This window comes from Enterobacter sp. MGH 24, assembly GCF_000493015.1.
In the GTDB taxonomy this organism is placed as follows: Bacteria; Pseudomonadota; Gammaproteobacteria; order Enterobacterales; family Enterobacteriaceae; genus Enterobacter.
In genome coordinates this window covers 4,288,744-4,736,514 of record NZ_KI535657.1, presented here as the reverse complement: position 1 = coordinate 4,736,514, position 447,771 = coordinate 4,288,744, and the positions used below count along the sequence as shown (strand labels likewise).

391 protein-coding genes, 9 tRNA genes, 4 pseudogenes, 1 riboswitch and 1 other annotated feature (1 of these 406 only partly in view) are annotated in these 447,771 nt (G+C 55.2%); of the genes and pseudogenes, 249 read left to right on the top strand and 155 right to left on the bottom strand.

Annotated elements, in window-relative coordinates; genetic code table 11:
* The first annotated feature begins 45 nt into the window (after positions 1-45).
* The 14 genes from L370_RS00005 (at position 46) to L370_RS00065 (ending at position 17,989) form a co-directional block, all read left to right on the top strand.
* Positions 46-2,682, top strand: coding sequence for a type VI secretion system Vgr family protein (locus L370_RS00005; protein ID WP_023336461.1), 2,637 nt, complete (start codon positions 46-48; stop codon positions 2,680-2,682).
* A complete protein-coding gene (locus L370_RS00010; protein WP_032666640.1) occupies positions 2,675-3,214 on the top strand; it encodes a hypothetical protein in 540 nt (179 codons plus the stop codon). The genes L370_RS00005 and L370_RS00010 overlap by 8 nt, the downstream gene beginning before the upstream one ends.
* An 8-nt stretch (positions 3,215-3,222) precedes the next feature.
* Positions 3,223-5,127: a LysM peptidoglycan-binding domain-containing protein gene (locus L370_RS00015; protein ID WP_023336459.1), complete on the top strand. Its 1,905-nt coding sequence runs from the start codon at positions 3,223-3,225 to the stop codon at positions 5,125-5,127.
* Positions 5,124-5,804, top strand: coding sequence for a hypothetical protein (locus L370_RS00020; protein WP_023336458.1), 681 nt, complete (start codon positions 5,124-5,126; stop codon positions 5,802-5,804). The genes L370_RS00015 and L370_RS00020 overlap by 4 nt, the downstream gene beginning before the upstream one ends.
* Positions 5,805-5,833: 29 nt before the next feature.
* Entirely contained in the window at positions 5,834-6,100 is a 267-nt protein-coding gene (locus L370_RS23120) for a PAAR domain-containing protein (RefSeq protein WP_071787471.1), read from the top strand.
* A gap of 3 nt (positions 6,101-6,103) precedes the next feature.
* Positions 6,104-7,264, top strand: coding sequence for a hypothetical protein (locus L370_RS00025; protein WP_023336457.1), 1,161 nt, complete (start codon positions 6,104-6,106; stop codon positions 7,262-7,264).
* A complete protein-coding gene (locus L370_RS00030; RefSeq protein ID WP_023336456.1) occupies positions 7,251-10,670 on the top strand; it encodes an ImcF-related family protein in 3,420 nt (1,139 codons plus the stop codon). The genes L370_RS00025 and L370_RS00030 overlap by 14 nt, the downstream gene beginning before the upstream one ends.
* A complete protein-coding gene (tssA, locus tag L370_RS00035; RefSeq protein ID WP_023336455.1) occupies positions 10,670-12,265 on the top strand; it encodes a type VI secretion system protein TssA in 1,596 nt (531 codons plus the stop codon). Before L370_RS00030 ends, tssA begins: the two co-directional genes overlap by 1 nt.
* Positions 12,266-12,285: 20 nt before the next feature.
* Entirely contained in the window at positions 12,286-14,049 is a 1,764-nt protein-coding gene (gene tssF / locus L370_RS00040; protein ID WP_023336454.1) for a type VI secretion system baseplate subunit TssF, read from the top strand.
* Positions 14,004-15,107, top strand: coding sequence for a type VI secretion system baseplate subunit TssG (gene tssG, locus L370_RS00045; protein WP_032666639.1), 1,104 nt, complete (start codon positions 14,004-14,006; stop codon positions 15,105-15,107). Before tssF ends, tssG begins: the two co-directional genes overlap by 46 nt.
* Entirely contained in the window at positions 15,088-15,624 is a 537-nt protein-coding gene (tssJ, locus tag L370_RS00050; protein ID WP_023336452.1) for a type VI secretion system lipoprotein TssJ, read from the top strand. Before tssG ends, tssJ begins: the two co-directional genes overlap by 20 nt.
* Positions 15,617-16,069, top strand: a complete 453-nt coding sequence (gene tssE / locus L370_RS00055; protein WP_023336451.1) for a type VI secretion system baseplate subunit TssE — start codon at positions 15,617-15,619, stop codon at positions 16,067-16,069. Before tssJ ends, tssE begins: the two co-directional genes overlap by 8 nt.
* 14 nt (positions 16,070-16,083) lie before the next feature.
* Positions 16,084-16,554: a hypothetical protein gene (locus L370_RS00060; protein WP_023336450.1), complete on the top strand. Its 471-nt coding sequence runs from the start codon at positions 16,084-16,086 to the stop codon at positions 16,552-16,554.
* A 103-nt stretch (positions 16,555-16,657) separates the two neighbouring features.
* Positions 16,658-17,989, top strand: a complete 1,332-nt coding sequence (locus L370_RS00065) for a VasL domain-containing protein (protein ID WP_023336449.1) — start codon at positions 16,658-16,660, stop codon at positions 17,987-17,989.
* Between the two features lie 50 nt (positions 17,990-18,039).
* On the opposite strand, the gene L370_RS00070 is transcribed toward L370_RS00065, so the two are convergent.
* Together L370_RS00070 and L370_RS00075 are read right to left on the bottom strand one after the other, a co-directional pair.
* A tRNA-Arg gene (locus tag L370_RS00070) sits at positions 18,040-18,111 on the bottom strand.
* Positions 18,112-18,186: 75 nt separating this feature from the next.
* Positions 18,187-19,116, bottom strand: a complete 930-nt coding sequence (locus tag L370_RS00075) for a formate/nitrite transporter family protein (RefSeq protein WP_023336448.1) — start codon at positions 19,114-19,116, stop codon at positions 18,187-18,189.
* A gap of 315 nt (positions 19,117-19,431) precedes the next feature.
* Here L370_RS00075 and mlaA point away from each other — a divergent pair, with 315 nt between their 5' ends.
* Positions 19,432-20,184, top strand: a complete 753-nt coding sequence (mlaA, locus tag L370_RS00080; RefSeq protein WP_023336447.1) for a phospholipid-binding lipoprotein MlaA — start codon at positions 19,432-19,434, stop codon at positions 20,182-20,184.
* A 45-nt stretch (positions 20,185-20,229) separates the two neighbouring features.
* Here the strand turns inward: mlaA and fadL are convergent, their stop codons facing one another.
* Positions 20,230-21,513 (bottom strand): long-chain fatty acid transporter FadL, encoded by a 1,284-nt coding sequence (gene fadL / locus L370_RS00085; protein ID WP_023336446.1) that lies wholly within the window; start codon positions 21,511-21,513, stop codon positions 20,230-20,232.
* Between the two features lie 372 nt (positions 21,514-21,885).
* Here fadL and L370_RS00090 point away from each other — a divergent pair, with 372 nt between their 5' ends.
* From L370_RS00090 to sixA, 4 genes are all read left to right on the top strand, one after another.
* Positions 21,886-22,170 (top strand): YfcZ/YiiS family protein, encoded by a 285-nt coding sequence (locus L370_RS00090; protein ID WP_023336445.1) that lies wholly within the window; start codon positions 21,886-21,888, stop codon positions 22,168-22,170.
* 247 nt (positions 22,171-22,417) lie between these two features.
* Positions 22,418-23,728 carry an acetyl-CoA C-acyltransferase FadI gene (gene fadI, locus L370_RS00095; RefSeq protein ID WP_032666638.1) on the top strand — a complete coding sequence of 437 codons (1,311 nt, stop codon included), beginning with the start codon at positions 22,418-22,420 and terminating at the stop codon, positions 23,726-23,728.
* Entirely contained in the window at positions 23,728-25,875 is a 2,148-nt protein-coding gene (gene fadJ, locus L370_RS00100) for a fatty acid oxidation complex subunit alpha FadJ (protein ID WP_023336443.1), read from the top strand. The genes fadI and fadJ overlap by 1 nt, the downstream gene beginning before the upstream one ends.
* A 209-nt stretch (positions 25,876-26,084) precedes the next feature.
* The gene (gene sixA, locus L370_RS00105; RefSeq protein ID WP_023336442.1) at positions 26,085-26,570 is read left to right on the top strand and encodes a phosphohistidine phosphatase SixA; all 486 of its coding nucleotides are present in this window, start codon (positions 26,085-26,087) and stop codon (positions 26,568-26,570) included.
* Between the two features lie 46 nt (positions 26,571-26,616).
* On the opposite strand, the gene smrB is transcribed toward sixA, so the two are convergent.
* Entirely contained in the window at positions 26,617-27,168 is a 552-nt protein-coding gene (gene smrB / locus L370_RS00110) for an endonuclease SmrB (protein WP_023336441.1), read from the bottom strand.
* A gap of 145 nt (positions 27,169-27,313) precedes the next feature.
* Here smrB and prmB point away from each other — a divergent pair, with 145 nt between their 5' ends.
* From prmB to L370_RS00140, 6 genes are read left to right on the top strand one after another with little or no spacing between them, the layout of a single operon-like run.
* Positions 27,314-28,246: a 50S ribosomal protein L3 N(5)-glutamine methyltransferase gene (gene prmB / locus L370_RS00115; protein ID WP_008502612.1), complete on the top strand. Its 933-nt coding sequence runs from the start codon at positions 27,314-27,316 to the stop codon at positions 28,244-28,246.
* A 60-nt stretch (positions 28,247-28,306) separates the two neighbouring features.
* Positions 28,307-29,392 (top strand): chorismate synthase, encoded by a 1,086-nt coding sequence (gene aroC / locus L370_RS00120; protein ID WP_023336440.1) that lies wholly within the window; start codon positions 28,307-28,309, stop codon positions 29,390-29,392.
* 2 nt (positions 29,393-29,394) lie between these two features.
* Positions 29,395-30,219, top strand: a complete 825-nt coding sequence (gene mepA / locus L370_RS00125) for a penicillin-insensitive murein endopeptidase (protein ID WP_023336439.1) — start codon at positions 29,395-29,397, stop codon at positions 30,217-30,219.
* Positions 30,219-31,028 carry a sulfite exporter TauE/SafE family protein gene (locus tag L370_RS00130; protein WP_023336438.1) on the top strand — a complete coding sequence of 270 codons (810 nt, stop codon included), beginning with the start codon at positions 30,219-30,221 and terminating at the stop codon, positions 31,026-31,028. Before mepA ends, L370_RS00130 begins: the two co-directional genes overlap by 1 nt.
* Positions 31,028-31,573, top strand: a complete 546-nt coding sequence (locus L370_RS00135) for an elongation factor P hydroxylase (protein ID WP_023336437.1) — start codon at positions 31,028-31,030, stop codon at positions 31,571-31,573. Before L370_RS00130 ends, L370_RS00135 begins: the two co-directional genes overlap by 1 nt.
* Positions 31,574-31,586: 13 nt before the next feature.
* Complete coding sequence (locus L370_RS00140) at positions 31,587-31,862, top strand: YfcL family protein (RefSeq protein WP_023336436.1); 276 nt, start codon at positions 31,587-31,589, stop codon at positions 31,860-31,862.
* An 83-nt stretch (positions 31,863-31,945) separates the two neighbouring features.
* On the opposite strand, the gene mnmC is transcribed toward L370_RS00140, so the two are convergent.
* On the bottom strand, positions 31,946-33,943 hold the full coding sequence (gene mnmC / locus L370_RS00145; RefSeq protein ID WP_032666637.1) for a bifunctional tRNA (5-methylaminomethyl-2-thiouridine)(34)-methyltransferase MnmC2/FAD-dependent 5-carboxymethylaminomethyl-2-thiouridine(34) oxidoreductase MnmC1: 1,998 nt from the start codon (positions 33,941-33,943) through the stop codon (positions 31,946-31,948).
* Between the two features lie 158 nt (positions 33,944-34,101).
* Between mnmC and fabB the strand changes: the two genes are divergently transcribed.
* Together fabB and L370_RS00155 are read left to right on the top strand one after the other, a co-directional pair.
* Positions 34,102-35,319, top strand: coding sequence for a beta-ketoacyl-ACP synthase I (fabB, locus tag L370_RS00150; protein ID WP_023336433.1), 1,218 nt, complete (start codon positions 34,102-34,104; stop codon positions 35,317-35,319).
* A 68-nt stretch (positions 35,320-35,387) separates the two neighbouring features.
* Positions 35,388-36,566: an MFS transporter gene (locus L370_RS00155; RefSeq protein ID WP_032666636.1), complete on the top strand. Its 1,179-nt coding sequence runs from the start codon at positions 35,388-35,390 to the stop codon at positions 36,564-36,566.
* A gap of 90 nt (positions 36,567-36,656) precedes the next feature.
* On the opposite strand, the gene flk is transcribed toward L370_RS00155, so the two are convergent.
* Positions 36,657-37,661 (bottom strand): flagella biosynthesis regulator Flk, encoded by a 1,005-nt coding sequence (gene flk / locus L370_RS00160; protein WP_023336431.1) that lies wholly within the window; start codon positions 37,659-37,661, stop codon positions 36,657-36,659.
* 113 nt (positions 37,662-37,774) lie between these two features.
* Here flk and pdxB point away from each other — a divergent pair, with 113 nt between their 5' ends.
* The 15 genes from pdxB to hisP all read left to right on the top strand — a co-directional run bounded on the left by pdxB (position 37,775) and on the right by hisP (position 51,784).
* Positions 37,775-38,911, top strand: a complete 1,137-nt coding sequence (gene pdxB, locus L370_RS00165; protein ID WP_023336430.1) for a 4-phosphoerythronate dehydrogenase PdxB — start codon at positions 37,775-37,777, stop codon at positions 38,909-38,911.
* A 67-nt stretch (positions 38,912-38,978) separates the two neighbouring features.
* Entirely contained in the window at positions 38,979-39,992 is a 1,014-nt protein-coding gene (locus tag L370_RS00170; RefSeq protein WP_023336429.1) for an aspartate-semialdehyde dehydrogenase, read from the top strand.
* Positions 39,992-40,804 (top strand): tRNA pseudouridine(38-40) synthase TruA, encoded by an 813-nt coding sequence (gene truA / locus L370_RS00175; RefSeq protein ID WP_023312566.1) that lies wholly within the window; start codon positions 39,992-39,994, stop codon positions 40,802-40,804. Before L370_RS00170 ends, truA begins: the two co-directional genes overlap by 1 nt.
* Positions 40,805-40,832: 28 nt before the next feature.
* Positions 40,833-41,492, top strand: coding sequence for a DedA family protein (locus L370_RS00180; RefSeq protein WP_023336428.1), 660 nt, complete (start codon positions 40,833-40,835; stop codon positions 41,490-41,492).
* A gap of 154 nt (positions 41,493-41,646) precedes the next feature.
* Positions 41,647-42,552 (top strand): acetyl-CoA carboxylase, carboxyltransferase subunit beta, encoded by a 906-nt coding sequence (gene accD / locus L370_RS00185; protein ID WP_023336427.1) that lies wholly within the window; start codon positions 41,647-41,649, stop codon positions 42,550-42,552.
* 70 nt (positions 42,553-42,622) lie between these two features.
* Positions 42,623-43,891 (top strand): bifunctional tetrahydrofolate synthase/dihydrofolate synthase, encoded by a 1,269-nt coding sequence (gene folC / locus L370_RS00190; RefSeq protein WP_023336426.1) that lies wholly within the window; start codon positions 42,623-42,625, stop codon positions 43,889-43,891.
* A complete protein-coding gene (gene dedD / locus L370_RS00195) occupies positions 43,881-44,567 on the top strand; it encodes a cell division protein DedD (protein ID WP_023336425.1) in 687 nt (228 codons plus the stop codon). Before folC ends, dedD begins: the two co-directional genes overlap by 11 nt.
* Before the next feature lie 165 nt (positions 44,568-44,732).
* The gene (gene cvpA / locus L370_RS00200; RefSeq protein ID WP_000262116.1) at positions 44,733-45,221 is read left to right on the top strand and encodes a colicin V production protein; all 489 of its coding nucleotides are present in this window, start codon (positions 44,733-44,735) and stop codon (positions 45,219-45,221) included.
* A 33-nt stretch (positions 45,222-45,254) separates the two neighbouring features.
* The gene (gene purF / locus L370_RS00205) at positions 45,255-46,772 is read left to right on the top strand and encodes an amidophosphoribosyltransferase (protein WP_021241570.1); all 1,518 of its coding nucleotides are present in this window, start codon (positions 45,255-45,257) and stop codon (positions 46,770-46,772) included.
* Positions 46,773-46,861: 89 nt separating this feature from the next.
* Positions 46,862-47,431: a UbiX family flavin prenyltransferase gene (locus L370_RS00210; RefSeq protein ID WP_023336424.1), complete on the top strand. Its 570-nt coding sequence runs from the start codon at positions 46,862-46,864 to the stop codon at positions 47,429-47,431.
* A gap of 291 nt (positions 47,432-47,722) precedes the next feature.
* Positions 47,723-48,505: a lysine/arginine/ornithine ABC transporter substrate-binding protein ArgT gene (gene argT / locus L370_RS00215; RefSeq protein ID WP_023312560.1), complete on the top strand. Its 783-nt coding sequence runs from the start codon at positions 47,723-47,725 to the stop codon at positions 48,503-48,505.
* Between the two features lie 226 nt (positions 48,506-48,731).
* Positions 48,732-49,514: a histidine ABC transporter substrate-binding protein HisJ gene (gene hisJ, locus L370_RS00220; protein ID WP_023336423.1), complete on the top strand. Its 783-nt coding sequence runs from the start codon at positions 48,732-48,734 to the stop codon at positions 49,512-49,514.
* 88 nt (positions 49,515-49,602) lie between these two features.
* Positions 49,603-50,289 (top strand): histidine ABC transporter permease HisQ, encoded by a 687-nt coding sequence (locus L370_RS00225; RefSeq protein WP_023336422.1) that lies wholly within the window; start codon positions 49,603-49,605, stop codon positions 50,287-50,289.
* Positions 50,286-51,002 carry an ABC transporter permease gene (locus tag L370_RS00230; RefSeq protein WP_008502590.1) on the top strand — a complete coding sequence of 239 codons (717 nt, stop codon included), beginning with the start codon at positions 50,286-50,288 and terminating at the stop codon, positions 51,000-51,002. The genes L370_RS00225 and L370_RS00230 overlap by 4 nt, the downstream gene beginning before the upstream one ends.
* Positions 51,003-51,010: 8 nt before the next feature.
* Positions 51,011-51,784: a histidine ABC transporter ATP-binding protein HisP gene (hisP, locus tag L370_RS00235; protein ID WP_023312558.1), complete on the top strand. Its 774-nt coding sequence runs from the start codon at positions 51,011-51,013 to the stop codon at positions 51,782-51,784.
* Positions 51,785-51,881: 97 nt separating this feature from the next.
* On the opposite strand, the gene L370_RS00240 is transcribed toward hisP, so the two are convergent.
* The 4 genes from L370_RS00240 to yfcG form a co-directional block, all read right to left on the bottom strand.
* A complete protein-coding gene (locus L370_RS00240; RefSeq protein ID WP_023336421.1) occupies positions 51,882-52,403 on the bottom strand; it encodes a GNAT family N-acetyltransferase in 522 nt (173 codons plus the stop codon).
* Positions 52,404-52,447: 44 nt separating this feature from the next.
* Entirely contained in the window at positions 52,448-53,341 is an 894-nt protein-coding gene (locus L370_RS00245) for a TIGR01777 family oxidoreductase (RefSeq protein ID WP_023336420.1), read from the bottom strand.
* A 13-nt stretch (positions 53,342-53,354) separates the two neighbouring features.
* Positions 53,355-53,723 carry a dihydroneopterin triphosphate 2'-epimerase gene (folX, locus tag L370_RS00250; protein WP_023336419.1) on the bottom strand — a complete coding sequence of 123 codons (369 nt, stop codon included), beginning with the start codon at positions 53,721-53,723 and terminating at the stop codon, positions 53,355-53,357.
* A 75-nt stretch (positions 53,724-53,798) separates the two neighbouring features.
* Positions 53,799-54,428: a GSH-dependent disulfide bond oxidoreductase gene (gene yfcG / locus L370_RS00255; RefSeq protein ID WP_023336418.1), complete on the bottom strand. Its 630-nt coding sequence runs from the start codon at positions 54,426-54,428 to the stop codon at positions 53,799-53,801.
* A gap of 140 nt (positions 54,429-54,568) precedes the next feature.
* Between yfcG and yfcF the strand changes: the two genes are divergently transcribed.
* From yfcF to yfcD, 3 genes are read left to right on the top strand one after another with little or no spacing between them, the layout of a single operon-like run.
* On the top strand, positions 54,569-55,213 hold the full coding sequence (gene yfcF, locus L370_RS00260; protein WP_023336417.1) for a glutathione transferase: 645 nt from the start codon (positions 54,569-54,571) through the stop codon (positions 55,211-55,213).
* A 56-nt stretch (positions 55,214-55,269) separates the two neighbouring features.
* Positions 55,270-55,821, top strand: coding sequence for a phosphodiesterase (yfcE, locus tag L370_RS00265; RefSeq protein WP_023336416.1), 552 nt, complete (start codon positions 55,270-55,272; stop codon positions 55,819-55,821).
* Positions 55,822-55,876: 55 nt separating this feature from the next.
* The gene (gene yfcD, locus L370_RS00270; RefSeq protein ID WP_023312551.1) at positions 55,877-56,431 is read left to right on the top strand and encodes an NUDIX hydrolase YfcD; all 555 of its coding nucleotides are present in this window, start codon (positions 55,877-55,879) and stop codon (positions 56,429-56,431) included.
* Positions 56,432-56,434: 3 nt separating this feature from the next.
* Here yfcD and L370_RS00275 read toward each other — a convergent pair whose 3' ends face one another.
* Positions 56,435-57,454 carry a LacI family DNA-binding transcriptional regulator gene (locus L370_RS00275; RefSeq protein WP_023336415.1) on the bottom strand — a complete coding sequence of 340 codons (1,020 nt, stop codon included), beginning with the start codon at positions 57,452-57,454 and terminating at the stop codon, positions 56,435-56,437.
* Between the two features lie 234 nt (positions 57,455-57,688).
* Between L370_RS00275 and L370_RS00280 the strand changes: the two genes are divergently transcribed.
* From L370_RS00280 to L370_RS00300, 5 genes are all read left to right on the top strand, one after another.
* Complete coding sequence (locus L370_RS00280; protein ID WP_023336414.1) at positions 57,689-58,132, top strand: PTS sugar transporter subunit IIA; 444 nt, start codon at positions 57,689-57,691, stop codon at positions 58,130-58,132.
* 80 nt (positions 58,133-58,212) lie between these two features.
* On the top strand, positions 58,213-58,485 hold the full coding sequence (locus L370_RS00285) for a PTS sugar transporter subunit IIB (RefSeq protein WP_023336413.1): 273 nt from the start codon (positions 58,213-58,215) through the stop codon (positions 58,483-58,485).
* A gap of 21 nt (positions 58,486-58,506) precedes the next feature.
* Positions 58,507-59,898 (top strand): PTS ascorbate transporter subunit IIC, encoded by a 1,392-nt coding sequence (locus L370_RS00290; protein ID WP_023336412.1) that lies wholly within the window; start codon positions 58,507-58,509, stop codon positions 59,896-59,898.
* The gene (locus tag L370_RS00295; RefSeq protein WP_023336411.1) at positions 59,895-60,725 is read left to right on the top strand and encodes a transketolase; all 831 of its coding nucleotides are present in this window, start codon (positions 59,895-59,897) and stop codon (positions 60,723-60,725) included. Before L370_RS00290 ends, L370_RS00295 begins: the two co-directional genes overlap by 4 nt.
* Positions 60,718-61,671 carry a transketolase family protein gene (locus L370_RS00300; protein WP_023336410.1) on the top strand — a complete coding sequence of 318 codons (954 nt, stop codon included), beginning with the start codon at positions 60,718-60,720 and terminating at the stop codon, positions 61,669-61,671. Before L370_RS00295 ends, L370_RS00300 begins: the two co-directional genes overlap by 8 nt.
* 114 nt (positions 61,672-61,785) lie before the next feature.
* Here L370_RS00300 and pta read toward each other — a convergent pair whose 3' ends face one another.
* Positions 61,786-63,927 carry a phosphate acetyltransferase gene (pta, locus tag L370_RS00305; protein ID WP_023336409.1) on the bottom strand — a complete coding sequence of 714 codons (2,142 nt, stop codon included), beginning with the start codon at positions 63,925-63,927 and terminating at the stop codon, positions 61,786-61,788.
* Positions 63,928-64,003: 76 nt separating this feature from the next.
* A complete protein-coding gene (ackA, locus tag L370_RS00310; protein WP_023336408.1) occupies positions 64,004-65,206 on the bottom strand; it encodes an acetate kinase in 1,203 nt (400 codons plus the stop codon).
* Positions 65,207-65,543: 337 nt separating this feature from the next.
* Here ackA and yfbV point away from each other — a divergent pair, with 337 nt between their 5' ends.
* The 4 genes from yfbV to L370_RS00330 all read left to right on the top strand — a co-directional run bounded on the left by yfbV (position 65,544) and on the right by L370_RS00330 (position 69,165).
* Positions 65,544-65,999: a terminus macrodomain insulation protein YfbV gene (gene yfbV / locus L370_RS00315; RefSeq protein WP_023312543.1), complete on the top strand. Its 456-nt coding sequence runs from the start codon at positions 65,544-65,546 to the stop codon at positions 65,997-65,999.
* A gap of 92 nt (positions 66,000-66,091) precedes the next feature.
* Positions 66,092-66,586 (top strand): YfbU family protein, encoded by a 495-nt coding sequence (locus L370_RS00320; protein WP_008502874.1) that lies wholly within the window; start codon positions 66,092-66,094, stop codon positions 66,584-66,586.
* Positions 66,587-66,597: 11 nt separating this feature from the next.
* The gene (locus tag L370_RS00325) at positions 66,598-67,257 is read left to right on the top strand and encodes a sugar phosphatase (RefSeq protein ID WP_023336407.1); all 660 of its coding nucleotides are present in this window, start codon (positions 66,598-66,600) and stop codon (positions 67,255-67,257) included.
* Positions 67,258-67,332: 75 nt separating this feature from the next.
* Entirely contained in the window at positions 67,333-69,165 is a 1,833-nt protein-coding gene (locus L370_RS00330; protein ID WP_023336406.1) for an SLC13 family permease, read from the top strand.
* A gap of 54 nt (positions 69,166-69,219) precedes the next feature.
* On the opposite strand, the gene yfbR is transcribed toward L370_RS00330, so the two are convergent.
* Entirely contained in the window at positions 69,220-69,819 is a 600-nt protein-coding gene (gene yfbR, locus L370_RS00335; RefSeq protein WP_023312539.1) for a 5'-deoxynucleotidase, read from the bottom strand.
* A 118-nt stretch (positions 69,820-69,937) separates the two neighbouring features.
* A complete protein-coding gene (gene alaA, locus L370_RS00340) occupies positions 69,938-71,152 on the bottom strand; it encodes an alanine transaminase AlaA (RefSeq protein ID WP_008500204.1) in 1,215 nt (404 codons plus the stop codon).
* A 938-nt stretch (positions 71,153-72,090) separates the two neighbouring features.
* On the opposite strand from alaA, the gene lrhA reads away from it, so the two are divergent.
* The 14 genes from lrhA (at position 72,091) to nuoN (ending at position 88,600) form a co-directional block, all read left to right on the top strand.
* A complete protein-coding gene (gene lrhA / locus L370_RS00345; RefSeq protein ID WP_021241557.1) occupies positions 72,091-73,029 on the top strand; it encodes a transcriptional regulator LrhA in 939 nt (312 codons plus the stop codon).
* Positions 73,030-73,659: 630 nt separating this feature from the next.
* Entirely contained in the window at positions 73,660-74,100 is a 441-nt protein-coding gene (gene nuoA, locus L370_RS00350; protein WP_003861475.1) for an NADH-quinone oxidoreductase subunit NuoA, read from the top strand.
* Positions 74,101-74,115: 15 nt separating this feature from the next.
* Positions 74,116-74,790 carry an NADH-quinone oxidoreductase subunit NuoB gene (gene nuoB / locus L370_RS00355; RefSeq protein ID WP_003861482.1) on the top strand — a complete coding sequence of 225 codons (675 nt, stop codon included), beginning with the start codon at positions 74,116-74,118 and terminating at the stop codon, positions 74,788-74,790.
* A gap of 89 nt (positions 74,791-74,879) precedes the next feature.
* Entirely contained in the window at positions 74,880-76,682 is a 1,803-nt protein-coding gene (gene nuoC / locus L370_RS00360) for an NADH-quinone oxidoreductase subunit C/D (RefSeq protein WP_023312537.1), read from the top strand.
* Between the two features lie 2 nt (positions 76,683-76,684).
* A complete protein-coding gene (gene nuoE, locus L370_RS00365) occupies positions 76,685-77,185 on the top strand; it encodes an NADH-quinone oxidoreductase subunit NuoE (protein ID WP_006176513.1) in 501 nt (166 codons plus the stop codon).
* On the top strand, positions 77,182-78,519 hold the full coding sequence (gene nuoF / locus L370_RS00370) for an NADH-quinone oxidoreductase subunit NuoF (RefSeq protein ID WP_023312536.1): 1,338 nt from the start codon (positions 77,182-77,184) through the stop codon (positions 78,517-78,519). Before nuoE ends, nuoF begins: the two co-directional genes overlap by 4 nt.
* A gap of 55 nt (positions 78,520-78,574) precedes the next feature.
* On the top strand, positions 78,575-81,298 hold the full coding sequence (gene nuoG / locus L370_RS00375) for an NADH-quinone oxidoreductase subunit NuoG (protein ID WP_023336405.1): 2,724 nt from the start codon (positions 78,575-78,577) through the stop codon (positions 81,296-81,298).
* Positions 81,295-82,272, top strand: coding sequence for an NADH-quinone oxidoreductase subunit NuoH (gene nuoH / locus L370_RS00380; RefSeq protein ID WP_008500211.1), 978 nt, complete (start codon positions 81,295-81,297; stop codon positions 82,270-82,272). Before nuoG ends, nuoH begins: the two co-directional genes overlap by 4 nt.
* A 13-nt stretch (positions 82,273-82,285) precedes the next feature.
* Positions 82,286-82,828, top strand: coding sequence for an NADH-quinone oxidoreductase subunit NuoI (nuoI, locus tag L370_RS00385; RefSeq protein ID WP_003861491.1), 543 nt, complete (start codon positions 82,286-82,288; stop codon positions 82,826-82,828).
* Between the two features lie 10 nt (positions 82,829-82,838).
* Positions 82,839-83,393 carry an NADH-quinone oxidoreductase subunit J gene (gene nuoJ / locus L370_RS00390; protein ID WP_023336404.1) on the top strand — a complete coding sequence of 185 codons (555 nt, stop codon included), beginning with the start codon at positions 82,839-82,841 and terminating at the stop codon, positions 83,391-83,393.
* On the top strand, positions 83,390-83,692 hold the full coding sequence (gene nuoK, locus L370_RS00395) for an NADH-quinone oxidoreductase subunit NuoK (protein ID WP_003861496.1): 303 nt from the start codon (positions 83,390-83,392) through the stop codon (positions 83,690-83,692). The genes nuoJ and nuoK overlap by 4 nt, the downstream gene beginning before the upstream one ends.
* Entirely contained in the window at positions 83,689-85,530 is a 1,842-nt protein-coding gene (gene nuoL / locus L370_RS00400) for an NADH-quinone oxidoreductase subunit L (RefSeq protein ID WP_014884634.1), read from the top strand. The genes nuoK and nuoL overlap by 4 nt, the downstream gene beginning before the upstream one ends.
* A 76-nt stretch (positions 85,531-85,606) precedes the next feature.
* The gene (gene nuoM, locus L370_RS00405) at positions 85,607-87,136 is read left to right on the top strand and encodes an NADH-quinone oxidoreductase subunit M (protein WP_023336403.1); all 1,530 of its coding nucleotides are present in this window, start codon (positions 85,607-85,609) and stop codon (positions 87,134-87,136) included.
* A 6-nt stretch (positions 87,137-87,142) separates the two neighbouring features.
* Positions 87,143-88,600, top strand: coding sequence for an NADH-quinone oxidoreductase subunit NuoN (gene nuoN, locus L370_RS00410; protein WP_014884632.1), 1,458 nt, complete (start codon positions 87,143-87,145; stop codon positions 88,598-88,600).
* 104 nt (positions 88,601-88,704) lie between these two features.
* Here the strand turns inward: nuoN and L370_RS00415 are convergent, their stop codons facing one another.
* The gene (locus tag L370_RS00415) at positions 88,705-89,709 is read right to left on the bottom strand and encodes a chemotaxis protein (RefSeq protein WP_023336402.1); all 1,005 of its coding nucleotides are present in this window, start codon (positions 89,707-89,709) and stop codon (positions 88,705-88,707) included.
* 64 nt (positions 89,710-89,773) lie between these two features.
* Entirely contained in the window at positions 89,774-90,691 is a 918-nt protein-coding gene (rbn, locus tag L370_RS00420; protein ID WP_023336401.1) for a ribonuclease BN, read from the bottom strand.
* 71 nt (positions 90,692-90,762) lie between these two features.
* On the opposite strand from rbn, the gene L370_RS00425 reads away from it, so the two are divergent.
* The 10 genes from L370_RS00425 (at position 90,763) to L370_RS00470 (ending at position 100,632) form a co-directional block, all read left to right on the top strand.
* A complete protein-coding gene (locus tag L370_RS00425) occupies positions 90,763-91,224 on the top strand; it encodes a GNAT family N-acetyltransferase (RefSeq protein ID WP_023336400.1) in 462 nt (153 codons plus the stop codon).
* 53 nt (positions 91,225-91,277) lie between these two features.
* Entirely contained in the window at positions 91,278-91,583 is a 306-nt protein-coding gene (gene elaB / locus L370_RS00430; RefSeq protein WP_008500219.1) for a stress response protein ElaB, read from the top strand.
* Between the two features lie 86 nt (positions 91,584-91,669).
* Complete coding sequence (gene menF / locus L370_RS00435; protein ID WP_023336399.1) at positions 91,670-92,965, top strand: isochorismate synthase MenF; 1,296 nt, start codon at positions 91,670-91,672, stop codon at positions 92,963-92,965.
* 88 nt (positions 92,966-93,053) lie between these two features.
* Positions 93,054-94,724 (top strand): 2-succinyl-5-enolpyruvyl-6-hydroxy-3-cyclohexene-1-carboxylic-acid synthase, encoded by a 1,671-nt coding sequence (gene menD, locus L370_RS00440; RefSeq protein ID WP_023336398.1) that lies wholly within the window; start codon positions 93,054-93,056, stop codon positions 94,722-94,724.
* Positions 94,721-95,497 carry a 2-succinyl-6-hydroxy-2,4-cyclohexadiene-1-carboxylate synthase gene (gene menH, locus L370_RS00445; protein ID WP_023336397.1) on the top strand — a complete coding sequence of 259 codons (777 nt, stop codon included), beginning with the start codon at positions 94,721-94,723 and terminating at the stop codon, positions 95,495-95,497. The genes menD and menH overlap by 4 nt, the downstream gene beginning before the upstream one ends.
* Positions 95,494-96,351 (top strand): 1,4-dihydroxy-2-naphthoyl-CoA synthase, encoded by an 858-nt coding sequence (gene menB, locus L370_RS00450; RefSeq protein ID WP_023336396.1) that lies wholly within the window; start codon positions 95,494-95,496, stop codon positions 96,349-96,351. The genes menH and menB overlap by 4 nt, the downstream gene beginning before the upstream one ends.
* Complete coding sequence (menC, locus tag L370_RS00455) at positions 96,351-97,316, top strand: o-succinylbenzoate synthase (RefSeq protein ID WP_023336395.1); 966 nt, start codon at positions 96,351-96,353, stop codon at positions 97,314-97,316. Before menB ends, menC begins: the two co-directional genes overlap by 1 nt.
* A complete protein-coding gene (gene menE / locus L370_RS00460) occupies positions 97,313-98,674 on the top strand; it encodes an o-succinylbenzoate--CoA ligase (RefSeq protein ID WP_023336394.1) in 1,362 nt (453 codons plus the stop codon). Before menC ends, menE begins: the two co-directional genes overlap by 4 nt.
* Positions 98,675-98,798: 124 nt before the next feature.
* Positions 98,799-99,338 carry a YfaZ family outer membrane protein gene (locus tag L370_RS00465; RefSeq protein ID WP_023336393.1) on the top strand — a complete coding sequence of 180 codons (540 nt, stop codon included), beginning with the start codon at positions 98,799-98,801 and terminating at the stop codon, positions 99,336-99,338.
* A gap of 94 nt (positions 99,339-99,432) precedes the next feature.
* Positions 99,433-100,632, top strand: coding sequence for a nicotinamide mononucleotide deamidase-related protein YfaY (locus L370_RS00470; RefSeq protein WP_023336392.1), 1,200 nt, complete (start codon positions 99,433-99,435; stop codon positions 100,630-100,632).
* Between the two features lie 33 nt (positions 100,633-100,665).
* Here the strand turns inward: L370_RS00470 and glpC are convergent, their stop codons facing one another.
* From glpC to glpA, 3 genes are read right to left on the bottom strand one after another with little or no spacing between them, the layout of a single operon-like run.
* The gene (gene glpC / locus L370_RS00475; RefSeq protein WP_023336391.1) at positions 100,666-101,856 is read right to left on the bottom strand and encodes an anaerobic glycerol-3-phosphate dehydrogenase subunit GlpC; all 1,191 of its coding nucleotides are present in this window, start codon (positions 101,854-101,856) and stop codon (positions 100,666-100,668) included.
* A complete protein-coding gene (gene glpB / locus L370_RS00480) occupies positions 101,853-103,070 on the bottom strand; it encodes a glycerol-3-phosphate dehydrogenase subunit GlpB (RefSeq protein ID WP_023336390.1) in 1,218 nt (405 codons plus the stop codon). Before glpB ends, glpC begins: the two co-directional genes overlap by 4 nt.
* A complete protein-coding gene (glpA, locus tag L370_RS00485; protein WP_023336389.1) occupies positions 103,060-104,688 on the bottom strand; it encodes an anaerobic glycerol-3-phosphate dehydrogenase subunit A in 1,629 nt (542 codons plus the stop codon). Before glpA ends, glpB begins: the two co-directional genes overlap by 11 nt.
* A gap of 252 nt (positions 104,689-104,940) precedes the next feature.
* Between glpA and glpT the strand changes: the two genes are divergently transcribed.
* A complete protein-coding gene (glpT, locus tag L370_RS00490) occupies positions 104,941-106,293 on the top strand; it encodes a glycerol-3-phosphate transporter (protein WP_023336388.1) in 1,353 nt (450 codons plus the stop codon).
* Positions 106,294-106,304: 11 nt separating this feature from the next.
* Positions 106,305-107,360 (top strand): glycerophosphodiester phosphodiesterase, encoded by a 1,056-nt coding sequence (gene glpQ / locus L370_RS00495; RefSeq protein WP_023336387.1) that lies wholly within the window; start codon positions 106,305-106,307, stop codon positions 107,358-107,360.
* A gap of 89 nt (positions 107,361-107,449) precedes the next feature.
* Here glpQ and yfaE read toward each other — a convergent pair whose 3' ends face one another.
* From yfaE to ubiG, 4 genes are all read right to left on the bottom strand, one after another.
* Positions 107,450-107,704: a class I ribonucleotide reductase maintenance protein YfaE gene (gene yfaE, locus L370_RS00500; RefSeq protein WP_008500234.1), complete on the bottom strand. Its 255-nt coding sequence runs from the start codon at positions 107,702-107,704 to the stop codon at positions 107,450-107,452.
* Positions 107,704-108,834: a class Ia ribonucleoside-diphosphate reductase subunit beta gene (gene nrdB, locus L370_RS00505; RefSeq protein WP_014884611.1), complete on the bottom strand. Its 1,131-nt coding sequence runs from the start codon at positions 108,832-108,834 to the stop codon at positions 107,704-107,706. Before nrdB ends, yfaE begins: the two co-directional genes overlap by 1 nt.
* Before the next feature lie 81 nt (positions 108,835-108,915).
* Positions 108,916-111,201, bottom strand: a complete 2,286-nt coding sequence (nrdA, locus tag L370_RS00510; RefSeq protein WP_023312513.1) for a class 1a ribonucleoside-diphosphate reductase subunit alpha — start codon at positions 111,199-111,201, stop codon at positions 108,916-108,918.
* A 348-nt stretch (positions 111,202-111,549) separates the two neighbouring features.
* Complete coding sequence (ubiG, locus tag L370_RS00515) at positions 111,550-112,278, bottom strand: bifunctional 2-polyprenyl-6-hydroxyphenol methylase/3-demethylubiquinol 3-O-methyltransferase UbiG (RefSeq protein ID WP_023336386.1); 729 nt, start codon at positions 112,276-112,278, stop codon at positions 111,550-111,552.
* Between the two features lie 146 nt (positions 112,279-112,424).
* On the opposite strand from ubiG, the gene gyrA reads away from it, so the two are divergent.
* Both gyrA and rcsC read left to right on the top strand, forming a co-directional pair.
* Positions 112,425-115,061: a DNA topoisomerase (ATP-hydrolyzing) subunit A gene (gene gyrA / locus L370_RS00520; RefSeq protein ID WP_023336385.1), complete on the top strand. Its 2,637-nt coding sequence runs from the start codon at positions 112,425-112,427 to the stop codon at positions 115,059-115,061.
* Between the two features lie 134 nt (positions 115,062-115,195).
* On the top strand, positions 115,196-118,042 hold the full coding sequence (gene rcsC / locus L370_RS00525) for a two-component system sensor histidine kinase RcsC (protein ID WP_023336384.1): 2,847 nt from the start codon (positions 115,196-115,198) through the stop codon (positions 118,040-118,042).
* Positions 118,043-118,152: 110 nt separating this feature from the next.
* On the opposite strand, the gene rcsB is transcribed toward rcsC, so the two are convergent.
* A complete protein-coding gene (gene rcsB, locus L370_RS00530) occupies positions 118,153-118,803 on the bottom strand; it encodes a response regulator transcription factor RcsB (protein WP_003859405.1) in 651 nt (216 codons plus the stop codon).
* A gap of 16 nt (positions 118,804-118,819) precedes the next feature.
* Positions 118,820-121,492 carry a phosphotransferase RcsD gene (gene rcsD, locus L370_RS00535; RefSeq protein ID WP_023336383.1) on the bottom strand — a complete coding sequence of 891 codons (2,673 nt, stop codon included), beginning with the start codon at positions 121,490-121,492 and terminating at the stop codon, positions 118,820-118,822.
* A gap of 138 nt (positions 121,493-121,630) precedes the next feature.
* Here rcsD and L370_RS23540 point away from each other — a divergent pair, with 138 nt between their 5' ends.
* The 7 genes from L370_RS23540 (at position 121,631) to mgtE (ending at position 129,650) form a co-directional block, all read left to right on the top strand.
* The gene (locus L370_RS23540) at positions 121,631-121,894 is read left to right on the top strand and encodes a hypothetical protein (protein WP_072163970.1); all 264 of its coding nucleotides are present in this window, start codon (positions 121,631-121,633) and stop codon (positions 121,892-121,894) included.
* Between the two features lie 341 nt (positions 121,895-122,235).
* Entirely contained in the window at positions 122,236-123,351 is a 1,116-nt protein-coding gene (locus L370_RS00540; protein WP_023336382.1) for a porin OmpC, read from the top strand.
* A gap of 114 nt (positions 123,352-123,465) precedes the next feature.
* A complete protein-coding gene (gene apbE, locus L370_RS00545) occupies positions 123,466-124,521 on the top strand; it encodes an FAD:protein FMN transferase ApbE (RefSeq protein WP_023336381.1) in 1,056 nt (351 codons plus the stop codon).
* 72 nt (positions 124,522-124,593) lie between these two features.
* Positions 124,594-125,652, top strand: a complete 1,059-nt coding sequence (gene ada, locus L370_RS00550) for a bifunctional DNA-binding transcriptional regulator/O6-methylguanine-DNA methyltransferase Ada (RefSeq protein ID WP_023336380.1) — start codon at positions 124,594-124,596, stop codon at positions 125,650-125,652.
* The gene (alkB, locus tag L370_RS00555) at positions 125,652-126,308 is read left to right on the top strand and encodes a DNA oxidative demethylase AlkB (RefSeq protein WP_023336379.1); all 657 of its coding nucleotides are present in this window, start codon (positions 125,652-125,654) and stop codon (positions 126,306-126,308) included. The genes ada and alkB overlap by 1 nt, the downstream gene beginning before the upstream one ends.
* Before the next feature lie 69 nt (positions 126,309-126,377).
* Positions 126,378-128,021: a multidrug ABC transporter permease/ATP-binding protein gene (locus tag L370_RS00560; protein ID WP_032666748.1), complete on the top strand. Its 1,644-nt coding sequence runs from the start codon at positions 126,378-126,380 to the stop codon at positions 128,019-128,021.
* A 192-nt stretch (positions 128,022-128,213) separates the two neighbouring features.
* Positions 128,214-129,650, top strand: a complete 1,437-nt coding sequence (gene mgtE, locus L370_RS00565; protein ID WP_023336377.1) for a magnesium transporter — start codon at positions 128,214-128,216, stop codon at positions 129,648-129,650.
* Here the strand turns inward: mgtE and L370_RS00570 are convergent.
* A complete protein-coding gene (locus L370_RS00570) occupies positions 129,613-130,902 on the bottom strand; it encodes a SulP family inorganic anion transporter (protein ID WP_023336376.1) in 1,290 nt (429 codons plus the stop codon). The genes mgtE and L370_RS00570 overlap by 38 nt on opposite strands.
* A 187-nt stretch (positions 130,903-131,089) precedes the next feature.
* Here L370_RS00570 and mqo point away from each other — a divergent pair, with 187 nt between their 5' ends.
* The gene (mqo, locus tag L370_RS00575; RefSeq protein ID WP_023336375.1) at positions 131,090-132,739 is read left to right on the top strand and encodes a malate dehydrogenase (quinone); all 1,650 of its coding nucleotides are present in this window, start codon (positions 131,090-131,092) and stop codon (positions 132,737-132,739) included.
* Positions 132,740-132,874: 135 nt separating this feature from the next.
* Here mqo and eco read toward each other — a convergent pair whose 3' ends face one another.
* Entirely contained in the window at positions 132,875-133,378 is a 504-nt protein-coding gene (gene eco, locus L370_RS00580) for a serine protease inhibitor ecotin (protein WP_023336374.1), read from the bottom strand.
* Positions 133,379-133,587: 209 nt separating this feature from the next.
* On the opposite strand from eco, the gene L370_RS00585 reads away from it, so the two are divergent.
* A complete protein-coding gene (locus L370_RS00585) occupies positions 133,588-133,848 on the top strand; it encodes a DUF2534 family protein (RefSeq protein ID WP_008500962.1) in 261 nt (86 codons plus the stop codon).
* Between the two features lie 115 nt (positions 133,849-133,963).
* Positions 133,964-135,151: an MFS transporter gene (locus L370_RS00590; protein ID WP_023336373.1), complete on the top strand. Its 1,188-nt coding sequence runs from the start codon at positions 133,964-133,966 to the stop codon at positions 135,149-135,151.
* Positions 135,152-135,189: 38 nt separating this feature from the next.
* On the opposite strand, the gene L370_RS00595 is transcribed toward L370_RS00590, so the two are convergent.
* The 3 genes from L370_RS00595 to L370_RS00605 all read right to left on the bottom strand — a co-directional run bounded on the left by L370_RS00595 (position 135,190) and on the right by L370_RS00605 (position 137,346).
* Positions 135,190-135,266: transfer RNA gene (locus L370_RS00595), tRNA-Pro, on the bottom strand.
* A 72-nt stretch (positions 135,267-135,338) separates the two neighbouring features.
* Positions 135,339-137,099, bottom strand: a complete 1,761-nt coding sequence (yejM, locus tag L370_RS00600; RefSeq protein WP_023336372.1) for an LPS biosynthesis-modulating metalloenzyme YejM — start codon at positions 137,097-137,099, stop codon at positions 135,339-135,341.
* 19 nt (positions 137,100-137,118) lie between these two features.
* Positions 137,119-137,346, bottom strand: coding sequence for a YejL family protein (locus tag L370_RS00605; RefSeq protein WP_008500958.1), 228 nt, complete (start codon positions 137,344-137,346; stop codon positions 137,119-137,121).
* Between the two features lie 134 nt (positions 137,347-137,480).
* Here L370_RS00605 and yejK point away from each other — a divergent pair, with 134 nt between their 5' ends.
* Positions 137,481-138,488, top strand: coding sequence for a nucleoid-associated protein YejK (gene yejK, locus L370_RS00610; RefSeq protein ID WP_008500957.1), 1,008 nt, complete (start codon positions 137,481-137,483; stop codon positions 138,486-138,488).
* A 52-nt stretch (positions 138,489-138,540) separates the two neighbouring features.
* Here yejK and rplY read toward each other — a convergent pair whose 3' ends face one another.
* Together rplY and L370_RS00620 are read right to left on the bottom strand one after the other, a co-directional pair.
* Positions 138,541-138,825, bottom strand: coding sequence for a 50S ribosomal protein L25 (gene rplY / locus L370_RS00615; RefSeq protein ID WP_010433464.1), 285 nt, complete (start codon positions 138,823-138,825; stop codon positions 138,541-138,543).
* Between the two features lie 125 nt (positions 138,826-138,950).
* The gene (locus L370_RS00620) at positions 138,951-140,711 is read right to left on the bottom strand and encodes a DNA repair helicase RadD (protein ID WP_023336371.1); all 1,761 of its coding nucleotides are present in this window, start codon (positions 140,709-140,711) and stop codon (positions 138,951-138,953) included.
* A gap of 152 nt (positions 140,712-140,863) precedes the next feature.
* On the opposite strand from L370_RS00620, the gene rsuA reads away from it, so the two are divergent.
* The 3 genes from rsuA to L370_RS00635 all read left to right on the top strand — a co-directional run bounded on the left by rsuA (position 140,864) and on the right by L370_RS00635 (position 143,407).
* Positions 140,864-141,571 (top strand): 16S rRNA pseudouridine(516) synthase RsuA, encoded by a 708-nt coding sequence (gene rsuA, locus L370_RS00625; protein WP_023336370.1) that lies wholly within the window; start codon positions 140,864-140,866, stop codon positions 141,569-141,571.
* 15 nt (positions 141,572-141,586) lie between these two features.
* Entirely contained in the window at positions 141,587-142,783 is a 1,197-nt protein-coding gene (locus L370_RS00630; RefSeq protein ID WP_023336369.1) for a Bcr/CflA family multidrug efflux MFS transporter, read from the top strand.
* 279 nt (positions 142,784-143,062) lie between these two features.
* Positions 143,063-143,407 carry a YejG family protein gene (locus tag L370_RS00635; protein ID WP_023336368.1) on the top strand — a complete coding sequence of 115 codons (345 nt, stop codon included), beginning with the start codon at positions 143,063-143,065 and terminating at the stop codon, positions 143,405-143,407.
* A 3-nt stretch (positions 143,408-143,410) separates the two neighbouring features.
* Here the strand turns inward: L370_RS00635 and yejF are convergent, their stop codons facing one another.
* The 9 genes from yejF to L370_RS00680 all read right to left on the bottom strand — a co-directional run bounded on the left by yejF (position 143,411) and on the right by L370_RS00680 (position 155,003).
* Positions 143,411-145,000, bottom strand: coding sequence for a microcin C ABC transporter ATP-binding protein YejF (gene yejF, locus L370_RS00640; protein WP_023336367.1), 1,590 nt, complete (start codon positions 144,998-145,000; stop codon positions 143,411-143,413).
* 1 nt (position 145,001) lies between these two features.
* The gene (locus tag L370_RS00645; protein WP_023336366.1) at positions 145,002-146,027 is read right to left on the bottom strand and encodes an ABC transporter permease; all 1,026 of its coding nucleotides are present in this window, start codon (positions 146,025-146,027) and stop codon (positions 145,002-145,004) included.
* A complete protein-coding gene (locus L370_RS00650) occupies positions 146,027-147,121 on the bottom strand; it encodes a microcin C ABC transporter permease YejB (RefSeq protein WP_023336365.1) in 1,095 nt (364 codons plus the stop codon). The genes L370_RS00645 and L370_RS00650 overlap by 1 nt, the downstream gene beginning before the upstream one ends.
* A 9-nt stretch (positions 147,122-147,130) precedes the next feature.
* On the bottom strand, positions 147,131-148,936 hold the full coding sequence (locus tag L370_RS00655; RefSeq protein WP_023336364.1) for an extracellular solute-binding protein: 1,806 nt from the start codon (positions 148,934-148,936) through the stop codon (positions 147,131-147,133).
* A gap of 73 nt (positions 148,937-149,009) precedes the next feature.
* Entirely contained in the window at positions 149,010-150,566 is a 1,557-nt protein-coding gene (locus tag L370_RS00660) for a cyclic di-GMP phosphodiesterase (RefSeq protein ID WP_023336363.1), read from the bottom strand.
* A 127-nt stretch (positions 150,567-150,693) separates the two neighbouring features.
* Positions 150,694-151,263: a bifunctional murein DD-endopeptidase/murein LD-carboxypeptidase gene (gene mepS / locus L370_RS00665; protein WP_023336362.1), complete on the bottom strand. Its 570-nt coding sequence runs from the start codon at positions 151,261-151,263 to the stop codon at positions 150,694-150,696.
* Between the two features lie 415 nt (positions 151,264-151,678).
* Positions 151,679-152,392 carry a phosphatase PAP2 family protein gene (locus L370_RS00670; RefSeq protein ID WP_181012998.1) on the bottom strand — a complete coding sequence of 238 codons (714 nt, stop codon included), beginning with the start codon at positions 152,390-152,392 and terminating at the stop codon, positions 151,679-151,681.
* Between the two features lie 33 nt (positions 152,393-152,425).
* Positions 152,426-153,412, bottom strand: a complete 987-nt coding sequence (locus L370_RS00675; protein WP_023336360.1) for a CobW family GTP-binding protein — start codon at positions 153,410-153,412, stop codon at positions 152,426-152,428.
* Between the two features lie 124 nt (positions 153,413-153,536).
* Entirely contained in the window at positions 153,537-155,003 is a 1,467-nt protein-coding gene (locus L370_RS00680) for a mannitol dehydrogenase family protein (protein ID WP_023336359.1), read from the bottom strand.
* Positions 155,004-155,208: 205 nt separating this feature from the next.
* Between L370_RS00680 and uxuA the strand changes: the two genes are divergently transcribed.
* On the top strand, positions 155,209-156,399 hold the full coding sequence (uxuA, locus tag L370_RS00685) for a mannonate dehydratase (protein ID WP_023336358.1): 1,191 nt from the start codon (positions 155,209-155,211) through the stop codon (positions 156,397-156,399).
* 117 nt (positions 156,400-156,516) lie between these two features.
* Here the strand turns inward: uxuA and yeiP are convergent, their stop codons facing one another.
* Entirely contained in the window at positions 156,517-157,089 is a 573-nt protein-coding gene (gene yeiP, locus L370_RS00690; RefSeq protein ID WP_008500940.1) for an elongation factor P-like protein YeiP, read from the bottom strand.
* 164 nt (positions 157,090-157,253) lie between these two features.
* Here yeiP and L370_RS0122255 point away from each other — a divergent pair, with 164 nt between their 5' ends.
* A complete protein-coding gene (locus L370_RS0122255) occupies positions 157,254-157,508 on the top strand; it encodes a YkgJ family cysteine cluster protein (protein ID WP_023312483.1) in 255 nt (84 codons plus the stop codon).
* On the opposite strand, the gene setB is transcribed toward L370_RS0122255, so the two are convergent.
* Positions 157,505-158,686 carry a sugar efflux transporter SetB gene (gene setB, locus L370_RS00695; protein WP_023336357.1) on the bottom strand — a complete coding sequence of 394 codons (1,182 nt, stop codon included), beginning with the start codon at positions 158,684-158,686 and terminating at the stop codon, positions 157,505-157,507. The two genes, L370_RS0122255 and setB, sit on opposite strands and share 4 nt — an antisense overlap.
* A gap of 361 nt (positions 158,687-159,047) precedes the next feature.
* On the opposite strand from setB, the gene fruB reads away from it, so the two are divergent.
* From fruB to fruA, 3 genes are read left to right on the top strand one after another with little or no spacing between them, the layout of a single operon-like run.
* Complete coding sequence (gene fruB, locus L370_RS00700; protein WP_023336356.1) at positions 159,048-160,178, top strand: fused PTS fructose transporter subunit IIA/HPr protein; 1,131 nt, start codon at positions 159,048-159,050, stop codon at positions 160,176-160,178.
* Positions 160,178-161,116 (top strand): 1-phosphofructokinase, encoded by a 939-nt coding sequence (gene fruK, locus L370_RS00705; protein WP_008500936.1) that lies wholly within the window; start codon positions 160,178-160,180, stop codon positions 161,114-161,116. The genes fruB and fruK overlap by 1 nt, the downstream gene beginning before the upstream one ends.
* Before the next feature lie 16 nt (positions 161,117-161,132).
* Complete coding sequence (gene fruA / locus L370_RS00710; RefSeq protein WP_023336355.1) at positions 161,133-162,818, top strand: PTS fructose transporter subunit IIBC; 1,686 nt, start codon at positions 161,133-161,135, stop codon at positions 162,816-162,818.
* A gap of 47 nt (positions 162,819-162,865) precedes the next feature.
* Here fruA and nfo read toward each other — a convergent pair whose 3' ends face one another.
* A complete protein-coding gene (gene nfo / locus L370_RS00715) occupies positions 162,866-163,723 on the bottom strand; it encodes a deoxyribonuclease IV (protein WP_023336354.1) in 858 nt (285 codons plus the stop codon).
* A 63-nt stretch (positions 163,724-163,786) separates the two neighbouring features.
* Positions 163,787-164,833 (bottom strand): YeiH family protein, encoded by a 1,047-nt coding sequence (locus tag L370_RS00720; RefSeq protein ID WP_023336353.1) that lies wholly within the window; start codon positions 164,831-164,833, stop codon positions 163,787-163,789.
* Between the two features lie 97 nt (positions 164,834-164,930).
* Here L370_RS00720 and yieE point away from each other — a divergent pair, with 97 nt between their 5' ends.
* The 3 genes from yieE to cirA all read left to right on the top strand — a co-directional run bounded on the left by yieE (position 164,931) and on the right by cirA (position 169,642).
* Positions 164,931-165,797, top strand: a complete 867-nt coding sequence (gene yieE / locus L370_RS00725; RefSeq protein WP_023312476.1) for a DNA-binding transcriptional regulator YeiE — start codon at positions 164,931-164,933, stop codon at positions 165,795-165,797.
* A 180-nt stretch (positions 165,798-165,977) separates the two neighbouring features.
* Positions 165,978-167,447 (top strand): amino acid permease, encoded by a 1,470-nt coding sequence (locus tag L370_RS00730; RefSeq protein WP_023336352.1) that lies wholly within the window; start codon positions 165,978-165,980, stop codon positions 167,445-167,447.
* A gap of 224 nt (positions 167,448-167,671) precedes the next feature.
* Positions 167,672-169,642 carry a catecholate siderophore receptor CirA gene (cirA, locus tag L370_RS00735; RefSeq protein ID WP_023336351.1) on the top strand — a complete coding sequence of 657 codons (1,971 nt, stop codon included), beginning with the start codon at positions 167,672-167,674 and terminating at the stop codon, positions 169,640-169,642.
* Between the two features lie 99 nt (positions 169,643-169,741).
* Here the strand turns inward: cirA and fghA are convergent, their stop codons facing one another.
* A complete protein-coding gene (fghA, locus tag L370_RS00740) occupies positions 169,742-170,569 on the bottom strand; it encodes an S-formylglutathione hydrolase (protein ID WP_023336350.1) in 828 nt (275 codons plus the stop codon).
* 138 nt (positions 170,570-170,707) lie between these two features.
* Here fghA and L370_RS00745 point away from each other — a divergent pair, with 138 nt between their 5' ends.
* The 7 genes from L370_RS00745 (at position 170,708) to mglC (ending at position 178,902) form a co-directional block, all read left to right on the top strand.
* Positions 170,708-171,856, top strand: coding sequence for a YbfB/YjiJ family MFS transporter (locus L370_RS00745; protein ID WP_023336349.1), 1,149 nt, complete (start codon positions 170,708-170,710; stop codon positions 171,854-171,856).
* Positions 171,857-171,958: 102 nt separating this feature from the next.
* Positions 171,959-172,627 (top strand): GTP cyclohydrolase I FolE, encoded by a 669-nt coding sequence (folE, locus tag L370_RS00750; protein WP_008500927.1) that lies wholly within the window; start codon positions 171,959-171,961, stop codon positions 172,625-172,627.
* 19 nt (positions 172,628-172,646) lie between these two features.
* Positions 172,647-173,804, top strand: a complete 1,158-nt coding sequence (gene yeiB / locus L370_RS00755; RefSeq protein ID WP_023336348.1) for a DUF418 domain-containing protein YeiB — start codon at positions 172,647-172,649, stop codon at positions 173,802-173,804.
* A 155-nt stretch (positions 173,805-173,959) separates the two neighbouring features.
* Positions 173,960-174,982 (top strand): HTH-type transcriptional regulator GalS, encoded by a 1,023-nt coding sequence (gene galS, locus L370_RS00760; protein WP_023336347.1) that lies wholly within the window; start codon positions 173,960-173,962, stop codon positions 174,980-174,982.
* Between the two features lie 295 nt (positions 174,983-175,277).
* Positions 175,278-176,276, top strand: coding sequence for a galactose/glucose ABC transporter substrate-binding protein MglB (gene mglB / locus L370_RS00765; protein WP_023336346.1), 999 nt, complete (start codon positions 175,278-175,280; stop codon positions 176,274-176,276).
* Between the two features lie 79 nt (positions 176,277-176,355).
* The gene (gene mglA, locus L370_RS00770) at positions 176,356-177,876 is read left to right on the top strand and encodes a galactose/methyl galactoside ABC transporter ATP-binding protein MglA (protein WP_008500922.1); all 1,521 of its coding nucleotides are present in this window, start codon (positions 176,356-176,358) and stop codon (positions 177,874-177,876) included.
* Between the two features lie 15 nt (positions 177,877-177,891).
* Positions 177,892-178,902 (top strand): galactose/methyl galactoside ABC transporter permease MglC, encoded by a 1,011-nt coding sequence (mglC, locus tag L370_RS00775; protein WP_013097952.1) that lies wholly within the window; start codon positions 177,892-177,894, stop codon positions 178,900-178,902.
* Positions 178,903-178,951: 49 nt separating this feature from the next.
* Here mglC and L370_RS00780 read toward each other — a convergent pair whose 3' ends face one another.
* The 6 genes from L370_RS00780 to L370_RS00805 form a co-directional block, all read right to left on the bottom strand.
* A complete protein-coding gene (locus L370_RS00780) occupies positions 178,952-180,340 on the bottom strand; it encodes a glutamine synthetase family protein (RefSeq protein WP_023336345.1) in 1,389 nt (462 codons plus the stop codon).
* A gap of 124 nt (positions 180,341-180,464) precedes the next feature.
* Entirely contained in the window at positions 180,465-181,181 is a 717-nt protein-coding gene (gene sanA, locus L370_RS00785; protein ID WP_023336344.1) for an outer membrane permeability protein SanA, read from the bottom strand.
* Between the two features lie 126 nt (positions 181,182-181,307).
* Positions 181,308-182,192, bottom strand: coding sequence for a cytidine deaminase (cdd, locus tag L370_RS00790; RefSeq protein WP_023336343.1), 885 nt, complete (start codon positions 182,190-182,192; stop codon positions 181,308-181,310).
* 129 nt (positions 182,193-182,321) lie between these two features.
* Positions 182,322-183,017 (bottom strand): CidB/LrgB family autolysis modulator, encoded by a 696-nt coding sequence (locus L370_RS00795; RefSeq protein WP_023336342.1) that lies wholly within the window; start codon positions 183,015-183,017, stop codon positions 182,322-182,324.
* A complete protein-coding gene (locus L370_RS00800; protein ID WP_023336341.1) occupies positions 183,014-183,409 on the bottom strand; it encodes a CidA/LrgA family protein in 396 nt (131 codons plus the stop codon). The genes L370_RS00795 and L370_RS00800 overlap by 4 nt, the downstream gene beginning before the upstream one ends.
* A gap of 184 nt (positions 183,410-183,593) precedes the next feature.
* A complete protein-coding gene (locus L370_RS00805) occupies positions 183,594-184,304 on the bottom strand; it encodes a type 1 glutamine amidotransferase (protein ID WP_023336340.1) in 711 nt (236 codons plus the stop codon).
* 59 nt (positions 184,305-184,363) lie between these two features.
* Between L370_RS00805 and L370_RS00810 the strand changes: the two genes are divergently transcribed.
* The 8 genes and pseudogenes from L370_RS00810 (at position 184,364) to L370_RS00845 (ending at position 194,727) form a co-directional block, all read left to right on the top strand.
* Entirely contained in the window at positions 184,364-185,176 is an 813-nt protein-coding gene (locus L370_RS00810; RefSeq protein WP_023336339.1) for an AraC family transcriptional regulator, read from the top strand.
* Between the two features lie 25 nt (positions 185,177-185,201).
* Complete coding sequence (gene dusC, locus L370_RS00815; RefSeq protein WP_023336338.1) at positions 185,202-186,134, top strand: tRNA dihydrouridine(16) synthase DusC; 933 nt, start codon at positions 185,202-185,204, stop codon at positions 186,132-186,134.
* Positions 186,135-186,435: 301 nt separating this feature from the next.
* Positions 186,436-187,782: a carbohydrate porin gene (locus tag L370_RS00820; RefSeq protein ID WP_023336337.1), complete on the top strand. Its 1,347-nt coding sequence runs from the start codon at positions 186,436-186,438 to the stop codon at positions 187,780-187,782.
* Between the two features lie 155 nt (positions 187,783-187,937).
* Entirely contained in the window at positions 187,938-188,771 is an 834-nt protein-coding gene (licT, locus tag L370_RS00825) for a BglG family transcription antiterminator LicT (protein WP_023336336.1), read from the top strand.
* A 23-nt stretch (positions 188,772-188,794) separates the two neighbouring features.
* Positions 188,795-190,761 (top strand): annotated as a pseudogene (gene bglF / locus L370_RS00830) (PTS beta-glucoside transporter subunit IIABC); the annotation flags it as partial.
* A gap of 12 nt (positions 190,762-190,773) precedes the next feature.
* A complete protein-coding gene (locus tag L370_RS00835; protein ID WP_023336334.1) occupies positions 190,774-192,168 on the top strand; it encodes a glycoside hydrolase family 1 protein in 1,395 nt (464 codons plus the stop codon).
* A 326-nt stretch (positions 192,169-192,494) separates the two neighbouring features.
* Entirely contained in the window at positions 192,495-193,913 is a 1,419-nt protein-coding gene (gene mdtQ, locus L370_RS00840) for a multidrug resistance outer membrane protein MdtQ (protein WP_023336333.1), read from the top strand.
* A gap of 49 nt (positions 193,914-193,962) precedes the next feature.
* Positions 193,963-194,727, top strand: a complete 765-nt coding sequence (locus L370_RS00845; RefSeq protein WP_023336332.1) for an SDR family oxidoreductase — start codon at positions 193,963-193,965, stop codon at positions 194,725-194,727.
* Positions 194,728-194,783: 56 nt separating this feature from the next.
* Here L370_RS00845 and L370_RS00850 read toward each other — a convergent pair whose 3' ends face one another.
* Positions 194,784-195,356, bottom strand: coding sequence for a DedA family protein (locus tag L370_RS00850; RefSeq protein WP_023336331.1), 573 nt, complete (start codon positions 195,354-195,356; stop codon positions 194,784-194,786).
* A 157-nt stretch (positions 195,357-195,513) separates the two neighbouring features.
* Here L370_RS00850 and L370_RS00855 point away from each other — a divergent pair, with 157 nt between their 5' ends.
* Together L370_RS00855 and pbpG are read left to right on the top strand one after the other, a co-directional pair.
* The gene (locus L370_RS00855; protein WP_013097942.1) at positions 195,514-196,101 is read left to right on the top strand and encodes a Yip1 family protein; all 588 of its coding nucleotides are present in this window, start codon (positions 195,514-195,516) and stop codon (positions 196,099-196,101) included.
* Between the two features lie 167 nt (positions 196,102-196,268).
* Positions 196,269-197,192, top strand: coding sequence for a D-alanyl-D-alanine endopeptidase (pbpG, locus tag L370_RS00860; protein ID WP_023336330.1), 924 nt, complete (start codon positions 196,269-196,271; stop codon positions 197,190-197,192).
* A gap of 97 nt (positions 197,193-197,289) precedes the next feature.
* Here the strand turns inward: pbpG and L370_RS00865 are convergent, their stop codons facing one another.
* Together L370_RS00865 and dld are read right to left on the bottom strand one after the other, a co-directional pair.
* The gene (locus tag L370_RS00865) at positions 197,290-197,844 is read right to left on the bottom strand and encodes a GNAT family N-acetyltransferase (protein ID WP_023336329.1); all 555 of its coding nucleotides are present in this window, start codon (positions 197,842-197,844) and stop codon (positions 197,290-197,292) included.
* 112 nt (positions 197,845-197,956) lie between these two features.
* A complete protein-coding gene (gene dld / locus L370_RS00870; RefSeq protein WP_023336328.1) occupies positions 197,957-199,705 on the bottom strand; it encodes a D-lactate dehydrogenase in 1,749 nt (582 codons plus the stop codon).
* Between the two features lie 189 nt (positions 199,706-199,894).
* On the opposite strand from dld, the gene bglX reads away from it, so the two are divergent.
* The 5 genes from bglX to L370_RS00895 all read left to right on the top strand — a co-directional run bounded on the left by bglX (position 199,895) and on the right by L370_RS00895 (position 206,089).
* A complete protein-coding gene (bglX, locus tag L370_RS00875; RefSeq protein WP_023336327.1) occupies positions 199,895-202,192 on the top strand; it encodes a beta-glucosidase BglX in 2,298 nt (765 codons plus the stop codon).
* A gap of 145 nt (positions 202,193-202,337) precedes the next feature.
* Entirely contained in the window at positions 202,338-203,255 is a 918-nt protein-coding gene (locus tag L370_RS00880) for a glycine betaine ABC transporter substrate-binding protein OsmF (RefSeq protein ID WP_023336326.1), read from the top strand.
* A 12-nt stretch (positions 203,256-203,267) separates the two neighbouring features.
* Entirely contained in the window at positions 203,268-204,425 is a 1,158-nt protein-coding gene (locus tag L370_RS00885) for an ABC transporter permease (protein ID WP_023336325.1), read from the top strand.
* Positions 204,418-205,368, top strand: a complete 951-nt coding sequence (locus L370_RS00890) for an ABC transporter ATP-binding protein (RefSeq protein ID WP_023336324.1) — start codon at positions 204,418-204,420, stop codon at positions 205,366-205,368. Before L370_RS00885 ends, L370_RS00890 begins: the two co-directional genes overlap by 8 nt.
* On the top strand, positions 205,352-206,089 hold the full coding sequence (locus L370_RS00895; RefSeq protein WP_023336323.1) for an ABC transporter permease: 738 nt from the start codon (positions 205,352-205,354) through the stop codon (positions 206,087-206,089). Before L370_RS00890 ends, L370_RS00895 begins: the two co-directional genes overlap by 17 nt.
* On the opposite strand, the gene L370_RS23295 is transcribed toward L370_RS00895, so the two are convergent.
* Together L370_RS23295 and mlrA are read right to left on the bottom strand one after the other, a co-directional pair.
* On the bottom strand, positions 206,064-206,177 hold the full coding sequence (locus tag L370_RS23295) for a protein YohO (protein ID WP_008500895.1): 114 nt from the start codon (positions 206,175-206,177) through the stop codon (positions 206,064-206,066). The genes L370_RS00895 and L370_RS23295 overlap by 26 nt on opposite strands.
* Positions 206,178-206,246: 69 nt before the next feature.
* Complete coding sequence (gene mlrA / locus L370_RS00900) at positions 206,247-206,987, bottom strand: HTH-type transcriptional regulator MlrA (RefSeq protein WP_023336322.1); 741 nt, start codon at positions 206,985-206,987, stop codon at positions 206,247-206,249.
* Between the two features lie 217 nt (positions 206,988-207,204).
* On the opposite strand from mlrA, the gene L370_RS00905 reads away from it, so the two are divergent.
* Genes L370_RS00905 through L370_RS00915 form a run of 3 tightly spaced genes read left to right on the top strand, consistent with a single transcriptional unit; the run spans position 207,205 to position 210,120 of the window.
* Positions 207,205-208,890, top strand: coding sequence for a sensor histidine kinase (locus tag L370_RS00905; protein ID WP_023336321.1), 1,686 nt, complete (start codon positions 207,205-207,207; stop codon positions 208,888-208,890).
* Positions 208,884-209,603 carry a two-component system response regulator BtsR gene (gene btsR, locus L370_RS00910; RefSeq protein ID WP_023312443.1) on the top strand — a complete coding sequence of 240 codons (720 nt, stop codon included), beginning with the start codon at positions 208,884-208,886 and terminating at the stop codon, positions 209,601-209,603. The genes L370_RS00905 and btsR overlap by 7 nt, the downstream gene beginning before the upstream one ends.
* A 46-nt stretch (positions 209,604-209,649) precedes the next feature.
* Positions 209,650-210,120, top strand: coding sequence for a YehS family protein (locus L370_RS00915; RefSeq protein ID WP_023336320.1), 471 nt, complete (start codon positions 209,650-209,652; stop codon positions 210,118-210,120).
* A gap of 105 nt (positions 210,121-210,225) precedes the next feature.
* Here L370_RS00915 and metG read toward each other — a convergent pair whose 3' ends face one another.
* On the bottom strand, positions 210,226-212,259 hold the full coding sequence (gene metG / locus L370_RS00920; protein WP_023336319.1) for a methionine--tRNA ligase: 2,034 nt from the start codon (positions 212,257-212,259) through the stop codon (positions 210,226-210,228).
* 137 nt (positions 212,260-212,396) lie between these two features.
* On the opposite strand from metG, the gene apbC reads away from it, so the two are divergent.
* Complete coding sequence (gene apbC / locus L370_RS00925) at positions 212,397-213,506, top strand: iron-sulfur cluster carrier protein ApbC (protein WP_023336318.1); 1,110 nt, start codon at positions 212,397-212,399, stop codon at positions 213,504-213,506.
* Between the two features lie 95 nt (positions 213,507-213,601).
* On the opposite strand, the gene L370_RS00930 is transcribed toward apbC, so the two are convergent.
* Entirely contained in the window at positions 213,602-214,057 is a 456-nt protein-coding gene (locus L370_RS00930; RefSeq protein WP_023336317.1) for a GNAT family N-acetyltransferase, read from the bottom strand.
* The gene (locus tag L370_RS00935) at positions 214,032-214,364 is read right to left on the bottom strand and encodes an RcnB family protein (RefSeq protein ID WP_023336316.1); all 333 of its coding nucleotides are present in this window, start codon (positions 214,362-214,364) and stop codon (positions 214,032-214,034) included. Before L370_RS00935 ends, L370_RS00930 begins: the two co-directional genes overlap by 26 nt.
* Positions 214,365-214,841: 477 nt before the next feature.
* Here L370_RS00935 and L370_RS00940 point away from each other — a divergent pair, with 477 nt between their 5' ends.
* From L370_RS00940 to L370_RS00955, 4 genes are all read left to right on the top strand, one after another.
* On the top strand, positions 214,842-215,981 hold the full coding sequence (locus tag L370_RS00940; protein WP_023336315.1) for a polysaccharide export protein: 1,140 nt from the start codon (positions 214,842-214,844) through the stop codon (positions 215,979-215,981).
* Positions 215,981-216,430: an arsenate reductase/protein-tyrosine-phosphatase family protein gene (locus tag L370_RS00945; protein ID WP_023336314.1), complete on the top strand. Its 450-nt coding sequence runs from the start codon at positions 215,981-215,983 to the stop codon at positions 216,428-216,430. Before L370_RS00940 ends, L370_RS00945 begins: the two co-directional genes overlap by 1 nt.
* Positions 216,430-218,610, top strand: coding sequence for a polysaccharide biosynthesis tyrosine autokinase (locus L370_RS00950; protein WP_023336313.1), 2,181 nt, complete (start codon positions 216,430-216,432; stop codon positions 218,608-218,610). Before L370_RS00945 ends, L370_RS00950 begins: the two co-directional genes overlap by 1 nt.
* A gap of 76 nt (positions 218,611-218,686) precedes the next feature.
* Positions 218,687-219,202 (top strand): protein disulfide oxidoreductase, encoded by a 516-nt coding sequence (locus L370_RS00955; protein ID WP_023336312.1) that lies wholly within the window; start codon positions 218,687-218,689, stop codon positions 219,200-219,202.
* Between the two features lie 36 nt (positions 219,203-219,238).
* Here L370_RS00955 and L370_RS00960 read toward each other — a convergent pair whose 3' ends face one another.
* The 5 genes from L370_RS00960 to L370_RS23755 all read right to left on the bottom strand — a co-directional run bounded on the left by L370_RS00960 (position 219,239) and on the right by L370_RS23755 (position 224,429).
* On the bottom strand, positions 219,239-220,705 hold the full coding sequence (locus L370_RS00960) for a pyridoxal phosphate-dependent decarboxylase family protein (protein ID WP_023312433.1): 1,467 nt from the start codon (positions 220,703-220,705) through the stop codon (positions 219,239-219,241).
* A gap of 18 nt (positions 220,706-220,723) precedes the next feature.
* Positions 220,724-222,100, bottom strand: coding sequence for a diaminobutyrate--2-oxoglutarate transaminase (locus L370_RS00965; protein WP_032666634.1), 1,377 nt, complete (start codon positions 222,098-222,100; stop codon positions 220,724-220,726).
* Positions 222,101-222,413: 313 nt separating this feature from the next.
* On the bottom strand, positions 222,414-222,851 hold the full coding sequence (locus L370_RS00970) for a hypothetical protein (protein WP_023336310.1): 438 nt from the start codon (positions 222,849-222,851) through the stop codon (positions 222,414-222,416).
* Between the two features lie 9 nt (positions 222,852-222,860).
* Entirely contained in the window at positions 222,861-223,085 is a 225-nt protein-coding gene (locus tag L370_RS23535) for a hypothetical protein (protein WP_023336309.1), read from the bottom strand.
* A gap of 180 nt (positions 223,086-223,265) precedes the next feature.
* A complete protein-coding gene (locus L370_RS23755) occupies positions 223,266-224,429 on the bottom strand; it encodes a YadA C-terminal domain-containing protein (RefSeq protein ID WP_023336307.1) in 1,164 nt (387 codons plus the stop codon).
* A gap of 660 nt (positions 224,430-225,089) precedes the next feature.
* Positions 225,090-225,187: riboswitch (TPP riboswitch) on the top strand.
* Positions 225,188-225,222: 35 nt separating this feature from the next.
* On the opposite strand from L370_RS23755, the gene thiM reads away from it, so the two are divergent.
* The 3 genes from thiM to L370_RS00990 are packed head-to-tail and all read left to right on the top strand — an operon-like array spanning position 225,223 to position 227,579.
* Positions 225,223-225,993: a hydroxyethylthiazole kinase gene (gene thiM, locus L370_RS00980; RefSeq protein WP_023336306.1), complete on the top strand. Its 771-nt coding sequence runs from the start codon at positions 225,223-225,225 to the stop codon at positions 225,991-225,993.
* Positions 225,990-226,790 carry a bifunctional hydroxymethylpyrimidine kinase/phosphomethylpyrimidine kinase gene (gene thiD / locus L370_RS00985; RefSeq protein WP_023336305.1) on the top strand — a complete coding sequence of 267 codons (801 nt, stop codon included), beginning with the start codon at positions 225,990-225,992 and terminating at the stop codon, positions 226,788-226,790. The genes thiM and thiD overlap by 4 nt, the downstream gene beginning before the upstream one ends.
* A 42-nt stretch (positions 226,791-226,832) precedes the next feature.
* Positions 226,833-227,579 carry a GntR family transcriptional regulator gene (locus tag L370_RS00990; RefSeq protein WP_023336304.1) on the top strand — a complete coding sequence of 249 codons (747 nt, stop codon included), beginning with the start codon at positions 226,833-226,835 and terminating at the stop codon, positions 227,577-227,579.
* On the opposite strand, the gene L370_RS00995 is transcribed toward L370_RS00990, so the two are convergent.
* The 3 genes from L370_RS00995 to L370_RS01005 are packed head-to-tail and all read right to left on the bottom strand — an operon-like array spanning position 227,553 to position 230,781.
* Complete coding sequence (locus L370_RS00995) at positions 227,553-228,506, bottom strand: PfkB family carbohydrate kinase (protein WP_023336303.1); 954 nt, start codon at positions 228,504-228,506, stop codon at positions 227,553-227,555. The two genes, L370_RS00990 and L370_RS00995, sit on opposite strands and share 27 nt — an antisense overlap.
* Positions 228,503-229,507 carry an ADP-ribosylglycohydrolase family protein gene (locus L370_RS01000; protein ID WP_023336302.1) on the bottom strand — a complete coding sequence of 335 codons (1,005 nt, stop codon included), beginning with the start codon at positions 229,505-229,507 and terminating at the stop codon, positions 228,503-228,505. The genes L370_RS00995 and L370_RS01000 overlap by 4 nt, the downstream gene beginning before the upstream one ends.
* Positions 229,504-230,781 (bottom strand): nucleoside permease, encoded by a 1,278-nt coding sequence (locus L370_RS01005; RefSeq protein ID WP_023336301.1) that lies wholly within the window; start codon positions 230,779-230,781, stop codon positions 229,504-229,506. Before L370_RS01005 ends, L370_RS01000 begins: the two co-directional genes overlap by 4 nt.
* Before the next feature lie 249 nt (positions 230,782-231,030).
* On the opposite strand from L370_RS01005, the gene fbaB reads away from it, so the two are divergent.
* The gene (gene fbaB / locus L370_RS01010; RefSeq protein WP_023312424.1) at positions 231,031-232,083 is read left to right on the top strand and encodes a class I fructose-bisphosphate aldolase; all 1,053 of its coding nucleotides are present in this window, start codon (positions 231,031-231,033) and stop codon (positions 232,081-232,083) included.
* 53 nt (positions 232,084-232,136) lie between these two features.
* Here fbaB and yegS read toward each other — a convergent pair whose 3' ends face one another.
* Entirely contained in the window at positions 232,137-233,036 is a 900-nt protein-coding gene (gene yegS, locus L370_RS01015) for a lipid kinase YegS (RefSeq protein ID WP_023336300.1), read from the bottom strand.
* Between the two features lie 141 nt (positions 233,037-233,177).
* On the opposite strand from yegS, the gene L370_RS01020 reads away from it, so the two are divergent.
* Positions 233,178-233,678: a 2-thiouracil desulfurase family protein gene (locus tag L370_RS01020; RefSeq protein WP_023336299.1), complete on the top strand. Its 501-nt coding sequence runs from the start codon at positions 233,178-233,180 to the stop codon at positions 233,676-233,678.
* 161 nt (positions 233,679-233,839) lie between these two features.
* On the opposite strand, the gene yegQ is transcribed toward L370_RS01020, so the two are convergent.
* The 7 genes from yegQ to L370_RS01055 form a co-directional block, all read right to left on the bottom strand.
* Positions 233,840-235,201: a prephenate-dependent tRNA uridine(34) hydroxylase TrhP gene (yegQ, locus tag L370_RS01025; RefSeq protein ID WP_023312421.1), complete on the bottom strand. Its 1,362-nt coding sequence runs from the start codon at positions 235,199-235,201 to the stop codon at positions 233,840-233,842.
* A 168-nt stretch (positions 235,202-235,369) separates the two neighbouring features.
* A complete protein-coding gene (gene baeR, locus L370_RS01030; protein WP_023336298.1) occupies positions 235,370-236,092 on the bottom strand; it encodes an envelope stress response regulator BaeR in 723 nt (240 codons plus the stop codon).
* Positions 236,089-237,492: an envelope stress sensor histidine kinase BaeS gene (gene baeS, locus L370_RS01035; RefSeq protein WP_023336297.1), complete on the bottom strand. Its 1,404-nt coding sequence runs from the start codon at positions 237,490-237,492 to the stop codon at positions 236,089-236,091. Before baeS ends, baeR begins: the two co-directional genes overlap by 4 nt.
* The gene (locus tag L370_RS01040; protein ID WP_023336296.1) at positions 237,489-238,904 is read right to left on the bottom strand and encodes an MFS transporter; all 1,416 of its coding nucleotides are present in this window, start codon (positions 238,902-238,904) and stop codon (positions 237,489-237,491) included. The genes baeS and L370_RS01040 overlap by 4 nt, the downstream gene beginning before the upstream one ends.
* Positions 238,905-241,982 carry a multidrug efflux RND transporter permease subunit MdtC gene (gene mdtC / locus L370_RS01045; RefSeq protein WP_023336295.1) on the bottom strand — a complete coding sequence of 1,026 codons (3,078 nt, stop codon included), beginning with the start codon at positions 241,980-241,982 and terminating at the stop codon, positions 238,905-238,907.
* Positions 241,983-245,105 carry an MdtB/MuxB family multidrug efflux RND transporter permease subunit gene (locus tag L370_RS01050; RefSeq protein WP_023336294.1) on the bottom strand — a complete coding sequence of 1,041 codons (3,123 nt, stop codon included), beginning with the start codon at positions 245,103-245,105 and terminating at the stop codon, positions 241,983-241,985.
* The gene (locus L370_RS01055; protein ID WP_032666632.1) at positions 245,105-246,307 is read right to left on the bottom strand and encodes an MdtA/MuxA family multidrug efflux RND transporter periplasmic adaptor subunit; all 1,203 of its coding nucleotides are present in this window, start codon (positions 246,305-246,307) and stop codon (positions 245,105-245,107) included. The genes L370_RS01050 and L370_RS01055 overlap by 1 nt, the downstream gene beginning before the upstream one ends.
* A 710-nt stretch (positions 246,308-247,017) precedes the next feature.
* Here L370_RS01055 and L370_RS01060 point away from each other — a divergent pair.
* From L370_RS01060 to L370_RS01095, 8 genes are all read left to right on the top strand, one after another.
* Positions 247,018-247,602 (top strand): common pilus major fimbrillin subunit EcpA, encoded by a 585-nt coding sequence (locus L370_RS01060; RefSeq protein WP_023336292.1) that lies wholly within the window; start codon positions 247,018-247,020, stop codon positions 247,600-247,602.
* Positions 247,603-247,653: 51 nt separating this feature from the next.
* Entirely contained in the window at positions 247,654-248,328 is a 675-nt protein-coding gene (locus tag L370_RS01065) for an EcpB family pilus assembly chaperone (RefSeq protein WP_023336291.1), read from the top strand.
* 56 nt (positions 248,329-248,384) lie between these two features.
* On the top strand, positions 248,385-250,877 hold the full coding sequence (locus tag L370_RS01070) for a TcfC E-set like domain-containing protein (RefSeq protein WP_023336290.1): 2,493 nt from the start codon (positions 248,385-248,387) through the stop codon (positions 250,875-250,877).
* A 4-nt stretch (positions 250,878-250,881) separates the two neighbouring features.
* Positions 250,882-252,495, top strand: coding sequence for a hypothetical protein (locus tag L370_RS01075; RefSeq protein WP_023336289.1), 1,614 nt, complete (start codon positions 250,882-250,884; stop codon positions 252,493-252,495).
* Positions 252,492-253,172 (top strand): fimbrial biogenesis chaperone, encoded by a 681-nt coding sequence (locus L370_RS01080; protein WP_023336288.1) that lies wholly within the window; start codon positions 252,492-252,494, stop codon positions 253,170-253,172. Before L370_RS01075 ends, L370_RS01080 begins: the two co-directional genes overlap by 4 nt.
* 152 nt (positions 253,173-253,324) lie before the next feature.
* Positions 253,325-254,005: a winged helix-turn-helix domain-containing protein gene (locus L370_RS01085; protein ID WP_255344028.1), complete on the top strand. Its 681-nt coding sequence runs from the start codon at positions 253,325-253,327 to the stop codon at positions 254,003-254,005.
* Entirely contained in the window at positions 253,980-254,453 is a 474-nt protein-coding gene (locus L370_RS01090) for a hypothetical protein (RefSeq protein ID WP_023336286.1), read from the top strand. Before L370_RS01085 ends, L370_RS01090 begins: the two co-directional genes overlap by 26 nt.
* Before the next feature lie 321 nt (positions 254,454-254,774).
* Positions 254,775-256,244, top strand: a complete 1,470-nt coding sequence (locus L370_RS01095; protein ID WP_081706879.1) for an EAL domain-containing protein — start codon at positions 254,775-254,777, stop codon at positions 256,242-256,244.
* Positions 256,245-256,284: 40 nt separating this feature from the next.
* Here L370_RS01095 and yegD read toward each other — a convergent pair whose 3' ends face one another.
* Positions 256,285-257,637 carry a molecular chaperone gene (gene yegD, locus L370_RS01100; RefSeq protein ID WP_023336284.1) on the bottom strand — a complete coding sequence of 451 codons (1,353 nt, stop codon included), beginning with the start codon at positions 257,635-257,637 and terminating at the stop codon, positions 256,285-256,287.
* Between the two features lie 130 nt (positions 257,638-257,767).
* Between yegD and alkA the strand changes: the two genes are divergently transcribed.
* Entirely contained in the window at positions 257,768-258,640 is an 873-nt protein-coding gene (gene alkA / locus L370_RS01105) for a DNA-3-methyladenine glycosylase 2 (protein ID WP_023336283.1), read from the top strand.
* On the opposite strand, the gene L370_RS01110 is transcribed toward alkA, so the two are convergent.
* Complete coding sequence (locus tag L370_RS01110; protein ID WP_023336282.1) at positions 258,605-261,934, bottom strand: diguanylate cyclase; 3,330 nt, start codon at positions 261,932-261,934, stop codon at positions 258,605-258,607. The two genes, alkA and L370_RS01110, sit on opposite strands and share 36 nt — an antisense overlap.
* 343 nt (positions 261,935-262,277) lie before the next feature.
* Between L370_RS01110 and udk the strand changes: the two genes are divergently transcribed.
* From udk to asmA, 3 genes are all read left to right on the top strand, one after another.
* Positions 262,278-262,919, top strand: a complete 642-nt coding sequence (gene udk / locus L370_RS01115; RefSeq protein WP_008500855.1) for a uridine kinase — start codon at positions 262,278-262,280, stop codon at positions 262,917-262,919.
* Between the two features lie 91 nt (positions 262,920-263,010).
* Positions 263,011-263,592, top strand: coding sequence for a dCTP deaminase (gene dcd / locus L370_RS01120; protein WP_023312408.1), 582 nt, complete (start codon positions 263,011-263,013; stop codon positions 263,590-263,592).
* 22 nt (positions 263,593-263,614) lie between these two features.
* Positions 263,615-265,468: an outer membrane assembly protein AsmA gene (gene asmA, locus L370_RS01125; protein ID WP_023336280.1), complete on the top strand. Its 1,854-nt coding sequence runs from the start codon at positions 263,615-263,617 to the stop codon at positions 265,466-265,468.
* A gap of 127 nt (positions 265,469-265,595) precedes the next feature.
* Here the strand turns inward: asmA and L370_RS01130 are convergent, their stop codons facing one another.
* Positions 265,596-267,179 carry a TerC family protein gene (locus tag L370_RS01130; protein WP_023336279.1) on the bottom strand — a complete coding sequence of 528 codons (1,584 nt, stop codon included), beginning with the start codon at positions 267,177-267,179 and terminating at the stop codon, positions 265,596-265,598.
* A 692-nt stretch (positions 267,180-267,871) separates the two neighbouring features.
* On the opposite strand from L370_RS01130, the gene L370_RS01135 reads away from it, so the two are divergent.
* The 34 genes from L370_RS01135 to ugd all read left to right on the top strand — a co-directional run bounded on the left by L370_RS01135 (position 267,872) and on the right by ugd (position 308,513).
* The gene (locus L370_RS01135) at positions 267,872-269,008 is read left to right on the top strand and encodes a polysaccharide export protein (RefSeq protein WP_023336278.1); all 1,137 of its coding nucleotides are present in this window, start codon (positions 267,872-267,874) and stop codon (positions 269,006-269,008) included.
* A 6-nt stretch (positions 269,009-269,014) separates the two neighbouring features.
* Positions 269,015-269,458: a low molecular weight protein-tyrosine-phosphatase Wzb gene (wzb, locus tag L370_RS01140; protein WP_023312405.1), complete on the top strand. Its 444-nt coding sequence runs from the start codon at positions 269,015-269,017 to the stop codon at positions 269,456-269,458.
* 2 nt (positions 269,459-269,460) lie between these two features.
* Positions 269,461-271,623 (top strand): tyrosine-protein kinase Wzc, encoded by a 2,163-nt coding sequence (gene wzc, locus L370_RS01145; protein WP_023336277.1) that lies wholly within the window; start codon positions 269,461-269,463, stop codon positions 271,621-271,623.
* A gap of 151 nt (positions 271,624-271,774) precedes the next feature.
* Complete coding sequence (gene wcaA / locus L370_RS01150; RefSeq protein ID WP_023336276.1) at positions 271,775-272,617, top strand: colanic acid biosynthesis glycosyltransferase WcaA; 843 nt, start codon at positions 271,775-271,777, stop codon at positions 272,615-272,617.
* Positions 272,617-273,108, top strand: coding sequence for a colanic acid biosynthesis acetyltransferase WcaB (gene wcaB, locus L370_RS01155; RefSeq protein ID WP_023312402.1), 492 nt, complete (start codon positions 272,617-272,619; stop codon positions 273,106-273,108). Before wcaA ends, wcaB begins: the two co-directional genes overlap by 1 nt.
* On the top strand, positions 273,105-274,322 hold the full coding sequence (gene wcaC / locus L370_RS01160; protein ID WP_023336275.1) for a colanic acid biosynthesis glycosyltransferase WcaC: 1,218 nt from the start codon (positions 273,105-273,107) through the stop codon (positions 274,320-274,322). The genes wcaB and wcaC overlap by 4 nt, the downstream gene beginning before the upstream one ends.
* A complete protein-coding gene (wcaD, locus tag L370_RS01165) occupies positions 274,297-275,517 on the top strand; it encodes a colanic acid polymerase WcaD (protein WP_023336274.1) in 1,221 nt (406 codons plus the stop codon). Before wcaC ends, wcaD begins: the two co-directional genes overlap by 26 nt.
* A 16-nt stretch (positions 275,518-275,533) precedes the next feature.
* The gene (gene wcaE / locus L370_RS01170) at positions 275,534-276,280 is read left to right on the top strand and encodes a colanic acid biosynthesis glycosyltransferase WcaE (RefSeq protein WP_023336273.1); all 747 of its coding nucleotides are present in this window, start codon (positions 275,534-275,536) and stop codon (positions 276,278-276,280) included.
* Positions 276,281-276,295: 15 nt separating this feature from the next.
* Complete coding sequence (wcaF, locus tag L370_RS01175) at positions 276,296-276,844, top strand: colanic acid biosynthesis acetyltransferase WcaF (protein ID WP_023336272.1); 549 nt, start codon at positions 276,296-276,298, stop codon at positions 276,842-276,844.
* A 24-nt stretch (positions 276,845-276,868) separates the two neighbouring features.
* Positions 276,869-277,990: a GDP-mannose 4,6-dehydratase gene (gmd, locus tag L370_RS01180; protein WP_014884502.1), complete on the top strand. Its 1,122-nt coding sequence runs from the start codon at positions 276,869-276,871 to the stop codon at positions 277,988-277,990.
* A gap of 2 nt (positions 277,991-277,992) precedes the next feature.
* Positions 277,993-278,958, top strand: coding sequence for a GDP-L-fucose synthase (locus L370_RS01185; protein WP_023336271.1), 966 nt, complete (start codon positions 277,993-277,995; stop codon positions 278,956-278,958).
* Positions 278,959-278,960: 2 nt separating this feature from the next.
* Positions 278,961-279,440, top strand: a complete 480-nt coding sequence (locus L370_RS01190; RefSeq protein ID WP_023336270.1) for a GDP-mannose mannosyl hydrolase — start codon at positions 278,961-278,963, stop codon at positions 279,438-279,440.
* The gene (gene wcaI, locus L370_RS01195) at positions 279,437-280,660 is read left to right on the top strand and encodes a colanic acid biosynthesis fucosyltransferase WcaI (protein ID WP_023336269.1); all 1,224 of its coding nucleotides are present in this window, start codon (positions 279,437-279,439) and stop codon (positions 280,658-280,660) included. Before L370_RS01190 ends, wcaI begins: the two co-directional genes overlap by 4 nt.
* A gap of 3 nt (positions 280,661-280,663) precedes the next feature.
* The gene (gene cpsB, locus L370_RS01200) at positions 280,664-282,100 is read left to right on the top strand and encodes a mannose-1-phosphate guanyltransferase (protein ID WP_023336268.1); all 1,437 of its coding nucleotides are present in this window, start codon (positions 280,664-280,666) and stop codon (positions 282,098-282,100) included.
* A gap of 111 nt (positions 282,101-282,211) precedes the next feature.
* Entirely contained in the window at positions 282,212-283,582 is a 1,371-nt protein-coding gene (gene cpsG / locus L370_RS01205) for a colanic acid biosynthesis phosphomannomutase CpsG (protein WP_023336267.1), read from the top strand.
* A gap of 46 nt (positions 283,583-283,628) precedes the next feature.
* Complete coding sequence (wcaJ, locus tag L370_RS01210; protein WP_023336266.1) at positions 283,629-285,023, top strand: undecaprenyl-phosphate glucose phosphotransferase; 1,395 nt, start codon at positions 283,629-283,631, stop codon at positions 285,021-285,023.
* 1 nt (position 285,024) lies between these two features.
* On the top strand, positions 285,025-286,503 hold the full coding sequence (wzxC, locus tag L370_RS01215; protein WP_023336265.1) for a colanic acid undecaprenyl disphosphate flippase WzxC: 1,479 nt from the start codon (positions 285,025-285,027) through the stop codon (positions 286,501-286,503).
* Between the two features lie 17 nt (positions 286,504-286,520).
* Positions 286,521-287,801 carry a colanic acid biosynthesis pyruvyl transferase WcaK gene (gene wcaK / locus L370_RS01220; protein ID WP_023336264.1) on the top strand — a complete coding sequence of 427 codons (1,281 nt, stop codon included), beginning with the start codon at positions 286,521-286,523 and terminating at the stop codon, positions 287,799-287,801.
* The gene (gene wcaL / locus L370_RS01225) at positions 287,798-289,018 is read left to right on the top strand and encodes a colanic acid biosynthesis glycosyltransferase WcaL (RefSeq protein WP_023336263.1); all 1,221 of its coding nucleotides are present in this window, start codon (positions 287,798-287,800) and stop codon (positions 289,016-289,018) included. Before wcaK ends, wcaL begins: the two co-directional genes overlap by 4 nt.
* A 12-nt stretch (positions 289,019-289,030) precedes the next feature.
* A complete protein-coding gene (gene wcaM / locus L370_RS01230; RefSeq protein ID WP_023336262.1) occupies positions 289,031-290,422 on the top strand; it encodes a colanic acid biosynthesis protein WcaM in 1,392 nt (463 codons plus the stop codon).
* Positions 290,423-290,598: 176 nt separating this feature from the next.
* Positions 290,599-291,498, top strand: coding sequence for a UTP--glucose-1-phosphate uridylyltransferase GalF (gene galF / locus L370_RS01235; protein WP_023336261.1), 900 nt, complete (start codon positions 290,599-290,601; stop codon positions 291,496-291,498).
* Between the two features lie 262 nt (positions 291,499-291,760).
* Positions 291,761-293,158, top strand: coding sequence for a mannose-1-phosphate guanylyltransferase/mannose-6-phosphate isomerase (locus L370_RS01240; RefSeq protein WP_023336260.1), 1,398 nt, complete (start codon positions 291,761-291,763; stop codon positions 293,156-293,158).
* Positions 293,158-294,543 carry a phosphomannomutase CpsG gene (gene cpsG / locus L370_RS01245; protein WP_023336259.1) on the top strand — a complete coding sequence of 462 codons (1,386 nt, stop codon included), beginning with the start codon at positions 293,158-293,160 and terminating at the stop codon, positions 294,541-294,543. Before L370_RS01240 ends, cpsG (L370_RS01245) begins: the two co-directional genes overlap by 1 nt.
* 32 nt (positions 294,544-294,575) lie before the next feature.
* Complete coding sequence (locus L370_RS01250; RefSeq protein ID WP_023336258.1) at positions 294,576-295,892, top strand: O-antigen ligase family protein; 1,317 nt, start codon at positions 294,576-294,578, stop codon at positions 295,890-295,892.
* Positions 295,889-297,025, top strand: coding sequence for a glycosyltransferase (locus L370_RS01255; protein ID WP_023336257.1), 1,137 nt, complete (start codon positions 295,889-295,891; stop codon positions 297,023-297,025). Before L370_RS01250 ends, L370_RS01255 begins: the two co-directional genes overlap by 4 nt.
* Entirely contained in the window at positions 297,018-298,184 is a 1,167-nt protein-coding gene (locus tag L370_RS01260; RefSeq protein WP_023336256.1) for a glycosyltransferase family 4 protein, read from the top strand. Before L370_RS01255 ends, L370_RS01260 begins: the two co-directional genes overlap by 8 nt.
* Positions 298,181-299,674, top strand: a complete 1,494-nt coding sequence (murJ, locus tag L370_RS01265) for a murein biosynthesis integral membrane protein MurJ (RefSeq protein WP_023336255.1) — start codon at positions 298,181-298,183, stop codon at positions 299,672-299,674. Before L370_RS01260 ends, murJ begins: the two co-directional genes overlap by 4 nt.
* A 12-nt stretch (positions 299,675-299,686) precedes the next feature.
* Positions 299,687-300,886 (top strand): glycosyltransferase, encoded by a 1,200-nt coding sequence (locus L370_RS01270; RefSeq protein WP_023336254.1) that lies wholly within the window; start codon positions 299,687-299,689, stop codon positions 300,884-300,886.
* Positions 300,864-302,045 (top strand): glycosyltransferase family 4 protein, encoded by a 1,182-nt coding sequence (locus L370_RS01275; protein ID WP_023336253.1) that lies wholly within the window; start codon positions 300,864-300,866, stop codon positions 302,043-302,045. The genes L370_RS01270 and L370_RS01275 overlap by 23 nt, the downstream gene beginning before the upstream one ends.
* Positions 302,046-302,088: 43 nt before the next feature.
* The gene (wbaP, locus tag L370_RS01280; protein ID WP_023336252.1) at positions 302,089-303,525 is read left to right on the top strand and encodes an undecaprenyl-phosphate galactose phosphotransferase WbaP; all 1,437 of its coding nucleotides are present in this window, start codon (positions 302,089-302,091) and stop codon (positions 303,523-303,525) included.
* Between the two features lie 65 nt (positions 303,526-303,590).
* Entirely contained in the window at positions 303,591-304,655 is a 1,065-nt protein-coding gene (rfbB, locus tag L370_RS01285; protein WP_032642813.1) for a dTDP-glucose 4,6-dehydratase, read from the top strand.
* A gap of 14 nt (positions 304,656-304,669) precedes the next feature.
* Positions 304,670-305,536 (top strand): glucose-1-phosphate thymidylyltransferase RfbA, encoded by an 867-nt coding sequence (rfbA, locus tag L370_RS01290; protein ID WP_023336250.1) that lies wholly within the window; start codon positions 304,670-304,672, stop codon positions 305,534-305,536.
* Positions 305,537-305,686: 150 nt separating this feature from the next.
* Positions 305,687-307,093: an NADP-dependent phosphogluconate dehydrogenase gene (gndA, locus tag L370_RS01295; protein ID WP_023336249.1), complete on the top strand. Its 1,407-nt coding sequence runs from the start codon at positions 305,687-305,689 to the stop codon at positions 307,091-307,093.
* Positions 307,094-307,346: 253 nt separating this feature from the next.
* The gene (ugd, locus tag L370_RS01300) at positions 307,347-308,513 is read left to right on the top strand and encodes a UDP-glucose 6-dehydrogenase (protein WP_023336248.1); all 1,167 of its coding nucleotides are present in this window, start codon (positions 307,347-307,349) and stop codon (positions 308,511-308,513) included.
* Between the two features lie 51 nt (positions 308,514-308,564).
* Here ugd and L370_RS01305 read toward each other — a convergent pair whose 3' ends face one another.
* Entirely contained in the window at positions 308,565-309,569 is a 1,005-nt protein-coding gene (locus tag L370_RS01305; protein ID WP_023336247.1) for an NAD-dependent epimerase, read from the bottom strand.
* A 192-nt stretch (positions 309,570-309,761) separates the two neighbouring features.
* Between L370_RS01305 and wzzB the strand changes: the two genes are divergently transcribed.
* Positions 309,762-310,742, top strand: a complete 981-nt coding sequence (gene wzzB, locus L370_RS01310; RefSeq protein WP_023336246.1) for an LPS O-antigen chain length determinant protein WzzB — start codon at positions 309,762-309,764, stop codon at positions 310,740-310,742.
* Between the two features lie 39 nt (positions 310,743-310,781).
* Here wzzB and hisIE read toward each other — a convergent pair whose 3' ends face one another.
* The 9 genes from hisIE to hisL all read right to left on the bottom strand — a co-directional run bounded on the left by hisIE (position 310,782) and on the right by hisL (position 317,998).
* Entirely contained in the window at positions 310,782-311,393 is a 612-nt protein-coding gene (gene hisIE / locus L370_RS01315) for a bifunctional phosphoribosyl-AMP cyclohydrolase/phosphoribosyl-ATP diphosphatase HisIE (RefSeq protein WP_023336245.1), read from the bottom strand.
* A complete protein-coding gene (gene hisF, locus L370_RS01320) occupies positions 311,387-312,163 on the bottom strand; it encodes an imidazole glycerol phosphate synthase subunit HisF (RefSeq protein ID WP_023336244.1) in 777 nt (258 codons plus the stop codon). Before hisF ends, hisIE begins: the two co-directional genes overlap by 7 nt.
* A complete protein-coding gene (gene hisA / locus L370_RS01325) occupies positions 312,145-312,882 on the bottom strand; it encodes a 1-(5-phosphoribosyl)-5-[(5-phosphoribosylamino)methylideneamino]imidazole-4-carboxamide isomerase (RefSeq protein ID WP_023336243.1) in 738 nt (245 codons plus the stop codon). The genes hisF and hisA overlap by 19 nt, the downstream gene beginning before the upstream one ends.
* The gene (gene hisH / locus L370_RS01330; protein ID WP_023336242.1) at positions 312,882-313,472 is read right to left on the bottom strand and encodes an imidazole glycerol phosphate synthase subunit HisH; all 591 of its coding nucleotides are present in this window, start codon (positions 313,470-313,472) and stop codon (positions 312,882-312,884) included. Before hisH ends, hisA begins: the two co-directional genes overlap by 1 nt.
* Positions 313,472-314,539 carry a bifunctional histidinol-phosphatase/imidazoleglycerol-phosphate dehydratase HisB gene (gene hisB / locus L370_RS01335; protein WP_023336241.1) on the bottom strand — a complete coding sequence of 356 codons (1,068 nt, stop codon included), beginning with the start codon at positions 314,537-314,539 and terminating at the stop codon, positions 313,472-313,474. The genes hisH and hisB overlap by 1 nt, the downstream gene beginning before the upstream one ends.
* Complete coding sequence (gene hisC, locus L370_RS01340) at positions 314,536-315,597, bottom strand: histidinol-phosphate transaminase (RefSeq protein ID WP_023336240.1); 1,062 nt, start codon at positions 315,595-315,597, stop codon at positions 314,536-314,538. The genes hisB and hisC overlap by 4 nt, the downstream gene beginning before the upstream one ends.
* A complete protein-coding gene (gene hisD / locus L370_RS01345) occupies positions 315,594-316,898 on the bottom strand; it encodes a histidinol dehydrogenase (protein ID WP_023336239.1) in 1,305 nt (434 codons plus the stop codon). Before hisD ends, hisC begins: the two co-directional genes overlap by 4 nt.
* 5 nt (positions 316,899-316,903) lie before the next feature.
* Positions 316,904-317,803, bottom strand: coding sequence for an ATP phosphoribosyltransferase (gene hisG / locus L370_RS01350; protein WP_003859492.1), 900 nt, complete (start codon positions 317,801-317,803; stop codon positions 316,904-316,906).
* Between the two features lie 45 nt (positions 317,804-317,848).
* Positions 317,849-317,972 (bottom strand) — a sequence feature (His leader region).
* A complete protein-coding gene (gene hisL, locus L370_RS23530; RefSeq protein ID WP_001364200.1) occupies positions 317,948-317,998 on the bottom strand; it encodes a his operon leader peptide in 51 nt (16 codons plus the stop codon). (Overlaps the previous feature by 25 nt.)
* Positions 317,999-318,173: 175 nt before the next feature.
* Between hisL and L370_RS01355 the strand changes: the two genes are divergently transcribed.
* The 4 genes from L370_RS01355 (at position 318,174) to L370_RS01365 (ending at position 321,599) form a co-directional block, all read left to right on the top strand.
* The gene (locus tag L370_RS01355) at positions 318,174-318,998 is read left to right on the top strand and encodes an SDR family oxidoreductase (protein WP_023336238.1); all 825 of its coding nucleotides are present in this window, start codon (positions 318,174-318,176) and stop codon (positions 318,996-318,998) included.
* Between the two features lie 41 nt (positions 318,999-319,039).
* The gene (locus L370_RS01360; protein ID WP_023336237.1) at positions 319,040-319,969 is read left to right on the top strand and encodes a LysR substrate-binding domain-containing protein; all 930 of its coding nucleotides are present in this window, start codon (positions 319,040-319,042) and stop codon (positions 319,967-319,969) included.
* A gap of 219 nt (positions 319,970-320,188) precedes the next feature.
* Positions 320,189-320,251: a membrane protein YoeI gene (yoeI, locus tag L370_RS23525; protein ID WP_099458931.1), complete on the top strand. Its 63-nt coding sequence runs from the start codon at positions 320,189-320,191 to the stop codon at positions 320,249-320,251.
* Complete coding sequence (locus L370_RS01365) at positions 320,241-321,599, top strand: APC family permease (RefSeq protein ID WP_023336236.1); 1,359 nt, start codon at positions 320,241-320,243, stop codon at positions 321,597-321,599. Before yoeI ends, L370_RS01365 begins: the two co-directional genes overlap by 11 nt.
* A 127-nt stretch (positions 321,600-321,726) precedes the next feature.
* Here L370_RS01365 and sbcB read toward each other — a convergent pair whose 3' ends face one another.
* The gene (gene sbcB / locus L370_RS01370) at positions 321,727-323,163 is read right to left on the bottom strand and encodes an exodeoxyribonuclease I (protein ID WP_369796166.1); all 1,437 of its coding nucleotides are present in this window, start codon (positions 323,161-323,163) and stop codon (positions 321,727-321,729) included.
* A gap of 198 nt (positions 323,164-323,361) precedes the next feature.
* Here sbcB and dacD point away from each other — a divergent pair, with 198 nt between their 5' ends.
* The 4 genes from dacD (at position 323,362) to L370_RS01390 (ending at position 326,766) form a co-directional block, all read left to right on the top strand.
* Positions 323,362-324,528 carry a serine-type D-Ala-D-Ala carboxypeptidase DacD gene (gene dacD, locus L370_RS01375; RefSeq protein ID WP_023336234.1) on the top strand — a complete coding sequence of 389 codons (1,167 nt, stop codon included), beginning with the start codon at positions 323,362-323,364 and terminating at the stop codon, positions 324,526-324,528.
* 119 nt (positions 324,529-324,647) lie between these two features.
* Positions 324,648-325,121 carry a DNA gyrase inhibitor SbmC gene (sbmC, locus tag L370_RS01380; RefSeq protein WP_023336233.1) on the top strand — a complete coding sequence of 158 codons (474 nt, stop codon included), beginning with the start codon at positions 324,648-324,650 and terminating at the stop codon, positions 325,119-325,121.
* A gap of 92 nt (positions 325,122-325,213) precedes the next feature.
* Positions 325,214-326,272, top strand: a complete 1,059-nt coding sequence (locus L370_RS01385) for an FUSC family protein (RefSeq protein WP_023336232.1) — start codon at positions 325,214-325,216, stop codon at positions 326,270-326,272.
* A gap of 158 nt (positions 326,273-326,430) precedes the next feature.
* A complete protein-coding gene (locus tag L370_RS01390; protein WP_008499467.1) occupies positions 326,431-326,766 on the top strand; it encodes a DUF496 family protein in 336 nt (111 codons plus the stop codon).
* A gap of 49 nt (positions 326,767-326,815) precedes the next feature.
* Here the strand turns inward: L370_RS01390 and L370_RS01395 are convergent, their stop codons facing one another.
* Together L370_RS01395 and L370_RS01400 are read right to left on the bottom strand one after the other, a co-directional pair.
* The gene (locus L370_RS01395; RefSeq protein WP_023336231.1) at positions 326,816-327,151 is read right to left on the bottom strand and encodes a gamma-glutamylcyclotransferase family protein; all 336 of its coding nucleotides are present in this window, start codon (positions 327,149-327,151) and stop codon (positions 326,816-326,818) included.
* 53 nt (positions 327,152-327,204) lie between these two features.
* Positions 327,205-327,280, bottom strand: a tRNA-Asn gene (locus L370_RS01400).
* A 161-nt stretch (positions 327,281-327,441) separates the two neighbouring features.
* On the opposite strand from L370_RS01400, the gene emmdR reads away from it, so the two are divergent.
* A complete protein-coding gene (gene emmdR, locus L370_RS01405; RefSeq protein WP_155858061.1) occupies positions 327,442-328,896 on the top strand; it encodes a multidrug efflux MATE transporter EmmdR in 1,455 nt (484 codons plus the stop codon).
* Positions 328,897-328,999: 103 nt separating this feature from the next.
* A tRNA-Asn gene (locus L370_RS01410) sits at positions 329,000-329,075 on the top strand.
* 142 nt (positions 329,076-329,217) lie between these two features.
* On the opposite strand, the gene L370_RS01415 is transcribed toward L370_RS01410, so the two are convergent.
* From L370_RS01415 to shiA, 3 genes are all read right to left on the bottom strand, one after another.
* On the bottom strand, positions 329,218-330,984 hold the full coding sequence (locus L370_RS01415; protein WP_023336229.1) for an aminopeptidase P family protein: 1,767 nt from the start codon (positions 330,982-330,984) through the stop codon (positions 329,218-329,220).
* Positions 330,985-331,002: 18 nt separating this feature from the next.
* Complete coding sequence (locus tag L370_RS01420) at positions 331,003-332,457, bottom strand: AMP nucleosidase (protein ID WP_023336228.1); 1,455 nt, start codon at positions 332,455-332,457, stop codon at positions 331,003-331,005.
* A gap of 73 nt (positions 332,458-332,530) precedes the next feature.
* Positions 332,531-333,847 carry a shikimate transporter gene (gene shiA / locus L370_RS01425; RefSeq protein WP_023336227.1) on the bottom strand — a complete coding sequence of 439 codons (1,317 nt, stop codon included), beginning with the start codon at positions 333,845-333,847 and terminating at the stop codon, positions 332,531-332,533.
* 255 nt (positions 333,848-334,102) lie between these two features.
* Here shiA and pagP point away from each other — a divergent pair, with 255 nt between their 5' ends.
* Positions 334,103-334,678, top strand: coding sequence for a lipid IV(A) palmitoyltransferase PagP (pagP, locus tag L370_RS01430; protein WP_023336226.1), 576 nt, complete (start codon positions 334,103-334,105; stop codon positions 334,676-334,678).
* On the opposite strand, the gene L370_RS01435 is transcribed toward pagP, so the two are convergent.
* The 3 genes from L370_RS01435 to L370_RS01445 are packed head-to-tail and all read right to left on the bottom strand — an operon-like array spanning position 334,675 to position 339,784.
* Complete coding sequence (locus L370_RS01435) at positions 334,675-335,640, bottom strand: acyltransferase (protein ID WP_023336225.1); 966 nt, start codon at positions 335,638-335,640, stop codon at positions 334,675-334,677. The two genes, pagP and L370_RS01435, sit on opposite strands and share 4 nt — an antisense overlap.
* The gene (locus L370_RS01440) at positions 335,637-338,699 is read right to left on the bottom strand and encodes an efflux RND transporter permease subunit (RefSeq protein ID WP_023336224.1); all 3,063 of its coding nucleotides are present in this window, start codon (positions 338,697-338,699) and stop codon (positions 335,637-335,639) included. The genes L370_RS01435 and L370_RS01440 overlap by 4 nt, the downstream gene beginning before the upstream one ends.
* Complete coding sequence (locus tag L370_RS01445; protein ID WP_023336223.1) at positions 338,699-339,784, bottom strand: efflux RND transporter periplasmic adaptor subunit; 1,086 nt, start codon at positions 339,782-339,784, stop codon at positions 338,699-338,701. Before L370_RS01445 ends, L370_RS01440 begins: the two co-directional genes overlap by 1 nt.
* A gap of 396 nt (positions 339,785-340,180) precedes the next feature.
* On the opposite strand from L370_RS01445, the gene L370_RS01450 reads away from it, so the two are divergent.
* Genes L370_RS01450 through ldtA form a run of 3 tightly spaced genes read left to right on the top strand, consistent with a single transcriptional unit; the run spans position 340,181 to position 344,310 of the window.
* Positions 340,181-340,612, top strand: a complete 432-nt coding sequence (locus L370_RS01450) for a universal stress protein (protein WP_023336222.1) — start codon at positions 340,181-340,183, stop codon at positions 340,610-340,612.
* Between the two features lie 47 nt (positions 340,613-340,659).
* The gene (locus tag L370_RS01455; protein ID WP_023336221.1) at positions 340,660-343,353 is read left to right on the top strand and encodes a cation-transporting P-type ATPase; all 2,694 of its coding nucleotides are present in this window, start codon (positions 340,660-340,662) and stop codon (positions 343,351-343,353) included.
* A gap of 60 nt (positions 343,354-343,413) precedes the next feature.
* On the top strand, positions 343,414-344,310 hold the full coding sequence (ldtA, locus tag L370_RS01460; protein ID WP_023336220.1) for a L,D-transpeptidase: 897 nt from the start codon (positions 343,414-343,416) through the stop codon (positions 344,308-344,310).
* 134 nt (positions 344,311-344,444) lie between these two features.
* Here ldtA and L370_RS01465 read toward each other — a convergent pair.
* Positions 344,445-344,520 (bottom strand) — tRNA-Asn (locus L370_RS01465).
* Positions 344,521-344,840: 320 nt separating this feature from the next.
* On the opposite strand from L370_RS01465, the gene nac reads away from it, so the two are divergent.
* Together nac and cbl are read left to right on the top strand one after the other, a co-directional pair.
* Positions 344,841-345,758 carry a nitrogen assimilation transcriptional regulator NAC gene (gene nac / locus L370_RS01470; protein WP_008499475.1) on the top strand — a complete coding sequence of 306 codons (918 nt, stop codon included), beginning with the start codon at positions 344,841-344,843 and terminating at the stop codon, positions 345,756-345,758.
* Positions 345,759-345,854: 96 nt separating this feature from the next.
* A complete protein-coding gene (cbl, locus tag L370_RS01475) occupies positions 345,855-346,805 on the top strand; it encodes an HTH-type transcriptional regulator Cbl (RefSeq protein WP_023336219.1) in 951 nt (316 codons plus the stop codon).
* Between the two features lie 54 nt (positions 346,806-346,859).
* Here the strand turns inward: cbl and L370_RS01480 are convergent, their stop codons facing one another.
* The gene (locus tag L370_RS01480; RefSeq protein ID WP_023336218.1) at positions 346,860-347,780 is read right to left on the bottom strand and encodes a LysR family transcriptional regulator; all 921 of its coding nucleotides are present in this window, start codon (positions 347,778-347,780) and stop codon (positions 346,860-346,862) included.
* A 141-nt stretch (positions 347,781-347,921) separates the two neighbouring features.
* Here L370_RS01480 and L370_RS01485 point away from each other — a divergent pair, with 141 nt between their 5' ends.
* The 3 genes from L370_RS01485 to L370_RS01495 all read left to right on the top strand — a co-directional run bounded on the left by L370_RS01485 (position 347,922) and on the right by L370_RS01495 (position 349,192).
* Positions 347,922-348,311, top strand: a complete 390-nt coding sequence (locus L370_RS01485) for a RidA family protein (RefSeq protein ID WP_023336217.1) — start codon at positions 347,922-347,924, stop codon at positions 348,309-348,311.
* Positions 348,312-348,601: 290 nt separating this feature from the next.
* The gene (locus L370_RS01490) at positions 348,602-348,859 is read left to right on the top strand and encodes an AbrB/MazE/SpoVT family DNA-binding domain-containing protein (RefSeq protein ID WP_023336216.1); all 258 of its coding nucleotides are present in this window, start codon (positions 348,602-348,604) and stop codon (positions 348,857-348,859) included.
* A complete protein-coding gene (locus tag L370_RS01495) occupies positions 348,860-349,192 on the top strand; it encodes a type II toxin-antitoxin system PemK/MazF family toxin (RefSeq protein ID WP_023336215.1) in 333 nt (110 codons plus the stop codon). It abuts the gene before it with no gap.
* A 54-nt stretch (positions 349,193-349,246) separates the two neighbouring features.
* Here the strand turns inward: L370_RS01495 and L370_RS01500 are convergent.
* The 6 genes from L370_RS01500 to L370_RS01525 all read right to left on the bottom strand — a co-directional run bounded on the left by L370_RS01500 (position 349,247) and on the right by L370_RS01525 (position 357,453).
* Positions 349,247-349,322 (bottom strand) — tRNA-Asn (locus L370_RS01500).
* A gap of 164 nt (positions 349,323-349,486) precedes the next feature.
* Positions 349,487-351,676: a TonB-dependent siderophore receptor gene (locus L370_RS01505; RefSeq protein ID WP_023336214.1), complete on the bottom strand. Its 2,190-nt coding sequence runs from the start codon at positions 351,674-351,676 to the stop codon at positions 349,487-349,489.
* A 26-nt stretch (positions 351,677-351,702) separates the two neighbouring features.
* Positions 351,703-353,028 carry a lysine N(6)-hydroxylase/L-ornithine N(5)-oxygenase family protein gene (locus tag L370_RS01510; RefSeq protein ID WP_023336213.1) on the bottom strand — a complete coding sequence of 442 codons (1,326 nt, stop codon included), beginning with the start codon at positions 353,026-353,028 and terminating at the stop codon, positions 351,703-351,705.
* The gene (gene iucC / locus L370_RS01515) at positions 353,025-354,767 is read right to left on the bottom strand and encodes an IucA/IucC family protein (protein WP_023336212.1); all 1,743 of its coding nucleotides are present in this window, start codon (positions 354,765-354,767) and stop codon (positions 353,025-353,027) included. The genes L370_RS01510 and iucC overlap by 4 nt, the downstream gene beginning before the upstream one ends.
* A complete protein-coding gene (locus L370_RS01520) occupies positions 354,764-355,711 on the bottom strand; it encodes a GNAT family N-acetyltransferase (RefSeq protein ID WP_023336211.1) in 948 nt (315 codons plus the stop codon). The genes iucC and L370_RS01520 overlap by 4 nt, the downstream gene beginning before the upstream one ends.
* Entirely contained in the window at positions 355,711-357,453 is a 1,743-nt protein-coding gene (locus tag L370_RS01525) for an IucA/IucC family protein (protein ID WP_023336210.1), read from the bottom strand. The genes L370_RS01520 and L370_RS01525 overlap by 1 nt, the downstream gene beginning before the upstream one ends.
* Before the next feature lie 138 nt (positions 357,454-357,591).
* On the opposite strand from L370_RS01525, the gene L370_RS01530 reads away from it, so the two are divergent.
* Complete coding sequence (locus tag L370_RS01530) at positions 357,592-358,803, top strand: MFS transporter (protein WP_023336209.1); 1,212 nt, start codon at positions 357,592-357,594, stop codon at positions 358,801-358,803.
* On the opposite strand, the gene mtfA is transcribed toward L370_RS01530, so the two are convergent.
* Positions 358,800-359,597: a DgsA anti-repressor MtfA gene (mtfA, locus tag L370_RS01535; protein WP_023336208.1), complete on the bottom strand. Its 798-nt coding sequence runs from the start codon at positions 359,595-359,597 to the stop codon at positions 358,800-358,802. The two genes, L370_RS01530 and mtfA, sit on opposite strands and share 4 nt — an antisense overlap.
* A 214-nt stretch (positions 359,598-359,811) precedes the next feature.
* Here mtfA and L370_RS23090 point away from each other — a divergent pair, with 214 nt between their 5' ends.
* The 3 genes from L370_RS23090 (at position 359,812) to L370_RS01545 (ending at position 362,477) form a co-directional block, all read left to right on the top strand.
* The gene (locus tag L370_RS23090) at positions 359,812-359,958 is read left to right on the top strand and encodes a DUF2256 domain-containing protein (RefSeq protein WP_071787470.1); all 147 of its coding nucleotides are present in this window, start codon (positions 359,812-359,814) and stop codon (positions 359,956-359,958) included.
* On the top strand, positions 359,955-361,484 hold the full coding sequence (locus L370_RS01540; RefSeq protein ID WP_023336207.1) for a cryptochrome/photolyase family protein: 1,530 nt from the start codon (positions 359,955-359,957) through the stop codon (positions 361,482-361,484). The genes L370_RS23090 and L370_RS01540 overlap by 4 nt, the downstream gene beginning before the upstream one ends.
* A gap of 93 nt (positions 361,485-361,577) precedes the next feature.
* Positions 361,578-362,477, top strand: a complete 900-nt coding sequence (locus L370_RS01545) for an L-proline-binding transcription factor PsrA (RefSeq protein WP_023336206.1) — start codon at positions 361,578-361,580, stop codon at positions 362,475-362,477.
* Here L370_RS01545 and L370_RS01550 read toward each other — a convergent pair.
* From L370_RS01550 to L370_RS01560, 3 genes are all read right to left on the bottom strand, one after another.
* A complete protein-coding gene (locus tag L370_RS01550) occupies positions 362,452-363,240 on the bottom strand; it encodes a substrate-binding domain-containing protein (RefSeq protein WP_023336205.1) in 789 nt (262 codons plus the stop codon). The two genes, L370_RS01545 and L370_RS01550, sit on opposite strands and share 26 nt — an antisense overlap.
* Entirely contained in the window at positions 363,237-364,550 is a 1,314-nt protein-coding gene (locus L370_RS01555; RefSeq protein WP_023336204.1) for an MFS transporter, read from the bottom strand. Before L370_RS01555 ends, L370_RS01550 begins: the two co-directional genes overlap by 4 nt.
* A 280-nt stretch (positions 364,551-364,830) precedes the next feature.
* The gene (locus L370_RS01560; RefSeq protein WP_023336203.1) at positions 364,831-366,129 is read right to left on the bottom strand and encodes a serine hydrolase domain-containing protein; all 1,299 of its coding nucleotides are present in this window, start codon (positions 366,127-366,129) and stop codon (positions 364,831-364,833) included.
* A gap of 101 nt (positions 366,130-366,230) precedes the next feature.
* On the opposite strand from L370_RS01560, the gene L370_RS01565 reads away from it, so the two are divergent.
* Entirely contained in the window at positions 366,231-367,124 is an 894-nt protein-coding gene (locus L370_RS01565; RefSeq protein ID WP_023336202.1) for a LysR family transcriptional regulator, read from the top strand.
* On the opposite strand, the gene fumA is transcribed toward L370_RS01565, so the two are convergent.
* Together fumA and L370_RS01575 are read right to left on the bottom strand one after the other, a co-directional pair.
* Positions 367,113-368,762: a class I fumarate hydratase FumA gene (gene fumA / locus L370_RS01570; RefSeq protein WP_023336201.1), complete on the bottom strand. Its 1,650-nt coding sequence runs from the start codon at positions 368,760-368,762 to the stop codon at positions 367,113-367,115. The genes L370_RS01565 and fumA overlap by 12 nt on opposite strands.
* Positions 368,763-368,814: 52 nt before the next feature.
* On the bottom strand, positions 368,815-370,323 hold the full coding sequence (locus L370_RS01575; RefSeq protein ID WP_023336200.1) for an anion permease: 1,509 nt from the start codon (positions 370,321-370,323) through the stop codon (positions 368,815-368,817).
* A gap of 603 nt (positions 370,324-370,926) precedes the next feature.
* Between L370_RS01575 and L370_RS01580 the strand changes: the two genes are divergently transcribed.
* Positions 370,927-373,707 (top strand): flavocytochrome c, encoded by a 2,781-nt coding sequence (locus L370_RS01580; RefSeq protein WP_023336199.1) that lies wholly within the window; start codon positions 370,927-370,929, stop codon positions 373,705-373,707.
* 94 nt (positions 373,708-373,801) lie between these two features.
* Entirely contained in the window at positions 373,802-374,764 is a 963-nt protein-coding gene (locus tag L370_RS01585) for an FAD:protein FMN transferase (RefSeq protein ID WP_023336198.1), read from the top strand.
* Here the strand turns inward: L370_RS01585 and dcuR are convergent.
* Positions 374,745-375,464, bottom strand: coding sequence for a two-component system response regulator DcuR (dcuR, locus tag L370_RS01590; RefSeq protein WP_023336197.1), 720 nt, complete (start codon positions 375,462-375,464; stop codon positions 374,745-374,747). The genes L370_RS01585 and dcuR overlap by 20 nt on opposite strands.
* Positions 375,461-377,077: a sensor histidine kinase gene (locus L370_RS01595; RefSeq protein WP_023336196.1), complete on the bottom strand. Its 1,617-nt coding sequence runs from the start codon at positions 377,075-377,077 to the stop codon at positions 375,461-375,463. Before L370_RS01595 ends, dcuR begins: the two co-directional genes overlap by 4 nt.
* A 164-nt stretch (positions 377,078-377,241) precedes the next feature.
* On the opposite strand from L370_RS01595, the gene L370_RS01600 reads away from it, so the two are divergent.
* Positions 377,242-378,105, top strand: coding sequence for an N-acetylmuramic acid 6-phosphate etherase (locus L370_RS01600; RefSeq protein ID WP_023336195.1), 864 nt, complete (start codon positions 377,242-377,244; stop codon positions 378,103-378,105).
* Between the two features lie 57 nt (positions 378,106-378,162).
* On the opposite strand, the gene ompC is transcribed toward L370_RS01600, so the two are convergent.
* A complete protein-coding gene (ompC, locus tag L370_RS01605; RefSeq protein WP_023336194.1) occupies positions 378,163-379,326 on the bottom strand; it encodes a porin OmpC in 1,164 nt (387 codons plus the stop codon).
* Positions 379,327-379,610: 284 nt separating this feature from the next.
* On the opposite strand from ompC, the gene L370_RS01610 reads away from it, so the two are divergent.
* The 3 genes from L370_RS01610 to L370_RS01620 all read left to right on the top strand — a co-directional run bounded on the left by L370_RS01610 (position 379,611) and on the right by L370_RS01620 (position 382,261).
* Positions 379,611-380,312: a phosphohydrolase gene (locus L370_RS01610; RefSeq protein ID WP_023336193.1), complete on the top strand. Its 702-nt coding sequence runs from the start codon at positions 379,611-379,613 to the stop codon at positions 380,310-380,312.
* Positions 380,313-380,373: 61 nt separating this feature from the next.
* A complete protein-coding gene (locus tag L370_RS01615) occupies positions 380,374-381,789 on the top strand; it encodes a DNA cytosine methyltransferase (RefSeq protein ID WP_023336192.1) in 1,416 nt (471 codons plus the stop codon).
* Positions 381,770-382,261: a very short patch repair endonuclease gene (locus L370_RS01620; RefSeq protein ID WP_023336191.1), complete on the top strand. Its 492-nt coding sequence runs from the start codon at positions 381,770-381,772 to the stop codon at positions 382,259-382,261. The genes L370_RS01615 and L370_RS01620 overlap by 20 nt, the downstream gene beginning before the upstream one ends.
* Here L370_RS01620 and yedA read toward each other — a convergent pair.
* On the bottom strand, positions 382,233-383,147 hold the full coding sequence (gene yedA, locus L370_RS01625; protein WP_023336190.1) for a drug/metabolite exporter YedA: 915 nt from the start codon (positions 383,145-383,147) through the stop codon (positions 382,233-382,235). The genes L370_RS01620 and yedA overlap by 29 nt on opposite strands.
* A 178-nt stretch (positions 383,148-383,325) precedes the next feature.
* Here yedA and L370_RS01630 point away from each other — a divergent pair, with 178 nt between their 5' ends.
* The 3 genes from L370_RS01630 (at position 383,326) to dgcQ (ending at position 386,272) form a co-directional block, all read left to right on the top strand.
* On the top strand, positions 383,326-384,237 hold the full coding sequence (locus L370_RS01630; RefSeq protein ID WP_023336189.1) for a DUF808 domain-containing protein: 912 nt from the start codon (positions 383,326-383,328) through the stop codon (positions 384,235-384,237).
* Between the two features lie 78 nt (positions 384,238-384,315).
* Positions 384,316-384,498 (top strand): YodC family protein, encoded by a 183-nt coding sequence (locus tag L370_RS01635; RefSeq protein WP_008500307.1) that lies wholly within the window; start codon positions 384,316-384,318, stop codon positions 384,496-384,498.
* A gap of 73 nt (positions 384,499-384,571) precedes the next feature.
* Positions 384,572-386,272, top strand: coding sequence for a cellulose biosynthesis regulator diguanylate cyclase DgcQ (gene dgcQ / locus L370_RS01640; RefSeq protein WP_023336188.1), 1,701 nt, complete (start codon positions 384,572-384,574; stop codon positions 386,270-386,272).
* On the opposite strand, the gene L370_RS01645 is transcribed toward dgcQ, so the two are convergent.
* Together L370_RS01645 and yodD are read right to left on the bottom strand one after the other, a co-directional pair.
* Positions 386,257-387,057, bottom strand: a complete 801-nt coding sequence (locus L370_RS01645) for a mannosyl-3-phosphoglycerate phosphatase-related protein (protein WP_023336187.1) — start codon at positions 387,055-387,057, stop codon at positions 386,257-386,259. The genes dgcQ and L370_RS01645 overlap by 16 nt on opposite strands.
* Positions 387,058-387,358: 301 nt before the next feature.
* The gene (yodD, locus tag L370_RS01650) at positions 387,359-387,586 is read right to left on the bottom strand and encodes a YodD family peroxide/acid resistance protein (RefSeq protein ID WP_013097742.1); all 228 of its coding nucleotides are present in this window, start codon (positions 387,584-387,586) and stop codon (positions 387,359-387,361) included.
* Between the two features lie 129 nt (positions 387,587-387,715).
* Between yodD and dsrB the strand changes: the two genes are divergently transcribed.
* Positions 387,716-387,904 (top strand): protein DsrB, encoded by a 189-nt coding sequence (gene dsrB / locus L370_RS23580; RefSeq protein ID WP_008500312.1) that lies wholly within the window; start codon positions 387,716-387,718, stop codon positions 387,902-387,904.
* Between the two features lie 106 nt (positions 387,905-388,010).
* Here the strand turns inward: dsrB and rcsA are convergent, their stop codons facing one another.
* The 14 genes and pseudogenes from rcsA to fliF all read right to left on the bottom strand — a co-directional run bounded on the left by rcsA (position 388,011) and on the right by fliF (position 399,542).
* Positions 388,011-388,634, bottom strand: coding sequence for a transcriptional regulator RcsA (rcsA, locus tag L370_RS01660; protein ID WP_008500313.1), 624 nt, complete (start codon positions 388,632-388,634; stop codon positions 388,011-388,013).
* A gap of 287 nt (positions 388,635-388,921) precedes the next feature.
* Positions 388,922-389,714 (bottom strand): annotated as a pseudogene (gene fliR, locus L370_RS01665) (flagellar biosynthetic protein FliR); the annotation flags it as partial.
* Positions 389,715-389,721: 7 nt separating this feature from the next.
* A complete protein-coding gene (fliQ, locus tag L370_RS01670; RefSeq protein ID WP_008500315.1) occupies positions 389,722-389,991 on the bottom strand; it encodes a flagellar biosynthesis protein FliQ in 270 nt (89 codons plus the stop codon).
* Positions 389,992-390,000: 9 nt separating this feature from the next.
* Positions 390,001-390,738: a flagellar type III secretion system pore protein FliP gene (gene fliP, locus L370_RS01675; RefSeq protein WP_023336186.1), complete on the bottom strand. Its 738-nt coding sequence runs from the start codon at positions 390,736-390,738 to the stop codon at positions 390,001-390,003.
* On the bottom strand, positions 390,738-391,112 hold the full coding sequence (gene fliO, locus L370_RS01680; protein WP_023336185.1) for a flagellar biosynthetic protein FliO: 375 nt from the start codon (positions 391,110-391,112) through the stop codon (positions 390,738-390,740). The genes fliP and fliO overlap by 1 nt, the downstream gene beginning before the upstream one ends.
* 2 nt (positions 391,113-391,114) lie before the next feature.
* Positions 391,115-391,528, bottom strand: a complete 414-nt coding sequence (gene fliN, locus L370_RS01685; RefSeq protein WP_023312308.1) for a flagellar motor switch protein FliN — start codon at positions 391,526-391,528, stop codon at positions 391,115-391,117.
* Positions 391,525-392,529: a flagellar motor switch protein FliM gene (fliM, locus tag L370_RS01690; protein ID WP_023336184.1), complete on the bottom strand. Its 1,005-nt coding sequence runs from the start codon at positions 392,527-392,529 to the stop codon at positions 391,525-391,527. Before fliM ends, fliN begins: the two co-directional genes overlap by 4 nt.
* 4 nt (positions 392,530-392,533) lie before the next feature.
* Positions 392,534-393,004 carry a flagellar basal body-associated protein FliL gene (fliL, locus tag L370_RS01695; RefSeq protein ID WP_023312306.1) on the bottom strand — a complete coding sequence of 157 codons (471 nt, stop codon included), beginning with the start codon at positions 393,002-393,004 and terminating at the stop codon, positions 392,534-392,536.
* A gap of 106 nt (positions 393,005-393,110) precedes the next feature.
* A complete protein-coding gene (fliK, locus tag L370_RS01700; protein WP_023336183.1) occupies positions 393,111-394,343 on the bottom strand; it encodes a flagellar hook length control protein FliK in 1,233 nt (410 codons plus the stop codon).
* A complete protein-coding gene (fliJ, locus tag L370_RS01705) occupies positions 394,340-394,783 on the bottom strand; it encodes a flagellar export protein FliJ (protein WP_023312304.1) in 444 nt (147 codons plus the stop codon). The genes fliK and fliJ overlap by 4 nt, the downstream gene beginning before the upstream one ends.
* Positions 394,784-394,804: 21 nt before the next feature.
* Positions 394,805-396,175, bottom strand: a complete 1,371-nt coding sequence (gene fliI / locus L370_RS01710; protein WP_023336182.1) for a flagellar protein export ATPase FliI — start codon at positions 396,173-396,175, stop codon at positions 394,805-394,807.
* Positions 396,175-396,882 (bottom strand): flagellar assembly protein FliH, encoded by a 708-nt coding sequence (gene fliH / locus L370_RS01715; RefSeq protein ID WP_023336181.1) that lies wholly within the window; start codon positions 396,880-396,882, stop codon positions 396,175-396,177. Before fliH ends, fliI begins: the two co-directional genes overlap by 1 nt.
* Positions 396,875-397,873 carry a flagellar motor switch protein FliG gene (gene fliG / locus L370_RS01720; RefSeq protein WP_008500327.1) on the bottom strand — a complete coding sequence of 333 codons (999 nt, stop codon included), beginning with the start codon at positions 397,871-397,873 and terminating at the stop codon, positions 396,875-396,877. Before fliG ends, fliH begins: the two co-directional genes overlap by 8 nt.
* Complete coding sequence (gene fliF, locus L370_RS01725; protein WP_023336180.1) at positions 397,866-399,542, bottom strand: flagellar basal-body MS-ring/collar protein FliF; 1,677 nt, start codon at positions 399,540-399,542, stop codon at positions 397,866-397,868. The genes fliG and fliF overlap by 8 nt, the downstream gene beginning before the upstream one ends.
* 228 nt (positions 399,543-399,770) lie before the next feature.
* Between fliF and fliE the strand changes: the two genes are divergently transcribed.
* Positions 399,771-400,085, top strand: coding sequence for a flagellar hook-basal body complex protein FliE (gene fliE, locus L370_RS01730; RefSeq protein ID WP_023336179.1), 315 nt, complete (start codon positions 399,771-399,773; stop codon positions 400,083-400,085).
* A gap of 80 nt (positions 400,086-400,165) precedes the next feature.
* Here fliE and L370_RS23750 read toward each other — a convergent pair.
* Positions 400,166-400,339: pseudogene (locus L370_RS23750) on the bottom strand (integrase); the annotation flags it as partial.
* 595 nt (positions 400,340-400,934) lie between these two features.
* Between L370_RS23750 and L370_RS01735 the strand changes: the two are divergent.
* Entirely contained in the window at positions 400,935-401,906 is a 972-nt protein-coding gene (locus L370_RS01735) for an acyltransferase (protein WP_023336178.1), read from the top strand.
* A gap of 147 nt (positions 401,907-402,053) precedes the next feature.
* Positions 402,054-402,443 (top strand): annotated as a pseudogene (locus L370_RS0122240) (S24 family peptidase).
* Positions 402,444-402,816: 373 nt separating this feature from the next.
* Here the strand turns inward: L370_RS0122240 and L370_RS23520 are convergent.
* From L370_RS23520 to L370_RS01745, 3 genes are read right to left on the bottom strand one after another with little or no spacing between them, the layout of a single operon-like run.
* Entirely contained in the window at positions 402,817-404,451 is a 1,635-nt protein-coding gene (locus L370_RS23520) for a DUF6056 family protein (RefSeq protein WP_023336175.1), read from the bottom strand.
* A 1-nt stretch (position 404,452) separates the two neighbouring features.
* Complete coding sequence (locus L370_RS01740; protein ID WP_023336174.1) at positions 404,453-405,370, bottom strand: glycosyltransferase family 2 protein; 918 nt, start codon at positions 405,368-405,370, stop codon at positions 404,453-404,455.
* Complete coding sequence (locus L370_RS01745; protein ID WP_023336173.1) at positions 405,367-405,729, bottom strand: GtrA family protein; 363 nt, start codon at positions 405,727-405,729, stop codon at positions 405,367-405,369. Before L370_RS01745 ends, L370_RS01740 begins: the two co-directional genes overlap by 4 nt.
* 106 nt (positions 405,730-405,835) lie before the next feature.
* Here L370_RS01745 and L370_RS0122230 point away from each other — a divergent pair, with 106 nt between their 5' ends.
* Both L370_RS0122230 and yedD read left to right on the top strand, forming a co-directional pair.
* The gene (locus L370_RS0122230; RefSeq protein WP_032666743.1) at positions 405,836-406,231 is read left to right on the top strand and encodes a HumD family translesion DNA polymerase; all 396 of its coding nucleotides are present in this window, start codon (positions 405,836-405,838) and stop codon (positions 406,229-406,231) included.
* A 231-nt stretch (positions 406,232-406,462) separates the two neighbouring features.
* Positions 406,463-406,876 carry a lipoprotein YedD gene (gene yedD, locus L370_RS01750; RefSeq protein WP_023336171.1) on the top strand — a complete coding sequence of 138 codons (414 nt, stop codon included), beginning with the start codon at positions 406,463-406,465 and terminating at the stop codon, positions 406,874-406,876.
* A gap of 72 nt (positions 406,877-406,948) precedes the next feature.
* Here yedD and amyA read toward each other — a convergent pair whose 3' ends face one another.
* The 4 genes from amyA to fliD are packed head-to-tail and all read right to left on the bottom strand — an operon-like array spanning position 406,949 to position 410,711.
* Positions 406,949-408,436 carry an alpha-amylase gene (gene amyA / locus L370_RS01755; RefSeq protein WP_032666742.1) on the bottom strand — a complete coding sequence of 496 codons (1,488 nt, stop codon included), beginning with the start codon at positions 408,434-408,436 and terminating at the stop codon, positions 406,949-406,951.
* A gap of 51 nt (positions 408,437-408,487) precedes the next feature.
* Positions 408,488-408,862, bottom strand: coding sequence for a flagella biosynthesis regulatory protein FliT (gene fliT, locus L370_RS01760; RefSeq protein ID WP_023336169.1), 375 nt, complete (start codon positions 408,860-408,862; stop codon positions 408,488-408,490).
* A gap of 5 nt (positions 408,863-408,867) precedes the next feature.
* Positions 408,868-409,272: a flagellar export chaperone FliS gene (gene fliS / locus L370_RS01765; RefSeq protein ID WP_023336168.1), complete on the bottom strand. Its 405-nt coding sequence runs from the start codon at positions 409,270-409,272 to the stop codon at positions 408,868-408,870.
* 14 nt (positions 409,273-409,286) lie between these two features.
* Complete coding sequence (fliD, locus tag L370_RS01770; RefSeq protein ID WP_023336167.1) at positions 409,287-410,711, bottom strand: flagellar filament capping protein FliD; 1,425 nt, start codon at positions 410,709-410,711, stop codon at positions 409,287-409,289.
* Between the two features lie 391 nt (positions 410,712-411,102).
* Between fliD and L370_RS01775 the strand changes: the two genes are divergently transcribed.
* The 9 genes from L370_RS01775 to sdiA all read left to right on the top strand — a co-directional run bounded on the left by L370_RS01775 (position 411,103) and on the right by sdiA (position 421,404).
* On the top strand, positions 411,103-411,993 hold the full coding sequence (locus tag L370_RS01775) for a flagellin N-terminal helical domain-containing protein (protein ID WP_023336166.1): 891 nt from the start codon (positions 411,103-411,105) through the stop codon (positions 411,991-411,993).
* Positions 411,994-412,145: 152 nt separating this feature from the next.
* A complete protein-coding gene (locus L370_RS0122225) occupies positions 412,146-415,475 on the top strand; it encodes an O-linked N-acetylglucosamine transferase, SPINDLY family protein (RefSeq protein WP_023336165.1) in 3,330 nt (1,109 codons plus the stop codon).
* 240 nt (positions 415,476-415,715) lie between these two features.
* Positions 415,716-416,435 (top strand): RNA polymerase sigma factor FliA, encoded by a 720-nt coding sequence (locus L370_RS01780; RefSeq protein WP_014170714.1) that lies wholly within the window; start codon positions 415,716-415,718, stop codon positions 416,433-416,435.
* Between the two features lie 54 nt (positions 416,436-416,489).
* Complete coding sequence (fliZ, locus tag L370_RS01785; protein WP_023336164.1) at positions 416,490-417,041, top strand: flagella biosynthesis regulatory protein FliZ; 552 nt, start codon at positions 416,490-416,492, stop codon at positions 417,039-417,041.
* A gap of 86 nt (positions 417,042-417,127) precedes the next feature.
* Positions 417,128-417,928 (top strand): cystine ABC transporter substrate-binding protein, encoded by an 801-nt coding sequence (gene tcyJ / locus L370_RS01790; protein ID WP_023336163.1) that lies wholly within the window; start codon positions 417,128-417,130, stop codon positions 417,926-417,928.
* A 106-nt stretch (positions 417,929-418,034) separates the two neighbouring features.
* On the top strand, positions 418,035-419,021 hold the full coding sequence (gene dcyD / locus L370_RS01795; protein WP_023336162.1) for a D-cysteine desulfhydrase: 987 nt from the start codon (positions 418,035-418,037) through the stop codon (positions 419,019-419,021).
* Positions 419,022-419,042: 21 nt separating this feature from the next.
* On the top strand, positions 419,043-419,711 hold the full coding sequence (tcyL, locus tag L370_RS01800; RefSeq protein WP_014884380.1) for a cystine ABC transporter permease: 669 nt from the start codon (positions 419,043-419,045) through the stop codon (positions 419,709-419,711).
* Positions 419,708-420,460 (top strand): L-cystine ABC transporter ATP-binding protein TcyN, encoded by a 753-nt coding sequence (tcyN, locus tag L370_RS01805; RefSeq protein ID WP_023336161.1) that lies wholly within the window; start codon positions 419,708-419,710, stop codon positions 420,458-420,460. Before tcyL ends, tcyN begins: the two co-directional genes overlap by 4 nt.
* Positions 420,461-420,681: 221 nt before the next feature.
* On the top strand, positions 420,682-421,404 hold the full coding sequence (gene sdiA / locus L370_RS01810; RefSeq protein WP_023336160.1) for a transcriptional regulator SdiA: 723 nt from the start codon (positions 420,682-420,684) through the stop codon (positions 421,402-421,404).
* A 66-nt stretch (positions 421,405-421,470) separates the two neighbouring features.
* Here the strand turns inward: sdiA and L370_RS01815 are convergent, their stop codons facing one another.
* Entirely contained in the window at positions 421,471-421,695 is a 225-nt protein-coding gene (locus tag L370_RS01815; RefSeq protein WP_008500345.1) for a DUF2594 family protein, read from the bottom strand.
* 466 nt (positions 421,696-422,161) lie between these two features.
* On the opposite strand from L370_RS01815, the gene uvrY reads away from it, so the two are divergent.
* The 7 genes from uvrY (at position 422,162) to L370_RS01850 (ending at position 426,137) form a co-directional block, all read left to right on the top strand.
* Positions 422,162-422,818 (top strand): UvrY/SirA/GacA family response regulator transcription factor, encoded by a 657-nt coding sequence (gene uvrY, locus L370_RS01820; protein ID WP_013096026.1) that lies wholly within the window; start codon positions 422,162-422,164, stop codon positions 422,816-422,818.
* Positions 422,815-424,647 carry an excinuclease ABC subunit UvrC gene (gene uvrC / locus L370_RS01825; RefSeq protein WP_023336159.1) on the top strand — a complete coding sequence of 611 codons (1,833 nt, stop codon included), beginning with the start codon at positions 422,815-422,817 and terminating at the stop codon, positions 424,645-424,647. The genes uvrY and uvrC overlap by 4 nt, the downstream gene beginning before the upstream one ends.
* Positions 424,648-424,703: 56 nt before the next feature.
* Complete coding sequence (gene pgsA / locus L370_RS01830) at positions 424,704-425,252, top strand: CDP-diacylglycerol--glycerol-3-phosphate 3-phosphatidyltransferase (RefSeq protein ID WP_023336158.1); 549 nt, start codon at positions 424,704-424,706, stop codon at positions 425,250-425,252.
* A gap of 152 nt (positions 425,253-425,404) precedes the next feature.
* Positions 425,405-425,480: transfer RNA gene (locus L370_RS01835), tRNA-Gly, on the top strand.
* 46 nt (positions 425,481-425,526) lie between these two features.
* Positions 425,527-425,600: transfer RNA gene (locus tag L370_RS01840), tRNA-Cys, on the top strand.
* An 11-nt stretch (positions 425,601-425,611) separates the two neighbouring features.
* A tRNA-Leu gene (locus L370_RS01845) sits at positions 425,612-425,698 on the top strand.
* 241 nt (positions 425,699-425,939) lie between these two features.
* Positions 425,940-426,137 (top strand): hypothetical protein, encoded by a 198-nt coding sequence (locus tag L370_RS01850; protein ID WP_023336157.1) that lies wholly within the window; start codon positions 425,940-425,942, stop codon positions 426,135-426,137.
* Between the two features lie 120 nt (positions 426,138-426,257).
* Here L370_RS01850 and L370_RS01855 read toward each other — a convergent pair whose 3' ends face one another.
* The 8 genes from L370_RS01855 to L370_RS01885 all read right to left on the bottom strand — a co-directional run bounded on the left by L370_RS01855 (position 426,258) and on the right by L370_RS01885 (position 435,390).
* Positions 426,258-427,361: an acyltransferase family protein gene (locus L370_RS01855; protein ID WP_023336156.1), complete on the bottom strand. Its 1,104-nt coding sequence runs from the start codon at positions 427,359-427,361 to the stop codon at positions 426,258-426,260.
* 578 nt (positions 427,362-427,939) lie between these two features.
* Positions 427,940-428,884: an SGNH hydrolase domain-containing protein gene (locus tag L370_RS23745; RefSeq protein WP_023336154.1), complete on the bottom strand. Its 945-nt coding sequence runs from the start codon at positions 428,882-428,884 to the stop codon at positions 427,940-427,942.
* Positions 428,885-428,899: 15 nt separating this feature from the next.
* Complete coding sequence (locus L370_RS23740) at positions 428,900-429,763, bottom strand: acyltransferase family protein (protein ID WP_255344024.1); 864 nt, start codon at positions 429,761-429,763, stop codon at positions 428,900-428,902.
* 620 nt (positions 429,764-430,383) lie between these two features.
* The gene (locus L370_RS01865) at positions 430,384-431,100 is read right to left on the bottom strand and encodes an ABC transporter ATP-binding protein (protein ID WP_023336152.1); all 717 of its coding nucleotides are present in this window, start codon (positions 431,098-431,100) and stop codon (positions 430,384-430,386) included.
* Positions 431,097-431,972: an ATP-binding cassette domain-containing protein gene (locus tag L370_RS01870; RefSeq protein ID WP_023336151.1), complete on the bottom strand. Its 876-nt coding sequence runs from the start codon at positions 431,970-431,972 to the stop codon at positions 431,097-431,099. Before L370_RS01870 ends, L370_RS01865 begins: the two co-directional genes overlap by 4 nt.
* Complete coding sequence (gene livM / locus L370_RS01875; protein ID WP_032666630.1) at positions 431,969-433,243, bottom strand: high-affinity branched-chain amino acid ABC transporter permease LivM; 1,275 nt, start codon at positions 433,241-433,243, stop codon at positions 431,969-431,971. Before livM ends, L370_RS01870 begins: the two co-directional genes overlap by 4 nt.
* An 11-nt stretch (positions 433,244-433,254) precedes the next feature.
* The gene (locus L370_RS01880) at positions 433,255-434,169 is read right to left on the bottom strand and encodes an ABC transporter permease subunit (RefSeq protein ID WP_023336149.1); all 915 of its coding nucleotides are present in this window, start codon (positions 434,167-434,169) and stop codon (positions 433,255-433,257) included.
* Positions 434,170-434,268: 99 nt separating this feature from the next.
* Positions 434,269-435,390 (bottom strand): branched-chain amino acid ABC transporter substrate-binding protein, encoded by a 1,122-nt coding sequence (locus L370_RS01885; protein WP_023312277.1) that lies wholly within the window; start codon positions 435,388-435,390, stop codon positions 434,269-434,271.
* A 425-nt stretch (positions 435,391-435,815) separates the two neighbouring features.
* On the opposite strand from L370_RS01885, the gene L370_RS01890 reads away from it, so the two are divergent.
* Positions 435,816-436,484, top strand: coding sequence for a YecA/YgfB family protein (locus tag L370_RS01890; protein WP_023336148.1), 669 nt, complete (start codon positions 435,816-435,818; stop codon positions 436,482-436,484).
* A 36-nt stretch (positions 436,485-436,520) separates the two neighbouring features.
* Here L370_RS01890 and tyrP read toward each other — a convergent pair whose 3' ends face one another.
* From tyrP to yecR, 3 genes are all read right to left on the bottom strand, one after another.
* Positions 436,521-437,672 (bottom strand): tyrosine transporter TyrP, encoded by a 1,152-nt coding sequence (tyrP, locus tag L370_RS01895; protein WP_252043638.1) that lies wholly within the window; start codon positions 437,670-437,672, stop codon positions 436,521-436,523.
* A gap of 311 nt (positions 437,673-437,983) precedes the next feature.
* Complete coding sequence (gene ftnA, locus L370_RS01900) at positions 437,984-438,481, bottom strand: non-heme ferritin (protein WP_023336146.1); 498 nt, start codon at positions 438,479-438,481, stop codon at positions 437,984-437,986.
* A gap of 204 nt (positions 438,482-438,685) precedes the next feature.
* Complete coding sequence (gene yecR / locus L370_RS01905) at positions 438,686-439,024, bottom strand: YecR family lipoprotein (protein WP_023336145.1); 339 nt, start codon at positions 439,022-439,024, stop codon at positions 438,686-438,688.
* Between the two features lie 234 nt (positions 439,025-439,258).
* Between yecR and azuC the strand changes: the two genes are divergently transcribed.
* Complete coding sequence (gene azuC / locus L370_RS23515; RefSeq protein WP_014884364.1) at positions 439,259-439,342, top strand: stress response protein AzuC; 84 nt, start codon at positions 439,259-439,261, stop codon at positions 439,340-439,342.
* Positions 439,343-439,451: 109 nt separating this feature from the next.
* Positions 439,452-439,703, top strand: coding sequence for a DUF2766 family protein (locus L370_RS01910; protein WP_008500405.1), 252 nt, complete (start codon positions 439,452-439,454; stop codon positions 439,701-439,703).
* A gap of 42 nt (positions 439,704-439,745) precedes the next feature.
* On the opposite strand, the gene L370_RS01915 is transcribed toward L370_RS01910, so the two are convergent.
* Together L370_RS01915 and L370_RS01920 are read right to left on the bottom strand one after the other, a co-directional pair.
* Positions 439,746-441,089, bottom strand: coding sequence for an anaerobic C4-dicarboxylate transporter (locus L370_RS01915; protein WP_023336144.1), 1,344 nt, complete (start codon positions 441,087-441,089; stop codon positions 439,746-439,748).
* Positions 441,090-441,481: 392 nt separating this feature from the next.
* Positions 441,482-441,985: a non-heme ferritin-like protein gene (locus L370_RS01920; protein WP_023336143.1), complete on the bottom strand. Its 504-nt coding sequence runs from the start codon at positions 441,983-441,985 to the stop codon at positions 441,482-441,484.
* 788 nt (positions 441,986-442,773) lie between these two features.
* On the opposite strand from L370_RS01920, the gene araF reads away from it, so the two are divergent.
* The 5 genes from araF to otsA all read left to right on the top strand — a co-directional run.
* Complete coding sequence (gene araF, locus L370_RS01925; RefSeq protein WP_008500409.1) at positions 442,774-443,763, top strand: arabinose ABC transporter substrate-binding protein AraF; 990 nt, start codon at positions 442,774-442,776, stop codon at positions 443,761-443,763.
* Between the two features lie 72 nt (positions 443,764-443,835).
* Positions 443,836-445,350: an L-arabinose ABC transporter ATP-binding protein AraG gene (gene araG / locus L370_RS01930; RefSeq protein WP_023336142.1), complete on the top strand. Its 1,515-nt coding sequence runs from the start codon at positions 443,836-443,838 to the stop codon at positions 445,348-445,350.
* A gap of 14 nt (positions 445,351-445,364) precedes the next feature.
* A complete protein-coding gene (araH, locus tag L370_RS01935) occupies positions 445,365-446,351 on the top strand; it encodes an L-arabinose ABC transporter permease AraH (protein WP_023336141.1) in 987 nt (328 codons plus the stop codon).
* A gap of 176 nt (positions 446,352-446,527) precedes the next feature.
* Positions 446,528-447,331, top strand: a complete 804-nt coding sequence (otsB, locus tag L370_RS01940; protein ID WP_023336140.1) for a trehalose-phosphatase — start codon at positions 446,528-446,530, stop codon at positions 447,329-447,331.
* Positions 447,306-447,771, top strand: the beginning of a protein-coding gene (gene otsA, locus L370_RS01945; RefSeq protein WP_023336139.1) for an alpha,alpha-trehalose-phosphate synthase. It continues 959 nt past the right edge of the window; 466 of the gene's 1,425 nt are visible here — the first part of the coding sequence; its start codon is at positions 447,306-447,308; its stop codon lies beyond the right edge, outside the window. The genes otsB and otsA overlap by 26 nt, the downstream gene beginning before the upstream one ends.

Here is a 447,771-nt window from a genome sequence, read left to right as displayed (position 1 = left end):
CGCCAGCCCTGACGGAATAACCAAATACACAATGGAGTCAACGCCATGAGCCTGACGGATACCCTGAACACGATGGTGGCCACCGTCACCGGAAAAGCCCTGAATCGCTACCGTCTCGATATTCCTTCCTGTACTGCCGATATCGACGTGGAGGACTTCAGTGGCTCAGAAGCGATGAGCGAGCTTTACAGCTACACCATCAACTTCACCAGTGCCGACAAGAACATTGATGCCCGGCAGATGCTGAGCAAGCCCGCGACCCTGACCATGGGCGCGGGCAACCTACTTTCCCTGACGGAGCGGAAGGTGGTTCACGGGGTGGTGACCCGTTTCGAGCGTACCGGTGGCTCCGCTGATGAAGCGTATTACTGCATCGTGCTGGAGCCGTTTCTGGCGTTGCTGGGCAATCAGTTCCGCACCCATCGCTTTTTCGTCAACAAGTCGGTGCCGGAAGTGGTTGCTGAGGTGCTGCAGGAACATGGCCTCAAAGGCTGGGAATATGAGTTTACCCTCAAAGCCGACTATCCAAAGCGTGAGCAGATTAACCAGTATCAGGAAAACGACCTCGCCTTCATTGAACGCCTGCTGGCGGAGGTGGGGATTTTTTACTTCTTCACCCTGCAGCCTGATACCCAGACCGAAGTGGTGCACTTTGCGGACAAGCAGAGCGCGTGGACGTTTGGTAAGAAACTACCGCTGAACAGCCCGTCAGGGGCGAATGACAATGCGGTCGACTCGGTGTGGGACGTGCATGTGTGGCACAACGTAGTGGAGCGCTCGGTCACCGCCAGCGATTACAACCACCGCGAAGCCCAGAACGTCCTGATGTCCGTACCGGCGGACATGACACGCGGCGACGGGGAGGGGAACACCTACGGCGATGTGTACTATTATCGCCCGCGTCACCTTGAACGTGGCGACAAAATTACACCGTCGGCAGAAACCGGTAACTTCTGGGCACGCCTGGAGCATGAGCGCTTCCTGTCCACCCAGACCACCGTGACCGGCAGCAGTACCGACCATACCCTGGGTCCGGCCCAGGTGCTGACTATTACCGAGACTACTATTCCGCCGACGCTGCCACGTGAAACCGAAAACGGTCTTGTCATCATCAGCGCGGGTTACTCCGCCAGTCGTCAGAACGCACTGAAAGTGGAATGGGCGGCCATGCCGTACTACGAGAACCGTTGCTGGCGTCCAGCCGCGAAAAAGCGTCCGGTGGTCAGCGGCACCCTGATGGCGCGCGTGACCAGCGCCAAAGATAACGATATCTACGCCTGGCAGGATGCATCGGGCATGTACCGGGTAAAATTTGATGCTGACCGCGATGATAAGCGTCAGGGCCAGGAAAGTATGCCGGTGCGTTTTGCCAAACCTTACGGTGGCGACAAGTACGGCTTCCACTTCCCGCTGATACAGGGTACTGAAGTCGCCATTGCGTTCCATGAGGGCGATCCGGATCGCCCGTATATAGCCCATGCCCTTCACGACTCCCGCCACGTCGACCACGTCACTGAAGCCAACAGCACGCGTAACGTTATCCGCACGGCTGGCCTGAACAAGCTGCGGATGGAAGACAAGCGGGGAGAAGAACACGTTAAGATCAGTACAGAGTACGGCGGTAAGACGCAGCTTAATCTGGGTCACAATGTGGATGCTGACAGGGTATTTCGGGGTGAAGGTGCGGAGTTACGTACTGATAAATGGGTGGCCGTTCGCGGCGGAGCTGGTGTATTTATCACAGCAGATAAACAGCCGTTTGCCGGGGACAAGATGCTTTCGATGCAGGAAGCTATTGCCCAGTTGGAAAATGCACTGAGTATTGCCAGAAGTTTGTCTGATGCCGCTGAAACGGCACAAGCACTTCCTGCTGATATACAGAGCCAGGTGAAGTTGACTGATGCTCTTAAAGACCTTGCCCAGCCAGGAATGGTGCTAAATGCGCCTGAAGGAGTCAGCATCACCAGCCCGCAGGCGGTTCGTATGGCGTCGGGTAGTGCCAGCATTGGGATCATGTCGCAACAGAATACAGACATTAGCGCACTTAAACGATTTACCGTAGCAGCAGGTGAAGCCGTGAGTATGCTGGCCCGTAAGGCCGGAATGAAACTCTTTGCGGCTAAGGGAAAAGTAGAAATTCAGGCTCAGGATGATGCGCTTGATGCGATAGCCAAAAAGGATGTGACCGTAACCAGTACAGAAGGGCGAATTGAGATCACGGCGGCGAAAGATGTCGTGCTGAAAAATCTGGATGGGTCGTTCATCCAGTTGCAGGGTAAGAATATTATTCTGGGCTGTGAAGGTAATATCCTGTGGAAATGTGCCAATGCGCAGAAAATGGGTAGTGTAAGCATGAGTAGTGTTATGCCCCAGTTTCCATCTGGATATAGTGGGAAATTTACTGCATCGTCTGATGCAGGAGTTCCAGTTGCCGCTGCGGCATATGTGTTGACATCGAGTAATGGGCAGAAATTATTTGGTAGAACAGACGAGAACGGTGAAACAGTTCCAGTTTACTCATCAAACCCGAATGAGCCTTTTGAACTTGAAATGATTCAAAGTGATTATTGGTACGATAGTGAGAATATTGTGGATAGAGTACATTGTTCATCATTTTCAGATATGTCATTCCAGGATGGTGGTTGTCAATGCAGTGATTGTGAGGAAAATAAAAGTGCGTGATATTACTGTTAAGTTTAAATTTTTGTTATGCATGTTGCTGGCTCCATTTTTTTCTTTTGCAACTGGCACATGGAATGCTAAATCAGCACAAATGCAATGTGGCTCAGCTTTGGTAAAGATCAGTGCTGAATGCCAGGTGAATCAAAAAAGCCCAACGGAGAATATTTGCAAAAATTACCAATTGGAAATAAAAAACGGCACGAATAATAAAGAGTTTTCTTTGCCATACATCCCGAACAGCCAAAAAGCTCTCCTGGAAAAACAGGGTTATTCCTTCAATAATGTAGTTAAGCCTGGTGATTGGGCTCCCACCACAATGAAATGCTATGACAATGAAAATATTGTGATCGGATACCATCTTGGGCTGGATGAAGAGGAGAGCGTAAAGGGTTCATTGTTGTCCTATATTGACGCTCCATTTATTGATCTTTCAGGTAACTTTATTACAGGTAACAAGCTTTCTGAGCTTAGATCTCGAGAGATGGAAAACCCATACGACAATACAAATATAGACTTTATTAGCAATCGCTGAGGTATGATATGTCTGATTTATATGAGTATTTAAACGCTAAAAAGGGAAAGGCATATTTCGATGACCAGATTAAACCATTTTCTTTAATCTCACTCTATCCGGATATAGATACATCCCGAAAGCTAAGAGGTAACAGCCGTACAACAGGAGATGCTGATAAAGATGTTCAGGATGCTATTATAGATATGCTAATTACCATAGCTGTCCGCTATGGATTAAGTTATAAAGAGATATCATATATATTATTAACAACTAAGGTCGAGTCCGGATTTAACCCCGATGCGGCAGCAGGGACTACTAGTGCAGCTGGTTTAGCACAAGGAACCGTTGGTTTTATCAAAGATGCATTGACACAATCTGAAGACATTCTTGGTTTTCAACTAGATCTTCGTAATGAAGAAGTTTTTGAAGCTGAAAAAGGATGTTATGCGGTAATTTATTGCTTTTTACTTAATAAGTCGAAGGTGATGGAGAGTTACACATCAGATCAAAGTGAATACTGGGAGTGGCTTTATTTACTGCATCACGATGGTGCCTATAGCTTAGGGAAATATCTTGATGGTACACGTGAGAAAAGTACAGATGGCAAGAAGTGGGCGCTTTATATAACTAAGCGTTTATCAGCTGTGGAAGGGTTGCTAAAAAACACTGAAGTTAATACTAAATTTAAACTGTCTACGGGAAATAATACAGCATTCAAGAACAAAAATTATATTGCTGCAATCTCTCCATTTCCAAGTTCAACATGCCCAAATTTAGTGTCAGACTATGAGAAATCTCTGGTTTTTATCAAAGGCGTGACTGATGCAAACGGGATGACTGAATCAGTCAATGCCATCGCAGGTTCAGAAATTGTGTTTACTATTCTTGCTGATAATTACAAAGAATTAGCTAAAGCAACTGGTGGAAAAGACACCGATGAAAAGCATAAGACTCTAACTTATACCGTTAAGAAAGGTGACACTTTATCAGCAATAGCTAAGAGTCATGGCGTATCAGTTGAGAAGTTAGCAAGAGTTAATAAGATTCATAACGTAAACATGTTACGCGTGGGTGCTAAATTGAAAATACCTGACGGTAATCAAAACCATGGGTATGTTAGCCGCTATGTTTCTGAACAAACCAAAAAGGAGATCCTCAAAAACGTTGGGGTTGAAAATGCTAATGCTAAAGCAGCTATAGAATATTCAAGAAGTCATATTGTGTTGCCTAAAGGAAGTAAGTCTGCGGACTCGGAAAAGAAAAGCAATGTAATTCATATTAAAACTACGACGACGGATAAGTCTGTTGCTCGTAGGAGTAAAAGTGATCCAGAGAAACATCAGACTACTTCCGAGGGGAATGCAAAGAAAATATCTGTGGTTAACGACTTTGAACCGGTGGTGGATTTTTCTAAAGATATTCCTCTTAGTTTGAAAAATCTGGTAACTAATCATTCTCTTGACATTATGAAAGGGATAATGAAATCCGCAGGTGTCCATAAGATTATGATCACCAGTACGTTGCGCACCGCGGAAAAACAAGTCGATGCAATGTATATGAACATGAAAAACAAGGGGATACAATCCCAACTTGATTATTATGCTGCTGCGGGACGGGAGGTTGTACAAGCAGCTATCGCTGTGGGTGGCATAGATAAAAGTAAGGAGAATCAGGTTAAAAAAGCCATGGTTGATAAAGTCAATTCTTTACAAAAAGATGGACGTCTTGTTTCAAAACATTGCGTTTCTCTTGAATCGTATGCTCAGAGAAATGTATTTGATATAAGTAAAAAATTATTGCCTGCCGCTTTGCAGCGGGCTTTTGATAAGGCTATTACAAAATATGCAAAAGATAACCCAAGGAAAATGAAATATATCAGTCCCTTTGAAAATCGCGGTGAGCCAGCATTCCATGTGGAGATTGTACAATGAAAAAAATATTGTTTTTTATTGTTGTTGTTCCTTTTTTTGCATTCTGCAATACTATTAAGGTAAAAGATGGTCTGTATTATGGATATTGGGTTTATAAAGAGTATGGTGCTATGAAAGAGTATGGTGTTTTAGCTAACAAACCCAGAAAAATTATGGATAAATATATCTTAAGTCCTGTTCCTAAGTTTACTGATGATAATGAAATATATGTTGAAGTTAAAGGTGGTGTTCCGACTGTGTATTTTTATCAGAAAAGTGTTGAGTCTGATTTGAATACGGTTGGATGGGCTAGCGCTAGATTTTCTGAGGGGAATATGGTTATTTCTTCAAGCACTATTCGAATGGTCACAGAGGATACTACAGAAAAAATATTTGTTGGTAAGAGAATTTCAGGGAAAAAGTTAAAGTTTGAAAAGGATGAGTTGGTCCCGTTGTCATTAATTGATGATAATGGATTTAACGTAAACTGCAATCAATACTTGGATGTTAATGCTTATAGAGAGAATGGCCTTCCTTATTATTCTGAGCCTGACCCTGAAGAGCGAAATGGAATAGAAATAGCTTACCCTACAACGATTTTCGCTGTCGGTGAACTCGGTATTTGTTCTGCATTTCTCGATGATGATATTGTTCCACAAATCAAAAAAGGATGGATTCAGTTCCGTCGGCTCAATTAAAACATACAAACTAATTTGTTAGGTGTGATATGTCCAAAGGATTTGTATTGCTCGGAGATAAAACTACTCACGGCGGTGAGGTTATATCTGCATCTTCGACCTTGATTGTGAACGGAAAGAAAGTAGCTCTTGTTGGCGATGAGATTAATTGCCCTGTTGTAGGTCATGGTATTAATGCCATTATCGGAGGATCACCAGAATGGATCTCTGATGGGAAACCTGTTGTTGTGGATGGCTGCGAATGTGAATGTGGCTGCCATGTTATCTCCAGTGCGCCGGATTGTTCAGTAGGATAAGTTATGAGCTGGGAGCGTCAGAAAGCCACAATTGCTGCAGAACCTGATGAGCCTTCACTGGTCATCTGGCTGATTGCATGCCTTGTTGCTGTTATTGCTGGAGGGTTGCTCTTTTTACTCCACGCCAATCAGTTTCTGGGTGAATTGCAAAAATTTAACCTCTGGATTGTTGCCGGAAGTCCTCTTTTGATCTGGTTCGTGACGATTTGTATTCGCGGCTGGATGTATAACCACGCAATGGATCGTCACCAGTTTGAATCTGATGAAGCAGATTATGCACAGCAGCAATGGGTTTCCTGGGCCGGGCGTTATCTGGCGGTTCTGTATAGCCGGGTTATTCTGCCTGATAAATTGACACCATCAACATTTCTGCAGGCCCCCAGAGATCTCGAGCAGAGAAGCTCTCTTTCTCGGAGAATAACGTTACCTGCTGGCGAAGATACTTTTTCAGCATTGATTGGGGGCCTGGACATATCAGCATTACAGCGCTTATCAGACCTCCCTTTCCACGCAACCTTACTGACTGATTCACACGATCCTGATGAGAGATTGCAGAGAGAATTTACAGCATGCTGGCTCCAGTTAGTTGGAATGGCCTACCCCGTACCGTTACTGACGATTCTTAATGGCCGGGCCTTCGATTGGGTGGGCGAACGCCTTAAAGCCCCGATTCTGGATGTTGAGCTTTTGTTGGTTCACCAGACTCAGGGAGGGAATGAGTACAGTGATTCGCTCTCGGCTTTAATGCTGACTTCTGATGACGTCGCAACGAAGTATCAGCTAAACCATCACGCTCGTCTGCTTCGGCCTATGTCGATTGAATCAACCCAAATGCTGAGTAAAGAGCTCGATACCTTTTTCTCGACCCAGTCACAGGCTATTGCTGCGCGTGCAATTGTGGGTGACAGCATGGAGTGGGGCGATGATTTTTCTGCTCTACTGACCAGTGCAAAACAATATGGAGGCAGCTGGAAACCCCAGCAGTGCCACTGGCTGGAAAAATATGCCGGACTCAGTGGTCCCTTCTCACCGTGGATTATGGCCGCCGTCGTCAGTGATATAGCTCTGCTCACAAAAGAAGATTGCCTGATGCTTTCGGATGACAAAGAGCAGCGATTTGTAAATACCGTAACTACAGGGAATCTGATGAATGGCGAAGGATAGTTCAGTGTGGCGTGGTAACTGGGGTCACCTCAGCATTACCACACTAATTGCTGTTGCGATAGGATTGGTCATCTGGAAAAAGGGTGATGCGTTCGGACTGACAAGCAATGGACTAAAGTTGCTGGGATCTGTGGCAGCTATAATCCTTCTTTTGCTTGTCCGCCATGGCAAAATCATGAGTCTCGCGATTAAACAACAGTGGTCGCGTTTTCAGGGGAAGCGTAAAAGTGTCCTGCCGGCCGATGAAGGCCGCGTCAAGCAGACAGCACCACGCAATGTCACCGTTGATACAATCCGTGACGCCATGCGTAACCTCTACGGTCGTCGCTGGGCCCGTAAAACACGCATCCTGCTGGTCACTGGCACCGTCTCTGAGGTCGAACAACTGACTCCAGGTCTTACAGCTCAGCTCTGGCAGGAAGACCGCGGCACACTGTTGCTGTGGGGCGGTGATCTCAATACGCCAGCAGACAGTGCCTGGCTTACAGCGCTGCGTAAACTGCGCCGTCGCCCGGTAGATGGGCTGGTGTGGGTCACCTCTGCCTTTGACCAGCTTTCAGCACCAGGGCTGGAGCCGCCGCTGCCGGTACCGTCTGAAAGCACCATGGATTCCCTGTCTCACGCCATCAGCGCACGCATGGAGGCGCTTGGCTGGCAGCTCCCGCTGTATGTCTGGTCCCTGCACCCGCGCGCCGGTAAGCCGGAAGGGCGTATTACGCAGGCAACCGGCTGTCTGTTACCTGCCGGTTACCATACCGAAGGGCTGGCAGAACAACTCTCCGCCCTGACGCCGGATTTGACTTCACGGGGTCTTCAGCAGACCTGCGGTGAAGTGAAACATAACTTCCTGCTGACGCTTGCCGACCAGCTCATTCGTGAGCCGGAAAGCGTGACCGCACCGCTGTCGGTGATGCTCAATCCGTATCGCCCGCTGCCGCTGGCCGGCGTGGTGTTCAGTCAGCCTTCAGCCGGTGCCGAACGTGCCGTGCCGCACCACTGGGGCATGGATAAACGCTGGGATGTCCTGCCTGAGTCTGTCCGGACACTTCCTGCCGGGCTGCGTCCTCGCAAGCCCGGCATTCCCTGGCGCAAAGTGTTTGCGTCGGTTGTCGCCCTGTCGATGGTGGGCTGGGCCGCGTGGATGGGGCTTGCGTATGTCACCAACCGCAGCCAGATTGACGGCGCTAATGCCCAGGCTGCACTTGTCGCCCGGCAGAATCAGCCTCTGGAGCAGCGCCTGAACGCGCTGTCTGAACTGCAAAAAAACCTGGCCCGTCTGCAGTACCGTTCAGAACACGGCGTGCCGTGGTACGAGAAGGCCGGGCTGAGCCAGAACAATGCGTTGCTGGCCGCACTCTGGCCACGTTACCAGGACAGCGCATTGCCGCTGCTGCGGGATGCCGCCGCTGACCATTTGCAGGGACAACTGAATGCCTTTAATGCGTTGCCACCGGGCAGCCCGCTGCGCGAGCAGATGGCCAGAACCACTTATGACCAGCTCAAACTCTATCTGATGCTGGCCCGCCCGCAACATATGGATGCATCCTGGTTCAGTTCTGCGTTGCTGCAGGACTGGCCGAAGCGTGATGGCGTGAAAGATGGTGCCTGGCAGGGAATGGGGCCATCGCTGCTGTCATTCTATGGCGCACAGTTGCTCACACATCCTGAGTGGAAACTGCGAGCCGATGAAAACATGGTCAGCCAGGCACGCTCCCTGCTGGTTCGCCTGATGGGCGTGCGTAACAGTGAATCGACGTTGTATCAGAAGATGCTCTCTCAGGTGGCGCATCTGTATGTCGATATGCGCCTCGAAGACATGACCGGCGATACCGATGCTGCCCGCCTGTTCAGCACCACCGAAATCGTACCGGGGATGTTCACCCGCCAGGCCTGGGAGCAGGCCGTGCAACCTGCTATAGAAAAGGTGGTGAAGGCACGCCGGGACGAGCTTGACTGGGTGCTAACGGACAGCAAGCGTCAGGTGAATAAGCAGGACGAAACCTCGCCGGAAGCACTTAAAAATCGCCTGACGGAGCGTTATTTTGCCGATTTTGGCGGCGCCTGGCTGGAGTTTCTCAACAGCCTGCGCTGGAACCAGGCCACCACGCTGTCGGACTCCATTGACCAGCTGACCCTGATGGCCGACGTGCGTCAGTCGCCTCTGGTGGCGCTGATGAACACTCTGAACGTTCAGGGGCGTACCGGACAGACAGGCGAAGCAATATCAGATTCACTGGTGAAATCAGCCAAAAATCTGCTGGGTGGCGACAACAAAGATGCCATTGACCAAAGTGCCGGTGTTCATGGCCCGCTGGATGCGACCTTTGGCCCGGTCCTGGCACTGATGGACAAAAATCACACGGGAGCACAGGAGCTGAGTCTGCAGTCGTACCTGACGCGTGTGACGCAGGTGCGTCTGCGTCTGCAGCAGGTGACCAATGCCGCCGACCCGCAGGCGATGACCCAGACCATTGCCCAGACCGTATTTCAGGGGAAAGCTGTGGACCTCACCGAAACCCGCGACTACGGCAGCCTGATTGCCGCCGGTCTGGGGCAGGAGTGGAGCGGCTTTGGTCGAACGGTGTTTGTGAATCCAATGGAGCAGGCCTGGCAGCAGGTGCTGACCCCGGCGGCCGACAGCCTCAATGCCCAGTGGCAGCAGGCGGTAGTGGCTGAGTGGAACAGTGCCTTTGGTAGCCGCTATCCGTTTAACAACTCAAGTAGTGATGTCTCGTTGCCGCTGCTGGCCAAATACCTCAACGCGGATTCCGGGCGTATCGCTCAGTTCCTGCAGACCCGTCTCAAAGGCGTGCTGCACAAAGAAGGGAACCATTGGGTGCCGGACAGCATCAACTCGCAGGGACTGGCCTTTAACCCAGAGTTCCTCAATGCCATTAACACCCTGAGTCATATCTCGGATGTGGCCTTCACCGAAGGCAATGCCGGGATGAACTTCGAACTACGTCCAGGTACTGCCGATGGCGTGATGCAGACCACCATGATTATCGACAGCCAGAAGCTGGTATACGTTAACCAGATGCCAGCCTGGAAGCGCTTCACCTGGCCTGCGGATACTGAGGCTCCTGGTGCGAACTTAAGCTGGATAAGCACCCAGGCAGGCACCCGTCAGTATGCGGATATTCCAGGCGCCTGGGGCTGGATCCGACTGCTCGACAAAGCCGCCGTCAGTGCTTATCCGGGCGTGGGTAGCAGCTACAGCCTGAGCTGGACGGCTCAGGACGGTCGCACTCTCAATTATACCCTGCGTACCGAAGCGGGAGAGGGCCCGCTAGCGCTGCTGAAGCTGCGTAATTTCCGTCTGCCGTCGACCATTTTCAGCACGACAATCATGGCAGCATCAGACCAAATAGCCAGCACAGGAAATGATACAGAGGACGTATACTGATGAGCACGCTCAATGCCTTACTCAGCGCCTGCCAGACTGAGCAGGAACCTCTGCTCGCGGCCACCCGTGAGCGCGTGGCGCAGTGGGACAACTGGCTGCAGCCGCTGTCCGGTTCATCGCCCGCTGGCGAAGAGCCCGGCTATGACGATGACTTCCAGCAGATGCGCGAAGAGGTTAACAAACTCTCCGGCGCGGATACCGAACTCATCTGCCGGCTGGCGGAGAAGTTGCTGACCACTACCGCGAAAGACATTCGCGTCGCGACGTACTACTGCTGGGCGAAGCTGCACCGCGAAGGCGAGCAGGGACTGGCTGAAGGACTTGAACTGCTGGCCGGTCTGCTGGAGCGCTTTGGACCACAGTTGCATCCGCAGCGTGACCGCAGCCGTAAGGCGGCACTGGAATGGCTGGCGGGATCGCGAATGACTGACTCTCTTTCCCTGTACCCGGAAGTGGTCAGGATCGATGCGGTGCGTACCACCGGAGCACTGCTGCTGATTGAGCAACTGACGGAAAATGAGCCGGATGATACCCGACCGGAACTCAATACGCTGTATGGTGCTCTTGAAAGCCGCTTGCAGAAAGCGGGTGGTGTGGATGCGGTTGTTCCGCAGAACGCCAGCGCCAGCGAAACCCCTACGACAGCCAGCCACTACGATGCCCCGGTCATAGGACGTATTACCTCCGGTCAGGATTTGCTGGCACAGGCCCGTACGCTGGCCGAATATCTGCGCGAACAGCCGGACGGCTGGCTGTCAGCACACCATCTAATGAAAAGCTTGCGTCACGATACCTTGCGGGCCATTCCTGCCCCGGATGCACAGGGCCGTACCCGCATCGAACCGCCAAGAGCAGACCAGCGCGCGCTACTGAAACGCCTCTACTTGCAGCAGAACTGGGTTGAGATGCTGGACACGGCAGATAGCACTTTTTCCCGTGGTGCTAATCATCTTTGGCTGGATTTGCAGTGGTACATCTACCAGGCCCTGGCGAAATCAGGTCAGGACACTCTGGCTGGCATTATAGCCGCTGACCTGAAAGGGTTACTGACCCGCCTGAGCGGTCTGGAAACCCTCGCGTTCAGTGACGGAACGCCATTTGCGGATGAAGTAACCCTGAATTGGATCCAGCAAAGCGTGATGGACACAACTGGCGGGTGGGGCAATGACACCCCATCCGTACAGATGCCTGCCAGCAATGATGACATTCTGGCGCTGGAGCCGGAAGCCTTGGCGCTGGCGGACAATGAAGGCCCGGACGTCGCGCTGGCCTGGCTACAGAAGCGCCCGGGTGTGACCACCGATCGTCAAAAGTGGCTATTGCGTCTGCTAATGGGCCGCATTGCTGAGCAGTACGGTAAAAATGAGCTGGCGATGCATCTGTTTGCTGAACTGGGTGATCGCGCCAGAGACGTGACGCTCAGCAACTGGGAGCCTGAGCTGTTGTTCGAGGTACAGGCCCGCCATCTGAAACTCCTGCGCCTGAAAGCCGGTCGCAGTGAGGCTGATAAGGCCCGCCTTACACCGGTAATGGACCAGTTACTTGCCGGGCTGATAGCAGTCGATCCAGCCCGTGCCGCCGTGCTTTGCGGTTAAATCCACAGGAACAGAAATAAATGGAAGATTTGACCCTGCGTTATTACGACGCGGAAATGCGCTACCTGCGTGAAGCCGCGAAAGAGTTCGCGCAAACCCACCCCGATCGCGCAGCGATGCTCGACCTGGATAAGGCCGGCACACCCGATCCGTATGTTGAACGGCTGTTCGAAGGCTTTGCTTTCTCAATGGGACGGCTACGGGAGAAGATCGACGACGACCTGCCGGAACTGACCGAAGGGCTGGTCAGTATGCTCTGGCCACACTACCTGCAAACCATTCCGTCACTCTCGGTGGTTGCGTTCACGCCTGCGCTTCAGACTGTTAAGATGGCAGAAGTGATGCCCGCGGGTCTGGAAGTGTACTCCCGCCCGGTAGGGCCTAAGAATACAGTCTGCCGCTACCGCACCACCCGCGATGTGATGCTCAACCCGCTGAATATCTCCGGGCTGACCATGACCACCGAGCCTGACGGGCGTTCGCTGCTGCGGATGCGCTTTGCCTGCAGCACACAGGCGGACTGGTCTCATGCCGATCTCAGCCACCTGAGTCTCTATCTCGGCGCGGATGCGCCTGTCAGCAGTCAGTTACATCTGATGCTGACCAGGCGACAGGCTGCCCTGTATATGCGCCTGCCCGGGCAAACCGACCGCATTCGCCTTGACGGGTACTTCTCGCCGGGAGGATTTGCGGAGGATGATGGACTGTGGCCGAAGGGTGATACCGCCTTCAGCGGCTACCAGCTTCTGCTGGAGTATTTCACCTTCCGCGACAAGTTTATGTTTGTACATCTCAACGGCCTTAAGGGCATCACGCCGCCTGCCGGGGCGGAGTACTTCGACATCGAAGTTGTGTTCAGCACGCCGTGGCCATCAGACCTGCCGGTCACCGACGACGCGGTTCGTCTGCACTGTGTGCCGGTGATTAACTTGTTCACGCTGGAAGCTGACCCGCTCACCATTACCGGGCTTGAAAGCGAGTACCTGCTACGTCCTAAGCGACTGCAGGACGGACATACGGAGATTTATTCGGTGGATTCGGTTACCGGTTCAAACCGTACCAGTGATGCCGAATACGTGCCGTTCAGCAGCTTCCGCCACAAGGGGGGAATGATGCGCCGTCATGCGCCGCCCCGCTATTACCACACCCGCGTTAAGCGCGGTGTCACCGGGCTATATGACACCTGGCTTATCCTCGGCGGGCACCAGTGGGAAGATGACCGCCTGTTTGAGCGCGAAGCCGTGTCACTGCAAATCACCGGTACCAACGGTCAGTTACCGCGCCGGGCATTACAGAGTACGCTGCTGGATCGCTGTGAGCAGGTGGTACAGACGCCGCTGTCGGTAAGAAACCTCTGTAAGCCGACGCTGCCGGTTTACCCGCCTGCGGAAGACCGTTTCCACTGGCGGGTATTAAGCCACCTCGGTTCCGGATTTCTGAACATGATGAGCACCGCCGAAGTGCTGCGCGGGACGCTGGCACTCTATAACTGGCAGGAAGATGAACTGAACACCCGGCGCCTTGAGGCGATTCAGCATGTGGAGCATCATCGTCTTCAGCGCTTTGAGCAGGGCTATCTGCTACGGGGCCTGGATATCGAAGTGACCCTCGACAGCAATGGTTTTACCGGTGAGGGCGATATTCATCTGTTCGGTGAAATGCTTAACCGGTTTTTTGCGTTGTATGCCGATATGAACCAGTTCAACCAACTCACCCTCATCGTTCAGCCAGAAGGAAAATGCATCCGGTGGAAAGAGAATCACAGTCCGCGCCTGCCAGGCTGATGGAGCGGCTGGGTGACCGGCTGCCATATATCAACTTTTACCGCTTCTGTCAGTTGCTGGAGCAGAGCCAGCCGGACAAACCGGTTACGGGCAGCACCTGGCAGGTACGTCATGAGCCGGTACGTTTTCGACCGCACCCGGGGATGGGCTTCCCGGCTTCAGAAATCAGGTCATTCGAAGCTGCTGAGTACCCGCATCTTTCGCCGACGGTACGTATCACCTTTATGGGGCTCTACGGCGTGGAGTCCCCGCTGCCGACGCACTATATCGATGACATTACCCAGCGACGGGAAGGGTATGAGGCCACTGCGGATTTCCTCGATATCTTCAACCACCGGCTGATAGCACAGTACTACCGCATCTGGCGTAAATATTCCTACCCGGCAACCTTTGAGGAAGGCGGTAAGGACAACACCTCGCAGTATCTTCTGGGGCTGGCCGGGCTCGGGATTAACGGCTGCACGGACAATATCGCGACCCCGGCTTCGCGCTTTCTGGCACTACTGCCGGTCATGTTGCTGCCGGGGCGTACCGCGGAAGGCATGGCCTCGCTGGTGCGCCTGCTGGCACCCAACACGCAGGCGAAAGTCTGGCACTACGACAAACGCCGTGTGCCGCTGAAGAAGCTCCTGACCATGAGCGTCAGTCAGCCCGTCACCCTGACAAACCGTCCGGTGATGGGCAGCTATGCCACCGACGTAAACAGTCAGGTGCTGATGCATCTCACCACCACTGACCCGGCAGAAGTGCAGGGCTGGTTACCGGGTGGGGAGCTTCACACGGACCTGATGGCGCTGCTGCACGTGTATCTTGGGGCACGACTCGATGTCCGCCTGCAGCTGTGCGTCGACCGAACGCTGCTGCCTGACGCGACCATGAGCAGTAAACCCAACGCCGGGGCGGTGCAGCTGGGCCGCACTGCCGTGATGCGACCGCTGAATGCGGCTAAGACCGCATCAACCCCCAAAACGATCACCATTAATCTGGGCCGCTATGAGCGGGTACAGGAAAATATTCACCGCAGGGAGACCGATGAAGATGGCGATTACCGCTGGTAAATTTCCTCTGATTGCGCTGGCCGCCGGTATCACACTGATGCTGGCTGGCTGTGGGCTGACTCAAAAAGTGACAGACGGCACCGTTGCCGTGACTAAATCGATTTTTTACAAACAGGTAAAAACCCTCCACCTTGATATCCGCGCCCGTGAGGCCGTCAACAGCAATGCTGGCGGTGTGGCACTGTCGACGGTGGTACGTATTTACCAGCTTAAAGACCGCAAAACCTTCGACAGCACGGACTATCCGTCACTGTTTAAGGCTGACAGTCAGGCCATTAAAGCAGACCTGGTAGCGGAGAAAGATATCCGCCTGCAGCCGGGCGGGGCGGTACCGGTTGATATGCCGATGGAGGAAAGTGCGCAGTACGTGGCGGTGGCCGGGATGTTTATGTCACCAGATCAGGAAAACAACACCTGGCGTGTCGTACTGAGCCGCGATGACCTTGATCCGGATAGGGCGCGCGTCATCGAAGCGGGCAATAACCGCCTGACCCTGAAGGCGCTGAAAAATGAGTGATTCATCTCGTCCTTCATTGTATGAAACACTTTATGGCAACTTCACCGGCGGCCTCGACCTGCATCAGGTGAGCGATCAGAATCAGGTCATTCTCTCGGTATTAGACAACATGCAGCGCGTTCTCAACTGTCGCGCCGGCACGCTGGCGCATCTGCCTGACTATGGGTTGCCCGATATGACGAAAATCCTGCAGGGGATGCCGGGAACGGCCCATGAGCTTATGGGCATATTGTCTGCCGTCCTGCTCAAATATGAGCCGCGCCTGAAAAAGATAGACGTTGTTCTGCTGGAGCAGAACGTACCCGGCGAGTTGCGCTATGCCATTGACGCCGAACTTAAAGGGATTGGTCTGGTGCGCTACGGCACTGAGTTTATGCCCGAAGGACGGGTTCTGTTGCGGCATCTCAGGCAACAGCAGTATCTCGACACAACAACCCGTATATAAGGTCTGATAACACCATGTCCGTAAAATCACAGTTCCTGAAGAAGCTTCAGGACAGACAACCCGTTCCGGCTTCTCCTGGCAGTAAGAGCCAGGCTGATATTGCAGAGTTTCGCCTGAGGGTGGAGCAACTTCAGACACAGATGGATGAGTGGCTGACAGATACCGGACTGAATGTAGAGCCACTGACGGTATCCGTTCTGGATCTTCTGGTTGAAGGCGGGGCTTTCGAGATCTCCGGTCTCGTTTTGCACTATGACAGCCGGGCGGTCAAATTTATGCCAATCTTTCTGTATGGACAGGGCGTCGCGGGTTGTGTCGAGGTAACTTTCTGCTCCGGAGACAAGGTGATTTCTCAAGGACGCCTGTTCATGCGGGTGGGGAGCGTAAATGGCTGGTTCTTTACTCCCCCTGACACCTCATCCCGATCAGGACAACTATTTGATGAAGCTATTTTTTACGGTCTGATTTTAGCGCTGCTGCCATAGCGATAACATTTATTCCTTTTATGAGTCATTGCATTTTTAATCGCCAAATAGCCTTACAGATCAACTGACGAAATTCACCACACCGATATGCAGGCCCTCCAGGATGACCACACATATAACGCTAAAAACCGGCGGTGACCCGCGCACGCTGCCAGATTACGCCGCCCTCCGCGATGAACTCAGCAAGCTGACGCATCCAGCTCGCCCGGATGTGAACTGGCAATATGTCGAAAGACTCTGTCTCTCTCTGTTTGAACAAAACGGTGTGGAGTTGCAGACTGCGGCCTGGTACACCCTTGCCCGGACTCACCTGTCTGGATTAGCTGGCCTGAACGAAGGGCTGGCGATACTGGAGGCCCTGATTAGCCACCAGTGGGACGTTTTCTGGCCGCAGACGCTACGCGCTCGTCTGGAAATTCTTACCGGCCTGAGCCAGCGCCTGCAACAGCGTATGCGTATGCTTCCACTCAACAGCAGCCATCTCAGTGAGCTTTACAGTGCTGAAGCGTTGCTTACCAGCCTCTGTGCGGTGCTCCAGCGCCTTGAGCTCAAACACCTTAGCCAGTTCGATACGTTACGAACGTTGATACGTTCAAGTGCTGAACGGATGGAAAGCAGTAATGACGCATCAGATTTGAATGCGATCATAATGCCCGGTCGCGAATTACCTCAGGAGAGGGCAGAACCGATTGACGAAGTGAAATGGATCTATGTTGTGCAGCCGGAAAATCAGACGAATGCCGAGGAACGTACGACAGCGCACGGGTCAGTCAGACTATGGAAACCCTTTGTCGCCGGGATGGGTTCTACGCTGGTGGTATGCATCGCCGTAGCGTGGGGAGGGGGCTTTCTCTCCAGGCCCGATCCCTTAACGACTCAGGCTTTTGCCTCGCTGGCGCCGTTACCTGAAGTGCTTACGCCTGTTCAGCAAGACGCGTTAATACAGCGAGGTGCTTTACCGGCCACGTTTGTCACAGACACACAGCAGCAGCTTGCCCGACTGGATAAACTGCCTCCTGACTGGAATATCTCCTACAGCCTTCAGCTGTTAGCACAACTCCAGACATTGCGGCCGGATGAGGCGAAACCGCTCACCATGCAGTGGCAGCAGAAATTTAACGCGGCTGCATTGCCTGTCGACGCAATGAATAGCTGGTATCAGGGAATGATGAAGCTTCAGCAATTGAGTAATCGCCTGAGTAGTCTGGATGAACAAAAAGGAAAATATATAACGGTGAGCGAGCTTAAATCCGTGGTTTTTTCAACTATGCAGACATTTAACCATGCGATACCGGCTGAAGAGCAACTTAGACGTTTGTCGCAGTATCCTGCAGGAGATGCGCTTCCTGAAGCTGAAAAGACCCAACTGGAACTGCATCTTAAACAACTGGCAGCGCGGTATGCTCTGATAAAACAGGGTTCTTCTGCTCAGTGAATGCTGGCGGCGGACAGGTGAATATGCTGGAAAAAGCGAGGAGGTTAAAGTGTCCCCTGCAGGAATCGAACCTGCAACTAGCCCTTAGGAGGGGCTCGTTATATCCATTTAACTAAGGGGACGAGGCGGCACGAGTATAGCGTTATTTACACTTTGCGTTAAGCACATCGCCGCCTGACTGCTCAAAGAGTCACCATTCAGGTCGATTTTTTTGTCGATTTATCATCATTTTCCCGTGCCTTAAGCTCCGCTTTGCGTTTGTTCGACATGTCGTTACGGATTTGGGCATGGCTTAAAAGCGCGAAGATAAACGTTCCGCCGCAGATATTTCCCGCCAGCGTCGGAAGGGCGAACGGCCAGAAAAAATCGCTCCAGTGAAGCGTACCGTTAAAGACCAGATAGAGGATTTCCACGGTGCCGACCACAATATGCGTGGTGTCTGCCAGCGCAATCAGCCAGGTCATGAGTATGATCACCACGATTTTAGCGCTCCCCGCTGAAGGAAACATCCAGACCATCGTGGCGATAATCCAGCCAGAGATGATGGCATTTGAGAACATCTCGACCGGGGTGTTTTTCATCACATCCATGCCAATTTTCACAAACGCATCCCGGGTGGGTTCATCAAAGATCGGCATATATTCAAACGCCCATGCCGCGATGCCCGTGCCGATAATATTACCCAGCAGGACTACGCTCCATAGACGCATCAATAAACCGAAATTGCCGAGGGTGGGGTTTTGCATCACCGGCAGAACGGCAGTCACCGTGTTTTCAGTAAACAGCTGCTGGCGGGCCATGATGACAATAATAAAGCCGAAGGTATAGCCGAGATTTTCCAGTAAAAATCCGCCGGGTACGCCTTCGAGTTGAACATGAAATATCCCTTTTGCGAGGAGTGACGCGCCCATTGAGAGCCCGGCAGCGATAGCTGACCAGAAGAGGGCCATCGCGTCGCGCTCCATCTCTTTTTCGCCATCCTGACGTATATGCTCGTGGATGGCCATCGCGCGGGAGGGGAGGCGATCTTCGTCAATTTCTATCTTCTCACCGCGCGCTTTCTCCTCGCTTTCAATTTCAAGATCCTCAGTGTTCTCGCCAATTTTTTCTTCATTCACGTCTTTCATATTTGCTCCCGGAGGTTGATCTTTCTGTTAAGCGTAGCGGCTTTTATCGGGATGCCTGTGGGGATGCTCTTAAATTGGCGGCAATGACAACAAAGGTGATACATCTCTTTCAAAGACATTATAAAATTGGCAGCGAAACGAATTCCAAAAGCCAGGCTATGCTGAGATCAGAGTCACGGTGATTACTGCCCGTAATTGTGCTCATAGACATCGGTAAACGTGCTGTTACAATCGCTTGCACGTTTACAGACGGAGCGTCAACGGCTCCGTTACGGATGGCAATCAACGATAGCCATACTGAACAGGGAGATATTTATGAAACTTCGGCTGTCGGCGCTTGCGCTTGGCGCGACGATGCTTGTGGGCTGCGCCAGCTCCGGTGAGCAAACGGGACGCTCCGATCCTCTCGAAGGATTTAACCGCTCAATGTATAGCTTCAACTACAACGTACTGGACCCGTATGTGGTTCGTCCGGTGGCAGTAGCATGGCGCGATTATGTTCCACAACCTGCGCGTAACGGGCTAAGTAACTTTACCAGCAACCTCGAAGAGCCTGCGGTAATGGTGAACTATTTCCTGCAGGGTGACCCGTATCAGGGGATGGTCCACTTTACCCGCTTCTTCCTGAACTCCATTCTGGGGATGGGGGGCTTTATTGATGTCGCAGGCATGGCGAACCCGAAACTGCAGCGTGAACAGCCGCACCGTTTTGGTAGTACGCTGGGACATTATGGTGTCGGCTACGGCCCTTACGTTCATCTGCCGTTCTATGGCAGCTTCACCGTGCGTGATGACGGCGGTGATATGGTCGATACGCTGTATCCAGTTCTGTCGTGGCTGACCTGGCCGCTGTCGGTGGGTAAATGGACGGTGGAAGGGATTGAAACTCGCGCGCAACTGCTCGACTCGGATGGTCTGCTGCGCCAGTCTTCTGACCCGTACATTATGGTACGTGAAGCGTACTTCCAGAATCATGACTTTATTGCCAACGGCGGTAAGCTGAAGCCAGAAGAGAATCCAAACGCGAAGGCGATCGAAAACGAACTAAAAGACATCGATTCGGAGTAAATAAAAAAGGTGAGCAATGCTCACCTTTTTTTGATTTCAGCGCGATTAGAACGCGTAGTTGAAGTTCGTACCGAACAGCCAGGCTTTACCTTCAGAGGTAAACTCGTAAGGGCCTTCCTGGAACGTCACTTTCTGACCGTGCATATAAGATACGCCCGCATCGATGGACGCATTCTCGTTGAACGCATACGTCGCGCCTGCGCTTAACCAGAAGCGGTCCTGATCCGGAATAGAAATGGAACGTTTATCTGCCGGAACCGGGCTGTCGTCAAATGCGATACCGGAGCGGAAAGTCCAGTTTTTATCGTAGTAGTAGGTGGTACCCAACGCAATACGATAGGCGTCGTGGAAGCTTTCGTCCTTATAGAACAGCGTTTGACCATTGGTTCCGGTTGCTTTCAGCTCCTGGAACTGGCTCCAGCTGGTATAGGCCAGGCTGTAGTGAATAGCCCATTGTGGTGCAACGCGGTTGTAACCGGAGACTTCCCACATTTCTGGCAAATGCAGCGACAGTGAGCCTGGTACGGTCTGGTTTGACGTTCCCCAAGGAATGGTGGTGCCAGCACCTGGAACCAGATTGTTCACAGGCGTCAGGATGCCGCTCTTGTAATCGCCGTCGAAGTCAATTTTGACTTCAGAACGATAGGTCAGGCCCCAACGGTTGTTTTTGTCCAACTCGTACAGGATGCCGGCGTTCCAGCCATAGCCCCATTCATCACCTTTAAGACTGGCAATTTTGTTGCTGTTTCTTGGCAGACTGGAGGTTTGTTCCCCGGCATAACGTTCGATTTTGGCATCGGCGTAGACGGCATCAAAGCCCAGACCAAAGCTCCAGCTGTCGTTCAGGCGATAAGCACCGCTCAGGTTCAGGTTCAGCGTAGTAAGGTCTGTTTTACCGCCGTATTCACCTGCCGGGTAGTTGTTATTGAACTCGGTAGCAAGGCCGTAGTTAGACGTTACGGATGCACCCCAGCCAAATTGTTCATTGATAGGCGCAACGAAGTGCAGGTTCGGGATCCATGCTGTTGGGGCAATATTGTCCGCTTTAAGGCTCGCACCCGTATAAGGCGACTTACCAGAAACGTTGACATCAGGATCGATATAAACCGCACCGGCAGAAAATGTCGGACGATCAAACATCATGATCAATGCAGGGTTACGACTCGCGTTACCTGCATCATCAGCAATAGCGCCTTCCCCGGAATATGCACGGCCAAGGCCAGAGGAAGAAAATTCGTTTAACTGAAAGCCCGCTGACCAGGCGGAAGTGGAGACGAGTGCCACTGCGACTGCCAGCGCAGTCTTGTTGAACAGGGTTTTCTGGCTCATGACCATAACCTCATTGAGTTATTTTTATTCAATAATTGTTACATACCGTAACAGGAGCGCGAAGTGTAGGGTCTGAGGTATGACAGACAAATCAGACCAGTGGCCAGAGTATAGGTCCGACCAGCCGGAATGTTGCAAGTTTGTTTATTAATATTTTCAAACATGTTTCGTGAAACGAGATCTGGTTGGCAAAATTGTGACCATCGCGACTCACCCAAAAGGGTGGTTTTTGTTTTAGATCATTTTTTAGTGTGATATTGGTCACTTATCCGATTTTGCGCCATTAACGGCTGGAGAGAGCCCGAGCCGGGGCGTAAAATAGCAGCATCGTGTTTATCTCGCGCGCTGCGCGAATACAGAGGAAATTGAGCTATGAGTAAATGCAGTGCTGATGAAACCCCGGTTTGCTGCTGTATGGATGTTGGGACCATCATGGACAACACCGATTGCACCGCGTCTTACAGCCGTGTGTTCACCAACCGCGCCGAAGCGGAAGAGACCTTGGCCGCGCTGAGCAAGCGTGCGCGTGATGTTGAATCCGATCCGTGTGAAATTAAGTCGACCTTTACCGAAGTGGAAGGCGGCGTGAAGCTGGACATCGACTTTGTTTTCGCCTGCGAAGCAGAAACGCTGATTTTCCAGTTAGGCCTGCGTTAATCCTTAATTGCCCGGCGGCGCTTCGCTTGCACGGGCCTACGATCGTGTAGGCCGGGTAAGGCAACGCCGCCACCCGGCAACAAACCGCACAAATGCCTCTGCCATGCAGGGGCATTTTCTTTTTCTTCTCTGTGCCTTAGCTCGCACTTTTTCGTTTCCCCGATTGGCTGAATGTAAAAAAATGGTTAAGACTATTATCAGGTCAGACCACTTTATGTTTGCGAAAAATTTTTTACAGGGGAGTGTTATGAGTCAGGCATTACCGCTTATTACCCGTCAGGGCGATCGCATTGCCATAGTCAGTGGATTGCGCACGCCATTTGCGCGTCAGGCAACGGCGTTCCATGGCATACCGGCCGTCGACCTGGGGAAAATGGTAGTGGGGGAGATGCTGGCTCGCAGCGAAATTCCGCCTGAGGTCATCGAACAGCTGGTATTCGGTCAGGTCGTGCAGATGCCTGAAGCGCCCAACATTGCGCGGGAAATCGTCCTCGGTACCGGGATGAACGTGCATACGGATGCCTACAGCGTCAGCCGCGCCTGTGCAACCAGCTTCCAGGCCGTGGCTAACGTCGCTGAAAGCCTGATGGCGGGCACGATCCGCGCCGGGATTGCGGGTGGGGCGGACTCCTCTTCGGTGCTGCCGATTGGGGTCAGTAAAAAGCTAGCGCGCATCCTGGTGGATGCCAATAAAGCCCGTACGACGGGTCAGAAACTCAAACTCTTCTCGCGTTTACGCCTGCGCGACCTTATGCCCGTACCACCTGCCGTCGCGGAATACTCCACCGGCCTGCGCATGGGCGATACCGCAGAACAGATGGCTAAAACGTACGGCATTACCCGTGAACAGCAGGATGCCCTGGCGCATCGTTCACATCAGCTTGCGGCAAAAGCCTGGTCTGAAGGCAAGCTGACCGACGAGGTCATGACCGCCTATATTCCTCCTTACCGTGAACCGCTCGCGGAAGATAACAATATTCGCGGCACCTCGACGCTTGCGGATTACGCAAAGCTGCGTCCGGCGTTTGACCGCAAACACGGCACGGTGACGGCGGCGAACAGTACGCCGCTCACGGATGGTGCCGCTGCCGTGATCCTGATGACAGAATCCCGCGCGAAGGAGCTGGGCATCACTCCCCTGGGCTATTTACGCAGCTATGCCTTCACCGCCATTGATGTCTGGCAGGACATGCTGTTAGGTCCGGCGTGGTCCACGCCGCTGGCGCTGGAGCGCGCGGGGCTAACGCTGGCTGATTTAACCCTGATTGATATGCACGAAGCGTTTGCTGCGCAAACTCTGGCAAACGTTCAGCTGCTGGCAAGCGAGCGTTTCGCGCGCGATGTACTGGGCCGCGCCCACGCCACAGGCGAAGTGGATCAGAGTAAATTCAACGTGCTGGGCGGCTCTATCGCCTATGGTCATCCGTTTGCCGCCACAGGGGCGAGGATGATCACACAAACGTTACATGAACTCCGTCGCCGTGGCGGCGGGTTTGGCCTTGTCACCGCCTGTGCGGCGGGCGGTCTTGGCGCAGCAATGGTTCTGGAGGCTGAATAATGGATATGCCATCTGCATTTAATCTGACGGTTCGCCTCGATAACGTGGCCGTTATCACTATTGATGTGCCTGATGAAAAGATGAATACCCTGAAGGCCGAATTTGGTGTTCAGGTGCGCGCGATGCTAAAGCAGATCCGCGACAACAAAGCCATTCGCGGCCTGGTGTTTATCTCTGCCAAGCCGGATAACTTTATCGCCGGGGCGGATATCAACATGATCGCCCGGGCGCAAAGCGCGCTCGAGGCCGAAGAGCTGGCGCGTCAGGGCCAGCAGGTGATGGCGGAGATCAACAGCCTGCCGATCCCGGTCATCGCCGCGATCCACGGCGCCTGTCTGGGCGGCGGGCTTGAGCTGGCTCTGGCGTGCCACAGCCGGATTTGTACTGACGATGCGAAAACCATCCTGGGTTTGCCGGAAGTGCAGCTGGGCCTGCTGCCTGGCTCCGGCGGAACGCAACGGCTGCCGCGCCTGGTGGGCGTCAGCACCGCGCTGGAGATGATCTTAACCGGTAAACAGCTGCGTGCCCGTCAGGCGCTGAAAGCCGGTCTGGTCGATGACGTCGTGCCGCAGTCCATTTTGCTGGAGGCCGCCGTTGCGCTTGCGCTGAAAGGGCGTCAGGCAAGACGTCCTCTGCCGGTACGTGAGCGCGTGCTGGCTGGCCCGCTGGGAAGAACGCTCCTGTTCAACATGGTGGGCAAAAAGACCGAACAAAAAACCAAAGGCAATTACCCGGCAGCAAAGCGGATCCTTGAAGTGATCGAAACCGGGCTGTCGCAGGGCAGCAGCAGCGGCTATGCCGCTGAAGCGAAAGCTTTTGGCGAACTGGCGATGACGCCACAGTCTCAGGCATTGCGCAGCATCTTCTTCGCCAGTACGGACGTGAAAAAAGATCCCGGTAGCGAGGCGCAGCCCGCTCCGCTGCGGGCCATTGGCGTGCTGGGTGGCGGGCTCATGGGCGGCGGAATCTCTTTTGTTACCGCCAGCAAAGGCAAATTGCCGGTACGAATCAAAGACATTACTCCTAAAGGGATCAACCACGCGCTGCAGTACAGCTGGCAGAACCTTGATCAAAAGGTCAAACGCCGCCATATCAAGGCAAGCGAGCGCGATAAAACCCTGGCGATGATCTCCGGCACGACGGATTACAGCGGTTTTGCGCACCGCGATCTGGTGATTGAAGCCGTGTTTGAGGATCTGGCGCTTAAGCAGCAGATGGTGGCAGACGTTGAGCAACATTGCGCCCCGCATACCATTTTTGCCTCCAATACGTCGTCATTACCGATTGGCGATATCGCGGCGAAAGCCGTGCGTCCGGAGCAGGTAATCGGACTGCACTTCTTTAGCCCGGTCGAAAAAATGCCGTTGGTGGAAGTGATTCCGCACGCGACCACCAGTCCGCAAACTATCGCCACGGTAGTCAAGCTTGCGAAGAAGCAGGGGAAAACGCCGATCGTGGTAGCAGATAAAGCCGGCTTCTACGTTAACCGCATTCTGGCTCCCTACATTAATGAAGCAATGCGGTTGCTGACGGAAGGCGAGAAAATCGAACACATCGACGAAGCGCTGGTAAAGTTTGGTTTCCCCGTTGGTCCAATCCAACTTTTGGATGAGGTGGGAATAGACACCGGCACTAAAATTATACCAGTGCTGGAAGCCGCCTATGGCGATCGTTTTAGCCCCCCTGCAAACATTGTTTCTGCAATTTTGAAGGACGATCGCAAAGGCAGAAAAAATGAACGCGGTTTCTATCTTTACGGCGCGAAAGGGCGTAAAAGCAAGAAACAGGTCGACCCTTCGGTTTATGGGCTTATTCCGACCACCGGACAGGGAAAACTGTCCGCCGTTCAGTGCGCTGAACGCTGCGTGATGATGATGCTCAATGAAGCGGCGCGCTGCTTTGGTGAACAGGTGATCAAGAGCGCACGCGATGGTGACATTGGCGCGGTTTTTGGCATTGGTTTCCCGCCGTTCCTGGGCGGGCCGTTCCGTTACATGGATACGCTCGGCGCGGGTGAAGTGGTTGCTATCCTGCAACGTCTGGCTTCGCAATATGGTCCACGGTTTACACCGTGTGACGAATTATTGCAGATGGCGGAACACGGCCAGACATTTTGGCCTGCAAGGGAAACTGTCCTCGTAAGCTGAGGTCGAAGAAGGGTAAATCCTGAAGTGAATGAACCTGTTCTGGCGATTTTGTAAACAGAGATTGACTATACTTACGCCATTGAGGTAAAAAACAGCGTTTCATTCACCGAATGGATCAGGCACAATGCCCGGCCATCGGGTTTTCTACCTCTCAGCATTTATCGCGGGTAGTTAACGCCGGTGATTCTGGTTAACAAAAGCGGTGCAATATGCAAGTTTTTATCATGCGTCACGGCGACGCGGCACTCGATGCCGCCAGTGACTCAGTACGACCTTTGACCGTCTGCGGCTGCGACGAATCTCGTCTGATGGCGACCTGGCTTAACGGTCAAAAAGTGGACATCGAACGCGTTCTGGTGAGTCCGTTCCTGCGTGCAGAACAGACGCTGGAGGTGGTAGGGGAGTGTATGAACCTGCCATCCAGCGTGGATGTTCTCCCTGAACTTACCCCCTGTGGCGATGTAGGCCTTGTCAGCGCTTATCTTCAGGCGCTGTGCAATGAAGGTGTCGCTTCCGCGCTGGTCATTTCCCACCTGCCACTGGTTGGCTATCTGGTATCTGAGCTGTGCCCTGGCGAGACCCCGCCGATGTTCACGACATCCGCGATTGCCAATGTTTCTCTCGACGAAACGGGCAAAGGTGTCTTCAACTGGCAAATGAGTCCGTGCAACCTGAAGATGGCAAAAGCGATCTGACGTGACGTGCGATATGGCGGGGTGCAATGTGCTTCCCGCCATTCTGTCAGGGCAACTCTGGCGGCTGCCACTCTTCCACTTCAATCAACACCAGCAATGCGGCATCTCCGCCGTACTCTTTGGGTGCCTGATGAAAAGCCATCACGTGTGGATGCTGAGCCAGCCACAGCGGCGTCTGTTGCTTGAGGATATGTTTACCGTGGCCATGCATCACGCAGGCGCAGAAAACATGTTCACGGCGACAGGCTGCGATCAATGCCCCCAGCTCCTGTTTCGCCTGCATCTGCGTTAAACCGTGCAGATCGAGAAACAGCTCCGGCGAATAATCTCCGCGACGTAATTTTTTCTGCTCAAAATGGCTGACGTCTTCGCGTACGTATTTTACAGCCCCCTGCGTATTGAGCAGCGGCTGAAATTCATCTGAAAAATAGTGGCTGTTATCCGCCTGCTCCTGCAGCAGGCGTTTGACCGGTACTTCGCTGATTTTTTTGCGCTGCGGGCGATGGACGATGGTATCCTGCGTGATTTTACGCGTCCCGGTCATTAGCTGTTGGAAGAGCGCCTGATCCTCCTCGCTGAGCGATGTTTTCTTTTTCATTCGTCATTCTCATCTCGTATTTCCGACAGTGTACCCGACTAAACGCATTTTTTAACCTCAAGCGCGACGCGTCATTGCTGATTTATCGCCGTCTTCATGGCAAACTAGCCGCCGAAAATTATGCGAGCATGCCCTGGAGGAAAGAGTGGATAAAATATTTGTCGATGAAGCAGTAAACGAGCTGCATACCATACAGGACATGTTGCGCTGGTCGGTTAGCCGCTTCAGCGCCGCCAATATCTGGTACGGTCACGGTACCGATAACCCGTGGGATGAAGCGGTGCAGCTGGTGCTGCCGTCCCTCTACCTGCCGCTGGATATCCCCGAAGACATGCGCACCGCGCGCCTGACCTCCAGCGAAAAACACCGTATTGTTGAGCGCGTGATCCGCCGCGTGAACGAGCGCATTCCGGTGGCCTACCTGACCAACAAAGCCTGGTTCTGCGGCCACGAGTTCTATGTCGATGAACGCGTGCTGGTGCCGCGCTCGCCGATTGGTGAGCTGATCAACAATCACTTTGAAGGCCTGATCGGCCATCAGCCGCAGCACATTCTGGATATGTGTACCGGCAGCGGCTGCATTGCCATTGCCTGCGCGTACGCCTTCCCGGAAGCGGAAGTGGACGCCGTCGATATCTCCACCGACGCGCTGGCCGTGACCGAGCACAACATTGAAGAGCACGGGCTGATCCATCACGTTACGCCAATTCGCTCCGATCTGTTCCGCGATCTGCCAACGCTGCAGTACGATCTGATCGTCACCAATCCGCCGTACGTCGATGCGGAAGACATGTCCGATCTGCCGAACGAATACCGTCACGAGCCGGAGCTGGGTCTGGCGTCAGGCTCTGACGGCCTGAAGCTGACCCGCCGCATTCTGGCCTGCGCGCCGGATTATCTGACCGACGATGGCGTTCTGATTTGTGAAGTGGGCAACAGCATGGTACATCTGATAGAGCAGTACCCGGATGTGCCGTTCACCTGGCTTGAGTTCGACAACGGCGGTGACGGCGTCTTTATGCTGACCAAAGCGCAGCTGCTCGACGCGCGCGAACACTTCAGCATCTATAAAGATTAATCCAGCGGGCTTCGGCCCGTTTCACAACGCTCAAACACAAACAACAACATCGGAGCCGTGATGGCAGGAAACAGTATTGGACAGTTATTCCGCGTGACCACCTTTGGCGAGTCGCACGGGCTGGCGCTGGGCTGTATCGTTGATGGCGTACCGCCAGGCATCGAACTGACCGAAGCCGATTTACAGCACGACCTCGATCGTCGTCGTCCGGGCACCTCTCGCTACACCACGCAGCGTCGCGAGCCGGACCAGGTCAAAATTCTCTCCGGCGTCTTTGAAGGCCGCACCACCGGGACCAGCATCGGTCTGCTGATTGAAAACACCGATCAGCGCTCCCAGGACTACGGCGCCATCAAAGACGTCTTCCGTCCAGGCCACGCAGACTACACCTACGAACAAAAGTACGGCTTCCGCGACTATCGCGGCGGCGGACGTTCTTCCGCGCGTGAAACCGCGATGCGCGTGGCTGCAGGGGCGATTGCGAAAAAATACCTGCAGCAGAAATTTGGCATCGTCATTCGCGGCTGTCTGACCCAGATGGGCGACATTCCGCTGGCGATCAAAGACTGGGATCAGGTTGAACAAAACCCGTTCTTCTGCGCCGATGCCGACAAGCTGGAGGCGCTGGATGAACTGATGCGCGGTCTGAAAAAAGAGGGCGACTCCATTGGCGCGAAAGTGACCGTGGTGGCCGACGGCGTCCCGCCAGGCTGGGGCGAGCCGGTATTTGACCGTCTCGACGCCGACATTGCCCACGCGCTGATGAGCATCAACGCGGTGAAGGGCGTAGAGATTGGCGACGGCTTTGACGTGGTTCAGCTTCGCGGCAGTCAGAACCGCGACGAAATCACGAAGGCGGGCTTCCAGAGCAACCATGCGGGCGGCATCCTGGGCGGGATCAGCAGCGGGCAGCAGATTGTTGCCAACATCGCGCTGAAGCCGACTTCCAGCATTACCGTGCCGGGCCACACGATTAACCGCTCTGGCGAAGAAGTTGAGATGATCACCAAAGGACGTCACGATCCGTGCGTGGGGATCCGCGCGGTGCCGATCGCAGAAGCGATGCTGGCGATCGTGCTGATGGATCACTTCCTGCGACAGCGCGCGCAGAATGCGGATGTGACGACCACCATTCCACGCTGGTAAACATGAAAAAAACCGCAATTGCTCTGCTGGCGCTGCTCGCCAGTGGAGCCAGTCTGGCTGCGACGCCATGGCAAAAAATCACCCACCCGGTGGCAGGGAGCGCGCAGTCCATTGGCGCCTTTTCCAACGGCTGTATCGTCGGTGCCCAGGAGCTGCCTCTTCAGTCTGATACCTATCAGGTGATGCGTACCGACCAGCGGCGTTATTTCGGCCACCCGGATCTGGTGCTGTTCATCCAGCGTCTGGGAAACCAGGTGCATAACCTGGGGCTGGGTACGATGCTGATTGGCGATATGGGGATGCCTGCCGGCGGTCGTTTTAACGGTGGACACGCCAGTCACCAGACCGGACTGGATGTTGATATCTTCCTGCAGCTGCCGAAAGCGCGCTGGACGTCTGCCCAGCTGCTGAAGCCGCAGGCGCTGGATTTGGTCGCAAGCGACGGCAAGCGCGTTGTGCCGTCCCTGTGGACGCGGGAGGTCTCCAGCATGATCAAGCTCGCGGCAGAAGATAACGACGTCACGCGGATTTTCGTCAACCCAGCCATCAAGCAGCAGCTCTGCCTGGATGCCGGAACCGATCGCGACTGGCTGCGCAAAGTACGCCCGTGGTTCCAGCATCGCGCGCACATGCACGTTCGTCTGCGCTGCCCGGCGAACAGCCTGGAATGTGAAGATCAGCCGCTACCACCGCCAGGCGATGGCTGCGGTGCGGAACTGCAAAGCTGGTTTGAACCGGCAAAACCTGGAACCTCTAAGCCTGAGAAGAAGACACCGCCTCCGTTGCCGCCTTCCTGCCAGGCGCTACTGGATGAGCATGTACTTTAATGGATAATTTCGTCGATCTGTTTATGGTGTCACCGCTGCTGCTGGCGGTGCTCTTTTTTGTTGCGATGCTCGCCGGGTTTATCGATGCGCTGGCGGGTGGGGGCGGTTTGCTGACGGTTCCGGCGCTGCTGGCGGCGGGCATGAGCCCGGCTCAGGCGCTGGCTACTAACAAGCTGCAGGCCTGCGGTGGGTCGCTCTCAGCGTCGCTCTATTTTATCCGTCGCAAGGTGGTGAGCCTGGCCGATCAGAAGCTCAATATCCTGATGACCTTTATCGGCTCGACGTCGGGCGCGCTGCTGGTTCAGCACGTGCAGTCCGATATTTTGCGCCAGATCCTGCCGATTCTGGTCATCTGCATCGGGCTTTACTTCCTGCTGATGCCAAAGCTCGGTGAAGAAGACCGCCAGCGTCGCCTGTACGGCCTGCCGTTTGCCCTGATTGCCGGGGGCAGCGTGGGTTTTTACGACGGTTTCTTCGGGCCGGGTGCCGGTTCATTTTATGCGCTGGCCTTCGTGACGCTGGCCGGGTTTAACCTCGCCAAATCCACCGCTCATGCCAAAGTGCTCAACGCGACCTCAAACGTCGGCGGCCTGCTGCTGTTTATCATCGGCGGTAAGGTCATCTGGGCAACCGGATTTGTGATGATGGCAGGACAGTTCCTGGGCGCGCGCGCGGGCTCGCGTCTGGTGTTAAGCAAAGGACAAAAACTTATTCGCCCGATGATCGTCATCGTCTCGGCCGTAATGAGCGCCAAACTTCTTTATGACAGCCATGGACAGGAGATCCTCACCTGGTTGGGGATGCACTAATGAACAGTACGCATAAATACGAACAGCTGATTGAGATTTTCGACAGCTGTTTTGCTGACGATTTTAATACCCGTCTGATTAAAGGCGACGACGAACCGATCTATCTTCCTGCTGATGCAGAGATTCCGTATAACCGCATCGTTTTTGCCCACGGCTTTTACGCCAGCGGCTTGCACGAGATTTCGCACTGGTGCATTGCGGGGAAAGCGCGGCGCGAGCAGGTGGACTTCGGCTACTGGTACTGCCCGGACGGACGTGACGCCGCCACGCAGGGACAGTTTGAAGATGTGGAAGTGAAGCCGCAGGCGCTGGAATGGCTATTCTGCGTCGCGGCGGGTTTCCCGTTCAACGTGAGCTGTGACAACCTCGAAGGCGACTTCGAGCCAGACCGTATCGTCTTCCAGCGCCGCGTGCATGCGCAGGTGATGGAATATCTTGAGAAAGGCATCCCGGCACGTCCAGCACGCCTGATTGAGGCCTTACAGAATTATTACCACACGCCGGTTATCACGGCGGAATGCTTCCCTTGGCCGGAAGATCTTTAACAGAGGAAAGAAGATGATCGCAGAATTTGAATCACGCATTCTGGCGTTAATTGATGACATGGTGGAACACGCCAGTGATGATGAGCTGTTCGCCAGCGGTTATCTGCGTGGTCACCTGACGCTCGCGGTAGCCGAGCTGGAAGCGGGTGACGATCACTCTGCCGACGCCGTTCACGCTGAAGTGACCCGCAGCCTGGAAAAAGCCATTCTGGCCGGGGAGCTCTCTCCGCGCGACCAGTCGCTGGTGCTGGGCATGTGGGACAATTTGTTCCAGCAGGCTCAACGCTAAGTCATCGTATTTCGCCCGGTGGCGCTGCGCTTACCGGGCCTACGAATATCCCCTCAGCCCTATTGGTGAGGGCACCCGCCCCCCTACTTAACCTTCTTCCCCTTCAGCAGTTTCCGTACCCACAAGCGATTCGGATTCAGTCCCGCAAGCGTAACCCTGTCCAACGGAATTGGCTCGTCGCTCATTTGTGCGGCTAACACTTCCGCCAGCAGCGGTGCGGAACACAGCCCGCGAGACCCTAATCCACCGAGCATATACAGCTCCGGATAAACCGGCGCGCTTACCGCGTTATCCCGGTTATCGGCAAGATCCTGATAGGCCTCAAGCGTTGCCTCATAGTCCGGCACATTGCCCGCCATCGGCAGATGATCGCGGGTGGCGCAGCGCACGCCGCAGCGCGCGTCTCCGGCGCTGGCGTCAACCTCTTGCGCCCACGCCGCATCCGGGAAACAGTCAATCAGGCGCTGGCGGTTCTGCGCCTGATCCGCGTCGCTGTAGCGCATATCCGTTTCGCCACGATGGTAGCTGGCTCCGATGCAGTGATGGCCGTTAGACGGATTTTGCGGCGTCAGATAGCCGTCATAGCACAGCACCTGACGCAGTTTGCCGAGCGCAGGTGTGGAAGGAATATGGCTTACCTGGCCGCCGACCGGATAAACCGGCAACGCTTCTGTCTGGATAAACTGGCTGATGTTATGCCCGTTTGCCAGCACAACGCTGGCATGGCTCGCCGCTTTGCCATCAGCAAAACGCAGATTCCAGCGCTCGCTTCGGCTCAGCGATTCAACGGTGTGAGCATAATGCGCCGTCAGCCCGCGCGACTGCGCCAGGGCAATGACCGCCGCGGTCAGCTCAGCCGGGCACAGCCAGCCGCCGAGAGGATACTGAATGCCGCCGCAGCCGGTGTCCACGCCAGCGGTGGCTGCCACCTCTTGCGCACTGACCGCGCGAGCAATCTCCTCCGGCAGACCCAGCGACAACATCTGCGTGATTTTTTGCTGGCTCTTTTCATCCCAGCCGAGCTGCGTCACGCCGCACCAGTCATGGTCGAACGCCAACGGCAGGGCGTCGTACAGGCGACGGGCGAAGGTAAACGCCGCCGGGAAAAACCGGAACAGGGCCGGGTCGTGCGCGCTTAAAAGCGGATAGAGCGCCCCCTGGCGGTTGCCGGACGCGCCGTTTGCTGGCGCGTCGTCAGCACAGTAGAGCGTAACCTGCCAGCCGCGGTGGAGAAGCGCGAGAGACAGCAGAGCGCTGGCGATCCCCCCGCCGACTATCGCCACCTCACGTGATGCGCTGGCACCGCGCGTAAACCAGGGTGCCTGAGCGGGAACGTCCAGCGTCTGCTCCATTCTGCCGACCAGCATGTCGCGCTTGCGGCCAAAGCCTTTGGTCTTCTGCATGGTAAAGCCCGCCTCCTGCAGCCCGCGGCGGACAAAGCCTGCCGAGGTGAAGGTGGCAAGCGTTGCGCCAGGACGCGCTAGCCGCGCCATCGCGCTAAACAGATGCTGGCTCCACATGTCCGGGTTTTTGGCGGGGGCAAAACCGTCCAGGAACCACGCGTCAACCGTCTGATTCATCGAATCATCGAGCGTATCGGTCAGGTCATTGATGTCGCCAAGCCATAAATCCAGCGTCACGCGTCCGCCTTCCAGAATCAGACGGTGGCAGCCGCCGACGTGAGGCGGCCACTGCGCCTGAAGCTGCTCCGCCAGGGTGGCAAGCTCTGGCCAGCGCTGATGAGCGAGCCGCAGATCGTGCGCGGTGAGCGGGAATTTTTCGAAACTGATGAAATGTAATCTTTGTAGCGTAGCCTCAGGGTGTGCAGCGTGAAACTGGTTAAACGCCTGCCAGAGGGTTAAAAAATTGAGCCCGGTGCCGAATCCACTTTCCGCGACCACAAACAGGCTCCGTGGATGCGCCGGGAAGCGGGTGCTGAGCTGGTTTCCGTCGAGGAAAACATAGCGAGTTTCTTCGAGTCCATTATCATTAGAAAAATAGACGTCATCAAAATCTCGGGAAACAGGTGTACCCTCAGCGTTGAATTCGAGGTTGGCGGGTTGTATAGCGTTTTGTTTCACGTAAGTTACTCGTCTGACAGGCAGTGGCACGATCTTAACGATGTGAGTCCATCGGTGCAAATTTCCGCAGAAAATGTCTGATCGGACTTGTTCGGCGTACAAGTGTACGCTATTGTGCGACTCGAAACTTACTATAGTGCGACTTACAGAGGTATTGAATGAAACGTGCAGTGATTACTGGCCTGGGCATTGTTTCCAGCATCGGTAATAACCAGCAGGAAGTCCTGGCATCTCTGCGTGAAGGACGCTCCGGGATCACTTTCTCTGAAGAGTTTAAAGATTCAGGTATGCGTAGCCACGTATGGGGTAACGTCAAACTGGACACCACCGGTTTGATTGACCGCAAAGTGGTTCGTTTCATGAACGATGCCTCTATTTATGCTTATCTCTCCATGCAGGAAGCGATCAAAGATTCCGGCCTGAGTGAAGAGGTTTATCAGAACAACCCGCGCGTGGGTCTGATCGCCGGTTCCGGCGGCTCATCAAAAGCGCAGGTATTCGGCGCTGACGCAATGCGTAGCCCGCGTGGTCTGAAAGCAGTAGGTCCGTACGTGGTGACTAAAGCCATGGGTTCTGCGGTTTCCGCGTGCCTGGCGACCCCATTCAAAATCCACGGTGTGAACTACTCCATCAGCTCCGCGTGTGCGACTTCCGCACACTGCATCGGTAATGCTGTTGAGCAGATCCAACTGGGTAAACAGGACATCGTATTTGCTGGCGGCGGCGAAGAGCTGGGCTGGGAAATGGCCTGTGAATTCGACGCGATGGGCGCACTGTCCACCAAGTACAATGAAACCCCGGATAAAGCATCCCGTACCTATGATGCGCACCGTGACGGTTTCGTTATCGCGGGCGGCGGCGGCATGGTTGTGGTTGAAGAGCTGGAACATGCCCTGGCACGTGGCGCACACATCTACGCTGAGATCGTGGGCTACGGCGCAACGTCTGACGGCGCCGACATGGTTGCGCCATCCGGCGAAGGCGCGGTGCGCTGCATGAAGATGGCGATGCACGGCGTTGACACCCCAATCGACTACCTGAACTCCCACGGTACCTCTACTCCGGTAGGCGACGTGAAAGAGCTGGGTGCGATCCGTGAAGTCTTCGGCGACAACAGCCCGGCGATCTCCGCGACCAAAGCCATGACCGGCCACTCGCTGGGTGCGGCTGGCGTGCAGGAAGCGATCTACTCTCTGCTGATGCTGGAAAACGGCTTTATCGCGCCAAGCATCAACATTGATGAGATGGACGAGCAGGCTGCTGGCCTGAACATCGTGACCAAACCAACGGAAGCGACGCTGACCACCGTCATGTCAAACAGCTTCGGCTTCGGTGGCACCAACGCCACGCTGGTCATGCGTAAGCTGAAAGCATAAGCGTTTGAATGTATAGTAGAAGGGAGCCTGATGGCTCCCTTTTTTTATGCCTGAATTCGGAGTTATGCATGATGGCCGCAACCTCAGAAAAAAACGCCACGTCCGGGAACACCTCGCTGTTCCGTATCGCGTTTGCGGTATTTCTGACCTATATGACCGTTGGCCTGCCGCTGCCGGTGATACCGCTGTTCGTTCATCAGGAGCTGGGCTATGGCAACACCATGGTTGGCATTGCCGTGGGCATTCAGTTTTTAGCCACGGTATTAACCCGCGGTTACGCCGGACGGCTGGCGGATCAGCACGGTGCAAAACGTTCGGCGTTACAGGGGATGTTTGCCTGTGGGCTGGCGGGCGGCGCATGGCTGCTGGCGGCTCTCCTGCCGGTAGACGCCGCGTATAAATTTACGCTGCTGGTGCTGGGCCGTTTAATCCTTGGATTTGGTGAAAGCCAGCTGCTGACCGGCACCCTGACCTGGGGAATGGGCCTGGTGGGCCCGGCACGTTCTGGCAAGGTGATGTCCTGGAACGGTATGGCCATCTATGGCGCGCTGGCCGCAGGCGCACCGCTTGGGCTGCTGATTAATAGCCAGTTTGGATTTGCGGCGCTGGCTGCCACTACCATGGTGCTGCCGCTGGTGGCATGGGCGTTCAACGGCTCGGTGCGTAAGGTGCCCGCGCACAAAGGCGAGCGTCCTTCCCTGTGGAGCGTGGTGGGGCAAATCTGGCAGCCGGGTCTCGGGCTGGCGCTGCAGGGTGTAGGCTTCGCGGTGATTGGTACCTTTGTCTCGCTCTATTTTATGAGCCGCGGCTGGGCGATGGCCGGTTTTACGCTTACCGCGTTTGGCGGCGCGTTTGTGCTGATGCGCGTCTTCTTCGGCTGGATGCCGGATCGCTTTGGCGGGGTGAAGGTGGCGGTGGCGTCGCTGGTGATTGAGGCCATCGGTCTGCTGCTGCTGTGGAATGCACCCGTGGCATCCGTTGCGCTGCTTGGCGCGGCGCTAACCGGCTGCGGCTGTTCACTGATCTTCCCGGCGCTGGGCGTTGAAGTGGTGAAGCGCGTGGCCCCGCAGGTGCGCGGGACGGCGCTAGGAGGCTACGCGGCGTTTCAGGATATCTCATACGGGGTCACCGGACCGCTGGCCGGAGTGTTAGCCACCTCGTTTGGTTATCCGTCCGTCTTCCTGGCCGGTGCGGTTTCTGCGGTGGTTGGGATCGTGGTGACGCTGGTGGCGTTTCGCAGGACTTGAGCCGTTGTTGCCGGGTGGCGGCTGTGCCTTACCCGGCCTACGGTTCGAGCCGTTGTAGGCCCGGTCAGCGTAGCGCCACCGGGCAAAACCTCAGGCAACCAGCCAGAAAACCGCCAGTGCAATCACTAGCGCAATAAACATTAACCCTGGACGCGCCGAGAGCGTTCTGAACGTCTCGACGACCGGCGCAAACAGCGGGCTGTAGATTGGCTGAATGTTTCTCACCTCCGGCACGCCGCCTTCGCGCTCGGCGCGACGAACAAAGATTTGATTGAGCAGATCCTGCACCTGCGCGGTGGTCAGGACCGTTTGCGGCGTGACCTGCCAGTTTTGCTGGGCGTAATCCCGAATTACGTCGAACTCGTGCGGCTCAAGCGGCTGTTTGAGTGCCGCCTGGACGGTATGCAGGGTAGGGGCATTCTGGGTGCTGAGCGTCTGGCGCGCCTGGAGCCAGGTCGCCAGATGCGTAAACTGTTTGGCCGGGATCAGCTCACCCGCCTTCACGCCGGACAGCTCCAGCATGGATTGCCAGATAAGCTTCGTCGGTTCGCCGGTGGCCGCAGCCAGTTTTGTCACCATCTGCTTGAGCGTGTTGTGCTCGGCAGGCAGCAGCGGACGCTCGGTCGCCGGGCGCACCTGAGGCTGCGGAATAGACAGCTCGTTGTTCTGCAGCAGCGTCAGCACGGTTTTCAGCTGGTCTGGCGTCAGCTGGCCCAGGGCGGTCTGGCCGTACTGCTGACGGATAAAATCACTCACCGCCTGGCGGTTATTTCCCTGGCCCAGCAGCTCGGTCAGCTGCGCGACAATCTGACGCGTGGTGTGGTTCTGCTGCGCGGTAGTAATACGCTGGTTCAGGTTTTGCTCGGCGGCAGGGAAATGGCGCGACTGCAGCGGTGCGTCGTTCCTCACGCCTAAATCATGCTTCACCCCGGCCCAGACTTCCGCGTTTTGCTGCGAAGTTAGCGCAATCAGGCGCGTGATCAGTCGCTCCAGCACGGTGCGCTGTTGCGTGGATAGCGGTTGTTCACCGGCAACGTTTGGCGTGACAGGGCCTTCACCCGGAGGGCGTGGCGGCGTACCTGAAATAGGCTGCATCGTCAAAAATCCTTAAAGTCAAAACTCAGCGTAAACCCGGCATACGTATATGCCTGGCGGCCAGATTATGGCACACTTGGCAGGTTTTCTTCCTCTCAAACAGGTACTCAGACGTGAAAATCCTCGTTGATGAAAATATGCCTTATGCCCGTGAGCTGTTTAGCCGCCTGGGTAATGTTAAGGCTGTCCCTGGTCGCCCGATCCCGGTCAACGAACTGGATGACGCAGACGCGCTGATGGTGCGCTCGGTGACCAAAGTAAATGAGGCGTTGCTCGCCGGTAAAGCGATTAAGTTTGTCGGAACCGCAACGGCAGGGACCGATCATGTGGATGATCAATGGCTGAAGCAGGCCGGAATCGGTTTTTCCGCCGCACCGGGCTGTAACGCTATTGCCGTCGTGGAATACGTTTTCTCCTCGCTGCTGATGCTGGCCGAGCGCGACGGTTTTGCGCTGAAGGACCGCACCGTGGGGATTGTCGGCGTGGGTAACGTCGGCGGGCGCCTGCAAAAGCGCCTTGAAGCCTTAGGGATCCGCACGTTGCTGTGCGATCCGCCGCGCAAAGACAACGGCGATGACGGCGATTTCCGCCCGCTGGACGAGCTGGTTGAACAGTGCGACGTGCTGACGTTCCACACGCCGCTGTTTAAAGAGGGGCCGTATAAGACGCTGCATCTTGCTGATGACGCGCTGATCCGTCGTCTGAAGCCTGGCACTATTCTGATAAATGCCTGCCGGGGCCCGGTCGTGGATAACGCCGCGCTGCTGGCGTGTCTGAATGAAGGACAAGACCTCAGCGTGGTGCTGGACGTCTGGGAGCCGGAGCCGGATCTCAACGTTGAGCTTCTCAATAAGGTCGACGTGGGCACCGCGCACATCGCCGGTTACACCCTCGAGGGGAAAGCGCGCGGCACGACGCAGGTCTTCGAGGCCTACAGCGCCTTTATTGGCCATCCGCAGCAGGTAGCGCTGGATACCTTACTTCCCGCGCCTGAATTTGGCCGCATTACCCTGCATGGCCCGCTCGATCAGGCAACGCTGAAAAGGCTGGTGCATTTGGTGTATGATGTGCGCCGCGATGATGCGCTGCTGCGTAAAGCGGCGGGGATCCCGGGTGAGTTTGATAAGCTGCGCAAGAACTACGTTGAGCGCCGCGAGTGGTCTTCCCTGTATGTGATGTGCGACGACGCTTCGGCGGCGATGCTGCTGCATAAACTTGGGTTTAACGCCGTTCATCACCCGGCGCATTAATGTCTTCTTAATGCTCCCTGTCGGATACTCCGACAGGGACGCTTTTTTATTTCTGGAGTAAACCACCATGTCTGAAGGCTGGAACATTGCCATTTTAGGTGCCACGGGTGCCGTGGGCGAAGCCCTGCTCGAAACCCTTGCTGAGCGTCAGTTCCCGGTGGGCGACATCTTTGCGCTGGCGCGTACCGACAGCGCAGGTGAGCATCTGCGTTTTAACAGTAAATCCGTTATGGTGCAGGACGCGGCCGCGTTCGACTGGACGCAGGCGCAGCTGGCATTTTTCGCCGCGGGCGCTGAAGCGACTGCTGCGTACGTTGAAGAGGCGACCAACGCAGGCTGCCTGGTGATCGACCTGAGCGGCCTGTTCTCAATGGAGCCGGACGTGCCGCTGGTGGTGCCGGACGTGAACCCCTTTGTGCTGGCTGACTACCGCAACCGTAACGTCATTGCGGTGCCGAACAGCCTGACCAGCCAGCTGCTGACCGCCCTGAAACCGCTGATCGACGACGGCGGCCTGTCGCGCATTACCGTCACCAGCCTGCTGTCCGCGTCCGCGAACGGCAAAAAGGCGGTTGACGCGCTGGCCGGGCAGAGCGCGAAGCTGCTGAACGGTATCCCGATTGATGAAGATGATTTCTTTGGCCGCCAGCTGGCGTTCAACATGCTGCCGCTGCTGCCGGACCGCGAGGGCTCCGTGCGCGAAGAGCGTCGTATCGTCGATGAAGTGCGCAAAATTCTGCAGGACGATGGCCTGATGATCTCCGCGAACGTCGTACAGTCTCCGGTCTTCTACGGCCACGCGCAGATGGTAGGTTTTGAAGCGCTGCGTCCGCTGGCGGCAGAAGAGGCGCGCGATGCGTTTGGCCGCGGTGAAGACATCGTGCTCTCTGAAGAGAGCGAGTTCCCGACCCAGGTGGGCGATGCCACCGGCAGCGCGCATCTTTCCGTTGGCTGCGTGCGCAACGATTACGGTATGCCGGAGCAGGTTCAGTTCTGGTCCGTTGCCGATAACGTTCGCTTCGGCGGCGCGCTGATGGCGGTCAAGATCGCTGAAAAACTGGTGCAGGAGTACCTGTACTGATGTCAGACGTGGAACAAAAGCCGGTCCATAGAATTGCCCTCGGAATTGAGTACGATGGCAGTAAATATTATGGCTGGCAGCGTCAGAACGAGGTGCGCAGCGTCCAGGAAAAGCTGGAAAAAGCGCTCTCTCAGGTGGCAAACGAGCCGATTAACGTCCTGTGCGCAGGACGTACGGACGCGGGTGTTCACGGTACGGGGCAGGTGGTTCACTTTGAAACCACCGCCGTGCGTAAGGATGCTGCCTGGACCCTGGGTGTAAATGCGAATTTGCCTGGTGACATTGCGGTGCGTTGGGTAAAAGCTGTGCCGGATGATTTTCACGCGCGCTTCAGCGCCACGGCGCGCCGCTACCGTTATGTCATCTACAATCAGCGCCTGCGTCCGGCGGTGTTGAGCCAGGGCGTCACGCATTTTTATGAACCGCTTGATGCTGAACGCATGCATCGCGCGGCGCAGTGTCTGATTGGTGAAAATGACTTTACGTCGTTTCGTGCGGTGCAGTGTCAGTCCCGCACGCCGTGGCGCAACGTCATGCACATAAACGTCAGCCGTTTTGGCGCGTATGTGGTGGTGGATATCAAAGCCAATGCCTTTGTACATCATATGGTTAGGAATATTGTGGGCAGCCTGATGGAAGTGGGTGCCGGACACCAGCCGGAGAGCTGGATTGCAGACCTGCTGGCAGCGAAGGACAGAACGCTTGCGGCAGCCACGGCGAAAGCGGAAGGATTGTATCTGGTCTCGGTTGACTATCCGGATCGGTTTGACCTGCCGAAACCGCCAATGGGTCCGCTATTTTTAGCGGACTAAACAAAGGTGCAATTAGGGTTTAGACAATATGGACGTAATTCGTTTTTTGATTGATTTCATCCTGCATATTGATGTTCACCTGGCGGAGCTGGTCGCGCAGTATGGCGTCTGGGTTTATGCCATTCTGTTTCTTATTCTGTTTTGTGAAACCGGGCTGGTCGTTACCCCATTCCTGCCAGGGGATTCACTGCTGTTCGTTGCCGGCGCGCTATCGGCGTTACCCACTAACGATCTGAACGTGCATCTTATGGTTGTGCTGATGGTGATTGCCGCCATTGTCGGGGATGCGGTCAACTATACGATTGGACGGGTGTTTGGTGAGCGGCTGTTCAGCAATCCGGATTCGAAAATTTTCCGTCGCAGCTATTTAGATAAAACCCATGCGTTTTATGAACGCCATGGCGGAAAAACCATTATCCTTGCGCGCTTTGTGCCTATTGTGCGCACATTTGCACCGTTTGTGGCGGGAATGGGGCATATGTCCTATCGTCATTTTGCGGCATACAACGTGATTGGCGCGCTGCTGTGGGTACTGCTGTTCACCTACGCAGGCTACCTGTTTGGCGATCTTCCGATCGTTCAGGAAAACCTTAAGTTACTGATTGTAGCGATTATTGTGCTTTCCGTACTGCCGGGCGTTATCGAAATCATTCGTCACAAACGTGCGGCGGCAAAACAAGCGAAGTAAATGCACGCTGGCGGTTCGACCACTTTTTTATCCAAAGTTTCGGGCTGTTATGTTTTAATGTGCAACATTCATGGTCTGTTGGAGGCAAAAATGGCATTATTCGCCTCTTATAGCAAAACTGGCATACGACCAGGTTCAGGCAGAAAGGTTATCAATGAGCTGGATTGAACGAATTAAAAGCAACATTACCCCAACGCGCAAAGCGAGCATTCCTGAAGGGGTATGGACGAAGTGTGATAGCTGCGGTCAGGTTCTGTATCGCGCAGAGCTGGAGCGCAACCTTGAGGTGTGTCCGAAATGTGACCACCATATGCGTATGTCGGCGCGCAACCGCCTGCATAGCCTGCTGGACGAAGGCTCTCTGGTAGAGCTGGGTAGCGAACTCGAGCCAAAAGACGTGCTGAAGTTCCGCGATTCCAAAAAATACAAAGATCGTCTGGCCTCTGCACAGAAAGAGACCGGCGAGAAAGACGCGCTGATCGTCATGAAAGGCACCCTGCATGAGATGCCGGTTGTTGCCGCTGCGTTTGAGTTCGCCTTTATGGGCGGCTCAATGGGCTCCGTGGTCGGTGCGCGCTTCGTGCGTGCCGTTGAGCAGGCGCTGGAAGACAACTGTCCGCTGATCTGCTTCTCTGCCTCCGGCGGTGCGCGTATGCAGGAAGCGCTGATGTCGCTGATGCAGATGGCGAAAACCTCTGCTGCGCTGGCGAAAATGCAGGAGCGCGGTCTTCCGTACATCTCCGTGCTGACCGACCCAACCATGGGCGGCGTCTCCGCGAGCTTCGCGATGCTGGGCGACCTGAACATCGCTGAGCCTAAAGCCCTGATCGGCTTTGCGGGTCCGCGCGTTATCGAGCAGACCGTTCGTGAAAAGCTGCCGCCGGGCTTCCAGCGCAGTGAGTTCCTCATTGAGAAAGGCGCTATCGATATGATCGTCCGCCGTCCGGAAATGCGCCTGAAGCTGGCGAGCATCCTGGCGAAGCTGATGAATCTGCCAGCGCCGAACCCGGATGAGCCGCGCGAAGGCGTGGTGGTACCGGATCAGGAACCCGAGGCCTGATAACTGAAAAGGGCAGGGCCGATTGGCGCTGCCCTTTTGCTTTCTAATCTGTTAATGACAACCGGGCATTATGGAAAATAAAAGCATTCCCCAAGCCACGTCGCCCCTGGCCGCGTGGCTTTCTTATCTGGAAAACCTGCACAGTAAAACCATCGATATGGGGCTTGAGCGCGTAAGCCAGGTCGCCGCGCGTCTTGATGTGCTCAAACCGGCACCTTTCGTGTTTACCGTCGCGGGCACTAACGGTAAAGGTACGACCTGCCGCACGCTGGAATCTGTCCTGATGGCCGCGGGTTACAAAGTTGGCGTGTACAGCTCTCCGCACCTGGTCCGCTACACCGAGCGCGTTCGCGTACAGAACAGCGAGCTGCCGGAATCGGCGCATACGGCGTCGTTCGCGGAAATTGAAGCCGCGCGCGGTGAGATCTCATTAACCTATTTTGAATACGGCACCCTGTCGGCGCTGTGGCTTTTCAAACAGGCGCAGCTGGATGTGGTGATCCTTGAGGTCGGCCTCGGCGGACGTCTTGATGCGACCAATATGGTGGATGCGGACGTGGCGGTGGTCACCAGCATCGCGCTGGACCATATCGACTGGCTGGGACCGGATCGTGAAAGCATTGGCCGCGAGAAGGCGGGTATTTTCCGGGCGAATAAACCCGCCGTGGTCGGCGAGCCGGACATGCCGCACACCATTGCTGACGTGGCAAACGAGAAGGGCGCGCGTCTGCTGCGCCGCGGCGTTGACTGGCAGTATGAGGTTCAGGATAACGGCTGGCGCTTCAGCGATGCGCAGGGCGTGCTGGACAACCTGCCGCTGCCGCAGGTGCCGCAGCCGAACGCGGCCACCGCGCTGGCGGCACTGCGCGCCAGCGGATTAGCGGTCAGCGAGCAGGCTATCCGCGACGGTATTCAGAGCGCAATTCTGCCCGGGCGTTTCCAGATTGTCAGCGAGTCACCGCGCCTGATTCTGGACGTGGCGCATAACCCGCATGCAGCGGCGTATCTCGCGGAACGTCTCAAATCGTTACCAAAAACCGGGCGCGTGCTGGCGGTTATCGGTATGCTTCATGATAAAGATATCGGCGGGACGCTGGCCTGCATGGAGAGTGCGGTCGATAGCTGGTATTGTGCTCCTCTGGAGGGGCCGCGCGGTGCGACGGCTGAGCAGCTGATGGAACATCTCGGCAAAGGCGCAATCTACAGTAGCGTGGCTCAGGCCTGGCATGCCGCGATGGCGGATGCTAAACCAGAAGATACCGTGCTGGTGTGTGGTTCATTCCACACGGTGGCACATGTCATGGAAGTGATGGACGCGGGGAGAACCGGTGGCGAGTAAGTTTCAGAACCGTTTAACAGGAACCATTGTGCTTGTCGCGCTCGGGGTGATTATTCTCCCGGGTCTGCTCGACGGGCAGAAAAAGCATTATCAGGATGAGTTTGCCGCTATTCCGCTGGTCCCTAAACCGGGTGACCGCGATGAGCCGGATATGCTGCCAGCGGCGACGCAGGCGCTGCCTGCTCAGCCGCCGGAAGGGGCGGCAGAAGAGGTGCGTGCAGGCGATGCCGCCGCACCGTCGCTCGACCCGTCTCGTCTGGCGGCAGCGAGCAGCAGCGATATCGATCCGGTGCCGATAGAGCAGCCTAAACCTGTTGAAAAACCGAAGCCGGTTGAGAAGCCGCAGCCGAAACCGCAGCGGGATAAAGCCGCAGAGCAGCTGGCTGCGGCGTCAGAAACCCCTCCGCCGGCAAAACAAGACGCGGCACCGACCGGAAAAGCTTACGTTGTGCAGCTCGGTGCACTGAAAAACGCCGATAAGGTCAACGAGGTCGTGAGCAAATTGCGCAGTGCGGGATATCGTGTTTACACTTCACCTTCCACGCCGGTGCAGGGTAAAATTACCCGTATCCTCGTGGGGCCAGAAGCGTCCAAAGACAAGCTTAAAGGTTCGCTCGGTGAGCTGAAGCAGATCTCCGGCCTGAGCGGTGTGGTGATGGGCTACAGCGCGAACTAAGTACGACCTGCTCCTTAAAGAGAGAGGCGATAAGCCACGGCGTTGAACATTTTTTCAGCGCCTTTTTTATTTACGCGCGGGAAGGAAATCCCTACGCAAACGTTTTCTTTTTCTGTTAGAATTCGCCCCGAACTGGATGACAGGGCGTTAAATCGTGGGACACATATGGTCTGGATTGATTACGCCATCATTGCGGTGATTGGTTTTTCCTGTCTGGTTAGCCTGATCCGTGGCTTTGTTCGTGAAGCGTTATCGCTGGTGACTTGGGGTTGTGCTTTCTTTGTCGCCAGTCATTACTACACTTACCTGTCTGTCTGGTTCACGGGCTTTGAAGATGAACTGGTCCGAAATGGAATCGCCATCGCGGTGCTGTTTATCGCGACGCTGATTGTCGGCGCTATCGTGAATTACGTGATAGGTCAGCTGGTCGAGAAAACCGGTCTGTCAGGAACGGACAGGGTGCTCGGGATCTGTTTCGGGGCATTACGAGGCGTGCTGATTGTGGCCGCGATCCTGTTCTTCCTGGATACCTTCACCGGGTTCTCCAAAAGCGAAGACTGGCAGAAATCGCAGCTCATTCCAGAGTTCAGCTTCATCATCAGATGGTTCTTTGACTATCTGCAAAGCTCGTCGAGTTTTTTGCCCAGGGCATAAACCCTGAGATGTGGCTTAACGAGGAAAAGACGAATGTGCGGTATTGTCGGTATCGCCGGTTTCATGCCGGTAAACCAGTCGATTTATGACGCGTTAACGGTGCTTCAGCACCGTGGGCAGGATGCTGCGGGTATCATCACCATTGATGCAAACAACTGCTTCCGTTTACGCAAGGCGAATGGCCTGGTAAACGATGTGTTTGAAGCCCGCCATATGCAGCGTCTGCAAGGTAATATGGGGATCGGTCACGTTCGTTATCCTACTGCTGGCAGTTCCAGCGCCTCTGAGGCACAGCCTTTCTACGTCAACTCACCGTATGGCATCACCCTTGCTCATAACGGCAACCTGACCAACGCGCATGAACTGCGTAAAAAGCTGTTCGAAGAGAAACGTCGCCACATTAACACCACCTCTGATTCTGAAATCCTGCTCAATGTGTTCGCCAGCGAGCTGGATAACTTCCGTCACTACCCGCTGGAAGCAGACAACATCTTTGCTGCCATTGCCGCGACAAACCGCCAGATCCGCGGCGCGTACGCCTGCGTAGCGATGATCATCGGTCACGGCATGGTGGCCTTCCGCGATCCAAACGGCATTCGTCCCCTGGTGCTCGGCAAACGCGACCTCGGTGATGGCCGTACCGAATATATGGTTGCCTCTGAAAGCGTGGCGCTGGATACCCTGGGCTTTGAGTTCCTGCGTGACGTTGCGCCGGGCGAAGCGGTCTATATTACCGAGAAGGGCCAGCTGTTTACCCGTCAGTGTGCCGATAACCCGGTCAGCAACCCGTGCCTGTTTGAATACGTTTACTTTGCCCGCCCGGATTCCTTCATCGACAAGATTTCCGTCTACAGCGCGCGCGTCAACATGGGCACCAAGCTTGGCGAGAAGATTGCCCGCGAGTGGGACGATCTCGATATCGACGTGGTTATTCCTATCCCGGAAACCTCCTGCGATATCGCGCTGGAGATCGCCCGCATTCTGGACAAGCCATACCGTCAGGGCTTCGTGAAGAACCGCTACGTTGGCCGCACCTTTATCATGCCGGGCCAGCATCTGCGCCGTAAGTCCGTGCGCCGCAAGCTGAACGCCAACCGCGCGGAATTCCGCGACAAGAACGTTCTGCTGGTGGATGACTCCATCGTTCGCGGCACCACCTCTGAGCAGATTATCGAGATGGCGCGCGAAGCGGGTGCGAAGAAAGTCTACCTGGCCTCTGCTGCGCCGGAGATTCGCTTCCCGAACGTGTACGGCATCGATATGCCAACCGCTAACGAGCTGATCGCTCACGGCCGTGAAGTGGATGAGATTCGCCAGATCATCGGTGCCGACGGCCTGATTTTCCAGGATCTGAACGATCTTATTGACGCGGTGCGTGCCGAGAACCCGGAAATTCAGCAGTTCGAATGCTCCGTGTTCAACGGTATTTACGTGACCAAAGACGTTGACCAGCAGTACCTCGACTATCTTGATTCGCTGCGCAACGACGATGCGAAAGCCGTCCAGCTGCAGAACGATCTCGAAAGCTTAGAGATGCACAACGAAGGTTGATGCTCCGGCAGGTGAGGGCCTATGCCCTCACTTGCAACTCCCCGTAAAATCCTGCACAGTCTGCCCTGAAATCAGTAAGGGCGAAAATCATGAAACGACTCATTGTTGGGCTCAGCGGTGCCAGCGGCGCGATTTACGGCGTACGTCTGTTACAGGTTCTGCGTAACGTGGCGGAGGTCGAAACTCATCTGGTGATGAGCCAGGCAGCGCGGCAGACCCTCTCACTGGAAACCGATCTTTCCCTGCGCGAAGTTCAGGCACTGGCGGACGTCGTTCACGATGCCCGTGATATCGCCGCCAGCATCTCCTCAGGCTCGTTTAAAACGGCCGGCATGGTTATCCTGCCCTGTTCAATTAAAACGCTCTCCGGCATTGTGAACAGCTATACCGACACTCTGGTGACGCGCGCGGCGGATGTGGTGCTGAAGGAGCGTCGTCCCCTTGTGCTTTGCGTGCGGGAAACGCCGCTGCACCTCGGCCACCTGCGCTTAATGACCCAGGCCGCCGAGCTTGGGGCCGTCATCATGCCGCCGGTTCCGGCGTTCTATCATCGCCCGCAGTCGCTGGACGATGTCATTAACCAGACCGTTAACCGCGTGCTGGATCAGTTTGACATCGATCTGCCGGAAGATCTCTTCATCCGCTGGCAAGGGGCCTGATACTGTGCACAAATGCTGTGCGTGAAAAGAGACGTTGCCCTGTTTCAGGGCAATTATGCAACGGCGATCATATCCTCGACATTTAATTCGTTTTTTCCCTTTTTCTCTCTCCGGTTCGTTCGGCAGACCTGCTATCTTTCACCATTAAGGCAATATCGCAACGTTTTATTAACACATTTAACGTCGAAGTTTTGACCAGACGGCAATGTGGCATAAGACCTGCAAGATGAAGCCTGCAACACAACACACAACACAATACATAATAAAATCACGGTACTTGAGGGTAAATGTATGAAGAAGACGGTTCTGGCTCTGTCTTTGCTCGTGGGGTTAAGTGCGGCAGCAGGTAGCTACGCAGCGCTTCCACAGACGGTTCGTATCGGTACAGACGCAACCTATGCGCCATTCTCTTCTAAGGATGCGAAAGGCGATTTCGTGGGGTTTGATATCGATTTGGGAAATGAAATGTGCAAACGCATTGCGGTGAAATGCACATGGGTGGGCAGCGACTTTGACGCGTTAATCCCGTCGCTGAAAGCCAAGAAAATCGACGCCATTATCTCTTCTCTCTCCATCACCGAAAAACGCCAGCAGGAGATCGCCTTCTCTGACAAGCTCTACGCCGCGGATTCTCGCCTGATTGCGCCGAAAGGCTCCCCGATTAAGCCCACCATCGACTCGCTGAAAGGCAAGCATGTTGGCGTGCTTCAGGGATCGACTCAGGAAGGTTATGCCAATGCGACCTGGCGTGAGAAGGGCGTAGACGTGGTGGCTTACCAGAACCAGGATCTGATTTACTCTGATCTGGCCGCAGGCCGTCTGGATGCCGCATTCCAGGATGAAGTCGCCGCGAGCGAAGGCTTCCTGAAACAGCCTGCGGGCAAAGACTATGCGTTTGCTGGCCCGTCGGTGAAAGACAAAAAATACTTTGGTGACGGCACCGGTATTGGCCTGCGCAAGGATGATACCGAGCTGAAAGCCGCTTTCGACAAAGCCTTTGCAGAGCTGCGTAAAGACGGTACTTACGACAAACTGGCGAAGAAATACTTCGACTTCAACGTATACGGTGAATAACACCCGGCGCTAACGCACCGCAAAGGTGCGTTACGGGAGCGGTTGACCCAATGCGGTGCGTTTTTTGCACCGTATTGGATCGCTTTGTGCATACTTACGCATTTATAATGCAAAAATTCCCGGCTGAAGGGCATTAGTCTTTGCCTGACAGAGGGAATTGATGGCACATTAGCACCACCCCGTCGTCGTAAAAATCCCGTATGAAGACAGTTTGTTGAGGACAAATATGAAAAAACTCGTGTTGTCACTATCTCTGGTGTTGGCATTTTCCAGCGCCACCGCGGCATTCGCAGCCATTCCGCAGAAAATTCGGATTGGTACCGATCCAACCTATGCGCCATTCGAATCGAAGAATTCAAAGGGTGAACTGGTCGGTTTTGACATCGATCTGGCCAATGAGCTGTGCAAACGCATCAAAGCACAGTGTACCTACGTTGAGAACCCGCTGGATGCGCTGATCCCGTCCCTGAAAGCGAAAAAAATCGACGTGATTATGTCCTCGCTCTCCATCACCGAAAAACGCCAGCAGGAGATTGCCTTCACCGACAAACTCTACGCGGCCGATTCTCGTCTGGTGGTGGCTAAAGCTTCTGACATTCAGCCCACGCTGGAGTCCCTGAAAGGCAAACGCGTCGGCGTGCTGCAGGGCACCACGCAGGAAACCTACGGCAACGAACACTGGGCGCCGAAGGGGATTGAAATCGTCTCCTATCAGGGCCAGGAAAATATCTACGCTGACCTGACGGCAGGCCGAATTGATGCGGCATTCCAGGATGAAGTCGCGGCAAGCGAAGGCTTCCTGAAAACGCCGGTGGGTAAAGATTACAAGTTTGGCGGCCCGTCCATTAAGGACGTGAAGCTGTTTGGTGTGGGCACCGGTATGGGCCTGCGCAAAGAAGACAACGAGCTGCGTGAGGCGCTGAACAAAGCGTTTGCTGAAATGCGCGCTGACGGCACCTACGACAAGCTGGCGAAAAAGTACTTTGATTTTAATGTTTACGGCGGCTAATCGCCCCGTCAAATAACGTGCGGCCCCTCCCGATGCGGGAGGGGAAAAGACACGGTTCCACCACTCACGATACGACAGGGCTCGCGGTATGCTGTACGGATTTTCTGGCGTTATTTTACAGGGCGCACTTGTCACCCTTGAGCTGGCTATCAGCTCCGTGGTGCTGGCGGTGCTGATAGGTCTGGCGGGCGCAGGGGCGAAGCTTTCGGCTAACAAACCGCTGGCGCTCATATTTGAAGGCTACACCACGCTTATTCGCGGCGTTCCCGATCTGGTGCTGATGCTGCTTATCTTTTACGGTCTGCAGATTGCGCTTAACAGCGTAACGGACGCGATGGGCATGGGACAAATTGATATCGACCCGATGGTGGCCGGTATTATTACCCTCGGTTTTATCTACGGTGCCTACTTCACCGAAACCTTCCGCGGTGCCTACATGGCCGTGCCGAAAGGCCACATTGAGGCGGCAACCGCATTTGGTTTTACTTCTTCACAAACGTTTCGTCGGATTATGTTCCCGGCCATGATGCGCTACGCGCTGCCGGGCATCGGCAACAACTGGCAGGTTATCCTCAAAGCGACAGCGCTGGTCTCGCTGCTCGGTCTGGAAGACGTCGTGAAAGCAACTCAGCTGGCGGGCAAGAGCACCTGGGAGCCGTTCTACTTTGCGGTAGTCTGTGGCGTGATTTATCTGGTCTTTACGACCGCCTCCAATGGTGTGCTGCTTCTGCTCGAGCGTCGCTACTCCGTGGGTGTGAAGAGGGCTGACCTGTGATTGAGATTATTCAGGAATACTGGAAATCGCTGCTGTGGACGGATGGCTACCGCTTTACCGGCGTGGCGATTACGCTCTGGCTGCTGATCTCCTCCGTGGTGATGGGCGGCATTCTGGCGGTGTTTCTTGCCATTGGCCGCGTGTCGAACAATAAATTTATCCAGTTCCCGATCTGGCTGTTTACCTACGTGTTTCGCGGTACGCCGCTGTACGTGCAGCTGCTGGTGTTCTACTCGGGGATGTATACGCTTGAGATCGTAAAAGGCACTGAGATGCTGAATGCGTTCTTCCGCAGCGGTCTGAACTGTACGGTGCTGGCGTTGACGCTCAACACCTGCGCCTACACCACCGAGATTTTCGCCGGGGCAATTCGCTCTGTCCCTTACGGTGAAATAGAAGCGGCGCGCGCGTACGGCTTTTCCTCGGTGAAACTTTACCGCTGCATTATTCTGCCGTCGGCGCTGCGTATCGCGTTACCGGCGTACAGTAACGAAGTGATTTTGATGCTGCACTCCACCGCGCTCGCCTTCACCGCGACGGTGCCGGATCTGCTCAAAATCGCGCGCGATATTAACTCCGCGACCTATCAGCCGTTTACCGCGTTTGGCATTGCGGCGGTGCTCTATTTAATTATCTCTTATGTTTTGATTAGCCTGTTCCGTAAGGCTGAAAAACGCTGGTTGCAGCATATAAAACCTTCTTCGACGCACTGAGAAAGATGATGGCTGAGAACAAATTAAACGTTATTGATTTGCACAAACGCTACGGCGAACATGAAGTGCTGAAAGGGGTGTCGCTGCAGGCGAATGCGGGCGACGTGATCAGTATCATCGGCTCATCCGGCTCGGGTAAAAGTACCTTCCTGCGCTGCATTAACTTCCTCGAAAAGCCGAGCGAAGGCTCGATTGTGGTGAGCGGGCAAAATATTAACCTGGTCCGTGACAAAGACGGCCAGCTGAAGGTCGCGGATAAACACCAGCTGCGCCTGCTGCGTACGCGCCTGACGATGGTGTTCCAGCACTTCAACCTCTGGAGCCACATGACGGTGCTGGAGAACGTGATGGAAGCGCCGATTCAGGTGCTGGGCCTGAGCAAGCAGGAAGCCCGCGAGCGCGCGGTGAAATACCTGGCGAAAGTGGGTATTGACGAGCGCCAGCAGATGAAATACCCGGTGCATCTCTCCGGCGGTCAGCAGCAGCGTGTCTCTATCGCCCGCGCGCTGGCGATGGAACCGGAGGTGCTGCTGTTCGACGAACCGACCTCCGCGCTGGACCCGGAACTCGTTGGCGAAGTGCTGCGCATCATGCAGAAGCTGGCCGAAGAGGGCAAAACGATGGTGGTGGTGACGCACGAGATGGGCTTCGCCCGTAACGTCTCGAACCACGTGATTTTCCTGCATCAGGGGAAAATTGAAGAGCAGGGGCACCCGGACGAGGTGCTGGCGAACCCGCAAAGCCCGCGTTTGCAGCAGTTCCTGAAAGGTTCCCTGAAGTAGATTTTGCCTTTCTCCCTCTCCCCGTGGGAGAGGGTTGGGGTGAGGGCATCAGACCGCAGTGCAGCCCAATCGCCCGGTGGCGCTTCGCTTACCGGGCCTACAAATTCCGTTGTCGGCCGGCATACTCCAGCCGATATACCCAGTCGTCATAGCGCACGCCGTCAATTTCATACGCCTTGTCCAGCACCTGCGTACGTACAAATCCCGCTTTTTCCAGCACCCGCACTGAACCGCCGTTATCCGCCAGCACATATGCGTTAATCGCTTTTACGCTGGTCTGGTTAAACGCATAGTCACATACCGCGCGCAGCGCCTCGCTGGCAATCCCTTTCCCCTGCGCGGCAGGCACAACCGTATAGCCGATATCGGCCTCTTCACGATTCTCAGGGCTGATTTGCAGGCCAATATCGCCCAGCGGCGTATCCTCCTCCAGAGAGCGGATCACGAAGACATGCTCCGACATCAGGCGAGCAGCAAACACGCGTCGGGTCTCTTTTTCCGGCGCGATGGCGGCCATGTAGCGCATGATACTGCGATCTTCTCGCAGCGAGCGGAAGAAGGCCCAGTCAGTGGGTTCGAAAGGAGTGAGGTGAAGCCGGGGTGTGGTGATTGTTGCCATTGTTACGCCATTTCTTCGGAACATGGCCTGTCACTGTAACATATTCACCGCACCACATCCCCCAGCGCTTCTTCTAATTCATACCAGCGGAACGCAAACCCGGCCGCTTCCAGCCGTTTTGGCAGCGCCCGCTGCCCGCCTAATACCAGCACGGACGCTTCACCCATCATCAGGCGAATGACCGTGGCAGGCACGCGCAATATCGCCGGGCGGTGCAGGGCATGCCCCAGCGCGTGGGCAAACTGTTCATTACGCACCGGATACGGCGCAACCATGTTAAACGGTCCGCGCAGATCGTTATCCAGCAGCCAGAGAATACCGTTGACCATATCGTCGATATGGATCCACGCCAGGTACTGACGACCATTGCCGATGGGGCCGCCGAGTCCGAGCCGGAAAGGGGGAAGCATCTTCGCCAGAATACCGCCTTTCGGCGCAAGCACGACGCCGGTCCGCAGCAGGCAGACGCGGGTACGATCGCTCTGCGCCGCACAGGCGATACGCTCCCACTGGGCGCAGAGCTTATGGGTAAACTCGTTATGGGGCGGCTCTTCCTCGGTCACCACCACCTCGCCGAGATCGCCGTAATAGCCCACCGCTGAACCCGAAATCAGCACCGAAGGCGGCGTGTGGCTATTGCGGATCAGCTCGACCAGCTTTTCGGTAATGTTCCACCGGCTGCTGCATAACAGCTGTTTTTGCTCTTCCGTCCAGCGCTTATCGGCGATGGGTTCACCCGCGAGGTTAATGACGGCGTCGAAGCCGTCCAGATTTTGCTGCTCGGCCAGATTTTTCCAGATATCGATGCCCGCCCCCAGCACCTGGCGCGCTTTCTCCGGGCTGCGCGTGACCACGGTAACGTCGTGATGCAAGGCCTGCAGACGCGCAATGAGGTGACGACCAATCAGGCCTGTACCGCCGGTCAGCAAAATCTTCATACAACCTCCAGGTTTACGCCTGGCGTCGCCAGCTTAACGTCATGGAGACGGAATCGGCGTAGCGCAGGGCGTGAAGTTTATCGATCTCAACTTCAGCATAAGTGACCCAGTGATGTTCGCGTGCGATATCGAGCACATCCTGAGTTAATTTTTCCAGCAGAGAGAAGCGGTTATTCTCCACGTACTGGATGATGTTTTTGGTGATTGTGCGGTAGTTCAGCGCGTCGTTGATGTCTTCGCTGGCCCGCGCTTTGTCTGCGGGATAATGAATAACCACATTAATGACAATATCCTGACGGTTGGCGATCTCTTCCTCTTTGATACCGATGAAGGTACGCAAGCGTAAATTTTTTATACGAATAACAGCATCTGGCTGTGACATTGCAGGTCTTCTCCGTGTCAGTATTTCCCGCTCATCATACATGAGAGGCTCGCGGGCACCCAGCCTCATAGACGGTTAAATCTGCTGGATTTTTTGCATCGCTCGCTCAGTAGCCGGACGGGTTCGGATGCGCTCAAACCAGTTGTTCACCGCCGGGTAAGAAGCCAGGTCAATTCGGTGTTTTTCATGCGTATTCACCCACGGCCAACAGGCGATATCGGCAATACTGTAATGATCGCCACCGAGCCACGGCGTTTTCTCCAGCCGACGGTTCAGAACGTCATACAGCCGTTGAGTCTCAACCTGATAGCGTTCTATCGCATAAGGGATGGGCTGCGGGGCGTAAGCGGTAAAGTGATGATTTTGACCCAGCATGGGTCCCAGCCCGCTTGCCTGCCAGAAGAGCCATTGCAGGGTATGGTGACGCTCGCGCAGTTCGCCGCTCAGCAGCATGCCGGTTTTCTCCGCCAGGTAGAGCAAAATTTCACCGGATTCAAACAGGCTCAGCGGTCTGCCCCCGTCCGCAGGCCGGTTATCAATAATGGCCGGGATTTTATTATTTGGCGAGATAGCCAGAAAGAGAGGGCTGAACTGTTCGCCTTTGCTGATATCCACGCGAATGATCCTGTAATCCAGCTCGGCTTCTTCAAGAAAGAGGGTGATCTTATGGCCGTTTGGGGTAGGGGCATAATAAAGGTCGATCATTCTCAACTCCTGTCCATGCGAAGAGGGGTGCCATGACAAATGAGTATAGGTGGTTGTTGTAAATCGTGAGTTTTCATCAAGTGACAGCGAGGCAAAGAGATTATATGTTGAGTAAAAACCGATCAGCCTATGAGGATGTTATGAACCAGCCCGTCATCACGTTGTGGTCCGATGCCAATTTCTTTTCTCCCTATGTTATGAGCGTTTACGTTGCGCTGGCCGAAAAGGGGCTTACTTTTACGCTGAAGACCGTCGATCTCGACGGCGGTGAACATCTCAAACCGCAGTGGCAGGGCTACGACCTGACCCGACGCGTGCCGGTGCTGGAGATCGACGGTTTTGCCCTGAGCGAATCGTCGGCGATCGATGAATATCTGGAAGATCGGTTTGCGCCGCCGGAGTGGGAGCGCATCTATCCTCACGATCTGCAAAAACGCGCGCGGGCGCGGCAGATCCAGGCGTGGCTGCGAAGCGATCTGGTGCCGATTCGCGTGGAACGCTCAACGGACGTCGTGTTCGCCGGGGTGAAAAAGCCAGCGCTCAGCGCTGAAGGCCGTGAAAGCGCGCAAAAACTGATTGAAACCGCCACCTCGCTCCTCTCACACGGCAATCCGAACCTGTTCGGCGAGTGGTGCATTGCCGACGCCGATCTGGCGTTGATGCTTAACCGCCTGATCCTCAACGGCGATGAGGTGCCGCAGCTGCTGGTGGATTATGCCGCGTTTCAGTGGCAGCGCGCCTCCGTGCAGCGCTATGTGGCACTCTCGGCTAAGCGCGCGGGCTGATAAGCCCTGACGCTTCAGGTATGATGGGGGCAGTCTGTTTTCCCGAGGAGTGGCTGATGAAACTGATGTTTGCGTCGGATATCCATGGATCGCTGCCCGCTACCGAGCGTGTCCTCTCCCTGTTTGCACAAAGCGGCGCGCAGTGGCTGATTATTCTGGGGGACGTGCTCAATCACGGCCCGCGCAACGCGCTGCCGGAGGGCTACGCCCCGGCGCAGGTCGCGGAAATGCTTAACCCGTTTGCCTCGCGCATTATCGCCGTTCGCGGCAACTGCGACAGCGAAGTGGACCAGATGCTGCTGCATTTTCCCCTTACCGCGCCATGGCAGCAGGTGCTGCTGGAACAAAGCCGCCTGTTCCTGACCCATGGGCATCTTTTTAGCCCGGATAATCTCCCGGCGCTCGAGGCTGGCGATGTCCTGGTTTACGGTCATACTCATATTCCGGTTGCTGAAAAACGCGGTGAGATTTATCACTTCAATCCGGGTTCGGTCAGCATACCGAAAGGCGGTTATCCTGCGAGCTACGGCATGCTGGATGGAAATACCCTGAGCGTTATCGCACTTAATGATCAGCAAGTTATTGCGCAGATAGCGATTAATCCGTAAGTTACACCTCAACTGCAAACGCGCCGAAAGAGCGCTTAGAAGAGAAGGTTTCCCGATGGTGGAGCAGAGTCATTTGGCAAGTACAGAGTGGGTTGACATTGTCAGCGAAGAGAATGAAGTGATCGCGCAGGCCAGCCGCGAACAAATGCGTGCGGAGCGTCTGCGTCACCGCGCAACGTACATCGTTGTGCATGACGGGATGGGCAAAATTCTGGTTCAGCGCCGTACGGACACCAAAGATTTTCTCCCGGGTATGCTGGATGCCACCGCAGGTGGGGTTGTCCAGGCAGATGAAGTGCTGCTGGATTCCGCGCGTCGTGAAGCGGAAGAAGAGTTAGGTATTGCCGGTGTGCCGTTTGCCGAGCACGGTCAGTTCTATTTCGAAGACGAAAACTGCCGCGTCTGGGGCGGGCTGTTTAGCTGCGTTTCTCACGGCCCGTTTGCCCTGCAGGAAGAAGAGGTGAGTGAAGTCAGTTGGATGACGCCGGAAGAGATCACCGCGCGCTGCGACGAGTTTACGCCGGATTCATTAAAAGCGCTGGCGCTGTGGATGACCCGCAACGCCAAAAACGAATCGACCAAATCAGAGAAAGAGGAAGAGGCTGAGTAAGATTCAGCAACTCTCTCTCAGACACAGACTGGACGCGATGGGCTTTTGATCGCGCCAGTCACCGTCATTCAGACGCTCCAGCAGCGCTTTCCCGGCTTCAATTCCAATCTTACGATGCGGCACTGCCATCGTCGTCAGCGGCGGCTGACAGACGCGGCTCACGTCGCTATCGCCAAAGCCTACTACCGCCAGATCGTCCGGCACCTTGATTCGCCTGCGCTGGCACTCGTACAGCGCGCCGCAGGCCAGCTCGTCAGAGACGCATACCAGCGCATCCAGCTCCGGCCATGCCAGCAGGAATTCTGGCAGCTGTGCCGCGCCGGTTGAGAAGCTCGGCGACATCGCCGCGTTAATGACCCGGTTTGGCGACATATGGTGGCGAAGCATGGCCTTGTACCAGCCCTGCAGATGCTGCTGGAAAATCCACTGCTCCTGGTTGGCGCACAGCAGGCCAATATTTTGGTAGCCACGCTTAATCACCATTTCCGTGAGTTCATACATGGCCGCCACGTTATCAATCCCGATATTCATATCAATTGGGTCAGCGCGCATGGCACCCATCTCCATCACCGGAATAGAGGCATTTTTCAGCCAGTGGCGAACGGTGTCGGTATGTTCAACGCTGAGCAGGATAGCGGCGGCAATATTCGACGCCAGCAGCGTCTCAAGCAATTTCTCCTCCTGCTCAAGACGATGCTGGGATTCCGCCAGCATGATCTGATACCCGGCAGGCTGTAGCACCTGCTGCAGCCCGGCGAACATCTCCGAGCAGCCGGCTTCGGAGAGATTAGGCACCACCATGGCTATCGTCCATGACGACGCCGAGGCCAGCGCGCTGGCAGCAAGATTAGGCATATAGCCCAACTCCTGCACGGCAGCTTCAATTTTTTCTCGTAGTTTATCGGAAACCTGTTCGGGCGTGCGGAGTGCACGGGACACGGTCATCGTGCCCACACCGGCAAGCTGTGCGACATCGGCGAGTGTCACTTTACCAGTACTGCGCCGTTTTCGGGTTAGAGACATACACCTTCCTGCTGACCAGACGCGTTCTTCATTTCCTTCGCTTCACGTGACAGGCAGTATACGCCTTAAATCCCTTTTTTTGCTGTGATTTAGCACCGTGATTGCAATTTGATAGCGCTATCACATTTCTGCATGTTAACGGTTGGTAGCGCTATCTTTGTGATCGCGATCGCAGTCATTCAGCGATGTGTTGAATAAAGTTTGCTCATCTTTAGCGTGTAGCGGGAGTGAAAAGTGCTCAAAAAATGGATATATGATACAACCATCACGCTGCAGGATAGCGTGGAAAACTGGCCGCAGGCGCTGGAGCTGTGCGCGAAGCCGCTGCTGGATTTGCAGGTGATTGAACCTGAATACGTCACGGCCATCATCCAGCAGCACCACACGTTAGGACCCTATTATGTGCTGGCACCAGGGCTGGCGATGCCGCATGCGCGGCCGGAGGAAGGCGCCAAAGGACTGGGGTTGTCTTTATTAAAACTAAAACAGGGCGTCTCGTTTGGTGCCGGTGAGTTTGACCCTGTCGATGTCATTATTATGCTCGCGGCACCCGACAAAAATAGCCATATTGAGATGATCTCATCGCTGGCTGAATTATTTTCCAGCGATGCAGATATGGCTGAACTGCATCAGGCGAATACCCTGGAGGAAATTAAAACGATTATTGACCGCTTCTGATTTAATTCTTTAATCCGATTATTCACAACATTACGCGCCAGCGTGATGGGGCGTGCTCTACTCAAAATAAGGGGACAACAATGAAAATCATGGCTATTTGCGGCTCCGGCCTGGGCAGTAGTTTTATGGTCGAAATGAATATTAAAAAGGTGCTTAAAAAACTGGAGATTGAGGCTGAGGTTGAACATTCCGATCTCTCTTCGGCCACGCCGGGCGCAGCCGATCTTTTCGTGATGGCAAAGGACATTGCGGCCAGCGCCAGCGTGCCGGAAAGCCAGCTGGTGGTGATTAACAACATCATCGACATCAACGAACTTGAAGCGCAGCTGCGCGCCTGGTTCGACAGACAATAACCCTGATAAGGCGAGGTGGATATGTTTATCCTTGAAACGCTGAATTTCGTTGTTGATATTTTAAAAGTCCCTTCGGTGCTGGTCGGTTTAATTGCGCTAATTGGTCTGGTTGCGCAGAAAAAAGCGTTTTCGGACGTGGTGAAAGGGACGATTAAAACCATTCTCGGCTTTATTGTACTGGGCGGTGGCGCCACGGTGCTGGTGGGGTCATTAAATCCTTTGGGCGGTATGTTTGAGCACGCCTTTACGATCCAGGGCATTATTCCAAACAATGAAGCGATTGTGTCAATTGCGCTGGAAAAATACGGCGCAGCGACCGCGCTGATTATGGCCTTCGGCATGGTAGCGAATATTATCGTCGCGCGCTTTACTCGCCTGAAGTACATCTTCCTGACCGGACACCACACGTTTTATATGGCGTGCATGATTGGCGTGATCCTGACGGTGGCGGGCTTCGAGGGCGTGGGGCTGGTCTTTACCGGCTCGCTGATCCTCGGCCTGATCATGGCCTTCTTCCCGGCGATTGCCCAGCGCTACATGAAGCGCATTACCGGCAACGATGAAATTGCCTTCGGACACTTCGGCACGCTGGGCTACGTGCTGTCCGGCTGGATTGGCAGCAAGGTCGGCAAAGGCTCCCGCTCAACCGAAGAGATGAACCTGCCGAAGAACCTCAGCTTCCTGCGCGACAGTTCGATCTCCATCTCCCTGACCATGATGATTATCTACCTCATCCTGGCGGTGAGCGCCGGGCGCGAGTACGTGGAGGCCACCTTCAGCGGCGGCCAGAACTACCTGGTCTACGCCATCATCATGGCGATCACCTTTGCGGCGGGCGTGTTCATCATCCTGCAGGGCGTGCGCCTGATTCTGGCGGAGATCGTTCCGGCCTTTACCGGCTTCTCGGAAAAGCTGGTCCCTAACGCGCGTCCTGCGCTGGACTGCCCGGTGGTGTATCCGTATGCGCCAAACGCGGTGCTGATTGGCTTCCTGTTCAGCTTCCTCGGCGGGATTGTGGGGTTGTTCATCTGCGGTCAGTTTAGCTGGGTGCTGATCCTCCCGGGCGTGGTGCCGCACTTCTTCACCGGCGCCACGGCGGGCGTGTTTGGTAACGCCACCGGCGGACGTCGCGGGGCAATGATTGGCGCCTTTGCTAACGGCCTGCTGATCACCTTCCTGCCGGTTCTGCTGCTGCCGGTGCTGGGCGCCATTGGCTTTGCCAACACCACCTTCTCGGACGCCGACTTCGGCGCGGTCGGGATTGTCCTCGGCAACCTGGCGCGCTTCCTGTCGCCGCTTGCCATCACCGGGCTGGTTGTGGCGTTGTTCGCGCTGCTGGTGGCGTACAACGTCTTCGCGAAAAACAAACCTGCCGGCGGTAACGCGCAGGAAAACACCGGAGCTAAATCATGAATGAGAAAGAGATAACCGAACTCGCGCGTCAGATCCGTCTTGAGACGCTAAAATCCCTGACGCAGCTGGGCTTTGGGCACTACGGCGGCAGTATGTCGGTGGTCGAAACCCTGGCCGTGCTGTACGGCGCGGTGATGAAAATCGACCCGGCGGATCCGGACTGGCCGGAGCGAGACTATTTTGTCCTGTCGAAAGGTCATGCGGGCCCGGCGCTCTACAGCACGCTGGCAATCAAAGGCTACTTCCCGGTGGAAGAGCTGAGCACCCTGAACCAGAACGGCACGCGCCTGCCAAGCCACCCGGACCGTCTGAAAACGCGCGGCGTGGACGCCACCACCGGTTCGCTGGGGCAGGGGATGTCCATTGCTGGCGGTATGGCGCTCTCGCACAGGCTGGCGGGGCGACCGAATCGGGTTTTCTGCATCGTCGGTGACGGCGAGCTGAACGAGGGGCAGTGCTGGGAGGCGTTTCAGTTTATCGCCCACCATCGCCTGAACAACCTGACGGTATTCGTGGACTGGAACAAACTGCAGCTCGACGGCGAGCTGGACGAGATCATCAGCGCGTTCGATCTGGAGGGGAAATTCCGCGCCTTTGGCTTTGACGTGGCGACGGTGAAGGGCGACGACATTCCGGGTCTGCTGGCGGTAACGTCGCGGGTCCCCGAGGCCGAAGCGCGTCCGTTAGTCGTCATCCTCGACAGCATCAAAGGGCAGGGGGTGCCGTACCTGGAGCAGCTCAGCAATTCGCACCACCTGCGGTTGACCGCGGAGAGCAAAGCGGCCCTCAACGAGACGATTCGCCAACTGGAGGCTTCACATGATTAAGGTTGCACCGGCAGGAGAGAAAGACGCCGTTGAGATGCGTAAGGTCTACGCGGGCTTCGTGGCAAAGCAGATTGAGTCTGGCAGTGAGATTATCGCTCTGGAAGCCGACCTGATGAGCTCGATGGCGATGGACGGCGTGGCGCGCGATTATCCGCAGCACGTGATTAACTGCGGCATTATGGAGGCGAACGTTATAGGGACGGCGGCGGGGCTGTCGCTCACAGGGCGCAAGCCGTTCGTGCACACTTTTACCGCGTTTGCCAGCCGTCGCTGCTTCGACCAGCTGTTTATGTCCCTGGACTATCAGCGCAACAACGTGAAGGTGATTGCCTCGGATGCGGGCGTGACGGCCTGCCACAACGGCGGCACGCACATGTCGTTTGAGGATATGGGCATCGTACGCGGTCTGGCGCACTCGGTGGTGCTGGAGGTGACCGACGCGGTGATGTTCGAGGACGTGCTGCGCCAGCTTATCGACCTCGAAGGCTTCTACTGGGTGCGGACCATTCGTAAGCAGGCGCCGAGCGTGTATGCCCCGGGCTCAACCTTTACCATTGGCAAAGGCAACGTGCTGCGCGAGGGGACCGATATTACCCTGATTGCCAACGGCATCATGGTGGCGGAAGCGCTGGAAGCGGCGCGCCAGCTGGAGCAGGAAGGGGTAAGCGCGGCGGTCATCGACATGTTTACCCTGAAGCCCATCGACCGGATGCTGGTGAAAAACTACGCCGAGAAAACCGGACTGATTGTGACCTGTGAAAACCACAGCATTCACAACGGGCTGGGGTCGGCGGTGGCGGAAGTGCTGGTGGAAACCTGCCCGGTACCTATGCGGCGGGTGGGCGTCAAGGAGCGTTACGGTCAGGTGGGGACGCAGGATTTCCTGCAGAAGGAGTATGGCCTGACTGCGCATGACATTGTGTCGGCGGCGAGAGAGCTGCTGTAATAAAAAAGGCGACCCTTTGTGGTCGCCTTTTTGTTGCCCGGTGGCGCTCACGCTTACCGGGCCTACGGTCCTGTAGGCCGGATAATCGAAGCGCCATCCGGCAAGACCTTACAATTACTGCTGCTGCGAAGACTGGATTGCCGTCAGCGCGATAGTGTAGACGATATCGTCAACCAGTGCGCCACGGGACAGGTCGTTCACAGGTTTGCGCATACCCTGCAGCATTGGCCCGATGGAGATCAGGTCTGCAGAACGCTGTACCGCTTTGTAGGTGGTGTTACCGGTGTTCAGATCCGGGAAGATGAACACGGTAGCGCGACCCGCAACCGGAGAGTTCGGCGCTTTGGATTTCGCAACGTCGGCCATAACGGCAGCGTCGTACTGCAGCGGGCCGTCGATCATCAGGTCAGGACGTTTTTCCTGCGCCAGACGGGTCGCTTCACGCACTTTCTCTACGTCGCTACCTGCACCAGAGGTACCGGTGGAGTAGGAGAGCATCGCTACGCGAGGTTCGATACCGAAGGCAATCGCAGAGTCCGCGGACTGGATAGCGATTTCGGCCAGCTGTTCTGCGGTTGGATCCGGGTTGATCGCGCAGTCGCCGTAAACGTAAACCTGTTCAGGCAGCAGCATGAAGAACACGGAGGAAACCAGAGAGCTGCCCGGTGCGGTTTTGATCAGCTGCAGCGGTGGACGGATGGTGTTCGCCGTGGTGTGAACCGCACCGGAAACCAGACCGTCAACTTCGTCCTGCTCCAGCATCAGCGTGCCCAGCACCACGTTGTCTTCCAGCTGTTCGCGCGCAACGGCTTCGGTCATGCCCTTGCTCTTACGCAGCTCAACCAGACGGGCAACGTAGCTTTCGCGAACCACTTCCGGGTCAACGATTTCGATGCCAGCGCCCAGCTCAACGCCCTGAGACGCCGCAACGCGGTTGATCTCATCCGGGTTACCCAGCAGCACGCAGGTCGCGATGCCGCGCTCTGCACAGATAGCAGCCGCTTTAACGGTACGTGGTTCATCGCCTTCTGGCAGAACAACGCGTTTGCCTGCTTTACGCGCCAGCTCGGTCAGCTGGTAACGGAATGCAGGAGGTGACAGACGACGGCTGCGCTCGGAGGTCGCGGTCAGGGATTCGATCCAGTCTGCGTTGATGTAGCCCGCAACGTATTCCTGAACTTTCTCGATACGCTCGTGGTCATCAACCGGTACTTCAAGGTTGAAGCTCTGCAGGCTCAGGGAGGTCTGCCAGGTGTTGGTGTTCACCATGAAGACCGGCAGGCCGGTGGCGAACGCGCGTTCGCACAGCTTGCTGACGCGTGGGTCCATCTCGTAGGCACCGGTCAGCAGGATCGCACCGATTTCAACACCGTTCATCGCGGCCAGGCAGGCTGCAACCAGAACGTCAGGACGGTCTGCGGAGGTCACCAGCAGAGAACCTGCGCGGAAGTGTTCCAGCATGTGCGGAATGCTACGCGCACAGAAGGTCACAGACTTCACGCGGCGGGTGTTGATGTCGCCTTCGTTAACGATGGTGGCGTTCAGGTGACGCGCCATGTCGATTGCACGGGTGGCGATCAGATCGAAGCTCCATGGCACCGCGCCCAGAACTGGCAGCGGGCTGGATTCCTGCAGCTTAGCCGGGTCAACTTTGACAACTTTCGCTTTAGAAGAGTCGTCGAAGATCTCGGACAGGTCAGGGCGAGTGCGGCCCTGTTCATCCACCGGTGCGTTCAGTTTGTTCACGATCACGCCGGTGATGTTGGTGTTTTTGGCACCGCCGAAGCTGCTGCGCGTCAGTTCGATACGCTCGTTCAGCTGCTCCGGGGTGTCGGTGCCCTGAGACATCACGAAAACGATCTCTGCGTTCAGGGTTTTCGCGATTTCAAAGTTCAGAGACTGGGCAAACTGGTGTTTGCGCGTCGGGACCAGGCCTTCAACCAGCACCACTTCCGCGTCCTGCGCGTTAGCATGGTAGTTGGCGATGATCTCTTCCATCAGCACGTCTTTCTGGTTGCTGGACAGCAGAGATTCAACGTGGCTCATCTTCAGCGGTTCAGCCGCTGGCAGATTGGAGTTCTTACGAACAATGGAGGTGGTCTGGTCTGGCGCATCACCACCGGCACGTGGCTGGGAGATAGGCTTAAAGACGCTCAGACGAACGCCTTTGCGTTCCATAGCACGGATAACGCCAAGGCTGACGCTGGTCAGGCCGACGCTGGTTCCGGTAGGGATCAGCATGATAGTACGGGACACGGTTTATCCTCTTTCGTTACCGCCGCGATTGGGCGGGTTACAAAACAGCACCGCCAGCATTGCTGGCGGTGTGGAATCAGGCAGTCAGGCGGTGCGCGTCTTGCGCAATCACCAGTTCTTCGTTAGTTGGGATAACGAGAGCAGGGCGGGTTCCTTCTTTGTTGATGAAGCCAGACTTGCCGAAGCGGGCAGCCAGGTTACGCTCGTGATCAACGTCGAAGCCCAGAACGCCCAGTTTGCCCAGGGACAGTTCACGAACCATTGCCGCGTTCTCACCGATACCACCGGTGAAGATAACCGCGTCCAGACGGCCTTCCATCAGCGCAGTGTAAGAGCCGATGTACTTCGCCAGACGGTGGCAGTAAACGTCCATTGCACGTTTAGCGTCTTCTTTCTCTGCGTAGTTGTCTTCAACGTAACGGCAGTCGCTGGTGACCTCGGTCAGACCCAGCAGGCCAGACTCTTTGGTCAGCATTTTGTTGATGTCGTCAACGCTCATGCCCAGGGTGTCGTGCAGGTGGAAGATGATCGCCGGGTCGATGTCACCGGAACGGGTACCCATCACCAGACCTTCCAGCGGGGTCAGACCCATGGAGGTATCAACACATTTACCGTTGCGGATAGCAGAAACAGAACCACCGTTGCCCAGGTGGCAGGTGATGATGTTCAGTTCTTCAACCGGCTTGTTCAGAACTTTTGCGGCTTCCTGAGTCACATAGAAGTGGCTGGTGCCGTGCGCGCCGTAACGACGTACGCCGTGTTCTTTGTACAGGCTGTATGGCAGGGCATAGAGGTAAGACTCTTCCGGCATGGTCTGATGGAACGCGGTGTCGAATACGGCCACGTTTTTGTCTTTCAGATTCGGGAAGGATTTCAGCGCTTCAGCGATACCGATCAGGTGAGCCGGGTTGTGCAGCGGTGCGAAGGACGCAGAGTCCTTGATGCCCTGGATCACAGATTCGTCGATCACGACGGAGCTGGTGTATTTTTCGCCGCCGTGGACGATACGGTGACCAATCGCAGTCAGCTGAGCAGACAGTTCTGGTTTTTGTGCCAGAATAGTGTTAACGATAAAGTTCAGCGCTTCACTGTGAGCGGCGCCTGCACCTAAAGCCGCTTCTTGTTTGCTGCCGTCCATCTTCCACTTGATACGTGCTTCAGGCAGATGGAAACATTCGGCCAAACCAGAGAGGTATTCGTCACCGTTGAGCGCATCGATGATGGCGAATTTCAGTGAGGAGCTACCGCAGTTCAGAACCAGTACTAACTTACTCGACATGGAAGTACCTATTATTGATACGTGGCTAAAAAAACGTCAGTGAGTCTAACAGCGTAACGCATGACGACTCAGACATTTATGATTAACATCATGCCAAACGAACATTGTGGCATGATGAAAGAAATAACTATGATTTTATGCCATTTTGCACAATTTTCAGCCAATGGCATAATATGCAATAATTTGACGAGTTAATGATTCTCGTCTATGGCCCTATCAGGCTGGCACAGGATACCCGATACGGGGTAGAGATGACAAAATATTTTGAACGTTGTCATAGCTTGTTGTGGTTTTGCACGAAAATTTTAATTTTTATATGTGAAGTTGAGGTACAGCCATGTCGACACCAGAGAACCCGTCCGTAAATTTCTTTAGTCTGTTTCGTCGGGGACAGCATTATGCAAAGACGTGGCCAATGGAAAAGCGCCTTGCGCCGATGTTCATTGAGAATCGCACCATCCGCGCCACGCGCTATGCGATTCGCTTTATGCCGCCTGTCGCTGTCTTTACGCTGTGCTGGCAGATTGCGTTAGGCGGGCAGCTTGGTCCTGCCGTCGCGACGGCGCTCTTCGCGTTAAGCCTGCCCATGCAGGGCCTGTGGTGGTTAGGTAAACGGTCCATTACCCCGCTTCCCCCTTCTATTTTACACTGGTTTTATGAAGTGCGCGGAAAACTGGAGGAGGCCGGGCAGGCGCTCGCCCCGGTTGAAGGCAAGCCGGATTACCAGGCGCTGGCGGACACCTTAAAGCGCGCTTTTAAGCAACTGGATAAAACATTCCTCGATGACTTGTGATTGATCATCGAAACGACGACGAAAAGAAGGCACAGTAACAATCAGTTACCGTGTCTTTTTTTTAAAGTGCAATGCGCTACAGGAGTCGAAAGATGGAAATGACCCATGCTCAACGTCTGATTTTGTCTAACCAGTACAAGATGATGACTATGCTTGATCCCGATAACGCTGCGCGCTACAGCCGCCTGCAAACCATCGTAGAACGCGGTTTTGGTTTGCAAATGCGCGAACTGGACCGCGAGTTTGGCGAGCTGAAAGAAGAAACCTGTCGCATCGTGATCGACATTATGGAGATGTATCACGCCCTGCACGTGTCCTGGACGAATCTCAAAGATCAGCAGTCCATTGACGAGCGCCGCGTGACCTTCTTAGGCTTTGATGCCGCAACGGAAGCGCGTTATCTGAGCTATGTTCGCTTTATGGTGAATACAGAAGGGCGTTATACCCACTTTGACGCGGGCACCCACGGCTTCAACGCGCAGACCCCAATGTGGGATAAATATCAGCGTATGCTGAGCGCGTGGCACGCCTGTCCGCGCCAGTACCATTTAAGCAGCAACGAAATTCAACAAATCATTAATGCCTGACGGAGGTGCGTGTGCAGTGTAGAGGTTTTCTGTTTGATCTGGACGGTACGCTGGTGGATTCGCTGCCGGTTGTGGAGCGTTCATGGTGCCATTGGGCTGACCGACATGGCATCGACCATCAGGACGTGCTGAATTTTATCCATGGCAAACAGGCCATCACCTCGCTACGGCACTTCCTGGCCGGACGCTCTGAGGACGACATTCAGGCGGAGTTCAAATACCTGGAACACATTGAAGCCACGGATACGGACGGCATCACCGCCTTACCGGGCGCGCGCGAGCTGCTTGAGCATCTGAACGAAGCGCAGATCCCGTGGGCTATCGTCACCTCAGGCTCCATTCCCGTCGCCCACGCCCGTCATAAGGCGGCAGGTTTACCGAAGCCGGAAGTGTTTATCACGGCGGAGCGCGTTAAGCGCGGTAAACCGGAGCCCGATGCGTTTTTACTGGGCGCTGAACTGCTGGGCCTCGCCCCCGCAGAGTGTGTGGTAGTAGAAGATGCGGCCGCTGGCGTATTGGCCGGGCTAAACGCCGGAAGCCACGTTATCGCGGTGAATGTTCCGGCGGGATCCCCCCGCCTGGAGGAGGCAGACCTTGTGCTGGATTCACTGACGGCGCTGGCGGTTTCGAAAGCCTCTGACGGGGTTGTAACCGTCTCGCTAAAAATGTAATCACATGATATAGCCCCACATTGCTGGGGCTTTTTTATGGCACAATTTCTCCTCTCCCACTGACAAGGACATGTTGTGAACGGTGAACTGATTTGGGTCCTGAGCCTGCTTTTAATCGCCATCCTTCTTTTTGCAACGGGCAAGGTGCGCATGGACGCCGTCGCCTTGTTTGTCATCGTCGCGTTTGTGCTGAGCGGTACGCTCACGCTGCCGGAAGCCTTCTCCGGGTTTAGCGATCCTAACGTTATCCTGATTGCCGCTCTGTTTATTATCGGTGATGGGCTGGTGCGTACCGGCGTGGCAACCATCATGGGGTCGTGGCTGGTCAAGGTGGCCGGTAGCAGCGAAACCAAAATGCTGATCTACCTGATGGTGACCGTCGCCGGGCTGGGGGCGTTTATGAGCTCAACGGGCGTGGTCGCCATCTTTATCCCGGTGGTGCTGAGCGTCTCCATGCGGATGCAGATCTCACCGTCGCGCCTGATGATGCCCCTGAGTTTTGCCGGTTTGATCAGCGGCATGATGACGCTGGTGGCCACGCCGCCGAACCTGGTCGTCAACAGCGAGCTTATCCGGGAAGGATTCCAGGGCTTCAGTTTTTTCAGCGTCACCCCGCTTGGGCTGGTCATTCTGGTTATGGGCGTGGTCTACATGCTGCTGACCCGGTTTGCCCTGAAAGGTGAAAAACAGGACAAAAATAAAGAAGGGTGGAAGCGACGCACCTTCCGCGATCTGATTAAAGAGTACCGCCTCACCGGGCGCGCGCGCCGCCTGGCTATTCGCCCCGGATCGCCGATGGTGGGACAGCGCCTTGACGACCTGAAGCTACGTGAGCGCTATGGCGCGAACGTGATCGGCGTAGAGCGCTGGCGTCGTTTTCGCCGGGTGATCGTCAACGTCAACGGAGTGTCGGAATTCCGCGCGCGGGACGTCCTGCTGATTGATATGTCCACCGCGGACGTGGATCTGCGCGAGTTTTGCAGCGAACAGCTGCTGGAACCGATGGTGCTGCGCGGGGAGTACTTCTCCGATCAGGCGCTGGATGTTGGCATGGCCGAAGTATCGCTGATCCCGGAATCGGAACTGTTGGGTAAAACCGTGCGGGAAATGGGGTTCCGAACCCGCTATGGCCTGAATGTCGTGGGGCTGAAGCGCGATGGCGTGGCGATGGAAGGGGCGGTGGTGGATGAGCCGATCCTGCTGGGCGATATCTTCCTGGTTGTCGGTAACTGGAAGCTGATTAGCCAGCTCGGGCAAAAAGGGCGCGATTTTGTGGTGCTCAACATGCCTGTCGAGGAGAGCGACGCCTCCCCGGCGCACAGCCAGGCGCCCCACGCGATTTTTTGTCTGGTGCTGATGGTGGCGCTGATGCTGACCGACGAGATCCCCAATCCGGTCGCGGCCATTATCGCCTGCCTGTTGATGGGCAAATTCCGCTGCATTGACGCCGAAAGCGCGTATAAAGCCATTCACTGGCCGAGCATTATTCTCATCGTCGGGATGATGCCCTTCGCCCTGGCGCTGCAAAAAACCGGCGGGGTGGATTTGATCGTTAAAGGCTTAATGGACGTTGGCGGTGGGTATGGGCCGTACATGATGCTGGTCTGTCTGTTTATCATGTGCGCCACCATCGGTCTGTTTATCTCCAATACCGCAACGGCGGTACTGATGGCCCCGATTGCGCTGGCGATGGCCAAATCCATGGGCGTGTCGCCGTATCCCTTTGCGATGATGGTCGCAATGGCAGCCTCCGCGGCATTTATGACGCCCGTTTCTTCACCGGTGAATACGCTGGTACTGGGGCCCGGGAATTACAGGTTCAGTGATTTCGTGAAGCTGGGCGTGCCGTTCACCGTGCTGGTGATGCTGGTATGCGTGGTGTTGATACCGGTCCTGTTCCCGTTTTAGCGTGAGCGCAGAAATGTAGGCCGGGTAAGGCGAAGCCGTCACCCGGCGAAAAAATCACAACGGAGAATCCTGGCTAATCTCATCCAGCGATAAATGGAAGCTCGGTACAAACACCTGCATAAAGTAGTCCATCTCTTCGCTGCGGCGGGATTCCAGCGTTTTTTCCAGACGCGTTTTTGCCAGTAGAAATTCGTTATTTCCCGCAGACAGCTCTTCCAGGCACTTCAGGTAGGCGCAGAGCGCGTCGGCCTGTTTGACCAGCGATTTTTCATCTTCCGTATACTGATGCTCATCAATGAGCGGCTCAAAGATGTCGCGCAGCTCGTCCGGCACCATGTCAATCAGCTTCTGCTGGGCAATCTTCTCGATGGCCTTATATTCCTGCGCAATCTGCGAGTTAAAATATTTCACCGGCGTAGGCAGGTCGCCGGTCAGCACTTCTGACGCATCGTGGTACATCGCCAGCAGGGCGATGCGCTCTGGATTGACCTGACCGTTGAATTTGCGGTTTTTAATGGCGGCCAGCGCGTGAGCGACCATCGCAACCTGCAGACTGTGCTCTGACACATTTTCCGTGCGGACATTGCGCATCAGCGGCCAGCGGTTGATGAGTTTCAGGCGGGAGAGGTGGGCAAAGAAATGACTCTGGCTCATAGGTTACCTTTTGTCTTCACTGCGACAGGCGTTCATTGTGCGGGGAGGGGAGGGAAGATGCAAATTTGAAGGTGTTGTAGGCCGGGTAAGCGCAGCGCCACCCGGCAGAAAGCCAGCGTTACTGATGATAACCGGACAGGAAGCGCCCGAAGCGGCTGATGGCCATTTCGAGATCGTCTTCGCGCGGCAGCGTCACGATACGCACGTGATCCGGCCACGGCCAGTTAAACGCCGTACCCTGAACCAGCAGCACTTTTTCCTGCAGCAGGAAATCGAGCACCATTTTCTGGTCGTCGTGAATATTGAAGCGCTTCGCGTCAATTTTCGGGAACATATAGAGCGCGCCGTTCGGCTTCACGCAGGAGACGCCCGGAATATCGTTGATCAGCTCCCACGCGCGGTTGCGCTGTTCGTACAGGCGACCACCGGGAACGATGAACTCGCTAATGCTCTGATAGCCGCCGAGCGCCGTCTGGATCGCGTGCTGTGCCGGAACGTTGGCACATAAACGCATGGAGGCCAGCATTTCCAGCCCTTCAATATAGCCTTTGGCATGCTTTTTCGGACCGTTCAGTACCATCCAGCCCTGACGGAAACCGGCCACGCGGTAGGTTTTAGACAGGCCGTTAAAGGTGACGGTCAGCAGGTCCGGGGCCAGCGCGGCGATTGAATGGTGCTGTGCCGCGTCGTACAGGATCTTGTCGTAAATTTCGTCGGCAAAGATGATTAGGTTGTGCTGGCGGGCGAGCTCGACGATCTCCATCAGCAGCTCTTTTGAGTACACTGCGCCCGTCGGGTTGTTCGGGTTAATGATCACGATCCCGCGCGTGCGGGGCGTAATTTTCGCGCGAATATCATCGAGGTCCGGGAACCAGTCGGAGGACTCGTCGCACAGATAGTGCACGGCCTTGCCGCTGGACAGTGATACGGCAGCCGTCCACAGCGGATAATCCGGCGCGGGTACCAGCATTTCGTCCCCGCTGTTCAGCAGCGCCTGCATCGCCTGCACGATCAGTTCAGAGACGCCGTTGCCGATATAAATGTCTTCAACGGTAACATCACGCATACCGCGTGCCTGGTAGTGCTGCATGATGGCTTTACGTGCAGAGTAAAGTCCTTTTGAATCGCAATAGCCTTGTGCAGTAGGAAGGTTGCGGATCACATCAACCAGAATTTCATCCGGCGCTTCAAAACCAAATGGCGCAGGGTTACCAATGTTGAGTTTCAGAACCTTGTTGCCTTCTTCTTCAAGGCGTTTTGCCTCTTTCAGAACCGGGCCGCGGATGTCATAACAGACGTTATCTAGCTTGCTGGATTTTTCGATAGGGGACATGAACCTTTAACCTTTTCGCTATTATTGCCACTCCCTGCCGTGGAAGTCAGCACGGAATAATGTACTCCCCCCTCGCTTCGTTTTGAAGGGTGTGCAGTAGAAGATTTTGTATCGGTGGCAAAATTTTGATAAATCTTTTTTGCTGCGTGTGCGCTTTTATGCTGGCGTAAAGTTGTGCGCACAGTGCTATGTTAGGTTAAATGTGCTATTCATTTGTCAGAATTGTGTATATTGTGCTGGTAAAAATAAGTGGCGAGCAGGACAAAGGTGGCAATCACCCTGAGTGACATTTCGTTAAACCTGAATGCTTGATACATGTTCCTGTAATAGCATGCTGTGGCTAAAAGTTACTCATGTGAAATTAATGTTAAGTGCCATTAATGAATGGTCTTAATCTAAATTAAAATTTATTTATTATTAACCTAAAAAATGCAACTTTAGTTAATTCTAATAAAATTAGTTTAGAAGCTTAACATTCTTCTTTAATCCTCAATATTGCAATAAGACTTATAAATAAAGTGGATTTGGGTTAAGATGTCTTTCAGGAAAGCAGAGGTCAGATACCAGCTTTTTGTATATCTGACACTGGTTTTCCGAATTAATTGATTGTTATTGTTGGAGTTATCTCTGGCTGGAATGTGTCGAACATCTCCTGCTACGTTGACAGCGCTGCGATAAAGATGGCAGAAAAGGTGTTACACCTTTAATGTAATTTACATAAACCTGCGAACATCTAAATATCCTGAACGTTTAAGAGAATAAAAATAACGTCATGAAACGTGCTTTCTGACTGTTGATATAAAGCAGCACAATAACTATCTGTCAGGCAGTCTGCCGGGCCGGGATGCGAGGGAAAATCTTCAGAGGGAATTGCTTAACTGTACACACACAGCTTCAACCCGGGCAGCTCCGCACGAGCAACCTGAAAGTGAATTGATATGATAAATGCAAATCGTCCGATAATGAATCTCGACCTCGATCTGCTGAGAACGTTTGTTGCGGTCGCCGATCTCAACACTTTTGCAGCAGCTGCTGCCGCCGTTTGCCGAACTCAGTCTGCCGTCAGCCAGCAAATGCAGCGGCTGGAGCAACTGGTTGGTAAAGAGCTTTTTGCGCGTCATGGGCGTAATAAGCTCTTAACGGAACACGGTATTCAGCTTCTGGGTTATGCCAGGAAAATTCTTCGCTTTAATGATGAAGCATGTATGTCATTAATGTTTAGCAACCTTCAAGGGGTGCTAACGTTAGGCGCATCTGATGAGTCAGCGGATACTATATTGCCGTTTCTTCTCAATCGAATTAGTTCGGTTTATCCGAAGCTTGCGCTGGACGTTAGCGTAAAGCGTAATGCCTTTATGGTTGAGATGTTAAATGAGAATAAAGTCGACCTGGTGGTGACGACGCATCGTCCCGGGCAGTTTGATTGCCTGACGCTGCGTACATCCCCTACGCACTGGTATTGCGCAGCCGAATACGTGCTGCAAAAAGGTGAGCCGGTTCCACTGGTCTTACTGGATGACCCGAGCCCGTTCCGCGATATGGTGCTGACGGCGCTGAATGAGGCCAACATTCCGTGGCGTCTGGCGTATGTGGCTTCCACGCTGCCAGCGGTCCGTGCCGCCGTGAAGGCCGGTCTGGGTGTAACGGCCCGTCCGGTAGAGATGATGAGCCCCGATCTGCGCGTTCTGGGTAAATCCGATGGTCTTCCTGCGCTGCCGGATACGGAGTATCTGCTCTGCCACAATTCGTCCAGTCATAACGAGTTGGCCAAAGTGGTGTTCGAGGCGATGGAAAACTACCATAACCCGTGGCAGTTCGAGCGCGTTACCTCCGAAGGGGGGGACGACTCCCTGATCGTTGAAGGGGACTTTGAGTGATCGATAGCTCAAAATTCTGGTAACAAAATGTAAGTGTAAAAAAAAGCCACTCATGTGATTTTGACATGCAGTGGCTTTTTTTTAGCAAAAATACCCGCTTATGGCGCATGGATTTTCAGGATATTCTCTATTTATCAATAAGCTAAATGCTTTTGCTTAAAACTTGTCCGTTTTCCGTTCTAACTTCATCCACATCCCTCTCATGTTAAAAAAACAGGAAATATGTTGCCGTTTTCCAGGTTGAATTAACAAAAGCGTGTCTCAGATCAAGAAAATACTCCTATTTGGGGGGAGGAATCGTTGGCAAATCCTGTCAAAATAGGAGGGTTATTTTTTTTACTTCCGAAACGGACACGATTCAACAACATACATTTGACGGAAAGTCATGCACCCACCAGGGTTAAAGGGCACCAAATGTTAATGAGAATCGCTCGATGTAATTTAATGTGAAGAAACCTTTGTTAAAGTTGACAATAGGTTATAGAAAGGAGTAAAAAACCCCATCATTTTGCTGTCTACGTCTCATTTCTGACAGTTAGTGTAAGGTTATTTGTTCCTCCCCATGAATCGATGTGATGCCCATCTGCCAGCAAGAGCAGTGTCGTTGGTATCACTTTTGATGAGTAAGCAATGAGTATGTCAACATCCACAGAAGTCATCGCTCATCACTGGGCATTCGCAATCTTTCTTATTGTAGCCATTGGCCTGTGCTGCCTGATGTTAGTCGGCGGCTGGTTCCTGGGCGGTCGCGCCCGCGCAAGGCACAAAAACACACCTTTCGAATCAGGTATTGATTCAGTAGGTACCGCTCGCTTACGCCTGTCTGCCAAGTTCTACCTGGTAGCCATGTTCTTCGTCATCTTCGACGTGGAAGCGCTTTACCTCTTCGCGTGGTCTACCTCCATTCGCGAAAGTGGTTGGGTGGGCTTTGTCGAGGCCGCAATTTTCATTTTAGTGCTACTGGCCGGTCTGGTTTATCTGGTGCGTATCGGCGCGCTGGACTGGACACCTGTGCGTTCACGCCGTGAACACATCAACCCGGAAAACAGTATCTCTAATCGTCAGCAGTAACAGCGAGGCAATAAGATGGATTATACGCTCACCCGCATAGATCCTAACGGTGAGAATGACCGTTACCCCCTGCAAAAACAGGAGATCGTAACCGACCCCCTGGAGCAAGAAGTCAATAAAAGCGTGTACATGGGCAAACTCGAACATGCCATGCACGATATGGTCAACTGGGGTCGTAAGAACTCCATCTGGCCATACAACTTTGGCCTTTCTTGCTGCTACGTTGAAATGGTGACGTCATTCACTGCGGTGCATGACGTTGCGCGTTTTGGGGCAGAGGTACTGCGTGCTTCCCCACGTCAGGCTGACCTGATGGTGGTAGCCGGTACGTGCTTTACTAAGATGGCACCTGTAATTCAGCGTCTTTATGACCAGATGCTGGAGCCTAAATGGGTTATTTCCATGGGCGCATGTGCAAACTCTGGCGGTATGTACGACATTTATTCCGTCGTGCAGGGCGTAGATAAGTTTATTCCAGTGGATGTGTACATCCCGGGTTGTCCGCCACGTCCGGAAGCTTACATGCAGGCGCTGATGCTGCTGCAGGAGTCTATCGGTAAAGAGCGTCGCCCACTGTCGTGGGTTGTTGGCGATCAGGGTGTGTATCGCGCGAACATGCAATCTGAGCGCGAGCGTAAACGTGGTGAACGTATTGCCGTCACCAATCTGCGTACGCCTGACGAAATTTAATTTGCGCCTGTAGGCCTGGAGAACACCTTCGCATATCACTACTCAAATAGCGCGAAGCCAGGCTCAACAGTCACCACGGACCATTTGCAATGGTGAACAATATGACCGACTTAACCGCGCAAGAAGCCGCCTGGCAGACAAGGGATCATCTGGATGACCCCGTCATTGGCGAACTGCGCAACCGTTTTGGGCCGGATGCCTTTACTGTTCAGGCTACCCGCACCGGGGTACCCGTTGTTTGGGTGAAGCGTGAGCAATTGCTGGAAGTTGTCGATTTCCTCAAGAAATTGCCAAAACCGTACGTCATGCTGTTTGACTTACACGGCATGGATGAACGTCTGCGTACCCACCGCCAGGGCCTCCCTGCTGCGGATTTTTCCGTTTTCTACCACCTGATCTCAATAGACCGTAATACGGATATCATGCTCAAGGTGGCATTGTCTGAAAACGACATGCATCTGCCGACGATCACCAAACTTTTCCCGAACGCCAACTGGTACGAGCGTGAAACCTGGGAAATGTTCGGCATGACCTTTGACGGCCACCCGCACCTGACGCGCATCATGATGCCGCAGACCTGGACAGGCCACCCGTTGCGTAAAGACTACCCGGCACGTGCCACCGAATTCGATCCGTTTGAGCTGACCAAAGCCAAGCAGGATCTGGAGATGGAAGCGCTGACCTTCAAACCGGAAGACTGGGGCATGAAGCGCGGTACCGACAACGAGGACTTCATGTTCCTCAACCTCGGTCCGAACCACCCGTCTGCGCACGGTGCATTCCGTATTATTCTTCAGCTTGATGGCGAAGAGATTGTCGACTGCGTACCGGACATCGGCTACCACCACCGTGGTGCTGAGAAGATGGGCGAGCGTCAGTCCTGGCACAGCTACATTCCGTATACCGACCGTATCGAGTACCTCGGCGGCTGCGTCAACGAAATGCCATACGTGCTGGCCGTTGAGAAACTGGCGGGTATCGTTACGCCGGATCGCGTTAACGTGATTCGCGTCATGCTGTCAGAGCTGTTCCGTATTAACAGCCACCTCCTGTACATCTCCACGTTCATTCAGGACGTCGGCGCGATGACCCCGGTCTTCTTCGCCTTTACCGACCGTCAGAAAATCTACGATCTGGTCGAAGCGATTACCGGCTTCCGTATGCACCCGGCCTGGTTCCGTATCGGCGGCGTGGCACACGATCTGCCGCGCGGCTGGGACCGTCTGCTGCGTGAATTCCTCGACTGGATGCCAAAACGTCTGGCGTCCTACGAGAAAGCCGCGCTACGTAACACCATCCTGAAAGGCCGTTCCCAGGGCGTTGCTGCCTACGGCGCGAAAGAAGCGCTGGAATGGGGTACGACAGGTGCAGGTCTGCGTGCGACCGGTATTGATTTCGACGTGCGTAAAGCCCGTCCTTACTCTGGCTACGAGAACTTCGACTTTGAAGTCCCGGTGGGCGGCGGTGTTTCCGACTGCTACACCCGCGTGATGCTGAAAGTAGAAGAGCTGCGCCAGAGTCTGCGCATCCTTGAGCAGTGCCTCAACAACATGCCGGAAGGCCCGTTCAAGGCGGATCATCCGCTGACGACGCCGCCGCCGAAAGAGCGCACGCTGCAGCATATCGAAACCCTGATCACCCACTTCCTGCAGGTTTCCTGGGGTCCGGTCATGCCGGCGCAAGAATCCTTCCAGATGATTGAAGCGACCAAGGGTATTAACAGTTACTACCTGACCAGTGACGGCAGCACCATGAGCTACCGTACCCGCGTGCGTACCCCGAGCTTTGCGCACCTGCAGCAGATCCCGTCCGCCATCCGCGGCAGTCTGGTCTCCGACCTGATTGTGTATCTGGGTAGTATCGATTTTGTTATGTCAGATGTGGACCGCTAATTATGCACGAGAATCAACAACCACAAACCGAGGCTTTTGAGCTGAGTGAAGCAGAACGTGCTGCCATTGAGCACGAGATGCACCACTACGAAGACCCGCGTGCGGCGTCCATTGAAGCGCTGAAAATCGTACAGAAACAGCGTGGTTGGGTGCCGGATGGGGCGATCTACGAGATCGCAAAAGTGCTGGGTATTCCGGCAAGTGACGTAGAAGGCGTAGCTACGTTCTACAGCCAGATCTTCCGTCAGCCGGTTGGCCGCCATGTGATCCGCTACTGTGACAGCGTTGTCTGCCACATCACCGGTTATCAGGGTATTCAGGCTGCGATTGAGAAGAAGCTCAATATCAAGCCGGGCCAGACCACGTTCGATGGACGCTTTACTCTGCTGCCAACCTGCTGCCTGGGTAACTGCGACAAGGGGCCGACCATGATGATTGATGAGGACACTCACAGCCATCTGACGCCGGAAGCGATTCCTGACCTGCTGGAGCAGTACAAATGAAAACTGTAATTCGTACTGCTGAGACGCATCCGCTGACCTGGCGTCTGCGCGATGACAAACAGCCGGTATGGCTCGACGAATACCAGAGCAAAAACGGCTATGCCGGTGCGCGTAAAGCCCTTGGCGGCATGGCGCCGGATGACATCGTTAATGCGGTGAAAGACTCCGGCCTGAAAGGGCGCGGCGGCGCAGGTTTCTCCACCGGTTTGAAGTGGAGCCTGATGCCGAAAGACGAATCCATGAACATCCGTTACCTGCTGTGTAACGCCGATGAAATGGAGCCGGGCACCTATAAAGACCGCCTGCTGATGGAGCAGCTGCCGCACCTGCTGGTGGAAGGCATGCTGATCTCCGCGTTTGCACTGAAAGCGTACCGTGGCTACATCTTCCTGCGCGGTGAGTACATCGAAGCGGCGGAAAACCTGCGTCGCGCGATTGCGGAAGCGACCGAAGCGGGACTGCTGGGCAAAAACATCCTGGGCACCGGGTTTGACTTCGAGCTGTTCGTGCACACCGGTGCAGGGCGTTATATCTGCGGTGAAGAAACCGCGCTGATTAACTCCCTGGAAGGCCGCCGCGCGAACCCGCGTTCCAAGCCACCGTTCCCGGCAAGCTCCGGCGTATGGGGTAAACCGACCTGCGTAAACAACGTCGAAACCCTGTGTAACGTTCCTGCGATTCTCGCCAACGGCGTGGAATGGTATCAGGGCATCTCTTCAAGCAAAGATGCCGGAACCAAGCTGATGGGCTTCTCCGGTCGCGTTAAAAATCCTGGCGTCTGGGAACTGCCGTTCGGTACCACCGCGCGCGAAATTCTTGAAGACTACGCCGGCGGCATGCGCGATGGTCTGAAATTTAAAGCCTGGCAGCCGGGTGGGGCAGGGACTGACTTCCTGACCGAAGCCCACCTTGACCTGCCAATGGAATTCGAAAGCATTGGTAAAGCAGGCAGTCGTCTGGGTACGGCGCTGGCGATGGCCGTCGACCACGAGATCGGCATGGTCTCGCTGGTGCGTAACCTGGAAGAGTTCTTCGCCCGCGAGTCCTGCGGCTGGTGTACACCGTGCCGTGATGGTCTGCCGTGGAGCGTGAAGATCCTGCGTGCAATCGAACGTGGCGAAGGCCAGCCTGGGGATATCGAGACGCTTGAGCAACTGTGTCGATTCTTAGGCCCGGGTAAAACCTTCTGCGCCCACGCACCGGGTGCCGTCGAACCTCTGCAGAGCGCGATCAAATATTTCCGCGACGAGTTCGAAGCAGGCATCAAGCAGCCGTTCAGCAATACCCATGCGATTAATGGGATTCAGCCGAACCTGCTTAAAGCGCGCTGGTAACGACAAGAATTTTGATTAACGCTCGGTTTCGACCGAGCCAACTGGAAGCATGCTAATGGCTACGATTCATGTAGACGGCAAAGAATACGAAGTCAACGGGGCGGACAACCTGCTGGAAGCTTGTCTGTCTCTTGGCCTCGATATTCCGTACTTTTGCTGGCATCCGGCGCTGGGCAGCGTCGGTGCTTGCCGCCAGTGTGCGGTGAAGCAATATCAAAACGCGGAAGACACGCGTGGTCGCCTGGTGATGTCCTGTATGACGCCAGCCACCGAAGGCACCTTTATTTCGATTGATGACGAAGAAGCGAAACAGTTCCGCGAAAGCGTTGTGGAATGGTTGATGACCAACCACCCGCACGACTGTCCGGTCTGTGAAGAGGGCGGTAACTGCCACCTTCAGGATATGACCGTGATGACCGGCCACAGCTTCCGTCGCTATCGCTTTACCAAGCGTACCCACCGCAACCAGGACCTGGGGCCGTTCATCTCTCACGAAATGAACCGCTGCATCGCCTGCTACCGCTGCGTGCGTTACTACAAAGACTACGCGGACGGTCAGGATCTGGGCGTATACGGCGCGCACGATAACGTCTATTTCGGTCGCCCGGAAGACGGCGTGCTGGAAAGCGAATTCTCCGGTAACCTGGTAGAAATCTGCCCGACCGGCGTATTCACCGATAAAACCCACTCCGAGCGTTACAACCGTAAATGGGACATGCAGTTTGCGCCAAGCATCTGCCAGCAATGTTCCCTCGGCTGTAACACCAGCCCGGGTGAGCGTTACGGCGAACTGCGTCGTATCGAAAACCGTTACAACGGCACCGTTAACCACTACTTCCTGTGCGACCGCGGTCGTTTCGGCTATGGCTATGTGAACCTGAAAGACCGTCCGCGTCAGCCGGTTCAGCGCCGTGGCGATGACTTCATTACCCTGAACGCTGAACAGGCGATGCAGGGCGCGGCCGATATTCTGCGCCAGTCGAAGAAAGTGATCGGTATCGGCTCCCCGCGCGCCAGCATCGAAAGCAACTTCGCGCTGCGCGAGCTGGTTGGCGCGGAAAACTTCTATACCGGTATCGCCCAGGGCGAGCAGGAACGTCTGCAACTGGTACTGAAAGTGCTGCGTGAAGGCGGTATTCATACCCCTGCGCTGCGCGAAATTGAATCCTATGATGCGGTTCTGGTGCTGGGTGAAGACCTGACGCAGACCGGCGCACGCGCGGCTCTGGCGGTTCGTCAGGCGGTGAAGGGTAAAGCGCGTGAAATGGCAGCCGCGCAGAAAGTGGCCGACTGGCAGATTGCGGCGATCCTGAACATCGGGCAGCGCGCGAAGCATCCACTGTTTGTGACCAACGTCGACAACACCCGTCTGGACGATATCGCGGCGTGGACCTACTGCGCACCGGTTGAAGATCAGGCGCGTCTTGGCTTTGCGATTGCCCACGCGCTGGACAGCAACTCTCCGGCGGTAGAACTGGATCGCGACCTGCAGAACAAGGTTGACGTGATTGTTCAGGCCCTGGCGGGTGCGAAGAAACCGCTGATTATTTCGGGCACTAACGCCGGCAGCGCCGAGATCATTCAGGCGGCAGCCAACGTTGCCAAAGCCCTGAAGGGCCGCGGTGCGGACGTCGGCGTGACCATGATTGCCCGTGCGGTGAACAGCATTGGTCTGGGCATGATCGGCGGCGGCTCGCTGGAAGAAGCGTTAAGCGAACTGGAATCCGGTGCCGCTGACGCCGTTGTGGTGCTGGAAAACGACCTGCACCGCCACGCCTCTGCCGCTCGCGTTGACGCCGCGCTCTCCAAAGCGCCGCTGGTGATGGTCATTGACCATCAGCGCACCGCGATCATGGACAAAGCGCACCTGGTGCTCTCTGCGGCAAGCTTCGCAGAAAGCGACGGTACCGTTATCAACAACGAAGGCCGCGCGCAGCGTTTCTTCCAGGTTTACGACCCGGCGTACTACGACAGCAACACCGTGATGCTGGAAAGCTGGCGCTGGCTGCACTCCCTGCACAGCACCGTGCAGAGCCGTGAAGTGGACTGGACGCAGCTCGACCACGTTATCGACGCGGTAGTCGAAAAACTGCCTCAGCTGGCAGGCATTAAAGATGCCGCGCCTGAAGCAAGCTTCCGCATCCGCGGCCAGAAACTGGCGCGTGAACCGCACCGCTACAGCGGCCGTACCGCGATGCGCGCCAACATCAGCGTGCACGAACCGCGCCAGCCGCAGGATAAAGACACCATGTTCGCCTTCTCCATGGAAGGGAACAACCAGCCGTCTGCGCCGCGTTCGCAAATCCCATTCGCATGGGCGCCGGGCTGGAACTCCCCACAGGCATGGAACAAGTTCCAGGCTGAAGTGGGCGGCTCCCTGCGCCACGGCGATCCGGGCGTACGTCTGATTGAAGCCTCCGAAACCGGTCTGGACTTCTTTACCACCGTACCGGCGAGCTTCCAGGCGCAGGACGGCAACTGGCGTATCGCGCCGTACTACCATCTGTTCGGTAGCGACGAGCTGTCTCAGCGTTCTCCGGTCTTCCAGACCCGTATGCCGCAGCCGTACATCAAGCTCAACCCGGCGGATGCCGCGAAGCTTGGCGTTAACGCTGGCGCAAACATTGCCTTTAGCTATGACGGCCAGACAATCAGCCTGCCGCTGATTATCTCCGAAGGTCTGACAGCAGGGCAGGTGGGTCTGCCGATGGGTATGCCTGGCATCGCGCCGGTACTGGCGGGTGCGCGTCTTGATAATCTGCAGGAGGCAAAAGCATGAGTTGGTTAACGCCGGATCTTATCGACATCCTGCTGAGCATTCTGAAAGCGATTGTTATCCTGCTGGTGGTGGTCACCTGCGGCGCGTTCATGAGCTTTGGTGAACGTCGTCTGCTCGGTCTGTTCCAGAACCGTTACGGACCGAACCGCGTGGGCTGGGGTGGTTCACTCCAGCTGGTCGCGGACATGATCAAGATGTTCTTTAAAGAGGACTGGATCCCGCGCTTCTCGGACCGCGTGATCTTTACTCTGGCACCGATGATCGCCTTCACCTCGCTGCTGCTGGCGTTTGCTATCGTTCCGGTCAGCCCGACCTGGGTGGTCGCTGACCTGAACATCGGCATTCTGTTCTTCCTGATGATGGCAGGCCTCGCGGTTTACGCGGTGCTGTTCGCAGGCTGGTCCAGCAACAACAAATACTCGCTGCTGGGTGCGATGCGTGCTTCCGCGCAGACCCTGAGCTACGAAGTGTTCCTGGGTCTCTCCCTGATGGGCGTGGTGGCGCAGGCCGGTTCATTCAACATGACCGACATCGTCAATAACCAGGCCGACATCTGGAACGTTATCCCGCAGTTCTTTGGGTTTATTACCTTTGCTATCGCGGGCGTGGCGGTGTGTCACCGTCACCCGTTTGACCAGCCAGAAGCCGAACAGGAACTGGCCGACGGTTACCACATCGAATATTCCGGTATGAAATTCGGTCTGTTCTTCGTGGGCGAGTACATCGGTATCGTCACCATTTCCGCGTTGATGGTAACGCTGTTCTTCGGTGGCTGGCATGGCCCGTTCTTACCGCCGTTCATCTGGTTCGCGCTGAAAACCGCGTTCTTCATGATGATGTTCATTTTGATTCGCGCAGCGTTACCGCGTCCGCGTTATGACCAGGTAATGTCCTTCGGCTGGAAAGTGTGCCTGCCGCTGACGCTCGTCAACTTGTTGGTAACGGCCGCTGTCATTCTCTGGCAGCAGCCATAAGGGGCTATAGACCATGACCTTAAAAGAATTACTGGTAGGCTTCGGTACCCAGGTACGCAGTATCTGGATGATCGGCCTGCACGCGTTTGCCAAACGCGAAACCCGGATGTACCCGGAAGAGCCGGTATATCTGCCGCCGCGCTACCGTGGCCGTATCGTGCTGACGCGCGATCCGGACGGTTCCGAGCGCTGCGTTGCCTGTAACCTGTGTGCGGTAGCGTGTCCGGTAGGCTGTATCTCTCTGCAGAAAGCAGAGACGGTAGACGGCCGCTGGTACCCTGAGTTCTTCCGCATCAACTTCTCACGCTGCATTTTCTGCGGTCTGTGTGAAGAAGCGTGCCCGACCACGGCGATTCAGCTGACTCCAGACTTCGAGCTGGGTGAGTACAAGCGTCAGGATCTGGTGTACGAGAAAGAGGATCTGCTGATTTCCGGTCCGGGCAAATACCCGGAATATAACTTCTACCGGATGGCGGGTATGGCAATCGACGGCAAAGATAAGGGCGAAGCAGAGAACGAAGCTAAGCCTATCGACGTCAAGAGCCTGTTACCGTAAGGAGAGGGCAATGGAATTCGCTTTTTATATCTGTGGCCTTATCGCCATCCTGGCTACGCTGCGAGTGATCACGCACACCAATCCGGTGCATGCGCTGCTGTACTTAATCATCTCGCTGCTGGCCATTTCCGGGGTGTTCTTCGCACTGGGCGCGCACTTCGCCGGTGCGCTGGAAATCATCGTCTACGCCGGGGCCATTATGGTGCTGTTCGTGTTTGTGGTGATGATGCTGAACCTGGGCGGCTCTGAAATTGAGCAGGAACGTCAGTGGTTAAAACCGCAGGTGTGGATTGGTCCGGCAATTTTGTCGGCCATCATGCTGGTGGTGATCGTTTACGCCATTCTGGGCGTCAACGATCAGGGCATCGACGGGACGCCAATTGGCGCGAAAGAGGTCGGTATTACGCTCTTTGGCCCATACGTTCTGGCGGTTGAACTGGCCTCAATGCTGCTGCTGGCAGGTCTGGTGGTTGCTTTCCACGTTGGCCGCGAAGAGCGTGCTGGCGAGGTGCTGAGCAACCGCACTGACGACCGCGCGAAAAGAAAAATGGAGGAGCGCGCATGATCCCCTTAACACATGGACTGATCCTCGCTGCGATTTTATTCGTCCTGGGTTTGACCGGTCTGGTTATCCGCCGCAATCTGCTGTTTATGCTGATCGGTCTGGAAATCATGATTAACGCCTCCGCGCTGGCCTTCGTGGTCGCCGGAAGCTACTGGGGCCAGACCGATGGTCAGGTGATGTACATTCTCGCCATCAGCCTCGCGGCTGCCGAAGCGAGTATTGGCCTGGCGCTGTTGCTGCAGCTCCATCGTCGCCGCCAGAACCTGAACATCGATTCAGTAAGTGAGTTGCGTGGATGAACATGCTTGCCTTAACCATTATTTTTCCGCTGATTGGCTTCGTGCTGCTGGCGTTTTCTCGCGGCCGCTGGTCTGAGAATCTGTCTGCAACCGTGGGCATTGGCTCTATCGGCCTGGCTGCGCTGGTGACGGCGTATGCGGGTATCGACTTCTTTAACAACGGACGTCAGCCATTCAGCGTGCCGCTGTGGACCTGGATGTCGGTCGGTGATTTCAACATCGGCTTCAACCTGGTGCTGGACGGCCTCTCGCTGACCATGCTCTCCGTGGTCACCGGCGTTGGCTTCCTGATCCACATGTTCGCTTCCTGGTACATGCGCGGTGAAGAGGGTTACTCCCGCTTCTTTGCCTACACCAACCTGTTTATCGCCAGCATGGTTGTTCTGGTGCTGGCCGATAACCTGCTGCTGATGTATCTGGGCTGGGAAGGCGTGGGTCTGTGTTCTTACCTGCTGATCGGTTTCTACTACACCGATCCGAAGAATGGCGCAGCGGCCATGAAAGCGTTCGTCGTGACCCGCGTGGGTGACGTTTTCCTCGCTTTCGCGCTGTTCATTCTCTACAACGAACTGGGCACGCTGAACTTCCGCGAAATGGTGGAACTGGCGCCTGCGCACTTCGCCGCAGGCAACAACATGCTGTGGTGGGCAACGCTGATGCTGCTGGGTGGTGCCGTGGGTAAATCCGCGCAGCTGCCGTTGCAGACATGGCTGGCCGACGCGATGGCGGGTCCTACACCTGTCTCCGCGTTGATCCACGCCGCGACCATGGTCACCGCCGGTGTCTACCTGATTGCGCGTACCCATGGCCTGTTCCTGATGACCCCGGAAATTCTGCATCTGGTGGGTATCGTCGGTGCGGTCACGCTGGTGCTGGCAGGCTTTGCCGCGCTGGTGCAGACCGACATCAAACGCGTTCTCGCGTATTCCACCATGAGCCAGATTGGTTACATGTTCCTGGCGCTGGGCGTTCAGGCGTGGGACGCAGCCATTTTCCACCTGATGACGCACGCGTTCTTTAAAGCGCTGCTGTTCCTCTCATCCGGTTCTGTGATTCTGGCCTGCCATCACGAGCAGAACATCTTCAAGATGGGCGGACTGCGTAAGTCCATCCCGCTGGTTTATGTCTGCTTCCTGGTAGGCGGCGCGGCGCTGGCGGCACTGCCGCTGATCACCGCGGGCTTCTTCAGTAAGGACGAAATCCTTGCGGGCGCCATGGCGAATGGTCATATCAATCTGATGGTTGCGGGTCTGGTCGGTGCGTTCATGACCTCCCTGTATACCTTCCGTATGATTTTCATCGTATTCCACGGTAAAGAACAAATTCACGCTCACGCAGGGAAGGGGATCACCCACCACCTGCCGCTGATTGTGCTGCTGGTACTGTCCACCTTCGTCGGCGCGATGATTGTGCCGCCGCTGCAGGGCGTACTGCCAGACACCACCGAGCTTGAGCACGGTCGCGTACTAACGCTTGAAATCACCTCCGGTGTGGTCGCTATCGCGGGCATCCTGATTGCAGCATGGCTGTGGCTGGGCAAACGTACGCTGGTGACTGCCGTTGCCAACAGCGCGCCGGGCCGTCTGCTGGGCACATGGTGGTACAACGCATGGGGCTTCGACTGGCTGTACGACATGATCTTCGTTAAGCCGTTCCTGGGCATTGCGTGGCTGCTGAAACGCGATCCACTGAACAGCCTGATGAATATCCCGGCGATCCTCTCCCGCTTTGCAGGTAAAGGCCTGCTGTACAGCGAGAACGGTTATCTGCGCTGGTATGTGGCGTCCATGAGCATCGGTGCGGTTGTCGTGCTGGCGCTGCTGATGGTGTTGCGTTGATCGTTAAGTGAATTTTATTCGAATTCGTTGAAAATCAGGCCCCTGCTGGGGGCCTTAAAAAGGAATGTAAATCGCCATGTTACTACCCTGGCTAATATTAATTCCCTTCATCGGCGGCTTCCTGTGCTGGCAGACTGAACGCTTTGGCGTGAAGATGCCGCGCTGGATCGCGCTGATCACCATGGGATTGACGCTCGCGCTTGGCCTGCAACTGTGGTTGCAGGGCGGTTATTCACTGACCCAGTCTGCGGGCATTCCGCAGTGGCAGTCTGAGTTCATCCTGCCGTGGATCCCGCGTTTCGGGATTACGATCCACCTGGCGATTGACGGTCTGTCGCTGCTGATGGTGGTGCTGACCGGTCTGCTCGGCGTTCTGGCGGTACTCTGCTCCTGGCGTGAAATCGAAAAATACCAGGGCTTCTTCCACCTGAACCTGATGTGGATCCTGGGCGGTGTGATCGGCGTGTTCCTTGCCATCGACATGTTCCTGTTCTTCTTCTTCTGGGAGATGATGCTGGTGCCGATGTACTTCCTGATCGCGCTGTGGGGCCACAAGGCGTCCGACGGTAAAACGCGTATCACGGCGGCAACCAAGTTCTTCATCTATACCCAGGCGAGTGGTCTGGTGATGCTGATTGCTATTCTGGCGCTGGTGTTTGTTCACCACAACGCGACCGGCACCTGGACCTTCAACTACGAAGAGCTGCTGAAGACCCCGATGTCCCACGGCGTTGAATACCTGCTGATGCTGGGCTTCTTCATCGCGTTCGCGGTGAAAATGCCGGTGGTTCCTTTGCACGGCTGGCTTCCAGACGCGCACTCTCAGGCACCAACGGCGGGTTCCGTTGACCTGGCGGGCATTTTGCTGAAAACGGCGGCCTACGGTCTGCTGCGTTTCGCTCTGCCGCTGTTCCCGAATGCCTCCGCAGAGTTCGCACCGATTGCCATGTGGCTGGGTGTGATCGGTATCTTCTACGGTGCCTGGATGGCCTTCACGCAGTACGACATCAAGCGTCTGATTGCCTACACCTCCGTTTCCCACATGGGCTTCGTGCTGATTGCTATCTACACCGGCAGCCAGCTGGCGTACCAGGGCGCGGTGATCCAGATGATTGCGCACGGTCTGTCCGCAGCCGGCCTCTTCATCCTGTGCGGCCAGCTGTACGAACGTCTGCATACCCGCGACATGCGTATGATGGGCGGTCTGTGGAGCAAAATTAAGTGGCTGCCAGCGCTCTCCATGTTCTTCGCAGTTGCTACCCTGGGGATGCCGGGTACCGGTAACTTCGTCGGCGAATTTATGATTCTGTTCGGCAGCTTCAAAGTGGTGCCGGTGATTACCGTGATCTCCACCTTTGGTCTGGTGTTCGCTTCCGTCTACTCGCTGGCGATGCTGCACCGCGCTTACTTCGGTAAAGCGAAGAGCGAAATTGCTGCACAAGAACTGCCGGGGATGTCGCTGCGCGAGCTGTTCATCATCCTGCTGCTGGTCGTACTGCTGGTGCTGCTGGGCTTCTTCCCGCAGCCGATTCTGGATACCTCGCATAGCGCGATGGGTAACATCCAGCAGTGGTTTGTTAATTCTGCTTCTACTACAAGGCCGTAATTCGCCATGACAATAACTCCACAACAACTGATCGCGCTGCTACCGCTGCTGATCGTCGGATTGACGGTGGTGGTTGTGATGCTCTCCATTGCGTGGCGACGCAATCACTTCCTGAATGCCACGCTGTCGGTCATCGGCCTGAACGCCGCGTTAGTTTCTCTCTGGTTTGTTGGCCAGGGTGGGGCGATGGACGTCACCCCGCTGATGCGCGTTGACGGTTACGCCATGCTGTATACCGGTCTGGTGCTGCTGGCGAGCCTGGCAACCTGTACCTTTGCGTATCCGTGGCTCGAAGGCTACAACGACAATAAAGAAGAGTTTTACCTGCTGGTTCTGATTGCCGCGCTGGGCGGCATTCTGCTGGCGAATGCGAACCACCTGGCCGCGCTGTTCCTCGGCATTGAGCTGATCTCTCTGCCGCTGTTCGGCCTGATTGGTTACGCCTTCCGTCAGAAGCGCTCCCTGGAAGCAAGCATCAAGTACACCATTCTGTCTGCTGCTGCGTCCTCGTTCCTGCTGTTTGGTATTGCGCTGCTGTACGCACAGTCCGGTAATCTCTCCTTCATGGCGCTCGGCAAGAGCCTCGGCGACGGCATGCTGCATGAGCCGCTGCTGCTGGCGGGTCTGGGCATGATGATTGTTGGCCTCGGCTTCAAACTCTCTCTGGTGCCGTTCCACCTGTGGACGCCAGACGTATACCAGGGCGCTCCGGCTCCTGTGTCGACCTTCCTGGCGACGGCGAGCAAAATCGCTATCTTCGGTGTGGTTATGCGTCTGTTCCTGTACGCGCCGGTGGGTGACAGCGAAGCGGTTCGCGTGGTGCTGGGCATTATCGCGTTCGTCTCCATCATCTTCGGTAACCTGATGGCGCTGAGCCAGACCAACATCAAGCGCCTGCTGGGCTACTCATCTATCTCTCATCTGGGCTACCTGATGGTGGCGCTGATTGCGCTGCAGAGCGGCGAGATGTCGATGGAAGCCGTGGGCGTGTATCTGGCAGGTTACCTGTTCAGCAGCCTCGGCGCCTTCGGCGTGGTGAGCCTGATGTCCAGCCCGTACCGTGGCCCGGATGCCGATTCACTGTTCTCCTACCGTGGTCTGTTCTGGCACCGTCCGATCCTGTCCGCGGTAATGACCGTGATGATGCTCTCTCTGGCAGGTATCCCGATGACGCTTGGCTTTATCGGTAAGTTCTACGTGCTGGCCGTCGGTGTGCAGGCGCACCTGTGGTGGCTGACTGCGGGCGTGGTTATCGGCTCCGCGATTGGTCTCTACTACTACCTGCGTGTGGCAGTGAGCCTGTACCTGAGCGCACCTCAGCAGCTCAACCGCGATGCGCCATCCAACTGGCAGTACAGCGCCGGGGGTATCGTAGTGCTTATCTCCGCGCTGCTGGTGCTGATCTTCGGTATCTATCCGCAGCCGCTGATTGATATCGTGCAGCGAGCAATGCCACTGATGTAAAAACAAAAAACCCGCCTCGGCGGGTTTTTTTATGGTTTGCCCATTGGCGCTACGCCTGCAGGGCCTACGGGTTTTGTAGGTCGGGTAAGCGTAGCGCCACCCGACTAAGCCAGTTGCTTCCTGCTAATCAACGGCCCGTCAATCTTCTTCAGCGAGCGGTCCAGCACTTCCTCAATCACCGACGACAGCTCGTTCAGCTCAAACTTCGCCACATACCCATCCGCCTTCACCTTGCGAATATGGTCTTCGTTGGCGTTGCCGGAAAGGGAAGAGTGGATCACCACCGGAATGTCCTTCAATACCGGGTCGGTTTTGATTTTACGCGTCAGTGTAAAACCGTCCATCTCCGGCATTTCGAGGTCGGTCAGCACCAGAGCGATCTTATCGGTGATGGGAACGCCTTCAGCCTGTGCCTGCGCCGCCAGCACGCCAATTTTCTCCCACGCCTCTTTGCCGGTGATATGCAGCTGCGCCGGGATCTCCATCGCCTGCAGACCTTTCTCCAGCATCGAGCGCGCCACTTTGGAGTCTTCCGCGACGATGGCGACGGCGCCCGGTTTGATATGGAATTTGGTGGTCTTCAGGTTCGTGGCGTGCAGATCGTGATTGGCCGGGGTGATGTCATACAGGATCTGCTCAACGTCCAGCACCATCGCCAGATCGTTGGTATCGGTCTTCTCGTCAAGACACGCGATGCTGGTGATGTAGCGACCGCTAACAGCGGTTTCCGCCGCGTGCACCTGCTTCCAGTCCAGACGCATGATGTTCTCAACCGATTCCACGGCAAATGCCTGCACGCTGCGCGCATACTCGGTGATCAGCAGGATGTTCAGCCCGGTGGTGGGCTTACAGCCCGCCACGGCGGCCAGGTCAATCACCGGGATCACCTGATCGCGAATATTCACCATCCCCATCAGCGGTGACTTCATCCCGGCGGGTTTCGTGAATTCCGGCATTGGCACAATTTCACGCAGCTTAAAGACGTTAATGCCAAACAGCTCGGATTTATTTTCGTTCAGAGAGGTGCCAAGACGGAACAGCAACAGTTCAAAACGGTTCGACAGGGTCAGATTCGCCCTGTCATCAATATCTTTCTGGAAATTATCCATTCTACCCTCGAGAGAAATGCTGACCTTTTAATCGTTATCGGCATCCTGAGGGAAAAATGAAGGACTAAACGCTGACCTGAGCGAAATCTTCGGCCAGCTCACATTCCGGGAACAGCGTGCGGCACTCCGCCAGCAGGCTTGCGCATCCCCGCGCGTCGTAGCGCGAGCTGACGTGGGTGACGATCAGTCTCCCGACGCCCGCATCACGGGCAAGCTGCGCCGCCTGACGCGTGGAGCTATGGCCCCGGCTGTTGGCTTTCTCTTCCATCGCCGTTTCTAGCGTGGCTTCATGCACCATCACGTCCACGCCCTGGGCCAGCGTGAGCGCCGCGGGGCACGGAGCCGTATCGCCAAAAATCGCCAGTTTTTTGCCCGGCTGCGGTGCGGCGAGATAATCCTGGCCGTTAATAACGCGCCCGTCCTCCAGCGTCACGCTCTCTCCGTGCTTCAGACGCTGAAACAGCGGCCCAGGTTTTACGCCGTCGGCCATCAGCGCGGCGGCATCCAGCGCGCCGGGTTTATCATGCGCCTCAATGCGATAGCCGTAGCACTCCACAGGATGATTGAGCGGGGAGGCGGTGACGATATAATCCCCGTCATCGAATACCAGGCCTTCGGTAATCTCAACGACCTCTAGCGGATAATCGGTCCACGACCCGCTCAGGCGCAGCGTAGCTTCAACAAATTCACGAATACCCGCAGGCCCGTAAATCGTTAGCGGGTTGGCGTTACCGGCCATCGAGCGGCTGCACAGCAGGCCGGGAAGGCCAAACAGATGGTCGCCATGCAGATGGGTGATAAAAATTTTATCCAGCTTGCCGGGGTGATAAGCGGTGTGTAACAGCTGATGCTGCGTCCCTTCACCACAGTCAAACAGCCACAGCCCGCCGCGGGTGGGGTGCTTAAGATCCAGCAGTATCGCCGTCACGTTCCGTGAGCGGGTTGGCACGCCAGCGGACGTACCCAGAAAAATCAGTTCCATAACGCAATCAGCCCTTTGCCGAACGGGGAGGGGTTTAGTATAACGTGATGAACCCCAGGAAGGAGACTGACATGATCCAGTGGCAAGATTTACATCATAGTGACCTCACCGTTCATTCGCTCTACGCGCTGCTAAAACTGCGCTGCGAAGTGTTTGTTGTGGAACAGACCTGCCCGTATCAGGACATCGACGGCGATGACCTTGTCGGCGAGAACCGCCATATTCTCGGCTGGCGGGATAACGAGCTGGTGGCGTATGCGAGGATTCTGAAAAGCGAGGACGATTTTGAGCCTGTCGTCATTGGCCGCGTCATCATCAGCGGCAAGGCGCGCGGTGAAAAGCTGGGCTATCAGCTGATGGAAAAAACGCTGGAGGCGTGCCGGAAACAGTGGCCGGACAAGGCGTTATACCTGGGCGCGCAGGCGCACCTGCAGTCGTTCTATGCCCACTTTGGCTTCACGCCGGTAACGGAAGTGTATGACGAAGATGGCATTCCCCACATCGGCATGGCGCGGGAAACGAAACAGGCGTAATGGCATCTCGTTGGCTATAGTTAGCGGACTGGTGTACTAACATGGAGAAAAATATGTCATTTCAATCCTGGGATACCCGTATCGACGACGACCTGGCCTTACTGAGCGAAACGCTGGAAGAGGTGTTACGTTCCTCGGGCGACCCTGCCGATCAGAAATATATTGAGCTAAAAGCCCGTGCCGAGCAGGCGCTGCATGAAGTGAAAAACCGCGTCAGCCATGCGTCAGATACTTACTACTACCGTGCCAAAAAAGCGGTGTATCGTGCCGATGATTACGTGCATGAAAAACCGTGGCAGGGCATTGGCGTGGGTGCTGCCGTAGGTCTGGTGCTGGGGCTGCTGTTAGCCCGTCGTTAAGCCGCTTAACCACTCCCTATACGTGGGTACTGCTATTTATGGCCAGTACCCCGTATAATATGACGTTTTAACAGGGAGAGGTTCGCGTGAATTCGATTTTCCTCGCGCTGGAGCAACTGCGTACCCAGCTTTCGCAAGCGTTACCCGCCACACCCGGCATACGTCATTTCGACGTCTCTTTCCCGTTAAACGACGCCTTCGATCCCCTCGCCTGGCTGGGCGAGCAGCAGTGTTATCCGCAGTTTTACTGGCAGCAGCGTAACGGCGATGAAGAGCTGGCCGCGCTGGGGGCGGTCACCCAATTTTCCTCTCTGGCGTTAGCCACGCAGTTTTTGCGCGAGCAAAACGCAGCAGGTGATACCCGTATCTGCGGCCTGAACGCCTTTAATCCCGAACAGGGCAGCCTCTTTTTACCGAGACTGCTCTGGCGACGCACCGCCGGCAACGCCACGCTGCGCCTGCAGCTGTGGAGCGACCGCTCGCTTGTGGAGGATGCCCGCGTCGCGCTGGATTTTTTACAGCAGCTCCGTCCTGCGAGGTCTATCCGGCCGCTGTCCGTTCATGTTGAGCACGAAACCCATCAGCCGCAGCAGGCCGAGTGGCTGAAGCTTATCCGCACGGCGACAGAGACCATCGCGCGCGGTGATTTTGAAAAAGTGGTTCTCGCCCGGGCAACCGATCTGCAGTTCACGCAGCGCGTTAACCCCGTCGCGCTGATGGCAGCCAGCCGCGCCCTCAATTTACATTGCTACCATTTCTGCATGGTATTCGACGCCAGCAATGCGTTTCTTGGCTCTACGCCCGAGCGTCTCTGGCGGCGGCGCGGCAAGCTGCTGCGCACGGAAGCGCTGGCGGGCACCGTCGCCAGCCATACCGACGATCGTCAGGCGCAGCGTCTCGGCGAGTGGCTGCTGAACGATGATAAAAACCAGCGCGAAAATATGCTGGTCGTGGAAGATATCTGCCAGCGTCTTCAGCATCATACGCAGACGCTTGAGGTACTGCCCGCCCAGGTGGTGCGCCTGCGTAAAGTGCAGCATTTGCGCCGCTGTATCTGGACCGAGCTCAAACAGGCCGATGATGAGCAGTGTCTGCTTATGCTGCAGCCAACCGCGGCCGTTGCCGGATTACCCCGACAGCCAGCCCGCGAGTTTATTCAGAAGGTTGAGCCCTTTAACCGCGAGTGGTACGCCGGTTCGGCCGGGTATTTATCCCCCGAACAGAGTGAGTTCTGCGTGGCGTTGCGCTCCGCGCGCGTTCTGGAGGACTCTCTGCGGCTCTACGCCGGCGCCGGTATTGTCAGCGGATCTGACCCGGAGCAGGAGTGGCAGGAGATCGAAAACAAAGCTGCTGGATTGCGCTCTCTGCTCCTAAGGAATTAATACTGAATCGCGCAATCCCGATTCATATCAAAATTCCAATTTTTTCTATTATTTATACTGTGTCGCATTCTTGATACCGGACAATCTCATGTCAGTAAGTTCTTTTAACCGACGCTGGGCGGCGGTGATCCTTGAAGCCCTGACGCGCCATGGCGTCAGGCACGTGTGTATTGCACCGGGTTCTCGCTCAACGCCGCTGACGCTGGCGGCCGCTGAAAACCGGGCGTTGATTCACCACACCCACTTTGATGAACGCGGTCTTGGCCATCTTGCGCTCGGGCTGGCGAAAGTCAGCAAAGAACCTGTGGCGGTGATCGTCACCTCCGGTACCGCCGTGGCGAACCTCTTTCCGGCCCTGATTGAAGCCGGGTTAACCGGTGAAAAACTGATCTTACTGACGGCCGATCGTCCCCCTGAGCTTATCGACTGCGGTGCTAATCAGGCCATTCGCCAGCCGGGGCTCTTTGCTTCTCATCCTTCGCAGACGATTTCGTTACCGCGTCCCACCCAGGATATTCCGGCAAGCTGGCTTGTCTCCACCGTCGATCATGCCATGGAGACGTTGCGCGCCGGGGCGTTGCATATCAACTGCCCGTTTGCCGAGCCGCTCTACGGTGAGCTGGACGACACGGGCCTTGACTGGCAGCAGTCCCTTGGCGACTGGTGGGAGAGTGAAAAACCGTGGCTGCGCGAGCAGACGCATCTTGAGAGCGCGAAGCAGCGCGACTGGTTCTTCTGGCGGCAGAAGCGCGGCGTGGTGATCGCCGGGCGCATGAGCGCTGCCGAAGGCAAGCTGGTTGCCGAATGGGCGCAAACCCTCGGCTGGCCGCTGATAGGCGACGTGCTTTCCCAGACCGGTCAGCCGCTGCCGTGCGCCGACCTCTGGCTGGGTAATGCCAAAGCGGTCACCGAACTGGCGCAGGCGCAGATTGTGGTCCAGCTTGGCTCGAGTTTGACCGGCAAACGCTTACTGCAGTGGCAGGCTACCTGCGAGCCGGAAGAGTACTGGCTGGTGGATTCGCTGGAAGGACGGCTTGACCCGGCTCACCACCGCGGGCGTCGTCTGGTCAGCAGCATCGACGCCTGGCTGACGCTGCATCCGGTTGAAAAACGCAAGCCCTGGGCGGTGGCCATCCCGGACCTTTCGCGCCGGGCGTGGGAGCTGACCAAAGCGCACTGTGAAGCGTTTAGCGAGGCCGGGCTGGCGCACCGTATTCGCCAGTGCCTGCCTGAGCAGGGGCAGCTATTTGTCGGCAACAGCCTGGTCGTGCGGCTGATTGACGCCTTTTCGAAGCTTCCTGCGGGCTACCCGGTGTACAGCAACCGCGGTGCCAGCGGCATTGACGGGCTGATCTCCACGGCGGCGGGCGTGCAGCGCGCCAGCGCGAAATCGACGCTGGCCATCGTGGGGGATCTCTCCGCGCTCTACGATCTCAACGCGCTGGCGCTGCTGCGTCAGGCGTCAGCCCCGTTCGTGCTGATTGTGGTCAACAACAACGGCGGGCAGATTTTCTCCCTGCTGCCCACGCCGCAGAGCGAGCGCGAGCGCTTCTATCTGATGCCGCAGAACGTGCAGTTTGAACATGCCGCGGCGATGTTTAGCCTGAAATACCATCGCCCGGAAAGCTGGGAACAGCTGGATGCGGCGTTAAGCAGCGCCTGGAAGCAGCCGGGTGCGACGCTGATTGAGCTGGTGGTGAACGATGCTGACGGTGCGCAGGCCCTGCAAAGCCTGCTGGCGCAGGTGAGCCAGCTGTGATCCTCTCTGGCGTGCAGAGAGCCGGAAAACCAGGCTATCCCTGGCTGGTCTTTTTGCACGGCTTTTCCGGGGACTGCCGCGAGTGGCAGAGGGTCGGTGAAGGGCTCAGCGATTACCCCCGGCTGTATCTGGATCTGCCGGGTCACGGTGGATCCCGGGATCTGGGCGTGGCGGGGTTTGAGGAGATGAGCACGCTGCTCACCCGAACCTTGCTTAGTTACAACATACTGAAATTCTGGCTCATCGGGTACTCCCTCGGCGGCCGCATTGCAATGTTCCACGCCTGCCAGCAGCCAACGGGGCTGCTGGGCGTGATCGTGGAGGGCGGGCATCCGGGCCTGCAGGATGCCGAGGCGCGACATGCGCGGCGGGCATCTGACCATCGCTGGGCAACGCGTTTTCGCACTGAACCGCTGGAGAAGGTGTTCGCTGACTGGTACCAACAGCCCGTGTTCACCTCTCTCACTGACGCCCAGCGCGACGCGCTGATTACCCTTCGCAGCCAGAACAGCGGCGCGACGCTGGCGACGATGCTTGAGGCGACCTCGCTGGCCGAGCAGCCCGATTTGCGCGCCGCGCTGAGCGCACGCGATTTCTCTTTTGATTATCTCTATGGCGAACGTGATGAGAAGTTCGCGGCCCTGGCCGCGGAAGTGAACGCCGTTCGCCATGCCATTCCCAATGCCGGACACAACGCCCACCGGGAAAATCCCGATGCGGTTATCGCGAGTCTGGCTCAGATACTGCGTTATCGAATAAAGGACACTCTATGATCTATCCTGATGAAAACATGCTTTACGCCCCGGTTGAATGGCAGGACTGCTCCGAAGGCTACACCGACATTCGTTACCACAAATCCACCGACGGCATTGCCAAAATCACCATCAACCGCCCGCAGGTGCGTAACGCCTTCCGCCCGCTGACCGTGAAAGAGATGATTCAGGCCCTGGCGGATGCGCGCTACGACGACAACATCGGCGTGATTGTCCTGACCGGCGAAGGCGATAAAGCGTTCTGCTCCGGTGGCGATCAGAAAGTGCGCGGCGACTACGGCGGATACCAGGACGATGCGGGTACCCACCACCTGAACGTCCTCGATTTCCAGCGTCAGATCCGCACCTGTCCAAAACCGGTGGTGGCGATGGTGGCAGGCTACTCCATCGGCGGCGGTCACGTGCTGCACATGATGTGTGACCTGACCATTGCGGCAGAGAATGCCGTCTTCGGCCAGACCGGCCCGAAAGTCGGCTCCTTCGACGGCGGCTGGGGTGCCTCCTACATGGCGCGCATCGTCGGGCAGAAAAAAGCCCGCGAAATCTGGTTCCTGTGCCGTCAGTACAACGCTCAGGAAGCGCTGGATATGGGCCTGGTGAATACCGTGGTACCGATTGCCGATCTCGAAAAAGAGACCGTGCGCTGGTGCCGTGAAATGCTGCAAAACAGCCCGATGGCGCTGCGCTGCCTGAAGGCCGCTCTCAACGCCGACTGTGACGGCCAGGCGGGTCTGCAGGAGCTGGCGGGCAACGCCACCATGCTGTTCTACATGACCGAAGAGGGTCAGGAAGGGCGCAACGCGTTTAACGAAAAACGCCAGCCGGACTTCAGCAAATACAAACGGAACCCGTAATGCGTCGCGCGCAGGTTTACCGCTGGCAGATACCGATGGACGCGGGCGTGGTGCTGCGTGAACGGCGGTTAAAAACCCGTGACGGCTTCTTGGTGCATCTGCAACAGGACGAGCGGGAAGGCTGGGGCGAGATTTCGCCTCTGCCGGGCTTTAGCCTGGAGTCGCTGGAGGACGCGCAGTCAGCATTGCTGGCATGGGCGGACGCGTGGCGCGAGGGCGCGGATCCGGCGTTGCCGGACGTGCCTTCCGCGGCTTTTGGAATCAGCTGCGCGCTGGCGGAGCTGGACGGCAGCCTGCCTGAAGAGGCTAACTACCGCGCGGCACCGCTCTGTACGGGCGATCCCGACGAGCTGTTCGCGCTGCTCTCCGCCATGCCGGGCGAGAAGGTGGCGAAAATTAAAGTCGGTCTCTACGAAGCGGTGCGCGACGGCATGGTCGCCAACCTGCTGCTGGAGGCGATCCCCGACCTTCATCTGCGTCTTGACGCTAACCGCGCCTGGACGCCGCTCAAGGCGCAGCAGTTTGCAAAGTACGTCAACCCGGCGTACCGCAGCCGCATTGCCTTCCTCGAAGAGCCGTGCAAAACCCGCGACGATTCGCGCGCGTTTGCCCGCGAAACGGGGATAGCCATCGCCTGGGATGAAAGCCTGCGCGAGGACGATTTTGAATTTGTCGCCGAGCCCGGCGTCAGCGCGGTAGTGATTAAACCGACGCTGACCGGCAGCCTGGCAAAGGTGCGCGAGCAGGTCGCGGCAGCGCACGCGCTTGGACTTACGGCGGTCATCAGCTCGTCGATCGAGTCCAGCCTTGGGCTGACCCAGCTGGCGCGCATTGCCGCGTGGCTAACGCCGGACACGATCCCCGGCCTCGACACGCTGAACCTGATGCAGGCTCAGCTTATCCGCACGTGGCCTGACAGCGCGCTGCCGTGCCTCGACGTTGCGGCGCTGGAGCCGCTGCGATGAGTTTTACCGACTGGCCGTGGCGGCACTGGCGCGCGCAGTTTGCTGATAAACCGGCCCTCAGGCTGAACGATGAGGTGCTGAGCTGGCAACTGTTGTGCACACGCGTCGACCGCCTTGCGGCAGAGTTTCACCTCCAGGGCGTGGAGGAGGGCAACGGCGTGCTGCTGCTGGCCCATAATCACCCGCAAACCCTGCTGGCGTGGCTGGCGCTGCTCCAGTGCGGGGCGCGCATTCTTCCCGTTAATCCGCAGCTGCCGCGCCCGCTGCTGGACGTGTTGCTCCCGCAGATGACGCTGCGCTTTGCGCTGGCGCTGGACGGCAGCTACGACGGTCTTCCTGCCCTGAGCATGCGCGAGCGCGCGGGTGAATATCGCGTTGCGTGGCAGCCTGCGCGGCTGGCGTCCATGACGTTGACCTCCGGCTCCACCGGGCTGCCGAAAGCGGCGGTGCATACCTGCGCCGCCCATCTCGCCAGCGCGAGCGGCGTTTTGTCGCTGATGCCCTACGGTGAAGACGACGACTGGCTGCTTTCGCTGCCGCTGTTTCACGTTTCCGGGCAGGGGATTTTATGGCGCTGGCTGCAGGCCGGCGCGCGGTTAACCGTGCGCGAGAAACAGCCGCTGGCGCAGGCGTTGCGCGGCTGTACGCACGCCTCGCTGGTGCCGACCCAGCTCTGGCGCCTGCTTAATGCCCCCCAGCCTGTCGCACTGAAAGCGGTGCTGCTGGGCGGGGCCGCCATCCCTGTTGAATTGACGCAGCAGGCGCGAGAGCAGGAGATTCACACCTTCTGCGGCTACGGCCTGACCGAGTTTGCCTCTACCGTCTGCGCGAAAGCGGCGGACGGCGAGCCGGACGTAGGCTATGCGCTGCCGGGCAGAGAGGTGCAGGTGGTTAACGGTGAGGTCTGGATCCGGGCAGAGAGTATGGCCTCAGGCTACTGGCGGGGCGGCGAACTGATTCCGCTGACCAACGCGCAGGGATGGTTTGCCACCCGCGATCGCGGTGAATGGCATGACGGCCGCCTGACGATCCTGGGCCGCATGGACAACCTCTTTTTTAGCGGCGGAGAAGGGATCCAGCCGGAAAGCCTTGAGCGGGTTATCGCCCGCCATCCGCAGATTAACCAGGTGTTTATCGTTCCGCTGGACGACGCCGAGTTTGGGCAACGTCCGGTGGCGGTGGTGGAGTGCGAGCCGGGAACAGATATCACCTGTTTGCCTGACTGGGTCAGGGATAAGGTGGCGCGTTTTGAGCAACCCGTCCGCTGGCTGCTGTTGCCGACCGAACTCAAAAATGGCGGCATCAAAGTCTCACGCCGCGCGCTGCAGCAGTGGGTAAACGCATCGCTGAAGGGATAATAGCCGTTTCAATTAGTTACAATCTACCGTTCTGCCGCACGCAGAGTGCTTGATCCCCGGGAGACTCCGGTTAAAATCTCGCGGTTTTGGGACTTCTTTATAATAATTGTGCGGGATCACGACAATGAAAAAAGTGGCATTACTGGGCTTCGGCCTGATGGTTGTATCTGCGGCGGCTAACGCCATCAGCATTAACGGCTCGGCGGGTCAGGATTATACCCACCTGGGCTTTGGCATGGGTACCGAGACTTCCGGTCTGGCGATGACCGGCGGCTGGACGCATAACGATGACGACGGCGACGCGGCCAGCCTCGGCCTGGGTCTCAACATTCCTCTTGGCCCGTTCCTGGCCACCGTCGGCGGTAAAGGTATCTATACCAACCCAAATGACGGTGACAAAGGGTACGCGGCGGCAGTGGGCGGCGGTCTGCAGTGGAAAATTGGCGACAGCTTCGGCCTGTTTGGTGAGTACTACTATTCGCCGGACTCCCTCTCCAGCGGCATCGAAAGCTATGAAGAGGCCAACGCCGGCGCGCGCTGGACCATCATGCGTCCAATTACCATCGAAGCGGGCTATCGCTATCTGAACCTGGCCGGTAAAGACGGCAACCGCGACAACGCGCTGGCCGACGGCCCGTACGTGGGCGTCAGCGCAGGCTTCTAATCCACTCCGGCGCGGCATCCTGCCGCGCCAGTTTCTCTCTTCTCCACCCCGCGTTTGCGCTATAGTGTTTTGACCAAATAAGCGGGAGAACATAATGATTAACGTGGAGATGTTATCCACCGGCGACGAAGTGCTGCATGGACAAATTATTGATACCAATGCTGCCTGGCTTGCCGATCTTTTCTTTGAGCAAGGATTACCGTTAACGCGCCGCAATACCGTGGGCGACAATCTTGAGTCGCTGGTCGCTATTCTGCGCGAGCGCAGCGAACACTGCGACGTGCTGATTGTGAACGGTGGGCTCGGCCCTACCAGCGACGATCTCAGCGCGCTGGCTGCCGCGACCGCTAAAGGCGAAGGGCTGGTGCTGCACGAGGCGTGGCTTTCGCAGATGGAGCGCTTTTTCTCCGAACGTGGCCGCGTCATGGCCCCCAGCAACCGCAAACAGGCTGAAATTCCCGCCAGCGCCGAGCTGGTCGATAACCCGGTGGGTACCGCGTGTGGGTTTGCCATGCAGCTGAACCGCTGCCTGATGTTCTTTACGCCGGGCGTGCCCTCAGAATTTAAAGTGATGGTCGAGCAGCAGATCCTGCCGCGCCTTCGCGATCGTTTTACCCTGCCTGAACCGCCGCTGTGCCTGCGTCTGACCACTTTTGGCCGCTCTGAAAGCGATCTGGCCCAGAGCCTTGACCCTCTCCCGCTGCCGCCGGGCGTCTCCATGGGCTACCGCTCCTCCATGCCGATCATTGAGCTTAAGCTGACAGGCCCGGCCGAGCAGAAAGAGGCGATGCTGGCTCTGTGGCCCGAGGTGCAGCGCGTGGCGGGCGAAAGCCTGATCTTTGAAGGAACGGAAGGGCTACCGGCGCAGATTGCGACGCATCTGCAGTCGCGTCAGCTGAGCGTGACCTTAAGCGAGCAGTTCACCGGTGGCCTGCTGGCGCTGCAGCTGTCGCGCGTCAATGCGCCGCTGCTGGCCAGCGAAGTGGTGCCGTTCCAGCAGGAGACCCTGGCGCAAACCGCCCGCTGGGCTTCCGAGAGAAGGGTGAAGCATTTTGCCGGTCTGGCGCTGTTTATCGGCGGGCTGGACGAGGAATACCTTAACTTCGCGCTGGCGACGCCGGAAGGCACCTGGGCCCTGCGGGTAAAAATGAGCATCACCCGCCACAGCCTGGCGGTGCGTCAGGAGGTTTGCGCCATGATGGCGTTGAACATGCTGCGCCGCTGGCTGAATGGCAAAGAGGTGGCCAGCGAGCACGGCTGGATCCATGTGGTCGAGTCGCTGTTCATCGAGTAAAACCTGTGCCGGGGCCTTTCGCCCCGGCCATGTTCAGCCCAGCGCCTTCGCCAGTAAGGTGATTGGATGCTCGCAGCGCTTGCTGGTGGACATCTCAATTTGCCATTTGCAGGTTTCGCAGTCCGTTACCACGATATCCGCGCCGCTCTCTTCAATCTGGCGGAACAGCGGGGCGCCAATCGCCTGTGACGTTTCGTAGTTTTCACGCTTAAAGCCGTAGGTTCCCGCAATCCCGCAGCAGCGCGAATCCAGCACCGTCAGCTCCAGGCCTGGAATAAGCCGCAGCAGCTCAAGCGTATAGAGCGACCAGCCCATTTTCTCCATGTGACACGGCGTGTGATAGACCACCTTCAGCGGTAATGTCCCCAGCGGCAGCGTCTGCCCGCTATCCAGCTTGCGCCACAGGAAGCGTGTCGCCAGCTCGATGTGCTCGCGCAGGCCGGTATTATCCACGTCCAGCAGATGCGGGTACTCGTCGCGCAGGGTGAAGGTACAGGTGGACGAGGTCGCCAGCACCGGAATCCCTTTATCGACAATCGCTTCGCGCAGGGAGGTGACATTGCTTTGAGCCTGCCTGCGCGCTTTATCGGTAAACCCGTTGGCAATCAGCGGTACGCCGCAGCACTTCTCTTTGTTCAGTAGCTGAACGCCCGTTCCCATGGCGTTCAGCACCTTCAGCAGATCTTTACCCAGCTGCGTGTGGTTGTAGTTCACATAGCAGCCGTGGAAAAAGGCTACCTGGTCGGCATACTGCGCCTGTTGTGCCGCGACGGATTTGTACCAGCGGCGGAAGGTGCCGTGAGAATATTTCGGCAGGCTGCGCTGATGATCTATCTTCAGCGTGGCATCCAGCAGCTGGCGCACCGGTTTGAGCGAGGTCGCGGCATTCACCAGCGGGGCAAAGGGCGTCGAGACGCTGCCCATCAGATCGGTATGGCTCAGGATCGCGTCCCGCAGCGTCGGCTTTTGCGTGCTGTAGCGCGCCCGGGCGCGCTGGATGATATCGCCGATTTTAACATCCGACGGGCAGGCGACTTCGCAGCGTTTGCAGTTAATGCAGTATTTCAGCGCCTCGTCGTACAGCTTGCCGTCCTTCAGACGCAGACGCTCGCCGTCCGGTCCGGCCTGCTTTGGCCCGGGATAGCGTGGGTTCACGCCGCTGACCGGGCAGACGGTGGTACACACCGTGCATTTAATGCAGCTTTCAAAACGGGTGTCGTTCATTGTTCAGCCTCCGTGCGCTGGCTAATCTGCTCTGCCACATACAGCGCCGTGACGGCGCAGACCCCGCCACCGCATCCCTGGGCAATAGGATCGTACCCGCCCAGCAGCGAGCCGATGGCAAAGAGATTTCTGACAGGTTTACCGGAAAGTTGCGGATGCAGCTGGCTATCGACAATCACGCCGAACTGCTGCCAGGGCTGCGGCGAGAAGAAATCACTCTGATACCAGTCCGCGCGGGAGGCTCGCTGGCGAACATCCAGCCCCATAATGGCTTCCCGGATGCCCTCCCGGCTGCTCAGCAGCCCGTTGCTGAAGAAGCTGCCGCTTGCCAGCACCGTATAGCGGGCACGAAGCGGAATATCGTCGTGGTTGCGCGTCCAGATTTCGCTCACCGCGCCGTCGGTCAGGGTGATTTTTTTCACCTCATCACCCGCCATCCACACGCCGCCCTGCGCGACAAACTGGCGCTGGAGCTGGGTATGCAGGCGAATGCCGGGTACGGAAGGGGGCAGCGTGGGCAGCAGGCCGAGCGAGCAGGGCAGCTGATCCGAGAGCCAGCGCCAGAGCCGGTTGTCGCGTAAACCAAAGCAGGCGGGCATCAGCAGGGCGTCGCAGCCGTCGCTGAGCGGCCTCAGCGCGTCATACAGCAGCGGCCATTTGTCCTCGTTATCCAGAAAACGGGCGATATTCACCGCGCGAAACTCGCTCGGGTTGTCGCGCAGGACATCCAGTTCAGGTAGCTCTATCTCTGCCGTTTCGGCATTGACGCCCTGGCGACAGAGTGACGCCGCCGCGAGATGAGGCTGAAAATCCAGAAAGCCGCTAATGCCCACGACCCGCACGCGTGCGGCATTGAAGGGCGCTACGGGCACTTCTTCCGGGCTGAGCCAGGCAGAGCGCAGGGTACCGAGCGGCGTGACGCGCTGGTGATTGAGCCGGGCGCTTCCCTTAAGACGTGCGCCGCAGTCCGCCAGCAGCGCTTCGGTTTCCAGCGCAAAGCGGTCAATGTGCTGCGCGCCAATCAGGTGATACGGGTGCTCCGGCGGCAGCGTATCGCGGCACGCTTCGTCCACCAGATCCAGCGAGCCCGACGAGAAGTGCAGGGCGCTCTGGCCCCGTGTGATAATGGCGCAGCGCAGCCCCTGCTTCGTGAGCTTGATGCCGCAAAGCAGGCCTGCCAGCCCGCCGCCGACGATGACGGTATCAAATTTCATCGCGTTGCTCCTTCTCAAGACCGCAAAGCCCCTGGTAGACCCAGCGGGTAAATTCGCTTTCGCGCAGGGCATCGCCCCAGGCGACAGGCTGAATGCCTTTCCAGCGCTCGTTTAAAAACGCGCTGAGCTGATCGAGCGACTGGGTGGCGGTGGTGGTGTGAAAACGCTGCAGCAGTCCGGCGGCACGACAGGCGCACAGCTCGCCCTGACAGGTCCCCATTCCGACGCGGGTACGGCGGCGAAGATCGAGCAGGCTTGTGACCGTCAGGCTCTCCACCGCGTACTGCACCTCACCGGCGGTGACGGCTTCGCACTCGCATACCAGGCTGCGGCTCAATCTTCCTTCACCGAGCCACTGCGGCGTTCTGTCGCCGTGGCGGTAAATAGCGGACCCGCGCAGCGGCGCGGGCAGGGAGATAATTTTTTGCAGCGTTTTTTCGGTGGACTGACGCGAGCCGGGCAGGGCTTGCTCTGCCGTCACGCACCGTTCGGTATTGCCCAGCTTGCGGCAGACGGCATCGGTCGCCCACTCGGCCATCAGGCGGTAGGTCATCAGCTTGCCGCCGGTGATGGTGATAAACCCGTCCATGCCGTCGCGCGCGGCGTGATCGAGCAGCACGATGCCCCGGCTGACGTTACGCCCGCTCGGGTCGTTGTCGCTGGCGACCAGCGGACGCACGCCCGCGTAGGCGCGCAGAATACGCGTCTGGGCCATCACCGGGGCCAGTTTTTCCCCTTCGCGCAGCAGGATGTCCACCTCTTCGGCGGTTACGCGGTTGTAGTCAATCTCGCTGTAGTCGACGTGGGTTGAGGTGGTACCGATTAACGAAATGGTGTCGCCCGGGACGAGGATATCGGCATCAGACGGTTTGCGGCAGCGGTTGATCACGTGGTTATTGATGCGGTGGTCGAGGATCAGCAGCGAGCCTTTTGCCGGGAACATGCGCACCGACAGGTCCGCGTATTCCGCGATGCGCTGCCCCCAGATCCCCGCCGCGTTGACCACCACGGCGGCATACAGCTCGCTGTGTTCGTTATGTCGTGTATCAAGGATTCGCACGCCGCATATGCGATGACCTTCGCGGATAAGCCCGGTCACTTCGTGCCCGGTCAGGATGTGCGCGCCATGTTCGCGGGCGTCCAGCATATTGGCGGCGGTCAGGCGGAAGGGATCAACGGTGCCGTCAGGCACCTTCACCGCGCCGATCAGCGCCGGGTTGACCGACGGTTCCAGCCGCCGCGCCAGCGCCGGGTCCATGGCCTCAGCCTGAATGCCCGCTGTATTGCAGGCGGTAATAAAGGTCTCCTGAAAGGCGAGGTCATCTTCGGGAAGGGTAATAAAGAGGCCGTCGGTCGGCTCAATGCAGTGGCGGGCGATACGCTTGAGGATCTGGTTTTCAGCAATACATTCGCGCGCGGATTCACCGTCGGTAACCGCATACCGCGCGCCGCTGTGCAGCAGGCCATGGTTACGCCCGGTTGCGCCCGTGGCGATATCGTGACGCTCCAGCAGCGTGACGCTTAAGCCGCGAAGGGCGCAATCGCGTGCGATCCCGGCGCCGGTTGCGCCACCGCCAATGATTATCACATCGCTGTAGCGAGGATCGTGAATGGTCATTGTTTACCCTCTATGTTCGTTTTTTTATCATTTAGCCATATCAATCGTGTGGTTTGTTTGATTTCGAACATAAACGCGCGAAATTCGAAAGTGAAACGTGATTTCATGCGCTTTTTTGCGCATTCTGTCATATTTCTGTAACAATCTGTGCGTTGATTCACAGTAACAATCACCGTGATTTCTTAACATCCCCGCCTCTGGAATTCAGGTGCGAGCCACCTGCTCATTCAATTCAAGGCCACGGAGGCTGTTATGCTCAGTATCTTCAAACCTGCGCCGCATCGGGCGCGTCTGCCAGAGGCAGAAATTGATCCGCTATACCGCCGTCTGCGCTGGCAAATCTTCCTGGGGATCTTCTTCGGGTACGCGGCGTACTACCTTGTACGTAAAAACTTCGCGCTCGCCATGCCGTATCTGGTGGAGCAGGGCTTCTCCCGCGGCGATCTGGGGTTCGCGCTGTCGGGGATCTCAATCGCCTACGGTTTTTCCAAATTCATTATGGGTTCGGTGTCGGATCGCTCGAATCCGCGCGTGTTTCTGCCCGCCGGTCTGATTCTGGCCGCGGCGGTGATGCTGTTCATGGGCTTTGTGCCGTGGGCGACGTCCAGTATTGCGATTATGTTCGTGCTGCTGTTCCTCTGCGGCTGGTTCCAGGGGATGGGGTGGCCGCCTTGTGGGCGCACCATGGTGCACTGGTGGTCGCAGAAGGAACGCGGCGGCATCGTGTCGGTGTGGAACTGTGCGCATAACGTGGGTGGCGGTATTCCGCCGCTGCTGTTCCTGCTGGGGATGGCCTGGTTCAACGACTGGCACGCTGCGCTCTATATGCCTGCCTTTGGCGCCATCGTCGTGGCGATTTTCGCTTTTGCGCTGATGCGTGACACGCCTCAGTCCTGCGGCCTGCCGCCGATTGAAGAGTACAAAAACGACTATCCGGACGATTACAGCAAGGAGCACGAAGAAGAGCTGACCGCAAAACAGATCTTCATGAAGTACGTCCTGCCGAACAAGCTGCTGTGGTACATCGCGGTGGCGAACGTGTTCGTTTACCTGCTGCGCTACGGCATCCTCGACTGGTCCCCGACCTACCTGAAAGAGGTGAAGCACTTCGCGCTGGATAAATCCTCGTGGGCCTATTTCCTGTATGAATATGCCGGGATCCCGGGCACGCTGCTTTGCGGCTGGATGTCGGACAAGGTGTTTAAAGGCAACCGCGGCGCGACGGGCGTGTTCTTTATGACCCTGGTCACCATCGCGACCGTCGTTTACTGGCTCAACCCGCCGGGCAACCCGTCAGTAGATATGGCCTGCATGATCGTCATCGGCTTCCTGATTTATGGTCCGGTAATGCTGATCGGTCTGCACGCGCTGGAGCTGGCACCGAAAAAAGCGGCAGGCACGGCGGCAGGCTTTACCGGTCTGTTCGGCTATCTGGGCGGTTCGGTCGCGGCAAGCGCCATCGTGGGCTACACCGTTGACTTCTTCGGCTGGGACGGCGGCTTTATGGTGATGATCGGCGGTAGCGTGCTGGCGGTACTGCTGCTGATTGTTGTGATGATCGGTGAGAAACGTCACCACGCGGAAGTGCAGGCGCGTCGTCAATAAGGAGCAATGCCATGAAATTATCTTACGTAACAGCCGGCCTGCTGCTGGCGGGCCTGATGACAGGCTCGGCGCTGGCGGCAGATAAAATCGTTATCGCCCACCGCGGCGCCAGCGGCTATCTGCCGGAGCATACCCTGCCGGCGAAAGCGATGGCCTATGCCCAGGGCGCGGATTATCTGGAGCAGGATCTGGTGATGACGAAGGACGACCAGCTGGTTGTCCTGCATGACCACTATCTGGACCGCGTGACGGACGTGGCGGAGCGTTTCCCGGACCGCGCCCGTAAGGATGGCCGCTACTACGCCATCGACTTCACGCTGGCGGAGATTCGCTCCCTGAAGTTTACCGAAGGCTTCGAGATTGAAAAAGGCAAGAAGGTGCAGGTCTATCCGGGCCGTTTCCCGATGGGCAAATCTGACTTCCGCATTCATACCTTCCAGGAAGAGATTGAATTTGTTCAGGGCCTGAACCACTCCACCGGTAAAAACATCGGTATCTACCCGGAGATCAAAGCGCCGTGGTTCCACCATCAGGAAGGGAAAGACATTGCCGCGAAGACGCTGGAGGTGCTGAAGCAGTACGGCTACACCAGCAAGAAGGACAAAGTCTACCTGCAGTGTTTTGACGCCGCCGAGCTGAAGCGTATCAAAACCGAGCTGGAACCGAAGATGGGGATGGATCTCAATCTGGTACAGCTGATTGCCTATACCGACTGGAATGAAACCCAGGAGAAGCAGCCGGACGGGAAGTGGGTTAACTATAACTACGACTGGATGTTTAAGCCGGGTGCGATGAAGCAGATTGCGCAGTACGCCGACGGCATCGGGCCGGATTACCACATGCTGGTGGCGGAAGGCTCAGCGCCGGGCCACGTGAAGCTGACGGCGATGGTAAAAGAGGCGCATGCCAGCAAGATGCAGGTCCATCCGTATACCGTGCGTGCAGACCAGCTGCCGCCGTATGCCACGGACGTGAATCAGCTTTATGAGGTGTTGTATAACCAGGCGGGCGTGGACGGACTGTTTACGGATTTCCCGGATAAAGCGGTGAGCTTTTTGAGGGATTAACGCTGAAATTGCCGGGTGGCGGCTGCGCCTTACCCGGCCTACGAACTGCGGTTTTGTAGGTCGGGTAAGCGAAGCGCCACCCGACGCAATCACATCTCGATCTCAATATCGCCTTTCGCCCGGCAGCAGCAGGGCAAAATTTCCCCTTCGTTGATAAAGGCCAGCGGTTCGGTCAGCCAGTCCACCTGGCCGGCGACCAGGCGGCAGCGGCACGAGCCGCAGTAGCCGGAACGACACTGGTACTCTACTTCTACCTGATGTGCCTCAAGCGCCACCAGCAGAGAAGGGTGCTCCTCCCGACACAGTACCTCAGTGCCGGAAAGACTTAACGTGACGCGTGACATCAGAGCTGGAAGTCGCTCAGGTCGTCAGTGTTGACTTCAGAATCAATCTGACCGACCAGATAAGAACTCACTTCCACTTCCTGCGGCGCCACCTGCACGTTATCGGACACCAGCCAGGTGTTGATCCACGGGATTGGGTTAGAGCGCGTCTGGAACGGCAGGTCGAGACCGACGGCCTGCATGCGGATGTTGGTGATGTACTCAACGTACTGGCACAGAATGTCTTTGTTCAGGCCAATCATGGAGCCGTCGCGGAACAGATAGTCTGCCCACTCTTTCTCCTGCTGGGCCGCCAGCACGAACAGGTCGTAGCACTCCTGCTTGCACTCTTCGGCGATTTCCGCCATCTCCGGATCGTCCGTACCGCTGCGCAGCAGGTTCAGCATGTGCTGGGTACCGGTCAGGTGCAGGGCTTCATCGCGGGCGATCAGACGGATGATTTTGGCGTTGCCTTCCATCAGCTTGCGCTCGGCAAAGGCGAAGGAGCAGGCGAAGCTCACGTAGAAGCGAATCGCTTCCAGCGCGTTGACGCTCATCAGGCACAGGTACAGCTGTTTTTTCAGCGCGCGCAGGTTCACGGTAACGGTTTTACCGTTCACGTTGTGGGTGCCTTCGCCCAGCAGATGCCAGTAGCTGGTCATCTCGATCAGCTCGTCGTAGTAGTGGGCAATGCCTTCCGCGCGCTTCTGGATCTGCTCGTTGGTGACGATATCGTCAAACACCACCGCCGGATCGTTCACGATGTTGCGGATGATGTGGGTATAAGAGCGGGAGTGGATCGTTTCGGAGAACGCCCAGGTTTCCACCCAGGTTTCCAGCTCAGGAATGGAGATCAGCGGCAGCAGCGCCACGTTCGGACTACGGCCCTGAATGGAGTCCAGTAGCGTCTGGTACTTCAGGTTGCTGATGAAGATATGCTTTTCGTGATCCGGCAGCGACTGGTAATCAATACGGTCGCGGGAGACGTCCACTTCTTCCGGGCGCCAGAAGAAAGAGAGTTGCTTTTCAATCAGCTTTTCGAAGATGTCATATTTTTGCTGATCGTAGCGTGCCACGTTGACCGGCTGGCCGAAGAACATCGGCTCTTTGAGCTGGTCGTTTTTCGTCTGTGAAAAGGTGGTATAAGCCATGAGTGTGTCCTGTGAGAGATTTTGTCAGTCGGGCAAACAAAATCGTAGGCCGGGTAAGCGTAGCGCCACCCGGCATTTACATTAGATCTTACATGCGCCGCTTTCGCAGCCATCGTCCTGAATTGACGGCACCATGTCGTCCTGCGCGTCTTCCGCACCGTCACGGGTGTTGTGATAGTACAGCGTTTTCACGCCAAATTTATAGGCGGTCAGCAGGTCTTTCAACAGCTGCTGCATTGGTACCTTGCCGGACGGGAAGCGCGTCGGGTCATAGTTGGTGTTGGCAGAGATCGACTGGTCGATAAACTTCTGCATGATACCCACCAGCTGCAGGTAGCCGTCGTTGTTTGGCATTTCCCACAGCAGTTCGTAGTTGTTACCCAGCGTTTCGTAATCCGGCACCACCTGACGCAGCACGCCGTCTTTCGACGCTTTGATGCTGACGTGGCCGCGCGGCGGTTCAATACCGTTGGTGGCGTTAGAGATCTGCGACGAGGTCTCGGACGGCATCAGGGCAGAGAGCGTGGAGTTACGCAGGCCGTGGGTCTTGATGGACTCGCGCAGGCCTTCCCAGTCGAGATGCAGCGGCTCGCTGACAATCGCATCCAGGTCTTTCTTGTAGGTGTCGATTGGCAGAATGCCTTTCGCGTAGGTGGTTTCGTTGAACCACGGGCACGCGCCTTGCTCTTTCGCCAGCTCGTTGGACGCTTTCATCAGGTAGTACTGAATCGCTTCGAACGTCTGGTGCGTCAGGTTGTTGGCGCTGCCGTCGGAGTAGCGCTTGCCGTTTTTCGCCAGCCAGTAGGCGAAGTTGATCACGCCGATACCCAGGGTGCGACGGCCCATTGCACCGCGTTTAGCGGCCGGGATTGGGTAATCCTGGTAGTCCAGCAGGGCGTCAAGCGCGCGAACCGCCAGCACGGCCAGCTCCTCCAGCTCGTCCAGGCTCTTAATCGCACCCAGGTTGAACGCGGACAGCGTACACAGCGCGATTTCGCCGTTTTCGTCGTTCACGTCTTCCAGCGGTTTGGTCGGCAGGGCGATCTCAAGGCACAGGTTGGACTGGCGCACTGGCGCAACCACCGGGTCAAACGGGCTGTGGGTGTTGCAGTGGTCCACGTTCTGGATGTAGATACGGCCGGTAGAGGCACGTTCCTGCATCATCAGGGAGAACAGGTCTACCGCCTTCACGCGCTGCTTACGAATGCTGTCGTCTTTTTCGTATTTGGTGTACAGACGCTCGAACTCGTCCTGATCGGCGAAGAACGCGTCATACAGGCCCGGAACGTCGGACGGGCTGAACAGGGTGATGTCCTCACCTTTCAGCAGACGGGTGTACATCAGCTTGTTGATCTGCACGCCGTAGTCCATGTGACGCACGCGGTTGCCTTCCACGCCGCGGTTGTTCTTCAGAACCAGCAGGCTTTCCACTTCCAGGTGCCACATCGGGTAGAACAGGGTCGCTGCACCGCCGCGCACGCCGCCCTGAGAGCAGGATTTTACTGCCGTCTGGAAGTGCTTGTAGAACGGAATACAGCCGGTGTGGAACGCTTCACCGCCGCGAATCGGGCTGCCCAGCGCACGGATGCGACCGGCGTTGATGCCGATACCTGCACGCTGGGAAACGTATTTCACGATGGCACTGGAGGTGGCGTTGATGGAATCCAGGCTGTCACCACACTCGATCAGTACGCAGGAGCTGAACTGACGGGTAGGGGTGCGCACGCCAGACATGATTGGCGTCGGCAGCGAAATCTTGAACGTGGAAACCGCATCGTAGAAACGCTTCACGTATTCCAGACGGGTGTCACGCGGGTAGTTAGAGAACAGGCAGGCGGCCACCAGAATATAGAGGAACTGGGCGCTTTCGTAGATCTCACCGGTTACGCGGTTCTGAACCAGGTATTTGCCTTCGAGCTGCTTCACCGCCGCGTAGGAGAAGTTCATGTCGCGCCAGTGATCGATAAACCCGTTCATCTGCTCGAACTCTTCTTCCGTATAGTCTTCCAGCAGATGCGTGTCGTATTTGCCCAGCTCAACCATTTTCACCACGTGATCGTACAGCTTCGGCGGCTCAAACTGGCCGTAGGCTTTTTTACGCAGGTGGAAAATCGCCAGACGTGCAGCGAGGTACTGATAATCCGGTGCTTCGCGGGAGATGAGGTCAGCCGCCGCTTTAATGATCGTTTCGTGGATATCAGACGTTTTGATGCCGTCGTAGAACTGAATGTGGGAACGCAGTTCAACCTGGGAGATAGATACGTTGTTCAGTCCTTCTGCTGCCCAGTCGAGAACTCGATGGATTTTGTCCAGATTGATACGCTCGGTAGTACCGTCGCGCTTTGTCACCAGCAGACTCTGATTCATGTGGGGTTTACCTGTCCGTGAAATAAAAAAATATCCCCCGCTTATCCACAGATCCGTCTTGTGACTAACTCTGTGGATAAATACTACATATAGGGGGTTTGCGATAAGAAAAACGCTATATGGTGAGTATTCTAGTATCGAATCTTTTCAGCACAAGGGTTGATTTTGACGTTAAATTGAGGTTGTGAAAGGGTAAAAAAGGCTAAGTCCTCGTACCGTAAGGCCTGGAAGACATGTCAATAATTAAGAAAAAAAATTCAAAATTTGATCGAGTGCTGATTTCTTCAACGAGAGGTCAGAATTGCGCAACATGATGTCGCGCAATCTTTATAAGAATAACGAATGACGTTAGTCGTTTTTGGCGGTGGTGTGCAACATATAGTTAACATCAACGCCCGGTGCGAGCTTGAATTTATCGGTCAGCGGATTGTAGTGCAGGCCGGTGATGTGCTGCTCTTTGAGCCACGTCTGATCAACCCAGCTTAACAACTCGGCTGGCTTGATGAATTTCTTCACGTCGTGCGTCCCTTTCGGCACCATGCGCAGCACATATTCTGCGCCGACCACGGCCATCAGCCAGGCTTTACCGTTGCGGTTGATGGTTGAGAAGAAGACCTGGCCGCCCGGCTTCACCAGTTTTGCACAGGCGTGCACCACCGACTGCGGATCGGGAACGTGCTCCAGCATCTCCATGCAGGTCACCACATCGTACTGGTGGGCGTGTTTCGCCGCGTGCTCTTCCACGGTTTCCTGCACGTATTCCACCTGTATACCGGACTCCAGAGCGTGAAGGCGGGCCACCTGCAGCGGTTCAAAGCCCATATCCAGGCCGGTGACGGTGGCCCCTTCGCGCGCCATGCTCTCCGCAAGGATGCCGCCGCCGCAGCCGACGTCGAGCACTTTCTTACCGAACAGACCGCCGGAACGCTCCGCGATATAGCCCAGACGCAGCGGGTTAATGCGATGCAGCGGTTTGAACTCACCTTCGAGATCCCACCAGCGGGACGCCACCGCTTCAAATTTGGCAATCTCTTCGTGGTCAACGTTGTGAGCCACCGGGGATTTTTCGGCATTCATGGGCGCTTTTACTCCTTATTTAGCAAGACAAAGGAGTATATCAGGCAATCCCCGTGAATAAAGCGTATAGGTTTACCTCAATCACCTCGGCTGTGTTATAATTTGCGACCTTTGAATCCGGGATACAGTAGAGGGATAGCGGTTAGATGAGCGACCTTGCGAGAGAAATTACACCGGTTAACATCGAGGAAGAGCTGAAGAGCTCCTATCTGGACTATGCGATGTCGGTCATTGTTGGCCGTGCGCTGCCGGATGTCCGCGATGGCCTGAAGCCGGTACACCGTCGCGTACTATACGCCATGAACGTATTGGGCAATGACTGGAATAAAGCCTATAAAAAATCTGCCCGCGTCGTCGGTGACGTTATCGGTAAATATCACCCGCATGGTGATACCGCCGTTTATGACACCATCGTTCGTATGGCGCAGCCATTCTCCTTGCGTTACATGCTGGTAGATGGTCAGGGTAACTTTGGCTCAGTCGACGGCGACTCCGCTGCGGCGATGCGTTATACGGAAATCCGTATGTCGAAAATCGCTCATGAGCTGATGGCCGACCTGGAAAAAGAGACCGTTGATTTCGTCGATAACTACGACGGCACCGAGCGCATCCCAGATGTGATGCCAACCAAGATCCCGAACCTGCTGGTTAACGGTTCGTCCGGTATCGCGGTCGGTATGGCAACCAACATTCCGCCGCACAACATTACCGAAGTGATCAACGGCTGCCTGGCCTATATCGACGATGAAGACATCAGCATTGAAGGGCTGATGGAACACATCCCGGGCCCGGACTTCCCGACGGCGGCGATCATCAACGGTCGTCGCGGTATTGAAGAAGCGTACCGCACCGGACGCGGCAAGATTTACATCCGTGCCCGCGCCGAAGTGGAAGCGGACGCTAAGACCGGCCGTGAGACCATCATTGTTCACGAGATCCCGTATCAGGTGAACAAAGCGCGTCTGATTGAAAAAATCGCCGAGCTGGTAAAAGAAAAACGCGTTGAAGGCATCAGCGCGCTGCGTGACGAGTCTGACAAAGACGGTATGCGCATCGTGATTGAGATTAAACGCGACGCGGTGGGCGAGGTTGTGCTGAACAACCTGTATTCCCAGACTCAGCTTCAGGTCTCCTTCGGCATCAACATGGTTGCGCTGCACCATGGTCAGCCGAAGATCATGAACCTGAAAGAGATCCTGAGCGCGTTCGTGCGTCACCGCCGTGAAGTGGTGACCCGCCGTACTATCTTCGAACTGCGCAAAGCGCGTGACCGTGCCCATATCCTTGAAGCGCTGGCCGTTGCACTGGCCAACATCGACCCTATTATTGAGCTGATTCGCCGTGCGCCGACCCCGGCAGAAGCGAAAGCAGCCCTGATTGCGCGTCCATGGGAGCTGGGTAACGTGGCCGCCATGCTTGAACGTGCGGGCGATGACGCTGCGCGTCCTGAGTGGCTGGAGCCTGAATTCGGCGTGCGTGACGGTCAGTACTACCTGACTGAACAGCAGGCGCAGGCGATTCTGGATCTGCGTCTGCAGAAACTGACCGGCCTTGAGCACGAAAAACTGCTCGACGAATATAAAGAGCTGCTGGAACAGATTGCCGAGCTGCTGCATATCCTGGGTAGCGCAGATCGCCTGATGGAAGTGATCCGTGAAGAGCTGGAACTGGTCCGCGATCAGTTCGGCGATGCACGCCGCACCGAAATCACCGCGAACAGCTCTGATATCAACATTGAAGACCTGATCAACCGCGAAGACGTGGTGGTAACCCTGTCTCACCAGGGCTATGTGAAGTATCAGCCGCTGACCGACTACGAAGCACAGCGTCGTGGCGGTAAAGGTAAATCTGCGGCACGTATTAAAGAAGAAGACTTTATTGACCGCCTGCTGGTGGCCAACACCCATGACACGATCCTCTGCTTCTCAAGCCGCGGTCGTCTGTACTGGATGAAAGTCTATCAGCTGCCGGAAGCAAGCCGCGGTGCACGTGGTCGCCCAATCGTTAACCTGCTGCCGCTGGAAGCGAACGAACGTATCACCGCCATCCTGCCGGTACGCGAGTACGAAGAGGGCGTGAACGTCTTTATGGCGACCGCCAGCGGTACCGTGAAGAAAACCGCCCTGACCGAGTTCAGCCGCCCACGTTCCGCCGGGATCATTGCGGTGAATCTGAACGAAGGCGACGAGCTGATCGGCGTGGATCTGACCTCCGGTTCCGATGAAGTGATGCTGTTCTCTGCGGCCGGTAAAGTGGTGCGCTTTAAAGAGAACGCCGTCCGTGCAATGGGTCGTACCGCTACGGGCGTTCGTGGTATCAAACTGGCGGGCGAAGACAGCGTCGTTTCCCTGATCGTTCCGCGCGGCGAAGGTGCAATCCTGACCGTGACGCAGAATGGCTACGGTAAACGTACGGCAGAAAGCGAATACCCGACCAAGTCTCGCGGCACGCAGGGCGTTATCTCTATCAAAGTGACCGAGCGCAACGGTTCCGTTGTGGGCGCGGTGCAGGTAGATGATGCCGACCAGATCATGATGATCACCGATGCCGGTACGCTGGTGCGTACCCGCGTGTCTGAGATCAGCGTGGTGGGGCGTAACACCCAGGGCGTGATCCTCATCCGTACAGCGGAAGATGAAAACGTGGTGGGTCTGCAGCGCGTTGCTGAGCCGGTGGATGACGAAGAGCTCGATTCCATCGACGGTAGCGTTGCGGAAGGCGATGATGATATCGCGCCGGAAGCCGACACTGACGATGACGCAGCGGATGATGCTGACGAGTAATCACTCCTGAAGCAAAAAGGGCCGGATTCCGGCCCTTTTCTTTTGCAGAAGCAGATAAGTCAACGTTGCGACCCGGCGCGTTTACCGCTACCTTAACCACATTCTTTTGACCCCGACGGCGGAGCCTCGCCCCTTTGAAATACCTCGTCTCCTTTCGTACTACGCTGAAAGTCTCTCGCTATCTGTTTCGGGCGCTGGCGCTCTTGCTCTGGCTGCTGGTGGCCTTGTTCTCGGTGTTTTACATCGTTAACGCGCTGCACCAGAAAGAAGCGGAGATCCGCCAGGAGTTTAACTTAAGCTCCGACCAGGCCCAGCGCTACATTCAGCGAACGTCTGACGTGATGAAGGAGTTGAAGTATATTGCCGAAAATCGTCTGACGGCGGAAAACGGCATCCTTGCGCTTCGGGGTCGTAATGACAAAACCGAAGTCCCGGACTTCCAGCCGCTGTTCCCGGACTCCGATTGCTCCACCATGAGCAATACCTGGCGCGGGTCGCTGGAGTCCCTTGCCTGGTTTATGCGCTACTGGCGCGACAATTTCTCCGCCGCCTACGACCTGAATCGCGTATTCCTGATTGGCAGTGAAAATCTCTGCATGGCTGACTTTGGCCTGCGTGATGTGCCCGTTGAGCGTGACGATGCTCTGAAAAGCCTGCATGAGCGTATTGTGAAATATCGCAATGCGCCGCAGGACGAGCGCGGGAATAACATCTTCTGGGTTAGCCAGGGCCCGCGCCCGGGCGTGGGCTATTTCTACGCTCTGACGCCGGTGTATCTCGGCAATCGCCTGCAGGCGCTGCTGGGAATTGAGCAGACCATCCGCATGGAAAACTTCTTCACCCCAGGCAGCCTGCCCATGGGGGTGACCATTCTGGATGAAAACGGCCATCAGCTGATCTCACTCGCCGGGCCGGATAACCGGTTAAACGTTGAACCGCACTGGATGCAGGAGCGGTCATGGTTTGGCTACACCTCAGGCTTCCGCGAGCTGGTGCTGAAAAAAAGCCTGCCGCCATCCTCGCTGAGCATTGTCTACTCGGTGCCGGTGGATATGGTGCTTGAGCGGATACGCATTCTCATCATGAATGCGATTCTGCTGAACCTGATCGCGGGTGGCGCGCTGTTTACGCTGGCGCGCATGTATGAGCGGAAAATATTTATTCCCGCCGAAAGCGACGCCCAGCGGCTCGAGGAACACGAGCAGTTTAACCGCAAGATTGTCGCCTCAGCACCGGTGGGGATCTGTATTCTGCGCACCCAGGACGGGACCAATATCCTGAGTAACGAACTGGCGCATAACTACCTGAACATGCTGACGCATGAAGACCGGCAGAGGCTGACGCAGATTATCTGCGGTCAGCAGGTTAACTTTGTCGACGTGCTCACCAGCACGCACACCAACCTGCAGATCAGCTTTGTCCATTCCCGCTATCGCAATGAAAACGTGGCGATTTGCGTGCTGGTGGATGTTTCCGCGCGCGTGAAGATGGAAGAGTCGCTACAGGAGATGGCGCAGGCCGCGGAGCAGGCCAGCCAGTCGAAATCCATGTTCCTTGCCACCGTTAGCCACGAGCTGCGAACCCCGCTGTACGGGATCATCGGTAACCTCGACCTGCTGCAGACCAAAGAGCTGCCGAAAGGGGTCGACAGGCTGGTGACGGCGATGAACAACTCCTCCAGCCTGCTGCTGAAAATTATCAGCGATATTCTCGACTTCTCGAAAATTGAGTCTGAGCAGCTGAAAATCGAGCCGCGGGAGTTCTCGCCGCGCGAGGTCATGAACCATATCAGCGCCAACTATCTGCCGCTGGTGGTGCGTAAACAGCTGGGGCTCTACTGCTTTATCGAACCGGACGTGCCGCTGACGCTGCACGGCGATCCGATGCGCCTGCAGCAGGTCATCTCTAACCTGCTCAGCAACGCCATTAAATTCACGGATGTTGGCTGTATCGTGTTGCACGTCTGCCGGGCGGGGGATTACCTGAGCATTCGCGTGCGCGACACGGGCGTCGGCATCCCGGCGAAGGAAGTGGTTCGCCTGTTCGACCCATTCTTCCAGGTCGGGACCGGCGTGCAGCGTAACTTCCAGGGGACCGGACTGGGGCTGGCGATTTGTGAGAAGCTCGTCAGCATGATGGACGGTGATATCTCCGTGGATACCGAGCCCGGCATGGGCAGCCAGTTCACCATCCGCATTCCGCTCTATTCGGCGCAGTATCCGGCAAAAGCGACGGTGGACGGGCTGAGCGACAAGCGCTGCTGGCTGGCGGTGCATAACGCCTCGCTGAATGACTACCTGACGGCGATGCTTGCCCACAGCGGCGTGAGAGTGTGTCGCTATGAAGGTCAAACGCCGGATGTTGACGATGTGCTGATCGCCGACGAGATGCCGGAACAGCCGTGGCAGGGGAGAGGGGCGGTGCTCTTCTGTCGTCGCCACATTGGCATTCCTGTCGAGCGTGCGCCTGGGGAATGGGTACACAGTGTCGCAACGCCGCACGAGCTGTTGAGCCTGCTGGCGCGCATCTACAAAGTGGAGCTCGAAGAGAACGACGGTGCAGGCGCGTTGCCGTCACCGGACTCTCTGGCGTCGGTGAATGACGATATGATGATTCTGGTGGTGGATGACCATCCGATTAACCGCCGCCTGCTGGCTGACCAGCTTGGATCGCTGGGCTACCAGTGCAAAACGGCCAATGATGGCGTGGATGCGCTGAATGTGCTGAGTAAAAATCATATTGATATCGTGCTTAGCGACGTCAACATGCCAAACATGGATGGCTACCGTCTGACGCAGCGCATCCGACAGCTGGGCCTGACGCTGCCGGTGGTGGGCGTAACGGCGAACGCGCTGGCGGAAGAGAAACAGCGCTGTCTGGAGTCAGGCATGGACAGCTGTCTGTCGAAGCCGGTGACGCTGGACGTGCTGAAGCAGACGTTGTCGATTTACGCGGATCGCGTGAGAAAAACCAGAATATAAAAAAGGCCCGTAAGGGCCTTTTTATTTGCCCGGCGGCGCTGCGCTTGCGCGGGCCTACGGCTTCTGTAGGCCGGGTAAGCGCGAGCGCCACCCGGCATTTACAGTGGGGATCAATCCTTGTCCGTTGCGCTCAGCGTAACGGAGGAGAGATAGTTCAGCAGAGCAATATCGTTGTCCACGCCCAGCTTCATCATCGCTGATTTCTTCTGGCTGCTGATGGTTTTAATACTGCGGTTCAGCTTCTTGGCAATCTCGGTCACCAGGAAACCTTCTGCGAACAGGCGCAGAACTTCACTCTCTTTCGGGGACAGACGTTTGTCACCGTAGCCACCCGCGCTGATTTTTTCCAACAGACGAGAGACGCTCTCAGGCGTGAACTTCTTGCCTTTCTGCAGCGCAGCGAGCGCTTTTGGCAGATCGGTTGGTGCGCCCTGTTTCAGCACAATCCCTTCGATGTCCAGATCCAGCACCGCGCTCAGGATCGCCGGATTGTTGTTCATGGTCAGAACAATGATCGAGATGTCCGGGAAGTGACGTTTAATATATTTGATGAGCGTGATCCCGTCACCGTACTTGTCCCCAGGCATGGAGAGATCGGTAATGAGCACGTGTGCATCAAGCTTTGGGAGGTTATTGATCAGTGCTGTAGAGTCTTCAAATTCACCGACTACATTCACCCACTCGATCTGTTCAAGTGATTTGCGAATACCGAACAGTACAATCGGATGGTCATCGGCAATAATTACGTTCATATTGTTCATGTATAAGGCTACCTTGCTACAGCAAGCTTTTGACGTAGGCGTCAATGTCGCTGATGTATTTTTCAATGCCAGAGGCATCTTTCTCACGAATTAGATGTTCCAGCGTTTCACATAACTGCTTGCCGGGAACCAGATTAAGCATGGCAAACACCCCTTTAAGCCGGTGTGCTGTCTGTGCCAGCGCTGCGAAATCATTCGCAGCGGACTCAGTATACAACCGCTTAACATCATCTGGTACTGTATCAACAAAGAGTGAATAGTATCCGCTGGCGTGAAGTTCGGCATTTTCATTGCCGCCTAACGGTGATTCCGCTATCTCTTCCTGCGCCAGCTGCTCTTCTATTAGTTGTAGTACAGCTTCCTGCATCGCATTGCTTATATTAAAGTTGACGCGCAGCTGGCCAGGGCCGATTTTCCGCACGCCTGACTCATCATCGCTTAAAAGCAAGCCGGAGGCAGTAAGATTAGACGGATTATCAGTTAAAAACAGATCAAATTCTTGACTTGCAAGTCTTTCATCCGGCGTGATGCAGGCCGCACCCCAGTTTTCTAACTGACGAACGACAATATTGCGGATCTCATTCGAGGTCACATCGACCATCACCACAACATCATCCAGCAGACGTTCTTCATCTTCTTCCTGCGGATTGGCCGCCATTTTCACGTGCAGAGAATAGCGGGTGCCGAGGGATTCACGGGCTTTGATATTCAGATGACCGCCGAGCTTACGCGCCAGCTGATCGCATAGCCAGAAGGTCAGGGCATTGGCCTTGCCGTAGCGATCGCTTTGCGTGTCATTCAGGAACGGGAAGTGAAGATTATCAATTTCACTCGTTGTGACGCCTTCCCCGGTGTCCAGGATGCGGAACGCCAGACGGTCTTCTGCCGACTCCTCCGTGCTGACTTCAAGGGTGATCTTGCCGATCTGTGTCGTGGTCACGGCGTACTGAATAATCATCAGCAGAATACGGCGCAGCGCTTCGCGATCGCCGTGGCGTTTGTCATTCGCTGGGAGATTGTTATTGATCAGCAGCTGCAGCCCTTTGCGCTTAATGACGGGCAGCACTTCCGGGACCACTTCATCGATTAAATCCTGAATGGAGAAGAGGGTTGGCGTTCCCTTCCAGAAATCATTCTCCAGCATGTTCGCCAGCTGGATTTCATCAACCATTCTGACCAGCGAATCGGCCTGGCAGGCAAGCTGGTGGCTTTCAGCGGTGTTTAACGCTGCCGCCTGGGTCGCCAGCGTTTTTAACGGCTGCTTAAAGGCATCGCCAATGTTTTGCATGAATGCGGCACGCCCCTGCTGGTTTTTCTCATACAGTCTTTGTGCCTGCTTGAGCTTTTTATTAACCAGCACTTCGCGATCCTGGTCGCGAATAATGAAGATTTGCGTGCGGGGAGCCACCTGGCTGCGGAACTGACGGATCTCGTAAAGTTCATTGTTGATGGTGGCCTGAATCACCCCCTGGTGTTGATCCGCCATGGTGGTGATGTTCTGCAGGTTAAGATGCGGCAGCAGATGGTCGGCAATTTTGTTGCTCATCACCGTACGATTCGCCTCCTGGTCGTGAACTAAGACCCCAAGCGGCAGCACGGAAACAATTTCTTCATTCAGTGCACGCAATACGCGCAGCTCATTGCTGGTGCCGGCCGGAACCGCAGAGGCGTCGCTCTGACGCCCCGTCTGGAAACGGAAGGTGCTGTAGCCAAACAGGGCCAGGGCCAGCAGGCCGATATTCAGCAGCAGAGGCAGCAGGATATTTTGCAGGGTGTCGAGCAGCAGCGTGCCAAACGGCACCTGCCACACCAGGCGCATACCGGTCGAGTTCAGCGATGAGGCAATTTCGATTTTCGAGCCGTTAAAGGAGATCGATACGCTCTCTGCGGCCTCTTTGTCTGACGCCGCACGCATGTTCTGGGTGCTGGTGTCTGGCTCCATGCGGAAGCTGTCGAGCGGCATGTCCGGCGGGATTAAATCATTAATCGGTAAATCGAAGGCCACCACCGTCGCCAGATGTCCTGGCTGGTTGAACGTAGTGCGCAGGGTAAAATAATGACCGTTTTGCCAGGCCAGACGACGCAGGGAAGAGAAGCTCTCACGTTCATCAAGGGCATTTGCCTGCTGCAACATCTCTGCCCGGCGGGAATCGACGATGCTGCCCACGGTTGTCTCTTTAAACCCGGAAGAGAGATCTTTTAACGGCAGCGTTGAGATCAGGATCATGCTGTTGTCCTGACCGTTCAGATAGTACATCGACCACGGTACCGTTTCAGCGCCCCAGAGGGTATCCAGGTAGGTCGAAATACGCTGCGTCATCTCAAGCGTGGCGCTGTCGTGCGAGCCAAAGATGAGGGCCTCGGTCTTACGCTGCGGTTTTTCGAGATAATAAACATCCTGCTTAAGCCGCGTCTCCTGAAGTCCATCTCCGGACGAGGAGGTCGGGGCTGCCGCGATATTGTCGTAAATTTGCCAGGTGGCGTAGCGCCAGGTATCTATGCGCTTGTGAACGGCATGGGTGATATCAACGACCTGATAGCTCTTATCCTTCAGCCAGGCGTTAACCGCGCTTTGTACCATTACCCCCATGGTGACTAACAGCACAACGATCAAAAGAAGAAAGAAACGGGTGATGCTCCCGGGAAGGAGGGAAAATTTGCTCGGGGCGGTAGTTTCAGTCTGACTCATTGATATCTTTAACCCGTTATGGTCGTGCTCTGTGGCGATAGGGCAGTATAAAGGGTAATAACTGAATTTCCAGCGCCACCGTCCGGGAAGAGGCGACTTTTTCACTGGACAATATCGACGGTGAGGCGTGCAGTAAACATGTACAAACTCGCCATAGGCGTACAAATAACAGACACACGTAGCCAGAAAATAGCACGAATTAACAAGAAATTAAGTTTGGCCTCAATTTTCTTCCCTCGCAGGTTACCCGACGAGAATTTAGTTAATAGTCGTTACAATTACGGTGCGGTAGCACAAAAAAAGAGAAGTTACGTAAAGAAAGGTAAAAAAAAACCGAATGCGATGCATCCGGTTCAATTAGGGATAAACAGACATTCAAAACTGAATGACGGTAATAAATAAAGTTAATGATGATAGCGAGAGTTATTTTAGAGATTAGGTTCGATCTTGTTTTGTCATTCAGTGCTGTAACGTAATTTATTGTAACTATTTGATTTTAATGTGGTGATTTTTTGGTTTGATTATAAGTGCTAATTTTCTAAGCTATTTGTGCTTTGTAAAAGTTCCTTGATATTTACATTTTGAAACATGTTGGTAGATAAATGAAACATCTTCAAAGTTTTCGTATCATATTCGCATTGGATTATTCTGTAATTTTGCGGAGAATGAAATTGCCGACTGGTTAATGAGGGTTAACCAGTAAGCAGTGGCAATTATAAGGCATATAACAGAGGGTTAATAAAATGAAAGTTAAAGTACTGTCCCTCCTGGTACCAGCACTCCTGGTGGCAGGCGCAGCAAATGCGGCCGAAATTTATAACAAAGATGGCAACAAATTAGATCTGTACGGCAAAGTTGATGGTCTGCACTATTTCTCTGACGACAAGAGTGCCGACGGCGACCAGACCTACATGCGTCTCGGCTTCAAAGGCGAAACGCAGGTTAACGATCAGCTGACCGGTTACGGCCAGTGGGAATACCAGATCCAGGGCAACACCTCCGAAAGCGACAACCAGGCCTGGACGCGTGTGGCGTTCGCGGGTCTGAAATTCGCTGACGCGGGTTCTTTCGATTACGGTCGTAACTACGGTGTGATTTACGATGTAACCTCCTGGACCGACGTTCTGCCAGAATTTGGTGGAGATACCTACGGCGCTGACAACTTCCTGCAGTCCCGTGCTAACGGCGTGGCGACCTACCGTAACCAGGACTTCTTTGGTCTGGTGGATGGCCTGAACTTTGCCCTGCAGTATCAGGGTAAAAACGGCAGCGTAAGCGGTGAAAACGACACCGGTCGTAGCACCCTGAAACAGAACGGCGACGGCTACGGTGCGTCCCTGACCTATAACCTGGGTGAAGGCTTCAGCATCGGTGGCGCAATGTCTTCTTCTAAGCGCACTGCTGACCAGAACAACACGGCTAACTCGGCGCTGAAAGGCGAAGGCGACCACGCTGAAGTGTATACCGGTGGCCTGAAATATGACGCCAACAACATCTACCTGGCGGCGCAATACTCCCAGACCTACAACGCAACCCGTTTCGGCAATTCTCAGAGCAGCAGCCAGATTTACGGCTTCGCTAACAAAGCGCAGAACTTCGAAGTGGTTGCTCAGTACCAGTTCGACTTCGGCCTGCGTCCATCCGTGGCTTACCTGCAGTCTAAAGGGAAAGACATCGAAGGTTACGGCGATCAGGATCTGCTGAAATATGTTGATGTGGGTGCGACTTACTACTTCAACAAAAACATGTCCACCTACGTGGATTACAAAATCAACCTGGTTGATGAAAATGAATTCACCCGTCAGGCGGGTATCGGTACTGACGATATCGTCGCGCTGGGCCTGGTTTACCAGTTCTAATCGCTTCATCGTGTGACGTAAGGGGCCTGATGGCCCCTTTTTTGCGCCTCGCAGATTCTCACAACTCACCCGTTTTGGTGTACTCTTGCCGCCCTGGCATGAGGATAATGATGAATGGACATGACTTTTTTACGCGCCAGCTTTCTGGCTATGCTTTTTTTCCTGACCGCATGTAACGATCCCACACCTGTGGCGAAAACCGACGCACCCGCCGCGACGGTGCTCGAAGGCAAAACGATGGGGACCTTCTGGCGCGTCAGCGTGATGGACCTCGATAAAACACGCACAGACGAACTTCGCGGCAAAATTCAGTCACAGCTGGATGCCGACGATCAGCTGCTGTCGACCTATAAGAACGACTCGGCGCTGATGCGCTTTAATCTTTCCACCAGTACCTCCCTGTGGCCGGTGAGCGAAGCGATGGCTGATATTGTCACCGAGTCAATGCGCGTGGGATATAAAACCAACGGCGCAATGGACGTGACCGTCGGACCGCTGGTGAACCTGTGGGGATTTGGCCCGAATAAACAGCCGGATACCACACCCGATCAGGCGGCTATTGATGATGCCCGCGCCAGGACAGGGTTAAAGCATCTGACGGTGATCAACCAGTACGGCCAGCAGTATCTGCAAAAAGACATCCCCGATCTGTTTGTCGATCTGTCAACGGTAGGCGAAGGTTACGCTGCGGATCACCTTGCGGCGCTGATGACGCAGGAAGGGATATCGCGCTACCTGGTTTCCGTGGGCGGCGCGTTAGTCAGCCGGGGCATGAATGCCAGCGGTAAACCGTGGCGTGTAGCGATTCAAAAGCCGACCGATCGGCAAAATGCCGTGCAGGCCATCGTGGATATTAACGGGCACGGCATCAGCACATCCGGCAGCTACCGTAACTATTATGAACTCGACGGGAAACGCGTTTCGCATGTTATTGACCCTCAGACCGGACGCCCCATCACGCATAACCTGGTCTCGGTGACGGTCATTGCCCCTACCGCGCTGGAAGCCGATGCCTGGGATACCGGATTAATGGTGCTCGGCCCGGAAAAAGCCAAAGAGGTGGTTCGTCAGGAAGGGCTGGCGGTGTATATGATCACCAAAGAGGGCGACGGGTTTAAAACCTGGAGCTCGCCGCAGTTCAACAGCTTCCTGGTAAGCGACAAAAATTAAAAAGCAAGGTTGCGGGTTTTTTATCACTGGCGCTCAGGCACGCTCTATGTATGCTTACATGAGGAGCCGATAATGAGAAACTCGACCTTTATTACCGATGAGGATCGCTGGCAGGCCGTGCTGGCCCGCGATCCGCTCGCTGACGAACAGTTTGTCTTCGCCGTGCAGACCACGGGTATTTTCTGCCGCCCGTCATGCCGCGCCCGCCACGCGCTGCGTAAAAATGTCCGCTTTTATCCCGATGCCCACCATGCCGTTCAGGCAGGGTTTCGCCCGTGCAAGCGCTGCATGCCGGACAAACGCGATCCGCAGGCGCAGAAGCTGGCGAAAGTGGAGCACGCCTGCCGTCTTCTGGAGCAGGAACCCACGCTAACCCTGGAGGGGCTGGCGCAGCAGGTCGCCATGAGTCCTTTCCATTTCCACCGTCTGTTTAAGGCCGTGACCGGCATGACGCCAAAAGCCTGGCAGCAGGCGGCGCGAGGCCAGCGCCTGCGTACCGCGCTTGCACAGGGAGACAAAATTACCGATGCCGTGCTGGCGGCGGGGTTTCCCGACAGCAGCAGCTATTACCGTAAAGCCAACGATGCGCTGGGCATGACGGCGAAGCAGTACCGCAAGGGGGATGCGGCAGTGCGTTATGCCATCAGCGACTGTTCGTTAGGACGCTGTCTGGTTGCAGAAAGCGAGCGGGGGATCTGCGCGATCCTGCTGGGTGACAACGATGCAGAATTAGCCGAAGCGCTTGCCGCGCAATTTCCAAAAGCAGCGCATGCGCCTCTGGAAGAGGCGTTCGCGCGGCGGATCCATCAGGTGATTGCCAGTATTGATAACCGCGACGTACCGCTTGCGCTGCCGCTGGATATTCGCGGAACCGCGTTCCAGCAGCGCGTCTGGCAGGCCCTTCGCAACATTCCCTGCGGTGAAACGGCAAGTTACCGGCAGGTGGCGGAGGCGATTGGCCAGCCCAATGCGGTACGCGCCATTGCCGGGGCCTGTGCGGCAAACACGCTGGCGATTGTGATCCCCTGCCATCGCGTGGTTCGTCATGACGGCGCGCTGTCGGGTTACCGATGGGGGACGGCGCGAAAAGCGCTATTACTGAAACGTGAGGCGAAACGCCAGGAGGGATAATGCTCGATCTTTTTGCGGATGCTGAACCCTGGCAGGAGCCGCTTGCGCCGGGAGCGGTGATCCTGCGCCGCTTTGCACTCTCCCGTGCCGCGGTGCTGCTTGCCGGTATCGACGAGGTGACGGCTGTTTCGCCGTTTCGCCATATGGTGACGCCGGGCGGTTACACCATGTCGGTAGCCATGGCCAACTGCGGCGAACTGGGCTGGGCGACGAACGAGCGGGGCTATCTGTATGCTCCGAACGATCCCGCTACCGGCCAGCCGTGGCCCCCGATGCCTGCCGTTTTTCAGGCGCTCTGCCACGAGGCCGCCGTGGCAGCGCAGTATCCTGACTTTCGGCCGGATGCCTGCCTGATTAACCGCTATGCCGTTGGCGCGAAGCTCTCGTTGCATCAGGACAAGGATGAACCCGATCTGCGCGCGCCTATCGTCTCGGTATCGTTAGGTCTGCCCGCCGTCTTCCAGTTTGGCGGATTGCGCCGCAGCGATCCGCTCAAACGCATTATGCTGGAGCATGGCGACGTGGTGGTGTGGGGGAGGGAATCGCGGCTGTTTTATCACGGTATTCAGCCGCTGAAGCCCGGAGTTCACCCGCTCACGGGTGAGTACCGTTATAACTTGACCTTCCGTCAGGCGGGGTACAGTAAACTAAAATAAGAATTATTCTTGATGTCCGCGCAGGGCAGTTTACACTGCTGGCTGATTTTTATTGTCCGGATTGCCTGCATGCAACTACTTCTCCTTGTCTGGCGTCAGTATCGCTGGCCCTTCATCGCCGTAATGGCGTTAAGCCTTGCCAGTGCCGCCCTGGGTATTGGCCTGATCGCGTTTATTAACGTGCGGCTGATTGAAATGGTCGACACCTCGCTCTCCGTATTGCCGGAGTTTCTCGGCCTGCTGCTCCTGTTGATGGCGGTTACGCTCGGTTCGCAGCTTGCGCTGACCGCGCTCGGGCACCATTTCGTTTTCCGTTTGCGCAGCGAGTTTATCAAGCGGATCCTGGACACCCAGATAGAGCGCGTTGAGCAGCTCGGCAGCGCTTCCCTGCTGGCGGGGCTGACCAGCGACGTGCGCGCCATTACCATCGCGTTCGTTCGTCTGCCGGAGCTGGTGCAGGGGATCATTCTGACCTTTGGCTCGGCCGCTTATCTCGCCTGGCTTTCGACCAAAATGCTGGCGGTGACTGCGCTATGGATTGCCATTACCATCTGGGGCGGCTTTATGCTGGTGTCCCGCGTCTACAAACACATGGCGGTGCTGCGCGAAACCGAAGATAAGCTCTATAACGATTACCAGACGGTGCTGGAAGGACGCAAAGAGCTGACCCTGAACCGCGAACGCGCCGAGCATATCTTTAATCATCTCTATATCCCGGACGCGCGGGAATACCGGCACCATATTATTCGCGCTGATACCTTCCACCTGAGCGCGGTGAACTGGTCAAACATTATGATGCTGGGCGCTATTGGGCTGGTATTCTGGATGGCGAACAGCCTGGGCTGGGCGGACACCAACGTGGCGGCAACCTACTCGCTGACGCTGCTGTTTTTGCGCACGCCGCTGCTCTCGGCGGTCGGCGCGTTGCCCACCTTGCTGAGTGCGCAGGTGGCATTTAATAAGCTCAAAAAATTCGATCTCGCGCCGTTTAAAGCCGAATTTCCGCGCCCGAACGCCTTCCCGAACTGGCAGACGCTGGAGCTGCGTAACGTCACGTTCCGCTATCAGGACAGCGCCTTCTCCGTGGGGCCGGTCAACCTGACGATCCACCGCGGTGAGCTGCTGTTCCTCATCGGCGGCAACGGCAGCGGTAAATCTACGCTGGCGATGTTGCTGACCGGACTTTATCAGCCGCAGTCAGGCGAGATTTTGCTGGACGGCACGGCGCTGAGCGCGGAGAAGCCCGAGGATTACCGCAAGCTTTTCTCGGCGGTGTTCACCGATGTCTGGCTGTTCGATCGGCTGCTGGGGCCGGATGGGCAACAGGCTAATCCTGCGCTGGTGGAAAAATGGCTGGTGCAGCTGCAGATGTCGCACAAGCTGGAGCTTCAGGACGGAAAAATCCTGAACCTCAAGCTGTCTAAGGGGCAGAAGAAGCGCGTGGCGCTGCTGCTGGCGCTGGCGGAAGAGCGTGACATTATTCTGCTGGATGAGTGGGCGGCAGATCAGGACCCGCACTTCCGCCGCGAGTTTTATCAGGTGCTGCTGCCGCTGATGCAGGAGATGGGCAAAACCATTTTCGCCATCAGCCACGACGATCACTACTTTATTCATGCTGACCGCCTGCTGGAGATGCGCGACGGCAAGCTGAGCGAGCTGACCGGTGAAGAGCGTGATGCTGCATCGCGTGACGCGGTGGCGCGCACGGCCTGATGCCCAATGTGCCGGGTGGCGGCTTCGCCTTACCCGGCCTACGATTTTGTAGGCCCGTGCAAGCGTAGCGCCGCCGGGCACAATGATTTGCACGATATGCCGCTTTTTTCTCCATCCCGTCCCGTTGTTTATTCTTATTTACATATCCCCGCGCTATGCTTAACCCCAACTCATTTAATGGATTTATGATTGATGTCGGTATTAAAGAAAAACAGCGCCAGACAGCGCGATCAGGAGCGTGCGCGACTCATCTGGCTTCTCACGACCGATAAAGCGGTCACTTCTACGCTATTAGGCAAACTCACCCTGGCTGAGCAATATGATGTCGGCACTCTGGCCGACGATATTGCTGAGGTAGGTGCGCTGGTTGCTCATCTACCCCCGCCGGATCTGGCGGATACCCTTGAAGCGCTCCCCTCGGAAGAGCGTCACGCCCTGTGGCGTCTGGTGCAGGATCACGAGCGCGGACAGGTGCTGCTTGAGGCCTCTGAAAACGTCTGGGACGATCTGATCGACGAGATGAGCGACCGGGACATTCTCGATGCTCTGCAAACCCTGGATATCGACGAGCAGATTTACCTCGTTCAGCACCTGCCGCGAAACCTGACCGGTCGCCTGCTGGCTTCGCTGCCTGCCGATGAACGCGCGCGCGTGCGTCAGGTGATGCACTACGAGAAAAACAGCGTCGGCGCGATCATGGAGTTCGGCGTTATCACGGTGCGCCCGGACGTGACGCTCGGCACCGTGCAGCGCTACCTGCGTCGCCTGGGCAAAATGCCGGACAACACCGATAAACTGTTTGTTACCTCCCGGGATAAAACCCTGCTTGGCGAGCTTGAGCTGAAAACCATCCTGCTCAACAGCACCCAGCGGAAGGTGAGCGAGGTGATGGAAAACGAGCCGATGGTTTTCTCCCCGGAAGACGATGCGGAGAAAGCGGCGCGTACCTTCGAGCGTGACGACCTCGTCAGTGCCGCCGTCGTGGATTCCGTCGGCAAGCTGATGGGGCGTCTGACCATCGATGAGATCGTTGATGTGGTCTACGAAGAAACCGATAACGACCTGCGTGCGCTCGGGGGGATTAGCGCCGAAGATGACGTCCATGCCTCCGTCGGCAAGGCGGTGAAAACCCGCTGGGCGTGGCTGGCCATTAACCTCTGTACCGCGTTTATCGCCTCCCGGGTGATTGACGGGTTTGAGCACACCATTTCACAGCTGGTGGCGCTCGCCTCGCTGATGCCGATCGTCGCAGGGATTGGTGGTAACACCGGAAACCAGACGATAACCATGATCGTTCGTGCCCTGGCGCTGGAAAATATTCAGCCGGGTAACTTTTCGTGGCTCATTTTTAGAGAGATGGGCGTCGCGCTCATTAACGGCCTGGTGTGGGGCGGGATTATGGGCGGCATCACCTGGTGGCTGTACGACGATATGGCGCTGGGCGGCGTGATGATGCTGGCGATGGTGCTGAACCTGCTGGTGGCGTCGCTAATGGGCGTGATTATCCCGCTGACGATGACCAAACTGGGGCGCGACCCCGCGGTGGGGTCGAGCGTGATGATTACCGCCATCACCGATACCGGCGGTTTCTTTATTTTTCTTGGGCTGGCGACGATTTTTCTGCTTTAAGCCGACGCTTAATGCGGGCGGGGAGGAGTGCCATAACGATAATCCCGCCCAGCACGCCGATCGCCAGATTGCCGGTTGATACCGTGGCGGCAACGGTGACCAGCATGACGACCGTTTCCGCTATCGGGGCATTTTTTACCGTTGCAGGCTGAAGGCTGTGCCAGCTAAAGGTTTTAACGGCGACAATCGCCATAATACCCGCCAGTACCGCCATTGGGATTTTGGCCATCACGTCGCTGAGCGCCGTCACCAGGATCAGCAGCACAATGCCCGCCGCAAGGGTTGAAATGCGGCTTCGACCTTTCCCCATCTCCACGTTGACGATGGTTTGTCCGATCATTGCGCAGCCCGCAATGCCGCCATAAAAACCGGACAGAATATTACCCACGCCCAGGCCGATGCTCTCACGGCGCTTGCTCGAGGGCGTTGCGGTCAGCTCATCCACCAGCTTTGCCGTCAGCAGGGATTCCAGCAGGCCGACAAACGCGATGCTCAACGCGCACGGCCAGATAATGCTCAGCGTCTGCAAGTTAAGCGGCACCAGCAGCTCGGTAAGCCCCGGCAAACCGCCGCTCATGGAACCTTCATCGCCGACCGTCGGCAGGATCTGACCGGTGGTTACGGTGAAAAGGGTTAGCAGCACAATCGCAATCAGCGGGGAAGGGATGCTTTTGACATAGCGCGGCACCCACAGCACGATCAGCAGCGTCAGCAAGAACAGGCCCACAATCAGGGGGCTTCGGCTCCAGAAATGCGGCACCTGAGCGAAGAAGATCAAAATGCCCAGGGCGTTAACAAACCCGGTCATGACCGACTGGGGAATAAAGCGCATCAGCCTTGCCATGCCCAGCACGCCAAACAGAATCTGAATCACGCCTGCCATCAGCACGGCGGGAAGAATGTACTGTACGCCGTGCTGATGCACCATCGGGCCAATGACCAGCGCCACGGAACCGGCCGCTGCCGTGACCATCGCCGGGCGGCCACCGAGTACAGAAAGTGCAAGACACAGCACCACGGAGGCGATCAGGCTGACCTTCGGGTCAACGCCCGCCACCACCGAAAACGAGATGACTTCGGGGATTAGCGCCAGGGCGGTGATCGCCCCTGCCAGCGTTTCACGCGTCAGCAGCTTAGGGGAACGCAGCACGTTGGCTACGCGGTCTTCGGGGGATACAGCAGAATGGGGTAAGGACATAACGGTTCGCTGGTTAGGGCAGGCTTCCGTGCGCGCGATCACAAAACGCAACATACTAGCCAGTAAAACCGCGCTTTACCAGAGGCATCGATAATTCCTCACAAACAATCCATCATTAAATTTCACAATTACAATAATTTCGTAACCTTTAAACAATATTTAAAAGTTGTTACCGTGCCCCCGCAGCTTTTTTCACCTGCAATTTCCACGCATCAAGCACTTTTACACTAAGGCATAAATTATGAAAAAAATGACTGCCATGCTCTTTTCTCTGGCCGTGGGGCTTAACACCGTCTCCATGGCGGCGAAAGCTGACACACCAAAAGAGCAGGAAACGGACGTCCTTTTAATTGGTGGCGGTATCATGAGCGCCACGCTGGGAACCTATCTGCAAGAACTGCAGCCGGACTGGTCTATGACCATGGTCGAGCGCCTCGATGGCGTGGCGCAGGAGAGTTCTAACGGCTGGAATAACGCCGGCACTGGCCATTCGGCACTCATGGAACTGAACTATACGCCGCAGAAAAAGGACGGTTCCATTAGTATCGAGAAGGCGGTAGAGATCAACGAAGCATTCCAGGTTTCTCGCCAGTTCTGGTCTCATCAGGTCAACAGCGGCGTGCTGCACGACCCGCACTCCTTCATCAACACCGTGCCGCACATGAGCTTTGTGTGGGGCGAGCAGAACGTCAACTTCCTGCGCGCGCGCTACGCCGCTCTGCAGCAGAGCACGCTGTTCCGCGGGATGAAATACTCTGAAGACCACGCGCAGATTAAAGAGTGGGCTCCGCTGGTCATGGAAGGTCGTGACCCGAACCAGAAAGTGGCGGCGACCCGTACCGAAATTGGTACCGACGTTAACTACGGTGAAATCACCCGTCAGCTGGTGACGTCTCTGAAGAAAAAAGAGAACTTCAACCTGCAGCTCAGCACCGAAGTGCGCGGTTTCAAGCGCAACGCGGATAACAGCTGGAGCGTGACCGTTGCCGATCCGAAAAACAACGAAGCCGAGCACGTCATCAAGGCGAAGTTTGTCTTTATCGGTGCGGGCGGCGCGGCGCTGAAGCTGCTGCAGGAGTCCGGTATTCCGGAAGCGGACGACTACGCGGGCTTCCCGGTCGGCGGCCAGTTCCTGGTGTCAGAAAACCCGGAAGTGGTGAACCGTCATCTGGCAAAAGTGTACGGCCAGGCTTCTGTTGGCGCACCGCCGATGTCTGTTCCGCACATCGACACCCGTATGCTTGACGGTAAGCGCGTGGTGCTGTTTGGGCCGTTCGCGACCTTCTCCACCAAGTTCCTGAAAAATGGCTCCCTGTGGGATCTGCTCAGCGCAACCACCACCTCTAACGTGAAGCCAATGATGGACGTGGGGCTGGATAACTTCGATCTGGTGAAATACCTGATTAGCCAGGTGATGCTCTCTGACGACGACCGCTTCGAGGCGCTGAAAGAGTACTATCCGCAGGCGAAGAAAGAAGACTGGCGTCTGTGGCAGGCGGGTCAGCGCGTACAGATCATCAAGCGCGATCCGAAAGAGGGTGGCGTGCTGCGTCTGGGTACCGAAGTGGTAAGCGATAAGGATGGCACTATCGCCGCGCTGCTGGGTGCGTCACCGGGCGCGTCTACCGCTGCGCCAATCATGCTGCACCTGATGGAAAAAGTGTTTAAAGATAAAGTCGCCAGCCCGGAATGGCAGGCGAAGCTGAAAACCATTATTCCATCCTACGGCACCAAGCTGAACGGCAACGTGAGCGCGACGGAGCAGGAGCTGGAATACACCAGCCGCGTACTGCAGCTGCAATACATCAAACCGCAGGCTGCGGATGCTGCGCCAAAAGCGGAGCTGAAGCCTCAGCCGGAAAACAAACCGGTTGCGGATATCGCGCTGTAAGGTAAAAGCAAAACGGTAACATCCGTTACCGTTTTTAGTGTTTTCTCCCTCTCCCGGTGGGAGAGGGGTGGGGTGAGGGCACCAGAGAGCACCCTTCCCGGGTCGGGTAAGGCGAAGCCGTCACCCGACTTATTTTTAACGTACTACCGCTTGTCCGACAGTCTCATCTGCCTTCCACACGCGATACTTCACTTCCACGTTTTCAGGCGTATAGACCACGATCGGCAGCTTGCTGTTGTAGCGCAGCAGACTGTTGTCGCCCAAATATGCCGTCACAAATTTCTTCTCTTTCTTGCCATCCGGGCACGCCATCATGGTGGAAACCGGTGACGTCACTTTGTCGAAGACATAGTAGTCGTAACCCCAGCCTTCCAGGGTTTTGCTTTCCAGCTGACCGCCCAGGCGATGCTGATTGCAATCTACTTCCAGCGTCTTGCCAATCAACAGTTCCACTTTGAAGTTCGCTTCATCCTGCTGTGCCGGCAGCTGGATCACCTGACGCTTCATCCCTTTGTCCGCTTTTGGATACGGAGCGACTTTTTCCAGCGGCTGCTCTTTTGGGGTTTCGCTGGCGAAAGCACTGCTGCTGACGCACGCGGCGGCGATGAGGGCGATAGCAAATTTAGGTGCGTTTTTCATTGGCATTCCTTTATGTCAAAACGATCCTGCGCAGGTTAACATAACAACTATGAATGATTGGTGTTATTTACTTACATTTTCACTATGAATAGCGTTATGCGCTTTTAAATATCCTGTTTAGTGGTTGTTTATGCTGGTGTGGAGTCGGGTGCCAGTTCGTGTTATTTTAGACCATATATATTGTTATTCATCTGTAAAAGGGAAGAGAGATGGTTCGTGCAAAACTGAAAACACCTGAAGGCCGCAAATTCCTCCTGGCGCTGCTGGTCGTGTTTATGATTGCTGCCGCATGCGTGGGGCGAGCAACCATTGTTGGCGTTATCGAACAGTACAATATTCCCCTCTCTGCCTGGACTACCAGCATGTATGTCCTGCAGTCGGCGATGATCTTCGTCTACAGCCTGGTGTTTACCGTTCTGCTGGCTATCCCGCTGGGCATTTTCTTCCTGGGTGGACGTGAGAAGCACTAAGCGTTTACCTGCTATAAGAAGCCAGCCTGCGGGCTGGCTTTTTTTATGTCTGATGTTTTTTTCCAGGATATTCTGTTTCGAACGAGGTTGTTCGACATAAAGCAGGAGATGCGCAATGTTATCCCGGTTTACAACGCTCAGCCGGATCCCGAAAGGCGTCTGGGTGGTGGGCGGCGTCAGTATGTTAATGGACATCTCCTCGGAGATTATTCACAGCCTGCTGCCGTTGTTTATGGTCACGACGCTGGGTGCCAGCGTGATCTTCATTGGTTTGATTGAAGGTCTGGCTGAAGCCACTGCACTGTTTATCAAAGTGTTTTCCGGCGCCATCAGTGATTATCTGGGCAAACGTAAAGGACTCGCGGTTCTGGGCTACGGTCTTGGCGCGTTGAGTAAGCCGCTGTTCGCTATCGCCTCTTCGTCGGGCATGATTCTGGGGGCACGCTTAATCGACCGGGTAGGGAAGGGGATCCGGGGTGCGCCGCGCGATGCGTTGGTCGCTGACGTTACGCCGCCCGAACTCCGCGGCGCGGCCTTTGGTTTACGTCAGTCGATGGACACCATTGGCGCCTTTCTCGGGCCGCTGCTGGCCGTTGGCTTAATGCTGCTGTGGAATGATGATTTTCGTACCATTTTCTGGATTGCGGTGATCCCCGGCGTACTCGCCGTTGCCTTGCTTTTCTTCGGCCTGCATGAGCCCAAAACCCCTGTCGAACATAAACGAACGAATCCCATCAAAAAAGAGAATCTCAGGCGCCTCGGGAAAGGCTGCTGGTGGGTCATTGGCCTCGGGGCCATCTTCACGCTCGCACGTTTCAGTGAAGCATTTCTTGTGCTTCGCGCTCAGCAGTCGGGTGTGCCTCTGGCGCTGATCCCGCTGGTGATGGTTGCCATGAATCTGCTCTATTTCCTCTCTGCCTATCCGTTTGGCAAGTTATCCGACGTGATGAGCCACACCCGATTATTGCAGTGGGGGCTGGTGGTGCTGATTGGCGCGGACATTGTGCTGGCGCTGAGCACCCACTGGGCCGGCATTATTTTAGGCGTTGCGCTTTGGGGGATACATATGGGCATGACCCAGGGGCTGCTGGCGGCGATGATTGCGAAAACCGCGCCTGCGGATCTGCGCGGAACAGCCTTCGGTATTTTTAGTCTGGTCAGCGGCGTGGGGCTATTAGTCGCGAGCCTGGGGGCAGGGGCAATCTGGGATACGTTTGGGGCGGAATATACGTTTTATGCCGGGGCGGTGATTTGTCTGGCGACGTTGGTTTATCTGCGAAAAACACCCGGCGAAATGGAATAAAAAAACCAGCCGTAAGAGGCTGGTTTTGATAATAATTTTGGTCGGCACGAGAGGATTTGAACCTCCGACCCCCGACACCCCATGACGGTGCGCTACCAGGCTGCGCTACGTGCCGACGCATAAAAAGAATACTACTCGATTCCGTTTTGAATGCAAGGGAATCTGTCGCTAACTGGTTTATTATTAATCAGTTAGCGATAAACCGCTTCTCATCCGTCAGGACCTGCAGCAGCAGGCTCAGCTGCGGCTTCTGGTCTTTCAACCGTTCACCCTGCAGATTATACGTCTGATAATTCCCGTTGCTGTTCAGCACCAGCGTCAGCTTCGGCGTGGTCACTACCAGCGTATTATTTCCCGCCGCCGTAACCCAGTTGTGACGACGCGCGGCGCTGAAGAGATCCTGCCCCTGCGAATACTCGTTTGCTGGCGTGCTGACGTGCAGCAGGCGTTGCATCAGGGTGGTCATCACATCTTTATGCTCGGTGAGCATATTGATGCGCTGCGCCGGCGTGCCTGGCCAGTGGATCACCAGCGGAACCTGCAGATTCGGGCGAGACCAGCTCATACTCTTTGTCTCGTTACCTAACGGCACGCCATGACCCGCGGTCACGATCACCACGGTGTTGTCCAGCTTGCCTGACTCACGTAACGCGTCAAGGACGCGGCCAATCTGCGCATCAACATCGCCAGCCGCACGGCCGTAGCGGCGCGCAAAGTCATTCTTATTGCTGTTAGCAAGCGTTGTGCCGTTAAACGCAACCCATGAGAACCAACGGTTATCTTCCTGGGCGTAGCGCTGCAGCCAGTTTATCCATTGGCTGGCGGTCTGCGCATCGGACTGACTTTGAGCCGTCGGCAGTGAGAAATCGGACAGCAGCGCCTGACGGTATAGCGGGCTGTTAAAGCCATCGGATGAGAACAACCCTAACTGATAGCCTTGCTGATTCAGCCCGGTGATCAGCGCCGCAGGTGTGCGGGTAGACAGTACGCCGTCCATGTAGCCGGCTGAAATACCATAGAAGAGGCCAAAGATACCCGCATCGGTTGAATTACCGGAGCTCATATGCTGAGTAAACGAGACGTTTTTACTGGCGAAATCGGCCAGGACAGGCATCTGCTTCTCGTAACGGGAATAGTTCAGGCCATCGACGGTAATCAGCAGGACGTTTTGCCCGCGCCCCATATCGCGGTAGGTCAGGTCGCTCAGCGGATACTGAACGCTGACGGCTTCCGGGTTACCCTGTTCGACCAGACGGCGCTGGTACTCCTGCGCATCAAGCAGGCCGTGTTTCTCGAGGAAGCGACGGGCCGTCATCGGGTATGAGAGCGGCAGGTTAGCGCGCTGCATGGTAATAGGGCGATAGAAGTTCGCATCCGCCCAGATATACATGATGTGCGAACTGATAAAGGAGACGAAGAAGAGCGCGGCGACGGGCTTCGCGTAATGGCGTCGCCGGGTCAGACTGCGAAGTTTTTGCCAGCTCCAGGTGGCGAACAGCATCTCAATCAACAGGATCACCGGGACGCTGATAAACATCAGCTGCCAGTCACGGGCCGTTTCGTTCTGGTCGGGGTTAATCACCAGTTCCCAGACGATGGGATTGAGGTGCAGGTGGAATCGGGTGAACACTTCACTGTCGATAAGCAGCAGCGTCATCCCCACCGTTGCAAGGATGGCAGACAAAAATCGCATCAGACGCTGCGACATGACGATAAACGTCAAGGGGAACAGGATCAGCAGATAGGTGGCGAAAACCAAAAAGCTAAAGTGACCGACAACGCTTATCCAGGAGTAGATACGCCCGGTGAGCGTTGTTGGCCAGTCTGCGACAAACAGATAACGACAGCCAATGACCGTCGCCAACAGAATGTTGAACAGGGCAAACCAGTGCCCCCAGCTGACCATCTGGGAGACTTTTTCACGGTAGCGCTGACGATTCGTCACCATAAACTGTTGTTCGTATCCCTTAATGGGCCGGGTCGTTGCTGACGGACGACTGTAAAGCCTGGGCGAAGGATTTTGCGATCGCCTGACGCTGAGCCGGAGCAACGCTGGTGTTAATCAGGTTGGTGACCATATTTCCCAAAACCATCAGGGAGAGATCGGTCGGCGTTTTATGTTTTTCCAGTACGTTGACCAGCTCACTGAGCAGTTGTTCAACGTGTTCATCACTGTAGCGGGAATGTTGTGGCATAAATCAAAATCAGTTTGTTGATGAAAGGGCAACATATTACCGTAGCAACAGCTTTTTTTCCCCTTTTTTATCTGTTGTTGCACACATGTCCTGGTGGTGGTTGAATACCGCCCGGTCTAAAAGGAGAGTTTATCATGAGTCTGGAAATCAACCAGATTGCCTTGCACCAGCTTATCAAGCGTGATGAGCAAACCCTTGAAGTGGTGCTGCGCGATTCGTTACTGGAACCCACGGCGACCGTGGTGGAGATGATGGCAGAGCTGCATCGCGTCTACAGCGCCAAAAATAAAGCCTATGGGCTGTTCAGCGAAGAGAGTGAACTGGCTGATAGCCTGCGCCTGCAGCGCCAGGGTGAAGAGGATTTTCTGGCGTTTAGCCGCGCCGCTACCGGGCGTCTGCGCGACGAGCTGGCGAAATACCCGTTCGCCGACGGCGGGATCGTGCTGTTCTGCCACTACCGCTATCTGGCGGTAGAGTATCTGCTGGTTACCGTGCTGAATAACTTAAGCAGCATGCGCGTGAACGAGCAGCTGGACATCAGCTCGACGCACTATCTGGATATCAACCATGCGGATATCGTGGCGCGTATTGATTTGACCGAATGGGAAACCAACCCGGAGTCGACCCGCTACCTGACATTCCTGAAGGGGCGTGTGGGCCGCAAAGTGGCGGATTTCTTTATGGATTTCCTCGGTGCCAGCGAAGGTCTCAACGCCAAAGCGCAGAACAAAGGGCTGCTTCAGGCGGTTGACGACTTCACGGCAGAAGCGCAGCTCGATAAATCTGAGCGCCAGACCGTGCGTCAGCAGGTTTACAGCTACTGCAACGAACAGCTGCAGGCAGGGGAGGAGATCGAGCTGGAGTCCCTGTCAAAAGAGCTGGCGGGCGTCAGCGAAGTCAGCTTCCAGGAATTCACCGCGGAGAAAGGCTATGAGCTTGAAGAGAGCTTCCCGGCGGATCGCAGTACGCTGCGTCAGTTAACCAAGTTTGCCGGCAGCGGCGGCGGGTTAACCATCAACTTTGACGCGATGCTGCTGGGTGAACGCATCTTCTGGGATCCGGCCACCGATACGCTGACCATTAAAGGCACGCCGCCGAACCTGCGCGATCAGCTTCAGCGCCGCACCTCGGGCGGGAAGTAACAGCCATAAAAAAACCCCGCAGATGCGGGGTTTTTTTTCGACGTGTTTGCGATTACGCGCGAACGAAGTCGATGTGAGACAGTTTTGGCTTGAACGGGTGACGCTGAACAGCCTGAACTTTCACTTTTTCTTCTTTACCGCCAACAACGATGGTCAGAACTTCGCTGTAGAATTCAGCTTTGGTCTGCAGGTTCCACACTTTGTCGTGATCCAGTTCGATTGCAACTGGAGCAGCTTCGCCACCGTAAACGATAGCCGGGAACTTGTTAGCGTTACGCAGGCGGCGGCTCGCACCCTTACCCTGCACGTTACGTACTTCTGCTTCGATAGTGAACATTGATTTCTCTCTGTATTTAAAACCCTACTACAGGCGACCCAGCAGCAGGTGAGTGTTCTGCCTCACGGATGTGAAGCGGGCGGCATTTTATACTCAAATGCCCCTCACATCAATGAAAAGTCCCGCTAACCGCGCAATTCGTTGGCGCGACGGAAGCGACCTTCGTAGTCGAAGACTTTCTCACGCACCTGCCAGAACTGGCCTTTCTTACGAGCGACGACAAAATCCGGATGGCGCAATAACACCTGCTGGCGCACGATATCGGCCACGGTGATCCAGCGCAGGGGGACGCCCGGCGTTCGGGTATGCGGGCGGATAAACAGCTGTTCGAAGGCCATTCGCTGAGCGGGCGTCTGGACCCGGAAGCGCTCGCTGACGTCCGCCCCGTCTTCATCGTAATAGGTGATTTTCAACCACTCACCTTTTTCATCGGCGCCGGGCTGCAACGCCATGCCGGAACAGCGCAGCACCAGCGCATCTTTTAGCTTTAGCGCCGCTTTCAGCATGTCGTCCGGGTCAACCAGCACCGTGTCGCACTCCCGGCAGCGGCGCGCGGCAATGTCGTTTTCGGCGTTGCACTGCGGGCAGTTTTTGAAGCGGAAGCGGAAATCACACTGTTCGCGATGGCCTTCATCGTCTTCAAACCAGCCCTGACAGCGGCGGCCAAAATGTTCGATCAGCGTGCCGTCGGCGGTGGTTTTCCCCCAGAAGGTGTTGGCAAACCCGCAGGCAGGGCAAAAGACCTGTACGGGCACGTTGTCGCTTTTCCCTTTTGGCGCGCCGACTTCAGGCGTATAGAGATCGTGCGGGTTGCCCGCATAATCCAGAATCAGGCAGTCGGTTTTCCCCGGCGCCAGACGCAGGCCGCGGCCAACAATTTGCTGATACAGACTGACCGATTCGGTCGGGCGCAAAATGGCGATCAGGTCGACGTGCGGGGCGTCAAAGCCGGTGGTCAAAACCGACACGTTAACCAGATAGCGGAACCGCTGGGCCTTAAACGCATCAATCAGGCTGTCGCGCTCCGGGCCGGGCGTCTCGCCGGTGATTAACGCCGCGTCGCCGGGGGGCAGTAGCCCTGTGATTTCGCGCGCGTGCTCAACGGTGGCGGCAAAGATCATCACCCCTTTGCGCGTCGCGGCGAACTCCTCTATCTGGCTGATGATATGCGGCGTAATACGCTTCTGCTTTTTCAGCTCCTGGTTGAGATCCGCTTCGCTGAATAAGCCGTTGCTCTGCGCCTGCAAACGGCTGAAATCGTACTGCACCACCGGCATATCCAGCCGTTCAGGTGGCGTCAGGTAGCCATGTTTAATCATGTAGCGCAGCGGAAGTTCGTAAATGCAGTCGCTAAACAGGGCCTTGTCATCGCCGCGCACCATGCCGTGATAATGGTAGCGATAGATCCAGCCTTTCCCCAGACGAAACGGGGTCGCCGTCAGGCCCAGCAGGCGCAGATGAGGATTCACCGCTTTCAGGTGAGCCAGAATTTGCTGATACTGGCTGTCGTCGTCATCGCTGATGCGGTGACATTCGTCGACAATCAGCAGCGAAAATTCGCTGCGAAACAGATCCAAATTGCGCGCCACCGACTGCACGCTGCCAAAGACCACTTTGCCGTGGCTCTCCTTGCGCTTTAGCCCGGCGGCGAAAATATCGGCTTCCAGCCCGAGCGCACAATACTTGGCATGGTTTTGCGCAACGAGCTCTTTGACGTGCGCCAGCACCAGCACGCGACCGCGGGCCAGACGCGCCAGTTCGGCAATGACCAGGCTTTTGCCTGCGCCGGTCGGGAGCACAATCGCCGCCGGCTCGCGGTGTTTACGGAACCAGGCGAGGGTGGCGTCAACGGCTTCCTGCTGATAGGGACGAAGTGTAAAAGTCATGGGGTCTCGGTTTCGTTATTCCGCACATAGTATGCCACGAAACTTTTTCCCTTGAGTGGCGCAACCAGACCATTATACTGAACCGTTCCAGACTGCTTCTTTTTTCGGACCCGTAGTCCGACTTCCAGCACCATTAAGGCTAAAAAGATTTCATGCGACTTGATAAGTTTATCGCTCAGCAACTCGGCGTAAGCCGCGCTATTGCCGGGCGCGAAATTCGCGCCAGCCGCGTTACCGTGGATGGCGACATTGTGAGAGACAGCGCGTTCAAACTGCAACCTGACCATCAGGTGGAGTATGACGGCAATCCGCTGACCCAGCAGCACGGTCCGCGCTACTTCATGCTCAATAAGCCGGAAGGCTACGTCTGCTCAACGGACGATCCGGATCACCCGACGGTGCTCTATTTCCTCGACGAACCGGTGGCGCACAAGCTGCACGCCGCAGGCCGCCTCGACATCGACACCACGGGTCTGGTGCTGATGACCGACGACGGACAGTGGTCGCATCGCATTACTTCCCCGCGTCACCACTGCGAGAAAACTTATCTGGTCACGCTGGAGTCGCCGGTGTCGGATGACACGGCAGAGCAATTCACGAAAGGCGTTCAGCTGCATAATGAAAAAGATCTGACTAAACCTGCCGTGCTTGAGGCGATCACGCCGACTGAAGTCCGTCTGACCATCAGCGAAGGGCGCTACCATCAGGTGAAACGTATGTTTGCCGCGGTGGGGAACCGCGTTGTTGGCCTGCATCGTGAGCGGATTGGTGCGATTGAACTCGATCCCGACCTGGCGCCAGGCGAATATCGCCCGTTAACGGAAGAAGAGATCGCCAGCGTCGGTCTGCCTTCGCACTAATTTCAGGAGAGCTCTGTGACCACCAGGCCACACTCGTCGTTCAAAATCGTCTTCATTCTTGGCCTGCTGGCCATGCTGATGCCGCTGTCTATTGATATGTACCTGCCTGCGCTGCCGGTGATTTCTGCACAGTTTGGCGTCCCGGCGGGCAGCGCGCAGATGACGCTCAGCACCTATATTCTCGGCTTTGCTCTCGGCCAGCTGTTTTATGGCCCGATGGCGGACAGCCTGGGGCGCAAGCCTGTCATTCTGGGCGGGACGCTGGTCTTTGCAGCCGCAGCGGTGGCCTGTGCGCTGGCGCAGACCATCGATCATCTGATTATCATGCGCTTCTTGCACGGCCTGGCGGCGGCAGCGGCAAGCGTGGTGATTAACGCCCTGATGCGCGATATCTACCCGAAGGAAGAGTTCTCCCGCATGATGTCGTTTGTCATGCTGGTGACGACGATTGCGCCGCTGGTGGCTCCCATGGCCGGTGGTGCGGTGCTGGTGTGGTTTAGCTGGCACGCGATTTTCTGGATCCTGGCGCTGGCCGCGCTGCTGGCCTCCGCGATGATTTTCTTCTTTATTGATGAAACGCTCCCCGTCGAGCGCCGTCAGAAATTCCACATCCGAACCACAATAGGCAACTTTGCCTCGCTGTTTCGCCACAAGCGCGTGCTCAGCTATATGCTGGCAAGCGGGTTCAGCTTCGCCGGGATGTTCTCCTTCCTGAGCGCCGGGCCGTTTGTCTACATCGAACTGAACCACGTTTCGCCGCAGCACTTCGGCTATTACTTTGCGCTTAACATCGTCTTCCTCTTCATCATGACCATCATCAACAGCCGATTTGTCCGGCGGGTGGGGGCGCTGAACATGTTCCGCGCCGGGCTGTGGATCCAGTTTGTGATGGCTATCTGGCTGGTGGTGAGCGCGTTTCTGGGCGTGGGCTTCTGGGCGCTGGTGGTCGGCGTGGCGGCCTTTGTCGGCTGCGTGTCGATGGTGTCATCTAATGCGATGGCGGTGATCCTGGACGAGTTTCCGCATATGGCGGGCACCGCCTCTTCCCTGGCGGGGACGTTCCGCTTTGGCATCGGCGCTATCGTTGGCGCGTTGCTTTCGATGGCCACTTTTACGACGGCATGGCCCATGCTGTGGGCGATGGCTTTTTGCGCAACCAGCTCGATACTCTTCTATCTTTACGCCAGTCGACCGCGAAAAGCGGCCCCCTAAAACACAGAGAAGGCCCGCCGGGGCCTTTTTTGTTGATGCATATCAACCAAACCCCCGTTCGTTTATTCTGTGTTTGTTTATTTTATGTAAAATCTATTTGTGTAAAAAGTCACATCATTGTATTCAAAAAGGTTGAGTTAGATCGCAGAAACGGGTACATATAGCGCCGACGCGAGCCTGGAAACGGATAAAAAAGCGCTGAATAGTGCAGGCTGGCGATGATGTGTTACTATAAATGTAAATAAATTGTGAAGTAAATTTTGCTTCCGGGGAACGAACGTGAATACATTACAACTCTCCATTGTCCATCGCTTGCCCCAGAGCTATCGCTGGTCGGCGGGTTTTGCAGGTTCGAAAGTTGAACCGATTCCGCAAAGCGTCGCGGAGTGCGAAAACTGCCTGGTAGCACTCAAGCTGTTGAGCCCGAGCGATGAAAATGCATGGCGGGTGATGGAACGTCTCAGCCAGGCCCTGACGGATATCGAAGTGGACAGCTCCGTGCTGGAGTGCGAAGGTGAGCCGTGCCTGTTTGTGAAAAGCCAGGACGAGTTTGCCGCCACCTGCCGTCTGAAAAATTTTGGCGTTGCCATCGCTGAGCCTTTCTCCGGGCAGTATCCGTTCTGACCGCTAGTCTGCCGACAACAGCTGGCGCGTGTAGCGCTGCGTTGGCGCGCTAAATACGCGCTGGCACTCACCCTGCTCGACCACTTCTCCCTGTCGCAACACAATCACCTGATGGCATAGCGCCCGCACCACCTGTAGATCGTGGCTGATAAAGATATAGGCCAGCCGGTGCTTTTCCTGAAGCCCTTTCAGCAGGGCCAGGATCTGCGCCTGAACGGTTCTGTCCAGCGATGACGTCGGTTCATCCAGAATAATCAGCTCCGGTTTCAGGATCAGCGCGCGGGCTATGGCGATACGCTGGCGCTGTCCGCCGGAGAATTCAGCCGGATAGCGGTGGCGGGTCTCGGCGTCTAAGCCCACTTCGGCCATCACCCGCATAACTTCCTGCTCTCGCTGCTGAGCGCTCAGGCCGGGCTGATGCACGCGTAGACCCTCTTCGATAATCTGTAACACGCTGAGCCGTGGGTTAAGCGAAGAGTTAGGATCCTGAAACACTACCTGCATGCGGGGCCGCACGGGCAGCATCTGACGGCGGTTCCAGCGGTGCAGCGGCATATCGTCGAAGAGGATCTCGCCCTCAGAGGCAATTAAGCGCAGCAGCGCCAGACCGGTGGTGCTTTTGCCCGAGCCGGATTCGCCCACCAGCCCCAGGGATTCTCCCGGGCGCAGCGAGAAGCGGATGTTCTTTAGCACCGGGTTCCGATCGACAATGCGCCGCAGAATACCTTTGCGGATCGGGAACGAAACGGACAGATCCTCAACGCGCAGCAGCGGTGTGCTGTCAGCCGGGAGAGGAACCGGGTCGCCGGAGGGTTCGCTGTCAAGCAGGCGCTGCGTATAGGGGTGCTGCGGCGCGCTCAGCAGCGTGGACGCGGTATTCTGTTCAACGCAACGTCCGTTTTGCATCACCGCGACGCTGTCGGCCAGCTTTTTCACAATGCTCAGGTTATGCGTGATAAACAGCAGGCTCATGTTCAGCTCGTCACGCAGTTCCCGCAGCAGCGTCAATATTTGCGCCTGTACCGTCACGTCGAGCGCCGTTGTGGGCTCGTCGGCAATCAACAGCTCGGGGCGCGTGAGCAGGGCCATAGCAATCATCACGCGCTGGCGTTCGCCGCCGGAGAGCTGGTGCGGAAAATCATTCAGCCGTTTGGCCGCGTTGCGTATGCCTGTTCGTTCCAGACAGTCCAGAATTTCTCCCCGCGCGGCCTCTTTGCGCATCCCCCGGTGCAGGGAGAGCACTTCATAGAGCTGTTTCTCCAGGCTGTGCAGCGGATTGAGGGAAACCATCGGCTCCTGGAAGATCATCGCGATTTTGTTGCCGCGAATGCCGCGTAGGGTGTGTTCGTCTGCATGCAGCAGCGAACGGCCGTGAAACAGAATATCCCCTTGCGGGTAGCTCACCGGCGGAGAAGGCAGCAGCCGCAGGATGGAGAGTGCCGAAACGCTCTTGCCTGAACCCGACTCGCCCACCAGAGCCAGCGTTTCACCGGGCTGGATCTGCAGCGACAGGCCGCTGACCACGGTACGCGTCTCGCCCTGCTTTGAGAAAGCAATCGACAGGTTATCAATACTGAGAAGGGGATGGGTCATTTTATACCGCCTTGTTCGGATCAAAGGCATCGCGCACGGCTTCGCCAATAAAAATCAGCAGCGAAAGCAGCACGGCCACGGAAAGAAAGGCGGCGATGCCTAACCACGGCGCCTGCAGGTTGTTCTTACCCTGCAGCAGCAGTTCGCCGAGCGACGGGGAACCCAGCGGTAGCCCGAAACCCAGAAAATCCAGTGAGGTGAGGGTGGTGATGGAGCTGCACAGAATAAACGGCAGGAAGGTGAGCGTTGCTACCACCGCGTTGGGCAGCATGTGGCGGAAGATGATCCCGCGGTCGCTCACGCCAAGCGCCTGCGCGGCGCGGATGTAGTCGAAATTGCGGGTGCGCAGGAACTCCGCCCGCACCACGCCCACCAGCGCCATCCAGCCGAACAGGACGGTAATGCCTAACAGCCACCAGAAGCCAGGCTGCACCACGCTGGAAAGCAGGATGATCAGAAACAGCGTTGGCATGCCTGACCAGACTTCAATAACCCGCTGGCCCCACAGGTCAATTTTCCCGCCGTAGTAGCCCTGAAAGGCACCCGCCACGACGCCCATCACGCTTGAGAAGATCGTCAGCATCAGCCCAAAGAGAAGAGAAATACGCGTGCCATACAGGATGCGCGCCAGCACGTCGCCGCCGTTCGCATCGGTTCCCAGCCAGTTTTGCGCGGAGGGCGGGGAAGGGAAGGGGGTCGTGGTGGAGAAGTTAATGCTGTTGGCACCAAAGCGCACCGGTGCCCAGAGCGCCCAGCCGTGCTGCTCAATCTGCTGGCGAAGCCACGGGTCCTGGTACTCCGCCGGTGTCGCAAACGGGCCGCCAAAGTCGCTTTCGCTGTAGTTGGCGATAACCGGCACGTACCAGCGGTCGTTAAAATGCACCAGCAACGGTTTGTCGTTGGCGATCAGCTCCGAGCACATGCTTAAGGCAAACAGCACGGCAAAAATCCACAGCGACCAGTAGCCGCGGCGGTTGTGGCGGAAACGGGCCCAGCGGGCCTGGTTGACGGGGCTTAAACGCGGCATCAGCGGCCCTCAAAATCAATTCGGGGATCGACCAGCGTATAGCTGATATCACTGATGATATTCAGCAGCAGGCCAATCAGGGTGAAAATATAGAGTGTGCCAAACATCACCGGATAATCGCGCGACACGGTGGCCTCATAGCCCAGCAGCCCCAGGCCGTTGAGCGAGAACATCACCTCTATCAGCAGCGAGCCGGTAAAAAACATGCCGATGAACGTGGCCGGAAACCCCGCGATCACCAGCAGCATGGCGTTGCGGAACACGTGTTTCCACATGATCTGCTTCTCGCTCACGCCCTTGGCGCGGGCAGTAACGACGTACTGCTTACGAATTTCATCGAGAAAGGCGTTCTTGGTCAACATGGTCAAGGCCGCAAACCCGCCAATGACCGTGGCCAGCACCGGCAGCGTGATATGCCAGAGATAGTCAGTGATTTTCTGATACCACGGCAGGGAACTGAAATCGGCGGAGACCAGCCCCCGCAGCGGGAAGAGGTCGAAATAACTCCCCCCGGCAAAAAAGACAATCAGCAGGACGGCAAACAGAAACGCCGGGATGGCGTAGCCGATGATGATGAACGTGCTGCTCCAGATATCGAAGCGGCTGCCGCTATACACCGCTTTGCGGATCCCGAGCGGTATCGAGACCAGATAGATAATCAGCGTTCCCCAAAGCCCCAGCGTTATTGAAACCGGCAGGCTTTGCTTGATCAACGTTAACACTGAGGCACTGCGAAACAGGCTGTCGCCAAAATCAAAGCGGATGTAATCCCAGAGCATCTTGAAATAGCGCTCGTGAATCGGTTTGTCAAAGCCGTAGCGGTGGGTGATCTCGGCGATCACTTCCGGATCCAGCCCGCGTCCGCCGCGATAATGGCTTTCACTGATATTCCCTACACCGGTTCGCGCATGGCTCGCGCCCATCCCTTCACCGCCGCCGCCGGGCATGCCGCCGCTGTTGCCAAATTCGATGGCGGCAATCGCCTGATCGACCGGGCCGCCGGGGGCGATTTGCACGATAAAAAAGTTAATCGTGATGATGGCCCACAGGGTGGGGATGACCAGCAGGAGACGACGGATAAGATAGGCACCCATGATGATTCCTTATCGCCGCTCAGCGGGAAGTCTGGCGGCTTTGTTAACGTCATACCACCAGGTATCAAAGCCCAGGGAATAGACAGGGCGCACGGCAGGCACGGAGAACTTGTCCCAGCGCGCAAGGCGATCTTCGCCCATATACCACATCGGCAGCATGTAATAGTTCCAGGTTAATACCCTGTCGAGGGCGCGCCCGAGCGGCAGGAGCTTTTCTTTGTTCCCCTGCGCCGCCACTATTTTCGCAATCAGCGCGTCAATCGCCGGGCTTTTTACCCCTGGCGCATTGTATGAGGAGTCGATGTAGCTGGAGGCCCAGGAAATTTGCAGGTCCGAGCTGGGCCACGGCTGGGCGGGCCACAGGCGCTGCATCATGTCGTAATCACGGCTGCGCATGCGGCTGGTGATCTGCGCGTTATCGACCTGGCGAATATTCATGGTCACGCCCAGCCGCTCAAGGTTGTGCTTAAACGGCAGTACCCACTGATCGTTACCCCCGGACGAGAGCAGCAGCTCAAAGCTGAGAGGCTTACCCGTTTTGGCATCCACACGCTTTTGATTTTTCAGGTGCCAGCCCGCGTCATCCAGCAGTTTGCTGGCTTTGAGCAGATTGTCGCGGTTGTAACCGTCACCGTTCGACGCGGGCGGCTGAAACACGGTGGTGAACACCTGCGGCGGAACCTCCGCTTTCAACGGCGCCAGCAGGACCAGCTCATCGGCTTTCGGATAATCACGTGCGGCGTACTCGGTATTTTGAAAATAGCTGTTGGCGCGGCTGTAAGCCCCGTAAAACAGCGCTTTGTTCATCCATTCAAAATCAAAGGCCAGAGATATCGCTTCCCGCACCCGACGGTCATTAAATACCGGACGCTGAATATTAAACGCCAGCCAGCGGGTGTCCTGGGCAGACTCATTTTTGTGCTCGTCTTTGACGATATAGCCTTTTGCGAAATTTTTGCCGATATAGCGGGTCGCCCAGTTTTTGGCGCTGCTCTCTACGCGTAAATCGAAGGCGCCGGCTTTGAACGCTTCAAACGCCACGTTATCGTCGAGGTAGTAATCATAGCGAAGGGTGTCGAAATTCCAGCGCCCGCGGTTTACCGGCAGGTTGGCCGCCCAGTAGTCCTTAACGCGAGAGTAAACGACATATTGCCCCATACGCCAGTCGGTGATGCGGTACGGGCCGCCTGCCAGCGGCGGCGTGGAAAGCGGGTCGCTTAGCTTATGATTCTTCCAGAACGATTCAGGCATCACCGGCAGCGAGAACAGGCTAAGCATGTTCTCCTTGTTCGGTTCGCTCAGCTCGATGCGCACGGTGAGCGGTGCGATGGCTCTGACGGATGCGCCTTTATACACGATGCGGAACTGGGGGACGCCTTCGGTCATGAATTTATGGAAGGTGAAGGCGACGTCGCTGGCCTTCACCGGCGTACCGTCATGAAAACGCGCCCGCGGGTTCAGCGAGATTTCTGCCCAGGCGAAGTTATCGGCGTAACGGACGTTCTCGGCAATCAGCGGATAGTAGCTGCCGGGCTCGTCATCAGACGTGACGAAGAGCGTATCGTAAAGCGATTCCGTTCGCGCGGCCGCCACGCCGCGCAGGGCGAAGCGGTTGAAGTTGTCGAAGGTCCCCGTGGCGGAAAGCGTGACCTTTCCGCCCTTCGGCGCGGCAGGGTTAACGTAATCGAAGTGCGTAAAATTGACCGCGTATTTCGGCTCGCCAATCACCGCGAAGGCGATATTTTCTTTGATGGCCTGCGCCTGGCTGGACAGGCTCGTTAATGCCAACATCAGCAACATGAAGCGCATAAGCATCTCGCGCGGCTCCCTTTTTTACAGACCGGCTTGGTTAAGCTGAATAATAAGTGACGCCACGGGCAATGTGAAATTATTCACCGTCGGGTGAAACGTCAGGACGCCATTTGCGGAACTGTTCCAGCGGCATCGGGCGGCTAATCCAGTATCCCTGCAGGTAGTTAACGCCGTGTTCGCGTAGCCAGGCGGCCTGTTCCGGCGTTTCGACCCCTTCGGCGACGGTCAGCATACTCAGCCGTCTTGCCAGCGTCAGGACGGCATCCAGCACCGGTGACGTCACGGTCTCAGTACCTATTGCATTAACAAAACCGCGGTCGATTTTGAGGTAGTCCATGGTGAAATGCTCAAGATAAATCAGCGCGCTGTGGCCGGTGCCAAAATCATCAATGGCGATTTCAAACCCTTCGTTATGCAGCCATTCGAAAAGGCTGTTGGCTTCCCGATGATTCAGCATGTCGCGCTCGGTAATTTCCAGTACGATCTGGAAGTAATCCGGCGGCAGTAACGCTTTAAAGGTGCGCATATCGTCCTTGAAGCTTTCCGCATGCAGATGCCCCGGCGCAATGTTAATGCCCACCTTTGCTCCCGGGGGTAACAGGGTTTGTAACACGGGGGCATCGTGAATAATAAGGTCAAAGAGATGCAGCGTTAGCGGAACAATCAGCTTCTGCGCTTCGGCAAAGTTGATAAACGCGTCCGGCGGAATTTCTCCCATAGTCGGATGCTTCCAGCGCATCAGCACTTCAAGCCCGGTCATCCTGAGCGATTTGGAATCAACGACAGGCTGATAAACCACGTAAAACTGGCCACGCTTAATGGCGCTTAAAATCTCTTTACCTGGATTGAGCCGAATGCTGAGAATGTAGTAATTGAGCGATCCGGCACAAATGCCGCATACCAGCCCGAAGAACAGAGCGTAGAGAATTTCATCGCTGGTCCATGCGTCTGCATACAGGTTGATGGTCAGGGGAATGTTTTTCAGCGTCGCGGTACGGACCGGGATTTCCTCCAGGTCATGCGCGTTGACCAACGCGCTGGACCGCGTTGACAGCGCGTGATCGCCAATGATGATGGCTATCCCCGTGAATTCGTCCTGGCGCGCGGTGTAGAGCAGGTAAGGCGTCAGATTGAGATTCACCGAGGTGAACACGCCGCCGTCCTTCACGAGCGGGTTACGGTACCAGATGGCGATGGCTGGCTTATTAGGCAACATCGGGGTGCCTGGAAGCAATGCCATATCAATCTGCTTATCGATGTGCAGCTCGGGTATCAGCTCCTCCATCGGAAAATTCATCGGGCCTGTGGCGGAAGAACAGAACGCCATTTTGTCTCTGACCAGCAGGAATGCGCGAACGTTAATGCTAAAGGCCGCTCGTGAGGTGAGTTCCTGATTAACGTCGTGACAGCTTTTTAACGTGAGCGGCTGGAGGGTATCGACTGCGTTTTTTAACTCATCGAAATAGCTCTCCATATAGAGGCTTACGTCGCGGATCAGGGTGTCGAATTTGACTTCCCGCTTGTGGTAGCTCCAGAAAAATTGCAACGAACCCAGGAGCAGGGCGGCGATCAGGCCTGTGATAATGCTGAGGATTAATATCTTGCGATTGCTGGAGAAGTAGCGGGTAAACATAGACGTCGTGATTCCTGAAATGCCGCTGGATGTATTCAGTGTAACGGGCAAAAAAAAACACTGCCGAAGCAGTGCTTTTTTTTATCATATCGTCAGCCAAGGGATAACCAACGATACAATTGTCATATTAACTGCGGGTCAGTACGCGGCGTGCTTCGTTGTAGCGCTTCTTCCAGTACGGTTCATTCATGCTGGAAATGGTCACACCGCTGCTGGTGGAGGCATGTACAAACTGGTCATTACCAATGTAGATGCCAACATGTCGACCTGTAGAACCGGCACGGAACAGGACTAAATCACCGGTGCGCAGTTTGGTACGTGAAATCGACTTGCCCATCTCCTGCTGTTCATAGGTTGAACGCGGAAGATCTAACCCAAATTGCTCACGGAACGTACGCTGTACAAAACCGGAACAATCAATACCTGTTTTTGTGCTGCCGCCAAGACGATAGCGCACGCCTTTCCAGCTAGCATACTGGTCCATAATGCGGGACTTCACGTCCAGATTACGTACCATATTTTCAAATTCATCCTGAGAGGCTTGCAGTGACGAGGAATCTTCCATTCCCACAACACGCGTCTCAGGATGCATATTCTTTGCGGTGTTCGATGAACTACATGCAGACAACAGCACCGCGACTGCTATCGCCGGGATCCCCCGTAAGATATATCTCAGAAACGGTTGAGATTTGACCATGTTGTTTATTATCCCTTGAAGTCCTTAACGACAAATATCGTTATAAAAATGCCAAACGTGACGAGACTAATTATCTGTTCACATTGAGACAATTCTTTCTGGTCACATTTGTGGCACAGCGCACAAAATTATTCACCAAGGAAATAATTATCTCTATGGGGCAAAACGAGTTCGAGATTAACCGATTGCCAGGGGTATTGCGAGTAAAAAAAGCCTTTTTTTTATAAGAAAATGTGATACAGAAAGTAAAAACATAGAATTGCTTAAAATAGCGGCGGATCCGCAGCGCCAGTCTGCAATTGCTTCATTTTTATCATGAATATGATGACGAGAATATGACAGAGGGGAAAGATCGCGGCGAGAACGCTATCAGGGATCATGTCGATCCCTGATAGCTCACGTTAATTTAGGTTAGTTATTTGTTTAATTGTTGTTGCGTTTTACCGGGAAGGTAGCGATCGAACAGCGCTATTATCCTGTCGCTCAGCGGGGTCATCAAACACCACGGCAGCGCAATCAGCGCCACGGAGAGCGAACCGACGGCAATATCGGTGAACCAGTGAGCGCCAATCATTACGCGCGGGAAGGCAAAAACCACAAAAATAATCAGGGCTATGGCAAAGGCTTTTCTGCCGAAATAGCGAAGCATAATTGCGGAAAAAATAAGCAGCATCATGCCGTGATCGCCGGGGAAACTGTCCTTCGACGCATCTTTTGTTGGAATATGCAGCAGTTCGCTGACGCGATTAATATCGGTGAAGAATAGCGTTGGGCTTGAACGCTTAACCGGAATAATCGCGGTTGCCAGCTGGTTAATGACGACGGCAAACAGCAGCATCACCAGACCGATAATGAGAATACGCCGACGCCCGGCTTTATCCTCTTTCAGCCAGAAAGAGAGCATCAGGCAGCCCATGGCCAGCAGCGAGAAGCCGTCGAAGGCGCGGTTGTTGGTAATTGCCACCAGCCACAGGAACGCGTTGCTCTTCACCAGCTCCTGGTTGAAGAAGTGAAAAATGGCAGAATCCAGCGGGAACCAGAAACCATGATCCGCCGGGATATACCAGGAGAAGAAAAGCGCCAGACCGGCGACATTGAGCAGTAATATCAGGGGAAATCGAGTTGTCATAACGTTCTGCATAGAGTGAAAACTGGGGCAACGTTAGCCGCCCGAACTTAAACGAATCCTCAACAGGCTGGACTGGAGGGCATTCCAGTCAGCGTTAACCGCACTAATTAACTCTATTCGGCTGTCAGGCGGCGCCACATTTTGCGTTTCAATAAAGAAATCGTCACCCTGACGATTGATCCGCACCAGCCCGTCCGGGGTGCGCATGATCCCTTTCACGCGATCGACGGGAGCGAGTCGGGCCCACTCCAGGATCCCGATGGTGTCGAAAACGGTATCAGCATCAAAAATCCATCCGCAGGCCTGATATCCCTGACCGCTGTTCAGGTTACGACGCCAGCGCTGGTGTTCTGGCAGGCTCAGGGCAGCCAGGCCCTGCTTAACCGGATGACTGTGCGCATGATCCGCGCTGACAGGCAGCTCGGCGAGGTTCAGACGAGGGAGGTCAAGCAGGGCGCTATCAATATTCCCCTGGGTGGTCTCCACTCGCGTGCGATTGCCGCCGAAATGCTGCCACCACGCGTCCAGCGCGGCCTGGCTTTCAGCCGTGGCGCGATCGGCTTTATTCGCGACAATAACGTCAGCCGAGGCGAGCTGATCGCGGAAGTTTTCGTTGGCCACGGCCTTGTCATCCAGAAGCTGACGCGGATCGAGCAGGCACAGGGTAGCGCGCAGATCGATCCACGGCTCGTAAACCGGGGCGGTCAGTAAATCGAGGATCTGCTTCGGGTGACCCAGCCCGGTGGGTTCAATCAGCAGGCGGTCCGGTTTGCCCTGACGCAGCAGGGTATTGAGCCCGACCTGCATCGGCAGGCCATTGACGCAGCACATGCATCCGCCGGGGATCTCTTTAATCATCGCGCCGCTGGATGACAGCAACGCGCCGTCAATGCCCACCTCGCCAAATTCATTGACCAGCACGGCCCATTTCTCGGCCGGATCTTTATTTGCCAGCAGGTGGAGAATTGAGGTGGTTTTACCGCTGCCGAGAAAACCGGTGATGAGGTTGGTTTTGGTCACGTGCGCTCCAGATGAGAAGGGTGAGGCTATAACACTGTTCTCTCTATCCTGGCGAAAAACGTGCCCTGTGAGAAGGGGAAGGGCGAACGGAGGCCGCATCCGTTCGCGTTAAGCGCAATAATCGTTAAATATTTAACGTTTCGATAACAGCCTGACGTGCGCCGTGGCGGGTAATGCGCTGGTATGCCTGATTGACTGCCTCCACAAACACGCTGTTTTGCGCGAGATCGTGACCAAAGACCTCGCTCAGCCCCAGCAGGGCGTTAACGCGCTCGGCGTCGCTGCTGGCATTGACAATCGTGCTAATTTTATCGCTGAGGGGATCGCGGACATCAATCGCGTTGCCATGGTCGTCGGTACCGCTAACGTAGCGGATCCAGCCGGCCACGCCCAGGGCCAGCAGCGACCACGGTGTTTTTCGCTCAAGATGAACGCGGATCCCGTCCAGCATTCTTTGCGGAAGCTTCTGGCTACCGTCCATCGCGATTTGCCAGGTCCGATGCTGGAGTGCCGGGTTGGCAAAGCGCTCCAGCAGGCTATCGGCGTAGGCGGTGAGGTCGACATCCTTAATGCGTAATGTGGGCGCCTGCTCGTCCAGCATGAGCCGACGGGCGGCTTCGCGGAACGCAGCGTCCTCCATGCATTCATTAATATGGGCGTAGCCCGCGAGGTACCCCAGATATGCCAGGAAAGAGTGGCTACCGTTGAGCATGCGCAATTTCATCTGCTCCCACGGCAGAACGTCCTGCACCATCTGAACGCCCGCGACTTCCCACTCCGGACGACCGGCGACAAAATTATCTTCCACCACCCACTGAATAAACGGTTCACAGCTGATGGCGCACGGATCTTCAACGCCGAGCGCGTCGGTGATTTCCGCCAGCGAGGCTTCCGTCGCAGCGGGAACAATTCTGTCGACCATCGTCCCCGGGAAGCTCACGTGACTATCAATCCATTCAGACAGCGCCACTGAACGCTTTTGCGCCATGCCCAGCACCGCGTTTTTCACCACGTGCCCGTTATCAGGGATATTGTCGCAGGAAAGCACGGTAAAGGCTGGCAAGCCGCGCTCGCGGCGGCGGTGGAGCGCTTCGACCAGGATCCCGGGGGCAGAATGCGGCGCTGAGGGGTTCTCAAGGTCATGGATTATTCGGGCGTTGTGCAGATCGAGTTTCCCGGTCGCGGGATCGATGCAGTAGCCTTTCTCCGTGATGGTGAGTGACACAATAGCGACCTGAGGCTCGCAAAATTTCTCGATAATGGCGGGCAGAGAGTCCAGCTTTGCGTTCAGGCATTCGTGGACGGCACCGACGATAATCGCCTCATTGCCTTCTGCACCTTTCTCCAGCACGGTGAAGAGGTGATCCTGCGCGCGCAACTGGCCCATCAGCACGTCGCCGCTGAAAAGGCTAATCTCACAAATCCCCCAGTCGCCGCCTTTTTCATTCAGCACCCGATTTGTTAACAATGCCTGGTGCGCGCGGTGAAAGGCACCAAACCCAAAATGGACGATGCGGGAGCGTAATTGCGCGCGATCGTAGCGAGGTTGCTGAACGTGGGCAGGAAGGGCGGTGGAGGCAATTGTCTTCATGAGATACACACCTGATTAACCATTAATTAACAATGCCAGTGTAAAGTTATATGACAGCAAATAAAATTGGTGAGCCGTAAATATCCCCATTCTGTGAGTTTGATCAATCAATGTGTGGCGGTATGTTGACCCTTAGCGGCAAACATGTATGGTAGTCGTCATTGCAGTAACGCATATTGGTATAACAACTTAAGAGGGTGAGGCAATGGAACAAACCTGGCGTTGGTACGGGCCGAACGATCCGGTTTCTCTTGATGATGTGCGTCAGGCTGGCGCTACGGGTGTCGTCACGGCGCTGCATCATATTCCTAACGGTCAGGTTTGGCCGGTTGAAGAAATTCAACAGCGTCAGGCGCTGCTGGCGGAGAAGGGGTTAACCTGGTCTGTAGTGGAAAGCATCCCGGTTCACGAAGATATCAAAACCCATTCAGGGGAATACCAGACCTGGATTGCTAACTATCAGCAGAGCATTCGCAACCTGGCGGCCTGCGGCATTGATACGGTCTGCTATAACTTCATGCCCATCCTCGACTGGACGCGTACCGACCTTGAATACCAGATGCCGGACGGCTCGAAAGCGCTGCGTTTCGATCAGATCGCCTTTGCGGCATTCGAACTGCACATTCTGAAACGCCCTGGCGCCGAAGCGGATTACACCGCGGAAGAGCAGCAGCAGGCGCGTGAGTGGTTTAACGCCGCCAGCGAGGCAGACATCGAAAAGCTGACCCGGAATATTATCGCGGGCCTGCCGGGGGCTGAAGAGGGGTATACCCTGGATCAGTTCCGCGCGCGTCTGGCGGAATACGGCGATATTGATAAGCACCAGCTGCGTGAAAACATGGCGTATTTCCTGCGCGCTATCGTGCCGGTTGCTGAAGAGGTAGGGGTACGCCTCGCCGTGCACCCGGACGATCCTCCGCGTCCTATCCTCGGCCTGCCGCGTATCGTTTCCACCCTTGAAGATATGCAGTGGCTGAAAGAGACGGTAAACAGCATCTATAACGGCTTTACCATGTGTACCGGCTCCTACGGCGTGCGTGCGGACAACGACCTGGTGCGGATGATTGAAACCTTCGGCGATCGTATCCACTTCACGCATCTGCGGGCGACCTGCCGCGAAGAGAATCCAAAAACCTTCCACGAGGCGGCGCACCTGGGCGGCGATGTGAATATGGTGGCGGTGGTAGACGCTATCCTCGCGGAAGAGGCGCGCCGCAAGCAGGCGGGCGATGTGCGTCCTATTCCGTTCCGTCCGGATCACGGCCACCAGATGCTGGACGATCTGCGTAAGAAAACCAACCCGGGCTATTCGGCGATTGGCCGTCTTAAGGGGATGGCGGAAGTGCGCGGCGTTGAGCTGGCGCTGAAGATGACGAAGTATCCGGAGCTTCTGTAAGCTCTGTTGCCCGGTGGCGCTACGCTTACCGGGCCTACAAAAAAACCGGCCTGAGAGCCGGTTTTTGTGTTTTTGTAGGTCGGGTAAGGCGAAGCCGCCACCCGACAAATGCCGCAATCAGTCAGCGCGACCCATATAGCGTTTTTCTTCGATATGGATGCGGATTTTCTCGCCAGCGGAGAGATATTCCGGTACCTGCACAACCAGACCGGTTGTCAGGGTAGCCGGTTTGTTGCGGGCACTCGCTGATGCGCCTTTGATGCCAGGTGCGGTTTCAACGATTTCCAGATCGACGGTCTGAGGCAGCTCCAGGGCCAGCAGCACGCCGTCCCAGGTCAGGACCTGCATGTCAGGCATACCGCCTTCAGGGATGAACAGCAGCTCTTCTTCGATCTGATCTTTGGTGAAGATGTACGGGGTGTAATCTTCTTTATCCATGAACACGTATTCGTTGCCGTCGATGTAGGAGAAATCGACATAGCGGCGGGTCAGGGTCACGGTATCGACGATATCGTCACCTTTAAAGCGCTCTTCCACTTTCAGGCCGGTACGCACATCGGCGAAACGCATTTTGTACAGCGTTGCTGCACCACGGGCGCTCGGAGCCTGAATGTCGATATCTTTCACAATCAGCAGTTTGCCGTTGTAATTCAGCACCATACCTTTCTTAATTTCGTTCGCTCTTGGCATTGCAGTAATCCTGTTTACGGGAGGTAAAAAATATCGCGCCAAATTACTCGCGCGCGGCCTTTCAGGCAAGAGGAATTCGCGGCTTTTGCTATCAATACGCAAAAGGTGTTACTGTGCGCGCGATGCCCGACTGCGCGGGCGTCCGTCAGCGAAAGAGAGCATTTATGGATTGCCGTCCAGACTGTGGCGCGTGCTGTACTGCACCGTCCATTTCAAGTCCCATTCCAGGAATGCCCGAGGGCAAGCCTGCCAATACCCGCTGCGTTCAGCTCTCGGAAACGAATCTGTGCATGATCTTTGGCTCGCCGTTGCGCCCGAAGGTCTGCTCCGGGCTTCAGCCCACTGCCGAAATGTGCGGCAGCACGCGAGGGCAGGCGATGACGTACCTTCTTGAACTGGAAGCGCTCACCGCGCCCTAAACGTCTTTAATCCGCGTCAGACAGCCAATCGTCAGCGTACACATCACCAGCGCAATCCAGAACACCGTGTGATAGTTCCAGATTTCAGCCACGACGCCAGCCATTGAGCCGGCGATAATCCAGCCCACGCGGGTGGTATTAGTATAAAGGGTGGTGGCAGAGCCTGCCTGGCCCGGCATCAGATCCTGGAAATAGAGCATGCCTATCCCGGCGAGAATGCCAATATAGATGGCGTTCAGCAGCTGTAAAGCCAGCAACAGCCCCGGCGTATGTACCGTCAGCATACCGATATAGAACAACAGACCGGCGACGGCGGCGATGCGCATTAAAAAACGCTTTCCGAAGCGCTTTGCGTAATAGCCCGCAATGAGCATCGTCGGGATCTCAAGCCCGGCCGCGGTGCCCATCATGATGCCCGCCAGCTTCTCCGACAGGTGCAGTTCATCAATAATAAACAGCGGCATATTGATGATATACAGGCTGTTGGTCCCCCACATCAGCGTACAGATAACAAACAGGAGCAGGGCATCGCGGCGGTTGCGGCGCGGCGCTTCCAGCACGCCCGTTGCTACTTTGGGCTCCTTGCGCATGGACGGCAGGAAGAACCACACCAGCGCGCCGCACACCACAAACGCGACGGCCGCACTCAGGTACATCACCGTAAAGCCAAAACCCATCGCCAGCGCGTAGGCCAGCGGCGGGCCAATCACCCACGCCAGCGACACCTGAGCGCGCAGGAAAGAGCTGAACATCACCGCTTCACGCCCGGTATGGTCGGCGTGTTCGCGGGCAAGGGCGAACAGCTGAGGGTTCGCCGTTGAGCCAAAGCTGCTCAGGAATACCCCGACGAAGAGCAGAATGAAATAGTTGCGGTTCCAGGCAAACAGAACGCAGGCCATGACTCCCAGCAGACAGCAGAAAACGATCAGGCTTTTACGATCGCCTTTTCTGTCGGATCGTCCTGCCAGAAACTGGCTGACCAGGATGCCAATGATGGCGCTACCGGTAAAAAAGAAGCCCACCATCGCCGGACGGACGTGAACCTCATTTGTCAGGAATAAGCTCAATGTCGGCGTCTGTAACGCACCGGCAATACCCGTGAAGAAGGCAACCACCAGGAATGCCGCGGAGGTTAAATCAAAGGGCTTCGGCGAGACGGCCGCAGGAGAGTTATGCATGTTTTATAATTAGCGAGTAGCAGAGAGGGGCGGAGTTTACGCCGTCAGCTAAAAAATAAACAGTGGGTGCGGTCAATGATGCCACGAAAAATCAAAATGGCATTTCAACTTACCTCTCATCCGGCTGACCTTAGCTGAAACTGTCTTGCTGAACTTCAGCAAAATTCAGCTGAACGAAGAAGAAATGTGCTGTATCTCTAAATTCTGAGATCGGAAATACGAGTTTACTTGCAAGACATTGCAGAAAGCGCAAGACTTTTTGAAACGTTTCAGCGCTATCTTGTTTTAACAAACGGAGCAGGCTAGCGCATTTTTTCTCATTAAAGCTGAAACGATTCAAGTTCAGCAGGAGTGGAGAACCATGTTCCAGTTATCTGTTCAGGATATCCACCCGGGCGCTCAGGCCGGGGATAAAGAAGAGGCTATTCGCCAGGTTGCCGCTGCGCTTGTGCAGGCAGGTAACGTCGCGGACGGCTATGTCAACGGCATGCTGGCCCGCGAGCAGCAGACCTCAACCTTCCTCGGCAATGGCATTGCCATTCCGCACGGCACAACCGACACCCGCGATCAGGTGTTGAAAACCGGCGTTCAGGTTTATCAGTTCCCGCAGGGTGTGCTCTGGGGCGACGGTCAGGTGGCCTACGTGGCTATCGGCATCGCGGCCAGCAGCGACGAACACTTAGGCCTGTTGCGTCAGCTGACGCATGTCCTGAGCGATGACGATGTGGCTGAACAGCTGAAGTCCGCAACCACAGCTGAAGAGCTGCGCGCCTTGCTGATGGGCGAAAAACAGAGCGAAGCGCTGAAGCTGGATAATGAAACGCTGACGCTGGATGTGGCTGCTTCCGATCTGGTGACGCTGCAGGCGCTTAACGCGGGCCGTCTGAAAGAAGCCGGCGCGGCGGACGCCACGTTTGTGACGCGCGTCATTAACGATAAACCGTTGAATCTGGGTCAGGGTATCTGGCTAAACGACAGCGCTGAAGGCAACCTGCGCAGCGCTATCGCCGTGAGCCGCGCGGCCAACGCGTTTGACGTGGAAGGCGAGCGCGCGGCCATGCTGGTGACCGTGGCGATGAACGACGATCAGCCGGTTTCCGTGCTGAAGCGTCTGGGCGATCTGCTGCTGAACAACAAAGCTGAAAAACTGCTGAACGCTGATGCCTCCACCGTGCTGGCACTGCTGACCAGTGATGATGCGCCGACTGAAGACGTGCAGACCGCTGAGTTCGTGGTACGCAACGAGCACGGCCTGCATGCCCGTCCGGGCACCATGCTGGTGAATACCATTAAACAATTCGAGAGTGAGATCACCGTGGCGAATCTTGATGGCACGGGCAAACCGGCCAATGGCCGTAGTCTGATGAAAGTTGTCGCGCTGGGCGTGAAGAAAGGACATCGTCTGCGTTTCACCGCGCAGGGTGCCGATGCTGAACAGGCGCTGAAAGCGATTGGCGATGCCATCGCGGCGGGTCTGGGGGAGGGCGCATAATGAGCAGACGTGTTGCGACTATTACGCTGAACCCGGCTTATGACCTGGTAGGATTTTGCCCGGAAATTGAGCGCGGCGAAGTCAACCTCGTGCGTACCACTGGCCTGCATGCTGCGGGTAAAGGGATTAACGTCGCGAAAGTGCTCAAGGATCTCGGTATCGATGTCACCGTGGGCGGATTCCTCGGTAAAGATAACCAGGATGGTTTCCAGCAGCTGTTCAGCGAGCTGGGCATTGCCAACCGTTTTCAGGTTGTTCAGGGCCGTACCCGCATCAACGTTAAGCTGACGGAGAAAGACGGTGAAGTGACCGATCTGAACTTCTCTGGCTTCGAGGTGACGCCGTCAGACTGGGAGCGTTTTGTGAACGACTCGCTGACCTGGCTCGGTCAGTTTGACATGGTCTGCGTCAGCGGCAGCCTGCCGTCCGGCGTGAGCCCGGAAGCCTTTACCGACTGGATGACGCGCCTGCGCAGCCAGTGCCCGTGCATCATTTTTGACAGCAGCCGCGACGCGCTGGTTGCCGGTCTGAAAGCCTCGCCGTGGCTGGTGAAGCCGAATCGCCGCGAGCTGGAGATCTGGGCGGGCCGTAAGCTGCCAGAATTAAAAGATGTGATTGACGCTGCCCATGCGCTGCGCGAGCAGGGTATCGCTCACGTGGTGATTTCTCTTGGTGCAGAAGGCGCGCTGTGGGTTAACGCGTCTGGCGAATGGATCGCCAAACCGCCGTCAATGGAAGTTGTCAGCACCGTTGGCGCAGGGGATTCCATGGTTGGCGGCCTGATTTATGGTCTGCTGATGCGTGAATCCAGTGAACATACTTTACGTCTTGCCACCGCCGTTGCTGCCCTGGCCGTAAGCCAGAGCAATGTCGGTATTACCGATCGTACCCAGTTAGCCGCGATGATGGCGCGCGTTGACTTAAAACCTTTTAACTAACAGCAGGAGAGGAATAATGAAAACGCTGCTGATCATTGACTCCGGTCTCGGACAGGCCCGCGCCTATATGGCGAAGACCTTGCTGGGCGCGGCGGCACAAAAAGCACATCTGGACATTATCGATAATCCAGGCGATGCAGAACTGGCCATTGTACTGGGCGACAAAATCCCGGCTGACAGTGCGCTGAACGGCAAAAAAGTGTGGCTGGGCGATATTAATCGCGCGGTGGCACACCCGGAACTGTTCCTGAGCGAAGCGAAAGGCCACGCGTCTGTCTACAGCGCGCCTGTCGCGACGGCACAGGCTGCGGCTGCGGGTCCGAAACGCGTTGTCGCGGTGACGGCCTGCCCGACGGGCGTGGCTCACACCTTTATGGCGGCTGAAGCCATTGAAACCGAAGCGAAAAAACGCGGCTGGTGGGTGAAAGTTGAAACGCGCGGCTCCGTTGGCGCGGGCAATGCGATTACCCCTGAAGAAGTGGCGGAAGCCGATCTGGTGATCGTGGCGGCGGATATCGAAGTGGATCTGGCGAAATTTGCCGGTAAGCCAATGTACCGCACCTCTACCGGCCTGGCGCTGAAAAAGACCGCGCAGGAGTTTGATAAAGCGCTGGTAGAAGCGAAGCCGTATCAGGCAACCGGCGCGCGTCAAACCCCGACGGAAGGTAAGAAAGAGTCTGCAGGCGCATATCGCCATCTGTTGACCGGCGTGTCTTACATGCTGCCGATGGTGGTTGCGGGCGGTCTGTGTATTGCCCTCTCGTTCGCATTTGGTATTACCGCGTTTAAAGAGCAAGGCACGCTGGCCGCTGCGTTAATGCAGATTGGCGGCGGTTCCGCGTTCGCACTGATGGTCCCCGTTCTGGCCGGCTTTATTGCCTTCTCCATCGCTGACCGTCCTGGCCTGACGCCGGGTCTTATCGGCGGTATGCTGGCCGTGAGCACCGGTTCCGGCTTTATCGGCGGTATTATCGCGGGCTTCCTGGCCGGTTACGTCGCGAAGCTCATCAGCTCGAAGCTCAAGCTGCCGCAGAGTATGGAAGCGCTGAAACCGATTCTGATCATCCCGCTGATTTCCAGCCTGGTGGTCGGTCTGGCGATGATTTACCTGATTGGTAAACCGGTTGCGGGCATCCTGGCGGGTCTGACCCACTGGCTGCAAACCATGGGTACCGCGAACGCGGTTCTGCTGGGTGCAATCCTCGGTGGCATGATGTGTACCGACATGGGTGGTCCGGTGAACAAAGCGGCGTACGCCTTTGGCGTTGGCCTGCTGAGTACCCAGACCTACGCGCCAATGGCAGCCATCATGGCGGCAGGCATGGTGCCACCGCTGGCGCTCGGTCTGGCAACGATTATTGCCCGTCGTAAGTTCGATAAAGCACAGCAGGAAGGTGGCAAAGCGGCGCTGGTTCTGGGCCTCTGCTTCATTACCGAAGGGGCGATTCCGTTCGCAGCGCGTGACCCAATGCGCGTTCTGCCATGCTGTATCGTCGGTGGCGCGGTAACGGGTGCAATCTCTATGGCGATTGGCGCGAAGCTGATGGCACCACACGGCGGTCTGTTTGTCCTGCTGATCCCAGGCGCAATCACTCCGGTCCTGGGCTATCTGCTGGCAATTGTTGCCGGTACGCTGGTGGCGGGTCTCTCTTACGCAGTGCTGAAACGTCCGGAAGCGGAAGTTGTGGCGAAAGTGGCGTAAGCGATAAACAACAAAAAAGCCGGGTTGCGTTACGCTCCCGGCTTTTTTTATGCCGCCTGTTCAGCGGTTTGCTGTGCCTTCAGCCAGGCAATCTCTTCTGCCCAGATGTCCGGGTTAATGGTTTCCAGCACCATCGGAATACCGTCGAAGCGGGCGTCCTGCATAATAAAGCGGAACGCATCGTGGCCAATGTTGCCTTCACCCAGGCTGTGGTGGCGGTCAACGCGGCTGCCGAACGCACTTTTCGCATCGTTCAGGTGCATGCCTCGCAGGTACTTAAAGCCCACGATGCGCTCGAACTCATCAAACGTGTTTTTCGTTGCCTCGGTTGTGCGCAGGTCGTAACCGGCGGCAAACGCGTGGCAGGTATCAATGCATACGCCCACGCGGGATTTATCTTCCACGCCGTCGATAATCGCCGCAAGATGTTCGAACCTAAAGCCGAGGTTGCTGCCCTGACCAGCGGTATTCTCAATCACCGCGGTGACGCCTTGGGTCTTGTCCAGCGTGATGTTGATGGATTCGGCAATGCGCGCCAGGCAGGCATCTTCATCGATTTGCATCAGATGGCTACCCGGATGGAAATTCAGCAGCGTCAGCCCCAGCTGTTCGCAGCGCTGTACTTCATCCAGAAACGCCTCGCGGGACTTATCCAGTGCTTCCTGGACCGGGTGCCCGAGGTTGATCAGGTAGCTGTCGTGGGGAAGGATTTGGCCGGGCCCGTAGTGGTATTTCTCACAGGCGGCTTTGAAATCATCAATCACCTCAGCGGTGAGCGGTGCGGCGCGCCACTGGCGCTGATTTTTGGTGAACAGGGCGAAAGCGGTTGCCTCGATTTCGGCGGCGCGAATGGCGGCATTCGCAAGGCCACCTGCAGCACTGACGTGCGCTCCAACGTATTTCATAAAAAACTCCTGCTAACCCGAAACGCTTATGATAGCGGGTTAACAGGAGAAGGACGAGATGGTTTATGCCATCAGGCTGTGCACCGCGAGGTTAATGGCACCGCCGCCGACAATCAGCCAGATGAAGAGCACCAGCGCCATCAGCAGCGGTTTGGCACCGGCTTTTTTCAGCGCGCTGACGTGTGTGGTCACCCCCAGCGCCGCCATGGCCATCGCCAGCAGCACGGTATCCAGCGTCACCAGCATATCGACAACGGCTTTCGGCAGCAGGTGGAAGGAGTTGAAAATCGCCACCACGATAAACAGGATCGCAAACCACGGAATGGTGATTTTGCTTTTCTCGCCGCCGCCTGCCGGTGCCAGCTGCTTAACCCGCGCCGCGAGGAAAATCAGGAACGGTGCCAGCATCATCACGCGCAGCATTTTGGCAATCACCGCCGCGTTTTCAGCTTCCGGGTTAATGGCATGTCCTGCCGCCACCACCTGAGCCACTTCGTGCATGGTCGAACCGATGTAGATGCCGTAGGTTTCCGGGCTAAACCAGTGCGCCACCAGCGGATACATTGCCGGATAGAGGAAGATCGCCAGCGTACCGAAGATCACCACCGTCGCCACCGCCACGGTCACCTTGCTGGCTTCGGCTTTAACGACGGGCTCTGTTGCCAGCACCGCCGCGGCCCCACAGATACTGCTCCCGGCACCGATCAGCCAGCTGGTTTGCTTATCCAGGCCAAAGATTTTCTGGCCGATAAAGCAGGCCAGCAAAAAGGTACTGGTCAGGGTCAGGACGTCGATGGCGATTCCGCTCACGCCCACGTCCGCAATCTGCGAAAAGGTGAGACGGAAGCCGTAAAGGATGATCCCGAGACGCAGCAGGTGCTGTTTGGCAAAGATCACGCCGCCGTCGCAGGATTTCCAGATATGTGGGTAAACGGTGTTTCCCACGACCATGCCCAGCAAAATGGCCAGCGTCAACGCGCTAAAACCTGCGCCTGCGATAGCCGGGATGCTGCCGCCCCATAATGCTACGGCGGTCACTGCTGCGCTTAGCGCGAGGCCCGGCACGAAGTGCCACACTGTACGATGATGTTGTAAGGTGATTTCTGACATAACCTTCTCCTTTGTCTGGCTAAAGGTTACGGCGCTCTGGCTTAAAAATAAAATTGATTATATACTTATAATCAATCTATATAAGTGGTAAGCAACCATGCACATTACATTGCGTCAGCTGGAAGTGTTTGCCGAGGTGCTGAAAAGCGGTTCGACGACCCAGGCGTCACAAATGCTGGCGCTCTCGCAGTCAGCGGTCAGCGCGGCGTTGACCGATCTTGAAGGACAGCTGGGCGTTCAGCTTTTCGACAGGGTAGGGAAGCGTCTGGTGGTCAACGAGCACGGTCGTCTTCTTTATCCACGCGCGCTGGCGCTGCTGGAGCAGGCTATCGAAATCGAACAGCTGTTCCGCGAGGACAACGGCGCGATCCGCGTCTACGCCAGCAGCACCATTGGGAATTACATCCTGCCGGAAGTGATTGCCCGCTACCGCCGGGATTTCCCGACCCTGCCGCTGGAGATGAGCGTGGGCAATAGCCAGGACGTGATCAACGCGGTGATCGATTTCCGCGTGGATATCGGCCTCATCGAAGGGCCCTGCCATAACGTCGATATCATTGCCGAGCCCTGGCTGGAAGATGAGCTGGTGGTGTTTGCGTCCCCGGCCTCGTCGTTATTGCAGGGCGAGGTGACGCTGGAGCGCCTGGCGCAGGCGCAGTGGATCCTGCGCGAGCAGGGATCCGGCACGCGTGAAATTGTCGATTATCTGCTGCTTTCCCATCTGCCGCATTTCCAGTTAGGGATGGAGCTGGGGAACTCCGAGGCTATCAAGCACGCGGTGCGTCACGGTCTGGGGATCAGCTGTCTTTCCCGGCGCGTCATTGCCGAACAGCTTGAAACGGGGTCGCTGGTTGAAATCCCGGTTCCATTGCCGAAGCTGGTGCGCACGTTATGGTGCATTCATCACCGCCAGAAACACCTTTCCAGCTCGCTGCAGCGTTTTCTGCGCTACTGCGCCATTTAACGTTCCCCGGTGGCGCTTCGCTTACCGGGGCTACGCGCGCCCGTCACCCCACATTTTTATGCTTTACTTATAATCCTGGCCGAGTCATGAAGCTCTCTTATAACTGAGTATTTCTGCCGGAAGGAACGCGGATCGTCTGCTACAATCGCGCCTCATTTATTAAATGGACAGCATTTTCATATGGTTTCAGAAATTAAAACCACAGAAGCGCCCACGCTACGTCGTGAACTCAAGGCGCGTCACCTGACGATGATCGCTATTGGCGGCTCAATCGGTACAGGTCTTTTCGTTGCCTCTGGCGCAACGATTTCGGCAGCCGGCCCGGGTGGGGCATTATTCTCTTATATCCTGATTGGCCTGATGGTGTACTTCCTGATGACCAGTCTCGGCGAACTGGCCGCGTACATGCCGGTATCCGGTTCGTTCTCGACCTATGGTCAAAAATACGTTGAAGAAGGCTTCGGCTTCGCGCTGGGCTGGAACTACTGGTACAACTGGGCGGTTACTATCGCTGTTGACCTTGTTGCCGCACAGCTGGTGATGAACTGGTGGTTCCCGGATACGCCGGGCTGGATCTGGAGCGCCCTGTTCCTCGCCGTCATCTTCTTGCTGAACTACATCTCCGTGCGCGGTTTCGGCGAAGCGGAATACTGGTTCTCTTTGATCAAAGTGGCAACCGTCATCATCTTTATCGTCGTCGGTGTGGCGATGATCGTTGGTATTTTCAAAGGCGCAGAACCTGCAGGCTGGAGTAACTGGGCGATAGGCGATGCGCCGTTTGCCGGTGGACTGTCGGCGATGATTGGCGTGGCGATGATTGTCGGCTTCTCCTTCCAGGGGACCGAGCTGATTGGTATCGCCGCCGGTGAGTCAGAGAACCCGGAGAAAAATATTCCGCGTGCGGTCCGTCAGGTATTCTGGCGTATCCTGCTGTTCTATGTGTTCGCGATCCTGATTATCAGCCTGATCATCCCGTACACCGATCCAAGCCTGCTGCGTAATGACGTCAAAGACATTAGCGTCAGCCCGTTCACGCTGGTCTTCCAGCACGCCGGCCTGCTTTCTGCTGCGGCAGTGATGAACGCCGTTATCCTGACCGCCGTGCTTTCTGCCGGTAACTCCGGGATGTACGCGTCCACCCGCATGCTCTACACGCTGGCATGCGACGGTAAAGCCCCGCGTATTTTCGCGAAACTGTCCCGCGGCGGCGTCCCGCGTAACGCGCTGTACGCGACAACGGTAATCGCCGGTCTGTGCTTCCTGACCTCCATGTTTGGTAACCAGACGGTGTACCTGTGGCTGCTTAATACCTCAGGGATGACGGGCTTTATTGCCTGGCTGGGGATTGCCATTAGCCACTACCGTTTCCGCCGCGGCTTCGTCAAGCAGGGTCACGATATTAACTCGCTGCCGTATCGCTCCGGCTTCTTCCCGCTGGGCCCCATTTTCGCCTTCATTCTGTGCCTGATCATTACGCTTGGACAGAACTATGAAGCGTTCCTGGCGGACACCATTGACTGGGGCGCCGTCACGGCGACCTACATTGGTATTCCGCTGTTCCTCGTTATCTGGTTTGGCTACAAGCTGACGAAAGGAACAAAATTCGTTCGCTACAGTGAAATGGAATTCCCGGAACGATTTAAACAATAACCGCACTTCCTCTCTTTTAACCCGCTCATTCGAGCGGGTTTTTTTATGCCCGCATCCTGAAACAAAGATATATTTCTTAACAATTTAATTGATAATAATTATCGTTTGCTTTATCGTTATCAAAAATAAGCGTGTCACTGACCCACCGCAGATGTGGGCGGTAAGGAAGACGCTGTGAGCAATGATGATTTGATTTAGTTGTATTTACCTCATGGAGATATGGAATGTTTAGGTTGAATCCCTTCGTCAGGGGAGGACTTTGTGCGTCCGCAATGTCCCTGGCCCTGCCTGTTATCGCAGCGGAATCCGGCGACACGATGGTTGTAACGGCCTCCGCGACCGAGCAAAACCTGAAAGACGCACCCGCAAGCATCAGCGTGATTACCCAGGAAGATTTGCAGCGCAAGCCCGTTCAGAATCTGAAAGATGTGTTACGGGATGTGCCGGGCGTTCAGCTCACAAGCGAAGGGGACAACCGTAAAGGGGTAAGTATTCGTGGACTGGACAGCAGCTATACGCTGATCCTGATCGACGGCAAGCGCGTCAACTCGCGTAACGCGGTGTTCCGGCATAATGATTTCGACCTCAACTGGGTGCCGGTTGACGCCATCGAACGCATCGAAGTGGTGCGCGGACCGATGTCTTCTCTGTACGGTTCCGATGCGCTGGGCGGCGTGGTGAACATTATCACCAAAAAAATCGGCCAGAAATGGACGGGTACCCTGAGCGCCGATTCCACAATTCAGGAACACCGCGACCGTGGAGACACCTACAACGGCCAGTTCTATACCAGCGGCCCGCTGGTGGACGGCCTGCTTGGGCTGAAGGCCTACGGTAGCCTCGCGAAGCGTGAGAAAGACGGTCAGCAGAAGTCCTCCACCACGGCGAGCGGTGAAACGCCGCGCATTGAGGGCTTCACCAGCCGCGATGCGAATGTGGAGTTCGCCTGGACACCGTCTGAAAACCACGACTTCACGGCGGGCTACGGCTTCGACCGTCAGGATCGCGACTCGGATTCCCTCGACAAAAACCGCCTTGAGCGTCAGAACTACTCTCTCAGCCACAACGGTCGTTGGGGCGTCGGCAACAGCGAGCTGAAGGTTTACGGTGAAAAGGTGGATAACAAAAACCCGGGCAACAGCAATCCGATCACCTCCGAGAGCAACGCTGTGGACGGAAAATATGTGCTGCCGCTGGGCGAAATCAACCAGCTGCTGACCTTCGGCGGCGAATGGCGTCACGATAAGCTGAAAGATCCGGTCAACCTGACGGGCGGTTCCAGCAGCAGTACGTCGACAAGCCAGTATGCCCTGTTCCTTGAGGACGAGTGGCGTATCTTTGAACCTCTGGCGCTGACCACCGGCATCCGTATGGACGACCATGATACCTACGGTGACCACTGGAGTCCGCGAGCCTATCTGGTCTACAACGCGACCGATACCGTAACAGTGAAAGGGGGCTGGGCTACCGCGTTTAAAGCGCCGTCGCTGCTGCAGCTGAGCCCGGACTGGGTCACCGGCTCGTGCCGCGGTGCCTGTGAGATTGTCGGTAACCCGGACCTGAAGCCGGAAACCAGCGAGAGCTTCGAATTCGGTCTCTACTACAGTGGGGAAGAGGGCTGGTTAGAGGGCGTGCAGGCCAGCGTCACCACCTTCCAGAATAATGTGGATGACCGCATCAGCATCAGCCGTACGGCCAATGTAAACCAGGCGCAGGGCTACCCTAACTATGTCGGGCTGAATGCCGACGGCGAGCCGATTTTCCGCTACTACAACGTTAACAAGGCGCGCATCCGCGGGGTGGAGACCGAGCTGAAATTCCCGCTGGCGGACGACTGGAAAGTGACGCTGAACTACACCTACAACGACGGTCGTGATATCAGCAACGGCGGCAACAAGCCGCTGTCCGATCTGCCGTTCCACACCGCCAACGGTACCGTTGACTGGAAGGCGACGCAGGACTGGTCGTTCTACGTTCAGGGCAACTACACCGGTGAGAAACGCGCGCTGACCAGCAGTGCAGCAACGCCGGGTGGCTATGTCATCTGGAATACCGGCGCCGCGTGGCAGGTAACGAAAGCCATGAAGCTGCGCGCGGGCGTGCAGAACCTGCTGGATAAAGATCTGAGCCGTGACGATTACAGCTATACCGAAGATGGCCGTCGCTACTTTGTCGGCGTGGATTATAAGTTCTGATGTAACCTTTATGCCCGGTGGCGCTTCGCTTACCGGGCCTACAAAATCCACGAACGTAGGCCGGGTAAGGCGAAGCCGCCACCCGGCAATCATCCGCACTTACGCGAACAAATGCTCCGCATGGAAGCGGAGATGATCCTCAATAAAGGACGCGATGAAGTAATAGCTGTGATCATACCCCGGCTGAATGCGCAGCGTCAGCGGCCAGTCCTTCTGGCGTGCCGCTTCTGCCAGCACCGCAGGCTGTAGCTGTCCGGCGAGGAACTGGTCCGCATCGCCCTGATCGATAAGCATCGGGATCGCATTTGCCGAGCTGCTGGCCAGCATCAGCGCACAGCTGTCCCATTCCTGCCAATTCGCTTCATCTTCACCCAGATAGTTCGTGAAGGCTTTCTGCCCCCACGGCACCTGTGTTGGGTTCACAATTGGCGCAAATGCCGACACGCTAACGTATTTTCCCGGATTTTTTAGCGCCATAATTAACGCCCCGTGTCCACCCATGGAGTGTCCGCTGATGGCGCAGCGGTCGCTTACCGCAAACCCGGACTGAACCAGCGCGGGCAGCTCGTCGCGAAGGTAATCATACATGCGGTAGTGGCTCGCCCAGGGCTGCTCGGTTGCGTTCAGATAAAATCCGGCACCTTTGCCCAGGTCATATCCTGCATCGTCGGCCACATCATCGCCACGCGGGCTGGTGTCAGGCATCACCAGCGCAATACCCAGCTCGGCGGCAAGTCTCTGCGCGCCCGCTTTGGTGGTGAAGTTTTCGTCGTTGCAGGTCAGGCCTGACAGCCAGAACAGAACCGGCGGATTTTCCGTCGGCGGCAGGAAAATGCTGAACGTCATCGCACAGTTCAGAACGGTGGAGTCATGCCGCCAGCGCTGCTGTCGACCTTCAAAACAACGGTGCTCTTCGAGCAGTTCCATGCAGGGCTCCTTAATGAGAATGCGTATTCATAAAAACCATAATACAGCCTTTTCATTGACCTGTGAGCAACTTTCACTTTCGCCGGACGGCGAGATGCTGCATCATAAATTTACTTTTCTTTAACAATTGGAGCCATCATGGCGCTGCGTATTGCGCTCAGTGGGTTTGTCGTTCTGGTGGTGGCGATGGGGATAGGGCGCTTCGCCTTTACGCCTCAGGTGCCGCTCATGATTGCTGCCGGACAGCTTACGCTGACCAGCGCGGGTCTGGTGGCGGCGATGAATTATCTGGGCTATCTGGTGGGGGCATGGGATGCCATGCGCGCGCACCGCTTTGTGGAAACGCGCCTCTGGCTTGGCATCACCGGTGCGGTTGCGCTGACGCTGCTCTCCGCGGCGGCGGATAACGCCGTCGTGCACGGCCTGCTGCGCTTCGTGATTGGCTGCATGAGCGGCTGGTCGATGGTGCTCATTGCCGCCTGGACCAACGAAAGGCTGGGGCAGTTGGGTAAACCGGGCCTGAGCGCTGCGGTGTTTGCCGGACCGGGGGCGGGCATTGCCCTGAGCGGGCTGCTCGCCGTCTATATCCAGGCAAAATCCCTTTCGGCCGGGGCGGCATGGCAAATCTACGGCGTGCTGGCGCTGGTGCTGATTGCGCTGGTGGCACGCTACCTCCCGCGATCCGGGCAGCTCCATCGCCCCGGCAGCGCCCCGGAGCCGCTGGTGCTGACGGCGGATTTAAAGCGCCTGGTCTGGAGCTACAGCCTGGCCGGGTTTGGCTATATCCTGCCGGCGACATTCCTGTCGCAAATGGCGGCGGTGCGTTTTCCCGGCAGCCTGTTTGCGCAGTTTGTCTGGCCGATTTTTGGCATCGCCGCCGTGGTGGGCATTGCGCTCAGTATTCTTTTACGCCACACCTCAACGGCTAACCGCAGGCTGGCTATCGTGCTGTGGTTACAGGGGGCTGGCGTGCTGGCGGCCTGGCTGCTGCCGGGGATTGGCGGTTTGCTGACGGGCGGGCTGCTGGTGGGAGGCGGCTTTTTGTGTGCCGTGCAGCTTTCTCTTTTATACGGTCGCGAGCTGGCGCCAAACCACACGCGCTATATGGCCGGCCTGCTCACCACCGGGTATGCAATTGGTCAGTTGATTGGCCCGATGACCTCGGCGTTATCAACCTGGCTTACCCACCGGCTGGAGCCCGCGTTGGGGCTGGCGGGCATTGCGCTGTTTGTCGGGGGAGCTCTGGTCTGGAATCGCCACGCTGAAAGGCAACAGCAATTGCAATAATTATCGCCGTGAATACTGGATTATGTGCGCGGCCTCACGCACAATGAGCGCATACTTTTGCCACAACGAGGGCAAAAGACGCCACACCTGCAGGAGAACAAAATGTCATCACTCAGTAAAGAAGCTGCCCTGGTCCACGAAGCCCTGGTTGCGCGCGGTCTTGAAACGCCACTGCGTCCGCCCGTACAGGATTTGGACAATGAAACCCGCAAGCGTCTGATTGCCGGTCATATGACCGATATCATGGAGCTGCTGAATCTCGATCTGAGTGACGACAGTCTGATGGAGACGCCGCACCGTATCGCGAAAATGTACGTCGACGAAATTTTCTCCGGGCTGGATTACGCCAACTTCCCGAAAATCACCGTCATTGAAAACAAGATGAAAGTGGATGAGATGGTGACGGTACGCGATATCACGCTGACCAGCACCTGCGAACACCATTTTGTGACCATCGACGGTAAAGCGACCGTGGCGTATATCCCAAAAGACACGGTGATTGGCCTGTCGAAGATCAACCGCATCGTGCAGTTCTTTGCCCAGCGTCCGCAGGTTCAGGAGCGTCTGACGCAGCAGATCCTGACCGCGCTGCAAACGCTGCTGGGCACCAATAACGTGGCCGTCTCTATCGACGCGGTTCACTACTGCGTGAAGGCGCGCGGCGTGCGTGATGCAACCAGTGCGACCACAACAACCTCGCTGGGCGGCCTGTTTAAATCGAGCCAGAATACCCGCCAGGAGTTCCTGCGCGCGGTACGTCACCACAACTAAGTCTTACAGGGCAGGAACCATGGAGCGAAACGTCACGCTCGATTTTGTTCGCGGCGTCGCCATTCTCGGTATCCTGCTGCTCAATATCAGCGCCTTCGGCTTGCCGAAGGCGGCTTATCTCAATCCTGCCTGGTATGGCGACATCACGCGCAGTGATGCCTGGACCTGGGCTGTCCTCGACCTCTTCGCGCAGGTTAAATTCCTCACGCTGTTTGCCCTGCTGTTTGGCGCTGGTCTGCAACTGCTCCTCAAACGCGGTACGCGCTGGATCCAGTCGCGCCTGACGCTGCTGGTGCTTCTCGGCTTTATCCACGGCCTGTTCTTCTGGGACGGCGATATTCTTCTCGCGTATGGGTTAGTCGGGCTCATCTGCTGGCGTCTGATTCGCGATGCGCACAGCGTAAAAAGCCTGTTTAACACCGGCGTGATGCTCTATGTCATGGGGCTTGGGGTACTGCTGCTGCTGGGGACGATCTCCGGCGAGGCGACAAACCGTGCCTGGATCCCGGATGCTGCTAACCTGCAGTACGAACAGTACTGGAAGCTGAAGGGCGGCACGGAAGCGATAAGCAACCGCGCGGATATGCTGGGGGATAACCTCCTTGCGCTGGGGGCGCAATACGGCTGGCAGCTGGCGGGCATGATGCTGATGGGCGCGTCACTGATGCGCACCGGCTGGCTGAAAGGGGAGTTCAGCCTGCGTCACTATCGGCGAACGGGCATCGGGCTGGTGCTGCTCGGCGTGCTGATTAACCTCCCGGCGGTCATTGCACAATGGCACATCCACTGGGATTACCGCTGGTGCGCGTTCCTGCTTCAGGTGCCGCGCGAACTGAGCGCGCCGTTCCAGACCATCGGCTATGCGGCGCTGATCTATGGCTTCTGGCCAACGCTTTCCCGCCTGTGGATCGTCAGCGCTATCGCCTGCGTGGGCCGCATGGCGTTGAGCAATTACCTTCTGCAAACGCTGATCTGCACCACGCTTTTCTATCGCTTTGGCCTGTTTATGAAATTCGACCGCCTCACGCTGCTGGCGTTTGTTATCCCGGTCTGGGTAGTAAACCTGGCATTTTCTGTTCTCTGGCTACGCTATTTCCGCCAGGGACCGCTGGAGTGGGTGTGGCGTCAGTTAACCGCACATGCTTCAGGGATATCATTGAAAAATACATCCAGATAACGATCTGGATCACAATCATTAACAAAACGGATGTAAGCGTTTTCATGAGTGTGAGCTTCTTCACGTAGTCCCCTTCCTCTCGCTGCCAAAATAGCCACCTTGCTAAACACAGGGGGTGTCTGTGAGTTGCTGCAATCCTTTGAAGGATGGTGAATATGATCACCATTCGTGACGTCGCCCGTCAGGCGGGCGTTTCTGTGGCTACCGTCTCACGCGTGCTGAATAACAGCGCGCTGGTCAGCCCTGAAACCCGTGAAACCGTAATGAAAGCCGTGACCCAGCTCGGGTACCGGCCAAATGCCAATGCCCAGGCGCTTGCGACGCAGGTCAGCGACACCATCGGCGTGGTGGTGATGGATGTATCGGATGCCTTTTTCGGCGCGCTGGTCAAAGCGGTCGACGTGGTCGCCCAGCAGCATCAGAAATATGTCCTGATCGGCAACAGCTATCATGAGTCGGAAAAAGAGCGCCATGCCATCGAAGTGCTGATCCGCCAGCGTTGTAACGCCTTGATTGTCCACTCAAAAGCTTTGAGTGATGAAGAGCTAACCGGTTTTATGGATCAGATCCCGGGCATGGTGCTGATCAACCGCATCGTTCCCGGCTATGCCCATCGCTGCGTCGGGCTGGATAACGTCAGCGGTGCCATGATGGCCACGAAGATGCTCATCAACAACGGGCATCAGCGGATCGGCTATCTGGCCTCCAGCCATCATATTGAAGATGACGACATGCGGCGCGAGGGGTGGCAAAACGCCCTGAAAGAGCACGGCATTACGCCGTCAGAAAGCTGGACTGGCACCGGTACGCCGGACATGCAGGGCGGCGAGGCGGCAATGGTCGAGCTGCTGGGCCGCAACCTGCAGCTTTCTGCGGTGTTTGCCTATAACGACAGCATGGCGGCAGGGGCCCTGACGGCGCTGAAAGATAATGGCATTGCGGTGCCACAGCATTTATCACTCATTGGCTTTGATGATATTCCGATTGCCCGTTACACCGACCCGCAGCTGACAACGGTGCGCTACCCCATTGCCTCTATGGCGAAACTGGCGACTGAGCTGGCGTTACAGGGGGCGGCAGGGCTGCTGGATCCGGGCGCAACGCACTGTTTCATGCCGACTTTAGTGCGCCGGCACTCCGTCGCGGCCAGGCAAATTGTGGTTCCGATCACTAACTGATTACATCAGGTGATGTAACCGTTTTCAATCTGTGAGTAAATTCACAGTATCTTAACAAGGCGCTGACTATGATGTCAGCGTTTTAGGAGCTGAAACGCTATGTAACGGTGATTATTCACTTTCACTATAGCCAATGTGCCGCAAACAACGAATAAAACGCATTTCTGGAGCGTTACCGAACACGGAAGATAGAAATTTTATAAGTGAACTTCGGCTGTCAGTAACGTTTTATTAACACCTGCCCGCCGATCGTTATTCACAAGAACTACCCTGCATAAAAAAAACCGGAGATACCATGAATAAGAAGGTGTTGACCCTGTCTGCTGTAATGGCAAGCATGCTTTTTGGTGCAGCAGCGCACGCTGCGGATACCCGTATTGGTGTGACCATCTATAAATACGACGACAACTTCATGTCTGTTGTGCGTAAAGCAATTGAGAAAGATGCGAAAGCAGCGCCAGACGTTCAGCTGCTGATGAACGACTCCCAGAACGACCAGTCCAAACAGAACGACCAGATCGACGTTCTGCTGGCGAAAGGCGTGAAAGCCCTGGCCATCAACCTGGTTGACCCGGCTGCTGCAGGCACGGTTATTGAAAAAGCGCGCGGCCAGAACGTGCCAATCGTCTTCTTCAACAAAGAACCTTCCCGTAAGGCGCTGGATAGCTACGACAAAGCGTATTACGTCGGTACCGACTCCAAAGAGTCCGGTATTATTCAGGGCGATCTGATCGCCAAACACTGGGCGGCGAACCCGAGCTGGGACCTGAACAAAGACGGTCAGATTCAGTTCGTACTGCTGAAAGGCGAACCCGGCCACCCGGATGCTGAAGCCCGTACCACTTACGTTATCAAAGAGCTGAACGACAAGGGTCTGAAAACCCAGCAGCTGGCGTTAGATACCGCGATGTGGGATACCGCTCAGGCGAAAGATAAGATGGACGCGTGGCTGTCCGGCCCTAACGCGAACAAAATCGAAGTGGTTATCGCCAACAACGATGCGATGGCAATGGGTGCGGTAGAAGCGCTGAAAGCGCACAACAAATCCTCCATTCCTGTGTTCGGTGTAGATGCGTTGCCAGAAGCGCTGGCGCTGGTTAAATCTGGTGCGATGGCCGGTACCGTTCTGAACGATGCCAACAACCAGGCGAAAGCGACCTTCGATCTGGCGAAAAACCTGGCCGACGGTAAAGGTGCGGCAGATGGCACCAGCTGGAAAATTGAAAACAAAATCGTTCGCGTACCTTACGTGGGCGTAGACCAGTCCAACCTGGCTGAGTTTATCGGTAAATAAGTTAGCGGTACTGTCTCCACTGGGCGCAATTCGTTGCGCCCTTTTATAACGCGATATGCGAGGCCAACAAGGTATAATTATGGTCAGCACAACTACTCAGTCATCCGGTGAATACCTGTTGGAAATGAGCGGTATCAACAAGTCATTTCCCGGCGTTAAGGCACTCGATAATGTTAATTTAAAAGTTCGTCCTCACTCTATTCACGCCTTAATGGGTGAAAACGGTGCGGGTAAATCAACATTATTAAAATGTCTTTTTGGGATCTATCAAAAAGATTCTGGCAGCATTCTTTTTCAGGGGAAAGAGATCGATTTCCATTCAGCGAAAGAAGCACTGGAAAACGGTATCTCGATGGTTCACCAGGAATTAAACCTGGTGCTGCAGCGTTCAGTTATGGATAACATGTGGTTAGGGCGTTATCCAACCAAAGGTGTCTTTGTCGATCAGGACAAAATGTATCGCGACACCAAAGCGATTTTCGACGAGCTGGATATTGATATCGATCCGCGCGCCCGCGTGGGAACATTATCCGTCTCCCAGATGCAGATGATCGAAATCGCCAAAGCGTTCTCCTATGATGCGAAAATCGTCATCATGGACGAACCAACATCATCATTAACGGAAAAAGAGGTTAATCACCTTTTTACCATTATTCGTAAGCTAAAAGATCGCGGCTGCGGCATTGTGTATATCTCCCACAAAATGGAAGAGATCTTCCAGCTGTGCGATGAGATCACCATCCTGCGCGACGGTCAGTGGATTGCCACGCAGCCGCTGGAAGGGCTGGACATGGACAAGATCATCGCCATGATGGTTGGCCGTTCTCTAAACCAGCGCTTCCCGGACAAAGAAAACAAGCCGGGCGAAGTGATCCTGGAAGTGCGCAATCTGACCTCGTTACGTCAGCCGTCCATCCGCGACGTCTCCTTCGACCTGCACAAAGGTGAAATCCTCGGGATTGCCGGTCTGGTTGGCGCAAAACGTACCGATATCGTGGAAACCCTGTTCGGTATCCGTGAGAAAGCCGAAGGCACGATTACGCTGCACGGTAAGAAAATCAACAACCACAACGCCAACGAAGCCATTAATAATGGTTTTGCGCTGGTGACGGAAGAGCGTCGTTCGACCGGTATTTATGCCTATCTGGATATTAACTTTAACTCGTTAATTTCTAACATTCGCAATTATAAAAACAAAGTCGGACTGCTGGATAACTCCCGCATGAAAAGCGATACCCAATGGGTCATTGATTCCATGCGCGTGAAAACGCCAGGCCACCGCACCCAAATTGGTTCGCTGTCAGGCGGTAACCAGCAGAAAGTCATTATCGGCCGTTGGTTATTAACCCAGCCAGAAATTCTGATGCTGGATGAACCGACCCGCGGTATTGACGTCGGCGCGAAGTTTGAAATTTATCAGCTGATTGCCGAGCTGGCGAAAAAGAATAAAGGGATCATTATTATTTCTTCCGAAATGCCGGAATTGTTAGGGATCACAGATCGTATTCTGGTTATGAGCAATGGTCTCGTTGCCGGTATTGTTGACACCAAAACGACAACGCAAAACGAAATTTTGCGTCTTGCGTCTTTGCACCTTTAAGATCAGGGGCTCCTCATGAGTGCGTTAAATAAAAAAAGTTTTCTCACTTACCTGAAAGAAGGCGGTATTTACGTTGTTCTTTTAGTACTGCTGGCTATCATCATTTTCCAGGACCCTACGTTCTTAAGCCTGCTGAACCTGAGTAACATTCTGACCCAATCCTCCGTGCGTATTATCATTGCGCTGGGCGTGGCGGGCCTGATCGTGACCCAGGGGACGGATCTTTCTGCCGGTCGTCAGGTGGGTCTGGCGGCGGTTATCGCGGCAACTCTGCTGCAGTCGATGGAAAACGCCAACAAGGTCTTCCCGGAAATGGCCACCATGCCAATTTTCGTGGTGATCCTGATTGTCTGCGCCATCGGGGCGGTGATTGGCCTGATCAACGGTATTATCATCGCTTACCTGAACGTGACGCCATTTATCACCACCCTGGGTACGATGATCATCGTTTACGGTATCAACTCCCTGTATTACGACTTCGTGGGTGCGTCGCCGATTTCGGGCTTTGACAGCGGCTTCTCGACCTTCACGCAAGGGTTTATCGCGCTGGGCAGCTTCCGCCTGTCGTACATCACCTTCTATGCGCTAATTGCGGTGGCTTTCGTCTGGATCCTGTGGAACAAAACGCGCTTCGGTAAAAACATCTTTGCCATCGGCGGTAACCCGGAAGCGGCAAAAGTGTCCGGGGTAAACGTTGCTCTGAACCTGCTAATGATTTACGCGCTGTCCGGTGTGTTCTATGCCTTCGGCGGGATGCTGGAAGCTGGCCGTATCGGCTCTGCAACCAACAACCTTGGCTTCATGTACGAGCTGGATGCGATTGCTGCCTGCGTGGTGGGCGGTGTCTCCTTCAGCGGCGGCGTGGGTACGGTACTGGGCGTGGTGACCGGTGTGATTATCTTCACCGTGATCAACTACGGGCTGACCTATATCGGCGTGAATCCGTACTGGCAGTACATCATCAAGGGCGCGATCATTATCTTCGCGGTCGCGCTGGATTCACTGAAGTACGCGCGTAAGAAATAATCGTCTCTCGCTATACCCGGCCCGCTCACCGAGCGGGCTTTTTTATGCCCTATGCCAGCTGTGACTCCTCCCGGGTCACAATGCGTTCAAACCAGTCGAGTTCAGAGAGCTTGCAGGCGACCCACTGTGCGGAAAAAGCGTCGCCCAGGCTGTCGGTGAGGTACTGACAGCGGGCAAAGGTCTCAATCGCCTCCTGCTGAAACAGCGGAAGTTCGGGCCGATCGTGCTGCGGTTCGGGCAAATCCTCCTCGTCGATGTTTTCCAGCCCGTACAGCATGCCGGTGAGGATAGCGGCTGCCACCAGATACGGATTGGCATCAGCCCCGGCCAGCCGGTACTCGATACGACGGTTGTTGTCATCCGAACAGGGGATACGCAGGGCAGCGGAGCGGGTGTTATAGCCCCAGGAGTTAAATACGGGTTCCGTCAGGTTTTTACGCAGGCGACGAAACGCGTTGACGCCCGGCGCAAGAATGGCGACAGAGGCGGGCATCAGCGCCAGCTGGCCCGCAATGCACAAACGCATCATGCTGTTAAGCGCGTTCACCGGGGAAGCAAAGACATTTTCGCCGTGACGATTGTTCAGGCTGAAATGAAAGTGCAAGCCGCTGCCGGACAGCTGGCTGAAAGGTTTAGCCATAAAGTTGGCCTGCAGGCCGTGCTTTTCGGCAACGTATCGGGTCAGGCGACGCAGCGCCAGCACGTTATCGCAGACCTCAACGACGCGATGGCTATGCTTCAGATTTAATTCGTACTGGCCGGACTCGGCTTCCGCCACGATCCCGGACAGCGGGATGCGCTGAAGGTGCGCCAGCTGTTCCAGCTCGTCAAACAGCGCCGCATGCGCCGACGAGGTATCCATATGAAAACAGCCCTGATTTTGCGGATCCCGATCGTCATGCCCCGTCAGATAGAACTCGATTTCCGGGGCAATCACCGGGAAGAGCCCGTGCTGGTGGAAGCGGGCCAGCACGTTCTGCAGTATCACGCGCGGCTCAAGCGGGCAGGGGTTACCGTCGCTGTCTTTCATCGTCAGCAGGATCTGCGCGTTGTGCTGCGGATCCTGCGGACAGGGGCGCAGGGAGCCGGCGACCGGAACGCAGATTCGGTCCGGCTCATCATGAAGCGGGGCGGCAATTTTTCCTTTCTGATCCATCAGGTAGACCGAAAGGGGAAAATAACAGCCTTTTTCCAGGGTCAGCATGCTCTCCACCGACAGGCGCTTGCCGCGCATCGTGCCGTTGATATCGTTCAGGTAAACGTCGACATGTTTCGTCTGCGGGTAACGTTCCAGATAATCTGCTACTTCTACTGAAATGTTGTGCTGCAGGGCGTCAATTTTTTCATCAAGCCAGAGACCGGAATTGAGTGCGCCAGGAAGCGATAAACCGGGAAAGTTAAAATACGGACGGAGACTTTTGAGGAAAAACGCATTCATTATTGAGTTCATAGTCATTCTTCAATGAAGCCGTAGCGGCAGTGAACTCAGCTTAAAAGAGCCGACGTAAAGGGGGGATAAAAAGCGTCAGGCCCGGCGTAAAGAAAGTATAAAGGCGGTGCTGTTATTTCTCTTTTTTCTGCAAATCAAGCAGCTGTTCGGGCGTGACGGCCGGGTAACCCTGCGCATCTTCCGGTACTTCGTGCATCGCCGGAATGGGTACCAGCGGGCCTAAAAAGCGCGGTTCGCGTTTGAAAATATACAGGTCTGCCAGCGCGCCAAAACGCGCACCAAACTCGCGGACGCGCACGCTCAGCATATCTTTTGGCGACGGCACCGCGTAACACTGCGCCTGAATGCCCATATGCAGCGCGATAAACAGCGCGCGCTCGCAGTGGAAGCGCTGGGTGATGATGATGAAGTCGTTGGTGTCGAAAACTTTGCGCGTGCGCACGATGGAGTCCAGGGTGCGGAACCCGGCGTAGTCGAGCACGATATCGGCAGGATCCACGCCCGCTGCAATCAGGTCCTTCCGCATCGTCACCGGTTCATTGTAGCTTTGCAGGGCGTTATCCCCGCTCAGCAGCAGGTAGTTCACCTTGCCGCTGTTGTAGGCGTTAAGCGCGCCCTGAATGCGGTAACGGTAATACTGGTTAATGACGCCGGTGCGGTAATACTTGGCGGTGCCGAGCACCACGCCAACCTGACGATAGGGCAGGTCCTGCAGGTCATCAAAGATGTAGGGGGCGGTTTTCCAGCTCATCCAGCGGTCGAGACCCAGCACGATCAACAGCAGTATGCCGACCAGGACAGACAGGCTGTAAAAAACGCGCTTTAACATGGAGATGGCTCGTTCGTGGATGAAATTTAACTCAGGCTACTTTACCCGCCTGGTTAGCGCAAGAAACGGTGAATCAACTGAGGGGTTTTTCAGCAAACTGGCGGGCACTTCTGCCCGCCGAAAGGATTACGCAAGCAGTACGCGGTCAATTGTCGTACAGCCTAACGCTTTGAGCGTTGCGGCGGTGGCATCCCACTGAATCAGTGGCGCATCAGCAATCTCAGCCAGAACGGCGCGCTGAATGTCCGGATAGTCATAGCCGTTCAGGCTCAGCAGGTTGAGTGCACCCTGCAGCGGTGGCAGCGTTGGGTTAAACGCGGCGTTTTCCGCATAGCTCCCGCTAAAGATTTGGCCATCACGGCACTGCAGCGCCACGCCGCTCGGGGACTTGCTGTAAGGCGTGTGGCTCTTGTTCGCTGCGCGAATGGCTGCCTGGTTCAGGTCATCGCCGGACAGGGCGTAACCGTGGTCCTGATCGTCCATCAGCAGCGTTTTGATCTCCAGATCTTTCGGGCCAAACGCGTCAGGCAGATAATCCGCCAGCGTGTGCGGCGCCCGACCCGGCAGGTTGATGCGCAGCTGCAGCCCGCTGTTCAGCTCGTTCATAAACTGACGGCAGTGGCCGCAGGGGGTGTAGTTAACGGTAATGGCGCTCAGGGCTTTTTCACCGCGCAGCCAGGCGTGGCTGATGGCGCTCTGCTCGGCGTGAACGGTTTGCTGCATGGTCGCGCCCAGGAACTCCATGTTGCCACCGAAGTACCAGGTGCCGCTGACGCCGCGCGCAATCGCCCCGACGTTAAAGTGGGAGAGATCGGCCCGCGCGCAGGCGGCGGCCAGCGGGAGCAGTGCGAAAGCCAGCGCGTCTTCGTCCAGTCCCGTTGCCTGTTTCAGCATCGTGACCTGCTCCGCGGTCAGCAGGGCGGGGAAGTGTGCATCTGCCAGAACGGGAGCCAGGGCTGACTGCAAATTCTCTGCAAGCTGGGCGAAAGCAGCTTGAAAACGTGGGTGCATGGCGTTTGCCTCATAAAGGTTAATGGATCGGTAGTTTACGGAGCCGTCAGGGCTTTATATGTGATCCACTTCTCATTATGTATGCAACTTATGAAATCAAAATGAAATTTGCGCGACGCATCGCAAATTTTAGCCCATCACCGCCAGAATCAGCGGGAAAATGAACGGGGCCAGCAGGGAGGTGATAATCCCGCAGATCACCAGCGCCAGCGAGCTAAACGCCCCTTCCTGATAGTCCAGCTCCGCACAGCGGGCTGTGCCCAGGGCGTGGGAGGCGGTCCCCATCGAAAGTCCCCGTGCCGCTTTAGTGTGAATACGCATCCCGTTCAGCAGGGTGTGACCAAACACCGCGCCGAGAATACCGACGAAAATAACGCACATCGCGCTGATGGCCGGAATACCGCCGAGGCTGCCGCCGACCGCCATCGCGATAGGCGTAGTCACCGATTTCGGCAGGATAGAGGCGGCAATCTGCGGGGAGGCCCCCATCAACAGCGCTACCGACGTCCCAGTGAGCATCGCCACCAGGCTGCCCACAAAACAGATGGTAATGATGGATTTCCAGCGGGCGCGGATCTGGTGCAGCTGCTCATATAAAGGAAAGGCGAGCGCCACAACGGCAGGCTGCAGCAGGTCGTTTAAGATTTTGCTGCCGGCAAAGTAACGTTCGTAAGGAATGCCGGTGAGCAGCAGGAACGGAATAATCACCACCATCGCCACCAGCAGGGGGTTCAGCAATGGCATTTTGAAACGCGCGGCAAGCTTACGTGCGGCGAAAAACACTGCCAGAGTGAGCGGCAGGGACCACCAGATATTGGCCATCATTTTTTTGTTTTCTCCCCAATCACGTTACGTTCGCCATGCACCAGATGCGAACTCCAGCTCACGACCAGGAAAACCACCAGCGTACTGACGGCGCAGGAGACCACAATCGGGCCGAACTGGGCCTTGAGCAAATCAAAATACTGCATCACCCCGACGCCGATAGGCACGAAAAGCAGCGCCATATAGCGAATGAGGACGAAGCAGCCGGGGTTGACCCATTTTGCGGGCAGGATTTGCAGCGCCAGCAAAACAAAGAGGATCAGCATACCGATAATGCTGCCGGGAATGGTGATAGGCAGCAGCGACGCGACGAAAATCCCGGCATACAGACAGGCGTAAATCAGAACGAATGCGCGCAGATATTGCCAGATAATGTTCAATGATTTGCTCATGGTGATAGTCCTTGCTGAAACGCATTCATCATACAATTAAACCTAAAAATGTGCCACGGATCACATCATGAAATTTGAGCATACCAGACATTCCAGAATGGAACGTCCGGTATCACCTTACAGGGGCAGGCTACAGTTTAGAGGAAAGGGCGTGCGGTGGCGAAGTGACGCGCCAGAGAATGCATCAGCGCGAGGCGGTCAGTTTATCGAGAAAAGAAAACAGCACCTGATTCATTTCGCGATAATCATGCGAGCGAAGTTTTTCCGCCGTTTCGACAAAACGAAATTCAGCCGCGCGGCGGAGATCGTTCTGCGAATGTTCAATCAGCAGCTCAACGACCTCCGGCGTCAGCTCCATATGGCACTGAAAACCGTAAACCCGTTCGCCATATTGCACGATCTGACGGGGACAGCCCTCGCTGTAAGCGAGCACCTTAGCCTGCGGCGTTAACCCTGGCATGTCGTTATGCCAGTGACCGACGCTCAGCTCGTGGCCAAAATCCTTAAACAGCGGGTTGGCCTTGCCTGCCTCAGTGAGCCTGACGGGAAATTTGCCGATCTCTTTTTCCGGGCTGTGGCAAAACGCTGCGCCCAGCGCTTCGCCGATAAGCTGTGAGCCCAGACAAACTCCTATCACCGTTTTACCTGCCTCTATCGCGCGGCTGATGAGTGCCTTTTCCGCCTGCACATCAAACCAGGGGCATTCCTCAAGCGTGGTGGCGGGTGACTGCGGGCCTCCCATGATGATAAGCACGTCCGTGCTCTCCAGGTCTTCGGGTAACGGATCGCCCTGATAAACTCTGGAGTAGCTCAGGCTACAGCCGCGGTTTTTCCCCCAGATTTCATAGGCACCTGGCGCTTCGAAATGTTCATGCAGGATAAAATGAATGTGCATTGCGTCTCTCTCTGGTTACGTGTACAAGCAGCATCATAAGAGGAAGGGAGGAATGTGAAATGCCAACCGTTATCGATAAAACGCCAATTCACGACGATGCCATTGGATGGTCCAGAGGGGCAATTCGCTATACGCGCGGCGAAGTGGATCCGCCTCACCGGCATTCACAGGGGCAACTTTTGTTTGCCATCAAAGGGGTGATGCTGGTCGAAACCGGCACCAAACGCTGGGTCATCCCGCCGCAGCGCGCGCTGTGGATCCCGCCTTTTCAGGAACACACCTACAGCGTGTTATCCGCAACGGAGCTCCGTGCGGTCTGGTTTAGCCCGGCGCTGATATCGCAATGTGAGCCTTTTAAACGGAAAGAAGAGGTTCACGTGATTATGGCGACAGCGTTGTTCAAAGAGCTGATTGCCGGGCTGTTCAGTGAGCAATATCGGCCAGCCAGTCAGCGCAGCATGGCCGTTTTGCTGCTCGACATCCTCAGCGAGGCGCAGCAGATTTCGGCCGAATTACCGATGCCCGTGGATGAGCGGTTACATCGCGTTGCCTGTGACATCATTGCCAGCAATCTCTGGGATGTTTCTATGGACAGGCTGGCGGAACAGGCCGCGATGTCTGAACGCACATTCTCACGCGCCTTTATTAAAGATACCGGCTTTAGCTTCCGGGCCTGGCGACAGCGAGCAAGGATTTGTGCCTCTCTGGACCTGCTCGCCAACGGATACCCAGTTAAACAGGTGGCCTGGATGCTGGGGTTTTCCGGGCAGGCGGCATTTGCGGCGGCGTTTCGCGCCATTGTCGGGGCAACGCCAGCTGACTTTTCCCTGAACAGAAGCGCTTCCCAGCGATATAGAGAGCGGCTACTATAGCGCGTCTTTTTTCACAGGTACTGCTATGCGTGTTTTACTGGCCCCAATGGAAGGCGTGCTCGACTCCCTCGTGCGCGAGCTTCTGACCGAGGTGAACGATTACGATCTCTGCGTGACGGAGTTTCTGCGCGTGGTCGATATGTTGTTGCCGGTAAAATCCTTCTTCCGCCTGTGCCCCGAGCTGCACAACCAGAGCCGGACCTCTTCCGGCACGCTGGTGCGTATTCAACTGCTCGGGCAGTACCCCGAATGGCTGGCGGAAAACGCCGCCCGCGCGGTTGAGCTGGGCTCTTACGGGGTGGATCTCAACTGCGGCTGTCCGTCGAAGCTGGTGAACGGCAGCGGCGGCGGGGCGACGTTGCTGAAAGATCCTGAGCTGATCTACCGCGGCGCGAAAGCCATGCGTGAGGCCGTGCCTTCGCATTTGCCGGTGACGGTGAAGGTGCGCCTGGGATGGGACAGCGACGCGCGGCAGTTTGAAATCGCCGATGCGGTGCAGCAGGCCGGGGCCACCGAGCTGGTGGTGCATGGCCGTACCAAAGAGGACGGCTACAAAGCCGAGCGCATTAACTGGCAGGCGATCGGTGAGATCCGCAAACGCCTCACCATTCCGGTGATCGCCAACGGCGAAATCTGGGACTACGAGAGCGCGCAGGCCTGTCTGCAGGCCACCGGCTGCGATGCGGTAATGATCGGCCGCGGCGCGCTGAATGTCCCTAACCTCAGCCGGGTGGTGAAATATAACGAGCCGCGTATGCCCTGGGCAGACGTCGTCACGCTGCTGCAAAAATACAGCCGTCTGGAAAAGCAGGGCGACACCGGTTTGTATCACGTCGCGCGAATTAAACAGTGGCTGAGTTATTTACGTAAAGAGTACGATGAAGCGCTGGGATTATTTCAGGAAATTCGTACTTTGCAAACGTCGTCTGATATTGCCCGGGTGATTCAGTCAAAATAATAAGCGTTAAATTGCTCACAATTTTTTAAACCAGAAAACAGTTCTGGTTTTCAACGTGGCGCGACGGTGTTAAGGTGCCACTGTTTTCAACGCAGGATTGTTACTGGTTAACAGGCAAAACCTAAGCGTTCCACAGCATTTTCGCTGTGGAGCGCTTAGGTTTTTTTTTGCCTGTCGTTTACGCAGGAGAGACATTTGGCTTAGCGCTTTTTACTGATTTTAAAAAAATGAAATATCGACAGGAAATAGAAAAATTTCCTGCGAACAGTTACGCACTAATACTCAGCTACAGGTTGCTATTATGACAAATAAAAATAATCTCTATGCCCTCGCTTTATTGATGATATCGCCTTTAACAATGGCGCAGGAGTGGAAAGGAACGGTATTAGGGTTTGAAGCCCCGCCGGAGCCTGTTCTGGGCGAAATGCTCGGCATACGTAAAATCCTTAACGATAACGGTTTTACCTATAACCTCGGATACCTGAATGAAATCGGCTGGAACGGCGGTGGCGGATATAACCACGACTCCCACGTGGCCTATATTGACCAGTTCGCGCTGACCTTCAACCAGGATCTGGAGCGCTGGACCGGCATCCCGGATGCACGTATCGAGGGGAACATCGTCAACCGCAACCACAATGACGACCTCACCACCAAACGCGTGCAGGATCCGCGCGTCAACTTTAACGACCTGACCCAGGAGAGCTGGGGCGGACAGTCGATTACCCGTCTGGGCTGGCTGACCTTTGCCCGCAGCTTTGATGACCGGCGTCTGACCTGGCGCATCGGGATGATGAACAAGGTGCAAACCTTCGACCAGATCATCCCGTGCGACTTTCAGCTGCTCTCCCAGTGCGGCGGGAAATCGGCCAACTCGCTGACCTGGAACAACTGGAACGTTCACACCTGGGGCACCACGCTGGAGTATAAGCTCACGCCAGCCGTCACCTTAAAAGGCGGCGTGATGGAGCAAAACCCGGACGCCTCCAGCCGCAGCCACGCATGGAGCTGGTCGACGAAGGGCAGCAAAGGGGTCTTGCTCCCGGTTGAAATCGAAGCGCGTCCGCTGATTAACGGCCTGCCGGGCGCGTATAACCTCGGCGTGGTGTTTACCAACGCGCCGCAAACCGATCTCTATCGCGGCAAATCCGGCGGGGCGGGGGCGACGGACCCGGACGGATTCGATACGCACAGCCGGACCTGGTTTATGTACGCCGGGCTGAACCAGCAGATCACGCAGCACCAGGACGATCCGAATCGCGGGTTGAGCACCTCGTTCAGCATGAGCCTTGCGGATCAAAGCACTAACTACATGCACCAGGTTTACGCCGCCTCGCTGCGCTACCGCGGGCTGTTTGACGCCCGGCCGGAAGACTGGATTGGCTTCGGGCTAACCTGGATTGATATGAGCAGCCAGTACGCGCGCAACCAGCGCTATATGAACAGCCTGAGCGGCGTGTCGGACTATAACGATCCGGCGTATCACCCGGTGCCGGGCCACTCCCTGAACGGTGAGTTTTACTATCGCTTCCGTCCGGTATCGTGGCTGGAGCTGCAGCCGGGCATTCAGTACTGGCACCATCCGGGCGGTGTATCCCGGACGCAGGATGCCTGGGTAACGGAGCTGAAAACCGTTGTGACGTTCTAGCAATGTCGATCCGCATCACGTTTCTGATGCGTGACGTATTGAGGCTACGAATGAAACTGATAGAGTGCCAGAACTGGATTGTTACTGCTTCGGCAGGCAAAACCTGATTTTCTGGCATCTGCCGGAGGTCAGGTTTTTTTGTTTCTGGGGTTCAGATGAAAATCGCCAAGATACTCAATAATAACGTGGTGGTTGTTCAGGATGAGCGCGGGCGCGAACAGGTGGTGATGGGCCGTGGGCTGGCCTTTCAGAAGCGCGTCGGTGAAGCGCTGGATACCGCGTTGGTTGAAAAGGTGTTTGCGTTACAAAGCGATGAGCTGGTGCGTCGACTTGGCGAGCTGCTGAGTCAAATTCCGCTGGAGGTGATGACCACCTGCGACCGCATCATCGGGCTGGCTGCGCAGCGGCTCGGAAAATTGCAGGAGAGTTTGTATATCACCCTAACCGATCACTGCTACTTTGCGATTGAGCGGCAGAAGAAAGGGCTGGCCATCAAAAACGTGCTGCTGTGGGATATTAAACGGCTGTATCCGAAGGAGTTCGAATTAGGGCAGGAAGCGCGGGCGATTATCGCCAGACGCCTGAACGTCGAACTGGAGGAGGATGAGGCCGGGTTTATCGCGCTGCATCTGGTCACCGCGCAGCTGAACAGCGAAATGCCGGAAGTGATGCACGTGACGCGGGTGATGCAGGAGATCCTGCAGCTGGTGAAGTATCAGCTGCAGCTTGAGTACGATGAAGAGTCGCTCAGCTACCAGCGTTTCGTGACGCATCTGAAGTTTTTTGCCCAGCGGATGCTGACCCGCACCGTGGTGGAAGATGACGACGTCTCGCTGCATACGGCGGTAAAAGACAACTACGCGAAGGCGTGGAAATGCGCTGAGAAAATCGCCCAGCACCTGAACAAAAGCTATCAGCGTGAGCTGACAACCGAAGAAATTATGTTCCTCGCCATTCATATCGAGCGGGTGAGAAAAGAGGGGCGTTAAGCCTCAAACAGGATTGTTACTGCACTGCGCAGGCAAAACCTGAGCGCGGCCTTCGTCAGAAGGCCGTTCTCGGGTTTTTTTATTTTTTGTACTCAGTCAACAGGTGCCTGCGGGCATCGGATGTAAGGAAATCGAGATGGAATACCAGGCTTTAGCGAAGGATATTCTCGGCCACGTTGGCGGAAAAGAGAACATCGTCAGCCTCGTGCACTGCGCGACCCGGCTTCGCTTCAAACTGAAAGAGAACCAGAAAGCGGATGCCGAAGGGCTGAAGAAAAACCCGGGCGTCATTATGGTGGTCGAAAGCGGCGGCCAGTTTCAGGTAGTGATTGGCAACCACGTCCACGACGTCTGGCAGGCGGTGCGCAATGAGGCAGGCCTTACCGATGACGCGCCCGTCGCGGAAGCGAAGGGCGAAAAGGGCAATCTGCTGGGCCGCCTGATTGACATCGTCTCCGGGATTTTCACTCCGTTTATCGGCATTCTGGCCGCGTCCGGTATTCTGAAAGGGCTGCTGGCGCTGGCCGTGGTCTGCGGCTGGCTCACCACCGAAAGCGGCACCTATAAAATCTGGTTCGCGGCAAGCGACGCGCTGTTCTTCTTCTTCCCGCTGGTGCTGGGCTATACCGCAGGTAAGAAATTCGGCGGTAACCCGTTTATTACTATGGTGATCGGCGGGGCGCTCACCCATCCGATGATGATTGCGGCGTTTAACGCCAGCCAGCAGCCGGGGGCGGTTTCGGAAGCCTTTTTAGGCATCCCCGTTACGTGGTTCAACTACAGCTCGTCGGTGATCCCAATTATTCTCGCCGCGTGGGTCAGCTGCTGGCTGGAAAAACAGAGCACCAGGCTGCTGCCGTCCTCGATGAAAAACTTCTTCGCGCCGCTGATCTGTCTGGGCGTGACCGTGCCGCTGACTTTCCTCGTTATCGGGCCGCTGGCGACCTGGCTCAGCCAGCTGCTGGCCAACGGCTACCAGTGGATTTACGTCCTGGCACCGTGGCTGGCGGGCGCGGCGATGGGCGCGCTGTGGCAGGTCTGCGTTATCTTTGGCCTGCACTGGGGGCTGGTGCCGCTGATGATTAACAACCTCGCGGTGCTGGGCCACGACTCGATGCTACCAATGCTGCTACCGGCGGTGTTTGGCCAGGTGGGGGCTGCGCTCGGGATTTTCCTGCGTACCCGCGACGCCCGCCAGAAGATGCTGGCCGGCTCATCGGTGACGGCCGGGATATTTGGTATTACCGAACCGGCTGTGTACGGCGTAAACCTGCCGCTGCGCCGTCCGTTTATCTTTGGCTGCGTGGCGGGGGCAATCGGCGGGGCGATAGTCGGCTTCAGCGATACCCACGTTTACTCCTTCGGCTTCGCCAATATCTTTACCATCGCCCAGATGATTCCGCCGGGTGGGGTAAACGCTACGCTGTGGGGCGGCCTTATCGGCACCGCGGTAGCGCTGGTGCTGAGCTGTGGCCTGACGCTGGTGGCAGGCATGCCGGGGAGCACAGCGCCGGAACCTGTGGTTTCGGCAGGCGAAAACGATGTCCTATCCCCGATGACCGGCACCGTTCTGGCGCTCGACCAGGTGCCGGATAGCACCTTTGCCAGCGGCCTGCTGGGCAGCGGTGCCGCCATCATTCCCTCCGATAACAAAGTGGTGGCCCCGTTTGCGGGCGTGGTTGCCTCTCTTTTCCAGACCAAACACGCCATCGGCCTGCTCAGCGACAGCGGGATTGAAGTGTTAATCCACGTGGGGATCGACACCGTGAAGCTCGACGGCAGGCCGTTTACCGCCCACGTGAAGGTGGGCGACAGGGTGCAGCCCGGCGACCTGCTGCTGGAGTTTGACCGACAGGCGATTATCGACGCCGGATACGACCTGGCGACGCCGATCATTATCAGTAACAGCGACGAGTATCGCGAGGTGGCGACCGTGGCGGCAACGTCCGTCAACGCCGGCGCACCGCTGCTCAGCGTAAGCCATCAATAACAGGAGAACGTGATGAAAACTTTCCCGGACGATTTTTTATGGGGCGGCGCGGTTGCCGCGAATCAGGTAGAAGGCGCGTATCTGGAGGATGGCAAAGGGCTTTCCACCTCAGACGTTCAGCCGCAGGGCGTCTTCGGGCCGGTGGTTGAGCGCGTGGCGGGGGACAGCGGCATCAAGGATGTCGCCATCGACTTCTATCACCGCTACCCGGAAGACATCAAACTGTTCGCTGAAATGGGCTTTAGCTGCCTGCGCGTCTCCATTGCCTGGACGCGCATTTTTCCGAACGGCGACGAGCAGCAGCCGAACGAAGCGGGGCTGGCGTTTTACGACCGGCTGTTTGACGAGCTGGCCGCGCACAACATCACCCCGCTGGTGACGCTGTCCCATTACGAAATGCCGTGGGGGCTGGTGAAACGGTACGGCGGCTGGGGCAGCCGTCAGACTATCGAATTCTTTGAACGCTACGCCCGCACCGTGTTTGCGCGCTACAAAGAGAAGGTGAAGCTCTGGCTGACCTTCAACGAAATCAATATGTCTCTGCACGCGCCGATGACCGGCGTGGGCCTGCCGGAAACCAGCAGCAAAGCGGAGGTCTACCAGGCGATCCACCACCAGCTGGTGGCCAGCGCGCTGGCGGTGAAGGCCTGCCACGAGATTATCCCGGATGCCAGAATCGGCAACATGCTGCTGGGCGGCCTGATGTATCCGCTGACCTGCAAGCCGGAAGATGTCCTGGAGACGCTGCAGGAAAACCGCGCGTGGCAATTCTTTGGCGACGTGCAGTGCCGCGGCGCCTACCCGGGCTATATGCAGCGCTTCTTCCGCGACAACGGGATTCAGCTTGAGGTAACGGACGCCGACCGCGAGGCGCTGAAATCGACCGTCGATTTTATCTCCTTCAGTTACTACATGACGGGCTGCGTTACCGCAGATGAAGCCCTCAACCAGCAGGCGCGCGGCAACATCCTGAGCATGGTGCCCAACCCGCATCTGGCCAGCTCCGAGTGGGGCTGGCAGATTGATCCCATCGGCCTGCGTACCCTGTTAAACGTGCTCTGGGATCGCTATCAGAAGCCGCTGTTTATCGTGGAGAATGGCCTCGGGGCGAAGGATAAACCGGATGCGGACGGCGTGGTGCAGGATGACTATCGCATCAGCTACCTTAACGACCATCTGGTACAGGTGCGTGAAGCGATTGAAGACGGCGTTGAGGTGATGGGGTATACCAGCTGGGGGCCAATCGACCTGGTGAGCGCGTCTAAAGCTGAACTTTCTAAACGCTACGGTTTTATTTACGTCGATCGCGATGATGGCGGTAACGGCACGCTGGCGCGCAGCCGTAAGAAAAGTTTCTACTGGTATAAAGAGGTTATTGCAACGAAAGGCGCTTCGCTGAAAGCCTGATATCAGGAACGTTGCCCGGCGATGCGCCGGGCAAATGAATCAGAAAATCATCTTGAATACGCCGGTGACCACTAAGAGCCCTATCAGAAATATAATCAAAATAACCCACAGTAATATTTTCATTCCCTTCTCCCGCTCATGTATGTCCTGAATAAGTGTAGCAGCGCATTCATAGTTCGTATGAATATATTGAATTTAATCATTGTCTTTGGGAATAAATTTCCAGGTATTAAAATGTATGACAATTTGCGGTTTGCCACGCGTTACTAAAAAAAAGAATGACATCGAGCGTAACGTGCGCCTTTATTTTTTGAGCTTATGGCGTCATGAAACGTTCTCTTATTTTATCTCTGAGTGCTCCCTTCGTTTTTATTCTGGCTGCCTGCGCACCTGAACATGCGACGGTATCTCCCATTAAAGCGCAAACCACTGCGGCGTCGGTGAATACGGTTCTGAGTCATCAGGACTGGCCGAAAAATGAGTGGTGGAAAGCGTATAACGAGCCCGAACTTAATTCGCTTATTGCGAAAGCGTTGAGCGATGCGCCGGATATGCAGATTGCCCGTCAGCGCATTACGCTTGCCGAAGCCCAGGCCAAAGCCGTTATGGCGGCCGATGGTCCGCAAATTGATTTTTCGGCCGATGCGGAGCGCCAGAAAATGTCCGCCGAAGGGCTGATGGGGCCCTTTGCCATTACCGACCCGGCAGCAGGCACCACCGGGCCCTGGTACACCAACGGCACCTTTGGCCTGACCGCAGGCTGGGATCTCGATCTGTGGGGAAAAAATCGTGCCCGGGTCGAGGCCCGGATTGGCAAAGTGAATGCGCAAAAAGCAGAGCTGGAGCAGACCCGCCAGCTGCTGGCCAGCAGCGTAGCGCGGCTTTACTGGGAGTGGCAGACTCAGGCCGCGGTGGGGGAGGTTCTCGCGCAGATCAAACATGAACAGGACAATATTATCGGCGCTGACCGCGAGCTGTATCAGCACGGGATCACCTCCTCCGTGGAGGGTGTTGAAACCGATATCAACGCCAACAAAACCGAAGAGCAGCTGGCAGAAGTTAACGGGAAAATGAAGGCCGTCGTGGCGCGTCTGGTCGCGCTGACGAATTCTTCCTCCGTGACGCTTAAGCGGCATGCGCTGCCGACGGTAGACGCTTCGCTACCCTCGACGCTCGGTTATGAACTGCTGGCGCGGCGTCCGGATCTTCAGGAAGCGCACTGGTACATCGAAGCCTCCATGAGCGAGGTGGAGGCTGCCAGAGCGGCTTTTTATCCTGACGTGAACCTGATGGCGTTCTTACAGCAGGATGCCCTCCATCTGAGCGATCTGTTTCGCGCTTCAGCGCAGCAGATGGGTGTGACCGCCGGGCTGACGCTGCCGATTTTTGACAGCGGCAGGCTGAACGCCAGCCTGGATATTGCCCAGGCACAGAACAACCTCTCGGTGGCCAATTACAACAAAGCGGTGGTCGAAGCCGTCAATCAGGTGGCGCGCACGGCAAGTGAAGTCGAAACGCTGACGGAGAAGAACCGCCATCAGCAGCAGGTTGAAAAAGATGCCGCACGGGTTGTGGCGCTGGCGCAGGCGCGTTTCAGCGCGGGGATCGTTGCGGGCTCCCGTGTCAGTGAAGCCAGAATACCGGCCCTCAGGGAACAGCTCGCCGGCGTGTTGCTGAAAGGCCAGTATGTTGACGCCACGCTGCAGTTGACGTCGGCGCTTGGCGGTGGCTATCACCACGGCTAAAAAGGTCATTATCTATACTTACCTCTTTGTCGTTTTTCAGGAGGTGAGTATGACCAGAGTAGCGATTGTGACCGCATCGGATTCCGGGATTGGTAAAACCACGGCCCTGATGCTCGCCGAACGCGGGTTTGATATTGGCGTCACCTGGCACTCGGATGAAAAAGGAGCGCTGGAAACCTGCCGCGAAGTTGAAGCGCAGGGGCAGCGCGCGGAGGCTATCCATCTTGATTTGAGCACGCTGCCGGAAGGTGCAGAGGCCATTGAAACGCTGATTGCGCGTTTTGGTCGGCTGGACGTGCTGGTCAATAATGCGGGAGCGATGACCAAAGCGCCGTTCCTTGATATGCCGTTTGACGACTGGCGGACGATTTTCACCGTCGACGTGGACGGCGCGTTTCTCTGTTCACAAATTGCCGCCCGGCAGATGGTGAAGCAGGGGAAAGGGGGGCGGATTGTGAACATTACCTCGGTGCATGAGCACACGCCGCTGCCGGAGGCGAGTGCCTACACGGCGGCAAAACATGCGCTAGGCGGGTTAACCAAATCCATGGCGATGGAACTGGTTAAACACAATATTCTGGTGAACGCCGTCGCGCCGGGTGCCATTGCCACGCCGATGAATGACATGGACGATAGCGAAGTGAAGGAAGGCTCAATGCCGGAAATTCCGCTGGCAAGGCCGGGCCATACCAAAGAAATTGCCAGCCTGGTCGCGTGGCTGTGCGACAGCGACGCCAGCTATACCACAGGGCAATCGTTTATCGTCGACGGGGGGTTTATGCTGGCGAACCCGCAGTTTAAGCCGGAGGGGTAGATGCCTTTCTCCCTCTCCCCGTGGGAGAGGGCCGGGGTGAGGGCACCAGCCCGCACTTAATCCTCATCCCGCGTCTTTTCCCGGTGCTTCAGCCACAGCCTGACCCCAATCACTGCAACCACCACCAGAATCAGCCACGCCCAGTGCTTCAGGTGCTGGTCAAGATTATGCAGCCATGGCGCAATCACTTCGCCCCCGACGTAGCCGAGCGTCGTAAAGATGAGCGCCCAGGCAATCGCGCCAGCAATATTGAGCGGCAGGAAAATTTTGGGCGGCAGATGGCTGGCGCCAATCAGTATCGGCCCGATGATGCGAAAGCCATACATAAAGCGCGTGCCGATGACGAAAAGATAGGGATGACGCTGAATGAGCCGTTGAGCGCGGCGGATTTTCTTCTGGTGCTTTGCGAAACGCTTAAGCAGCGTGGGCCCGAAGCGCAGCCCGAGAAAGTAGAGCAGCTGATCGCCAATCATGCCACCCAGCGCGACCGCGGCGACGACCAGCGGGAATTTCAGCAATCCCTGATGCGCGGCGACGCCGCCTAACAGCGTGATGGTTTCACCTTCTGCCACGCTACCGATGACCAGCGCGGCATAGCCATATTGTTCAATGAGTGCGTTAATATCCATTACCTAAATGTTATCTCCCTCTTCGTGCCTCGTTTAATCATATACCCCATGAATCAACAGCGGGGAAATCAACGGAAATTTCCCACTGTACAGAAAATAATCTAAAGCCTGCATTATACTTAAGGTATCGCTGACGGGCCGACAACAAGGGGGCGCTATGAACCATGTCTGGGGACTTTTCTCCCATCCCGATCGTGAAATGCATGTCATTAAAAGTGAGAACGAAACGGTCTCGCATCATTACACGCATCATGTGCTGCTGATGGCAGCGGTGCCGGTAATATGCGCTTTTATCGGAACAACACAAATCGGCTGGAACTTCGGTGACGGCACCGTGGTTCAGCTTTCCTGGTTTACCGGGCTTTATCTGGCCATTCTTTTTTATGGCCTGATGCTGGCGGGTGTGGCGGTCATGGGGCGGGTCATTCACTGGATGGCGCGTAACTACCCGCAACGTCCATCGCTGGCGCACTGTATGGTCTTTGCCGGATATGTCGCGACCCCGCTGTTCTTAAGCGGTATTGTTGCGCTCTATCCACTGGTCTGGCTGTGCGCGCTGATCGGTACCATTGCCCTCTTTTACACCGGGTATCTGCTGTATCTGGGGGTTCCAACCTTCCTGAATATCAATAAAGAAGAGGGCCTGAGCTTTTCCAGTTCGACGCTCGCCATTGGGGTGCTGGTGCTGGAGGCGCTACTGGCGCTGACGGTTATTCTTTGGGGTTATGGATACCGTCTCTTTTGAGTTCACTGCATTGCTGGCGTAAATGCCAGCAATGCAGCATCTGTTCACGATTATCCGCTGGCGACAACGCCCGGTGACCGCTATGATGCCGAAGCCAGCCTGTGTTTATCCGTTGATACAGGCGGTGTACGTCATGACGTGCGTGAATAATTATCAGAAGTCTCACCATGCTGAAATTCCGAGTCTCTTTACTTAGCCTGGCGCTGTTGCTGGGCGCGTCCGCTGCCGTGCCGGCCGTCGCTAAAACGCCCGCAGTGACCACCGCTGCTGCTCAGCCGCAAATTGCGTCCGGCAGCGCGATGATTGTCGATCTCAACACCAATAAGGTGATCTACGCCAGCCATCCGGACCTGGTGCGCCCGATCGCTTCGATAACCAAATTAATGACCGCGATGGTGGTGCTTGATGCCCATCTGCCGCTGGACGAAAAGCTGAAAGTGGATATTAGCCACACGCCGGAGATGAAAGGTATCTACTCTCGCGTGCGGCTGAACAGTGAAATCAGCCGTAAAAATATGCTGCTGCTGGCGCTGATGTCGTCTGAAAACCGTGCGGCGGCGAGCCTGGCGCACCACTATCCGGGCGGCTACGACGCCTTTATCCGTGCGATGAACGCGAAAGCCAAAGCGCTGGGGATGACCAATACGCATTATGTTGAACCGACGGGTCTGTCGATCAACAACGTCTCCACGGCCCGCGATCTGACGAAACTGCTGATTGCCAGCAAACAGTATCCGCTGATTGGTCAGCTCAGTACCACCCGTGAAGAGATGGCTACCTTTGCGAACCCGGCTTATACGCTGCCGTTCCGCAACACTAACCATCTGGTATACCGCGATAACTGGAATATTCAGTTAACGAAAACCGGCTTTACCAACGCGGCAGGACACTGTCTGGTGATGCGCACGGTGTTTAACGGTAAGCCGGTTGCGCTGGTGGTAATGGATGCCTTCGGTAAATATACCCATTTCGCCGATGCAAGCCGCCTGCGTACCTGGATTGAGACCGGAAAAGTGCAGCCCGTTCCGGCCGCAGCATTGACGTATAAAAAGCAGAAAGCGGAACAGATGGCGACAGCGCAGAACGACTGAGCCGTTTGTCAGCGCCGGGTGGCGACTTCGCCTTACCCGGCCTACAAAGACCTCGACACGTAGGCCCGGTAAGCGAAGCGCCACCGGGCGAAAGCGCCTATTCCGGCAGCGTCCAGTCTCCATCGTTGAGCGGGCGCTGCATTATCACCGTATCCCGCCAGTCGCCTTTCTTATACCCCACGCTGCGCAGCTGGCCGGCAATCTCGAAGCCGTGCTTTTTATGCAGCCGCAGCGAGCCGGCATTATTGTTGCCATCTCCCACAACGGCAATCATCTGCCGCCACGGGCCTTGTTCGCAGCGTTCAATCAGCGCAGACATTAAGGCCGAGCCAAAACCGCGACCGGTGATGCTGGCATCCACGTAAATTGACTCTTCTAAGGTATAGCGGTAGGCGTGTCGAGGACGGTAAGGGGTGGCGTAGCAGTAGCCCACTACAATCCCGCGATACAGCGCAATAAGCCACGGTAAACCGTTCTCCGCCACGCTTTTCATTCGATGACGCATTTCGTCGATAGTGGGGGGGACTTCTTCAAATGACGCGCGCCCGTGAAGCACATGCCAGGCATAGATCGCGGCAACAGCATGCACATCATCGGGAAGGGCGTCGCGCACTTCCAGCTCGGTCTCGGATAAAACATCAATAGCCGACATGATGTGCCTGCTCCTCGTTATAGAAAGCCGGAGAAACGTTTCTCCGGCGATAAGCAATTACTCTATTACGATTAAGGAGCGCTTAACAATCTCTCAAATTTGGCTGTAGGAATTAATCAGACGTTTGCGTTATGTGCTGCTCCGCGTCCGCGCTCTCTTTCCAGTATTTCTTCCGCGTTGTTTTACCGATGCCGGGATTCATGCTGTTTGTAGGGTCATTCTCGCGATAAAACTGTTTAAGTGCGTCAGGGGCTTTATAAAGATGCCCGACGTTGTGTTCCGCAGGATATTGTGCGCCACGTTCACGCAGCAGAGCGAGCATCTGCTCCTTCAGTTCGTGTGCATCGACCCCTTTTTTGACGATGTAATCCTGATGGAAGACATAGCACATAAAGTGGCCGTAATAGAGCTTGTGCACCAGCTTGCTGTCGATTTCCGGCGGGAGGTGCTCAAACCACTCGGTGTCGTTACGGCGCAGGGCGATATCCAGCGCCAGAATATCTTCCACCTCTTCGGAATGCACCGCCTGGTAACGGATGGCGGCGCCTGCGGCGGCAAAACGGTGCAGAAACGCCTTGCTGCCCTCTTCAGGCGTACAGGCAAAGAAATCCCCGTCGGCGGTTTTGAAAAATTCGGTCAGCCAGCTCTGCGCTTCGGCAATCCCGTCCCCGGCCATTTTCAGCAGCAGGTGATGCTCATACTTATCGCGCCAGGTCTTCATCCGCTCCGGCAGATGCGCCGGGAAAACGTTACCCAGCTTCTGCATGAAGCGGTCGGTGAAGTGGGGTTTGAACAGCGACACTTTTTCCAGCATCGCGTCGGTGCGGCCCTTCATGGTGAAGAAGAACGGCATTTTGTCGGTGCCGAGCTTGTCGATCATCAGGAACGTATCTTTGCCGTAGCGCTCGGCGATGTCGTAAATGTCCCGGTGCATGTACTCGCCCGCCACCGGCAGATGGGTGAATTCGCCCAGAATATGACGGCGGATCTCCGTCAAAACCTCAGGCTGGTTGGTGCCGATGTAAAATACCTGCTGCTTTTTCTCCGCCGGGAAAGTATCCAGACGCACGGCAAAAACGGCCAGCTTCCCGGCGCAGCCGGAGGATTCAAACAGGCGGTCCGGGTCGGCGTTGTAGCGGGCTGGGGTATCGGCGTCGATATCCCGCACGCGGGTCACGTAGTCGTGATCGTGCGCATGACGACCATCGTGCTGCACGTCTTCGTCCTTCACGCGATCGTCGTCAAGCTTGCTGAGGATCTGTTCCGGCGTCACGCCGAGATCGATTCCCAGATGGTTAACCAGCATCAGCTTGCCGTTTTCGTCGATGCGGGCATACAGCGACATCTCGGTGTAGGCCGGGCCGCGCTGCACCAGCGAGCCGCCGGAGTTGTTGCAGATCCCACCGACTACCGAGGCGCCAATACAGGAGGAGCCAATCACCGAGTGCGGCTCACGGCCCAGCGGCTTAAGCGCTTTTTCCAGTGAGTAAAGCGTGGTGCCGGGGAACGCGAGCACCTGCTCGCCTTTGTCCAGCAGGTGAAGTTTGTCGAGGCGCAGGGTGCTGATAATCACGATGTCGCGATCGTAATCGTTGCCGTTCGGCGTGGAGCCTTCGGTCAGGCCGGTATTGGCGGCCTGCATTAAAATAATCTTGTCGGCGGTGACGCAGGCGCTCAGGACGCGCCACAGCTCCAGCAGCGTGCCGGGGAAGACCACCGCCAGCGCCTCGCCCTGACCGGAGCGGAAGCCCTTACGGTAGCGGGCGGTTTTGGCCGGGTCGGTAAGCAGGTGAGAGGAGCCAACCAGGCGCGACAGTTCGTTAATAAAAGCCGTGTTATCGTTTGTTCGAACAGAAGACATCTTCCACTCCTTGTGGTGGGGCAAATTTCTCGCTGTAAAGCATAGCGCGATTAACTGTTAAGCGGTCGAGTATTCACGAGAAAAATCAGAGAATAACCCTGCAACGTTCTGAGGGTTTGTGGCACACTGCGCTTTTCGCACGGTATGGCCGAGATCGTCCGGCGGTTATTGATGAGAGAGTAAAACGACATGAAATGGCTATGTTCTGTAGGTGTCGCCGTCAGCCTGGCGCTGCAACCTGCGCTGGCAGAAGATTTGTTTGGTAATCACCCGCTCACGCCTGAAGCCCGGGACGCGTTTGTCACGGAATTGCTGAAGAAAATGACGGTTGATGAGAAAATCGGCCAGCTGCGTCTTATCAGCGTCGGTCCGGATAACCCGAAAGAGGCTATCCGCGAGATGATCAAAGACGGGCAGGTAGGGGCCATCTTTAATACCGTCACCCGCGAGGATATCCGCAAAATGCAGGATCAGGTGATGGATCTCAGCCGCCTGAAAATTCCGCTCTTCTTTGCCTATGACGTGGTGCATGGCCAGCGTACCGTCTTCCCTATCAGCCTCGGATTAGCCTCCTCCTTTAACCTCGACGCGGTAAAAACCGTTGGGCGCGTGTCCGCCTATGAAGCAGCCGACGATGGCCTGAACATGACCTGGGCGCCAATGGTGGACGTCTCGCGCGATCCGCGCTGGGGCCGCGCCTCGGAAGGCTTTGGTGAAGATACCTATTTAACCTCCACGATGGGGAAAACCATGGTGGAAGCGATGCAGGGCAAAAGCCCGGCGGACCGCTACTCGGTGATGACCAGCGTCAAACACTTTGCGGCCTATGGCGCAGTCGAAGGCGGGAAAGAGTACAACACCGTCGACATGAGCCCGCAGCGCCTGTTTAACGACTACATGCCGCCGTACAAGGCAGGGCTGGATGCGGGCAGCGGCGCGGTGATGGTGGCGCTGAACTCGCTGAACGGCACGCCTGCGACCTCTGACGCCTGGCTGCTGAAAGACGTGCTGCGCGACCAGTGGGGCTTTAAGGGCATCACCGTTTCAGACCACGGCGCGATTAAAGAGCTGATCAAACACGGTACCGCCTCCGATCCGGAAGACGCGGTGCGCGTGGCGCTCAAGTCCGGCATCAACATGAGCATGAGCGACGAGTATTACAGCAAATACCTGCCGGGGCTGGTGAAGAGCGGCAAGGTCACGATGGCGGAGTTGGACGATGCTGCGCGCCACGTGCTGAACGTGAAATACGACATGGGGCTGTTTAACGATCCTTACAGCCATCTGGGGCCGAAAGATTCAGACCCGGCGGATACCAATGCCGAAAGCCGTCTGCACCGTAAAGAAGCGCGTGACGTGGCGCGCGAAAGCCTGGTGCTGCTGAAGAACCGCCTCGACACGCTGCCGCTGAAAAAATCCGGCACCATTGCCGTGGTGGGCCCGCTGGCCGACAGCAAGCGCGACGTGATGGGCAGCTGGTCTGCCGCAGGGGTGGCCGATCAGTCCGTGACCGTGCTGACCGGGATCAAGAGTGCCGTGGGTGATAACGCGAAAGTGGTGTATGCCAAAGGGGCGAACGTCACTAACGATAAAGACATCGTTACCTTCCTCAACCAGTATGAGGAAGCGGTGAAGGTCGATCCGCGCACGCCGAAGGAGATGATCGACGAGGCGGTCAACGCGGCGAAGCAGTCTGACGTCGTTGTTGCGGTCGTGGGGGAAGCGCAGGGTATGGCGCACGAGGCCTCCAGCCGGACCGACATCACTATTCCGCAGAGCCAGCGCGATTTGATCGCTGCCCTGAAAGCCACCGGCAAGCCGCTGGTGCTGGTGCTGATGAACGGTCGTCCGCTGGCGCTGGTGAAAGAGGACCAGCAGGCTGACGCTATTCTGGAAACTTGGTTCGCCGGTACCGAAGGCGGTAACGCCATCGCCGACGTGCTGTTTGGTGATTACAACCCGTCAGGCAAGCTGCCGATGTCCTTCCCGCGCTCCGTCGGGCAGATCCCGGTCTACTACAGCCACCTGAACACCGGTCGTCCGTACAACGCCGACAAACCGAACAAGTACACGTCTCGTTACTTCGACGAAGCTAACGGCCCGCTGTATCCGTTTGGTTACGGCCTGAGCTACACCACCTTCAAGGTGTCTGACGTGAAAATGTCTTCGCCAACCCTGAAGCGTGACGGCAAAGTTACCGCCAGCGTTGAGGTGACCAACACCGGCAAGCGCGAAGGGGCAACGGTGATTCAGATGTACGTTCAGGATGTTACCGCCTCGATGAGCCGTCCTGTTAAGCAGCTGCGCGGCTTCGAGAAGGTCAATCTGAAGCCTGGCGAAACCCAAACCATCAGCTTCCCGATTGACGTGGAGGCGCTGAAGTTCTGGAACCAGCAGATGAAATACGATGCGGAGCCAGGCAAGTTTAACGTCTTTATCGGGGTGGATTCCGCCCGCGTGAATAAAGGCGAGTTCGAGCTGCTGTAACCTTCCTTCCTTTGCATCCCCCGTTCTCCGGGGGATGCGTCTTACGTTATGCTAAAAAGGCATTTTGCCGGGTAAATCCGCTGTTTTAAGCTACGCTTTTCTCTCAAGCCTCTGAAAAAGGCGATAAAAAAATGAGGATAGCGGAATGACGATTGTAAAGGGGATGTTGGGATCTGCGGTGCTGCTGGCGGCGCTAAGCCTGCCGTTACAGGCGGCGGAGCCGGTAAAAGTGGGCTCAAAGATCGATACCGAAGGCGCGCTGCTCGGCAATATTATTTTGCAGGTGCTGGAAAGCCACGGCGTGAAAACCGTCAATAAAGTCCAGCTCGGCACCACGCCCGTTGTGCGCGGGGCGATCACCTCCGGCGAGCTGGATATCTATCCGGAATACACCGGCAACGGCGCGTTTTTCTTCAAAGATGAAAACGATCCGGCATGGAAAAACGCCAAAGCCGGGTATGAGAAAGTCAAAAAACTCGACGCGGAACAGAACAAGCTGGTCTGGCTGACCCCGGCCCCGGCCAACAACACCTGGACTATCGCGGTGCGCAAGGACGTGGCGGAGAAAGGTAAGCTGACCTCGCTTGCGGATCTCAGCCGCTATCTGAAAGAGAAGGGCGACTTTAAGCTGGCTGCGTCCGCAGAGTTTATCGAGCGTCCTGACGCGCTGCCCGCGTTTGAAAAAGCCTATGGCTTCAAGCTCGACCAGGCGCAGCTGCTCTCTCTGGCGGGCGGGGATACCGCGGTGACTATCAAAGCGGCGGCGCAGCAAACCTCTGGCGTTAACGCGGCCATGGCCTACGGTACCGACGGCCCGGTGGCGGCGCTCGGCCTGCAAACCCTGACCGATCCTAAGGGCGTACAGCCGATCTACGCTCCTACCCCGGTTGTGCGTGAGGCGGTGCTGAAAGCCTATCCGGAGATTGCTGACTGGCTTAAGCCGGTCTTCGAAAAGCTGGATGAAAAAACGCTGCAGCAGCTGAATGCCAGCATTGCCGTCGAGGGGCTGGATGCCAAAAAAGTGGCCGCCGACTTCCTGAAACAACAAGGGCTTGTGAAGTAACGGGAAAGGGCTGTGCCAATAAAATGTCATAACCGCGTACTGCTGCTGCTGGCCTGCGTGGCCATCGCGGCAGTCGCGCTGCCGTTTGTGAATGTCGCCCCTAACCGCCTGATGTCAGGAGAAGGGCGCTTTCTCTGGGAACTGTGGGCGTTTACGCCGTGGTGGCTGGCGGCGGCGCTGGGCGCGTGGGTTGCGCTATCGCTCTGGCAAGGGCGCACGGCGCAGTGGCTGACGCTGCTCCTCGCGGAAGGGCTGTTTATTATCCTCTTCTGGGGGGGCGGGCAGGCGGCGACGCATATGGCGTCGGCGGAAAGCCCGCTGGCGAGAACCACGGTGGGCAGCGGCCTCTGGCTGTGGCTGGCGCTGTGCCTGCTGGCCAGCAGCGATGCCATTCGTCGACTCATCTCCAGCCCCGTCTGGCGCTGGGTGCTCAACGCGCAGATATGGTGTATTCCCCTGTTCCTGCTGTTCAGCGGTGAGCTGAACAATCTCTCGCTGTTAAAAGAGTACGCCAACCGTCAGGAGGTGTTTGATGATGCCCTGGCGCAACACCTGACGATCCTCTTCGGCACGCTTTTTCCGGCGCTCCTGCTCGGGATACCGCTCGGCATGTGGTGCTATCGCCACCCTGCACGTCAGGGCGGGGTCTTTGCGGTACTCAACGTTATCCAGACCATTCCTTCCGTTGCGCTGTTTGGCCTGCTGATTGCGCCGCTGGCCGGGCTGGTAAAGTCGTTTCCGGTGCTGGGAACGCTTGGCATAGCCGGAACGGGATTAACGCCCGCGCTGATTGCGCTGGTGCTGTATGCGCTGCTGCCGCTGGTGCGCGGCGTGGTCGCGGGCCTCGGCCAGGTCGCGCCTGACGTGCTGGAAAGCGCCCATGCGATGGGGATGAGCGCACGGCAGTGTTTCTGGAAAATTCAGCTCCCGCTGGCGCTGCCCCTGCTGCTGCGCAGCCTGCGGGTGGTGGCGGTACAAACCGTCGGCATGGCGGTGATTGCGGCGCTGATTGGTGCGGGTGGTTTTGGCGCGCTGGTGTTCCAGGGGCTGCTGAGCAGTGCGCTCGATCTGGTGTTACTGGGCGTGGTGCCCACGATTGCGCTGGCGGTCGTCGTCGACGCGCTGTTTGCCTTATGGCTCGCGCTGCTCAGGAGAAGAGCCAATGATTGAATTTCATGACGTCAGTAAAACCTTTGCCGGCCGTCCGGCGGCGAGCCACCTGAACCTGAACTTTGCCGAGGGCGCGTTTTCCGTGCTGATTGGCACCTCGGGCTCGGGAAAATCCACCACGCTTAAGATGATCAATCGGCTGGTTGAACACGACAGCGGGCTGATCCGCTTTGCCGGGGAAGAGATCCGCAGCCTGCCGGTGCTGGAGCTGCGCCGTCGGATGGGCTATGCCATTCAGTCTATCGGCCTGTTTCCGCACTGGACGGTGGCGCAGAACATCGCCACCGTGCTGCAGCTGGAGAAATGGTCGCGGGCGAAAATCGCTGACCGGGTGGATGAGCTGATGTCTCTGCTGGGGCTGGAGCCCGCGCTGCGCGATCGCTATCCTCATCAGTTGTCCGGAGGCCAGCAGCAGCGCGTGGGCGTGGCGCGCGCGCTGGCGGCCAACCCGCAGGTACTGCTGATGGATGAACCCTTCGGCGCGCTGGATCCGGTGACGCGCGGGGCGCTGCAGGCGGAGATGACCCGCATTCACCGCATTCTCGGGCGCACGATCGTTCTCGTGACGCACGATATTGATGAAGCCCTGCGCCTGGCCGACCATCTGGTGCTGATGGATCATGGCGAAGTGGTGCAGCAGGGTTCGCCCCTTGAGCTATTAACATGGCCGAAGAACGACTTTGTGCGCGAGTTCTTTGGCCGCAGCGAGCTGGGCGTGAGGCTGCTCTCCCTGCGGACGGTCAGCGACTATATGCGTCGGGAGGAGGTACCGGTGAGCGGCGAACCGCTGCAGGCACAGATGAGCCTGAGGGATGCCCTCTCCGCGTTTGTCGCGCGCCAGTGCGAGGTATTGCCCGTTTCGGACGCCCGGGGAACGCCGTGCGGAACCTTACATTTTCGCGATCTGCTGGCCGGGGAGGTGACGCGTGAAGGCACTGCGTGATCCGCTCCTCTGGCTGATAGCGCTCTTTGTCGCCTTACTGTTTCTGATGCCTCACAGCGCGGCGCTGTTTAACGCCCTTTTCCCCGGGCTGCCGCGACCAGTCTATCAGCAGGAGAGCTTTATTAATCTTGCCCTGGCGCATCTCTGGCTGGTGGCGCTCTCAAGCGCCATTGCGGTTGTGTTGGGGGTAGGGGCAGGCATCGCGGTCACGCGGCCTGCGGGCAAAGAGTTTCGTCCGCTGGTGGAGACGATAGCGGCCATTGGTCAGACGTTTCCCCCGGTGGCGGTGCTGGCGATAGCGGTTCCGGTGATGGGCTTTGGCCAGCAGCCCGCCATTATTGCGCTGATTCTGTACGGCGTACTGCCGGTGCTGCAGGGCACGCTGGCGGGCCTCGCGGCGGTACCGGCGTCGGTGCTAAGCGTGGCAGAAGGGATGGGGATGAGTCGCGGCCAGCGGCTGCGCAAGGTGGAACTGCCGCTGGCGGCACCGGTTATCATCGCCGGGATCCGCACGTCGGTCATTATTAACATCGGGACGGCGACCATTGCGTCTACGGTCGGTGCCAATACGCTGGGAACGCCGATTATTATCGGCCTGAGCGGGTTTAATACGGCTTATATTGTGCAGGGTGCGGTACTGGTCGCGCTGGCGGCAATCGTCGTCGATCGCCTTTTTGAGCGGCTGGCGCTGTACCTCAGCCGACACCGCCGCGAACAATAAACGAGTATCCTGCCAGCATTACGCCGCCGATACCGCTCACGGCCATCAGGACAAAAAGGGTAATAATGGCCAGTTTGGTTGCCTTCATCATGTGCTCCTGTTGTTAACGGAACAATTATACGGTGAAGCGCAGCTGTTAATGAACCATTAAATGCCGTTATGGCTCATCCGGGCCAAGGGAATAAACCGGGTAACCATTCTCTCGCCATTCCGTCAGCAGCTGTTGCTGCGTGGCGGAGGGCACTTCGCCACACCAGACCAGCAGGGTCTGGCCGTCGAAAAACTCAGGTCTGAGCTGCGCCAGCGAGTGCGCCAGGACATCCACGCGCCAGCCCTTCTGGGTCGCAATCCACGCTTCCAGCCACAGGCGGGTGGTATCGTGCACGTTCCAGCCGACCACCAGCGCATCTTTTCCGGCTTTGTTCTTCGCCGAGGCAAGGCAGACGGCAATGTAGTTGATCAGCACCCCGTCGAGCATGCTGAGCAGCGCCTGCAGGGTGGACTGCTGGCACTGCAGGCGTCGACGGAGCGGAATGAAAAGATGGTTGATCAGCGTCTGGGCCGGGTAATCGCGGCCTTGCTCTTTTATCCATGCGCGCAGGCGCTGAAGGTTGCCCGCCTGCAGGAGTCGCAGCAGGGTTTCCTGCTGTTCGCGCCAGCGGTGATGCGTGTCGGGGTCGTCGTGGCTCAGCAGGGACTTCACTTTGCCAACCTGCACCCCGTTGTCGATCCAGCTCTTAATCTCGCGGATCCGGTCTATATCGGCATCATTAAAAAGGCGATGCCCACCGTCGGTCCTCTGCGGTTTGAGTAATCCATACCGTCGCTGCCACGCCCGTAGGGTAACGGGATTGATATCACAAAGGAGTGCCACTTCACCTATTGTGTAAAGCGCCATATTTGCCCCCTGGCTTACGCGTCCCCAGCTTAACTGTAGACCCACTTTGCTGAACCAGGAAGAATTGATTGTTTTTTGCACAAATAATGCGAAGCGTATGCGATGTTCTGAAAAAGGTGTGATAACGGACACGATTTTGCGCTTTTTTGGGATGCTTCAAAGAAAGTTGAGCCGCATCCGTGTATGTTACGCGTTTTTGGCGTGTGCGGTTTTGAGTATGTACGAGTTTAATCTGGTGCTGCTGTTGCTTCAGCAGATGTGCGTGTTTCTTGTCATTGCCTGGCTGATGAGTAAAACGCGCCTGTTTATCCCGCTGATGCAGGTCACCGTACGTCTGCCGCACAAATTCCTCTGTTACGTCGTATTTTCCATATTTTGCATTATGGGGACCTGGTTTGGTCTCCATATCGAAGACTCTATTGCCAATACGCGCGCGATCGGCGCGGTGATGGGCGGGCTGCTGGGCGGTCCCGTCGTCGGTGGCCTTGTCGGTTTAACCGGGGGACTGCATCGCTATTCCATGGGCGGGATGACGGCGCTCAGCTGCATGATCTCCACGATCGTGGAAGGGCTGCTCGGCGGACTGGTGCACAGCTATATGATCAAACTCGGCCGCCCGGATAAAGTCTTTAGCCCGCTCACCGCCGGTGCCATTACCTTTGTGGCCGAAATGGCGCAGATGGCGATCATTCTGCTCATTGCCCGTCCGTTTGAAGATGCGCTGCACCTGGTCAGCAGCATTGCCGCCCCGATGATGGTAACCAACACCGTAGGCGCGGCGCTGTTTATGCGTATTCTGCTCGACAAGCGCGCCATGTTTGAGAAGTACACCTCGGCGTTTTCCGCCACGGCGCTGAAGGTTGCCGCGTCGACCGAAGGGATCCTGCGCCAGGGGTTTAACGAAGAGAACAGCATGAAGGTCGCGCAGGTGCTCTACAAGGAGCTGGATATTGGCGCGGTGGCCATAACCGACCGCGAGCGGCTGCTGGCCTTTACCGGCACCGGGGACGATCACCATCTGCCGGGTAAACCCATCTCCTCAGCCTACACGCTGCGCGCCATTGAAACGGGCGAGGTGGTGTATGCCGACGGTAATGAAGTGCCTTACCGCTGCTCGCTGCATCCGCAGTGCAAGCTGGGCTCCACGCTGGTGATTCCGCTGCGTGGGGAAAATCAGCGGGTGATGGGCACCATCAAGCTGTATGAGGCAAAAAACCGTCTGTTCAGCTCGATCAACCGCACGCTGGGGGAGGGGATTGCCCAACTGCTGTCCGCGCAAATTCTGGCCGGGCAGTATGAACGGCAGAAAGCCCTGCTGACGCAGTCTGAGATTAAGCTGCTGCATGCCCAGGTCAACCCGCATTTCCTGTTCAATGCCCTCAACACGCTCAAAGCGGTGATCCGCCGCGACAGCGATCAGGCCGCGCAGCTGGTGCAGTTTCTGTCGACCTTTTTCCGCAAAAACCTGAAGCGGCCGTCGGAGATCGTCACCCTCGCCGATGAGATTGAGCACGTGAACGCCTATCTGCAGATTGAGCAGGCGCGTTTCCAGTCGCGCCTGCAGGTGACGCTCTCCGTCCCGGACGAGCTGGCGTATCAGCATCTCCCGGCCTTTACCCTGCAGCCTATTGTCGAAAACGCCATTAAGCACGGCACGTCCCAGCTTCTGGGGACAGGGGAGATAACCATTGCCGCCAGCCGTTTCAACCACCATCTGGTGCTGGATATTGAAGATAATGCCGGGCTCTATCAGCCTTCCGCCTCCGGCGGTTTGGGGATGAGCCTGGTGGATAAACGCCTGCGCGCCCATTTTGGCGACGACTGTGGCATTACCGTCGCCTGTGAGCCAGACCGATTTACCCGTATTACCGTACGACTGCCGCTGGAGGAAAACGCATGTTAAGAGTGCTGATTGTGGATGACGAGCCGCTGGCACGGGAAAACCTGCGCGTTCTGCTGCAGGAGCAGCCCGATATTGAGATTGTGGGGGAGTGCGCGAACGCCATTGAGGCCATCGGCGCGGTGCACAAGCTGCGCCCGGACGTGCTGTTCCTCGACATTCAGATGCCCCGCATCAGCGGGCTGGAGATGGTCGGCATGCTCGACCCGGCGCATCGCCCCTACATCGTGTTCCTGACGGCGTTTGATGAATATGCCGTTAAGGCCTTTGAGGAGCACGCGTTTGACTATTTACTCAAGCCGATCGAAGAGAAGCGCCTGGAAAAAACGCTCACCCGTTTACGCCAGGAGCGAACCGTACAGGATGTCACGCTGCTGCCGGAAAACCAGCAGCCGCTGAAGTTTATCCCCTGCACCGGGCACAGCCGAATCTACCTTCTGCAGATGGATGACGTGGCGTTCGTCAGCAGCCGCCTGAGCGGGGTGTTTGTCACCAGCGCGGAAGGGAATGAAGGGTTCACCGAACTGACCCTGCGCACGCTGGAGAGCCGCACGCCGCTGATCCGCTGCCATCGCCAGTATCTGGTGAACATGGCGCACCTGAAGGAGATCCGCCTGGAAGATAACGGCCAGGCCGAGCTGGTGCTGCGTGCCGGGCAAACGGTACCCGTCAGCCGTCGCTACCTGAAGAGTTTGAAAGAGGCGATTGGCCTGTAAAACTGGTACACTGCGCGCCATTGCATCATCGACATTCGAAGGCTCTATGCTAAGTAACGATATTCTTCGTAGCCTGCGCTACACCCTGAAGGCAAACAATAACGACATGGTGCGCATTCTTGCGCTGTCGGACATGGAATCCACGTCTACCGGTTTCGATACCTGGATGACCAAAGAAGACGAAGAGGGCTTTGTTCGCTGCCCTGACATTATTCTGTCGGGTTTCCTGAACGGCCTGATTTACGACAAGCGTGGCAAAGATCCGGCCGCGCCGGAGCTGGCGCTGGAGCGTCGCGTGAACAACAACACGGTGCTGAAAAAGCTGCGCATCGCGTTCTCGCTGAAAACGGACGATATTGTCGCGATCATGACCGAGCAAAAATACCGCGTATCCGTGCCGGAAGTGACCGCCATGATGCGCGCGCCGGACCACAAAAATTACCGCGAGTGTGGCGACCAGTTTCTGCGTAACTTCCTGCGCGGGCTGACCCACCGGGTGCATCATCCGAAAGTGTGATTTGCCCAGCGGCGCTGCGCTTGCAGGGCCTACGGGTTTTGTAGGCCGGGTAAGGCGAAGCCGCCACCCGGCAAAAAAAAGCCGGATAAGAATCCGGCTTTTTTGTTATTTCACCTGCTGGCCAGGCTTCGCGCCTTCGTCAGGGCTTAACAGGAAGATATCTTTCCCGCCCGGGCCCGCGGCCATCACCATCCCCTCAGAGATGCCGAAGCGCATTTTGCGCGGCGCCAGGTTCGCCACCATCACGGTCTGACGACCGATCAGCACCTGCGGGTCCGGATACGCTGAACGGATGCCGGAGAAGACGTTACGCTTCTCGCCGCCCAGATCCAGCGTCAGGCGCAGCAGCTTGTCAGAGCCTTCCACAAACTCCGCGTTTTCAATCAGCGCCACGCGCAGGTCGACTTTGGCGAAATCGTCAAAGGTAATGGTTTCCTGAATCGGATCGTCCGCCAGCGGGCCGGTGACCGGTGCCTCAGCCGCCTTCACCTCTTCTTTAGACGCTTCCACCAGGGCTTCAACCTGCTTCATCTCGATGCGGTTGTACAGCGCTTTAAAGGTGTTCACCTTGTGGCCGAGCAGCGGTTGCTGAATGGCATCCCAGGTCAGTTCGGTGTTCAGGAACGCTTCAGCGCGGGCAGCCAGCTGCGGCAGAACCGGCTTCAGGTAGGTCATCAGCACGCGGAACAGGTTGATGCCCATGGAGCAGATGGCCTGAAGGTCCGCATCGCGGCCTTCCTGTTTCGCGACAACCCACGGTGCCTGCTCGTCCACATAACGGTTTGCCAGGTCGGCCAGGGCCATGATTTCGCGTACCGCTTTACCGAATTCACGGGTTTCCCACGCTTCGCCAATGGTGGCCGCCGCGTCGGTAAAGGTTTTGTACAGGGCAGGGTCAGCCAGTTCAGCCGCCATCACGCCGTCAAAACGCTTGGCGATAAAGCCCGCGTTACGGGAGGCCAGGTTGACCACCTTGTTGACGATGTCCGCGTTCACGCGCTGCACGAAATCTTCCAGGTTCAGGTCGATATCGTCGATGCGAGAAGAGAGCTTCGCGGTGTAGTAGTAGCGCAGGCTGTCCGCGTCGAAGTGGTTCAGCCAGGTGCTGGCTTTGATGAACGTTCCGCGGGACTTGGACATTTTCGCGCCGTTCACCGTCACGTAACCGTGTACGAACAGGTTGGTTGGCTTGCGGAAGTTGCTGCCTTCCAGCATTGCTGGCCAGAATAGGCTGTGGAAGTAAACGATGTCTTTACCGATGAAGTGATACAGCTCGGCATCGGAATCTTTCTTCCAGTATTCATCGAAGCTGACGGTGTCGCCACGCTTGTCGCACAGGTTCTTGAAGGAGCCCATGTAGCCGATTGGCGCGTCCAGCCAGACGTAGAAGTATTTGCCCGGCGCGTTCGGGATTTCAAAGCCGAAGTACGGCGCATCGCGGGAGATATCCCACTGTTGCAGGCCGGATTCGAACCACTCCTGCATTTTATTCGCTACCTGCTCCTGCAGCGCGCCGCTGCGGGTCCATGCCTGCAGCATTTCGCTGAAGGACGGCAGGTCGAAGAAGAAGTGCTCGGAGTCACGCATCACAGGCGTTGCACCGGATACCACGGATTTCGGCTCGATAAGCTCGGTCGGGCTGTAGGTCGCGCCGCACACTTCGCAGTTATCGCCGTACTGGTCCGGGGATTTACATTTCGGACAGGTGCCTTTGACGAAGCGGTCCGGCAGGAACATGCCTTTTTCCGGATCGTACAGCTGAGAGATGGTGCGGTTTTTGATAAAACCGTTCTCTTTCAGACGGGTGTAGATCAGCTCCGACAGCTCGCGGTTTTCGTCGCTGTGCGTGGAGTGATAGTTGTCATAGCTGATGTCAAAGCCAGCAAAATCAGTCTGATGCTCCTGACTCATTTCGGCAATCATCTGCTCCGGGGAAATCCCCAGCTGCTGCGCTTTCAGCATGATCGGCGTGCCGTGGGCATCGTCCGCACAGATGAAGTTAACCTCGTGGCCGCGCATTCGCTGGTAACGGACCCAGACATCAGCCTGGATATGCTCCAGCATGTGGCCGAGGTGGATTGAGCCGTTGGCGTACGGCAGTGCGCACGTTACCAGAATTTTCTTCGCGACTTGAGTCATAGTAGGCATTACTTCTTTTAACTGTGAAAAGGGTTTTTGATATTACCAAAAGGGGCATTATTAAGTAAGCACAAACCACGGCCTTTCAGGTAAACTTGTTCATCTAAGGTCTTATTCACAAGAACAAAGGAGTCGGGATGAGTTCTCAATCCCAGGCCAAATCACCGGAAGCCTTACGAGCAATGGTCGCCGGGACGCTGGCTAACTTTCAGCATCCAACCCTGAAGCACAATCTCACTACGCTGAAAGCGTTACACCACGTTGCCTGGCTGGACGACACGCTGCACATTGAGCTGCAGATGCCGTTCGTCTGGACCAGCGCCTTTGACGCGCTGAAAGAGCAGACCAGCTCTGAGCTGCTGCGCATTACCGGTGCGAAGGCGATTGACTGGAAGCTGAGCCACAGCATCGCCACGCTGAAGCGCGTGAAAAACCAGCCTGGCGTGAACGGCGTGAAAAACATCATTGCCGTCAGCTCTGGCAAAGGCGGGGTGGGGAAATCCTCTACCGCAGTAAACCTGGCGCTCGCGCTGGCGGCGGAAGGGGCCAGGGTCGGTATTCTGGATGCGGATATCTACGGCCCGTCTATTCCGAACATGCTGGGCGCGGAAAACCAGCGGCCAACCTCGCCGGACGGCACTCACATGGCGCCAATTATGGCGCACGGCCTGGCGACCAACTCGATTGGTTATCTGGTGACCGACGATAACGCCATGGTCTGGCGCGGCCCGATGGCCAGCAAGGCGCTGCTGCAGATGCTGCAGGAGACGATGTGGCCGGATCTGGATTATCTGGTGCTGGATATGCCGCCGGGTACCGGTGATATTCAGCTGACGCTGGCGCAAAACATCCCGGTGACGGGAGCTGTCGTCGTGACCACGCCGCAGGATATTGCGCTGATCGACGCCAAAAAAGGCATCGTGATGTTCGAGAAGGTGGAAGTGCCGGTGCTCGGTATCGTCGAGAACATGAGCATGCATATCTGCAGCAACTGCGGTCACCACGAACCTATCTTTGGTACGGGTGGCGCAGAGAAACTGGCCGCGAAGTATCATACCCAGCTGCTGGGGCAGATGCCGCTGCACATTACCCTGCGTGAAGATCTGGACAGCGGAAAGCCGACGGTGGTCAGCCGTCCGGAGAGCGAATTTGCAGAAATGTATCGCCAGCTGGCGGGACGCGTTGCGGCGCAGCTCTACTGGCAGGGCGAAATCATCCCAGGGGAAATCGCGTTCCGCGCGGTGTAATTCCTCAGCTCCGAATTGCCGGGTGGCGCTTCGCTTACCCGGCCTACAAATGGCACTATCACGTAGGTCGGGTAAGGCGAAGCCGCCACCCGACTTTAACCCAACCGATAATGCATCAAATAATACTCTCCTTCAGGAGAATTACCCGTCGCCTCAATGTGCCAGCCGTGCCGCTGGTAAAACGCAATAGCCCGCGCATTCTTCACCAGACACTTAAGCGAACCCGTACTGGTAAATGTCTTCTGTACGTGTTCAAGCAACTCGTGCCCGACGCCCAGGCTTTGATACTGCGGATCGACAAACAGGTTGTGCAGGAAATTATCGTTCGCCCAGACGGAGGCAAACCCCAGGCGATGGCCGTTCTGAACAGCAACCCAAATCACTTCGTCGCGGGTTGCCGCGTCAAAGTCTTCCAACTGCCAGTCTGCACTCTCCAGCCATGGCCAGGCTTCGCGCCGGGCGTGGAGGTAGAGCGTGCGCAGGAAAGGGCGGTCACTTTCCTGCCAGGGGCGAATCAGAATTGCATTAGCGGTGATAGAAGATATCTCCATTGTAGGCTTTGTAGATCTTGCCATCAGCATCGCCAATCAGCACGTAGTTCTCACCCATGTAGGTCCAGTGGGTTCCGGCATCCGGGGCCGGCAGGTTACGCAGTTGGTATTGTTTGATGGTGTACTCCGGCGTTTGATACTGCGCCGGTGCCGTGTCGCCAATCTTGAATTTCGTAAAGTCAGCGATGAACTCTTGTTCTTCATAGGCCTTGATGCCAGATGGCGCAGCGGCCGTTTGCGGGGCTGCGAATGCGGATCCCGCCAGAGACAGTAATACACCCAGAAGCAGCAATTTACGCTTAGCCATTTTTTCTCCAGTGATATCGTTACAGATACTTTTCGTCTGCGGGTCGTGCAAAGCGGAGCAGACGGTCCATTTTAAGTATCAACGCAGGGTATGTTTGAAAAAAAATGTAACAAAAGTGGACGGTTTTGTGTAGTCGAATGGGGTGATATTTATCAACATGATGAATACTGCATTTGTTTTATATTTTTAATATTTATGATTTCATTAATCAATTCTGAAAATAACTTTCAACTCCAAAATTACACTGTTATGCGAATGCTTTCCCACTTAAGAACATTTAATATCGTCTTCGGGTGAAGCGCGCTTACTTCCGTTTTTTACAAGACTGTAGTTTTTTTAAGAGACCGAATGGGTTGCGTTTTATCATGCCAGAATTTCATATTGCAGAATAATAATTAATTAAATTTCATGGCTTTATGTTAAGTCTCTTTGCAAGCTTGACGATAAACACAACGTTAAAAAGACATATTTATATAAATGAAAACGACAACTGCATTTTCGCTGTTATTTCTTACTGTCAGTCAGTTGACAGGGTGTGTATTTTCCCCCGGCCAGACGTTGAGTGTATCCGGAAAAAAAGTCACTGCGGTGGAAGAAAACAATTATCAGCTTGATAAGCGCGTAGAAATTTTTCCTCTGACGCCGGGATTGATTGAAAAACTACGTCCAACCGTATCGAAATCTCAGGCAAATCCTAATCTGGATGAGCAGATCAAAAATTGGGAATACCGTATTGGCACAGGCGACATCCTTACGGTCACCGTGTGGGATCACCCAGAATTAACGACGCCCGCGGGACAATATCGTAGCGCAAGCGATGCCGGGAACTGGGTCAACGCCGATGGTACGCTCTTTTATCCCTACGTCGGTAAACTGCGGGTGGCGGGTAAAACGGTTTCACAGGTACGTGAAGAGATTACCGCTCGGCTGGATAAAGTCATTGAGAGCCCGCAGGTGGACGTCAGCATTGCCGCCTTCCGTTCCCAAAAAGCCTATGTTACCGGCGAGGTCGAAAAATCGGGCCAACAGCCCATAACCAATATTCCGCTGACGGTAATGGATGCGGTCAATGCCGCTGGCGGTCTTTCAGCGGATGCCGACTGGCGTAACGTCGTGCTGACGCATGATGGCCAGGACTCCCGTCTTTCGCTCTATGCGCTGATGCAGCATGGCGATTTGACCCAAAATAAGCTGCTTTATCCGGGCGATATCCTGTTTATTCCCCGGAATGATGCCCTGAAAGTGTTCGTGATGGGCGAGGTGGTTAAGCAAAGCACGCTTAAGATGGATCGTAGCGGCATGACGTTGGCCGAAGCCCTGGGGAATGCCGGGGGGCTTAACCAAAATATGGCCGATGCAACCGGCATTTTTGTTATTCGTCAGGTACCTCAAAAAGGCAACACGGGCAAAATTGCCAATATCTATCAACTGAATGCGGAAGATGCGTCAGCCATGGTGCTGGGGACGGAATTCCAGCTGGAACCCTATGACATTGTCTACGTCACCACGGCACCGTTATCACGCTGGAATCGCGTAATCACTCAACTGGTGCCTACCATTAGCGGCGTCCATGACCTGACTGAAACCGTTCGTTACATCAGATCGTGGCCACAGTAATGTTCAAGTCAATCTTAGTGGTCTGCACCGGCAATATTTGCCGTTCACCGATTGGTGAGCGGCTGTTGCGGCAGTTATTACCCGGCAAGCAGGTGACCTCGGCTGGTATTTTTGGACTGGAAGGTCACCCGGCGGATGCGGCTGCGCAGGCTGTCGCCTGGCGTCATGGTATTTCGCTGGAAGGGCATGTAGCCCGCAAGGTAACGCGAAGCCTGCTGCAAAAGTCCGATTTGATTCTGGTGATGGAGCCAGAACACCTCCGTTTCATTGCCACAATGTCCCCGGAGAACCGCGGTAAATCACTGCTCTTTGGACAATGGCTGGAAACCAGAGACATTCCCGACCCGTATCAAAAAAGTCGTGAAGCCTTCGAATATGTTTTCGAGCAATTGGGAAAAGCCAGTCAGGAATGGGCTCGTCGTTTGAGTCAACAAGGAATGAAGCAGTAATGTCGTCTTCTAAATCAGAAAAATATAGTGCTGCGACACCGCAGAATAATGAGCTCGATCTTCTTCAGTTACTTGCTGAGATGTTTGATCACTGGAAGATGATCGCATGTGTCACGCTCCTGCTCACAGTATGTGCGGGGATCTACGCATTCAGCGCCACGCCTGTTTATCAGGCTGATGCCCTGGTACAGATTGAAGCAAAACAGAATAACTCGCTGCTCAAGAACCTGGCCTCGCTCGGGTCCGATCTCTCGCCAGATGTCGCACCAGAACTTTTACTCCTTAAATCACGGATGATTCTGGGAGAGACCGTTGATCAATTAGGGTTGACGTACAACGTCAAGCGACGCGTGTTTCCTGTTATCGGACCTTTGTGGGAACACGTGCGGGGACATAAATCGGATAAAATAACGATTGGCGCGCTGACTATTCCCCTTCTGGAAGGGAAGCCACAAACGCTTTTACTCACCGTACAGGAGCAAGGGCGGTATCGTCTCAAGGGAAAAACGCTTGAGGCAGACGGCGTTGTGGGGAAAACGCTGGTTAAAGATGGCATATCGCTTCTGGTGACAGCCCTCATCGCGGAGCCAGGTACCCAGTTTACCCTCGACACCGTCACCAGGCTTGACGCGATCAACGCCATTCAGAACAGGCTTACGGTTGCTGAGTCGGCGAAACAGAGCGGTATGATCGCATTAACGTTAACGGGTAAAGACCCCGACAAGATCGCCACGGTGCTTAATACGATTGCTGAAAATTATCTCCGTCAGAATATTGCGCGCCAGGAAGCGAAAGATTCGCGCAGTCTCACGTTTTTACAGGATCAATTACCCAAGATCAGCCGGGAACTGGATGAAGCCGAAGCGCGACTGAATGCCTATAGAGAACAGCGCGATTCTGTCGATTTATCTCTCGAGGCGAAGTCAGTTCTTGATCAGGTGGTGAACGTGGAAAACCAGCTTAACGAGCTGACGTTCCGCGAAGCAGAGGTTTCCCAGCTTTTCAAAAAAGACCATCCCACCTACCGTGCTTTACGAGAGAAGAAACAAACGCTGGAGCGGGAGCGTGCGCGCCTGAATACCCGCGTCTCTTCCATGCCTTCCACGCAGCAGGAAATATTACGCCTGAGTCGTGACGTTGAATCCGGGCGTACCATATACCTGCAGTTGCTAACGCGTCAGCAGGAGCTGAATATCTCGCGCTCCAGCGCTATCGGGAACGTGCGGATTATTGATCCGGCTGTGACGCAGCCAGACCCAATTAAACCGCGCAAAGGGCTCATTATCGTATTCGCTATGCTGATGGGGTTAATGCTCTCTGCAGGAGCGGTTTTAGTGCGCTCAGCCTTTAAGCGGGGCATTACCTCGTCTGAACAGCTGGAAGTGCAGGGGATACCACTTCTGGCGACGCTCCCACGCTCGGTGTGGCTCTGGAAAAAAACGCACCTGCGCAGGAGAAACCTGTTTGCTTCCCACTGGAAGCACAGGACGTCAAACGTACCTTTTCTGCCCGTTGACCGTCCGGCAGATATGTTTGTCGAGGCGGTACGCGGGCTGCGCACCAGTCTGCATTTTACCATGATGGATGCCACAAACCGGATCGTCGTGGTGTCAGGCCCCACGCAGGATTGCGGAAAGACGCTGGTCAGTACTTCACTGGCGTCGATTGCCGCTCAGGCCGGACAGCGAGTGCTGTTTATTGATGCGGATATGCGCAAGGGTTATGTCCACAACGTTTTCAAACTGAGCAATCACCGGGGATTATCCTGCGTGCTCGAAGGAACCGTTGAGTGGCAGGAGGCGATTCAATGCTTCGAGAAACACGGTCTTGATATACTGACCTGCGGACCCCAACCTTCACATCCTCTTGAGCTGCTCATGAGCGAACGCTTCCGGGGGGTGATATCGCAGATTGAAAAGCAATATGACCTCGTAATTGTCGACACTCCGCCTGTGCTTGCCGTGACGGATGCCTTGCTGATAGCCAGAGCAGCTGCCACCACGCTGCTGGTCGCCCGCTTTGGTAAAACCAGCGTTAAAGAGGTCGAGACTAGCCTTAAGCGTATGGAACGGATGGGCGCGAAGGTGAATGGCGCGATCCTCAATGATATCGTGAAATCGGCTGCGCTCTATTACAACTCGGGATATAGCCATTACGACTACGGCTATACCCAGGAGTAAACGTGGCGCGACACTTCTTTACAGCGTGATGGCGTATTGCCCGTTAAGATGACCTTCGTTGAAACATGAGGTCACAATGGATAACCGCAAAATCAGTCGACTGCGCCGCTGGGCGCGGGAAGGTATCATGCTCGTGCTGCTGACGCTGGCCGTGGTGTGGGGAGTTGATCGGTATCGAAAACCGACACTCCCCGCCAGTTTTAGTGCAACGCCGATGACGAGCATCGACGGCAACATCTACGATATCGCGGCGCTCAGCCAGGAACGCCCGCTGCTGATCTACGTCTGGGCGACCTGGTGCAGCATTTGCCGCTACACGACGCCTTCGGTTAATCAACTGGCAGAAGAGGGCGGGAACGTGGTGAGTATTGCCATGCGTTCCGGTGATAATGCGAAGCTTGCGCGCTGGGTCGAAAAGAAACAGCTGAAAATGCCGGTGATAAACGATGAAAACGGTGCGTTGTCGCAGCAGTGGCAGGTGAGCGTCACGCCAACGCTGGTCATTGTGTCACAGGGGAAAGTGGTCAGTACCACGACGGGCTGGACGAGTTACTGGGGATTAAAATTAAGGATGTGGTGGGCAGGCGTATAAAAAGAACCCCTCTCCCGACGGAAGAGGGGGGCTGTATTACTTAGCCAGAACTTCCTGCGCGGTGCGCTCAACCAGAGACAGCAGGATTTTAATATCTTCCAGCGTCACGGTTGGGTTCAGCAGCGTCAGCTTCAGGCAGGTGACGCCGTTATGCTCGGTCACGCCGACGTTCGCGCGGCCGGATTCCAGCAGCGCATCACCAATTTTCTGGTTCAGCAGGGCGATGCCTGCGTCATCCATCTGCACCTGTCCGCGGAAGCGGAACAGAACGCTTGCCAGCTGCGGCTGCATAACCAGTTCCAGAGCAGGCTGCTCTTTCACATAGGCCGCCACCTGCTGTGCCAGCGTTACGCCGTGATCGATGATCGCTGCGTACTGCTCCTGACCCAGCGCTTCCAGGCTCATCCACAGCTTCAGCGCGTCGAAACGACGGGTGGTCTGAAGAGATTTAGACACCAGGTTTGGCACGCCCGCTTCTTCGTCGAACTCAGAGTTCAGATAGGCCGCCTGATAGCGCATCAGCTCATAGTGGCGCGCTTCTTTCAGCAGGAACGCGCCGCAGCTGATGGTCTGGAAGAACTGCTTGTGGAAGTCCAGGGTGACGGAATCCACCAGCTCGATGCCGTCCAGGTAGTGACGATACTGCTCAGACATCAGCAGCGCGCCGCCCCAGGCCGCATCAACGTGTACCCAGATGTTCTGCTTCGCGGCCAGCTCTGCAATCGCACGCAGCGGGTCGATAGCACCGGCATCGGTGGTTCCTGCCGTCGCGACGATCGCCAGAATCTGCTCGCCGTTCGCATTGCACTGTTCAATTTTCGCCGCCAGATCGGTCAGATCCATGCGGGAGAATTCGTCCGTTTTCACCTGCACCACGGACTGGTAGCCCAGACCCATCAGCGCCATATTTTTCTGCACGGAGAAGTGGGCGTTTTCGGAGCACAGTACGCGGATTTTACGCAGATCGCCCACCAGGCCGTCCTGCTGAACGGAGTGACCCTGACGCGCAAAGAACGCATCGCGCGCCAGCATCAGGCCCATCAGGTTGCTCTGGGTACCGCCGCTGGTGAAGACACCGGCGTCGCCGGCCTGATAACCCACGCGAGTACGCAGCCACTCAATCAGTTTGATCTCGATAATGGTTGCGGACGGGCTTTGATCCCAGGAGTCCATGCTCTGGTTAGTGGCGTTAATCAGCACTTCCGCCGCCTGGCTTACGACCAGGCTTGGGCAGTGCAGGTGCGCCACGCACTGCGGGTGATGAACGGACAAGCTGTCTTTCAGGAAGAACTCCACGGCGCGTTCAATCGCCGCTTCGTTGCCCAGCCCTTTCGGGTTGAAATCCAGCTTAATACGGTCACGCAGTTCCGCGACCGTTTTGCCCTGGTACATCTCAGGCTGTTTCAGCCACTGCATCACAGCCTGAGTGCTTTGTTCAATCGCCTGCTGATAAGCTTCAATGCTCTGCGCAGAGGAGAACAAAATTGGGTTTGAATCAGACATCGTAATCAATAACTCCGGTTACGCCGGGCGAACGCCCGCAGCAAGCAGTGACTGCTCAAATTTATCCAGGAAGATTTTCAGCTCTTCGTCGCTGATCAGCAGAGACGGCAGCAGACGCAGAACGATACCGTTACGGCCACCGCGCTCCAGAATCAGACCGGCTTCGAAGCACTTCTTCTGAATCAGTGCAGACAGCTCGCCGTCGCCCGGGAAGCAGCCCATGTGGTCAGCGGCTTCGTGTGGCTTAACGATCTCAATACCGATCATCATGCCCAGACCGCGCACGTGGCCGATGACCGGATAACGTTTCGCCATCTCTTTCAGCTGGCCTTTCAGCCATTCGCCCTGTGCAGCCACTTTGCCTGCGATGTTCTGGTCTTTCAGGATTTTCAGCGTCGTCAGACCGGTTGCCATCGCCAGCTGGTTGCCGCGGAAGGTACCGGTGTGGTGACCTGGCGCCCATGCATCGAACTGCTTTTTGATACCGAGCACGGCCAGCGGCAGACCACCACCCACTGCTTTAGACATCACGATGATGTCTGGCTCAATGCCAGCGTGTTCGAAGGCGAAGAATTTACCTGTACGGGCAAAGCCAGCCTGAACTTCGTCGAGGATCAGCAGAATGCCGTGTTCCTGAGTCACTTTACGGATGCGCTGCAGCCACTCAGCCGGAGCCGGGTTCACGCCGCCTTCGCCCTGAACCGCTTCCAGGATCACCGCAGCAGGCTTACGCACGCCGCTTTCAACGTCGTTGATCAGGTTATCGAAGTAGTAAGTCAGCGCTTTCACGCCCGCTTCACCACCGATACCCAGCGGGCAACGGTACTCGTGAGGGTAAGGCATGAACTGGACTTCTGGCATCATGCCGTCAACCGCTTCTTTCGGTGACAGGTTGCCGGTCACGGACAGCGCGCCGTGGGTCATGCCGTGGTAGCCACCAGAGAAGCTGATGATACCGCTACGACCGGTCACTTTTTTCGCCAGCTTCAGCGCCGCTTCAACGGCGTCAGCACCGGATGGACCGGTGAACTGCAGGCAGTACTCTTTGCCCTGACCAGGCAGTAGAGAGAGCAGGTATTCGGAAAACGCGTCTTTCAGAGGCGTAGTCAGATCCAGAGTATGTAACGGCAAGCCGCTGGTAATGACATTTTGGATGCTTTTCAGCACATCAGGATGGTTATGGCCAAGCGCAAGAGTCCCTGCGCCTGCTAAACAGTCAAGGTATTCTTTATTATCTGCATCGGTGATCCACACGCCTTCTGCTTTAGTGATGGCTAAAGGCAGTTTGCGCGGATAACTCCTGACGTTAGATTCAAACTCGGCCTGACGGGCCAGATAGGTTTCGTTGCTTTTGTGGGCATCTACGGTGTCAATACGGACTTTATCCGTCATCATATCACTCCTACAACCGCCGCTTCGTTATGAGCCACGATTGAATAAAAAGTTAAAAAACAGATGGGGGCCTGAAAAAAACGCCGCCAATATAGAGCCTTTTGCCACGGGGCTCAATGGTTAATTTGTTTACTGTTTTGTGACACGGGGCACAGGGGGAGGGTTATCCCCGTTTTCAGAAAGAAAGTTGCACTTTATGCACAATAAAAACAGCCGCTTATGATGGTTTTGTCAGAACTGTAAAAATAGAGAAAAGAGTGTGACAAATCGTGCTTTTCGCTGATGAAAAAGGAGGCGGATGGCCTCCTTGAACACGTTATTTCTGCCTGACCTGCAAAATGCCGTGGTCGCGGCCTTTCGTTTTATTCCAGGACGCATCGGTAATACCGTTCTCATCAAGGCTAAACGATATAACAAAGCCTTCGCCGTGAATCTCGTAAAAACCCGCATTCAGACGTTTTACGGTCGCTTTCTTACCGTTGAGGGTGGCGCTAAAAAAGCCGTTTGAAATCGTGGCATTAACCGTATCAGATGAGAATGAGGCTTCACGCATCGGATCGTGAACGGTTTTCGTTTGTTCGTGTTGCGCCGCGTTTTCCGCTTTGGTTTTATTGATATCGCAAGAACCATCGCCATCGCTAATTTGGGTACATCCGGAACGCTCCAGCTGCGCGCGATAGTGCGCGTTAATGGCATGTGCCGGTGTCGCCGCGAGGGTGAACAACAGAGCAATCACTGTTAACTGTGCTTTCATCATTAAACCTTAGTTGTGGTGAGCATGTTTATGTGTATTTTCTGTCGCTCTTGCCGCATTCGCATAAGCGGCAGAGAGCGAAGCGTTATTAATGCCTTGTTGTCTTTGCTGTTCGGACAAATAGCACGTGTCATAGCTTACGCCTTTCGCCGTGCAGTTTGCGATGCGCTGATCGGGCGATACGCACCCCGCAAGTATAAATATACCCGCCACGGTAATAATTAATTTTTTCATTTTAACCCTTATAGACTACACAGATAATAGGATACATACATCGCGCCTATCCAAATTCCGACGCCAGTTAGCATCAGGTACAGCATGGCTGAGATGAATATATATCTGGACATGTTTTTTGCTATCATCGCTATTCTCACCAGAGACGAGCGGGTTATATATGTAATAGTGGTGTTTTATTTAAAAACCCACTCCGATGCCTACTGAAGCACCCATATTATTGGCGGTATCATCAGAGAAACTCACTTTGCCGATGACATGTGGATTGAAGTTCACCGATGCGCCAACTGCAATAGCGCTTTCACCTTCATAAGTTGCACCACCGGCAGAGAACATGACGCGCTGATTGGTTTGCACCTGGGGTAAACCTGCCATTGCCATCGCGCCTGAAATACCGGCGTTGGCTTGTTTTTTATTATCATCTACTTCATCACGCAATGATCTAAACTGCTGGTTTGTATTGTTATTCATGGCCTGGAGTGTCTGTCTGGTTGTCTGCAGTTCCTGAACGGTGGCGGTAATCGCCTGGCTATTATTAGCGACTTTAGTTTGTGTTGCTGTATCAATCTGCATGCGTGTCACCGTGGTTGACGTGCCGTCTTTACCATTATGACCATTCACGCCGTTGCGGCCTTTCATTCCCGCTACGCCTTGTGCCCCCGTCGCGCCGGTTTCTCCTTTATCACCTTTCGCTCCTTTTTTTCCATCTACGCCGTCAACAGGTTTTGGCGCATTCTCTAAAATCGCGGTAAGACGTTGTGCGTCGGTGACGTTGCTATCAAGGTGAGAACCAATTAAAGCGATATTGTTATATTTCGGTGTGGGTACGCTCTGCGGTTTAATTGACGGTGTAAGATTAACAAGCGGGGTGACCGTGTGTACGGGGATAATGTAGGGCAGTTTCATGGGAGCATTCGTAATGTGATGCTCATTGGTTGGATGTTGCGACCCATTCAATTTCTGTGGAATCTGTTGCGGAGGTAATACCGGCTTTTTCTGAGCGGGATTCAGATTAGTCATAGAAACAACAGGCGTGGATGTCTGCGTTGGCTTTGGAACAGGAACAATTGACGCCTGCTGAATCTCTGTAATTCGAGCACCCGCATTTTTTATTATGTCCAGGGCCTTATCAGAAATAGCCTGATCTTGCGGTGTATAATGAGCGCGATCGAGGTTAAATTTCTGAATGTTAAGTTTATACAGGCTATTCGCGGCATTCGCCTCATCCCTGATATGCTGAATAGCGTCTGACTTTTCTTGTATCGAAAAGTAAGTGGTAGCAAATACAGAACCAGAGATAGCGCAAAGAGTGATTGACGCTACAGCCGTTTTAATAAATTTCATTTGAAAGTTCTCATCATTAAATCAATAAATAAAAAAGATAAAGGTCAGATCGCTATCCTGGCGGGATGATATAAATTCTTGTTATATCTGGATTCATTTAACGTTAACCCTGAGGTTTTGGTTAGGGGACTTATTTCGTAACGTGCAGCAACTATCTATCAATGTGAAATTTTGATTATTGATCTAAATCATAAACAGCATGAATAGCTAAAACGACTCGCCACAGTGATTATGGAAAAATATTCATAAATTACAATGATATATAAAAACAAAAAGGCGAGGTTGCAAAAAGGGTTAAAAACGCCAATCCATAAATTTTATTTAAGTGTTTTGACCTGAAATTATGGAAAATACACAAAATAGTTAATATAAATTGATAGATATTTCTTAGTTCTTTATTTACGAATCTTTTTCAGGTTTTGAATGAAGGTTTTTTTCGGCTATTCATCGTCTAAGTTAATTTGGAAAAAATATTTAGGTTGCAGATTTAAGCGAGATAGCGTTCAGGCCAGATTGCAATAAAAATGAGTAAGTGGATTGTTAGATAAAAGGTAAAAATAAGTAGGTAAATCTGTATCATCGAAACCCCTTGCGCATGGCCTGCGGGCGCGGTTACACTAAATATTGACAATGAGTTTGAGTAACTCACTGTTTTATAAGTATTTTGACTCGGGGTGCCCTTCTTCATTGAAGGCTGAGAAATACCCGTATTACCTGATCTGGATAATGCCAGCGTAGGGAAGTCAGATGCCTTCCCGGTCATCGCTTCTTCACGCAAGGCAGGAGCGAACCCATGCAGCCTGACCTGCTCGATTTACACGTTTTACACCACTTCCGAACCCGTTCTCCGCTAACCCACTGTATGACCAACGATGTCGTGCAGACCTTTACGGCCAACGTTTTGCTGGCGCTTGGCGCATCACCCGCGATGGTGATTGAGGCCGAAGAGGCTGAACAGTTTGCCGCGGTAGCCGATGCGCTGCTGATTAACGTTGGCACGCTGACCTCGCCGCGTGCTCAGGCGATGCGTCGGGCAATAGAAAGCACGGTGGCGGCAGGCAAGCCCTGGACGCTGGACCCGGTTGCCGTCGGCGCCCTGACGTTCCGCACCCGCTTTTGCCATCAAATTCTTGCCCTGAAACCGGCCGCCATTCGCGGCAATGCCTCTGAAATTCTTGCCCTTGCCGGAATGAGCGCGGGCGGGCGCGGCGTTGATACAACCGATACCGCAGCCAGCGCGGTGCCCGCCGCACAGGCGCTGGCTCGCCAGACCCATGCCGTTGTGGTCGTCACCGGCGAGGTGGATTACATCACTGACGGGCAACGCACCCGCACGGTTACGGGCGGCGATCCGCTGATGACGCGCGTAGTGGGAACCGGATGCGCGCTTTCTGCCGTTGTGGCGGCGAGCTGCTCGCTGCCGGGCGACCGGATGGATAACGTCGCTGCCGCCTGCGGATGGATGAAGCGGGCCGGAACGGTCGCCGTTGCGCAGTCACGTGGGCCTGGCAGTTTTGCCAGCGCGTTTCTGGATGCGCTCTATTCGCTGGAGGAGCAGGCATGAAGCGGATTAACGCCCTGACCATTGCCGGCACCGATCCTAGCGGCGGCGCAGGGATCCAGGCTGACCTCAAAACCTTCTCGGCCCTTGGCGCGTACGGCTGCTCGGTCATTACCGCGCTGGTGGCGCAAAACACGCGTGGCGTACAGTCGGTCTATCGTATCGAACCTGATTTTGTCGCCGCGCAGCTGGATTCGGTGTTCAGCGACGTGCGTATTGATACCACCAAGATCGGCATGCTGGCCGAGACGGACATTGTGGAAGCGGTGGCCGAGCGGCTTAAACGCTATCAGGTGCAAAACGTGGTGCTGGATACCGTCATGCTGGCAAAAAGCGGTGACCCGCTGCTCTCTGCCTCCGCCGTCGAGACGCTGCGCACAAAGCTGTTGCCGCAGGTGGCGCTTATCACGCCCAATCTGCCGGAAGCCGCCGCGCTGTTAGGCACACCGCATGCGCAAACTGAACGCGAGATGAAAGCGCAGGGGAACGCGCTGCTGGCAATGGGCTGCGGCGCGGTGCTGATGAAGGGCGGTCATCTTGACGATGCTGAAAGTCCGGACTGGCTCTTTACCCGCGATGGTGAAGTACGTTTTACCGCGCCGCGCGTGCAGACCAAAAACACCCACGGTACGGGCTGTACACTCTCAGCCGCGCTGGCGGCGCTGCGTCCACGGCATGAAAGCTGGGCCGATACGGTGCGCGAAGCGAAAACCTGGCTCTCGGCGGCGCTGGCAAAAGCGGATAGTCTGGAGGTCGGTCACGGTATTGGGCCGGTTCACCATTTTCATGCATGGTGGTAGGCCTTATACTGGCAGGACACACCACGCCTGAGAAAAACAGAGATGGAACAAGCGCATACCCGGTTAATCGCCCAACTGAATGAACGGATCGCCGCGCCTGACAACACGCCGCTATACCTGAAATTTGCCGAAACGGTAAAAAATGCGGTGCGAAGCGGCATGTTAGAGCACGGGAATATTTTGCCCGGCGAGCGCGATCTGAGCCAGTTAACCGGGGTGTCGCGCATCACCGTGCGAAAAGCGATGCAGGCGCTGGAGGAAGAGGGCGTGGTGACGCGTTCCCGTGGTTATGGCACGCAAATCAACAACATCTTTGAATATTCGCTGAAAGAGGCGCGCGGCTTTTCCCAGCAGGTGGTGTTGCGCGGTCAAAAGCCGAATACGCTATGGTTCAACAAGCGGGTAGTGAAGTGCCCGGAAGAGGTCGCAAACCACCTGTCGATCCCTCCGGACAGCGAGGTCTTTTTGCTAAAGCGCATTCGCTATGTGGATGACGATGCGGTGTCGATTGAAGAGTCCTGGGTGCCGGTCGGGCTCATTCCCGATCCGGATGCGATCGGCATTTCGCTCTACGATTACTTCCGCAGTCAGAATATTTTCCCGCAGCGCACCCGCTCACGGGTTAGTGCCCGCATGCCGGACAGCGAATTTCAGGCGCACATTAAGATGGACGAAAAAATACCGGTGCTGGTGATCAAGCAGATCGCGCTTGACCAACAGCACCGGCCGATTGAGTACAGCATCAGCTACTGTCGCAGCGATCTATACGTCTTTGTGTGCGAGGAGTAGCGCCTCGCGAGTAGGGGCGCAATCCCCGCCGCGGTGGCTGACCACCCAGGACGCCACGGCATTCCCCAGCAGAACGGCGTCTGCCAGCGACCATCCCGCCGCCAGCCCGGCAAGCGTGCCGCCCGCGTGGCTGTCGCCTGCGCCAATGGTGTCCACAACCGTCGCCGGGAACGCCGGAACAACGCCCGAGACGTCACCGTCATACCACGCGGCGCCGTCTTTATCATGCCGCACAATCAGCGCGGCACCGAAGCGATGCTGCCACTCTGCATCCAGGTTTTCAGCCGCTACACCCAGGCGTTCGGCTGCGATCTCCGCTTCCTGACGATTCAGCGACACGATCGGCCTGCAGGCCATGATCCGCGCCATCAGCGCGTCGGGGATATCCGCGATGCGAGGGCCGAAATCGATAAACGCCGTCACGTCCCGCAACCCTTCCAGCCAGCCCGTCAGCAGCTCGCCGCACGGCGAGGCCAGCTGGTAGCCGGATAAGTAGACCAGGCTGTTCGACGGGATGTTAAGCACATCGAGCCAGCGCTGCTGCCACTGGTTCTCCACGCCGCTAAAGGACATAAAGGTGCGCTCTCCGTCTGGCTCCACCAGCGCCAGGCACCAGCCGTTGTCGCCGGTTTCGGCCTCGATGGCGCTGTGCAGATCCTGCTTCGCCATGGCGTTGCGGATGATGTCCGCCCATACCCCGTGGCCGACGGGCAGGGCGTTTTGCGCCGTAATGCCGAGCCGCTTCAGGGCGATTGCGATATTCAGCGCGCAGCCGCCAATATTCACGCCCTGCTGTTTGAGCTCGATATCGCACCCGCGCCAGGGCAGGGCGTAGGCGTCGGCGATCACGTCAATCACCGCCGCGCCCAGCACCGTCACCGGGCGCGCGGCGTGCAGGGTGTCGAGACGTTGGGCAAATGAATTCATAGGCCCTCCCTTTGCTCCCGGTAGTGCAGCAGTTTCTCGCAGTAGCGGCCGAAATCGAGCCGGTTGACGGCGTCGAGTTCGGCTTTGAGCGCCGGGTCAATGGCCTGCACGCCGTGGAGCGCGCCGCAGATGGCCGTCGCCATTGCGCCAATGGTGTCCGTATCGCCGCCCAGGTTAGCGCATAAAATGGCGCAGCGGTTCGGGTCGGTTCCCGCCAGCTCGACCATTGCGATCGCCGCCGGAACGGACTCAATGGTGCTGGTTCCTGCGCCAACAAGCTGATAAATCTGCTCGCTGGCGGAGTCGATACCGTTGGCTTCCCGTACTGTCTTCAGCGCCAGCTCAATACGTGCCGCCAGCGACGCGCTGAAAGTGGTGGTTTTCGCCTCCTGCGCATAGCGGGCGATCCCCGGCAGCGCATCGACGATGTTTTGCCAGCTTTCCCCGTCGATAGCGCGGGAAACCGCCCAGGCAATCACCACCGCACCGGCAATGGCGAGGTCCGATTTATGGGTCGGGCTGGAGGCCAGCGCGACCTGCTCAACAAAGTTTTCCAGACGCGTGGCCGGGAGCAGGCAGCCCAGCGGGGAGGCGCGCATTGCCGCCCCGTTGGTCACGCCGTTGTTGTCCAGTTCGCTCACCGGCTTGCCGTCGCGAATCGCGTTAAGCGCGATTTTCGAGGTCGGGCCGAGCACGTTCTTATTAAACGCGTCGAAATCGAGCGCCCAGCGCAGAATATGCTTGCCGATAACGTCCGCGTTGATGTCTCCCTCACACTCGATAATCGCATCCGCCAGGCACAGCGCCATTGAGGTATCGTCGGTGAACTCGGCCTGTTTGAAATAGCAGGCCGCATTATTCTCTGCCGGGCCGGGTAAAAAGCGGTCGATCCAGCCGAAGTGAGCTTTGACGCGCTTTCTCGGCCACAGCTCCGACGGCATGCCCATCGCATCCCCTAACGCCTGCCCGTAAAGAGCACCGAGAACACGTTCTTGTTTCATTTAACTTCCCCTTGTGTCAGCGCGGCATCGCCATCAACCACCTCAATTGCGGCGATCTCTTTATCCGATTCGCGGAAAAACAGCATAAACAGCACGGCAATCACGGCAATCATGATTGCACCAAACGCCCACATTCCGGCCCAGTTGAAGGTCAGCCCATTCACCGGCTCTTTGTATGCGAACATTTTTTCCATCATCACGCCGCCCAGGCGGTAGCCCAGCAGGCTACCAAAGCCCTGACAGCAGAGCGTAATCAGGCCCTGCGCGGCGGTGCGCATGTGCACCGGCGCTTTTTTATCCACGTAGATGTACGCCGTGACGTAGTAGAAGTCGTAGCTCACGCCGTGCAGCAGAATGCCGAGGAACAGCAGGGCGTAGGTGAAGTACTGTTCCGCTCCGCCGTAAACGAAGAACCCGTAGCGGATGGCGGCGGTGAGCAGACCCAGCAGTAAGACCTTCTTAATACCAAAGCGTTTGGTAAAGAACGGCAGGGCGAGCATAAAGAAGATCTCGGAGAACTGGCCGAGCGTCATCCAGCCGGTGGCGTTTTTCATCCCCACTTCAGTGAGATAGCCGTTGGCAAAGATGTAATAGAAGGCCAGCGGCATGGCGAACAGGAACGAGCAGAAGAAGAACACCAGGAAGTTTTTGTCGCGCAGCAGGATCAGCGCGTCCAGCCCCAGCATCACTTTGATATCCAGCTTGCCGGTGCTCTTCGGCGGCGTATTCGGCAGGAACAGGGCAAACACGCCGAGCAGGGCGGAGCTGGCTGCGGTCATCAGCAGCGGGATATTGGTATCGGAAATATCGCTGTAGCCCAGCATCTGCGGCAGGAAGCCGCACGCCAGCCCGGAGGCGATCCAGCCGATGGTGCCCATCACGCGGATGCGCGGGAAATCGGCCTCGACGTCGTCCACGTTGGCAAAGGCGATACTGTTGGTCAGCGCGATGGTTGGCATATAGGTCAGGGAGTAAACCAGCAGCAGCGGGAAGAAGGTGCTGAACTGGGTTTGCTGTGCGGCGAAGTACATCAGAATGGCACCGGCGAACATCAGCACCGCCAGCACTTTCTGGGCGGCGAAGAAGCGGTCCGTCAGCGAGCCGACCAGAATCGGGGAGAGGATCGCGGCAATGGCGGTACAGGCATAAGACCAGCCAATTTCCCCGGCGGTAAAACCGCTTTTGCTCAGCCACAGCCACAGCGGCACAAACCATGCGCCCCAGATAAACCATTCAACAAACATCATGAATGACAGTTGGACTTTCGTTTTCATTTTTTAATCCTGCATGTCAGAGAGGGTACGCCTTTAACATACCACTCAATAATACCTTTTAAATACCTTTGTGGCGATTGTTTGATCAATGTAACAGTTTTGTTGTACACGAATCGAGCCAGCAGATTGTGCTGAAAAAAATGCAAAGGGTGGAAAATCTGTTAAGTCGGTACCAGGCTTAGTCTGCCCATAAAAAATGGGACTGGATAAACACACACCGACACGACGTCGGACTTACGGGAGTATCACATGACTGATATTGCGCAGTTGCTTGGCAAAGACGCCGACAGCCTTTTACAGCATCGTTGTATGACCATTCCAGCCGACCAGCTGTATCTGCCTGGTCATGATTACGTTGACCGCGTGATGATCGATAACAACCGTCCGCCTGCGGTCCTGCGAAATATGCAGACGCTTTACAACACCGGGCGGCTTGGCGGCACCGGGTATCTCTCTATTCTGCCCGTAGACCAGGGCGTTGAGCACTCGGCGGGCGCCTCTTTTGCGGCGAATCCGCTCTACTTCGATCCGAAGAACATTGTTGAGCTGGCGATTGAAGCGGGCTGTAACTGCGTAGCCTCTACATACGGCGTGCTGGCTTCGGTTTCGCGTCGCTATGCTCACCGCATTCCGTTCCTCGTGAAGCTGAACCATAACGAAACCCTCAGCTACCCTACCGAGTATGACCAGACCCTCTACGCCAGCGTCGAGCAGGCGTTCAACATGGGCGCGGTGGCGGTAGGGGCGACGATTTACTTCGGCTCAGAACAGTCCCGTCGTCAGATTGAAGAGATCTCCGCGGCGTTTGAGCGCGCGCACGAGCTGGGCATGGTCACCGTGCTGTGGGCGTATCTGCGCAACAACGCGTTCAAGAAAGACGGCGTGGATTACCACGTGTCGGCCGACCTGACCGGGCAGGCGAACCACCTGGCGGCAACCATCGGCGCAGATATCGTGAAGCAGAAAATGGCCGAGAATAACGGCGGGTATAAAGCGGTGAACTTTGGCTATACCGATGACCGCGTTTACAGCAAGCTGACCAGCGATAACCCGATCGACCTGGTGCGCTACCAGCTGGCGAACTGCTACATGGGCCGCGCGGGGCTGATTAACTCCGGCGGCGCGGCGGGCGGGGATACCGACCTGTCAGACGCGGTGCGCACGGCGGTTATCAACAAACGCGCGGGCGGCATGGGGCTGATCCTTGGCCGTAAGGCGTTTAAGAAATCGATGGCCGACGGTGTGAAGCTGATCAATGCGGTTCAGGACGTCTATCTGGATAGCAAAGTAACGATTGCCTAACCTGAGTGCGAAACGTAGGCCGGGTAAGGCGTAGCCACCACCCGGCAATACAATCAGCGCAAAAGCACACAGTCCGGCGGCAGCCTGCACTGCAGCGCGCCGGGCAACACCTCAATGCGGAACTGCGTCCCGCTCAGCGGCTCTCCGTCGAGGTTAAACGTCATCCCGTGCGGGGCATTCACCTCAAACCATGCCGACTTTCCGGCGATGATATTCGGGCTCTCTTCCGGCTGCGTCAGCGTGGTAAACAGCGCGGGCAGCAGCCCATCGCCCGTGAATATACGCAGCTGTAGCTGACCGTCATTAATCAGCGCCTCCGGACACAGCTGCTGCCCGCCGCCTGCCTGGCGGCCATTGCCAATCCCAATCACCAGCGCGTCACCCTGCCACTGAAAATCCTCGCCGCGAATTTCGCAGCGGTCAGGCTTGAGGGTGTCCATGCGCATCAGGCCGTGGATCAGGTACGACACACCGCCCAGCGCCGCCTTCAGTTTTTCCGGCGTTTCGCTGGTGATGCGCGTGCCAAACCCGCCCGTCGCCATATTGATAAAACAGGTTTTATCATTCACCTGCGCAATATCCACAGCGGTGGCCTTGCCGAGGATCGCCAGCTGGAGCGCCTTCTCTAATTCCTCGGGGATCCCGGCGCTGGTGGCAAAATCATTGGCGGTGCCGAGCGGTAAAATACCCATCACCGGCCGGTTTGCCGGGGGCAGGTCGATAAGCGCTGACGCAATCTCATTGATGGTGCCATCGCCGCCGCCGGAAATAATGGTGCTGACGCCAAGTCCGAGGGCTTCATTGATATAGCGTGCCGCGTCGCCTTTTTCCCACGTCACCCTGACGTGAATGCGCGCGCCGTCGTCACGCAAACCCTGAATTGCCTGACGCAACGGATCGTTGCCTGCGCTTTTGCCATTGAGAATCAATAAACTGTCTGAATAGGTTGCCATCCGCGCTGCTCCCTTTTTTAGCGTTAGTAAGAGTGTATAGCAGAGAGGAAAAAAGCGGGTAAGAACAGGATGAAAGGAACAAAATATGCCCGAAAGCGCGTTACACTCCAGCGATGATAGTAACGTAATCACAGGAAAGTGATGATGAATAAAATTTTGGTAAGCGCGTGCCTGATGGGCTTTAAGGTTCGTTATAACGGAAGTGAAAAAGCGCGAATGAACGAGCAGCTCAAGCGCTGGCAGCAGGAACAGCGTCTGGTTATCCACTGCCCTGAACTTGCGGCCGGGATGCCTGTACCTCGTCCTCCGGCAGAGATTATCTCTGCTGATGGCAAAGACGTGATGCACGGACAAGCCAGAATCATTGAAAATACTGGGCAGGATGTGACTGAGCATTACCAGCTTGCAGCCTGGCTCGCGCTACGCACTGCTCAGGAGTCGGGGTGCAGCGCTGCATTGTTAACCGATGGCAGCCCAACGTGCGGCAGTCAGCTTATTTATGACGGATCTTTTGGCGGGATACATAAAGCGGGGAGGGGTGTTGCGGCATCGTTGCTTGCAGAGCATGGGATAGCCGTGTTCTCAGAGAGGCAAATTGACGAGCTTATTGCCTGGGTTGAGGTAAGAGAAGGCAAAAAATAAGCCCGCGTAAGGGAGATTACGCAGGCTAAGGAGGTGGTTCCTGGTACAGCTAGCATTTATGGGTTATGTTTTTCAGCGGGGGGATAATACCCGTATTGAACGAAGCGGTATGTGATCCGATTCTAAGAATTATCCCAGCGCGAAAAAATTTCCCTGATTGACTATTTGCCGTGCGGGTTTCGGGTGCTTTCACCGTTGAAGTTACGCATCAGCAGCGCGAACTTCAGCTCCACCTCTTCCGGTACCGGCAGCCAGACGGTATGACCGTCGCCCGGCGCCACGTCAATCGCCTCGCCTTTGCCGTTTTCCAGATGCTCCAGCGTGAAGTTCATGTTGCCCTGCGGGGTCATCAGCTCCAGGCTGTCGCCTTTGGTGAATTTGTTTTTCACCGCGACGGCTGCCAGCGCGCCTTTGCGCTCGCCGGTGAAGTCGCCGACAAACTGCTGGCGCTCGGAAACGGAGTAGCCGTGCTCGTAGTTCTGGTAGTCGTCATGGGTATGACGACGCAGGAAGCCCTCGGTATAGCCGCGGTGCGCCAGGCCTTCCAGAGTTTCCAGCAGGCTGGTATCGAACGGTTTACCGGCCGCCGCATCGTCGATGGCTTTGCGGTACACCTGCGCGGTACGCGCGCAGTAGTAATAGGATTTTGTGCGCCCTTCAATTTTCAGGGAGTGCACGCCCATCTGGGTCAGACGCTCAACGTGGGCGATGGCGCGCAGATCTTTCGAGTTCATGATGTAGGTGCCGTGCTCGTCTTCAAAGGCGGTCATGTACTCGCCCGGACGTTTGGCTTCTTCAATCATAAACACGCTGTCGGTTGGCGCGCCGATGCCCAGCGTCGGCTCGACGTTGGTGACCGGGATCGGCTCATGCTTGTGGACGATGTTGCCGACGTCATCCTCTTTGCCTTCCTGGACGTTATATTCCCAGCGGCAGGCGTTGGTGCAGGTGCCCTGGTTCGGGTCGCGCTTGTTGATATAGCCGGAGAGCAGGCAGCGACCTGAGTAGGCCATGCACAGCGCGCCGTGAACGAAGATTTCGATTTCCATATCCGGCACCTGGGTGCGGATCTCTTCGATCTCTTCGAGGGACAGTTCACGGGACAGAATGACGCGGGTCAGCCCCATCTGCTTCCAGAACTTGACCGTCGCCCAGTTGACGGCGTTAGCCTGTACGGAGAGGTGAATATCCATCTCCGGGAAATTCTCCCGAACCAGCATGATTAAACCCGGGTCCGACATGATCAGCGCGTCCGGGCCCATATCCACCACCGGCTTCAGGTCACGAATGAACGTTTTCAGCTTGGCGTTGTGCGGCGCGATGTTCACGACCACGTAGAATTTTTTGCCCAGGGCATGTGCTTCGTTGATGCCGAGCTGCAGGTTCTCGTGGTTGAATTCGTTGTTACGCACGCGCAGCGAGTAGCGGGGCTGGCCCGCGTAAACGGCGTCGGCACCATAGGCGAAAGCGTAACGCATATTTTGCAGCGTTCCCGCCGGGGAAAGGAGTTCCGGTTTAAACATGTTTGTTCTCGTTCTGATGACAGGTCAGATCCGCGTGCACCAGGTGCAGCGGTAAGGGGAGATCCCCCACTTTAAGGGCGGGCATTGTAGCGCTGCGGGGCAGGGAGGTAAAGTTATTGTGCCGGGTGGCGGCTTCGCCTTACCCGGCCTACATTGACCCGCGGATGACTAGGCAATCCTGCACGCATCCGCTTCCCAGCGATACCCTACGCCATACACCGCGCGAATAAACGACTGCTCGGCGTCCAGCGCCTCCAGCTTGCGGCGCAGGTTTTTGATATGGCTGTCAATGGTGCGGTCGGTCACGACGCGGTAATCGTCATACAGGTGGTTTAGCAGCTGTTCGCGGGAAAAGACTTTCCCCGGCTCGTGGGAGAGGGTTTTCAGCAGGCGGAACTCCGCAGGCGTCAGGTCCAGCAGCTTGCTGCGCCAGCTTGCCTGGAAGCGGCTTTCGTCGACAATCAGCGGGCTTTCGGCGTCGAGCACCTGAAGCTCGCGCTGCGGCCTGCAGCGGCGCAGAATGGTTTTCACGCGGGCGACCACTTCACGCGGGCTGTAGGGTTTGCAGATGTAATCGTCCGCGCCAATTTCGAGCCCCAGCAGGCGGTCGATCTCTTCGATTTTCGCGGTGACCATCACGATCGGCACGTCAGAGAAACGACGAATTTCCCGGCACAGGGTCAGTCCGTCAACGCCCGGCAGCATTAAATCCAGCAGGATCAGATCCGGCGGGGTCTGGCGCACGTACGGCAGCACCTGGTCGCCGTGGCTTATCAGCGACGGGGCGTAGCTGGCCGCGCGTAAATAGTCGATCAGCAACTGCCCCAGCTTCGGCTCGTCTTCCGCGATCAAAATGCGCGGCGTGTTTTCGTCAATGGGTAACTCGGTCATACTTCTCTCGATAAATCCCGTTCCAGAGGTAACTCTACTGTAATGCTAACCCCGCCAAAAGGCGAATGGGCGGCGCGGATCGTGCCATTATGCGCCTCGACGATGTTAACGCAAATCGCCAGCCCCAGGCCGGAACCGCCGCTGGCGCGGTTGCGGGAGCCTTCGGTACGGTAGAAACGTTCAAACAGTTTTTCCAGCTGCGCGTCCTGCACGCCGGGGGCGGAATCCGCGAAGGTGAGGGCAAAGCGTCCGTTTTCCTGCCTGCCGGAGATGTGCAGCCCGCCGCCGCTGTCGGTGTAGCGCAGGCTGTTTTCCAGCAGGTTGTTGAAGAGCTGCATCAGACGATCCTTGTCGCCAAACACCACCGCGCTGTCCGGCAGGGAGAGGTCGATTTTCAGGTCGCGGCTGGCAAACCGCTCGCGGAAGGCACCGCTGATCACTTCCAGAATGTTAATCACGTCCACCGGCGCTTTCTGGTAGGCCAGCGCACCCTCGTCAGACATGGAGAGCTGGTGGAGATCGTCCACCAGCTTGGTGAGCGTGCCCACCTCCGCCTGCAGGGAGGCGACCGATTCGGGCGTAAACTGGCGCACGCCGTCCTGGATGGCCTCCAGTTCGCCGCGCAGCACCGCCAGCGGCGTGCGCAGCTCGTGGGAGATATCGGCCATAAAGTCGCGGCGCATCTGCTGGTTCTTCTCCAGCGTGCTGGCGAGCTGGTTAAAATCCTGCGCCAGCTTGCCCAGTTCGTCCTGGCTGCGGGTATCGACACGTGTGGTGAAATCCCCGGCGGCCAGCTTGTGCGTGCCTTCCACCAGCCGTTTCACCGGGGCGAGCAGACCGCGCGCCAGCGGGAAGGTGGCGAGCGCGGCGAGCAGGGTGGAGAGGGCGACAATCAGCCAGCTCGTCCGACGCTGCTGGCGGTCAAAGTTGATGTCGGTGTTGCGCGTCAGGCGCTCCACCGGAGAGGCAATAACCCAGCCGACTGTCGCATTATTGACTTTGATCGCACGACGGGTGCCGTCCGGCGGTATCGGCGCGCGCGGACCCACCAGCGTGCGCATGTCCTGGTCAATCACCCAGAACTGGGTGCGCCAGCCGTGCGGCGGCATGCCTGGCCCCGGACGATCGTCACCGGTATCGTGCTCCAGCGAGCGCAGGATCTGGAAAATAAAGCGGTCGTTATTGCGCAGAAAACGCCAGTTGCCGTGCTGGGCGTACTGTTCACTCAGCGCATCGCTTAAGCCCTGTAAACGCTGTTCATTGCCATGCTTGATGTAATCAATAAAGCCGCGCTCGAAGCTGATCCGCACCGCCCAGTGCATGGTGACCAGCAGGACGATACAGGTGGCAAATATCGCCACGAAGAGCTTGCCGGTAATGCCCGGACGCCAGAATTTCATGAACCACTCCTTTTGCCGCGCCTGATGACGATGTTCTTGCTGGTATCATCCGGCACTCTGGCGAAGATGAAAGCGGGCAGGGCGATGATGACCGCCATGCTGAGATAGGTATACAAAAAGACCTGATGCGCCACCGGCGTGTCGACGCTGAGGTGGTGCTGGCCGTACATGCCGAGCAGTAAGCCCGCGATGGTCACCCCGACGCTCATTGAGAGCTGCATGATCATCGACAGCAGGCTGTTGCCGCTGCTCGCCAGCTCGTCCGGCAGATCCTTCAGCGTCAGGGTATTCATCGACGAGAAGCGCATGGAGTTGACGATCCCCTGGCAGAAAAGTACCAGCGGCAGAACGTAGTACCAGCCCATCAGCGCCACGGCCATAAACAGCAGGCTGACCAGCGCCAGCCCCAGCGTGGCGGTCACCAGCACGTGACGGTAGCCAAAGCGGTTCACCACCTGCACCACGATGCGCTTCATTCCCATGCTGCCGAGCACCATCGGGATCATCATCAGGCCCGCGTGAAACGGCGAGAAACCCAGGCCAATTTGCAGGAACACGGGCGTCATAAACGGCAGCATGCCGCTGCCGACGCGTCCGGCGAAGCTGCCGAACAGGCCAAGACGGTAGGTAGGGTTTTTAAACAGGTTCAGGCTGAACAGCGCCTTATCGTTACCTCTGGCATGCCGAAGGTACCACAGTATGGCGGTAACGCCGAGCGCGATCAGGAGCCCGAGCGTCAGGGGTGAAATCCCCAGACCTTTTTGCCCGTCGAGCGCCAGAGTGAGCGTGGCCATGCCTGCCGCCAGCAGAATAAAGCCAAAGAAATCAAAGCGCCGCGTCTGCATTTTGTAGTTCGGCATCAGCGTCAGGGTGGCGATGGCGCCGATGATGCCTACCGGCAGGTTGATTAAGAAGATCCAGTGCCACGAGGCGTACTCCACCAGAATGCCGCCGAGCGCCGGGCCCAGCAGCGGCCCCACCTGGCCGGGCAGGGTCACAAAGGTCATCGCCGCCATGTACTGCTCGCGCGGCACAATCTTCATCACCGTTAGCCGCCCGACGGGCACCATCATCGCCCCGCCAACGCCCTGCAGCACCCGCGCCATCACCAGCTGGTCGAGGGTGTTGGCCTGAGCGCAAAACAGCGAGCCGGTGGTAAACAGCACGATGGCGGTAAAAAAGATATTCCGCACCCCAACTTTGTCCGCCAGCCAGCCGCTGGCAGGCAGCATCACCGCCACCGTCAGCACGTAGGAGACTATCACCATATGCATATGCAGCGGGCTCTCCCCCAGGCTTTTTGCCATGGAGGGGAGGGCGGTGTTAACGATGGTCGTATCCAGCGACTGCATAAAAAAGCCGAAGGCGACTATCCATAATTGCCAGCGAACGCTGCTGGGAAGCTCAGTCATTTACCCGGTCACCGTTTCTCTGTTTTTACGCGAAAAGCGCAGCCGCAGGCGGTCAAAGAACAGATAGACCACCGGCGTGGTGTACAGCGTCAGCAGCTGGCTCATCACCAGGCCGCCGACAATGGTGATCCCCAGCGGCTGGCGCAGCTCGGAGCCGTCGCCGCCCGAGATAACCAGCGGCAGCGCGCCAAACAGCGCCGCCAGGGTGGTCATCATGATCGGACGAAAACGCAGCAGGCAGGCCTGGAAGATCGCCTCTTCCGGCGACAGATTGCCGTTGCGCTGGGCGTCCAGGGCGAAGTCGACCATCATGATCGCGTTTTTCTTCACAATACCAATTAATAGCATGATCCCGATGAGCGCGATAAGGCTGAACGGCGCGCCGAACAGCTCCAGCGCCAGCAGCGCCCCCACGCCCGCCGACGGCAGCGTCGAGAGAATGGTCAGCGGGTGCACGTAGCTCTCGTACAGCACGCCCAGCACAATATAAACCGTGGCGATGGCGGCCAGAATCAAAATTACCTGCGAGTTCATCGTCTCCTGGAACACCTGCGCGGTCCCGGCAAAGCTGCCGCGCACGGTGGACGGCACGCCAAGCTGCGTCATCGCACGGTTGATTGCGTCGCTGGCTTCAGAAAGCGATGAACCGGCGGGCAGGTTAAAGGAGATGGTCGACGCTGCCGAAAGCCCCTGATGGTTCACCGACAGCGGCGCGTTGGCGGGCTGCCAGCTGGCAAAGTAGGAGAGCGGAATCGCCTTGCCGTCGCTGTTAATCACAAACATTTTGTCCAGGGCGCTGATGTCCTGGGTATAGCGCGGGTCAACCTCCATCACCACCTTGTACTGGTTCATCGGCTGGTAGATGGTGGAGATCTCGCGCTGGCCGAAGGCGTTGTTCAGCAGGCTGTTGGCGGCTTCAACGTTAATGCCCAGACGCGACATGGTTTCGCGGTCGTAGGTCAGGGCCATCTCGGCACCGTTGTCCTGCTGATCGGAGTTGACGTCCGCCAGCTCCGGCAGAGCGGCCAGCGCCTTGCGGATCTTCGGCTCCCACTCGCGCAGGGCGGCTAAATCGTCCGAGAGCAACGTGTACTGATAGCTGGCGTTCGCCTGACGGCCGCCGACGCGGATATCCTGAACGGCCATCAAAAACAGGTTTGCCCCCGGCTCTTTGGCAAGCTTTACCCGCAGGCGGTCAATCACCTGCTGGGCGGTTTCGTTGCGCTCGCCGCGCGGTTTCAGGGTAATAAACATCATCCCGCTGTTGACGCGTGACCCGCCGGTAAAGCCGGTGACGTTATCCACGGCTTTGTCTTCACGAATGATCTTCATAAAGTCCTGCAGCTTGCCGCGCATCGCCTGGAACGAAATGCTCTGGTCCGCCTGTATCCCCCCCATCAGCACGCCGGTGTCCTGCTCGGGGAAGAAGGTTTTCGGGATGGTGATGTACATCCAGACGTTGAGCACGATGGTGCCAATCAGCACCAGGCCGACCAGCCGGGTATGGTTCAGCACCCACTTCAGCGATTTGCCGTAGCCTTCCTGCATCGCCATCAGGAAGCGGCCAAAGCCTTTGCGGCGCGGCTGCGAATGGGGTTTGCTGCGCTTGAGCATCCAGCCGCACATCATCGGCGTCAGCGTTAAGGAGATCGCCAGCGAAATGCCGATCGCGACCGAGAGGGTGACGGCAAACTCGCGCAGCAGCCGGCCCGGCAGACCGCCCATCAGCAGCAGCGGCAGGAACACCGCCACCAGCGACAGGCTCATGGAGAGCACCGTAAAGCCCACCTCGCGCGTGCCCTGCAGCGCGGCCTGCAGCGGCTTCACGCCCGCTTCCAGGTGGCGGGAAATGTTTTCCAGCACCACGATGGCGTCATCCACCACGAAGCCCGTAGCAATCGTCAGGGCCATCAGCGACAGGTTGTTGAGGCTAAACCCGCACAGGTACATGGCGGCAAAGGTACCGATCAGCGAGACCGGCACGGCCACCGCCGGAATAAGCGTCGCGCGGCCGGAGCGCAGGAACAGGAAGACCACCAGGATCACCAGCGCGACGGAGATAATCAGCGTCTGCTCCACCTCTTCGAGCGAGGCCCGAATGGTCGGGGAGCGATCCTGGGCAATTTGCAGATTGATCGCGGCCGGGATGGTCTCCTGCAGGTCCGGAAGACGGGCGCGAATGCTGTTCACCGTCTCAATAATATTCGCTTCCGGCAGCTTGCGGATCATCAGCAGAATCGCCGGCTTAGCGTTGGTCATCCCGGCGTTGCGCACGTCCTGCACCGAGTCGGTGACGCTGGCAACGTCGCTCAAGCGCACCGCCGCGCCGTTGTTGTAGTGAATAATGAGCGGCTGATATTCCGCGGCGGTTTTCAGCTCGTCGTTAGTGTGGATCTGCCAGCGGTGGCCGCCGTCCTCCACCGCTCCCTGCGGTTTACGCACGTTGGCGTTGCTGATGGCGGAGCGCACGTCATCCAGCGACACGCCCTGGTTGAACAGCGCCTGCGGGTTTAGGCCCACGCGCACGGCGGGCAGGGAACTCCCGCCAACGCTCACGTCGCCCACGCCGTTAATCTGTGAGATGGTCTGCGCCAGCTGGGTAGACGCAAAATCGTACAGCTGCCCCTGCGAATACGTATCCGAGGTCAGCGTCAGGATCATGATTGGCGCATCGGACGGGTTGGCCTTGCGGTAGGTTGGGCGGCTCGGCATCCCGCTCGGCAGCAGGCTTTGCGCGGCGTTGATGGCCGCCTGCACGTCGCGCGCTGCGCCGTTAATATCCCGGTCGAAGCTGAACTCCAGAATGATGCGCGTGCTGCCCAGCGAGCTGCTGGAGGTCATCTCGTTGACCCCCGCAATCCGCCCGAGCGAACGCTCCAGCGGCGTGGCAACCGAGGAGGCCATGGTCTCCGGTGACGCACCCGGCAGCGAGGCGCTGACCATGATCACCGGGAAATCCACCTGCGGCAGGGGGGCCACCGGCAGCAGCCGGAAGCCCAGCACGCCGCAGAGGGTAATGGCGAGCGAGATTAAAATCGTCGCCACCGGGCGATAAATGAAGAGGGCGAAAAACTTCACTTATGCCTCCTCTTCACGTTTCGGGAAGCGGCTTTTGGTCCACAGCGCCAGGCGGTCAAACAGCAGGTAGATCACCGGCGTGGTGAAGAGCGTTAGCACCTGGCTCACCAGCAGACCGCCGACCATGCCGATACCCAGCGGACGGCGCAGCTCCGCGCCGACGCCGGTGCTGAGCATCAGCGGCAGCGCGCCCAGCAGGGCGGCCAGCGTGGTCATCAGGATCGGACGAAAACGCAGCAGGCAGGCCTGGAAGATGGCATCGCGCGGCGACATGCCCTGCTCGCGCTCGGCGGCCAGGGCGAAGTCGATCATCATGATGGCGTTTTTCTTCACGATCCCGATAAGCAGGATGATGCCGATGATGGCAATGACGTCCAGCTCGCTGCCCGCCAGCATCAGCGCCAGCAGTGCCCCCACGCCTGCCGTCGGCAGGGTAGAGAGGATGGTGATCGGGTGGATAAAGCTTTCGTACAGCACGCCGAGCACGATGTACATCGCCACGACCGCCGCGACGATCAGCCAGATGGTGTTACCCAGCGCGGCCTGAAACGCCAGCGTGCTGCCCTGGAACTGGGTCTGAATATCGGACGGGAAGCTGAGTTCTTTTTCAGCAGCCTGAATGGCCTCCACCGCTTCGCCGAGAGAATAATTGTCCGGCACGTTGAAGGAAATGGTGGTGGACGGGAACTGATCCAGATGGTTGATCGACAGCGGGGTATAGCGTTCTTCCACCGTGGCGATAGCGCTCAGGGGCACAATACCGCCGTCTTTGCTGGTCAGGCGCACCGAGTCCAGCCCCGCCAGGCCGGGCGTGTTCTCCGTGTTGTGCTCCAGCACCACGCGATACTGGTTGGCCTGGGTGTAGATGGTGGAGATCAGGCGCTGACCGAAGGCGTTGTACAGGGCGTTGTCCACATCCGACATGGTAATGCCCAGTCGGCTCGCGGTATCGCGGTTGACGTTCACGTAGGCCGCCAGCCCTTTGTCCTGCCAGTCGCTGCTGACGTCGGCGAGCTGCGGCAGGGTGTTAAGCGTATTCACCAGCTGCGGCACCCAGGTGCTGAGCGCGTCCAGCGTGGTGGCCTGCAGCGTGAACTGGTACTGCGTGCGGCTGACCTGGGTATCAATGGTCAAATCCTGAATCGGCTGCAGGTAAAGCTCCACGCCCGGCACGCGCGCGACGGCGTTTTGAAGACGCTCAATGACGGCGTTGACGCGATCGTCGCGTTCATCCAGCGGTTTGAGGTTGATCTGCAGACGCGCGCTGTTGAGCGACGGGCTGGTGCCATCGACGCCCACGTAGGAGGTCAGGCTCTCTACCGCCGGATCTTTCATGACGATCTCAGACACCTGCTGCTGGCGCTGGGCCATACTGGCGAAGGAGACCGACTGCGGGGCCTGAAGCGTGCCCTGAATAATGCCGTTGTCCTGAATCGGGAAGAAGCCTTTCGGAATGAAAATCCACAGCATCACGCTGAGCGCCAGCGTGCCGAGCGCGACGCCGAGGGTTGCCCACGGATGGTTCAGGACTTTCGCCAGCACGCGACCGTAAGCGGCAATAATCCGCTCGAACATCCTCTCAGAGGCGCGGGAGAAGCGGTTTTGCTTGCGCAGGGACGCGTGGCTCAGCATGCGGGCGCACATCATCGGCGTCAGGGTCAGCGACACCACGGCGGAGATCAAAATGGCGACCGCCAGCGTGACGGCAAACTCGCGGAACAGCCGCCCGACGATATCGCCCATAAACAGCAGCGGGATCAGCACCGCAATCAGCGAGAAGGTCAGCGAGATAATGGTAAAGCCGATTTCGCCCGCGCCCTTCAGCGCGGCCGCCAGCGGCTTTTCGCCTTTCTCGATATAGCGCGAAATGTTCTCGATAACGACGATGGCGTCGTCAACCACGAACCCGGTGGCGATGGTGAGCGCCATCAGCGTCAGGTTGTTAATCGAAAAGTCGAGGAACACCATCACCGCAAAGGTCCCGACCAGCGAGAGCGGCACGGCGACGGCAGGAATAATGGTCGCCGGCACGTTGCGCAGGAACAGGTAAATGATCATCACCACCAGCGCAATCGCCAGCATCAGCTCAAACTGGGTGTCGGTGACCGACGCGCGAATGTTGGTGGTGCGGTCGGAAAGCACCTTCACGCTGACCGATTTCGGCAGGCTTTCGATCAGCTGCGGCAGCATGGTGCGGATGCTGTCGGCGGTATCGATAATGTTAGCGCCCGGCTGGCGCTGCACGTTCATCACGATCGCCTGCTGCCTGTTGGCCCAGGCGCCGAGCCAGCTGTTTTCAGCACCTTGCTCTACGGTCGCCACGTCGCCCAGACGCACCGGTGCGCCGTTCTGGTAAGCAATAATCAGCTGGCGGTATTCATCGGCGGACTGCATCTGATCGTTGGCAGAGAGCGTCACGGCGCGGGTGGGGCCGTCCAGCGAGCCTTTTGCCGAGTTAACGTTGGCGCTGCTGATGGCGGTGCGGATGGTTTCGCTGGTCAGGCCCAGCGCGGCAATCGCCTGCGCGTTCAGCTTCACGCGCACGGCGGGGCGCTGGCCACCCGCCAGCGTGACGAGGCCGACGCCGGAGACCTGTGAAATTTTCTGCGCCACGCGCGTTTCGACCATGTCTTCGACCTGGGTCATCGGCATGGCGGAGGAGGTGACGGCAAGCGTCATGATCGGCGGATCCGCCGGGTTCACCTTGCTGTAGACCGGCGGGTTAGGCAGATCCGACGGCAGCAGGTTGGTGGCGGCGTTAATCGCGGCCTGCACCTCCTGCTCGGCGACGTCCAGCGACAGCGACAGCTGGAACTGCAGCGTCACGACGGATGCCCCGCCGGAACTCTGGGAGGACATCTGTTTTAGCCCCGACATCTGGCCGAACTGGCGCTCCAGCGGGGCGGTAATGGCGGATGTCACGACATCCGGACTGGCGCCTGGATAGAGCGTCACCACCTGGATGGTGGGATAATCCACCTCCGGTAGCGCCGACACGGGCAGGAAGCGATAGCCGATAATCCCGGCGAGCAGGATCGCCACCATCAGCAGCGTGGTGGCGACAGGGCGGAGGATAAACAGGCGTGACGGCCCGCCTGTAGAGCCTGGGGGCATCACCTGCATCAGGATTTCTCTCCCTGTTTCGCAGGTTCAACCACTTCCACTTTGGCCCCTTCGGTCAGACGGTCGATGCCGTCGGTGACCACGCGGTCGCCTGCGGAAAGGCCGGCGGCGATGACCACCGTCTGGCTGTCCTGGATACCGGTTTTCACCAGGTGCTTGCTAACTTTATTGTCGCTGTTCAGCACCCAGACGAAGTTACCTTCGTTGCCCATCTGCAGCGCAGCGGTGGGGATCACCACCGCGTTTTCTTCGGTTGCAACCAGCATCCGCGCGTTCACGAACTGGTTCGGGAACAGGGCATCGTCCTGATTAGAAAAGCGCGCCTTCAGCTTGATGGTGCCGGTAGTGGTGTCGATTTGGTTATCCAGACTGAGCAGGGTGCCTTCGCTCAGTTTCTGCTTGTTGGTGCGGTCCCAGGCTTCCACCACCAGGCCTTTACCGGCTTTCTGCGCCTGCATCACGGTCGCGATATCGCTTTCCGGCAGGGTAAAGACTAAATCAATCGGGTGGGTCTGGGTGATCACCACGATGCCCGTGGTGTCGCCGCTGGAGATCTGGTTGCCGATATCGACCTGCTTCAGGCCCACGCGCCCGTCAATCGGCGCGGTAATGCGGCTCCAGTCCAGCTGCAACTGGGCGCTGGCCACGGCGGCTTCGTCGGCTTTGATGGTGCCCTGCGTTTCGCTGACCAGCGACTGCTGGGTGTCCAGCTCCTGACGCGATACCAGGTTCGTTTTCACCAGCTGCTGGTAGCGCGCTAAATCCCGGCGGGCGTTGGCGAGGGTGGCTTTGTCTTTCGCCAGCTGTCCCTGCGCCTGGGCAAGGGCCACCTTGAACTGGCTTGGGTCGATTTCCGCCAGCAGGTCGCCCGCTTTCACCTGCTGACCTTCCTGAAAGTGGATCGCCATGAGCTGACCGTCGACGCGGCTGCGCACCGTAGCGGTGTTGGCAGCAGTTATTGTCCCCAGTCCGGAGAGATAGCGCGGAACGGCTTTATTGACCGCCGTGGCTGCCTGGACCGGCGCCAGCGCGCCGCCGCGCATACCGTGACGTCCTCCGCCTGCAGGGCGCTGCGCCTGACTACTGGCACCAGCGGGGGCAGCGGAGTTCGCGGATTGACTGTGCCAGTACCAGGCGGCGGCAAGGGCCACCACAATGATGCCAGCGGCGATTGCCCAGCGGGAGTTGTTACTACCTTTCATCGTTATACGTTCTCATCCTGAATACTTCGGGGAATGATACTAGTTTAGTCAGCTAACACCGCGGAAAAATGGAGGAAATATGGAAGACTGTCAGGAATGGTCTGAATGGTGCCGGTGCGGCTTCGTTGCGTAGCGCTTCGCGGATTCGGTTTAATCCAGGAATATTCTTTATTCGTGGAATATTCCGAAGTCACTCTTCTTCGATAAAAAATATAACCTGCTGCTCGGTATTTATTATTAATTAAAAATCTAAGAATATTCCTGTCATTATTAATATAGTATAGGAATTTTCCACTCCGTACTAAATTGATGCATATTTTTAGCAAAAATTTAACAAACGTTTTTATTTTAGAACGAGTTCAATAGTTAATTGATTCATAATGTTTTTTAGCTTTTTTGCATTCTTTTCCTATTTTGATTTGTATCAAAAAATAAGAATAGATTTAAAATCCTTAATTTGTGTTTAATTAAGCATTAAAAACTGCAAATTATTTATTTATAAGATTTTAATGTTGCTATCGGGTGTTGCCAACCTATTTTTGATAAGAAAATTCTTAGAGATGTTAAGGTTTTTCGTATTTTATGATGTTGTGGGGGAGGTTATTTCGAATAATACTTTTTTGGCGCGGCAAATTTCGCTCGCAATTAAATGGAGCATCCTGGTTCTTATAAAGAGTGCCTGGTTGCGCGTTTGTTCTCAGGAGAAAAAAATGAAAAAGTTATTACTGGTGGCCTCTCTGGTTTCTGTGTTCGCAGCAGCAAATGCAATGGCTGATGTGACTGCCTCTGCTACAGCGTCATGGGATGCAACGGCTACAAAAGATACAACCAGCATGCTGGTTGTTACTCCGCTGAACTCTCTGACTTTCCAGTATGCGGAAGGCCTGAACGGGTTTAACACTCAGGACGGCGCTTTTGACGTAACCATTCAGGGACAAGAAAGTGCGACAGATTTCGAGCTGACTGCACAGGTCATTAGCAATACTCTGACCAACGCAAGCGGCGATGCGTCTACGCTGGACGTGGGTGTGGCATGGAACGGCAACGCGCTCTCCAGCGCGTCTGAAACCGTACTGGTTAATTCCTCTTCAACCTCTGGCCTCGAGAGCCTGATGGCGGATGGTGCTTATAACGGTGCGGAGCGCGTGAGCGATCAGTCCAGCTTCAAGTTCTCTATTTCCTCTGCTACCTCTGACGGTACGACTCCGGTAACAGATTACTCAGCGCTGCCTGACGGCTACTGGACAGGCGATGTGAAAGTACAGTTCAACGCGACCTGGACCACGCCAGCGTAATGAATAAAATTCGGGAGAGTTCCTCTCCCGAATTTTCTCAGGAAATAAGTAATGACTAAATATGTGCCAATAGCCATGTTGGTAGGGATGGCTACATCCTTTTCCAGCTGGGCAATTAATGTGGGTGATATTACATCGATAATGATTTCCGAAGAGAGTTCATTATCGAAAGAAATTATCAACACGACGGATTCTGCGCGCTACGTGAGTGTGACGGTAAAACAACTCTCCTCTCCGCTGCCCGGCGGCGTCGAGCTGAACGTTAATCCCGGTGAATTATTATCGACACCCGCCAGCCTTATTCTTCCTGGCGAAGCGAAAGATGTGTTCCGTTTTTTCTATAAAGGTCCGGAGGATGATAAAGAGCGTTATTACCGCCTGCAGTGGATAGACGAGCCGATCAGTGAAAGCGCAACCACCAAAGCCGGTAAAGCCGCGACGGCCACGGCCTCAGCGGAGATTGGCACCATTCTGGTTGTTGCCCCGCGTAAGGAGCGCTTCGACTACAGCCGTCAGGGCGACCTGATTACCAATACCGGCAATGTCTCATTTCGCGTGATCGCCTACGGCGCCTGCAAGGACAAGGCGCAGGATCAGGGCAGGGGCTGCCGCGAGCGTTATTACGTCATGCCGGGCACAAAAATAAGGCTGCAAAAAAGCGATGTGTCGAATAGCCGTACTCGTATTGGCATCTGGCACGGCAAGCAATTTATTACAGTGAAGTAAAAACATAACGCCATTACCGGTACCAAAAATTAAAATGCCGATGTGTAAGGATGCGTATGTCATTTAAATATCTCGTTGGGGGAAGTGTTTTTCTCTCGTTAGCGTTAACACCAGGCTTTGCCCATTCTGCGCCCGTGAAGATCGGGAAATACGTTATTCCTGGCGCGTTTGCCCGTTCGCTGGAGCAGGGTATGACGGTTCCGGTATTTATTCGCTATCAGGAAACGGACGAAAAGAGTCAGCAGAAAATTGCGGATGCGGTGATCTCTCTGGTCGACGGTAACATTACCGTGAAGTCGATTATGGTTTCCGACCTGCCAAATAACGCCGTGCTGTCGGATAAAACCCGCGGCATGGTAGAAAAAATCGCTGACGCTAAGTTTGTCGATAACACCGCGATTGCCCTGACGTCGGAAGCCCGCCTGCAGCTTAACGTTTCGTCGTTTCACCTGGAGATGATCGTCAGTCGGGACGCGCTAACCGAGGCGGTAGTGGCGCGCAGCACCTTATTAGGCCCGTCCAGCGTGGACAGGCTCTCTAACGTGCTGAATTACAATTTCGGCACCTATTACAATGACTATCAGAATGGCAGCAGCTCGCGCAGCTATTTAACGCTGGATAACACCCTGTCGCTTCGGGAGCATCACTTCAATATTAACGGTTCGGTATACGGTATTGGCGAGAGCAACAGTTCGAGCAAGGTGTATCGCGCGATGTACGAGCGCGACTACGAGGGCTATCGCCTGGCGCTGGGGATGCTGGATACGTGGAACGTGCAGTCCATTGCCAGCCTGAACGCGCTGAACGGCGGAAAAATCTACGGCGCCAGCTACGGCAATAAAGGCAGCACAGTGGTAGAAAATACCGCGCTGTCGCTGACCCCCATTACGGTCTTTCTTCCTGCCGCCGGGGAAGTCCACGTCTTCCGCGACGGGCGCTTGCTGAGCGTGCAGAACTTCAACATGGGCAGCTACGAAATAGACACCAGCCGTTTTCCCTACGGGGTTTACGACGTGACGGTGGATATCGTGGTGAATGGTCGCACGGTGAACACCCGCGTCAGCCGCGTGAATAAAATCTTCGCGCGCCAGCAGGCCGCCGGGCTGGACCAGCTCTCATGGCAGGTGTTCGGCGGAACGCTGGATTACGATCGCGTAAGCTACAAGCGCAATCACTACCACAATGCCGGCAGCGAGCAGACCTGGATTGCCGGCGGTGCGGCCTCTCTGACGCTGGCGATCCTCTCCGGCCTGAACGTGAAGTCCACGCTGTACGGCTTTGATTCCAACGCCGTGAACGAAACCGACCTGACCTTAAACGTCAATGAATACGTGAGCGTGGGCACCCAAACGCTGGTGGCAAACGACGGCACCTGGCGCAACGTCAGCAGCGTGAGCCTCAACGCTCCCGGCGGGTTTGGCTCGGTGTGGGCGTCACGCGAGGACAGCAAAATTGGCGACCGTTTGCCGGTGCAGGAGCGCGATAACTACTCCATTGGCGGCACGATTAACCTCGGACGCTTCATTCCGCACGGGGGATCGCTGACGGTGAGCCAGACGGAAAACCGCTACTCGGGCAACAAATATCGCAACCTGGATTACAGCACCACGCTGTACGCCGGGCGTTACGCCACCGTCGGCCTGCGCGCCGGGGTGCAGCGCTATTACTACAACAACCGGAATGACGACGGTCGTCAGGAGCGTTACGTCAGCCTCGACTTCTCGCTGCCGCTGGCCTCCTGGCTGAGCGTCGGGGCATCGCGGGATCGTTACGGTGCAACGCAGGGCAACATCAGCGCCCGCAAGCAGTTTGAAGACGGGCCTATTACCTCGGCAGGGATCGCGGCCTCCACCCGGCTGAGCGGCGAGCAGAACTACGGCAACGATTATTCCGTGAACGGCAACATGAGTTACGCCACCAAATACAACGCCGGGACGGTCTCCGTTACCCGATCGGCGGATAACGCTACCAACCTGAACTTCTCATCCCAGGGTTCGGTTGCCTGGGCGGGGGGCGATTTCGGCCTCAGCAAAGAGCGCCAGCGTTCCGGCATCATCGTGAAAACCGGGCTGGCAGGTGACGGCAAGCTGGCGGCAAAAATCAATAACCGTCACTACGTCCTGAGCGGCAAATCGAGCTTTATCGCGCTGCCGCCGTACGCTCAGTACAAGCTGGAGATCATGAACGACCGCAACTCCGAGGACAGCTTCGATATCGTCTCCGGGCGTAAGCAGTCGCTGAACCTCTATCCGGGCAACGTGGGTGTGGTGGCGCCGGAAGTGAAAAGCATGGTGACCGTCTTCGGGCGCGTGCGCTATCCAAACGGACAGCTCGCGGCCAATACCGATATTCATAACCACATCGGTAAAACGCGCACCGATGCGAAAGGTGAGTTCGCGATTGATATCGATAAGACATTCCCCGTCATTACCCTTGTTTCGGCGAATGGCAACATCTGCGAAGCCGATTTAGATCTGGAAAAAGCCCGCGGCGCAGCGTGGGTCGGGGACGTGCAATGCGCACTGCAATCGACTATGGCGCAGAGATAATGCTATGAAAAATATTAACCTTATTCTTCCGTTACTCGTTGCGGGTGCATTGACGCCGCTGGCGGCGAAAGCGTTGACCGCGTCCTCGTCCGGCTCGGTCAGCAATAACTTTCTGTTTATTGAAAACGCCGTGGACGGTGAGTATTTCATTACCCCCTCCGCGCTCGATCCTCGCTTTAGCGGATCCAACACCTGGGTGAAATACGGCACCTCGCAGGTGAGCCTCGGCTATCTCGGCTACGTGGGCTGGACGGCTCCGGCGAATAACTATCAGGATATGTGGATCGATAATTCGCCGATTGACGGGCCGTTTAGCGGCATCCGTTGTTACAGCGGTACGCAATGCCCAACGTCCGGCTATATCTCCGGTCAGGGCCGAGACGGCAACGGTTTCTACCACGCTCAGGTCGGCTCGGTCGCGGGCGTGGTGGGCGGGGCGTACGGCTTTGCGTCGCTGAGCGATTCGGCCTACGAATATTTCCGCGCGATGCCGACCGGCAGCAGCGAAACGTATGTCTTTAACCGCTGCTATACCTCGGTTAACTATGATTACGCGGGGGGCGAGCGCTGTAAGGATCAAAGCACCGGGCGCTGGAACTACGTAAACTACACCTTAACCAAGCGCGGCCATCTGGCGCTGGAATCTACCAGCGCTTTTCAGGAACTGTGGATCGCCAGCGACGGGACGCCGAGCATTACCAATGACTCCGGTGCCTGCGAGTTGGGGGTTGTCGGAAACGTAAGCGGCGTGATCTGCAAAATGGTCAGCTACAGCCTTCAGCAGACCGCGAACCTCACCGCCTCGCTCACCTTCAGGGCCTATATCGATTCCGCCGCGCTGGGCTTTACCCCGGCGGCGTCAACGGTACGTTATTCCGGCAACGGCTCGAACTGGTATAACTTCAGCGCGACGACGGCCTATTACAATGTCTTCTCAACGGACGGCCACTACGTCTATCTCTTTTTGTCGAAGACGTTTCTTAAAAACCTTGTCGACTCGGGCTACAGCATTACCAACAGCCAGCCTTTTACCTTTGCCTTCCGCAATAGCTTAACGCCGGAGTCGGGACATTACGAGTTCACGCCATCGCTGCAGCTGAACATTATTCCGAAGGAGTATGGAATCAGCATTGTCTCGTCGAATAACACCACGTCGGCAAGCGGCAGCGGCACCATCGGCGATGATTCCCCGATTGGCATGGACTATGTCGTCACCGTTTCCGGCCCGCGTCAGGCGGACAGTATTACCGCTCAGGTCACGGGGGACACCACGACCATTAACAATACGCCGTACTGCCTGTTTACCTCCGCGCAGGGCGGGATCAGCGTGCCGATCCCGGCGTATCTGCAGTACAGCAACCAGTCGGGCAGCGTGACGCAGGTGCGTAATAGCTGCGGCGAGGCGCCCATCAGCCTCAACGATGCGCTGTGGCAGCAAACGCCGTGGGATGCGAATAACACCGACGACGGAAGCTACTTCAGCACCGGCTTATCGCTGCTGTTCCCGATGAATGACTCCCGCTCGGCGCTGACGGTTTCAGGCTCCGACTGGGAAGGCGTGGTTAGCGCCAGCGGCGAAATCAAAGTCACCGCGAACTGGCTGGGTGTCACCAAATGAAGCGCGGGTATGCGGCAATCATCAGTGCGGCGCTGCTGAGCTTTTCGGCGCACGCCCTGTATCTCGATTCCACGATTTACGAGATGCCTGCGGACAAGTCTTTCATCAGCAAACGCATTTTTAACGACAGCAAAAAGCAGAATGTGTATCGCATTTCTGCGGTGAAAATTGATAAGCCCGGACCGGGCGGGGAGAAGCGGCAGGATATAGAAGAAGGGGAGCTGATTTTTGCGCCGCTGACGTTCTCGCTGGCGCCGGATGCCGGGGAGTTTTTTAAGATTTTCTACCGCGGCCCGCAGGATGATAAGGAGCGCTATTACCGGGTGCAGTTCACGGAGCTGCCCGTCACGATGTTCGCGGAGCGCAACGGGGGAAAAAGAAGCGAAGCGATACCGGCTATCGCCCTGGATACGATACTGGTGGTGCGCCCGAGAAAAATCGACCTGCGCTATACCCTGGATGAGCAGGCTGGGGTGCTTAAAAATACCGGGAACACTTTTTTTAAAATCATTGTGCAGCAGGGGTGCAATTCAACGGATGATGAGGCCACTATCCGTTACGTTCTCCCCGGAGAAACGTATCGAAGCAGCGGGTTAAAAAATCAAAATAAAAAATTCATTGTCGCTTTGCACAAGTATATCCCTGTTGGCAACGCGTGTTTTAAACCCGACTCATAAAATCCAAATAAAAATATTCTTATATTGCCAACCTGTATAAGGTAAATATACTCTGTATAGGTTGCTTGCATAATGAATGAAAAATATAAGAGTTTGTCTGGATGAGAAAGATAATTAATGGTCGGGTTTTGTACGACGCTAAGAAACGAGAATTGAGCGTACAAGATCAACACGTTGTTCTTTCCGCTTCGGTGGCAAGGTTACTGGATTTTTTTATTATAAATAATGCTCGCCAATTAAGCCGCGAACTGATCATTGAGGAAGTCTGGGCTAAGTATGGCATGAATCCCTCCGGACATAGTCTTAATAAAAGCATTAGTTTGTTACGCAAGGGATTTTCTGCGCTGGGGATTGATGGCGTTATCATTACCATCCCACGAGAAGGCTTTGTTTTTCAGGCGCAGGTCAACGATAACCGCGAAGATATATTGGATGCTACTGAGAAAGACGTAACGAATGTTAATCATGCAGGGACGTTTCTCTGGAACACAACATTTATAGTCTGGTTTGTTTTTTTCCTGTTTGTTGTGGGAGGTATGGTTATTTTTCTTACCGTAATGTTTCGCAGTAACGACGGCGTGGTGCATGTTTCAAATACTGGTGTCTGCGAAGTGTATACGATGGATGATAATTCCTCAGAGAAAATTTTTAAGTTTTTGCATTCTAAACGATGGGAAAGTTTTAATGCCATTTGTCACGGCACGAAGAGAGCTATCATATTTTATGACGATAACAGCCTGTCTAAGGGCAATAAGCTGAAAGAACATTTTTTCAGTATTTGTATGATGGATGAAAAAAAGGTGGCGTATGAGTGCCAAAATTATTTTTATTAGCATCATGACAGCGCTGGTCGCGCTTTTCTTCATTGTACTTCACCGCGGGGCAATCCCGGCGGCGCTGGTCTGTACCTCTAAATATCATCTCGATCTGGACACGCAACAAAACGGGATAAAAATAAAGGGAGAGGTTCTCCAGGTATTCAGGATCTCTTCGGAAAAAGACGGGATGCTGTCGCAGGTGGGTATGCTGGACGTAAATGATAAACAGTACGCCGTGAATCGCACTACGTCGCTGCGTTTTTTAGGGAAGGATAGCGACGGATATCTGCGTACAGAGCGCCTGGCAATAGTCAAGAACGATAATGACGATCTGCCCGACGCGATAACAGATTTGCTGATGTCAAAACAGAAGCTGTTTTATTACAAGGTTATCCGTATCGACGACAATGTATATGGTATCAGGGATTTGCGCCGCACGCTGATGGTCTGCCGTGCGAAGTGATTCTCTGCTTTACAATGATTTACAGGTGGTATGTTCTGCTTATTGATTTTTTTATGAGATTTTAGTTTGTCTGGTTGTGAATGTGAGGGCATTTGTTTGTACTTGCCATCGCTAAGAAAATTCCCTGTTCTGCTGATGGGAATATTCTTATCATTTTAACTCTGACCGCAATCCGGAGGATATAAAAAGCGTTTGCTTAGCTTTGCAATGAGAATATTAATTATCTGACATGTATATCGTTGGAAACAGAATCAATTGTGAATGTTCTCTCTATTTGAGGGAGGGGTAGCCTTTGCAATTAAAACCATGATGGTGATGATTATGAACACGAAAAAGGTCTTCCTGCTTAGTTATGACATTTATCTTTTCTCAGGGGTTAGGTCATTTTTACCTAATCTGATACTGGTGGATACCGGAACCTACATCAATGATTCTGATATCTCCACGCCCCAGTACAAAACCTGCCTGTTAATTATTGACAGCCGAATGCCATTTGGCTTGGTTAAACGGTGGCTGCAAAGAAACAGCAGTCAGTTTATTAATGTCAAGAGTGTGGTTATTAAGCTGAGTGAAAATAAATGTATTAACCGAGGTTTTGAATACGCGGAGTGTATCGATGCCAGACTGGACGCTGACGACATCATTGATTCGCTGAAGAAGATTTTGATGGCGAATACTGAAAACGGTGCGCCCGCCAGAATAGGCTTTGTGGATGAATTTCGCCTGAGCGATTTTGAACAGGAGATGCTCAATGCCTCATTCACCCGAACCGGCCAGGATGAATTTTGCCGGGCAAATTCGCTGGCGGTGAAATCGCTTTATCGCTATCGGGATAAAATAACCCATCGGCTGGGGTTTGATAATTTCAACGAGTCCATTATTTTTCTTTCCCGTAATGGCCTGCTGACAGAAAGAATAAGTGGAAATGAGAAGCCGTCGCGCTTTGTCTGTGATAATAACGAAGCCGATCGATTGAGCCTGGCGCTGAAAAATGAGGAGATTATTCCGTATTACCAGCCTATCGTCGGCAGTAATGGAGAACTGAGCGGGGTCGAAGTGCTGGCGCGCTGGCCGCAGGGTCATAATTACGCCATCTCCCAGCGTGAGTTTATTCCGCTGGCAGAAAAAAGTGGGCTTATTAATGAGCTGACTAGCTATTTAATGAATAAGGTGGCCAGCGATTTAAATCACAGCATTCACCGGCACGGGCAGTCCTTTTTTGTCGCCTTTAACGTAAGCCCTTCAAGCCTGAGCAATCCCGTCTTTTACTGGGAGTGCCTTAACTTTATAGAGTTAACGGAATCGTTGCCAATAAAGCTGATGATTGAAATAACCGAAAACCAGACGCTGGTGGTGACTCCGGCAATAAAAGAGCTGATCCGCTCCCTGCGCAATCGCGGGGTACTGTTTGCGCTGGATGATTTTGGCACGGGGTATGCGAATCTTTGCTATCTGAACGAGCTTGAACTCGATGTGATTAAAATCGACAAGACCTTTATCAACAGCATCCACGCGCATGAGCAGTCGCTGCCGATGCTGGAGTCGATAATAAACCTGGCCGCCATTCTGGGGCTGCAAACCGTGGCTGAGGGGGTGGAATATGACTACCAGCGCGACTGGCTTGTGGATAATCAGGTCGACTACCAGCAGGGGTACTTTTTTATGCCCCCGGTGGCGCTGGCGGAGTTTAAAGGCTTCATGAAGCGGTGTGAAAATATCGCGAGGCCCGTCCGGGAAAAGAAGTCTCCAGGGCAGGAAAAGCAGAATAATCCGCGCCTTACCGCACCCTGAATTCGCTCGCCCCGTTTCACAGTAAGGGGCGAGCGTAGTTTTAACTGAACATCACCTGCGCCCAGCGTGCCAGGCCTGCGGTGACGGAGCCAAAGTCATCCCCGCCTGCAATCGGAATGCCCGGCAGCTGTTCCGCCAGCGCTTTCTTGATCAATGGTGAACGGGCGCTTCCCCCCGTCAGATAAATCACGTCCGGCTTCTCGTTGCCGTTCTCCAGCGCCAGCTGTACCTGCTCCAGAATACGCTGCAGCGGCTGCGCGAGCGCCGTCTCCAGCCCGTCCTGCGAAATTGCGGTGGCCAGATCGTCGCTGATAAACGGCAAGGAGACCGCATGCTCAGCCCGGTCGGAAAGGGCAATTTTGCTCTCTTCAGCCGTACGCACCACGCGGTAGCTCAGGCGCTGACGCCACACTTTATACAGCAGGGCGACTTTTTCGGCGTCCTGCGCGTCACGCACCAGATCGTTAAGGAAGCGGCCGTTCGCGGTGCTGTAAAAATCACTCTGCGCAGGCACGTCGTTGATGGCAATCGCGTTCCACCACGGCAGGATCGGCAGGGCGATGCCTTTTTCCGTTTGCCCGCCCATGCCCAGCAGCGGCATCAGGCTCTTGAATGCCAGCGCGATATCGAGATCGTTCCCGCCTACGCGGCAGCCGCTGTGCCCCAGCAGGCTATTTTCACGATCGCGACGGTTATGCCACTGGGGGCCCATCAGCAGCAGCGAGCAGTCCGTTGTTCCCCCGCCGATGTCCACGACTAATACGCGCTTCTCTTCCGACAGCGTGGCTTCAAAATCCAGCCCCGCCGCAACCGGCTCGTACTGGAACACCACGTCGCGGAAGCCTGCCCGGTGCGCCGCGCGTTCAAGGATCCCCTGCGCCTGCTGGTTGGCCTCGTCGCCGCCCAGCCCCTGGAAGTTGATCGGGCGGCCAATGACCGCCTGGGTAATCGCGTCGGAGACCTGCGTCTGCGCCTGATTGCGGATGTGCAGCATCATCGCGCACACCAGGTCTTCGAACATCGCCACCTGCTGCGGCTTCAGGCCGCTGGCGCCGAGGAAGGATTTTGGCGACTTAACGAAGTAAACCTCTTCCGGGTCTTCAATGTAGTGCCCGAGCGATGAGAGCCCGAACTGCACGCTGGACGGCGTAACGTCGATATCTTCCTCGCGGTTAAAGCTGACCGCCCGGCGCAGCAGCGCCTGGGTCTCCGCCGCCGTGGCCGGAACCTGATGATGGCGGAACAGCCATTCGCTCACCGCTTCACGCGTCGGCGCGCAGAGCATTGACGGCAGCAGCGTACTCTCTTTTTCCATTTTCAGGAGCTCTGGCTGTCCGTTTTGCATAATCGCAACCGAGCAGTTTGCCGTACCGTAGTCAAATCCAATAAACACGATGAATCCCCATGCCAGTGAGAAGGGGCGAGACTTTAACGAAATGTCTGCATGGCGACAACAGGAATATGAAAGCAAGGCAAAACAGGACCTTTCCGTTTATGCTGTGGAGAACCCAAAAGGAGAGACGATGTACACCCTGAACTGGCAACCCCCTTACGACTGGCAGTGGATGTTTAGCTTTCTTGGCGCGCGTGCGGTCATGGGTATTGAAACCGTCACGAGCGATTACTATGAGCGCAGTTTCGCCTGCGATGGCCATCGGGGTGTCTTTCGCGTCACGCCGGATACTGCCGCCCATACGCTGGTCGTGACGCTCAGTTCGGGGTTAATCCCGGTTGCGCAGACGTGCCTTGAACGCATCGAACGCCTGTTCGATCTCGCCTGCAACCCGCAGCACGTCGCGGAAACGCTGGGCGATCTCGGTGCAGCCCGGCCGGGCTTGCGTTTGCCGGGGGCGATGGATGCCTACGAGCAGGGCGTACGGGCGATCCTCGGGCAGCTGGTGAGCGTGGCGATGGCGGCGAAACTGACGTCGCGCGTGGTGGCGCTGTGTGGCGAACCGGTGGCGGATCGTCCGGGCTATCTCTGTTTCCCCACCCCGCAAGCGCTGGCGGCAGCGGACCCGCTGGCGCTGAAAGCGTTAGGCATGCCGGTAAAGCGGGCGGAGTCGTTAATTCACCTGGCACAGTCGGTCATCGACGGGACGTTTCCGCTTTTCCCGCCCGCGGATATTGAGGCCGGGATGAAAGCGTTACAGCAGCGGCCGGGAATAGGGCGCTGGACGGCAAACTACCTGGCCCTGCGCGGCTGGCAGGCGAAAGATGTCTTTCTGCCGGATGATTATCTGATTAAGCAGCGCTTTGCCGGGATGACGCCCGCGCAAATTCGTCGTTATGCCGAGCGCTGGCAGCCGTGGCGCTCTTACGCACTGCTGCATATCTGGTATACCGACGGCTGGGCGCCGTCAGTTGATGGCGAAATAGCTGGTGTTGAGCAATAGATCCAGAGGCTGCGGCTCGGCGATGGTATCACCATAGATAAAATCAATGCCGATGCCGGAGAGCGTATCCATCATGATGGGCTGGTTGCAGGGGCCCGCGATGGTTTTCATTCCCAGACGCTGGGCGTGGCCCTGAACAATGGTCACCATCATCTCATCCATCAGATTGCCGTACACGTTGGTTACCACCTCCGCATCCAGCATCAGATAGTCGGCCATGTTCGCGGTCAGGTGGGTAAAGACGTTCATATCGCGTCCCACCTGGCTGAAGATCACGCGGCAGCCCGCCTGGCGGAGCTTTTGCAGGCCCCGATGCAGGTTCTTATCCGGGCTGCACACCACGTCGGCAGAGATAACAAGATGCAGCAGACGGCCCGGCATCGGGCTTTTATCCAGCAGATCGAGAAGTTCATCAACCAGCGTTACGCTGGCTAAACCGGCCTCAGAAAGCGGCAGCGCCACCCCCATGCCTTTACTGGCGATCTGAGCGGCATAGGTACGGAAAAACTCGCTAAAGATTCGTCTGTCGAGAGCGTGCAAAAGCTCAGGCTCCGCCAGGCCCGAGCGGAAGGCGTGCTCTTCCTGGACTTCGCCCTGGCTGGTCCACAGGCGTAACGAAATCAGCCAGAAATTACTGCTTTCAGGAATGCGCGGGGAGGCCACGCTGCGGGCAATCATCATCAGATGATTGTCTTTAATCATGTGCCACTGTTCATCAAGCGACATCATGCTGCGCGTGCAGTGATCCCGCTCCTGCTGGGGCTCGTAAACCGTCACCATACCGCGCCCGCTGTTTTTCGAGGCGTAACAGGCAATATCTGCCTGGGACATGATTTCCGACGCCTGATGGTTATTTTCATCAATCAGCGTGATACCTGCGCTGGCGCCGATCCGGTGCAGGCGGCCTTCCCACATAAAGTGATAGTCATTGATCGTCTGGATCAGACGACTGGCGATATAGCGTGCGCTTTCAATATTGCAGTCCGGCAACAGTAACCCGAACTCGTCCCCGCCCAGGCGTGCCAGCACGTCGCTGGAGCGCAGCATGGTCAGCATTAAGGAAGAGAGTTCCCTCAGTAGCGCATCGCCGGCGGCATGGCCCGCCGTATCGTTGACGGCCTTAAAGCGATCGAGATCGATAAAGACCAGGGCGTGACGCTGGCGGGTTTCGCGAACGGTCTGCAGGAGACGTTTGAGATGGTTTTCGAAGCTGACCCGGTTGGCGAGATGGGTCAGCGCATCGTGGGAGGCGCTGTAGCTCAGCTGACGCAGCATTTTGCGCGACTCGGTCACGTCCTGGATTACGATAACCGAGCCAATACTCTGCCCGTCAAGCGTGCTGAGCGGCGTAATGCTGTAATGAATATCGAAGCTTCCGCCGGTACGGCAGTTCAGCACCACGTCCTGATCGATATCAGAACGGGACATATCGCCGCTGTGAATATTCTCCATCAGCGGCCCTTTTTCACCAAAGGTGATATGCAACACCTTCAGAACCGGCTGGCCGATAGCCTCGGTCTGCAGCCAGCCGCTCATTTTCTCGGCCACCGGGTTCATAAAGGTGACGTTCATGTTGATATCGGTGCACAGCACCGCTTCACCGATGGAGTCGAGGGTGATGTGCAGACGCTCTTTTTCCTGGAAAAGGGCTTCGTTGAGCAGCTTAACCTCGGTCATGTCCATGTTGATGCCGAGCAGCCGTTCGACTTCACCCTGCTTATTGAGCACCCGGTTCGCCAGGGAGCGAATATGGCGCACGCCTTCCTTCACGCGGATGCGGAATTCCAGCTTAAACGGCAGGCGGGAAATCAGCGAGTCCCGCAGGACCTTCTCAGCGTGGGCACGATCTTCCGGCAGCATCGTGTCATGCCAGAGCTGCCAGGTAGGCTTGATGTGCGGCGGGATTTCATACAGCTCGAACATCCGCTTGTCCCAGCTGATAATGTCTGGCTCCAGATCCCACTCCCAGATGCCAATGCCGCCGGCTTCGTTGGCGAGCGTAATGCGCTCCATCAGGCGCTTATTGACCCACTCGGTGTGCTTCAGGTCATTAATGTCTTCAATCTGGGCGATAAAGTAGAGCGGCGAGCCGTCGGCATGACGCACGACGGAGACGGCAAGCAGCGCCCAGACCACTTCTCCGTCGCGAGTGTAATAGCGCTTCTCGAGGGTGTAGGTATTGATGTCGCCGTTGACCAGCTGGTCGAGCTGTTCCAGGTCGGTGTGCAGATCTTCCGGCCAGGTGAGCTGCTGGAAAGTCAGCGACTGAAGCTCCGCCTGGCTGTAACCCAGGAAATTGCACAGCGCCTTGTTAGCCTGAAGCCATTTTCCCTCAATGCTGACCAGCGCCATACCAATAGCGGAATACTCCATCGCATTGCGGAAACGCTCCTCGCTTTCGGTGATGTGTTTGCGCTCGGCGCGGAAGGCATACATCACCATGGTCATCACGTTGGCCGGCAGGAGCAGCATCAGGAACGGCAGCCAGGGGGCGTTAAGCATCGTGCCGACGTGCTGGGTAGTCAGTGCTGCAGGGTTTCGGGCAATCATCAGCGACACAACCATCACGGTGACCAGAAACACCATGAACGCTTCCATCCTGGGCAAGCGTACCGCGCTCCACATAAGCAAAACGATAACGCAGGTAAAAGGCCACGGCAGCCAGGTGATAGCTGCCCAGCTGAGGGCCAGCGTCACGGCAAGCGTAGTCAGCGTTTCCAGCAGCAATCGCGGGTCACGGTGGCGGAGCAGATAATGCGGTTTAAACAGCAGTCCCAATGGCACCACCGCCAGCGCGCCGATGGCTTCTGATAGCACCCAAACAAAGAAATTACGTAGCGGCTCAGGGCCGGGCGCCAGCAGAGTCACCAGAAGACCACCCACCAGTGGGGGGACCAGCGCGCTGCCGATGGCTACGCGGATCCAGTCATTCAGGTTCTGCAGCGGGTTGTACCACGGGAGCAATCTACGCAGTAACAGCGCGCCGATAGCGGCCTCGATCACGTTGACAGAAGGGTAGATGAGGCTGACCGACCCCCATGAAAACAACATCCACGAAGCCAGAATGTTACCGAACGTGCAGGCCAGCGCAATGCCCGGCCACATTTTTCCTGCATGGCGGTAAAACGCCACCATCATAATCGCGGTGGGGAACCAGAGCGGGGCCAGCAGGGTACCGAACCGGGTGAGCTCCAGCGAAAATAAGGTAAAGATAAAGGTGACCAGGCCCAGACAGACAAGTCGTATTAAAGGATGTGGGGTGGTAACCAAAACCCGCTGGTATTGTTTATTCATTACCGCTTTATCCAGAGACGCCATGCCGTCAGGGAAGATGTCCGAACGCGTGAATTTGATAATTTGGTTTATGCTAGTACAAACAATTTACAATTCATATGGTGACCGCTCAGAATTTGACACCGCAGTCTTATTAAATAGAGGCTACGTGAAAAAACGCGCGTAAACGCTGAAAAAACGTTCATTTAAATTTCACTCAGGGAATAAAGCGCCACTTTTCGGCCAGTCTCGCAGAACCTGTGCATTCGACTGGTATCACGCCCGCGAAATCCCTATAATTGCCGCGTTTGACGCTCCGGCGTCGTCCTTCCTTAACATCCAGGTTAATCAGGTCGCTAAATTTATGACTGATAAGTCTCATCAGTGCGTCATTATAGGCATCGCCGGCGCATCGGCTTCAGGTAAAAGTCTAATTGCCAGTACGCTTTATCGCGAACTGCGTGAACAAGTAGGTGATGAGCATATCGGCGTCATTCCCGAAGACAGCTATTACAAAGATCAATCCCATCTGTCGATGGAAGAACGCGTCAAAACCAACTATGACCACCCTAATGCGATGGATCACAGCTTGCTGTTCCAGCATTTAGAAGCGCTTAAGAGCGGCCAGGCGATCGAACTGCCCGTTTACAGTTACGTAGAACACACCCGCACCCAGGAAACCATCCGCATCGAGCCGAAAAAGGTCATTATCCTCGAAGGCATCCTGCTGCTGACCGACGCTCGCCTGCGTGAATCCATGAACTTCTCGATTTTCGTTGATACCCCGCTGGATATCTGCCTGATGCGCCGCATCAAGCGTGACGTGAATGAACGTGGCCGTTCGATGGACTCCGTCATGGCGCAATACCAGAAAACGGTCCGCCCGATGTTCCTGCAGTTTATTGAACCCTCCAAACAATACGCCGATATCATCGTGCCGCGCGGAGGTAAAAATCGCATTGCTATTGATATCTTAAAAGCGAAAATCAGCCAGTTTTTTGAATAAGCCGCGTGAATTGTGTACCGTTCAGAGATAACCTGGTTTTACCCTGAGCGCTTACCGCCTCAGGGTACGATGCATGAAAGGAGAAAGTGCCGTGCGTCTTTGCGATCGCGATATAGAAGCCTGGCTGGATGAAGGCCGTTTGTCTATTACCCCACGTCCACCTGTTGAGCGTATCAATGGTGTGACCGTTGATGTACGGTTAGGCAATAAATTCCGCACCTTTAGCGGTCATACTGCACCGTTCATTGACCTTAGCGGGCCGAAGGACGAAGTCAGCGCCGCGCTCGATCGCGTGATGAGTGACGAAATCGTTATCGACGAGGGCGAAGCTTTTTATCTGCATCCAGGTGAACTGGCCCTCGCGGTGACGTTTGAATCCGTCACCCTGCCTCCTGACCTGGTCGGCTGGCTTGATGGTCGTTCTTCGCTGGCGCGACTGGGGCTGATGGTGCACGTAACCGCGCACCGTATCGATCCAGGCTGGTCGGGGCGTATCGTGCTGGAGTTCTTCAATGCCGGTAAATTGCCGCTGGCGCTGCGTCCGGGCATGATGATCGGCGCGTTGAGCTTTGAACCGCTGTCAGGCCCGGCAGATCGTCCTTATAACCGTCGGCAGGACGCAAAATATCGCGACCAGCAGGGCGCGGTTGCCAGCCGTATTGATAAAGACTGATCGTTAGTCCATTGAGGATGCCATGAGAAGAGTTCTGACAACGCTGATGATTTTGCTGGTGGTGCTGGTGGCCGGCCTTTCGGCGTTGGTTCTGCTGGTTAACCCCAACGATTTCCGCGCTTACATGGTGCGGCAGGTCGAAGCACGCAGTGGTTATCAACTGAAGCTTGACGGGCCGCTGCGCTGGCACGTCTGGCCGCAGCTCAGCATTCTCTCTGGCCGCATGTCGCTTACGGCGCCAGGGGCATCCCAGCCGCTGGTGTCCGCAGACAACATGCGCCTTGATGTGGCACTGATCCCGCTCATTTCCCATCAGCTGCAGGTTACGCAGGTGATGCTGAAAGGTGCGGTGATTCAGCTTACCCCGCAAACCGAAGCCGTGCGAGATGCGAATGCCCCGGTTGCGCCGCGCGAAAATACCCTGCCTGATGAACCGTCTGATACAGGCTGGTCATTTGATATTGGCAAACTGAAAGTCGCCGATAGCGTGCTGGTTTTCCAGCATGAGCATGCAGAACAGGTGACTGTTCGCAACATTAACCTGCAGATGGAACAGGATGCTCACCATCTTGCGTCGGTGGAGTTTAGCGGACGCGTGAATCGCGATCAGCGCGATTTGACGCTGTCGCTGAATGCCAGCGTCAACGCCTCAGACTATCCACATCGGCTTACGGCTGACATCCAGCAGCTGGACTGGCAGCTGACGGGAGCCGATCTCCCCACTCAGGGGATCACCGGGCAGGGAACGCTTCAGGCCGTCTGGCGCGAAGAGCAAAAGCAGCTGGAGCTGGATAATCTCAACCTGCAGGCAAATGACAGTAGTCTGAAGGGGCAGGCGAGCGTCACGCTCGAAGAGAAGCCGAAGTGGGTACTGGATCTGCAGTTTGACAAGCTCAATCTGGAAAACCTGCTGCCACCGCTGCCAGCCGGCGCCACGGACAGCGATGCCACGCAGAAGGGGCAAAGCCAGGCAACGGTAGTATCACGTCCGGTTATCTCGTCTAATCTCGATCAGCCTGACTACAACGCCCTGCGCGGATTCACGGCGGATATTCTGCTGAAAGCCAATAGCCTGCGCTGGCGCGGTATTGATTTCACCGACGTGAGCAGCCAGATGTTTAACCATAACGGTTTGCTGGTGATCTCCGAACTGAGCGGTAAGATGGGCTCAGGGAACATCTCGCTGCCCGGCACGCTGGATGTCCGTAAAGACGTTGCCAGCGCCGCATTCCAGCCGCGTCTCGATAACGTTGAGATAGGCACCATCCTGAAAGCGTTTAACTATCCGATTGCCCTGACGGGGCAGTTGACGCTTGCGGGTGACTTCTCAGGCACGAAAATTGATGCCGATGCTTTCCGCCGCGAGTGGCAGGGGCAGGCGCATCTTGACCTGAAAAATTCCCGTATGGAAGGGCTTAACTTCCAGCAGCTGGTGCAGCAGGCAGTCGAGCGCAGCAGCGATGTGAAAGCCCAGGAAAACTACGACAGCGCCACGCGCCTCGACAGCTTCACCGCGGATCTGACGCTGGACAACGGACAGCTCTCTCTCGACGGAATGCAGGGCACCTCTTCACTGTTATCAATAACCGGTGAAGGTAAGCTGGATCTGGCGAAAGAGACGGCGGACACGCGCTTCAACGTGCGGGTACTTTCCGGCTGGCAGGGGGAGAGCAAGCTCATCGACTTCCTGAAGGAGACGCCGGTCCCGCTGACCGTATATGGCAAATGGCAGGCCCTGAATTATAGTCTGCAGGTGGATCAGATCCTGCGTAAGCATCTGCAGGATGAAGCGAAACGTCGGCTTAGCGGCTGGGCGGATCGTAATAAAGATTCACAGGACGGCAAGGATGTGAAGAAGCTGCTGGATAAGCTTTGATGCCTGCTGTGCCGGGTGGCGGCTTCGCCTTACCCGGCCTACAAAAGCCTGACGCCGTTGTGCCGGGTGGGCGGCCAACAAAAATCTGACGTCGTAGGCCGGGTAAGCGCAGCGCCACCCGGCTTTTTTACACCTCAAAATCCAGTTCTTCTTCATCCCGCAGCGGAATGAGCTGAACCTTCTGCACGCGATGGTTTTCAATCTGCAGCGTTTTGAGCAGATAGTCGCCCACCTGAACCTCTTCTCCCGGCTGTGGGATACGCTGCAAATACTCCATCAGCAGACCGGCAATAGTGTGATATTCCCGTTTTTCATCCAGCGGCAGCGGCACAAATTGTACCAGGTCTTCAAGCGGCATATGGCCGTTAGCCGTCCACGAACCGTCTGCGTTTTTCTGAATGTCATGGCGAGCGTCAATCTCATCCACCTCGTTTGGCAGATTACCAGCGATGGTTTCCATTACGTCGCTGAGCGTGACCAGCCCTTCCACCGAACCAAACTCATCCACCACAAAGGCAAAGTGGGTGCGGGCGTTGCGGAATTGCTCAAGGGCGGAAAGCAGCGGTAGCCCCTCCGGGAAAACCAACGGCTGGCGTACCAGGGCGCGCAGATTGAGCGCCTCGCCGTGCAGCTGCTGCTGGAGCAGGTCAATAACGTGCACCACGCCCAGCAGCTCCTCTTCCTCTTCACCGCCGGTCACCACCACTCGGGTATGCTGGTTTTTATCCAGCAGGGCGCGAATGTGCTCTTCCGGGGCCGTCAGGTCGATATGCTCAATGTCATGCCGTGAGGTCATGATGCTGCTGACCGTTCGCTGATTCAGATTGAGTACCCGCTCGATCATCCGTCGTTCCTGCGGGTCAAAGATCTGCCCGTCGCTGTGATCGGCCAGCATGGCGGAAGATTCTGCGTCCAGCTCCGCATCCTCTTTCTTACCGCTTAACAGGCGCATAACCGTGTCGGCCGTGCGCTGGCGCAGGGTCTGATTCGCGGACAGGAAGCGGCGGCGGTTAAATATCGCCAGCTGGTTAAGCGCTTCAATCATGACGGAGAAGCCGATGGCGGCGTACAGGTAGCCTTTCGGAATATGGAAGCCAAAACCGTCGGCCACCAGGCTAAAGCCAATCATCAGCAGGAAGCTCAGACAGAGGATCACGATGGTCGGGTGACTGTTCACAAAGCGGGTCAGCGCCTTGCTGGCCATCACCATTAGCGTGATGGCGATAATCACCGCCGCCATCATCACCGCAAGGTGGTCCACCATCCCGACGGCGGTGATCACCGAATCCAGAGAGAAGACCGCATCCAGCACCACGATTTGCGCCACGACAGGCCAGAATCTTGCTCCGCGGCGCTGGGTTGGGTTCTCGCTGTCTTTGCCCTCCAGCCGCTCATTGAGCTCCACCGTGGCTTTGAACAGCAGGAACAACCCGCCGAAGAGCATGATGAGATCGCGGGCGCTAAAACGTAGACCGTGAATGGAGAACAGAGGCTGAGTGAGCGTCACCAGCCAGGAGATAGAGGCCAGCAGCAGTAAGCGCATCACCATCGCCAGCAGCAGGCCCGTCACGCGCGCGCGGTCGCGCTGGGAAGGGGGCAGTTTTTCAGCGAGGATGGCGATAAAGACCAGATTATCAATCCCGAGCACTAACTCGATGACGACCAGCGTAACCAGCCCGGCCCAGATTGAGGGATCGGCAATCCATTCCATAGTAATAGCAATACCTTCTGTTATATGACGAATGTCACACTTCGATCATGGATAAAGCTGGGGGAAATTGCAATGCCAGGCTGAGATTTCTCTTAATACGATGGTTAAAAAAGAGAGCAATCTCAACAGGGTGTAAATAAGCGAAATACGTATATTTAATTACAAAGAGGGCACTTTAGGATATATCGCAGTTAATGGTTTTTAGCTTCTTTTTGTCAATATAAAGAAAATCCTAAAAGGTCAAAAATTTGCTCTTAATATTAATCTTAAAAACCGATATTAGGACAGTTGTCTCCTTGCCTGCTATTAGGTTAGCTGCAACAATTCTCCCAGCATCAAATGTTAAATCTCGGTGTTGCTATTATTGTTCGGTCTTCAGGGAAGGTTATTCATTATCCGTCAGGTTTCTCAAGCGACTGATATATTTCCTGAAGATCTTGCTCAAGAGGGTGTCTATCCATAACACATTGTTTAGTCAGTGGATTGGTAACTGAAAGCCAAGGGCGGTAGCGTGCCTGAAAGCGTGTGAATCAGCCTCGATTATTCTGTCAATAGCCAATGGATGAATAAGCTTTTTTTAGGACTGATGCCAGTTATATTTCTATTTGATTAACTGCATGCTGAAACCCAATACGACGCGAGCTTATTTAAATTGCACAGGATAATTACTCTGCCAAAGTGATAAATAATCAATGATGAAATCCAAAATGAAATTGATGCCATTATTGGTGTCTGTGACCTTGATGAGTGGTTGCACGGTCTTTCCCGGCAGCAATATGTCAACAATGGGTAAGGATGTGATCAAACAACAGGATGCCGATTTTGATCTCGACAAAATGGTGAATGTTTATCCACTTACGCCACGTCTGGTCGAACAATTACGCCCACGCCCAAATGTTGCCCAGCCGAATATGTCGCTGGACCAGGAAATTGCCTCCTACCAGTACCGCGTGGGGCCGGGTGACGTGATCAACGTGACCGTCTGGGACCACCCTGAACTGACGACGCCAGCGGGCCAGTACCGCAGCTCAAGCGACACCGGTAACTGGGTGCAGTCAGATGGCACCATGTTCTATCCCTACATTGGTAAAGTTCATGTTGCAGGGAAAACGCTTGCCGAGATCCGTAGTGATATTACCGGCCGCTTAGCGCAGTACATCGCCGATCCGCAGGTGGACGTTAATATCGCCGCATTCCGCTCGCAAAAAGCCTATATCTCCGGCCAGGTGAACAAATCCGGTCAGCAGGCCATCACCAACGTTCCTTTGACCGTACTGGATGCCATTAACGCCGCGGGAGGGTTAACCGACGGTGCCGACTGGCGCAACGTGGTGCTGACCCACAACGGGAAGGAGCAGCGCATTTCGCTGCAGGCGCTGATGCAAAACGGCGATCTGACCCAGAACCGCCTGCTCTATCCGGGCGACATTCTCTACGTGCCGCGCAACGACGATCTGAAAGTGTTCGTGATGGGTGAAGTGAAGAAACAGAGCACCCTCAAAATGGACTTCAGCGGTATGACCCTGACCGAAGCGCTGGGCAATGCGGAAGGCATCGACCTGACCTCGTCGAACGCCAGCGGTATCTTCGTTATCCGTCCGCTGAAAGGCGAGGGTACAAAAGGCAAGATTGCCAACATCTACCAGCTGGATATGTCCGATGCGACCTCTCTGGTGATGGCAACGGAGTTCCGTCTCCAGCCATACGATGTGGTGTATGTCACCACCGCGCCGGTTGCCCGCTGGAACCGTCTGATCAACCAGTTGCTGCCAACCATCAGTGGCGTTCGCTACATGACGGATACGGCGCGCGACATTCATACCTGGTAATCCGCGATGTTTAACAAAATTCTGGTGGTATGCGTGGGGAACATCTGCCGTTCCCCTACGGCTGAACGGTTGTTGAAACACTACCAGCCTGAACTGACCGTTGATTCGGCAGGGCTGGGTGCACTGGTCGGTAAAGGCGCCGATGAGCGCGCGACGAGCGTGGCGCGGGATCATCACCTTTCTCTCGATGGCCACGTGGCACGCCAGGTCACTGGCCGCATGTGCCGTGAGTATGACCTGATCCTGACGATGGAAAAACGCCATATTCATGCGCTGTGCGATATCGCTCCGGAGATGCGCGGCAAGGTGATGCTGTTTGGTCACTGGGACAATGAACGTGAAATCCCCGATCCGTATCGCAAAAGCCATGAGGCCTTTGAGGCGGTTTACACCTTACTTGACCAGTCTGCCCAACAGTGGGCGCAGGCACTGAAAGTTCAGCAGGGATAACAATGACAGAAAAAACAAGACCTTCTGCCGCCCCGACTTCGGGCAGTGATGAAATTGATATTGGGCGCCTGGTCGGCACTGTTGTAGAGGCAAAGTGGTGGGTGCTGGGCATTACCGCCGTGTTTGCCGCGGCGGCCGTCGTCTACACGCTGTTTGCCACCCCGATCTACAGCGCCGACGCGCTGGTGCAGATCGAGCAGAATACCGGCAACTCGCTGGTGCAGGACATTGGTTCCGCGCTGGCAAACAAACCGCCGGCATCCGACGCTGAAATTCAGCTTATTCAGTCACGTCTGGTGCTGGGTAAAACGGTTCACGATCTCGGGCTCGATATCTCCGTCACCAAAAATACCTTCCCAGTCTTTGGTGCCGGCTGGGATCGTCTGATGGGGCGCAGCAATGACACCGTAAAGGTTACTGACTTTGTGCTGCCGAAAGGGGCGGGGGATCAAACATTTACCCTGACGGTGCTTGGCCCGAAACAGTATCAGCTGACCAGCGATGCGGGCTTTAGCGCGCGCGGCGAAGTGGGGCAGATGCTGACCAAAGACGGCGTCAGCATGATGGTCAGCGCCATCAACGCTCAGGAGGGCGGTGAATTCACCGTCACCAAATTCTCCACGCTGGGGATGATCAACAATCTGCAAAACAACCTGACCGTCACCGAAAACGGTAAGGACACCGGCGTGCTGAGCATGACCTTTACCGGTGAAGATAAGGATCAAATCCGCGACATCCTGAACAGCATTACCCGCAACTATCTTGAGCAGAACGTTGAGCGTAAGTCGGCGGAAGCGGCGAAAAGCCTGGCCTTTCTCGCGAAACAGCTCCCGGAAGTGCGCGCCCATCTGGATGACGCTGAGAACAAGCTGAACGCCTATCGTCAGGATAAAGACTCCGTTGACCTGCCGCTGGAGGCGAAATCGGTCCTCGATTCGATGGTTAACATTGATGCGCAGCTCAACGAGCTGACCTTCAAAGAGGCGGAAATTTCTAAGCTTTATACCAAACGTCACCCGGCCTACCGTACGCTGCTGGAGAAACGCCGCACGCTGGAAGAAGAGAAGGCGAAGCTCAATGACCGCGTGACCGCGATGCCGAAAACGCAGCAGGAGATCGTGCGTCTGACCCGCGACGTGGAATCCGGACAGCAGGTTTACATGCAGCTGCTGAACAAGCAGCAGGAGCTGAAAATCACCGAAGCCAGTACCGTTGGTGACGTGCGCATCGTCGACCCGGCCATTACCCAGCCTGGCGTACTGAAGCCGAAGAAAGCGCTGATTATTCTCGGCAGCATTATTCTCGGCCTGATGCTCTCCATCGTGGGCGTGCTGCTGCGTTCCCTGTTCAACCGCGGTATCGAAAGCCCGCAGGCCCTGGAAGAGAGCGGTATCAACGTCTATGCCAGCATTCCGCTGTCCGAGTGGCAAAAATCCCGTGACAGCGTCAAAACCATCAAGGGCGTCAAGCGTTACAAACAGAGCCAGCTTCTGGCGGTGGGTAACCCGACCGACCTCGCTATCGAAGCGATCCGTAGCCTGCGTACCAGTCTGCACTTCGCCATGATGCAGGCCAAAAACAACGTCCTGATGTTAACCGGCGTCAGTCCGTCCATCGGTAAAACCTTCGTCTGCGCCAACCTGGCGGCGGTGGTCAGCCAGACCAACAAGCGCGTGCTGCTGATCGACTGCGATATGCGTAAGGGCTACACCCACGAACTGCTGGGTACCAACAACGTTAACGGTCTGTCGGAAATCCTGCTCGGCAAAGGTGAAATCAGCCAGAGCGCGAAACCTACAACGGTGCCGAAATTTGACCTGATCCCACGCGGTCAGGTGCCGCCTAACCCGTCCGAGCTGCTGATGAGCGAACGCTTCACCGAGCTGGTGGAGTGGGCGAGCAAAAACTACGACCTGGTGCTGATCGATACGCCGCCGATTCTGGCCGTGACCGACGCCGCCGTTGTTGGTCGCCACGCTGGCACCACGCTGATGGTGGCGCGTTACGCGGTCAACACCCTGAAAGAGGTGGAAACCAGCCTGAGCCGCTTCGAGCAGAACGGCATTGAGGTGAAAGGGGTGATCCTGAACTCCATCTTCCGCCGCGCGACCGGGTACCAGGATTACGGGTATTACGAGTACGAATATAAGTCTGACAGTAAATAAAAAAACACACCCCACACCCCTCACCCTAACCCTCTCCCCAAAGGGGAGAGGGGACTGTTCGGTGCTGGATTTGGGGGACGAACGTAATGATAACCACTGGCTGCCTTTCACCCTCTCCCCTTTGGGGAGAGGGCCGGGGTGAGGGGAAAAAATGACCACACAACGCCCTTTAGTTTCAATCTATATGCCGACATGGAATCGTCAGCAGCTGGCGATCCGCGCAATCAAATCCGTCCTGCGACAGGATTACGATAACTGGGAGCTGATCATCGTTGATGACTGCTCTTCCTCGTATGAACAGCTGCAAAAGTTTGTGACTGACCTCAACGACCCGCGGGTGGTCTATACGCATAACGCCATTAACTCCGGCGCTTGTGCGGTGCGTAACCAGGCGATTATGCAGGCCAAAGGGCAGTATCTGACCGGGATCGACGACGATGACGAATGGACGCCGAACCGCCTGTCTATCTTCCTGTCGCATAAAGAACAGCTGGTCACGCACGCTTTCCTGTACGCCAACGACTATGTCTGCCAGGGCGAGGTTTACTCGCAGCCCGCAAGTCTGCCGCTGTATCCGAAATCACTGTACTCTCGCCGCCTGTTCTACAAGCGCAACATTATTGGTAACCAGGTCTTCACCTGGGCGTGGCGATTCAAAGAGTGCCTGTTCGATACCGAACTCAAGGCCGCGCAGGATTACGATATCTTCCTGCGCATGGTGGTGGAATACGGCGAGCCGTGGAAAGTGGAAGAGGCCACGCAGATCCTGCACATCAACCACGGGGAGATGCAAATCACCTCCTCGCCGAAGAAGTTCTCCGGCTACTTCCATTTTTACCGCAAGCACAAGGACAAGTTTGACCGCGCCAGCCGTAAATATCAGCTCTTTACCCTCTATCAGATCCGCAATAAGCGCATGAACTGGCGCACGCTGCTGACGCTGCTGTCCGTGCGTAACGGCAAGCGCCTGGCTGATGGACTCCGGGGGAAATAATGTTTCTGGAAGATTGCCGCGCTAACAGCTGGAGCCTGCGTCCGTGCTGCATGGTTCTGGCGTACCGCATCGCGCACTTTTGCTCGGTGTGGCGTAAGAAAAACGTGCTGAACAATATCTGGGCGGCACCCGTGCTGGTGCTGTACCGCATCATCACCGAATGCTTTTTTGGCTATGAAATTCAGGCCGCTGCCACCATTGGCCGCCGCTTTACCATCCATCACGGCTATGCGGTGGTGATCAACAAGTTTGTGGTCGCCGGGGATGATTTCACCATTCGTCATGCGGTCACCATTGGCAACCGCGGGCCTGACAGCCTGGCCTGCCCGGTCATCGGCAATAACGTCGAGCTGGGGGCGAACGTGGTAATCATCGGTGACATTACGATTGGTAATAACGTCACGATTGGTGCTGGCAGCGTGGTGCTGGACAGCATTCCGGATAACGCGCTGGTGGTGGGAGAAAAAGCCCGCGTGAAGGTGATTAAATGAACATTCTGCAATTTAACGTACGCCTCGCAGAAGGCGGAGCGGCAGGCGTGGCCCTGGATCTACACCAGCGCGCGCTGCAAAAAGGACTTCAGTCTCGTTTTATTTACGGCTACGGCAAAGGCGGAAAGAAAAGCGTCAGCCACGATAACTTCCCGCAGGTGCACAAGCACACGCCGCGTCTGACCTCGATTGCCAATATTGCGCTGTTCCGCCTGTTTAACCGCGATCTGTTTGGCAACCTGAACAATCTTTACCGCACCGTGACGCGCACGACCGGCCCGGTTGTGCTGCATTTTCACGTGCTGCACAGCTACTGGCTGAATCTGGAAGAAGTGGTGGCGTTTTGCCAGAAGGTGCAGGCCCACAAGCCCGACACCCGCTTTGTCTGGACGTTGCACGATCACTGGAGCGTGACCGGCCGCTGCGCGTTTACCGACGGCTGCGAAGGCTGGAAAGATAACTGCCAGAAGTGCCCGACGTTAAGCAACTACCCGCCGGTGAAGGTGGATCGCGCGCATCAGCTGGTCGCCGGAAAGCGTCAGCTGTTCCGCGACATGCTCTCGCTCGGCTGTACGTTTATCTCCCCGAGCCAGCACGTGGCGGATGCCTTCAACAGCCTGTACGGGGCAGGGCGCTGTCAGATTATCAACAACGGCATCGACGTGGCGACGGAAGCCATTCTTGCCGATCTGACCCCGGTGGCCGAAACCGCGGGCAAACCGAAAATCGCTATCGTTGCGCATGACCTGCGTTACGACGGTAAAACCAACCAGCAGCTGGTGCGCGACATGATGGCGCTGGGTGACAAGATAGAGCTTCACACCTTCGGCAAGTTTTCACCGTTCGAAGGGGCCAACGTGGTGAACCACGGGTTTGAGACCGACAAGCGCAAGCTGATGAGCGCGCTGAATGAAATGGACGCCCTGGTGTTCAGCTCCCGCGTGGATAACTACCCGCTGATCCTCTGTGAAGCGCTCTCTATCGGCGTGCCGGTGATCGCCACCCACAGCGATGCGGCGCGTGAAGTGCTGGAGAAATCCGGCGGGAAAACCTTTGCGGAGCAGGAGGTTCTGCCGCTGGTACAGCTGCCGAAGGCGCAGATTGCTGAGAGCGTTTTTGGCACTGACCTGGAATCGTTCCGCAACCGCAGCCGCAAGGCCTACAGTGGACAACAGATGCTGGAGGAATATGTCTCGTTCTATCAGAATCTGTAGTTATCTGCTGCTGCCGCTGATCTACCTGCTGGTCAACGTCAAAATTGCCCAGCTCGGCGAAAGCTTCCCGATAACCATCGTGACCTTCTTGCCCGTTCTGCTTCTGCTGTATGTCGATAAAATCAACCTGAAGAAGCTGATGATAGCCTTAGGGTTGGGCACGGGCCTGACGCTGTTTAACTACATCTTTGGCCAGTCGCTGGATGCCAGTAAATACGTCACGTCGACCATGCTGTTTGTTTATATTGTCATTATTATCGGTATGGTCTGGAGTATTCGGTTTAAAACTATTTCTCCGCACAATTATCGGAAAATCCTTAGGTTCTTTTATATTGCCGTTACGCTAATTGTTATGCTTGCCGCGCTGGAGATGGCGCAAATTATTCTCACCGGCGGCAGCAGCCTGATGGAGATAATTTCGAAATATCTCATTTACAGTAACAGCTATGTATTGAACTTCATCAAGTTTGGCGGGAAGCGTACTACAGCCCTCTATTTTGAACCGGCGTTTTTCGCTCTGGCGTTAATCTCAATTTGGCTCAGCATCAAACAGTTTGGTATCAAAACTCCTAAGACCGATGCTATGATTCTTGCAGGAATTGTTCTGTCTGGATCGTTCTCAGGGGTAATGACATTTATCCTGTTTTACCTGCTGGAGTGGGCGTTCCAGTACCTGAACAAAGATGCGATTAAGAAAAAACTGCCGCTGGCGATTATCTCCCTGACGGTATTTATGATAGGCGTGATATTTGCCTTCCCGTACATCTCAGAACGTCTGGGTGATTTGGGAACGGAAGGGTCTTCGTCCTATTATCGCATCATTGGGCCGCTGGTGATGGTGGGTTATTCCTTAACCCATATTGATGGGGTAGTAAGATTCGGCTCACTTTACGAATATGTTGCATCATTCGGAATCTTTAACGGTGCGGATGTCGGTAAAACCATAGACAATGGTCTGTATCTGTTAATTATTTATTTTTCGTGGTTCGCCGTACTGTTGACCCTGTGGTATCTGTTTAAAGTTTTCAAAATGATGATTAACGCGTTTGGTGATAACCAAAACTTTCGCGTTCAGCTTTATCTGTTTACTCCGGTGTCGCTGTTTTTTACCGGGTCAATATTTAGCCCGGAATATGCTTTCTTGATTGTCTGTCCGTTTATTCTGCGCAAGGCGCTTAATATTACGAACGTATGACGAAATGAGGTGATTTATGTTTCTTAGCGTCATTACTGTCGCTTTTCGTAATTACGAAGGGGTGGTAAAAACCTGGCGCTCGCTGCGCAACCTGGCGCGCGATCCAAGCCTCACCTTTGAGTGGATTGTGGTCGACGGCGGCTCGAACGATGGCACGGCGGAGTTTCTGGAAAAACTCAACGCTGAGTTCAACTTACGCTACATCAGCGAGAAAGATAAAGGCATCTATGATGCGATGAATAAAGGCATCAACATGGCGCAAGGCCGTTATGCCATCTTCCTGAATTCGGGCGATATTTTCCATGATGACGTGACGCTGTTTGCCCGTCAGCTGGTTCGCCAGAAAGAGGACGCTATGTATATTGGCGATGCGCTGCTTGATTTTGGCGACGGACATAAAGTATGCCGCAGCGCGAAGCCAGGCTGGTATATCTACCACAGCTTACCGGCCAGCCATCAGGCCATTTTCTTCCCGGTAAATGGTCTGAAAAAACAGCCTTACGATTTGCAGTATAAAGTGTCTTCCGATTATGCGCTGGCAGCCAGCCTGTATAAATCAGGTTACCCGTTCCGTCGAATTAAAGGGCTGGTATCTGAATTCTCAATGGGCGGCGTGTCAACGTCGAATAATCTGGAATTGTGCCAGGATGCCAAAAATGTACAGCGTAAAATATTACGCGTGCCGGGGTTCTGGGCGGAATTGTCTTATTTATTACGCCTGCGTACCACAGGCAAAACGAAAACCTTATATAACAAAGCCTGAATATAAGGAAATGCAATGCAGGATTTAAAAGGTTTCTCCGTGCCGAAAGGCTTTCGGGGCGGGAACGGTATTAAGGTACAGCTGTGGTGGGCCGTTCAGGCAACATTATTTGCCTGGTCGCCGCAAATACTGTACCGCTGGCGTGCTTTTTTATTGCGCCTGTTTGGTGCAAAAATCGGAAAAAACGTAGTCATCCGACCTTCTGTGAAAATTACCTATCCGTGGAAATTAACGCTGGGGGATTACGCATGGGTCGGGGATGACGCGGTGTTATATACCCTGGGCGAAATTACGATTGGCGCAAATTCGGTGGTTTCACAGAAATGTTATTTGTGCACCGGCAGCCACGACTTTATGAGCCAGCATTTTGATATTACCGCTTCGCCTATTGCGATCGGTGAAAAATGCTGGCTGGCAACGGATGTTTTTGTTGCACCGGGTGTTTCTGTTGGCGATGGCACGGTAGTCGGTGCCCGCAGCAGCGTTTTTAAATCGCTACCGGCAAATAAAGTTTGCCGTGGCAACCCCGCAGTGGTGATACGCGAACGCGTTGAAACTGATTAAATTCATAAGTAGAGGAATATAAACATGTCTAAAGTCGCTCTCATCACCGGCGTTACCGGGCAGGATGGTTCTTACCTGGCAGAGTTCCTGCTGGAAAAAGGGTATGAAGTTCACGGTATTAAACGTCGTGCATCTTCTTTCAACACCGAACGTGTGGATCATATTTATCAGGATCCTCACGCGGCGAACCCGAAATTCCACCTGCACTACGGCGACCTGACCGATACCTCCAACCTGACCCGTATCCTGCAGGAAGTGCAGCCGGATGAAGTCTACAACCTGGGCGCGATGAGCCACGTAGCGGTCTCCTTCGAGTCCCCGGAATACACCGCTGACGTTGATGCCATGGGTACCCTGCGTCTGCTGGAAGCCATCCGCTTCCTCGGCCTTGAGAAGAAAACCCGCTTCTACCAGGCATCCACCTCTGAGCTGTACGGCCTGGTGCAGGAAATCCCACAGAAAGAGACGACGCCGTTCTACCCGCGCTCTCCGTATGCGGTAGCAAAACTGTACGCCTACTGGATCACCGTGAACTACCGTGAATCCTACGGCATGTACGCCTGTAACGGCATTCTGTTCAACCACGAATCTCCACGTCGCGGCGAAACCTTCGTAACCCGCAAAATCACTCGCGCTATCGCCAACATCGCGCAGGGTCTGGAGTCTTGCCTGCACCTCGGCAACATGGATTCCCTGCGTGACTGGGGCCATGCCAAAGACTACGTGAAAATGCAGTGGATGATGCTGCAGCAGGAACAGCCAGAAGACTTCGTGATTGCGACCGGCGTGCAGTACTCCGTGCGTCAGTTCGTTGAAATGGCGGCGGCACAGCTGGGCATCAAACTGCGCTTCGAAGGCACCGGCGTGGAAGAGAAAGGTATCGTTGTTTCTGTGACCGGCCACGACGCGCCGGGCGTGAAGCCAGGCGATGTCATTGTGCAGGTTGACCCGCGCTACTTCCGTCCTGCGGAAGTGGAAACCCTGCTGGGCGACCCAACCAAAGCGCACGAGAAGCTGGGCTGGAAACCAGAAATCACTCTGCAAGAGATGGTTTCCGAGATGGTAGCCAAAGATCTTGAAGCAGCGAAAAAACACTCCCTGCTCAAGTCTCATGGCTACGAGGTTGCCATCGCGCTGGAGTCCTGAGAATGACAAAACAACGTATTTTTGTCGCCGGTCATCGCGGAATGGTGGGTTCCGCGATTGTTCGCCAGCTGGAACAGCGCGGTGACGTCGAAGTGGTTGTCCGTTCGCGCGACGAGCTGAACCTGCTCGACAGCCGTGCGGTACAGGACTTCTTTGCTAACGAACGCATTGACCAGGTGTATCTGGCGGCGGCGAAGGTGGGCGGCATTGTCGCTAACAACACCTACCCAGCGGATTTCATCTACGAAAACATGATGATCGAGAGCAACATCATTCACGCGGCGCATCTGAACAACGTGAATAAGCTGCTGTTCCTCGGATCGTCCTGTATTTACCCGAAAATGGCGAAGCAGCCGATCGCCGAAAGCGAGCTGCTGCAGGGCACGCTGGAGGCCACCAACGAGCCGTACGCGATTGCCAAGATTGCCGGGATCAAGCTGTGCGAGTCCTACAACCGTCAGTACAACCGCGACTATCGTTCGGTGATGCCGACCAACCTGTACGGGCCGCACGACAACTTCCACCCGAGCAACTCGCACGTGATCCCGGCGCTGCTGCGTCGCTTCCACGAGGCGACCGCCGAGAACGCGCCGGACGTGGTGGTGTGGGGCAGCGGTACGCCGATGCGCGAGTTCCTGCACGTGGACGATATGGCTGCCGCCAGCATTCACGTGATGGAGCTGGATCGCGAGGTATGGCAGGAGAACACCGAGCCGATGCTGTCGCACATCAACGTGGGTACCGGCGTGGACTGCACCATTCGCGAGCTGGCGCAAACCATCGCGCAGGTAGTGGGCTACAAAGGCCGCGTGGTGTTTGACGCCACGAAACCGGACGGCACGCCGCGCAAGCTGCTGGACGTGACCCGTCTGCATCAGCTGGGCTGGTATCACGAGGTGTCACTGGAGCAGGGGCTGGCCAGTACCTACCAGTGGTTCCTGGAAAACCAGCACCGCTTCCGGGGGTAACGATGTTTTTAAGTCAGGAAGATTTTGCCACGGTAGTGCGTTCCACTCCGCTCATCTCAATTGATTTGATCGTGGAGAACGAACGCGGCGAGTTCTTGCTGGGGAAACGAACCAACCGTCCTGCACAGGGCTTCTGGTTCGTGCCCGGCGGGCGCGTGCAGAAGGATGAGACGCTGAGCGATGCGTTTGAGCGACTCACTCTGGCGGAACTGGGCCTGCAGCTGCCGATGGCAGCGGGCCAGTTTTACGGGGTCTGGCAGCACTTCTATGACGATAACTTTTCAGGCACCGGGTTCACCACGCACTACATCGTGCTGGGGTTCCGCCTGAAGGTGAGTGAGGCAGACCTGCGTCTGCCTGATTCTCAGCATGACGACTACCGCTGGCAGACGCCAGAGGCGCTGCTGGCCAGCGACAATGTGCACGACAACAGCCGTGCCTATTTCCTGGCCGATCGTCAGGCCGAGGTGCCGGGCATATGAAGATCCTCGTATACGGAATCAACTACTCGCCGGAATTAACCGGTATCGGGAAATATACCGGCGAGATGGTCGAGTGGATGGCGAGCCAGGGACATGACGTGCGGGTCATTACCGCGCCGCCGTACTACCCGGAGTGGAAAGTCGGGGAGCGCTACTCAAGCTGGCGCTACCGTCGCGAAGAGGGTGCAGCGACCGTCTGGCGCTGCCCGCTGTATGTGCCTAAGCAGCCCTCAACGCTGAAACGGTTACTTCATCTGGGCAGCTTTGCCCTGAGCAGCTTCTTCCCGCTGATGGCGCAGCGTCGCTGGAAGCCGGATCGCATCATCGGCGTGGTGCCGACGCTGTTTTGCACGCCGGGCATGCGCCTGCTGGGCAAACTCTCCGGCGCGCGCACCCTGCTGCACATTCAGGATTATGAAGTTGACGCCATGCTGGGCCTGGGGATGGCAGGCAAAAGCAAAGGCGGCAAGGTGGCGAAGCTCGCCAGCGCCTTTGAGCGTAGCGGGCTGCACAACGTGGACTACGTCTCGACGATCTCGCGCTCGATGATGAACAAGGCGCAGGAAAAGGGCGTTCCGGCGGAAAAAGTGATCTTCTTCCCGAACTGGTCCGAAGTGGCGCGTTTTCGCGACGTGACGGAGCAGGACGCTCAGGCCCTGCGCGCGCAGCTCGGTTTGCCTGAAGATCAAAAAATCATTCTTTACTCAGGCAACATCGGCGAAAAGCAGGGGCTGGAGAGCGTGATTGAAGCGGCCCAGCTGCTGAACGAACATCCGTGGACGTTTGTGATTGTCGGGCAGGGCGGTGGAAAGGCGCGGCTGGAAAAAATGGCCGGCGAACGCGGTCTGACCAACGTGAAATTTTTCCCGCTTCAGTCTTACGAGGCATTGCCTGCGCTGCTGAAGATGGGCGACTGCCATCTGGTAGTGCAAAAACGCGGCGCCGCAGATGCGGTGCTGCCGTCCAAGCTGACCAACATTCTGGCGGTGGGCGGCAACGCGGTGATTACGGCAGAAGCCGAAACAGAATTAGGCCAGCTGTGCGACAGCTATCCGGGAATTGCCGTGTGCGTGGAGCCGGAATCGGTCCCGGCGCTGGTGACCGGAATTGAACAGGCGCTTGCCATGCCAAAAGTGAACACGGTGGCACGTGAATATGCCGAACGCACGCTCGAGAAAGAGAACGTGCTGAGCCAATTTATTGCAGATATACGGGGATAAATCATGAGTCAAACCACTTTGTATCCGGTTGTGATGGCTGGTGGCTCTGGTAGCCGGTTGTGGCCGCTGTCCCGCGTGCTCTATCCAAAACAGTTCCTCTGCCTGAAAGGGGATCTCACCATGCTGCAGACGACGGTAAACCGTCTGCACGGCGTGGAGTGTGAAAGCCCGGTGGTGATTTGTAACGAACAGCACCGCTTTATTGTTGCCGAGCAGCTGCGCCAGCTGAACAAACTTACCGAAAACATCATCCTGGAGCCTGCCGGACGCAATACCGCGCCCGCGATCGCCCTGGCGGCGCTGGCGGCAAAACGCAGCAGCCCGGACTGTGACCCGCTGATGCTGGTCCTGGCGGCAGACCACGTTATCCAGCAGGAAGACGCCTTCCGCGACGCGGTGCGTGCGGCCATTCCTTACGCCGAGAGCGGCAAGCTGGTGACCTTCGGCATCGTGCCGGATCTGCCAGAAACCGGCTATGGCTATATTCGCCGCGGCAGCGTGACGCCGGGTGAAGGCGACAGCGTGGCGTTTGACGTGGCGCAGTTTGTTGAAAAACCGAATCTGGAAACCGCGCAGGCGTATGTCGCCAGCGGTGAGTATTACTGGAACAGCGGGATGTTCCTGTTCCGCGCCGGACGCTACCTGGAAGAGCTGCGCAAATACCGCCCGGATATTCTGAACGCCTGCGAGAAAGCGATGGCGGTGGTGGACCCGGATCTCGACTTCATCCGCGTGGATGAAGAGGCGTTCCTCGCCTGCCCGGAAGAGTCCATTGACTACGCGGTGATGGAACGTACGGCGGATGCCGTCGTGGTACCGATGGATGCGGGCTGGAGCGATGTCGGCTCCTGGTCCTCCCTGTGGGAGATCAGCGCCCATACCCCGGAGGGTAACGTCCATCACGGTGATGTGATTAGCCACAAAACGGAAAACAGCTACGTTTACGCCGAATCTGGCCTGGTGACCACGGTCGGGGTGAAGGACCTGGTAGTTGTCCAGACCAAGGACGCCGTGCTGATTGCCGACCGTAACGCCGTGCAGGACGTTAAAAAAGTGGTGGAGCAGATCAAGGCCGATGGCCGTCACGAGCACCATATTCACCGTGAAGTCTACCGTCCGTGGGGGAAATATGACTCCATCGACTCCGGTGACCGCTACCAGGTCAAACGCATCACCGTTAAGCCGGGCGAGGGGTTGTCGGTGCAGATGCACCATCACCGCGCCGAGCACTGGGTGGTGGTCGCGGGTACCGCTAAAGTGACCATCGACGGTGAAGTCAAACTGCTGGGTGAAAACGAATCCATTTATATTCCGCTGGGGGCGACGCACTGTCTGGAGAACCCGGGGAAAATTCCTCTCGACTTGATTGAGGTGCGCTCCGGCTCGTATCTGGAAGAAGACGATATCGTGCGCTTCCAGGACCGCTACGGGCGGGTATAGCACTTTGGATTATGCCCGGTGGCGCTGCGCTTACCGGGCCTACGAATGACAAAAAAATCAATTTGGCCATTTAGTGGTCAGGGCCGACTGTTGCCTGAAAAAGGGGTCATCATGGAAAAATTAACCTGTTTTAAAGCCTACGATATTCGCGGCAAGCTGGGCGAAGAGCTGAATGAAGACATCGCGTGGCGCATTGGCCGCGCGTACGGCGAATATTTAAAGCCGCAGACCATCGTGCTGGGCGGCGATGTGCGTCTGACCAGTGAATCCCTGAAGCTGGCCCTGGCGAAAGGGCTGCAGGATGCGGGCGTGGACGTGCTGGATATCGGCCTTTCCGGGACCGAAGAGATTTACTTTGCCACCTTCCACCTGGGCGTGGACGGCGGGATCGAAGTGACGGCCAGCCACAATCCGATGGACTACAACGGGATGAAGCTGGTGCGCAAGGGCGCTCGCCCGATTAGCGGCGACACCGGCCTGCGCGACGTGCAGCGCCTGGCGGAAGCCAATGATTTCCCGCCGGTGAACGAGGCGAAGCGCGGTAGCTACAAAAAAATCAACCTGCAGAAAGAGTACATCGACCACCTGCTGGGCTACATCAACGTGGCGAACCTCAAGCCGTTGAAGCTGGTGATCAACTCCGGCAACGGCGCGGCTGGCCCGGTGGTGGATGCGCTGGAAGCGCGCTTTAAAGCGCTGAACGTGCCGGTGACCTTCATCAAAGTGCACAACACCCCGGACGGCAACTTCCCGAACGGTATTCCTAACCCGCTGCTGCCTGAGTGCCGCGACGATACACGCAACGCGGTGATTGAGCACGGCGCGGACATGGGCATCGCCTTTGACGGCGATTTCGACCGCTGCTTCCTGTTCGACGAGAAAGGGCAGTTCATCGAGGGCTACTACATTGTCGGCCTGCTGGCGGAAGCGTTCCTTGAGAAAAACCCGGGCGCGAAAATCATTCACGATCCGCGCCTTTCCTGGAACACCGTCGACGTGGTGTCCGCGGCGGGCGGTACGCCGGTGATGTCCAAAACCGGCCACGCCTTCATCAAAGAGCGCATGCGTGAAGAAGACGCCATTTACGGCGGCGAAATGAGCGCCCACCACTACTTCCGCGATTTTGCCTACTGCGACAGCGGGATGATCCCGTGGCTGCTGGTGGCCGAGCTGCTGTGCCTGAAGGGGCAGACGCTGGGCGAGCTGGTGCGCGACCGCATGGCGGCGTTCCCGGCGAGCGGGGAGATCAACAGCAAGCTGGCGCAGCCGACCGAGGCCATTGCCCGCGTGGAGCAGCACTTTGCGATTCACGCGCTGGAAATTGACCGTACGGACGGCATCAGCATGGCGTTCCCACAGTGGCGCTTTAACCTGCGCTCGTCCAATACCGAGCCGGTGGTGCGCCTGAACGTGGAATCTCGTGCTGACACGGCGCTGATGGAAGCCCGAACGAAGGACATTCTGGCGCTGTTGAATCAGTAATAATTGCCCCTCCCGCTGGGAGGGGGAACCGAATACAGGAACAACGATGACGAATCTAAAAAAACGCGAACGAGCGAGAACGAATGCATCGTTAATCTCTATGGTGCAGCGTTTTTCTGATATCACCATCATGGTCGGTGGATTGTGGGCGGTGTGTCGGATCGGCGGGCTGCCGTTCTTATACATGCATCTGCTGATGGCACTCATTGCGCTGGTTGTGTTTCAGATGATCGGCGGAATGACGGATTTCTACCGCTCGTGGCGCGGCGTCAAAATGACCACCGAACTGATGCTGTTGCTGCAAAACTGGACCCTGAGCCTGATCTTCAGCGCCGGCCTGGTGGCGTTCAGCCATGATTTTGACAATCGCCTCATCACCTATCTCTGCTGGTATTTGCTGACCAGCGTCGGCATGGTGGTGTGCCGTTCCCTGATCCGCTTTGGCGCGGGCTGGCTGCGTAACCGTGGCTACAATCGCCGCTTCGTTGCCGTAGCGGGCGATTTGTCGGTCGGCAAGGTGCTGCTCGACAGCTTCCGCAAAGAGCCGTGGTTAGGGTTTGAAGTGGTGGGGATTTACCACGACGCGAAGCCGGGCGGCGTGCCTGCGGACTGGGCGGGTAATTACGAACAGCTTATTGAAGACGCGAAAGCCGGCAAAATTCACAACGTCTACATCGCCATGCAGATGAAAGACGAATTCCGCATTAAGCAACTGATGCGCGAGCTGGCGGATACCACCTGTTCGGTGATCCTGATCCCGGACGTCTTTACCTTCAACATCCTTCACTCCCGTATTGAAGAGGTGAACGGCGTGCCGGTGGTGCCGCTGTACGACACGCCGCTGTCGGGCATTAACCGCGTGCTGAAACGCGCGGAAGATATCGTGCTCTCTTCCCTGATCCTGCTGCTGATATCGCCTGTTCTGTGCTGCATTGCCCTGGCGGTGAAGCTGAGCTCTCCCGGCCCGGTTATCTTCCGCCAGACCCGCTACGGTATGGACGGTAAGCCGATTATGGTGTGGAAATTCCGCTCCATGAAGGTGATGGAAAACGACAAGGTGGTGACCCAGGCCACGCAGAACGATCCGCGCGTTACCCGCGTGGGCAACTTCCTGCGCCGCACCTCGCTGGACGAACTGCCGCAGTTTATCAACGTCTTCACCGGCGGGATGTCGATTGTGGGCCCGCGTCCGCACGCGGTGGCGCATAACGAGCAATACCGCTCGCTGATTGAGGGCTACATGCTGCGCCATAAGGTGAAGCCGGGCATTACCGGTTGGGCGCAGATCAACGGCTGGCGCGGCGAAACCGACACGCTGGAAAAAATGGAAAAACGTATCGAATTCGATCTGGAGTACATCCGTGAATGGAGTATCTGGTTCGATATCAAGATTGTTTTTCTGACCATCTTCAAAGGTTTCGTGAACAAAGCGGCGTACTAAGATGAGCTTACGTGAAAAAACCATCAGCGGCGCCAAGTGGTCAGCGATGGCGACCATCGTCATCATTGGCCTCGGTCTGGTGCAGATGACCGTGCTGGCGCGCATTATTGATAATCACCAGTTCGGCCTTTTGACCGTCTCGCTGGTGATTATCGCGCTGGCCGATACGCTGTCTGATTTTGGTATTGCCAACTCGATTATCCAGCGCAAAGAGATCAGCCATCTTGAGCTGACTACGCTCTACTGGCTGAACGTTGGGCTGGGGATTTTCGTGTTCGTGCTGGTGTTCCTGCTGAGCGACACCATCGCCAGCGTGCTGCACAACCCGGATCTGGCTCCGCTGATGCGCACGCTGTCGTTTGCTTTCGTGGTGATCCCGCACGGGCAGCAGTTCCGCGCGCTGATGCAGAAAGAGCTGGAGTTCAACAAGATCGGCATGATCGAGACCAGCGCGGTTCTGGCGGGCTTTACCTTCACCGTGGTGAGCGCCCATTTCTGGCCGTTGGCGATGACCGCCATCCTCGGATACCTGGTTAACTCTGCCGTGCGTACGCTGCTGTTCGGCTACTTTGGCCGCAAGATCTACCGTCCCGGGCTGCATTTCTCTCTCGCATCCGTCTCGTCCAACCTGCGCTTTGGGGCGTGGCTGACGGCGGACAGCATCATCAACTATGTGAATACCAACCTGTCGACGCTGGTGCTGGCGCGTATTCTTGGCGCGAGCGTGGCGGGTGGCTACAACCTGGCCTACAACGTTGCGGTGGTGCCGCCGATGAAGCTGAACCCGATTATCACCCGCGTCCTGTTCCCGGCGTTTGCCAAGATTCAGGACGACACCGAGAAGCTGCGCGTTAACTTCTACAAGCTGCTTTCCGTGGTGGGGATTATCAACTTCCCGGTGCTGCTGGGGCTGATGGTGGTTTCCAGCAACTTCGTGCCGCTGGTGTTTGGTGAGAAGTGGAACGGCATCATCCCGATCCTGCAGCTGCTGTGCGTAGTGGGGCTGCTGCGCTCCGTGGGGAACCCGATTGGGTCTCTGCTGATGGCAAAAGCGCGCGTGGACATCAGCTTCAAGTTCAACGTGTTCAAAACTTTCCTGTTTATTCCGGCAATTATCGTCGGCGGGCATATGGCGGGCGCCATCGGCGTTACGCTGGGCTTCCTGCTGGTGCAGGTAGTCAATACCGTTCTGAGCTACTTCATCATGATCAAGCCGGTGCTGGGCTCCAGCTACCGTCAGTACATCCTAAGCCTGTGGCTGCCGTTCTATCTCTCATTGCCGACCCTGGCGGTGAGCTACGGCCTGGGCATCATCCTCAGCGGCCATCTGCCGCTGGCCGCGCTGCTGGCGGTGCAGGTTGCCGCGGGGGCGCTGGCGTTCGTCGTGATGATTGTGCTGTCGCGCAATGCGCTGGTGGTAGAGATGAAGCGCCAGTTTTGCCGTAACGAAAAAATGAAAACGCTGCTTCGCGCAGGCTAGTTATTTAAGAGGCCATTATGAAATTATTAATTCTTGGCAACCATACCTGCGGCAACCGTGGCGACAGCGCCATCCTGCGCGGTTTACTGGATGCAATTAACACCCTTAAGCCTGAGACCGAAGTGGACGTGATGAGCCGTTATCCGGTCAGCTCATCCTGGTTACTGAACCGCCCGGTGATGGGCGACCCGCTCTACAGCCAGATGAAACAGCATAACAACGCCGCGGGCGTGATGGGCCGCGTGAAGAAAGTGCTGCGTCGTCGCTACCAGCACCAGGTGCTGCTTTCCCGCGTGACCGATACCGGCAAGCTGCGCAACATCGCTATCGCGCAGGGCTTTACCGATTTTGTTCGTCTGCTGTCCGGCTATGACGCCATTATTCAGGTTGGCGGATCGTTCTTCGTCGATCTCTACGGCGTGCCGCAGTTTGAGCATGCGCTCTGCACCTTTATGGCGAAAAAGCCGCTGTTTATGATCGGCCACAGCGTCGGGCCATTCCAGGATCCGCAGTTTAACCAGCTCGCAAACTACGTCTTCGGCCACTGCGACGCGCTGATCCTGCGTGAATCGGTCAGCCTCGACATGATGAAGCGCAGCGAAATTGACACCTCAAAAGTTGAGCACGGCGTGGACACCGCCTGGCTGGTGGATCACCAGAACGACGGCTTCCAGCCGAGCTACGCGGTGCAGCACTGGCTCGACGTGGCGGCGAAACAGAAAACCGTTGCTATTACTCTGCGCGAGCTGGCACCCTTCGATAAGCGTTTAGGCACGACCCAGGCGGCGTATGAGAAAGCCTTCGCCGACGTGGTGAACCGCGTGCTGGACAGCGGCTACCAGGTGCTGGCGCTTTCCACCTGCACCGGTATCGACAGCTACAACAAAGACGACCGCATGGTGGCGCTGAACCTGCGCAGCCTGGTGAACGATCCGTCGCGCTATCACGTGGTGATGGACGAGCTGAACGACCTGGAGATGGGCAAGCTGCTCTCCGCATGTGACCTGACCGTCGGCACGCGCCTGCACTCCGCCATTATCTCAATGAACTTTGGCACGCCGGCCATTGCCATCAACTACGAACACAAATCAGCAGGCATCATGCAGCAGCTTGGTATGCCTGAAATGGCCGTGGATATCCGCCATCTGCTGGATGGTTCGCTGGGTTCGATGGTGGGCGACACGCTCGGCCAGCTGCCTGCGATCAATGAACGCCTGGCCGTGGCGGTGAAAGCCGAGCGCGAGAAGGGCATTGGGATGGTGAAATCGGTGCTCGATCGCGTGCGGGAGGGGAAATGAAGGTTGGTTTCTTCTTACTGAAATTTCCGCTGTCGTCTGAAACGTTTGTCCTGAACCAAATCACCGCGTTTATCGATATGGGATATGACGTGGAGATTATCGCCCTGCAAAAGGGCGATACCAAAAATACCCATGCGGCCTATACCCAGTATGGGCTGGAGGCGAAAACCCGCTGGCTGCAGGATGAACCGTCCGGGAAGCTGAGCAAGCTGCGCCACCGGGCCAGCCAGACCTTACGCGGGATCCACCGCGCGTCGACGTGGCGGGCGCTGAATGTTTCCCGCTACGGGTCTGAATCTCGCAATCTGATCCTCTCGGCCATCTGCGGACAAACGGCGCAGCCGTATCGTGCCGACGTGTTTATCGCCCACTTTGGCCCGGCGGGCGTCACCGCCGCGAAGCTGCGCGAACTGGGCGTGATCGACGGGAAAATCGCGACCATCTTCCACGGTATCGACATCTCCAGCCGCGAAGTGCTGGATCACTATACGCCCGAGTATCAGCAGCTGTTCAGGCGCGGCGATATGATGCTGCCTATCAGCGACCTGTGGGCCGGACGCCTGAAAAACATGGGATGCCCGGGAGAGAAAATTGCCGTTTCGCGTATGGGCGTGGATTTAACGCGCTTCACTCGTCGTCCTGTAAAGGTGCCGGGAAAACCGCTGCAGATCATCTCCGTTGCTCGTCTGACCGAGAAGAAAGGCCTCCATGTGGCCATTGAAGCCTGCCGCCAGCTGAAGGCGCGCGGGGTGGATTTCCACTATCGCATTCTCGGGATTGGGCCGTGGGAGCGCCGTTTACGCACGCTTATCGAACAATATCAGCTGGAAGATGTCGTGGAGATGCCGGGCTTCAAGCCAAGCCACGAGGTCAAGGCCATGCTAGATGAGGCGGATGTGTTCCTGCTGCCCTCGGTGACGGGCGCTGATGGCGATATGGAAGGTATTCCGGTGGCGCTGATGGAGGCGATGGCCGTCGGTATTCCGGTGGTCTCAACCCTGCACAGCGGGATCCCGGAGCTGATTAAGTCTGACTATTCCGGCTGGCTGGTACCGGAGAATAACGCGATGGCCCTTGCGGACCGATTAGCTGCCTTCAGCGACATCGACCAGCAGGCGCTGGAGCCCGTGCTCCAGAATGCCCGACAAAAAGTTGAAGCCGATTTTAACCAGCAGGTGATTAACCGCCAGTTAGCGAGCCTGCTGCAAACGCTGTAACGCCGAGGTTGTATGCTGAAAAAGATTACCCGACGCACTTTTATCTCTTCTCTGTCCGTTCTGGCGGCTACGCCGCTGCTGTCATCACGCAACGCGCGGGCCGCAGCCGGAAGTACGGTCTCTGTTAATCAGTATAATAACAACGACTGGATCGCCGCCTTTAAGCAAGCGTTTAATGAAGGTGACACCGTCCTGGTTCCTGCCGGGCTCACCTGCGAAAACATCAATACGGGCATTTTCATTCCAAACGGTAAAACGCTGCTGATCCGCGGGGCGTTAACCGGCAACGGGCGCGGCCGCTTTGTTTTGCAGGAAGGCAGCAAAGTGATAGGCGAAGGGGCTGGACGCACGGAGAACATTACGCTCGACGTTCGCGGCTCTGACTGCGTCATCAAAGGGCTGGCCATGAGCGGTTTTGGCCCGGTGACGCAGATTTACATCGGCGGCAAGAAGCCCAGCGTAATGCGTAACCTGCTCATTGATAACATCAGCGTGAGTCAGGCCAACTACGCCATCCTGCGCCAGGGTTTCCACAACCAGGTGGACGGTGCACGCATCACCAACAGTAAATTTAGCCATCTGCAGGGGGATGCGATCGAGTGGAACGTCGCCATCAACGATCGCAATATCCTGATCTCCGATCATGTCATCGACAATATCAACTGCACTAACGGCAAGATCAACTGGGGTATCGGCATTGGCCTCGCCGGCAGCACCTACGATAACGACTATCCGGAAAAGCAAACCGTCAAGAACTTCGTGGTTGCGAACATCACCGGCAGCAATTGTCGCCAGCTGGTGCATGTTGAAAACGGCAAGCATTTTGTTATTAGCAATATTAAGGCCAAAAATATTACACCCGATTTCAGTAAAAAGGCGGGAATAGACAACGCCACGGTGGCTATTTATGGCTGTGATAATTTCATTATTGATAATATCGATATGGTTAATAGTGCCGGTATGTTAATCGGCTATGGGGTCATAAAAGGCGATTATTTGTCCATCCCGCAAAACTTCAAGCTCAACAATATTCACCTCGATAATCGACAGCTTGCGTATAAATTGCGCGGAATACAGATTTCATCCGGTAACGCCACCTCGTTTGTGGCGATAACCAACGTGGAAATGCAGCGTGCTACGCTGGAATTACACAACAAGCCGCAACATCTTTTTTTACGCAACATCAATGTGATGCAGGAAGCCGCTGTGGGGCCCGCTCTGAAGATCAACTTCGACCTGCGCAAGGATGTGCGGGGTAAATTCATGGCGAAAGACGAGACGTTGCTGTCACTGGCGAACATTAAAGCTGTGAATGAGAAAGGGCAAAGCTCGGTGGATATTGACCGGGTCGACCAGCAGGTGGTAAATGCGGAAAGGCTGAACTTTGCGCTTCCGCACAGATAATCGACAACTTTCTGTTTTGAGACTATTCCTGGCATAAAAGCGCAATCGAATCAGATTACATCTACAGAAATTTATGAGGTGAAGGCGTAACATTGCTCAAGGATTACGGCAAATCATGCTGGCGAAAACAGGTTTAAGAGCTATAATTCGTCAACCATTTTAAGGTGGAAGAAATAATGATTAATTTGAAAGCAGTCATTCCGGTAGCGGGCCTGGGCATGCATATGCTGCCAGCCACGAAAGCCATTCCTAAAGAGATGCTGCCGATCGTTGACAAGCCTATGATTCAGTACATTGTCGACGAGATTGTTGCTGCAGGGATCAAAGAAATCGTCCTGGTTACGCACTCGTCCAAGAATGCGGTAGAAAACCACTTCGACACCTCTTACGAACTCGAAGCGCTGCTTGAGCAGCGCGTCAAACGCCAGCTGCTGGCGGAAGTACAGTCTATTTGTCCGCCGGGCGTGACCATCATGAACGTGCGCCAGGCGCAACCGCTGGGTCTGGGTCACTCTATTCTGTGTGCCCGTCCGGTTGTGGGTGACAATCCGTTTATCGTTGTGCTGCCGGATATCATTCTGGACACCGCCACAGCCGATCCACTGCGTTACAACCTGGCGGCTATGGTCGCGCGTTTTAACGAGACGGGTCGTAGTCAGGTTCTGGCTAAGCGCATGGAAGGTGACCTGTCTGAATACTCTGTTATCCAGACGAAAGAAGCGCTGGAATCGGACGGTCAGGTGAGCCGCATTGTTGAGTTCATCGAAAAACCGGATCAGCCACAAACGCTGGATTCCGATCTGATGGCGGTTGGTCGCTATGTTCTTAATGCTGATATCTGGGCTGAGCTGGAAAAAACGAAGCCCGGTGCCTGGGAACGTATTCAGCTGACCGATGCGATCGCTGAACTGGCGAAAAAACAGTCTGTTGACGCGATGTTGATGACGGGCGACAGCTATGACTGCGGCAAAAAAATGGGGTATATGCAGGCGTTTGTGAACTACGGACTGCGTAACGTGAAGGAAGGGCAGAAGTTCCGCGAAAGGATTACGAAACTGCTCGAATCACATGATTAAACGGCAATTTTGAATACACAGTAAAACAGGAGACTACCCTGAATTTCAGGGTGGTCTTTTGTCCTATTTAAAGTATATAAAAGCATTTTCAAATTTTGGCAATCAATGAGCCAAAATCATATTATCTCTCTCTCCTGCATGTGGTCGGTATCCGCAGGATGAGAAATTCAATTTCGATTATTGCTTCTGGTAGCCTAAGCCAGGGGCGGTAGCGTGCCTTTTTTACACACAAATCAGTATTGAGCAAAGCAGGAGAAGAAGGATGTTACTTCCAGTGGTGATCGCAGGAGGAACAGGGAGCCGGCTATGGCCGATGTCTCGCGAGTTGCAGCCCAAGCAATTTCTGTCATTCCATCAGGGGGGATCAATGCTTCAAAATACGATCTCTCGTTTGGACGGGCTCAATGTGACAAATCCCATCGTTATCTGTAATGAAGATCATCGTTTTCTGGTGGCAGAACAGCTAAGGCAAATGCACAAACTTGCCGGGAACATCATTCTTGAACCTGTAGGACGCAATACTGCTCCAGCGATAACACTGGCTGCACTGCATGCGATTAGCGCAGGTGAAGATCCTGTCATGCTCATTTTGGCAGCGGATCATCTCATTTCAGATAACGCAGCATTTCATACTGTCATCACCGACGCGATCCCCTTTGCCGAAGATGGAAAACTCGTCACCTTTGGTATCGTCCCCACCCAACCTGAAACGGGATATGGTTACATCCAGCGTGGCGAAGAACAGCATGCTGGCAACGCAACGGCCTGGAAAATCAAAAGATTCGTTGAAAAACCCGATAAAGCGACCGCTGTTTCCTATCTTGAAAGCAAAGAATACCTCTGGAACAGCGGGATGTTTATGTTCCGGGCCTCTGCGTATCTGAATGAAGTGGCTAAATTTTGCCCATCAATACTTGACGCCTGCAAGAATGCAATGCAGCAACCTGTCAACGATCTCGATTTTATTAAACTCAATAAAGATATCTTTACGGAATGCCCGTCCGACTCTATCGACTATGCCGTAATGGAGCATACGGAATTAGGGATCGTAACTGCAATGGATGCAGGCTGGAATGATGTTGGCTCATGGTCGGCTCTGTGGGAAACATCAACCCATGATACTAATGGAAACGCATTGATTGGGGATGTATTCACTCATAATACACGCTCATGCTATATCCGCAGCGAAGATAAATTAACGGCTGCGTTGGGATTAGACGATCTTATTATCGTCAATACCAGAGATGCGCTGCTTGTCTCTCATAAAAATAGTGTTCAGGATGTCAAAGTCATAGTTGAACATCTGAAGGCAAATTCGCGAAGTGAATGTCGCGAGCATACGACTCGCTATATGCCCTGGGGACATGTTGAAACATTGGTTCGCGATGCACGTTATAAAGTTAATCGTGTAACCATTATTCCTGGCGGCGAGCTTTCACTTCAATTGCATCATCACCGACTGGAACACTGGGTTGTCTTAACCGGTACGGCATTGATTGGTGTAGAGGATGAAGTGGTTTACCTGACTGAAAATGAATCGACAACTATTCCTGTTGGCAAAAAACATCGACTTTCAAACCCCGGGAAAATTAACCTTGAGGTTCTGGAAATTCAGTTTGGTAGCTATTTGGGTGACGATGACGTAGTAAGGATTTCATAATGGAAGATAAAAATAATAAAAAGTTAACATGCTTCAAAGCCTATGATATTCGTGGGAAACTTGGCGAAGAACTTAATGAAGATATCGCCTGGCGTATCGGGCGAGCTTATGCGCAGTGCTTAGCTCCAAAGCAGGTAGTGGTTGGCGGTGATGTTCGTTTAACTAGCGAATCATTAAAACTGGCGCTTGCAGAGGGCTTGATGGATGGGGGGTGCGATGTCCTTGATATTGGGTTGTCAGGGACTGAAGAGATCTATTTTGCGACATTCTTCCTTGATGTAGACGGTGGAATTGAAGTTACCGCAAGCCATAACCCAATAGATTATAACGGGATGAAACTGGTTCGCAGAGGCGCGCGTCCTGTGAGTGGTGACACTGGCCTAAAAGATATTCAAGCGTTAGCTGAAGAAAACAAATTTACGTCCAGCAAGACAAAGGGAAGTTATAAGAAAATTAATATCCTGGACGCTTATGTTGACCATCTGCTGGGATATGTCAATCTTGATAATTTCCGCATCAAGCCATTGAAGTTGGTTATCAATTCCGGTAATGGTGCTGCGGGTCATGTTATTGATGAAATAGAATCACGATTCAAAGCAGCGGGCCTCCCTGTTGAGTTTGTCAAAGTTCATAATGAACCTGATGGCACATTTCCACACGGTATACCAAACCCACTGCTGCCTGAAGCACGACAGGATACCGCAAACGTTGTATTAGAAACTCAGGCCAACATGGGCATTGCCTTTGATGGTGATTTTGATCGCTGTTTCTTGTTTGATGAGCATGCCAATTTTATTGAAGGCTATTATATTGTTGGTTTGTTAGCTGAAGCATTTCTTAAGAAAGAGCCCGGTGCAAAAATTATCCATGATCCACGCTTAACATGGAATACTATCGATATAGTTGAAAGCGCTGGCGGCATACCCGTTCTGTCGAAAACAGGCCATGCTTTCATTAAAGAACGTATGCGCATAGAAAATGCGGTGTACGGTGGCGAGATGAGCGCCCACCACTATTTCCGTGAGTTTGCTTATTGCGACAGCGGTATGATTCCGTGGCTCCTGGTTGCGGAACTTGTCCTGACGTCAGGTTCTTCGCTGGGAGAACTCGTTAAATCGCGCATCGCAAGATTCCCCGTCTCGGGAGAGATCAATCGTAAGGTCGAGAATGCAGTCGAGCTTATTGCTGATATTGAAGCCCGCTATTCTCCTCAAGCTATCAATATTGACTATACCGATGGTTTGAGCATGTCATTTGCTGACTGGCGTTTTAATATCCGTACGTCTAATACTGAACCGTTGCTCCGTCTCAACGTTGAGACGGATGCTGACGAAGAATTAATGATAACGAAACGAGATGAGCTGTTAGAACTGATTAATAGCTGATTCTGATTTGCTTAATCGCGTGGGAAAAATTAATGATAGAAGTTTTATTAGCGGCGTTAGGTTTAATTTTATTTTTTATTTTCCTCACGCTTTCATTACAATTCAGACTGCTGCTGGTTCTGATTTGCAGCGTTCCGCAATTATATTTAGTCCAACTGGGTGGGGCGGATGTCCCACTTGCTTTTTTACTCCCAGCACTGCTTCTCCCTGAGTTTTTAAAGAATGCGAACCGGTTTTTAGCTAAACCTGCAATTTTGTCTTTAATTGGTCTGATCTGTATTAGTACAATCAGTCTCGCGTGGTCAGAAGAAAAATCAATGGGTATACGCGATATCGCGTATCTTATAGAGTTTATAGTAATTGCAAATGCCGTTTACGTATTGTGGCTGAAAAATAAGCTGGCACTGTATAAAGTTATTAATGCCATGCTTTTTGTTATCTGTCTTCAGGCAGTAACAGTTATCCTTTTCAGACTAAATGAAACATTAGAATTATCTATCGTTCTCTCTCCCGTAAGTAAGTATTTGATGGGCATGAATACGCTACAGGGATTGCTGGATGGGGCCAGGAATAACTTCTACGATCCTGTAAAAGCAGGAGGCGTATTATTCGTCAATGCGAATGCGGCGGCTTGCTACGCAGGCGTCTCATCATTTATGGCCTGGGGAATCTATAAAGCGCTCAACTCGAAGCTAACGCTGTTGATGGCCATTTTATTATGGGTAACAGTCTTCTTTACAGGCTCTAAAGCAGGCGTTCTTTTTGCGGTACTTATTCCTGTGTTCATTTTCTACCTGAAACTTCAGCGGCAAACAAAGATCGTTGTGGGTTCGGTCGGTGCCTCGTTCGCTATTGCGCTTATCGCGATTAGCATGATATCCAGCATTGCTGAACAGAGCGGTTTTTTGCAAGAATCGACTAATACTGCAGAAACACGCTATGAAATCTGGAACTATGCATTCAATGCCTTTTTGAACAATCCGCTGATGGGGCAGGGCTTTGGTGGCTGGGAAATTGACTATAGCAAGCATACGGATTATTTCCTGCCTCCACACAATACCTTGATCTATCTTTGGTCCAAGTCTGGGATCATCGCTTCGCTTATGGGGCTGAGTTTCATTCTGACAAGTATTGGTGTTGCATTTCGTGCAGTCAAAAATATCAATCCAGAAGCGAAGAATCTCGGTTTCTCTTTATTAATGATTCTTGCATGGCAATTTGCTCACGGCTTTGGTGAAAACTTTGGTCTGATCGGTGAACAGCATCAGATGGTAATAATGGCAGTAATGCTTGGGTTATGTATGGCAGGAAACATATCGATGGCCCGGGAGAGTAAGGGACAACAATGAAAACAGTCGGTATTTTTCGCAATCAGCTCTTTAAAGGTTCTGAAGTTTTTATACAGCAGCAGGCCGAAGCCATTAAGAATTATAACAAGTGTTATATCGGCAGACGCATGATTGGTAAAAAACCTGAAGGTGCCACTGCGTGCGTGCTTAATCCCAACGGTGATATACGTGGCAGGATGGCTGAGTTGCTTAATGCTGTAACAACCTCTGCACAGCCATACCACACAGCACTACGCAATCAACCTTTAGATCTCATCCATGCACATTTTGCGATAGACGGTCTTTACGCCCTTTCGCTGGCGCAGCGAAAAAACATTCCTCTGGTGACAACGCTACACGGCTTTGATGTGACGGTGAGCAATCAAGATTTACTTAAATCTCGTTCGCCCGCATGGATTAACTACCTTATCCATCAGCACAAAGTCAAAAAAGAGGGCGATAAATTCATCTGTGTCTCCAATTTTATCGCGCAGCAAGCAATCAAAAATGGTTTCCCTGAAGATAAGCTAGTTCAGCACTACATTGGCATTGATGTTGATAAATACCAACCTCGCGACCAACGTGACGATCAGGGCATTATTTTACATGTGGCAAGACTGGTAGAGAAAAAAGGAACCGCCATCCTGATTAAAGCGCTAAAGCATGTCCAAAAAACATGTGCAGATGCGAGATTAGTGGTTATTGGAGAGGGGCCACTGCTAGCCGAATTAAAAACGCAGGTGAGCGCATTAGGTCTTGAACATAATGTCACGTTTACCGGTGCGCTGCCCCATCAGGACGTTATGGCATGGATGCGTAAGGCCAGTATGCTGATATTGCCGAGCATCACGGCGAAAACGGGTGATGCTGAAGGGCTGGGAATGGTACTCCTGGAAGCCGCCGTAACGGGGGTTCCTGTTATCGGCACGCATCATGGTGGTATCCCGGAGGCGATTATTGATGAGCGAACCGGCTTTTTAGTGACGGAACGCGATGATAAGCAGCTGGCAGAGCGAATTTCTTACTTGCTCAATAATGGCGAAGAGCGATTTAACATGGGCAGGAATGCGCGTGAATTTATCTGCGAGAAATTCAATCTATCAACACAAACGTTAAAATTAGAAAAAATATATCAGGAACTGATTCATGGCTGAACAAGTACTCATTTTTGCACGCTCCCTCCCATTCCATCATCTGGGAGGTATGGAAGTTGTTGCATGGGATCTTGCTGTTCAGCTGCAGGTCACTGGGTTTGATGTAAAGGTCATCACGACGGATTTTGATGCTGAAACTGTACCGTCAGAGCATTATCCAGAAATTATTAAAATTAAAAACATTCCTAAAGCACAATATTCACCCGGCTGGTGGACTGAGACTGAAAAACTGATAGCAGGGTGGGATCATAAAGAAAATGTCAGTGCGGTTATCAGTATCAGTGCCGGAGCTTTCAGCACTTTAAAATATAAGCCTGGCTTCCCCAACGCAAAGTTTATCATGCAGGCACATGGAACCTCTGTGGGGGAATTGTTATCAAAGTTAAAAACCCGCCAGATAAAAAAAGTATTATCAAGCGTGAAGAACGTTATGGGTTTCTATTCCGATGCTAAGCACTATAGACATTTCGACCGGATCGTAGCTGTTGGTGATGCTGTCAGTAAAGATTTAACCAGCTTCCCGACAAATATGATTTGTGAGAGCAACAAAGTGGTGAAGATCGAAAACGGCATTGATGAGCATCTGTTTTCTGACGCCACAACAAACAAAGACGTCCTTCGTGAACAATTGAATATAGCACCGGAGTCATTGGTTTTCTTATCGGCATCTCGGTTGCATGAACAAAAAGGTGTGGATAAAAATATCGAGCTGTTTTCTCAAGTAAAAAACTCCAGACCCAACTCAAAACTCCTTATTTGTGGAGACGGGCCTTATGAACCGCAATTAAGAAAGAAAGTGAATGATCTTGGTATGGAGCATGATGTTATTTTTATGGGCGCTAAAACCCGAGCGCAGTTAGCTAATCTCATGCAATGTGCCGATATATTTTTATTTCTCACAAAGAGAGTTGAGGGTTTACCTTTAAATGTGCTTGAAGCTATGAGCGCTGGACTGCCATTGATTATTTCTGAGCACCTTACGTTTAGCGCCGGTCCGAAGATATTTAAATGCAACCCAAACGATATTTCCACAAATAAAGTACAGAGTTTTATTGATGACGTCACCCGGTTACAGCGGGAATCCTATATACCCGTTAAAAACACCTTGAGCTATTCAGTGGGTGAGTACATTTCATTGTTTAAAAGAACATCTAAATGAAAAAAGCTATAAGCCAGTTACTTGGCGGAAACATGCTATCAAAAGTTCTGGGGTTGCTCAGGGAAATTTTGATGGCAAAATTTTTTGGTACCGGGGATATCAATGGGGCATACCGCATAGCTCAGACTGGCACCCTGGTTCCAATTAATTTCATGACAAGTGATAGCCTGAACTCTGCATTTATCCCGCTATATAAAAAATATCTAACAGAAAATGAATTTCGGGCATCAACCTTCAAGTTGTGCATGTTTTTATTTTTTGCTGTTATCTCGCTGTTGCTATTCTTTGTATTATTCTTTTTATCAGATTATTGGGTGGGCATTATGGCGCCGGGCATTAATGGCAATGCCCGCGAAATGACCAATGAATTGTTCAAAATAATGGCAATTTGCTGTCCGTTTTATCTGTGTTCAGGTCTAATTAATTACATATCAATGGCACATGGTGACTACAAACCCATGTCGATGAGAGCGTCCATCCAGAATGTTGGTATGCTTCTGGGGGTTGTCGCTGCCTGGTATTATAATAATTATCTGCTGCTGGCATGGGGATTCACCGGTAGCTACATTGCTTTTAGTATCTGGGCGGTATTGAGGGCACGCAAAGAGCATATTCTTAACCTTCCTGAACGGTTTGATATGTCTGAAGTTAAGCAGGTGATGAACAGTTTCTGGATTACTCTGCGGCCACTTCTTCTGCTACCTTTGATTCTGCAGGGAAATATCACGCTTGAGAGAGCGCTTGCATCGTTAATTAGCATAGATGTTGTTTCTGCTCTGGACTACGCGCGCTTTATTACCGACACGGTCACCTTTATCCTGTCTGTGCCTATTGCCTTTGCCGGACTGCCTATCTGGTCCTCGCAATCTCCTGAAGTCGTGCGAGAGAAAGTGACAACTATTTATAATTGGTTAGCACTTCTCTCGATGAATATGTCTTTCTTTATCTTCGTTTATGCGAAGGATATTGTCGTTTTACTCTTTATGAGGGGCGAGTTTAATACTCACTCAGTGGCGGTCACTACCGATATTATTCAGGGCATGTGCATAGGTCTCTGGGCTCAGGTTATTGGATATATATTCATCAAGGCCTTGAGTGCTCATCTGAATAATAAACACGTGCTGATTGTCATGATCGTTGCCTTGCTGGGGAATGCGCTGGTTAACCTGGCGACCTATAAGGTCTGGGGGGCGTTTGGTCTTGGCATAGGTAACTCGATATACGGCCTGGTCATGTTTGTATGCAGTGCATGGTATCTAAAAATTGCAAAAGACCTTATACCTGCGGCACTGAGGATTGCGCCTGGCCTGATTATCTACAGTGGATTCATTATGGTATTAGGGCATGTTGTCACTGAACCATCCAGTGTGCTTATCAGATTGCTGGTCGACGGTTCACTCTTCGTCACGTTCGCAATTTTGTGGGCCATGTTATTCCCAATGTATCGAAATGGTATTAAAGGGATTTTCATAAAAAAGGGACTGAGATAACGTAATAATATTATGAAAAATAATACTGACATTAAAGATATCGTCGTCTTGTCGACCGCAGACTGGGATAATCCATTCTGGACAAACAAGCAACATGTTGCGGTAGAACTGGCCAACCGCGGTCACCGCGTACTCTATATCGAGTCGCTGGGACTGCGCAGGCCAAGTGTAAATAAGAAAGACCTTTCGCGTATCTTTCGCAGGATTGTTAAAGCGATTAAAGCGCCGAGAAAAGTAAGAGATAATATTTGGGTTTGGTCGCCAATCTCAATTCCGTTTAACAACTATGCGTTCGTTCGCAGGCTCAATAAGTTCATCTTGAGCAGCGCCCTCAAGTTCTGGTGCTGGCGCCTGAAGTTTAAAGACGAAACGCTCTGGACCTATAACCCGCTTACCACGCGCTTTCTTGAACCCAGTGATTTCCAGTATGTTGTGTATCATTGCGTTGACGAAATCAAAGCGCAACCCGGTATGCCTGTAGACATTCTTCAGAATGCTGAGGAAGAGCTCGTTCGACGTGCGGACATCACTTTCGTTACCTCGTTGACCTTGCTTAAGTCGCGTGAGCAGTGGAGTGATGAAGTCTATTATTTTTCGAATGTTGCCGACTATAACCATTTTTCCACTGCGCTGGATGACGATTTACCTTTGCCGTCCGATCTTCACGCCATTCCGGAGCCACGCATCGGTTTTATTGGCGCCATCAGCGGTTATAAAGTCAACTTCTCACTGCTGGAAGAGATTGCGGAAGCGCATCCTGAATGGTCTATCGTGATGATAGGTGACGTTGGTGAGGGCGATCCGAATACGGATGCAACACAGTTGACCCGCCATAAAAACATTCACTTAATCGGTCCACGCGCTTATCAGCAACTACCGGCTTATTTGAAGGGATTTACCGCAACTTTGCTGCCAAATAATTTAAATGAATACACGGCCTCCATGTTCCCGATGAAATTCTTCGAGTATCTGGCAGCGGGTAAAGCAGTGGTTAGCGTTGATTTAGCGTCGTTATGTGATTTCAGGGATTATGTGCGCATTGCCCACACGTCGACCGAATTTATTTCGGCACTGGAAGATATTACTTCAGGTCAGCGAATTTCTGTTGAGAAGTGTCAGGAACTTGCACAAGAGTATACTTACCAGTCGCGTACTGAAAAAATGTTTAAGTTAATTGATGAGAAGCGTAATGAAAGTAGCAATCGTTCATGAGTGGCTGAGTTCCTATGCAGGTTCTGAAAAGGTAGTTGAGCAAATCCTTCGTTGCTATCCTGATGCGGATATTTATGCGGTTTGTGACTTTTTGAAACCTAAAGACCGACATTTTCTAAACAATAAAAAAGTCAATACGACCTTTATACAGCGCTTACCTTTTGCAGCGAAAAAATTTCAGTCCTACCTGCCGCTCATGCCGCTGGCGATCGAGCAACTCGATATGTCGGCTTATGACGTGGTGATATCGAGCAGCCATGCGGTATCTAAAGGCGTAATAACGGGTCCAGACCAGATTCATATTTCTTACGTGCATTCGCCTATCCGTTATGCGTGGGATTTCCAGCATCAGTACTTACGTGAATCTGGCTTGAATAAAGGGCTGAAGGGATGGCTTGCTAAGTATCTTCTGCACAAAATTCGTATCTGGGACTATCGTACGTCTGCAGGGGTAAATCATTTCATCGGTAATTCCCAGTTTATTGCTCGCCGAATCAATAAAGTTTACGGCAGGCAAGCAGATGTCATATATCCACCCGTGAACACGGATAAATTTGAGTTTAGCGACAGTAAAGAGGATTTCTACCTGGCAGCTTGCCGCATGGTTCCCTATAAGCGTGTCGATCTTATCGTTAGCGCCTTTGCCAAAATGCCCGATAAAAAATTGGTTGTTATCGGTGACGGCTCAGAAATGGATAAAATTAAGCAACTGGCGACTGACAACGTTACGTTGCTGGGCTATCAGGACGATGCCGCGCTTGTTGATTACATGAAGCGTGCTAAGGCCTATGTATTCGCAGCGGAAGAAGACTTCGGTATTTCCCCGGTCGAAGCGCAGGCAAGCGGCACACCCGTGATCACCTATGGAAAGGGAGGGTGCCTGGAAACGGTTAAATCTCTTGGAAGCGAGAAGCCAACCGGTCTGTTCTTCTTTGAACAAACCGCTGAGGCTATCTGCGATGCCGTTGAAACGTTTGAAAAGCATGCGGGCGAGATTAATCCGCAGGATTGTCGGGAACATGCTCTGACATTCTCAGAGCAACGATTCCGTGAAGAGATTATCAACTTCGTTGATAAAGCGTGGTCGCAATATTCTGAGTCATTGATAAATACTCAGGCTGCGCGCGTGCAGAACAATTATACTCATCCAGGAAAATAATGACCACGGCATAAATCTTGGGATTTATGCCAGGGAATAAATAATGAAAAGTAGCGTATTTCAAGATCAAAAGAAAGAATTTGTTTGTCGCATAGCTTTGATGCTTTCGGATTTTTTCTGGTTAAATATCTCTTTAGGGCTTTCATTTTTAACCATCATGTTCTTCATTGGTGATTTGAATACCTTCATGCCATTGGTTCAGATGGACGTTCGTCTTCTGTCGCATCTTGTTCTGACAACATTATGTGTACTTTGGTTTGGCGTCCGTTTACGCCATTACGCACAGAAAAAACCATTCTGGTCTGAGCTGAAAGAGACACTACGAACTATTGTCATTTTTTCTATTTTTGACCTCGCCCTGGTTGCATTCTCAAAATGGCATTTCTCTCGGTATATTTGGGCCTATTGCTGGATATATGCCATCATTATGGTTCCGGTTTCGAGAGAACTAACAAAAGTTTTGCTTAATAAACTTGGCTACTGGAAGAAGCGCACTGTCATATTAGGTTCTGGACGTAATGCCCGTGAGGCATATTTCGCCCTGCAAAGCCATGAAGTATCTGGTTTTAAAATTGATGCCTTCTGTGATTTTGATGCAACAGCGGATACTCTGGAAGAGTGCCCTATTGTTAAAGATGAAAAGACTCTCTTAACTCACTACAATGCTTTTTCTACACAGTTCGTTGTCGCCTGTGATTTTGATGAAAAAGATAAATTTGAGAACTGGCTACGTTTCCTTGCCAGACATAAATGCCGTAATGTCATTATTATTCCTTCTCTGCGAGGATTCCCACTTTACGGCACCAGCATGTCCTTCATTTTTAGCCATGAAGTCTTGCTGCTGCAGGTCCACAACAACCTCGCAAAACTGACATCACGTTTTATTAAACGTACTTTCGATATTGTTTGTACGTCAGCTATTCTTTTGCTCTCCTCCCCGCTGTTTGTCTATCTCTGGTACAAAGTATCACGCGATGGCGGCCCGGCAATCTATGCCCATAGCAGGATAGGGCGACGTGGAGAGTCATTTGACTGCTACAAATTCCGCTCTATGGATATTAACTCAAAAGAAATACTGGCGGAATTACTTGAGAATGATCCTGAAGCCCGTGCCGAATGGGAAAAAGATTTCAAACTCAAGAACGATCCACGTATTACGGCTATCGGCCGGTTTATTCGTAAAACAAGCCTTGATGAGCTTCCACAGTTATTTAATGTGCTCAAAGGTGAGATGAGTCTTGTTGGTCCTCGCCCGGTGATTCAGGAAGAGTTAGAACGTTATGCGGATGATGTCGATTATTACCTGATGGTGAAGCCAGGTATGACGGGATTATGGCAGGTAAGCGGTCGTAATGATGTCGATTATACTACCCGCGTTTATTTTGACTCGTGGTATGTTAAAAACTGGTCATTGTGGAATGATATCGTAATCTTGTTCAAAACAGTGAATGTTGTCCTGTTCAGAAAAGGCGCTTACTGATTTTAATAGTATCTTAGTTAATAAACGTAATGCTGTCTGTCTTAGCCAGAAATAGTGAAGGGAATATGAAAATACTCGTAACAGGTGGAGCAGGTTTTATCGGATCTGCCGTCGTCCGTCATATTATTAATCATACGCAGGATACGGTCTGCGTTGTTGATTGTTTGACCTACGCGGGCAACCTTGAGTCCCTGGCATCCGTTGAAAAGAGTTCCCGTTATTCATTTTCGCGTACTGATATCACGGATGCTGTGGGTATAAGCGCTCTGTTCCGCGAGTTTAAGCCGGATATTGTCATGCATCTGGCTGCAGAAAGCCATGTTGATCGCTCTATTGATGGTCCGGCTGCGTTTATCCAGACCAACGTGATAGGTACGTTCACGTTGCTTGAAGCCGCGCGTCAGCATTATTCAATTCTTGATGATAAGAAAAAAGCAGGATTCCGGTTCCACCATATTTCTACCGACGAAGTCTTTGGCGACCTTCACGACAGTGAGGGCTTGTTCAATGAAGAGAGCGCATATGCGCCGAGCAGCCCTTACTCCGCTTCTAAAGCGGGAAGCGATCATTTGGCTCGAGCGTGGAACCGGACTTATGGTCTGCCTGTTATCATCACAAACTGTTCCAATAACTATGGGCCATATCATTTCCCGGAAAAGTTGATCCCGCTGATCATACTAAACGCCCTGGCGGGAAAACCTCTGCCGGTATACGGTAACGGAGAACAGGTGCGTGACTGGTTGTACGTAGAGGATCATGCCCGAGCACTGTACAAAGTGGCGACGGAAGGGAAAACCGGCGAAACGTACTGTATCGGCGGCCACAATGAGCGTAGAAACATTGATGTTGTTAAAACAGTGTGTTCAATTCTCGATAGCATCATAGTGAACAAACCGGCCAATATAAACAGTTTTGCCGACCTGATTACCTTTGTGGAAGACCGACCGGGGCACGATCTTCGCTATGCGATTGATGCCAGTAAGATTGAACGCGAACTCGGATGGGTCCCTCAGGAAACGTTCGAAAGTGGTATTGAGAAGACCATCAAATGGTATCTCTCCAATGAAAGATGGTGGCAACGTGTGCTTGATGGATCTTATGCCGGTGAACGACTCGGGCTGAATAAATAATCGAGGTATAAGTAATGAAAGGAATTGTTTTAGCAGGTGGGTCAGGCACGCGTCTTTATCCCATTACGCAAGGTGTCTCTAAACAATTGCTCCCAATTTACGACAAACCGATGATTTTCTATCCCGTTTCTGTCCTGATGCTGGCCGGAATTCGCGATATTTTAATCATTACCACCCCGGAGGATATGCCCGCCTTTCAGCGTTTGATGAAAGACGGCTCCCAGTTCGGCGTGAATTTCACCTATGCAGTGCAACCCTCGCCCGATGGCCTGGCTCAGGCATTTATCATCGGTGAGAAGTTCGTGGGGAATGACCCCTGTGCTTTAGTTCTTGGCGACAATATCTTCTTTGGTCACGGTTTCAGTAAGAAACTGGAAGACGCGGCCAGTAAAACGTCCGGGGCAACGGTGTTCGGTTATCAGGTGCAGGATCCTGAGCGATTCGGTGTCGTTGAATTTGATGAGCATTATAAAGCCTTGTCTATTGAAGAAAAACCGCTGAAGCCAAAATCTAACTGGGCGGTTACAGGGCTCTACTTCTACGATAACAACGTACTGGAGATGGCGAAAGAGGTGAAGCCTTCGGCGCGGGGTGAACTGGAAATTACGACCCTGAATCAAATGTATCTGCAGCGTGAAGAGCTGGACGTACAGCTTTTGGGACGTGGGTTTGCCTGGCTTGATACCGGGAACCACGACAGCCTGATAGAGGCGTCTCAGTACATCCACACGATTGAAAAGCGGCAGGGAATGAAGGTGGCTTGCCTGGAAGAGATTGCGTTCCGTAAGAAATGGTTAACTGCAGAAGAGATCTCCGCTCAGGCAGAGAAACTCAAGAAAACGGCTTATGGTCAATATCTCGCGATGTTGATTAAAGAATAAAGGGTAATTGCTTACTTATTTACCCATTGCATTTCGTTGCAAACGTAAGCGCACCAAAGGCTATCCACAAGTAGCTGGCTTGAGTTAACATCATAGATACATTCAAACTGCATTGCATCGCAGTGATTATCCCCAAGACAGGAGTATGTAATGTCCAAGCAACAGATCGGCGTTGTCGGTATGGCAGTGATGGGGCGCAACCTGGCGCTCAACATCGAAAGCCGCGGTTATACCGTCTCCGTATTCAACCGCTCCCGTGATAAGACCGAAGAAGTCATCGCTGAGAATCCAGGTAAGAAACTGGTGCCTTTCTATACGGTTAAAGAGTTCGTTGAGTCTCTGGAAACACCTCGTCGTATCCTGTTAATGGTGAAAGCGGGCGCAGGTACCGATGCAGCTATCGACTCCCTGAAACCATATCTGGATAAAGGCGACATCATTATTGATGGCGGTAACACCTTCTTCCAGGACACCATTCGTCGTAATCGTGAGCTGTCTGCTGAAGGCTTCAACTTTATCGGTACCGGTGTTTCCGGTGGTGAAGAGGGGGCTCTGAAAGGTCCATCCATCATGCCTGGCGGTCAGAAAGATGCATACGAACTGGTTGCGCCTATCCTGACCAAAATCGCAGCCGTCGCTGAAGACGGTGAGCCGTGTGTAACCTACATCGGTGCAGACGGCGCGGGTCACTATGTGAAAATGGTGCACAACGGCATCGAATACGGCGACATGCAGCTCATCGCTGAAGCTTACTCCCTGCTGAAAGGCGGCCTGAACCTTTCCAATGAAGAACTCGCTGAGACTTTCACCGAGTGGAACAAAGGCGAGCTGAACAGCTATCTGATCGACATCACCAAAGATATCTTCACGAAAAAAGATGAAGAGGGTAAATACCTGGTTGATGTGATTCTGGATGAGGCCGCGAACAAAGGTACCGGTAAATGGACCAGCCAGAGCTCTCTGGATCTGGGCGAACCGCTGTCTCTGATCACCGAATCTGTCTTCGCGCGTTATATCTCTTCCCTGAAAGAGCAGCGCGTCGCGGCATCTAAAGTGCTGTCTGGCCCACAGGCCAAACCAGCAGGTGATAAAGCCGAATTCGTTGAGAAAGTGCGCCGTGCCCTGTACCTGGGTAAAATCGTTTCTTACGCGCAGGGCTTCTCTCAGCTGCGCGCGGCGTCAGATGAGAACAACTGGGATCTGAACTACGGTGAAATCGCGAAGATCTTCCGCGCGGGTTGCATCATTCGTGCGCAGTTCCTGCAGAAAATCACCGATGCCTACGCTGAAAACGCCGGTATCGCTAACCTGCTGCTGGCACCGTACTTCAAGAAAATTGCGGACGAATATCAGCAGGCGCTGCGTGACGTGGTTGCCTATGCTGTCCAGAACGGCATCCCTGTTCCGACCTTCTCTGCTGCGGTGGCCTACTATGACAGCTACCGTGCTGCAGTATTGCCAGCGAACCTGATTCAGGCACAGCGTGATTACTTCGGTGCGCATACTTATAAACGCACCGATAAAGAAGGTGTATTCCATACCGAATGGCTGGATTAATCTGATTTAAAGCAGCCTGCTAAAAAAGCCCGGTGATGATCGCCGGGCTTTTTTTATCACGTATACGCCCATCTGGACTTGCTTTGTGCAGTTAATGTCTTTCAACCCCGTATAAACCACTGCATTTTCTCATTTCTGCAGCCAGGCATTCGCCTTGACAGCTACTCAACATAAGAGGTAAAAACCTCAACAGTTGTTTATTGCGGTGGCGTGCTTACGCCTCCTGAAACTTAAACTTGAAGAAGTTAAACGAATGAAAATAACTATCTCCGGAACAGGCTATGTAGGCCTATCAAACGGCATTCTGATCGCTCAAAACCACGAAGTGGTGGCGTTGGATATCGTTCAGTCCAAAGTGGATATGCTTAATCAAAAGAAATCCCCGATTGTCGATAAAGAGATCCAGGAATATCTTGCTAATAAACCACTGAACTTCCGTGCAACGACTGACAAAGAAGATGCCTATCGCGACGCAGATTTCGTCATCATCGCCACTCCCACCGATTACGATCCTAAAACCAACTACTTTAATACCTCAACCGTAGAAGCGGTGATCAAAGACGTTGTCGCAATCAACCCGAAAGCGGTGATGATCATTAAATCGACCATCCCAGTAGGCTTCACTAAATCGATTAAAGAAGAGTTGGGTATTGATAATGTCTTCTTTTCGCCAGAATTCCTGCGCGAGGGCAGGGCGTTATACGATAACCTGCATCCCTCCCGTATCGTGATCGGTGAGCGCTCTGAGCGAGCAGAGCGTTTTGCCGCACTGCTGCAGGAAGGCGCAATCAAGAAAGATATTCCGGTACTGTTCACGGATTCCACCGAAGCGGAAGCGATCAAGCTCTTCGCCAATACCTATCTTGCCATGCGTGTGGCCTACTTTAACGAGCTGGACAGCTATGCAGAAAGCCTCGGCCTGAACACACGCCAGATCATTGAAGGTGTCTGCCTGGATCCGCGTATCGGCAATCACTATAACAATCCATCGTTTGGCTACGGCGGTTACTGCCTGCCAAAAGATACTAAGCAGCTGCTGGCAAACTATCAGGCGGTGCCAAACAACCTGATTTCCGCGATTGTGGATGCCAACCGCACGCGTAAAGACTTCATCTCTGATTCTATCCTTGCGCGTCAGCCGAAAGTGGTTGGTGTCTATCGTCTGATCATGAAGAGCGGCTCTGATAACTTCCGCGCGTCTTCCATTCAGGGGATCATGAAGCGTATTAAGGCGAAAGGCGTTCAGGTTATTATTTACGAACCTGCGATGCAGGAAGACGAGTTCTTCCACTCCCGTGTGGTTCGAGATCTGGATGCGTTCAAGCAGGAAGCGGACGTGATAATCTCTAACCGCATGGCGGAAGAGCTGGCGGACGTGGCGGATAAAGTCTATACCCGCGATCTGTTCGGAAGTGATTGATTACTCTTAACGCACGTAAAAAACCCGGCCTGGTTGCCGGGTTTTTTATTTTCAGACCTTGTAGAAAGCGCGATACCAGTCGACAAAGTTTTTTACCCCGTCTTTGACCGAGGTCTGCGGTTTAAAGCCTATAACGTCATACAAGGCTTTCGTATCTGCGCTGGTCTCCAGCACGTCACCCGGTTGAATCGGCATCATGTTTTTCTCCGCTTGTCTGCCGAGTGCTTCTTCGAGTGCCGTAATGTAATCCATTAGCTCGACCGGAGAGCTGTTACCAATATTGTAAACGCGATAAGGCGCAGAGCTGGTCGCCGGGGAACCGGTCTCGACGGTCCAGTCCGCATCGGCCTGAGGAATCACATCCTGAAGACGGATGATCGCTTCAGCAATGTCGTCGATATAGGTAAAGTCACGTTTCATCTTGCCGTAGTTATAGACGTCGATGCTGTTCCCTTCAATCATCGCCTTGGTAAACTTAAACAGGGCCATATCCGGGCGTCCCCAGGGACCGTACACCGTAAAGAAGCGCAGCCCGGTTGTCGGCAGGTTGTAGAGATGCGAGTAGGTGTGAGACATCAGCTCATTGGCTTTTTTGGTCGCCGCATAGAGTGAAACCGGATGATCCACTGAGTCATCAGTAGAGAATGGCATCTTACGGTTCAGACCATAAACGGAGCTGGAAGAAGCATACAGGAGGTGCTGAACCTTGTTATGACGACAGCCTTCCAGCACGTTGAGATGACCCACCAGGTTAGCATCTGCATAAGCGTGCGGATTTTCCAGCGAGTAGCGTACCCCCGCTTGTGCGGCCAGATGGATCACACGGTCAAATTTCTCGTTGGCGAAGAGCGCTGCCATGCCTTCACGGTCGGCCAAATCCAGCTTTTGGAAGGTGAAATTATCGGATTTGAGCAGATCCAGACGCGCCAGCTTGAGGTTCACATCATAGTAGTCATTGAGATTATCAATCCCGACGACCTGATGTCCGGCATCCAGCAAGCGTTTACTGACATGAGAACCGATAAACCCTGCCGCGCCCGTAACCAAAAATTTCATATCTTCCCTCATTACTTTTCTATCTAGTCGATGCCTGAGGCATCAGAATTGCTATATGATAGCGCGTTGACCGCGAGTTATATAACCCATCTTTCCGATATAACTCATCGGATTCTGATAGAAAAATCGCTGGCAACAGATACACTATGTAAACATGATTATTTTTGCCCTTTTTCATCTGTTAGGGATTGTATGACGCAGAACAACAATACTCCGGTTAATAGCAGTAATGTTCCGGAGCAAATTGATTTACTTGATTTAGTGCTACAGCTGTGGCGTGGAAAGTGGGTAATTGGCGCTTTTGTTGCTGTTTTTATCGTCCTGGCGGGTATTTATATTACTGTCGCAAAAGAGAAATGGACCTCTTCCGCGATCATTTCTCAGCCAGATGCGGCGCAGATTGCCACTTACGCCAATGCACTGAATATCCTGTACGGTAGCGCAGCACCTTCACTGCCGGACATTCAAAACCGTGCTATTAACCGTTTCAATTCCTCATTTTCTGCTTTAGCGCAAGCGCTCGAAAACCAGGAGATACCAGAAAAGCTGACCATCGACGCTACCGTTAAGGGCCAGACGCTGCCGCTGAGCGTCTCCTATACCGGTGAGTCTGCGGAAGCTGCGCAAAAACAGCTGGCACAGTACATCCAGCAGATTGACAAGCAAACGGCGAAGGAGCTCGCTCTCGACCTTAAAGACAACATTAAACAGCAGATCACCACGCTTAATGACTCACTGGAAAACCAGGAAAAAGTGGCTCAGGAGCAGAAAGATTTGCGTATCAAGCAAATCACTGAGGCGCTGAAAAATGCTGAGGCAGCGAAAATCAGCACGCCGCAGATCCAGCAAACCCAGGACGTAACGCAGGAAACCATGTTCCTTCTGGGAAGTGAAGCGCTTAAGTCGATGATCGATAACGAAGCGTCTCGTCCGCTGGTCTTCTCAGTTGCGTACTACCAGACCAAGCAGAACTTGCTGGATATTGAGAATCTCAACGTAAATCCGGAAACAATCCATGTTTATCGCTACGTGATGAAACCGGATCTTCCTGTTCGTCGTGACAGCCCGAAAAAAGCGATTGTACTGATTCTTTCCGTGCTGCTGGGTGGCATAATCGGTTCAAGTTTCGTACTGGGGCGCAACGCATTGCGCACCTACAAACCCAAAGCCTGATTTGCAGTTAAAAAAAACCGGGGATTATCCCCGGTTTTTTTATTTGTGACGTTTGCGAAGATTCTCAATCACCGCCGTCAAATCCAGCTCCTGATCCTGCAGCAGCACCAGCAGGTGATACATTAAATCAGACGCTTCATTCGTTAGCTCCTCGCGGTCATGCACGGTTGCGGCCAGCGCCGTCTCAACGCCTTCTTCTCCTACCTTCTGTGCGATACGCTTGGTTCCGCTGGCGTACAGCTTCGCGGTGTAGGAACTCTCAGGATCCGCCGTTTTACGCTCTGCCAGCAGCTGTTCAAGTTGATACAGGAATAACCACTGGTGGCTCGTCTCGCCGAAACAGCTGCTGGTCCCTTTGTGGCACGTCGGCCCAATCGGGTTTGCCAGTACCAGAAGCGTGTCGTTATCGCAGTCGGGCGTCATGCTGACCACGTTCAGGAAATGACCGGAAGTCTCCCCTTTGGTCCACAGGCGCTGTTTCGTGCGGGAGTAGAAGGTCACTTTGCCGCTGTCGATCGTTTTCGCCAGCGCGTCCTGGTTCATATATCCCAGCATCAGCACTTCGCCTGAGACGGCATGCTGGACAACCACCGGCAGTAATCCGTCCGTTTTTTCCCAGTCCAGCTGCGCCTGTTGTTGCTCTGTTAACATACCCTGATCTCCACGCCCTGGTCGGCCAGGTACGTTTTTAACTCACCAATATTAATTATCTGTTTGTGGAACACGGAAGCGGCCAGCGCACCGTCCACGTTCGCGTCGCGGAAGGCTTCAAGGAAGTGTTCCATGGTGCCCGCGCCGCCGGAGGCGATCAGCGGAACGTGGCAGACCGCGCGGACTTTTTTCAGCTGCTCGAGGTCATAGCCGTTACGCACGCCGTCCTGGTTCATCATGTTGAGAACAATCTCACCCGCGCCACGCTTCTGCACTTCCTGCACCCAGTCGAGCGTTTCCCACTGCGTCACGCGCGTGCGGCTTTCATCGCCGGTGTACTGATTGACGTGGTACTTGCCCGTTGCGGCGTCATACCAGGTGTCGATCCCAACCACAATACACTGCACGCCAAAACGATCGGCCAGGCGGGTGATCAGCTCCGGGTCGGCGAGGGCTGGAGAGTTGATGGAAATCTTGTCGGCACCAAACGAGAGAATTTTGGCGGCGTCGTCTGCGGACTTAATCCCGCCCGCCACGCAGAACGGAATATCGATCACTTCCGCCACGCGCGCGACCCAGCTTTTGTCGACCACGCGGCCATCGCTGGAAGCGGTGATATCATAAAAGACCAGCTCGTCGGCGCCTTCATCGGCATAGCGTTTTGCCAGCGGGACGATGTCGCCAATGACCTCGTGGTTGCGGAACTGCACGCCTTTCACGACCTGACCATCGCGTACGTCAAGACAAGGAATTATCCGTTTTGCCAGCATTGAATCGCCTCCGTCACAGTAAATTTACCTTCCAGCAGGGCCCGGCCCACAATCACACCCTTCACACCGGTACCGCGCAGCGCGGCCACGTCGTCTATATCACCGATACCGCCCGAAGACTGGAACGCCACCTGCGGATAGCGCGCACAGACCTCTTCATACAGCGAGACGTTAGAGCCCGCCAGCGTTCCGTCGCGGGAGATGTCCGTGCATAGCACGTGCTTCAGGCCAACGGGAAGATAGATATCGACCAGCTCTTCCAGCGTCACGCCAGAGTTTTCCTGCCAGCCGCTCACGGCCACCTGTTTGTTACCCTGTCCGTCAATACGCACGTCCAGCGCCAGTACAAGGGCGTCGGCGCCAAAGCGGCGGAACCAGCCTTTTACCGTCTCAGGATCTTTCACGGCGGTTGAACCTACCACCACGCGGGCCACGCCCGCGTCCAGCAGCGCCGCAACGTCATCTTCAGTACGCACGCCGCCGCCGACCTGGACGGGTACATCAACACCGGCGACCAGATTTTTCAGCAGAGGGATCTGGCGCTTCGCCGGATCTTTCGCGCCCGTCAAATCCACCAGATGCAGCACCTGAGCCCCCTGGGCGGCATAATCCTGCAGACGCGGCAGCGGGTCGTTTCCGTAGTCTCGCTGCTGGCCGTAATCGCCCTGGTGGAGACGGACAACCGTGCCGTCAATTAAATCTAAAGCGGGAATAATCATCACATCTCCAGGAAGTTTTTCAGCAGCTGCGCGCCAGCGGCGCCAGAGCGCTCCGGGTGAAACTGCACGCCGAAGAAATTGTCTTTCTGTACGGCTGCCGTAAACGCCTCGCCGTAGGTGCACTGGGCGATCGTGTTCACGTTCACCGGCATGGCGTAGCTGTGCACGAAGTAAAAATACGCACCGTCTTCGATGCCGCGAAACAGCCGATCGCCTGCTTTGGCGTAAACGCGGTTCCAGCCCATATGCGGCAGAGGCAGGCCGTGGTCGGTCATTTTCGGCACGTCTTCGTCAATAATGCCCAGCAGGTCAACGCCGTTGCTCTCTTCGCTACGGCGGCCCAGGATCTGCATGCCCAGGCAAATGCCCAGCACCGGCTGGGTACAGGCTTTGATCAGATCGACCAGCTCGCGTTCGCGAATTTGATCCATCGCGGCCTGGGCGGTTCCCACGCCCGGTAAAAAGAGTTTGTCGGCGCGCAGCACCACGTCCGGGTCACGGCTCACCGCCGGCTCATAGCCGTGGCGCGCAATGGCCGATTTCACGGAGTTCAGGTTGGCGCATCCGGTATCCAGAATCACCACGTTCATTAGAGCACTCCTTTCGACGAGGGCAGGGCGTCACCTTCCACGCGAATCGCCTGGCGAAGGGTACGGCCAAAGGCTTTGAAGAGACTCTCCACGCGGTGGTGGTCGTTCTTGCCCTTGGTCTTCAGGTGCAGCGTCAGGCCCATGGTGTAGGACAATGAGCGGAAGAAGTGCTCCACCATTTCGGTGCTGAGATCGCCCACGCGCTGATAGGTGAAATCGGCTTTATATTCCAGGTGCGGACGACCGGAGATGTCCATCGCACAGCGCGCCAGACACTCGTCCATCGGCAGGACGAAGCCGAAACGGTTGATGCCGCGCTTGTCACCGAGCGCGAGCTTCAGGGCTTCGCCCAGCGCCAGGCCGGTATCTTCCACGGTGTGGTGATCGTCAATATAAAGATCGCCTTTTACCGCGATCTCCATGCGGAAACCGCCGTGGGTGGCAATCTGGTCCAGCATATGGTCGAAGAAACCGACGCCGGTGTGGATCTTGCTGCCGCCTTCACGGTCCAGCCAGACCTTCACATCAATCTGCGTCTCTTTGGTGTTGCGCTCAACGTGAGAATAGCGGTCGCGTTTTGTCAGCTGCTCGCCAATCTTCGCCCAGTTAAGGTTGTTGCGGTCGTAGCGCAGCCCCGCGATGCCCATATTTTTCGCCAGCGTAATATCAGTAATGCGATCGCCGATGACATAGCTGTTGGTTTTATCCAGCGCATCTTCAGCCAGGTAGCGCTCTACAAGCTTCACTTTTGGCTTACGGCAGTCACACTCATCGGCCGGCATGTGCGGGCAAATCAGCACGTCATCAAACACCACGCCCTGAGAGGTCAGCACCTGCATCATCAGATTATGCGGGCCGTCGAAGTCCGCCTGCGGGAAGCTGTCGGTACCCAGACCGTCCTGGTTGGTGATCATCACCAGCTTAAAGCCTGCTTTTTGCAGATTAAGCAGCACCGGGATCACGTCCGGTTCAAAAGCCAGCTTGTCGAATCGATCGACCTGAAAATCGGCTGGTGGCTCCGAAATAAGGGTGCCGTCACGATCGATGAAAAGGATCTTCTGGGTCATACTTTCTCCGCTTTCAGGGCGTCAATGACGCGCTGGCTCTCTGCTCGGGTGCCGACGGTAATGCGCAGGCATCCGCTCAGAGAAGGTTGTTTATTCTGGTCTCGTAAGATAATGCCCTGATCCCATAAAGATTTAAATACGGCACTCGATGCGGTGAAGCGCACCAGGATGTAGTTAGTTTCCGAGTCGAATACCTGCTCCACGCAAGGGATATCCTTTAGGGCGGTCACCAGATACTGACGTTCCTCCAGAATTTGCGCCACGCGCTCGCGCATCGCGTTGATTCCCTGAGGCGTCAGCGCCTGTGCCGCAATATCGGCAACCGGCGTCGAGAGCGGGTACGGGGCGATCACTTTCAGCAGCAGGTCGATGACCTCTTTATTCGCCAGGGTGAATCCGCAGCGCAGACCCGCGAGAGCAAAGGCTTTCGAAAGCGTACGCAGTACCACCAGGTGCGGGTACTCTTCCAGCCAGCCTGCCACCGTCGCCTGCGGGCAGAACTCTATATAGGCTTCGTCGGCCACCACCAGAGCTTTACCGCGCGTCATCTCCAGCAGGGTGCGGATATCCTGCGGGTTGATAATCTGTCCGGTCGGGTTGTTCGGGCTACAGACAAACACCACTTTTACGCCATCGAGATTGTCGGCAATGCCCTGCAAATCCAGCTGCCAGTTCTCCAGCGCCTGCACGTTGCGGCACGCCACGCCGAAGGTTTCCGCGCTGACGCTGTACATGCCGTAGGTCGGCTGGCAGTACATGACGGCGTCTTTGCCCGGCTCGCAGAATGCGCGGATCAGCAGCTCAATGCCCTCGTCCGCGCCGCGGCTGACCAGCACCTGCTCCGGCTTCACGCCCGCGTACTGCGCGTAGTTTTCAATTACCGCTTTCGGCTGACACTCCGGATAGCGGTTCAGCGTTTGCTGCGACAGCTCAAACTGCACCGCAGTCGGGAATTCGTTGGCGTTCAGCCAGACATCCCCTTTGCCGCCCAGACGACGCGCGGACTGGTAAGGCGTCAGGCGACGGACATTTTCGCGGGCTAACTCTTCAATGTTCATGCTTGCTCCTTCAGGGCTGCAACGCGCAGCGTAACGGCATTTTTGTGGGCGGTCAGCCGCTCGGCGGCAGCCAGGGTTTCAATAGTCGAAGCCAGTGACGCAAACCCGTCGCGGGAGAGTTCCTGCACGGTCATGCGTTTCTGGAAATCCGCCAGGCCCAGGCTGGAACAGGTAGAGGTATAACCATACGTCGGCAGAACGTGGTTGGTACCGGAGGCGTAATCGCCAGCGGACTCCGGTGACCAGTCGCCAAGAAACACCGAGCCCGCGCTGGTAATGCTGTCGACCAGATCGCGCGCGTTGCGGGTCTGAATAATCAGATGCTCCGGGCCGTACTGGTTGGAGATGGCAATACACTGGTCCAGGTCGCGCGCCACAATCAGGCGGCTGGCCGCTAGCGCCTGGCGTGCCGTGTCGGCGCGGGGCAGGTCGGCAAGCTGGCGTTCAACGGCTTCGCCCACGCGTTTCGCCATATCGGCATCCGGCGTCAGCAGGATGACCTGCGAGTCCGGGCCGTGTTCCGCCTGAGAAAGCAGGTCTGAGGCGACGAAGTCCGGCGTTGCGCCGCTGTCGGCAATCACCAGCACCTCAGACGGGCCGGCAGGCATATCGATGGCCGCGCCGTCCAGACGCTGGCTGACCTGGCGTTTGGCTTCGGTCACATACGCATTGCCCGGGCCAAAGATTTTGTCGACCTTCGGAATGGATTCCGTACCGAACGCCAGGGCTGAAATCGCCTGCGCGCCGCCCACTTTATAGACCGCCTGCACGCCGCACAGCTTCGCCGCATAGAGGATCTCGTCGGCAATCGGTGGCGGTGAGCACAGCACCACTTTCTGACACCCGGCAATGCGCGCGGGTGTCGCCAGCATCAGTACGGTGGAGAAAAGCGGGGCAGAGCCGCCGGGAATATAGAGGCCGACGGACGCAACCGGGCGCGTGACCTGCTGGCAGCGCACGCCGGGCAGGGTTTCGACATCCACGGGCTGCAGCTTTTGCGCGGTGTGGAAGGTATCAATGTTTTTCACCGCGACGGCCATTGCCTGTTTGATGTCATCACCCAGACGATTGCTGGCATCAATGATTTCCTGCTCGGTAACCCGTAATGCGCCGACTTCCGTCTTATCAAATTTTGCGCTGTATTCACGCAGCGCGTCATCGCCGCGGGCTTTAACGTTATCCAGGATCTCCGCCACGGTGCGGGAGATGCTTTCAGAGGCGGAAATCGCCGGGCGCATCAGCAGCTCGCGCTGCTGTGCGTCGCTACAGGTATTCCAGTCGATGATCGTGTTAAAGCTCATGGCCATTACTCCATCATCTTCTCAATTGGCAGCACCAGGATGGAGCTTGCGCCCAGCGCCTTCAGTTTTTCCATGGTTTCCCAGAACAGGGTTTCGCTGCTCACCATGTGCATCGCCACGCGCTGCTGATCGCCGGCCAGCGGCAGGATGGTCGGGCGCTCGGCGCCCGGCAGCAGGGCGATAACTTCCTCCAGACGCTCGGTTGGGGCGTGCATCATGATGTATTTGGACTCACGCGCCTGAATCACGCCCTGAATACGGGTCAGCAGTTTGTCGATCAGCTGCTGCTTAGCGTCCGCCATCTCGCCGTCGCGCTGAATCAGGCACGCTTTAGAGCGGTAGATCACTTCCACTTCGCGCAGACCGTTTGCTTCCAGCGTCGCGCCGGTAGAGACGAGGTCGCAGATGGCGTCCGCCAGACCCGCACGCGGCGCCACTTCAACGGAGCCGTTCAGCAGGCAGGATTTAAACTGCACGCCTTTCTGGTCGAGATAACGCTTTAACAGGTGAGGGTAAGAGGTGGCGATACGTTTGCCGTTCAGCGCGGCCGGGCCGTCCCACGCTTCATCAACCGGCGTTGCCAGCGACAGGCGGCAGCCGCCGAAGTCCAGACGACGCAGGGTGAAGTAACGCGGATCTTCGCCCTGCGCGCGGCGGGTCAGCAGCTCTTCTTCCAGCACGTTTTCACCGATGATGCCGAGGTCAACGACGCCGTCCATGACCAGGCCGGGAATATCGTCATCACGCACGCGCAGAATGTCGATGGGCATGTTCTCAGCCAGAGCAATCAGGCGCTGGGTGTGCAGGTTAATTTTAATCCCGCAGCGGGCCAGCAGTTCGCGTGAGTCGTCGCTCAAGCGGCCTGATTTTTGAATAGCTATGCGTAAGCGTGAGTTATCTAACATTCTTTATTCCTCGTTAACCTGTTTTAACCTGTCTGAATTTGGTCCAAAAAAAAGCCCCCGGAAGAAGATCTTCCGGGGGCTTTTTCATGCGTTCATGCACCACTGGAAGATCCAAACGTCTTCCAGCACACATCGCCTGAAAGACTAGTCAGGATGATGGTGATGATGGTGGTGTTTAAATTGAACGCGTGTCATATAAATTCTCGATGAATGCTTATTCATTTGATGTCTTTTAACCTAAACCAGTTGTACGACATATTGCAAGGGCTTTTTTTGATCATTAATTCATTTCATATTGATGCTATGAATTGTGTGTTCTGCCGGGCTGGCGTAGCCTTATAAAAGACGAGTGAGAGTCAGGAGAATTCGCATGAAAAAGGTCGCGATTGTCGGTTTAGGATGGCTGGGAATGCCGCTGGCGATGTCATTAGCCGCGAAAGGCTGGCAGGTGACCGGAAGCAAAACCACGATGGATGGGGTAGAGGCAGCGCGCATGTGCGGTATTGACGGCGTTGAACTGCGTCTTGAACCGGAGCTGGTGTGTGATGCTGACGATCTGGACACGCTGATGAACGTCGATGCGCTGGTGATTACGCTACCCGCGCGGCGCAGCGGGCCGGGCGAGTCGTTTTATCTGCAGGCGATGCAGGAGATCGTCGACAGCGCGCTGGCGCACCATGTTCCGCGCATCATTTTTACCAGCTCGACGTCGGTCTATGGCGAGGTTGAGGGCGTGGTGAAAGAGAGTTCCGAGCGCCGTCCCGTGACGGCGAGCGGTCAGGTTCTGAAAGAGCTGGAAGACTGGCTGCATCATCTTCCCGGCACGCAGGTCGATATTGTACGCCTGGCGGGGCTGGTGGGCCCGGGTCGCCATCCGGGACGCTTTTTTGCCGGAAAATCTGCGCCAGACGGCCAGCATGTGGTCAATCTTGTGCATCTTGACGATGTTGTTGGCGCAATTGAGCTACTCTTACAGGCTCCGAAAGGTGGGCACATCTATAATATATGTGCACCGTCTCATCCGGCGCGCAGCACGTTTTACCCGCTGATGGCACGTCAGCTGGGCCTGGCGCCACCGGTTTTTGGTGAGGCAAAGGATGACAGTAAAGGCAAAATTGTTGATGGCAATCGTATTTGTCATGAGCTGGGGTTTGAGTATCAGTATCCCGATCCGCTGGTGATGCCCATGGAATAAGTCCCGCAGCGGAGACCATCGCACACCGAAAGGGGGCGAGCATGAAACCGCTGCTGGATGTTCTTATTATTCTGGATGCACTGGAAAAAGAGGGGAGCTTTGCCGCTGCGTCGGCAAAGCTCTACAAAACCCCATCTGCGTTGAGCTATACCGTTCAAAAACTGGAAAGCGATCTCAATATCCAGATCCTCGATCGCTCCGGGCACCGCGCTCGTTTTACCCGCACCGGACAGATGCTGCTGGAAAAAGGCCGTGAAGTTCTCCACACCGTTCGTGAACTCGAAAAACAGGCCGTAAAACTCCATCAGGGGTGGGAAAACGAGCTGATCATTGGCGTGGATGATACCTTTCCGTTTTCTCTCCTGACGCCCCTGATTGAAGCCTTCTATCAACACCACAGCGTGACGCGGCTGATCTTTATCAACGGCGTGCTGGGGGGCTCCTGGGATGCCTTAACGCAGGGCAGGGCGGATATTTTTGTCGGGGCACTCCACGAGCCTCCCCAGCTGAGTGATTTTGGTTTTGCCCGGCTGGGCGTGCTCGAGCAGGTGTTTGCCGTAGCGCCCCATCATCCCCTGGCTCAGGAACCCGAGCCTATTAACCGTCGCGTGATTAAAGGCTACCGCGCCATCGTGGTCGGGGACAGCGCTCGTCCGGAATGTTCGGCCTCCTCCCAACTGCTTGATGAGCAGGAGGCCATTACCGTTTTCGACTATAAAACCAAGCTGGAGCTGCAAATTAGCGGCCTGGGCTGCGGCTATTTGCCTCGTTATCTGGCGCAGCGCTTTATTGACAGCGGTGCGCTTGTTGAAAAACAGGTACTTGCTCAAAGCAGTAATGAATCGGTGTGGGTTGGCTGGAATGAACAAACTGCAGGGCTGGCCAGCGCATGGTGGCGAGACGAGATTTTAGCAAATAGTGCTATCGCCGCCGTTTACTCTCAGCCCGGCGTCCAGAAATCAGCCAGTTAGCAAAAAGAAAATTGTCCCGTGCTTTGCAAAGTATTGCCTTTTGTATCCGATGTGGGGCAAAATGCCGCCGCTGCAACCAAATGAATAATCGACGATATAAAAGGCGTCGGTTATTTTTTTTTGCATGTACGAAACGAAACTAAAAACCAAGAGGCCGGGCTTCGTACCGGATAGATATTTACTAAAATCCGACAGTTGTTGTCGCTGAGGAAGAAAGAAATGGGGCAATTTTTCGCTTACGTGGCGGTTATCACCGTAAAGGAGAATAACTATGTCGCATAACGCAACTCCAAACACCTCTCGCGTGGAATTACGTAAAACGCTTACGTTGATTCCGGTTGTTATGATGGGCCTTGCCTATATGCAACCGATGACGCTGTTCGATACATTCGGTATCGTATCGGGCCTCACAGACGGTCACGTCGCAACGGCGTACGCCTTTGCGCTGGTCGCGATCCTCTTTACTGCGCTGAGTTACGGCAAGCTGGTTCGCCGTTTCCCGTCCGCAGGCTCTGCGTACACCTATGCCCAGAAATCCATTAGCCCGGCGGTTGGCTTTATGGTGGGCTGGTCATCGCTGCTGGACTATCTGTTCATGCCGATGATCAACATTCTGCTGGCAAAAATTTACTTCGAAGCGCTGGTGCCTTCTGTTCCATCGTGGATCTTCGTTGTCGCGCTGGTGGCCTTTATGACCATCTCTAACCTGCGCAGCATCAAGACCGTGGCGAACTTCAACACCCTGATTGTTATTCTGCAGATGGGCATTGTGGCGGTTATCGTTGGCCTGATCATCTACGGTGTTTCTCACGGTGAAGGTGCAGGTACGCTGACCAGCACGCGTCCATTCTGGTCTGAAGGTGCGCACGTTGTGCCGATGATTACCGGTGCGACGATTCTGTGCTTCTCGTTCCTGGGCTTTGACGGTATCTCTTCTCTCTCCGAAGAGACCAAAGATGCTGAGCGCGTGATCCCGAAAGCGATTTTCCTGACCGCGCTGATTGGCGGCCTGATCTTTATCGGAGCTTCCTACTTCCTGCAACTGTACTTCCCGGACATCTCTCGCTTTAAAGATCCGGATGCGTCACAGCCTGAAATCATGCTGTATGTTGCGGGTAAAACCTTCCAGTGGGGCGTGCTGATCTTCTCCAGCGTGACCGTACTGGCGTCCGGCATGGCGGCGCACGCGGGCGTATCTCGCCTGATGTACGTGATGGGCCGTGACGGCGTATTCCCAACCCGTTTCTTCGGCTACGTGCATCCGAAATGGCGTACTCCGGCATGGAACGTGCTGCTGGTTGGCGCTATTGCCCTGCTGGCGATTAAATTCGACCTGGTGACGGCGACCGCGCTGATTAACTTCGGCGCGCTGGTGGCGTTCACCTTCGTTAACCTCTCCGTGATCTCGCAGTTCTGGATCCGTGAGAAGCGCAACAAAACGCTGAAAGACCACTTCAACTATCTGGTGCTGCCAGTGTGTGGTGCCCTGACCGTGGGCGCGCTGTGGATTAACCTGGAAGAGAGCTCTATGGTTCTGGGTCTGATCTGGGGTGCTATCGGTTTGGTTTACCTGGCCTGCGTCACGAAGAGCTTCCGTAATCCGGTTCCTCAGTACGAAGACGTTGCATAATGACTCGCCGGGTGGCGCTAGCGCTTACCCGGCCTACAAAAAAACACACCCGTAGGCCCGCGTAAGCGCAGCGCCACCGGGCAAAAAAACCGGAGACTATCGTCTCCGGTTTTTTTATCTGGGAATTTCAGACTATCTCTTGCGCGTACTGGAACAGGGATTTCAACAGCGCCTGTTTTTCAGCATTCCCTTCATACTGGCCATAAAGCATTTCCAGCTCCTGGGCATAGCTATTAAGGAACTCAGGGGTAAAGACATTGCGACGATGCTGCAGCCAGCGATCCTGCTCTGCCTCGTCCAGCGTGCCGGGATAGTTACGCGCGCGGTAATTAAACATCAGCTTTTCGATGCGTTTATCGGCGAAGGTAATATCCAGCGCCGGTAAATTACGCGGCTCGGTTTGCAGAACGATATTCATCGCCGCGCGATCGGCATCGCTGAAGAAGCCGTTATAGAGCTGGGCATCAACGTTGTCAGACGGAACGAACGGCTCCGCCTCGGCAAAGATGGCGACCACCTTCTCGCGCACCTGCGGGTTATCGCGCAGCACTTTCAGGTTATCGAGGCAGTGCTGCCGGTTTATGCCCAGTCTGTCCGCATCTTCCGGACGCAGCGTATTCGCCTGCGCCAGGACCGGACATTTATTGATATGCACCAGTTTGACCGGTACCGCAGGCAGATCCCCGAGTTCATTTTTTGGGGTATAAAGCCGTTCGCGAAGGGTATCGCTGTCAAGCTCCAGCAGCGGTGAAATATCACCGGCCAAATCCACCATGATGACCGCATTACGGTTATCCGGATGCCAGGCCAGTGGGGCGACCCAGCTGGTATTGCCGCGCCAGGCGCCAAACATGCCGGAAATATGCACCAGCGGCTTCATCTGCGGCACATCAATCAGCGTGGTTAATTTTTGTTTACTGCGGTGGCTCAGCAGATACTCAAACAGCCTGGGCTGCGCGTTTTTCACCAGCTTCGCCATGGCAATGGTGGCATAGACGTCCGCCATCGCGTCGTGGGCATTGCTGTGCTCGATTCCGTTGGCGCGCGTCAGGTGTTCCAGCCGGAAGCTGGTCAGCCCTTCCTCATTTTCCGGCCAGTTAATGCCTTCAGGACGCAGGGCATAACAGGCGCGCATGATGTCGAGCAAATCCCAGCGTGAATTGCGGTTCTGCCAGCTCCAGGCATAGGGATCGTAGAAGTTGCGATAGAAGATGTTGCGCGTCACTTCGTCATCGAAGCGGATGTTGTTGTAACCGACCACGCAGGTATTGGGGACGGTAAACAGATCGTGAATGCGTCGGGCGAATTCTGCCTCGGTAACGCCTTTTTCCCGCGCTTCCTGAGGGGTGATCCCGGTGACCATGACCGCCCCGGGCTGCGGCAGGTAGTCATCAGCCGGTTTGCAGTAAAAGACCTCAGGCTCGCCAATGATGTTGAATTCGTCGTCGGTACGGATGGCGGCAAACTGCGCCGGTCGGTCCAGCGCCGGGTGTGTGCCAAAGGTTTCGTAGTCGTGGAACAAAAAAGTCGGGCGAGCGGCAGAGTCAGACACCAGTAATACCATCCTGTTAAAAAATGACGTCACTATGGTAAACGATCGTGCGGTTCAGACCGAATAAAAAGCACCGTCATGGCGCAAATTTGCGCGCCAGCTTCAGGAAAAAACCTGCGTTCTGTCACATTTTTTTGCAATTAAGCCAGGTAACGACATCAGAACTCCCGTAAAAAGGTCATCGATTTTTAATGACCTGAGGATATACCGTTGAAACGCCGTCTGTTTATTGCTGTTTCTTTACTCGCTTCGAGTGTCTCATCTGCTTTTGCGGCCGAACCACTGGATTTTTCGCCGCAGCCTCCGGCCATTCAGGCTGGCGCCTGGGTGCTGATGGACTACACGACTGGTCAGATTTTAACGGCGGGCAACGAACATCAACAACGTAATCCGGCGAGCCTGACCAAGCTGATGACGGGATATGTGGTTGATCGGGCCATTGATAGCCACCGCATTACGCCGGACGACATTGTTACCGTAGGACGTGACGCGTGGGCAAAAGGCAACCCGGTTTTTGACGGCTCGTCGCTCATGTTCCTGAAAGAGGGCGATCGCGTCTCCGTGCGTGACTTAAGCCGCGGTCTGATTGTCGATTCCGGCAACGACGCCTGCGTGGCGCTGGCCGATCACGTGGCGGGCGGTCAGCCGCAGTTTGTAAAGATGATGAATGACTACGTGCAAAAGCTGAACCTGCGCGATACGCACTTTGAAACCGTACACGGGCTGGACGCGCCGGGCCAGCACAGCTCGGCGTATGACCTGGCCGTACTCTCCCGGGCCATCATCCACGGCGAGCCTGAGTTTTATCATATGTACAGCGAAAAGAGCCTGACCTGGAACGGAATCACCCAGCAGAACCGTAACGGCCTGCTGTGGGATAAGACCATGAACGTTGACGGGCTTAAAACTGGCCACACGTCTGGCGCGGGCTTTAACCTGATTGCTTCCGCCGTTGACGGCCAGCGTCGTTTAATCGCGGTGGTCATGGGGGCGGACAGCCCGAAAGGGCGTGAGGACCAGGCCCGAAAGCTGCTGCACTGGGGGCAGCAGAATTTCGATACGGTGCAGATCCTGCATAACGGTAAAAAAGTGGGGACAGAGCGAATCTGGTACGGCGATAAGGAGCAGGTGAAACTGGGCACTGACCAGGACTTCTGGCTGGCCCTGCCGAAAGCGGAGGTGCCGAACATCAAAGCCAAATACGTTCTGGATAAAAAAGAGCTGGAAGCACCCATTGCTGCGCATCAGCGGGTCGGGGAGATCCAGCTCTATGACCGCGACAAAGTGGTAGCGCACTGGCCTCTGGTGACGCTGGAAGCCGTTGATAAAGGCGGCCTGTTCTCACGCCTGAGCGATTATCTGCACCACACGCTCTAACGGCAGATGAGCAGACTGGCAGGGTTGCGAGTCTGCTCACATAATAAACACTTCACGTTTGCTGAACGCTCATAATCCGCTTTATAGTGTATATATACACAGTAATAAATGGAGGCAGCATGGACTACAGCATCAAGCAGCAAAAGAAACGTAAGATTGCCGGTTTTCATTTGGTCGGACCGTGGGAAAAAACGGTAAAACAGGGCTTTGAACAGCTGGTGATGTGGGTGGACGGGCGCCACATTGAGCCGCTGGAGTGGGTTGCGGTCTACTACGATAACCCGGATGAAGTCCCGGCGGAAAAACTGCGCTGCGATACGGCGGTTACGGTACCGGATGATTTCGTTATCCCGGAAAACAGCGAAGGCGTCATGATGACGGAAATCGCGGCCGGGGATTATGCCGTGGCGACGGCGCGCGTGGAAAACTACGACTTCGCCACGCCGTGGTATCAGTTCTTTAATTCCCTGCTGCAGGACAATAAGTACCAGATGGCGCTTAAACCCTGCTTCGAGCGCTATCTCAATGATGGCAATGCAGACGGTTACTGGGATATCGAGATGTATATCGCGGTAGAGCATAAAACGGCTTAAGCCTGCTAAATGAAGGGTTTTTCAGCCGGGAGCGATCCGCCCGGCTGAAAACACAGTACAATTGTGATTTGCCGTGTAGCTGGAGAGCGGGTGTGCGTCCCGACAAATCATTAACCCCTTTTGAAATTCGGTTGTACAAACATTACCGCGTGGTGCACGGGTGCCGCATCGCGCTGGCTTTCGTGTTGACGTTTGTGCTGGTCCGTTTGCTGGATGTTCCGGAAGGAACATGGCCGCTGATCACGCTGGTGGTGGTGATGGGGCCCATCTCGTTTTGGGGAAACGTTGTTCCGCGCGCCTTTGAGCGCATTGGCGGGACCGTTTTAGGCTCGGCCCTTGGGCTTATCGCCCTGAAGCTGGAGCTCATCTCATTTCCCGTGATGCTGGCATGGTGCGGTGCCGCCATGTTCCTGTGCGGCTGGCTGGCGTTGGGCAAAAGACCCTATCAGGCGCTGCTGATCGGAATTACGCTCGCGGTGGTTGTCGGTGCGCCCGCCGGGGATATGACCACGGCGCTGTGGCGAAGCGGGGATGTCATCCTGGGGTCACTGCTGGCCATGCTCTTCACCGGTATCTGGCCGCAGCGTGCTTTTCTGCACTGGCGTATTCAGATGGCGAACTACGTCACCGCCTTTAACCGCGTCTATCAGGCCGGTTTTTCCCCGAATCTGGTTGAGCGTCCCCGGCTGGAAAAGCATCTGCAAGCGATCCTCAACGACGTGGTCAAAATGCGCGGCCTGATCACGCCCGCCAGCAAAGAAACCCATATTCAGAAAGCGATTTTTGAAGCTATCCAGACGGTAAGCCGCAATCTGGTCTGTATGCTTGAACTGCAGATCAACGCCCACTGGGCCTCTCGTCCCAGCCATCTGTTGATGCTCAACGCGCAGACCCTCAAAGAGACCCAGCAGATGACGCAGCAAACGCTGTTGACCATCGCCCATGCGCTCTACGAAGGGAACCCGCAGCCGATACTGGCCAACAGCGAGCGGCTGAATGAGATCGTCGCGGAGCTGAAGCAGCTAATCAATGAGCGCCAGAGCGATAACGTGGCGGAAACGCCTATCCATGGCTACGTCTGGCTGAGCATGGAACTGGCGCGGCAGCTTGAGCTGCTATCGCACCTTATTTGCCGGGCGCTGCGCAAATAAAAGGCGTATGTGACGGCTGCTGCTTCGATTCAGCAGCAATTGGGGTTATGATAGCTTTAAACGATATACTCATTGTCATTCGCAGCCGCTGTCAGTAAGGTTATTGTTACAACGGTTGCCTTAACGAATCCGAATCTCACATTATCAGGGGTGTAAAAATGGAAACTACCAAGCCTTCGTTCCAGGATGTTCTGGAATTCGTCCGCCTGTTCCGCCGCAAAAACAAACTGCAGCGTGAAATCCAGGACGTTGAGAAGAAGATCCGTGACAACCAGAAGCGTGTTCTGCTGCTCGACAACCTGAGCGACTACATCAAGCCAGGTATGAGCGTTGAAGCTATTCAGGGCATCATCGCCAGCATGAAGAGCGACTATGAAGACCGCGTTGATGACTACATCATCAAAAACGCTGAGCTGTCCAAAGAGCGTCGCGACATCTCCAAGAAGCTGAAAGTGATGGGCGAAATCAAAAACGGCGAAGCAAAAAGCGAGTAATCGCAGCGAATAGTGAAAAAGGCTCTCTGGTGACAGAGAGCCTTTTTTTTTATGACGCAGAACGCGGCCGTAGCTGATAAATCCAGGCCTTAACCTGCTTGCCTTCAAGGGTAGTCACCGTGACCTCAACCCGATCGTAGCCGTCTTCAAATTCATCCAGCATTTGCCAGTGCGCGGCAAGGTTATCAGAGATAAACAGATAGCCTTCGACGCGGGGGCCATCAGGATGGAGCACAATCCCCGGGAAGTCCGCCGCAGCGCCCCAGCCGCGTTCGTAAAACGTACCGGATACGGAGCCGGCCAGCCATTCGCCGCCAATGTTTTCAAGAATATGCGCATTAGAGTGGCCCGGGCGCAGCGTGCCGTAGACAAACAGAGCGTTCATTTTCCCTCATCCGCAAAGCAAAAAGCCTGCTTTAAAAGCAGGCTTTTTAAATTTGGCTCCTCTGACTGGACTCGAACCAGTGACATACGGATTAACAGTCCGCCGTTCTACCGACTGAACTACAGAGGAATCGTTGTGGAGGCTTATCTTAGTGGCGAAAAAACTTTTGTCAAACCTGATCTTAGGGAAAATCGACCGATTGCTGATTCTGTGGTCAGTTTGTTGTAAATCCACACATCTTTTTCAGGAAAATACTTTGCAGGATTAGCATTTGTCCCCCATCATTTGAAATGGAGTTTCAACTTTTCTCGCTAAGGTCCATTTTGAACGTCACTGCCTCATTACGCCAGGCGATAGCGCGCACGCCATGGTATGCAAAACGTAAAAGCTATCGTGTCCTGTTCTGGCGTGAAATCACCCCTCTTGCTGTGCCTATCTTCCTGGAAAATACCTGCGTTTTGCTGATGGGGGTCCTGAGCACTTTCCTGGTGAGCTGGCTGGGAAAAGAGGCGATGGCTGGGGTTGGGCTGGCGGACAGCTTTAACATGGTGGTGATCTCGTTCTTTGCCGCCATAGACCTTGGGACGACGGTGGTGGTGGCTTTCAGCCTCGGCAAGCTTGACCCCAAACGCGCACGCGAGGCGGCCCGCCAGTCGCTAATGATCATGACCATTTTTTCGATCGTTCTGGCGGCGGTGATCCACTATTTCGGTAAAGAGATTATCGACTTTGTCGCCGGGGAAGCCACGAATGAGGTTAAAGACCTGGCGCTGACCTACCTGGAAATGACCGTCTTAAGCTATCCGGCGGCGGCCATTGCGCTGATTGGCAGCGGTGCGCTGCGCGGGGCGGGCAACACCAAAATTCCGCTGCTGATCAACGGCGGTATGAATATCCTGAATATCATTATCAGCAGCGTGCTGATCTACGGCGTGTTCTCGTGGGAGGGGCTGGGGTTCGTCGGTGCGGGACTGGGCTTAACCATTTCACGCTATATCGGTGCGGTCGCCATCATCGGGGTGCTGATGGCGGGGATCACCCCCTCGCTGCGTCTGACGCTAAAAAGCTATTTCCGGCCCTTTAATTTCGCCATTATCTGGGAAGTGATGGGGATCGGCATTCCCGCGAGTATTGAATCGGTGTTGTTCAACGGCGGGAAGCTGCTCACGCAGATGTTTGTCGCCGGGATGGGGACCGACGTTATCGCTGGTAACTTTATCGCCTTCTCCATCGCCTCGCTGATTAACCTGCCGGGTAACGCGCTGGGTTCTGCATCGACTATCATCACGGGTAAACGGCTCGGAAAAGGGCAGATAGGCCAGGCGGAGCGACAGCTGCGGCACGTCTTCTGGCTGTCGACCATTGGACTGACGCTCATCGCCTGGGGAACCGCGCCGTTTGCCGGGCTGATGGCCTCGTTCTATACCCATGAAGACGATGTTAAAGAGGTCGTTAAGATCCTCATCTGGCTCAACGCGGCCTTCATGCCTATCTGGGCGGCATCATGGGTATTGCCCGCCGGGCTGAAGGGCGCGCGCGATGCCCGCTTTGCGATGTGGGTATCAATGCTCGGCATGTGGGGATGTCGCGTTGTCGCGGGGTATACGCTCGGGGTGATGCTCGGATGGGGTGTGGTCGGCGTCTGGCTCGGGATGTTCCTCGACTGGGCCGTACGGGGCGCACTGTTCTACTGGCGGATGGTTAGCGGGCGCTGGTTATGGAAATATCCGCGAAAGAATGCCTGACAATTGCGCGAAGTGGAGAATAATTCGGCAAACGATCGGAAATATGCATTCTGCCTTTGACATCATGGGGGAGCATCGATAATATGCGCCCCGTTCACACGATTCCTCTGTAGTTCAGTCGGTAGAACGGCGGACTGTTAATCCGTATGTCACTGGTTCGAGTCCAGTCAGAGGAGCCAAATTTAAAAAGCCTGCTTATAAAGCAGGCTTTTTGCTTTTCTGCGTCTGGAAAAATTGTCGGGTGGCGGCTTCGCCTTACCCGACCTACGGGATAGGTAGGCCCGGTAAGCGCAGCGCCACCGGGCATCAGACCGCACGATGTTAGATACTCATCGGGGCGGTCGCTTCTTCCAGCCACGCTCGCGCATCGCTGTTCACCAGAGGTAACAGCGCCTCCCGGACCTGCTGATGATACGCATCCAGCCACTGTTTTTCCTGATCGCTCAACAGATGCAGCTCAACCTGACTTAAGTCGATCGGGATCAGCGTTAGCGAGGCAAATTTGCAGAACCCCGGACGGCTCTCCACAATCTCCACCTGGTTTTCAATACGAATGCCGTGGCTATCGCCCAGATAGTATCCTGGTTCAATCGTCATGATATTACCCGCCACCAGCGGCCACGGGTTGACCTTTTTGGCAATGCGATGCGGGTTCTCGTGGATCAGCAACTGATGGCCCACGCCATGCCCTGTGCCGTGATCGTAATCCAGCCCCATCTCCCACAGCGGGCGACGCGCGAAGGCATCCAACTGATGCCCTTGAGTGCCAGAGGGGAACTGCAGAGTAATCAGCGACAGAAAGCCTCTCAACACGGCGGTGTAGTGCAGGCGCCGCTGCGGATCGACTTCCCCCCACGCCAGCGTACGCGTGGCGTCGGTGGTGCCGTTAACATACTGGCCGCCGGAATCGTTCAGGTAAAAATGGTCGTGGCCGATGGGCTTATTGCTGGCCTCGCTCGAATGATAGTGACACATCGCCGCATTGCTCGAAGAGGCGGAGATGGTCGCAAAACTCTGCTCGATGAACCCCGGCTGCTGTTGACGAAACGCAAGCTGCTGCGCCTGCGCGTCCAGCTCGGTGAGCGGTTGTCCTGCCGCCTCGCGCAGCGGCACTTCACGGCTCAGCCAGGCGAGGAAGTTGACCCACGCGGCCCCGTCCTGGTGATGGCACTCGCGATAGCCTGCCAGCTCGACCGGGTTTTTCGTCGCTTTCATCAGGGTGATGGGGTCTGTCCGCCAGACAATTTCTCCCCGTGGCTCAACGGCGAATCGCAGGGCAACCGGCGCGGAATCGGCATCAATCATCACCCGTTTGCCTTCAGCAATCTGCTGGCAGCGTTCGATAAAGGTCTCCTGCGGCGCAACCGTGAACGCACTGCGCACATCGTCAGGCAGGGCGCTGAGCTTATTGTCGTTAACAAACCACTCCACGCTACCATCACGGCTGAGCAGGGCGAAGGAGAGAGGAACCGGGCTAAAGGGAATATCTGACCCACGCACGTTTAGCAGCCAGGCGATGTTATCCGGCAGCGTCACGGCGAGGAAATCAGCATTGTGTTCTGCCAGCACGGCGGCGACGCGCTGGCGTTTTTCCGCGCTGCGTTCGCCGCTGTGTTCAACCGGCATTTCACGGATAAGCCCCGCCGGCGCGGCAGGGCGATCGGTCCATAAGGCGTCAAACGGCGAGTCCTTCAGAGGCACCAGCTCGCACGGCGTGGCAGACAGCTGCTCAAACTCCGAGTTGGTCATCAGCAGCGCGTCAAAGCCAATGCGCGTGCCTGCCTCAACGTTTTCTGCCAGCCATTCTGCCAGCGGCTCGTTGTGCAGGTGGTGGATCTCAACCTCATTCGTATTGACCTGAACGCGAGCCTGAACCTGATAGCGCCCGTCGACGAACAGCAGCGCTTTATCCTTCAGCACCAGCGCGACGCCGGCAGAGCCGTCAAAGCCCGTCAGCCACGCCAGCTTTTCGTCGTAGGGCGCGCAGTATTCGCTTTGCCATGCATCCGCCCGCGGGACGATCATCCCGTCGAGATGGCTGGCCTCAAGCCAGTGGCGCAGGGCAGAGATCGGAGATGTGCTGGACATTGTTTTTCCTTATCGTTATTAGCGGAACGGCGGCTCGTTGAAGGTGCGCAGCTTGCGGGAATGGAGCCTGTCACCTTCTGCCCGCAGCAAATCAATGGCGCGAATACCAATCTGCAGATGCTCAGAGATAGCCCCTTCGTAGAAACGGTTGGCCTGGCCCGGAAGCTTAATTTCACCGTGCAGAGGCTTATCGGAGACGCAGAGCAGCGTGCCGTAAGGGACGCGGAAGCGATATCCCTGCGCGGCGATGGTGGCGCTCTCCATATCGATCGCCACCGCGCGGCTCAGGTTGAACCGCAGCGCGGAGGCGGAGTAGCGCAGCTCCCAGTTGCGGTCATCCGTTGTGACGACCGTGCCGGTGCGCAGGCGCTGTTTAACCTCTTCACCCGGCATGCCGCTGACCTCTTTGGTAGCGTCATACAGCGCGCGCTGTACTTCGGCGATGCTCGGGATGGGGATGTCCGGCGGCAGGACCGCATCAAGCACGTGGTCATCGCGCAGATAGGCGTGTGCCAGCACGTAGTCGCCAATCAGCTGGCTTTCGCGCAGGCCGCCGCAGTGGCCAATCATCAGCCACACGTCCGGGCGCAGTACCGCCAGATGGTCGCAGATGGTTTTGGCATTTGACGGGCCCACGCCGATGTTGATCAGGGTGATGCCCTGGCCGTCGGCGGTGATCAGGTGCCAGGCAGGCATCTGGTGCTTTTTCCACGCCAGGTCAGAAATGGCCTGCTCGGGCGCTTCGGTCTCCGCGGTGATCCAGATCCCGCCCGCGCAGGACAGTGCGATGTACGGGCTTTCCGGATCGAGGATCTGGCTGCAGCCCCAGCGGACAAACTCGTCAACGTAGCGGGTGTAGTTGGTAAAGAGCACAAACGGCTGGAAATGTTCGACAGGCGTACCGGTGTAGTGACGCAGGCGCGCCAGCGAGAAGTCCACGCGGCGAGCATCAAAGTGCGACAGGGGAGAAAATTCAGCCGGGTGATAGATGCCGTCAGCCGTCTCATCGCCAATCTGGGAAAGCTCGGTGGTCGGGAAGTGGCGCGTCAGCCCCGCGCTCATGGAGCGATCCAGCGTCAGCGCCGAGCCGTCTATCACGTACGGATAAGGGATTTCGTGCAGCGAAGGTTCCACAGAAATGTGCGCGCCGTAATCCTGATACAGCAGCGTCAGCTGTTCCTCAAGATACGGGCGGAACAGTGCAGGGCGGGTGACGGTGGTGCTGTAGCAGCCTGAGTGGGTAAAACGGGCGTAGGCGCGGGTTTTCGGCGTGGTGCTGGCGCTGCCGTCCCAGGTCACAGAGAGCGATGGATAAACAAAAAGGCCCTCGGTTCTGGCCTTTTGGTCGGGAAGTTTCCCTGTTTCGATATATTCGCTGATGGCGCTGCGCAGCGCGTTGACGGACTGTTCATACAGCGCGTCGAGTTTTTCCAGCGCCTGAGCCGGGGTCAGGCTGGAGCCCTTATTATTCATCTCTGTCTCCTTGTTCCACAGGTGTGCGACTCTACCCGATAGTATGTCACACGCCCGTGAAACAAAAGGGAGATCAGCCGTGGCGCGTCTCTTTCATCAGCAGCGCCGTCGCCGCCGACAGCAGGCAGCCGGCCAGCAGATAAATCGCCACGCTGTGCCAGTTGCCGCCGGAGAAGGTCACCAGCGCGGCGGCAATAAACGGCGTAAATCCGCCGCCGACCACGCTTGCGACCTGGTAGCCCACGCCCGCGCCGCTGTAGCGGTAGCTTGCCCCGAACAGCTCGGTGAACATCGGCTGCTGCACGCACACCACCATATCGTGAGCGATGTTGGCGAGCATGATGGCGAAGAAGACAATCCAGAAGATCGACTGGGCCTCCAGCGCCATAAAGAACGGCCAGGCGCTGAGGGTACCAATCAGCGCCCCGGTGATGTAAACGCGGCGGCGACCAAACCGGTCCGCCAGCCAGGCGAAGCAGGGGATGGTCAGGCAGCTGATCCCGCCGACCAGCAGGCCAATATTCAGGAACAGCTCGCGCGGCAGCCCGAGGTTCTGCGTCGAGTAGTTCAGGGCAAACGCGGTGACGATATACATCGTCAGCAGTTCACAGAGGCGCAGGGCGATAATTTTCAGAAAAGCGCCAGGGTGCTGAACCAGCGCTTCCATCACAGGCAGACGCTTTTTGGCGAGCGGTTTTTCCAGCTGTTGTTTTTCAAACTCAGCCGACTCCTCCATCCCGTTACGGATCCACAGCGCGGCGATGACCAGCACGATGCTGAAGATGAACGGAATGCGCCAGCCCCAGCTCAGGAACTGCTCGTCGGTGGTAAGCTGGCTGATTAGCGATACCAGCCCGGTAGAAAGCAGCAGGCCGACGCCGTACCCAACCTGTACGCCGCTGCTGTAAAACGCTTTCCTGTTTTTCGGCGCGCTCTCAACGGATAACAACGCCGCACCGCCCCATTCGCCGCCGACGGCGAAGCCCTGGATGGCGCGCAGGGTGACCAGCAGTACCGGCGCCCACCAGCCGATAGCGGCAAACGAGGGGAGAATACCGATAAGCGCGGTGGCGATCCCCATCATCCAGACGGTGAGCATCAGCATGCGCTTGCGGCCAAGGCGGTCGCCGAAGTGGCCGAAGATCACCCCGCCCAGCGGGCGAAACAGAAAGCCGACGCCAAAGGTGGCAAATGCGGCGAGCGTGCCCATCGCGGGGCTGACCTGGGGAAAAAACTCGCGGTTAAACACCAGCGCGGCAGTGATGCCGTAAAGCAGAAAATCATACCAGTCGACGACGGCGCCCGCGAAGCTGCCTAAGGCTGCGCGGCGGGCACGATTGAGCGAAGGTGTCTCCTCGTTGGGACGATCGGAGATGAGGGTGGAGTCCATAGTTGTCCTGTCCGTACTGATTTTTAATTATTGGTATAAGAAAAGGTCACTCACATTGCGTCCGTCATATAAACGGAACCTATGAGACTACCGCGACAGAACGCCTGAGAAAACGTTTTTATCTTTCCGGAAGGCGCTGAATAAATAAATTTCATCTTCCCCTGCCTTGAGATAAATCAGTCTGTTTGGCTCCGGTTAGTGCTGAATGGATTACAGTTATAGATACCGCTGCGTGGCTTAAGCTGAGGGAAAACGATGCAACGCACCTTTTCGACATTCTGGATGGTCCTGTTTTTATTCGTCGCACCGCTTAACGCGGAGCCCAACGTCTATGGTGAGCAACGTATCAGCGGCTGGTGGAATGCGCTGACGGATGATATCGCCCTGACCTGGGAAGAGCCTCAACGTTACGATCTGTACCTGCCGTTTCTGAGCTGGCACGCTCGCTTTATGTACGACAAAGAAAAGACGGATAATTACAATGAAATGCCGTGGGGCGGCGGGCTGGGCGTTTCCCGCTATAACGAAGAGGGTAACTGGAGCGCGCTGTTCGCGATGATGTTCAAGGACTCGCACAACGAATGGCAGCCCGCGATGGGCTATGGCTGGGAGAAGGGCTGGTATCTGGATAATGCCAAAGATTTCCGCCTGGGGCTCGGTGCCGCAGCGGGCATCACGGCGCGAGATGATTTTGCAAACTATGTCCCGCTACCGTTCATCTTCCCGCTGTTTTCGGCCGGGTATAAGCGCGTTACCGTTCAGTTCACCTATATTCCCGGGACGTATAACAACGGCAACGTGCTCTTTGCCTGGCTGCGCTTAGGCTTCTAAAGCGTGATCACCTTTTTAGCCACGGCGTTAGACAGTACCAGCATGGAGAAGAGAACCGAGGTGACGAACGTGAGCACAATCAGCGCCAGCTTCATACCGAGAGAGGTCACCGGTATCAGCGCCGTCAGCAGATGAAACACCGAGTAGTGCACAATGTACACGCCGGTCATCGTTTTGCTGATGGCGGCCAGAATGGACTCCTTAAATTCAGCATTGCGGCGAAAGCGCACGCCGTTCGCCGCAATCACCAGCGCGATGATCAAAACGTAAATTTGAGAGCCGGTGAGAATAAAGGCGTTTCTGTCCGCCTTAAACAGCGCGAAGAAGAAGTGGCGCTCGTAAAACCAGGTGAAGAGGTAGATAAACGGAATGGCGACAACCGCCGCCCTGACGACATTTTTGCGGCTAATCCACTCGGCGACTTTCGGATCGCAGAAGAGTTGCCCCGTCAGATAAAACAGGAGCCACGTCCACAGCCGATACTGCGGTGAAAGAGAAAGGACGTGCGCTTCAGGATAAAGCGCCGATAGCAGATCGTATCCGTAGGAAAAGAGCAGCAGGGCGGCAATCGTTCCGCAGAATAGCGCTCGCCGCTGGCTGAGCCACTCCACCGCCGGGTGGAAGGTGTAAATCACCACAAAGGCGAACACGAACCAGGGCTGGATTAAATACCCGCGCTGATACGGCTCCCACAGGTAGTAGATCGTTATCCAGAACAGAAACACAATCACCAGGCTTTTAATTTTACCCAGCTGCCAGCGGGTGCCGTGCCGGGATTGTCCGTCGAGATAGCCCGCAACCACAAAAAACAGCGGCGTGGCAATCGTCGAAATAAAGGTTAAAAACCCCAGGATCCAGTGATAGTCATAATCATAATGATCCCAGGTGTTGTAGATGGTAAAGAAGGTCACCGCCGTCATACAGCCCAGCGTCTTGATAATGTTCAGCCCTGTCGCATTCATTGTGGTTTGGCTTCGTCCTTACGATGGAAACACGCATAGATCACGGGGAGTACCAGCAGCGTCAGGATTGTAGCAAACCCCAGTCCAAACATAATCACAACGGCCATGCTCTGGAAGAAAACGTCCAGCAGCAGCGGAGCCAGGCCAAGTACGGTCGTGAACGCGGTGAGCAGGATAGGGCGCAGGCGCGAGGTGGCAGCGTACACGATCGCGCTGTGCTGATCCTTTTGCGTTTTCTGCTGTTCGATCTCTTCCACCAGCACGATGCCGTTGCGGATCAGCATTCCGCTCAGGCTCAGCAGGCCAATCAGCGCCATAAAGCCAAAGGGAATGCCGGTAAGTAAAAATCCTGGCGTCACGCCGATCAGCGCCAGCGGTACGGTCAGCCAGATGGCGACGGCATTTTTTACCGAGCTGAACATCAGCACCGTAATAACAAACATCACCAGATACCCGAGAGGTAGCGTAGTGAACAGCCCTTGCTGCGCTTCACTGGAGTTTTCCGCGTCGCCCCCCCACTCGATGCTGTAGCCGTGTGGCAGCGGAAGGGCATCTACCTGCGGCTTCACGCGGGCGAGGATATCGCCGGAGGTTTGCTGGCTCAGCGGGTCCGGGTCCGTTTGCACCGTCAGCACCCGCGAGCGATCGCGTCGAAGGATGAGCGGATCCTCCCACTCCAGCGAGAAGCGGCTGACGACGTTACTCAGCGGGATATACTGCTGCCGCGTCTGGCTCCACACCAGCACGTTGTTCAGGTGATTGGCGTCCAGCCGTTCGCTCTCAGGCGGGCGCACCACGACCGGGAGCAGGTCGCTGCCTTCCCGGTACAGCCCCGCCCGGCTGCCGGAGAAATTCATCTCCAGCGCGTTATCAACGTCCTGCTTATCTACGCCAAGCTCGCGGCCCAGGGCGGCAACGTACTGTGGGCGGATCACCTTGCTGCGGTTTTGCCAGTCGTTCCTGACGCTGCCCGTGGCCGGGTCGCGGGTGAGGATGTCGTCCACCTGGCTGGCTATCAGACGCAGCCTGTCAGGGTCAGGGCCTTTAATGCGCACCTCAATGGCGCTGTCGCCGGAGGGGCCAAACATCACGCGCTTGGTGCTGGCGTTGACCTGCGGATAGTTTCGCGCGATGTACTCGTCCACGTGGCGCGTCAGGGCGGAGATGTTGCGCTGGTCGTCCATGCGCACCATGATCTGCGCATAGTTACTGTACTGCCGCTGTCCGCTGTAGGTCAGAATAAATCGCATACTTCCCTGACCAATGGTTGAGACGGTAGTCTCCACGCCAGGCTGGCTATTGATCGTCTTTTCAATATCGCTAGTCATTTTCTCAGTCCACTTGATATCGGTACCGTAGGGTAACCACAGGTCGACAAAGAAAATCGGCGTATTAGACGACGGGAAAAAGTTTTGTCGTACGGCGCCGAAGCCCCAGACAGACGCTGCCAGCAGCGCAGCCATCACAATGAGCGTCGGTGCCTTATGGTGCAGCAGCGTGTTAAGCAGGCGCTGGTAGGCGCGGTAGAGTCGTTTGTCGTAAGGGTCTGACTCGTCGGTTTTATCGGGCGCGCTGTCGTTTTTAAACAACCACCACTTAATCAGCACCGGAGTGAGGGTGAGCGCCGAGAACCAGCTCAGCATCAGGGAAATCAGCAGCACCTGGAACAGGGATTTACAGTATTCCCCGGTGGAATCCTGCGACAGCCCGATAGGGGCAAACGCCAGGATGGCAATCACCGTCGCCCCCAGCAGCGGCAGGGCGGAGCGGCGGATGATGTAATTCACGGCGGTTAGCAGCGGGGAGCCCTGCTGTCGGGCGATCAACACCCCTTCGACAATCACGATGGCGTTATCCACCAGCATGCTGAGGGCGATAATCAGCGCCCCGAGCGAGATGCGCTGCAGCTCAATGCCCCACAGATACATAATCAGCAGCGTGCCCAGCACGTTAAGCGCGAGGGAGAATGCAATGATGATCCCGCTGCGTACGCCCATAAAGATCAGCAGCACGCCGATAACAATCGCCAGCGCCATCAGGAAGTTAATAATAAAACCGTTAACAGAGTGGCCCACTTCGGCCGCCTGATCGTAAAACAGGTCTATCTGTATGCCTGCCGGTTTTTCCGCCGACATCTGGCCTAGCTTCGCCTCCAGCGCGTGGCCCACGTCGATCACGTTCACGCCGGGTATAAACGAGACGCCCATGGTGACGGCTTTTTTGCCGTTGGCATGGTAGATACTGGCCGGCGATTCGTTCAGCCCGCGCGATAGCGTGGCGATATCCCGCAGGCGCGTCGCCGCCCCGGTGCCGGAAGGCGTGATGATGATATCCGCCAGTTCATCAAGATTTTCGAACTCACCTGTCGGGTGCAGGCGAATGGATTCGGTGCCGGAGGTGATTTCTCCGGCGCTGGAAACGACGTTAAGTCTGCTGAGCAGGGCGGAAAGCTGGTTGAGCGTAATGCCGCGCGCGGCCATTTTGGTCAGGGAGATATCAATGTTGACCTGCTGGCTAATCGCCCCACCGATCGCCACCTTCGCGACGCCGGGGATCAGAATCAGCTCCCGGCGCAGCTGCTCCGCATATCTCACCAGTTCAGGATTACTGAATTCATCTCCGGCAATGGCGAAGAAGAAGCCGAACACGTCGCCGAAATCGTCATTCACAAAGGGCGTGACGACGCCGGGCGGGAACTGGCGCGAGGCATCGCCCACGCGGCGGCGCAGTTCATCCCAAATCTGCGGCAGCTCGTTCGAGTGATAGCGTGAAGCGATGTTAACGGTGATTTGCGACAGACCGTTTGAAGAGATGGAGCTCACGTTGTCCAGATAGGGCAACTGCTGAAGGGCATTCTCCAGCGGAAGCGTCACCTCTTCTTCAACCTGCTGAGCGGATGCGCCGGGGTAGTGGGTGACCACCACTGCGGTTTTGATGGTAAAAGCGGGATCTTCCAGCCTGCCGATATTCAACAGGGCGAAAATACCCCCGATGCCCAGCAGCAGGATCGTTAGCCAGACGCGAACAGGGTTATTGATAAATTGACGAGAGATATCCATTACAGTCCCCGTTCACGCGTCCAGATACGCACCGGCTGGTTAGCATGGAGCTCACCAACGCCCGCGGCCACCACGCGCTCGCCCGCCTTAAGCCCGCTGGTAATCACCACGCCTTCGGTACTCACTTGCCCCACGCTGACCTTGCGGTCTTCCAGATGCAGCGCATCGCCTTCGCCCGTCACGATCCAGACGTGCGGCTCGTTGCGCGGGCTGTTGTCCGGGTTAAAGACCGCCTCAACCGGTACAACCAGCGCCTGAGCGCCAGCGCCAACCGGGAGGTTGGTTAAATTGATGGTCACCGTACCGCTTACGCCACCGACGGCGGGAAAATCATCTGGCCGCGGCATGGTCAGTATCACCTGCCAGGTCAGGGTATTGCTGTCGCTGCTGCCCGAGTGCTCTTTGTAGACGGCGGTAAATTCCCGATCCGGCATGGCGTTAATTCTCACCACGGGGCGATACTGCGCGTTGCGGATATCAAAGGTCTTAAACAGGTTCTCAGGAATACTAAACACCACGTCCAGCAGATCGGTACGGGTTAACGTTGCAATGGGCTGACCGGCAGACACCACCTGATGGTTTCGGACATGTACGCTGGCCGCCGTCCCGCTGAAGGGGGCGACGAGCGTCATCTGATTCAGCTCTTCCCGGGCAATCTGTAGCGCCGCATTCGCCGAATCGCGGTTCGCGCGCTGCACGTCCATTTCTGCTTTCGAAATCGCCTGGCGGCCCGCCAGCGTCTGGAAGCGGTCGAATTGCCTCTGGGCCAGCGTCGCCGCCGTTTGTCTGTCGTTAACCCGCTGCTGGGCTTCACGGGCGTTCAGTCGGGCAAGCTGTTGCCCCTGTTTGATGGCTGCGCCCTGACGTACATCGAGCGCTTCAATTTGACCTGCGCGCTTGAAGGAAAGGTCTGTGGCATCGCCCGATTCAATGCGGGCGGGAAAAACGCGCTGCTGGGCGTGACCGGGAGCCGTCACCTCCGCCACTTTTACCATCCTGGGCAGGGGGGCGGCTTGCTTGGGTTTCGGGTCGCACGCCGTGAGCGTTAACAAAACGAACGGTAAAAGAGAGAGGTAGCGGTTCACTGTATTCCCCTAATAAATAACTGTTTTATTTATTCCATCACCTGGACAGGGGTGACACTATTCTGCCAGAACAGTGACGACCATATAGGTAAATAAACCAATCGCCGTGCTGGCGATAATGGCAAGTGCAATGAACATACCCAGACGGATCAGGCTTAAACCATACATACATTCCTCCATGAGCCGGAAGCGGTGGCTGACTATGAGCATAGTCGGCGAAAAGATAAATGTTAAATAACCATTATCAGTGGGGGACGCGCTTAACCTGATATTCCTGTGCTACGTTTAATATTATCCATCTTTTTTACCGTAACTGGCATTAAGGGCAACCCCCTGCATTTAATGCGTTTTTTTGCTTCATTCACACTCTTGTTGGTTATAAAAAGGATGCTCGATATGTATAAAAACATTCTCGTTCCGGTGGATGTCTACGAGACAAGCCTGGCGGATAAAGCGTTGCAGCATGCACAGTTTCTGGCGCAAAGCGCATCGGGTGACATTCATTTGCTGCACGTCATGCCCATGTTTTCTGCCGAGCTGACGCGTGGTTTTATTTCAGATGCGCGCAAGATGGATGAATATATGATTAATAATTCGAAAGAAAAGCTGTCTGACCTGGTCAAAAAAGTGAATCTGCCAGAAGAGCGTGTTCATCTCCATGTCCGTAGCGGGAATGTTCGTGATGAGGTTATTAAGCTGGCGGATGAACTTAGCGTCGGCGCGATTATTGTCGGCTCTCGAAATCCAAATATTCAAACCCATTTGTTAGGATCAGAGGCGGCAAGTATTGTTCGTTACGCTCATGTCCCTGTTTTCGTTATTCGTTAATTACAGAGAAGCAAGGTGATTTCTGAATAGAACCTGAGGAAGGAACGATGAAAACAGGAAAACCTGAACGTCCGTATTATCAACAAACCGTTGACGAAACCCTGTCGAATATCCACTCCACCCTGGAAGGCCTTAGCGGCACTGAGGCATCAGCCCGACTTCAGCAGCACGGTGAGAATGCGTTACCGCAAAAAAAGGGCAAACCCGCCTGGCTGCGCTTCCTGGCGCACTTTAACGATGTGTTGATTTACGTGCTGCTGGTGGCCGCGTTGCTTAAGCTCTTTATGGGCCACTGGGTAGACATGTTTGTGATCCTTGGTGTTGCCATCATTAACGCGCTGATTGGCCATATCCAGGAGAGCAATGCGGAAAAATCGTTGCAGAGTATCCGCAATATGCTCTCCAGCGAGGCCGTGGTGGTACGACAGGGGAACCATGAAACGATCCCCACCACGGCGCTGGTCCCGGGAGATATCGTGGTGATCCGCGCCGGGGACCGTATCCCTGCGGACCTGCGCGTGATTGAAGCGCATAACCTGCGCGTGGAGGAGGCTATCCTGACCGGCGAATCCACCGTTGTTGAGAAAAACAGCGATGCGTTAAGCGGGGAACTGCCCTTAGGTGACCGGTATAATCTGCTCTACTCAGGCACTACCGTCAGCTCCGGCGGCGGTAAAGGCGTGGTGGTGGCAACCGGGGGCGAGACCGAGCTGGGCCACATCAATCAGATGATGTCCGACATTGAAAAGCACCGCACGCCGCTGATGGTGCAGATGGATAAGCTCGGCAAGACCATCTTCATCACTATCCTGGTGATGATGGTGGCGCTGTTTGTCTTTAGCCTCCTGTTCCGTGATATGCCGGTTTCTGAACTGGTGCTGTCGCTTATTAGCCTCGCCGTTGCCGCCGTGCCTGAAGGCCTGCCGGCCATCATTTCCATCATCCTTTCGCTTGGCGTACAGGCCATGGCGCGTCGCAAGGCTATCATTCGTAAGTTGCCCACGGTGGAAACGCTGGGCGCAATGACGGTCATCTGCTCGGATAAAACCGGCACCCTGACGATGAATGAAATGACGGTCAAAGCGGTGATTACCGCTGACACGACCTATCGCGTGGAGGGCGACAGCTACGAACCGGTGGGGAATATTCACCCCGTAGATGACCCGACGCCCGTCAGCGTGACGCAGGGTTCCCTGCTGGAGCGCTACCTGCGCACCATTGACCTCTGTAATGACAGCCAGCTGATCAAAGACGAGCAGGGGCTGTGGAAAATCACCGGGGGACCAACCGAGGGCGCGCTGAAGGTGCTGGCGGCGAAAATCCCGCTCCCACCGCTCGATACCGAAATGCGCAGTAAAATCCCGTTTGATTCGCAGTATAAATACATGTCCACGCTGTACCGGCTGGGCGATGAAGAGGTGATTTTAATCACCGGCGCGCCGGACGTCCTGTTCCGCCTCTGCCAGTACCAGCAGACAAATGACGGACTGCAGCCGTTCGATCAGCCCTACTGGGAAGGGAAGATTGAAGAGTATGCCCGGGAAGGGTTGCGCATGGTGGCCGCGGCCTGGAAACCCGCCCGCGAGGGACAGCGCGAGCTGGATCATCCGGACCTGCATGATGGCGTGATCCTGCTGGGTATTGCAGGAATGATGGATCCGCCGCGTCCGGAGGCCATTACCGCAATTGCCGACTGTCTGCAGGCCGGGATCCGCGTGAAAATGATCACCGGCGACCACCCGCAAACGGCCATGAGCATTGGGCAAATGTTGGGGATTGGTAACGCCGCAAGCGCTATCACCGGACGTGAGCTGGAGGCGATGGACGATCGTCAGCTGAGCGATGCCGCGCAGCAGTATGATATTTTCGCCCGAACCAGCCCGGAGGATAAATTCCGCCTTGTGCAGGCCCTGCAAAGTAAACAGGAAGTCGTGGGCATGACCGGGGATGGCGTAAACGATGCCCCGGCGCTCAAGCGGGCGGATGTGGGTATCGCCATGGGGATTAAGGGGACGGAAGTCACCAAGGAAGCCGCCGACATGGTGTTAACGGACGACAACTTTGCCACCATTGCCAGCGCGGTGCACGAGGGGCGTCGGGTTTACGATAACCTGAAAAAGACCATTCTGTTCGTTATCCCCAGCAACATCGCGCAGGCTCTGCTGATCATCATCGCGCTGCTGGCGGGGAACCTGATCCCGCTGACGCCGGTCCTGATCCTGTGGATGAACATGGCCACGTCGGCAACGCTGTCGTTTGGCCTGGCGTTTGAAGCGGGTGAGAAGGACATCATGAACCGGCCGCCGCGTAAGGCGAATCTCCACGTGATGGACGGCTACGCCATCTGGCGCGTGGTGTTTGTCGGTCTGATGATTGCCATTAGCGCCTTCGTGCTGGAAGCCTGGCTACAGCCGCGCGGCTACTCGGCGGAGTTTATCCGCACCGTGCTGCTGCAAACCCTGGTCACGGCGCAGTGGTTCTACATGCTCAACTGTCGCGTGAATGACGGCTTCTCGCTGAGCAAAGGCCTGCTGGCGAACAAAGGGATTTGGATCGTGAGCGGCGTGCTGCTGGCGCTACAGCTTCTTATCATTTACGCACCTTTCATGCAGATGCTGTTTGGCACCGAAGCGCTGCCGTTCCGCTACTGGGTCATCACCCTGCTGATTGGTTTTGTGATGTTCCTTATCGTCGAGGCGGAGAAAGTGCTGACGCGCCGGTGGCGCAAAACCGAGGCGTGATAGCGTAAACTGAGAAAGCCAGCCTGAGCCCGGGCTTTCTCTTTTTGAGCACAGGAAACTATGATTCGACTTACCTGGTTCGTCCTTACGCTGTGTGCCGCCGTACCCGGTGCGTTTGCCGTAACCTATACCCTCCCGCCGGAAGGCAGTCGTCTGGTGGGAGTCCCGATTATCATCACCGTTCCCGAGCACAATACGCTGCCTCTGGAAGCCTTTGCCGCGCGGTACGGTCAGGGGCTGAGCAACCTACTGGAAGCAAACCCGGGCGTGGATCCTTTTTTACCCAAATCCGGCACCCGGCTGGTGATACCTCAGCAGCTGATTCTGCCTGACACCGTCCGCGAGGGCATTATCGTTAACGCGGCAGAAATGCGCCTTTACTACTACCCGCCAGGCGGCAACACCGTTGAAGTATTGCCCATCGGCATCGGTCAGGCCGGGCGTGAAACCCCGCGTAACTGGGTGACGGCCGTTGAGCGTAAGCAGGAGGGGCCAACCTGGTCTCCGACGCCGAATACGCGGCGCGCCTATGCGGCGGAAGGGAAAACGCTGCCGGCATTCGTGCCCGCCGGGCCGGATAACCCGATGGGGCTGTATGCGATTTATATCGGCAGGCTCTATGCCATTCACGGCACAAACTCGAATTTCGGCATTGGCCTGCGGGTGAGCCAGGGCTGTATTCGTCTGCGTAATAACGACATCAAATACCTTTTTGATAATGTTCCCGTAGGAACCCGCGTGCAGCTTATCGATCGGCCCGTAAAGGTGACCACGGAGCCGGACGGCAGCCGCTGGGTAGAGGTTCACGAGCCACTATCACGTAACCGCGCGGAATTTGAGTCAACCCGGAAAGTGCCTCTGCCCATTTCAGCCGCGCAGCGAACGCAGCTGATAAACGCGGGGGCGGGCGCTGAACTGGAACGGCGATCGGGGATGCCGGTGAAGCTCAGCCATTGAGTTCGTTTCGCCCGGTGGCGCTGCGCTTACCGGGCCTACAGTCCCGTAGGTCGGGTAAGGCGAAGCCGCCACCCGACAATTTTACCCGCCGCAGAAAAGCAAAAAGCCTGCTTTAAAAGCAGGCTTTTCAAATTTGGCTCCTCTGACTGGACTCGAACCAGTGACATACGGATTAACAGTCCGCCGTTCTACCGACTGAACTACAGAGGAATCGTGTGAACGGGGCGCATATTATCGACCTGCGTTCGCCTTGTCAAAGGGTGGATCAACGCCTTTTGATCGTTTGCTGACAAAATCGGCAAAGTGACGTTTTTGGCAGCGGAATGCACCGTCATGGTGCGGGTATACCTCTAATGGGGCAGATCATAAACTGCTGTTTCGGTAATAAAACCCCCCTCCATGATTAGGTTTCCTTATTTTCAGGCGCTTAGCGGACAATTTAGACCGCCTGGTAAAAGTGGCATTCATATTGCAAAACCTGTTTAACAACGACAGCCGGTTACGGCAAAGCATTTCGAACAGGGGGCAAAATGAACTTAAGACGACTGAAATACTTCGTAAAAATCGTCGATATCGGCAGCCTGACTCAAGCAGCAGAAGTGCTGCATATCGCGCAGCCTGCGCTGAGCCAGCAGGTGGCTACTCTGGAAGGCGAGATGGATCAGCAATTACTGATCCGCACCAAGCGCGGCGTCACGCCAACGGAAGCAGGCAAAATTTTGTATACCCATGCCCGCACTATTCTGCGTCAGTGTGAACAGGCGCAGCTGGCGGTGAACAATGTCGGCCAGACCCTGAGCGGGCACGTTTCCATTGGTTTAGCGCCAGGAACCGCGGCATCGTCTATCACCATGCCGCTGCTGCAGGCCGTTCGCGCTGAGCTGCCTGAAGTGCTGGTCTACCTGCATGAAAACAGCGGTTCCGTTCTGAATGACAAACTGCTCAACGGCCAGCTGGATATGGCGGTCCTTTACGATCGCTCCCCGGTCGCCGGCATCACCAGCCAGCCGCTGCTGAAAGAAGATCTCTACCTCGTGGGCACCCGCGACTGCCCGGGTCAGAGCGTAGACCTTACCGCGGTGGCAGAAATGAACCTCTATCTGCCGCGCGACTACAGCGCCGTGCGCGTGCGCGTGGACGAAGCGTTCTCCCTGCGCCGCCTGACGGCCAAAATCATCGGTGAAATTGACTCGATCTCCACGCTCACCGCGGCCATTGCCAGCGGAATGGGTGTGACGGTTCTACCGGAATCCGCAGCTCGCTCGCTGTGCAGTGCGGCAAACGGCTGGATGGCGCGCATCACCACGCCGTCAATGAGCCTGCCGCTGTCGCTGAACATGTCTGCGCGCGGTTCGCTGTCGCCGCAGGCGCAGGCGGTAAAAGAGATCTTGATGTCGCTGGTCAGCAAGCCGTCGCTTGAGAACCGTGAACTCCAGCTCGTGAGCTGATATTCCATAAAAGCATAAGATGCTGGTTTTTATTATTTGTTCTGCAGCGCGGCTGACTCTAACAATAGAGCTATGTCAGATGCGCCGGAGTGAATCGTGAATTTCCAGCAACTTAAAATTATCCGTGAGGCGGCCAGGCGGGACTACAACCTGACCGAGGTCGCCAATATGCTTTATACCTCTCAGTCCGGCGTCAGCCGCCATATCCGCGAGCTGGAAGAGGAGCTGGGCATAGAGATCTTTATCCGTCGCGGCAAGCGGCTGCTCGGCATGACGGAGCCGGGTAAGGCTTTGCTCACCATCGCAGAGCGGATCCTCAACGAGGCCAGCAACGTGCGTCGTCTGGCGGATCTCTTCACCAATGACGCCTCGGGCGTCCTCACCATCGCCACCACCCACACCCAGGCGCGCTACAGCCTGCCGCCGGTGATTAAAGCGTTCCGCGAACTTTTCCCTGACGTTCGTCTGGAGCTCATCCAGGGCACGCCGCAGGAAATTGAAGTGCTGCTGCAAAACGGTGGGGCGGATATCGGCATCGCCAGCGAGCGTCTGAGCAACGACCCGCTGCTGGTGGCCTTCCCCTGGTTCCGCTGGTACCACAGCTTATTACTCCCGGTCGATCATCCGCTGAATCAGGTTTCCCCTCTGACGCTGGAAGACGTTGCGAAATGGCCGCTGATCACATACCGCCAGGGGATCACCGGACGTTCGCGCATAGACGAGGCCTTCAACCGCAAAGGGCTCACGCCGGACGTGGTGCTGAGCGCGCAGGATTCTGATGTGATCAAAACCTACGTCGAGCTGGGTCTGGGCATTGGCCTGGTGGCGGAACAGTCCAGCGGAGAACGCGAGGACGGGAACCTGGTGCGTCTTGATACCCGTCACCTGTTTGACGCCAACACCGTATGGCTTGGCCTGAAGCGCGGGCAGCTGCAGCGCAACTATGTCTGGCGCTTTATCGAGCTCTGCAATGCCGGGCTGTCGGTGGACGAGATTAAACGCCAGGTGATGGAGCCGGAAGAAGTGGCGATTGATTATCAGATTTAGGTGCGGGTTTGCCCGGTGGCGCTGCGCTGACCGAATCAGGGTGCAGGGATGTCGTCACTTGTTGTAAGTAGTGGGGACATGCTGCTGCATCAACTCAACGATCCAGTCAATAAAAACGCGCAGTCTGGCGTTGACATGGCGGTTAGGCGGAAATGCCAGGTACAGGGGCATTGGCTTAATACGCCATTGTTCAAATAGCGGAATTAAGGCGCCACAAGCCTGATGTGCTGCCGCCATATAGACCGGCAGCGCAATCACGCCTAACCCGGCTAACCCAGCTTCGAGGTAAGCATTGCCATCATCCACGGCAAGCACATAGTTTCCCGTGATTTCAATATGTTCACTCTCACAGCGCAGTACCAGAGGATCAATCTTACCGGTGCGTGAGGACAAGAATCCCACTCTGCGATGGTCCGTGTTTTCCAGTTCTCTCGGATGCGCAGGGGCGCCGAGGCGTTCTACATAACTCGGTGCGACGTAAACACCGATTTGCAAGTCGCCAACATGGCGTGCGATCAGGGACTGGTCGTTGATTTCACCGCCGCGCAGGACGCAATCTACGTTGTCGCCGATCAGATCTACCACCCGGTCACTCACGCCCATGTCGAACTGGATATCAGGGTAGCGCGCGTGAAAAGCCGGTAGCGCGGGCACCAGCACAAGGCGGGCGAGAGGAGAGGGCACATCTACCCGTAGCCGTCCCCTGGGCGTCATCGCCGAACTGGACAGGCTGTTTTCAGCATCCTCCATGTCCGCCAGCAGGCGGATGACGCGCTCGTAGTAGACCGCGCCATCGGGAGTGACGCCGAGCCTGCGGGTGGTGCGATGGAGCAGCCTGACGCGCAGGCGCGCTTCCAGTTGCTGAATAAGCTGCGTCACCGTGGTTTTGCTCATATGAAGCGTTTGGGCAGCCTTTGTGAAGCTGCCTGCCTCCACCACGCGAGCAAAGGCGCGCATCGCATCGAAACGATCCATCCCTTGTCCTCTCTTTTCACCGATTGTTTGGATTTTACAAACAATGATGGACAAAGTCGCTTGTTTATCCGCCCGGGATGGCACCTGTAAAGTGTCTTTATGTTCACAGGGCAGGTTTCGCCCCATTACAAAGGTACAAACATGACAACACGCGAAGCGGTATTTCCCTTCGGACGGCAGGCGCTCTATGAGCGCAATCGCTATTCACCCGCCATCAAATCTAACGGGTTCCTGTTTGTTTCGGGGCAGGTTGGTAGCCGGGAGGATGGTTCGCCTGAAGAGGATCTCAACGCGCAGATCCGGCTGGCATTCGATAACCTTAATGCTGTCCTCACGGCTGCGGGCTGCACGTTCGATGACGTGGTTGACGTTACCCTCTTTGTCGTCGATCCCGAGTCAAACCTCGACGCTGTCTGGCGTATCCTGTCAGAATATTGGGGGGAAGCGCCTTACCCGACGTTGACCGGGATTGGCGTGGCGTGGCTGTACGGATTCCAGTTTGAGATTAAGGTGATTGCCAGGCTGCCCTAAGCGTTACGGGTCTTTCCGACGGTCAAAAGACAATACAGCGGGCGCAGCTCCGATCCGGAAGCCGCCTCGCATTTCGTTTATCCTATCCGCCATAATCCTTTGAACCGCAAAAACAGTTTTCTATTATCAGCCTTCTTAGTTACGCACACCGTCCCACCTGCGCTGTCCTCCGATGGATAACGGATTTATTCAGACTTAATTACGAAAAGGAAATCACCATGAATCTGATGAATAATTGCGCACCGCCTGTCCTGAATGTTATATTAAAATATAATATTTGGAGGTGCGCTATGTATACAACTCGTCTTAAAAAAGTCGGTGGGTCCATCATGCTGGCGGTTCCTCCCGCCGTGCTGAAAACGCTGGAACTCTCGACGGACAGCGAAGTCGGCATGACCATTAATAATGGCTGCCTGATTATCGAACCCCAGAAACGGCCTCATTATTCGCTTGAGGAACTGCTGGCGCAGTGCGATCCGCACGCTGAAATAAGCGAAGAGGATCGGGAATGGATTGATGCGCCTGCGGTGGGCAAGGAGATCCTGTAAATGGACAGAGGGGAAATTTGGCTTGTTTCACTGGATCCGATTGCTGGTCACGAGCAAAGTGGAAAACGTCCGGTACTCATCATATCGAAGGCATCGTTTAACAAGCTGACCCGGCTACCGGTAGTGGTTCCCGTCACCAGCGGCGGAAACTTTGCTCGCACGGCAGGTTTCACCGTTTCACTGGAAGGGGCGGGGACAAAAACAACGGGCGTAATTCGCTGCGACCAGCCAAGAACCATTGATATGGCTGCCCGGAACGGCATGCGGCTGGAACGTATACCTGACGCCGTTGTAAATGAGGTGCTTGCCAGGCTGGATGCGATTCTGAGTTAACATCAGATCTGCTGAAAAGCAAAAAGCCTGCTGTAAAAGCAGGCTTTTCAAATTTGGCTCCTCTGACTGGACTCGAACCAGTGACATACGGATTAACAGTCCGCCGTTCTACCGACTGAACTACAGAGGAATCGTGTGAACGAGACGCATAGTAGCGACCTCGGTACGCCTTGTCAAAGGGGGAAAACGCACTTTTCGTTCGTTTGCCGACAATTTCAGCAAATCGCTGATTTTATGGCAAATTTGCGTTGAAATTACACAGCAAAAAGCGCCGCCCGCAGGCGGCGCGCAGGATCAGAACAGTACGGAGTAGTTCAGGCCAAACGTACGTCCGCGGCCTTTATAGGTATACAGGCCCGGTGCACCGTAGGTTGGGCTATACAGCCCCGGCGCGCGATGGCCCCAGGCGGTGGTGTAGTCTTTGTCCAGCAGGTTTTCCACGCTGAAGCTGACTTTGCCCACCGGCAGGGCGTAGCTGCCCAGGAAGTCGACCGTGTTATAGCCATCAATCTTCTTGCCGTCGGAGTCTGAAACGTCAAAGGTCTGCGTGCTCTGCACGCGCAGGGTCCAGTCGCCCGGCGCCCAGTTGACCCATGCGCTGGCTTTCGACGGGCTGGCGCTGTCGACCGTCAGCTTCTCCCATTTGCCGTTTTCGCGGGTTTCAGACTTAATGGCGTTAAAGTTCGCGCCGGTGCTCCAGTCGCTGTCGGTGAAGAAATAGTCCACCTGACCTTCCACCCCGTAGATACGACGCTTGTCGTCTTCCAGGTTGATGGTCATATCCGTCTTGTTGATGGTGATGGTCTTATCCGAGAGCGAGTAATACGCCGCGACCTGCGTGCGCAGGTTATCGCCGGTGTAGCGCCAGCCCAGCTCATAAGCGTTGACCTTGATACCGTCCAGCGTCGAATCGTTCACGTTCACGCTGTTGAGCAGGCGATAGTGACCGTCGACGAGCTGATAGGTGCCCGAGCCGTAGTACTTCGCCAGGTCCGGTATTTCGAAGCCCTGGGAGAAGTTAAACCACACCTGCTGCTGTTCGGTCAGGCGACCGAGGATCCCGGCGTTAAACAGGAAGTTGTTGTAGTCGGTTTTCCCGCCCGGTACCGCGTCTGCGGAGGTGGCTTTCCCGGTGGCGATGGCCTGCTGCTGGGCGTAACCAACAAAGTCATCCACCTTGTTTTCGGTGTACTGATAACGCACGCCGCCGCTCAGGGTAATGGCGTCAATGTCGTAACTTGCCTGCAGGAACGGGGCGAGGTTGGTGATGCTGTAGCCCGGATAACGGCCCACGTTGTAGGCGTTGTCCAGCTCCATGCCGCCGCTCGCCGCGGCTTTGCTCAGGTTAAAGAACTGCTGGTTGGCGTCGAAGGTTTCGTGGTCGGCATCCACACCCCAGGTCAGCGTTAAATCGTCCACCGGCTTGCTGTTAAGCGTCAGCTTGCCGCCGTAAAAATCAGTTTTCTGCTGGGACGCGCCGATGCTGCTCACCACGCCTTTGGTCAGGGTCGGGAACGGATAATAGGTCAGGCTCTCGTCGCGATAGTAAATTTGCGCGACCAGATCCTGGCCCCAGAAGTCGGTATTGGAATACTGCAGGTTAATCAGATGGCGCTCGGTACCCGGTACGCGGTCAGAATCGAGATTACCTTTATTGTACGCGGTCGCATCCCCCGTTACCGCCGAGAAGTTCTTCCCGAGATACAGCCCGTGCTTGCCGTCGGACTCGCTCTTGTAGTACTGCGTCGTCAGTTGCAGCTGCTGATGATCGTCGATGTTAATGGTGCCGGTTCCCATCACATCAATACGGTCGGAATACTGGAGGCCGGTCTGGGTGTTATCAATAATCACCTCGTCGCCGTTGCCGTCATACCAGCCGCCGTAGCGCTGATACGATACCGACAGACGACCGGAGGCGTTGTCGTTGCCGCCGCTTACGGCTGCCGACACGTTCTCATCGTGATCGTTGTGGCTGTTAAAGCCGCTTTTTGCTCCGGTCTGGAACTCAACTTCGGTTTCCGGCTGGCCCTTTTTGGTGACGATGTTCACCAGGCCGCCGGTGCTGCCGCCGCCGTAAAGCGAGGTGGCGCCGGAGATCACTTCAATACGGTCAATGTTGAACGGATCGATGGAGTCGAGCTGGCGGCTGTCGCTGCGCGATGAGTTCAGGCGCACGCCGTCCACCATCACCATCATGGAGCGGCCGCGCAGGTTCATGCCGTAGTTGGTACGTCCCTGGCTGCTGACGTCCATGCCCGGGATCAGCTGCGCCAGCACCTCTTTAATCTCTTTCCCGCCCTGAACCTGCTGCTCAATTTCAGCCCGCTCAATGACCCAGGTCGTCTGCGCCATCTCCGCCACGCTGCGGTGCGCGCGGCTGGCGGAGACAACGATATTTTCTTCCTTTTGTTCTTCCGCCCACGCAGAGGTAGAAAGCATTGCAAGCAAGCAAGGATTTAAAACCCAAAGATGAGAACGTTTCATTGTTATGTTGACCCTGATTGTGTGTGTCAGTACTCGGTGGTTTTTGCTAATGATTTAAAAACCTGACTGTTCTCCGGGCTGGTGGTGCTTCGCCAGTGGATAACGCCAGGGGTGGTGGCCAGCTCAAACGGCTCGTCGGCATGCGCGCGATTCAGAATGCGCGCCGCGCGCCAGGCCATCAGGCTGAGCTGGGGTTCGGCAATGCCGAGACGGTGCATCCCGGCATTCACGGCGAACAGGCGGTTGCTCTGCGGGCCGTCCCATTCGAGGGTGAAATCGTTGTTAATGCAGAAGGCTTCGTCCGTATCCAGATGCAGGCGGTGAGACAGCGGCGCGAGGAACGCAGGCTGCACGGCGCGGTAGCCGGTGGCGAAAATCACCACGTCGCTCTCCAGCTGATCGCGGCCACCGTCGAGGTGATGCTGAATGCTCAGACGATGTCCGTTTTCCTGGCGCGTCAGGGACGTCACCGAGCGGGACGGCAGGAGATGCGCCCAGGGTTTTTCACGCAGCACTTCGAAGCGGTGGTACATGGCGCGGTAAATCGCCAGCAGGGACTCGGTGGTGATGCCGTCTGACGTCATCTTCTGCTCGTGCAGCATCTGACGACGGGCCTCTTCACCGAGGGTGGAGAAACTGTCCACGTACTCGGGCGTGAAATACTCGTTAGCAAAGGCGGCTTCATCCAGAGCGTTGTAGTTGTTGCGGCGCGAGACCCAGTTCAGGCTCAGCGGCTGGCCCCATTCGCCACGGAAAATATTCAGGAACAGGTCGGCACCGCTCTGGCCGCCGCCGACGACGGTAACGCGCTTGCCGGTGAGATCAGGCGTGCGCAGCATCATCTCGCTGGCATGGAAGCAGCTATCGTCCTGCGTCGTGACGCAGTCCGGCAGGTTGATCTGCTTACCGATCCCCACGCAGACGTGGCGCGCCAGGAAGCGATCGCGTTGGGTTACCACCTCAAACAGGCCGCTTTTCTCATCAAAGTTCACCTGCTGCACCTGCTGGCTGAAGGCAAGGTTGGTGAGGTTGTCTGCCGCCCAGCACAGGTAGTCCGCAAACTCCTCGCGGGAGACGGTGCGCTGCTCGGTGGTCAGGAAGCGGTAGAACTTTTTGCGCTGCACCAGGTAGTTCAGGAAGCTGTGGCGGTTGGTCGGCTCCACGGCGCTGACCAGATCCTTCAGGAAGCTGGTCTGCATGTGGCAGTCCGGCACCATCATTCCCGGGTGCCAGGAGAAGTGCGGTTTACGCTCAAGAAACAGCGAGCTAAAGCCGTCCAGCCCTTCCGCCAGCGCGGCGACGCTGAGGTTAAAAGGGCCGATACCAATGCCGATGAAATCATAGGTTTTCATTGCGCTGACTCCCTGGAGGCCAGAAAAAGAGGGTTGTCTAGGTCGGTGACGTAGTTCGGCAGCATGCGGCTGCCGCCGTCGTGTTCGGAGAAGGTCAGTTTGACCGGGTTGAGGATCACGCGAATAATCTGCGGCTTGAAGAGATCGAATTTGGCGAAGCGTTCCGCAAGCTCGGGGTGCGCGGCCATATAGCGGTGCAGAACCCCGGCGAGGAGCTGATAGAACCACGTTTCGCTGACGCCGCTTTGCAGCGTGAGACGCGAGATAAAACGCAGCACCGTCACAAAGTTGCCGGTTTGCAGATCGTGGATGATGTAATCCGCGCTCAGGCGCGCCGTGACGGCCTTCACCTGTTCCGGCAGACTCTGGGCCTGCGGGAAATCCTCGTCCACCAGGCGCATATCGCCCTGGAAATCCTTCAGCAGGATGCGCTGCGGGACATAATCCTTCATCACCAGCGTCACGTTCTGCCCGTGGGCGATCAGCGCCACTCCGTAGCGGCAGAGCAGGTGATAGAACGGGATCACCGTTGCCTCAAACAGCTTTTCCAGCCAGGATTCGGCGCTTAACCCCGAGCGTGCGATCCATGCGTCGATCAGCGGGCGCCCGGCGTTATCGGTTTCCATCAGCGCCGCCATCAGCACCGCCTGCTCACCGTCCTCTAAATAACAGGACGGATTCTCGCGCCAAATAACCCCCAGCATCTCCTGATAGCGGTAGGGCGCTTTCGGCAATGCGGCATAGCCCGGATGCGACAGATAGCCGGCGGCGGGTTCGCCAAGCACCTGCGCACCGGAGCGGATCAGCGTGGCGTCGGTAGCGAACTGCTGCTGCAGCCAGCGCGAGGCCAGCGGCCCGGCGGCAATGTACTTGCCCGGAATGCCGCGATAGCAGGAGGTGTTGTAGATAGTCAGCGGCAGCTTGATGTCATACGGCGCGCGACGGCTGGCGTTGGTGAGCGTGCGCAGGGACTGCTGCGCCAGATACTCATCGCCAAATTCCCCCAGCTCAACCATCTCACAGCGCGCCAGCTGCGCCAGGAAATGAATGGCGATCTTCTGCTGCCACTGCCACGGGTGCAGCGGCACCGGCAGCCAGCCGTCGTCGAGCCCCAGCGTCTGCCAGCGGGCGTCAAAGCGGGCGCGTTCGGTATTGTCCATGGCGCTCGCCAGCAGAGCGTTGATATCGCAATCGGCATCACTGCTCCAGACCAGATGCTCGCGCTGGACGGCAACCCAGCGCAGGCGAAAACGTCCGCGATACTCGGGCGCGTACTGACGGAGCGCGTCCAGCCCCCAGCCGCGGCGACCTTTGTTGAAAATAAACTTCGGGTGACCGCTCATCAGACACTGTAATTCGTCCGGGTCGAGGTGGATCAGCGCGTCCGCGTCCAGCGCTTCACGCGCCTGCAGCAGCTGCATGTCGCCGCGCAGCGTGGCGTAGAGATCTTCCATGTGCTCTGCCGTTTGCGCGTCGCTCATTTCCAGCACCGTCGCCAGCTGCAGCAGCGCGCTTTCCGCTTCGACGGCATCGCCGCTGGCGGTGGTAAGGCTATCCGGGTCGATATGCAGCCAGCCCCAGATCCCGCGCGTGGCGCGAAACTGCCAGGACTCGTTGCCCATGGTGATGCGCCAGCCGTCCGACGAAACCGGCTCGGCGCGCAGGGTGCGTTCGTATTCCAGCTCGGCGAGGATCTTCGCCACCATCTCGCGGTTCACTTTCTGCCAGAGCGCGTTCACAGTTCCACCTCGCTGAAGAAGCGGTGGCGCTGGCTCATGATGAGGCGCGAGCGTTTGTGGGGGAAGTCGAACTCTTTCATCGTTTCAAAACCGGCGGATGCAAGGTGGCGGAACAGGCGCTGGTTGTCGAAGCGCGGCTCGGCGACAATGCGCGCGGTGCGCGGCTCATCGAGATACAGATAGTGGCTCAGGCCGCGCAGCCAGCTGCGGATGTACTGCGCGCCGCGCCAGTTCTCTTCGCCCACCAGCATGTGCAGGCCGCGGTCAAACGGCTGCCAGCGGTAGTGGCGGCCAATGCGGTCTTCCGGTGCCCAGTAGAGCTCAAAATAGCCGAACGGCTGGCCGTCGAAGCAGCCGATAACCGGGTAGCAGTACGTCGAGTCAAGCTGGCGGCGCAGGTAGTTTTCCTGCTCGGCCTGTGGGCCGGCCATCTCCCAGAAGGCGTTCACGCGCGGGTTGTTCATCCATTGGGTAAAGCGTTCGCCGTCCAGGGCCACGTCGGCCACGCGGAAGCTGAGGGTGCGCTTAATTTGCGGATCGTACCGACGGTACACTTCGCCCTGCGGGCGGTGAGGACGCAGCGGGAAGTACAGCTGACGGCTCTCATCAAACTGCATCCCGCCGCTGGCCCGTGATTGTTCGCCTTTCAGCCACAGCGGCAGCTGCCAGAAGATTTCGCGTGCCAGATAGTCCCCGTGGGCCAGGCTAAACAGCGCCTGCGCCTGGGGTTCATCCTGCCAGCTCGACCAGGGCAGGGTAATGCCGGTCAGCGCGGGTGCGGCAACAAACAGCTGATCCAGGGCTTCGACCAGCCAGCCGTCCGGGATCCCACTCAGACGCTCCAGCACCGCGCTGCCGTCAAGACCCAACGTCAGCGGCAGCGCGCGATCCGTGGCGGTGCAGCGAAAGCCATAGCCGGAATGGACGATATTCGCGATTGCCATTACGCCTTCTCCTTGTAAAACGGGTTGCTAAAGTCGAAATAGATCACCGCCGGATCGGCGATGGTGTTTTCATTGCGATCGTGCAGGTAGCAGAAGAAGTTGCCTTTGCAGTTCCAGGTTGGGCTGTCGAGCACGTAGTCGAGGCAGCGGGTCTGCTTTGCCGTGCGGCGCAGTTCCGTCAGCGCGTCGCGCACCCGGGACATCAGGTTCTCCTCGCTGTCGAAACCTGCGGCGGCAAGGGCGGCGGTGACGGCAAGGGTAGAGTTCAGCAGCAGGTAATAAGGGAAGTAGCGCAGCAGCTGGCTCTCACCGAAGCGGTTTTCCACCTCCGTTTCGCCCGTCTCTTTCAGCCACGCGTCGGCGCCTTCGGTCCACGCGCTGCCCTGGCAGTCGCGGTAGATCAGCCCGACGGGGAAATCCTGCTGCATCTCAACGAGGATATTTTGCTGGTGCGCCAGCAGGACCAGACCGTAGTCCGCCTCGGCGCTGAACAGCGGAAGTAATACGCGGTCGCAATAGGCGTCCAGCCAGCAGCGGGCGGCCTGGGAGAGCGGTAATTCCAGACGCTGGCTCAGACGGCGCACCGCTGCGGCCAGCAGGCTGTCGCCGCCGTCCGGCGCGGCCTGGGTCAGGCTCACCAGCACGTTGGTTTGCGTTTCGGGGGTATCGAACAGCAGGTTGACGCGCAGGGCCATCAGGCTCTCTTCCTGAACAGCGCCGCTTTCGTCACGCAGCCCCGCCCAGCCGTCTTCCTGCATCACGCGCATGGTCGGGTAGCGTGCCTGAAGTTCCTGCCAGCGTTCCGTTTTCGCCAGACGCGCCAGGCGCATGCCGCGCTTAACTTCTTTGACCGACAGCGTGCGCACGGAGTTGGTCAGGCGCACGCTGAGGGAGAACTTAATCATGTCGCTGTTGGTATCGCTGTACAGCGAGCGGGAAGAGCTGGTGGGCAGCCACTGCGCGCCCGTTTCACCCAGGTCCTGCAGTGAACCGTTTTCCGCCAGGCGCTGGCACCAGTCCTGCTCCAGCAGATAGTCGGCCTGCCACGGATGCATCGGCAGCAGCCAGCGGGTGTCGGTGAAGTGGCCGAGCAGCTCGGGCGCGCTCTGGGCCGCGAAGCGCAGCAGACGTTCGCGCAGGGAGACGTTCAGGCTGTCGCCGGCAACGAGCGTGCTCTCAACGGCAAACCAGCGCAGCGGGAAGCGGGAGGCAAAATCGGGCAGATAGCGACGCGCCTCGGTTTCGTTGAACGGCTCGTGGGATTTTGGCGCCGGGTGAAACGCGTGGCCGACCAGCAGCGCCTGTTCCGCGTCGGCAAACGTCAACGGCTTATCGCGCAGGGTTGCCCAGCTGTGGCGCAGATCGATTGCCTGCCAGGTGTGCGCATGGCTTTCGAGAACGCGCTGCTTAAAACGCGCCAGCGTATCGGCATCCAGCGAGCCTTTTACTGACGGTTTTTCAAGAAGTAAATCAACCAGTTGGTCAAATGTGACGGCGTCACCGTCATCACTGTTGCTTTGAATAAGCGTTGCCGGGAAACGGTACTGATGATGCTGGGTGGGAGAGAAATAGCGTACCGGAACCCGAAGCGCCTGGGTTTGGGAAAGCGGGATATGGATCTCAGATAGCGCATCCGCAGCGGCAGCGGGGAGATAGCGCCAGTCCTTCGTTTCGCGCAACAGGGCGTTTAAAAAACACTGGGCTGCAACGTCTGTACCGGCAGAGCGGGGCAGAGCACGCATAGATGTACCTCATTCCATGATTGATAATAATTCTCGTTATGATATTCATTCTGTTTACAGTCGCAACCATTTTTGCAATATTTGTTTTCATAAACTTCATGATTTCCACACATTTATTGACACTATGTTCACATTCTTATGCGCGCTGACTCTGAAATATTGACCGAAAACGTCACCTCAAAAGCCAACTGGCCCCTGGCGCTATGTGCCGGTTTATTAGGCATCGGGCAAAACGGCCTGCTGGTTATGCTGCCGCAGCTGGTGACCCTGACCGGACTGTCACTCTCGGTCTGGGCCGGGCTGCTGATGTTCGGATCCATGCTCTTTTTACCGGCATCGCCCTGGTGGGGACGCCAGAGCGAGCGGCGGGGATGTAAGGCCGTGATGGTGGCCTCGCTGAGCGGCTATCTGGCCAGTTTCGCCGTCATGGCGCTGGTGGTCTGGGCGATGGCGGCCGGGAGGCTGGATACCGTCTGGGGACTGGCGGGGCTGATCCTCTCGCGCCTGCTCTACGGACTGACGGTCTCGGGGCTGGTGCCTGCGGCCCAGACGTGGGCCATTCAGCGTGCCGGGCTGGAGAAGAGAATGGCGGCGCTGGCGACGATAAGCTCCGGCCTCAGCTGCGGACGTTTGCTCGGCCCGCCGCTGGCGGCGCTGATGCTCAGCGTCAGCCCGGTGGCGCCGCTCTGGCTGATGGCGATCGCGCCGTTAATCGCCCTGCTGCTGGTGCTTCGCGAAGTCGCAGACCCGCCGCTGCCGCCGGTGGCGCACCAGGTGACCCGCCTGCAGGCCTCCATGCTGCCGTTCCTGCTGCTGGCGCTGCTGCTGGCGGCGCTGGTGAGCCTGATGCAGCTTGGGCTGTCACCGCATCTTAGCCCCCTGCTGGAGGGCAATGCCCGGGACATCAGCCACCATGTTGCGCTTCTGCTGAGCCTGGCCGCGCTGGCCACGCTCGCGGCGCAGTTTCTGGTCGTCCGCCCGCAGCATTTCACCCCGGTGACGTTGCTCTGCATCGCGGCGGTGTTAATGGTGGCAGGGCTTGGGCTGATGTCTGTGGCGGGTTTAACGCTGTTCTACGTGGGGATTGTTATCACTTCACTCGGGGCGGCGATGGCCACGCCGGGTTACCAGCTGCTGCTGAACGACAGGCTGACTACCGGGAAAGGGGCGGGCGTCATCGCCACCAGCCATACGTTAGGCTACGGCGTTAGCGCGCTGCTGGTGCCCGTGGTGACGCGCTTTTACGGGGAGCAATTTTTGACGGTGGCCGCGTGGGGAATGGCGTTGCTGTTTTTGGCGTTGACTATAGGGGTACGGTCAAGCGAGCGGACCCCTGCTGAAAAACCTTAATGGATCTGGCGGGAGGAATGGCCGCCAGACTCCTCATTTTGCCGCAGACGCTGCAGGGGATCCTGCTGATAAAACTGGCAGAAACGCTGCCACAGCGCCGGGAAACGGGGCGCGAAGAGCTCCGGCGCGCTGAAGAAATACTCCGAGAGTACCGCAAAGCATTCGGCCGGGTCCGTTGCCGCATAGGCGTCAATGCTGGCCGCGCTTTCGCCGACCAGATCTATTTCATCCTGGATGTTATCCATCGCCGCGTGCAGATCGTGCTCCCAGCCCGCCACCTCGCGAAGCGGGATCAGCGGTACGCCGCTGGCGCGATCGCCGTTGCGGGTATCCAGCTTGTGCGCCACTTCATGAATAATCAGATTAAAACCGGACGCATCGAACGAGTCCTGAATGTCGAGCCAGTTCAGGATGATCGGCCCTTGCTGCCAGCTTTGTCCGGACTGCACCACGCGCTGGTTGTGTACCAGCCCGATATCGTCCTGCCATTCGTCATCCACCACGAACGGTGCCGGGTAGATGAGCACTTCGTGAAAACCGTCCAGCCACTCAATGCCGAGCTCAAGCACCGGCAGGCAAAAAAGCAGGGCGATGCGCGCGTTTTTCAGGGGATCGAGTTCGAACCCCTGCAGTGGAACCAGGCGTTTTTGCTGTAAAAAACGATCCGCCAGCTGAACCAGTTTCGCTTGTTCATCCGGGTTAAGATTAGCCAGAACAGGGATCGTCAGCGCGTCATCCCATGGCATCGCCATATCCCGGCCAGCTTCATTCGTTTTCCAGGGCCACTTTATCATCGCTTTGCTCGCAAACTCGTCACTTGAACAAAAATGGGAAAGTCAGGTTTGGTTAAGATGCCAGAAAATCGCTCACTGCGACAATTCCGGCCTGAATAAACTATCATTCGTACGTAGCGGTGGGTAGCGGTTTGCGGGTATCACCTTCATTTTGTGAAGTCTGTCGTAGGCTTAACCCACAGGTTCAGTCAAGAAATCAGTACGGTATTGAAAAATGAGCAATTTCAAAGGTAACAAGCAGGACCTGCCCAGCCGAGCGTGCGTGCACTGTCAGCGGCCCATGACGTGGCGCAAGAAATGGGCGAAATGCTGGGACGAGGTCAAATACTGTTCTGAGCGTTGTCGCAGGAGCCACCGTTGAACGAACTGCGCCTGATCCTGGGCGATCAGCTTAATCCGCACCATAGCTGGTTTGATACCTGCAATCCGAAAGTCATTTACGTGATGCTGGAACTGCGGGCGGAAACCGCGTACGTGCTTCATCACGCTCAGAAAGTGATTGCCATCTTCGCGGCCATGCGCGCGTTCGCCTCTGCGTTAAAGGAAAAGGGGCACCGGGTGAGGTATGTCCGGCTCTCTGACGGCTCAAACCGCGGCGCGCTGGAAGACAATCTTAACGCGCTTGTCGAACATTATGGTGCCGACAGGGTGACGTGGCAGGAGCCCGACGAATGGCGCCTGGATGCTCAGCTGCAGGCGTGGGCGAAAACGGCGTCCGTCGAAACGGCCTGCGTCAGCAGCGAGCATTTCTTCACCACCCGTGACCAGGTGAGCGCGTTTTTTGCGACGCGCAAAAGCTGGCGAATGGAGTACTTTTACCGGGAAATGCGTCGTCAGCACGGCATACTGTTGACGTCAGAAGGCGAGCCGGAAGGGGGAAAATGGAATTTCGATGCCGAAAACCGCAGGCGCTGGTCCGGCGAGCCGCCCGCGCCGGGGGATTCGCGTCCGCGCCACGATTATTCAGCCTTATGGGCGGAGATCCAGCGCTGCGGCGTAAACACCTTTGGCGAACCGCAGGCCGGGGATTTTCGCTGGCCGCTCAACCGTGCGGAAGCCAAAGCCGGGCTGGATGACTTTATCACTCACGTGCTTCCGCAGTTTGGTGCCTGGCAGGATGCGATGCACGCGGAGGAGCCTTTTCTTTTCCACTCGTTAATTTCATTCGCGCTGAACACCAAAATGCTGAATCCGCGGGAGGTGGTGGCTGCCGCCCAGCAGGCGTGGCGTTCGGGCCATGCGCCGCTGCCTGCCGTTGAAGGGTTTATCCGACAAATTCTCGGATGGCGGGAGTACGTGCGTGGGATCTACTGGTCGCAGATGCCGGGCTATCGGGAGCTGAATGCTTTAGACCAGCACGCCCCGCTGCCGGACTGGTTCTGGACGGGCAAGACGCAGATGCGCTGCCTGGTGCATGCCGTTGGACAGTCGCTCACCGAGGCTTACGCCCACCATATCCAGCGCCTGATGGTCATCGGGAACTTTAGCCTGCTCAGCGGCCTGTCGCCGCAGGCGGTTCATGAATGGTATCTGGGGGTCTACATTGATGCCTTTGAATGGGTGGAGCTGCCCAATACCCTCGGCATGAGCCAGTTTGGCGATGGCGGGTTACTGGCCAGCAAGCCCTACGTCTCGAGCGCGTCATATATTCATAAGATGAGTAATTACTGTCAGGGCTGCCGGTATCAGCACAATCAGCGTACCGGAGAGCTGGCGTGCCCATTCAATGCCCTTTACTGGGATTTCTTTGCGCGCAACCAGGCGCGTCTGGGTCACAATCCCCGCCTGGGCATCGTCTTTAAACAGCTTTCGGACATGAAGGAGGAGGAGCGGCAGGCTATTGCCGATCGCGCAGGGTACATCCGCCTGCATCTCAACGACCTCTGATCGGTATTTCAACGCCCGGCGGTTGCGGCAGGTCAATAAGAGGCTATTATTTTTGACTTTGCTGCGTATTCCCTGACAGGACATCCAGACGCTATGCCCGTGAATTTTGACCTTAACGATCTTTATGCTTTCAGAGCGTTAGTGGAATACGGTAACTTCCGTGTCGCTGCTGAATCTATCTGCTTATCCCAGTCGGCGCTGAGCCGCAGGATTGAAAAGCTGGAGGCCGCGCTGGGAAACCGGCTGTTCGATCGTACTACCCGCCGCGTGGCCTTAACGCTCTACGGGCAAAACTTTGCTGAACGCTCCGCGCAGCTGCTCGACAACGTCGAGTCCATGCTGGCGGACGTCGATAAGGTCAGTGAAGAGCGGACGGGGCTGATCGCGGTTGCCGCGGTACCGTCCGCCGCCTGCTACTTTATGCCTGATGTGATCCGCCGTTTTCAGTCTCGCTATCCGCGGGTTCGCATTAAGCTCATCGACAGCAGCGCGGGGAACGTGATTGACGCCGTGGCCCGAAGCCAGGCGGATTTTGGCATCTGCTTCGCAGGAAACTTGCCGTCTGAGATCGAATTTTTCCCGCTGGTGGAGGATGTCTATGTTGCGGCGTGCCGAAAGGATCACCCGCTGGCGCAGAAGCGTCACCTGACGTGGCAGGAATTTTACCAGCAGGATTATATCTCCCTCGATAAAACGTCAGGTAACCGTAACCTGCTCGATCGGATGCTGGGGAATATCATTCCCGAACGCCCGAGCGTCTGCGAAACGCGCCACGTTACCACGATGCTCGGTATGGTAGAGGCGGGGATCGGCATTGCTGCCGTTCCCGCCATGTCGATGCCGACGTCAGAGCACACGCTGCTGACGCATCTGCCGCTGGTGGCGCCGGAAGTGAAACGCACCGTGGGGCTTATCCGGCGCCGGGGGCGCATCCAGTCCTATATTGCGGCTGAACTGGAAAAGCAGATCACCGAGCAGTATCGCCGGACGTAACGGGGAGCATCCCCGTCTCCTGGATGACGGCCCTTGAAGGCGGTGAAGCGAGATAGGTCAGCAGGGCTTTCCCCTCCGCGGGATGTTCTGCATGGCGGGTGACCGCACCCGCGAAGCGCGTGATGTACTGCAGATTATCAGGGATTTTGCCGATAAAGGTGACGCCTTGAACCGGCAGCAGCTCGCTGACCTGCTGGAAGCCCACGGCGTATTTTCCTTTCGCCACTTCTGAGGCGACCGGAATACGCTCGACCATTGTCGCTTTGCCCGCCACGTCCTTTTCAATCCCCAGCTTTTTAAACAACGCCTGGCTGACATACCTGCCGCTGGCGCTGTCAGAGTAGGCGATGGAGCTGGCCTGCAGCAGCGTGTTACGCAGAGCCGCCTCGCTGCTGATATCAGGGACATCCGCCCCTTTTTTCACCACCATGCCAACGGGAGAATCCGCGAGTTCCGTTCGCGAACCCGGCTGGGTCTGGCCGGCTTTTTCGAGCTTCTCCAGCGCATCGCCCACCATAATCACCACGTCGGCTTTCTCGCCGCGCGCCAGTCGGTTTGGGATCGCCTGCGGCGTCGCGCCCATTGAGGGACCGGGGATGATCACGATTTTATCCCCGGTCCGGCGTTCATACTCCGGGGCCAGCTTTTCAAGAGCGGCTTTGAAGCCGCCTGAAATCATGACCTTCACGTCCTGGGCACAGGCATTAACGCTCAGGAGCGTCAGCACCAGCGCGCTGGCGGTAAAGCGATAAGTGTGTTTCATACTGCCCCCTGTGACTTGACGGTGTTTTGCAGCGATACCGCGCGGCGGCGGTAGAGGTAGAGCGTGGCCAGCAGGGCACACACGGCAGCGAAACTCATCCAGTAGCCAGGCGAGGCTTTGTCACCGGTGTATTCAATCAGCGCGGTGGACATTACCGGGGTAAAGCCGCCAAAGACCGCCGTTGCCAGGCTGTAAGCCAGAGAGAACCCCGCCACGCGCACTTCAGCAGGCATAATCTCCGTCAGGGCCGGGATCATCGCGCCGTTGTACAGGCCGTAGAGGAAGGAGAGCCACAGCAGCACGCTCAGCATCATGGAGAAGCTGGGGGCGCTCGCCAGCAGCGTCAGGGCGGGGTAGCTGGTCGCCAGCGCCAGCAGGGCCATGGCAATCAGCACCGGCTTGCGCCCGAAGCGATCCGACAGCGCGCCGCCCACCGGCAGCCAGATGAAGTTCGAAATCGCCACCAGCAGCGTGACCAGCAGGCTGTCCGAGGCGCTGAGCATCAGCACCTTTTTGCCAAAGGTGGGGGCGTAGACGGTGATCAGGTAGAACGCGGTGGTGGTCATCGCCACCATCAGCATGCCCGCGACGACGACCTGCCAGTTGCCAAGCAGCGTTTTAAAGACCTGACGCATCTCCAGATGATGGCGGCGCGCGCTGAACTCTTCCGTCTCCTCCAGCTTGCGGCGCAGGAAGAAGATAAACGGCACGATTAAACAGCCGAACAGGAACGGGATGCGCCAGCCCCATTCGCGAATGGCGCTCTCCTCCATCAGGGCGTTCAGGGCAAAGCCCATCGCCGCAGCGACCATAATGGCGACCTGCTGGCTGCCGGACTGCCAGCTGGTGTAAAACCCTTTGCGGCCCGGCGTGGCGATTTCAGCCAGATAGACCGAGACGCCGCCAAGCTCCGCCCCGGCGGAAAAGCCCTGCAGCAGACGGCCCGTCAGCACTAGCAGCGGCGCCCACAGACCGATGCTTTGATAAGAGGGGATAAGCACAATCAGGAACGTCCCCGCCGCCATGATGGAAAGCGTGACGATAAGCCCCTTTCTGCGCCCCACCTTGTCGATATACGCGCCAAGCACAATGGCGCCTATTGGACGCATTAAAAAGCCCGCGCCGAAGACGGCGAAGGTCATCATTAGCGACGCAAATTCACTGCTCGCCGGAAAGAACGTGTGGGCGATGTAGGTGGCATAGAAGCCGAAAAGAAAGAAATCGAACTGTTCGAGAAAGTTGCCGGACGTCACGCGAAGTATCGCGCCCGCCTTAGATCGTACGGTTGCAGGTGAGGTTGAGGAAAACATGGTTATCTCCAGTTTATTGTTGACGTTTTACGCGTCTGTTTCTGAAAACTGGATCAGGACAAGGAAATAGATAAGCGCAAATGCCGCATCGGCTGATGCATTTTTTGCATGAATATCATTCACCGTGAAAATACAATTAATGGCAACAATAACTTAACAACTTGTTGGCTTTTTATTCACCAATATTCTGTAAGTCTCTGATATTGCGATTTTGTGATGTGGCGCAGCGGGGCGCTTCAGAAAGCGCCGGGTAACCGCTTCATTACCCGGCGGGTGCCATTTAGCGCAGCGCCCTGGCAATAGCGCTGAACATCAGAGAGGCCTCCAGCGGCTGGGCGCTAAAGGACGGCTCCGCCTGCGGCCAGGTAGACCACTGGACGATAACCAGCTTTTCCTTCTGGTTCACCACGATCATTTGCCCAAAAATGCCCAGCGCCCAGAGTGAACCTTTCAGCGAGTCCTGCGCTGCTGGCTCAACGCCGGTAGCGTTGGCGGGCACTGCGTTATTCCACCACTGATAGCCGTACAGCCCGTCTGGATGGGCGTCTGATACCGAGCCTTTCGCCTTTGTCCAGTCTGACGACTGCGGGATCCAGTTATCCGGCAGGATCGTCTTACCGTCCGGCAGTGCGCCGTTGTTCAGGATAAATTCCCCGAAGCGACCCCAGTCCTCCAGCGTGGCGTTAAAGCCGTGCGCGCCGACGTCGTGCTGGCCTTTGCTGTAGGCATGCCACACGCCGTCGCTCGCCATGCCGTACGGCTGCCAGATGCTCTTCTCCAGATACGCGGCGAGCGTCATGCCGGTGGCGCGCTCCAGCACGTCACCCAGCAGCCAGGCGCCGCCCGATGAGTAAGACCAGCGCTCTCCGGCCGGGTGAACCCTGCGTAGTCCCTTCACCAGCGTGCGCACGCAGTCGTAGGTACCTGGCTTTGCCTCGCACTCGGTGAGCTGCGCGAAATCGGAGTTCGGGTTGGTGTAGTCCTCGTTCCACGCCACGCCCGAGGTGTGGGTGATAAGCTGTTTGAGCGTCACGCCGTCCCACGCGGTGCCTTTCAGGTCGGGTTCATACTGCGTGACCAGGTCGTTGAGCGAGTGAATTTTTCCCTCTTTGAGGGCAACGCCCACCAGCGCCGATACGACCGATTTACCTACCGAACGCGACGTCCAGAGCGTGGAGTCGGTGTTGCCTTCGCCGAGATATTTAAAGGCGACCTTACCGTCTTTCAATACCAGCATACCGCTTACGTTCTGGCGCTTAAGGTAATCCTGAAGGCTGTAGGTCTTGCCGTTCACCTGATAGCGGGCATCTTTCAGCGGTTTCTCTGCCGCCAGCAGCGGCGTAGTTTTGCCATGACGGAACACATCCCCGGCGTAGTTGCGGTAGTCATTGCGAAAGCCCACCACGCGGTCAGCCTGGCTCCAGGTGAGCATCTTATGGGTGTCCGGCAGCGCGGCGTCAAAGGGGGCAGGGCAGGCGCTGAGGCCGGTGCCTTCGCAGGCGGCCATTGCCGCAGGGGAGAGCAGGCTGCTGAAGACAAGACCCGCCAGCAGGGCCTGGTTTATTTTTCTGTTTTTCATATCCGTCTCGTATGGGTTAAGAACGGCTTTAGTTTAAAAAGCCCGGCGCTATAATAAAAAACGCATAATGGGGGAAAATCCCCCTCAAAAACGGAGAAAACGTGGCGGGTCTACTCTATTCCTTTGCACAGCTTGAGGCATTCACCGCCGTGGCTGAGAACGGCAGCCTGAGTAAAGCGGCGGTGGTGCTGAAAAAAGACCGCACGACGCTTCGCGATCTGATTGATTTTCTTGAGGACGGGTTGGGCTATGCGCTGTTTATTCGCGAAGGGCGTACCCTGCGGCTCACGGCGGAAGGAGAGCAGCTCCAGCGTCAGGCGCATCTGCTGATGCGGCAGGTCAAAGCCTTTGAGGCCTTTGCCAGAGAAGTGCCCCACGGCGCCACGCAGGATCTGACGCTGGTCTACGATCCTTTTACGCCCAGAGCCTTTCTGCACGAGGTCATCGCTAAAATGGTGGCGCGAAAAGTCCGGCTGAGCCTCATCTGCGCCTCGCGCGATGAATCTGAACGCCTGCTGACAAGCGATCGTGCGGATCTGGCCATCTGCCAGGCGCGCAACCGCAGCGTGGGTAACGACATGGAGTGGCGGGCCCTGGGGGCAATCGATATGGATTTTTACGCCTCCGGCACGCTGTTTACGGATATTTCATCCCCCCTGTCGCTGCTTGACCTCTCCCTGGTTCCCCAGGTCGTGATGCACCCTGCCTCGGACGAGCCGGTCGCGCGTCGCCTGCAGATTTCCGGGCATACCCTTTTTACTAACGAGCCGGAAATGCTGCGCGGCCTGCTGGAACGCGGATGCGGCTGGGGGTTCTTACCGACCCATTTTCATGCCGCGCGGTGGCAAAACGTAAAAAGGCTGCGCACCGAAGTGGGCAGCCAGGGGATTAGTCAGACGATGGTCACCATCTGGAAGCCGGGGAGCGACAAGCGCGCCGTCATTGCTGACGCGCTGGCGCTACTGCCGGAGGTGTGGAAGCACTCAGCGCTGTGAACAGCCTTTGCACTGTTTGTTCTGGATCTGCTGGAAGAAATCGTTGCCTTTGTCATCCACCAGGATAAACGCCGGGAAGTTCTCGACTTCGATTTTCCAGATGGCTTCCATACCCAGCTCCGGATACGCGACGCACTCCAGGCTCTTGATGCTGTTTTGCGCCAGCACCGCCGCCGGGCCGCCGATGCTGCCGAGGTAGAAGCCGCCGTGTTTATGGCAGGCGTCGGTCACCTGCTGGCTGCGGTTGCCTTTCGCCAGCATGATCATGCTCGCACCGTGGGACTGCAGTAAGTCCACATACGAGTCCATACGTCCCGCCGTGGTCGGGCCGAGCGAGCCGGACGCGTAGCCTTCCGGCGTTTTAGCCGGTCCCGCGTAGTAGATCGGGTGATCTTTGACGTACTGCGGCAGTTCTTCACCGTTATCCAGCAGCTCTTTCAGCTTCGCGTGGGCGATATCGCGCGCCACGATGATGGTCCCGTTCAGCGACAGGCGGGTAGAGACCGGGTGCGCGGAAAGCTGCGCCAGGATCTCATTCATCGGCTTGTCCAGATTGATGCTCACCACGTCGCCTTCGCCCTGCTGGCGCAGTGATTCAGGAATATACTGGCCCGGGTTGTGCTCCAGCTTCTCAATCCAGATCCCGTCGCGGTTGATTTTCGCTTTGATATTACGGTCTGCGGAGCAGGAGACGCCCATGCCGATCGGGCAGGAGGCGCCGTGGCGCGGCAGGCGGATCACGCGGATATCGTGGGCGAAGTATTTACCGCCGAACTGCGCGCCGAGGCCGAGGTTCTGCGCTTCCTGGAGCAGTTCCTGTTCGAGCTGAACGTCGCGGAACGCCTGGCCGTGTTCATTGCCTTCCGTCGGCAGCGCGTCGTAGTAGCGCGTGGAGGCCAGCTTCACGGTTTTCAGCGTGGCTTCCGCTGAAGTTCCGCCAATCACAAACGCGATATGGTAAGGCGGGCAGGCCGCAGTGCCCAGAGTGCGCATCTTCTCAACCAGATAGTTTTTCAGCTTCGCCGGGGTGATCAGCGCTTTGGTTTCCTGGTAGAGATAGGTTTTGTTGGCAGAACCGCCGCCTTTTGCCATGCACAGGAATTTGTATTCGTCCCCGTCCACGCTGTAGAGATCGATCTGCGCGGGCAGGTTGGTGCCGGTATTCACCTCTTTATACATGTCCAGCGCCGCATTCTGCGAGTAGCGCAGGTTATCTTCAATATAGGTGTTATACACGCCCTGGCTCAGCGCCGCTTCGTCACCGCCGCCGGTCCAGACGCGCTGGCCTTTTTTGCCCATGATGATAGCGGTGCCGGTATCCTGGCAGGTTGGCAGCACGCCTTTGGCGGCAATTTCAGAGTTACGCAGGAACTGCAGGGCAACGTATTTGTCGTTCTGGCTGGCTTCCGGGTCGTTGAGAATGGCGGCAACCTGCTTCTGGTGGGAAGGGCGCAGCATAAACGCGGCATCGTGGAAGGCCTGCTGCGCCAGCAGCGTCAGGGCCTCCGGCTCCACTTTCAGCACTTCCTGTCCGTCGAATTCGGCAACGGAAACGTGCTCTTTGGTCAGCAGATAGTATTCGGTGTCATCGTGCGCGAGAGGGAAGGGGTTCTGGTAGATAAATGGTTTGTTTGACATAGCTTGCTCCACAAAAATTAAACCGCCGGAGGAAACGTCCGGCGGTCAGGAATCAGAACATCATGGACATCCACGGATAACCAATCAGCAGCAGGGCCGCCAGGAAGATGGCTCCGAAGATGGTGCCGAGGCGCCAGTAGTCTTTGGTTGGCAGGTAGCCGCTACCGTAGTAAATCGGGCTTGGGCCAGTACCGTACGGGGTGATGATCCCCATCACGCCCAGTGAGGTCACCATCAGCAGGACGAACACTTCCATATTCATGCCCGGAATGGTGGAGGCGATGGTCAGCATCGCCGGCAGCAGCGCCGTGGTGTGTGCGGTGGTGCTGGCAAACAGGTAGTGCAGCAGGTAGAACGCCAGCAGCAGGACGATGGTCGCTACGCCCGGAGAAATACCGCTCATCAGCAGGCCGCCTTCTTTACCTAACCAGCTGATAAAGCCGGTAGAAGAGAGGCCATCCGCCAGTGCCACCAGGGTGGCGAACCAGACGAAGGTGTTCCATGCGGCTTTGTTACCGGTGATATCGTTCCACTCCAGCACGCCGGTCCACAGCATCAGACCAACGATGAGCAGGGCCGCCATGGCAGGCTCAATCCATGCGGCGGCGAAGATCCACATCAGCAGCGCGCAGCATACGAACACCAGCAGCAGAATTTCATTGCGGGACAGTTTGCCGAGTTTTTCCAGCTCGCGGGTCGCCCACAGCGGCACTTCGTTATTCACTTTGACTTCAGGTGGGTAGAACCAGTAGGCCAGCAGCGGCATGGTCAGAATCAGCAGGATACCCAGCGGCAGGAAGGCGAGGAACCAGGTGCCCCAGGAGATATCGATCCCAACCGTACTTTTCACCAGCGCCAGGGCCAGCAGGTTTGGCGCGAGGGCGGAGAGGAACATTGAGCTGGTGATACAGGCCGCGGTGATCGCCACCCACATCAGGTACGAACCGATTTTGCGCGCGCTTGGGTCATTCGGTTTTGAACCGTACAGCGGCGGCAGGTTAGCGATAATCGGGTAGATGGTCCCGCCGCTGCGCGCGGTGTTGGACGGGGTGAACGGTGCCAGCAGCAGGTCCGCAAACGTAATGGCGTAACCGAGCGTCAGGCTGCGACGGCCGAGGTACTTCACCAGAATCAGCGCCAGACGGCGGCCGAAGCGGGTTTTGTCATAGCCTGCGGCGAACATAAAGGCACCGAAGATCAGCCAGACGGTGGAGTTACCAAACCCGCTCACCGCCCATTTAAAGGAGGCGCCCGCCAGCTTGAATTTCGGGTCAGCCAGCTGGTCAGGGCTGAACAGCACCCACTGGCTGCAGAGGGCAATGGCGACGACGCCGGTCAGGCCGATCACCGCGCCCGGCAGGGGTTCGAAGATCAGACCGACGATCACGCCGACAAAGATGGCGAAGTAGTGCCACGCGTAAGGCGGTAAACCTTCAGGAACGGGAACAAACAGCAGCAGTACGGCGACGACGATGGGTAACGCCATCATCAGCAATCGTTTTGCGTTTCCATTTGATGCCTGGTTCGCCACAGGGGGCGTTACAGCAGTTTTTGTATTCATAGTTTCACGTCTTAAGTTGTCAAAAATTCGATCGTACTGAAAAGCACTTTTTTAAGTTTCTTTGCTTTCTTTAGTTATTAAAGGTGCTTTTTTGTATTTTCAGTAATAGCGATTTAACGCGTTTTTGTGTGCGCTAAATTAAAAAATGATGATGTTTTTATATTGCGCTTTTGAATGCCATAACTATTGATCGCGATCAAAAAAATAGAATTGCAGCGTTATTTTTATGCTTTTATTAATAACCACTCTGGCGTATGTGGGTATTGCGTATTTTTTACGTGTTATTTATCATTTTCTTAACAATATTGATTTCATTGTAATCATATCTTGTTGTTTTTATAGGGTTTGAGTGTGAAATGGTGAATTGGTTTTACCATTAATAATTTAACGATTTTTAAATTATTGTGAATGGCTGAATTACAATCGCTAACACCAATGTGTTATTTGTGTTATCGCAGGGATTAAATAGTTTTTTAACTAACGTAATAACTTTAGAAACTAAAAAAATCATTATATTAATATCATGACATCGGCAAATAACGACGAAATAAAAAATCAATCCGATAACGAATTCTTAATTTTTAAAAGTTTGGAGTTTCAATTATGAGCACTAACGAACGCATTCTTAGCCCCTTCACATTACCGAATGGTACTGAACTGAAAAACCGTTTGTTAATGGCCCCGATGACAACCTGTACCGGCTATTTTGACGGCACCGTCACCAGCGAGCTGGTGGAGTACTATCGGGCCCGTTCCGGCAGCATCGGTACCATCATCGTGGAGTGCTGCTTCGTCGACGATCTCGGTCTCGCCTTCCCGGGTGCCATCGGTATTGATAATGACGAGAAAATTGCCGGGCTGGCGAAAATCGCAGAGGCCATTAAGTCCAAAGGGTCTAAGGCGCTGCTGCAAATCTACCACGGCGGCCGTATGGTCGACCCAAAACTGATCGGTGGCCGTACCCCGGTTGGCCCGAGCGCCGTAGCCGCGCCGCGTGAAGGGGCCGCAACGCCGGTAGCCCTGACCGCTGAAGAAGTGGAAGGCATGATCGGCAAGTTTGGTGAGGCCGTGCGCCGCGCCATCCAGGCCGGTTTCGACGGCGTGGAAATCCACGGGGCGAACACCTATCTGATTCAGCAGTTCTATTCGCCAAACTCTAACCAGCGCGACGACGAGTGGGGCGGCAGTCGCGATAACCGCGCGAAGTTCCCGCTGGCGGTGCTGGACATTACCCACAAAATGGTGCGCCAGTACGCGGACGACGCGTTTATTATTGGCTACCGCTTCTCCCCGGAAGAGATGGAAGTCCCGGGCATTCGCTTTGACGACACCATGTACCTGCTGGAAAAACTGGCGGCGCGCGGCGTGGACTACCTGCACTTCTCCGTCGGCGCGACCCTGCGTCCTTCCATTGTCGACACCCAGGATCCGACCCCGCTTATCGAAAAATACTGCGCGATGCGTTCTGAAACGCTGGCGCAGGTTCCGGTCATGGGCGTGGGCGGCGTGGTAAATGCTTCAGACGTGAATGAGGCGCTGGACCACGGTTACGATCTGATTGCCGTGGGCCGCGCCACCATCGCTTATCCAGACTGGACAGACCGCATCGCGGCTGGCGAAAGCCTGGAGCTGTTTATGGACAGCACTAAACGCGAAGAGTTGAGCATTCCGGAACCGCTGTGGCGCTTCTCGCTGGTAGAAGCGATGATCCGCGACATGAGCATGGGCGAATCCAAATTCAAACCGGGTATCTTTGCTGAGAAAGTGCAGGATGACGCTAACGAACTGGTGATTAACGTCAGCCTGGAAACCGACCGCATTGCGGACATCGAGCTGGCCTCCGGCCCGAGTGAAGACGTTGAGTTTGTGACCAGCTTTGAAGAGATCCGTACCCGCATTCTGGACGCCAACACCCCGCACGTGGATGCCATCACCGGCGCAACCAGCCAGAGTGAAGCGGTGAAGAAAGCGGTCTCTAAAGCGATGCTGAAATCCAGCAAAGCGCTGGCTGCGGAAGAGGGCGTTGACCCGAACGAAACCCGCAGCGTGGACGTGGTCGTTGTCGGCAGCGGCGGCGCCGGTCTGGCGGCGGCGATTCAGGCTCACGACGAAGGCGCGAGCGTGCTGATTGTCGAGAAAATGCCGACCATCGGCGGGAATACCATTAAAGCCTCTGCCGGTATGAACGCCGCCGAAACCCGCTTCCAGCGCGTGAAGGGCATTCAGGACAGCAAAGAGCTGTTCTATCAGGAAAGCCTGAAAGGCGGCGGCAACAAGAACAACCCGGAACTGCTGCGTCGCTTTGTCGAGAACGCGCCGCAGGCGATTGAGTGGCTGGCAACGCGCGGCATCATGCTGAACGACATCACCACCACCGGCGGGATGAGCATCGACCGTACTCACCGTCCAAAAGACGGTTCTGCGGTAGGCGGCTACCTGATCAGCGGCCTGGTGCGTAACGTCAACAAACGCAACATTGAGGTGATGCTGGATACCTCCGTCAGCGACATCCTCTTCGAGAACGGCGAAGTGACCGGCGTACGTCTCACTACCGAAGAGAACGAAACCGTCACCGTGGCAACCAAAAGCGTGATTGTCGCCACCGGTGGCTTCAGCGCCAACAGCCAGATGGTTGTGAAATACCGTCCGGATCTGGACGGGTTCGTCACCACAAACCACAAAGGGGCAACCGGTGGCGGCATTGCGCTGCTGGAACGCATCGGGGCGGGTACCGTGGATATGGGCGAAATCCAAATTCACCCAACCGTGGAGCAGAAAACCTCGTACCTGATTTCCGAATCCATCCGCGGCGGCGGGGCGATTCTGGTCAATCAGAAAGGGGAGCGCTTCTACAACGAAATGTCGACCCGCGATAAAGTCTCGGCGTCAATCATCGCGCTGCCGGAGAAATACGCATACATCGTCTTTGACGAGCACGTCCGTGCCAAAAACAAAGCCGCGGATGAGTACATCGCGAAAGGTTTCGTGACCAGCGCCAGCTCGCCAAAAGCCCTGGCTGAAGCGCTGGGTATGGATCACCACGCTTTCCTCGCGACCCTGGAACGCTACAACGGTTTCGTTGAGAAACAGCACGATGACGATTTTGGTCGTACCACCGCGCTGCGTGCGCCCATCAACGAAGGGCCGTTCTACGCCATTCAGATTGCGCCGGGCGTGCACCACACCATGGGCGGCGTGACCATCAACACCGAAACCTGCGTGCTGGACAGCAACCACAACGTTCTGCCAGGCGCGTTTGCGGCCGGTGAAGTGGTCGGCGGGATCCACGGTGCTAACCGTATCGGCGGTAACGCAGTGGCAGATATCATTATTTTTGGTACGCTTGCAGGACATCAGGCGGCTATGCGTTCGAAAAAGCAGTAAGACCCCTGTGTTGTAGGCCAGATACGCGCAGCGCTATCCGGCATTTTCCCCGGCGGCACGGTGCCTGCCGGGGCTACATCTGAGGACTCATGCTATGCCTGATAGCCATCGCGTTTACAGCTACTCCGCCGTCCTGATGGGCTCACCCATTCTCCTGAAACTCTTCTCCCACGACGAAGCCCTCGCGTCCCGCGTCTTTCGCCTGATCAAACAGTACGAAGATCTGCTCACCGTCAACCGCGCGCATTCGCAGGTCATGGACATCAACCATGCGGCCGGCCAGCATCCGGTTACCGTCAGCCGGCCGGTGTTTGAGCTGGTCCGCTGTGCAAAAGCGGCAAGCCTGCTCAAGGATAGCGCCTTTAATCTGGCGATAGGTCCGCTGGTTAAACGCTGGAAAATTGGTTTTCAGGGGGACAGCGTTCCGCCTGCCGATGAAATCGCGTCGCTGCTCGCGATTACCCGTCCTGAAGATGTCATTCTTGATGAGGCCAGCAGCAGCGTGTTTCTGACCAGACCGGGGATGGAGATCGATCTGGGGGCCATCGCCAAAGGCTATATCGCAGACAGGGTGCGTGATTACCTTCATAAAGAGGGCGCGGAGCGGGGGCTGATCAACCTCGGTGGAAACATTCAAACGTTAGGCTCGCCGGAAGGAGGCTGGAGCGTGGGGCTGAAAAAACCGTTCGCCGGTGACGCGCTGATCGGCACGATGACCGTAGAGAACCTGTCCGTCGTGACGTCGGGAACCTACGAGCGCTACTTTGAGCAAAACGGCAGGCGCTATCACCATATTCTCGACCCGCGTACCGGGTATCCGCTGGACAACGAGCTGGACAGCGTGACGATTATTTCGAAAGACTCTATCGACGGGGATATCTGGACCACGCTGATGTACGGCATGGGGATAGAAAAGGGCTGTGCCGCCCTGCGCGCACGCCCCGATATAGAAGCAATCTTTGTGACCAAAACAAAAGAAGTGGTGTTCTCTTCAGCACACCACTTCCGCTTTACCCTGCTGGATGACGACTACCGCGTTACTGACAGTATTGCTTGAGCAGGCCGGTCTGCTCCGGCTGGAGACGGTAGCGATACACCGGACGCCCGGTCGCGCCGTAGTGAATGCTGGTGAACAGAATGTTGATTTGCGCGAGCCAAATCAGGTACTTACGGCATGACACGCGGGAGATATTGACCGCGTTTGCCAGGTCATCGGTAGAGAACTCCGTTTCCGGGTGAGCGTCAATCCACTGGCAAATCGTTCGCAGCGTCTGCGGCGTTAACCCCTTCGGCAGCTTTTTACTGTCCGCCAGCTCCGGCGCCCCACCGTGGATCAGCCGGTCGACGTCGGCCTGCTCATAATACTGGTGCGAACCCATCAGGTTGTGCTTTGCCTTCCAGCCGTTCAGCGCCTCTTCAAAGCGCGGGAACTGGAACGGCTTTATCAGATAATCCACCACGCCGTAGTGAATAGAGGTCTGGATCGTGGCGGCATCGGCAGCCGACGAGATCATAATCACATCGATTGGGCGACCGGATGCGCGAATAACAGGCAGCAGATCCAGCCCGTTATCCTGCTGCATATAGACATCCAGCAGCACCAGATCGACAGGCTGCCCGGGGTTATTAATGATGGCCTCGGCCTGGTTTAGCGTGGAGGCGACGCCGCAGCAGCTAAAACCTTCAACACGGTTGACATACAGACGGTTGAGGTCGGCTACCATGGCGTCATCATCGACAATTAATACATTTATCACGCGATATTCCTCTCGCTATCCCAGGGGATGTGAACAAAAAATTGGGTAAATACGCCAGGCTCAGACTCGACGGTGATATCGCCGCCGAGGTTCTGGATCTGCTGGCGAGCAAGGAACAGCCCAACGCCGCGGTTTTCACCTTTTGTTGAGAAGCCCTTTGTAAAAATAGCCTCCAGCTGAGCGGGATCAATGCCGGGGCCATCGTCGCTGACTTCGCAGCTGAGCCAGCCGTTCTGATAATGCAGCAGCAGGCCAATCTCACCTTCCTGCTGTCCTTCCATCGCGTCGAGCGCGTTTTCAATAAGGTTACCCAGCGCGGTGATCAGCACCGCGACCTGCTCTTCACTCGCGGTATCCGGTATCTGGCATTCATCCGCCAGCGTCAGGGTGACGCCCGCTTCTTTCGCCCGGTTGATTTTACCCAGCAGGAACCCGGCGATAACCGGGGATTTTACCTTGCTCTGTATCGTACCGATATCCGTCTGGTAATTTTGTGCCGTCTGAATGATGTACTCTTCCAGCTTGTCGTAGCGCTTCATGTGCAGCAGGCCCAGGATCACATGCAGTTTATTCATAAACTCGTGGGTATGGCTGCGCAGGGCGTCGACGTAGTTGACCATGCCGTCAATACGCTGCATCAGCTGGCTGATTTCCGTTTTATCACGGAAGGTGGTGATGGCGCCGATCACCCGATCCTGACTTTTAACGGGCACCATATTGCACAGCAACAGACGCCCGTTACAGCTGATCTCCTGATCCTGGCGCGCAACGCCCGTCTTTGAGACTTCACGCAGGCCGGCCAGCAGGGGCGCGCTGGCGTTTTCGGTCTGCTTGCCGGCGGGGAGAAGCAATATTTCTCTGGCGGTCTGGTTGATCATCGTCACGCGCCCGTGAATATCGACGGCCAGCACCCCCTCGCGAAGCGACTGCAGCATCGCCTGACGCTGTTCGAACAGGGCGGAAATTTCGTAAGGTTCAAGTCCGAACAGGATGCGTTTCAGGACCCGCACCAGGCCCCAAATCGCCATCGAGCTCATAAAAATACTGAATAAAATGGTCCAGACGGCGTTTAGCCGCCCGCGGGCAATCTGCTCTTCAACCTTATTCAGGGAGATACCGACCACCACTACGCCGATCTGCTCGTGCTGGCCGTCGTAGACGGGGGTAAAAACGCGCAGCGCTTCGGCGAGCGCGCCCCGGTTAACCGATACGTTCTCTTTGCCTTCCAGCGCGGGGGTTAAATCATCACCGATAAAATGCAGCCCCAGCAGCGCTTCGTTCGGGTGAGAGTAGCGGATCCCGCGCATATCGGTGACCACGGTGAACAGCAGATCGTTTCGTTTCGTCACCGCCTGGGCGATGGGCTGAATAATATTCTCCTGCGGAGCCTGCATCAGGCCGCGCTGTATCTCGGGGCTGTCGGCGAGGGTGCGGGCGATGCCGAGCGCGGTGTCTTTCACATCATCGCGGGTCGCCCGGGTGATTTGTACGGAGTAGAGCGCAAAGACCACCAGCAGCACAGAGGCAATAATCGCGCACACCATCAACGTGACCAGGGTGTTCAGCTTCATGGGGCGCTTGCGCGTCGGAAGGAAAGGCTGCAAATCGCTCATCAACACTCCGCGATGATTAAGAAAGGGGTAATTATCGCCGATGACGGGCTTTTCTTAAAGCCATGTAAAGGCGTGGATTTGGTCCTCTTTTCGTGACCCCCCTCGCAGGTCATCTATATAAAACACTTTATAGTGTGTGGGTACTCATAATAAGGAGGCTGTTTATGAGCATTATGCTTACCGGTTCGGTCAAGGAAAGACGGCACGCCAGCACGATGAATATTGATAGATTGTCCACGCTGGACATGCTGAAAGTCATTCACCAGGATGATGCACTCATTTCTGCTGCTATTACCCCCTGTTTAGAGACTATTGCCCGCGTGGTGGACAACGCCGCCGCGGCGCTTAGCCACGGCGGTCGCCTGGTCATCGTTGGCGCGGGGCCGTCGGGGCGCGTTGCGAAACAGGTTGCCGATGACTATGCGCCGGGCAAAACCCCTGTGATGGCCGTGACGGCGCAAGAAGGGGAAGGGAGCTACGAGCGCGGCGTTGCCGATCTGCAGGCCATCAAGTTTGGTGAACACGATATGATGCTGGCCGTGACCGTCGGCGGAAAAACGCCGTGGGTTTGGGGAGCAATGCGGCATGCGTGGTCGCTGGGTTCACCGGTCGCCATTATTACCGGTGATGCGCAAAGTGAAGCTGCGCAGCTGGCAAGCATGGTTATCGCTCCGGAGCTGGGTGCCGATGTCGTCGCAGGGTATATCAACACCAAAGCGGGGATTGCGCAGAAAATGATCCTCTCGATGATCGCCACCGGGCTGGCCGTCCGAACCGGACGCGTTTACAGCAACCTGCGTGTGGATCTCGAGGCAAGCAATACCAAATGGGCTGAACGGCAAATCGCCATTGTGATGGAGGCGGGGGGATGCTCCCGGGCGGAGGCAAAAGCCGCGCTGGAGAGCTGTAACCATCACTGTAAAACGGCAGTATTAATGGTGCTGACAGGACTGGATGCGTGGAAAGCCCATGAGCTGCTGGCGCAGAATAACGGGTTTATCCGCGTGGCGCTGCAGGAAGCGCCGTAACACGGACCGTGAAGAAATAAAAAAAGGCCGCAAATGCGGCCTTTGGTATTTTGGGGATTAGAACTGGTAGGTCATGCCGACGCCGACGATGTCATCGGTGGAAATACCATTGGCTTCGTAGAAGCTGTCATCGTTGTCCAGCATGTTGATTTTGTAGTCAACGTAGGTAGAGAAATTCTTGTTAAAGCTGTAGGTCATACCCAGGTCGATATAGTTAACCAGGTCCATGTCACCACGCTGACCCTGAGGATTGCTGGTGTTGCCTGGGTAAGTCATGTCCTTGCCCTTGGAGTAAACCCATGCCAGGGATGGACGCAGGCCGAAGTCGAACTGGTACTGTGCTACCGCTTCGAAGTTCTGAGTCTGATCCGCAATACCATAATCACCGTATGGCGTCATGTTGCGGGTTTCAGCGTACATCATCGCCAGGTAGACGCTATTGGCATCATATTTCGCGCCAATGGTCCATGCTTCTGCTGTTTTACCGCTGGCAAAGTGCGCATTATTTACGCCCGCAGCTTCCTGTGCGTTAGTACGGTCAGAAGAGGAGTATGCCGCACCCAGGCTCAGGCCGGAGAGATCGCCAGAGAAGTCGTAGGAGGTAGACATGCCGAAGCCATCGCCGTTCTGGAAGCGTACGTCTTTATGACCGTTTTTCGTGCCTTCCTGATCTTCTGTTGCATCCTGGCTTTCGTTCGCACCCTGATACTGCAGCGCGAAATTCAGACCTTCCACCAGACCGAAGAAATCGCTATTACGGTAGGTTGCCAGACCGTTAGCACGACCGTTCATAAAGTTATCGGTCCAGGTGTAAGAATCACCGCCAAATACAGGTAGCATATCGGTCCAGGCTTCTACGTCGTACACGACGCCGTAATTACGGCCATAGTCAAATGAACCGTATTCGCCATATTTCAGGCCAGCGTATGCCAGACGGTTAAACGATTTGTCGCCTGCGCCTTCTGTATCGTTAGCGTAGGTTTTGTATTCCCACTGACCGTAACCGATCAGGTCGTTAGCGATCTGAGTTTCGCCTTTGAAACCAACCTGTACATAGGTTTCATCGCCATCGTCGCCCGGGTTGTCAGAGAAGGTATGACGCGCATCAACTTTGCCGTACAGGTCAACTTTGTTGCCGTTTTTGTTGTACATCTCAGCCGCATTTGCTGCGCCTGCCATTAATAAGGCGGGTACGAGAATTGCCAGAACTTTTCTTTTCATTATATATTCCCTTTAAAGATAATTTATATGAATATATGTAATCACCCTCCGTAATTACAGGGTTGATACTATTCCAGGAGATGTCATTTAGTTTCAAAAATAAATGTAATTAAACTCGATGAAATATTGCAAAATATTTCTATTAATCTCTTTATTTTTCTAATGAATTAATTCATTGAATTCATATAAGGTAATTATTATTAAGTATTTCGTAATTCTATTTTTTAAATGGTTTAATTCGGCCGTGTTATAATTCGGGCTCTTTCAAACAACAGGATATGACCATGGAACTTGCCCGGTGGCAGCACAGGTTTGAGCGCTGGCTCGAGGAAAACCACAGCAACGACGATACCGCACATGATATTTCGCATTTTCGTCGGGTCTGGATGACGGCGCAAAAAATCATGGTTCATCAAGCGGTGGAGCCGCTGGTGATCCTGACCGCATGTTATTTCCACGATATTGTCAGCCTGCCGAAAAACCATCCCGATCGCAGCCGCTCATCACAGCGGGCAGCGCGTAAGACGTGTGACATTCTGCGTCGCGACTTCTCTGACTTTCCGCCAGAGCACGCTGCCGCCGTCGCGCACGCGATTGAGGCGCACAGCTTCAGCGCCGGTATTGCGCCGCAGAGCGCGGAGGCCAAAATTGTGCAGGATGCAGACCGGCTGGAAGCGTTAGGCGCTATCGGTCTGGCGCGCGTCTTTGCCGTCTCGGGCGCGCTGGGCGTGCCGCTTTTTGATGCCGACGATCCCTTTGCCGATGGGCGTACCCTTGACGATCGTGCGTTTGCCCTCGACCATTTTCAGACCAAGCTGCTGCGATTGCCTGATACAATGCAAACGGAAATGGGCCGCGAGCTGGCACGTCACAATGCCGATTTCCTGATCCAGTTTATGGCGAAACTCAGTGCCGAATTACACGGCGACTGCATCGGGCTGGATAGCCAGGTGTTGAACCGCTTCCGTCGCAGTTTGCGCAACTGAACTGTGGTAATCTGTTCCCAGTCTTTATTCTCCGGTTAAAAGAATGCAGGAAAATCGATCAGTGACAGAGCCCGCGCCTGAGCAGGCTGAGAAATCAACGGCAACGGTGCAGGCGTTACTGCGCCAGCTGTTGGATATCTACGATGCTAAAACGCTGGCCAATCTGCTGGTGGCGCACGGCGAGAGCCACTGGAGCCCGGCGATCCTTAAACGTCTGCTGACCAGCGAACGCGCAGGGCGTCGCCTGAGTGAAGGCGAATTTCGTTATCTGCAAAACCTGCTTCCGCGTCCTTCTGCCGCGCATCCGAACTATGCCTTCCGCTTTATCGACCTGTTTGCCGGTATCGGCGGCATCCGACACGGGTTTGAAGCCATCGGTGGCCAGTGCGTGTTTACCAGCGAGTGGAACAAACACGCCGTACGAACCTACAAGGCCAACTGGTACTGCGATCCGCACGAACATCATTTCAACGCGGATATCCGTGATGTGACCCTGAGCCACAAAAGCGGCGTGAGCGATGAACAGGCCGCCGAGCACATTCGCCAGACGATCCCGGCGCATGACGTGCTGCTGGCAGGCTTCCCGTGTCAGCCCTTCTCGCTGGCCGGCGTCTCTAAAAAGAATGCCCTCGGACGTGCCCATGGCTTCGCCTGCGATACGCAGGGAACGCTGTTTTTTGACGTGGCGCGCATTATTGACGCCCGTCGTCCGGCCATTTTTGTGCTGGAAAACGTCAAAAATTTAAAAAGCCACGACGGCGGGAAAACCTTCCGCATTATCATGCAAACCCTGGATGAACTGGGCTATGACGTGGCCGATTCACAGGACATGGGCGCGGACGATCCCAAAATCATTGATGGGAAGCATTTCCTGCCCCAGCATCGCGAACGTATCGTGCTGGTGGGTTTCCGCCGCGATCTCAATCTGAAAGGCGATTTCACCCTCCGGGATATCCCGTCTTTGTATCCCGAGCGGCGTCCTACCGTGGCCGAGCTGCTGGAGCCTGTCGTGGACGCGAAATTTATCCTGACCCCGGTGCTGTGGAAATACCTCTATCGCTATGCCAAGAAGCATCAGGCGAAGGGCAACGGCTTCGGTTTTGGGATGGTCAACCCGAACGATCCGCACAGCGTGACCCGTACGTTGTCTGCTCGCTACTACAAAGACGGCGCGGAAATCCTGATCGACAGAGGCTGGGACAAGGCGCTTGGGGAAAAAGATTTCGACGATCCGCACAACCAGCGTCACCGTCCGCGACGCTTAACGCCGCGGGAATGCGCCCGGCTGATGGGATTTGAGACTCCGCAGGGTTACCGCTTCCGCATTCCGGTTTCGGACACCCAGGCGTACCGCCAGTTTGGTAATTCGGTGGTGGTTCCCGCGTTCGCGGCCGTGGCAAAACTGCTGGCCTCGCGCATCAGACAGGCGGTGGCGCTCCGCCAGGGTGAGGCCGTCAATGACGGATGTTCACGATAAGGCGACGCGCAGTAAAAATATGCGTGCCATCGGCACGCGTGACACCGCCATCGAAAAGCGCCTGGCCGGGCTGCTGACGCAGGCGGGATTTGATTTCCGCGTGCAGGATCCCACGCTTGCGGGCCGTCCGGATTTCGTCATCGACGCCTGGCAGTGCATTATCTTTACCCACGGCTGTTTCTGGCACCACCACGACTGCTACCTGTTTAAAGTCCCCGCGACACGCACCGATTTCTGGCTGGATAAAATTGGCAAGAACGTCGAGCGCGACAGCCGGGACCTTAGCGCGCTGATTGCGCAGGGCTGGCGGGTGATGATCGTCTGGGAGTGCGCGCTGAGAGGCAGATTAAAACTGAACGATACCGAACTGACCGAACGGCTGGAAGAGTGGATCTGCGGCGGCGGCCAGACCGCGCAGATCGACACGCAGGGTATTCACCTGCTTAAGGTTTCTCCACCTCGCAAGGCGTGACCACCGGTTTTGCGGGCAGTAAATATTTGCCCAGGGTGACCAGCACGACGGCAAACACGATGACCCCTAAAGCAATCCATTCCACAGGAGAGAGCGTTTCTCCTCCCAGTCCAGTCCCGAGCAGCACGGCCACGACCGGATTGACGTAGGCATAGCTGGTGGCGACGGCCGGGGAGACGTTGCGGATCAGGAACATATAGGCGTTAATGGCGATGAGTGAGCCAAACAGCGCCAGGTAGCCTACCGCCAGAAAGCCCGACAGCGGCGGCAGGGTCGTCAGCTTTTCTCCCGTCAGCGTGGAGGCGAGCAGGAGCACAATTCCGGCGGCGAGCATCTCAATCGCCCCCGCCATCATGCCGGTCGGCAGTTCGATACGCGAACCGTAGACGGAACCAAACGCCCAGCTCATCGAGCCAATCAGGATAATCACTGCGCCCCACGGATTCCCGCTCAGGTTTCCGCCGCTGTTGAGCAGAATAATGCCGGCGAGGCCAATACCAATCCCCAGCCATTCCAGCTTGCGGGTGCGGATACCGAAAAGGCGGCTAAAGCAGAGGGTAAACAGCGGTACGGTGGCAACGACCACAGCGGCGATCCCGGACGGTACGTTCTGGTGCTCGGCAACCGTCACAAAGCCATTGCCCACCGCCAGCAGCAGCAGGCCGATCAGGGCGGCATTCAGCATTGGGCGCAGCGGGGGAAGCTTATGTCCGCGCAGCAGAAGAAACGCGAGCAGCAAGACGCCAGCCGAGAGGAAGCGGATGCCCGCCATCATCAGCGGCGGCCAGCTTTCCACGCCAATGCGAATGACAAAGTAGGTTGAGCCCCAGATGATGTATAGCGAAAAGAGTGCCCCAATGAGCGGTAGCAATTGCCGGAAACGCATAATCCCTCACGACGTAATAAAAAGGTCGCTGATAGTAAACGCGAAAACTATCGTGCTGGCGAGTCCTTTAATTGTGCAGTTGATGTTAATTTTTTGTTGACGTGAGGTGCCTGTTTCCGGGTTTGCGCTTTTGCTCCATACTATTCACTTAATTACCAAAAAATGAAGGATTAAGATTTTGGCAGGAAGTAGCTTATTAACATTGCTGGATGATATTGCCACCTTACTGGATGACATTTCAGTGATGGGTAAACTGGCGGCAAAAAAAACCGCAGGCGTGCTGGGAGATGATTTATCGCTTAACGCCCAACAGGTGAGTGGGGTAAGGGCTAACCGTGAACTGCCGGTGGTGTGGGGCGTGGCAAAAGGCTCCTTCCTGAATAAGGTGATTCTGGTGCCGCTGGCGCTGCTGATCAGCGCGTTTATTCCCTGGGCCATCACGCCGTTGCTGATGATTGGTGGGGCATTTCTCTGCTTCGAGGGCGTCGAGAAGGTCCTGCACTCCTTTAGCGCGCGCAAGCAGAGCGATACGCCGGAGATACGTCAGCAGCGTCTCGAAGCGCTGGCCGCGCAGGATCCGAAAACCTTCGAGCGCGATAAGGTCAAAGGCGCCATTCGGACCGACTTTATCCTGTCCGCAGAAATTGTCGCCATTACGCTGGGCATTGTGTCTGACGCGCCGCTCCTGAATCAGGTTCTGATCCTCTCCGGCATCGCCATTCTGGTCACCGTAGGCGTCTACGGCCTGGTGGGGCTGATCGTGAAGCTGGATGATATCGGCTACTGGCTGGAGGAGAAATCGAGCGCGGTGGCAAGAGGCATCGGCAAAAGCCTGCTTGTGCTGGCCCCGTGGCTGATGAAGAGTTTGTCGGTGGTGGGCACGCTGGCGATGTTCCTCGTGGGCGGCGGGATCGTGGTTCACGGTATCGCTCCGCTGCACCATGCTATCGAACATTTCTCCTCGGCGCAGGGTGCCGTTGTCGCGGCGATCCTGCCGACGCTGCTGAATCTGGTGCTGGGCTTTATCATTGGCGCTATCGTGGTTGCGGCGGTGAAGCTGGTTGAAAAACTACGCGGCACGTCGCACTAATTGTTACCCGTTGAGTGATGCAAAAAGACCATTCGTCGTCTAAATTGAAACAGTTTCACCCTGATACAGGAGGCAGGTATGGTCTTTTTGGTCAGTGATGAAGTTAAGCCTAAGAAGGGCGGCCCACGAATGATTGTCACCGGGTATTCCAGCGGAATGGTGGAATGTCGGTGGCACGATGGCTATAGCATCAAGCGGGAAGCATTTCGTGAAGATGAGCTTCAGCCGGGGGACGGGCAGCACAAGCGGGACAAGGCTTAATCACATAACGCCCGGCTTTGCCGGGCGTTTTTATCTCAAGTACCGGGTGTAAGGCAGTCATCATGGAGTGTGTGTGCAGCGCGATACCTTTGTTGTAAGACAATCATTTTTGCAATGGCTGCATAATCGTAGCAATCCGGGGTTGATTGTTAATCTCTGTTTTCTGGTTGTTCTGGTGTTTTCCACTCTCCTGACCTGGCGTGAGGTGGTGGTCCTCGAAGAGGCGTATATCTCCAGCCAGCGTAACCATCTGGATACGGTGGCCAGTTCGCTGGACAGGCAGTTACAGAACAGCGTGGACAGGATGCTGTTGTTCCGTCAGGGCATGCGTGATGCGATCCAGACGCCGCTGGCATTTGATGTTTTACAGAATGCGGTGTCACGCTTTAACACGCTCCGCATGCTCCCCACCTGGCAGCTTGCCGTTGATAAAAAACGCACTCTTCCCATTAACGGTGTTTCGGATGCGTTTGTCGACAAAACCACGCTTCTGAATCGTGACGCTGAGCGCCTCAGCCATGAAATTTCCGCCGCGCTCGAAGTGGGGTATCTGCTCAGGCTGGCGTCGTCGAGAGCGCAAACGGAAGCGCGCGTGATCTACGTGTCCCGCGCCGGGTTTTTCATTTCCACGGATACGCCGGACCAGGCGGGGGATATTACCTCCCGCTATTATCATCTGGTCACGCAGTCCTGGTTTACCCAGCAGTCAGAGCGTAACAATCGCGCGCGCGCGGTGCGCTGGTTTATCTCTACCCCGTCATCCTGGACCCATGATGAACGGATGATCACCGCCAGCGTGCCCATCTATTTCGATCATTACTGGTATGGCGTCGTGGCGATGGATTTTACGTTGAGCACGATGCAGCGTCTGCTGGCCGATGCAACGGAAGACCGAACGGAAGGGGAGTATCAGCTGTACGATACCCGGCTCAATCTGATTGCCACCTCAGCCCACGCGGAAAATGCGGTTAACCATTTTGACGAACGCGAAACGGCGCAGATTGCGCAGGCGATTGAGCACGCGACCGGCGGCGGGATCCGCCTCGGAAGCCGTTTTGTTAGCTGGGAGCGGCTCGATCACTTCGACGGTGTTGTCCTGCGGATCCACACCCTGCACGAAGGGGTCCAGGACGACTTCGGCAGCATCAGCATCGTGCTGGCGCTGCTGTGGGCGCTCTTTACCGCCATGCTATTGATCTCGTGGCTGGTGATCCGCCGCATGGTGAGTAACATGTACACGCTTCAGCACTCGCTCCAGTGGCAGGCCTGGCATGACCCGCTTACCCGGCTGAATAACCGCGGCGCGCTGTTCGACCGCGCAAAATTGCTGGCGGAAACCTGCCGCCAGCAGTCGCTGCCGTTCTCGGTGATTCAGATCGATCTTGACCATTTTAAAAACATTAACGACCGCTTCGGCCATCAGGCCGGTGATAAGGTGCTATCGCATACGGCCGGACTGATTGCCAGCGCGTTACGCAAGAACGATGTGGCCGGTCGTGTAGGCGGGGAAGAGTTTTGCGTCGTCCTGCCGGGGATTGGTCTGGAAGAGGCGAGAAGCGTGGCGGATCGTATTCGCTGCCGGATCAATAGCAAGGAGATCCTGGTGAAGAAGAGCACGACGCTGCGCATCAGCGCGTCGCTGGGGGTGAGCAGCGCGGATGAAGCGGGTAACTACGAGTTTGAACAGCTGCAGTCCGTGGCGGACGCGCGACTGTACCAGGCCAAACAGTGCGGCCGTAATCGGGTCGTCTGGCAGGATTATGACAGGAAGTGATCCAACCCCTCCTGCCAGCCCGCCGGGCCGGGCTGTCGGGTGTGATAAACCCGGGCGGGGTTATCATCCCGTAGCGTGATACCCTGGCGGTTAATGCCCTTAATCACCACCGCGAAGTCAACGCTGTCGAGCAGCGGCGCATCGTTAGGGCCGTCGCCGAGCCCCAGCGTGGTGGGTTCGATCTCTTCCTGCTCTCGGTACTGCGCAATCAGCCAGTTAACCGCCACGTCCTTACCGCAGCGGACGTCCAGAATATGCCAGAAGCGCGCCCCCTGCAGGCATTGCAGACCGCTGTGCGCCAGCTCCTCTTCAAACTGGACCATTTTCTCGTCGGTATCGCGCCAGATGAGCGTGACGGACGCTTCATGCTTGCGGGCAAGCGCTGAACGGTAGCGCGTCAGTCCGGTCCACTCGCCGATGACATGCTCATCCACGTCGTCGAAGGTGGTGAATTTAAAGCCCGTCTGCAGACGAATTTGCTCGATCCGCGGGCGAATATCCCGGTGCGTCATCCCCCTTATCTGGCGCTGAACCTTCTCCCAGCGCACGTCAGGCTGAATCACCGCGCCGTTCTCGGCAATAAAAGGCAAGCCTTCCAGCCCCAAATCCTGCTGGATATCGAGCATCTCTGCCGCGGTCTTGCTGCTGCAGAGTATGACCGGCACCTGGTGATCCACCAGCCTGTCCAGCCAGGGCATTGCGGGTTGCCAGTCATAGGTATGAATATCCAGCAGCGAGCCATCCAGGTCAGAAAAAATCAGCAATGTATCCCGCAGTGAAGGCATAGTGACTCCTGATAACGGCTTCGTTTAGATCTAAGAAAATTCCTAAAAAATAACCGAATTGTTAACAGGAGAAATGAGAGTATTCCCTGGCAAACCCGCATTCGGCGTGTGTTATTGCTCATAACAAAAAGCATTATGTTAAAAATATTATATTCATCATAAGAATATATGCTTGTCAGGCAAATTCGTTGGGGATAGTGTGGCGTGTACATCAGATTTCCTGGTGTAACGAATTTTCAAGTGCTTCTTGCATAAGCAAGTTTTGATCCCGGCCATCCCCATGACCGGGATTTTTTTCGCCCTACCGATTGGCTTCAGACACGCTAAAGTCGTGAATATCAAGCTCGAAAGCCTCGGCCAGCTCACGATAGGTGTGATAATCCCTTCCATTGACAATGACGCGGTCCGAATTGTCGTCCGTCCGGCGGACTTCTGACTCACTGATCTCATTGATAGCGGCCAGCAGGGCATCGACATCCACCTCAACCTCGCGCTTGATGGTGTCGCTGTACTCTTTATCGGTTTTCATTACGGGGTTCCTCATTCAACCGTGTCCAACGGTAAGTATAGACTGTGTATAAAAACGCCATTCACACCGGGTAGCGATGTGTGTTTTTGCGTTTTGTTCTACACTGGCTCAAAACCAGAGGAGGAATGTATGAAGGTTAACGATCGGGTAACGGTTAAAACGGACGGTGGGCCGCGCCGCCCGGGTGTGGTGCTGGCAATTGAAGAGTTTAGTGAAGGCACAATGTATCTGGTATCACTCGAAGACTACCCGCTCGGCATCTGGTTTTTTAACGAACTGGGGCATCCGGACGGCATTTTTGTTGAGAAAGCAGACTAGCACGGCGTCGGGTAGCACAGCGCGTGCCCGACAACCTCATAGAAGCAAAAATCTCTGGCCAGGCCAGAGATCAAAGGTAGGGTGCACAGGGTCTTTTCTTAAGCGACTAACGCATGTTGACGAAAATCCCGTTCGTCACATTATCGGTCAGGCGTACCACGTGGTAGATCACTTGCTTATTATGCGTTTTAATTTTCCTTTTAATATTTCCTTTGTGTGACGAAACGGTTTTCGCTTTAATATTCATCTGGTCCGAGATCTGAATAGTTCCTTGTCCCGCCATCCACATTCGCAGCATACTTGATTCAGTCCTGCTTAATGATAAGGTGGGTAAGTTAACCGCTCCTACATTCTTAACTTCTTTATTCAAATAATCACCCAGAATGTCATCCAGCGACTCTGGTTTAATCGATTTAGAACTGATCAATAAATTTTTACGGACCAACAAATACTCATCGAAATGGATATTTGCGATCGCCATAAAAACAATAAACAGGGTTTTTGGATGCTGATTAATGATTTGCTTAATGTGCTGACTGTTGGCTGGATCGTGAATGAAACAGTCCTCATTAATAAACACCACGCCTGGTTTTAGTTCGTCACAAGCGGCTGCGAGTTCGTCAACGGTGTGCGCATCGTTGATGTCTCTCTTTCTTACCCCTCTGCTTGCCAGGTACCCGGTTAACCCTAGCCGGGTGTAGCTGCATAAATCCATAATGATCGTTGACATGGCATACCCTCACTCAATGCGTAACGATAATTCACCATCTGCCTGAGAGCTCAAAACAGCCATACGGGATGGAAAAAAATAATAAACCTGTGAGCATGACAAAGACTTTCAGGCGGACTCACTATCCCGTAAAGTTACGTATAATTTGCCAGGAATCTTCTTAAAGTAAAGTAAATATTAAGTATTGTGAGGTGGTTAGAAACAATTAAACCGCGTCAGATATATCCTGGAAGATGTTTTACGTGTTTTATTTTAGGAATATCCTCAGAAAGACAATAGCAACAGTGAGGGCTATTATTTACGTGGCAGCTCGCTGACAATATCTGCTAACAGGTTGAATATCTCGCCGAATAAATGTTCACAGAAGGGAGCGATAAGTGGCATCAGTAATGACATTAATAAAATCCCAACCGTCAGCGTCAGCGGAAAACCAATGACAAACACCGAAAGCTGCGGCGCCATTCGGTTGAGTAAACCTAATGCCAGGTTGACGGTCAGCAGCAGGGTGATGATCGGCAGCGCCAGCATCAGCCCGTTCAGGAATATCAGCCCCGCAGCGCGAGTGAGCGCCAGAAAGGCGTTGCTGTTCACCGGATTTTCGCCAATCGGCAGCGTATGGAACGTATCCACCAGCATGGAGATAAGCCACAGATGGCCGTTGAACGACAGGAACAGCAGCATGGCGAGCAGATCGATAATGCGCGCCAGCACGGGCATGTTGAGGTGACTACCGGGATCAACAAACGTGGCGAACGATAGCCCCATCTGCAGGCCGATCAGTTCCCCAGCGGTACGGACCGCGGCAAAGGCGAGCTGCATGGTGAAGCCGACGGCGACGCCAATCATCACCTGCTGCAAGGCCACCCACACCGCATTCGCCGAGAAGATCGGAATATCCACGGGTGGAAGAGAGGGCGCGACGATAATGGAGATGATAATGCCCAGCCCCACCTTGACGCGCTTGGGTATCGACTTCTCACTGAGGATCGGGGCGGTGGATATCAGCGCCATGATGCGCAGCATCGGCCAGAAATAGACGCCGAGCCACTGAACCCACTGGTCGCTGGTGAAGTGCAGCATCGTCAGGTCAGCCGATGATGTACGGCAGGTTGGTAAACAGGTTGCGCATATAGTCCAGCAACAGGTTCAGCATCCACGGCCCGGCCACGATAATCGCCACGAACACGGCGATAATTTTTGGGATGAATGACAGCGTCATTTCGTTAATCTGCGTGGCGGCCTGCAGAATACTGATAATCAGACCGGTAACCAGCGCGACAAGCAGCAGCGGCGCGGCAACGGCAATCGCGATCTTCATCGCTTCCGTGCCCATCATCATGACCGATTCGGGTGTCATTGCCGTTCCTTAACTGTAGAAACTCTGCGCCAGCGAACTGACCAGCAGCTGCCAGCCGTCGACCAGAACAAAGAGCATGATCTTAAAGGGCAGGGCAATGGTCGCGGGCGGCACCATCATCATCCCGAGCGCCATCAGGACGCTGGCGATCACGAGATCGATTATCAGGAACGGAATAAAGATGGTAAAGCCAATCTGGAACGCGGTTTTCAGCTCGCTGGTGACATAGGCGGGCAGAAGAATACGCATGGGCACCGATTCCGGTCCCTGCAGCTCGCCGGTGTTGGAGAGGCGGGCAAAGAGGGCCAGGTCGGCTTCGCGCGTCTGGCGCAGCATAAATTCCCGCAGCGGCTGCGCGCCTTTATCCAGCGCCTCCTGCATGGAGATTTTGTCTTCGCTGAACGGCTGGTAGGCGTCGGTATAAATCTTGTCGATAACCGGCGACATAATGAAAAAGGTCAAAAACAGCGCCAGCCCGAGCAGAACCTGGTTTGGCGGCGCGGAAGGCGTTCCCAGCGCGTTTCGCAGCAGACCAAAAACGATGATGATGCGGGTGAAGCTGGTCATCATCAGCAGGATGGCCGGAATAAACGTCAGCGAGGTGATGAACACCAGCGTCTGAACCGGAAGCGACCAGCTTTGTCCGCCGCCCGCGAGAGGGGTGGAGACCAGGCCGGGCAGCTGTGCATAGACCGCGGGAGCAAACAGGGCAACGCCCGCAAGCGTCAGGGATAACAAACGGCGCATCAGGATCTCCCGGAACGCTTAAGCAAACTCTTCATGACGGACTGAAAATCCGCGGGGGCGTCTGCGCGCTCGTCCACCACTACAGGGGCGGGCGGCAGCTTATGTAATACGCTGATGTTTGAGGCCGTGACGCCCAGGACCAGGCGCGCGTCGTCCACTTCGACGATGACCACGCGTTCCCGTGGCCCCAGCGTGGTGCTGGCGCTGACCTTCAGGCCGCGGGCACCTGCGGTCTTACCCGCCAGACCAAAGCGCTTCGCCAGCCACGCGGCGATAAGAATAAAGGCAATAATACCGAACAATGCCCCGCTCACCTGGAGCAGAGGCGAGCCGGGAACGGCAGAAGGTTGCGATAGTGTTGCCTGGGTTTTCATGCTTAACGGCTCAGACGACGCATACGTTCAGACGGGGTAATGATGTCGGTGATGCGTACGCCGTATTTATCGGCAACCACCACCACTTCACCCTGGGCAATCAGATAGCCGTTGATCAGAATATCCAGCGGCTCGCCGGCCAGACCGTCAAGGGCCACCACGGAACCCTGCGTCAGGCGCAGCAGCTCTTTAATGGTCATGCGGGTGCGTCCCAGCTCAACGGTCAGCTTAACCGGGATGTCCATGATCAGGTCGATGTCCTGCAGCGTACCGCTAACGTCACCGCCGCCGAGCTGCTGGAATACGGCATCCGCTGCGCTTTTGGCCGGGGGTGCTTTTTGCTCGTTTAACGCGTCAGCCCACAGATCGTCCAGTGCTCCGCTGTTTTCATCGGACGGATTGTTCATGTCACTCATTTGGGCTGTTCCTCATTCAGCGAATTCAAAATCGGGTTGATCAAGTGCTCAACGCGTAACGCATACTGGCCGTTAATCGTGCCGTACTGGCTTGTCAGCACGGGGACACCATCCACATGGGCAATAATGCGGTCGGGTTTTTCTATCGGCAAAACATCGCCGGGTTGTAATTTCAGGATCTGAGATAACCGCAGCGGGATATCGGCGAAGCTCGCCACCAGCTCAAGCTGCGAATGCTGGACCTGGCGGACCAGGTTTTCACGCCAGTTCTGGTCTTCGTTGCGGGAGTTCTCCAGCGGCGGGTTAACCAGCAGCTCGCGCAGCGGTTCGATCATGCTGAACGGCAGGCAGATGTTGAACTCGCCGGTCAGGTTGCCGATCTCCACGTGGAACGGGGTGTTAACGACGATATCGTTCGGGGAGGTGGTGATATTGGTAAATTTCACCTGCATCTCAGAACGGACGTACTCCACTTCCAGCGGGTTAATCGCTTTCCACGCGTCGCTGTATGACTCCAGCGCCAGCTTCAGCATGCGGTTAATGACGCGCTGTTCGGTGTGGGTGAATTCACGACCTTCTACTTTGGTCGGAAAACGCCCGTCGCCGCCGAACAGGTTATCTACCGCGATGAACACCAGGCTTGGCGAAAACACCACCAGACCGGTGCCGCGCAGCGGCTTCAGATGAATCAGGTTAAGGTTGGTTGGCACCGGCAGGTTGCGGGCAAACTCATGATACGGCTGAATGCGGATCGCACCGACCGTGATATCCGGGCTACGACGCAGCAGGTTAAACAGCCCCATACGGAACTGACGTGCAAAACGTTCGTTAATGATCTCCAGCGCCTGCAGACGTTCACGTACCACGCGACGCTGGGTATTCGGGTCATAGGGACGAATATCGCTATCGCCGCCAATACCCGGTTTAGGATCATCATTGTTATCGCTGTCGCCGTTGAGCAGCGCATCGATTTCTGCCTGAGAAAGAATACTGTCGCCCATGTCGTTACCGCAGAATGAATGCTGTATACAGAACGTCAGTGACTTCCTGCTTAGGTTGGCCGTTTACCAGCGGGGTCGCCAGCGTTTGTTTAATGGCGTCGACCAGCTTTTGCTTACCCACATCGGTGGCAAGCGCCGAAGCGTCCTGACGAGAGAACAGCAGCAGAAGTCTGCTGCGCACTTCTGGAAGGTAATCGTTCAGACGTGAACGGGTGGCTTCATCTTTCAGGCGCAGCGTAATGCCAACATAAAGCACGCGATCCGCATCACCCAGATTGACGGTGAAGGTATCCAGCGGGAAGAACACTGGAGCCGGCGGAGGTGGCGCTTCAGCTTTGGCTGCAGCAGTGGTAGGTTCCTGCTGCATACGCCAGTAACTATAGCCCGCGGTGGCGCAGGCGGCGAGCGTGATCAACACCAGCAGCGGGATCCAGATGGAACGCTTACTTTTTTTGGTGATAGCGGAGTCAGTCATCTGATACGAGCTTCCTGTTTCGGTACAGCTTAATAAGGTGATTATCCCGTGTCCTGCTGTCGTCAAAGCGTGGAAAAGACGGGGATAATCACGCTACCTCTGGCGTTTAGGCGAAGATGTCTACGGCACTGTTACCGCGCGCGGCGGATTGCAGGGCGGCAGGGGTAGGCAGAAGTTCATCGCTCTCTTCATTAAAACCGCCGGTGTTGCCGGAACGCGAAGCCTGGTGCTGCTGCTGGGATGAGGACTGCTGCTGCCCGGCAAAGCTCTCGCTGCTGACGCTGCTCTGCGCAAGCTGAATGCCGTTCTCCGCCAGTGAGGTTCGCAGCATCGGCAGCGCGGCTTCCAGTGCCGCACGGACATGGCTGTGCGCTGAGACCATCTGCAGCTGCGCCTGGTTATCATCCAGCTTAAGCGATATTTGCACCTGACCCAGATCTTCCGGGTGCAGACGCAGCTCTGCCGTCTGCTGGCCCTGCTTAGTGAACAGGGTGATGTGCTGGCTCAGGGATTGCTGCCATTCGTGGGTCCCCAGAGGCTGGCTTAACACCGGCGCGGTGGCGACGGTGGCGGCCGTCTGACTGGTCGCATGGCTGGACATAATCGGTGCCAGAGTGGCCGTTGGGGATGCCGAAGAGGAAGAGCTGGCGAGCTCCTGCTTCTCAGCCGTCGCGGCCACGGCCGGTGTAGCAGGCGCGTTGCCCTGCAGAACCGGCTCGTTATTTTTCACCTGGCTCTGATAAGGCGTAGAACTCTGCGCTTTATCATGGCTTACCAGAGGCGCGTTCAGGGGCGGCTGGCCCGCGCCGTTTTGCGAAAGCGTCGCGGAATTCAGCGTTGAGGTGGCGGCGACGCCGTCACTGCCTGCCGCGCGAGGGGCGGTAGTTTGCTGGTGCGGCAGCATCGCCATCAGCGCGCTTAATCCGGCCAGCTCTTCTTCGCTCAGCTCGCTTTTAGCGTCATCTTTGCTGTTTGCTGTATTGAGGGTCTTCAGTGCGTCACCCTTAGACAGCGGCACCAGCCCGGAAACCAGCGTATCAAGCGGCGTAACGGGCGACGTTTCATCGCCGTTCAGCGCGGGCTGGCGCGAGAGCAGGTCGGCAATTTTTGCCTGCAGGGTAGTATCCCCTTTGGCGTCCTGAGCCACTTTCGACAGCTTACTGCCGGCGGCTTTCAGGTCAGCCAGGGTCAGCGGCGCATCTTTGCCCTTGCCCGTTGCGTCCGACAGGGCGCCCGCCAGCAGAGAGAGAAAGTCCTGTGCACCGTCGGTGCCTTTCCCCGTCTGCGTGCCGCCTGACAGGTCGCTGTCGCTCATCAGCAGTTGTTGCAGTGTGATCATTCCGGTTTCCTCATTGATGCGCGCTGGGCAAACTCATCCATTTTCTTTTGATCCAGACGGTTTTCCGCCAGGGTCGTTGCCGCGATCTGTCGGTCCTGTAGAGTCTGCCAGGCCTGCAGCCGCTGCTTCTTCTCGCGCCAGAAATTTAGCGCGGTATCGACTTTCTGGGTCCACTGGTTAAGCTGCTGGCGATGCTGATCTATCGCCTTCTCCAGCGTCTGGATAAACTGCTGATAGTTAATCCAGCGCTGGCTGCCAATGCCCTGTGTCATATCGGTATTGAGGTTGGTGCGATATTCATGCTGATAGTCGATCAACATCTTCAACTGTTCTTCAGCCTGCTGGCACCCGCGTCGCATTGCGCCGAGCTGCAATGCGGCATCATCAACTTCTTTTTCAGCCAGATCTTTCAGCGTTGATAACGCGCTGTTTTGCGCCATGACCTTCGCCCTCCACCTGTGTTACACCTGCGGGAAAATCAGCTCCAGTGCCTGAATTGAATCTTCCCAGTCGGCGCGTTCAAAAATGCCCTGTTGCAAAAACGCCTCCAGCTGCGGCCACAGGCTAATCGCTTTGTCGAGCATCGGGTCGCTGCCTTTGGCATACGCCCCCACGCTGACCAGATCGCGGTTGCGCTGGAAGCTGGAGAGGAGTTGTTTGAAGTTACGCACGCGGGCGTAGTGCTTCTCGGTTATCAGCGCCGTCATTGCGCGGCTGATAGAAGCTTCAATATCAATGGCCGGATAGTGCCCGGCTTCGGCCAGACGACGCGACAGCACAATATGGCCGTCAAGGATCGCGCGCGCGGAGTCGGCAATCGGGTCCTGCTGGTCATCGCCTTCGGTCAGCACCGTATAGAACGCGGTGATGGATCCGCCGCCGCTGATGCCGTTCCCCGCACGTTCAACGAGGGCAGGGAGTTTGGCGAAGACCGAAGGCGGGTAGCCTTTGGTCGCCGGTGGCTCACCGATGGCCAGCGCGATTTCACGCTGCGCCATCGCGTAACGGGTCAGGGAATCCATGATCAGCAGCACGTGCTTGCCGCGGTCACGAAAATCTTCGGCGATGCGGGTGGCATACGCTGCTCCCTGCATCCTCAGCAGCGGCGACACGTCCGCCGGCGCGGCGATGACCACCGAGCGGGCGCGGCCTTCCGCTCCGAGAATGTTTTCAATAAAGTCTTTTACTTCACGACCACGTTCGCCAATCAGACCTACGACGATCACATCGGCCTGCGTGTAGCGCGCCATCATGCCGAGCAGGACGGATTTGCCCACGCCTGACCCGGCGAACAGGCCCATACGTTGTCCGCGTCCCACGGTCAGCAGGGCGTTAATTGGGCGCACGCCGGTATCAAGCACATGCTCGATAGGGGTACGCTGCAGGGGGTTGAACGGTTGGGTGATCAGCGCGCCGGTTTCGGTAGTATCCGGGGAGGGCAGACCGTCGAGCGGTTTCCCGCTGCCGTCCAGCACGCGGCCCAACAGGGCAGGGCCAAGCGGCAGCTGTTTCCCGCTTTGCAGCCCGTCGCCAGAAATGTTTTTGGCATACACGCGCGCGCCGGGCAGAATGCCTTCCACCTCTTCAAGCGGCATCAGGAACAGACGCTGGCCGTTGAATCCGACCACTTCACTTTCCACTTCACGCGTTTCCAGTCCATCCTGGCGCTCAATGACGCAGGTTGCGCCCAGCGGGAGCTGCAGGCCGGTGGCCTCCAGTACCAGACCGGTGGCGCGCGTCAGTCGCCCGTAACGACGAACGGATGGCAGCTGCGCCATCTTCGTCTCAAAGTTGTCGAGCGTGGTGAGCCAGCGGGTGAGGCGCGCAGTCATCAGACGACTCCCGGTGCCGCCAGGCGGCACAGTTCCTGCCAGCGGGTGGCGACGCTGGCATCCAGGTCACCTTCATCGGCAGAGACTTTGCAGCCGCCGTGATGTAACGACGGGTCGCCGCGCAGACGCCAGCCGTGCAGGTTTAGCGTCGCCCCCAGGCTTTCTTCAACGCGCTGCAGATCGTCCGGGTGGACGCGCAGCTGAGGCTTCCCGCTGAACAGCGGCTCCTGCTGAAGCAGACCCTGAATTTGTTTGATCAGCGCAGTGTTATCCACCACGGGCGTCTGGCCGATGACCTGACGCGCGGCTTCCAGCGCCATCTGCATCAGTCGCGAGGCAATCACGCTGTCCAGCGCGTCCAGCGTGTGCTGAAACTCGCTGACCAGCTGCTGCATGCGGGCATGGATCGGCGCCTGCTGCTGGCGCGCCTGATCGATGCCGTGCTCTAGCCCTTTCGCCAGACCTTCCTGATAGCCAAGGTCGTGGCCTTTCTGCCGGCCTTCGTTCAGACCGGCATTATAGCCCTGCTCGTGCGCCTGCATTTGCAGCTGGGCCAGCATCTGTGCCTGCTGCTCCTCCTCGCTCAGCTCGGGCTGCTCGACGTCCGGGTCACGCTCCTCGGTTGCGATGACGGCTGGCGTGAACTCGGAAAGGGGAGGCGCCAGATCGTCCGGCGTCCAGCGCTTCCACGGCAGCTCATTAGACATAGGTGTCGTCTCCGCTGCCAATCACCATCTCGCCGGTTTCTGCCAGACGACGAACGATAAGCAGGATGGCTTTCTGTTCGTTTTCCACCTGAGACAGACGAACCGGGCCGCGGTTGGCGAGGTCGTCGCGCAGGATATCGGCCGCACGCTGAGACATATTGCGCAGGAACTTCTCGCGCAGCGGCTGCTCGGCGCCTTTGAGGGCGATAAGCAGCGACTCGGAATCCACTTCCTGGAGCAGGCGCTGGATGCTGCGGTCGTCCACTTCGACGAGGTTTTCGAAGAGGAACATCTCGTCGATGATTTTCTGTGCCAGTTCGCCGTCGAATTCGCGAACCGCCGTAATGACGGCCTCTTCCTGCTGCGTTTTCATCAGGTTGATGATTTCCGCCGCCGTTCTCACGCCGCCCATTTTGCTGCGCTTGAGGTTCTGACCGTCGAGCAGGTTGTTCAGCACTTCGGTCAGCTCCGCCAGCGCGGCCGGCTGGACGCCGCCGAAGGTGGCGATACGCAGCATCACATCGTGGCGCAGACGCTCTTCGAACAGCGCCAGAATATCCGCTGCCTGGCCACGTTTGAGGTGGACAAGGATGGTGGCGATAATCTGCGGGTGCTCGTCGCGAATAAGGTCGGCGGCACTCTGCGGTTCCATAAAGTTAAGCGTTTCGATACCGCTGGCGGTATCGCGCGTTTCCAGAATGTCTTCCAGCAGGCTCGCGGCACGCTCTTCGCCCAGCGCCTTGACCAGCACGGAACGCAGGTAGTCGTTGGCGTTGACGTTGAGCGCGGCAAACTGTTCGGCTTCTTGTTCAAATTCCGACAGCACTTCGGTCAGCTGTTTATTGGAGATTTGACGCACGTTGGCCATCGCCGCACTGAGAATTTGCACTTCTCGCTGGGAGAGGTGTTTAAACACCTCCGCCGCGCGATCTTCGCCAATGGTCATCAGCAGGATGACGCTTTTATCGGTGCCCGTAAGCGTATTACTCATGTTCGTTACCCATCCACTGGCGGATGACCAGCGCCACGACGCGCGGATCGTTATCTGACATTTCGCGAATGCGCTGGCTCATAACCTCAGCGCCCATGCGCTGGTTAGCACGACGCTGCTGCATCTGTTCATCTTTACTGAGGCGAACTTCAACGGCTTCTTCCGTTTCCTGACGCGTAGACATCTGTTCGCGAGCCGCTTTTTCGGCTTCAGCACGACGTTGAAGCTGCGGACGAACGCCCTTACGCCACAGCAGCCACGCGACAATCAGCACCAGCAGCCAGCGTCCTGCGGACATCAGCTGATCGATAAACGCCTGCTGTTGCCAGAACGGCAGTTCACCGCCGGTCTCTTCTACCGAGTTGAACGGTGAGTTCACCACGTTGAGAGTATCGCCGCGCTTCTCGGAGTAACCCATCGCTTCACGGGTCAGGTTTTCAATCTGCTTCATCTGCTCGGCGGTCAGCGGCAACGGTTTACCATCCGCCAGCGTTTTGTAGTTCACCACCACGGCAACAGAAAGACGCTGAATATCGCCCACGTTCAGTTTAGTGTGGCGAATCGTCCGGTCCACTTCGTAGTTCGTGGTTTCGTTACGACTGCTGGTACGTGGACCGGCGTTACTGGTCGTTGAGGTGGTCTGCTGATTTTGCTGACCATTCTGCTGATTGGCCGGAGGCGTAGAAATCGGTGCCGCGTTAGCCGGGGCCGGTTGGTTGGACAGCGCGCCCGGCACGCCGCCCGGGTAGGCACCGCCGACCTGCTCGTTCGAATTGATCTGGCGTGAACGCATCACCGCCTGAGCCGCATCGCCGTTCGGGCTGTACTGCTCTTCGGTTTGTTCTTTATTCGCAAAGTCGATCTGCGCGGTAACCTGCGCGTGCACGTTGCTGTTACCCACGACCGGGCCGAGGATGGCTTCAATACGGCGCTGGAGACGGCTTTCGACATCGGCGGCATATTTCAGCTGCGCATCATTCAGGTCACGACCGGCGGTATTGGATTGCGTCAGCAGGTGACCGCTTTGGTCAACCAGCGTCACGTTACCCGGCGGCAGACCGGCGACGGCGCTGGAGACGAGATGCGTCACCGCGCTGATTTGCCCTTCGTCCAGCGCGCGACCAGGTTCGAGGTTCACGGTAACGGATGCCGAAGGTGATTTCTGTTCACGGACAAATAAAGAAGGTTTAGGCATCGCCAGGTGCACGCGGGCACTCTTTACCGGGCCTAATGTTTCAATGGTGCGGGCCAGCTCACCTTCCAGCGCACGCTGGTAGTTCACCTGCTCGCTGAACTGGCTGATACCGAATTTTTCCTGATCCAGCAGCTCAAAGCCCACCGCGCCGCCCTTTGGCAGCCCCTGCTGGGCCAGACGCAGACGCAGTTCGTGCACTTTATCTGCCGGGACCTCCAGCGCACCGCCATTATCGGCAAAGCGATAAGGGATGTTCATCTGGCTAAGCTGGGTGACGATGGCGCCGCCATCCTGATCGGAAAGGTTGCTGTAGAGCGTCCGGTAATCAGGGCTTTTCGCCCACAGGACCATCGCTACAAGGATCGCAATTGCGGCAGCGCCTGCCACGATCAACGGGATTTTAGGATTCGCGCGAAGGCGGTTCATCCACTCGAGTGATTTATTCTGCGGCGCTGTCGATGCTGTTGCACTCATTGCGCACCTCTTAAATCCTGGTGGTTTACGTTATTCGTGTAGAGAAACAAAACTGACTCCCGGGTCGGCAAACACGACAAAAGTTCCATATTGATGGCCCTGCCATTATTTGATGATTCGTGATTTTCTATGCGTCAAATAACCTGGTTTTTTCACGCTATTTACCGCCATTATCTTATTGACAAGCTGTTAGTCTTGACCGCGTAAAAAACCATCCAGGGGAGAGTCATGGCTATACAGGGCATTGAAGGGGTAATCAGTCAGTTGCAGGCAACGGCGATGACGGCCCGTAATCAGAATGTGGTAGATCAGCAGCCGAGCATCAGCTTCGCAGGGCAACTGCATGCCGCTCTTGACCGTATCAGTGATACCCAGACCGCCGCGCGCACTCAGGCGGAAAAGTTCACCCTCGGTGAGCCGGGCGTGGCGCTGAATGATGTGATGACCGATTTGCAAAAAGCCTCGGTTTCCCTGCAGATGGGGATCCAGGTCCGTAACAAGCTGGTGTCGGCGTATCAGGAAGTGATGGGGATGCAGGTTTAGGTTATCTAACCAAGTAATATTTAGAGTTAATAACCATTCGATCCCATGGAATGGGCATGAATGGAGAAAACTCACTAGAGAATCCCGGAACGTCGTATTGCTGCCTCAAAGGACTGGTTGATCGAGCCAAGAGCGTTATGATGCCCGGCACGGCCATTACGTGATGCGATCTACGGGTTGAACACGAATGTGCACGGATGCACATCGGTACGGTCATACTCGCGCAGTTTTACCTCAACCTGATACTGCTTACCCCAGGCGAGTTAATTCCACATAAGCATAGCGAATCAGCGTTTTATGCCCTGTCTTAAGAGTAAGATAACCGGTGAGCAATTACTTTCTGACATTCAACAGGTCTACCTGCGTCACCGCAGAAACCAGTTTGTCTCCGCCAGTCAGAATATTTCTGAAATCTTTTTGCTATAACAATTACTTCTTCAAGTGAATCAATATCACTCTCCCCTTTAACATCCTGCTTGAGATCTGCTACGAAGAAAACATAACCCTCTTCAGTTTTTTAATATTTAGTATGGCCTGATTTTGCACAAGGTTATTATCGCTATCAGTCGAAAGGAAGCGGAACGTGAAATCTCCTGTTTTAAACTTGAAGGGCTTAATTTCAGAGAGCGTCAATTTTCGCCAAGCCCGAGCTAATCATAAATGTTTCTCCCGTACTCCAGCGTATACTCTGGCCTGTGTTTCTGCGATTTGCATTAATCACTTATGCCAAGCAATTGTTTTATCATGTCTATCACCTCAAACTTAGCCCACAACTTTATTGCGTAATTTACACTCTCTTTGTACCATTTCGTATTCATAAACCAAGACAAACTGCACTACGGACAAAAAATGCGCAATAACGCACTGGATGCTGCCAAACTGTTGGCTTGTTTCTTCATCATAGTCGTCCACGTGGGTAACTACCCAGAGTTACCACAGCCTTTTGGTGAGCTTTTAAGAGTTTCATCAAGATGGGCGCTTCCATTCTTCTTCCTTGCCTCAGGTTACCTGATGGGGGCGTCAGCGCAGGATGATCTCGGTAAAAAGCTTAACAAGCTTGTAAGCATCCTCTTCTGGTCATCAGTTCTGTATATACCGATCCTTTATAGAATGGTTCAGGGTGACATTTGGCGGGTTGCCGGGAAGGTGCTATCTAATGACACTTTACATGGCGGGACATTTTTCCACCTTTGGTTTTTAAATGCGCTTATTCTCGGTGTTATATTAACAAATTATTTTATAAAAAATGTTAGTGTTAAATGTTCATTGTTAGTGTCAGTTTCTATTTTGCTAGCATGCTGGTATGGAGACCTTGTAAAGTCACTCCATTATGACATTTATATTTTCTATGCATTGAGAACATTGATAGCATTTTCACTTGTCTATCTTGGATATTACTTCGCGAAGAGTGGTGTCCTAAATCGCATTTCAAACGGCATTGCAGTTTCTGTCATCATTTTTGGTATTGTATTGATGGTAGGTGAGGTATATGTGCTTGGCGCAGCATATAACGCTGACATGTTGGAAAGACAGTTCCCACTTTTCGCGACTCCAGTGTGTGTTGCACTGCTAATCCTGTGTGTAAAAACAAGAATTGATGATAATATTTTCTCAAAATTGGGAAGGGATTATTCGCTAGGCGTTTATCTTTTGCACCCATTAATACTGTACATTCTCACGCATGATGTAGGTCAGTATATTGCTAATAATTCTATGCTTAAATTAATAATCAGCTTTATTTCATCAATTGCTTTACTTATGGTAGCGAAGGCAGTTCTTCCAATTACATACCGAAAGCTTAACGGAATAGGTGTGAAGTAATCTTCCTTGCAGCCCACCACGGTGGGCTTTTCTCAACTAAGTTTCCAGCCTCTCCATCCACTTACCAATCAGCTTAATCGTCTCGCTTGATCTGCGCCCATGAACGATAATGCTGTGTATGCATACAGTCATTATCGGAGGTGCATTATGGGGTTCCCGAGTCCTGCAGCAGAGTACGTTGAAGAGCGCATATCGCTAGACAAGCGTCTTATCGCGCATCCGGCAGCTACGTACATGATGATAGCGGGCTCTACATAACTGTGCGCCGGAATCATGAAGGCTGGAATGCTTATCGTCGATTCGTCGCTGACGCCGAAAGACGGATCTTTGCTGGTGTGTACTATTGATGGTGAGTTCAGGATCATGCGCTACAGGACACATCCGCAGCCGTACCTGGAAAACCCTGAAAATGGAAGGAGGGAGTCGTTACCGTTGAAGGACGATGTGTCGGATACATCGCGGCCGGTGTTTGGGGTGATCACCTACAGCATCATCGATGCGCGTTCGGGCGAGTTCTACGACTGCCCGGTGATGTGAAAAATGCGTTGTGTACCAAATTGCGTACCAAATAAAATCAGCACATCACCTTACCCCTGCTGGTGGCTGCTCTCAGCGTTGCTGCGCGTAATCGTGCAGCAATAAGATATGGAAACATATCTATACTGGAGCATACTATACCAGTAGTAGTTAATAACTTGATAACATGGATGTGATAATCATTTGTCCTTTAATAAATATCCTATGTTCTTACGCAAAAATTGATTTTATAAGTGTTAAATAACTAAGTGATATTATATTTCCCTACCCCACTGGTAAGTCATTGGAATGTAGAGAGTGCCACTATTATTAAATTTAATGATAGTGGCGGTTGATTTATTATTTTTTAACTGGTGGAACTTTCATAACCAAATTAATTATCTATTTTCTTTATGTCAGAGTTTATTCGGTTGCTTCCTATGTTTAGCGCAAAGTATGCTTTGCCGTTTATAGCATAAAGACCAGGTTCAGATTTAAGGGTATAGTGCTTACCATCTATCATTACACTTTTTGATTTACCAATAAATGCATCATGTTTAGACCATACATCTTTGTTATAGTGATCCAACATAATAACTATAACATAATCGTTACCTATTATCTGATTGTTGTATGCCCAAGACTCGATACCTTTCGCATATCCATTTAAATCAATATTTACCTTGGTTCCTTCCGTGTTTACAACGGAGTAATCAAAGTTTGGATTTATGTACGACACATCTTTAAGTCCGAAGAAATAAGGTAATTGTTTTGGCTTGAACATGTCAAACTTATCACCTTCATTAAACAAATGTCTAAATCTATATTCTGGGATCGTGGCGCTAGTCTTAAACGAAGAACGCTCTTTATTCATGATAGATTGACGAATTGCTTCCTGCTTTGCGACAAAATAATATGATCTCGCCATTAAAGAGTATGCATATAGTGATGTTAAAAACAATATTGATAGGATGGGTATCAAAAGCTTTTTATTGGCATTTTCTAAAGCTATAAACGTGGCAAAAGATAAACCACCTAAAAGCATTATAAATTGGCCGTTTGTTGCCCTTGCAGGATAGGCAGGTGAGCCAATCATAATTAAATTAGCGATAAAGGCTAGAAATATAAAGAATGGAATCGCAAAATACATATACCTATTACTATAGAAGCCATCCCTTGCTTTTCTTGTGGTCAAGGCTATAGACAATAGAAGGGCTATGAACAAAACGACAGGCCAGTCAACCTGCAGAACGAAAGGCATTTTCTTGAATGCCCAAAGCCAAAGTTTATAGCCCCAAGTGGCATTCTGCCACCATTCACCTTCCATTGACATCCGTCTGAAATTTCCTGGAGCCAAAAGAAGTATTGCTGCGCCAATGAATGTTCCAATTAAACTAATTGCACCTAATTTAATTTGCGGCCTGTTAAAAAATAACACAAACAATAGATAAAGAGAACAAACACCGAAGATAACAAGGCTCATGTTTTCATTGCCGCAACCCGCTACAACTGATAGCAAAAAAACGATGATATAGAAAGAAATGCTATGCTTGTTATTAGATATTAAGTTTCTGAGTAATATGTTGATAAGGATAACTATGAAAAGGTTAGTCCATACATAATTGGTAGAACCAACAATCCAAAAGGATGTTTGGCCTAAATTTGGTGAGCACGTCCATGCAATTGACATAATTACATAAAATATTACTACATAGCTCAAATTAATTCTTTTGGATTTTAACGAGAAAGGAAGTTTTGCAAGAGCGATTATCAAACCATACGTCCCAATAGCATTAAAAGCTGAGCGCATGAAATGCGAATCTATCCACATGATATAAGAAGCAATATAGTCTGCGGTTAGCCTTCCACTCCATGCTAAATATCGGTGGTAATGCCCTAAAAAGTTAGGAAACCCACCAATCCTAGTGCCAAAATCGTCTGAATGTAATGGAGTAAGTAACGCTATTGCCAGAATTAGCAAATATCCTGGTATTGTCCATTTCAAAACTTTGTAATAATTATTACACACTTTATTTATTCCCCTTCAAAATATAACGAGGCCTTCCCTTAACTTCAACATATATCCTTCCGATATACTCCCCCAGCACGCCAATGCCGATCAACTGAATCCCACCAAGGAAAAGTATTGAAACCAACATTGATGGATAGCCGCGAACCGGGTTTCCGAATGCTAATGTGTCGACGATCATCCATGCGCCATAGATAAATGCCAAGCCGGCAACGAATAAGCCTATATACGTCCACATGCGAAGCGGGAACGTAGAGAAACTGGTGATACCCTCAAGAGCGAGGTTCCAAAGTTTCCAGCCATTGAATTTTGTATTTCCAGCAACGCGCTCTGCTCTTGCATATTCAACCACGTCAGTGCGGCCGCCAACCCAGCTCAACACGCCCTTCATGAAAAGGTTGCGTTCTGGCATAAGCTTGATATTTTCAACCACATCCCGCGACATAAGGCGGAAGTCGCCAACGTTTTCCTCGATCTGCGGATTGCTGATTTTGTTGTGCAACTTATAGAACCACTCTGCGGTCTTGCGCTTGAGTCGCCCATCGGTGGACCGGTCAGAGCGCTTAGCCAGCACCATATCCGCACCGGCCTGCCATTTCTCTATCAGGTGCGGAATAACCTCGATAGGATCTTGCAGGTCAACGTCAATTGGGATTATTGCCTCACCGGTGGCATGATCCAGCCCCGCAAACAGAGCAGGCTCCTTGCCAAAGTTACGAGTGAATGACAGGGGAACCACAAGCGGATCGGCAACGGCAAGCGCCTTTATAATTGACTCTGTCGCGTCTTTACTACCGTCATTGATAAAGACTATCTCTACTTCATGCTGTTGTAGCTCTTCAAATTCTCGCACGGTCTTATAGAAGATCGGAATTGCTTCCTCTTCATTAAACACCGGAACGACAAGAGAAATTTTCATTTCGCATCCCTAAAGACAATGAACTTTGAATAGATAAAGCCGCACACCAGACTGATGGCGGAGAAGATGATTAACGTGATAATAGGGGCCATTCCAGATCTATCAGCGCACCAACCTACAGCAGCGCTTAGTGTTCCCATAAATCCAGCGTAGAGCATGTAGCGCATCGTGGTTGTCGAAGACTTAAAGGTGAACCTGGCGTTTGCGAAGAAACTGAACGACACCGCCACGACGAAACCGGCGAAGTTGCCAAGTGCCTGACCTGTGTGAAACACGTATATGCAAATAGCGAACACAACCCAGTGAATGAGCGTGTTTATGACGCCGATTGATGTGTACTTAGCAAAGAGCTTTAACATTATATAAATCAGTCAATTCGGAAAGGTCTGAAGTTTAGCACCTGATCAACCATTGATCACCCCCAATGATTAATTATGCTGTATATGCATACAGTGTTTGTCGGAGGTGAGTTATGGATTCCTAAGCCCAGCAAAAGACTACGTTGAAGATCGCATATCGCTAGACAAGCGTCTTATCACGCATCCGGCAACTACGTACATGATGATAGCGTGCTCTACTTACCTGCGCGCTGGCATCATGAAGGGCGCAATGCTTATCGTCGACTCGTCGCTGACGCCGAAAGACGGTTCTCTGCTGGTGTGCACTATTGATGGTGAGTTCAGGATCATGCGCTACAGGACACATCCCAAGCCGTATCTGGAAAACCCTGAAAATGGAAGGAGGGAGTCGTTACCGTTGAAGGACGATGTGTCGGATACATCGCGGCCGGTGTTTGGGGTGATCACCTACAGCATCAACGATGCTCGCTCTGGCGAGTTCAATGACTGCCCAGTAATATGATGGGGCATATATGGGACACAAAACAGCACTCGCTCTAAGGTGAACTTAGACGACTGATGTTTTCGACGACTACAACCATCTGTTATTTGGTGCGCTCTTGGACGATCTTTGTCGATTATGAAAAATGTATGCTCATGTGATGGGGATGCAGGTTTAAGACCTGTCGATCTTCGCTGGCAGCCGCAGCGCTTTAATGCCACAATATTTTTTTCTTCGAATGCAGGAAAGATGATGAAAAAAATAGCAATTGCTGGCGCGCTGCTGGCACTGACCGGGTGCGTTCAGGTCGATAACTACAACGACGTGATTAAGCACCCTGTCCCGGCGCATCTGGCGGGATACTGGCAGTCGAAAGGGCCGCAGAGCAACATGGTTAGCCCGAAGGCGATTGCCACGCTGGTGGTGACGGAGGAGGGCGATACGCTGGACTGCCGTCAGTGGCAGCGCGTGATTGCCGTGCCGGGTAAAATCATGCTGCGTTCAGACAGTTATTACAACGTAACGCGTAAGCTGGATATCTATCCGCTGGAGCGCGATGGCTCTGTGCTTGAGTACGACGGGCTGGAGCTGCAGAAGGTCGACCGCCCAACGGTTGAGTGCGCAGATTACCTGAGCAAAAATCCGCTGGAGAGCAAGCTTCCGTAGCCGTTTGTCGCCGGGTAGCGGCTTCGCCTTACCCGGCCTACAAAAGCGCCGTCCCGCCACCCGGCATTGTTTCTACAGCGCATCCTCTATTACCCACACGCTGACGCTCCCTCCATTACAGGTAAACGTCCCTTCGCCATCCGCCGCCGTGGTGATGGTTTCTTCGCGATTGCCGAGAAAATCCCGCCACGTTTTGTTGCCGTAGTTTTCCCCAAGACAAATTATTTTTTCACCGTCGTCCCCGTTCGACAGCACCACCACGCAGCCGGGATCGTCTTCCGTGCCGCTGCGGCTGAAGGCGATGCAGTTAGGATGGTCGAAAAACAGCGTCTGCACGCCGTGGGCAAAACGCTGGCGCGCCAGGATCAGTTCATGAAGCTGCTCAATGACCGGCATATCAATATGGTACGTTTCACCGTCTCCTCCCGTGTCGTCATAGCTGGCGCCAAAGAGATCCGGATAAAAGACGCTCGGCACGCCGTTTTCCCGCAGCAGGATCAGCGCGTAGGCCAGCGGCTTAAACCAGGCTTCGACCGGTGCTTCCAGCGCCTGCAAAGGCTGGGTGTCATGGTTAGCGACGAGGGTGACCGCATGAAACGGATCGGCTTCCACCAGGGTACCGGTGAAGATTTGGCTCATGTCGTAATCCCGGCCCTGACGTGACGCCTCGTGGAATTTCATCTGCAGGGGAGCATCAAACAGCATGGTTTTGCCTTCGACCTGGTCAATATAGGCCTGAAGTTTATCCACCTCGTGGGACCAGTATTCCGCCACGATAAACAGCGGCTGGTCGGCAACTTCCTGGACGTGCTCAATCCACTCTTTGTAAAACCAGGCGGGGATATGCTTGACGGCGTCCAGACGAAAACCGTCGCAGCGCGTCTGTTCCATGACCCAGCGGGCCCAGTATTTGATCTCCTCGGTCACGGCGTGATTGCGAAAGTCGATATTTTCACCCATCAGATAATCGAAGTTACCCATTTCATCGTCAACCTGATCGTTCCAGCCTTCGCCGGTGTAGTCGTTGACGATTTTAAAGATGCCGTCTTCATTGGGGTTTTCAATATGGTCGACGCCGCTGAAGCATTTGTAATCCCAGACGAACTGCGAATATTGCCCGGCCCGGACAGGGAAGGTGTAGCGAGTCCAGGCTTCGCATTCAATGACCTCGTCATCAATTTGCGTGCGGTCCTGTTCGTTCACGCGCTGAATGCGCACGGACTCCTTCTCATCGGCGCCCATTTTGTGGTTGACCACCACGTCGAGCAGCACGGCAATGTCGTTGCTTTTGAGAGCATCAATGGCCTCCAGCAGCTGCGCTTTGTCGCCGTACTTCGTGGCGATACTGCCTTTCTGGTCAAACTCACCGAGATCGAACAGGTCATAGGAGTCATAGCCAACAGAATACCCGCCGGATGCACCTTTATACGCGGGCGGCAGCCAGATCATGTTGATGCCGATTTCATTAAGATTGGGAGCTAACGCCGTGACCTCTCGCCACAATTCACCGCCAGCAGGATAGTACCAGTGAAAACATTGTAACAGGGTGGGGTTTTTCATCATCCTTGCTCCAGAAGCCGTTGACAGACTTCTGGAGTATGGATGAAGAAATCATAGTTGTGTGTCGCGGGTCAAACTTTCTGGATAAAGAATATTCCCTGACAGCTTTCCATAGGTAGACGTGATGGATTGCTGTTTGCCTGTCTGGCCGATGAGATTGCGCAGTTCATCCATACGGGCCTGAAGCAGTGCTTTAAGTTCATTCTCATTTTCGAGGATCTTTTTTAACAGGAAACGCGCTTGTTCTACTTGAGCAGGAGGGCACGACGTAATGGGATTACTGGAAATACTTTCCACCAGTTGAACGTAATGCATCTCTTGCTCAATGAGCTCATCCCACTTACCGGTATGAGCAAGATTTAGCATCGTTATGCTTTGAGCATGTAAAGCGTGCCAGTGATTAAGCGCTGCGCTGGGAATATTCATCAAAATTATCCTGAGATAGAGGACGCATTGGGGCCAATTTGCTTCCACGCATCCGCAATATTGTTTAACAGGTTTTCAACCTCAACAATTGCCTCAACGTCGTTATGCAAATTCGCAATTAATAACCGTCGAACCATATATTCGTATAAAGACGCCAGATTAATTGACAGTTCTCCCCCAGCCTCCATGTTCAGCGCTGCTTTCAATCCGTTGTCGATGATATTGATTGCTTTTGAAAGCGCCAGGCCTTTCTCTGCAAGCTGTCCTGCATCAAGAAACAAGCGCGCTCGGATAAGGGCGCTGTGCGCCCCATCGAAGAGCATTACAATCAACTGGTGAGGGCTGGCATTCATCACCGCGCTTTCCACTCCTATATTTTGATAGGACTGGACACCAGAGGTGTTATACATACTTACTCCTACATTTATGATGATTTCGTGAACTGCTGAGTCAGATAGTTCGCAGTATTGGTCATTTTCGTCACCAGTACGTCCAACTGGGTAAACTGGGCTTTGTATCGCGCCATGGTTGCATCGATAGACGCTTCCATATCATCGTAGCGTTCACTCAGACTCTTAAGTGTTTTGTTGATACCGTCTTTGGCATTCTGAATGACCCCGGTTTTACCGGCGCTGGTGCTAAGCATAGAATCCAGCGTGTTGTTCATTTTAGTGGCCAGCCCGGTGGTTTTTCCATCACCGATAAAGTATTGCTGTACGCCGGCAGGGTTGTTTGTAAGTGCGTTTTTCAGTTTATCATTGTCAATTTTCAGGTTGCCCATGGTGCCATCGCTGCCTTTTGCCGGGTCCTGAGTAATACCTAACTGCGCCATAATCTGTACGGAGCCGCTTTGAATATCAGTCAACATGCTACGCAACTGTGCCTGGATTCCACGGACATTACCGTCACCCACTAACGCCCCGTTGCTGGCGGACTGATCTTCACCCGCATCTACAGCCACATACTTGGTGACGCTGTTGATGGTGGACTGCAGCGAGTTATACGCCGTGACCCAGTCAGAGATTGCTTTCTGGTTTGCATCGGTCGCACGGGTTATATCCAGCGTTTCGTCTGCTTTACTCTCCGCTTTAACCGTAAACGTCACGCCCGGCAGCGCATCAGAAATCGTGTTGCTCTGACGCTCGATGGTGATGTCATTCACCACCATGATGGCATTTTGTGCTTTCGTCTGTACGGTCAATGCACCCGTAGCACTTGTAGAGTCATAACCGATCGCGGCCTGTAATGTATTGTCGCCGGTGACATTAATGGTCATTTGACCGTCGGTACCCGTTGATTTCGAAGTCAGCATAAGACGGTAGTCGCCATCTTTAGCTTTAATGACGCTGGCGGTGACGTTACCGTTCGCTTTGTTAATCGCACTGGCGATGCCGCTCAGAGATGTGTCTGCGTCAGAAAGCTCAACTTCCAGCGGCTTTTTCGTACCAGGTTGAGTAATTGTAATGGTACGTTTAGCCCCCGTTACTTCACCCAATTTTTCAGTATTACTGGAAATAGAACCGCTGGTCAGGACCTGCGCTTTGGCCATTTGGTTCACGTTAACTGTAAACGTGCCGGTAGAAGCCTCGGTCGAGGTTGTCGCCGTGAACGCGGTATTCGTACTGCTGACAGACGTGGAGTTCCAGGTCGCAGGTTTTGCCAGCGCAGCCGTCGCAGTTTGTAGGTTTGTCATGGCGCTCTGCAGCTTACCGTACGCACTTAATTGCGCGTTGTAAGTCGTCTGCTGGGTTGTAATGGTTTTCAGCTTCGTTCTTTCTGCTGTATCTAACTGATTATACAAATCCCCGAGTCCTGCAGAACCTATCCCGAGGTTAGTGATAGTAGCCATAACGTTTTCCTTAAATGCGTTGGTAGATCAGGACTCTTTATCGGCGTATTGGTGGAAAAGTTTACGCCAGAGACAAAAAAATAATCCCTGGAATAGCCACCAGAGGCGGTGGCTTATAGCTGGATTACCCGTTGAAGGAACTTAAAAGGGCTATTTTGAGCCGTGAACGAGAAGTATTAAACAAGCACTGACAGGAGAGAGGATTTGCTTTTGGGATGCGTCACATGCAAAGCAGATTTGATAAATAATTACTTTTAAATCAATAAAATAATTTTTTTTCTAAATTGATTCTAAAGTCTTTTTGGGGCGCGTCGATAACCTTGATGACGGTGAGAGACGCCGTGAGTGTTAGGCACCGAAACCTAAACCCATTTTTGAAGGAATTAAAATTATGGCAGTTATCAATACCAACCTGTTGTCCCTGACTACTCAGAACAACCTGAACAAATCTCAGTCTTCCCTGGGTACTGCGATCGAGCGTCTGTCCTCTGGTCTGCGTATCAACAGCGCGAAAGATGACGCTGCTGGCCAGGCAATTGCCAACCGAATGACCGCACAAGTTAAAGGTCTGACACAGGCTGCACGTAACGCAAACGACGGTATCTCTGTTGCACAGACTACTGAAGGCGCACTGAACGAAATCAACACCAACTTACAGCGTATCCGTGAACTGACCGTACAGGCAAACAACGGCACTAACTCTGGTGATGACCTGGTTTCTATCAACAACGAAATCGTTGACCGCGTTAAAGAAATCAACCGTGTTTCTGCACAGACCAGCTTCAACGGCGTGAAAGTACTGTCTACTGCACAGACTCTGAACATCCAGGTTGGTGCAAACGACGACGAAACTATCGGTATCTCCCTGAAGAAAATCGATTCAACCACTCTGTTCAGTACTGCAGGTCTGACTGGAATCACCGAAGGCTCCACCGGTGCTGCTGCCGTTGGTATCCTGGCAAGCTACACCGCTGCTACTGGTACCACTGCTACCGTTGCAACTGTTGACACCAAGTTGTTGACTGAAATCGACAAAGCGATCTCTGATGTTGACTCCCTGCGTTCAAGCCTGGGTGCGAGCCAGAACCGTTTCGAATCTACCGTTAACAACCTGAACAGTACTGTTAACAACATCACTGCAGCACGTAGCCGGATCGAAGATGCTGATTACGCTACAGAAGTATCCAACATGAGCCGCGCGCAGATTCTGCAGCAGGCTGGTACTTCTGTACTGTCCCAGGCAAACCAGGTTCCTCAGACCGTACTGTCTCTGCTGCGTTAATCGCGCAGTCACAATTAGTCTAAATAAGATAAAAAATAACGGGTATTTATCCCGTTATTTTTTTTTGTGCTTTTTATACTAAATGCCTTACTGACGAGGTTCGGTGCACGGCAATAACGAACCTTCTTATTCACTTGACATGAAGTGTTCATATGAAAAAGTCACTTGCTCAATCCGCTATAAACCGTAACAAAAATGCGTCGAATCACCATCATAAAAAAATTCATCAGGCTCTTGACTATCTCGCTACAGAACCGGCTAAGTCACTTAAAGTAATTCAGGAATTGCTTGCCAAAGACCCGTCCAACCCGTTGTTATGGGTTATTGCAACGAAAGCTAATCAACGCCTTGGCCAGTTTTTTGCGGCGGATGAATGTGTTAAAGAGGCACTAACGCTTTCGCCTGATTACGTAGAAGCCATTTATGCCAAATCTGACTTACTTTATCGCAGCGATCGTCTGGATGAGGCCGAACTATTTCTGTCAGAATCGGTACAACGATTAGATAAAGAAACCTGCCGCCCGCTTCGATCACTTCATGCCACGGTATTGCAAAAAACAAAACAATACGAAAAAGCACAGCGGATTTATTTGGAATTGACCCAAGAAACGCCGAACAACTGGCTTTTATGGAACAATCTCGGCATGGTTAATCAGGATCTGAGCCAATTTGTGGAGATGAATGAGGCTTATGAAAGAAGTTGTGAAGTTACAAAAGATAATCCAACACCTTATTTTAATCATATCGTTGGTGCGCATTACGATCCATCCAAAACCGCCGATGATATAAAGCACATGTGCCAGGTTTGGCAAACCAAATTCAAACCAGCCAAAGTAAAACGTGCAGAGGCAAAAGATAAACGTACCGATAAACGTATTCGTATCGGCCTTATTTCTGATGGCTTGCGTTCCCACCCTGTAGGGCAGATGATCACGACCGGGCTTAGTCATATTCAAGAGTCACAAATTGAATTCTATGCCTACAGCACGAATTACAAAGAAGACCATCTGACCCACCGAATCAAACGCATGTGTTCTAAGTGGATGGTTATTGAACATGTGTCGACTGAAGAGTTGGATAAAATTATCCGTGAGGATGGAATCGATATTCTTTTCGATCTGAGTGGATATAATTCTAACAGTCGTATGCAGACGATGCAGATGGCACCTGCACCTATCCAAATTAAATGGGTAGGAGGGCTTATTAGCACCACCGGCCTGGAAACAATGGATTATTTACTTTCAGACAACATCGAAACACCGGAAGGTAGTGATGATCTGTACACTGAAAAACTTATCCGTCTGCCTGATGATTACATTTGTTATGAGCTACCTTTTTATTTACCACCGGTAAGTGATAATCCCGTTGCTAAAAATGGGTATATCACCTTTGGCTGTTTTAACAATGCGTCGAAAATTAACGAGCCCCTTCTGGCACAATGGGCGAAGCTGCTCAACGCCGTGCCCGAATCCCGTCTATTCTTGAAAAGTTTCAACTTCGATAATTTGTCATTACAAGAGAATATCTTTACTACTCTTGGGAAATATGGCATTGCGCGCGAGCGTATTCGTATCGAAGGCGGTGGCTCACACCAGACACTGCTGTCAAGTTATAATGACGTCGATATTGCGCTTGATCCATGGCCTTACTCAGGTGGCTTAACGACTTGTGAAGCGATGGCAATGGGCGTTCCTGTTATTACCCTGCCAGGCCCGACCTTCGCGGGTCGCCACTCAGCCTCGCACTTAGTGAATGCGGGTTTAAAAGAGTTAGTAGCCACCGACTGGCAAAACTACATTGATATTGCCGTAGGCCTTACGCATGATCTGAATAGCCTGACGATTATCCGTAAAAATTTGCGCGATATTTTATTACAGTCTCCGCTATGTGATGGCGTACGCTTTGCAAAAAACTTCACTATCGCTATGCGTGCCATTTGGCAGCGTTACTGTGAGGGTAAGCAGCCAGAAGCACTGACGCTTATCAATGACGCCGCGCCTTATTTCCATGACGACAAGCAGGCAATTGTTTTAACGATGAATGAGCATGCTGATGTCTCCTCCGGTAAAATAGCAGAACGTGAGTTTACCTTCCAGTTGGCCGGTAAACTAATGATGATGGATTTTGGAGGTGCTTTCGCTGCGAGTAAAAAAATAATTAGTCTTTCAGAGTTGGATGCCTTCTTCTTCATTATTATGGATACCCTTGGCATAGTCGATGAGAACATGCTGCCATTGCGTAAAAAATCTATTCAGCACATTAAGCTTCATGCGTTAGGTAATGGTGAGGCAGCGCCTGTATATATGTGCCTTGATAATGGATTAAGTAGTACCTTAAAACCGTTACCAAGCGAAAATCAGGGGGCGACTATTCTGGCGGAGGTCTTCTCTCAGACCTCTAAACTTGATGAAATTCATGGTCTGAATAGACTGGATTTACTGGTTCTTGATAACAAATATAATCTTAGCGCTGTATTTGACCATGGCTTACGTATTATTGGAGACTGTTTGGCCATAGAAGTGAAAATCGCATTTACCGATACTCATCAGGAACAGTTGTCATTCAGTGCTATTAACGACCAGCTTCAGGAATGTGGTTTCGCTTTCCATACTCTCACCGATATTGAATATACGCAGCCTTTCGCAAATGAGAAGCTGGCATCATTAACGCCTTCAAAAATGGTGTGTGCTAAAGCACTTTTCATTCCTAATATGTCACGCCTTACATCATTGAATAATGATGAGAGGGAGAAGTTGGCCTTTATTCTTCACTCGGTGTATGGTATGAAGGATGCTGCTTATAACGTTTTTGCCGCAGCGTCAACTGAACGTGCAGATGATTATTTCGCCAGCTTAAACGGAGCCGAAAGCACAACGTCTAGAGCAATCTCACCGGTTGAAAAAACAATTATCCCGGCAATGCCAAGAATGACCAACAGCGAAACGGCTCTTTTCAAACAACAGCTTATAGGTTCGAAAGCTTACTTTGAATTTGGTAGCGGTGGCTCAACAAAATTGGCGACACGTAATAATGTCATCGTCTACGGCGTAGAGAGTGATAAGTTCTGGGTTGATACCCTGCACAAAGAAACCGGGGAACTATGTAAGGTTGAATATGTCGACATCGGGCCGACCAAAGAGTGGGGGTATCCTGTCGATGATTCTCACAAGGAAAAATTCGGCAATTACAGTGAGGCAATACTTAAATATGAACAGGGGTTTGACTTCATTCTAGTTGATGGGCGATTCCGTGTTGCCTGCACTTTAAACGCCATCAAACATACGCTTAAAAAACAGAAGAAAGTGAACGATACGCGCATTTTCATTCATGATTTTTGGAATCGTGCCGATTATCATGATGTGCTTGAGTTCCTGGATACTGAACATGTTGTCGAGAGCGCGGGTGTTTTTCGGATCAAACCCAATATTAATCTCACTGCATTAAACCGCATGTTAGAAAAATACAAATACATCGCATCATAAGATCATTGAAGGCGGTTATGCCGCCTTCATACGCATTATGTGTTTTCTAGTAGTAATGGTATTTTTTTCTAAAATTCAATGACTTAGTTGGATTGACGCTTAGCAGTAGGGGCACTTTTTCTGTACATAATTCGGATAACCCCCAAATAACCCCTTATTTTACCCACTATTCATCCAATTGAACGCCCTGCAGAATCGGATAATCATGCCGATAACTCAACTAACGCAGGGCTGTTTATCGTGAATTCACTCTATACCGCTGAAGGTGTAATGGATAAACACTCGCTGTGGCAGCGTTATGTCCCGCTGGTGCGTCACGAAGCATTGCGCCTCCAGGTGCGCTTGCCGGCGAGCGTGGAACTCGACGATCTGCTACAGGCGGGCGGTATCGGGTTATTGAATGCAGTTGACCGATACGACGCTCTGCAAGGAACGGCATTTACGACTTACGCAGTTCAGCGTATTCGTGGTGCGATGCTGGACGAGCTGCGCAGCCGCGACTGGGTGCCGCGCAGTGTTCGCCGCAACGCGCGCGAAGTGGCGCATGCGATGGGGCAGCTGGAACAGGAACTGGGACGCAACGCAACGGAAACCGAAGTGGCGGAACGTCTTGGCATTGCTGTTGAAGAGTATCGTCAGATGTTGCTCGATACCAATAATAGCCAACTCTTCTCTTATGACGAGTGGCGCGAAGAGCATGGCGATAGCATCGAGCTGGTGACGGATGAGCACCAGCAGGAAAACCCGTTACACCATTTAATGGAAGGGAATTTACGCCAGCGCGTCATGGAGGCTATTGAAGCTCTGCCTGAACGCGAACAGCTGGTATTGACCCTTTATTACCAGGAAGAGCTTAACCTCAAAGAGATTGGCGCTGTTCTGGAGGTGGGAGAGTCGCGGGTGAGCCAGCTGCACAGCCAGGCCATTAAACGCTTACGAACCAAGCTGGGTAAGTTATAGGTGATTGATTCACCTAAAAAATGCCGCACAACGTATTGACAACCAGGAGTTATCATGACGGTGCAGCAATCTAAAAGACGGCCTTTAAGCCGCTACCTGAAAGACTTTAAACACAGCCAGACGCATTGCGCCCACTGTAACAAGTTACTCGATCGTATCACGCTGGTTCGCCGGGGCGAAATCGTCAACAAGATTGCGATCTCGCGTCTCGACACGTTGATGGACGAAGCAGCATGGCTCGAAGAGCAAAAAGAGTGGGTGGCGCTTTGCCGTTTCTGTGGGGATCTCCACTGCAAAGAGCAAAGCGACTTCTTCGACATTATCGGCTTCAAGCAATTCCTGTTTGAACAAACGGAGATGAGCCACGGCACCGTTCGCGAATATGTGGTTCGCCTGCGTCGCCTTGGGCAACATCTGACCGTCAACAATATTTCTCGCGATCTGCTGAAAACCGGTTATCTGGATGAAAATCTGGAGCCGTGGCTGCCTGCGACCAGCACCAACAACTACCGCATTGCGCTGCGCAAGTATGCGCAATACAAGGTACAAATGCCGGGTGCCATAAAGCAGAATGCCCACGCCGGAACAACTTCTGATATATATTAAAAAAGAATAAGATGTAGCGCAGTCGCCTTTGACGTTGCAGGCGATTTCTCTACACTACGTAAAAATTCCACTATATCGGGGTATTTATGAAATTTGCACTTCTGGGTCGTCAGGCGCTGATGGGTGTTATGGCCGTTGCGCTGGTTGCGGGCATGAGCGTGAAAACGTTCGCCGCAGAAAATCTGCTGAATAAAGTAAAAGAGCGCGGTACGCTGCTGGTCGGGCTGGAAGGAACCTATCCTCCGTTCAGCTTCCAGGGCGATGACGGTAAGCTGACCGGTTTTGAAGTGGAGTTTGCTGAAGAGCTGGCGAAGCACCTCGGCGTTAAAGCGTCGCTGAAACCGACCAAATGGGACGGTATGCTGGCGTCGCTGGATTCCAAACGTATTGATGTGGTGATTAATCAGGTGACCATTTCTGACGAGCGTAAGAAGAAATATGACTTCTCTACGCCGTACACCGTGTCCGGTATTCAGGCGCTGGTGAAGAAAGGCAACGAAGGCGGGATTAAAACTGCCGCGGACCTGAAAGGGAAGAAAGTCGGTGTTGGTCTGGGGACCAACTACGAAGAGTGGCTGCGTCAGAACGTACAGGGCGTGGACATCCGTACCTATGATGATGACCCGACGAAATACCAGGATCTGCGCGTGGGCCGTATCGACGCCATTCTGGTTGACCGCCTGGCAGCGCTGGATCTGGTGAAGAAAACCAACAACACCCTGGCGGTAGCGGGTGATGCGTTCTCTCGTCAGGAATCAGGCGTGGCCGTTCGTAAAGGCAACGAAGACCTGGTTAAGGCGATCGACTCCGCGATTGCAGACATGCAAAAAGACGGCAGCCTGAAAGCACTCTCCGAGAAGTGGTTCGGTGCAGACGTCACGAAATAAGTTTCTGACGTAAAAAAAGGCGCTTTTAAAAGCGCCTTTTTTATTTCTTTCGCGTCTGCGTGCATAATGAAAAATATCACATTTTGTCAGAGTTACCGGAGAACCCATGTCACTACAGAATTTAACGCGCTTTCCCCGCCTGGAGTTTATCGGCGCGCCGACGCCGCTGGAGTACCTGCCGCGATTTTCTGATTATTTAGGGCGCGATATTTTTATTAAGCGTGATGACGTGACGCCGATGGCGATGGGGGGCAATAAGCTGCGCAAGCTGGAGTTTCTGGCGGCTGATGCACTGCGCGAAGGCGCGGACACGCTCATTACCGCAGGGGCCATCCAGTCCAACCACGTCCGTCAGACGGCGGCAGTGGCGGCAAAGCTCGGGCTCCACTGCGTGGCATTGCTGGAAAACCCGATTGGCACGCGGGCAGAAAACTATCTGACCAACGGTAATCGCCTGCTGCTGGACCTGTTTAATGTGCAGGTCGAAATGGTGGATGCGTTGACCGACCCAACCGCCCAGCTCGATGAGCTGGCAACGCGTCTGGAAGCGCAGGGCTTCCGTCCCTATGTTATCCCCGTCGGCGGTTCAAACGCGCTGGGCGCGCTGGGGTATGTGGAAAGTGCGCTGGAAATCGCGCAGCAGTGCGAGGGTGCGGTAAGTCTGTCCTCCGTTGTTGTCGCGTCCGGCAGTGCGGGCACGCATGCCGGGCTGGCGGTAGGGCTGGAGCAACTGCTGCCGGACGTCGAGCTGATTGGCGTAACGGTGTCCCGCAGCGTCGCGGATCAGAAGCCAAAAGTGGTGACCTTACAGCAGGCGGTCGCCGCGCAGCTGGAGCTGAAGGCAAAGGCCGATATTCTGCTCTGGGATGACTATTTTGCGCCGGGTTACGGCACGCCTAACGAAGAGGGCATGGAAGCGGTGAAGCTGCTGGCGCGCCTCGAGGGGATACTGCTCGATCCGGTGTATACCGGCAAAGCGATGGCCGGACTGATTGACGGCATTGCGCAGAAACGCTTTAAGGATGAAGGGCCGATTTTATTTGTCCATACCGGCGGGGCGCCTGCGCTGTTTGCCTACCATCCTCATGTCTAAAAATCAGGTCGAAAAATAATAATGCAAGAAAGTATTCAACTGGTTATTGATTCTCTGCCGTATCTGCTGAAAGGTGCGGTATTTACGTTACAGCTCAGTATCGGCGGGATGTTCTTCGGGCTGGTGCTGGGATTTGTGCTGGCACTAATGCGCATGTCACCCATCCTGCCCGTACGCTGGCTGGCGCGATTTTATATCTCCGTGTTTCGCGGTACGCCGCTTATCGCCCAGCTCTTTATGATCTACTACGGCTTGCCGCAGTTCGGTATCGAGCTGGATCCGATCCCCGCAGCGATGATTGGTTTGTCGCTCAATACCGCGGCGTACACCTCAGAAACCCTGCGTGCGGCCATCTCCTCCATTGACAAAGGGCAGTGGGAAGCGGCGGCCAGTATCGGGATGACGCCATGGCAGACGCTGCGTCGGGCCATTCTGCCGCAGGCGGCGCGCGTGGCGCTTCCACCGCTGAGCAACAGCTTCATCAGCCTGGTGAAAGATACTTCCCTGGCGGCAACGATTCAGGTGCCGGAGCTGTTCCGTCAGGCGCAGCTCATTACCTCGCGCACGCTTGAAGTCTTTACCATGTATCTGGCCGCTTCGCTGATTTACTGGGTGATGGCGACGGTGCTGTCTGCTCTGCAAAACTACTTCGAAAACCAGCTTAACCGCCAGGAGCGTGATCCAAAATGAGTGCTATCGACGTCAAAAACCTGGTGAAAAAATTCCACGGTCAAACGGTGCTCCACGGGATCGACCTTGAAGTAGAGCAGGGTGAAGTCGTGGCGATTATCGGACCGAGCGGTTCGGGAAAGACGACGCTGCTGCGCAGTATTAACCTGCTTGAACAGCCGGAAGGCGGCACCATTCGGGTAGGAGAGATAACGATTGATACCGGAAAATCCATCAGCCAGCAGAAAGGGTTGATTCGCCGTCTGCGCCAGCATGTCGGCTTCGTTTTCCAGAACTTCAACCTCTTCCCGCACCGTACGGTGCTGGAGAACATTATTGAAGGGCCGGTCATTGTAAAAGGTGAGTCGAAAGAGGACGCAACGGCGCGCGCGCGCGAACTGCTCGCTAAAGTCGGGCTGGCGGGTAAAGAGACCAGCTATCCGCGCCGCCTGTCGGGTGGGCAACAGCAGCGCGTGGCGATAGCGCGAGCGCTGGCTATGCGCCCTGACGTGATCCTTTTTGATGAACCGACCTCTGCGCTCGATCCGGAACTGGTGGGCGAGGTGCTGAACACCATTCGCCAGCTGGCGCAGGAAAAACGGACGATGGTGATCGTAACGCATGAGATGAGCTTTGCACGCGACGTTGCTGACAGAGCCATCTTTATGGATCAGGGACGGATTGTGGAGCAGGGGCCGGCGAAAAGCCTGTTCGCAAACCCTCAACAGCCGCGAACCCGTCAGTTCCTTGAAAAATTCCTGATGCAGTAGCATTTTTGCACTAATTTGCTCCAGAAATTTAGGCTGGAGCAAATTATTCTCCCCCTGTGCGTCGTTCAGTATTTTTTTATTCCATCCAGCCCGGATAAACCGTATCGATAGTAAAGTTAATTGTGCTATTGCCGATATTTTGTAGTTAGAAAAAAGTTTTATGTGTTAGGTTATATTCACCATAATAATGATTATCTTTTCAGAGGCTTCATTTAGTAAGTATGAAGGATTCAGACTTTTTCACCTGGCGACGGGATTGCTTCCTCCGGTTTCAGGAGTTGACCTGTGCCGACGAGGTATATCAGGAACTACAGCGACAAACTCAGACGCTTGAATTTGATTACTACTCGCTCTGCGTGCGTCAGCCCGTGCCATTTACCCGGCCTAAGCTCTCTCTGCATACCACTTACCCAAAGCAGTGGATGGCGCATTATCAATCCGCGAACTATTTCGCTATTGATCCCGTCTTAAAACCGGAGAATTTCATTCAGGGTCATTTACCCTGGACCGACGCATTATTCGCTGACGCGCAGGAATTATGGCATGGCGCGCAGGACCACGGTTTACGTTCGGGAATAACGCAGTGCCTGATGCTGCCTAATCACGCGCTTGGCTTTCTGTCGGTTTCCCGTACTAGTGTGCTGGAAGGACCGTTTGCCCGAGAGGAAATAGAACTGCGGCTGCAAATGCTGGTGCAAATGGCCTTAACTTCTCTGATGCGTTTTGAAGATGAGATGGTCATGCCACCCGAAATGAAATTCAGCAAACGCGAACGCGAAATTCTGAAATGGACTGCGGAAGGGAAGACGTCTGCGGAAATAGCGATCATTCTCTCCATCTCCGAGAATACCGTTAACTTCCATCAGAAAAATATGCAGAAGAAATTCAACGCACCTAACAAGACCCAGATTGCGTGCTACGCAGCGGCAACAGGACTGATCTGAAAGGATAAAACGTTCTGCGTGACAGACGAGCGAACGGCTGAATGCCCTGCATCCAGCCGTTTTTTGTTACTGGCGGTAGGCTTGTTTGATTTGCTTAACGGTGTTAGCAAATACCGCAGATTCAGCCTGGTCTTCCATCTCCGCGATTTGTTTTTCCATTTTAATGATCACACGACCGGCATCCGCCTGGCCCATCGCCTGCAGCATCAGCGTCAGCAGCGCTTTCAGGCAGTTTACTTCCTGTGCCAGTTCCTGGTTATTCTCCGCAGTGGCAAATTCAGGTGTGCTCATTTATTTTCCTCATTATTTAACGGCGCTAAAGCGCGACGACGAAAGTCAAGGCGGCGGAGTATACCACAAGCTAACGCAAAAAATGCAGTGGTTGTTTTTCGTACTTTTACGCGGGTGTTTAATTGCGTAAACAGAACGTACCGGTAAACTGAACCGCTGTTATAGGCTATTAATTGTTTATGCCCGGTTCGCTTGCCGTTAATTATTGTTACAAAAAGTTGAGAACTGTTTTTTTGCAGGGAATGCCTGCAGGTTTTTTGTAACTTTTTGAATACAGATGCTTAAAAAAAGCTGCAAAAGCCCTGTATGCAAGGGCTCTCTTTCCACGGACTGTACAGCCTAATTTCCAAAAACGAGAGCGAAATCGAATAGCCGGTTTTTTAACGTTTTAATCTTGTGAGGAAAACCGTTAATATAAACCAAATTATCACTCAGTAGCGTTATCCCTATTCTGGAGACATTTCCTTTGATCAACGTCCTTCTTGTTGATGACCACGAACTGGTGCGCGCAGGGATACGACGCATTCTTGAAGATATTAAAGGTATTAAAGTTGCCGGTGAGGCGTGCTGTGGCGAAGATGCGGTAAAATGGTGCCGCACAAATTCGGCCGATGTGGTACTGATGGATATGAACATGCCCGGTATCGGTGGTCTTGAAGCAACACGCAAAATCGCGCGTACCTTTGTTGATACAAAAGTCATCATGCTGACCGTGCATACCGAAAACCCACTGCCTGCGAAAGTGATGCAGGCAGGCGCGGCGGGCTACCTGAGTAAAGGGGCTGCGCCGCAGGAAGTCGTCAATGCAATCCGTTCCGTCTTTGCCGGACAGCGCTACATTGCTTCCGACATCGCTCAGCAAATGGCGCTGAGTCAGATCGAGCCCGAGAAAACCGAATCACCGTTTGCGAGTTTGTCCGAGCGTGAATTGCAGATTATGCTGATGATCACCAAAGGTCAGAAGGTGAATGAGATCTCAGAACAGCTGAATCTCAGCCCGAAAACGGTGAACAGCTATCGTTACCGGATGTTCAGTAAACTGAACATTCATGGCGACGTCGAACTGACGCATCTGGCCATCCGGCACGGTTTGTGTAATGCGGAGACGTTGTTAAGTCAGTGAGTGATGTGTTCGATTCAAAAGCATTTCTGAAAACCGTAACCAGCCAGCCTGGCGTCTATCGCATGTATGACGCTGGCGGTACGGTTATCTACGTAGGGAAGGCAAAAGATCTTAAAAAACGCCTCTCCAGCTATTTTCGCAGCAACCTGGCCTCCCGTAAGACCGAAGCGCTGGTCTCACTCATTCAGAATATTGATGTCACCGTTACGCACACAGAGACAGAAGCGCTTCTGCTTGAGCACAACTATATAAAGCTCTATCAGCCGCGCTATAACGTCCTGTTGCGTGATGATAAATCCTACCCGTTTATTTTTCTGAGCGGCGACACCCATCCTCGCCTCGCCATGCACCGCGGTGCAAAACACGCCAGGGGCGAATACTTCGGACCGTTCCCTAACGGCTATGCCGTGCGTGAAACGCTGGCGCTGCTGCAAAAAATCTTCCCGATCCGCCAGTGTGAGAACAGCGTTTACCGCAACCGCTCGCGCCCGTGCCTGCAGTACCAGATTGGACGCTGCCTGGGCCCCTGCGTGGCTGGCCTGGTGAGTGAAGAAGAGTATGCCCAGCAGGTGGATTATGTGCGCCTGTTCCTGGCCGGAAAAGACGATCAGGTCTTAACGCAGCTGATCGCGCGGATGGAAAAAGCCAGCGCCGCACTCGAGTTCGAAGAGGCCGCGCGGATCCGCGACCAAATCCAGGCGGTGCGCAGAGTTACTGAGAAACAGTTTGTCTCGAATACCGGTGACGATCTCGACGTCATCGGCGTGGCTTTTGACGCCGGGATGGCCTGCGTGCACGTGCTGTTTATTCGCCAGGGCAAAGTACTCGGCAGCCGCAGCTATTTCCCGAAAGTGCCCGGCGGTACCGAACTGGGTGAAGTGGTGGAAACCTTTGTTGGCCAGTTCTATCTGCAGGGGAGCCAGATGCGCACGCTGCCTTCTGAGATCCTGCTCGATTTTAATCTTGACGATAAAACCCTGCTGGCCGATTCGCTCTCTGAACTGGCGGGCCGTCGGGTCAATGTTCAAACCAAACCGCGCGGCGATCGCGCCCGTTATCTGAAGCTGGCGCGAACCAACGCGGCGACGGCACTCACCACTAAGCTGTCGCAGCAGTCGACGGTGCACCAGCGTTTAACGGCTCTGGCGACGCTGCTGAAGCTTCCGGAAGTGAAACGGATGGAGTGCTTCGACATCAGCCATACGATGGGGGAACAGACGGTAGCGTCCTGCGTGGTGTTTGATGCGAATGGCCCACTGCGGGCGGAGTATCGCCGCTATAACATCACCGGGATCACCCCGGGCGATGACTATGCGGCCATGAACCAGGTGCTGCGTCGTCGCTATGGTAAAGCCATTGAAGAGAGCAAGATCCCGGATGTGATCCTGATTGACGGTGGGAAAGGGCAGCTCGGCCAGGCGAAAGCCGTATTTGAATCGCTTGACGTCAGTTGGGATAAAAACCATCCGCTGCTGCTGGGCGTCGCAAAAGGGGCCGATCGTAAGGCCGGTCTGGAGACATTGTTCTTCGAGCCGGAAGGTGAGGGCTTCAGCCTGCCGCCGGACTCTCCAGCGTTGCACGTCATCCAGCATATTCGCGATGAATCGCACGATCATGCCATCAGCGGTCACCGCAAAAAACGGGCGAAGGTGAAAAATACCAGTAGCCTGGAAACGATTGAAGGCGTGGGACCAAAACGTCGTCAGATGCTGCTGAAATATATGGGCGGATTGCAAGGATTACTCAACGCCAGCGTGGAGGAAATTGCAAAAGTGCCGGGTATTTCGCAAGGGCTGGCAGAAAAGATCTACTACTCGTTGAAACATTGAGGGCTCTGTAGCAACATAGAGCTAAATTTTACTGACAACAAATAGTTACCGTCACTATGCAATATAATATCCCTACGTTGCTCACTCTCTTTCGTGTTGTACTCATCCCGTTCTTTGTACTGGCGTTTTACCTGCCGGTCGTCTGGGCACCTTTTGCCTGCGCATTGCTCTTTCTGATCGCGGCGGTTACCGACTGGTTTGATGGCTATCTGGCGCGTCGCTGGAATCAAAGCACCCGTTTCGGTGCCTTCCTCGATCCGGTGGCAGACAAAGTGATGGTTGCTATTGCGATGGTACTGGTTGCCGAGCACTATCACACCTGGTGGGTGACGCTGCCTGCGGCAACTATGATCGGCCGTGAGATTATCATCTCCGCGCTGCGCGAGTGGATGGCGGAGCTGGGGAAACGCAGCAGCGTGGCGGTCTCGTGGATTGGTAAAGTCAAAACGACCGCGCAGATGGCAGCGCTGGTCTGGATGCTCTGGCGTCCAAACGCCTGGGTTGAGTGGGCGGGAATTGGTCTGCTGTGGGTGGCGGCAGTGCTGACGCTGTGGTCTATGCTGCAATATTTGAACGCTGCGCGCGGGGATTTGCTTGATCAGTGATCGTTTCGCCGTAATTTTCAGCAAACGATCCGGGGATGCAAAAAATAACGTTGACTCATAACGTCATATCAGTAGAATGCAACGCATCGAACGGCGGCACAGCAAGTCGGACGATAGTGAAATCAAGTGGTTAGACGTTTACTTGATGACATGCGGGAATAGCTCAGTTGGTAGAGCACGACCTTGCCAAGGTCGGGGTCGCGAGTTCGAGTCTCGTTTCCCGCTCCAGATTAAAGACATGCGCAATAGCGAGTGTCAGTTTGAAAAGTTTTACGGCGCGTTAGCAAAGCGGTTATGTAGCGGATTGCAAATCCGTCTAGTCCGGTTCGACTCCGGAACGCGCCTCCACTTTCTTCCCTGGCCGGATGGTGGAATCGGTAGACACAAGGGATTTAAAATCCCTCGGCGTTCGCGCTGTGTGGGTTCAAGTCCCACTCCGGCTACCATGGGAAACAAAGAATAATCAAAGCAATAAGCAGTGTCGTGAAACCACCGAAAGGTGGTTTTTTTGTGCCTGAAATTTGCCTTCCATGGGATGCGTGCGAAAATGATATTTCCGTGAACGCATACCTAATCAGTTTTTATGCTCTCCCACAACTGGTACTACTTTTTCTTTCCTGTCATAAATTGCTATTTGTCGCGAGTTATTGTGGCCGGAATTGCTTGTTTCTCTCCAGGGCTAGCCGAATGTTAGCAAAAATCGGTGCTGAAATGCAGGGAGATGCACCTTCTGGCGGTGATGTAAATTTCGAAGAGCAGCATACCATCCGCGATCTGATAAAATCCCCGGAGTACACGGACCCAAAACACGCTGACCACGAACGTATATCCGCGCAGGCCAAATTGTTTTATCAGAAACGCTATGGCGGTCAAACTGTAGCGTGACACGTCGCGACAGCTTAAATGCAGTAAGATTATATGCGGGCCCGGCGTGCAGTAGCTCGTTCAGAGGCTGGCTGTTAACCCTTGCAGAGGGGATAAAACCCGCCGAATGGCGGGTTAATATCAAGCAACACTCTTACTTGTGGGGTACCATTTATTGATTGCCTTTTCTATATTTTTTCCAATTGAAATAAAGGGTTTTTCAACATAGAAATGAAGTAATGTCCCAGCTAGCATAGTGATAGTGGTCATCATAAAAAACCTGCCTAGCCCTGTTGTATGAATGTAAAAATCAGGCTTGTAAAAATTCATTAAATTTATGAAATAATAATGCGATATGTATATAGAAAATGAAATGTCACCAAGGAATGAGAGTGTTTTGTTTTCTTTGAAACCAACAAATTTATCATAGAATAAAAAACCGAATAGAAGTACTGATGACATAATTCCAGCTTTATCTAATCCGAAACCATTTAAATTTCCACTGAAATAATAGGTTGTAAAAAAACCTATTGTAGCTAGTAACGTAAAAGTTGCAGTGCTATTACTAATTTTAAAGGATGCGCTCCGATATAACTCATAGAAAATCATACCTACAACAAACTCTAAAATTATAGGAGAGGATACGAACCTCAGTAAACCAAAAGCAGGGTGGTCAAGTGGAACATCCGCAGAACTTGTTCCACTTATGGATATGCCACCGTTATAGTAAAGTTGCAATAGAAATATTGGAGCTATTATGCATGCGGATGCTAAAGCGGTTCTATATTTGTGGCTGATTGCCATCGCGGCAACAAATATAGAGTAGAAATAAATTTCATAAGTAAGTGTCCATGCGGGGCCGAGAACGTTATATCCGAACCCAGGGGAGTTGGTAGCATAATCCCGATGAATAAAAAACAGACCTCTTAATAGATTTTCTGCTGGATCGAATCTATAAACAGTTAGAGCACCGATAGTAAATACAACAATAAAGGCTGGGTAGATTCTAAAAAAACGTCTTACTGCAAATATCGTTTTTGATGCGGAGTTGCGGGTCGACAGAGCGATGATAAAGCCGCTAATCATAAAAAATAGATCTACTCCGAAAGAGCCTGAGTTGAATAAAATCAAGCCTAGGTCCTTTTGGGAGTATACGCCATTGAGATACCCTCTAAAGTGAAAAAATACGACAAAGAGACCTGCTATTCCGCGCAAATGATGTATAGAAAGTATTTTGCTATTCATTGTGATATTAAATGTTTTAGTTAAAAAGTTTATCTCATCATACGTGTTGTGAAGTTGAGATACGTTACATATGTTTTGCCGCCGACGAACATCTTAGCACTTGTTGTTTACCTTATCGACCTTCTCAATATGGTCGTGATTCATGGGCGTGATTCCGATCGACTTGCGCGCTTACTCTCATTCCTCGATACGATCTCCTTACAAGGGAGATGCATGAGGATGAACCCACAAAACAACAGGCTTTGTTTGCACGACAATGCCATCACTACTTTTACAGCAGCTCTTGAATACCCACGCTGGAACCGACGTATCTGACGCTGGTCGCGACTGCCGGCTGACTAAAGGCCAGAAGAACGGCTGTTATGAACTGGTCGAACGTCTCGAAAAGGTAAACAGCTAGCATGCAGTGAAGAACAAAAAGGTTGAGAAAGTCATCGCCACCAGTGAGCGAAAAGCACCAGCGGCCAGCACAGAGGGCAAAGTTACTTACAGGACCATTTACCGAGATGTGGTGAAGTATGTTAACGGCTCGAAGCATACAAATGAAAAAGGCCATCAATTGATGGCCTTAGTATTATTTAATTTAGTTCATTCTTGATTTTATTTATAAACCACACTGAGCCTGAATCCGTCAGATGTGCATTATCCCATTGTATTGGCTTCACAGGAGAATCCCCCACTGTCGCTTTGCATGTGGCATGGTTGCACAATGTATTTAATGCGGAAATATACGTAGTGTTGCCACTTTGAGTAATAATTTCCTTGAGCTTCATTTCATTTTCAAAAAGATGTTTGTTACTTTCCAGAAGCTCAACAGGAAGCGTTCTTTGTGTGTTAAGGCCATTTTTCTCAATCTCCTTCGGCAGGGGCTCCTGCCAGAAAGGGAATGGACCAATCACAATAGTGCGAATGCCTGATTCATGTAATATTTTTAGTGTGTCAGCTAAATATTTTTCAAATGGATACTGAGACCAAAATGCTGACAAAACTACAAGCCTTGGTTTGGTGCTGATTATTTCGTTCAAAACATTCGTGTTTATGTTCTTACAAAATGGCCTTTGACTGTTTTCTGCGCCAAGTAGAGGACCACAAAGACTCGACGTTCTTTGTGTAAAATTAACGCCCTCATAATTGGTATGAAGTCCTGGCATGAGATGAGCTGCATGAGAGTCACCCCAAACAACAACTGAATTTCTAGTCATTTTGTCAGGACATTTATCAAATTGCTTATAATCCTGGTCAGGATTAAGGAAGCATGTGCCAGGGCGCCAGTTTTTGTTATTGAATCTATAATTCACGATATCTTTCATATCACCATTAAATCTAAAGCTCATACCATGGTTAAAAGAAACAAACAGGCATGCTGTTACTAAGGATAAGCTCAAGATAAAATTAGCACGGATTTTACTTCTATTTTTAAATGGAATCTCTATAAGGTAAAATGATATTAATGCAAAACATAATGATGCAGAAACACCGAGCAAAATATTAACTATATTGAAGCTCAAATTATAATATCGCATTAAAACTATCACAGGTCAATGCCATAGATACCACGAATATGATATTTTACCTATGAACTGGAGTGTTCCATTTTTTATAAATTTCGATTCCTGATTGTTAGCCATTATGAATATGGCAGCGCCAAGTACTGGTAATAATGTATACGCACTAGGCCACAAGTCTTTGCTGTACAGAGCGAATATCGAAATTATTATTAATGTTATTCCAAAATAGGCTAGTGCTGGTCTTTTTTTAGCTTGTGTTTTTGACGCACTGTGCGCATAGACAAACCCACCAGATATCATCTCCCACGCACGTGTTGAAAACGAATAAAAAACATCTGTTTGATTATGTTTTGATAGTAAGATCATTGTAATAAATGATACTACCCATAAAAAGACAAGTGAAGGTATTAATGGAAGCCTGACTTTTTTAATGAGGATGACAATAATGGGGAAAAGAAGATAAAATTGCCACTCGACAGACAAAGACCATGTGTGAAGGAGAAAATTACTTTCTGAGGATGTGTCAAAGTAACTTGAATGAGCGGCATAATATTTGTTTGAATAAAACAGTAATGATGCCGTTGCGTTTTTGCTAAGTATTTCATATTCGCTCGTGCTTAAAATAAACAAACCTAAAATCATTAGCACGAGAATTACAAATACCAGAGCAGGTACAATTCTCAGGAATCTTGCAATATAAAAATCTAGCACGCCTTTGTGGTCTACTCGTTCAAGAACGATTCCAGTCATAAGAAAACCTGAGATCACAAAGAAGACATCGACTCCTATAAAACCACCTGATACGTAGGGCACGCCGAAGTGATACAGCACAACACTTAGCACTGCAAAGGCTCTCAAACAGTTTATATCGAGCCTGAATTTTTTATAGCTCATTTCTTAACCATCATTCCAAAGCGCCGTTCATGGCAAAATTAATATGATGGATAATAGACGTTTTTATAAAACTCGTCATCCATACTTAACGTATAACATCAATCATATCGATGCAGATCACTAAATTTTACTCATTAAGATTGTGCCAACCAGACTCAGCAGGGCTGTAACCATGAGTGGTGGCGATTTAACGTGCGTCCCCCAGAGGATCATATAGTCGGATAAAGAAACTATAGAATTTAATCAGTCTCTGTTTCCGTTATGACACTGCAAAGTGCAGGCGAAATGGTCCACGCTCGACCTTACCAATAAACGAATAATCACCAATTCGTTCAACTTCCCGAAAAAGAGCATACTAAAGATTACGATCTGAACTGCTTCCTATAATTTTATACCAATCGTTAAGTCCTGTATTCCATTCTCCTGGCGTGCGGTTGACGATAGAGTACTCTTCCCGGCGGAAAAGGTTTCCTTTTGGGGATTGCTATCTGGAAAAGAGTATGTTTTCGTCGCTATGCTTCCAGTGGATGCGCTCATAATGCAAAGATATACATTATCCTATGTTAATAACTCATTGTTATTCATGTGAAAAATGATTTTTACGATACATTTATATCAAATCACACCCCGCCCAAATAAGCCTTCCTCACCTCCTGATTCCCCAGCAACTCCTCGCCGCTGCCGCTCAGCCGGATCTGTCCGTTAACCATCACATACCCGCGATCGGAAAGCTTCAGCGCGTGGTGCGCATTCTGCTCCACCAGAAAGATGGTCATGCCGTTGCGGGCCAGCTCGCGCAGCGTCTGGAAGATCTGTTTCACCACTATCGGCGCCAGACCGAGGCTCGGTTCATCCAGCAGCAGCAGCTTCGGACGGCTCATCAGCGCCCGGGCAATCGCCAGCATCTGCTGTTCCCCGCCGGACATGGTCATCGCGCGCTGCTTGCGTCGCTCCTTAAGGCGAGGGAAGAGGTCGAACATGGTTTGCATATCCTCAGCGGCAAACTGGCTGCCGATGGGGATGGTGCCCATCAGCAGGTTTTCTTCAACGGTCATATCCGGGAAGATTCGTCTGCCTTCCGGCGCCTGCGCAATGCCGCCGGAGGCGACGTAGTGGGTGGATTTATGGCTGATATCTTCACCACCGAAAAGGATCTGCCCGTTGCGGATGCGGGGCTGGCCAAAGATGGACATCAGCAGTGTCGATTTACCCGCGCCGTTTGCGCCAATCAGCGCCACGGTTTCCCCTTTATTGACCTCGAGGGAAACCTGCTTCAGCGCCTGAATGACGCCGTAAAATACATCCACCTCGCGAAAGGCCAGCAGCGGTTCGCTCATAGGGTGACCTCGCTTTCGTCCGTACCCAGGTAGGCGGCAATGACCTTTTCATCATGCTGGATCTGTTCGGGTTTTCCTCTGGCAATAACATCGCCGTGGTCGAGCACGATAATGTCGTCCGAAATCTCCATCACCATCCCCATATCATGCTCAATCAGTAATACCGTGATGTCATGATGATCCCGCAGAAAGCGAATAATGCTGCTCAACTTATGCGTTTCAACCGGGTTCAGCCCGGCGGCAGGTTCATCCAGACAGATCATTTCCGGCCCGGTGCACATTGCTCGTGCGATTTCCAGACGCCGCTGCTGGCCGTACGACATCTCTCCAGCGAGGCGATTGGCGCAGTCCACAAGATCCACCACTTCCAGCCAGTAGAAGGCCCTGTCCAGGGCGTCGCTTTCCGCCCGCCGGTATGCCGGCGTATTTAAGATCCCGGCGAGCAGATTGCGGTTAACGCGCATATGCTGCGCGACCAGCAGGTTTTCCACGACCGACATCTCGCGAAAAAGACGGATATTTTGAAACGTGCGCGCCAGCCCTGCGCGGTTGACCAGATGCGTTCCGCCAAACATTTTGTAGAACAGACGCTGCCCGAACTGCGCGGGGTTGATCCAGTCGCCCGGCTGGAATTTTTGTCCGAGGACCTGAATGACGTTGGTCGTTTTATTGCGGGTATTAAATAAAATGTTGCCGCCGGAGGCTCTGTAGAAGCCCGTCAGGCAGTTAAACACGGTAGTTTTTCCCGCCCCGTTTGGCCCAATCAGGGCGGTAATTGATCCGCGCTGCACGTCCAGGTTGACGTCGTTTAGCGCCTTAATCCCGCCGAAGTGCATCATCAGATGTTCAACGCGTAATATCGTTCCGTTCATGGCGCGACGCCCTTACGCACGGCAAACCCGCTGCGGTTAATGCGGATCAAACCGCGTGGACGCCAGATCATCATCACCACCATGAGCATGCCAAACAGCAGGACGCGGTACTCGGCAAAACTGCGCAGCAGCTCCGGCGTGACCGTGAGCACAAAGGCGGCCAGCACCACGCCTAGCGTAGAGCCCATACCGCCCAGCACCACAATGGCGAGGATCAGCGCCGATTCAAAGAAGGTAAAGGAGGTGGGATTCACGAACCCCTGATAGGTGGCGAAGAACACCCCGGCAATGCCCGCGGTGGACGCGCCCAGCGTAAAGGCAGACAGCTTAACCAGAACATGATTCAACCCCATTGAGCGGCAGGCAATTTCGTCTTCTCGCAGGGCTTCCCACGCCCGACCAATCGGCATCCGCGTCAGGCGGTGCTTGATATAGAGCACCAGCATCACCACCAGGAACAGCACCGCGTAGATAAAAATAAACTTCATGTTCGGGTTGTAGGTCAGGTGGAAAAATTCGTGAAAGGGCACGCCGCCTTCTTTCGCGCGTCGCCCAAATTCCAGGCCGAAAAAGGTGGGGGGAGGGGCCGACACGCCGTTTGGGCCGCCGGTGAAGGTCAGCCAGTTGTTCAGTATCAGGCGAATAATCTCCCCGAACCCGAGGGTGACGATGGCGAGATAGTCACCGTGCATGCGCAGTACCGGGAAACCGAGCAGAGCGCCTGCGGCGGCGGCCATGATTGCCGCCAGCGGCAGCATGCTCCAGAAGCCTAAGCCGAGATACTGGTATCCCAGCGCCAGACCGTACGCCCCAATCGCGTAGAACGCGACATATCCCAGATCCAGCAGACCGGCCAGACCCACGACGATATTCAGACCCAGGCCGAGAAGCACGTAGATCAGCCCGAGAATGGCGACGGTCAGCACATATTTCGTGGCGACAAACGGAAAGCAAATCGCAAGGGTTATCACCAGAGGAATAATCCAGCGCATGCGGCTTTTGTATTCCGGTGGCCGGACATATACGCCCGCGCTATCGGCTTCGAAGCGCGCCTGGAAACGGGCGCCCGCAGCCGTACCTAAAAAGGCGCTCAGCAGAAAACGCCCGAGCATGACGATGCCAACCATCCAGGCCAGCCGCTGCCCTGCGAAGTTAAAGCTGTACCCGTCCAGCACCACGCCGGCTATGGGGCCGAAGATAATCAGCGCAATCAGCCCGGAAAAAATCGCGTCCAGCATGCAGCGTTTAAGTGAAAAACCGTGTGATGTCATCATTCTCTCCCTCACACCTTAGCCACAATCGGACGCCCAAGCAGGCCCTGGGGGCGGAAAATCAGGATCATGACCAGCAGGCCGAACGAGAAGACGTCTTTATAGTCCGAGTTCACCATGCCCGAGAACTGGGCCTCCGCCACGCCGAGGATAAGGCCACCGAGCATGGCGCCGGGGAGGGAGCCGATGCCGCCGAGTACCGCCGCAGTAAAGGCTTTAATGCCGATCACGAACCCAACGTAGAAATCGAAGGTGCCGTAATTCATGGTGATCAGCACGCCTGCCAGACCGGCCATCGCCGCGCCGATGACAAAGACCAGCGAAATAATCCGGTCGGTGTTAATGCCCAGAATAGAGGCCATCTTACGATCCTGCTGCACCGCGCGGCACATCCGGCCCAGCCGGGTATGGTTGATTATCCAGGTGAGCACCAGCATGCCGGCAAACGAGGCGATCAGAATAAACACCTTGGTGTAGGTTATCTGCACGAACCCGTCACCCAGATGCAGGCGAATAACGCCGTCCAGCATGGTCGGCACCCCCTGCTGGCGCGGACCCTGGCTCAGCTGCGCGTAGTTTTGCAGGATGAGCGACATCCCGATGGCGGAGATCAGCGGCGCCAGACGCGTGGAGTTGCGCAGCGGCTTGTAGGCGATACGCTCGATAGTCCAGCCGTACACGCCGGTCACCACGATGGTGAATACCAGCGTCCCGAGGATCAGCAGCGGAAACGACTGCAGACCGAAGAAAGAGAGCAGCGCCAGGCCAATGGCGCAGAGATAGGCGGAAATCATATACACTTCGCCGTGGGCGAAGTTGATCATGCCGATAATGCCGTACACCATGGTGTAGCCGATGGCGATCAGGCCATAGACGGAGCCAAGCGTTAAGCCATTGATTAACTGTTGCAGGAAGAATGTACTCATCTTAGCGCGCTCGTTTTATAGGCTGCGCGAGCCGCACAGCCTGATGTTTATTACGCGCCGACGGGCAACCCCGCCGACGTTGAGCGTGACTCCGTCCCGTTACTGCACTTCCTTATATTTTCCTTTGTCGTCCCACTGATAAACCACGTAGTCAGACACTTTCAGATCGCCTTTACTGTCCCAGGCTTTTTTGCCCATCACCGTGTCGACGGAATTGGCTTTCAGCCACTCGCTGGCTTTGGCGGAGTCCTTGCCGCCGGTCGCCTTGAAGGCCGCGGCAATGGCCTGGACGGAGGCATAGGAGTAAAGGGTGTAACCTTCCGGTTCAAATTTACCGGCGCGGAATTTCTCGATAACCGCTTTACCGTCCGGGATCAGGCGCGGATCTTTACCGAAGGTCATGTAAATACCGTTGGTGTACTGCGGGCCACCCGCGGCGGTCACCATCTCTTCGTTGACAATACAGTCGCCGGAGAAGAATTTCGCCTGCACGCCCTGTTCGCGCATCTGGCGAACCAGCGGACCGGCTTCCGGGTGACAGCCGCCGAAGAACACGACGTCCGGTTTCTGCGCGCCGATCTTCGTCACCAGCGCGTTAAAGTCTTTTTCACCGCGGGATAACCCCTCATACATCACATCCTGAACCCCGCGTTTCGCCAGCGCCGCTTTGGTGGCGTCAGCCAGACCCTGACCATAGGTGTCTTTATCGTGAATAATCACCACGCGCTTGGCTTTCAGCTTGTCGATGATGAAGTCGCTGGCCACCTGACCCTGCTGGTCATCGCGGCCGCACATGCGGAACATGTCGCTCATGCCGCGCTCGGTGATCAGCGGGTTAGTTGAGCCGGGGGTAATCGCAATAATGCCTGCGTCGCTATACACCTCGGAGGCGGGCATGGTGGAAGAGGAGCAGAAATGGCCGACCACGGCGTTGACTTTATCCTGGTCAACTAAACGGTTGGCAACGGCCACGGCCTGCTTGGGCTCACAGGCGTCATCTCCCTGAACCAGTTTGATCTTCTCGCCGTTAATGCCGCCTGCGGCATTGATGTCTTCAGCGGCCTGCGTTGCGCCGTGCCAGTACTGATCGCCATAGGTGGCATTCGGACCGGTGAACGGCCCGGCCACGCCAATCACAATATCTGCCCGGGCGGAAAACGCCGTCACCAGGCAACCGGCCAACACGAGAGAAAGGGGAGTTCTGATAAATTTCAGCGACATTATTATGTTCCTTAGCAAAGAGGTTTTTGCACCACGGCGTAAACCCGAACGCCCGACGGCGCAGCCAATCCGAAACACGAGCAAGAACAAAATGCACTAAACGAACAAGATACAGACGGCATCCTGCATATTACGGCGAGATTTCCCTGCGCAGGATCGCGCGAAGAACGTTAAGCAAAAACGTTGCCAGAATGGTTAACCCATTGACGGGCATGCGACATGTTTGAGTATAGAGCGCCGCGTTATGCCGCCTTGCGGAAGGAGAAGAAATTACAGCGGAGATCACATATCGTTAACAATAAAGCCCATAAGTTGTGCAACGGTCACGATTTGCACGTTTTTGCAGCAATAAAGACCTAAACTTCAGCCCGGAGAGGCGTGAGAGATGTGTTAGGATCGTTTCCTTTTTTGCAGGAGTGTCAGCGATGACTGAAGGCCCATTGAATGAAAGCGAAATGGCGTGGCTTGAAGAGACGTTAATGTCTTACGGCCATGATGACGCGTCCGTGATTGACGTGTCCGAACTGGACGGCATGCTTACCGCAGTGCTTTCCGGTCCTGTTGTCGTTGAGCCAGATGCCTGGCTGGTGGCGGTGTGGGGTGGCGAGAAGTACATTCCGCGCTGGAAAAACGATCGTGAGATGAACCGTTTTATCGATCTCTGCTTTAAGCATATGAACGATATTGCCGAGCGCCTGAGCGAGTATCCGGATCAGTTTGAACCGATGTTCGGTTACAACGACGTTGACGGTGAGAGCTATACCGTGGTGGAAGAGTGGTGCTATGGCTATATGCGCGGCGTGGCGCTGACGGACTGGTCAGCCTTGCCGGAAGCCCTGAAGGCCGATCTTGAGGTGATTGCGCTGCACGGGACGGAAGAGAACAGCGAAAAGCTGGATGAACTGTCCGAAGAGGAGTATATCGCCAGCATCGAAAGCATCCAGCCTGCGGCACTGCGTTTATATCAATACTGGGTTAACAACCCGCAGCAGCCGGAAGTGAAGAAGCCGACGGTGAACGGCACGAAGGTTGGTCGTAACGATCCGTGTCCTTGCGGCAGCGGGAAGAAGTTTAAGAGCTGCTGTTTGCACTGATAAAAAAAGGGGCTGATGATAGCCCCTTTTTTTTATTTAACCCACTTCCGGCAGCATCCCGGCTGCAATCAACACCTGCACCAGAATAATCACCACCCCACAGCCAAACACAACGCACAGCAGCGGTTTTCCGCCCGCCACGCGATATCCTTGCTGAGGATGCTGCTGGCGGCTTTTCCACGCCAGCAGGGAAGGGAGCAGCAGGGCCAGGATAGAGAGCGCCACCCCCGCATAGCCCAGCGCCATTACAAACCCGCGTGGGTAAAACAGCGCAAAAGCGAGCGGCGGCAGGAAGGTGATGGCCCCCGTCTGCAACCGTCCAGCCGCGGTATTGCGACGCTGGAACAGGTCGGCCAGGTAATCAAACAGGCCGAGCGCCACGCCCAGGAACGAGGTTGCCAGCGCCAGGTCGGCAAACAGGTGTACCGCCAGCTCCACGTGCGGGGAGGTGACGACTTCGCGCAGCGCCAGCAAAAAACCGTTCAGGCCAGCGTGTTGCGCCATCAGCCCAATAAAGGTTGAGGAGTCAATGCTGCCCAGCGTCACCAGCTGCCAGAAAATATAGGCGATCAGCGGGATCGCGCTGCCGATTACAAAGACGCGACGCAGCTTGCGGATATCGCCGTTCATATAGCTGACGATGCTCGGCACGCTGCCGTGGAAGCCAAACGAGGTGAAAATGACCGGGATCGCGGAAAGCGCCAGCCCTTTTTCCAGCGGCAGCGTCAGCAGGTTGACCTTGTGCACGTGCGGCGCCAGCAGCACCAGCATGATAATCAGGAAGAGAATTTTGGCGCTGAACAGAAAGCGGTTAAACAGATCGACCAGCGATGTCCCCACGCAGACCACGCCGCCGCCGATGAGCGCAAAGAAGATAGCCCCCGTCGCCGGGGTAATGTCAGAGCCAAACCAGTCGTTGACGCTGGAGGCGATAAGTTCCCCGGCGCCGCTGATATAGGCGGCGGTCAGGGCGTACATCAGGAACATCATGCTAAAGCCGGTTATCCACTGGCCGTAGCGTCCCAGATAGCGTGCCGCAAGCGAACCCAGACCGGTGTCGGCGGGCACGTGCTGGTAAACCTCAAGCAGCAGCAGGGCGGTGTAGCACATCAGCGCCCAGAGCGTGCCCAGCAGCAGCAGGGTCATGCTAAATCCCACGCCCGCGGCTGCCAGGGGCATTGCCAGCATTCCTGCGCCAATCGTCGTTCCGGCGACGATAAAAATACTTCCCAGGGTTCTGTTTTTCACGCTTTCCTCTACAACGATGCTTAACCGCGAATAAATCTGCGGCGCAGAGTAAGGCAAAAGGGGTAATTCGTCAAACCACCGTTACAAGGGGTGTAATGAAAGGTTTACGTATTGCGCTGCCGGCAATTCGACGACGTGGGGCGACGGTCAGGCGTGACGTAAACAGGGCGTACGGGGAATAAAATGGGTATTTAGATGCGGGGGAGGGAAGGTCAATTAACGCGGTGCCGGAAACCGGCACCGCGCTGAAATTAATTCTGCGTATCGAGAGTGGAAAGTTCTTTATCAATAAAGTAAAGACCTTCGCCGGATTTCCCCACCAGAGATAATTTATCCAGCACGGATTTAAACAGCTTCTCTTCTTCGTGTTGTTCAGCGACGTACCACTGAAGGAAATTAAAGGTTGGATAATCCTGGCTGGTCATCGCGGCATGAACCAGTTCGTTAATTTTCTGCGTGATCAGCTGCTCGTGCTCGTAGGTGGCGCGGAACAGTTCATCGAGAGAATTATACTCGGCAAACGGTGACGTCACGGTTTCAATGCGCGGCAGGCTGCCCGTATCCGTCAGATAATCAAACAGACGCTGCATGTGGGTCATCTCTTCCTGAGCGTGACGACGCAGAAACGCAGCCGCGCCTTCGAAGCTGTGATAGCTGCACCACGCGCTCATCTGCTGGTAGAGCAGGGATGAAAAAAGCTCAAGATTCATTTGTGCGTTGAGCTTGTCGATCATTTCAGTTTTCAGCATGGTGACGCTCCGGATTATTATTTCTGGTTCACAATGAGCGACACTATAATTTGTTATTTAATTATTTGCAAAACGTAAAATTTTTATTTTATTTATTTAAAATACGAATGGGAATAAAACGCATTGGCGATTTTTATAACCTAATAATGAGAATTGTTTTTGTTCGTAATAAAATAAACCGCCAGCACGCGCTGGCAGCTTCGATTAATACCACGGATTATTTGACTTAGGGTTAACGGCGTAGCCCATACATTTATACTGGATAGTCACGCTCTCGTTCAGGCACAAAGAGCCGCTCGTCAGGGTGCAGGTTTTAATGGGCTGACCATAGGCTGAGGCTGTGGCATACCCCATACTCTGACACGCTTTTGCCGCCGTGCCGTTATTTACATACTCATCGGAATACGCATTTTGCAGCGCTGCCTGGCCGTAGTCGAGGCGGACGATGCCGTTCGGCGCGTCGAGGCTGCTGACTTCAGCCTGGCGGTTGATACTACACCCCGCGAGCAGCAGGATTGTGCCGGCTACAATGACTCTTTTCATGGTTCGCTCTGAGTGGATGGAAATACGTTATCGTACCCGCAGATGCCCACTGCAATGCCTGGAATAGCCGGACAATCTGCCCTCACTCTTCGCAACGGGTCAAAGGTCAGCGCTTTCAGACCATGCCCTGATAGAAATGTGATGTGCATCACAAAAATGTTGATTTTTGTGATAATGGTCATATTATAAGCACGTTGACGATAAAGTTGTATAACAAGTTAATGGAGCACCATCGTGAAACTGCGCAAAATCCTGAAAAGCATGTGGGCCAATTACTGCCGCACGTTCAAAGACGTGCCGCCGGGCGCCATGTTCTGATAAAAAAACCTGCTTCGGCGGGTTTTTTTGTGCCTGCAGGCGACGAAGGGAAGATGTCAGGGGGCGTGTTTTGATACTATGGCGGCCTTTAAATAAGGAGAAAACCCCCATGTCACAAAACCTGAGCGCCGATCAGGAACTGGTCTCTGACGTTGTCGCCTGTCAGCTGGTGATCAAACAAATTCTTGATGTTCTGGACGTGATTGCGCCGGTTGAAGTGCGCGAGAAGATGTCTACGCAGCTGAAAAACATCGATTTCGCCAGCCATCCTGCTGCCGCTGACCCGGTCACGCTTCGTGCGATCCAGAAAGCCATCGCGCTGATTGAGCTGCGATTCACCCCGCAGGGTGAGTCCCACTAAAGCAGGGAAATGGGCGACGGCATGTGTCGCCCTTTGATGCGGTTAGAAGAACGTCTGGACCAGCAGGTAGCTCGCCGCGCACGCGCAGCTTACCCCAATCAGCCCTGGCAGAATAAAGCTGTGGTTGATGATAAATTTGCCGATGCGGGTCGTGCCTGAACGGTCAAATCCGATGCAGGCCAAATCACTTGGATAGGTCGGCAGGACAAAATAGCCGTATGACGCCGGGAAAAAGGCGATCAGCATTTTCGGGTCGATGCCGAGCATCAGGCCCATAGGCGCAACGGCCGTCAGCGCAGCCGCCTGGCTGTTCACCAGTTTTGACACCAGAAACAGCACAATGGCATACGTCCACGGGTGGCTTTTCACCACGCCTTCCAGCGCCAGCTTTAGCTCATCAAGATGCGCCTGGAAAAAGGTATCGCTCATCCACGCCACGCCGAACACCGAGAAGATCGCCACCATACCGGCCTTAAACACCGCACCGTTGGAAATCGCCGACGCATTGACCTTACAGGCCATCAGCATCACGGCGCCCGCAATTAACATCATCATTTGAATGACAAGGTTCATCGACAGCGCCGTCATTTTGCCTTTCAGCTCAAAGGCGGGGCGCAGTTCAGGGAATGCCCCCAGCAGGACAACCACGGCAATACCGGCAAAGAAAATCCACGTGGACCAGTAGGCCTGTTTAGGGAAACGCTGATTCATTAACGTCTCCGTACCGCCGTAGATAAACTCGCGCTGCTTAGGATCTTTCAGCTTTTCCTGAAACTCCACGTCATCAGCCAAATCTTTTCCGCGGCGTAAACTCCACAGGGCCGCAATGGCCACGCCGAAAAGCGAAGCGGGAACCGACACGGCGAGAATTTCCAGGATCCCCCACGCGTGGCCGATCCCATGCTGGGCCGCCAGGATGGAGACCAGCGACACGACGGCAACGGAAACGGGGGAAGCCGTAATCGCCATCTGTGATGCCACCGAGGCCACGGCCATGGGGCGCTCCGGGCGGATCCCTTTTTTCAGGGCGATATCCGCAATGATGGGGAACATGGTGTAGACCACATGCCCGGTGCCGCACAGAAAGGTCAGCATCCAGGTGGTGAAAGGGGCGAGCAGGGTGATGTGCTGCGGGTGTTTGCGCAGCAGACGTTCAGCAAACTGCATCATGACGTTGAGGCCGCCGGCGGTCTGCAGCGTAGCGGCACAACCAATCACCGCGAGGATGGTCAGCATAACGTCTACCGGCGGCTTACCCGGTTGCAGACCAAAGACAAAACATAAAATAAAAAGACCAATACCGCTGATTAACCCAAGCCCCATACCGCCGAAACGCGTACCCGTCAGCAGGCAGAGGAGAATAACAACAAACTCAATGGTGATCATGATGCTCCCTCGTCAATGATTATGTAACTAAATAAATCATCACACGTTGTGTGGTTAATCATTGGGAGCCAGATCTGAATTGTTAAATTTCAGCAAAAGCAGGAGGTTGGAGAGGGGAAAAGGAATCCTGCCTCAGGTGGGAGGAGGGATCCCCACAAAACAATGCCTGCACGGACGACTCCCTCTCCCTTGAGGGAGAGGGCTGTGGTGAGGGGGAACATACGGCTGTGGTGGTCATTCCGTTCACTTCATTTTCCTTGCTACTCTGTAACGACATGACCGCCGGACCAGGACATCGCTGTAAGTTATTCACTTGACTGATACAAAATTCATCGCTTCAGGTTAATAAATTCCTGGGAAACCCTCAGCCCGGTTGGAGCAGATTAAAAAACTCAGTGGTGCTGCACCGCCACAATGTCGAGCAGATGACGGTCGGTTTGCTCAGGACATAAACCCGCCTGCTGCGCATTATGGATCTCATCCGCCAGCGTCTTCAGCAGCATGCCGTCCTGCTGCTGCTCTTTGTCCATATCGCGTAAGAATTTAAGCGTCGTAATGTCCTGCTGCGCTTTGGCTTCATCGGCCAGCTTGCTGAGCGTGCTGCAGCGCTGTTCATACTCTTCAAGCGTTTTCTGAAACAGCTCTTCCAGGCAAGAGTAGTTTTCATTGATCCCATCAAGGGCTTTAACGACAGGATTTGCCCCTGCGGCTTTCAGGAAGTTAAAGACACGCATCATATGGGTGACGTTGCTTTGCGCCTGAGAGCGAAAGAATGTGGCAGATCCCGTGAGGCTATTCTCGGCACACCACGCACTTAAGTGAAGGTGCAGATTCGAGGCGTAGAACTCAAGGTTCATCTGCGCGTTAAGTTTTTGCATCATCGTTGGGGTAGCCATACTCATATCCTTATTGACTGTGGGACGTGATGTCCGTTGCATAACCTGAGCGTCAGGCAAATACGAAGAAAAGAGCAGAAATACAGATACTGCCGTGACCGAAGTCGACCGAAATTCACTTCCTGTGTTCGATATAAATAAGCATACCCTTGTCTTTGGTCTAAGAAAACTCTTAATTAGGCTGTGTTTACCATACATTACAAACTTTAATATAGTACAGAAATGCAATTAGCTAGCCATGAATTAAACATTGTTTAATGGACTGATAGTTAACGGTTTTTGTTGCTGAGATACATGGTTACTCTTTCGGAAATATTAAGTTGGAATATTACTCCGAGAAAAAGAGAAATACGGTTTAATCGTTTCGAATATATGATGTGCCAATAAAATTGCGCTAAATCAATTTCTGCGAAATAGCGGTTTTTCAGGTGACTCATGCATTTTTGATGAAAAACATATTAAACCCCTTTAACGCCAGGTGTCGTTTTGCCCGCTGAGGAGGATCAGGGATATCTTAGCTAATCTTATGGATAATTCTGCTTAACCCCATTCCATTTGTCTGACAAATCCTGCCTTTTTTATGTCATTTTTCGCTGAATTTATGTACGCAATTACTGTAATTCTGCGGTGTGATGGGGCTCTCTTATGGATGATTAATTTCCCGCTAAAACTATCACCAGCAATAACGCTTATGACGAGGTAAGCGCTAATGCCTTGTTTTAAGTCCGATTAAATAAGAAGCACGCACATATTCCCTACAGAAAAGAATGCTAAAGCTGGAGTTTACCATGCACAAATTTACTAAAGCGCTGGCGGCCATCGGTCTGGCTGCCGTTATGTCACAATCCGCTATCGCTGAGAATTTAAAACTTGGTTTTTTGGTAAAACAGCCCGAAGAGCCCTGGTTCCAGACTGAGTGGAAATTCGCCGATAAAGCCGGGAAAGATTTAGGTTTTGAAGTCATTAAAATCGCCGTGCCTGACGGTGAAAAAACCCTGAACGCCATCGACAGCCTGGCGGCCAGCGGCGCAAAAGGTTTCGTTATCTGTACCCCGGATCCAAAGCTGGGATCGGCAATCGCGGCGAAAGCGCGCGGTTACGATATGAAGGTCATCGCGGTTGACGATCAGTTCGTTAACGCCAAAGGCAAACCGATGGACAGCGTACCGCTGGTCATGATGGCGGCAACCAAAATCGGCGAACGCCAGGGCCAGGAACTCTATAAAGAGATGCAGAAACGCGGCTGGGATGTCAAAGAGACCGCGGTGATGGCTATCACCGCTGACGAGCTGGACACTGCACGTCGTCGTACTACCGGTTCAATGGACGCGCTGAAAGCGGCCGGCTTCCCGGAAAAACAGATCTACAAAGTCCCAACTAAATCCAACGATATTCCGGGGGCTTTCGACGCCGCGAACTCTATGCTGGTCCAGCACCCGGAGGTCAAACACTGGCTGGTGGTCGGCATGAACGACAACACCGTGCTGGGTGGGGTTCGTGCGACGGAAGGCCAGGGCTTCAAAGCGCCTGACGTGATCGGGATTGGCATCAACGGCGTTGACGCCGTAAGCGAGCTGTCCAAAGCGCAGGCTACCGGGTTCTACGGTTCTCTGCTGCCAAGCCCGGACGTTCACGGCTACAAATCCAGTGAGATGCTCTACAACTGGGTAACCAAAGGGGCTGAACCGCCGAAATTTACCGAAGTGACCGACGTGGTGCTGATTACCCGCGACAACTTCAAAGAGGAGCTGGCGAAAAAAGGACTGGGCGGTAAGTAAATACGCTGTGATTGTGCCCCTCATGCATCGTGAGGGGCCTGACGTACACACTACAGGAATCACGGAGTCGTTATGCAACAGTCTAATCCGTATCTCTCTTTTCGCGGCATCGGGAAAACCTTCCCCGGTGTTAACGCGCTGACCGATATCAGCTTCGACTGCTATGCCGGCCAGGTTCACGCCCTGATGGGGGAAAACGGTGCCGGAAAATCCACGCTGTTGAAAATTCTCAGCGGCAACTATACGCCGACGACCGGCACGCTGGCTCTGCGCGGTGAAGAGGTGGCCTTTGCCGATACCACGGCGGCGCTCAATGCCGGGGTGGCGATTATCTATCAGGAGCTGCACCTCATTCCTGAGATGACCGTGGCGGAAAACATCTATTTAGGACAGCTCCCGCACAAAGGCGGCGTGGTGAATCGTTCGCTACTTAATTATGAAGCGGGGCTGCAGCTTAAGCACCTGGGTCTGGACGTTGATCCCCAGACGCCGCTGAAATACCTCTCCATCGGCCAGTGGCAGATGGTTGAAATTGCCAAGGCGCTGGCGCGTAACGCCAGGGTTATTGCCTTCGATGAACCTACCAGTTCGCTCTCCGCGCGCGAAATCGACAATCTGTTCCGCGTGATCCGTGAATTACGTCAGGAAGGCCGTACGATTTTGTATGTCTCGCACCGCATGGAAGAGATATTTGCTCTGAGCGATGCCATCACCGTCTTTAAAGATGGCCGCTATGTGCGCACCTTTACCGATATGCAGCAGGTTAACCATGACCAGCTTGTTCAGGCGATGGTCGGCCGCGACCTGGGCGATATCTATCACTGGAAACCCAGGGAGTACGGCCCTGAACGCCTGCGACTGGACAACGTCAAAGCGCCGGGCGTACGAACGCCGGTTTCGTTATCCGTGCGCAGCGGGGAGATCGTCGGGCTATTTGGCCTGGTGGGGGCGGGGCGCAGCGAGCTGATGAAAGGCCTGTTCGGCGGTACCCGCATTACCGATGGGCAGGTCTCCATTGACGGCGAACGGATAGATATCCAGAAACCGGCCCATGCGATCAGGGCGGGCATGATGCTCTGCCCGGAAGACCGTAAAGCCGAAGGGATTATTCCCGTGCATTCGGTACGCGACAACATCAATATTTCCGCCCGCCGCAAGTTTATTCGCGCAGGCTGCCTGATAAACGATAGCTGGGAGTCGAGCAATGCCGACCACCATATTCGCTCGCTGAATATCAAAACGCCGGGTCCGGAACAGCTGATCATGAATCTGTCAGGCGGAAATCAGCAGAAGGCGATTTTAGGCCGCTGGCTGTCAGAAGATATGAAGGTCATTTTACTGGACGAGCCGACGCGCGGTATCGATGTGGGGGCAAAACACGAGATTTATAACGTGATCTATGAGCTGGCAAAACGCGGCGTGGCGGTGCTCTTCGCCTCCAGCGATCTGCCGGAGGTGCTTGGCGTGGCCGACCGCATTGTGGTGATGCGTGAAGGCGAAATTGCCGGCGAATTACTTCATGAACAGGCGAATGAACAACAGGCGTTGAACCTCGCCATGCCTAAAGTCAGCCAGGCTGTCGCCTGAGTAAGGAGTTAATGATGTCCTCTGTTACTACATCCGGAGTGCCGAAGTCGAAGTCGGCGTTGAGTTTTGGGCGCATCTGGGATCAGTACGGCATGCTGGTGGTTTTTGCCGCGCTGTTCCTTGCCTGCGCGATCTTTGTCCCTAATTTTGCCACCTTCATTAATATGAAGGGGCTGGGGCTGGCCATTTCTATGTCCGGGATGGTGGCCTGCGGGATGCTGTTCTGTCTGGCCTCCGGCGATTTTGATCTGTCGGTGGCGTCGGTGATTGCCTGTGCGGGCGTCACGACGGCAGTGGTGATCAACATGACGGAAAGCCTGTGGATAGGCGTTCTGGCCGGTCTGCTACTCGGCGTCATCAGCGGTCTGGTGAACGGTTTTGTTATCGCCCGCCTGAAGATTAACGCCCTGATCACGACGCTCGCGACGATGCAAATTGTCCGCGGGCTGGCCTATATCATCTCCGACGGTAAAGCGGTGGGGATTGAAGACGAGCGCTTCTTTACGCTGGGTTACGCCAACTGGCTGGGTCTGCCCGCGCCTATCTGGCTGACCGTGGCCTGCCTGATCCTGTTTGGCTTCCTGCTTAACCGGACCACCTTTGGCCGTAATACGCTGGCGATTGGCGGTAACGAAGAGGCCGCTCGCCTGGCCGGGGTGCCGGTGGTACGAACCAAGATTATTATCTTTGTGCTCTCCGGGCTGGTTTCTGCCGCAGCGGGGATTATTCTGGCTTCGCGTATGACCAGCGGCCAGCCGATGACCTCTATCGGTTACGAGCTGATCGTCATTTCAGCCTGCGTTTTAGGGGGCGTTTCCCTCAAGGGCGGCATCGGAAAAATCTCATATGTGGTGGCCGGTATCCTGATTTTGGGGACGGTGGAGAACGCCATGAACCTGCTGAATATTTCGCCGTTCTCGCAGTACGTCGTGCGTGGTCTGATCCTGCTGGCAGCCGTGATTTTCGACCGTTACAAGCAAAAAGCGAAGCGCACCGTGTAACGCCAGCGCTGCGTTTTTATTGCACAACTCATAACCTTAGTTGACCCCAGAACCGCCCCGCCAGTTTTACTGGCGGGGCGGTTGTCAAATGGCGAGCCCCGTCACACTGTCTATACTTACATGGCTATGAAAGAGGTAAAGGCGTTTACCTCTCGCAAACCGTAAGGAGGATTAGGGTGGCTGACTCGTTAACCGCACCGCCTGTACTGCCCGGAAAATATGCTTTCTTTTTTGACCTCGACGGGACACTCGCCGGGATCCAGCCGCATCCTGACGACGTGGTCGTACCGGATACGGTGCTAGAGAATTTGCAGCAGCTCTCCAGACTGAACGAGGGCGCATTGGCATTGATTTCAGGGCGCTCAATGGCCGAGCTGGACGTGCTCGCCAGTCCTTACCACTTTCCGCTAGCCGGTGTACACGGAGCGGAGCGCCGCGATATCCATGATCAACTGCACGTTGTATCACTTCCCGAGACCTTAATTCAGGCGTTACACACTCAACTCTCCTCGGCGCTTGAGTCGCTTCCGGGCACTGAACTGGAAGCGAAGGGCATGGCTTTCGCTTTGCACTATCGTCAGGCACCGCATCACGAGGCGGCGGTCTTTGCGATTGCTCGCAGCGTGACCGATGCACACCCGCAGCTCGCGCTGCAGCCGGGGAAGTGCGTCGTTGAGATAAAACCTGAGGGGATTAATAAAGGTGCTGCTATTGCGGCGTTTATGGCGGAACCGCCATTTAAGGGACGTACACCGGTATTTTTTGGCGATGACCTGACCGACGAGGCCGGGTTTCGCGTGGTGAATCAGGCCGGAGGGATCGCTGTCAAGGTGGGGCCTGGTGACACCGTTGCCGAATGGCTACTGGCGGATGTCGCCAGCGTCTGGCAGTGGATATCTGACATCGCTAACCAGCAACAACAACAAATAGCGCAAAGCAAAGGGGGAAACCATTATGGGTCGCTTAGTCGTCGTCTCTAACCGAATCGCACCGCCTGACGATAAAAAAGCCAGTGCAGGTGGTCTGGCGGTAGGGGTATTAGGTGCCTTAAAAGCCGCTGGCGGGCTGTGGTTTGGCTGGAGTGGGGAAATCAGTGAAGAAGAGAAACCGCTCAAAAAGGTGACGCGTGGAAACATTACGTGGGCTTCATTTGCATTGAAAGAGAAAGACTATGACGAGTATTACTCGCAGTTCTCGAATGCCGTCCTGTGGCCCGCGTTTCACTATCGTCTAGACCTGGTCAAATTCCAGCGTGAGTCCTTCGAAGGCTACTCGCGCGTGAATGCGTTGCTGGCGGATAAACTGCTGCCATTAATCGAAGAAGACGATATTTTATGGATCCACGATTATCATCTGCTGCCCTTCGCGCGCGAACTGCGAAAAAGAGGGGTAAATAACCGGATTGGCTTCTTCCTGCACA

Bases quoted from the DNA above. Each gene is read 5' to 3' on its own strand.
- sbmC (WP_023336233.1), top strand. From the start codon at position 324,648: ATGGACTACAGCATCAAGCAGCAAAAGAAACGTAAGATTGCCGGTTTT.
- thiD (WP_023336305.1), top strand. From the start codon at position 225,990: ATGAAGCGGATTAACGCCCTGACCATTGCCGGCACCGATCCTAGCGGC.
- L370_RS00060 (WP_023336450.1), top strand. From the start codon at position 16,084: ATGTCCGTAAAATCACAGTTCCTGAAGAAGCTTCAGGACAGACAACCC.
- araF (WP_008500409.1), top strand. From the start codon at position 442,774: ATGCACAAATTTACTAAAGCGCTGGCGGCCATCGGTCTGGCTGCCGTT.
- L370_RS01585 (WP_023336198.1), top strand. From the start codon at position 373,802: ATGCCTGATAGCCATCGCGTTTACAGCTACTCCGCCGTCCTGATGGGC.
- L370_RS00415 (WP_023336402.1), bottom strand. From the start codon at position 89,709: ATGGATAATTTCCAGAAAGATATTGATGACAGGGCGAATCTGACCCTG.
- cvpA (WP_000262116.1), top strand. From the start codon at position 44,733: ATGGTCTGGATTGATTACGCCATCATTGCGGTGATTGGTTTTTCCTGT.
- yejM (WP_023336372.1), bottom strand. From the start codon at position 137,099: ATGGTGACGAATCGTCAGCGCTACCGTGAAAAAGTCTCCCAGATGGTC.
- sdiA (WP_023336160.1), top strand. From the start codon at position 420,682: ATGAAGGATTCAGACTTTTTCACCTGGCGACGGGATTGCTTCCTCCGG.
- murJ (WP_023336255.1), top strand. From the start codon at position 298,181: ATGAAAAAAGCTATAAGCCAGTTACTTGGCGGAAACATGCTATCAAAA.
- hisA (WP_023336243.1), bottom strand. From the start codon at position 312,882: ATGATTATTCCCGCTTTAGATTTAATTGACGGCACGGTTGTCCGTCTC.
- rcsA (WP_008500313.1), bottom strand. From the start codon at position 388,634: ATGTCAACGATCATTATGGATTTATGCAGCTACACCCGGCTAGGGTTA.
- emmdR (WP_155858061.1), top strand. From the start codon at position 327,442: ATGGAGTTTCAACTTTTCTCGCTAAGGTCCATTTTGAACGTCACTGCC.
- wcaB (WP_023312402.1), top strand. From the start codon at position 272,617: ATGTTTCTGGAAGATTGCCGCGCTAACAGCTGGAGCCTGCGTCCGTGC.
- L370_RS01550 (WP_023336205.1), bottom strand. From the start codon at position 363,240: ATGAAACACACTTATCGCTTTACCGCCAGCGCGCTGGTGCTGACGCTC.
- lrhA (WP_021241557.1), top strand. From the start codon at position 72,091: ATGATAAATGCAAATCGTCCGATAATGAATCTCGACCTCGATCTGCTG.
- nuoM (WP_023336403.1), top strand. From the start codon at position 85,607: ATGTTACTACCCTGGCTAATATTAATTCCCTTCATCGGCGGCTTCCTG.
- mlaA (WP_023336447.1), top strand. From the start codon at position 19,432: ATGAAACTTCGGCTGTCGGCGCTTGCGCTTGGCGCGACGATGCTTGTG.
- L370_RS01815 (WP_008500345.1), bottom strand. From the start codon at position 421,695: ATGAGCACACCTGAATTTGCCACTGCGGAGAATAACCAGGAACTGGCA.
- L370_RS0122225 (WP_023336165.1), top strand. From the start codon at position 412,146: ATGAAAAAGTCACTTGCTCAATCCGCTATAAACCGTAACAAAAATGCG.
- mlrA (WP_023336322.1), bottom strand. From the start codon at position 206,987: ATGGCGCTTTACACAATAGGTGAAGTGGCACTCCTTTGTGATATCAAT.
- L370_RS00645 (WP_023336366.1), bottom strand. From the start codon at position 146,027: ATGCCGCGTTTAAGCCCCGTCAACCAGGCCCGCTGGGCCCGTTTCCGC.
- mglA (WP_008500922.1), top strand. From the start codon at position 176,356: ATGGTCAGCACAACTACTCAGTCATCCGGTGAATACCTGTTGGAAATG.
- L370_RS00720 (WP_023336353.1), bottom strand. From the start codon at position 164,833: ATGTCAGAAATCACCTTACAACATCATCGTACAGTGTGGCACTTCGTG.
- dcyD (WP_023336162.1), top strand. From the start codon at position 418,035: ATGTCACTACAGAATTTAACGCGCTTTCCCCGCCTGGAGTTTATCGGC.
- fliF (WP_023336180.1), bottom strand. From the start codon at position 399,542: ATGAGTGCAACAGCATCGACAGCGCCGCAGAATAAATCACTCGAGTGG.
- L370_RS00605 (WP_008500958.1), bottom strand. From the start codon at position 137,346: ATGCCACAACATTCCCGCTACAGTGATGAACACGTTGAACAACTGCTC.
- yejF (WP_023336367.1), bottom strand. From the start codon at position 145,000: ATGACCCATCCCCTTCTCAGTATTGATAACCTGTCGATTGCTTTCTCA.
- yegQ (WP_023312421.1), bottom strand. From the start codon at position 235,201: ATGTTTAAACCGGAACTCCTTTCCCCGGCGGGAACGCTGCAAAATATG.
- L370_RS01040 (WP_023336296.1), bottom strand. From the start codon at position 238,904: ATGACTGAGCTTCCCAGCAGCGTTCGCTGGCAATTATGGATAGTCGCC.
- L370_RS00800 (WP_023336341.1), bottom strand. From the start codon at position 183,409: ATGAGCAAATCATTGAACATTATCTGGCAATATCTGCGCGCATTCGTT.
- L370_RS01525 (WP_023336210.1), bottom strand. From the start codon at position 357,453: ATGCGTGCTCTGCCCCGCTCTGCCGGTACAGACGTTGCAGCCCAGTGT.
- fliD (WP_023336167.1), bottom strand. From the start codon at position 410,711: ATGGCTACTATCACTAACCTCGGGATAGGTTCTGCAGGACTCGGGGAT.
- fliK (WP_023336183.1), bottom strand. From the start codon at position 394,343: ATGATCACACTGCAACAACTGCTGATGAGCGACAGCGACCTGTCAGGC.
- wcaM (WP_023336262.1), top strand. From the start codon at position 289,031: ATGCTGAAAAAGATTACCCGACGCACTTTTATCTCTTCTCTGTCCGTT.
- wbaP (WP_023336252.1), top strand. From the start codon at position 302,089: ATGAAAAGTAGCGTATTTCAAGATCAAAAGAAAGAATTTGTTTGTCGC.
- ompC (WP_023336194.1), bottom strand. From the start codon at position 379,326: ATGAAAAGAAAAGTTCTGGCAATTCTCGTACCCGCCTTATTAATGGCA.
- folE (WP_008500927.1), top strand. From the start codon at position 171,959: ATGTCATCACTCAGTAAAGAAGCTGCCCTGGTCCACGAAGCCCTGGTT.
- L370_RS01065 (WP_023336291.1), top strand. From the start codon at position 247,654: ATGACTAAATATGTGCCAATAGCCATGTTGGTAGGGATGGCTACATCC.
- gndA (WP_023336249.1), top strand. From the start codon at position 305,687: ATGTCCAAGCAACAGATCGGCGTTGTCGGTATGGCAGTGATGGGGCGC.
- L370_RS00670 (WP_181012998.1), bottom strand. From the start codon at position 152,392: ATGACAACTCGATTTCCCCTGATATTACTGCTCAATGTCGCCGGTCTG.
- L370_RS00850 (WP_023336331.1), bottom strand. From the start codon at position 195,356: ATGGATATTAACGCACTCATTGAACAATATGGCTATGCCGCGCTGGTC.
- L370_RS00955 (WP_023336312.1), top strand. From the start codon at position 218,687: ATGGATAACCGCAAAATCAGTCGACTGCGCCGCTGGGCGCGGGAAGGT.
- cpsB (WP_023336268.1), top strand. From the start codon at position 280,664: ATGAGTCAAACCACTTTGTATCCGGTTGTGATGGCTGGTGGCTCTGGT.
- fumA (WP_023336201.1), bottom strand. From the start codon at position 368,762: ATGTCAAACAAACCATTTATCTACCAGAACCCCTTCCCTCTCGCGCAC.
- L370_RS01555 (WP_023336204.1), bottom strand. From the start codon at position 364,550: ATGTTTTCCTCAACCTCACCTGCAACCGTACGATCTAAGGCGGGCGCG.
- tcyN (WP_023336161.1), top strand. From the start codon at position 419,708: ATGAGTGCTATCGACGTCAAAAACCTGGTGAAAAAATTCCACGGTCAA.
- L370_RS00855 (WP_013097942.1), top strand. From the start codon at position 195,514: ATGAACCATGTCTGGGGACTTTTCTCCCATCCCGATCGTGAAATGCAT.
- yfcG (WP_023336418.1), bottom strand. From the start codon at position 54,428: ATGATCGACCTTTATTATGCCCCTACCCCAAACGGCCATAAGATCACC.
- L370_RS00890 (WP_023336324.1), top strand. From the start codon at position 204,418: ATGATTGAATTTCATGACGTCAGTAAAACCTTTGCCGGCCGTCCGGCG.
- nuoL (WP_014884634.1), top strand. From the start codon at position 83,689: ATGAACATGCTTGCCTTAACCATTATTTTTCCGCTGATTGGCTTCGTG.
- L370_RS00820 (WP_023336337.1), top strand. From the start codon at position 186,436: ATGACAAATAAAAATAATCTCTATGCCCTCGCTTTATTGATGATATCG.
- L370_RS00650 (WP_023336365.1), bottom strand. From the start codon at position 147,121: ATGGGTGCCTATCTTATCCGTCGTCTCCTGCTGGTCATCCCCACCCTG.
- nuoB (WP_003861482.1), top strand. From the start codon at position 74,116: ATGGATTATACGCTCACCCGCATAGATCCTAACGGTGAGAATGACCGT.
- mepS (WP_023336362.1), bottom strand. From the start codon at position 151,263: ATGGTCAAATCTCAACCGTTTCTGAGATATATCTTACGGGGGATCCCG.
- L370_RS00465 (WP_023336393.1), top strand. From the start codon at position 98,799: ATGAAAAAAGTGGCATTACTGGGCTTCGGCCTGATGGTTGTATCTGCG.
- L370_RS01435 (WP_023336225.1), bottom strand. From the start codon at position 335,640: ATGAATGCGACAGGGCTGAACATTATCAAGACGCTGGGCTGTATGACG.
- L370_RS00960 (WP_023312433.1), bottom strand. From the start codon at position 220,705: ATGTCTGATTCAAACCCAATTTTGTTCTCCTCTGCGCAGAGCATTGAA.
- yfaE (WP_008500234.1), bottom strand. From the start codon at position 107,704: ATGTCACGCGTCACGTTAAGTCTTTCCGGCACTGAGGTACTGTGTCGG.
- setB (WP_023336357.1), bottom strand. From the start codon at position 158,686: ATGCATAACTCTCCTGCGGCCGTCTCGCCGAAGCCCTTTGATTTAACC.
- L370_RS23090 (WP_071787470.1), top strand. From the start codon at position 359,812: ATGAGCAATTTCAAAGGTAACAAGCAGGACCTGCCCAGCCGAGCGTGC.
- tssF (WP_023336454.1), top strand. From the start codon at position 12,286: ATGGAAGATTTGACCCTGCGTTATTACGACGCGGAAATGCGCTACCTG.
- L370_RS00585 (WP_008500962.1), top strand. From the start codon at position 133,588: ATGGTTCGTGCAAAACTGAAAACACCTGAAGGCCGCAAATTCCTCCTG.
- hisD (WP_023336239.1), bottom strand. From the start codon at position 316,898: ATGAGCTTTAACACGATCATCGACTGGAATACCTGTAGCGACGCACAG.
- glpT (WP_023336388.1), top strand. From the start codon at position 104,941: ATGCTCAGTATCTTCAAACCTGCGCCGCATCGGGCGCGTCTGCCAGAG.
- fabB (WP_023336433.1), top strand. From the start codon at position 34,102: ATGAAACGTGCAGTGATTACTGGCCTGGGCATTGTTTCCAGCATCGGT.
- mtfA (WP_023336208.1), bottom strand. From the start codon at position 359,597: ATGATAAAGTGGCCCTGGAAAACGAATGAAGCTGGCCGGGATATGGCG.
- L370_RS01865 (WP_023336152.1), bottom strand. From the start codon at position 431,100: ATGAGCGAACCGCTGCTGGCCTTTCGCGAGGTGGATGTATTTTACGGC.
- ackA (WP_023336408.1), bottom strand. From the start codon at position 65,206: ATGTCGAGTAAGTTAGTACTGGTTCTGAACTGCGGTAGCTCCTCACTG.
- hisP (WP_023312558.1), top strand. From the start codon at position 51,011: ATGGCTGAGAACAAATTAAACGTTATTGATTTGCACAAACGCTACGGC.
- fliT (WP_023336169.1), bottom strand. From the start codon at position 408,862: ATGAATATTCCCAGCGCAGCGCTTAATCACTGGCACGCTTTACATGCT.
- L370_RS00945 (WP_023336314.1), top strand. From the start codon at position 215,981: ATGTTCAAGTCAATCTTAGTGGTCTGCACCGGCAATATTTGCCGTTCA.
- alkB (WP_023336379.1), top strand. From the start codon at position 125,652: ATGCTCGATCTTTTTGCGGATGCTGAACCCTGGCAGGAGCCGCTTGCG.
- L370_RS01635 (WP_008500307.1), top strand. From the start codon at position 384,316: ATGGTCTTTTTGGTCAGTGATGAAGTTAAGCCTAAGAAGGGCGGCCCA.
- galS (WP_023336347.1), top strand. From the start codon at position 173,960: ATGATCACCATTCGTGACGTCGCCCGTCAGGCGGGCGTTTCTGTGGCT.
- cirA (WP_023336351.1), top strand. From the start codon at position 167,672: ATGTTTAGGTTGAATCCCTTCGTCAGGGGAGGACTTTGTGCGTCCGCA.
- wcaK (WP_023336264.1), top strand. From the start codon at position 286,521: ATGAAATTATTAATTCTTGGCAACCATACCTGCGGCAACCGTGGCGAC.
- tyrP (WP_252043638.1), bottom strand. From the start codon at position 437,672: ATGCTGGCAATGCCCCTGGCAGCCGCGGGCGTGGGATTTAGCATGACC.
- L370_RS01490 (WP_023336216.1), top strand. From the start codon at position 348,602: ATGTATACAACTCGTCTTAAAAAAGTCGGTGGGTCCATCATGCTGGCG.
- yfcF (WP_023336417.1), top strand. From the start codon at position 54,569: ATGAACCAGCCCGTCATCACGTTGTGGTCCGATGCCAATTTCTTTTCT.
- L370_RS01240 (WP_023336260.1), top strand. From the start codon at position 291,761: ATGTTACTTCCAGTGGTGATCGCAGGAGGAACAGGGAGCCGGCTATGG.
- tssG (WP_032666639.1), top strand. From the start codon at position 14,004: ATGCATCCGGTGGAAAGAGAATCACAGTCCGCGCCTGCCAGGCTGATG.
- accD (WP_023336427.1), top strand. From the start codon at position 41,647: ATGAGCTGGATTGAACGAATTAAAAGCAACATTACCCCAACGCGCAAA.
- L370_RS00170 (WP_023336429.1), top strand. From the start codon at position 38,979: ATGTCTGAAGGCTGGAACATTGCCATTTTAGGTGCCACGGGTGCCGTG.
- L370_RS01355 (WP_023336238.1), top strand. From the start codon at position 318,174: ATGAAAAAGGTCGCGATTGTCGGTTTAGGATGGCTGGGAATGCCGCTG.
- L370_RS01740 (WP_023336174.1), bottom strand. From the start codon at position 405,370: ATGAAAATTTCTCTTGTCGTTCCGGTGTTTAATGAAGAGGAAGCAATT.
- fliI (WP_023336182.1), bottom strand. From the start codon at position 396,175: ATGACTGCGCGCCTCACCCGCTGGCTCACCACGCTCGACAACTTTGAG.
- sixA (WP_023336442.1), top strand. From the start codon at position 26,085: ATGCAAGTTTTTATCATGCGTCACGGCGACGCGGCACTCGATGCCGCC.
- tcyJ (WP_023336163.1), top strand. From the start codon at position 417,128: ATGAAATTTGCACTTCTGGGTCGTCAGGCGCTGATGGGTGTTATGGCC.
- L370_RS00990 (WP_023336304.1), top strand. From the start codon at position 226,833: ATGGAACAAGCGCATACCCGGTTAATCGCCCAACTGAATGAACGGATC.
- mepA (WP_023336439.1), top strand. From the start codon at position 29,395: ATGAAAAAAACCGCAATTGCTCTGCTGGCGCTGCTCGCCAGTGGAGCC.
- L370_RS00285 (WP_023336413.1), top strand. From the start codon at position 58,213: ATGAAAATCATGGCTATTTGCGGCTCCGGCCTGGGCAGTAGTTTTATG.
- uxuA (WP_023336358.1), top strand. From the start codon at position 155,209: ATGGAACAAACCTGGCGTTGGTACGGGCCGAACGATCCGGTTTCTCTT.
- L370_RS01185 (WP_023336271.1), top strand. From the start codon at position 277,993: ATGACAAAACAACGTATTTTTGTCGCCGGTCATCGCGGAATGGTGGGT.
- btsR (WP_023312443.1), top strand. From the start codon at position 208,884: ATGTTAAGAGTGCTGATTGTGGATGACGAGCCGCTGGCACGGGAAAAC.
- mdtQ (WP_023336333.1), top strand. From the start codon at position 192,495: ATGAAACGTTCTCTTATTTTATCTCTGAGTGCTCCCTTCGTTTTTATT.
- nuoC (WP_023312537.1), top strand. From the start codon at position 74,880: ATGGTGAACAATATGACCGACTTAACCGCGCAAGAAGCCGCCTGGCAG.
- ubiG (WP_023336386.1), bottom strand. From the start codon at position 112,278: ATGAATGCCGAAAAATCCCCGGTGGCTCACAACGTTGACCACGAAGAG.
- wcaL (WP_023336263.1), top strand. From the start codon at position 287,798: ATGAAGGTTGGTTTCTTCTTACTGAAATTTCCGCTGTCGTCTGAAACG.
- L370_RS01600 (WP_023336195.1), top strand. From the start codon at position 377,242: ATGAGCATTATGCTTACCGGTTCGGTCAAGGAAAGACGGCACGCCAGC.
- apbE (WP_023336381.1), top strand. From the start codon at position 123,466: ATGGACATGACTTTTTTACGCGCCAGCTTTCTGGCTATGCTTTTTTTC.
- L370_RS00295 (WP_023336411.1), top strand. From the start codon at position 59,895: ATGAATGAGAAAGAGATAACCGAACTCGCGCGTCAGATCCGTCTTGAG.
- L370_RS00810 (WP_023336339.1), top strand. From the start codon at position 184,364: ATGCCAACCGTTATCGATAAAACGCCAATTCACGACGATGCCATTGGA.
- L370_RS01055 (WP_032666632.1), bottom strand. From the start codon at position 246,307: ATGAAAGGTAGTAACAACTCCCGCTGGGCAATCGCCGCTGGCATCATT.
- cpsG (WP_023336267.1), top strand. From the start codon at position 282,212: ATGGAAAAATTAACCTGTTTTAAAGCCTACGATATTCGCGGCAAGCTG.
- cpsG (WP_023336259.1), top strand. From the start codon at position 293,158: ATGGAAGATAAAAATAATAAAAAGTTAACATGCTTCAAAGCCTATGAT.
- L370_RS01060 (WP_023336292.1), top strand. From the start codon at position 247,018: ATGAAAAAGTTATTACTGGTGGCCTCTCTGGTTTCTGTGTTCGCAGCA.
- nuoE (WP_006176513.1), top strand. From the start codon at position 76,685: ATGCACGAGAATCAACAACCACAAACCGAGGCTTTTGAGCTGAGTGAA.
- yfcE (WP_023336416.1), top strand. From the start codon at position 55,270: ATGAAACTGATGTTTGCGTCGGATATCCATGGATCGCTGCCCGCTACC.
- mqo (WP_023336375.1), top strand. From the start codon at position 131,090: ATGAAAAAAATGACTGCCATGCTCTTTTCTCTGGCCGTGGGGCTTAAC.
- L370_RS01110 (WP_023336282.1), bottom strand. From the start codon at position 261,934: ATGAATAAACAATACCAGCGGGTTTTGGTTACCACCCCACATCCTTTA.
- L370_RS00075 (WP_023336448.1), bottom strand. From the start codon at position 19,116: ATGAAAGACGTGAATGAAGAAAAAATTGGCGAGAACACTGAGGATCTT.
- L370_RS01070 (WP_023336290.1), top strand. From the start codon at position 248,385: ATGTCATTTAAATATCTCGTTGGGGGAAGTGTTTTTCTCTCGTTAGCG.
- yegS (WP_023336300.1), bottom strand. From the start codon at position 233,036: ATGGCAACCTATTCAGACAGTTTATTGATTCTCAATGGCAAAAGCGCA.
- elaB (WP_008500219.1), top strand. From the start codon at position 91,278: ATGTCATTTCAATCCTGGGATACCCGTATCGACGACGACCTGGCCTTA.
- yedD (WP_023336171.1), top strand. From the start codon at position 406,463: ATGAAAAAAATAGCAATTGCTGGCGCGCTGCTGGCACTGACCGGGTGC.
- L370_RS00300 (WP_023336410.1), top strand. From the start codon at position 60,718: ATGATTAAGGTTGCACCGGCAGGAGAGAAAGACGCCGTTGAGATGCGT.
- alkA (WP_023336283.1), top strand. From the start codon at position 257,768: ATGTACACCCTGAACTGGCAACCCCCTTACGACTGGCAGTGGATGTTT.
- L370_RS01275 (WP_023336253.1), top strand. From the start codon at position 300,864: ATGAAAGTAGCAATCGTTCATGAGTGGCTGAGTTCCTATGCAGGTTCT.
- L370_RS01645 (WP_023336187.1), bottom strand. From the start codon at position 387,057: ATGCCTTCACTGCGGGATACATTGCTGATTTTTTCTGACCTGGATGGC.
- asmA (WP_023336280.1), top strand. From the start codon at position 263,615: ATGAGAAGAGTTCTGACAACGCTGATGATTTTGCTGGTGGTGCTGGTG.
- L370_RS01495 (WP_023336215.1), top strand. From the start codon at position 348,860: ATGGACAGAGGGGAAATTTGGCTTGTTTCACTGGATCCGATTGCTGGT.
- L370_RS00950 (WP_023336313.1), top strand. From the start codon at position 216,430: ATGTCGTCTTCTAAATCAGAAAAATATAGTGCTGCGACACCGCAGAAT.
- L370_RS01365 (WP_023336236.1), top strand. From the start codon at position 320,241: ATGTCGCATAACGCAACTCCAAACACCTCTCGCGTGGAATTACGTAAA.
- rcsD (WP_023336383.1), bottom strand. From the start codon at position 121,492: ATGAGTCAGACTGAAACTACCGCCCCGAGCAAATTTTCCCTCCTTCCC.
- L370_RS01455 (WP_023336221.1), top strand. From the start codon at position 340,660: ATGAAAACAGGAAAACCTGAACGTCCGTATTATCAACAAACCGTTGAC.
- L370_RS00065 (WP_023336449.1), top strand. From the start codon at position 16,658: ATGACCACACATATAACGCTAAAAACCGGCGGTGACCCGCGCACGCTG.
- L370_RS01130 (WP_023336279.1), bottom strand. From the start codon at position 267,179: ATGGAATGGATTGCCGATCCCTCAATCTGGGCCGGGCTGGTTACGCTG.
- L370_RS00560 (WP_032666748.1), top strand. From the start codon at position 126,378: ATGCAACTACTTCTCCTTGTCTGGCGTCAGTATCGCTGGCCCTTCATC.
- thiM (WP_023336306.1), top strand. From the start codon at position 225,223: ATGCAGCCTGACCTGCTCGATTTACACGTTTTACACCACTTCCGAACC.
- L370_RS01020 (WP_023336299.1), top strand. From the start codon at position 233,178: ATGATGAATAAAATTTTGGTAAGCGCGTGCCTGATGGGCTTTAAGGTT.
- L370_RS00930 (WP_023336317.1), bottom strand. From the start codon at position 214,057: ATGGAGATATCTTCTATCACCGCTAATGCAATTCTGATTCGCCCCTGG.
- L370_RS00805 (WP_023336340.1), bottom strand. From the start codon at position 184,304: ATGCACATTCATTTTATCCTGCATGAACATTTCGAAGCGCCAGGTGCC.
- L370_RS01510 (WP_023336213.1), bottom strand. From the start codon at position 353,028: ATGAAAACCTATGATTTCATCGGCATTGGTATCGGCCCTTTTAACCTC.
- metG (WP_023336319.1), bottom strand. From the start codon at position 212,259: ATGACTCAAGTCGCGAAGAAAATTCTGGTAACGTGCGCACTGCCGTAC.
- nuoG (WP_023336405.1), top strand. From the start codon at position 78,575: ATGGCTACGATTCATGTAGACGGCAAAGAATACGAAGTCAACGGGGCG.
- L370_RS00210 (WP_023336424.1), top strand. From the start codon at position 46,862: ATGAAACGACTCATTGTTGGGCTCAGCGGTGCCAGCGGCGCGATTTAC.
- glpB (WP_023336390.1), bottom strand. From the start codon at position 103,070: ATGAAATTTGATACCGTCATCGTCGGCGGCGGGCTGGCAGGCCTGCTT.
- L370_RS23540 (WP_072163970.1), top strand. From the start codon at position 121,631: ATGTACAAACTCGCCATAGGCGTACAAATAACAGACACACGTAGCCAG.
- nuoF (WP_023312536.1), top strand. From the start codon at position 77,182: ATGAAAACTGTAATTCGTACTGCTGAGACGCATCCGCTGACCTGGCGT.
- wzxC (WP_023336265.1), top strand. From the start codon at position 285,025: ATGAGCTTACGTGAAAAAACCATCAGCGGCGCCAAGTGGTCAGCGATG.
- smrB (WP_023336441.1), bottom strand. From the start codon at position 27,168: ATGAAAAAGAAAACATCGCTCAGCGAGGAGGATCAGGCGCTCTTCCAA.
- rplY (WP_010433464.1), bottom strand. From the start codon at position 138,825: ATGTTCACTATCGAAGCAGAAGTACGTAACGTGCAGGGTAAGGGTGCG.
- L370_RS00470 (WP_023336392.1), top strand. From the start codon at position 99,433: ATGATTAACGTGGAGATGTTATCCACCGGCGACGAAGTGCTGCATGGA.
- glpC (WP_023336391.1), bottom strand. From the start codon at position 101,856: ATGAACGACACCCGTTTTGAAAGCTGCATTAAATGCACGGTGTGTACC.
- sbcB (WP_369796166.1), bottom strand. From the start codon at position 323,163: ATGGTATTACTGGTGTCTGACTCTGCCGCTCGCCCGACTTTTTTGTTC.
- L370_RS01575 (WP_023336200.1), bottom strand. From the start codon at position 370,323: ATGAATACAAAAACTGCTGTAACGCCCCCTGTGGCGAACCAGGCATCA.
- hisJ (WP_023336423.1), top strand. From the start codon at position 48,732: ATGAAAAAACTCGTGTTGTCACTATCTCTGGTGTTGGCATTTTCCAGC.
- L370_RS01505 (WP_023336214.1), bottom strand. From the start codon at position 351,676: ATGAAACGTTCTCATCTTTGGGTTTTAAATCCTTGCTTGCTTGCAATG.
- nac (WP_008499475.1), top strand. From the start codon at position 344,841: ATGAACTTAAGACGACTGAAATACTTCGTAAAAATCGTCGATATCGGC.
- L370_RS01745 (WP_023336173.1), bottom strand. From the start codon at position 405,729: ATGTTAAAGCTCTTTGCTAAGTACACATCAATCGGCGTCATAAACACG.
- shiA (WP_023336227.1), bottom strand. From the start codon at position 333,847: ATGGACTCCACCCTCATCTCCGATCGTCCCAACGAGGAGACACCTTCG.
- L370_RS01530 (WP_023336209.1), top strand. From the start codon at position 357,592: ATGCGCGCTGACTCTGAAATATTGACCGAAAACGTCACCTCAAAAGCC.
- fruK (WP_008500936.1), top strand. From the start codon at position 160,178: ATGAGCAGACGTGTTGCGACTATTACGCTGAACCCGGCTTATGACCTG.
- bglX (WP_023336327.1), top strand. From the start codon at position 199,895: ATGAAATGGCTATGTTCTGTAGGTGTCGCCGTCAGCCTGGCGCTGCAA.
- rcsB (WP_003859405.1), bottom strand. From the start codon at position 118,803: ATGAACAATATGAACGTAATTATTGCCGATGACCATCCGATTGTACTG.
- mglC (WP_013097952.1), top strand. From the start codon at position 177,892: ATGAGTGCGTTAAATAAAAAAAGTTTTCTCACTTACCTGAAAGAAGGC.
- udk (WP_008500855.1), top strand. From the start codon at position 262,278: ATGACTGATAAGTCTCATCAGTGCGTCATTATAGGCATCGCCGGCGCA.
- L370_RS00940 (WP_023336315.1), top strand. From the start codon at position 214,842: ATGAAAACGACAACTGCATTTTCGCTGTTATTTCTTACTGTCAGTCAG.
- L370_RS01450 (WP_023336222.1), top strand. From the start codon at position 340,181: ATGTATAAAAACATTCTCGTTCCGGTGGATGTCTACGAGACAAGCCTG.
- eco (WP_023336374.1), bottom strand. From the start codon at position 133,378: ATGAAAAACGCACCTAAATTTGCTATCGCCCTCATCGCCGCCGCGTGC.
- apbC (WP_023336318.1), top strand. From the start codon at position 212,397: ATGAGTTCTCAATCCCAGGCCAAATCACCGGAAGCCTTACGAGCAATG.
- nrdB (WP_014884611.1), bottom strand. From the start codon at position 108,834: ATGGCTTATACCACCTTTTCACAGACGAAAAACGACCAGCTCAAAGAG.
- L370_RS01890 (WP_023336148.1), top strand. From the start codon at position 435,816: ATGACTGAAGGCCCATTGAATGAAAGCGAAATGGCGTGGCTTGAAGAG.
- L370_RS01135 (WP_023336278.1), top strand. From the start codon at position 267,872: ATGATGAAATCCAAAATGAAATTGATGCCATTATTGGTGTCTGTGACC.
- yfbV (WP_023312543.1), top strand. From the start codon at position 65,544: ATGTCGACACCAGAGAACCCGTCCGTAAATTTCTTTAGTCTGTTTCGT.
- hisH (WP_023336242.1), bottom strand. From the start codon at position 313,472: ATGAACGTGGTGATTCTGGATACCGGATGCGCCAACCTGAACTCCGTG.
- L370_RS01910 (WP_008500405.1), top strand. From the start codon at position 439,452: ATGTCACAAAACCTGAGCGCCGATCAGGAACTGGTCTCTGACGTTGTC.
- dsrB (WP_008500312.1), top strand. From the start codon at position 387,716: ATGAAGGTTAACGATCGGGTAACGGTTAAAACGGACGGTGGGCCGCGC.
- L370_RS00865 (WP_023336329.1), bottom strand. From the start codon at position 197,844: ATGTCGGCTATTGATGTTTTATCCGAGACCGAGCTGGAAGTGCGCGAC.
- rsuA (WP_023336370.1), top strand. From the start codon at position 140,864: ATGCGACTTGATAAGTTTATCGCTCAGCAACTCGGCGTAAGCCGCGCT.
- L370_RS00570 (WP_023336376.1), bottom strand. From the start codon at position 130,902: ATGTTGCGTTTTGTGATCGCGCGCACGGAAGCCTGCCCTAACCAGCGA.
- L370_RS01885 (WP_023312277.1), bottom strand. From the start codon at position 435,390: ATGTCGCTGAAATTTATCAGAACTCCCCTTTCTCTCGTGTTGGCCGGT.
- L370_RS00240 (WP_023336421.1), bottom strand. From the start codon at position 52,403: ATGGCAACAATCACCACACCCCGGCTTCACCTCACTCCTTTCGAACCC.
- L370_RS00025 (WP_023336457.1), top strand. From the start codon at position 6,104: ATGAGCTGGGAGCGTCAGAAAGCCACAATTGCTGCAGAACCTGATGAG.
- L370_RS23740 (WP_255344024.1), bottom strand. From the start codon at position 429,763: ATGAGCTATAAAAAATTCAGGCTCGATATAAACTGTTTGAGAGCCTTT.
- fruB (WP_023336356.1), top strand. From the start codon at position 159,048: ATGTTCCAGTTATCTGTTCAGGATATCCACCCGGGCGCTCAGGCCGGG.
- L370_RS01880 (WP_023336149.1), bottom strand. From the start codon at position 434,169: ATGAGTACATTCTTCCTGCAACAGTTAATCAATGGCTTAACGCTTGGC.
- nfo (WP_023336354.1), bottom strand. From the start codon at position 163,723: ATGAAATACGTTGGAGCGCACGTCAGTGCTGCAGGTGGCCTTGCGAAT.
- menD (WP_023336398.1), top strand. From the start codon at position 93,054: ATGTCAGTAAGTTCTTTTAACCGACGCTGGGCGGCGGTGATCCTTGAA.
- rfbB (WP_032642813.1), top strand. From the start codon at position 303,591: ATGAAAATACTCGTAACAGGTGGAGCAGGTTTTATCGGATCTGCCGTC.
- fliP (WP_023336186.1), bottom strand. From the start codon at position 390,738: ATGCGCCGTTTGTTATCCCTGACGCTTGCGGGCGTTGCCCTGTTTGCT.
- yodD (WP_013097742.1), bottom strand. From the start codon at position 387,586: ATGAAAACCGATAAAGAGTACAGCGACACCATCAAGCGCGAGGTTGAG.
- fliZ (WP_023336164.1), top strand. From the start codon at position 416,490: ATGACGGTGCAGCAATCTAAAAGACGGCCTTTAAGCCGCTACCTGAAA.
- L370_RS01250 (WP_023336258.1), top strand. From the start codon at position 294,576: ATGATAGAAGTTTTATTAGCGGCGTTAGGTTTAATTTTATTTTTTATT.
- L370_RS00425 (WP_023336400.1), top strand. From the start codon at position 90,763: ATGATCCAGTGGCAAGATTTACATCATAGTGACCTCACCGTTCATTCG.
- L370_RS01610 (WP_023336193.1), top strand. From the start codon at position 379,611: ATGGAACTTGCCCGGTGGCAGCACAGGTTTGAGCGCTGGCTCGAGGAA.
- purF (WP_021241570.1), top strand. From the start codon at position 45,255: ATGTGCGGTATTGTCGGTATCGCCGGTTTCATGCCGGTAAACCAGTCG.
- rfbA (WP_023336250.1), top strand. From the start codon at position 304,670: ATGAAAGGAATTGTTTTAGCAGGTGGGTCAGGCACGCGTCTTTATCCC.
- ada (WP_023336380.1), top strand. From the start codon at position 124,594: ATGAGAAACTCGACCTTTATTACCGATGAGGATCGCTGGCAGGCCGTG.
- L370_RS01000 (WP_023336302.1), bottom strand. From the start codon at position 229,507: ATGAAACAAGAACGTGTTCTCGGTGCTCTTTACGGGCAGGCGTTAGGG.
- L370_RS01870 (WP_023336151.1), bottom strand. From the start codon at position 431,972: ATGAACGGAACGATATTACGCGTTGAACATCTGATGATGCACTTCGGC.
- fliH (WP_023336181.1), bottom strand. From the start codon at position 396,882: ATGTCTAATGAGCTGCCGTGGAAGCGCTGGACGCCGGACGATCTGGCG.
- L370_RS01095 (WP_081706879.1), top strand. From the start codon at position 254,775: ATGAACACGAAAAAGGTCTTCCTGCTTAGTTATGACATTTATCTTTTC.
- L370_RS01255 (WP_023336257.1), top strand. From the start codon at position 295,889: ATGAAAACAGTCGGTATTTTTCGCAATCAGCTCTTTAAAGGTTCTGAA.
- hisB (WP_023336241.1), bottom strand. From the start codon at position 314,539: ATGACCCAGAAGATCCTTTTCATCGATCGTGACGGCACCCTTATTTCG.
- fliE (WP_023336179.1), top strand. From the start codon at position 399,771: ATGGCTATACAGGGCATTGAAGGGGTAATCAGTCAGTTGCAGGCAACG.
- gyrA (WP_023336385.1), top strand. From the start codon at position 112,425: ATGAGCGACCTTGCGAGAGAAATTACACCGGTTAACATCGAGGAAGAG.
- dusC (WP_023336338.1), top strand. From the start codon at position 185,202: ATGCGTGTTTTACTGGCCCCAATGGAAGGCGTGCTCGACTCCCTCGTG.
- L370_RS00140 (WP_023336436.1), top strand. From the start codon at position 31,587: ATGATCGCAGAATTTGAATCACGCATTCTGGCGTTAATTGATGACATG.
- L370_RS00620 (WP_023336371.1), bottom strand. From the start codon at position 140,711: ATGACTTTTACACTTCGTCCCTATCAGCAGGAAGCCGTTGACGCCACC.
- fadL (WP_023336446.1), bottom strand. From the start codon at position 21,513: ATGAGCCAGAAAACCCTGTTCAACAAGACTGCGCTGGCAGTCGCAGTG.
- flk (WP_023336431.1), bottom strand. From the start codon at position 37,661: ATGCAGCCTATTTCAGGTACGCCGCCACGCCCTCCGGGTGAAGGCCCT.
- fliQ (WP_008500315.1), bottom strand. From the start codon at position 389,991: ATGACACCCGAATCGGTCATGATGATGGGCACGGAAGCGATGAAGATC.
- sanA (WP_023336344.1), bottom strand. From the start codon at position 181,181: ATGTTAAAGCGCGTTTTTTACAGCCTGTCTGTCCTGGTCGGCATACTG.
- fadI (WP_032666638.1), top strand. From the start codon at position 22,418: ATGAGTCAGGCATTACCGCTTATTACCCGTCAGGGCGATCGCATTGCC.
- L370_RS01485 (WP_023336217.1), top strand. From the start codon at position 347,922: ATGACAACACGCGAAGCGGTATTTCCCTTCGGACGGCAGGCGCTCTAT.
- pagP (WP_023336226.1), top strand. From the start codon at position 334,103: ATGCAACGCACCTTTTCGACATTCTGGATGGTCCTGTTTTTATTCGTC.
- L370_RS23755 (WP_023336307.1), bottom strand. From the start codon at position 224,429: ATGAAATTTATTAAAACGGCTGTAGCGTCAATCACTCTTTGCGCTATC.
- fadJ (WP_023336443.1), top strand. From the start codon at position 23,728: ATGGATATGCCATCTGCATTTAATCTGACGGTTCGCCTCGATAACGTG.
- L370_RS00845 (WP_023336332.1), top strand. From the start codon at position 193,963: ATGACCAGAGTAGCGATTGTGACCGCATCGGATTCCGGGATTGGTAAA.
- L370_RS00935 (WP_023336316.1), bottom strand. From the start codon at position 214,364: ATGGCTAAGCGTAAATTGCTGCTTCTGGGTGTATTACTGTCTCTGGCG.
- tssJ (WP_023336452.1), top strand. From the start codon at position 15,088: ATGGCGATTACCGCTGGTAAATTTCCTCTGATTGCGCTGGCCGCCGGT.
- baeS (WP_023336297.1), bottom strand. From the start codon at position 237,492: ATGAAATTCTGGCGTCCGGGCATTACCGGCAAGCTCTTCGTGGCGATA.
- fliM (WP_023336184.1), bottom strand. From the start codon at position 392,529: ATGGGCGACAGTATTCTTTCTCAGGCAGAAATCGATGCGCTGCTCAAC.
- yejK (WP_008500957.1), top strand. From the start codon at position 137,481: ATGAGTCTGGAAATCAACCAGATTGCCTTGCACCAGCTTATCAAGCGT.
- wcaA (WP_023336276.1), top strand. From the start codon at position 271,775: ATGACCACACAACGCCCTTTAGTTTCAATCTATATGCCGACATGGAAT.
- pbpG (WP_023336330.1), top strand. From the start codon at position 196,269: ATGCTGAAATTCCGAGTCTCTTTACTTAGCCTGGCGCTGTTGCTGGGC.
- gmd (WP_014884502.1), top strand. From the start codon at position 276,869: ATGTCTAAAGTCGCTCTCATCACCGGCGTTACCGGGCAGGATGGTTCT.
- nuoA (WP_003861475.1), top strand. From the start codon at position 73,660: ATGAGTATGTCAACATCCACAGAAGTCATCGCTCATCACTGGGCATTC.
- L370_RS01480 (WP_023336218.1), bottom strand. From the start codon at position 347,780: ATGGATCGTTTCGATGCGATGCGCGCCTTTGCTCGCGTGGTGGAGGCA.
- fliS (WP_023336168.1), bottom strand. From the start codon at position 409,272: ATGTATAACACCTCTGGTGTCCAGTCCTATCAAAATATAGGAGTGGAA.
- L370_RS00090 (WP_023336445.1), top strand. From the start codon at position 21,886: ATGAGTAAATGCAGTGCTGATGAAACCCCGGTTTGCTGCTGTATGGAT.
- L370_RS01305 (WP_023336247.1), bottom strand. From the start codon at position 309,569: ATGAAATTTTTGGTTACGGGCGCGGCAGGGTTTATCGGTTCTCATGTC.
- tssE (WP_023336451.1), top strand. From the start codon at position 15,617: ATGAGTGATTCATCTCGTCCTTCATTGTATGAAACACTTTATGGCAAC.
- L370_RS01415 (WP_023336229.1), bottom strand. From the start codon at position 330,984: ATGTCCAGCACATCTCCGATCTCTGCCCTGCGCCACTGGCTTGAGGCC.
- L370_RS00745 (WP_023336349.1), top strand. From the start codon at position 170,708: ATGGCGCTGCGTATTGCGCTCAGTGGGTTTGTCGTTCTGGTGGTGGCG.
- L370_RS00005 (WP_023336461.1), top strand. From the start codon at position 46: ATGAGCCTGACGGATACCCTGAACACGATGGTGGCCACCGTCACCGGA.
- L370_RS00780 (WP_023336345.1), bottom strand. From the start codon at position 180,340: ATGAATGCGTTTTTCCTCAAAAGTCTCCGTCCGTATTTTAACTTTCCC.
- amyA (WP_032666742.1), bottom strand. From the start codon at position 408,436: ATGAAAAACCCCACCCTGTTACAATGTTTTCACTGGTACTATCCTGCT.
- L370_RS01520 (WP_023336211.1), bottom strand. From the start codon at position 355,711: ATGGCAATCGCGAATATCGTCCATTCCGGCTATGGCTTTCGCTGCACC.
- L370_RS00880 (WP_023336326.1), top strand. From the start codon at position 202,338: ATGACGATTGTAAAGGGGATGTTGGGATCTGCGGTGCTGCTGGCGGCG.
- folC (WP_023336426.1), top strand. From the start codon at position 42,623: ATGGAAAATAAAAGCATTCCCCAAGCCACGTCGCCCCTGGCCGCGTGG.
- L370_RS00320 (WP_008502874.1), top strand. From the start codon at position 66,092: ATGGAAATGACCCATGCTCAACGTCTGATTTTGTCTAACCAGTACAAG.
- L370_RS00275 (WP_023336415.1), bottom strand. From the start codon at position 57,454: ATGTCTCTAACCCGAAAACGGCGCAGTACTGGTAAAGTGACACTCGCC.
- araH (WP_023336141.1), top strand. From the start codon at position 445,365: ATGTCCTCTGTTACTACATCCGGAGTGCCGAAGTCGAAGTCGGCGTTG.
- truA (WP_023312566.1), top strand. From the start codon at position 39,992: ATGTCAGACGTGGAACAAAAGCCGGTCCATAGAATTGCCCTCGGAATT.
- L370_RS01440 (WP_023336224.1), bottom strand. From the start codon at position 338,699: ATGGATATCTCTCGTCAATTTATCAATAACCCTGTTCGCGTCTGGCTA.
- fbaB (WP_023312424.1), top strand. From the start codon at position 231,031: ATGACTGATATTGCGCAGTTGCTTGGCAAAGACGCCGACAGCCTTTTA.
- ugd (WP_023336248.1), top strand. From the start codon at position 307,347: ATGAAAATAACTATCTCCGGAACAGGCTATGTAGGCCTATCAAACGGC.
- L370_RS00915 (WP_023336320.1), top strand. From the start codon at position 209,650: ATGCTAAGTAACGATATTCTTCGTAGCCTGCGCTACACCCTGAAGGCA.
- wcaE (WP_023336273.1), top strand. From the start codon at position 275,534: ATGTTTCTTAGCGTCATTACTGTCGCTTTTCGTAATTACGAAGGGGTG.
- yieE (WP_023312476.1), top strand. From the start codon at position 164,931: ATGCACATTACATTGCGTCAGCTGGAAGTGTTTGCCGAGGTGCTGAAA.
- L370_RS01420 (WP_023336228.1), bottom strand. From the start codon at position 332,457: ATGAATAATAAGGGCTCCAGCCTGACCCCGGCTCAGGCGCTGGAAAAA.
- L370_RS00970 (WP_023336310.1), bottom strand. From the start codon at position 222,851: ATGAAAGCACAGTTAACAGTGATTGCTCTGTTGTTCACCCTCGCGGCG.
- dld (WP_023336328.1), bottom strand. From the start codon at position 199,705: ATGTCTTCTGTTCGAACAAACGATAACACGGCTTTTATTAACGAACTG.
- argT (WP_023312560.1), top strand. From the start codon at position 47,723: ATGAAGAAGACGGTTCTGGCTCTGTCTTTGCTCGTGGGGTTAAGTGCG.
- hisG (WP_003859492.1), bottom strand. From the start codon at position 317,803: ATGTTAGATAACTCACGCTTACGCATAGCTATTCAAAAATCAGGCCGC.
- L370_RS00180 (WP_023336428.1), top strand. From the start codon at position 40,833: ATGGACGTAATTCGTTTTTTGATTGATTTCATCCTGCATATTGATGTT.
- tssA (WP_023336455.1), top strand. From the start codon at position 10,670: ATGAGCACGCTCAATGCCTTACTCAGCGCCTGCCAGACTGAGCAGGAA.
- L370_RS01390 (WP_008499467.1), top strand. From the start codon at position 326,431: ATGGAAACTACCAAGCCTTCGTTCCAGGATGTTCTGGAATTCGTCCGC.
- livM (WP_032666630.1), bottom strand. From the start codon at position 433,243: ATGACATCACACGGTTTTTCACTTAAACGCTGCATGCTGGACGCGATT.
- menC (WP_023336395.1), top strand. From the start codon at position 96,351: ATGCGTCGCGCGCAGGTTTACCGCTGGCAGATACCGATGGACGCGGGC.
- L370_RS01560 (WP_023336203.1), bottom strand. From the start codon at position 366,129: ATGAAAAACAGAAAAATAAACCAGGCCCTGCTGGCGGGTCTTGTCTTC.
- L370_RS00225 (WP_023336422.1), top strand. From the start codon at position 49,603: ATGCTGTACGGATTTTCTGGCGTTATTTTACAGGGCGCACTTGTCACC.
- rbn (WP_023336401.1), bottom strand. From the start codon at position 90,691: ATGGAACTGATTTTTCTGGGTACGTCCGCTGGCGTGCCAACCCGCTCA.
- L370_RS00155 (WP_032666636.1), top strand. From the start codon at position 35,388: ATGATGGCCGCAACCTCAGAAAAAAACGCCACGTCCGGGAACACCTCG.
- menE (WP_023336394.1), top strand. From the start codon at position 97,313: ATGAGTTTTACCGACTGGCCGTGGCGGCACTGGCGCGCGCAGTTTGCT.
- ftnA (WP_023336146.1), bottom strand. From the start codon at position 438,481: ATGCTGAAAACTGAAATGATCGACAAGCTCAACGCACAAATGAATCTT.
- nuoJ (WP_023336404.1), top strand. From the start codon at position 82,839: ATGGAATTCGCTTTTTATATCTGTGGCCTTATCGCCATCCTGGCTACG.
- L370_RS01920 (WP_023336143.1), bottom strand. From the start codon at position 441,985: ATGGCTACCCCAACGATGATGCAAAAACTTAACGCGCAGATGAACCTT.
- L370_RS01090 (WP_023336286.1), top strand. From the start codon at position 253,980: ATGAGTGCCAAAATTATTTTTATTAGCATCATGACAGCGCTGGTCGCG.
- L370_RS00590 (WP_023336373.1), top strand. From the start codon at position 133,964: ATGTTATCCCGGTTTACAACGCTCAGCCGGATCCCGAAAGGCGTCTGG.
- L370_RS01855 (WP_023336156.1), bottom strand. From the start codon at position 427,361: ATGAATAGCAAAATACTTTCTATACATCATTTGCGCGGAATAGCAGGT.
- L370_RS0122255 (WP_023312483.1), top strand. From the start codon at position 157,254: ATGGATTGCCGTCCAGACTGTGGCGCGTGCTGTACTGCACCGTCCATT.
- fliJ (WP_023312304.1), bottom strand. From the start codon at position 394,783: ATGGCGCAAAACAGCGCGTTATCAACGCTGAAAGATCTGGCTGAAAAA.
- fliG (WP_008500327.1), bottom strand. From the start codon at position 397,873: ATGAGTAATACGCTTACGGGCACCGATAAAAGCGTCATCCTGCTGATG.
- fliL (WP_023312306.1), bottom strand. From the start codon at position 393,004: ATGACTGACTCCGCTATCACCAAAAAAAGTAAGCGTTCCATCTGGATC.
- glpA (WP_023336389.1), bottom strand. From the start codon at position 104,688: ATGACCATTCACGATCCTCGCTACAGCGATGTGATAATCATTGGCGGT.
- L370_RS00835 (WP_023336334.1), top strand. From the start codon at position 190,774: ATGAAAACTTTCCCGGACGATTTTTTATGGGGCGGCGCGGTTGCCGCG.
- L370_RS00965 (WP_032666634.1), bottom strand. From the start codon at position 222,100: ATGATGACGGATAAAGTCCGTATTGACACCGTAGATGCCCACAAAAGC.
- nuoN (WP_014884632.1), top strand. From the start codon at position 87,143: ATGACAATAACTCCACAACAACTGATCGCGCTGCTACCGCTGCTGATC.
- ldtA (WP_023336220.1), top strand. From the start codon at position 343,414: ATGATTCGACTTACCTGGTTCGTCCTTACGCTGTGTGCCGCCGTACCC.
- licT (WP_023336336.1), top strand. From the start codon at position 187,938: ATGAAAATCGCCAAGATACTCAATAATAACGTGGTGGTTGTTCAGGAT.
- baeR (WP_023336298.1), bottom strand. From the start codon at position 236,092: ATGACCGAGTTACCCATTGACGAAAACACGCCGCGCATTTTGATCGCG.
- yeiB (WP_023336348.1), top strand. From the start codon at position 172,647: ATGGAGCGAAACGTCACGCTCGATTTTGTTCGCGGCGTCGCCATTCTC.
- L370_RS00290 (WP_023336412.1), top strand. From the start codon at position 58,507: ATGTTTATCCTTGAAACGCTGAATTTCGTTGTTGATATTTTAAAAGTC.
- L370_RS23120 (WP_071787471.1), top strand. From the start codon at position 5,834: ATGTCCAAAGGATTTGTATTGCTCGGAGATAAAACTACTCACGGCGGT.
- mgtE (WP_023336377.1), top strand. From the start codon at position 128,214: ATGTCGGTATTAAAGAAAAACAGCGCCAGACAGCGCGATCAGGAGCGT.
- hisF (WP_023336244.1), bottom strand. From the start codon at position 312,163: ATGCTGGCAAAACGGATAATTCCTTGTCTTGACGTACGCGATGGTCAG.
- fliN (WP_023312308.1), bottom strand. From the start codon at position 391,528: ATGAGTGACATGAACAATCCGTCCGATGAAAACAGCGGAGCACTGGAC.
- L370_RS01395 (WP_023336231.1), bottom strand. From the start codon at position 327,151: ATGAACGCTCTGTTTGTCTACGGCACGCTGCGCCCGGGCCACTCTAAT.
- wcaJ (WP_023336266.1), top strand. From the start codon at position 283,629: ATGACGAATCTAAAAAAACGCGAACGAGCGAGAACGAATGCATCGTTA.
- L370_RS01580 (WP_023336199.1), top strand. From the start codon at position 370,927: ATGAGCACTAACGAACGCATTCTTAGCCCCTTCACATTACCGAATGGT.
- L370_RS23535 (WP_023336309.1), bottom strand. From the start codon at position 223,085: ATGAAAAAATTAATTATTACCGTGGCGGGTATATTTATACTTGCGGGG.
- L370_RS00020 (WP_023336458.1), top strand. From the start codon at position 5,124: ATGAAAAAAATATTGTTTTTTATTGTTGTTGTTCCTTTTTTTGCATTC.
- fliO (WP_023336185.1), bottom strand. From the start codon at position 391,112: ATGAAAACCCAGGCAACACTATCGCAACCTTCTGCCGTTCCCGGCTCG.
- L370_RS01735 (WP_023336178.1), top strand. From the start codon at position 400,935: ATGCGCAATAACGCACTGGATGCTGCCAAACTGTTGGCTTGTTTCTTC.
- L370_RS23295 (WP_008500895.1), bottom strand. From the start codon at position 206,177: ATGAAGGCAACCAAACTGGCCATTATTACCCTTTTTGTCCTGATGGCC.
- aroC (WP_023336440.1), top strand. From the start codon at position 28,307: ATGGCAGGAAACAGTATTGGACAGTTATTCCGCGTGACCACCTTTGGC.
- L370_RS01360 (WP_023336237.1), top strand. From the start codon at position 319,040: ATGAAACCGCTGCTGGATGTTCTTATTATTCTGGATGCACTGGAAAAA.
- nuoK (WP_003861496.1), top strand. From the start codon at position 83,390: ATGATCCCCTTAACACATGGACTGATCCTCGCTGCGATTTTATTCGTC.
- fruA (WP_023336355.1), top strand. From the start codon at position 161,133: ATGAAAACGCTGCTGATCATTGACTCCGGTCTCGGACAGGCCCGCGCC.
- L370_RS00655 (WP_023336364.1), bottom strand. From the start codon at position 148,936: ATGCTTATGCGCTTCATGTTGCTGATGTTGGCATTAACGAGCCTGTCC.
- tcyL (WP_014884380.1), top strand. From the start codon at position 419,043: ATGCAAGAAAGTATTCAACTGGTTATTGATTCTCTGCCGTATCTGCTG.
- wcaF (WP_023336272.1), top strand. From the start codon at position 276,296: ATGCAGGATTTAAAAGGTTTCTCCGTGCCGAAAGGCTTTCGGGGCGGG.
- L370_RS01005 (WP_023336301.1), bottom strand. From the start codon at position 230,781: ATGAAAACGAAAGTCCAACTGTCATTCATGATGTTTGTTGAATGGTTT.
- nrdA (WP_023312513.1), bottom strand. From the start codon at position 111,201: ATGAATCAGAGTCTGCTGGTGACAAAGCGCGACGGTACTACCGAGCGT.
- L370_RS00030 (WP_023336456.1), top strand. From the start codon at position 7,251: ATGGCGAAGGATAGTTCAGTGTGGCGTGGTAACTGGGGTCACCTCAGC.
- yfcD (WP_023312551.1), top strand. From the start codon at position 55,877: ATGGTGGAGCAGAGTCATTTGGCAAGTACAGAGTGGGTTGACATTGTC.
- menB (WP_023336396.1), top strand. From the start codon at position 95,494: ATGATCTATCCTGATGAAAACATGCTTTACGCCCCGGTTGAATGGCAG.
- araG (WP_023336142.1), top strand. From the start codon at position 443,836: ATGCAACAGTCTAATCCGTATCTCTCTTTTCGCGGCATCGGGAAAACC.
- L370_RS01270 (WP_023336254.1), top strand. From the start codon at position 299,687: ATGAAAAATAATACTGACATTAAAGATATCGTCGTCTTGTCGACCGCA.
- yecR (WP_023336145.1), bottom strand. From the start codon at position 439,024: ATGAAAAGAGTCATTGTAGCCGGCACAATCCTGCTGCTCGCGGGGTGT.
- folX (WP_023336419.1), bottom strand. From the start codon at position 53,723: ATGTCACAGCCAGATGCTGTTATTCGTATAAAAAATTTACGCTTGCGT.
- L370_RS01080 (WP_023336288.1), top strand. From the start codon at position 252,492: ATGAAGCGCGGGTATGCGGCAATCATCAGTGCGGCGCTGCTGAGCTTT.
- wzc (WP_023336277.1), top strand. From the start codon at position 269,461: ATGACAGAAAAAACAAGACCTTCTGCCGCCCCGACTTCGGGCAGTGAT.
- L370_RS01190 (WP_023336270.1), top strand. From the start codon at position 278,961: ATGTTTTTAAGTCAGGAAGATTTTGCCACGGTAGTGCGTTCCACTCCG.
- yedA (WP_023336190.1), bottom strand. From the start codon at position 383,147: ATGCGTTTCCGGCAATTGCTACCGCTCATTGGGGCACTCTTTTCGCTA.
- L370_RS01850 (WP_023336157.1), top strand. From the start codon at position 425,940: ATGTTAGCAAAAATCGGTGCTGAAATGCAGGGAGATGCACCTTCTGGC.
- L370_RS00135 (WP_023336437.1), top strand. From the start codon at position 31,028: ATGAACAGTACGCATAAATACGAACAGCTGATTGAGATTTTCGACAGC.
- L370_RS23745 (WP_023336154.1), bottom strand. From the start codon at position 428,884: ATGCGATATTATAATTTGAGCTTCAATATAGTTAATATTTTGCTCGGT.
- L370_RS00730 (WP_023336352.1), top strand. From the start codon at position 165,978: ATGGTTTCAGAAATTAAAACCACAGAAGCGCCCACGCTACGTCGTGAA.
- L370_RS01620 (WP_023336191.1), top strand. From the start codon at position 381,770: ATGACGGATGTTCACGATAAGGCGACGCGCAGTAAAAATATGCGTGCC.
- L370_RS01545 (WP_023336206.1), top strand. From the start codon at position 361,578: ATGCCCGTGAATTTTGACCTTAACGATCTTTATGCTTTCAGAGCGTTA.
- L370_RS00795 (WP_023336342.1), bottom strand. From the start codon at position 183,017: ATGATGGCCAATATCTGGTGGTCCCTGCCGCTCACTCTGGCAGTGTTT.
- cdd (WP_023336343.1), bottom strand. From the start codon at position 182,192: ATGCACCCACGTTTTCAAGCTGCTTTCGCCCAGCTTGCAGAGAATTTG.
- L370_RS01915 (WP_023336144.1), bottom strand. From the start codon at position 441,089: ATGATCACCATTGAGTTTGTTGTTATTCTCCTCTGCCTGCTGACGGGT.
- L370_RS00130 (WP_023336438.1), top strand. From the start codon at position 30,219: ATGGATAATTTCGTCGATCTGTTTATGGTGTCACCGCTGCTGCTGGCG.
- wcaI (WP_023336269.1), top strand. From the start codon at position 279,437: ATGAAGATCCTCGTATACGGAATCAACTACTCGCCGGAATTAACCGGT.
- L370_RS00660 (WP_023336363.1), bottom strand. From the start codon at position 150,566: ATGTTTACCCGCTACTTCTCCAGCAATCGCAAGATATTAATCCTCAGC.
- mglB (WP_023336346.1), top strand. From the start codon at position 175,278: ATGAATAAGAAGGTGTTGACCCTGTCTGCTGTAATGGCAAGCATGCTT.
- pgsA (WP_023336158.1), top strand. From the start codon at position 424,704: ATGCAATATAATATCCCTACGTTGCTCACTCTCTTTCGTGTTGTACTC.
- L370_RS01050 (WP_023336294.1), bottom strand. From the start codon at position 245,105: ATGCAGGTGATGCCCCCAGGCTCTACAGGCGGGCCGTCACGCCTGTTT.
- wzb (WP_023312405.1), top strand. From the start codon at position 269,015: ATGTTTAACAAAATTCTGGTGGTATGCGTGGGGAACATCTGCCGTTCC.
- yeiP (WP_008500940.1), bottom strand. From the start codon at position 157,089: ATGCCAAGAGCGAACGAAATTAAGAAAGGTATGGTGCTGAATTACAAC.
- nuoH (WP_008500211.1), top strand. From the start codon at position 81,295: ATGAGTTGGTTAACGCCGGATCTTATCGACATCCTGCTGAGCATTCTG.
- wzzB (WP_023336246.1), top strand. From the start codon at position 309,762: ATGACGCAGAACAACAATACTCCGGTTAATAGCAGTAATGTTCCGGAG.
- L370_RS01775 (WP_023336166.1), top strand. From the start codon at position 411,103: ATGGCAGTTATCAATACCAACCTGTTGTCCCTGACTACTCAGAACAAC.
- L370_RS00245 (WP_023336420.1), bottom strand. From the start codon at position 53,341: ATGAAGATTTTGCTGACCGGCGGTACAGGCCTGATTGGTCGTCACCTC.
- fghA (WP_023336350.1), bottom strand. From the start codon at position 170,569: ATGGAACTGCTCGAAGAGCACCGTTGTTTTGAAGGTCGACAGCAGCGC.
- wcaD (WP_023336274.1), top strand. From the start codon at position 274,297: ATGTCTCGTTCTATCAGAATCTGTAGTTATCTGCTGCTGCCGCTGATC.
- hisC (WP_023336240.1), bottom strand. From the start codon at position 315,597: ATGAACATTGAAGAGTTAGCCCGCGAAAATGTCCGTCGCCTGACGCCT.
- alaA (WP_008500204.1), bottom strand. From the start codon at position 71,152: ATGTCCCCTATCGAAAAATCCAGCAAGCTAGATAACGTCTGTTATGAC.
- galF (WP_023336261.1), top strand. From the start codon at position 290,599: ATGATTAATTTGAAAGCAGTCATTCCGGTAGCGGGCCTGGGCATGCAT.
- glpQ (WP_023336387.1), top strand. From the start codon at position 106,305: ATGAAATTATCTTACGTAACAGCCGGCCTGCTGCTGGCGGGCCTGATG.
- L370_RS01595 (WP_023336196.1), bottom strand. From the start codon at position 377,077: ATGAGCGATTTGCAGCCTTTCCTTCCGACGCGCAAGCGCCCCATGAAG.
- yfbR (WP_023312539.1), bottom strand. From the start codon at position 69,819: ATGAGCCAGAGTCATTTCTTTGCCCACCTCTCCCGCCTGAAACTCATC.
- L370_RS00995 (WP_023336303.1), bottom strand. From the start codon at position 228,506: ATGAATTCATTTGCCCAACGTCTCGACACCCTGCACGCCGCGCGCCCG.
- L370_RS00680 (WP_023336359.1), bottom strand. From the start codon at position 155,003: ATGAAGACAATTGCCTCCACCGCCCTTCCTGCCCACGTTCAGCAACCT.
- wcaC (WP_023336275.1), top strand. From the start codon at position 273,105: ATGAACATTCTGCAATTTAACGTACGCCTCGCAGAAGGCGGAGCGGCA.
- L370_RS00905 (WP_023336321.1), top strand. From the start codon at position 207,205: ATGTACGAGTTTAATCTGGTGCTGCTGTTGCTTCAGCAGATGTGCGTG.
- hisIE (WP_023336245.1), bottom strand. From the start codon at position 311,393: ATGTTAACAGAGCAACAACAGGCGCAGCTGGACTGGGAAAAAACGGAC.
- L370_RS01075 (WP_023336289.1), top strand. From the start codon at position 250,882: ATGAAAAATATTAACCTTATTCTTCCGTTACTCGTTGCGGGTGCATTG.
- L370_RS00015 (WP_023336459.1), top strand. From the start codon at position 3,223: ATGTCTGATTTATATGAGTATTTAAACGCTAAAAAGGGAAAGGCATAT.
- nuoI (WP_003861491.1), top strand. From the start codon at position 82,286: ATGACCTTAAAAGAATTACTGGTAGGCTTCGGTACCCAGGTACGCAGT.
- L370_RS00540 (WP_023336382.1), top strand. From the start codon at position 122,236: ATGAAAGTTAAAGTACTGTCCCTCCTGGTACCAGCACTCCTGGTGGCA.
- L370_RS01260 (WP_023336256.1), top strand. From the start codon at position 297,018: ATGGCTGAACAAGTACTCATTTTTGCACGCTCCCTCCCATTCCATCAT.